This window comes from Paenibacillus sp. strain BS8-2, assembly GCF_054483835.1.
In genome coordinates this window covers 3,042,741-3,480,000 of sequence record NZ_CM137010.1, presented here as the reverse complement: position 1 = coordinate 3,480,000, position 437,260 = coordinate 3,042,741, and the positions used below count along the sequence as shown (strand labels likewise).

Below are 437,260 nucleotides of genomic sequence, written 5' to 3'. Positions count from 1 at the left end.
AGATGAGCAAGTATATCTATTCAACACCCACTTCGATCATGTTGGACAACAGGCAAGAGAACATAGTGCCGAACTCATACTGCGCCAGATCAACAAAATTTTGGGTAACGAGTCGTTGCCTTTCGTTGTCACGGGAGACCTTAATTGCAACCCAAGCGATCCAGCAATTCAAGTATTGGTTAAGGAGCTTCTAGATGCTTACAGCACTTCCGAAGAACCAGTTGGACTGACCTTCCATGATTTCGTAGGCGGCACCGAAGGCGAGCCTATCGATTATATTTTCGCTAGTACAAATACTATCATTCAAAACGTCAAGGTCCTTCGTGATTCACGAAACAATCGTTATCCATCCGATCATTACCCTATTCTTGCGGAAATTTCGTTCCGCCCCGCCATTTCAGAATCGTAATAAGTACAGGAGGTCACGTACAATGAACAATCCGTCGATACACAACCTTCAGCGCGAGCAAGAATTAACATTTATTCGCGAACATCTGCCGAGGTGGGTCGAAGCGAGCAGCGTCCTATGCAAGGATGGCAAGGTCGCGTCATACATCCCTGAGTTATCCAAAGCGCCAGCTGATGCTTTAGGCATTCATATTATTGATGCATTTGGCCAGACGGTCTCCGCTGGCGATTGTGGACTAACTTTTACGATGCAAAGCATCTCCAAAGTATTCACTCTGTTACTTGCCCTGATGGATCACGGAGCCGCAGCCGTCTTCGACAAGGTCGGCATGGAGCCGACCGGCGACAACTTTAATTCAATGCTTAAGCTGGAGCTGGTGCAGCCCAGCATCCCTTTTAATCCGCTTATTAACGCGGGAGCAATCGCAGTATCCTCCCTCATCGCGGGAAGCAGTCCTGTAGAAAAGTCTGAGCGCGTCCTACAATTTTTCCGACGCTTATCTCGGAATGACGCCATGGATTACGACTTAGCTGTCTATCGATCCGAAGCCGAGTCAGCCGACCTAAACCGTTCGATGGCTTATTATCTCAAAGACAAAGGCGTCCTCAAAGGGAATGTGGACGATGTTCTAGATGTTTACTTCCGACATTGTTCCATTAATGCCACTTGCTCCGATCTAGCTCAAATGGCCTTAGTCCTTGCAATGGATGGCAAAGATCCCATCTCGGGTGAAGAAATCGTGCCTCGCAGGTACGTACAAATCGCCAAAACATTTATGGTTACTTGCGGCATGTATAATGCTTCGGGCGAGTTCGCTATAGAAGTAGGCTTACCGGCCAAGAGCGGTGTCGCAGGGGGGATTTTGACAATGGTACCCGGTCGTTATGGCATCGGATTGATTGGCCCGGCCTTAAATCCGAAAGGAAATAGCATCGCTGGCGTTCATCTATTAGAAACGATGTCTCAGAAGCTGGATTGGAGCTTATTCTAATGCTTTAGGTTTAGTTCATAAAGACAGCCCCTAGCCCCGCTTTAATAAAGCGGGATTAGAGGCTGTTTTCTGTTTATCACTTGATATCGTTTCACTATTCTTCGTAAATCGCATAGATTTTCCAATTACCGTCATCTGTTTTCTTCATGTAGTAATGACCGTCGCTGGATACCGTCTCCGATTGCTGCTGATCATCAAACTTATATTTGAATTGCCACTCTCCGCCCGTTGACTTCAAGATCGCATAACGATCCGTAGCGAGTAATACTTCCAGCTTTCTCTCGCCCGTCTGCTCCACGCTGATGCTGATTCCCTCGTCGACAAGACTTACCATACCATCCACGTATTGTTCTAGAGACGACAGCTGGAACGCCGTATACTGTTTGGACAACACGCTGATTAAACCTTGCAGTTCACCATTGTTAATGGCTTCCATTTCGACTTGATCAGCTTCCGTAATGACCGACATTAACGATGTTTCATCTGGAATTTCGCCGACTTGCAGATGCAGCGCTCGCTGTAGCATAACTACAGCTTCAGCACGCTTCGCTTGCGCAAACGGCATGAACTCGCTCGCAGTCATACCGTTTACGATACCCGCATCACTTGCTTTGGCAATATCGACCGAAGCGAAATAATCATCTGCAGGTACGTCGGTAAATGAATTCGCGCCCGGCTCCTCCACGAATGGGATGGAATCATCGAAAGCGCGAACGACCATAGCTGCAATCTCGCCACGTTCAATCCATTGCTCCGGCATAAATGCTGTAGCGGATACGCCATTCACAATTCCTAGTGAGCTTGCGATATTTACGGCTTCGGCATACCACTTATCTGCTGGCACATCATCAAAAGTGTGCTCCGATTGCTCACTTTTGAGACCTAACGTTCGAACAAGCAGTGACACAAACTCAGCTCGAGTAACTTGTTGATCCGGTCTTATCTCTATGTCTCCGTTAGGCGTCTCATACCCCATAAGCAGGTCAGACACAACAAAGTTGTCTAGCTCCGAGTATGCCCAATGATCTTCAATATCTATTGGAAAATAATGATCGAACGACCTTGCTTCTGCCGCAGCTGCGACCAATCCCGATTGCAGGGGAGCCACAAGAATCAGCCCCGATAACAAGGCGATGGTTCCGTGCATGAACATTCTATTCATCCCGTACTTCCTCTCCCAATTGGATTTCTTAACACCCTATGAAGGATAACAGAATCCAATCGTCAGAACTACAGGGAAAAACAGGTCAAGAACCCTGCTGCCAGAGATCGATCGTTTATTGTCCCGAATAGTACACCCTGAACACAATATCCTGGTTGTAATTGCCGAATCCGCTGCCATATAACGTAACACCGCCAACGTGTCGGGCTTCCTGATCAACCCCAATTCGTAATGACCATTGATTACGCTGTAACGAGATGTCCTTTAGGGTTGTATCGGACAAACGTTGCCCGTCAATATAGGTCCCGTCTTCCTGTATCCGAATCAACTTGAGCAGTCCATATTGATTGACCGTCTCCGGCCACCAGCCGGGCGTAAATTTCCCTCTTTGCTTGCCGTAATCCCCTGGACTCGTCCATATGCCTAGCTCGCAACCGTTTAATTGGAAGTAGATATCCGAAGGCCAATTTTCATTGACACCGGGAGCTTCGGACCCTAGCTCTAACATGATTTCAATCGCTTCGGGCTGTTGGGTTACAACTAGATAATTAGGCAGCTTGTATTCCACATACCCGTGTCCAAACCAGAGAATGCCCGCGTTCATTCGTTCGGGCTCTAGAAAATATCTTGGATCGTCGAATTGTCCGATATAATGTTCCCTCGTTGCGATTCCGCAAGTGGGATGAACTTCATATTCGGAATAATGACCGACTGGAATCAAAGTTTCGTGATATTTCATCACAGCTTCGCTTTTGAATGGCAGCTCGATATGTATAGATTGCTCGGAAAGTTCGCACATCTTATGCGTCCCTCCATCCTTGCGAACCATGCGCGAGTGCAGTAAACCGGCTGTCTCCAGCTTGCGGATGTGCATAGTGACGATTGCGCTGCTAAGTCCTAATTGCGTCGCAATATCTTTTACGTTCATATTATCGTGTGCCAGCATATTAAGAATAGCGAGCCTTACTTCAGAAGCAAGCGCTTCATAAAGCGGTAGCCATTTCGCATCCGTATTGGCTTGAATCACGTTATCCCTTCCTTCCTCTGCATGGTACTATCATACAACACGAGGGATGGATTATCAGCTCTCAAGCCTCTCATCCACCCCTCATTAAGCTAATATATTCAATTACAACTGGATCTTCAGACGAATAACGTTCCACGAAGCTTTACCGAGACGTGCCTCCAGCTTGCCTTCCCCTTGGATCGCGGCAGTACCGCCATTATGCGGCTGTACATTGTTAGGCTGCAGCTCCGTGTTAGTCGCCAGATGATCATCATGCTCCAGCACAATATGCTCCACAACCGTGGCTGCTCCAAAGCTTCGCAGATCGATCTCGAATGGAATTGCTTCCTCCATGGAGCGGTTTACGGCGAATACCGTAACTTCGTTACGTTCTTCGTTGTAGACGGCAACAGATTCTACATAAGGTACATCAGTAAAATCAGAACTGTCATATTTGGGCGATTGGATAAGCGGTACCAGCACTTGCCCACGGCCGAAAACACTTGCATGCAGATATGGATAATAGATGGTTTGCCTCCATGCCGGACCGCCGTTTCGTGTCATAATAGGCGCAATTACGTTAACTAGCTGAGCCATGCAGGCCATCTTAACTCTGTCCGCGCGTTTAAGCAAGCTGATCAGCATACAACCGACGACTAATGCATCTTCATGCGTGTATACATCCTCCAATTGCGGTGGCGCAATGGACCATGGCTCAAGTTTGGAGTCGTGGTCATGCGAATGGAACCATACGTTCCACTCGTCGAACGACAAGTTCATTTTTTTGCTGCTACGTTTCTTCGCCTGAATATAATCCGCAGTGGATATAACTGTATGAATAAAATGATCCATCCCAAGCGATTGTGCCAGGAAGTTCTTTGTATCGCCTCTCTGATTGCCATAATACTGATGGATGGACAAATAATCCACCGTATCGTAAGTAAGGTCAAGAACCGTCGCTTCCCACTCCGGGAAGGTCGCCATTGTACGGCTGGAGCTGCCGCATGCTACTAGCTCAATGGATGGATCAATCCATTTCATCGTCTTGCCCGCTTCGTTCGCCAGCCTACCGTATTCGATTGCCGTCTTGCTGCCAATCTGCCAAGGTCCGTCCATCTCGTTGCCTAGACACCAGGTTTTGACGGCATGCGGAGTTTCATACCCATGGGAACGTCTTAAATCACTCCAGTATGATCCTGATGGATGATTCGAATATTCCACGAGATTACGGGCCTCATCAATACCGCGAGTTCCTAGATTGACTGCCATCATCGCTTCTGTTCCAGCTTTGCGGCACCAATCGATAAATTCGTTATAGCCGACCCAATTGGGCTCGATCGTACGCCAGGCAAGATCGAGCCGTCTCGGTCGCTCGGATAAAGGCCCAATTCCATCCTCCCAATTGTATCCGGATACAAAATTGCCTCCTGGATATCGAACGATCGGTACTTGCAGTTCCTTGACTAGCTCAAGCACATCCGTACGGAACCCTTGCTCATCGGCGCTTGAGTGCCCCTGCTCATAGATCCCTCCATAAACCGCTCTTCCCAGATGCTCGATAAATGAACCATATATACGATCATCAACCTGACCAATTACAAAGTCCTTATCCACTATCATCTTCGCTCGCCAACTCACAATATCCACACTCCCTTAACCAATTGTCATGCATATACTCATTAAACAACAAGTATTAGATTAATTCAATCACTAATTTAAAATAATATGAATTAATACAAATATAATTTCAATACAATTATATAGATGCAAACAAAATAAAACCACTAACCTTTTTGGGTTAATGGTCTACGTCGGTTTCCTTCTAAGGCATATATTTGTGGAGTTGAATCTCGCAAATCGTCCCTTGATTCCGTCTGCTGCGGAACATGATCTTGCCATTCATCGACTTTACCAAACTGATGACGACCATAAGCCCAAGACCCGTACCACTTTCCTTGGTCGTGTAATAAGGCATGCCGATTTGCTTGATCTGCTCTGGATCCATGCCAACTCCCGTATCTCGAATCAAAATTTGTACAAGATCGTCTTCACAAAGCGTCCTCACAGTCAGCAATCCGCCGTTATCACTCATCGCCTCTACTGCGTTTTTCATCACATTTAGCATACACTGCTGGAACTGCTTAGCCTCTGCGAGAATGAAAAGTGGTTCGCTCTCCATATGATATGTGACGATAGACACGTTGAGCTGCACAGCATATGGCTCCAGCCACTTGATCACACCACCGATTTCTTCGGCCACATTAAGCGGCTTGGCGCTTTCATTGTTCGGCTTGGAGAAGTTCAAGTAATCCGATATGATCTGGTTGGCATGATCCAGTCCCTCGAAAGCAAATTTTCGATATCGCTCGAAATTGTCCTTGGTCAGCTTATCATAGTTCATAAGCTGTAAGAACCCCCGCGTTGTCGTCAAAGGGTTTCGAATCTCATGCGATATGGAGGCAGCAAGTTGACCGATCGTTTGATACTTCTCAGACTGATTAAGTTTCTTCTGCAGATTGACCTGATATTTGACAAAATAAGAGAGGAATGCAACTACCAGCGAAATGGTGATTGCAGATGGAACATATATAAGAAGCTCTTGTTTAGTCGCCATCCATCCGCCATAAACGATTCGTTCCACGGTAAGATAAGTCGCGAGATATAGACATGTGCCGAACACCGAATAGATTGTCATCTTGGGCAAGTCGCGAATCGGCCACCATTTGTTGCGTATAAAGCCCGTTCCCATCATGACAATCGCACTGACAAATACAGGCTCCCACGGGTTTTCGAACAATACAACGCTAGCCCCTCCCATTACGAGAAGGCAGATTATACTCGCGAACCATCGATCATAAAGGATGGCAAGCACGAGGCAAATCGGCATCATATACAAGGCGTATGAAGTGCCGCCGGGTCGTTCTATTAATAGGTAGACCACAATAATCATGCTGCTTACGCAAATATAGGCGATCAGTTGCTTCTTCGGATGGAATTTATGTTTCGGTGACACGAGCAAATAAGCCATACACGCCAATACGACATATATAAATCCATGCACAACTTGCTCCCACAACGAATAGACCAAGTCCGTCAACCCTTTCAGCAGTCAGAAATTTGTCGCACAGCTTAACCGGTCATTTCTACCTGTTAATCGCTTATTCGACACACATCGACGTATCCCTCTAAGCATACCAAAAAGGTTAACTATTTTATTAGCGCTGCTATTTGTCCAACGATACTCAGATACCAAGCACATGATATCCGGCATCAACATGCAGCACTTCTCCCGTAATGCCCCGTGAAAGATGACTTAGCAGGAACATCGTGGCGTCGCCTACTTCGTCTTGATCGATGTTTCGACGAAGCGGCGCCTTTTGTTCGATGGTAGACATAATATCGTTAAATCCAGATACACCTTTGGCCGCTAATGTCCGTATTGGACCTGCCGAAACTGCGTTGACCCGAATGCCGTACTTGCCGAGATCCTCTGCCAAATACTTTACACTTGCCTCCAAAGAAGCTTTGGCCACACCCATTACATTGTAGTTGCGCACGACGCGTTCTGCGCCGATATAGGATTGGGTGACAATACTGCCTCCTTCGCTCATCCACTTTCTCGCTTCACGCGCCACCGCTACCAGCGAATAGGCGCTAGCATTATGCGCGAGCAAGAACCCTTCTCGAGTCGTATTCGCATATTCGCCTCTCAGCTCGTCTTTGTCCGCAAAAGCGATGGAATGCGCCACTCCATGAATGACCCCTGCTCGCGCACCGATCGTATCAAAAGCTTGAGTGACACTTTCATCATCGGACACATCGCAGCTAACGGTCAATAGAGGTTCGATCCCTTCTTCCTTCAGCAGCTTCTCCAGCTTTTCCAATGAACGTTCTTTACGGTACGTAAAGATCAAGCGCGCCCCCGCACGATGCAGCGACTTGGCGATTCCCCATCCTATACTTCGTTCGTTCGCAACACCCATCACGACGAATTGTTTGCCTTGTAGAACTATACTCATGCCGCACCTCCAGATCCATTTGGTCCAATCAATTAGTACCAAGAATTAGTACCAGATACCAATTGGAACAATTGCCATCATCTTATCAATTATAAACGTTCAATGTCAATCTACTCCGATTCCAACATTCTTGGGGCAGGAGATGATAGAATAAGGAATCAAACAGATTTGGGGAGATTATTTGTGAACGTGAACCTTCATCCAATTGCTATTCTTAGGATTGCCGGTCTACTAGATGGCATATCCTTATTAATGTTGCTGTGCGTGGCCATGCCACTCAAATACGTATGGGACATCCCGCAGGCTGTTACCGTCATGGGAAGCATACACGGAGGTATCTTTGTATGCTACGGACTAGCCATCATTTATGCCGCTCTTCGGATCAAATGGAGCTTGCTTTGGCCTCTCGCTGCAATTGCCGCAGCGTTCGTCCCGCTCGGCAACTTCGTGCTGGATTGGCAGCTGAAGAAAGCCCAGACTCGTTATTTGCCACAGCCAATAAACGTAGTGCTTCTTGTTTACGGCATCGTATTTTTCTCATTTTTTGACTTGTTTGCGCAGCTTCCGGTCATGAGCACATTCGCTACTTCCGTCGGCGCCAGTGCATTTGTAGCCGGTTTTGTCATCGGTCTTTATTCGTTATCCAATACGATCGGCAATATTGTTTCCGGCATACTCACCGACAAAGTTGGCCCCTTCCGGATCTTGATGTTCGGTTTGCTCCTCTCAAGCGCTGCATTGCTGCTTTATCACATTGTAGATAGTCCGGTCTTACTGATCGCTGTACGTATCCTGCACGGCTTTGTCGCGGGGTTAATCGTCCCTGCCGCATTCACGTATTCCGCCAATACGACAGCTGGCGATCAGCAAGGCAAGAAGGTCGCGTTAACCGGCACCTTCGTCGGGCTCGCAGCCATCATTGGTCCAGCTTTCAGCGGAATCATGGCAAGCAAGACATCCGTTCCCTTTGTTTTTTCTTGCGTAGCTGCATTGGGGCTTCTTCTAACGGTGTTATCCGCATTATTTCTTTCTAACTACAAGAAATCAAATGAATCTTTTTCAAGGGATTCTGGTAAGCGCCGCGATGATTTTTCACTTAACAGCGGGATGGCCAAAGCATATGCCGGCGCTTTCTTCCTTATGTTCTCACAGGGCGTAATCGCCTACCAGTTGCCGCTTCATGTTCAGTCGCTCGGATATGATTCCCGCTTAAGCGGCACGTTGTTGAGCGCGTTCGGCATCGTTGCTGTACTCGTATTCGTATTGCCGAGCAATCGGATCTTCGACCGGATTGCTCCATCCATTACAATGGCTTTGGGTATCGGATTTATGGGAATCAGCCAACTGCTCATCAGTCAATCACAAGCTACAATAGCGTTGTATGGCGTCATGGCCTTGTACGGAATCGGATTCGGCTTGTTGTTTCCATCGATTAATACTTTGCTCATTCGCTCCACTACGACAGAAGGGCGCGGCAAGGCTTACGGTTACTTTTATGCCTTCTTCTCCTTAGGCGTTGTCGCTGGCTCCTTTACGCTAGGATGGTTGGCGCTTGGTATCCAAGACGGATTTATATTCACAGGAGTGCTGCTCCTGCTAGTCGGTGCGGTATCCCTGGCTGGTCGTCAGAAGAAACGATTGGCTGACGGATAAACACTTACGATCGCACCAAACTTTCTTCGGACCAATGCAGGTATTTTTTGCAGCTTCATCATATCGCTTGCCCCTCTTGTCATACATATGGTATGAACCGTATTTCGGAATCCGGAGGGATGAAGGATGAAACAGGAGGAGATTCGGGCGCTGGAGCGAGCGATCGATGAAATAACAGAAATTGCGCAAGGCTTCGGCCTCGACTTCTATCAGATGAGGTATGAGATATGCCCGGCCGACATTATTTATACATTCGGGGCGTACGGCATGCCGACTCGCTTCAGCCATTGGAGCTTCGGCAAGACCTTCAACAAGATGAAGATGCAATATGATTTTGGCTTGAGCAAAATTTACGAGCTGGTCATCAACTCCAATCCTTGTTATGCCTTCCTGCTGGACGGCAACTCCCTCATCCAGAACAAGCTCATTGTCGCCCACGTTCTAGCGCATTGCGACTTCTTCAAGAATAACGCCAGGTTCGGCGTCTCCAACCGCAACATGGTCGAAAGCATGTCAGCAACCGCCGATCGGATCCATCAATACGAAATGTTATACGGGGCAGAGGCGGTAGAAAAGTTTATTGATGCGATCCTTGCCATCCAGGAGCATGTTGATCCAACGCTTATCAAGCCTTATCAGCTCGACAAAAAGAGGTATATCGAAATGAGCAGTAAGGAGATGGAGCGTTCGGAGAAGGAAGCGCCTCCCCTCCTTACGGGCTACGATGATTTATGGGGACTTGACACGGAGGCAGCGGCCTCTGCCAAAGCGGATGCGGAAGCGAAAGCAGCCAATCTTAAACGGTTCCCTCCAAGACCTGAGAAGGACATCATCTGGTTTATCGAGGAGTATTCGACCGTGCTCGCGGATTGGCAACGCGACATTATGTCCATGCTTCGCGACGAGATGCTGTATTTCTGGCCGCAGATCGAGACCAAAATCATGAACGAAGGCTGGGCTTCCTACTGGCATCAAAGAATCATCCGCGAGCTGGATTTGACCAGCGAGGAGACAATCGAATTCGCCAAACTCAATTCCTCCGTTGTCGTACCTTCGCGCCACACGCTCAATCCGTATTATTTGGGCTTAAAAATTTTCGAGGACATCGAGCGCCGCTGGGACAATCCGACCGAAGAAGAACGTAAACGGTTTGGTCGAGCGCCAGGCAAAGGACGGGAAAAAATGTTCGAGGTCCGCGAGTTTGATTCCGATATCTCGTTCTTGCGCAACTATTTGACTAAAGATCTGGTCAATGATCTCGATCTCTATATTTTCGAGAAAAAGGGACCGGAATGGAAAATCACTGATAAATCCTGGGAAAACATCCGCGATCAGCTTGTTTATTCGAAGGTCAACGGCGGCTTCCCTACATTAATGGTGAAGGACGGCGACTTCAATCGCGTTGGCGAAATGTATCTGGTCCATCAATACGAAGGCATGGAACTAGATCTCAAATACGTGGAACGCACTTTGCCTTATGTCGTTCATCTATGGGGCAAAAATGTACATCTCGAAACGGTCATCGAAGATAAAAAAATAGTCTTTAGCTGCGACGGCAAAAAAACAAGCAGAAAATTCCTATAAACAAGCGGGGCTAACGATCGTCATCCATGGATGACAATCGTTAGCCCCTTGTTTGAATATGTGCCGTATGTACCGTGTACCGTCTATTGAACCTCTACCGGCTTCTTCTTGGTCACATGCAGATCTCCGCTGTAGAGATGTATAAACACTTCATTGATTCCGGTGCGCGTGAAGGAGTATGGACTCGAGAATGTGTTATTACCCTGATATGAAGCGTCAACAAACTCAGACTTGTCCCCGCTTCGGATCTCAAAGGAAACGGTCGCAGACTTATCAAGTTCAATTCCGCTAAACAATACCGCTAATTGAACCTCCTGGTTGACCGCTGCTGGAGCCGGATCTGTTGTTACGGTTGCATCAACATTCGCTGGGTCGACGGAGCCTTCAGACGAAGATGAGCAGCCTGACAGTCCAACCAGTATGGCTAAAGCGAGAATAACCGTCGTCATTTTGAATTTTAATGTTTTTGACATCTAAGTTGCACCTGCTTTCCAAATATCGCATCTAGCCTGACACTTCGTATTTTATCATTTTCAAGACCCATTTCTATGACTCCAAAGGGCTATACCCATGAACATGTCGTGAACAAATCAAACCATGCCTACATCCATCCCAGACAAACAACATGTAAGTTGGCAATTGCACCAAAAGAGCCAATTACTTACCACTGCTGTCGGGCTCTTATATCGCATAACGATTTCGTTAATGACCAATGCTAAGTTGGTACCGACACCTCATTAACGAAAGGGATGTTTGCCTACATGAAGAAAGCTGGATTATTAGCACTTCTAATCGCATCGTTCTCATTAGCGTTTGCCGCACCAGCAGCCAACGCCAATCGATGGGATGGTATCGAGCCTCGCGGCAACTTTGATGTTTCATCGGCCAGATACAATGATAATGATACATTAGGCGAAGATATGCGCGAAGGATACCGGGACATGAAAAACGGCATAAACCGTGCCGCAAATCGCGTCGAAAATGATGTAAATCGAGCCACGAACCGAATTGAGAATGGCGTGAACCGAGCAACGAACCGTGTTGAGAACGGCGTAAACCGTGCAACAAATCGCGTGGAGAACGGCGTGAGCCGCGTATATGATACTCGTGATACTCGCACAAACGGTCGTTACAATACACTAAGCACAACGGATAACGTCAACAACAGATACCGGGTTAATGCCACGGATACTACATCTACTAAAGATGGATTCAGCTGGGGCTGGCTTGGCTTGCTCGGTCTGCTTGGACTTGCCGGCATGAGAAGCCGCGAGCGAGACCGAGCATAACGACAACCACAATAGCAGCACGATAAGGAAAAGCCTCCAAGTCCACAATGAGTGGAGTTAGAGGCTTTTCCTCTTCGCGGAACCCGTAAATCCCATTCAGGGCTTAACTGACTGCTTGGCGATTTCATCAACAATCGAAGAGATTTCTTTGTCCGAAGTCACCGATCTGGTTCGGTATTGCCCCTTCATTTGATTCTGGCTCGCAGTACGAACCCGATCAAACAAGTCATTATTGGATGTAACGTAATAATCGTATTCCGGATATTGCCACATCAACTGCGACACAACCTGCTTCTCCGCGATTTTCCGCTTTCCTTGGTCGTCCACTTGGATGCCAACAACAACCTGATTATCATTCATAGCCAGTATTGCTTTCTCAACGCCGGGCACCTGCTCCGCGATTCGAATCAATTGCTCGCTCCCTACACGTGCCGTACCTCCGGTCTGCGAACGCATACTCAATTGACCGATACCTCGTGAAGCGTTAGAATTCGCCGCGTGATTCGGCATTAAATCCGTAGATCTTTGGTTGTCCACTCGATCGCCGCATCCCGTCTGTAGCGCCAGTGCACTTGACAAAAGCAGCATAGCCGCAATATTCCTCCATGGCATCATTCTTCATCCACCTCCGTCTTCATGCTCTTAACATTTACAGAGACGGATGAATTATACATGCCATATGTCTTTATTCCTCGATCTTTCGAACGTCGACTGTCACAATCAGCTTTTGTTCCCCCGCTCCCCGATAAACACCTTTGACTGGCACGATATCTTTATAGTCACGTCCATGCCCCAGCTTAACATACCGCTCCCCTACGGGGTCTATATTGGTAGGATCAAAGCTGCACCAGCCCAGCTTAGGGACCAACGCCTCTACCCAAGCATGTGAGGCCTGCTCGAAATCCGCGCTGCCACCTTGTAAGTCTCCCACAAAGTGATAACCGCTTATATAGCGGGCAGGAATGCCTACAGAACGTGCGCTGGCGATCATGAGATGGGCGAAATCCTGACATACACCACGTTTGATGCCAAACATCTCGGATGCGGTCGTTTTGACATTGGTTGCATCGGGATCATAGATAAATTCCGTCTTAATCTTCGTGCACAGCCGATAGAGCCATTCAAATATAGATAACTCGGAACGTTCACCTTCATCGTTTTCGTTCATGCTTCCGGCAAACGCAACGACCTCTGGCGTGATGGCTGTATAATCAGTCTCCGCAAGGAACTCCGCATACTTGTTGCTTGCTTCCTCACTTCCGAGCCATTGCCATGCCAAGTCAGCGGGATGTTTGCTAATAGCGAGCTCATATTCTGCCGGGCTTGGCGCTTCTTTTGTCACAACGGTCATATTTGTTTTGATAACTAGCTTACGGTGCAGTGCATTAACCGAAAAGGCGTGCACACGATTGCCGAAAAAATCCTCATAACTGAACATGGAGGCATTAGGCTCGATCGATATGGATTGCTGATAACATGATTGGCGCTCGTTCGTGCTAGGTGTCAGTCGTACTTCATTGACACTGTCCGTAACCGGCGTCTCGTATTCGTAATGGGTGACATGCGAAATCTGCAGCTTCATGCGGTTGCCTCCCCCATTCGAAAAAAGGTTTTGGCAAACATGGTGCCGAGCTGTTGTGTCGCTTTGAGCAGATGCGTCACAATCATCCCGTCGGCGTCGACCGTAAGATCCTCACGCTCCAGGCAATCGATGTCTGCTTTCACTTTGCTGATTTGACGAATCATACGCTCATGCTCAAGCCGCAACGACTTATCCTGCAGCTCAATCCGGCATAAGCTCTCATCCAGCATGTGCATAGAGAAATGCAGCGAGCGCGGGAAGACATTATTAAGCACAACAAACTCCATAATCGACTGCACAGAGATTCCATCCGCATAATAACGCCTGAACGCCTGATACCCGCTGACTGATCGGAGTACGGCCTGAAGATAGGAGTAGCTGCCAATCGAATCCCACTTCTCTTGCCCGACCGTCTGCTGGGCAGAGCGAATAATGCGCAGTGTATTTTCGGCCCGTTCCAAATATCTGCCGCACTCGATGAAATGCCATTCGTTTTCTCTTGGCATGACGGATGCGCTGACACCAAGAAACAATGACATCCATTCTTTGATTCTTGCAAAAAATTGATGCGGTGACGCGCCTAGAAGCTCATCAGGACGTTTCTCCCTAAGCCATAGGTAACAGCCGTTTACGACATCCCATAGCTCGCTTGGCAGCTTTTCCCGTAGTGATCGAACATTGCCTCTTGCGTGGCTGACACACGAAACGAGTGAGTTGGGGTTGTCGCGATCAAGCGTGGTATAAAATAACACATCTTGTTCCGTATAGGCGCCATACTGCCCTTCATAAGCCTCTCTGCTTCCGAGCGCGTCAACGATGCGCATCCACTTCGCGGCAGATTCGGTCTCTTGAGCAACCTCGGTACCATCGCCCAAAGAAGCATCCTTGTCTATCTGCAGATGATAATGGACATCCACTAATCTGGCGTGGTTCTCCGCACGCTCCATGTACCTTCCGATCCAGAACAAAGCCTCAGCATTCCGATTCAGCATGGCAATCCCTCCCTATTATCGATTCAGCACCCAAGTATCTTTAACCCCGCCGCCCTGCGACGAGTTGACAACCAGCGAACCTTCCTTCATCGCGACGCGCGTCAATCCTCCAGGTATGACATGCGTCTCTTCGCCGCCCATTAACGCAAACGCCCTCAGATCGATATGTCTTGGCGTCATTCGCCCATCTACCATAACAGGCGCTTGAGAAAGCTTCATCGTCGTTTGGGCGATATAACGCGATGGTTCTTTTCGAATCGCATCCGCGAACTGCGCAATCTCCTTGGATGTAGCCGTAGGTCCGATCAACATGCCGTATCCGCCGGATAACGATGTCTCCTTGACCACCAGCTGGTCCAGATTATCCAGCACATATTCACGTTCTTCCTTGCGCGTCAACACGTAAGTCCTCACATTGTGCAGGACCGGCTCTTCGTTCAAATAGTATCGAATGATGTCCGGCACATAAGCATACACAGCCTTATCATCTGCTACGCCTGTTCCTGGCGCATTAGCTATCGCTACATTGCCTGCTCGATAGGCGTTCATCAAACCAGGGACGCCAAGCAGCGAATCGGGGTGGAAAGCTAGCGGATCAATGAATTCATCGTCAATTCGGCGATAGATAACATCGACTTGGCGAAGACCTCTGAGATCCCGAAGATAAATTTTATGATCCTTGTACACCAGGTCTCTTCCTTCAACAAGATGTATGCCCATCTGCTGCGCGAGGAAAGCATGTTCATAATAAGCCGAATTGTAGACGCCTGGTGTTAGAAGTACGATAAGAGGATTGCGATTACCATTCGGAGTAAGCGAACGAAGCGAGCTTAAGAAGCAGTTCAAGCTGCGTTCGACACTCTGCACTGAGCTCGATAGATAAAGTTCGTGGAACAATTCGCTCATGAGCGACCGACCTTTGAACAGATAAGAGAAGCCGGATGGCGAACGCAAATTATCCTCCAGCACGAAATACCGACCCTTCTCGTCTCTAATCAGATCGATGCCCGATGCTGTAATATATACACCCCCAGGTACTTGTAGACCAGCCATTTCCGGACGGAAATACGTATTGCTTACAATCATGTTCCTAGGTACAATACCGTCCTTAAAGATACGTCCTTCGTGATAAACATCATGCAAGAACAGGTTTAGCGCCTGTGTACGTTGTTTGACCCCGCGATCAATCAACTCCCACTCATGTTTCGGAATGACGCGAGGAATATAATCGAATGGAATCGTTCTTTCTAGAGGCTCATGCTGAGATTCATTGTATAACGTAAACGTTATCCCTTCCTCCAGCATCCGTTGATTAATAGCCTGTTGTTTCATCGCAAGCTCAGCAGGCTTGATCCGGTCGAACAGCCGATGAATGTTCCCGTAATGCGTTCGAATCGTAGAATCTCGCTCGAACATCTCGTCGTAGAATGAATGAGAATCGTAAAATGGGGGTTGCGACTGTTTGGCCGTCGACATGACAACCGCCTCCTTCATGATGGTGCAAGCGTTTTCTGATGCTCAGCCTCATTATTGGGCTAATTTTGTTGAAATCAGGTCATAAAACCTAACATTAATTACTGAATGACTGTATAATGTTAGGATTATCATACATAAATTCATTTTTGGTGTCAACTTACTTAACACAAAATAAAAACAGAGGTATCCGATTCCAGATCCTCTGTTTCTTATAAACTGCATGCGTTGTCTGCGACCATCAGATTACTTCTCCGAATGAAGTCCGTTCAAGTCCTGCGCCACCTTCTCCACCATATGAACGAAGGAAGCAAGCTCCTGCGATCTAGCAGCCTGATTACGTGCTTGATCTGAAGTCTGGTCGGATTCGGTGCGCACCTCGGACAGCTTCTTGTCGATTTCAGTTAGCTTCTGCTGGATTCCTTCCATCGCGCCGCGTGACGATGCAGCGAGCTTACGAACCTCGTTCGCAACGACTTCGAAGCCGCGCCCATGTTCGCCAGCCCTTGCCGCTTCGATTGCCGCATTAAGTCCAAGCAGATGAGTCTGATCCGACAAACCCCGAATAAGAACGCCCATCTCACCGATACCATCCAACTCGCCGCGCAATTCCTCCAATAGCATATGCGCTTTATCCTGGGATTGCGAAGTCGAAATAGCCGTAGCAGCAATTTGATTTGCACCCTTGTCCAGCTCCGACATTAGCGACACCAGCTCTTGCACCGCTCCTGTCACAGTTGCCAGCATAGTTGCTCGTCCATCGGCAAGCTCCTGAATTTGACGCTGTTCATGCATATTATAAGCTTCCAGTACGAATTGAGAATCCAAATTAAACATTTTGGACAGCGCAAGCACGACAGGCTGCCAGCGATCTGGCAATGCACGACTTAGCACATCCGTTGCGATGTCCAAATAAATCATATATGTACCCAAATACCAATCGGTTGTAAGCCCGATCCGCGAATGAACAGCGCCAATTCGGATACGGTTCTCGATATAGGTGTCATCGATTATCCCATCTGCAAGAGACAACCAATACCCCCGCTGCGTTTCCTTTAATCTATCTACATTACTTACTCTTGAGATCAACGCTACGAGCTCAGGCTCGGCTTCGATTCTATCATAGAATCGTTCAACAACTTCATTAACAACCTTTTCGAAGATTGGCTTACATTCCTTAAGCAAGGAAAGCTCGAGTTCTTTAATCCCCGTATATTCCAATTGCTTACGCCGTTCTGGGCCCACCTTAATCATTGCACACTCGACTCCTCTGATGTAATTGCATATCTATCTATTATATCGGCAATCATCCATTCCAGAGAAGAGTGTTTCCTATATAATCATTAACCAAGATGGAAGAAATTAAAACCTTTACCCCCAGAAGGAAGGTAAAGGCTTTAATTTCAACTAGTTATAACGATTAACGATTAAGCAAACTTCCTACGTATCGAAGCAATTCATTCGCACACACTGGGCAGTAGTGATGTTCATCGATCAGCCGTTTTGTTACTTCATTGATCCGCTTAAGTTGGCTCTCGTCAGGTGTTTTGGTGGAGGTCGTAATTTTGACGATATCCTTCAGGTCGGTGAACAACTTTTTCTCCACTGCTTCGCGCAGCCGCTCATGACTTGTGAAGTCGAACTTCTTACCTTTACGCGAATAGGAGGAAATTCGAATCAATATTTCTTCGCGGAAAGCCTTCTTCGCATTCTCCGATACGCCGATCTGCTCCTCGATCGACCGCATGAGCCGTTCATCCGGGTCAAGCTCCTCGCCGGTTAGTGGATCTTTGATTTTGGCCCAATTGCAATAGGCTTCGATATTATCGAGATAATTTTCGAATAAGGTGCGCGCTGACTCTTCAAAGGAATATACAAACGCCTTCTGTATTTCCTTCTTAGCAAGGCCGTCATATTCCTTCCGCGCGACGGAAATGTAATTTAAGTACCGCTCTCGTTCCTCTTTCGTTATTGACGGATGCTGATCAAGTCCGTCCTTCAAGGCGCGAAGTACGTCGAGCGCATTAATACATTGCATATCCTGTTTGATCAAAGCACTTGAAATGCGGTTAATGACATATCGAGGGTCGATGCCCGACATACCTTCTTCCACATATTCGTTCTGCATTTCCTTCAGATCCGCTTCCTTGAAGCCCTCTACCTCTTGGCCGTCGTACATACGCATCTTCTTGATGAGATCCATCCCCTGCTTCTTCGTCTCTTTCAGACGTGTCAGGATGGAGAAGATCGCAGCAGAATTGAGGGCATGCGGAGCAATATGGATATGCCTCATATCACTCTGTGAAATCAGCTTATCATAAATTTTTTCCTCATCCGACACCTTCAAGTTATACGGAATCGGCATTACGATCATACGGGATTGCAGCGCCTCGTTTTTCTTATTGCTAATAAACGTCTTGTACTCCGATTCGTTCGTATGCGCGATAATCAGTTCATCGGCGCTAATGAGCGCGAAACGTCCCGCTTTGAAATTGCCTTCTTGAGTCAATGAAAGCAAGTTCCATAAAAACTTTTCATCGCACTTCAACATCTCTTGGAATTCCATCAATCCGCGATTCGCCTTATTCAGCTCACCATCGAAGCGATACGCTCGTGGATCAGACTCCGAGCCATATTCAGTAATCGTGGAGAAGTCGATGCTGCCGGTCAAGTCGGCAATATCCTGTGATTTGGGATCAGACGGGCTGAATGTACCAATACCGACCCGATTGTCTTCTGATATAAAGACGCGCTCAACCTGCACGTTCTCGATCTGATTATCATACTCCGTCTGGAGTCTCATCTGGCAGGACGGGCAAAGATTGCCTTCGATCCGGACGCCAAGCTCCTCCTCAATCTCCTTCCTTAGTTCATGCGGGATGAGATGTAACGGATCTTCATGCATCGGACATCCTTTGATCGCATAAACCGCACCACGTTCCGTCCGGGAAAATTTCTCCAGACCCTTCTTGAGCATGGTAACAATCGTTGACTTACCGCCGCTGACCGGACCCATTAATAACAGTATCCGTTTCCTGACATCCAGTCTTCGTGCAGCAGAGTGGAAGTATTCCTCCACCAGTTTCTCCACCGCGCGATCCAAGCCGAAAATTTCCTGCTCAAAAAATTTGTACGACTTGCGCCCATTTGCATCCTCGACCCCATACGATTCGATCATCTCATACACCCGCGTATGCGCGGTCTTTGCCGGGGAGGGATCTTGCCTGAGTCGTTCTACGTATTCTTTAAAGCTCCCTGTCCATGCCAGTCTCTCGCCCTCTGCTTGGTACTCTGATATCCGTTTGAAAATGTCCATGCCGTGTCTCCTCCCATCGCTTCCAATCTCCGCTATTCCTTCTCCGCTCGGGATTCATTCCAACCTGCCGCTGTGTAGTCCAACTTTTGGTGAAGTATTAAATACCTATGCTTATTCCACTCGGAAATTGACCACTATTTTACCGTTAAAAAATTTATAAGCTCTACAACATGGAATCTATCCGCAGTTCAAAAGGGATACGCAATCGAAATAGACAGCCCCCTCTAAGACGCTGTTATAATAAAGAAATATGGAATATCGGTTCAACCGGGAAGGAGTTGGGTAATATTGGCAGTATATAAGGAAGAAGAACTTTATCCCCCCATCAAACGCTACTACGAAGCAAGAGGATTCGTGGTCAAAGGAGAGGTCCTCCATTGCGATATGGTAGCCATTCATCCTGAGCGTAACGAGACCATTATTGTCGAAATGAAAAAGACGTTCAATCTAGCCTTGCTGCTGCAAGGGATTGAACGTCTTCGAATGGAGGCTGATGTTGTTCTGGCTGTAGAACGTAATCGCAAGAAAAGCGGCGCCGTCAATCAACGTTTCGGTGATTTGACGGAGCTCTGCAGAATGCTCGGACTCGGACTTATGACTATTACATTCTACAAAACAAAAGCGCCCGTCATCGAAATGTTATGCGAACCCGGAGACCCCCCCGTTCGCGGCGCGAAACGCCGGAAAAACGAGCGATTGTTAATGGAATTCAAAGAACGCAGCGGGGATTACAACATTGGCGGTTCCACCGGACGTAAACTCGTTACAGCCTACAGGGAGAAGGCGCTACGCTGCGCTCACGTCATACTGGCGAGGGGACCTAGCTCACCCAAGGATGTAGCTGCCGCTACAGGGTATAGCCGCAGCGGGCAGCTTATGCGAGAGAATCACTATGGTTGGTTCCGCAGATTGGAGCGAGGCAAATACGCGCTTGAGCCTCAAGGAGCGGAGGCCCTAACCAAGTTCGGCGACGTCCTGCAACGCTGGATCGCAGAAACTAACTTCGAACGGTAAATTCGCCTATTGCTTCGACTAGTCGTTCAACACCTTGAATCGTCCGGGCTCCCTTGTTATGCGTGAAGTTGAGACGTGCCGTATTGCGCTTCGGTTCATCTGCATAGAAGGATATGCCCGGCACGAACGCCACGCCTTTTCCTACCGCGCATTTAAGCAAAGCCTCAGCATCTAGTCCCTCAGGAAGCTCCACCCACAAGAACATGCCGCCTTTAGGTTTAACCCAGGTCAAATCAGACAAGCCGGCTTGCTGCAAGAGCGAGTGCATCTCCAGCATACGATCACCATACTCCTTGGAGATGACAGCAATATGGGCATCTAGATCGAAACCATTCAGCAGCTGGCTTAGAATTTGCTGATCCATCGTGCTGGAGTGCAGATCGGCAGCTTGCTTCGCCTTCGCCATCATTCTGATTACACGGCTGTCCCCGATCGCCCATCCCGTACGCAGCGCTGGCGCAACTGTTTTGGAGAAGGTGCTCGTATAGATAACGGGATTGTTCTCAGCCTTGCCTGCGAGCGAAAATAATGTCGGATACTGTTCATCCGACTGGAATTTGATGTCTCCGTAAGGATCATCTTCGATAACTAACAGATCGTTCTGACTGCACAATGCAAGCATCGCTTTGCGGCGTTCCTCGCTCCATACTCGCCCAGTCGGATTGCCGAATGTCGGTACTGCGTAGAGCAGTTTAGGCCTATGCTGCTTAATTAATGCTTCCGCCGCCTCAGGAATAATGCCATCCTCGTCGGAATCTGCCGCTACAACCTTTAGACCGTGCAGCGCAAATACTTGCAGGCTCGCCAGATATGTTGGCTTCTCGACCAATACAACATCGCCCGGCTCCGTCAACACGCCGATCAGAAGATCAATGGCCTGCTGCGAACCCGTTGTCAGGATCATCTCATCCGGAGTTACGGTCATCCCCTTGCGCTCCATTCTGGCGCATAGCTGCTCACGAAGCGGAAGATATCCTTCCGTTAATCCGTATTGAAGAGCGCCTGTGCCTGCCAGGAACACGCGGTCTGCAGCCTCTCGAACCGCTTGAACCGGGAACAATTCCTCTGCTGGCAAGCCGCCTGCGAATGATATCATATCTTGTCCTTGCGTGAGCTTCAAAATATCGCGAACAGCAGACGACTTCAGGTTCGCTACATTTGTCGAAAAACGGTATTCCATTATTGTTGCTCCTCTCCAGCATAATCCGATGTTATTCTACAATACATTACTCATATCCTCTATGTTAACAATGTGTTCACAACTTTTAAAGTTTTCTTTTTTCACATACTTGGGTATAATATCTATAGCTAATTGGAGGTGTCGATATAATGCTTGGACTGAACTTTTGGATCGTAATCACTGTGTTAGTGTTGTTTATAGCTGCAATCTTAACGAGCTCTTACAACGACGACAAAACGAGCGGGCTGTAAGCACAGCCTACACTTCTTTTAGTACGAATGAAGCTTCTGCACCAAGTCACGCTTGGTGCAGAAGCTTCATGTCGTTTGGGGCACAACCAACGTTGCCGCTGATTTGCTTACCCCTTAATAATCAGTTCTTAAGATAACCCATTTCACTCATACATTCTCCGCAAACATATCTTTCCTTAAATTCCTGAACTTCGTTCATCGAACCGCAGAACACGCATTTAGGGCGGTAACGTTCAAGAATAATGTGATCCCCTTGGACGAAAATCTCGACAGGATCGCCCTCATTCATCAAATACCGCTTTCTCAGCGACTTTGGAAGCACGATGCGACCAAGTTGATCCACTTTTCTTACCACACCTGCTGGTTTCATCAGTTTCACCTCTTTTTATGCCTGAATTTGTAGTATTGAGGAACCTTTGCGCACCAAAATGAAATCTATACCTTCCTCAGCAAGCGAGGACACCATAGATTGTATTTGGCAATAAACAACCAAAACCTGCGGTCGCTCTTCCGGATAAACAACAATTACTGTGATGTTTATCACATGCATTTCTACAAATTCGACGACAAATTCATATTTCCTTCTCGTAAAATTAAGTTGGAATATTCGAATAATTATACTAAAGCACTGAAATTCGATTGTCTTAGCGCTTCGTATATTACAATTGCTGCCGAATTTGAGAGATTTAGGGATCTTACTTTATCGGTCATAGGTAATTTGATGCAAGTGCCTAGATTATTATCGATCAGTTCCTGAGGCAATCCCTTCGTCTCTTTGCCGAATACAAAGAAGTCTCCGTCCTGATAATTAAAGTCCGTATAATGTTTGGTCGCGCGAGTGCTCGCGTAATAAAATCTTCCATCCGGAAACATATCCTGAACTTCTTGGAATGAATCATGGTACATAATCTCTACAGAATGCCAATAATCCAGACCCGCTCGTTTAAGTGTCTTATCGTCTGTATCAAAGCCGAGTGGCCGAACCAGATGCAGCACGGTCCCAGTCGCTGCGCAAGTTCTCGAAATATTGCCCGTATTTGCCGGAATTTCAGGTTCAACCAATACAATATGAAATGCCATCGTTATTCTGCTCCCGTCATTTGTTCTTATATTGTTACGATTTAACATTCGGTTAACGTACCGTTAATCTCTAGCGAAACGTCTCCCTGCATAATGGTACTATAATTGGTGGCAAAGGAGACAAACTGATGCGAAAAAAAGTATTGGTCGTAGATGATGAACCATCTATCTCCATGTTAATCGAGTTCAACTTAAAGCTTGCAGGCTATGATGTCAGATGCGTAAGCGACGGTGAGGCGGTATTTGATCTGCTCAAGCCCTTCCGCCCAGATCTCATCGTGCTTGACCTTATGTTGCCCAAGATGGATGGCATTCAGGTGTGCAGAGAGCTTCGCAAACAAAACAATGCGGTTCCCATTATTATGTTAACGGCATTACAGGACGTCACTGACAAAATTGCAGGGCTGGACAATGGTGCCGACGATTATATGACGAAACCTTTTAGTCCGCAGGAACTCATCTCCCGCATCGGCGCATTATTCCGTCGCTTGCAGACATTACCTGGCGTTACCGAAGAAATGGTCTATTCGATTGGACGGTTGAATGTGCTCGCTGACCAGCGCGAAGTTCTACTAGATGGCAAACTCATTGAACTAACTCCAAAGGAATTCGAACTGCTGCTGTTCCTGTGCAAACATAAAGGCAAAGTGTTAAGCAGACAGCAATTGCTGCATGGCGTATGGGATTATCATTTCCTAGGAGATACACGGATCGTAGATGTTCATATAAGCCATCTCCGAGACAAAATCGAGAAGAACGCCAGAACACCGGAATATATTACAACCGTACGTAATGTCGGCTATAAGCTGAATGGTCCCGCCCTAAGCGAAACGTCTTCGCTAGCTTAATCTAATCCGCTTGAGGTTTGCCACTTCATCTGCATGAATGCTACTGGCGACAGAAGCGCCCTCCCCCTGTATACCCAAGGGGAGGGCGCTTTTTCGTTCATGCGTCGTAGCCGAACAGATTATCCATTACGTTTCTGGAATTGCGCCATGAACTCAGCAAGCGCTTGGCAGCTTTCTAGCGGAACGGCGTTATAAGTCGATGCACGCAGGCCGCCAACATCGCGATGTCCTTTCAGACCGACGAAACCTTCCGCTTCGGATTGTTTCACGAACATTTTTTCTAATTCTTCGTTACCCAGGCGGAATGTAATGTTCATTAGAGAACGACTTTGCGTTTGGGCAGCCCCGCGGTAGAAGCCTCCACTTTGATCAATCGCATCGTAGATCAGCTTCGTTTTGTCACGATTGTATTGCTCCATCTGCGACACGCCGCCTTTGGATTTGATCCAATTCAACATAAGACTTACCATATATACCGAGAATGAAGGCGGTGTGTTATAGAGCGAGTTGCTCTTAGCATGTGTTTCATAGCGGAACATCGCAGGAATATCCTTCGGGCTTTGGGCAACGAGATCGTCGCGGATAATGACTACCGTTACGCCAGAAGGACCAAGGTTCTTCTGAGCGCCTGCATAGATGACGCCAAACTTGCTGACATCTATTGGTCTGCTCAAGATATCGCTAGACATGTCAGCTATAAGTGGAATATCGCCTGTATCCGGGAACTCGTGAAATTGCGTGCCCCCGATTGTTTCATTCGAAGTCAGGTGAAGGTAAGATACATCCTGCGGAACGACAATCTCCGACAAGTTAGGCATTCTCATGTAGCTGTCGGACTCTGTCGAAGCGGCAACCACCGTCTCGCCGATCAGCTTAGCTTCTTTAATGGCTTTGTCAGCCCATGCGCCTGTCTTAACATAAGCAGCGGGACGGCCGGCCTTCAATAGATTCATTGGCAGCATGGCAAACTGAGTACTTGCTCCGCCTTGGAGGAATAATATTTGATAGTTGTCCGGAACGCCGAACAGCTCTCTCAGTAGCGACTGTGCTTCATTATTTACGCCCTCGTACAACGCGCTGCGATGCGACATTTCCATAATGGACATTCCCGCACCTTGATAATCAACAAATTGTTCAGCTGCTTGCTGCAGCACCTCAAGCGGAATCGCCGCAGGTCCTGCGTTAAAATTAAAAGCTCTTGCCATCTTACTTTCCACCCCTTCAGCAATGTACATGATATGGTTATGATAGCAAGTTTGAACCTCTGCTTCAAGTAAAATCGTATATCAACACCCTTAAAGTCGAACAAAAAACATTATTTATTCATATATTATTCGGATTTTCCTCTAATTTTCTTGTGATAAACATAATTTGCTCATCAAAAAAGCGAGCCCTGTTTGGGCTCGCTTTTAACTGCTTATTAGCAGCCGAAGTACAGGCTGTACTCGTGTGGGTGAACACGGATGGAAACAGCTTTTGCTTCGGAACGTTTGAAAGCAACATAATTATCGATGAAGTCTTGGGAGAATACGCCGCCTTCTGTCAAGAAGCCGGAATCTGCTTCAAGAGCGTCAAGCGCTTCGTCCAGTGTTCCTGGAACGCTGCGGATTTCCTTTTTCTCTTCTTCTGGCAGATCGTAGATGTTTTTGTCGAAAGGACCGTAACCAAGAGCAACCGGATCAAGACCTTTCTTGATGCCGTCAAGACCTGCAAGCAACATTGCTGCGAATGCAAGGTATGGGTTAGCCGTGGAGTCCGGTGTACGGAACTCGATGCGGCAGCCTTTAGGCGTTACAGCTGCGATTGGAATACGAACAGCTGCGGAACGGTTACCTTTGGAGAACACAAGGTTAACCGGAGCTTCGTAACCAGGAACCAAACGTTTGAACGAGTTCGTGCTTGGGTTCGTGATTGCGATCAAAGCTGGTGCGTGGTACAGAACACCTGCGATGTAGCTCATAGCCATCTTGGACAGGTTCGCGTACTCCTTGTTGTCGTAGAAGAGTGGCTCGTCGCCATTGAAGATCGACGTATGCACGTGCATGCCGCTACCGTTGTCACCGAACAATGGCTTCGGCATAAATGTTGCTACCTTGCCCCATTGGCGAGCTACGTTGTGAACGATATATTTGTATTTCATCAGGTTGTCAGCTGTTTTTGTCAGCGTGTCGAAGCGGAAGTTGATTTCTGCTTGACCAGCAGTTGCAACTTCATGGTGATGACGCTCAACGCGAAGACCGGATTCTTGCATCAGGCGAACCATTTCGCTGCGGATGTCTTGTTGGGAGTCAACCGGAGCAACTGGCACGTAACCGCCTTTAACAGGGATCTTGAAGCCAAGGTTGCCGCCTTCTTCTTTGCGAGCTGTGTTCCAAGCTGCTTCTTCGGAATCAACCGAGAAGAAAGAAGTGTTCATCGTGCTTTCATAACGCACATCGTCGAAGATAAAGAATTCGGACTCAGGTGCGAAGAATGCTGCTGTTCCGAGACCAGTGGATTGCAGGTACTCTTCAGCCTTTTGAGCGATGCTGCGCGGGTCGCGCTCGTAACGTTGACCGTCCGGAGTATGGATGTTACACATCACATTCAAAGTAGGATGGCTTGTGAAAGGATCTACGAATACGGAATCTGTATCAGGCATCATTACCATATCGGATTCTTCGATACCGCGGAAACCTGGGATCGAGGAACCGTCGAAAGCTACGCCGTTTACGAACGTATCAGCGTCCACCTCTGTAGCAGGCAACGTGATATGGTGCGCACCACCGGCAAGGCTGATAAAGCGGAAATCGACAAATTGAATATTGTTTTCTTTGATTTGATCCAAAACCTTTTGAACTGACATCTAAACTTCCTCCATTTCCGAACATTTACTTGTAATTGGATGACGAACGTTCTTTAATTCCTCTAAACCTTGTCGTTATTATAAAACTACCGTTTAATCTCCGTCAATAGTTATGTAAGGTATTTTTTATCCTGATGTCAGCATTACTCACAAGTTTGAACTTCTGTTCACAATTGTGGAATTTGAGGCAAAAATAAGACGCCTGACCTCAATGGTCAAGCGTCTCATTAAACCCTATTTTACCCATTCAAGGAACGCATCTGCAGGTTCTTTGGGTGTTCCGAATTCTTTCCCCACTATAGGTGCAAGCTGCTCCAATTCCTTTAGAAGCTTAGCAAATTGATCGGGGAACAACGATTGAACGCCATCGCCAGTCATTGAATTGTCTGGATCCGTATGCATCTCGATGATAAGGCCGTTCGCACCAGCAGCAACCGATGCTTTGGACATGGGCTCTACCAGCTCTCTTCTTCCAGTTCCGTGACTAGGGTCAGAGATTACAGGCAGATGGCTGAGAGATTGCAACACAGGAATAGCAGACAAATCGAGCGTATTTCTTGTGTACGTTTCGAACGTTCGGATTCCACGCTCGCATAACATAACATTCGGGTTGCCGCCGGCTAGGATGTATTCGGCTGCATTCAGGAACTCGTCATAAGTCGAACTAAATCCCCTCTTAAGCAGCACCGGCGTTTGGATCGTTCCGAGCTTGCGAAGCAGATCGAAGTTCTGCATGTTACGTGTGCCAACTTGAAGGATATCCGCGTACTCTGCACAAATATCTACATACTCTGGCGTCATGACCTCTGTAATCGTCAGCAAGCCATGTTTCTTGCCCGCTTCCGCCATCATGATTAATCCTTCTACTCCAACACCTTGGAAGCTGTATGGCCCTGTTCTCGGCTTGAACGCGCCTCCGCGAAGGACCTGACCACCGGCTGCTTTGACCAATCTGGCGATTTCGTCAATTTGCTCCGGCGTTTCAACCGCACAAGGTCCGCCCATAATAACGAGATTGCTGCCGCCGATTTTCACGCCTTTAATATCGATGACCGTGTCGTCTGGATGGAAGTCACGGCTTGCAAGCTTATATGATTTCGAGATCTTGATGACATTCTCTACATCTTTCATGGAGCGCAAATGCTCTGCAAGTGACGGATCAGCACTGCCGATAATACCGATGACCGTACGATCCGTACCCTTGGAGACATGCGCCTGAACACCCGTGTTCTCGATATATCCAACGATTTCACCGATTCGTTCATCCGTCACACTGTTTTTTGTAATTACTATCATCGTCATCTCTCCTTATTTATGGGGATCTTTAATTAAAATTTGAATTAACCCAACTTTATTTGTTTCCAAGTTTTCGCTTTCACGCTTTTAAGCTTTTGCGCTTTTAAGCTTTTGGGCTTTTATGCTTTTAATCGCTAAAGTAAATATACAGGATGAAGCCATGTTTCGTCAACCCTTTCATTCATTTCCCTTTTGTTAATCGCATACGAATACGCAAAAATAGGCGGCATTACTCGCTACTACGCGATGCCGCCCTTGCTATGTTAGCTTATTTGACTGCAGCGGATTCCTCGCCTGCACTCTCCGTGACCGTCTTAACACGAACGTTAGGAAGAAGTTTGCTCATGTTAACGGTTCGTTTGATCTCCCATGTCGAGGGATCACGATAGTCAAATTGTTCCAGGTAGGTAATAACTTCCTTTGTAATCGGCGTTGGCGTAGAGGCGCCTGATGTAACCGCCACACGATCGAGTCCGTCCAGCCACTCTCGCTTGATTTCGCTTACGTCCGATACACGATAAGCCTTGACGCCGGCAATTTCCTCCGACACCTGCGCGAGACGGTTGGAGTTGTTGCTGCGCGGATCACCAACGACGATACATAGTTGTGCTTCTCCTGCCTGCCCGGCTACAGCTTCTTGGCGGACTTGAGTAGCTAAACAGATCTCATTATGAATTTCTGCATGCGGAAACTTCTCCTGCAGCTTCTGCATAATGTGACGAATATCCCATTGCGACATCGTTGTCTGATTCGTGATGATGATCTTTCCATCGGGTACTTCCAGCGCGTCGATCTCCTCTTCGCGTTCAATCAGGTGGACGAGATGCGGTGCAACGCCGATTGCGCCTTCTGGCTCTGGGTGACCTTTCTTGCCGATATAAATAATATGATAACCTTCAGCAGTTTTCTCTCGGATCAGATCATGTGTCTTGGTGACGTCTGGACATGTAGCGTCAACAACCGCCAGACCTTTGGCTCGTGCCCGCTCCCGTACTTCGGGAGAAACGCCATGCGCCGTAAAGATAACGGTCCCTTCTGTTATCTGCTCCAATATATCCAGTCGATTGGCGCCATCCAGCGTAATAACGCCTTCCTTCTCGAACGCCTCCGTTACATGAGCGTTATGCACAATCATACCAAGAATATAAATCGGCCTCGGCATCTCCAGGTTCTTAACCGTCTGCAAGGCGATCACCATTGCATCGACGACGCCGTAACAATAACCTCTTGGCGAAATTTTTACGATTTCCATGCTGCACCTGCTTTCTGCGGATCGTACGTGCGTTTAAGCCATCGACTTGTCGCAGCCATACTTTTAATCACGATCCGTTTCCTTCATTATAGACGAATCCAAGCGCAGCGGAAAGTCTGTAGGCAACCATATCATAAATGTCGTCCCCGCTTGTTCTAATGTCGTCACTTCGACAGACCCGCCGTGCTCATCAAGAATCCATTTCGCGATGGACAGACCAAGCCCTGTCCCAACCGTAACGCCGCGTGATTCGTCCGCTCGATAGAAGCGATCGAATATATACGGGATCTCATCCGGATTCATACCGATACCCGTATCCCGAATTCGCCAGCCAACATGGCCTTCACGCTGGACGGAGCTCAGCTCTACGTAACCAGAAGGGGTATACTTAAAGGCATTCTCAATAAAGATAAATAACAGCTGCTGCAAAAAGTCATGATTGCCGTATACAGTACCGCCATCAAGCTTGGACAAATCCCCTACCTTCCATTCCGCGTTACGCGGCAGTAACGAGGCACGGCGCGCCACATCTTCGGTCATCGCCCGCAGATTCAACTGTTCTTTCTCCATTACATAACCGGCATCTGCCCTCGCGAGCGAAAGCAGATCGTTGACAAGCGTACTCATCCGTTTGGTCTCTGCAGATATATCAGATATCGCTTCACTAGACATGTCGAAGTTGCTTGAGGTGATAGCTAACGACATAGAGCCATCCTTATCGCCTTCAGCTCTCGCACGGTTCCACATCTTCTCCAGCAGGTCAATATTCCCACGAATCGTCGTCAAAGGCGTTCTAAGCTCATGCGAAGCATCGGATACAAATCGTCGCTGGACCTTATAGGCATCATCCAGCTCGTTATACGCCAATTCCAGGCGAGATAACATCTTGTTTAGCGTATTGACCAAGATGCCAATCTCGTCACTTGGTTTGCCTTCCGGAATACGAACGCTGAGGTCCGAGCCCTTCTCGATCATCCTGGTTGCTGCAATCACTTGCCCAATCGGCCTGAGCGCCTGGCGTGCGATCAACAAACCAAACGTAAAGGCAATTAAAACAACGACTACCGAGAGAATGATAAGTATAGTACGAAGTCCGTCCATCAATTTGTCTTCGTTGTGGGTGAATGTTCCCACCTGCAGTAATCCCAATAGTTTACCTTGAGCGGATAATGTATTTTGGTACGTAATCATTTTGTATTTGGTTTTGCCGATCATTACATTGGTTACCTCGAAGCCGTCTTTTGGATTCGAATTCGCATCGGGATAAGGAATCGAAACCTTCCCCAGGTCTCTTAGATTGCTTGAGCCCGTTGTAATACCTTCTTCATAATTAACAAGCTGCAGATAAATATCCTTCTCCAGTATGCTTGCTAATTGCGATCTGGACTGGTAGTTCAAATCGAGCATCAATCTGCCTTGGGTAATCGTTCCTTCAACGCCTAGCTTCATATTCTCGCCAGTCGTTTTCAACTGATTCTTGATATCTGCATACGTGCTCCAATTCATAAACATATACAAACTGACTCCGAATACCAGCAGCGTCGCCGCAAGCAGACCCGAATACCATAATGTCAGGCGAAGCCGTATCGACATACCTTTATCCCGCCTCTCCCCTTAGCACATATCCCGTTCCTCTAACCGTCTGGATGACACGATTCGCTCCGCCCTCCTCTACCTTCTGACGCAGCATCGCGATATATACCTCCAGCACGTTCGATTCACCGCTAAAATCGTAGCCCCATATCTTCTCCATAATGGCGTCACGTGTCAACACACGGCGCGGATTCTGCATAAAGAAGAGCAGCAAATCGTATTCTTTGCTCGTGAGCTCAATTCTCCTGCCGCCACGAACCGCTTCACGTGCATCCATATCCAGCATAAGATCCTCAAACACCAGCTTGCTGCCAGTCTCCTCCAGCTTGTCCGACTTCCGTCGCAGCAGCGCCCGGACACGAGCCAGCAGCTCTTCCAGCGCGAAGGGCTTCACCAAATAATCATCAGCGCCAAGATCCAGTCCCTTCACCCGATCCGTAATGTCGTCCTTGGCTGTCAACATTAAGATTGGGACTGCACTTCCGCCTTCCCTAACCCTCCTGCATACTTCCCATCCGTCAATCTGCGGCATCATGACATCCAGAATGAGCATATCCGGATTCACTCCAAGCAAAATTTTCAGCCCTTCTGCGCCATTGGATGCTGTTGTCACCTCGTAACCCTCGAAGGCCAAACTTCTGCGTAACATCGAAATAATTCTTTCGTCATCGTCTACAACCATAATATGAGGTCTCATCCGCTACTCCCCTTCTCTAACCCTCATGCAGCAAAAAACGCAGAGTGTTGAAGCTCTGCGCTTTGTGTCTGCAAATCCCGTCATCCGTTCATGACTTATTCGGTCACGCCGAACTTGTTAAGATCACCGATCTCAATGTTTAGATCCATTTTGTTGCCTTGGCGAATAATGTTAAAGACAACCTTGTCTCCAACATTACGCTTCTGTATTTCTTCGATCAACGCCGTTCTCGACAGTTTCTTGCCTTCAATGCCGACAATCAGATCATATTGTTTCAGATCACCAAGATACGCCGGAGAATTATAGTATACACTTTGCACCAAGGAGCCTTCCGTTTCTTCGATGCCAAGCTGCTTCGCGTACTCTTCCGTCATTTCACGAAGCTCTGCGCCAATGAATGGAGCCGGTTCTTTCGGAATTTCCGCGTTGGTTTTCAGACTTTCCAGCACTTCCTGAATCGTGCTCGTCGGGATCGCGAAACCGATACCTTGCGCTTGCGAACTCACCGCCGTATTAATGCCTACCACTTCTCCATTCACGTTAAGCAACGGACCGCCGGAGTTACCAGGGTTGATCGATGCATCCGTTTGGAGCAGATGTTTGTAATTACGCTCACCTTGTTGATCTTGAATATCGATTGGTCTCTCCTTTGCGCTTAAGACACCTACAGTTACCGTATGGTCAAATCCGTATGGATTACCGATCGCAACGACCCAATCACCGATATTAATATCGTCCGAGCTTCCAAGAGGAAGCGTCGGGAAAGCTTTGTCGCTGTCCACTTTAATAACAGCTAGGTCTAGATCGTAGCTCGAGCCAAGCAGCTTGGCTGTCAACGGTTTGTCATAACCTTGTACCGTCACATGAATTTCATCGGCATCGCCAATGACATGTTGATTCGTCAGAATATATCCGGTCGATTCAAAGAAAAATCCGGTTCCGATTCCCGTTTGCTGTAATTGTGCATCTTGCCCGCCTTGATCTTGCTGCTGCGGAGACGTGTAATTATCGCCAAAGAATTGGCGGAAGAAAGGATCGTCAAGCAGACTGCTGCCTTGACTCTTCGCTCGTGCAAATGTCTCGATCTTCACGACAGCCGGGCTTGCCGTATTAAACAGATCCGCGATATTGTCAGGGCGGGCCGCAGCTGTAGAGATTCCCGATCCAGTGCTTCCACCCGATTCGACCGTTTTTCCGCTGCCGGCGCTTGCTACTTCAGAAGAAACCGATTCGCTTGGCGTGAACCAATTACGCACATCAGCCGTATACATCAAACCCCCGACAACGATGACACCTGCCAAGAATGATGCGAACACCGCTTTAAACGACGTACGGCTCTTTTTCTCCTTCTTCTGCCATCCGGTATTATTTCCAGCTGAAGGCGTGAATGGTCTTAGCTGTGTTTGCGGTTTGAGTGTATCCTCGCTTGCTGAACGATACCGATCAGTCATCGCAGATGTTTGTTCGGACTCACTGCTATATGTCGAGTCTATCGCATTCGAAGTCGAATTCGAAGTGTTCTGCGACGAGTTGGAATTCGACATCGGTCCATAGGAGTAGTAATAAGCTGATTTCGACTCCTGTTTGCTGTTGTTTCCGTCTACATCTTCCCTATGCGGATCATTCGAGTCTTCCGAACGCTTCTGATCACCATTGTCGGAAGAAAAGAAATCGTCATACCCTTTTTTGTTATTGTTATCGTCCATGTGTAATCTCCCCCATCCCAGTCGTTATCCTTGCCTTGTTATTGACTCATTTGTTATTTCTATCTTGCACAATCTACCTTAAAACAAACTTAAAAGATGATGAAAATTAGATAACTTTTAACCCTGCTTTCCATTATAACCGATTAAAATTCATTTTTTCATCCAAAAGAAATAACCAATCGGGCATTCTTCCGTTCTCGAACACGGATTAATGTCGAATTGGTTATCATTTTATTCCTCTTTATTCAAATCTGGATGACTTGCTCCACCTGTCGCATAACCGCCTGACCTCGTTCTACCCAGCGCTGCTCGATTTCCGCATCCGGATCAACCGGTGATTGGAATTGGTTAAACATTGCACCTACAACTTGTACCGAAGCTTCAGGGTCATTGCCTTCATTATAGATATGCTTCAAAACATAGGGCTGATCAAAGCGAATCTGCGCATTGTTCTCTGACAACTCGCTATCGATGTTGCCGTCAATCACTTGAAACGGAATGCGCAGCCAAACTTTGTTTTCTTCGTCCAATGCACGATCGAATGAACCGCCGTCATAATCCCAATTGCCGCCAAGCACAAACTGCCATTCCATCAGCTTGGCATGTATGTCCGTAAACTTTTTTTCTTGGTCTTGTAAGCTCGATGAGATCGGTATCATGCCTAACCCTCCATCATATGGTATACGCTAGAGAGTAGTATTCCCCGCTTCGGACAGCTTATGTGCGACTTGCCCAGCCTTTGCGATGCGCCAATACGGCAAGCTGTGTCCGATCCTCGAGCTCGCATTTCATTAAGAGGTTGCTAACATGGGTTTTTACCGTCTTGATGCTAATATGCAGCTCTTCGGCGATCTCTTTGTTCGATTGACCGTCCGCAATCAGAAGCAGCACTTCCTTCTCCCGTTCTGTCAGATCTTCATCACCGGATTGAGCATTACGTTGTCGCAGTCCTCTTGTCAGAGCCTGAGAAACATCTGCCGTCATCACAGGCATTCCTTTGAAGGCTCCATTAATCGCATAGATAAGTTCCTCTGCAGAAACCGTCTTGAGCACATAGCTTACCGCTCCTGCTTCGATTGCCCCGTACACTTTATCGTCTTCAAGGAAACTCGTCAACATGACGATCCTCATCGCTGGAAATTGTGACATAATAGCCCGTGTCGCCTCGATCCCATCCATTTCGGGCATCATCAAATCCATTAAGATAATATGAGGTCTTTCATGCTCTTCCCGTTCTTTCAACTGCTTGATGGCATCCGCCCCGTTCCCCGCTTCGGCAATGACCTCGAACTTGGGCTCCAGCATCAGGTACGTTCGAAGACCGATCCGAACCATATCGTGATCGTCAACGATCATTATTTTGATCTTATCCGCGCTCATTGGTTTGTTCTCCTCGGTATATTTTCGGAATTGTCACTCTAACCCTCGTCCCGCTGCCCACCTTGCTGATGATTTCTGCAGCCCCGCCCAGCTTGTGAGCACGCTCCTGCATGGTCGATAATCCGTATGAGCCCCGCCTAACCTCATCCGCTTTGAACCCCGAACCATCATCAGATAACATCATCACCACTTGGCGTTCCGTTGCGCTTAACGTCAAAGTACAACTACCGGCATTCGCATGTTTAACGATGTTCGCCATCGCTTCCTGCACAATGAGGAACAGCTGATGCTCCTTCGCTTCGCTAAGCGGCTCATTAAGCTTCCATTCCAGCATGCCTTGCAGCTTATTCTGCCTGCAGTAATCGGGAAACCACTTATCAAGCGCTTCCTGCAGTGTTTTGCCCTCAAGCTCCATCGGTCGCAGCTGTGCTATGAAATTTCTCATTTGTTTCTGAGCTAGATTGGACATCTGAATTAATTGCTCCAGCACCGATGCTGCACGTTCCGCGTCCACTTCCTGGAGCTTCGGTAATGATGAGGCGCACATATGAATCGCGAATAGCTGTTGACTCACCGTATCATGAAGATCGCGCCCCAGCCTCTTCCGCTCTTCCAGAACTGCCGCTTCGTTAGATGCGGATTCCGTTAATACCTTCTCTTCGCCCAGCTGCTGAAGAAGCTTCATCTTTGTTTCCATATTCTTGGCTAATTCATTAAATTCTCTATACAGCTGACCGAAGGAATTGGCGCCATGCTCTGCAATCCTTACTTCGTAATTGCCGTTAACGGCCTGCTTGATGGCCAGAAACAACGTATCGAGACGATGGCCGAACCGTTGTGCTGCCCAATAACCAAAACCGGCGCTTACAAGTACCACGATACTTGCGGCTCCCACCTTCAGTTCCTTGTATCCGAAATAATCCTGCATATAGTTCCAGAACAGAAAAGCCAGCAAAACCGAAACAGTAGTTGCCAGTACGAACATACCGACAAGCTCCCATTTCCCGCTCCGTAGAAATCGAACCATCATAACGCCCTATCACCCCACTTTAATGACACGAGTATCGCCGATAAAGCTGCTGATCGTCAGCTTAATTTGTTTGTCCGCATCGGAGTACCTTGGAGACTTCAAATTCACGTTCGTGAAGATGCCGCCTTCCTTCTGCCCCAGTACTCTCACATCTCCGATAAAGGAGGAAGAAACGACCTGAATACCGAGCTCGTAATCATTAGGCACGTATACTTTGACGTCACCGATAAACGAAGAAATATTTACTTTTGTTTCGCCGTAAGGAATCTCTGCCTTGGTTAGATCAAGGATCGTATCCCCGATAAAGTGGGATATATTCACCGGTTTAAGCTCCCAATAATCCTGACCCATATGAATATCTCCGATGAAACCGGAACGATTGATGACATTAGGATCATTATGGTTCCACCACTCTACATGCTCGCGATGACCATGATGCCGCCATTCTTTTTTCTTGCCGGACTTGTAGTAGTCCTCCTCCTTGTAAGCTCCGTGATGCCCTGTTCCATGAACATCCGATCCGCGGTCATTCCTTACATTCCCATCTTTGCCATGAGACCAAGTGCCACTCACATCGCGGCGGATGGACTTTTCAATTTCGCTTTCTACAAACGCTGTTGGATCTGGATGCAGCGGAGGCGCGGGAGGCACATCTTCTTTTGTTTCTTTGCCGAACGGACGGTACGATGTCCATTCTTCCTCCGGCGGAGTCTTATGCTTGGGCTTGGAGGGTTTCCAGATCATGCGGAGCCCTGTAATAATGATAACGATCGGGATTAAGAACGGCACAATATCCGCGATGGACCATGTGAACCACTCCAGATTGTTGCCTAAGAAAACAAATCCGATGAGCAGCATTACCGCCCCCCACCAGCCAGATCCACCTTGAAAGCGGCCGCCTAAGAGCTGTACCGCGCCAAAATACATCAGAATACATGGCCAATAGGTCGAGAAGAGCTCTCCAACGCTAATATCCTCGAAGGGAGCGATATCTAGTTGACGCAATAAAAAAAACAATCCAATAGTAATGACCATCAAGCCGGTAAATAGCCGGCCGGCGAAATTTCCATTCATTCCGCACAACTCCTTACATGTTCAGCATGTTTTCACGAATCATAAACACAGTATAGCGCATTCCTTCTATAACCAGTAGGGTCGACCGATTGAACTCGTTCTCCGTCTCGAGACCGAGTGTCTGTCACCTTCTGGTAACGATTTATCCGGGGCTACTACGTTATCCCGCTCGCAATGAAGGCCGCCCAGCTGGAACTGGGCGGCCTTCAAGGAATGTATGTAGTGGACTACTCCATCTAACGAATAGAGATATCCGCCCCAATTACGCCAACCACTCCACCATCTGTATCCCGGATCGGCATTGAAATCGTTAAGCAGTGCTGTTTCGTTATCGCGGAGACGTATACATCCGACTGGAAGGTTTGACCTGCCATCGCACGTTTCCACCATTCTCGGCTTTTGGCGTTCAGTAAACCCGCTTCCGGAAGCGAGAATATAAAGGAGCCGTCGGCACGATTTGACCAGATTGCTTCCACATCCGATTTGCCCGCAAGCATCGTTGTTAATTTATTCTGATGTTTGCTCTCATCTAACGACAAAAGCTCGGAATCCGAAGCTGCTCTTCTCAACCACTGCTCTACAGAAGCCATATTGTCATTCGCTGCGCTAATGTTCCGTTTGATGTCCAAAGCTTCGACCGCATTGGATAGCGCAGCGGAGGATCGACCCAAATTAGCTCTGACCCTGTCGAGCTTACCAATCTGTTGGCGCTGCTTGTTCGCCATATGGAGCGTTTCATCCACGCTGACGATCGTATCGTTGACGGAAAGGACGACATCCTTTAGCATGGCGGTCGATCCGGTCATATGTTCCGTTTGCTCCTTGCTTGCCGCAGCAGTCTGCAAAGCAAGCTCGTCCACCTCGGTAATTTTCATAAATATAGTATCCATACGCTGCTTGTTTACAGCCATCTCGGATACGCTGCGCTCAACCGACTGCTTCTCGCGTCCGACCGCTTCGACAACCAACTTGACGCCGCCTTCGATCTGTTCCACCATATCCGTCGATCGATTAACAGCATGAGCGCTTTGCTCCGCGAGCTTCTTAATCTGTGAAGCAACTACGGAAAATCCGCGTCCATATTCTCCTGCATGCGCCGCTTCGATCGAAGCGTTAAGGGCGAGCAGAGACGTTTGAGAAACAATTTCGTGAATCAGCATATTCATTTCATTAATCTGGGAAGTATGTTGGATAAGTTCTAAGATATGAGCTTCCATCATTTCGTTCTGACGCTTTAATTCGTTCATGGCATCATCCGTATCGATCAAGGATCGGCATACGTCCAGCACCACTTCTTTTGTTTCCTTGCTCTTCTCATTCAAGTGAGCGGATGTCCCGTTGATATGCTCCGCAGCGGCTGCAACCTCTTGAAGGGAAGAAAAAGCTTCTTCGATCCGGTTCATCGCAAGCGAGCTTAACTGCCTAAGCTTCTGCTCGTGGGATAAGGAGGCGTCAGCTATGGAGGTCAATTGCTCCATCGCACCGTCAACCTCATCAACAGCGGCATTAAGCTGATCGGATATAACTACGGATTCGTTCATTAGCTTATTCAGCTGTTCCTGTTTCGTAGAATGAATGGACTCATCTTTCGCGTTGCGCGAGAACCACGTTGCCGTTCGCATGTAACGTCACCACCATGCTTTCGTTGAAATGAGAGATGTCAATATTGCCTACATTATATCCCAGTATTCGACAATTGAAAAGAAAAGGAATTCTGGATTACATGCTAGGCTTAAGATAATCAAAAGAAAAAGGAGCCGCATGGCTCCTCTTCCTTTGTCTTACATGTATTGAGCAAGCCATTATTGGCTGCCAGTTGATCAACTTTTTATTAGTTTTGTTGGTTCTGTTGGTTTTGCTGGTTTTGGGCATTCTGATTCGCTGCTTTGTTGTTAGCAGCATTGTTTTGTCCGAATTCTTGCGAGAATTCAGCATTATGCTTGTTGTTTTGAGCGGCTTTGTTATTTTTGTTTTTAGCCAATTTCATCACCTCCTCATCCGAGTTTAGTATGGCTTGTGTTCCGCAAACTATTCAGCATCCGTTACGACTCAAGATACGATTGCGGAATTGGCTTACCTACTTGGACGGCTTGGTTAATATTATGCAGCCAGGACTCCGTCAGCTTGCCCTTGCCGCGTCTTAAAACTTGAACGCTTACCTTGCGTTTGCCCCACTGCTCGTAGACCTCGCTGATCGTTTCAAAATAAAGATCGATTTTATTCCCCTTAATGGCTGAGCCCGTATCCGCTACTACGCCATAACCGTATCCTGGTATCAACAACAGTGTGCCAATCGGAAATAAATTGGGATCTGCTGCTATTGTAGATACTTGATCTCTGCGTACCTTTACTCCAGAATACGTAATGCCATAGCCGGGATGTCCTGGGCGTTTGCCGGTCGATTCGACGCCAGCCGTGTAACCAGTAGCCACCACTTCGATTAGCTTCGGAGAATTGTCAGCGAGACATGTTTCCACAAAAGCAAATGTAACTACTACACAGAGGACAAGCATTATGATGAAGGTTCTTTTTGATTTTGTCGTCCAAAGAAAAAAACTTGTAACCATCGGGATATTTCCTCCTCAGAAGAAATATTGCCCCGTTGGAACAAGCTTTATGCGTTAATGTCCATTAATCCTTAGATGCGATTTGACCTTTCAACAACGAAACGAGCTCCGAAGTCGGCATTGAACCGATGTCGCCTTCTCCACGTTTCCTTACCGATACGGCACCGGCCTGCATCTCGTTTTCTCCAACAACAAGCATATAAGGAATTTTCTCTAGCTGCGCTTCACGAATTTTGTACCCAAGCTTCTCATTTCTCATGTCGCTTTCGACTCGGATACCGCCAAGCTGCAATTGTTCCTCAACTTGACGAGCATATGCCTCATAAGCCTGTGATACCGGGATGACCTTTGCTTGGATCGGCGACAGCCACAGCGGCAAAGCACCTGCAAAGTTTTCCAGCAGATATGCCGTCATACGTTCCATCGTGCTGATGATGCCGCGGTGAATAACGACCGGACGATGTTTTTTCCCATCATCGCCGACATATTCCAGTTCGAAGCGCTCAGGAAGCAAGAAGTCCAGCTGAGCAGTAGATAACGTTTCTTCTTTGCCTAGCGCCGTCTTGATCTGTACGTCTAGCTTAGGACCATAGAAAGCCGCTTCGCCCTCTGCTTCGAAGAATGGAAGATTCAGCTCTTCAACCACCTCGCGCAGCATACGTTGGGACATTTCCCACATTTCATCGTTCTGGAAATACTTTTCTGTATCCTTCGGATCACGGTATGACAAGCGGAAACGATATTCTTTGATTCCAAAGTCTTCGTAAACTTTGCGAATCAGTCCAACCACACGTGCGAATTCCTCTTTGATTTGATCCGGACGGCAGAAGATATGCGCATCATTAAGCGTCATTGCACGTACACGGTGCAAGCCAGTCAGTGCGCCAGACATCTCGTAACGGTGCATCGTGCCCATCTCAGCAATCCTGATTGGGAGATCGCGATAGCTGCGCATATCGCTCTTGAACACCATCATATGATGCGGACAGTTCATTGGACGAAGAACAAGCTCTTCGTTATCCAGCGCCATAGGCGGGAACATATCCTCGCTATAGTGCTCCCAGTGTCCCGATATTTTGTACAGCTCTACGTTCGCCAACACAGGTGTATAAACGTGCTGGTAACCTAGGCTCTCCTCTAGATCGACGATATAACGTTCCATTGTTCTACGAACCTTCGCCCCGTTAGGCAGCCAAAGCGGCAACCCTTGACCGACTTCGCGCGAGAAAGTAAACATCTTGAGCTCGCGGCCCAGCTTGCGGTGATCGCGTTTCTTAGCTTCTTCGAGGAAATGCAGATGCTCGTCGAGCTGTGCTTTTTTAGGGAATGCTGTACCATAGATACGTTGCAACATTTTGTTCTTGGAATCTCCGCGCCAGTAAGCGCCTGCCACGCTCAGCAGCTTAAAAGCTTTGATCCGGCCTGTCGATGGAAGATGCGGACCACGGCATAAATCGAAGAATTCGCCTTGATCATAAAGTGTGATTTCCGCTTCGACCGGCAGATCACGAATCAATTCGAGCTTCAGATTATCCTCTAGCTCCGAGAAAATCGACAATGCTTCTTCGCGACTAACGACACGGCGACGAATGTCTAGATTTTCGTTCGAGATTTTGTTCATTTCCTTTTCGATTGCCGCCAAATCCTCGGAGGACAACGGTTTTTCCATATCGATATCGTAATAGAAGCCATCTTCGATTACCGGACCGATACCGAGTTTCACCGCTTTGTCGCCGTAAATACGCTTTAGCGCTTGCGCCAGCATATGCGCTGTACTATGGCGATAGACCTCAAGCCCGTCAGCGCCGTCGAGCGTAACGATCTCGACAAGTGCATCCTTCTCTACCTTCGTGTATAGATCAACAACCTTACCGTCAATCTTGCCTGCTACCGCATTTTTCTTTAGACCAGAGCTAATAGAGCCGGCAATATCTTCAATTGTGGATCCAGCTTCGTATTCGCGTACCGCTCCGTCTGGCAATGTTACTTGGATACTCATGTTCAACTTCCTCCAGTACTTATAATGATTAAGCAGAGATGCGGGGAAAGCACAAAAAAAGCACTGCATCCCGCAAAAGGGACGAGTGCTTGTGCTCGTGGTTCCACCCTACTTCAACTTTTCGGCACTATGCGGTCTACATAAATCCGCAGGCGATAAGTCCTTGTAATATCTGGTAACGGAGATTTCCGGTATGGCATACTTGCCGTGTGAGACGACTGTTCAACCATACAGCTATAGATGGGGTATATCCGGCCGCGTCATGAAGGAACTTTCAGCCCGTGGTTCCTCTCTCTGGGACAAGCGCCTTGTCGGATACATGTCATCTGTCGTTGCTATTGCATTCATATCTGAAGCCATTATAAAACGTCACATCCACTCGGGTCAAGTACAGAAAAAGTTCGACGTCGAGCAATCCTCTTTGATACGCTTCGTAATGGGAAGCGAACTTTTTGAATATCCTCTTCTAATGAAAATTCATATCCTCTTATGGTTGGATCCATTCGTCTAGGGTACTGGCGCAAGAAGAACACTGCACACAAACGCTGACTTTGCCATCGAATATCGTTTGAATCGTTCGGATGACTTGCAGCTCCGGCTGTCTGGTGTGGACTCTTATTTGTTTCGGGGATACCGAAATGAGCGAGCTTATGACCATATCCTCGATATTCATCTCTGTTTCCAGCATCTCGGCCACGATTCGATCAGCTGGAGGCTTCTGCTCCAGAGCGCGGAAATTCTCGTCATACATTGCGAAATCATGTCCGCCTTTGTGGAGCAGATGGATCATTGGCACCTTGGAATCCTGCATTTGGACAAAATATTTGAGCAGTGAAATAAACTCCTGATATTGTTTGTCCAGCACATATTCATCCAATGCATATTCAGCAATCTCAGTCAGCTCAGTCCGATAGGCCTGCAGTCGGAAAGTCGTAAAACCTTCCAGCTGCAGCTGAGTCTCCTCCTGCAAATAACGCTCCAGATCAGCCGCGATCTTGCCTCGTCGTCTGAGCCGATCCACTTCATGGAATTTGCCGCCTAGTCCTTCCCAATCTTTCCCTTGCAGCATTTCATGGCAATATCGCTCGATGACCGCTGTTTCCATGGATGGGTTATTACGATATTTGCGGCTTACAATATTGGATAACATGACGGGCTCCAGCCTCTGCATAATGTATTCAGCGATAGCCCTCGATGCAGATTTATAAACAAGTCCGCCATGGATCTGCAATTGGAATGCAGGAAGCATCGCTCGACACTTAATAGCCCCTTCATGAAGCTCATAAGATGCAATTTCGGCTGTAGCCGAATCCCCTTGAGCGTAACTATGTAATTCATCCTTCGTATGCTCCGTCATCAATTGTAGCAGCTGCTCAGCGGAATCATAAAGTTTCGCAGGTAATGACACTGTAAACAAGTCCATGCGCTCACCCCTTTCCTTCCGTTACAGTATATGGTCGGGAGCTCCGGGATATACAAAGAAGACATTGGCATAAGTTGAAACGGCTTCGCCGTCCTTTGACGGTGGGATACCTACAACGTATACTTTCCAAAAAATCAAAAAACCGGCATCCCCAATCGGGTTGCCGGTTACTGTTTTGTGGCTATGTTTTTCTATACAACGTTCCGTTTAGTTTTGCATGACAAAATCTTTATCGGCTTTGTCTGTTTCGTGGAACGTACGCAAAATATTATATTTGGTATCCCGCTGTGCCGGCACTTTGCCTGCTTCGCGGATCAATTGCAGAATAAGTTCGATATTAACCTTGTGAGTCGTGCCCGCAGCAGATACAACGTTTTCTTCGATCATTGTGCTTCCGAAATCGTTGCAGCCATACGATAAGGACAACTTGCCCATCTCCGGTCCCATCGTTACCCACGAGGATTGGAAGTTCGGAATGTTATCCAACATAATGCGGCTTGCGGCAACGATTCGAAGATATTCTTCGGGTTTGGCTTTCTCCAGCTTAAGATTCGTATTGTCAGGTTGGAATGGCCAAGAAATAAACGCCTTAAAGCCAGGTGACGGGTAGCCTAACGCTTTCACCTTGTCTTGCTCATCGCGGATCCGAATCATATGAAGCGCGCGCTCCTCGATGGTCTCGCCTAATCCATAAACCATCGTTGCTGTGGTGTTCATGCCGTGACGATGCGCGGAGTTCATGACATCCATCCAATCGGTCCACGAGCCCTTCATGCGGCTGATCTTGCGACGCGTACGGTCATCCAAAATTTCGGCGCCGCCGCCAGGCAGCGAATCCAAGCCTGCTTCGTGCAGCTGTGCCACGACTTCATCCAGCGACAAGCCCTCCGAAACAACTTTCATCTTCTGAATTTCCGCAGGTGAGAAAGAGTGCATCGTAATGTTAGGGAAACGCGCTTTGATTTTGCGCAGAAGGTCCGTGTAGTAGGTGAAAGGCAAATTCGGATTTGTTCCGCCTTGCATCAAAATTTCGGTGCCGCCAACATCAACCGTTTCCTGGATTTTGTTCAGGATAACTTCGTCATCTAGAACGTAACCTTCCTTGGAGCCTGGAGCGCGATAGAACGCACAGAAGCGACAATAGACATCGCAGACGTTTGTATAGTTAACGTTCCGGCCAACTACAAACGTAGTAATCGGCTCCGGATGATGCCTTAACATAATTTGATTGGCAACATGGCCCATCTTCTCGATCTCGTCGGATGCGAGCAGTTCCATGCCTTCTTCAAGCTCGATACGCTCACCGCGCAACGCTTTATCTAATATCGGGTCTATCATGTAAGCCCAGACCTCCTTGCGATTAACTTCATTATGTTCTAATCCTACCATACTATCGATAAATTAGTCACCCGAGGTATAGCTCTTTCATATGGCAAAATAACGAAAGTTAGCTCCACATGCATGAGCACACGAAACAATAAAACACTTTCGCCTCCTAGGAAACGAAAGTGTCAATTGACGAACAATGATATCGAATATAGCTATACGATCAAGCTCCGAGCTCTTCTTTGGCCGCATGGAGGGCTTGCTCCATATCCGCTATTAGATCATCAATATGCTCGATGCCAACGGAGAAACGAAGCAGACGCTCGTCAACCCCGACAGCTCTACGGATTTCTTCCGGGATATCCGCATGCGTCTGCATAGCCGGATACGTCATCAGCGATTCAACTCCGCCAAGGCTCTCCGCGAATGCAATGAGCTTGATATTGCGAAGAATGGGTTCAACATAGCGAGCATCCTTAAGACGGAAAGAGAAGATCCCCGTATTGCCGGATGATTGACGATTCTGCACATCATGACCTGGATGATGCTGAAGCGCCGGATAATAAACCTCTTCAATTGCCTCATGCTGAAGCAAATACTCGGCAAGTTTAGTCGCATTGAACTGATGGCGCTCCATACGAAGTGCGAGTGTCTTCATCCCTCTCATCAACAACCAGGAGTCCTGAGGTCCCAGTACCGCCCCTATGGAGTTATGTAGAATCGCCATTTCCTTGGAGAGCTCCTCACCTTTGGTGACGATCAGACCGGCAAGCACATCGTTATGTCCACCCAAATATTTGGTTGCGCTATGGACGACAATGTCTGCGCCTAGCTCGATTGGGCGCTGCAGATATGGCGTAAGCAATGTATTGTCCACGATCGTGAGCAATCCTTTGGACTTCGCCCAGCTGCATACACGTTCTAGATCGGTAATCATCATCAATGGATTCGTCGGCGTCTCGATCAAGACAGCTTTGGTATTGTCTTGCAGGAACGTGGACATTGCGTCGACGTCGTTGGTATCCACGTAGGACGCAGTAACGCCGAATCGTTTCATGATTCTTTCGAGCAGACGGTACGTGCCCCCGTACAGGTCAAGAGATACGATAAGATGATCGCCTTGGCTGAAATATGCAAAGATGGTTTGCAGCGCTGCCATACCGGAGCTACATGCGAATCCAGCATCACCAGACTCGAGCTGGGCCGCCGCTTCCTCCAGCACCGCCCTAGTCGGGCTCTTGGTACGCGCGTAGTCGAAGCCCGTGCTTTGTCCAAGCTGTGGATGACGGAATGCTGTTGATTGATAAACAGGGAAGCTGACCGCTCCTGTAACTGGTTCCTTAATGGAGCCGATTTGCGCCAAATGACTTTCGATTTTCATCTCTTCGAAGCAACTCCTTATCGTAATTTAGATGCCAGCCCCAAGGTCATAAGGGGTTTGTTGATACACATAATAGTTCAACCAATTGGAGAACAACAGATTCGCATGCGCCCGCCAAGTCGACAGCGGATTCCGATCTGGGTTATCACCCGGGAAATAATTTCGAGGCAATTCGACATCCATCCCTTTTGCAATATCACGATCATATTCGTATTTCAATGAATTCGGATCGTATTCGGAATGTCCGGTAACAAAAATTTGTTTGCCATCGCGCGATGCCACAATGTAGATGCCCGACTCCTCGGATTCGGATAAAATATCTAGGTTTTCGATTCCTTCGAAGTCCTCGCGGCGCACTTCAGTGTGACGGGATTGAGGCACGAAGAACAGCTCATCGAAACCACGCAGCAGCGGCACATTGCGATGCTCTATTGTATGCGGGAAAACGCCGAACATTTTGGAGTCAAGATTGTATTTGGGAACCCCGAAGTGGTGATACAAGCCTGCTTGGGAGGCCCAACAAATATGGAATGTCGAAGTGACATGTCGCTTCGTCCAATTCATGATCTCTTGAAGCTCTTCCCAATAATTCACTTCTTCGAACGGAAGATGCTCCACTGGCGCTCCAGTTATGATCATTCCGTCAAAATACAGATGCGCAATTTCGTCAAATGTTTTATAGAAGGACTCCAAATGCTCAGACGATGTATTCTTGGATGTATGTGTTCGCGGATGGAGCAGTACCACCTCCACTTGCAGCGGTGTATTACCTATTAAACGAAGCAATTGCGTCTCCGTTGTTTCTTTAGTCGGCATGAGGTTAAGAATCGCAATCCTAAGTGGACGTATATCCTGGTGGTATGCCACACTCTCATCCATGACAAAAATATTCTCGTTGTTCAGTATTTCCTTGGCTGGCAAATTGTCCGGCACCTTGATTGGCATCGTTATTCCTCCTTGAAGTTCGAGCAATAAAAAAAAGACCCCTTCTGCGTGAGAAAAGGGGTCGTCTGCTCGGAAAAGAAGCCGTCCACCTCTCTCATCTCTCAGAAACTGTAACGTCTCCGCAAGAATTAGCACCGTGCGCTATACGCGCCGGTTGCCGGGCTTCATCGGGCTAGTCCCTCCGCCTGCTCTTGATAAGAAAGTAGTCTATTCAATTTTGCTCTTCTTAATTAATTTACACTTTAATGCATTCCGTTATTCCCGTCAAGAACCTCTTTTGCATAGTATACATTCCAGTATGTTTTCCTACGCTCAGAAACGTATATTTAGCCTTGTATGTTCGCTCGCGGCAAGAGTATACTAGACAAGGATTGGACAAATATTCGACAAAATAAAGGAGTGTATGGGAATTATGGAAGGCGACAGACCCGAGCCCGACCCGAATTCCGGCAAGGATGGCAGTTGGAAGCCCCAAAGCGTAGCAATGCCCTTTCATCATCCCATACGCTCCGTATTCGATACAGAAGAATCACGGAAAGTAAGGCATTACGAAAAGAGCTTCTGCTAACACATGGGCGCCAGCCCGTCTCCTGCAACACGAGAGGAGAACAGACAATGAAGATCAGACATGTAAAGAACGGCATCTTCACCACGATCGACAATATTGAAGACTCCCTGATTGCACCTGCAGAAGGTTTTTTCTGGATCGACGCGGATGTAGAGGATCTTACTGTATTACAGCCTTTGTTCGGCATGCATGACTTGGCCGTGGAGGACTGTTTGCAGGAAGAAGAGCAGCGTCCCAAAATCGAAATTTACGAATCTCATTATTTTATCGTCATTAACAGTATTCGTTTCGACGACGAAGAAATTTTCTTGCGCGCGCTTAACATCTTCCTTGGACGACATTATATTATTACAGTCACTAAACAAAAAATCAACGAACTCCGTACGCTTAAACCGATTCTATGGGAACAGGAAGTGTGTCGGCCTGATCAATTCTTGTACCATCTTGTCGACTTGGTCGTTGACAACTACTTCTCCGTAGGCGATCGGATCGATACCCGAATCGAGACGCTCGAAGAAGACATCCTGATGCATACCAAGAAGTCGCATCTGAATGAGATTATCGGCCTTCGCGGCGAAATCTTATGGGTCAAGAAGGTGCTCGGACCGCAGCGCGAGGTCATCTTCACGCTTAACAAGAAGGAACTGAAGCTGATTGACGACCAGCTGCAAAAGTACTTTAGCGACGTTTACGAGAACGCGATCAAAATTACTGAGTCGTTCGAAACATACCGGGATCTCATGGGCAACTTACGCGAGGCGTACCAGTCCAGCCTATCCAGCCGTGCGAACGAAATTATGCGCGTGTTCACCGCGATTACAACAATCTTCATGCCTCTTACCTTCATGACCGGCATCTACGGAATGAATTTTGACACTATTCCAGGTATTCATTATCGATATGGAGCATATGTGCTGCTTGGGATCATGCTTTTGCTCGGCTGCAGTATGTATTATATATTCCGCAAAAAAGAATGGCTCTAGCAGGTTCACTGCCAGAGCTCTTTTCCTTTCCTTTTTGCTCTAGTCCGTGTAAGTAAGCTATAATAATATCGTATGCCCAGTGATATTCGGCATTGTCGAAAGGGGGAATCAACTGGACATGAACATGAGTCAACTCGAAACGTTGCTTACTATATCCAAGACGATGAGTTTCCGCAAAGCGGGGGAGCTTCTTAATTTGACGCAACCGGCGGTTTCTGCTCAAATTAAAAGCCTGGAAGATGAATTTAAAACGGTATTGATCGACAGAAACCAGCCTGTGACGCTTACGGATCACGGTCAAGTATTCCTGGATCATGCTGAGCGCATACTTGCGATTGTTGAGGAGTTAAAGCAAAAGCTTGACGACCTTAATCAGACGCCGCAAGGTCACATTACGCTAGGAACGACCTCGTCCATTGCCATACAAATATTACCTCGCGTCCTTTCTTATTTTCAAAACCAGTACCCTCAAATCAAAACAACGATACACTCCATGCCTTCCTCACAGGTCATGGCAAGCGTAGAGAACGGTTCCGTTGACGTAGGGATCACCTACCTAACAGAAAGAAGTCCTAATATATCCTCTTCCGTCCTGTATTATGACACCTTTGAGCTAGTCGTATCGCCGGATCATCCAATGAGCGGACTAACGCATACGACTGTGGACAAACTTAGAGATATACCTATGATTATGCTTGCACCGGATACGCTTGGCCGCAGATTCGTCGATGCGATCTTCCGGAAATACAATTTCCAGCCCAACATCGTCATGGAGCTTTCCAGCAGCGAGGAAGTCAAACGTATGGTAGAAATCGATCTGGGCGCCGCAATCGTGTCCAAGCTCTCGATCCCGTCGGAGCTCAAACACGGCACACTGAAAATTATTAAAGTCCATGAACTTGAGACGACCCACCCCGTTGGTGTAGTCTACAAATCCGGCAAATATTTGAATACGGCGATGCAGCAATTTCTAAGCGACCTCAAGGGAATGCCGGAACATCAATTTATTAGCAGCGAGTAGGAGGAATTGTGATGAAATTCGATCTACATACCCATCATGTTCGGTGCGGGCACGCGGACGGCGATATCGAGTCTTATATTCTTGCCGGCATTGATGCTGGCTTACAAGTCATTGGCATCTCGGATCACTCCCCATACTTCTATCACGAGGATGATCAGCCCTCGCCCGGTATTGCCATGGCTAGAAGCGACTTCGCCAATTACGTCGATGAAGTTCTCCGGCTTAAAGCAAAGTACGAAGGGCGGATCGAAGTGTTGCTCGGCGTAGAGTCAGACTTTTTCCCGGAATACGCCGAAGATTACCGCAGAGCCTATGAAGGGATCCCCTTCGATTACTTGATCGGTTCGGTCCATCAGGTTGGCGGAGTCAGCATCTTTAACCGTAATCGTTGGAAAAATCTCCATGAATCCAAACATCCAGACGAGAAACGCAGCTACTATGACCTCATCGCACAATCGGCAAGAAGCGGTATGTTCGATATACTTGGTCATATCGATGCGATGAAAGGTTATTATCCGGCGTTCTCCAACATTCCAGCACATGCGGAAATCGATCATTGCCTTCAGACCATTGCGCAATGCGGCGTATCCATCGAGATCAATACATCAGGCAGTACTAAGGATGTTGGTGGCTGGTATCCATCAGATGAAATTCTGGAACGTGCGTTATTTCATGGCGTACAGGTCACTTTCGGTTCTGATGCCCATGTGCCTAGCAGGGTCGGAGATGAGTGGGAGCTTGTCGCGAAGCGACTGAAGGAGATCGGATTTAGTCAGTGGGTCTTTTATCGTAAACGGCAACCTATTGTTGTGCCGTTATAACATTAATCATGGTGCCGGCTGCGTGGATTACATCCACATCGCAGTCGGCTTTTTCACGCAAAAAAAAGCGGACCCGCCAGCGGCAGGTCCAAAGGGTATATGAAAAGGGGGTCTTGCATTTATAATACCCGTGACATGTAAAAGGCGTGTCACAGTAACATTTCAATTGTGTAACAAATTTCGGTTGTAAGCGTGGCAAATGACGGCACTTACTTTTTGTTTGTATATATGCTACAATTATAACTATTAGAAACGGGGTGATTTCGTTGGATTATTCGACAATGTGCCCAAGATATGAAGCAGCGGCGGATTTGTTAGGCAAGAAGTGGACAGGGAGAATTATTCGCGTATTGCTCGGCGGGCCTAAGCGGTTCAAGGACATGAAGGAACAGATTCCAGAGATGAGCGACAAAATGCTGACCGACAGGATGAAGGAACTTGAAACTCTTGGTATCGTTAACCGCCACGTCTACCCAGAGATGCCGGTACGGATTGAATACGAGCTCACTGCCAAAGGACGTGACCTCCAGCCCGTCATCGAATCGATACAGGCATGGGGCGAGCAGTGGATGTAACCCTAATTTTCCACAATGTTTATCTAATAACCTAAAATGATACACAAGAAGAGAGATCCTTCAGCCAGTGTTTAGCGGCTGAAGGATCTCCTTCTTTGTTTCGGGTATATCTTGAACCCGTTTGTCGAATCAGCTGATCTGCAGTAATAAATCATTGCTTAATTGTCCGCAGGTTTGGGTTCAAACAATCGCCCATTCTTCGTTTCCTCGATCATTTCCTCCAGCCACTCTCTCTCCGCCAGGCTGAACTTCTGAATGCCCCGGAGTAAATGGACTGATCCACGCGGCAATAATCCATCCTTCAGCTTCTGTACGGACTCCATAAGCGCAAGACGTTCGTTGCAAGCCGCCAATTGGCTTTCTAGAGCTCGCAATGTAAGGTCGTGATCTGCGTGGCGAATAAACGGCATCGCCTGCAGCAAGGGATGCTGAGGAAAGGCTCTGCCGCCAAGCTGCTTGTGAAGCAGCTGGAGCAAAGCTTCTTTCCCTTTGGCGGTAATACGATAGATGGTTTTGTCAGGGCGATGATGACCGTGAACCTGTACAACTTCCGCTGCCTCGATCAAACCTTCGTCTCGCAGCTGATCAACCGCATAATACAAGGAGCCGTCACGTACGTTAAAGGTAACATGCCAATTCCGCGCCTTGATCGTTTGACGAATGTCATAAGGGTGACGATCTTGTTCCATCATCAAACCTAATACAAGAAGTTTCACCGACATCGATTTATCCTCTTCGGAGCGATGGCTCAGCTCCACGTCCTCCGCTTTCTTGTCCCGGCGCAGCATTGGATGTACGTCTCTCCGTCCTCGCGCTGCCCATCAGTATAGCGAATACGATCGCTATGATCGGCAGGAAGATGGACCATTGAAACACTTGGACAATCGAATCCGCAAGTTTACCCAGCAGGGATGTAACCATCTCCTGACTAAGTCCCATCTGTTGCTGCATGACAGGATCGAGGAGCGCTTGACCACCTTTAATTTGTTCTGCAAACTCAGGATTCAGATTAGGCACTTCTTGCAGACCGGATTGGAAATTTGATTTCTGAATAACTCCGAACACTGTAATACCAAGCGCGGAACCAATTGTCCGGAAGAAGGTAATCAAGGAAGTAGCAGAACCTTTGGATTGCGGCGGTACCGCGCTCAGTGCCGAGATATTAAGCAGCGAGAACGACACTCCCATTCCTAGACCAACAACGATCATATAGAGTGTGATGATCCCCCTGCTCGTTCCCATGTCGAGACCATATCCGAGCAGCAACGTGCCTGTAAGCAATGTTAGCCCTGAGATGACCATGACATTGCGGAATTTGAACTTGTCAGCCACACGTCCGCCGATTTGGCTGCTGACAACGACGGCAAGCATCATCGGGATCAACACCGTGCTCGTTTCTGTAGCCGTCTTGTTAAAGACACCTTGAATGAATATCGGAATGTATGTTGCGCCGGCAATCATAACAGCACCATACAACAAGCTGATCATCATACTGCTAGTGAACACTTGTCTGCCGAACAAGCTCAGATTAACGATTGGATCCTTAACTTTTGTCTCCGTAAACAAGAAACCTGCCATCAAGACAACAGCCCCGGCGAACAACCCGATTGTCTGAGCAGAATTCCAAGCCCAGCCATCTGTACCGCCAAGCTCCAGACCGAACATCAATAGCAGAATCGATGCAGTCAGAAGAATGGCTCCCGCCCAGTCGATATGTTGTTTTTTGGTCGACTTCGATTCGTGGTATGCCTTCATGATAAAGATAAATGAGAGCAAGCCGATCGGTACGTTGATGTAGAAAATCCAGCGCCAGCTGAAATTATCCGTTATCGCACCGCCCATAACAGGACCGAACACGCTCGATATACCGAATACGGCGCCGAACAAGCCCATCATTTTGCCGCGTTTCTCTGCTGGGAACATATCGAATATAATGGCGAATACGATCGGCATGACAGCGCCGCCGCCGATGCCTTGGATTGCGCGATAAATAATAAGTTGTTCCATGTTCATCGCCGTTCCGCATAAGATGGAGCCTATTACGAACAAGCCGAGCCCCAACAAAAAGAATCTACGGCGTCCGTACATATCGGACAACTTGCCGAAGATCGGCGTAGCTACGACCATCGCAATCATATAAGCCGAATACACCCAGATAAAATATTCAAAGCCGCCCAATTGCTTTATAATTGTCGCCATCGCAGTCGAGACAATCGTTTGATCCAGCGAAGCCATGAACAAACCTAACATTAACCCCGCCACGACCAACTTCGTATTACTTTTGCCTGCGTCCATTTCCTCACCTATCTTTCTTCTTTCTATTCGTTCAGTTATTGATCCATTAATTATTATACTCAAATTTGAGTATTAATCAACTCAAATTTGAGTAACAATCCTGTAAAGACAGTCAACGATTGACATTGAGCAAACATTTCATTATGATAAAATCATAAGTTGTGATAATAATTATCAATATCAAATAAATGGTGGCACAAAAAAACCTCGTTGCGGTTGATTCATCGCAATCGAGGTTTTGAAAGCCGGCTGCTCTCACGCCAACATGAGAGAGCAGCCTCGGCCAATATGAAGAATGAATTATATGCCCAACCATTTCTTGAACAGGTGAGTCGTTGTATCTTTGTTCATCGCTGCGATGGACGTCGTCAGTGGAATACCCTTCGGACATGAACGAACACAGTTCTGCGAGTTGCCGCAGCCTTCGATACCGCCATCCGTCATAAGTGCATCGAGACGTTCATGACGATTCATCTCGCCCGTCGGATGCGCGTTAAACAGACGAACCTGCGAGATCGCAGCTGGACCGATAAAGCTGTTGCGATCGTTGACGTTCGGGCAAGACTCCAAGCAAACGCCGCAAGTCATGCACTTAGACAGCTCGTACGCCCATTGACGTTTGGATTCCGCCATACGCGGACCAGGACCGAGATCGTAAGTACCGTCAATCGGAATCCATGCTTTAACCTTCTTCAAGGCGTTGAACATCCGCTCGCGGTTGATGACTAGGTCACGTACTACAGGGAATGTTCGCATCGGCTCCAGGCGGATCGGCTGCTCAAGCTGATCCACGAGCGCGCTGCACGCTTGGCGTGGCTTGCCGTTGATGACCATGGAGCAGGCGCCGCACACTTCCTCAAGACAGTTCGACTCCCAACAAACCGGGGACGTCTTGGAACCGCTGGCAGTCGTCGGATTACGCTGGATTTCCATTAATCCGCTGATTACGTTCATATTCGGGCGGTAAGGAAGCTCGAACTCTTCTGTATACGGCTTGGATTCTGGCGTATCCTGACGGGAAATGATAAACTTCACGGTTTTGGAGGCAGTTGTCGTTTGAGCCATCAGTTATTCTCCTTTCTACTTATCAGTCTTTTTTCTTGTCAGTCGAATAGTCGCGTTTACGCGGAGTAATCAAGCTTACATCAATTTCCTCATAGGAAATCTTAGGACCATCTGGCGTCCAATCTGCGATCGTCGATTTCATGAACTGATCGTCGTCACGTTCTGGGAAGTCCGGCTTGTAGTGAGCGCCACGGCTTTCGTCACGCATAAGCGCGCCCAGCGTCATCGCTTCGGAAAGTTCCAGCATGTTCCACAGTTGACGCGTAAATGCTACACCGGCGTTATTCCATTGAGCGGTATCGTTAATGTTGATGTTCTGATAGCGCTGCTTCAATTCTTTGATCTTGCCGATCGTCGCTTCCAGCTTATCGTTGAAGCGTACCACGGTCATGTTATTGGTCATCCATTCGCCAAGCTCTTTGTGAATGACATAAGCGTTCTCGGTGCCATTCATGCCAAGAATGCGGTTGTACTTAGCGGTATGAAGTTTCGTATCGCGTTCGAAGACAGACGAGGAGATATCCTCAGCCGATTTCTTCAAACCTTTAATGTATTCGACAGCCTTCGGACCAGCTACCATGCCGCCAAAGATTGCGGATAACAAGGAGTTCGCGCCGAGACGGTTCGCGCCGTGGAATTGATAATCGCATTCGCCTGCTGCGAATAGACCCGGGATGTTCGTCATTTGGTTATAGTCAACCCACATGCCGCCCATGGAGTAATGAACCGCAGGGAAAATCTTCATCGGGATTTTACGCGGGTCGTCGCCCATAAACTTCTCGTAAATTTCGATGATGCCGCCTAGTTTGACGTCGAGCTCCTTCGGATCCTTGTGAGAAAGGTCAAGATAGACCATGTTCTCGCCGTTGATGCCAAGCTTCTGGTCTACGCACACCGAGAAGATTTCGCGAGTTGCGATATCCCGCGGTACAAGGTTACCGTATGCCGGGTATTTGTCTTCGAGGAAGTACCACGGTTTGCCGTCTTTGTACGTCCAGATCCGTCCGCCTTCGCCACGTGCAGATTCGGACATGAGACGAAGCTTGTCGTCGCCCGGAATTGCAGTCGGGTGAATTTGGATGAACTCGCCGTTTGCGTATTTGACACCTTGTTGATACACAGCGCTTGCTGCCGTACCTGTGTTGATAACGGAATTTGTTGTCTTGCCGAAGATGATGCCAGGGCCGCCGGACGCCAGAATAACGGCGTCTGCACGTACTGTAACAACATCCATCGAACGGAGATCTTGGGCGGAAACACCGCGGCATACGCCGTCGTCGTCAAGCACAGCGCCAAGGAACTCAAAGTGTTCGAACTTGTTAACCAGTCCAGCAGCTTCCCAGCGACGTACTTGCTCGTCCAGGGCGTAAAGCAATTGTTGGCCTGTAGTTGCACCAGCAAATGCTGTACGGTGATATTGTGTACCGCCGAACCGACGGAAGTCTAACAAACCTTCGGATGTACGGCTGAACATAACGCCCATCCGGTCCATCAAGTGAATAATGCCAGGCGCAGCTTCGCACATGGCTTTAACAGGAGGCTGGTTCGCCAAGAAGTCGCCGCCATAAACCGTGTCATCGAAGTGCTCCCATGGAGAGTCGCCCTCACCTTTTGTATTAACTGCGCCGTTGATGCCGCCCTGTGCGCACACGGAGTGCGAACGCTTGACCGGCACGAGCGAGAACAGGTCTACATGTATACCCGCTTCAGCCGCTTTAATCGTTGCCATTAGACCGGCCAGGCCGCCGCCGACTACGATAATTTTATTTTTTGCCATTACGCTTCGCTCCTTGTCTTCGAAACTAACCGATATTGGTCCATGTCAGAGCAGCGTTAGCCGCTTCTTTGAACTCGTCACCCATGAACGCTACCAGCGAAAGAATGAACAGGGCGGACACAACTACGAACACGCCCATGCAGATGTATGAAGAAATACGTTGTGCCTTCTGGCCGACCGTAATCCCCCAGCTGATCAGGAACGCCCATAGACCGTTGCTGAAGTGGAATACCGCCGCGAGTACGCCAATAACGTACAGGACAAAATACGTCGGGCTTGTGGCAATTTGGTTCATTGTCGAACCCAGCTCTTCGTGCGTGATGTTGCCTAAGTACACTTGCATCCGCGTCTGGTACACATGCCAGAATACGAATATAAACGTAATAACGCCGGTCACGCGCTGTGCAGTGAACGCCCAGTTGCGACCATACTTGAATCTGCCCGTATTAGAGTTCGATTGGTAAGCTACATACAGTCCATAGATACCGTGGAACAACAACGGAAGATAAATCGCGAATATCTCAAGCAACGGCAACAGCGGCAAGCTGTTGATGAGGTGAACGCCCTTATCAAAGCCCTCCGGTCCCCGCTCAAATGCTTGATAATTCGTGAGTCCGTGCACAACAATGAACCCGCCTAGCGGAATGATCCCCAGAAGCGAGTGCAGCTTGCGCGAGAAATACGAATTTCCTTTCATGAATCCTTCTCCTTTCAAAACTGTAGGTACTGAAACCTTGCATAAACACACCATTCTACATTTTAACGCCAGCTAGTACCCCCGTCAACAAAAGTCGACACACATTTGCCATAGTTACATCCTACTCCTTTTCAGCTTATAATGGAATTGCATATTTCTTATAATTTCTTATAACAATAAGGTATAAGACACAATTCCTTAAAGGAGCACGCCTGTCATGTACGACGAAATCGATGTCTTCCGCGTCATTGTAGAACAATCCAGCATGAACAAGGCTTCACAGGTACTAAATTTGTCTCAGCCCGCCCTCTCTCGTAAGATTGCGAAGATGGAAGAGGAAATCGGCACGCAGCTGTTCCGTCGAGTAGGGAAGCGGCTCGAATTAACGAGAATTGGTCAGCTGACCTACGAATACGCGCTCGAGCTCCAGCAGCTTCATCGCGCTTATCTGCATAATGTATCCGAATTTACGGCGACCGGACGCACCTCTCTTACGATCGGCGCTAGTCTTACGACACTGCAGACAACATTACCCGATCTGATACAGCGACTCACTTCGACGCATCCAGAATTCGACATTAAAGCCGTCACCGGCAAGACGCATGAGATAGTCTCTTTTGTTCGCGAGCACAAGGTAGATATCGGCATCGTGGCTTCTCGAATTGATGATCCTGCGATTCGTTGCGTTTCGTTATTCGACGACCATCTCCTCCTTGTCTTGCCTCGCAATCATGTCATTACGGACACCAACGATCTTGGCATGGAGGATCTGAACGGCTTGCCCATGATTTTGTTCTCGAAAGGCACATGGTACCGTATATTAACGGATGAGCTGTTCGAATCGCACCGAATTTCTCCGGATGTGCGCATGGAGATCGACTCGTTCGAAGCCATTCTGCGGTTGCTCCACACTTGCCGTGCCGCAACTTTGCTTCCCAAATCATATATGCGTCAGCAATTGCTCGAGGACAATGATCTGATCGTAGTTCCGATTCGAGAGCTCGAGCAAGCCAAGAGAACGACTTCGCTCATACATATCGATCCTGCCCATCTTAGTCCGTCCGTAAGACTCAGCATCAATGAGATTGCTGCTGTATACGCACAACCCGCTTCCATATAGTTATTTCCATTTTCGCATCGATTAAATACAGCGTTACTCAACGCCCCGTTAGACAGAAATTCGCTCTGTCATTGGATATGTTGTCCAACAATATGATATGGTTATGAATGAATAATATCCTAATCTTACCAGAGGTGAAACATGATCGACATGATTAAACACAAGGAATGGAAACGATACTGGATTGCTGCGATTATCGGCGGTATTTTGTTCACGATACTGGAGATTGTCCCGCTTATCGGTTCAGTCAATGATCATCCTTACGGCGGCAAAGTCGTAAACAAGGAAGTTGTCCAAGAGAGGGCCATCCAGTTCGCCGAAGCAGAGACAGGTCTAGAAGTAAACGAAGCGAAGGTGGTTCATCAATCCGATAAGCTGTTTAGCGGCTACCTTTCGAAGGAAAAGCTGATCGAAAAATATGAACAACAATACGGTAATGTATTACCGACAGACACGTTCCAAGTTAACCTGCGTTTCGCGGACCGACAAGGATCAGGATTTGTTTATCTTGATATGTATACGGGTTCGATCGTAGCTTGGAATTTAAAAATAAATGACGCTACCGCACCAAGCGAACAAGAGCAGCACAAACTAATTCAGCGCTACCTCGACAATAAGCCACTTCCGGGAACTGCCCGCTCCGAGTTGTCACCTGACGGAAACGGTCAATGGAGTCTTACGGCGGACGGTGATGCTTCGGTAGTAGGAGAAGCCGATTTGTTGGTAACGTTTAAGGTGCAGTCCTTTGGAGGGGAGCCTGTCATTACCAAATACAAGCCGGTATTCGAAGCGCCTAGCGACTATAAGGCATATGTTAGCGAACAGGACAAAATGGCCGGCTGGCTCACAGGCATCGGGTATGTGCTGATGAGTGTCGTACTCGGCATCTTGGCTATCGTTTATTCTATTATTTACCGGAAATTCACTTCATTCAAATACGGTTGGCTGCTAACGGTTATCTTTACGATCGCGTACGTGATTATGAATGTCGGTGTGGTGGATGGACTAATCGCATCGCAGGGGGAAGCTCCATTCGACGACAATATCATTGTCGCAACTATGATTATTACAATACTGGTCAGCATCCCTATGGCTGCTTCCGTCTACTTGTCCATTGTGGCCGGTGATGGCTTATGGAAAGCGCAAGGCTACAAGAAATTATGGCCAAGAATAGGTCAAGCGGGATATGGCGATTATGTTTGGCGCAGTGTGGGCTTGTCTTATCTGTTCGCCATCATCTTGCTTGGCATTCAGCCTGTCTTATTTCTTTTGCTTGGGCAGCTCATCGGTACATGGGGCACAAGCGATGTAACGATGTCACCTTACAACTTTAGTGTGCTGTGGCTAATGCCGGTGCTTGCGTGGGCCGCTGCCATCTCTGAGGAAGCCGTGTTCCGCTTCTTCGGCATCGGTTTGTTCCGCAAGTGGTTCCGCCATACGTTTGCTGCCGCCATTCTGCCGACACTGTTCTGGTCGCTGGGACATGTGATGTATCCCTTCTATCCGGCAACGACACGATTGTTTGAGCTCATGATCGTCGGCTTGCTGTTCAGCTTCATCTTTGTCAGGTACGGTTTTATTACAGCTATGTTCACCCATGCGATCTTCAACAGCATCGCTGTCGGAAGCTCCCTCATTCTGGTAGGAGGAGCGGATAATATAGCATCTGCCATTTTCTTTATCGCACTTCCGGTCTTAATCGCTTATGTACTCAGATGGTGGGATCGACGCAAAAAAAGGATGAATCCGCCGACTATGTCGACGATTCATCCTGATCCTGTAGAGCAGCAATAATTTCACCGGCAAGCTTGTCGCCAATCGAGAGAGGCCTGAAGTCTTCGACGGAGGCCTCTTTTATTTTTTTGAGCGAGCCAAAATGTTTGAGCAGCTGCTTGCGGCGTTTCTCGCCTATTCCCGGAATAGAGTCCAGCCTTGACTCGACCATGGACTTGGCGCGCTGCTCGCGGTGGAACGTAATGGCGAAACGATGAACCTCGTCTTGTATCCGCTGCAGGAGATAAAATTCCTGACTGTCTCGCGGAAGCGGCACAATTTCTGGTGGATCGCCGGACATCAGCTGCGCCGTCTTATGTTTGGCGTCCTTGACCAGACCGCAAACGGGGATATAGAGCCCTAGCTCGTTCTCCAGGATGTCAATGGCAGCCGATATTTGACCCTTGCCCCCGTCCACGACAATAAGATCAGGTTTCACGAGTCCTTCCTTAAGCACACGTTCGTATCTGCGGCGAATAACTTCACGCATCGTCTCGTAATCATCCGCGCCAACAACCGTCTTGACCTTGTATTTGCGATATTCTTTGCGGTCAGGTTTGCCATCTGTAAAGACAACCATCGCGGAAACCGGATTCGTGCCCTGGATATTGGAGTTATCGAATGCTTCGATCCGAGTAATCTCTTCTAATCCTAGCCAGCCACCCAGCGACTTTGATGCCTTCACGCTTCGTTCCTCGTCACGCTCGATAAGTCGAAACTTCTCATCCAGGCTATTACGGGCGTTGTCATACGCCATGCCGACAACTTCGCTTTTTTTGCCGCGCTGCGGCATTAACACCTTAACCTTCAGCCAGCTGCTAAGTGAAGAAATAACAAGCTCCTCTGCTTCCTTATCACCTTCAGTCGGCAATGGCAGCAGAATCTGTTTCGGCAAGGCGGGATTGTCGCTGTAATATTGCGTGACAAACGTCATGAAGTCATCGTACTCTTCGCCGTAATAAGGAAATGAAGTGCCGTGGCGCTCGATCAGCTTGCCTTTGCGCATATACAGGATTTGAACAGCCATCCAACCCTTATCCACGGCGTAACCGAAGATATCGCGATCCATCGCATCGGACATCGTGATCTTCTGTTTCTCCATCACTGCGTCGATCGCGATAAGCTGGTCCCTATATTCCTTCGCCCGCTCGAATTCCAGCGCTTCGGCAGCCTCCTCCATCTTACGCTGCAGCTCATCTTTTACAGCATCTTGACCGCCATTTAGGAACCGTGTAATCTCGCCGATCATCGTTTCGTATGTTTGCTTTTCGATCTCGTATTCGCATGGTGCGATACATTGCCCAAGATGATAATACAGGCAAACCTTATCCGGCAGCGTCTTACACTTCCGTAGCGGATATAACCGGTCCAGCAGCTTCTTCGTCTGCTGAGCCGCGTACGCATTCGGATACGGGCCAAAATATTTGCCTTTATCCTTCACGATCCTCCGCGTTACCTCAAGCTTCGGATGCGCTTCGTTCGTGATCTTGATATAAGGAAATGTCTTATCGTCCTTAAGCAGAACATTGTACCGGGGATGATGTTGTTTGATCAGGTTGCACTCCAGAATGAGCGCCTCCATATTGCTCCCGGTAATAATAAATTCGAAATCATATATTTCAGCTACAAGCCTCTGGGTTTTCCCATTGTGGCTTCCGATAAAATAAGATCTTACGCGATTCTTCAGCACTTTGGCTTTGCCGACGTATATAATGACACCGTCTCTGTTCTTCATCAAATAACAGCCGGGCTTGTCAGGCAGCAGCGCGAGCTTGTTGCGAATCGCATCCATGACCGCCGCCGGCCGGGCTACTTGCTCGTCCCCGGACTTCTCCATGCTTGTTTCCCCCTCCCGATTCGCAGACCGAACACTTGTACACATTTTAGCATATTTCATGCTGTAATTGCCTTAGAAATGTCGCCAGATGTTCTTTACAATTGTTTGGCATTTTGGGTATACTATTATCAGCATGGAGTCGTAAGGTGTCCTTAAGACTTGACCGGCAAGCTTTGAAGGAGGAAATGACCGATGGAGAATGTCAGAGATCCGCGCGAGCACATTAACGAAGAGCCGCGTGACGATTTGATGGATGTTGTACTCGGATTCGGCGGTATGCTTGGTTTCATGACCATTGTATTCGCAGTTGCCGTAATCGTGAAATTCGTCATTTCCTAATTCGCGAAATGATCGCATTAGAGCCGCACCGCCGAGAGGCTGGTGCGGCTCTTATCGTTGTGTGCCCGCTTCACCTGCATGAATGCAGGCATTATAAAGTAAAGTGTTGGCTACTGAACAGCTCTTAACGTTTCCCCGCCCTTGGCGACTTTCCCTTTCGCCTTAGCTCCGGTTAGCGAGTTGTCTTGCCCTGCCGATTCCGTATTCGACCCTTTGGAGACCGGAGTGTCATAACGTTTCCGTTCCGTACGATCGATCTGGACGATTCTCCCATCGTGGACCGTAATGACGACCTGGCCATATTCCAGCCCGCTCACCTGTTCCAGAATTCTTTCTTGCCACAACTCATCCACTTCAAGCGGTTTTGCCATTACAATCCCCTCCATTATTGGTTATAGATCCATCTGTCATGATTTCGCTTCATGCGATGATCCAGACTTCCACTCCACTATTCCTTTTACGATCAGCGTAAGGACGGCCAGCATCACCAGCAGCGATGCGACGGCGAAGGATGCCGAGAATTGATACTCATTGTACAAAATTTCTACATGCAGCGGCAGCGTATTGGTCTGACCGCGGATATGTCCCGATACGACAGAGACTGCACCAAACTCGCCCATTGCCCTTGCGTTGCTTAAAATAATGCCGTACAGCAATCCCCACTTGATATTGGGCAGCGTTACCCTCCAGAAGATAGATGCGCCTTTGGCGCCCAGGCTTGCTGCCGCTTCTTCCTCTTGGACGCCTTGCGCTTGCATGAGCGGGATAAGCTCGCGAGCGACGAAGGGAACGGTGACGAAAATCGTCGCGAGCACGATGCCGGGTACAGCAAAAACAATCTGAATACCTTGTTCATCCAGCCATGGTCCGAAGTAGCCCTGCGCACCGAACATGAGCACGTAGATTAATCCGGCGATGACTGGAGATACAGCAAAGGGAAGGTCAATCAATGTAATTAAGAAATTTTTCCTTTTGAATTGAAATTTGCTGATCGCCCATGCTGCGGCTACTCCGAAAACCGTATTAAGCGGTACGGCGATCGCGGCCACGATTAATGTCAATTTAAGCGCCGAGAGCGTATCCGGTTCGGTCAATCCTTTGACATACATCGCCGCGCCTTTACGAAACGCCTCAACGAATACGGATATAAGCGGGAGCATGACGACGAGTCCCAAGAATAGCAATGCGATTGTGATCAATATCCATTGTACATATCTAGGTTCCGTTATTGGACTTGGCCTATGGCTTGTTTCTTTGTTTGCATAGACGGTTATGGCTCCTGCCACGATATTCAGCTCCTTTCATGGATTAATCCGGAATCGCACGTCTGCTCATTCGCCACTGCAGCAAGTTGATGATCAGGAGCAGGATAAACGATACGGTTAACATCACGGCCGCAATCGCGGTAGCACCTGCATAATCGTATTGCTCCAGCTTTGTCATAATGAGAAGCGGCGCGATTTCCGTCCGCATCGGCATGTTGCCTGAAATAAAGACGACCGATCCGTATTCGCCGATGCCTCTTGCGAAAGCGAGGGCGAATCCAGTTAATAGAGCTGGCATCAGCTCGGGAAGCACGACTTTGAAGAACGTGCGCCGCCGATATGCGCCGAGCATAACCGCCGCTTCCTCCGTCTCCTTCTCGAGATCCTGGAGGACCGGCTGAACAGTCCGTACAACAAACGGTAATCCAATGAACACAAGCGCTATGATGATACCGAGCTGGGTATAGGCTACTTTGATACCGAGCGGCTCCAGCAATGAGCCGACCCAACCCGTTTTTGCATAAATTGTCGTCAAGGCAATACCTGCAACCGCAGTTGGAAGGGCAAACGGTATGTCTACAAGACTATCGATGAATCGTTTGCCGGGGAAAGGGTACCGTACAAGTACCCATGCGACCAATAAACCGAATACTGCGTTAATCAATCCCGCCCATAGCGCTGTCGTGAAGCTGATCCGATACGATGCCAGAACCCTTGGATTCGTAACGGTGCTCCACAGTTCCGCCCATGTGAGCTCAAACGTCTTGAAGAACACCGCCGCAAGCGGGATTAACACGATAAGACTTATATAGAAGAGCGTGAAGCCCAGCGACAATCCGAAACCCGGAAGCGCTCTGCGGGCTTTGGAACCTTTCATGAGAAATCAGCTCCGATCATAATCTGTCATTCAAATTCAAATGATTGTATTAAGAACCAGGTGTGTAGATTTTGTCAAAAATACCGCCATCGGCAAAATGTTTGGTTTGTGCCTCTTGCCAGCCACCGAAATCAGAGATCTTGAGCAACTCCAGCAGCGGGAATTGCTCACTGAATTCCTTTGCAATGGCTTCATCTGTTGGACGATAGTAGTGCTTCCCAGCCAGCTTCTGACCTTCTTCAGAATACAGATATTGCAGGTAAGCTTCAGCAACTTCTCTAGTGCCGTGATCGTCTACAACCTTGTCTACAATTGCAACCGGCGGTTCTGCTAATATGCTAAGCGAAGGGTACACAATATCGAATTTGTCCGGTCCAAGCTCATTGATCGACAGGTATGCTTCATTCTCCCATGCAAGCAACACATCGCCGATTCCACGTTCTACGAATGTTGTAGTGGATCCGCGTGCGCCGGTATCGAGTACTGGTACATGTTTGAATAGATCAGCTACAAATTGTTGCGCTTTTGCTTCATCATTGTTGTTTTCTTTCAAAGCATAGCCCCATGCTGCGAGGTAATTCCAACGTGCGCCGCCTGATGTTTTCGGGTTAGGCGTGATCACCTCTACTCCGTCCTTCAGCAGATCACCCCATTCTTTGATCCCTTTTGGATTTCCTTTGCGAACTAGGAATACGATAGTCGATGTGTACGGTGCGCTATTACGCTCGAATTGTTTCTGCCAATCAGCGTCCAGTTGACCGGTATCAACGATCGCGTCGATGTCGAATCCAAGTGCCAGTGTGACAACATCTGCTTTGAGTCCATCGATGACGGCACGTGCTTGTTTGCCGGAACCGCCATGCGACTGATCGATTTCAACCTTTTGATTTTTTTCTGTTAACCAATGTGCAGCGAAAGCTTTGTTATATTCCACATAAAATTCTCTAGTAGGATCATAAGAAACGTTAAGCAGTTTCACTGGCGGCAAAGGTTCCTTTGTCGTTTCCGGCGCTGCGGATGCACCATTGGAAGCCGTGCTCTCTGGTGAAGGACTTGCAGCGCTGCCCCCTGTATTGTTTCCGTTGTTGTTAGCTGCTCCGCAAGCAGCCAGCAAAGTTGAGATAACGAGAATAAGGACGATGGATCTTACACGAGATAATTGTTTTTTCATTGTCTAACACCCCTATAATTTAATTTTGATTAGGAAGTGTAAACTCCGGTTGGTCCGGTCATTTATCTATTATTCCTACCCGTTTAGTTGGTTATGAATGAATATTACCAGCCTAATCCATTACCTGTCAATCCTATATTTGCAAATGTTATACCTTATATAAATGTTTCTTATAAACCTGAAAACCCTTACCAGTACTGATGTTAAAGCGCTATCACTACGTAATTAGACTTGTTTTCGAAATGACAAAATGTACAAACTCGTCCTCAATCAATACAAAGTCTATAAAAATTATCGGATTAATGCCAAATTGGTCCGAATGAACGCACAGCAAATATAAACACAAAAAACGCGGGCTATTTGCGCCCGCGTTTGTTCTCACCTGTTACCATGACAACCTCCACATACGGCCGGACTCTGTCCATGAGTCGCTGTCCCTTGTGAAGCTCGTCTCCGTCCTTGCTTGTAAAACTGAAGTGCCGCTCCAGCGCGTCCAAATCGTAATTTGACGTATAGAATGTCGGCTTACGTTCCATCCGATAATTCAAGATAGCTCCAAGCACATGGTCCCGCACCCACGGGTTTAAATTCTCGGCGCCGATGTCATCGAAGATCAGAAGATCCGTTTCCTTCATCATTTCCACTGTTTCCTTCAGCTTGGCAGGTTCGTGCATCAATGATTTCAAGTCTTCCACGAAGTCTGGCATATACACGATAACGCCCGAGTAGCCCGTCTTCGCAAGCTCTTGCAGCAAATAACACATCAAAAATGTTTTGCCTGTGCCGAATCTGCCCGCAAGATAAAGCCCTTGCTCTTGCAAGCCGCTCTCCTTCGTCCGATCGATATAACGCAGCAGTTGACCCACCGCTTTGGCACGCTCGAGATCCGTCGTCAAGATTTCATCCGAAGAGTATCCTCTGCGAAGCGCGGCATCGTCCACATAGAAGCTGCGAATCCGACTGCGAATCGCGTCTTCCGTCTGGCGGGCTAGAAACTTCTTACAGGAAACCTTACGGTCGTGCAGCTGAGTAAGTCCGTTTACCGTCTCTGCACTAAGCAATGTATAATGTCCCTCGAAATCGTTGGGACACCGATCAAGACCCGGACAATTGGAGCAATTGCGATATTCTGTCGTATACTGATACACCCGGTTCAGGTTGAGCCGGAGGACCGACTCATTCAGCTCCGGATATTTGTCCAGCAATTTCCCGATGAGCGGATCGCGCATGAGCTCAGACAACTTGCGTTCTGACATTTCCGTCATGGATTGACCCGCCGGCCATGACTTCAACAGTTCGCCTAACGATTCCATCCCGCTCTCCCCCTCTCATATGGACCGAGGAAACTTATTTTCATCCGGCTCCATCAAATTAACCTTTCCCGTCAAGCTTGCGTGCCAGCTTGCGCAGCTCCTCCAGCTCATCTGCCGATACCTTAGACGAGGACTCGCTCGCTCCGACGATCGGAATAGCAGGTTTACGCGAGATGCCGCCTCTATTGTTGCCCGTCCCGCGTCCGCCTCCGTTTCGGCTTCCCGATGTGTATCCGGTCCCTTGCGAGGAGGTGCCTTCTTTGCGTTTTTCCTTATCCTGCTCTAATTGCGCCTGAATACGCACATACTGAACGGCCTTCTCGAACGTATCGACGCCTTTCATTAGCATATTGGAAGCTACATGATCCAGATACGCCTTTGTAATTCGACTGTCGTCCGCCCCGCCGATAACATAATGAATAAGGACATTAATAACGGGCTCAGCCAATCGATAATTGAGATCGATACGTTCCATGACCTGCTCCACCCATCCCGGCACCGCGCCTGGGAAGAAGCGGCGGATGAAACGTGTATGAGGTTCGTTCCGCATAAGCATATTGTATTGCTGGATATCGCAGCGCCCTGCAAGCGCGCTTGGCACCGGCAGGTAATCCTGTTCCTGCACCGCAATTTCCTCAGGATCCTCTTCTTCCTGTTCAGGTTCCTCGATCATCTTGGATTTGGCCAGTATCCGCTGGCGATCATCCTCGCGTTTACGATCTTGACGATAGACGCTACTAGCTTTGAGCTGCAGCTCATCCACATTCAGCTTGCCTGATGAATCAAACACGCCATTCTCATCGAGCAGACGGCATACGTTAACAACTGATATTTGATATTTATAAGCTACATAATTCACTTGAGCCATCCCGTCAGCATCATTTCTTAACCGTTCCACGTAGGCTCGGTTGCCCGAGGAACGAGGAAAATGAAGAATTAGCTCCCCGTAAGGAATACCGGCGGTCGCCGCTGGATCGTGTTTCACCGCCTGACGTGACGGAGCAACTTCGCTCAGAGCCTGCTCCAGCTCCGAATCAAAGGATTGCATATTTAATTTAAACAAATCATAGAAAGGAACCGAAATATTTTCTTTCGTCAGATCGGCGCCAGCCAGCTCGTCAGGTTCATTGGCTCCGAACTGCTCTCTTAATTCGATAACCGCATATTTCCCTACTTTGTCCCGAAGCAGCATCGCTAAGTGCATATTACGGAAAAATTCCAAAGGAGAAAGCGGCTGCTCCAGCTCGTATTCATAAATCACATCCGACAAATCAGCACCGCCGAGTCTGGACGTCTGAAGGAGTCCTACCGCTTCGAGCTTAGAGGTCTGCTCCACCACGAACCGTCGGCTTTGTTCGTTCATCTCTAATCCGAGACCGAGAAACAGCCGGCGCTGCGGCTCTAACCTAGAATACCCGCTTCGATCTTCGGCGATACCGTGATAAAGCTGCTGGTACAACGCAATTGCGAAAGCGCCTACCATCGGCTGGTAGATAAGCGATAACATCTTATGATCAGCGCTGCTTAGCGAGAATCCGCGAAAAATATAATAGCGGTGGTGTTCCGTGAATTGCAATATATTATGGATGCGCATAGCATCGCCCCCATCCCTAGCGTTCTTCCTATTATTCTAGCACAAATGACCTGTCGTAAGTCGGCTTTGAAAATAGAAAAATCCCCCGTATGAGGGATTTCGTTTTAAAACATTTTGTAGCCGCCTTTGCGCAGCGCACGAATGGCCCAACCGCTGACATATGCCCCGATCAACGCTCCCGTGATAGGAAGATAATAGATAAGCGTGTATGTACCGAAGTTGGACAATGTCGGCTTATCCGCCTCCGCCCATGGCGACCAGATCGCGAGTCCGATAATGACGACGACAAACAATCCGATAGGGAACCAAGTCGTCTTAAGCAGCATATTCAGAATAAATCCGATGCCGAACATCATGACAAAAAACAGCACCGTCGCGATAATAATTTGTATAGCCTCGATCATTGCACGTACGACCCCTTTCAATCATTCCTTCTCAGTTTAATGAATGCCATAAATGAAGTCAATCGGCTCCCCGCAAATGTCACAAGTCCGTCATTTGCTGTCGTGCCGCGGGTTACGTTACAATAAGGGCAACCATAAACATGCATACCGAGAGGAGCAATACGCAAGATGAGCGAAGCCGCACAAACATTAGAGGGCTGGTACGCCCTTCACGATTTCCGCAGTATCGATTGGACCGCATGGCGTCAGGCTTCCGTAGCAGAGCGTTCCAAAGCGCTGGACGAGCTTCACGGATTTCTAGCCGCTTGGGCACAGGTTGAAGACGAACAGACGGGCAGTACTGCTGTCTACTCGATCGTAGGACAAAAAGCAGATTTTGTTTTCATGCATCTTCGCGAGACACTGGAAGAGCTGAACGACATTGAAACTGCATTCAACAAAACGACACTGGCCAGCTTCACCTATCCTGTCCACTCCTATGTCAGCATCGTTGAACTAAGCAATTACATGGCTCAGCCAGGCAGCGATCCAATGGAAAATCCGGAGATCGTCGCACGACTCAAGCCCATTCTGCCGAAGTGGAAACATATCTGCTTCTATCCGATGAACAAACGCCGCTCTGGCGAGGATAATTGGTATATGCTTGGCATGGACGAGCGTAAAGCGATGATGCGCAGCCATGGCATGATCGGCCGCCAATACGCGGGCAAAGTCAAACAAATCATCACGGGCTCCGTCGGCTTCGACAATTGGGAGTGGGGCGTTACGTTATTCGCAAATGACGCGTTACAGTTCAAGAAGCTGGTTTATGAAATGCGGTTTGATGAAGTAAGTGCACGTTTCGGCGACTTCGGCGACTTCTATGTCGGCAACTTCCTGGATGGCGCAAAGTTCGATACGCTGCTCAAAGTATAACCAGACCAAATCTAAACCATTAACGTTCCATATGTACGCATCACATACATAAGGCTGCGTTCGGGTCATATTGACCTGAACGCAGCCTTTTGCTGTTTACCCTTTAACAGCTCCAATCATTACGCCCTTCACGAAGTACTTCTGAAGGAATGGATAGACGAATAGAATCGGGAGCGTCGCGACGATAATTGTCGCATATTTGATCGTTTCGCCGATCGGCATCTGATCACCTGAGCTAACATCTGTCATCATGCTGCTTGTATCGTTAACGATCAGGATTTCGCGAAGAATGAGCTGCAGCGGGAAGAGTCCCCTGTCTTGCAGATAGATCATCGCCGAGAACCAAGCGTTCCAATGCGACACGCCATAGAATAGCAGCATGACGGCTATAACGGGCATCGATAAGGGGAACACGATGGACCAACAGATCCTGAAGTCGTTCGCGCCATCCAGCTTTGCGGACTCCTCCAGCTCCACAGGCACCGCCTGGAACGCCGTACGCATAATAATCAAGTTAAACGCGCTGACGGCCGTCGGGATGATAAGCGCCCACCGTGTATCCAGCATGCCAAGCTCGTTAATAAGTAAGAATGAAGGAATCAATCCGCCTTCGAAGAACATCGTAAACGTTATCATAAACATGATTGGATTCTTCCACATTACCTCCCGTCTAGACAGCCCGTATGCAGCCATCGACGACAGAAATAGATTAAATGCAGTACCAACGACAACGTAGAACAACGTGTTGAGGTAGGCCGTGCCAATGGAAGGGTTCATAAATACCATCTTATAGGCGTCTAAAGTAAATCCTTGCGGAAACAATAGGATGCCCCTTGTCTGCACGAGCTGCCCTGGATCGCTGAATGACGCAATCAGTACAAAAAAGAGCGGATAAATGGCGGCTAAGGAAAGCCCGAGAAGCAAGGCAATATTAAATACTCCAAATACACGTTCGCCAGTTGTTGCCTTCATCACGCACTCTCCTTACCATAGTTTAGTCTCGCTTGTCTTACGTGAAACCGCGTTCGCGATAACGAGCAGCGTAAAGCTTATGATCGCATTAAACATGCCGACCGCTGCCGCATAGCTGTAATTCGTCTCCAGAATACCTTTGCGATACGTATACGTTCCAATCACATCAGCGGTCGAATACGTAATGGGATTATACATAAGCAATATCTTTTCACTGCCAACCGCCAGTAATTGACCAATATTCAAGATAAGTAAAATAATGATCGTCGGCGCGATGCCCGGCAATGTCACATGCAGCGTTTGTTTCCAGCGATTGGCGCCGTCAATACGGGCTGCTTCATAAATCGAAGGATCGATTGAGGCAATCGCTGCAAGAAATATGATGGAGCTCCAGCCGACATTCTGCCAGATGCCAGAGCCGATATACAAGGTTCGGAACCAATCCGCTTCCCTCATAAAGGCGATCGGCTCCACTCCGAACACCGAGGATAACAGATTGTTGATGAGCCCGTCGCGGGCCAGAAAGTCGAACATAATACCAACCACGACAACAAGCGATATGAAGTGAGGCATATACGTAATCGTCTGCACGGTTCGTTTAAACCAGCTTTTACGAACCTCATTCAGCAACAGCGCAAGAATGATACCCGCCGGGAATGCAAAGATAAGACTATACAAACTAATTAATAACGTATTAACAAGAATTCTCCCGAAATAAAAGCTGGAGAAAAACTCCTTGAAGTTGTCGAGACCACTCCATGCACTCCCGTTAATGCCCTGATTGATCGTAAAATCTTTGAAAGCGATCTGCATGCCATACATTGGACCGTAATGGAACAAAAGAAAATAAATGACTGTGGGACTTAACATGAGATATATCCACTTGTTTCTTAGAAAATCCTTTTTGACGCGTTGTCCGAAGCTATCGCGGGAGCTGGGCCCGCCAAGCGGTGCCGATGGTTGTTCCGTTTTGATGGCCGCCATAATAATTCCCTCCTTCTCCCACTTCTAATCGTCCTCGCCTGGCGGGCAATTGCAATATTGCCCGCCAAGCAAGAACCAGCCATCTTATCTCTTCAAGAACCTTTCCAGCGCCGTTTGCTCCAGCTTGATTACATCTTCGATCCCCATTGCTTTAAGCGTCTCTACATACTCGTCGAACTTCTCAAGCGGTTCTGTGCCCATAATGAATTTAAGGAGCATCTCCTCGTGGTACACATTCAAATCCGTCATAATAGAAGCCTTTTGGCGGCCTTCTTCTGCCGTAAGTGTCGTAAGCGGCTTCATCATGTTCGTTGATGCCTTCTCCCAATTAACCAATGCTTCCTGCTGGGATGGCAGCTGCAAATATTGCTCGATATAGCCAGGGCTTTGGACAAATGGACCATTGTAGCTGGAGCGGAAGTATTGCGCCATCGCTTGCGTAATTGGCAAGTCGTCCGGATTTTTCATAATAACGTCGGTATACGTTTCTTTGCCGTCTACCATTGTGTAGCTGTTTCCTTCGATTCCGAAGTTAAACAGCTTATGACCTTCTGGGCCATACGCGTAATCCAGCCATTTGACGATTTGCTCAGGATTTTTGGCTGCAGTTGTAATGGCAGCTCCGATGCCCGTATATGCAAAGTCACGCTGTCCCCATACCGCGTTTTCACCTTTTTTGAGCGTCGGGTATGGAGTCGATACTAGCTCAAATGTTGGATCGTCTTTCATAAGTCCCATGTATTTGCCGATGCCGCTGCCTGTGTAGCTCGCGAAAGCGGCAATCTTACCTGTCGTTACTTTGGAATCCATCAACTTCGTATCCATCGCGGCGAAATCAGGATCCAGTAATCCCTTCTCGTACCAGCGGTTCATAACAGTTAGGAAATCCTTGTATTGCGGTTGCATCGAGCCGTATTTGATACTTCCATTATCATTGTAGAAGCTTAGCGGAATGCCGAATGCGCCGATAAAGGCATGACCGATATTCATGTCGCTGATACGCTGCATGAACGGTGGTTCACCGTTGTTCTGCTCCTTAAGGGCCTCTAGTACGATTTCCCACTCATCAATTGTCTCAGGAATTGCAAGACCAGTCTTATCGAGCAAGTCTTTGCGAATAATCGGACCGAAGAATACCATTAGCTTCTCGTCGCCGCGAATGAACGGGAACGAATAAATATTGCCTTCATCCGTCATGATCATCTTTTTGATCTCTGGATGCTCATTTAAGTACTTTGTCAAATTCGGAGCATGTTCTTCGATCAACTCATTTAATCTCAAGATCGTGCCTGTTTTAATCGCATCGTCAGGGCCACGCGAGACCGTAAGCCAGTTACGCTCAATAACATCCGGCAGCTTTTTGGATGCAAGCATAAGATTGAATTGTTCCTCGATTTGAGCGCCTTCTCCAGATGGGTGCGTCCAGGTCACCTTTGTGCCCGTCACCGTCTCCAATTGTTGATACATTTTACTCTCGCCAAGATTAGCCATAGTTGCTGCCGCATTGGGGTTCATTTCAACCCAATAAGATAAGGAGTCCGGATATTCCACCGCTGCTGCAATCGGCGCACTGGAAGAACCCGGATTTTTTGTAGCGCTTGCCCCCTCGTTCTCGCCATTATTGCCCCCAGAACATCCTGCTATCATTACCGTTGCGGCCAAGGCACCCGCCAATACAGTCAACCCGCTTTTTCTTCTCTTCATAAGCCATACAATCCCCTCTCGAATGATAGTATTGGACTTCAATCTTTCACGGCCAACAGCTTGTCGGCTGCTGATTTCATCCTAACCGGATAATGAGGGAATCCATATAGCGAATCCATTAGAATCGCTATTCAAAAGTCAGATTAGCGGTTATCAAATTTCTAGAAACACCTGCTGGATTATAGAATTGCCTCGTTTTCTTGGCGGCTGCTCATTGAAATTTCCCTGTATTTGCCCGGTGTTATGCCTTCTGTCTTCTTAAATACTCGGATTAATCCGATGTCATTGGCGAAGCCGACTTGCGACGCGATCGCCGCAACCGTAATCTCCGTTTCTGCTAACAGCTGCTTCGCTTTCGTTATTCGAAGCATGGATATATATTCGGTCACATTATGGCCAGTTTGTTTTTTGTAGAAGGTGGACAGATACGACGAGTTGAGCCCAACGTGATCTGCAATCATCGTCAGACTTAACTCATTGCTTTCATAATTCTCCTCCATGTAGCTTCTAATCTTGACCGTCAGCTGGTCGCTATGATCGCTTCGTTCCCCCGCTACCTTCTCACAGATCGACTTATAGAGACGTTTGAGCGTAATCCCCATCTCCTCTGCCGTTCCTAGCTTGGCCAAATAAGTGAAGGATTCGGTCGTTCCTCCAAAGAAATCAGCATCGTCGATGTTCAGAGCATTCAAAAGTTTGATCACCGTACTCATCAATTCAGCAGACAAATATTTGGCCATCTCCGGCGAAATCGAACGGGATTGGAAGTTGATCTCGAACAACTGATCCAGCACCTTCTCGACATTGGTGTAATCACCGCTCTTGGCGTAGTTCATCAGCTGTGCTTCCATCTCTAGCGAATAATAGAAATAATGGCGTTCGACATCGCGAATGGAATCAAAGTAGATAACGCCCTCACGTTCCTGAAGCGTTCTGTACTCCAGAGCTGACACTGCCTCGCCATACGCGACTGCAATACCATCGAGGCTTGTCTTGATGCCGCTGACCGCAATCGTAATCGAGGTCCGGAACTTATGCTCCATCTGGGTTTTAATGTCTGTGAGCAAACGATCAAGCTGATTTCCTTCTTCTGTAAGCTGACTATCAACGTTAAGCAGAATGCCGACTTTGTCACGATCAAGCTCGATCGCATATCCATTCTTCATCAACAGCTCATTGCTCAAATTAATTAAAACAAATCGTACTAACGTCCATTCGCGCTCCGAATTTTCCTGGACAAATCTTCCGCAATCATCAATCTGCAGCAAAACAACGCCGTAATAGGGATGTGGCAATGAGACGTTCATAAATTCATAATCCTTTTCCGTCAATCTCGTCGTATCTACGAAGCCCTTCATGAGCCGTGAGATAAAGTCAGCCTGGATGACCGGCTTCTGTTGCGTAAGGATGCCACGCATCTGCTTTTCCTCTACGATCGACGACTGAAGCTCGTTATGGATAAAAGTGAATTCATTACGAATTTCCGTCCCGCTCATGTTTTTTCCTTGCAGGATCATATGGATAAGCTCTCGAATCGGCCTATGGTTCTTATACGCGAGATAATAAGCAATGCCCATGCCTCCTGCAACGCATAGCAGTACGAGCAATAGCGCTAGAGACTTGGTCTGATTAACCTCTGATAAAACGATTGAACGTGGAATGACGGATACATAGGTCCAATTATTCTGACTTGAGGTCGTATATGAAACCAATAAATCTTCATCTGCAATCGTAACGGCAAGATTACCATGGCCACTGCCTAAACGATCTTTCATTCCGCCTAACATACCCTCATCTGCCGACGTTGTGCTTAACACCTGACCATTAGCATCGATAATGTAATAGTCTGTGTCTCGCTGATCGGATTTGCGAAGCTGACCAAGAAGCTGAGCTTCGTCGATCATAATAACGAGCGCTCCTCTAACATCCACATTGTCACCCATCGGTAACGAAGTAATCGACGTAATCATATTTCTTTGTTTCATATCGTATTGAATCGGCTCCGAAGACAAATACGTGCGCAGATGAAACTCATCAAGCAGCGATTTGATCTCGTCGATGCTTCTGTTCTGATATTGGGTCATATCGCGATAGAAAGTATCCGAATCCGTTCGGATCGTCGTTGTAACGATTCGATCGGAGTGCTTGAAGTACACGTAGTAATCATAAATAAACGGAGATAAGGTGCGATAACGCTTCAGGTTTCGGATCAATTCGACATACGTATAGTCATTTATGCTTGAACGGTTAGATTCCTCGTATAAAAACATTTGAAGCATGGGGTCGAAAGCGATTTGGGCGGTAAGTTGATCTACCTCGTTCATTCGGCTGTCTACAGTTAATCGGGTTTGCTCGAGCATCTTCTGATTGGAGTCGTAAGCCTTGCCAATCAGCGCCTGCTCCATTCTGCCGTAGAGCAACGATCCAATTACGAATGGAATCATCAGAATGACCAAAAAAGACATTAATAGCTTCAAAAATACGGATCGGCGGAACAGCTTTCCCATATGCGGTTTGGTGCGCTTTATTGGGCTCATTTCCATGTTCTCCTCCTACTACTATCTAAAGAATACGCTTTCATATTGAAAGCTCAGTGACCTTTTTTCCTTCTCTCTGTCTATTTATACGGAATTATACAATAGATTCTATTCAATTAGGAGGAATTAGCTGTCATTTAAGATAATCTGCCTATCGTCAATGAATCACAAGTATAGAAAATGGTTTCACTTATAGCTAAAAGATAGGTAAAACGAAACAAGCCGACTCCGGTGGAGCACCGGTGCCAGCTTGTTGTCTATCAAGTATTTAAAAGATCATTTATTCCTCATCCTCGTCGTCATCCAACGATAAGCCGCGCTCCTTCGCCTCCAGATATTCCTGGGTAGCCCGGTCGCGTGCACGGCTCTTATCCTTCAGTCGCTCGATGGCCGGAAGAATCAGAATATCGATCTCCTTCTGCACCGTATAAGCCAAGTCGTAACGGGTCTGCGACTCCAGAAAGGAGCCAACCTCGATCAAGGCGTTATAACGATCGAGCTCTTCTCTCGTTAATAAGCCGCGGACTTGTACGCTGCAGTGGCGCATTACAGGAACTTGCCTTTACGCAGGACAAGCGGAATTCCGCCGATAATGAACAAGTAACGAATATCGATAGCTTTCTTCAGCCAAGCCGCTACGCGACCTTTGTATTTCTTGCCGAATGCGATACCGATCGCTTCGCCTTTACCAAGGGAAGCAACTGTTCCTTTGTTCTGGAACGTAAACGATTTAAGCGGTTGGTTGCGAATCGATGCAACCAGGTTATGCGCACATACGACGCCTTGCTGCATAGCGATCTGAGCAGTCGGCGGATACGGACGGCCTTCCGGGTTGAACATCAGGGAGTTGTCGCCCAAGATATATACGTTCTCGGAGCCTGGGCTGCGCAAGAATTCATCAATCTTAACGCGTCCGCGCATCGTTTCGAAGCCCGCTTCCTCGATCAAACGGTTACCGCGGATACCGCCGGTCCAGATGACCGTTTGGGACTTGATTTCCTCGCCTTCGCCAACAACTACGCCGTCAGGCGTACATTCTTTGATTGCAGTGCCGATACGGAACGTAACGCCTTTTTTCGTCAGAACGTCCATCGCATACTCGACTAGCTCAGGGTCGAAGCCTGGCAATGCTGTAGGAGCTGCTTCGATATTGTAGATTTTAACAAGCGTTGGATCTACGTCGAATTGTTTGCACAGCTCAGGGATACGATCAGACAGCTCTCCCACGAACTCGATGCCAGTGAAACCAGCGCCGCCCACGATGAATGTCAGATAATCTGTGCGATGTGGTTCGCGTTTGTAACGTGCGAATTGATATTCGATATGTTCGCGGATCAAGCGAACGGAGTTGATGCTTCGAATGTTCATGGCATGTTCTCCCAGACCTGGGATGCCGAACGTTTCTGGCTCGCCGCCAAGACCGATTACAAGGTAATCGTACGACAGCGTACCGTCTTCGAGAATGACTTTTTTGTCTTGAGGACGGATTTGAACAACCGTCGACTTAACGAAGTCGATTTTGAATTCATCGATCAGCTTAGAGATGCTGACGCGCGCATTTTCCGGATTATCCGTGCCTGCTGCAGGCATATGAAGATGTGTTGTAATGTAGTGGTAATCATGTTTGTTAACTAGTGTAACGTCAGCCTCATTATAATTCAGCTCTTTCTGCAAACGAAGAGCAGTCAGCACACCGCCATAACCTGCGCCAAGAATTACAATTTTAGGTATGTTGCTCATTGTGGGATCCCATCCATTCCTTGTTTTCTTTTCATTATCATATATACTTGTGAAAAATTACACAAACTCACACAAAAAAGAATAATTCAATACCGTAGTCTGTGTACTCATAACCATTATCATGCAAATGCAGTCAAGTTTCTTTTTTGGAAATTCGACGGCATTCGTCTTTGTTTTCATCAATTAAATCCTATATACATCAGACATATTACAGACTTTTGAACAAAGTTTCAAGGGTAATTTATACGAAAATGTTTAGAACACTGTACAAGGAGGAGCTAATTGCCATGCCCTTGCTGACTTCACGTATTGCTTATTGAACAAATAATTATATCTTAGCGCCATACAGAAGTTTATAATAGAACCGTGTGACGTAAAACAATCTACGGAGGTGCAGACAGTTGTCAGTACAAGTTAAGGAATCGGAGATCGTGGATATACTCATAATCGGTGGGGGACCCGCGGGCATGTTCGCCGCTTTCTATGGTGGGATGCGTCAAGCATCCGTGAAAATCATCGAAAGTATGCCGCAGCTCGGTGGGCAACTGGCCGCGTTGTATCCTGAAAAATATATATACGATGTAGCCGGATTTCCGAAGGTAACGGCGCAGGAGCTGGTTGACAGGTTAAAGCAACAAATCGATCTGTTTAAGCCGGAAGTGTGCCTCGAGGAGAAAGTCATTGGCGTTGTGAAGAAAGAAGAAAGATTGTTTGAGATCACAACCGACCGTGCTGTTCATCTTGCCAAAGCGGTCATTATTACGGCAGGTGTAGGCGCGTTCGAGCCGCGTAGACTCGATTTGCCTGAAGCTGCGCGTTTCGAAGGGAAGAACCTTCATTATTTTGTCGGCGATCTGCAACGCTTCAAGGACAAGAATGTGCTCGTAAGCGGCGGCGGCGACTCTGCTGTTGATTGGTCGCTCATGCTGGAGCCTATCGCGAAGAGTGTTACGCTTATCCATCGCCGAGACAAATTCCGCGCGCATGAGCATAGCGTTGAGAACCTGATGAATTCGAGTGTTTGCATCATCACCCCAACCGAAATTACAGGACTGCATGGGGATGAAACAATCACAAATGTAACCTTGACGGATGTCAAAACGAATGAAACGACAGAACTCGACGTCGATGCGGTCATTGTCAATTTCGGCTTCGTATCATCGCTGGGTCCTATCTCTGAGTGGGGAATCACGATTCAAGGCGGGTCTATCGTTGTGGATACGCGGATGGAAACGAATATTCCGGGCATCTTTGCCGCAGGTGACATTACCACTTACCCTGGAAAACTCAAGCTTATCGCTGTAGGCTTTGGTGAAGCGCCAACTGCAATCAACAACGCAAAGGTGTATGTCGATCCAAATGCGAAATTATCTCCAGGTCATAGCAGTAATATGAAATTGTAGTCAGTCATCGTATCGGAACTTCATAACTTGTAAGGATAAGGGTATCCTAAACTTGGCGATAAGCTAGCAGGTCGCGGTGTTGAACCGCCGAATGTGATGCAAGAATGGGGCAAATGCTGCCGTTCTAACCGAGGAGGGGTACCCTTATGTTATGTCCGCTTTGTAACGGAATCGGCGCGGAACCGGCGTACTGCAATACTTGCGGAGGCACTGTGACAGAATGCGGAAGATCATCGGATTGGATGGGACCTTATGAGCCTTATGCCCCGTTATCTGAAGACTTACGGAACGTTACTCCTGGCGGAGCCGCCGTGTATTGCTGCCATGTTGTTTATTGCGGGAGCTGTGGGCTTATGAACGAGGTGCTCATTCCGGAATGGCCCAATAATAATTGAAGTGTTGTATTCATCATGTCGCTTACGCCGTATGTCTCCGATGAGCATGTGCGGTTGCAAGATCAACGCCTCTGCGTTTAACCTCGACTGCCAGCATACGGATGAATTCAGGCTCCAGCTTATATTCGATTGCAGCGAAGTAGGTGTCAATGAGCAGCTCGTCCGTTAATATTTCCATCATGCAGCCTCCTTATTTACCATCGTTTTCCTTACGAAATTTAGTGTAGCATGCGACGAAATTCGGGACAACATGCCCTATTATGCACATGGGGATGTGGATACACTGTGCATGAACTGTGAATAGTTGGCAATTTTCGAGTGAAATGGGCTGGTATAATGTGGATAGTTTTATCCACATCTCTTTTTGACGCCCAGCTGATAAAAAACTTTAATCGCATTTTATTGTTCTATTAATAAAACTAGATGCATAAATAAACCAATCATACGCCGATGATCCCCTGAACCCAAATAAAGGAGCATATCCGCAAGTCATGTTGACCACTTGGCGGACAGCCCCAATCCATTGTTTAATGCGGTCTTGTGTTGACCTCAAAGATCCATATCTTTCCTTGCTTATCGATTCCATAGTCAAATCCAAGCTGACCTAATCCGGGATATGTCTGCTCCAATAATCGAGTTGCTAGAACGGTGAGCCTACGCATCTTCGCTTTCTTGTCCTTGACATAAGCTCCCCCGAGTGAAGCTCTTATCCCTTGTGCCGCAGTGACCAAATCGCCGCCTTGGGACAGATTCGTTACGAAGAGTCCCCGCTTCGCTATTCGACCTACGAGCGCACGATACTCCCAGCCCTTGTTCGTTTTCACATATTTCACTCGATAATCGATCGGCCGTCCATTGACGGTAGCCAGATAGATCCCTTTCTGAATGAGATACTGACGTTTGCCCGTTCGTCCAGCAAGCGCCTTAAGAAGTCCGTCGAAATGAGCAGCGTATAGCTTGCGAGCCTTATACGTATGACTATAGCCCTGGCTCTCCTTCACCACCTTGATCACTCCGCCGCCACCAGAACCAACAATCGGTTTAATGACGACCATACCATGCTGGTTCAGCATACTGTACAGCGCATCAGACGAATATTTCCTGGTAGGGGGAATATGGGGGGACAGTGCCGGGTCGACTAGAAGTGCTTCGGTTTTAGCCCATTTGCTGGCGAGCTGTCTGCCATTATAGGGCTGATGCTGTTGCAATCGCGGATGTTGAAGCGGCTTTCGAAAAAAAATCATCGCTTACATGCTCCTTTCCTGCATCTACTCCCCTTAGTATATGGCAGGAATGTCCAAAGCTCGTGGATGATTGCCTTAGTCCCCCGACCTATTAGGCATTTGAACAAACTAATCCTTCTTGGCCTCGAGCGCCGCTTTCAGTTTATCGGCGAGACTGTTGCCGAGCGGCGCGCTTTCGCTGTATTGCTCGACGAGACGCTGCTGCTCCCGTTTGTTGATTCGCCCGCCGTCCTTGTCGCCTAACATCTCGATCACGTTACATGGCTTACATTGAGCGTATTTGCCTGCTTTGCCATCATGCAGCTCCATCTTCTTGCGGCATTGCGGACAACGTTTGTTCAGCAGGACGGGTTCCGAGTTTCGGCGGTAGCCGCATTCTCGATCCGAGCAGACAAGTGACTTGCCGCGTTTTCCCTTGATTTCGATCATTGCCTTGCCGCATTCCGGGCAGAACGATCCCGTCGCATTGTGAGGTTTGTATTCCTTGGTTTCCTGCTTGACCTCGGCAACCCACTGGGCAGCTTGCTTGCGAATTCCCGCCATAAACGCTGCGGCATTACCTTGCCCCTTCGCGATACGCTCAAGCTCGCTCTCCCACTTTGCCGTCAATTCCGGACTTCGCAGCTGCTCCACAACTAGCTCGATCAACTGCTTCCCCTTGGCTGTCGGCACTAACGTATTACGCATCCGTTCAATCGTGTCGGAGGACAACAGCTTCTCGATAATATCCGCTCGGGTCGCAGGCGTACCAAGACCATGTTTCTCCATACGAGTTAACAGCGTAGCTTCTGTATACCGCGCCGGCGGGAGAGTGCGCAGCTCTTTGACGACGACAGATTTGATGGTCACAGCGGCTCCTTGCTGCAGTGGAGGCAAAGCTTGCGCCGCATCCCTTTCTTTCGCTCCTGTCGGATCGTCGCCCTCTTCGTCATCGTCGCCGATTGTCATGCCGTTATGACCTTCATAGATTGCCTTCCAGCCGGCATCCTTCTGTATGCGCCCCCGCGCGTAGAAACGTTCTCCACCAGCCGTCAGTACGACGCTTGTCTCATCATATTTGTATGGCGGATAAAATAACGCGATAAATCGGCGAACGATCAGATCATACAGTCTGCGTTCATCGTTCGTAAGCTCCCCTAGCTGGACGAATTGTTCTGTAGGAATAATCGCGTGATGATCACTGACCTTCGAATCGTCTACGATTCGTTTCGTCACCGGCAGCGGTCCTCGCAGCAGCTTCCGAGCGAACTGAGTATACGGCCCCACCGCGACACTCTCCAGCCTGCCCTTGAGTGTCGGCACCATATCGCTGGATAAGTATCGGGAATCGGTTCTCGGATACGTGACAAGCTTATGCGTTTCGTAAAGTCGCTGCAGCACGTTAGATGTCATCTTGGCGGAGAAACCTAGTTTCCGGTTGGCATCGCGCTGCAGCTCCGTCAAATCATAGGCTTGCGGATGCGGCTCCGTCCGTTCGGCCGTACGCAAGCTTTCGACCTTCGCTGAACCTGCTTTGCGGGCACGTTCGGCAATTTGATCAGCAGCTTCGCGGGTCCAGCAGCGTCCATCATGCGAATCGTTGCTGCGCCACTGCGCCATAAAGCTGCCTAGCTGAAGCGGCACCGTCCAGAACGGCTTGGATTGGAAGTCGGCAATCTCGCGCTCCCGTTCCATCAACATCGACAATGTCGGCGTCTGAACGCGTCCAGCGGCGAGCTGAGCATTATATTTGGTCGTGAGCGCACGCGTCATATTAAGTCCGATTAGCCAATCCGCCTCCGCGCGGCAGACGGCCGAAGCATACAGATGATTATAATCTTTGCCCGGCTTAAGCGACGCAAATCCATCTTTAATCGCCTTGTCCGTCTGCGAAGAAATCCATAACCGCTTGAACGGCTTGCGCCAATTCGCCAGTTCCATAATCCAGCGTGCGACAAGCTCCCCTTCTCGGCCAGCATCTGTTGCGATTATCATCTCCCCGATATCGCTGCGCTTGCACAACTGGGCTACCGTCCGATATTGATGCGACGTTTCTTTGAGCACCTTCAAGTTCATTTTCTCAGGCAGCAGCGGCAGATCCTCCAGGTTCCATGTCCGAAACTTCACATCGTAGTCCTCCGGTTCTGCAAGCGTCACCAAATGACCAAGCGCCCAAGTGACTACGTAACGTCCGCCTTCAAAATACCCCTTTTGCTTACCACCGCAGCCAAGTACGCGCGCGATCTCTTTGGCCACGCTCGGCTTCTCAGCCAGCACCAATGCTTTCATTCGTATTCCTCTCCCATTCCTCTTCCTTTATGGTGACAAGATAACATAAGGCGCGACCACGAAGCAATCACCAATTGAATTGTTCGTAAACCGCTCATAGCGCACATCTTATTTCCGTATACTGGCAGGGAGAAAGCGGAAATGGACGCAGCTTCATACGCCAGCGACAAAGGAAAAATCCGTGCAAACACGCTTCCAAGCACGCGGATTGGAAGCCAGTCTTGCACTGTGCTATAGTATTCATCAGCTTCTATTTATCATTCTATGAATCTATTTATTACGAAAAGGAGCTTGATCTCATTGAAAGCCCGCACCTTCATTACGATTGCCGCCTTCCTCGCGATCTACTTCGTTCTTACCGCCTACATCGGTTGGAACGGCTGGATTTTCCTGTCGGAGCTCACTGGATGGCAAGAATGGCCGATCTACGGCGCCGTTGTTGCCGTGATCGCGTTTGCTTACATTCTAGGACGACTTGGAAAGTCCAGCCCGCTGCGCTTCTTTGCCGACCCGATCAAGCTGATTGGTTCGTATTGGTTCGCCTTGCTAGAGTACGGCTTGCTGCTGCTCCCCATTGCCAATCTACTTGCCCTAATACTTAAATTATCGGGTGCAAGCAAAGATATCTACTTGCTGGGCGTCGGCGGTGTGACCGCAACCCTGCTGCTCCTTATTCTAGTAATCGGGAGCCGCAATGCTTGGAGCCCTGTCATTCGCCGGTACGACGTCGAGATCGAGAAACATGCTGGAAGCAGGCGCAAGCTTACGATCGCCGTCGCATCCGATCTGCATCTCGGCACCGTTATCGGACATCGCCACCTCAATCGTCTGGCAGCCAAGGTCAATGAAATTAAACCCGATATCATATTGATACCCGGCGATGTGCTCGACGATGACTTGGAGCCGTTCCTTCGCAAGAATCTTGCCTCTTCATTCAGCAAGCTTAAAGCGCCTCTAGGCGTATTCGCCGTAACCGGCAATCATGAATATATCGGCGGCAAGGTTCCCCAATATATTAATGAGATGGACCGGATCGGCGTACAGGTTTTAATGGACGAATCCGTGGTTGTGGACGACAGCTTTATCCTTATTGGCCGCAAGGACAAAGCATCCGAAGGCAGACATAGGGAACGGAGACAATCGATCGCTGAGCTTGTCAAGCCGCTCGATTCCTCCAAGCCGCTTATTCTTCTTGATCATCAGCCGCTTGAGCTTGGAGCCGCACAAGAAAACGGCATCGACCTGAGCTTGTCCGGCCACACGCATCGTGGACAGATGTTTCCGAATTACTTCATTACCCGTAGAATGTTTGAATTAGACTGGGGATACCTTCGCAAAGGTAATCTTCATGCCATCGTGTCGTCGGGCTTCGGCTTCTGGGGGCCGCCTGTTCGGACCGGCAGCCGTTCCGAGGTGCTTCATATCGAGGTCAGCTTTCGTTAGAGGATGATTGAAGACCAAGGTGAATAAACGAACTGGACAAAACAAGCTTCCAAATGTGCAAGTTGTTACGCACATTTGAAAGCTTGTTTTTATTTTATACCTTCTTGGAGCGATACAGCAGATATATAAAGAAAGGAGCACCTATCGCCGAAGTAAATACGCCAACTGGTATGTCGAGCGGCAGGAACGCTGACCGCGCAACCAAATCAGCAGCGACAACAATAATGGCGCCGAGCAGCACGCTGACCGGAAGCATTCTGGTCATCACAGGCCCCGTCAGCTTGCGCGCCATATGCGGTGCGATAAGTCCGACAAAGCCGATAACGCCGCCTATCGACACGGCTGCACCTGCTAACGCGACGCTTAACATCAGCAGTCCCAGTCGCTGACGCTCCACTCTGCTGCCAAGCCCGACTGCAAGCTCGTCGCCAAGCAGATGGACGCCAATGTTACGTGTATGGAAGAATACGATTGTGAACGCAACAACAGCCCAAGGCAACAGCGTCCAAACATGTTGCCAGGAAGAGCCGTAGATCGTACCTGTTAACCAGATATAAGCGGAGGTAGCCGTATACGTACCGCCGAACGTCATCATAAAGGAAGTAGCCGCGGACAGTAGAGACGACACTCCAATGCCGACGAGTACGAGACGGAGCGAGCTGGCACCTCTTTTCCAAGCTAGCGCATATACAAGCAGCGCGGTCGCAAACGCGCCGATAATCGCCGCAACTGGGAGCAGATGAATCGTAAACACGCCAGGTAAAAGGGTTATAAACGCTACAGCACCGACGGACGCTCCACCCGTAATACCCACGACATCTGGTGCAGCGAGCGGATTGCGGATGATTGCCTGAAGGATAGCGCCGGACAAGGCCAGGCAAGCTCCGACTAAACATGCCACAAGGAGTCGCGGCGCCCGAAGCTCTTGTACGATAAAGCTTAACTCCTCCGGCCCTTGCCCGGTTAATACGTTCCACAAGCCTATTGGACCAATGAATTGATCACCGAGCATCAAATAGGCGCAGGAGGTCGCGATCAGCAGCAGTACCAAAGATACGTACCATTTCATGAACGCCTCAGCTCCTTACGCGCAATGGAGATGAAGAACGGCGCCCCAAGCGCAGCCGTCATGATGCCTACCGGCACCTCCATCGGCATAATGACGAATCTAGCGGCCAGATCGGCAAGCAGCAGTAGGGTTGCGCCAAGCACGGCACTATAAGGAATAAGCCAGCGATAATCCAGACCAGCAATATAACGAGCAGCATGCGGCACAATGACGCCGATTAATCCGATAGGACCAGCAACCGCAACGGAGCAGCCGGCAAGCACGACAACAACAAGCCCTGAGATCAGCTTAACAGCTATCGTCCTTTGACCTAGCCCTTTCGCAGATTCATCGCCCATGGCCATGACATTAAGCTGTCTAGATAGCAACAGAACGATGACCCATCCCGCCAGCATATAAGGGAGCACCTTAAGCAGCATCTCCATGGGACGCCCCGCAACCGAGCCTGCCAGCCAATACAACACCTCCTGCAGACTGCTCTCACTGCGAGCCAGCATACCTTGCGTCAATGAGGAGAATAAGGCGCTCAGCGCCGATCCTGCTAATACGACCTTCATCGGCGACAAGCCGTCGTGCCCCAGAGAGCCGATCAAATAAACAGCTGCAGCCGCAAGCGCCGCTCCCGTAAGCGATACCCAGAGAAGCACCTCCATCTCCTTGACCGAAAATATCGCGATCGCCGCCACGACGCCTAGCGATGCTCCGGCATTAATGCCGAGCACGCTAGGCGAAGCCAGCGGATTGCGAGTCATCGCCTGCATAACGGCACCAGCCATCGCAAGGCTCGCACCGACGGAAGCTGCTATCAACGCTCGAGGCAGTCTCGCCGTTTGAACGATAATTTGATTGTTGTCGCCTTCGTCGTAGGCGGTTAGCGCGAGCCAAATATCCCCCCAGCTCACCGAAATGAAGCCCAAGCGCACATTAAGCGCGAAGCTGCATACAAGCAGCACCAGACTTGCCGCCAGCCCTCCTCCACGCAGATATGCTTTCCCCCGCTTCTGTCCCATGTTGTCCCTTCCCTTCGCCTTGCACAGCCCGTATTCACGCAACAAAAGAATGAGCCGTGTCGGCCCATTCTTTTGTTGCTTCCTCTTCTTCTATTCCGACGACCTGCTACTCCATTCCGAAGTAGAAGTATAGGTCATCCAACATGAGCTTCGCCGCCATAGCACCGCCGGACAAGTTCCATGTTACGGAATTAACTTTGTAGTATTTGTTGTTTTTCACACCTTTTAGATTCTTCCACAGCGCATGGCTGGTCCAACCCTTCTGGTGCTGCAATACGGCTCCGTCGCCATCCCAATCCGTAGTGAAGTCGAAGATATAATCGCCGTCAAGCAACGACATTTGCTCATAGGAGGAGACATTAATAATGGTTGTGCCGGTTGCCTTCTGCTGAGCAGGAGTTGCGAAACCTAACTCTTGGAAAATTTTATAAGCGAAACCTTCGTTATATGCACGAGCGCTTCCGTTCGGGTTAATACGAATAATGGAAATTGCTTTGCCTTTCACGCTGGATGGAACTTTGCGTTTGAACTCGGCTACCTTCTTATCCCAATCTGCAAGGAATGTGTTTGCGATTTCTTCCTTGTTCACTACACGCGACATAATGTCCAGATTATCCTGCCAATCGGCTAGATCCGGCGTTACAACCGTAGGAGCAATCTTGCTAAGCTGCGCGTAAATTTTCTCATGGCGCCACTCGGTTGCGATAATAACGTCAGGCTTAAGCGCTGCGATCGATTCCACGTTCGGCTGTGTCTCGTCACCCAATGTTTTGGTGCCGATCAGCTTAGGTCGAATATACTCGTAGAACGGTTGCTGAATATACGATTCCACGGCTCCTACTGGCTTGATACCAAGCGTAACCGCAATATCAACTCCGCCGTTAAACAATACCACTACACGTTTCGGAACCGACGTCAATGTTGCCGTGCCCCATGCATGCTTGAACGAACGTTTCGTCTCAAGTGCAGCTGTAGACGTGCTGCTCTTCCAATTGACCCACACGCCTAAGGATTCGCCTACAAAACGAAGCGGAACGAGCAGTGTTCCATCTACGTTGAGTGGTGCGGCATCCAGCGATGATACAGTGCCGTTAATACGCGCCGACTTGCTGCCTTGTGTCAACTCGATTACTTGGCTTCCCTTTTTGATCGTCGCTTTTTTGAGATTATTATCATAGCCAACAGTGCCCCCAAGCGCTTCTGCGATTGCGCGATATGGGACAAGCGTTCTGCCGTTCACGATTCTAGGCTTGACCGAATAGTTTTGTTGCTTGCCGTCAATGGCTACTGAGACGGACGGAGCCGCCGCCGATGCCGTAGCCGGTATAAAGGATATTGCCACTACTAAGCTGAGCATAAGCAGCAGCCATTGTTTCGATTTTGCTTTCATGTTCTTCTCACCATTCCTTATCCCTATATTGTCTAGCTAGAATCCCATGGCTTGTTTCAGATCTCTTAAGCCTTGGTATAGCGAATAATCCAGATCGATCAGGAGCGTCGTGTCCCATTCTTTCGCTTTGGCAGCAGTCAGCAGCTTCGACAAGTCACCATGAATTTGATCATAGCGCTCAGGATGCTTCTCCTTCGTTTCTTCAGCAATAGCCAGCCACGTTGATGCCATGGTGTCCGCTAGCGCAGCTGCCTCTTCCTTGTTTTCCGATTCCACGGCTGACTTCAATGCCTTGACGTCGTCAGACAGTTGCTCGATCCCTTCTTGTGTGCCCAGCACGTCTGCTGGCGACACGCCTTCGAACGGATCTTGCCCCTGCGTCTCCGCCTCTTGCTCGGAGACAGCGCTGCTTCCCGGACCCGCGGTTTCGGTCGCGGCCGAAGATCCGCAGCCCGTCAATCCCGTGACGACGAGAATCGCAGCTAACGTCAGGCAGCTTCTCGCAGCAATTAGACGGAAGCGACGATGTGACTTGGTTTCCATGACTTCTGACGTACCTCCCGAATCAATGAGAATCATTTTCATTGCTAATTGTACAAGTGGAATAAGGCCTTTGGTATACACGATATTGTCTTGTTTATATGGACATTTTTTTCATCTTTACAAATCCGCCATTGCCCCCCGGCGTTTTTATTGCTACACTCTTAATGAAAATGATTATCATTATAATTAGTTGCAAAAGGGGAGCCTCACTTGAGCCCAAACGATCACACGTCCTATTACGCATATTATCCACTTCATATAAGCACGCATCGGTTAATAGAAGGCAAGCGATCCGAGGTATCCGCACCAGGCGTGGAAGCGCTCGTCTGGATTCAGAAGGGGACTGGCATTGTATGCTTTAACAGCCGCTCCTCGCAGTCCTTGCAAGAAGGAGACTTCTTTTATTTGCCGGCAATCGGAGCTTGTACGGAGCTCATGCCTGATTCGGCGGAGGGGCTTACCATCATCCTCGTCCAATTTCTTGCTACGTTGATTGGCGATAAAGCATTAGAGAGCGACTCCGTTTCGCTTGCGAATCACCAACGGCTGTTCTGCCAAGGCAGCGTCCAACACGCTCCTGCGCCTCAGACCGGCTCGCTGCTACGCCAGCTTGGTCAAGCACTTGAGGAGCAAGGGGAGCTTGCTTCGTTGCGCCGTCAGCTAGCACTCGGGGAGCTGTTTCTCCATCTGCAAGCTTACCGCCGGGCCGTATCGGCACCGTCGCACGACCCGCTTCAACTCACCATCGATTATATGGAACAGCGTATCGGCAAACCGGTTCAAATCGGCGATTTGCCGGATTTGGCCGGTATGACACCTAGCTCTTACAGCAGAGCATTCAAGAAGCTGACGGGTATGTCCCCTGTCGCATATTTAACCAGCCTTCGTATGCTCCGCGCCAAAGAGCTCATGGCGCGCGGCAATGGCGCGCTTCGGGATGTCGCCATCAGCGTCGGCTACCAAGATGAGCTATATTTCAGCCGCGTGTTCAAGAAGACGGAAGGCGTTTCTCCTTCTGTCTATTTGAAGCGCACAGACCGCCGGATCGCGATTGTCAGCAGCCTGCAGCTGCAGGATCATCTGCTCGCGCTCGGTATTTTGCCGATTGCCGCACCTAGCTTTCCTAGTTACTTCAAGACGGCGTCCGGTTTCCCTTCTTTTCTGCAGGAGCGGCTTAGCGGCACGATTCCGCTTAACGCAGAACGCCCTATACGATCGGAGGATGTGATCCGGTATTCGCCGGACTTGATCCTTCGAACGAGACTGATTCATGATCCGGGAGACAAACATTGGGGAGAGGACGGCAATGCCAACTTTATCGATGCGTCCGTCACATGGGAGCAGTACTTCCGGGAGATCGCTTCTATTGTGGACAGGAAGATGGAAGCGGAGCGTGTCATTCGAAGAATGACGCAGCAGGAGCAAGAATCTCGCCGCAAGCTAACTTCAGCTGCACAAGGAGGGAAATGGGCAATCGTACGCCTGTTGCCGGGGATATGCCGATTGTATGGCTCCAAGGACCATGCTTTTACAGAACTATTTTATCAGCGCCTCCGATTCATGCCCGAAGAAGGACTGGAGTACGGCTCTTATCGCACCGTAACGCCGCGCGAGCTGCTTCAATTGGACCCCGAGCAGCTGCTTATTCTGTGGACGGATGAATCCGTTTATCATGCGTTCGCTTCGGATCCGCTCTGGCAGCGACTACGAGCTGTACGGGAGAGCAGAGTCTATTATCCAGACAGCAGGGAATGGGATGCTTGGGGACCGATCGGCCGGGCGCATACGTTGAAGGAAATGGTCCATTATTTTGGTAAGCTGCAACGGGGACGTTAACGCTGTTAGCACAGACATCCCCCCTTCAGCTCATAACCTGTGTGATATAAGCGATAAAACCTCGCACTTGCGGGGATAGCTGTTCTTCATCGCGATAAGCAAGACAAATATAACGTTTGTTGCGATAATCGGGCAGATTTCTCATGACAAGCTCTCCATCATCGACTTCGCGCTGCACGCTGCGAATGGGCAATAGGCCGAGCCCGATGTTACGCTTCACGGATTCCTTAATCGTTTCAATTGCACCCAGCTCCATGACCTGCCCCCAGGACAGTCCCACTTCTGCAGCCCATTCGTCTGATAACGTTCTGGAAGTGGAACCTACCTCATGTAGTAAAAAGGTTTCGCTCGAGAGATCTTCAATGCTGATATCCGCCTTCTCTGATAATGGATGCTCCGGCGACAAAAACAGCTTGAGCTCATCCGAGACAAGCGGCAACACCTTGAGTCCCTCATGCATCACTTGGCCGAGTGATACAATGCCTGCATCGATCTCATAATTCCGCAGCATGGACAACACCGTCTCCGCTTGCTTCACAGTCAGCGTCAATTCCATCCGGTCGTGAAGCTTGCGGTAATTCGCGATATGCAAAGGCAGGACGTAAGTGGCAGGCGTATAACTGGCGCCGATCCGCAGACGTCCTTGCTCTTGATCGCGGTAGGCAGCCATTGCCCCCTTTGCTTCGTCCATGAGATGGACGATTCGCTTGGCATACGGGAGCAGCTCAGCAGAGGCATCGTTAGGCTGCAAGCTGCGGGAACGCTTGCGGAACAGCTCCAGCCCCAATTCTTCTTCCAGCTTGCGTAGATGGAAGCTGACCGTCGGTTGGCGAAGTCCCAGCCGATCAGCCGCTTCGGCGAGCGTACGTCCTCCGCACATCTCAATAAATACTTTCAGTTGCTGCACATTCATATGCGAGTGCCCCCTTTGTATGTCGAATTTAATATAGATAAGATCTATATAAATATCAATACATATTGATCTTATTTAACAAAAACTCGATATACCGTTAACTTTCGTCTGACACTTGGCCTGTAAAGTTAGTTGTGCAAGCCAAATAGATGATGGAGGGACTTCACTCACATGTTAACCAAAAAATCGAACGTATTCGTTTCCACTCTTATGATCGCAATGCTGCTCACATTATCCGCCTGCGGCAGCAACGAATCGGGCAACGGCTCCAACACCGGCAGCCCAAGCGCTGCGTCAACCGAAACGCCGGCGTCAACCGAAGCGCCAGCTCCCACAGAGCAGCCTCCCGCTGCAGATGAAGGCACGCTTACCGTCTACTTAAATGATTTCGACGCCATCATTCCTGCGCTCTTCGAAGAAGCAACTGGCTACAAGGTTGAGCTTGTTGTCGGCAACGGTGCAGAGATCATGTCGCGAGTCGAAGCAGAGAAAGGCAATCCGCACTGGGACGTATTATGGATGGACGCTATGCCGTCCATTAACGGACTTGGCGAAGCCGGACAATTAATGGAAGGCTGGGCTCCCGGCAATATCTCCGGTCTTACTGATTTCGCAAAGGTATTCGTCCCGGAAAGTAATTGGTACGTACCAACAGGCGCACATGCCGCTGGCGTAATTGTTTACAACAAGGACAAGGTCAAAGCGGAGGACGCACCTACTAGCTGGGCTCAATTCTCGGATTCCAAATACAAAGATGCGATCGGTATGGCCGACCCAGCCGTTGCAGCGCCTGCATACCCGTTTGTTTCGTGGTTCTTCAACGAACAAGGTATGGAAGCAGGACAGAACTTCTTCAGCGGTTGGATGAACAACGGACTTAAGGTATACCCGAAAAACCCGAATGTCGTTAAATCATTGTCTGCCGGCGAAATTACGATCGCGGCGCTGCAAGAAAGCAACGCTTATGCAATGAAAAACGCCAATGAACCGATTGAAATTATTTGGCCGGAGGAAGGCGCTCCCGCTTCCGTACGTGTAGCAGCTATTCAGAAGGACACCAAAAATCCGAATGCCGCGAAGGCTTTCGTCGAGTTCTTGCTTGATCCGGCTACGCAGCAAGCTCTGATTGATCAAGGCGATGAAAGCTACTTCCAGCCTTCCGTGAACGGCGTAAACCCTAAAGCCGACCGTGCGGCAAACGCCAAGCTAGTGGCTGCTGATGCTACCTGGGCTTCGCAGAATGAGGCGGCCATCAAGCAATGGTTCGCGGATCAATCGGTTCAATAAGCGTGATGAACGGACTTAATCATAATCGGCTGGGATGGACAATCAGCATCATATTGTTCATCCTTGTCCTCTATCCCTTGGCGGCAGTTATGGTTCAAGTACTGCTGCCTGGGATTTTCTTTGGTCGGTTCGAACTAGGAGATTGGAAGCTGCTGCTCGAAATATTCCATCGCCCGCTCTGGCAGAAATCACTGGAGAATTCATTGTTGCTTGGCATCGGCACAACGCTGCTCGCCACGCTGCTCGGGAGTCTGCTTGCAGTCGCTCGGGCAAGCTGGACGTTCAGAACGGCAAAGCTGCTCGACGCCGCCGCATGGCTGCTGCTGATTACCCCTTCGTTTATTCTGGCTCAAGGGTGGGTGCTATTCGGTGCGGGAGGCGGAATTGCGGTTGAATTATTGGGACTCGATTGGGTGACGGCTGCGATTTTTCAGCCTGCGGGTCTAGTCTTCGTCATGATGCTAAGCAAATTCCCATTCGCTTATCTTAGCGTCTATGCTGCGCTGGAGTGGAAGGTAGAGCAGCTTGCGCATGCCGCCCGATTGTCAGGTGCAACGCCATTCACCGTATGGCGAAGTATTCATGGTCCTTTATTGCTGCCAGCTATCCTCGCCGGCGCGGCTCTTGTCTTTATGGATACGATTGGCGACTTCGGTATGCCCGCATCCATTGCAGCCGTCTACAGGTTCCCGACGCTGCCCTATTCGATCTATTCTGCGATTTACACATCGCCGATCCGCTTCGACATGGCAGGCGTCTTGTCGTTCTACCTCGTCGTACTGATCGGACTGGCAATGGTCTTGCAATTTTACGCGCTCAAGCGCTCCCGCTTCGACTTTCTATCCGGCGGCGCCGTGCGCGGTGTACCAAAGCCGGCAGGTCGACTTGGAACGCTGCTTACAACGATCAATATCCTTTTCCTTACGCTCGCGATTGGCATCCCGATCGGAGCCAACGTATTGATGTCTGTTTTCAAGACGCAAGGCGGCGGATTTTCCTTCGACAATTTAACATTGTCACATTACGGACGATTATTCACCGGCAGCAGCGAGCTGCTGGAAGGCTTATGGCATTCGATTCTTATTGCCACGGCCGCCGCAGTCCTCGGTTTGCTCGTTGGTTTGGGCGTTGCATATGTATTAACCTATTCGGGCTTCCGATTCAAGCGGGCTATCGAGACGGCTTCGATCATTACGCTCGCCGTGCCCGGGGTTGTTCTTGGTATCGGTTATATCTTCGTCTGGAATCAAGCATGGTTAGAACGAATCGGACTGTTGCTGTATGGTACGCCATGGATTCTTGTTCTTGCAGCGGTAGCCGGTGCGATTCCCGTTATTACGAGACTAATGACAGGTGCGATGGCCAAGGTTCCGGCACAGCTGCTGACTGCCGCGCAATTGCAGGGAGATGGCTTCTTTACCCGAATCCGCTATATTCTGCTCCCGCTTATTCGCGGTGCACTCATTTCGGCTGCGCTTGCTGCATTTGGTTCCAGTATGTTTGATCTGGCCGTCAACTCGATTCTGTTCCCGCCCAAATTCTCGACCCTACCTGTCGCGATCAACAAATCGTTTGAGGATTTGGACTTCGGATATGCATCGGCTGCGACAGTTGTAGGGTCCGCTCTTGTTATTCTCATCATCTTAGTGGTCGAACGACTGCTCCGCCGCAAGGAGGTTCACGCATGAATGCACATTCCGCTCAGGAACGAACGATACATCAATCCGAGGACGATAAGAAATTCGTAACAACAGGTCCACAGAATCGCATCAACAAGACGGCTCCTGGTCCCAGTCCCGGTCTCGCTCCGCTGTTAGAAATTAGAGGATTATCAAAGCGACATGCCAGCTTCCAAGCTTTAGACGGCATCGACCTGACGATGCAGCCTGGCGAAATCATTAGTGTCCTAGGCCCTTCCGGCTGCGGCAAATCCACTCTGCTCCAGCTTATAGCGGGTCTTGCCGCTCCTGACAATGGAGAGATATTGATGAACGGAACGGTAATCTCCTCGAACGCTCGAATGCTGCCTCCCGAACGGAGAGGCGTCAATATGGTGTTCCAGGATTACGCATTATGGCCGCATATGACTGTAAAGGATAATATCGAATACGGCATGAAGCGGATGAGGTTAAGCCGTGCAGAGATGAACGAAAGATTGGACGAGCTCCTTCGGCTACTGCGACTCCAAGATCTTGAACGCAGGCTGCCTCCTCAGTTATCAGGTGGTCAGCAGCAACGTGTGGCCATTGCAAGAGCACTCGCTACTCGTCCTAAATTGATGTTGCTCGACGAACCACTTTCCAACCTGGACATGAGACTCCGTGTAGAAATGCGTACGGAGATGGCTTATTTATTCCGCAAGCTTGGAACCAGCGTATTCCATGTTACGCATGACCCCGACGAAGCCTTTGCGATGGCGGACCGCCTTCTCATCATGCGCGCAGGCAGAATCGATCAACTGGGTACACCGGAGCAATGTTTTAATCGTCCCGCCTCTAGATGGTCTGCATCGCTTCTCGGAGCAATCAATTCACTCGAGGGCAGCTTTGTACAGACGGAGAATGGTTATGCTCTATCGTTGCGTAACGGAGATATCCTGCAAGGGCTGCCCGAACCAGGCGCAAAACAAGGAGCAACAAACGCTTTGCTTGGCAAGCCGGGCGTTATTCTATTCCGTCCAGAAGCGTTATCAATCGAAGTTGACGATCACCTCTCTCCGCTAGATAACCTCACAAGCAGCATGAATCGCAATCGTCTGAAGGTGCGAATCGTCCATTGTTCATTTGAGGGCGTATGTTGGCGTGCAGTAGCCGAGACCAGTTGCGGTCAGCGGTTATATATTGTACATGAGAACCCTCTGACGCCAGGGGAGTCCGTGACGATTGGGATTAATCCGGACTCCGCATACATGTACAGGAACGAGGACGAAAGGTAGTCGATTGCGAGTGGCAAACAAAACATCCAGAAACGCGGAAGCACGGCTGCTTGTCGTTTCTGACATTCATGGATACAAGAGCGGTCTCCAAGCACTTCTCCAAGCTGCCGCTTATGATCCCGGCACCGACAGACTAATGCTGCTTGGCGATTACATTGACGCGGATAAACCGGAAAGCTGGGAAACACTCGATTTCATTCGGACTTTGGTCGAGGGCGGTGCTCTCGCGATTCCCGGCAATCAAGAGCTGAAGCTAGTCTCCATGCTGCGACACAGAGGCTCTGCTTACCGCAAATACGGGGATTGGATCATGTCGCTTCCGCATTATCTCAAAACAACGGGTTATTTGCTTGTTCACGCAGGCATCCGTCCCGGACGCGCGTTGCACCACCAGACCGTGCGAGACTTAACGGAAATTCGAGAGGAATTTTACACCATGCCAGCTAATCGACTCCCTGGCAAACGGCGGATTATCTTCGGGCATACGCCAACATTCAAGCTCGGGTCTCCTGCCGGAGAGATTTGGTGCGATGCAAGGCGAATCGGTGTCGACACGGGAGCCAAGCATGGCAATCGCCTGACCTTGCTCGATCTGACGGGTCAGAAATCCTACTCCTGTCAAACGTTAGCGGGTTACGTAAGCGACAACGAGATCCGCATCGAATCCGTTGCGTGTTTGTTGTCTTAATTGGAGCAATAACAGCTATGAAGCAGTGGGTTGTCCCCGCACAACAAACGGCCTGACGCTCTCCCCAAGGGACGTCAGGCCGTTGTTGGTATGGAATCAACACATGAGTTATGCGATAGTCGTTCCGCGAAGCATCGTCTTCATATACGTCCCGCTTGCCAGCAAGAAGTATAAGGTTTGCATGACGATATAGATACCGATCACCACAAACGAATATAGCCAATTGGATGAACCCATCATATTATCCAGAGCCACCATCGCGAACAAAGCATGGACGATGCCGACTATGCATGGAATGAAGAAAACGATGGCGATCTGACTGATCACGATCCGGCGAATTTCTTTGCGTGTCATGCCGATCCGCATCAGTCCCTTGAACTGGGTTTGATCCTCCTGCAGCTCCGTAAACAGCTTGAAATAAATCATGCTGCCTGCCGCGATAAAGAAGAGCAAGCTAATGAATAGACCGATGAACAGGGTCAGAGCCGCCGAAAGTTGATTGTTGACGTATCTCTCTGGTCGATAGAAGTCAATGTCGCCTTTACCGGACTCCGGCACCAACTCCTTTAGCTTATCTACTGTTGGAGCAGTCTTCTCCCAGTTGACAAGATCGATGCCGTAATATACGCGTTGCTGCTCCTCCGGCACATGCGAGAGCAAATCCACGTAGCTTAAATCGTCCGTAACCATCGTCACAACATTGGAATCCATCCAATTGTTGGTTACGCTCGCATGAATGGTGCCGGAGACCGGAATTTCAACGTTCTCCCCTCCGATCATACCTGTCGCCGTGCCGGTTCCGTACTTCGTATCGTCCATGCTCGGACGAAGAACGGTCAACTTTCCGCTAGGCACCACGAGCTTCGGCTCTCCCGTATAGTCTGCCAGCTTATTGTAATCCGTCGAGGAAATAATGAGCGCGGCATACTTTTTTTCGATATCGCTCCAATCCTCGTGCCCCATAAGATGTCCGCTTTCCTCAAAGTTGACGCGATACTGCTCCAGCGCGAGGCCGACGACCTGGAATTCCTTGCTGATCTTCACTCCGTCTTGCTCCAGAATGGCCTCCATATCGTCCCTGGCGACGACATCCTGCGCATGCAGCCCTTTTTCGATATAGGATAGCGTGAACGGGGAGCTCTCGAGCAACTGCTGCTTGTTCTGGACCTGCATAATATACACGGTGCCCATCGCTGTCAGAATAACGGCGCTTAATATCGAGACGACGAACAGGATGCGGGAGTTGTCCCTAATCTTGTACCCTAGTTGAGCGAAGATTAGCATGTTCGTACGTTTGTAATAGATGCTCCTGCGGTTCTGGATCCACCTGATGAACAGAATGCTAAGCTGCGAGAAGAGGAAGTATGTTCCCACCACGACCGTAATCAGAATAGGTAGCGACAGCAGGAAGAACGATTCCGCCTTCATAATCGTCGCCATGGCATAACCCGACCCTAGACAAGCCACCGTCAACAGGACGAGCCATCTTGAATACACAAGCTGGCCTTTCGGCTTGCGCACCGCTCCCAGCATATCGATGATTTCGGTTCGCCCCATTCGCATAACCGTCCAGATCGAGATGCAAAGGAATAGCAGGAAAAATCCTCCAGACGTCATGACAACGGATTTAAGCGGAATGGCAAAGGAGATACTCTCCTCGATTTCTAGAATGGCCCCAAGCGCCATAAAAAACAACTTGCTAAACAAAACGCCGAGTCCGATGCCAGCTCCGATGGCCATGATGGCTATCGACATATTTTCATAAACGACAAGCTTGCGAAGCTGGGCTTTGGTCATCCCGAAGAGTGAGAACAAACCGAATTCCTGCTTCCTTGTCTTAAGAAACGCGGAGTTGGAATACAGGATGAACATAAACGAAAAAACGATAATCAGATATAAGCAGAACTCCATGCCCCTGCGCACCCTGTCTGCCTGCATGATGGCGCCGCTGGCGACATCCGGATGATAGATGAACGCCGCGTAAATATAGAAAATCATGACAGAGAATACGCTGCTGAGGAAAAACGCGCTGTATGCTCTCCAGTTGCCTCTTACGTTACTAAGCGCGAGCGAACGGAACGTCATCGAAATTCCCTCCCAGCACGCTTAGTGCGTCCAAGATTTGCTGGAAGAATGCTTGGCGATTGCCGCCCTTACGAATCTCCGAGAATAACTTGCCGTCCTTGATAAAGACAATCCGCTGACAATAGCTCGCAGAGAACGGGTCATGTGTCACCATCAATACGGTTGCCTTCAGCTTTTCGTTCATATTCTTTAATGCATCCATCACATCTCTGGCTGCCTTGGAGTCCAGATTACCCGTTAATTCATCCGCCAGCACCAGTGACGGTTGATGAATAATTGCACGGGCAATGGCGGAGCGCTGCTTCTGTCCCCCGGACACTTCGTATGTCCGCTTATCCATAATGGCGGAGATCCCCAGCATCTCTGCGATTGGCGTCAGTCGCTGCTCGATCGACCTCGGCGCCATCCCTTCCAGCACGAGCGGCAAGATAATGTTTTCTTTGATCGATAACGTATCCAGCAAGTTAAAGTCTTGGAAAACAAAGCCGAGCTCGCGGCGCCTGAACAGCGCCAGCTTGTTATCCGTCAGCTTTGTCGGATTCACCCCGTTAATCTCGATCGCACCGGATGTAGGTCGATCAATCGTCGCAAGCAAATTCAGCAGCGTTGTTTTGCCGCTTCCCGAAGGTCCCATCACGCCAACAAATTCTCCTGCTTCCACCTGCAGATCTATATCCTCCAGCGCTTTGTAGATGACATTGCCTTTGCTGCTATAGATCTTGCCTATGCCTTGCGCTTTAAGTACGCTCATGTCGTTGCTCCTCCTAGAATCGATATTGAGTCGGTTATTTCTCGTCTAGTTATTGAGTCATTAACCTCTGATATCGTTAGTATAGACCGTTCCGAAGGAGCAACCCATCGATTCATCTTTCAATCCGCTACGCCAATCTTACATTAATGTCATGTTCCAACCTGGTTGCCCTATTGCAAGCGATGAATGCCGCCAGGTTCGAATGTTAGCTCCACTTGCGTACCATGTCCAATCTCGGACTGAATACGAATGCCATGTCCTAACTTCTGCAGCACCTGTTTCGTCAGATAGAGACCCATTCCGGTTGACTCTCCCGACGTCCGTCCATTTTCCCCTGTAAAAAAAGGATCAAATACCCGTTGAATATCTTGAGGCGCAATCCCGACCCCCTCGTCGGAGACCCACAACCGGCCTTTGCCGTCTTCCAGCTCATAAAGCTTAAACATCAACGCCTTCGCTCCCGGCTTCCCCTTGCTGTATTTGACCGCGTTGCTTACGACTTGGTGAAGCACAAACGTCATCCACTTCTCGTCGGATTCCACCCAAAGTTCCCCCTCCACCTTCGGAAAGATGGAATATCGGATACAAAGCTTCTTATGTAAGTTGATCACCGTCCGAACTAGCTCATGGAGCGGAAGCCTGCGTATGTGCAAATCCAGCTCGAACTTGTCCATCCTTGCCGTATGGAGCATCATCTCGAGTCCGCGAGTAATCCGCTCCGTCTCCTCGAGCATACTCTCCGCCATCGCACGCTGCTCCTCCGTCGTATCCCAGCCCCGCTCCACTCCTTCCTGCATATGCAAGTGGATAACTGAGATCGGCGACTTCATATGATGCACCCATTGCAACACGAAGTGATTATGGATCTCCTGGCTGCGTCGATAGCGGTTAAGCTCCTTTAGGAACGCGTTATGCTGCTCCTGCAGCAAATCCAAGGCGATACGTTGCTCCCCTGTGACAGCCGACTGCATGATGGCGGTTGCTTGCAGCTCATCCGTGCGTCCCAGCGCCTCCAGCAGCTGTTTAAAGTAATACCGCTGACGTATGAAATCCACACCTAGCCAGACGATAAGCACAACTAGCGAAAGCAGGATAAAGTAATAAATCGTCCCCGTCTCCACCATTCCCGGATACCGCCATTGTTCAAGCAACAGCATCCCTACGGCAAGCAAAGCGACGACAATGACAGTCACGATGGACAATAGCCTGTCCCGTAAGAACATGCCCAACATGCGTCTACTCCCTAGCTCTCGGCTCTGACCGACCGTTTCGGCCTCATTGTGCATGACGCGGCTCCCCCATTCCGTCCAAGGACAGCTTGTAGCCTTGTCCTCGGACTGTCTCGATGGCCTTAGGTAGCCCTAATTCCTCCAGCTTCTTGCGAAGTCTGGTCACATTCACCGTCAACGTATTGTCATCCACGAACTGAACGTCGTCCCACAACGCTTCTAACAACTGCTCGCGTTGAATGACATGTCCCGGCCTCCTGATCAAACATTCCGCCAACAAACATTCGTTCTTCGTCAACTCGATCTTACAGTCGTTCCACTCCACCTCATTACGGCTCAAATGAAGCTTGAGACTTCCCGCTGAAATTTCAGCTCCGAAATCGCCGTCAGCGCTGCCCTTATTAGGCCCAATTGCCGAACCCGATGTCTGCTGAGCATATTCGCCATATACTCTTCTGAGCGCGCCTCGAACTTTCGCCATCAACAATTCAAGTGCAATCGGCTTCGTTATATAATCATCGCCCCCGTTTTCAATGGCCATAACCTGGTCCATCTCGCCCGAGCGTGCTGATATAAAAATAATCGGTACGCTTGACTGCTTGCGAATTTGGCGGCACCAATAATAACCGTCGAAGAACGGCAAATTTATATCTAGCAGCACAAGCTGCGGTTCGAACGCATCAAATTGGGGCATCAAGTCTCGGAAGTTCGTTGCAGTGGCCGCCACGTATCCGTATTGCTCCATCCGGCCCTTCAAGATGGACGCGATTTTACTATCGTCTTCTACAATAAAAATGTTGTACACTTTGACTCACGTCCCTTTGTTAACGGGTTGGATTACAGGTTCAGCTCCACCATCGTCTGCGCGCGTGCCGGGAAGTCGGTAATAATGCCGTCGATTCGATACTTCAGCACTTCCTTCATGTTTCGGCTGCTGTTCACTGTCCATACCCATACTTCGCGCCCATTGCGATGCGCCTCATCCACAAGACTATCCGTCAACATAACTTGTTCGATCGTATAGAAATCAACATCCAGCGTCGTCAGATCACCCAATGCAAAATAAAGGATTTGTCCGATCCGGATATCAGGATTCAGCGTCCGAATCAAAGACAGCGTCTTGCTGTCGAATGACTGAATGTACACATCCTCCTCCATCTCGAAGGCACTAACCAATGCAACGACCTCTCGAACAAGCTCCTCCCCGTCGCCGTAAGGCTTTAGATCTAGCAGCACTTTGATTTGACCTTGCGCTTCTGCCAGCACCTCGGACAACAACGGAATTCGGACAATCTCGAGTTCCCCCGCCTTATCTTCTTCGTTCTCCTCACCTTCTAGCTGCTCAGGCGGAATCTCGTATGTACCAATACTTAGCTCCGACAGCTCCTCGTAGGTCAGATCGCTAACCTTTTGTTTGACGCCAGCCATCCGTTGCAGCTGATAGTCATGATGCAGCACGGCTGTCCCGTCGCGCGTAAGCTGAACATCCAGCTCAACCGAGCGATAGCCCTTTTGGATCGCCGTACGAACGGATTGCAGCGAGTTCTCGGGGGCGAGCTCGCTATCTCCGCGATGCGCGGACACCAGTACACCCCATTTGGCGTAGACGAGATTATCGTTTGTCGAATAACCAACCAGTAAGGTAAGGCAGACATAAACAATGGCAAGAGACGCGTAGACCGCGCGCTTCCGCTTAACGCGGGTCAGCAAGGTCGTTACCCGCTTCTCCAATCTGCCCAGCAGCGGGCTGCGCGTCAGTTCCAATCGATCCTCGGCATCGATCCCGAACCGCCAACCATATTCATAATATATCCTTGTGAGGTAGATCAGATTGAACGGGATGACAAGCAGTGTGAACATATACGCTAGAATGGTTGACAGCGTCAATGTGTAATGGTCGGTAAACAGCTTGAGGACATTATTGTCTAACCACGCAGGCAAATAAGTAATCAACGTAATCAGACTATAACCGATCCCGAGTACGATTCCATTAAGCAAGAACAACGAGACGAACAGACGTACACGCTTGCCCTTGGTCAAAGCCAGACTGCTTCGGATCGCTTCTGTGATGGACTGGCCTTCCAGCACAATAAAATGAAGAACGAATATCCATCTCAGCACCGTATAAACTGTCGCTAACAGCAGGATACCGTAAAACGCCATCATCAGCTGCGAAGCATTAAATACCCGCGTATTCAAGAAAATCGGCACATTAAATAACCGGTAGAAGGCCGCCGAAAGCGGAGAATCGACAAACGGGATTAGCACCAGCAAAAAGAAGACCAGTTGCACAAGACCAAATCCAAACAATCGCGGCGTCCTGCGCAGCGTCGTGAGCAGCGAGTCGGATATTAAAACCTTGAGGCCAAAATAATGTTTTTGGGCAATCGTGATGACGACGCCGAATTCGATAAATAGGACAAATGATGCGATAACGCCGATGACGATAAGTCCACTAACGCCTTCATAGCTATAACCGAGCCTATAGACATCGTTATTAAGCAAGGATCCTGTTCCAAGCACAGCTATCACTTTGTTGAATATGTAATTAAGAAGCGGAAGAATGACAAAGCTGGTCAGCAGCATAAATAAATATTCGAAGACCAGCAGCTTCTTGTAGATCGCGCGAAAATCGCGAATACTGAGGCTGAAGGGCCTGATCATATGCGTTCATCCTGTTCTGTTCCAAAGATTATGGTTTATTGCGATTCCCATTCATTATAATGCCGTTCCAGGCAAAATATATCGCAAAATGAAAATGAAAAACCTCCCCAAAGGAATAGTTCGAGACTATTCCCTCAGAGAGGCGCTGGCGTTCGGCAGTCCCGAATCCCCGCTTGGCGGAATCGACCGTCGTGTTCTTTATTTGTGAAGAAGACTCAAATTAACATTCCCCAGCTTCTGCAGGTTTACCGGCATCTGTCGCCGTACGGAAGCTCGAGCCGCAGCCGCAGGTCGCGCTTGCGTTCGGATTCTCGATTGTAAAGCCGCCGCCCATCGCGGACTCCTTATAATCGATGACAAGTCCATACAAATATTTGATGCTTTCGTTGTCCACGATAACTTGGATGCCCGAAGACTCCAGCTTCTGGTCGCCATCGTTTACTTCGTCATCAAAGCCCATTCCGTAAGAGAAGCCGCTGCATCCGCCTTCCTTCACGCCTACGCGCAAGAACAGTCCTGGTGTTGCTTCTTCTTCTAACATATCTTTTATCTTTTCAGATGCGAGCTCGCTAATTGTAATCATGTCTAATCCCTCCATTCACTTACTTATCCATAGTATACTCCAGCAAGCTCCGATGCTCAAGGTTGATCTGTTTGTTCTATGGGAATAAACACATACTTTTTTATGTTGCCCCTGCTACGTGTGAGGTTTATAATAGTTACAGAAAATCTGATGATATTTCATGTTATTTTTTTCACAAACTTACCATCAACTACTATAGTCGATCCCATGGATCAAGGGGCACATCCCTTCATGAACCAAATCGGGGTCTAGGAGGTTCTTCCATGAACGTTATCGTACCATCACAAGAGAGCCATATGACGTCTATTATCGAGAAAGTACGTCATGGCGAGCGCCTATCGCTTGAAGACGGCGTTTTCTTATATCAATCGGATGACCTTCTAACGATCGGACAACTCGCCAACGAAGTCGCACTCCGCAAAAACGGCAAGAAGGTTTATTTTATAGAAAACATGAGCCTTTATTTCACCAATGTTTGCGAGGCCCACTGCGCGTTCTGTAACTTCCGCAAGGATGAAGGAGATCCAGGCGCATACACGCTCAGCGGCGAAGAAATGATCGCTTACGTCGAACAGCACTTCCATCCCGGCGTTCGTGAATTCCATATTGTCGGAGGGCATAATAACCATGTGCCATTCCAATATTATGTCGATTCACTCAAGGCGCTCAAAGCCCGCTTCCCTGAAGTGACGCTCAAGGCATATACGGCTGCCGAAATCGACTTTTTCTCGCGCATAAGCGGTTTAAGCTACAAAGAGGTGCTGCAGGAGCTGATTAAGGCAGGACTGGAGTCGTTGACCGGTGGCGGCGCGGAGATTCTATCCGATCATTACCGGAAGAAAATGCGTGTCGACAAAGCCGATGTTTCGCAATATCTAGCTGTTCATCGCACAGCTCACGAGCTGGGACTGCGCACGCATACAACTATGCTGTATGGCTCCATCGAAACCAAAGTGGACCGCATTAAACATATGATGCATCTGCGCGAGCTTCAGGACGAGACAAACGGTTTCCAAGTGTTTATCCCGCTTTCGATGCAGCCGATCAATCCACGGGCAGGCATAAGACGACGTAACTCCGCATTCGAGGACCTGAAGACGATCGCCATTAGCCGGCTTATGCTCGATAACTTCCAGCATATCAAAGCTTATTTCATCAACATCGGCGTGCAGTTGACGCAAGTAGCTCTCACGATGGGCGCATCCGATGCACACGGCACGATTGTCAAAGAAAAGATCAGTCACGCAGCTGGGGCACTGACTCCGGAAGGCATTACACGAGAGGACCTGATCTGGCTCATAAAGGGAGCAGGCCGCATTCCCGTGGAACGTGACACTTTCTACAACGAAATCAAAATTTATGAATGAGTAATCCTTTCATCCTAAGCGCAACCTACAATCACACATCACGAAACGTGGAGTTGGAGAATCAATGAGAAATGTAGTTATACTAGGCGGCGGCTACGGCGGCGCTGCTATTGTGAATGAATTAATCGAACATCAACTGCCGAATGACGTTAAGATCACGCTTGTCGACCGTATGCCATTCCAAGGTTTGAAGACAGAATATTATGCGCTGGCGGCAGGAACTGTTTCCGACCTTGAGCTTCGCGTCAAATTTCCTGTTGATCCTCGCGTCCATTACGCTTATGGCGAAATAACCGACATCGATATGGAGAATGAGATTGTTAAGGTAGAAGGGCATGACCCGATCGCTTACGATTGGCTGGTCATCGGACTTGGGTGTACAGATAAATATCATGGAATCGAAGGCGCGGAGCAGTTCTCGACAAGCATTCAGACATTCTCTGCGAGCCGGAGAACCTATGCGCAGCTGAACGATGTGAAGCCTTACGGTCAAGTCACGATCGTCGGCGGCGGTTTAAGCGGAGTGGAGGTTGCTGCTGAGCTGAGGGAAAGCCGTCCCGACCTCAATATTCGGATATTGGATCGAGGTCCCAAAGTGTTGTCCGCCTTCCCAGGTCGATTGCAGAATTTTGTAGCCGATTGGTTCCATGAACATGGCGTCGAGATGCGCGGCCACGTCGCATTGAACCGTTTGGAGCAAGGTATTCTTTACGATGCCAATACTCCCGATCCCATCCTGACAGATGTCACGGTATGGACTGCCGGCATTCAGCCTGTTGAGCTTGTACAGCGTATTGATCTTCCTAAGGATAATCAAGGACGCCTGATCCTGAATCCGTACCATCAATTACCTGATTACAACAACGTCTTTGTCGTTGGGGATTGCGCAGCGCTGCCGCTCTCTCCAAGCGGTCAGGCAGCAGGAGCGCAAGGCAAACAAATCGCCGAAGTGCTTCAAGCCATCTGGCATGACAAGACCCCTCGACTGGGCAAGATTAAACTGAAGGGCGTGCTGGGATCACTCGGCAAAAAAAGCGGCTTCGGCATTATGGGCAGCACGCCCATTCTTGGTCGAGTGCCGAGGCTAGTGAAGAGCGGCATTCTCTGGCGCTCTAAGCGGCATCTGGGTTAACGATCTTATTCATTCTAAATCGTCTAACAGCTTGTCCAATGCCTCTCTGTCGGCCTGCTGTTGCTTAAGGGAGTCCAATACGGCTTGATAAAGCTCTTCGACGTCGTCAACAGCTACGATCGTGCCATCAACTAACGCATATGGCTTCAGATAACATTCGCCGCAATTGCCGAGGCAGCCGTATTCGGTTACTTCGTAATCGTCGTCCTCCTCGAAGCGGTTCATTACCTTATCCGTGCCGTGATGCATATTGCTTGCACAAAACTCGATCATCGGTTTGATCATCTATATTCACCTGACTTTTATGACCTTTGGATTGCGAACCATTTTCATCTGCTTCGCTTTGTACTATAATAGGGTAGAAAGGAGTGATTTGCAATGAGTGAACAAGTTCAAGAAACAATGTACGACGAGGTGCTGGACGTACTGGATAAGCTTCGTCCCTTCCTGCAACGCGATGGAGGCGACGTAGAATTGGTCGATGTGGAGGACGGTATCGTCAAGCTTCGCCTGATGGGCGCTTGCGGCAGCTGCCCGAGCTCGACAATCACGCTGAAAGCCGGTATCGAACGCGCATTGCTTGAAGAAGTCGACGGCGTCGTCGAAGTCGTTCAAGTGTTCTAAGAACAAAGAGTCTTATCCTTGGCTTAACGCCGATGGATAAGACTCTTTTTTTGGTTACATTTACATCAAATCTTTGATATTAGCGCGAATCGGATCAAAGCCGCCCGTCACGTCGATGACATTACCCGTCAGGAAGCTGGACTTATGCTGACATAAGAAGAGGATGACCCTCGCAACGTCTTCGCCCGTTCCTGGTCTGCCGAGCGGCGACTCCGAATCATGTTCATTCTCCGCTTCTTCGATGCTTCTTTCCTTATTGGCACCACGTATGTCGCCGGGACCAATGAGATTAACCGTAACGCCAAAGGGTGCTTCCTCCACGGCAAGCGACTTGGTGAACGATACAAGTCCAGTCTTGGCCGCAGCATATACGGCGCGATGCGGCCATGCTCTCGCCTCATTGGCGTGACCAAAGCCGAAATGTACGATTCTACCCCACTTTTGCTCGCGCATATGCGGCAACAATCGATGGTCCAGAAGCATAACGCTCAGTAAATTGCCATGCAGAAGGCGGATGATGGTTTCTTCGTCGTAGTCACTGAACAGCTTGCGCTTGCGGACGAAAGGACCCGCATTGTTAACGAGTATATCGACGCCTCCAGCCCAAGCTTCTGCCTCGTCCGCAAGCTTGTTGGCACCTTCAATCGTGGCTATATCTGCCTGCACTGTAATTGCACGGCTTCCCAATGCCTCAATCGCGCCCTTGACCTCCCATGCTTCCCGTTCGGATTCCATATAATTAATGATAACATTACACCCTTGTTCAGCTAGCTGCAGTGCGGTACGTTTTCCTAATCCCTTGGCACTGCCGGTTACAAGTGCCGTCTTGCCTTTCAGCTCCATGCGCATATCATCCTCTCCCGGGATTATAGCTTCTTGCTTCGCATGAGTCCATTTGCATAATGAAACGTTAGACGCAACGATTCAATGACCAGCTGGAGACAGGTCGTCAGATCGGCGGCTTGCATGCTGATATTCTCCAGCTTAATCTCTTCTCCGTACATCCTCTGGTTCTGTATGAGATCATCATGCATCTCCGAATTCATATAATGAATTTCCGTATTCCGGCGCTTCCGCAGCCGATTGGTGGGGTCCTTCGCCCCTTCTTTGACTTCGTTCAGCTTCCAGGTTAATTCAGGATGCGCATTACGTTCCCGCATGTTCCGAAGTACGGTGAAGTAGGAGAAATGTGGTTTAATCTTTTCCGTTCTCATATCCAGCATGTCATTGAGCAGCGTACCTAACTTATCGAGCAAGGAGAAGACCCGAATAAACGCATTTTTGTCAAAATAAACATAACGGTCATAATCGAGCCGTTCCTCCCTATTCATAGCATCCACCGAGCCCGACAAGATCCGCTCCTTAAACACGCTCGCCGCATAATGACTTTGCTCAAGCTCAATGAGCGAGGCGCGCAAGCCTCTGGCCCAAACCTCCAGCTTGCGCAGCTTGTCCCCGTTCGCTGCGCCTTCCTTGATGCGCGTCGATGCCGAGAATGCGAATTGATCAATGAGCTTGAATGTCTCCTCCAAGCCTAGAGCGGGCTCTCTCTCCATCTCCCCGAACATAAATCGAAGCATCGCGGGCTGCGCCTCCTTACAGCTTGTATTCGTTCCAACGGCTGTCTACCAGCTTCACGATGTCCTCGCGCGGGAACAGCTCATCCGGGTAACCCGGCTTCATTCTTGCGTCGATGACAATCGGCAATTGATAGCCAAAGTGATGACGTCTGATTTGTGATCCAGCATAGATGTCGTCCGCAGGATTAAATCGCGTAAACACGGTCCAAAGGAATGATGTTTGACCGTCTGCAATGTCTGCGTCGTCTGTTAATATAATGAGCGGCCACTCCGTGCCACGCGCTGTCAGGCGCTCCAGCAGGCGCTCAGGGAGCTGCGGCTCCCGCTCGTAGGATTTGCCCGAAACAACGAGACAGCCCTTGCAATATGGCTTAACGTTCGTTATTTCCTCTATCGCGCCTTCCGTATACGATGCAGGCAGCTTACGAATCGGCTCACCTACGCCAAGCATGACGGCCTTGCTGCCATGGTTAAGCTTCCCGCTTGTATAGTCGAGCGTATCATGCGACGTTTCATCGAAAACAAACAAGTCTGTGCCTGGGCGGAAACGCTCTAGAACCGTTTCCATCAGCACATCGAACCGTGAAAGATCGATCGGCTGATCGGTCAGCATCAAGAATTTGGTAAGTGTCAGCTGACCTTGTCCAAGAATGCTGAATGCCGTAGACAACGCTTCACGCGAATACGATTCGCGGACGACCGCTGCTGCAAGTGCATGCACACCTGCTTCAGCATATGCCCAAAGCTCTCTAACCCCTGGCATAACCATCGGGAATGCAGGTGCAAGAAGCCGCTGTAGAAATTCGCCTAGATAATAATCTTCTTGGCGCGGTTTGCCTACGATGGTTGCCGGATAGATGGCATCCTTACGATGCCACATATGACTAACCTGGAATACAGGGAAATCATGGATAAGCGAATAGTAGCCGAAGTGATCGCCAAATGGACCTTCCGGTCTGCGGAGATGCGGCGGTACTTTGCCGCTAATGACAAATTCCGCCTCAGCCGGCATACGATGCCCGCCCTGCGGATCATTAACCATGGGGAGCTTCTCCCCCAGAATTAACGACGCCATCAGCAGCTCAGGGAGATGCTCCGGCAGCGGAGCGATGGCGGACGCGATCAGCGCAGGCGGTCCTCCTAGAAATACCGAGACAGGAAGTGCTTCCCCGCGTTGTTCGGCCTCATAGTAGTGGAAGCCGCCGCCTTTATGTATTTGCCAGTGCATACCGGTCGTGGAGTCATCAAAGATCTGCATCCGGTACATGCCGAGATTATGTTGTTTGCGCGACTTCAAGCTCTCCGTATAGACGAGCGGCAAGGTGACAAAGGGACCGCCATCCTCTTGCCAGCTAGTAATGGCAGGCAGCCCGGCAAGTGGCTTCGACTTCTGTACTTGACCGAGAATCGGTGCGTTGTTTTTCGGCACCGTTTTCATACCAACCTTCATCATATCCCAAATCAGCCCGCGTTCACCCCAAATTGCCTTGGGAGTAGGCGGCATGATACGATCGGTTGCACCGATAATCGTCTTCATCAATTGCTCCGGCTTAGGGCCGAATGCCAGATCCACGCGCCGATCCGTGCCGAATAGATTCGTTACAACGGGAAAAGGGCTGCCCTTCACATTCGTAAAAAGCAGCGCCTTGCCTTCCCGTTCGATCACTCTGCGGTGAATCTCAGCTAATTCCAAGTAAGGGTCAACCGGCGCCTCAATAATCGCCAGATCGCCATCACGTTTCAATACTTCCAAAAACTCGCGCAGGTTCGCGAAGCTCATGCTTGTCCACGTCCTTCCCTCAGCCGCCAGGAACGAATGAGAATATCCATTAATAGTCCGAATAACGCTACAATAATCAAGTTATGAACAAGACTGGTGAAGATAAACCAATCTTGGTTGCCGACTGTAGAAGTGAGCCATGCGCCGCTCATAATTTGAGCAACTAACAGAACCGTCACCCAGCCTGAATTGTAAGATAAAGAGGATGAATTGCCAGTGGTCTTGCGAATATGCCAATACAATCCCGCAACTGTAAGTCCGAAGAGTATCGCCCCTACTCGATGGACAAATACAATTCCTGTAGCGCCTGACATCTCCGGTATGATTTCACCGTTGCAGAGCGGCCAGCCGACACATCCTCCAGCGGATTCTGTGTGACGAATAAAAGCTCCCAGATAGATAATGCCATAACAGAATATGGATGCCGCTAGTGCATATTTGTAAACAGAGTTTGGGACAGCTGTACGTTCTGAAGCCGTTCCCCGTTTGAGTCGATACGTCCAAATGACCAGCAGCATCGTGGATGCGAAAGCTATGATCGAGATGCCGAAGTGGATCGCCATAACCGCGTCTGACTGATGCCATTTGACAGCCGCTGCACCCATTAACGCCTGGATGATTGTAAACAGCAGGGCTGAATTAGCGTAAAACAACGGTTCACTAAACGTTTTCCGATCTCTCTTGTATTTGGCGTATACTGCAAGCGCTACGCCAAGAACCAGTATTCCCTCAAGCGCGCTTACGACGCGATGAGATAATTCAATTGCGGTCTCCAGCGTATATGCGGGGATAAATTTGCCGTGACATAACGGCCAATCGTCGCCGCAGCCGCGGCCTGACCCGGTATTGGTTACTAGAGCTCCGGCTAACAGTACGAGAAGCATTCCGATGCACGATGCGATCGCAAGCGCGCGAAAACGGCCGGTTACCATCATTTATCACCTGTTTCCATAAAATTGCGTCTTCCGACAAGCGGATGGGTATAACATCCTATACCTATGAACAGTTCAATTATAGCGATACGACAGGGCAAAAGCCATGTTGAAAATGTGAACGTGGCACGTTGGTACAGGAATGTCACCGCATCGACACAAGGTTCACATCCCCCCATCACCAGAAGCTATCGGAAGCGGATCAAAAGGAAAGCCCGCTGCGGATACCCGAGTATCGGCATCCGAACGGACTTTTCCATTAACCTTCGTTAATCACGGAAGCGCGAACCTCGATTGCGCGATCAACGAACAATTCGATCTCTTCGCGAGATTTGCGAAGTTTGCTCACGAACCGAATGAGTTCTTGGCCCGAATGGAATGCGATAAAGCTCGGGATGCCGAGGATGTTCAGCTCCGAACATAAATCTGGCATATCATCACGGTCGATTTCTACAAATTCGGCTCTCCCTGCATATACCTCGATCAATTCAGGCATAAAGGGATTGATGAAGTGACAATCCTTGCACCATGTTGTTTTGAACACTGCTACAGTCAATCCATCGCGGCCAACTGCCTCGCGAAATTCAGCTTCTGTCGTTAGTTTCTGCATGTCCATCTCTCCTTACTCGCTTGCACGAGCCATAACTTGATTATGGCTCGCGTGTAATCGTAAGCATTTGCCAATCTTCATAAACCGTTTCCCATTTAATGTCCGCTCCAAGCGCTTCGGCTAGTTTCCTTGCCGGAACATACGTGTAACCGTCAATCGATGTAACCGCAACCGGCCATTCTTGCTCAACACCGTTTACCTTAACGATATTGCTGCCAACTTTGACGACAATACGCGTATCTGTAATCTCGTCATAGACGGAGATTTGACGCGTAGGCGCATGATACTTTGTTGTTGCGTCGAATGCGTCCGCAACATCTCTAATCGCTACAATCGTATGATAGTTAGGCAGAATGATCGGAGGATTGTAGTAGTCATCCGAATATGCAGAATAGGTTTGGCGTGTAATATGAAGCTTATTTGTAAGAAGATCATATAAGTCCGACTTTTTGTCCACATGCTTTAAAAAATCATAACCGCCTAAGTACTCCAAATCCTCAGCCGCCAACGCATTATCCGGCGTCACAGCTTCCTTGGCTTTCACGGCTCCGCCGACGTTCCATTGCTCGGATGTCGACTTAATCGTCATTCCCGTAAAGAAATTAGGTTCCTCATAATACTCTTCGTCCTCAAGCTCAACCTCGTCGAGGATAGACGGTACATACTTATAGTTAAACTCCCAATCCTGCTTTCGGATATTTAAACCATAATCGATGTAAACATCTCCACGCAGGTTCAACATTTCGCTCAGCGCTTGACCCTCTTCCTCGGAGAACAAGAGCTCTTCTTGAAGCGGCTCAATAAGAGCAATGATTTCGTCCGCGGCTTGATTCGCCATATCGCCTACCGTAGGGGCATCCAGCACATCCGATTCGAACGGATTCATCATTTCTAGCGATTCCCAATAAACCGGATTCTGATCGAGCAATTCCAATACTTTCTCTATCACAGCTGCAAGCTCGTCACGATTATCCGTTAGTGCAGTTAGGTAAGACTTCACCCAATCGATCAGCTTCACGCCATCCATCTCGAAACTTACCTTCATCGCGGAAGTTGGTGTCCCGCCAATCGTCTCGGTAACAGGAACGGCCGTCAGCCCGCTAGGATTCGGCAATTTATCAATTGCGTACCCGCTAACCAAGTCGGTGATTTGCCGCCCGATTTCAGCAAGCTTTTCCTCATCCTGAACGTCTCCTTCTTCCAGCATGTATTCATCGATCAATTCGAATACAATCGGAGCCTCCATTCCCTCCAGATTGAGGACCATTGCGGTTTCCGATAAGCTCAGATCAAACGGCAGGTTTGCGTCACCGAAAACAATACTGCCTTCTAGTGACATGTTAAGCTCATCCTGGACCGCGATATGATCCAGATTCAATTTCACATTCGATAATAGACGATACATATCCGCTTCAGACTCATCGTAATCGGCAAGCACCTCTTCATCCAGTTCAAGCTGAAGCTCCAGTGTGCTCTTGCTTTCTAGCGATGTAACCTTCACCGAATTCTTAAGCACTTTATTCAGATCCAGACCCGATAGCGACTGGCAGCCAGTTACAATTGTAACAACTAGTGCAAGAACAATAACCGAAGCTCTTCTCAGCCATGTTTTCTTCATCCCATTATCCCCTCTCCCATTATCGAATTAACCTCTAGATACAATCCTCATTGCCTTAAGAAATGGCTTGCGAAGTCGCGCCGGCAATGATGATGCATCTTCGGCTGTTACAACCTTAAGGACCACAAGCATTAGTCCATACAAGATGCCCACTGCAATGGCTGCTGCAGTAGCAGCAGTCAAATAAGAGAGCTTCTCGATCCAATCGTCGGTCACGGCTAATATGCCAGCTTCGGCTGCCCAGCCTCCGAGTGCCGCCACCGTAATCGAAATCATATAGGGAACCCAGCGTTTGCCGAGAACCACTAATTTCACTTCCCCGTTTATGTAACGCAAGTTGAGCACAGTAGCGACTACGAAACAAACGGTAGATCCGATAATAAGACCGTATACACCAAGCAGCGGCGCTAGTGCAATGCTGACGATGATCTTGAGTACGAGACCAATCAATGTATGGCGCATGGATATCCGTTGCTTGCCCATCCCGTACAGGATGGAGTTGGTCGTCATCATCGTAATTTGGAGGATCGTGCCCGCGCATAACGCCGCTATCGCGCCGGAGCCCGAAGGCTCGCCGTCGGCGGAGACCGGAAAGAGCAGGCCGTTAACGGAATAAGCCGCTACGGTCAACAGCAACGCGATCGGTACTCCTGTGAGACACACGATTCGAAGTACAACAGAAGCCTGTTTTTGTACCTCGCCCATGTTTCTCAGCTTGTAAGCAGAGGCGATAACTGGAATCAAGGATGAGCCAAGGGCGATAGCCAATATTGGCGGAATGCCTGCTAACGATATCGCTTTGGCGCCGAAGTCTGCGCTGGCAAGCTTCGCTGCAGCAAGAGAATCATAGAAACTGGACGTCAGCCTTAAGAACAATGTTGTATCGAATGCATAGATCAGATTGATAACCGTAGAGGTTACCAAAGCTGGCAAGGACATTCTGAATATCTCGGCATATATCGTTCGGAATCGCAGATTGGATCCGCTGTCCTTATGATTGGATCGCATCAACGCAGACGAAGCCTCTCCGTTATAATGCACCTGTGTCTCCGCATCCTGCTTCTTCAGCTTGCGTGCAAAGCGAAGCATAACGATAAACGCACCGATTGCGCCGAACACGCTGCCGAATGTGATCGCTGCAGCAACCCAATCTTGTCCCCAACCCCAATAGATCAAGAGAAGACCTAACGCAATACCAAGTCCGACTCGCAAGAATTGTTCGATGATCTGAGAGATTCCACCAGCCGACATAAACTGTCGTCCCTGGAAATATCCACGCATCATTGCGATGATAGGGAATATCAACAAAGCTGGAGCAATGGCTCTGACAGACAGCGTCACAAATTCTTCTTTGACGATAATTGCAAATATCGGAGCTAGTGCAAACAGTGAAACCATTAAAATGAGACCAGAAATAGCTCCGAATACAAGCGCAGCGCGATAGATTCGTTTGGCTTCGTCTTCTCTGCCAAGCGCATGCCTTTCCGAAACCATCTTACTGATGGCGCTGGGGAATCCTGCCGTAGCAACGAGCAGCAGCAAGAGATAGATCTGGTTGGCCGCATTAAATGCGATTAGCCCTTCCGGCTCAAGCATGTAACTAAGAGGAATACGTTGGAACAATCCTAGAAATCTGGCCGTTAATGCTGCCGCCGCAAGAATTAGCGTGCCTTTAATTAAAGTATCTTTTTTTACCATGACGTTTCACTTGCTTCCCTTACCATAGTCTTGAATCTCAGTTAAAAGACCAGCCACAAAACAAACAGGATGATCATGACAAGCTGCAGAATCACCTTCACAACAACGCTTGTAAACAGTCCAACAAGTGCTCCCCAGCCCGCCTTTATGGACTGCTCAAAGCTTTTGCCCGCCATCAGCTCTCCGATTACCGCTCCCGCGAAGGGACCAATGATTAGACCGAAAGCAGGGATGACGAACGGTCCGACAATGATGCCGATGGTGCTCCCGATCACGGATGCTCTCGTACCGCCGAAACGCTTGACGCCCCAGGCGCCGACAGCATAATCCGCAACGAATAAGACAACCACGATCAGCGTCTGAATCGTCCAGAATATCCAATCAAAATCTCCGAACGTGAAAAACCAGCCATACACAAAAAATGCGGCGTATACGGCCAACACTCCAGGCAAGATCGGATAGACTGTACCGATCATGCCGACCACAAACAACAGCACGATTAACGTCCAGCCTAAGATGTCCACTACACAGCGCCTCCGAATATGTATTTCTTGATGATTTCGGCAACTCCGTCTTCGTTATTGGTCAACGTAACGTAGTCCGCTGCTTCCTTGACGACTTCCTGCGCATTGCCCATCGCCACACCGAGACCCGCTTCACGAATCGCAGCAATATCGTTTAAGCTGTCGCCTGCCGCGATCACCTGGCTCATCTCGATACCAAGCAGCCCGCATAATTCGCGTAATCCGGTAGCTTTGGATACACCAAGCGGATTTAACTCGATATTATGCGGCGAAGAATTTGTAATCTCGAACGCCTCCCAGCTCTGTGTCTCAGCCAAGATCGCCTCTCTTGCTGCATCGTCCTCTGTGTAGTATCCGAATTTCAGCCAATGGAATGAGTCGTAATCCTGTCCCGGCTCGAACCAACGTTCCTTGTTGTAGATACAGACAGTGGTGTACGCCCAGAACCAAACCTCTGGATATTGAAGCGCCAGCTCATGCAGCCTCTTCACATATACCGGACTTAGTTCAGTACGCTTATGCAGCACATGCGGTTTCGCCCAAACTTCTCCTCCGTTGACCGTAATCATCGGCGTCGTCAGATTCAGCTGCTCCGCAAATGGCAGTGCGCTCTCGAATCCCCGGCCTGTAGAGAAACTGACCGTAACTCCGGCGTCTAGCGCCCTTTGTATCCACTTTGCATTTTCTTCGCTGATCTCGCTAAGCTCGTTCAGCAGCGTACCGTCCATATCGAGCGCAAGCAATTTATAATTCGTCATGATGTCATCTCCTTTATCCAACAGGCACCAGATCATTTTAGCACAAAACGGTGAGAAACCAAATGATAGGAAATTGATAAATTGGATCAAAAGCCCCCTAATTTCACCATCTTTCCATACGCAAACAGGCCGCTTTCCCTCTGATAGCGGGAGCAGCGGCCTGTACTGAGCACATAAATTATGGAAGAATTTTCGCGTTATACTGCGCTGGCTTGTTGCGTCGCTTCGGAAGCCAGCTTGCGTTGACGAAGCTTACGGCTGATCAAGCCGTGCGAAGGGGACAGCATGAACGTCGCAACGAATAATAATCCGGCAGCCGTAATGATGCAGCCTGCAATCGAAGCGTCCAATAAAATAGATGCTCCGTAGCCGACAAACGTGCTGACAATTCCGACCACGACGCTGAGTACAATCATCATACCGAGCCTATCTGTTAAGAGATAGGCGGTAGAAGCCGGTATGATCAACATGCCGACGACTAGAATTGCCCCTACACTCTCGAATGAGCTGACTGTCGCCATAGAAACCAGACCCATCAATATATAGTGGAACAGTGCTACAGGAATCCCGATCGCGGCGGCAAGCGCAGGGTCGAACGCACATAACTTGAACTGCTTATAATACAGACCAATCACCGTACCGATAACCAGCAAAGTCACGCCTAGCAGCCACACTGCTTTCGGACCGAGACTAACCCCGCCAACCTCCCATATATTCCAATGGACAAATGCGATCTCACCATACAGAATTGCGTCTTGATCCAAATGAACCTGCCTGGCGAACAAACTTACTAATATAACGCCAATCGCGAACAAGGAAGTAAATACGACGCCAATCGAGGCGTCTGATTGAATGCCGCTTCGTTGAAACAATCCGATTAGGAAAGTCGTCAGCAATCCGAACAGAAGGGCGGCGAACATCATCAGCAGCGAATCACGGGATCCGCTAAGCAGAAAAGCGATGACGATACCCGGCATGACAGAATGGCTGATCGCATCACCAATCATCGCCATCTTGCGCAGTACCAGGAATACACCAACAATTCCGCAGCATGCAGCAACAAGACTGCCCGTTAACAGTATCCAAAAGTCGCTCATCCTGCCGTCCCTCCTTTCACTTGCTCCGCAGCGGTTATGAGAGACGCTTCATTTTCCAACATAAATCTCCGCCTCACGCGCTCGCGTTGGAGTCGCTTGGCGAGCAACCCGCGCTCCGGACCAAGCAGTACCGACAGACCGAACAGGAACGTTGCGGCTAATACAGTGACTGGGCCTGTCGGCAGATTGGAAACCGAGGAGCTGATCCATGTGCCAAGTGCGCCGCTGAGTGCTCCGAATACGCCGGACAACACAACCATCACGCCAAGCCGGTTCGTCCAGTAACGGGCAGACACAGCCGGAGTTATAAGCAATGCTGCGATCAGGACGACGCCAACCGCCTGAATACCGGCGACCACTGCAACGACCACGAGCAGCATGAGCAATTGCTCCAGGAGCGCAACCGGATAACCAAGCCCTTTGGCGAATCCCGGATCAAACGATATGAGCTTAAATTGCTTGAACAGCAAGGTGCAGACTGTAACTAGCGACACGGACACGATGGACATCGTCACTACATCAGAGGAGACCATCGCAGCCGCTTGCCCGAACAGAAATTTATCGAGACCGGACTGATTGCCATAATCCCCATGCTGAATGAACGTTAACAAAACGATACCGAGTCCAAAGAAAGAACTAAGAACGATACCTAGCGCCGCATCCTGCTTTAATCTGGAATGCCGCGTAATAAAGCCGATTCCGAACGTCGCGATCATCCCTGCGATGCCTGCCCCGATCAGAAAAACACCAATGGACTTTACACCGGTCAGCATAAACGCAATACAAATGCCTGGCAACGCAGCGTGGGCGAGTGTGTCACCGACAAGGCTTTGCTTGCGCAGATAGGAGAAGCTTCCAATTACACCTGAGCTGAGACCCAGCAGCAAGCAGCCGAAGAAGATCCAGCGCATATTGGGATCAGACATCATGCCGAAGAAGTTGCTCATTGTCCATTCCCCCCGGTATTAACACCTGATATAGCCAGCTTTCCCGGGTCCAAAAAAGCGAGCCTGCCTCCGTACGTCTTTTGCAATTGTTCTTGCGTAAATGTAGTCGCCGTTGGTCCATATGCTTGAACCTCTACGTTAAGCAGCAGCACGGAATCAAAATATTGTTCGACTGTCGCGAGATCATGATGGACGACGATCACCGTTTTGCCTTGTTTTTTGAGTTCCTGAAGAAGTGTAATAATCGCTTTCTCGGTAGCGGCATCCACACCAGCAAACGGTTCATCCATAAAATATAGCTTGGCGTCTTGTGCAAGCGCACGTGCCAGAAATACACGCTGTTGCTGTCCGCCGGACAGCTGACTGATTTGACGATCGGCGAAATCAGCCATTCCGACCTTCTCCAGGCATTCAAGCGCAAATGCCTTCTCCTTGGCACCGGGTCTGCGAAACCAGCCCAGTCTGCCGTATGTCCCCATCAGAACGACGTCCAGTGCGTTCGTCGGGAAGTCCCAGTCAACCGACTCCCGTTGCGGCACGTAACCGATTAGATGTCTCTGGCTCTTCAAGCTGCGACCGTATACGGTCACTTCACCGCCAATTGTCGGAATGAGGCCAAGCGCAGCTTTCATCATCGTTGATTTGCCAGCGCCGTTGGGACCAATCACGCCGATTAGTTCGCCTTCTTTTATTTCGAAGGTGACACCTCTCAGGACGGGCTTTTTCTGATAGGCAACGCTAAGTCCGTTGATCGATAAAGGAGCACCGTTTTCCGTGCCGGTATCGCGTAATGTTTTTACCAGAGCCATCGTTATCCCTTCCTTTCCTTTCGCAACCTCCGATTAGCGGAGCGACTTCAAAATTGTATCTACGTTATGTTTGACCATACCCACATAAGTACCTTCCACCGTACCTGGATCTCCCATGGCGTCGGAGTACAATTGTCCACCGATCACAACTTCATGACCAAGCTGCTTCGCGCCTTCGATTACCGATTCAATAGATTTCGTGGATACACTGGACTCTACAAACACTGCTTTGATGCCCTTCTCGACCAGGAAGTCCCTGAGCTCTGCTACATCCTTGGAACCATATTCCGACATCGTGTTCATCCCCTGCAGGCCAACTACTTGAAGTCCGTAAGCTTCGCCAAAATAACCAAATGCATCATGCGCCGTTACCAGAATCCGGCTCTCCTCGGGAATAAGTCCGATTTGTTCTTTTGCATATGCGTCCAGTTCGGCCAGCTCTGCCAAATAGTCTGTAGATCTGGACTCATAATAGTCCGCATGTTCTTGGTCATGCTCCTTCAGTGTATCTCTCACAACTTCAACAGCTGACATCCATAACTTCACGTTGAACCAAATATGCGGATCGTAGGTCGCCCCGCCTTTGGCATTCGGATCTCCGTGGAGCATCGACTCATCGATATCTTGCGATACCGCCACAACAGGTTTTCTCTCTTCCAACCGCTCGAAGATTTCCGCCATCTTGCCTTCCAAATGGAGACCGTTATAGAAGATGATATCCGCTCCGTCCAGCTTCTTCACGTCTCCCTGTGAAGCCTTATACAAATGGGGATCGATACCAGGTCCCATCAGTCCAGTCACAGCTACATGTTCGCCGCCTACTTCCGACACAATATCGGCAATCATGCCTGTCGTCGTTGTCACGGTTATTTTTCCATTCGTTCCTGGCGCTCCGTTTTCTTCGCTGCCGCACGCCGCTACCGCGATGGCGGTGAACGATAGAAACAATATTGTCATAACAAACCTTTTTACCGCGGAGTTGGCTTTCAATTTGTGCTTCATGAGATGATTCCCTCCTGATTCGATTGGCTTTCACTGAAAATGATCTGCGCGTCTTTAGTGAGTGTGCCTTTGGTTATGCTCGTATCGCTGCTACATCCGGTTATTTGCCGAGGACAAACTTCTTTCCTCAAGCAACAAGAATTTAATTAGCGCCTTTTTTTTAATAATACACAAAAATGTTTCTCTTGCGCAACATTTATTTTTGACGTGCTCGTCCGTAATCATCCTTGCGTAAGTATCTTGCACCGATTGGCATTAACCCGAACTTTTGAAGCTCCTATTATCGCCTAGAACACTTTAAATACTTTATTGTTTCTGGGCTAGTCTCGTTCCATATTCATTTCTGGTAAGCATCAAAAAAAATAGGACAGCCAGAACTTACTGGCTGTCCATAACCCTTTATTGCTTCTAATCGACATTGTTACCGGTCGGTTAGTCCGTGTTCGCAACTTCCGTGCCGGATACGTTTGTGTTGCCTGCTCCATTAACTGCTACATTGCCCGCTGCATTGCCCGCTGCAGCCGCAGCAAGTTGTGCAGCCAGCGCTTTGTTCGGCGTACCTGTCAAGCCGATCTCCGCATCGTATGCATCGAATATTTGACGCGCGATAGGAGCTGCCCCGTAACTGCCGAAACCGCCATCAGGCACTACTACTGCGACTGCCAGCTTTGGATTATCTGCTGGTGCATACGCGATAAACACCGAATTCTCCGCATCCCGCTTCGATACTTGCTGCTCTGACGTTCCCGTTTTCCTGCGGTATTCGTAACCGAAGCCTTCGAAGCCTTGTACATTAACCTGTTCCATGCCGGATTCGATTTCTTTCCAGTAAGCTTCAGGAATATCGATGGTATTGAGCACTTGCGGCGTATATCCTTGGATTAGATTGCCGTCCGAATCTTTGATCTCATTTACGAACTGCGGTTTGAGGCGTGTGCCTCTGCTCGCCAGCATAGCTGTATACTGAGCAAGCTGCAATGTGGTATAACGGCCCTGCTGACCGAATGATGCCTGGATCAAAGCGGACTGCGCACTGCCCACTTCCGCTTCATGGAAATATTCGATAATGCCCAGAATTTCATTCGGCAGCCCGCTCTCAGTCGAAACGCCTAGTCCGAATTGCTTCATGTAGCTATCCCAAATCTCAACGCCTGACTTGCCATTTACCGCGGGTCTTCTGTACAGTTTATCGCCTATCATAGCCGCCATAAACGGGTTGGATGAGTGTGCGATTGCTCCAGCACCATCAAGCAAACCATATGATTTTTTTTGCGAGTTGGTGATGTTAGTCTCGTAACCCTTTTTGCCGTATGTGAACAAGCCTGTATCATTATAAGTCGAAGACGTTGTGAACAATCCTTCGTTTAATCCAATCAGCACCGACAATGGTTTGAGCGTCGAGCCTGGAGGAACGATCGACGATGGATGCTGCGCTCGCTCAGCCTCGTCTTCGTATGGTCCATAGACCGTTCTGATCGTGCCGTTAGGCAATACGTTGCCGAAGTTTTTGTAATCCTCCGGACTTATTCGGCCACCTGCCCAAATGTTAGGGTCATAATCTGGCATGCTCGCCATTGCGACTACCTTGCCTGTGTCAACCTCCATCGCTACGGCGAAGCCCGTTTGAGCAAATTCGGCTTTCTCATACTTGTTAGTCGAGTTCCGGATTTTCTCCAGATGGCTCATGATCGACTTCTCCGTGTGGAGCTGTACGTTTTTGTTGATCGTCAAGTACAGATCCGCGCCTTTCTCCGGGTTCGTGATCTGCATCGGTCCGATAATTTGCTCCTGATTGTTAACCGGATACGACTTCAATCCATTTTTGCCGCGCAGAATGTCCTGATACATAAACTCCAGTCCGTCTAACCCGACTTCCTCTTCTTCCAAATATTTAAGAGTAGGCTCGGTCTCTTCCATTTTCTTCGTATAAAATTCGTTGTTAACTCGAACGCCTTTATACTTCTTCAGGTAACCGACTAATTGCACCGCGATTGAGCTTTGGTCGTAGTTCCGCACACTCTCTTCCATGATGTCTATACCCGTAAACTTTGTTCGGTTCTCCATAAAGTAAGCGACTTCTTTGTTTGAAAGCCCGGATTTAAGCCTGCGTGGCGTCGAAATAATATTTCTAGAAAATCCTAGATCCATCTGCCAAATAATATCGTCATACTTCATTGCCTGCTTGGCATCTCCATCACCGAGCTCAGCAAAAATTTGCTCGAGTTGCCGCGCCGTTTCCTCCGCTTTCTCCTTGTAGCCTTTGCCCGGTTGAATGTTGTAGTAGAGCGACTGGGTAGAAGTCGAATACGCAATCGGATATCCCGTGGAGTCGTAGATATTGCCCCGGATCGGTGCAATCGAGTCGTTCCTCGTGCTCTTACGCAGCCCTTCCGCACTTAAAGTGGGGCCTTCGACGAATTGCAGGACAGCGAGTCTCACAATTAGCAAACTAAACAAAGCGAATGTAATAAAGAAAAAAAAGTTCAAGCGAAACGAGAAGTTCCGCCGATTGTCGATTTCCCGCTTTTGCGGATCATCCTGCATGTGTGATCACTCCCATCCATGCGGGGCCGCTTGGCCTGCACGTTAACCTTTTTGTTTTGCCTGTTCAATAAACGTCTTAATCGTGTCGTCTAGAGGGATTGTAATTGCCGGGGCTCCCTTAAGCGATACCTTCACTTCGTTTTCCCCTGCTTTGCCCGTTAGCTCGACGTTTGTTGTTGTGACAGTGAATGTTCCATCCGCGTTAGCCTTATACTCTGCATTCTCCACTTCGCCAATCATTGCCGTTACCGCTTCCTGCTTAACCGTATCCATCATTTTGGTGCCAATGTCTTTGACGTCATCCAAAGAATAACCACTGTAGAGCACAACGCCGATAATGATCACCGCCGCAAGCGCCCACTTGACCACCGTCTTGACCAAACGAACGATGATAAGCAGAATAATTAGCGCGATGGCAAGCACAAGCCAGTTGTCCTGAAAGAATGTTGTCCATGTGTCCGTGTCATACGATGAAAAATCCAAAAAATCCATCCATAACCCTCCTCATTATATCTCTAATTCATAGCCGTTACCAAACATTATAGCCTACGCCACATGGGGCGTAAACGGCGCCTTCTTAATCGGGAGACATATCCTGTCCCAAGAAGGCGTACAAGTAGATATATGTACAGAGAGCAAGGAGGAACCCATAGTGAGAACCGCTTTATGGCTCTATTTGTTTTTGTTTGTTGCCTTCTTTGACCTGCATGCTCAATATCCCATTCTAACGCCATTTGCAATTTCTATCGGAGCCGCGCCATCCTTTATTGGGCTCATGATGGGCATGTACTCCATTACTCACCTTCCCGGCAATCTGCTTGCGGGATACGGCGTCGATCGTTACGGAAGCAGGCTCTTTATCGTATTCAGCTTGCTAGGCGCAGGCGTTATCCTGTTATTCCAGGCCTATGTAACAGATCCCTGGCAGCTCCTGCTGCTGCGTTCAATCAGCGGTTTTGTGCTCGCCTTTTTGTCCCCAGCTTGCTTATCGCTGCTAGCAAGGCTGACTAGCGACATTACCGAACAAGGAAAACTGATGGCAGGCAACGGGCTCGTGCACACACTTGCCTCTGTCGTCTCTCCCGCAGCCGGCGCTTATCTGGTCGCCAAGATCGGCTTTAGCACAGCCTTTACGATTCTCGGCTGGATCCTAATCGGCACAGCAATCTGCGCACTCATTTTTATCAAAGAGATTGGCCGCAAACTGAGCAGCGCTCCTCCTGCAAACGGCCAATTACTAACCGCTAGGTCTCGCTCCGAATCCGGAAAACTTACCAATCCCGCGAGCAGTACATCTGTTCCTATTCCATGGCTGATCTACCTGTTGCCTGTTGCCATCAGCTGCTCGCAAGGCATCCTCTCCTTTGAGCTGCCGCTGCTTGCCAAATCGAGAGACGAGATGATGACGACTGGCCTGCTTTTCTCCGTTGTCAGCATTGGAGCGCTCATTACGCTCAGTATGTTATTCCTTAACCGGCTCCCTGCATTCCGTCGAACATTATGGGGAGCACTCTTTCTTGCGCTCGTTTATTTCGGCATCGCTGCCGAGGCGCCGCTTCCTTTAGCCGTGTTGCTCCTGTTTGTCGGCATGGCGAAAGGAATCATTTTGCCAGCATTATCAACACTCCTGATCGAGCTTAGCGGAGGGGCGCGGTACGGAAGAACATTCTCGGTTCTCTCCATTGCCTTCTCAGTCGGCGCCTTTCTGGGGCCGATGCTTGCGGGACAGCTTCGTGACGAGGTATCCCCTTATTACATTGCATTCATCGTCTTAATGCTTGCCTTGTGTCTGCTCCCCTTCTATAAGTTCAAAACAATGGAGCCAAACACCCATTTTTCTAAAACTGGGTAAACGCACAAGGCATTCGTCTCCTCCGCACATAGGATATTCTGTGTCAGGCAGACATTCGGCTAGAGCAAATGAGCTAACTGAGCAAGCTGCCAGACGATAACGCTAGTGTAGAGGGGTGACTCCATTATGACAGGCGTAGGCAGAGACTTCGGCTACAACCACAACAGCGTAGGCACTGTTCTTGTATTGTTTATCTTGCTCGTAATCATCGTATGTGCTGGATTCTGGTAATCGAGCGCTAACGTTCCGTACGAACACATGAGGCCGCCTCAGCGCAGATGATGGTCTGCGCACCGAGGCGGCGTTCTTGTTTTTCAGGTTCTTACTTATGGTACACTATCGAAACAAGCAGCTACAGGGGGGATTCAGCATGGATGTAACCATTGTTGTGGAAGGCAAGAACGACCGAAACAGACTGAAACGCGTCATCGATGATCGGATTCAAATATTGTGTACATACGGCACCCCCGGCGCAGCCCAGCTCGAAAAAATTCGCAAAGACTCCGGGCACCGGCATGTCTTTGTATTTACGGACAATGATTCCTCCGGCCGCCGGATCCGTGGGATGCTAAGCGACATATTTCCCGATGCCGAACACATATACACCAGACGCGGATATTCTGGCGTCGAGCATACGCCCGAGGAATATTTGATCGAACAATTAGAAAAAGCGGGACTCGGCGAGTATATCATGTATCCCGCGCCGGATCCCGCTCCTAGATGGAACAAAGAAAATTTCTAAAGACAAACGATGTTCTCGTTACGACTTCAATCGAAACGCCTTTTCTATAACAGCCTGTTGACCTGCTGTACAATGTAATCTGCGGTCAAATCCTCATCGTTGCCCTTAATGAGCTGACGGATCTGTCCTTTCTTGTCGATAAGCACGATTAGATTCATGTGGGAGAACGTCTCTCCTCCTGGATCCTTCACAATGCCGATCCCCATCTCTTTGGCCAGATTGATCGTTTCATCGCTATCACCTCGAAGGAAATGCCATCCGTCGCCCAATTCGGCGGAAGTACGCTCGGCGAACTTACGAATGACATCCGGTGTATCGCGTTCCGGGTCAAAGGTAATAGAGATCAGCTCCGCCTTGTTACCAAGCTTTCCTTCGTCACGCAGCTTCTCCTGAGCTTGCGACAATAGGAACGTAGTAGGTGGACATACATCCGGACAGTTGGCGAAGTAATAATAAACAAGCCTCACCTTGCCGTCTGTTGATGAGAGAGAAACAGGATTGCCGTCGATATCATTCATCTCGAACGCTGGCGCTGCTTGGATGACACCTAATGGAGCTTCGGGTTTCCATACATATGTAAACAACAAATAAATGCCCATCGCCACGCATAGAGCCAGCACAGCGATCTGAAATGAATATTTGCGTATAAATGTCAATTAAAGTCCTCCTTGAAGCTCTTTATGCCTTTACTTCAGCGTGTTCGCGATCATTGCAATAAACACGACCATTAAATAATTAACCGAGATTAAGAAGTTGAACTTCGCCCACTTCTCTGTATCCGCCGTACGTAAGCCGCTGATCGTATGAAACAGCCACACTAGACTTAGCACAACCGAAATGATTAGAAAATAGATGCCCGCATATCCGTAAGTATAAATAAGTACGACTGTCGGCAGCAGCAGCAGCACATAAGGAATCATCTGAAGTTTAGTCCGTTTCACGCCTTTGACGACGGGCAGCAACGGGAAGCCAGCTGCTCGATATTCTTCAACACGGCGTATCGCTAGTGACCAAAAGTGTGCTGGCTGCCATAAGAAAAGCAAAGCGAATAATAGCCAAGCACCTGCGTCTACTTCGTTTGTCACTGCGCAATATCCAATGACCGGCGGCATCGCGCCGGATATGCCCCCGATTGACGTGCTCCATGTGGAGCTGCGCTTAAGCCACATCGTATAGACAATAATATAAACGAACCAGCCGAGTAGACCAAGCAAACCTGTAAGCACATCAAGTGCAAATAAGGTTGCGAGTCCAGCCACTCCTAGAATAATACCATAAGTCAGAACGCCCCCCGGCGACATTCTCCCTTGCGGGAGCGTACGGTTTCTTGTGCGCTCCATCTTCTGATCCAGCTCTCGATCCCAATAGTTATTAACAACAGTAGCCGAAGCCATGATTAGCGTCGAGCCGATCAGCATCCATATCATAAGCAGAATATCCAAATCCCACTTGGAAGCTACCCAGAAACCTCCCAATGCGGCGAACATATTCAGACGAAGCAGCCGCGGTTTCGTTAACGCAATTAAATCCTTAAACACAAATGCTAGCCCCCCGAGTTATGCGACAAGACGATCGATACGTCTCTCTATCAATGATGAACCGTTTCTAATCATACCGAAAATTAAGGGCTGTGACAATGTTCGCCATTACTGTTCATCAATTCGACACGCATATTTGCACTACATTCGCCAAATCCAACCTTATTGATTTTGTCACCATTCCGCCCAACGCTCCATACATTAACCATGTAGTGTAACGCCTACTCCAAGGACAAAGGGAGTGAAGATTCCAGCGCTATGGCAGTTATTAAAACCAGTGCAGACGACACAAGGATGCTTGCACGGCTGATGCGAGCCGAAGCCGAGGGTGAAGGCGAACTCGGCATGTTGATGGTCGGCAATGTCGGCGTCAATCGTGTGCGAGGCAATGCAATTGCCTCGACTTCAAGAGCATCCGCTCAATTCCTGACATGGTATACCAGAGCCCTGGCGGTTTCGAAGCCATTCACAAGAGCTACTTCTACCAGAAGGCTCGAGAGAGCGAGATCCGCTTGGCTAAACGAGTCATCGGCGGGGAACGTCAGCATCCAGCTTCCAACGCGTTGTGGTTCTTTCGCCCGACCGGAGGTTGCCCCTCTACGTGGTGGGACCAGAACAACGCTGGACGTTTCAAAGCACATTGCTTCTATATCCCAACACAAGCTGATTGTCCAACGGTCTATTAGTCCTTTTATCTAATTGCATTGCACGGCCTATTGAAGAAGAAGCCGAATTCCATTGCACGAAAGCGAGGATCAACACGAAATGAGTCAATACGGTTACAAACAATCAGTCGGCACGACCGACGCAAGTTTTGGATATGCGCAAGCCCCTTACGGTTACCCTTCCTATGGGTACAACGGGTATGGTTACCGAGGATACCCGCAACAGCAAGCCATGTATGCACAGCCATACGGAGGTATGTCGCAAGCAATGTCCATGCCGCCAAGCTCTGTGCCAAGCGGCTCCATGGTTACACCTGGCGGAGGTAATATCGTTACACTTCCGGCGGTTGAAGAGTCATATGTAGAAAACATTTTGCGCCTTAACCGCGGCAAACTGGCTACATTCTATATGACTTACGAGAACAACTCCGAATGGAACGCCAAAATATTTACAGGTATTATCGAAGCTGCGGGCCGCGATCATATTATTATTAGCGATCCAGCTACAGGTATGCGTTATCTACTACTTATGCTTAATCTCGACTACGTTACATTTAATGAACCCATTAATTACGAATATCCGTTTCAAGGCTCAGTCGTTACACCGACTACGCCGGTGAGCGGAACAACTGGCACTAACGGAGAGTAAGTTTCCGATCAGATACAGCAAGCCCGCCAGCACTCACTCGCCCTCACCATTCTCAAAGCTCCCCCTATGCAGAGAGATGGACGATCTGATGGACGGCAACGCGGGCTTGAATGTCCATACATGCAATTTGGCCTCGCCGCCCTGTATCAGCGGCGTCAATATAGCCCAAGGAGAACGCTGGTCACAGCGTTCTTTTTTGATATTCTCTGCTTCCGCCTCATCAGACGCATTCCAAATTTCTACAAACAAACCTGGCTGATCACATCCCTCATATAATGTGACTCGCCCGTGAAATTTTTCAGTCAGTCGTTTAGTTTCAGCTAAGTACATATCCAAGTTAGCTGGCAATATCCGATATTCGGCAAAGGTTATAAACATTGGCGTCAAACTCCTCTCAGCTCTTCTCATAAAATGCCCTTCTTTATGGTAATAATAAACCTATTCGATTTGCGCAGGACGGGTTCACACTTGAACTAACCGTACTCCGCATACATGTTAGGGGGCTCGCAACTTACCAATGGACACAGGAACGCATCTCGTGATGGGAATTGGGCTCGCCGGGCTTGCCACCGTGGACCCCGTCGTTGCAGCAAGTCCAGCCGTAATGACGGCTGTACTGCTCGGCACTGTCGCAGGTTCGCAAGCGCCGGATCTAGACAATCTTCTCAGGCTGAAAGGTAATGCTTGCTACATCAGGAATCATCGAGGCAGGTCGCATTCTATTCCTGCCATACTGATCTGGACTGCTGCGATTACACTGCTGCTGCAGCTTTTCTACAGGGGCAGTCTGCCTTGGCTCCATGTGGGGGGGTGGGTGCTGCTCGCCGTCGTGCTTCATGTCTTTACAGACCTCTTTAACGCTTACGGAACCCAAGCGATGAGACCATTTAATGAGAAGTGGATATCTTGGAACATCATCCACATTTTTGATCCCATCATTTTTACTACGCATATAATAGCCATTCTACTGTGGGCGACAGGTCTAGTAAATCCCGCAGTCGTATTCCCAATTATGTATTTGTTCCTTGCCATCTACTTCGTTTGGCGAACACTCGCGGCCAAACGAACAGTAAGCAGGCTGCGCAAGCTGGATGCCAGCCATCGACCAAGTGATACGTATATGGCAATCCCGACAATTTCCATGTCGATCTGGAATATCGTGAAGCAGAGCAAAGACGGGACGTTTTACGTAGGCAATCTGCGGGGCGACAAGCTAAGCTGGCTTGATAGCGTGCGCTGTTCCAACCACCCGGCTGTAGAGAAATCCAAAAATGATCCCGCTATTCGATCGTTCCTGTACTTCACTAGCTTCGCATGCGCCGATGTCAAAGAACATTCTTGGGGCTACGAGGTTAGATGGTCCGATGTCCGGTACCGCCATCGCAAACAATATCCATTTGTTGCTGTACTACTTATGAACAAACAATTTGAGACGGTCGGCTCATACGTCGGTTGGCTAAGCGATGAACGTCTCATGAAACGGCTTAGAATGGACACCTACTGAGACTGGAAAGACTGGGAAGTCTCGCCGATTGACGAATACAAGCCCTTTCCCTCACAATGGGAAGGGGCTTGTTTGTATCAAAGTATCAAAGTGATCAAGCTTTAACCAGAGCTGTGACAAATGCACCGTTGTTGGAACCAAGGTGAAACGGCTATCGCCGTCTTTGGCGGCTCAGCGCGTTTCATTCCGAGAATTCTAAGCTCCGATAAGATGCAAAAACTTATAAATTCTTAGAATTTTAAAAAGCCCAAGGTTTCCCTTGGGCTTGTCTTCAGGTGCTTGCTTTGTGTATAAAATCGATTAACGGTATCCGCCGGACAATTGCTGTTCGGCAATTTGGACTAGTTTTTTCGTGATATAACCGCCTAGGGATCCTGCATCGCGGCTTGTCACGTTACCGTAATAGCCGTCTGCCGGAATTTGCACGCCCAATTCTTGAGCTGCTTCGAGTTTCAATTGATTTAATGCTTGCGCTGCTTGTGGGACAATAAGTTGGTTGCTTCCTGCCATTAGGTATTTCTCCTTTCGTCCTCTGCACTAAAATGTGTGTTGCAAGCTTGCAAAATTATTATGTGCAGGAAGCGACAAACTATGCTGCAAGCTCAAAAAATATTTTTACGCTGTTTCAAAGCGTAAAGGAGTGTTCTTTTATGTCCAAATCGTTGTCGATGTTTTTTGCTGTTCTGTCCATCTTGTTTATGAGCGCTACAGCTATCTCAATCGTTTATAATGGCTGGTTCGTCCTGCTCTTTGCGCTTCTCTCATTGTTTAGCATTGGTACTGGTTTCATCGTCAAAGCCAGACTTCGTCGCAAGCATGAGCGTAAGCAGCAGAACCAATAGAACCTATATTCATAACTGGAGAATTCGCCAGTTTAGCTTGTCCTATCGACAGCATGTCTTGCATAGGCTATAGTATGGTTATCTTTCATTATCGTAATCATTACTATTAGTTGCAAAGCGAGGTTAATACTATGCCGCAAATCATACGTACTGTTATATTCCGAGTCGGCACCCCGATTCTCGGGCTAGGCTGCCTAATGATGTTGTATTTCATTTTGACCAACCGGGAGCTTCCTTCAGTGATATTGGAAGTGATGAAGGACCCCGCTCACTTTCAATCGTTTAAAATTTTGTTCATTAGCATTGTGCTAGAAGCTTTTCCGTTTATACTGCTAGGTGTGATCTTTTCTGCTCTGCTTCAGGTTTTCGTAACGGACGAGCTTATCCGCCGCATTATGCCGCGCAATCCTATTGCAGGTGTATTAGTCGGCGGTCTGCTCGGCATTCTATTTCCGCTATGCGAATGCGGTATGATTCCCGTAGTTCGCAGGTTGATACGCAAGGGCATGCCCGCCTATATCGGCATCGTCTATTTGTTAGCCGGCCCCATTGTCAATCCCATCGTGTTCTCCTCTACTTTCATGGCGTTCCGCACAACGCCAGAGATCGCTTATGCTCGAATGATCTCGGCATTCGCTATCGCCGTCGTAATTGGTTTGCTGCTATCCAAGTTCATGAAACGCAGCCCGCTTCGTGCTGATGTCGAACTTAACATTTCTCAGCAAACGCAACATCTTTTTACACATGCAGCTCATACACACATACATAATCATCACAGCGATGAACCCAAGCGCGTCGGTTTCCGTGCCAGAGCATCCTCGACGTTATCTCATGCATCCGATGAATTTTTTGAAATGGGTCAATACTTATTGATCGGAGCCTTGCTTACTGCCATTATTCAAACCGTGGTAAGTCGCGACGTTCTAGCCGGTTTCGCTGGCGAGCCTATTCTCGCATATCCGTTTATGATGGCTTTTGCATATATTCTGTCAATCTGCTCCACCTCAGACGCCTTTATCGCAGCTTCGTTCAGCGGTATCTTCGAGCAAGGTCCCTTGCTTGCATTTCTAGTTTTCGGACCTATGATCGATTTCAAGAATACATTAATGCTGTTATCAACATTCAAACTTAAGATCGTGGTCTTATTAATTGCGTTGACCGCTGTTCTTACGCTTGCGGGTGCGCTAATTGCGGAGGTTCTATTATGAATATGACAACACACCTTATCCGCGCATTGCTCCTTGCGGGGTTCGCCATGCTTATCGTGTACTTGTTCCATACTGGAGACATTTCATTATACATTGCACCGAGAATGGAGCTTCTCGTCAAACTATCCGCGATAGGACTATATGCTGCTGCTGTGTATCAGGTTTACGCTGCATTACAGGCTAGAATGGCTAAACGAAAAGCCGCCGAATGTGATTGCGGTCATCATCATCATTCGAGCTCAAGACTCAAAAACACGCTTGTCTACAGCCTCTTTCTGTTGCCATTGCTATTAGGATTTCTTATGCCAACCGGTACGCTCGGCAGTGCGCTCGCAGCCAAAAAAGGCATCAGCTTTAGCGGTAACCAAGCCGTCTCGCGTTCAATCTCGAATAAATCCATCAATCCGGCGATCACTCCCCAGGATGCTTTACCCGAAGCCGTGATAGATGCCAGTACCAGCAAATCACTGGATGAGTTGTTTCCTTATGATGAATATACAATCGACCACGCGGCGCTCGCCAAACGATTGTATTCGCAAGAGGATACGATTGAGGTACCAGAGCATCAGTTCATCGAAACACTGACAGCGCTTGACTTGTACCGGGATGCTTTTATTGGAAAACATGTTCAGATTACCGGTTTTGTCTACCGCGAGGATAACATGGGTGCCAATCGGTTCGCAGTGAGCAGATTTGCTATGAATTGCTGCTCTGCTGACGCTATTCCATACGGCTTGATGACCGAGTGGCCCAAGGCATCCGAATATAATGAGGATGAATGGGTAACCGTTACAGGAAAATTAGGGATTACGAAGTATTTGGACAACGACATTATGATGCTGGAAATTTCGCGAATCGAGCGAATCGACGCTCCTGAATCGCCATATGTCTATCCGGATCTTGAATTTGGAGTTTAACAAAAACAGAGAGCGCCATGGGAACTCATTCATGGCGCTCTTTGGTGTTAAATTGTAAAAACTCAGGAGTCATTCCTTATGCCCAGTTTGCGCTTTTGGACCTTTGAGGCACGTAATGACTGTTCCATGCCGCCATGTTATAGTTTGACTCGTACAGGACACTTGCCGACCATGTATTGGAGCTAGGCTTGACATAAAAGTCATACAGGATCTCGCCATGCGTCCATTCCTTCCTATATTTCAACGCATCGATAGCCAGTTGCCTGAATGCCTGTACTTGCTCTTGCGTCAAACCTTTATCGCCGCCCTCAATTTTTCCGTCTCTGCTCTCTATGGGATGATGTTTGAGGCCGAATTTACCTACAGCATTGTTTCGAATGCATATTTGTACCGTTCCCGCAGCCGCATTCGTTAGCTCACCTTCCAATTGCCTGAACACGAAGTCAACCTGCCTTGCCAGAGATACCATTTCCATTACAAAACCCTCCTTTAGTATTTCGACATTCTCCCTCTGCTGCTTCGACACCATATGACGATTTCAAACATCGAATTGTCATTAATAGTAACATTGACCACAATTTTCTTCACCGAAAACCTATTTGGTAATTTCCGAATTCTCAATTGCGTTAAAGGACCTATATAATTAAGCACAAAGTACCACGATGTATGCGCTTTTCATAGGTCGACAATTATAGACCAATTTCGTGCTCGGTGTTATAATATGGGTATTCTAATTAAAGGAGCGCTTACATAATGATCCAATGGTACTACTCGCTGTCCGTGCGCAATAAGTTAATGATCCAAACGTATTTCAATTTAGCGCTATTTGCCATTGTTACGATTCTTACGACAGCGCTCGCCGACGGACCCGTGCTCGCCATGACGATTGTTTCGCTCGTTCTTGCGATTGCTGCGTTTCCAACGGTCTCATTCATTGAAAAAGCGATTACGAACTCCTTCGATGATATTGCCGGAGCAGCATATCGGATTGCAAAGGGAGATTTCACACAGAAGATCGATACTTCAGCAAGCAGCGGAGCTGGAGAGCTAGGTCATTCGTTCAACAGCATGGTGGACAAGCTCCGCGACATCTTAACAGAAACATCGAACATCATCCGCCACGTCGCTGATACAAGTCGCGGAATCTTTGATAAAAACAATAGTATTATGACAGCTATGGAGCAGGTCGCTGCATCCGCCGGAGAACTCGCGACAGGCGCGAACGAAATTTCGGAAGATGTCTCGGATATGAGCACATCTATCAACGAGATCGAAGAGAAAGTTGGCTCTTATGCCCACTCCACCAAGGAGATGAACGTCCGCTCTGAGCAGACGATTGCTATCGTCGGTCGAGGCAGAGAAGCGCTTGAGATTCAGGCAGAAGGCATGCAGCGCAACGTCGAAGCCACAGCGAAGGTATCCTCGACGATTGAAGAATTGGCTCGCAAAGCTCAAGGGATCTCAGCGATTACATCAACGATCTCCGATATCGCCGAGCAGACAAATCTGCTTTCGCTTAATGCTTCTATCGAAGCTGCACGTGCAGGGGAACATGGCCGTGGGTTTGCCGTAGTAGCCCAGGAAGTACGCAAGCTTGCCGAAGAATCTACAGCTTCGACTAAACAAGTATTCACGCTAGTACGAAGCATTGATGAAGGAATTAAACTGGCAATCAACAACATGAAAATCAATGAAGATGTGGTTAATCTTCAATCCGAGCATATTCGCCAATCCGAAATGATCTTTAAGGAGATCGAGCAAAGCATTGCATTTATTACACAACAAATCTATGCCTTCTCACAAGAAAGTGATGGCATGCTGGAAAGTGCGCGTCAAATTTCCGGAGCAATCCAGAATATCTCCGCAATTACTCAACAATCTGCTGCCGGCACTGAGCAGGTATCGGCCTCTATGAATGAGCAGATCAGCTCCGTTCAAGCAGTGGTTCAAGAAACGGAACGTATGTTATCAATGGCAACACAGCTCCAAAGGACGATTCAAGTATTCAAGATGAAATAAACCTTCCTGACTATAGAGCACCCCATGCGGGTGCTCTTTTATTTGTCTTGATTTTGCGTGCGTCAATCCTTATGATCGCTGTTGCTGCGAGGCTGACAAGCACAGTATATTGCAGTCAACAATAGGGGAAGCTACCTTATACAATTTGAACAATTATTCAGAACGGATGAAGGTGCCCATGTGTAACAGCCAATCTATTCGTCAATGGCTTTCGATCGTTACTCTTCTGTTTCTGTTTTCAGGTATCCTTCCAAATACCGCCGTGCACGCGGAACAATTGAAAAAGGAATCCATTATTGTGTCCAGTCAGCCACGGCAGCAGATACAAAACACGATTGATGTCAACAAACCAAAATCTCAACAAAAGCAGCAGACACGTCAACGAAGACGACCTGCTGCGAAAAAAGTGGATATGTCGTGGGTCACCCTCCATAAGCGATTTCCGAATTCTTTTCTTATAAATGGACCACGTGATCGCAAACAAATTGCACTAACCTTCGACGATGCACCTGATCCTAGATTTACTCCGCAAATTCTAGATGTACTTGCTCGTTATCGGATATGTGCCACATTTTTTGTTGTAGGAGAGCGTGCGGCCAAGCACCCGGAGCTGCTGCGCCGAATTTTGAATGAAGGACATGTCGTCGGCAACCATTCTTATAGCCATCCCGTGTTTTCCAAGCTGTCGATCTATAAATTCCAATCCCAGATTTGGCAAACGGATGAAGTGATACGTCGAATTGCAGGCATATCCCCTTTGCTGATCCGGCCTCCATACGGGGAACTTCTATCGCAACAGGTGCAATGGGGCAAAGGCTCTGGCTTCACCATCGTGAACTGGGATGTTGATTCTGAGGACTGGCGCAAGAATCCAACTAGCACCAAGGTACTCGCCAACATTAGAAAAACGTTGCAGCCTGGCTCCATTGTGCTTCAACATGCCGGAGGCGGAGAAGGACAAAGCTTGGCAGGAACAATTGATGCATTACCCGTCTTAATCGAACAACTTCAAGGAAAGGGATACGACATCGTTACAATCCCCGAGCTGTTAGGGAAACGCGCATATCGTTAGCGTAGAACCTTGAAGAACATTACAAAGGCGCTCCATCGACTGGAGCGCCTTTGTTATCTGTTGTCGCACTATTGCAGAATATATACTTTCACGTTCTGGAAACCGAACTTCTGTGCTTGCGCTGTCGTGCCAGGAACAAAAATATCGATTCTGTTTCCCTTAATCGAACCACCCATGTCCGTTGCGGTTGCCAGCATGCCGCCCTTCGGCAATCCATTGTACTCATATCCTGTTACGTACAGCTTTGTGCCAAGTGGGATCATCTTAGGATCGACTGCAATCGTCCCAACTTTTAGCTTGTTGCCGAAGTAATCAACAGCACCCCATTTGCCATTCTCAGAAGCGGCTGACGTGTAAGCTGTAGCTTTAACGGTCAATTCCTTTTTGTAAGCATGAGTTGTTCCACCAGGAGCAGTCACTGTCATCGCCACAAGAGAATTAGCTGAAGAACTAACTTCCTTCGCTTCCATTGTGCTCTCTGTCTTTGACTTTTCGTTAGGGATCTCGATCACATCACCAAATTGCAGATTGTTCGCTTTCATCGTGTCATTGGCACTCATCAGCTTTTTTAAAGGAACCTTGTATTTAAGCGATAGTTCCCAGAATGTATCATTGGTCTCGATCTTATGTGTTTGTTCGGCTGCTTGCGCGCTTCCTGCGAATAAAGTAGCTGCGCACATTACGGCAGCAGTAGTCAACATCCATGTCTTCAAACCGTTGTACCTCCTGAAAGTTGATCATCCGCAGCAGTCAGGCTCCTTGTCGAGATGGAACGTGCCCGCTGCATTTGATCGATTGTGGATCGTTCTAACTGAATTAGTCTTAACCGATAAACATTTGTACCCACTCACCGTTTACATATCCAACGCCGATCTTCGTGAAGTTCGCATTTAGAATGTTAGCTTTATGACCTGGGCTGTTCATCCAATCCTGCATAACTCGTGCTGGTGTTGGTTGACCAGAAGCGATATTCTCGCCTGCATAGTTATATTTCACGCCAAATTGACGCATCATATCGAAGGGAGAACCATATGTCGGAGAAGTATGGCTGAAGTAATTATTCACATCCATGTCTCTTGCTTTCTCTGTTGCTACTTTGTTCAGAAGCGTATCGATTTGAAGCGCTTTAAGACCTACTTTGGCGCGCTCTTGATTAACCAGCGTTACAACCTGCGATTGGAAGGCGCTCATGTCCGTTCCCGTTGTTGGTGCCGGTGTAGCAGTTGGCTTGACTGTCGGCTTTGGCGTCGCTGTTGGTGCTACTGTAGGCTTAGTTGTTGGAGCAGGCGTGACAGTCGGTGCTGCAGTTGGCGCTGCAGTTGGCGCTGCAGTTGGTGCTGTGGTCGGCTGTGTCGTAGGCGCCGCAGTTGGTGCTGGTGTCGGAACCGGTTTTGTAACATTGCCTGGCCAAGTAATAACAATACCGTTAAACGAAATATTAAGCTTGCTAAGATCAATGCCATATTTGGAAGCTATATCATTGATAAGTGAGTAGCTGATTATATTTGCTTGAAGTTTGAAGTTTGTTGCATTAACATTCGCTGCTTCCACTTTAGGAGCCACGATTCCTGTTCCTATCAATGATGCGGCTAACAAACTTGCTACCCCGATACGGATCGATTGCTTTTTCATATATGAATTCCTCCTAAATGAGTTTTATGATTCCGCGTAACCTTCCGACGTCAACTATATTAGCATGGGGCCAAGTTGTGTTCATGGCACAAAAAATACCATTCGCTAGCAAAACAGACTCAAACCCAAGCCCTCTCTGCTTTATTAGAATCTGCTCATCCACCATTTGACCCATTATTGCAAGCAAAAAAAGACCTCCTGCCATCCCTGAAAAAGGAGGCGGAGATCTTAAATGTGAGTCAGTCTATTAGCCGTTTACTTTGACGAAACGACCAGTTGCTTGCGATTCGAAGGCGCAAAGAATAACTTTAAGCGATTTGCGTCCGTCTTCGCCGGAAACAGCAGGAGTAGATTTAGTTAAGATGCTAGTCAAGAACGCATCCACAACGCCGCTTGTCTCTTGTTTATCATTCGTGGAGATCGCGCCTACTTTGTATTTCTCAACAGAGCCATTGCGCAATTCAACGATTACTTGATCATCAGGATGCGTTCCGATCTTCATAACACCGTTCTCGCACCACAGGATTGTGCTGTTGTCTTCACCTTTGTAATAGGTCCAGCTTGCTACCAGCGTACCAATCACGCCGCTTTCCATACGAAGTACGCAGGATGCATTGTCGTCAACTTGCGTTCCTTTTTTATCGAGGGTACCAACAAGCGCAGCGATTTCCTCTACTTCTTCGTCAAGCAACCAACGGATAAGATCTGATTTGTGAACGCCAAGATCGCCCATTGCACCCATAATTGCTTCTTCTTTGCGGAAGAACCAGCTATTCGCGCCATCGATACTCCAGCCGTCCGGTCCTGGGTGACCAAACGAAGTGCGGAACGTCAATACTTTGCCAAGTACGCCCGACTCCAAAATTTGTTTCGCCTTCACATGTGGCGGCATGAAACGTTGGTTATGGCCAACCATTAGATTAACACCGTTTTGTTTAGCAGCTTCGATCATCGCTTCCGCTTCCTCGTCCGTTACGGCCATTGGCTTCTCGACAAGAACGTGAGCGCCAGCTTTGGCTGCTGCGATCGACATTGGCGCATGAAGTGCGTTTGGTGTACAAACACTAACCGCATCCGGTTTGATTTCGGCAAGCATCGTCTCATAATCGGAGAACGCTTTGCCGCCATGTTTCGCCGCATATTCTTCTGCACGTTCGATAATTGGATCGACGAAGGCCACAAGCTCCACATTAAGATGAGCTGCAAATTCAGGAATATGACGATATTTGGAGATGGAACCACAGCCAATTACAGCTACACGAACGTTAGACATAGATTTCCCCTTCTTTCCATAAAAGTACCGAATGCTATCGGAATAATGATTAAAATTGGTTTAAATAATTATTTTTCATCCATTCCATGCTTTCCGCTACAGAATCAAGCGGTGGATTGGCACAAGTATCCTGCTCCACGATTAACCATTCTACATTCGCTTCGGAAGCCGCTCCGATAATCGGTACTAGCGGCAAATCGCCACGGCCAAGCTCAACTGTATCAATACCTTCTGCATCCTTATCTCCCGCACGGAAGTCCTTCAGATGAAGGAGCGGCAGTCGATTTGTATATTTGCGGATATATGCAAGCGGATCTACTCCGGCATATTGAACCCATCCGATATCCATCTCTACTTGCAATTGCTCTGGAGTTAACCGATTATAAAGTGCATCGAACACGATCTCGCCGTCAATCTCCACTTCGAATTCAAACGCGTGGTTATGATAAGCGAATGCAATGCCTTCCTCACGGAATCGTTTGCCGAACTGCTCGAATTTGACCAAGTGCCCTCTCCAAGACTCAGTATCGCGAGCTTCTACTGGCAACCAAGGACAAATTGCGTATTTCGCTCCAATCGTCTTGAGGTAAGCGATTTCATTCTCTAGATTATTTTCTAGCAAATGCAAGCCAATATGGCTTCCGATAGCTGTAAGATTAAGTTCCTTAAGGAGTTTGCTCATCTGCTCCGCTTCGATATCCCCGTAACCGGCGAATTCGACGCCTTCATATCCCATAGCCGCTACTTTGCGTAAAGTTCCTTCGAAATCAACAGCCGTTACGTCGCGAAGCGTATACATCTGCAGGCCAATGCCCATTCTTTTCATTCTATTACACTCCTTATTATATGGATTTGTCATGACTTTTACTTTAGTTCATTCAACCTCTATCATTATATACATCCTATGAAATGAAAAACAGTTGTCATATTAGTTTATTCTTATGCGATTTTGTCATCACTCCTCTAAACAGAACCTTTATATTATGCTTCCAGGAGCCTTTTTTATGCACAATTGACAGCTTGCTCTTGCAATATGTAATGATTACGGTATACTGGTTACGAATTGATGCTTGACTTGCAGTCAATTATGAGAAGATTGTAACCATTTTATCACTTTTTTTTAATAAACATTTAAGAATTATACCGTACACTAGGAGAAACAATACGCCAATCCCTTCAGGTTATTGGCTAATATGATCCTTCATAGGATGGAGGCTGCCTAATTATGAAAACCGTATTCATGTTTCAGAATAAAACAATTCCCGTATACTTAACCGATACCAATAAGCAATCACTGGACAAGTTGTCTACCATCTTGCACCGTAAGCTTGAAACTGGTAAAAACGCGTTGAAAAAATGCATCAGCTCACTCATCAGCGTCGAAATTATCGGCAGCGAAGCGACACTTCACTCTCTGTACGAACGCGATACACTAACGATCTCGCTGTATTAACGAACCATCAGGCTTGGTCCTATATGTCTCACATAACAAAGACGAAGCGAGTGCAATATTCTCGCTTCGTCTTTGTTTGTGTAGATTATTCGATGTGGCTATAAGTTGTAGGACTTTCCTCGGTTCCCCCATACAAATAAAGCCGTTCCTATCCATCCGCATATAGATGCGGTAATCAATAATGCGCTCATCGACACGCTGGAGGTTAATGTCGTCCCTAGAATTGGACCAAGCGTCCCCCTTATGCCGAACAACATCAAATGAATACCGAACACCATCGCTTCCCTGCCTGGGACAAGCCGGAATACGAAGGCGAGAATACCAATATCCCATATAGCCTCACCAATACCTTGCACCGCATTACCAATCAGAACAGACGGATAATTCCCCCATACGCCATATAACATCGGAACGACAGCGTAAGCGCCGATTCCGACCATCAATGTGTATTTGATTGGGAAACGGTCAATCATCATCCCCGCGATCCAGAATGTCAGCAAGAGCGCTGTAAAATACGCGACCCTGGCATAACCGATTTGAACATTCGAAAGCTCCAGTACGTTAACCTGAATGATCTGATAGAGAGGGCTTGCGAACATATTGCCAAATCCCGCGAACGTCGTCGCAAGAAGGAATACGCCGAGTGTTCGGTTATCTCGAACGAGCATCCACTGCTGCTTCATATTGAAGTTCAATCGTTTCCGCCGTTGTCCGCTTCTGTCTACGGCAACTTGAGAAGCGTCGTTATCATTGGGGGAGGCACTATCCTTTTTCTTTGATAGCTTCAACGCGTTAAAAATAATGATCGACAAAACACCTAATAACGAACCCGCGATCAGCGGACCAGTCGGGCCATACGCTTCTGCCCAGTTCCCCACGAGGTAAGCGAGCGGTATCATGACGACGCCCATGAGAACACGCACGTACCCCATCAGTCTTCCTCTAGTCTCCGGAGGATACATCCGGGATACGAATGCCGCATATGCCGGCGCCTGTATACCCATCAATAGTTGAAATACAATGGCTGCCGCGACATATATGCCAGGTTCGGGGAAAAAGGCCGGCAACAACAACAGAAACCTGCCGATCAGGTTGGGCAATACGACAAAGGGTTTCGGGTTTCCCGTCCTCTCGATCCAGCTTGCCCAGAACGGCGAGAAAATCAGTCCGATTGCTGGTGCCGCCGCAAGCAGACCAACTTGAACTTTATCCGCGCCTTGTTGTAGAGCAAAGGCGATATAGAACTGGTTCATGACGACATTAAACATGCTGAACAGGAGCGTCGCGCTTCCGTCGATGCGGAAGTTATGCCACACCCTAGCCGTCATTGGCAATCCTAGTTTAATCATGTGGTACTCGTGCTTGGGGATCCGTGCCATGTGTAATCGATACCTTCTTCTTTCTCAACTCGAACGACTCATTCGAACGAATATTACTACACAACGATCCGTTTGTACAGGGGGAACTTTGAGCACGATTATTCACAAATTCATACGATTGATTCCCCAACTTTGAGCGATATGATAGACTGATCAAGATAAAGCTTTTGGCTAGAAGAATGGGGGAAGGATATGTCATCCTTAGCTGTAGGAATTGATATCGGAGGTACCAAAATTGCCGTCGGTCTCATCGATGATCGTGGTGAAGTCCTTATAAAACGTTCACTGAAAACGGATCTATCTTTGACTCCAGGCGACATGCTGGGACAAGTTGCAGATGTAGTACAAGCTCTGGCTGATGAGCAGCGTGTTGCATTGCATGAACTAAAAGGTATTGGCGTAGGCGCTCCTGGTCCGCTTAATACACGTACGGGCCGTCTTACTTGCCCGCCGAACCTTAAAAGCTGGTGGGATTACCCAATCGTTGACCGTCTGGGAGAGCTGCTCCCGCTTCCAATCAAGATGGAGAACGATGCGACCGCCGCCACTTTAGCAGAGAAGTGGGTTGGCGCTGCTCAGGAGGAGGATCATTTTGTATTTATCACGATCAGCACAGGTATCGGAGCAGGCATCTACCTGCATGGCAAGCTGATAAGTGGATCGACCGGCAATGCGGGCGATGCAGGATTTATGATTGTTCATCCTCAAGGTCCAATCAAGAGCGATGAAGCATCCGGGTACTGGGAGCTGCTTGCCTCGGGTACAGCAATAGCCAGACAGAGCAGTGAGCTGTTAGGAAGAGAGGTTACATCCAAGGAAGCATTCGAGCTTGCTGCTCAAGGCGATCCACAGATCGCACCGTTGATAGAACGAGTATTCACTTATATTGGCATGGGCTGTGTATCGTTAATCAACTTGCTTGATCCTTCCAAGATCGTCATTGGTGGCGGAGTTTCCCAGGTTGGCGAGCCACTCTTTGCGGCTGTACGCCAATATGTTGCTGCACATGCTTTGAACCCCAGCGGTAGAGAAACCTTGATCGTCCCAGCTAAGCTGCAGCAGGATGCCGGTTTAATCGGCGCTGCCGCTCTCGTTCACTGCAACTACTAAACCTCGTATATAACTTTTCAAGACGAATCGGATGCTGGTCTTCAGATCGACCGGCATCCCGAATCCGCCCTTCTGACCGATGCTCGCAAACCCGTGGAGCAGACTGCGCAATCCCCTTACAGCATGAATGCCCTCTTCTTCCTTCAATCCCAGCTCCCGTATGACCCCAAGCAATCGGCTCACTAGCTGCGAAGCAAGATCGCGCTGTTCCTTACGTTCGCCAAGCGGATCCCCTTCTTCGCTTCCAGGTGATTTCAAGGTCAGTTCATAAAGTCCTGGGTGCTCGGCTGCAAAACTCAAAAACGCATCTGCAAGATCCATTAATTCAGCCTCGGGCGTTATACCTTTCCCTATATTCGATAATCGTTCGTTCAGCCTTTTTAATCCAAGCGTCGTCATCAATTCTTTCAGCTCGGAAAGTCCTTTGACGTGATTATATAATGATGGAGATCGTACGCCGAGTTCGCTTGCTAAGGAAGCTAATGTCACTTCCTCGGCTCCCGATGCATCGGCCATAGCCGCAGCCCTGCTAACGATCGTATCCAAGTCAAGCCCTCTTCTTGGCGTCATTCTAGACACCTCTTTTGTTTTTATTGGTATTGAACGCTTGCTCGGCAGACTTAACCGCTAATTCCATCACCATCGTTGGAGCTTCGATCAAATTCCCGTGTCCCGTTGCCAGAATAGCTGGTCTCATCGCAGTAAGCCGCTTCGCTGTATCTAAGCTTGTCTCGGCACTCCATGTCGCTAGCGCCGGGAAAGGAAAGGTCCACTTCATGTGACTCGTTACGGTTACACCACCTCTTGCATGAAAGGCATCTCCCGCTAACAGCAGCCCTGTCCTCTCGTCTAGGAATGCCATCGAGCCTGGCGTATGTCCAGAAGCACTAACCGCAAGAAGGGAGCCGATTCGATCGCCGTCCTTAATGAGGACATCAGGTTTCGTTCGAATCGATTTCGGGATGCCGCCGCGTATTGGCGGCATTCCTTGTTCGTCTGGCGTCAACGTGACATCACCAGCTAACAATAACGAATCTCTAACCGATATATATACCTTGATATCTGTGTTCGTTTCTCTAATAGCGTCGAGCGCGCCCACATGATCGCTATGAGCATGAGTCAAGACGATATTCGCGATCGGTTTGCCAATCTGCTCAGCGGCCTTCAAGATCGCTTTTGCATTATTGGGCAATGCTGCATCCACAAGCGTCAAGCTCTCCTCTTCTTCAATCAAATAACAGTTCACCGGAAATATAGTAGGCAAATACGTAAGTTGAGCGAATTTGTTCCCTCGAATGACTCTCATTCCATCATCTCCCGCCTAAACTAATGACATTAGTTTTATGATAAACTAATGAGATTAGTTTATCAACCTAAAAACAAAAGGCCAGCTTCAAGATATACTCAGTAGATATCGTGACGACCAAAAACCCGCTAGCCTTGACTAACGGGTTTTACTATTTATTTGGCGCTATAACGTCCATAGGATGCTGCATATTCCTTCATACGTTCGTACGCCTTGCGGTCGATAGACTTCATCGGATGAAATTGCGGATGATTCGAATTTACTTCCAGCACCCACAATCGTCCGCTCCTGTCTCTCGCGAAGTCGATTCCCATCTCGCGCATTCCTGACTTTCGTGCGCTTAATGTCTCGGCTATGCTGATCGCAGCTGTTCGAAGCTGCCTCTCTCTTGCAGCTCCGGCTCCTGCACGAAGTCCTAGACGATCATGCAGCTTGCGAAGCGTTAATACGCTGCCGCCTTGATAAAAATTGGTAACAATCTTGCCAGCGCCTCCGATTTTGGCCGAATCCCCCGTACATGTCCATTGACCACCTGGCTTGCGCTGCACCATTACCCGAATATCATACGGTCTTCCATCCAATTTATCTAATGAAATGGCCTGCTGGATAATGAGCTTCTCCGAGTTATGGGAGTGTAAATAACGATACACACCGTCGATCGTATTAAACTTTCTAGTCCTTTGCGATCGGTTTGTCGTTTCTTTAAGTGAGTATCCAGCAGCTGTTCTCTCAAGCTTGCGAATGCCAATGCCAAGTGATCCTACATCCGGTTTAATATACAACGAACCATATCTGTCGATCATCCATTTCATATTGGCAAGACCAAACGAAACCGTCTCCGGCACGTAAAGGCGAGTCGCTGCATCACTTTCCAGGTAACGACATACCTTGAGCTTCCCTCTAATTCTGCTGCTTGCGTATCTTCTCTTAGACAATAGATTCACCTCTATACTAGGATATGAGGTGAATCTACGATGGATTGTACGAACAACTATAGAGTTAGCGTATTTTTACTAGACTTACGACTATTGCACACTATTGCCCTAACAAGATCTTCGCGTAAGGAGAATCGATCGGCATCATGATAACCGGCTGGTTCTTCATTGTCACAATATAACTTTCGAGTGTCCGGTACAAATTATAGAACTGTGGATCCTTGCCATACGCTTGGTTATAAATAATGGCTGCTTCCTTCTCGCCTTCCGCGACAATCTTCTTGGCGTCAGCTTCGGCTTGAGCAAGCAGCTCACTTGCCGTCCGATCCGCCTTTGATGTCATTTTGCGGGACTCTTCATCACCTTCGGACAAGTAACGGGCTGCAATCGACTGCCTGTCAGAAATCATGCGGTTGTATACGCTTTGTTTGTTGCCTTCTGGCAAATCAGTACGCTTTATTCGAACATCTACGATTTCGATACCGTAATCATCTCTTTGCAACGCGCTTATTACATCATTCGTGATTTCATCGTTGATATTGCCGCGTGCTGTATTTTCACTGATGATGCCGTCATACTCCACCTCGGACAGCTTACGTCTTACGGAGTTATAAACGGCCTCATCGATCCGCTGCGTTCCTCCGCTCACATTGTGCACCGTCTTGATAAACTTTTCCGGATCAACGATACGCCAGATTGTGTAGTTATCGACTATGATCGGCTTCTTATCCTTCGTCAAAATTTGTCCAGGATTACTTTCGAATGTCATTTGGTATTTCGGAAGCGATGTTGTGTTTTCGATAAATGGAACTTTAAAATTTAGTCCGGGAGCCTTAACCGTCCGGACAGCTTCTCCAAACCGCAGCACAACTTTGTATTCGCCTTCCCTTACGATGAACATGGAGCCTGCACCGATGATTAATATTACAATCGCAGCCGCAATGATCGCCCAATATTTAGTTTTCATCTTCCGTTCCCTCCTTGCGCAGAAGCTCGTTAAGCGGCAAATAGTTCACCGTGTCGCCATCGCCATTCGTGATAAAGATCTGCGCATTCGGCAATATCTTCTCCAGCGTCTCCAAGATAAGACGGTTCTGTGTCACGCTTGGATTCCCTACATATTCACTATAGATCGCGTTAAATTTCGCAACGTCACCTTCAGCGTTCAGGATACGCGACTTCTTCTCCGCTTCCGCCTGCTCTAATAACGCCTGCGCGTTACCTCTCGCCTGCGGAATCGTTTCATTCTCGTATTTCATCGCAACGTTGATTTTCGTATTTTTTTCTTCCCTTGCATTCGTTACAGCTCTAAATGCTTCTTCAACCTCGCCGCCTGGCGGCTCGATATCCTGGAACTTCAAGTCGATGATCTGAATGCCCGTCTCGTATTTGCCTTGAAGATCGATCAGTTTCTCACGCACCAAATCCTGAATGGCTGTCTTGCCATCCGTTATCGCGTAATCCAGCTTCTGTGCACCGATGACGGAACGAATAGATGCGCTCGCTGAATTGCGAAGGAACTGCTCCGGATCACTAATATTGTGCAAATAATCGCGGATATTGCTTATCTTCCATGTCACCACTGCATCAGCGGACACGATATTCTCGTCACCCGTAATCATCATCGCTTCGTCTTCTATCGGAGTCACCGTATTGCCATTCTCACGGTAGCCGATTGTAATCCGCTGTGTTAACTCAGCAGGAACGATACGAACTTCCTGAATCGGACTAGGCCATTTAAAGTGAAGGCCAGACCCCGTTTCGTGTGTGTATTTGCCAAATGTCAGTACGGCTGCCCGTTCTTGCTCTTGTACCGTGTAAAACGAAGTTGAACCCACATAAAATAATACAATAGCCGCTGCAATACCGATCACAATGTTTCTTACTGTACCCGGCTTCATCTCCGGAGGCTTACGATCCGGATTGTGTTGTGGCTGCGCGCCGCCGCCAGGCTCTTGATTCATGAAACTCATTCGACCTTCTCCCCTCATATCCTGATTGTCATAGGAGTTAGTACGGCTAACATCCCGATTGGTCACACTTTTTTAAGGTTCATTTAAGAATTAATAGTTCTTTAGCCGTAAATCTCATAGAAAAAAGCCGACCCCTATGCAGGAGACATGCTCCGGCACACAGATCGGCTCCTTAATCGAAGTTGCGATTATTTTATTTTTTGTTTTCTTTAAGCATCTCGCCGATCGCACCGATACTGCCCAATGTCTCGACCGCTCTCGTAGGTATAAAGACTTTGTTCGCTGGACCCTTCGCGATCTCGCCAAGCGCCTCAAGCGAGCGGTAAGTTAACACCTGCTCATCAAGACCGGCTGCACGAAGCATCTCGATTCGGCTTTTCTCTGCTTCTGCAATCGAATGAATTGCCTTCGCTTCACCTAATGCTTCCAGCTCTTGTGCTTGGCGTTGGCCTTCCGCTTGACGGATACGTGCTTCCTTCTCGCCCTCAGCCTTCAGAATTTTACTTTGCTTGTCGCCTTCCGCACGCAGAATCATATCCTGTTTCGCAGCTTCGGCTTCCAGTACCATGGCGCGCTTGCTACGCTCCGCCTTCATTTGTTTATCCATCGCATCCTGAATATCGGTTGGAGGCTGGATGTCGATTACCTCAACACGCTCGATCCGAACGCCCCACTTCTCCGTTGCTTCATCGAGTGCGATACGGATATCGGTCGATATTTTCTCCCTGCCAGACAATGTCTCATCTAGCTCCATCTTACCGATAATCTGACGCATAGTTGCCGTACTAATGTTGCGCACACCATATACGTAATCAGAGATACCATAAGTGGCTTGCTCGGGACCCGTTACTTGGTAGAAGATGATCGTATCGATCTTAACCTGAACGTTATCCTTAGTAATAACCGTTTGCGGCGGCACATTGGCTTGTTGAATACGAAGATCATGATACGTGCGAACATGGTCGATAATAGGAATCAGAATATTGATACCAGGCGTCAGCAATCTGCTGAATTTGCCTAGTCGCTCCACAACCCCAACCCTTTGCTGTGGAATAATCTTAACGGATAATGCGATGAATACGACTGCCAACACAACAACGATGATCGTTACAATTAATGTCATTGATATTTACCCTCCCCATTTATTTACTTGCAAGAACGCGCTTCCTCTGCTGACGACGATTATGGACTCGCCTTTGATGATACTCTCCTCAGAAGTCGCACTCCAAGTTTCACTGCCAACCTTAACAATACCAGGAGCATCGGGACGAATATCCTCCAATACCGTTCCCTGCATACCCACAAGCTCATCTACTGCATCTTTAAAACCTTTGCCGATTTGCATGCGCCGCGTAAGAGGCTTTGTAAAGATCGTAAGGATCAGCGCGACGATGCTGCCGATAATAACTTGCAACAGCAGTGCGTCAGGCGCAATCACATCAACCAGAGCGGCAGCAAGCGCTCCAATGCCCAGCCATAGCAGGTAAAACGTTAAAGTCAGCATTTCGATGACGATGAGTATTCCCGCGGCAATCAACCAGATCAACCACCAGTCCATTTCAGGACACCCCCTCTTCAGTCATAATGTATTCGTTCTCGACTACTCAAAGACCTCTTTCTGTCCCAGAGAAAATGTCGAATGTTGTATTTGATTCCTACTTCTACGTCAATCCAGTACATTCGTTCCATTATTGAACAGGAAAAAAGCCCTTGAATTACAAGGACTTTTCTTTGGATGCGGTAGAGAGGACTCGAACCTCCACGGGTATACACCCACTACCCCCTCAAGATAGCGTGTCTGCCATTCCACCACTACCGCACATATTAAGTTAATAACGACCCCTGCATGCCAGCATCTTCGAGGGTTGAAGAAAACTGGTGAGCCATGAAGGACTCGAACCTTCGACACCCTGATTAAAAGTCAGGTGCTCTACCAACTGAGCTAATGGCTCCCATGAACGGAAACGACTCCACACAAGAGCTGCTTCATAAGAGGATGATGGTGACCCGTAGGGGATTCGAACCCCTGTTACCTCCGTGAAAGGGAGGTGTCTTAACCCCTTGACCAACGGGCCACATGTAACAAAAATTTAATGCCGCTAATTTGACGACAAAATGTATTCTACCATCTTGTCCATAACATTGCAAGCATTATTACACTTCATGTGTGATTTGAAATTCATCGAGCAAAAGAAAAAGACCGATTCGACTTCGGCCCCTCGTTTCGTGCGATGAGTCCTTCAGTAAATATGGTGGCGGAGAAGGAGGGATTCGAACCCTCGCACCACTTACGCAGTCTAACCCCTTAGCAGAGGGTCCCCTTGAGCCACTTGGGTACTTCTCCATGAACTGGCTCCCCGAACAGGACTCGAACCTGTGACAACTCGATTAACAGTCGAGTGCTCTACCAACTGAGCTATCAGGGAACAACAAAATTTCAACAGTGACAAGTAATAATTTATCACGGCGTAAAGGAGTTGTCAAGCGCTATCAAACTTAATTTTCCGCGGCATTTGCCACAAGCATATCTAGCCGGATCCAGCTTGCGTTTTCGCAAATATTCCATCCCGCAGCTCTTGCAAATTAACTTGTAACGAAATGCAATCGCAGACCGCTCTTTTCGTTCCGGCAATGACTGGCAGTATCTAGAGCCTCCTACATGAGCAAGCAACGTTTTGAAATCGTGATCACGGTGCCGATAACCTCGCTTCATGATATGTAGGTGATAATGGCATAACTCGTGTTTAATTATTTTCTCCGTCTCTTCTTCCCCATATGCGGCAAGCTGATGAGGACTAATTTCGATATTGTGACTCTGGGTGAAATAACGTCCACCGGTCGCTTTCAATCGGCCATTAAACATGGCTTTATGCTGGAACGGTCGTCCAAAACTTGTGAGGGATATCTGCTCAACCCATCGCTGTAACATGTCGTTATCCATTCGCTCCTCCTCCTTGACTACTTGAATTTTAACGCGCCAATAGGCTACACTGTCAAGTAGGAACGCTGCATAAGCGGCATCAGACCGAGGGGAGTACACTAAAGTTATGGCTATTATGCGATATGTGTTATTGAAACAAGAAGCGACGATCAGCTTCGTAGAGATGCCTGCGTCACACGCTTACCAACTGAGTGCGCTGAATCTGAGACTGCACAAAGAAATCGACAAACTGACGGCAGAACAAGTACCCTCATTACCCTACGCGGTAGCAGAATGCGATAATGTGGATCTGCACGATACTTCCATTAAAGTGGTTTCTGGCCTGGACTACTTAAACTCGCTTGAACAAGATTTCGCCCAAGTACAGGAGAAGTCTTATCCCCTCATTTCACTGCTGACAGAAATTCGCGCTTTGCAAGCACAACTGGAACAATGGTATGAGGAATACGAAGAAGATCAGTTGGGCTAATCAAACCTGAATTCTGTGGGACCTGCACGGATATTCGCCTATTGCATAAGGTAATAGTACAACAGGCGAGACCGGGAGGAGGACGATGCGATGCCGCAGTGGCTATGTAATCAACTGATGCGCGCATTCCAACAGAAGGACCGCAGGCAGATCAAGCTGCTTAATGACTGCTGGTATTTCTATCGTACGAAACAAGGACATAAGGAACACGGTACTGGAACGGTCATCCAATAGGCTATGATTGATCCATAGAAGCACGAACATCAATAGACCCGCCCCCTCTCAACCGAGAGTGGCCGGGTCTATTTTAATTAGGCTACATTCGCCCGAAATTTGAATTAGTCCATTTTACCATTAAAAGATACGATACGATCGATCGGCAGTCGAGTTGTTGGATGACCTTTCGCTACGGCCTTGCCAATTGGCAGCATCAATGTTGGCAGGTAACGGTCGGATATGCCAAGCAATGCCTTCGCCTGATCTGCATTGTAACCGCCCATTGGAACAGTATCATATCCTTTGGCATGTGCTGTCAGCATAAGCTGCATTGCAATTAGGCCAGTGTCGAAAGCGACAAGCTCACGCAGCTTTCCTTCAGGCAGCGAAGCATACATGTTGGAATAGTTTGTAACCATGTTCTTTTTGGTCTCTTCATTCATAAAACCAGCTTCCACAGAGGCGCTGTAAATTTCTTCTGCCAACGTGTACATCTGGAGGTCTGCCATCACAATGACAATTGCGGAAGCTTCACCCACTTGGCTTTGATTAAAAGCGATCGGCACAAGTTTTTGTTTCAGCTCTTCATCTGTTACAACCATGAAACGCCATGGCTGCATATTGGCAGATGATGGTGCTTTTGCAGCTATTTGAATCATCTCGAGTAGATCTTCATCCGAAATGCGGACACTGCTGTCATATTTGCGAACAGAACGTCGACCTTCTAACACTTCGAAAAAAGAAGCTTCTTCATTTGTTTTAAGCGATGTCTGTACGTTCACTTTGGAATCGATAATTTGAGTCATGGTTAATTCCTCCTATGTGCTCTCTCTAATTCGTAACTGTAACTCGATAATTTACAGTATAGTTGGCGATCGTACTTTTGTCAATTAACTAACTTTTGGTTACAAGATTTTATTTTATTCTTAAATTAAAAACAGTTCGTACGTGTTTGTCGACACATACGAACTGTTTATAAACGATCTATTTGCAGGTGTTCGGCTGCATGTTAGTCCGGCTTGCGCATCGTGAGTCCGACTCTTCCCTTCTTGAGATCCACGTTCAGAACCCACACCGTCACGATATCTCCAACCGAGACAATATCCATTGGATGTTTAACAAACTTGTTGCTTAGCTGTGAGATATGAACAAGCCCATCATTTTTGATACCGATATCCACAAATGCTCCAAAATCGATTACGTTGCGCACCGTACCCTGCAGTTCCATCCCTGGTGACAGGTCCTCTAGCTGCAGTACATTGGTACTAAAGATCGGAGGCGGAAGCTCCTCACGAGGATCACGTCCAGGGCGCAGAAGGCTCTCTACGATGTCTCGCAGTGTAGGAGTGCCTACACCGAGCTGCACAGCCAGAGCGGCAATATCGACCGCTTGGAGCGCGCTCTTCGTCTCTTCGCTGCCTACATCCTTAAGAGCAATACCCAGCTCGCTGAACAACTTGTCCACGATGGTATACGATTCTGGATGGATCGGAGTACGATCCAGCGGATTCGCTGCATCCGGGATACGGAGGAAACCGATACACTGCTCATAGGATTTCGCTCCTAGGCGAGGTACCTTCTGAAGCTGAGAACGTTTCGCGAAACGACCGATTTCTTCACGATATTTCACGATATTTTTGGCGATGGTCCCGTTAACGCCTGCCACATAAGACAACAGCGACGCCGAGGCCGTATTAACATCAACACCGACATGGTTAACCGCTGACTCAACTACACCGCCAAGCGATTCGTCAAGTCGCTTCTGGCTGACATCATGCTGATATTGCCCGACGCCTATCGCTTTGGGTTCGATCTTTACCAGCTCTGCCAGCGGATCCTGGAGGCGTCTCGCGATTGATACCGCACTACGCTCCGCTACGTCAAGAGAAGGAAACTCATCAGCAGCCACCTTGGATGCCGAGTAGACGCTTGCCCCCGCTTCGCTTACGATAATATATTGAATCACCGCACCGCCATCACTTTTTCGCTTGCCAATTAGCGTTGCAATAAATTGCTCCGTCTCACGTGAAGCCGTGCCATTGCCTATAACGATAAGCTCTACTTTATATTTGTCAATAAGTCCATTGATCAGCTTCTCTGCCTCAGCCACCTTGTTATTGGGCGGAGTCGGATACGTCACCGCCACCTCTAGCAGCTTTCCTGTGTCATCAATGACCGCGAGCTTGCAGCCCGTACGGAACGCCGGATCAACACCTAATACGATATGCCCGCGAACAGGCGGCTGGAGTAATAAATTACGCAGATTGGCCGAAAAAATCGTGATGGCATGTTCTTCAGCTTTCTCTGTTAGTTCATTACGCACCTCGCGCTCAATGGATGGCGCGATCAAGCGTTTGTATGCATCCTCGATTACCGTCGACAAGAGCGCTGCTACCTGTGCCGCTGTGCCCCCTCGAAGCAGCTTTCGCCGCATATGCTCATGAATTCGATCGACAGGCGTATCAAGCGTTATCCGCAGCACCTCTTCGCGTTCTCCACGATTAATAGCCAATACGCGGTGCGGCGGGAGCTTCCTGACAGGCTCTTGGTAATTGTAGTACATTTCGTAGACGGATTCTTCATCTGCCTTCTTCACTTCTGAACGTAGAAGAGATTGTTCCGTAGTGAATTTGCGGATCCAAGAACGAATCGACGCGTCATCCGCGATATTCTCGGCAATAATGTCCATTGCCCCTTGCAGCGCTTCCTCTGGCGTTGCGACACTTTTTTCCGGATTCACGTATCGTTTGGCTTCAAGCATCGGATCGCCTTGCCTAGGCTGCGACCATAACCAATCCGCCAGCGGCTCCAAGCCACGCTCCTTGGCCACACTAGCTCTTGTCTTACGTTTCTGCCGAAATGGACGGTACAAATCTTCAACTTCCTGCAATTTGGTCGCTGCTACAATGGAATTCCTTAGGACGTCCGTAAGTTTACCTTGCTCGTCGATCAGTCGAATCACTTCACGCTTACGATCCTCGAGATTACGCATATAAGCCAGCTTCTCTTCAATGGAACGCAGCTCGTTTTCATCCAACTCGCCAGTCATCTCTTTGCGATACCGCGCAATAAATGGAATGGTGTTTCCTTCATCCAGCAAGGCAACTGCCGATTTCACCTTGCTTGCAGGCAATGAAAGTGATTCAGCAATTACGGAGATCAGACGTTTGTTCTCTGCTGATTTCTCCTCATCCGTCAACTTCGTATTAGCACTTGTTTCTTCGATTGACGTGTTTGACATTCCTTTAGCCCAATCTGCCACTGACGCACGCTCCATCCTTCATATCGATGACGAGGCTGCCCCGCGCCTTGCTTATGGCGGTGAGACAGCCTCCGAAAGTTTAATCTATTGCAGCATAAGCTGCAGTCCAGCCCTTAACCCGTGTAAGGGTTATTCGCTTTCTCAAAGCCTATCGTCGTTCTTGCCCCATGACCCGGATATACAATAACCTCCGGATTAAGCTTATATAACTTCGTTTGAATGGAATCGTACAAATCCCGTTCGCGTCCGCCCGGCAAATCCGTGCGACCGACAGAAAGCTTGAACAGGACATCGCCCGAGAATAGATGATTGCCGCATAAGAAGCTAACACTTCCTGGCGAATGGCCTGGCGTATGCATCACTTGGAACGTATGACCGATCAGCTCCAGTTTTTGCCCTTCTGCAAGCTCGTATTCGGCCGGATCCGTCGACAAGGGAGGTGTGACATCCTGCCAGCGCATAGAACCGTTCTTGCGCGGATCCGTCAGCCAATCCGCCTCTTGATCATGAATATAAACCGGGCAGCCTGCGGACTTGCGCACATCATCTACTCCACCCATATGGTCGAAGTGGGCATGTGTTAATAAAATTGCCTCGATCTTCGTATTCGCGATCCGATCTAGCAATCGTTTAGGGTTCATTCCGGGATCGATGATGATTCCCCGCTCTTGAGCTTCATCTTGTTTCACCGTAAGCAAATAACAATTCGTCTGAATCGGACCTAGTGAAAATGTCTCAACCTTGAATGTTACTGCCATCGCTTAGATGCTCTCCAGCAGAGCGCGCAGTTCTTGAATTACTTCCGACTGATATGCCGGTCCATCGCCATAACGTTTCAATATTTCTTGACGTGTTGCTGTCAGATTATCTTGGTAATCAGCCGCTTCACGATCCGTATTGTTTTGCTTGAAAGCCACCATCGGCTCCTGAATACGACTAGGACGTGGTCCCCATTGTCCTAATACGGCTCCGCTATTATCCGCGAAGATCACGATCGGAATCGATCGACCGCCCATCGTCAGAAACTGATCCATCGTATCGAGATGCTCTTCCATGATCAGTACTTCAACCTTCATTCCGGATGCTTCCAGCGCTTTGAAAACGGCAGGCACGTTACGTACGACGTCTCCGCACCAATCTGCCATCAAGATGAGGCAGCGAACATTATCGCGATTATTCAAGGATTCGAACCACTCACGGTCTTCGTTAGACGGCCAACTGAATTGCTCCAGCCATCCTTCGAACGTCTCTTTATTCTTCGTCATACCGTCAATGAATTGCTGTGGAGTAATCCCAGTGCCTAACTTGTCTGTCACACTCTTGCTCATATGTATCCCTCTCCTCGATCACAGATGTTATAGCTGACATGATTATACTTAAAACTTCTTAGCCCTACGAATGTACATATAAAGGACAACCAGTACCGCTAATGCAATAATGGCATATACGATATTGGAGTATACGTCCATGAACTCGACGATCTCTGTCCAATTGCCACCAACCGCCGTCCCGACGGATACAAGTATCGTATTCCAGATCAGCGTGCCTATCGTCGTGAAGAACAAGAACGGTACAACTTTCATGCCCGACATGCCTGCTGGCAACGAAATTAAGCTTCGGATCAGCGGAACCATGCGGCAAAGCAGCACTGCCCAATACCCATATTTGTCAAACCAAGCATCTGCCTTGCGGACATCTTCTTTTTTGACACGAATGACTTTACCCCAGCGGTCGATAATACGCTCGAGCCGTTCGACTCCAAGAAGTCTGCCGATAACATACAAGATAATTGCTCCGATCAACGACCCTAGTGTTGCAACCATGATGACGCCAACAGGAGTCAGCTTCGTATACGTCGTCATAAAACCGCCGAACGTCAGGATCACTTCGGACGGGATCGGGGGGAACAGGTTCTCAAGGGCAATCATCATCAGAATGCCAAAGTAACCGTATTGTTCCATAAAGTCGGTAATCCAGCTCTCCATCTTCACCCTCCACTTCGCTTATCGCATACTTACGCAACATTCCACAAACTGCTACCTCTGTTATTCTATCATATAGCGCGAGAAGGCTTCCACCCTCGCGCAATCAGGTTTGCGTGGATTGCGCCATCTAGAGTCCTCGCGCAAAGTTTCGTTGCGTCCAACACATGTGTCCATCGGGCATCCGCCTGCATACGTTGTGTGTGAGAGGAGTCGGTCACCTATGAAAGCTAACGCGCAAAAACATGCTTCCGGCTTGCCGTCTGCACGCAAAATCCGAAGATCATGCAGCAACGAGCTGTATCGTACAGTCAAACGTATGAAGGTATATATCCCAAAAGATAAGATGGACCAAGCAGAAAACTTGTATTTCAAGAAAGTAGCTCATCACTTGTTATGGATCGTTGAGCATAAGGATAACCGAAAAGCACAAGCGAATTGGTGGGCGGAGAACGTTAGCGAAGAAATCGCGGCTTTATGGGAAGTCGACCGCGACAAGTTATGTGAAGCCTTTCGCGTTGCGTATGGAGGGTAGCGGAGAAACAACCTCGAGATGTAGGATGAAAGCCCAATGGTCGTTGGTGTTGCCACGAGCCATGGGCTTCTTTTTGAGCTTTACAAGTTACATGGGCTTGTAGGCAGAAGGATTAACGGCTCTCCTGCAAACGGTCAGCGGACACCGTCTTGGTGTTCACTGGATTGTTGCCGACTGTCACGGTCACCATCCCGTTAGCGTCATCGACATTTTCGATCCAGACAGAATCGCCTTCCAGCTGTACAGCAATCGTATCTTTAGATTCATAAATTTGCTTCGCTCTCGCTGTTTCCATATCGTCACTTGGCTCCTTCGTCATGCTCGTTCATATTGTCCGTTGTCGACTCGGCGATAAGGCCATTGTGCATCGTTACATTGCCCCCGCCTAGCCCTTCGTTGACCATGCGATCAATATCCATATCGTAGGCGTCGCGTCCTTCATAATGCGGCTCGGCCGCTTGCACATGCTGCTGCTCGGCAGCCTCCATTTTGTTCTGTTCGGTCATTGCAGCTTCCTCCTTCGGATGATGGCAATACGGCAAGTAGCCTTGAGCAAAATATGCCCCTTCTCGCCCCTATTCATACGAAAATCAGCTACAACAGAGGCGACAACAAATGCATCAACATCTCTGCAGCCTTCTCCTTGACAGAACGATTGGCGAATTGTTCGGGATCCAGTTGCTCGCTATTCGCAACATCTTCCATAAAGTCATCCATCAACTGACCGACAGGTTCATCGCCTTCAATTAACGCCAAAACCTCGTAATTGCTATACAAACTTCGCATATCCAAATTCGCCGACCCAATGGATGCAATTCGCCCATCCATGATCATCACCTTTGCATGGATAAAGCCTTTGCCATATCGATATACCTTGACACCGGCCTCCAGCATATCCTGTATATAAGACAGTGTGGAGAGCAGTACGAGCTTAGAATCGCTAATTCCAGGGATAATTAATCTGACATCCAAGCCGCTTCTCGCTGCGATCCGAAGACTGCCTGCAATCATGGGATCGGGGATGAAATACGGCGTCGTTGCATAAATCGATTGTTTGGCATCTGACATCGCAACGAACAACGTTTCAGATATCTTTTGGTCGTGGATTCCCGGCTTGCCTGGAATCAATACAACTCGATCATTTGCCGAAACAGACGAATAATGACCACTTTTCTCACTGTGAATTGTTACATTCACATTGGTAGCACGATGCCAGTTTTCTGCGAAAATCCTTTCCAATTGGCCAACACACTCGCCTTCCAGTTTGAGATGGGAGTCGCGCCAATAACCGAGCTTGGGATCCAGTCCAAGATACTCATCTCCGATATTGATCCCCCCAAGGAAGCCGATTACACCGTCTATCACGGCGATTTTACGATGATTCCGAAAGTTCAACCTACGTTTAAACAGCGATTCGCTTGGAGGTGAGAAGCACGCATGATGGATACCGTATCGATCTAGCTCATCTAGAAAATATTGTTCCAAATGAAGACTTCCGATTCCGTCATAAAGAAGCCGCACTTCAATTCCTGCCTTAGCTCTTGAGGTCAACGCTTGTAGAAACTTCTTGCCAATTCCGTCGCCTCGAATGGTGTAATAATCCAAATAAACATAATGGTTTGCAGCGTGGATCGCATCCAATATTGCTGCAAATGTCGCTTCACCATTCGTCAGAACGACCGCTCGATTGTGATGTGTCGCAGGATAGGGGAGATGTTTGTTCACAAAAAGCTCCATCTTATCAGCTTCACCAGCGAGCAGAGTTTTCCGTGCGTGCTTGAACTTACTTCTCTTACATTCGGTATCATGTTTTATGCGAACCCGCACCAATCTTCGCCCGAGCAGCCAATAGGCCCCATAACCCAGAAACGGGCAAATCATTACAATACATAACCAAGCAACAAGGTGAGCCTGCCGCCGGTGCTCGAGCCACATCAAACTTATAAATTGAGCGACGTAAGCAAGAAGCGCCACAACAATCCACCACACTCCGGCAAACATACCCTCCACCCCTCTCATTGATATAGAGGTCGTAACGGCTAGTGTTCCTTACGAAGTGGGGGGATATACAGATGAACAGGGATAGAAAAAAGCCTAACCACCATAATACATCTTCTGGGGCAGGCTATAATATTAGTCTGAAAAGTTCTGACTGCTGGATTGCGTGTTAATATGATGCCAGATCCGCGGATGCATGCTAAGTTTTCGGACGATTCGCTTAGGGAGCTTATTAAAATGTAATCCAAGCTTATAACCCACTAATTTGGCAGCTGAATCCAAGATTAGTTTGGGTAATAGGTGAATATGTCCGCTTGCAATCAACGCCCTAGCTTGTTGCTTAACCAAACTGCTACCTGCAGCTCCAACGGCACTGTACATCGTAATCCATCGATTCATCTTCATAGATATACCATTATCAAAATATCGATTAAATTGTTGTCTTATAGAATAATTATGAGAATGTTTAACGATCGCCTCCGCTCTATAAGCGACGCGACGACCATCGAGAATACATTTGGCAGACATAAACAAATCTTCATTAAACATCACAGGCTCCTGAAATCCACCTTGTTGCACGAACACGGCTTTGGGGATTGCAGAGCATACATTAGAACAAAAAAAAGTTTTGATGCCGAATTGGTCTATGTCGGACATCTCCCGGATATACGATCTATCGGGATAATTATGTTCGCGAGTTAGCTTCTCCAGCAAAGTAGCGTCATCCTTCGGTAACTGTCTCGCATAAGCCATTACCGGCAATCCATCATCGCCCTCTGAATCCGAAAGTCCCATCGTCAATTGCTCGATTAATCGGTTATTTTGTGGCATCGCATCTTGTGTCATGAACATCAGTACATGTCCAGAGGCTGCTGCAGCAGCACGATTGCGTGTTCCTCCATGATCGAACTCTGTTTTTTTTACATTCATGATCTTTGCGCCAGCAGCCCTCGCGATATCTAGTGTTGCATCCGTCGACTCAGAATCGATCACAATGATTTCGAGCGGAGGCAACGTCTGCTCTTGCAGTCTTCGCAGCAACTCTCGCAACTGTTCTCCTGCGTTCAATGTCGGGATGATGACCGAAACCGAAATGTTCGGGATGCTTACATTGCTACTAGTATGCATTTCTGTTCATCAGGCCCTTCACAATCGTTTTGATAATAATCTTGATGTCGAAGATAAACGTCCAATTCTCGATGTAGAACAGATCGTGTCTGATCCTCTCCTGAATCGACGTATCTCCTCTTAAGCCATTCGCCTGCGCCCAACCTGTGATACCCGGTTTGATCTGGTGTTTGATCATATACTTCGGAATCTCATCCTTGAACTGATTGACGAAAAATGGACGTTCGGGACGCGGACCAACAACACTCATATCACCGATCAGCACATTAAAAAATTGTGGCAGCTCATCGAGACTCGTTCTACGTAAGAACGAACCGAATTTCGTTCTCCGAGGATCGTTTTCTACCGTCCATTGCGTATCGGCAACCCTATCTGATGACAACCTCATCGACCGAAACTTCAACATATTAAACGTCTTGCGATCCAGACCAATCCGTTCCTGCTTGAATAATATCGGTCCTGGAGATGTTAATTTGATTCCTAGCGCTACAATAAGCAATAGTGGTGATGTCAGAATAATAGCAACGAAAGCAAAAGCAATGTCAAACCATCTCTTCAATATTCGATTACTCAGAACATCAAGAGGTACGTCTCTTACATTAATGAGCGGAATTCCCGCAAAATTATCTAATATCGGTCTTGCCGGCAACAAATCAAAGAAATCCGGAATGATTAACGTTTTGACCCCAGCCTGCTCGCAAATTTGAATAATGGATGCATATTTCGTGTGTGCTTCTAGAGGGAGAGCCATAATCACTTCATCGATTGGATGTTTCGCCAGTAGACGTTCCAGATCGTCAAGACGACCGATTATCGGCTTTACACGCCGGTCACTCGTGGGATGATTAGTTAAATAGTCGTCGAGAAATCCGATAACCTCATAACCTAGCTCAGGATGATGATTTAAATTTTCATAGAAGTTCCTACCCACCGAGCCTGCTCCAAGTATCAGTACAAATCTTTTGTTGTAGCCTCTACGCCTTAGATTGGATAAGACCGACTTGACTCCGTATCTGTAACCGGCAATAGCCAGCATATTCATCGCAAAAAATAGAATCAGGAATTGCCTTGAAATATTTGTTTCGTTAGAGAAATAAAACAGGCCTAACAACCCTAAAAAGCTGATGAATTGGATTTGGAAGATTTTCAGCAAGTCATATGAAAAATGTTTACGTCGTTTGGGAGAATAAAATTGCAAATAAAAACCGACTAGAACAGCCGAAAAGGAATAGATCGTACCCCAAAGCAAATAAGATGAAAATGGCAAAGATTTCGTATTCGAAATCCATCCACTCTCGAATTTAATCCAATACGCGAGCAGAAAAACAAGCAAGGCGCACGCCAGATCGGAAAACATATACAGTTGAGTTAATAATCTTTGGTTTTGTCGAAGCATCGCTCCACATTCACCTACAATCTCTCATGATTCGACTCTAGTAATATTGTACCAAATGTGGTGATCAATTAGAATAAAAAGCTGCTTAGCGCTGATCTTGTTTCTCTTGAATGAGAGCCCGCTTCCTCAGCATATCGGGTAATAATCGTAATATTTTGTGCCAACTAGATAACAGATCCGGTTCACGGAATATGATGTATCCCAATTTCATGATTTCAAGTACCAGAATGACCGGAATCTGGATGAACGAACGAGGGCTCATTGATTCATTTTTAATTAGCAGAAAAAAACGATTGTTGTAGGAATGTTGACGTACGAATAGCGGAATCCCCGCTCTTCCACTCTTCTTCCATCCTCTTGCATGTATGGCGGTAGATCTAGGAACGTATATTGATTTCCAACCTAGAATTTGAGCCCGCCACGCAACGTCTACATCTTCTTTGTATGCAAAAAACTGCTCATCAAAAAACTCACCTTCAATCGATATATCCGCAACCATTCGTCTTGCATATAGAGATGCTGCTCCGGAAGTGCCGAAAATATAATCGGATTTTCCCCATCGGGCTCTATCTTCGCCTGCCCCTCGATCTCTTGCCTGACGGAGCAACCCCATCACAAGCCCGGTACTGTCAATCAACGCATGATCTGAACCAGACACCAGCATCCCCGTCGCGCTCCCTGCATTAGGATCGTTTTCTAGTTCATGAACAAGGCATTTGATGTAATCTTCATGGAGTTGTACATCTGGATTTAGTACAAGGACATAATCACTTTGAGAGGACATGATGGCTTGATTCTGACCACCCGCAAAACCGTTATTCATCTCATTTGCAATGATTACGAGATTATTTCTGCCGCTTTCTAAAGCTCTAATCTCATCCAGCGTATGATCTATAGATGCGTTATCTACGATTATGACAGAATCTATCGGATAGCTCTGCCTATAAACTGCCTCTAAACAAGTGCGGATATCCGAAGCGCTGTTGTACGTCACGATACTTACGCTAACTGTCGCCATGTTGACTCCTTTTAGAAAAGGCTGACTCTTCAAGAGTCAGCCTCAAGTTCATGTTTCAAATAATACCTAAGCGCCTCCTGCCAAGATCGCATTGGTGGCAGACCCGCTGCACGGATAGCGTGGTGACTAAATACCGAATATGCAGGTCGCTTTGCTGGTCGAGGAAATTGTTCGGTAGAACATGGTACAACTTCAACATCCATTTCCGAGAACTGAAAAATAGATTTGGCGAAATCGTACCAAGAACAGCTATCACTATTAGAGACATGAAACATGCCGTAGTTTTCGGTTTTCACTAATTGAAGCAGCAGGTTAGCCAGATCATAGGTATATGTAGGAGAACCCTGCTGATCGTTCACCACTTGCAGTTCTCGCTTCTCAGCCCCGATTCTAAGCATTGTTTTCACAAAATTGTTGCCGTAGCTTCCAAATACCCAAGATGTACGCACGATATAATGCCGATCGACAAGCTCTTGTACCGCGAGTTCACCTGCAAGCTTGGACTTTCCATATACGGATGTTGGATTGGTCATTGCATCTGTTTCGTAGGGAAGAGTTGCTTTCCCATCAATAACATAATCCGTACTTATATAACAGAGCTTTGCCCCCACGGCTTTCGCTGCCAAGGCTACATTTCTAGTGCCCCTGCTGTTAACGGCATATGCAGCCTCCGGATCGGCTTCCGCTAGATCTACTGCGGTGTATGCAGCACAATGGATGATGACTTCAGGCTGAATCCGCTGAAATACTGCCAGGCACTGCTCCTCATTAGTCACATCCAAATCTGAACGAGTTAGCGGGAAGAGCATGTTCTCAGGCTCTAGATGCGGCCATAAGGCAAGTTCTTTGCCCAATTGCCCTGCGGCCCCCGTAATTGCAATTCGCATTGCCAATTCTCTCCTTTGTTACAGCCTATGGCTGTACTGAGTATCGAAATAGGCTTGATATTCTCCGGAAAGAATTTGCTTCATCCATTCTTGGTTGCCAAGGTACCATGCGATTGTGGCACTAGTTCCGCTCTCATAATGATGTTTAGGCTCCCAACCTAGCTCATTACGAATCTTATCCGCATCGATAGCATATCGTCGATCATGACCTGGACGATCAGTGACATATTTAATCAGACTTTCAGGCTTACCTAGCTGAGACAATATGGTGCGAACGACTTGTTGATTGGTTCGTTCATTGCGACCGCCAACGTTATACACCTCACCACTTTTCCCGTTATGCAGGACAAGGTCGATAGCGCTGCAATGATCCTCTACATACAGCCAATCCCTTACATTCATGCCGTCTCCGTATACTGGCAGCGGCTTGTCCTGGAGCGCATTCTGGATCATTAGCGGTATGAGCTTCTCTGGGAATTGGAATGGACCATAATTGTTAGAACAACGCGTAATATTGACGTTCATACCATATGTTTCGTGATACGCACGCACGAGTAGATCGGATCCGGCTTTGCTGGCCGAATATGGGCTATTGGGCGCCAGTGGCGTCGATTCGGTAAACAAACCATTGTCTCCAAGCGTGCCGTATACTTCATCGGTTGAAACATGAACAAATTTGCCAACTTGGTATTGTTTGGATAGATCAAGCAGTACTTGAGTGCCAAGCACATTTGTCTTCACAAATACATTTGGCTGCAGAATGCTACGGTCAACATGAGACTCTGCGGCAAAATGGACGACAGTATCGATACCGGACATGAAATACGGCTCAAGCGCTTCACGATCCGTGATGTCTGCTTTAACGAACGTATATCTGGCGTGATTTTCAATAGTCTGGAGGTTAGCTAGATTGCCCGCATATGTTAATGCATCCACATTGATTAATGTATAATCCGGATATTGTTTAGCCATATATAGCAGAAAATTACTGCCGATAAATCCGGCTCCTCCTGTCACTAATAATTTCACGTGACTATCTCACCCTTCAAATTCGAAATTTATTTCTGCTTCATCTAATACAGGATGTTTGCTATCCTTATCGGATAATATTGGCTTTTCCGTTGGCCAATCTATTCCTAGTGCCGGGTCGTCCCATGCGATACCTCTATCATGCTGGGGCGAATATAAGGCATCAACCTTATATTGTACCTCCGTATTCGGGACGAGCGTACAAAAACCATGAGCGAATCCAGCAGGAACAAGCAGTTGTCGATAGTTATAGGCACTCAGTATGAAGCCTTGCCAATGACCGAATGTAGGCGAACCTTTACGAATATCCACCACAACATCATAAATGGCACCAGCCGTCACACGAACCAACTTCGTCTGAGCATGGGGATTTAATTGATAATGAAGACCTCGTATTACTCCAGCTTCAACTGATAAGGAATGGTTGTCCTGAACAAAGGTAGATGTGATCCCACTGGCCTTGGCCGTTTGATCATTGTAACTTTCAAGGAAAAATCCTCGATGATCACCGAAAACTTTAGGCTCAAGAAGCAGTAGATCCGGTATTGCAGTTCTCGTAACCTTCACTAGTCAAACACCCCCTTATTCTTTAAATTTGCCAAACTCTTCTCCAAATACGAGATCTTTGGCAAGCTCATTCGCTTTAGTTAGTGAAGCATGTGTACCGGCATCCGTCCACCAGCCTTGCAGAATATCATATGTCAATGTCCCTGCTGCTATATATGCATTGTTTACATCCGTAATTTCGAGTTCTCCACGACCAGAAGGTTTAAGTGTCTTAATCACTTCAAATACCTTGCTGTCGTACATATAAATTCCCGTTACCGCGAACGAGCTTTTGGGTGCTGCCGGCTTCTCTTCAATCGATATAATCTGCTGCCCTCGCAACTCGGGCACGCCATATCGCTGAGGATCATGAACTTCCTGGATTAGAATTTTCGCTCCAATCTCTTGGCTACGGAAGTTGTTTACATATTCGACGATCGAGTCCTCAAAAACATTATCGCCGAGTATAACAACCATTTGTTCACCATTTACGAAGTCCTTGGCGAGTCCAAGCGCTTGGGCTATTCCTCCTGCTTCGTCTTGAACTTTATAAGTAAGCTCTACTCCATACTCGTGACCACTACCTAACAAATTGACCACATCACCCATATGTTCTTTTCCTGTTACGATCAAAATATCCTGTATCTCTGCTTCTTTAAGCTTTGCGATAGAGTGAAAAATCATGGGATATTTGCCGACAGGTAACAAGTGCTTATTGGTAACTTTAGTTAATGGATAAAGGCGTGAGCCAGTCCCGCCGGCTAGAATGATACCTTTCATTACAACCTTCTCCCTCCATTATTTCGCAATAAAATAAACACCAATTAATATGATAGCGACACCAATTATTTTTTGAACTGAAATAAATTCATTAAACACAAAATGACCTGCAAACAGTCCAAAGACATAAGCCAAACTTTGTAAAGGATACAGAGTACTTAACGGCATCTTCGAAAGCAAGAATATCCAGATAAGCGTAGCTAACACATATAAAACGCCGCCAAACAAAAAATATGGAGAAAACAAAACACCTAAGACGGTAGAGAAATTGTAGTTCACCATTCCTCGAACCGAAAATTTCCAGAGTATTTGTCCCGTTGTTAGAAACAACACATTAATTAATATTAGTGCGTAGTTGAAATACATTATTTGTTCTCCATATAAGAAAGTTTAGCTTTCAGATCTATCAACTCTTGCTTGTAAATACCAAGCTCCTGAGATAGATTTTTAATTTTATTATGACTCGTAGATAATGCCAACGTTAAGTTAAACAATATGATCAGGATGAGAATAATAGATAGTAGAAAAAGTCCATTTACAGGCGTTTCGATTTCTAACAGATTCGATATCATTCCAACAATCTTTGGAAATATCGAAATCAAGACCACAACTGAACCTAAAAAAATCCAAAGCAGCGCATACTTCAAATCCAATTTATATCTTGAAATCATTCTTGTTATTCCTATTAAACCTATTAATGATGCCACGAACAACACAATTTGTAGCGTTACCGGTATCATATGTTTATCCTCTACTTTCGACTTTACTAAGCCCTAACCGCATCGATTACAACAGCAAAAGTTACTTTAATCATATAATGAGCCGATTTAAGCGATCGAATGGAAGATACTCCACCTAGCCGTTCTTTCATGATTACTGGCACTTCTTTTATTTTTAAACCCTTTCTTTTGACGAATACAATGGACTCCGGCTCTGGATAATCAGTTGGATAATTAGTTGCAAACATCTCGATCAATTTGCGATTGCAAGCTCTGAAACCAGAAGTCGGATCTGTAATTTTTTGTTTCATTAATACCTTTATTAAAAAACTGAAATACTTAATGCCTACTCTCCTTAACCAAGTAGACTGAAATCCGATTTTGTTGATATACCTGGATCCAATAACTAAATCCGCTTCCCCCTCCATAATCGGCTGAAGGAGCTCGGGTATGAACTTAGGATCATGTTGTCCGTCACCATCTACCTGAATGGCTATATCATAAGCATTTTTGTAGGCAAAGATATAACCCGTTTGCACGGCGCCTCCGATTCCAAGATTACAAGGCAAATCAATTACATTCACATTTTCCTGATGGCAAATTAAAGAAGTTCTGTCTTTGGAATGATCGTTGATAACAACGATTTCTACTGTGTTCAATGCCTTCAATTCAGTTAATAAACTTCGTATGTTATCTTCTTCGTTATACGCCGGTATAATGACAAGCACTTTCAAAGTCAATCACCTCAACTTCAAAGATGAAAAATCATATTTTTCAATTGTAATCTCATCGAATTTAAATGAACCACCTCTGAAAACAGCCGGTACGATCATAAGCGAGTTCACATTTTCTTCGATATAAATTTTTTGTTCTTTCTCGAATGGATTGATCGGAAAACGATACACACTATTCTCTGAAATCTCTTTCGTCTTATCCCCCGTCCAATAAACCGTCATATAGTCGAATAAGTAACCGCCTTGAATTTTAATATTAACCTCCGAAATGGTATTCAAGTTAGAAACGACTGGCTCGGAATCAATTAGTCTGATTATAATTGGTGCATCCACATTATTTTCAAACTTACCGTTACTTGTTTGGAGAGCATTTTCTATTGAAATAGATGATTCATCGTAACTTTTTTTAGAGTAAGGCATTCCACTCTCCAAGGATGTATGGCTTACTCCTGCAAATCGATTTAATCGATATTCTGACATTTCTAAGTTTATATTATAGGCAAACAAATAAACCGAATATATCAGGATAATAGAAAAAGGAATGGACAGCCCCAGATATGCTCTTCTAAACCATTTATTCATATAACCTTTGTAACCTGCCAGACCAATTTCATCTTGCTGTGTGCTTCTCGTTCGAAGAATCCATTTCAATAACGCGTCCAACAACACCGCAAAAAGAATAATTACGAAAGAGATCGAAGGATACACATATCTTGGAAGTCCGTGAAATGGCATGTTCATTAAAGTAAATGCAATTGGAAATGTGGAAATAAACAATATTTCCATTTTACTTTTGCGAATAAGAAAAGGAATCGCAATTACACAAGGTACAATAATGAATTGCTGTACGGCTAGGATTGGTCTGAACAAACTATAAGGATGTACAATATTCTCATCCCATATATCTCCCCACATGTACTGGAAGAACCCAAATATTCTCCATTTATAATACAAAATCGGATTAGCAGACACATTACTTTGTACGATATCTTCAAAGGAAGCTTGACTAGTTACCCCCATATTCAAAAAATAAGGAACAGCTCCCCAAATTTTTGGACTAAAGCCAGCATTCGAGAAAAAATAAAACTCATGAAGCGTGATGTAATTTCTAATCCACCACGGTATCATAAATAGCAAGACGATACCTGATAATGTTGCTAATTTCTTTATTGTGTGTTTTAGTTTTCCTCTATCATAGATTAATATAACAAGCAAAGATAAGATTACAAATGGAAACGCTAATGCTCTCACATGAGTAGCATACATTATAAATACAAATGACAAACACAATAATCTTAATTTATTCTCTTTCAAACCTTTCAAAAATAAGTATGCATATGCCAATAAAAGTGTAGAAAATAGTTGCTCCGTTAGCATTCGATCAATATTATAAATTAGACCTGGGTACAAAGAGGCAAGGAGCATAGCTATGATTATGAAAGGTTTTTTTATATTTAATAAAACTAGCAGCCTATAAATAAGATATAGAGAGATGATACTTAAAATTAATTGTGATACAAATACATATTTTGAAGCATGTCCAAAAACCGAATAAATAGCAGCTATATAAAAAGGATATCCCGGTTGTAGATTGGAAGCCGGTATAACCTCCCGCTCCCCGTTAAACATAGTACCATCAACTTCGAATGTTAATGCTCCATATTTTAATAAGTTTTCTGCGGCATAATGATAAACCATTTCGTCGTGCGGTTTAATTTGTCTATCTAAATCTACGATATGTATTCGAATAGCTGCCCCCAGCACGAAGATAACTATAATGGACAGATAATAGAACAGTAGCTTTTTTTTTAACATTGTGACCGCCTCACAGCTTCAGTTGATATTAGCTATTTTTTATTTTTCCCATTAGCTTTTTCATGAAATTATTAATCCCTTGTTCTCGTATCATTTGATACGACTTCTTAGTTAAGAATACAATTTTGTTGGAATTTATTCTATTTCTTTTCTTCTCAAAAAACTCATTGCTCATTTGGAACGGATCCTCAAGACTAAACATTAATTCATAATCTTTACGATAGTTCAGTCTGACCGAGCTTTTTATTTTTTCTCCTGACCTATAACTACTATATGACCACTTTGTTTTCGATATCGAGTCATGATCATTTGCATCATGAAGCTCGGAATACTCTCGATACAATTTTCTAAATACATGTTCACCCTTAGGAAGCCAATCATTCATACATTTCTCTGCGGTTGCTCCATAACCGGAAAAGTGGATAAACCTCAATGGATCACCTTTCACTAGAACTCGTCCATCTTGCTCTTCCATGCCGCAATCCAACAATGACCATGGAGCAAAGTCATATCCACGGTGCTTCAATATTTCAACGTCAAAGAAGCATGGGGCCAAGTCGATCCACTTTTGATCTGTGAAAATACCGTTATTAATTTCATCGTAACAATATAAATAAAGTCTCTCTGCCCACCAAGTTATAAAACTTTGAGCTTCTGGACTTCTATTCACTCCAAGAAAACCTAAATTATAAACACCATGTGCAGTACTCGACAGCTCCATATCTATATTTCCCGGTTGAAGCAAATGCGGGCAAAGCACAATTGGTCGAGTTTTCAATAACTCTCTTAATTCTATGAAGTCACTATACACATAAATATCCGGATCTAAGTATACAAACTGCTCCTCATTAGGATATTGCTTATAGAGATGTTGAAAAAAATGACCTTTCACAGAAGTAGATGCTTCTACTATAGTGTGTTTGAATAGAAAACGATTAAAGTTTCCTTCCCACATGTCTTTTGCAAGTACAATCTCATCAAAATATTCGTACTCATATTGATTCGATCTCTCATTCTCCAATAAACACACGACAAAAGTAGCATTTGGAATTTCCATCTTAACGGATTTCGCTAAGGTTCTAGCTTTATGAAGATAATTGGCGCAAATTGAAGTGAATATAATCATTTGTCTACCTCATCGTTTCTTTAGAATAAACTTCATAAGGAATTGTTTCATGAATGGAATACGTTTGATTTTCTCCAATACCCTTAGGCTCTCTTGCAAGGTTCGATTTAGAAAGATCTGATCAACAAGTGCTTCACGTAATACTGCAGCATATTGTGCGCTGTGTTTTTTATAAAAGTCGGGATGGTTGGCGTAAATTTGTTCATAGGTTTCTCTAACGACCTGAACGTTAGTCATAAATTCAGTCGTTCGAGACACCGGTTTTATTCGATAATGAAATAGAACCTCAGGAATTTGATGAATCTCAAATCCTAGATCCAATATGGCGATCCAAAAATCGTAATCTTCCATTCCATGCTTCATCTTTTCATTAAATCCGCCAACTCTTTCCCACTCTCTTTTATGGAACAAAGCCGTTACAAAAACGATATTGTCCAAGAGCATCTTCTCGAATGAATAGGTCGGTAGTTCCCATCTTCCACTCTTCAAACCAAATAGATTAGCATAACAATATACAACGCCTATACTGCTATTCTGTTCTAATATCTGAACTGCCTTTTCAATATAACTTGCATCAATCTTGTCGTCAGAATCCAGAGGCAAGATATATTTTCCGCTCGAAACTTTTATTCCTTCGTTTCTGGCTGCGGCTGGGCCGATTCCTTCTGTTCTTATGATCTTCACTTGAGAATAAGGCAAATTCCGTAAAATTGATACTGTTTTCTCCTCGTCAGACCCATCATCAATAATAACGATCTCGATATTTTTGTAGGTCTGATTTTGAACGGACTCTATCGCTTCAATAATGTAATTGCCGTCATTACGACAAGGCATAATTACACTAACCTTATTCAAACTTTTTCCCCCTTTCAATTCCACCGTAGAGCACAATTTTCGCAGCTGAGCTTAACCTGGATTCCTTCATTAATAATTCGATGTGGTTTATCTCTTGTTTTTTTCGTTCAAGTTCGGCAGATAATTTATCCATTACTGCTTGCCTTTCTCTCTCTAATCGCAACTGTTCAGTTAATCGATTATTGAGTTGCTCTATATCTTTTTCACGTGCGTAATATCCCTCAGACCAATGTAATATATTGCATTGAAAAACAATTTTCATATAAGTTGCGCACTGAAAATCCCCTTCAATTAAGAATTGGGGATCATAGGAATAAAATAAATACTCATTTGTTCCCTTATCTTTACTTTCGGCATTTATCGACGAAATGTTTTGGACTACTCCATCTGTCTCAATCTCACAAATTCTTATTTTGCATGCATGTCCTTCTAACGGGTCCCATCTGATTTGTGTGGCAGATCGCAATGATTTCCCGGAAAATAAAACAGAGAACCCTTCTTCCGTTAAGTTAGCATTGCCACGCTCAATACATTCGTCTGAAAATCCTTCCCCGTAATCCAAAAATAACGTGCTTGATAAATGACCTTCTTCTCTTTGTCGAATAACTGCCCGTTCCATATTAACTGCGACATTATCCTTAGACAAGTCAAATAAATCATTCACACCAACATAGTTTTGGATAAAACCTTTCTCCCAGGATACAAAGCATTGTTCTGTCTGCTCCGTAACTTGAACGATATTCAAATACCATGACTTATCCGTCTTTAACAAGAGAGAGTTGTCTTGTAAAAACTGACGAACCATTCTCCAAAACGAAAATTCAACTGGAATCGGAAAATGAAATTGCCACTCATAATCAATCACAAGATGCTTTCCATTTTCTACAAAAACATTTTTTGCAATTAAGTCTACATTTGTATCGACTGTCCATCTAAGTGACTGATCAACCTTATGATTACCAAACACCAACTCAAATTCAGAGGTTCCACCGTCATTCTTCATCTCTTTCCCTTGATACAATAGCTCTCTGAATGAAGTTAGTTCTTGCTCTAATCCATTCCTGCCATCTTTCTGCCAAGACAACATCAGCCCGTCTTCCAATGATTTGGAATGAACAAATGGAAATTGCAACTTATGCTCCGTCCACTCGCATGCAACATTTTGCAAAGAAGGATTCCCATAATTTTTTTTTCTGGATTCATACATGCGTTCCAGATGACGTTCAGCATCTAGCGTTAATGCTTTTTTGTAAGACCATTGTTTACTTTGGTTATAATGAGTAGCGATTCTAAACCTTTTGTTTCTGTTGGAGCTTAACTTTACATAAGCCGCATCACTAACTGACTGTTCTCCAGCAAAGCCAACTTCAACCAGGAATGAGTTGGAGAATTTATCCATAATTTTTAGGTCCATAAGGGACCGATAAGCAAGACTATCGTTAAATAGAGTCATTCTCGACATATCAAGAGGATACTCTATCGTACTCGGCACGATATCGTTCACGGTGGTGTCTGTAAAAATTTCAAAAGGGAATTTATAATCTGGATATGGATAATAAAACTTCAGTGGCTCTAATCCAGATTGTTGTAATTGCTCACTTAGTTCCGCTTTAGAAAAGGTTTTTACTTTCTCACCATTCGAATACCCATTCAAACCAGAAAAAAATTCGCCAGTATGATCCTCTCTGGCACCTGTCCAATACTTAAGTCCAAGTCTATTTTCAATTGCCAATAGCATTCTTCCATCTGGATTTAGATGCTGAGCAGCAGTTTTCAAGAAGTCTCCGTATGGATCATTTCCGCTGAACATGTATGCCGCATATTCGAATACACCATTTATGATAATATAATCAAACTTACAATCGAGTGATACGTTCGCGAAGTCTCCTACGATAATTGTTAGATTAGGATAATGTTGATGTCTCTCATAATTAATTTGAGCTCTTCTTTTGGTCAATTCAACTGAAACCACTTTACTTGCAACATCGCAGAGCAACTTTGTGATCGCCCCGCAGCCTGAACCAATTTCGAGAATAGTCGCTTCTTTCTTAAACGGAAACCAATTAAGAATATTATGTCTCAGATGGGACATATGGTACACAAAAGGCCATCTTCCATCAGCATACCAGTCATATTCTGCTTGCTTTGCACAATGCAGTAGTTCTTCTTCGATATCCCCATCCGAATAGACGTTATCAAAGCTATCCCTAGAATAGTCATATATAAGCTCGGCCATTCGCTCTCCACCCTATTCATAGTTAATTATTTTGATTTACGTCTAGCTAATGATGATTTGCTTGGAGCACCAGACTCAAAACGAGTTTTAACATTATAAATCCGGTCAAATTCATCAATTTGAAATGATGAAATACCGGAATGAGAATCTACCTGTGTAATGAAAAGCTGATCAGCAATAGCAGAGAAAAAGTAAGGTACGCCTTTAATTCCAAGCTCCTCACGAATATCCTCATAATTCTCCATTAGATCTTCAAGCTTTTTCACTCGTACGAGATGAGGATTTACTATACCATTACCGTCTTGATAATTACTTATATAAAAATATGAACCGTACTTTGCGATGTCGTTCATTCCTGCTAACTCGAAAGGAACAGGGTACTCATATAACTTACTAAAGTCCTCAGGATTAACGACGATAATTTTAGCAGGTCCAGAAACAAAATAAATATGACCATCGATTAGACTGATCGCACGCGTGTATGCAGTTCCCAAATAATCTAATTTAATTGTTTGTAATACCTCAACACTCGATCCAGTGTTTACTAATATTACAACTTGTTGAGTAGAGGCAGCGATTACATAGAACTTTTTTCGATGCATGTCGTAAATTATTTTATTCGGTTGTCCACCAGATATTTCAATAGATTGAACTTCCGTATATACATTATTTACATTCTTTATCACTTTAATTCTATCATTATTCGTATCTTCGACTAATAAAACATCGTTATCACCTGTAATGCTATGCGGCGAACTAAAGTTGCCAGCGATCGTCTTCCACTTGCTTATTGGATCTTCTAAGCTATGATTGTATAAAACTCGATGATGCCAGCAATCAACAATAAAATATGTCCCGCCAATTTTAGTAATGTGCGTAGGTGTATATAAGCTGTCTCTATACTCCAAGAGATTAGTTTCCGGTTCAATTTCCCCTTCTTCCCTGGAATAGCTCAGATAGGCATTACACACTTCAACTGTATTCCCGATCATCCTAACCGTACCTCGCTCCATCCAGATAACCCTCGAGCAAAGCTCTTGAATTTGTTGAATGTTATGCGAAACAAGTAGAACTGTTGTTCCACTACTAATTAACTCTTTCATTCTTTGTGATGATTTTATTTGAAAACGAGTGTCTCCTACGGAAAGAATCTCATCCACAATAAGAATATCGGGTTGCACTAGTGTTGCGATAGCAAATGCAAGTCGAGCGGTCATACCAGAAGAAAAGTTACGAATTGGAACATCTACAAACTCATGGAGTTCCGCAAAATCGATTATTTCTTTATATTTTGCATCCAAATAAGACTTCGAATAACCTAGAATTGCACCATTTAGATAGACATTCTCTTTTGCAGTCAAATCTGTATCAAATCCAGCACCTAATTCGAGCAATGGTGCTATCGTTCCTTTAGTTACCGCAGTTCCTTCGGTTGGTTTTAGAATTCCTGAAATCACCTTTAATAAAGTACTTTTACCGGCACCATTATTACCAATAATTCCAACAACCTCACCTGTCTGAATCGCAAATGATACATCATTTAATGCAACAAAATTTTTATATTCTAACTTCCGGGTTATTTTTTTTATCAAAAATTCCTTAAGGCTAGTTATCCGATCATTGGCCATTTTAAACTTCATTGTTACATTTGTTAACTCTATCAACAAAATCCTTCTCCCTACAAGTTAAGAATAAATTTGTCTTCGCTCCGTTTGAAAACAACCCATCCTATTGCCAAGGACGAGATCGAAATTAAGCCACAAACAATCCATGCCTTTAGATCAGGAATACCTTGATACAAAATTATAAACCGGATAAACCGGATAAAATGATACATCGGATTAAATTTCAAAATAATCAACATGTATGCCGGTAAAATGGATTCTGGATAAAAAATAGGGGTTAAATATGTCCATATTGTCAAAATAACACTATACAAAAATTGTGTGTCCCTGAAAAACACCATAATGGAAGATAATAAATATGAAACACCCGTTATAAATACGAATAGACATGCTAAACCATAAATCAATCCTAGATGGGCAGCCGTAATACTCATTCCACTCATAATAATTACGATATATAGCGCAACAAGTGAAAACAAGAAATTCACACCTGTTGATAAAACCCTTGAAAACGGATATATATATTTGGGAACATATACTTTATTAATTAGCGAAGCGTTATGAACGATACATGTCATCGCTTGTGTCGTAGCTTCAGACATATAATTAAACATTACGATTCCGCTTAACAAATAAACTGCATAATTGTCGATATCAAATCTAAATAACGTAGAGAACACCAAATATTGTACAGTCATAATCAACAATGGATTCAACAAACTCCATACGATTCCTAGTGTAGACCTTCTATACTTGGTTTTAAAATCACGTTTAACCAACTGAGTCAACAAAAATGAATATTTAATTAAGCTGAAATGATTTAAAACTCTTATCATTACCTCGATCTCCTCATTGATTAGACTGCGCTAGTAAATATTAAAATGACGAACTTCTACAAATTTCAACACTATTATAACAGTTAGGCTAATCTAATCATAGCTCATTGCCACATTCGCATCATAACTTCCATACATAGGAAACAAGAAAACACCGCTTCTTCCAACTATGGAAGGTCGCGGTGACGTTTTCTCTCCCACGGCTTATATAGTTCAATCCTTACCGATGAGCATGTCCAGCAGACTCTTATCTTTCAACCACAACTTTCTGAATACTCCGGAGCAAATTGAGCCACCGTTCCGGTGAATGAGAGCCACGTCTCCGGCGTTTTTGAGCCACCCATCCGGACGAGGTGAGCCAGTTAAAGAAATCCCCTTCCGTCCCCAAGGGGAAACGCAGGGAGCAAGCCCCCTGCACCCCTTCACTCGCCGTTCGGCAGCCCCAGCAGTACCTGCTGGGGGATTGATAGTGTGACGGAGTTTAACAACGCAGGTCAAGGCTAAAATGATGTAAATGTCAACATAAGAATGTATACTTTCGCTTGTTTAAGCATGTACAAAATCACTCATCTTCTTGGGCAAGATGATTCTTCAACCGATAGGATTCGCCTACAATGGTAACCACAGTTGCATGGTGTAAGATGCGATCAAGTATGGCATTGGCGAGTTTCGGTTCTCGAAATACCTCGTCCCACGCTCTGAAGTTTACATTGGTCGTAAAAATCGTGCTTCGTTTCTCATAGCGCAAATCAATCAATTGGAAGAATAATTTGGCATCCTCTGGCTCGATCGGTAAATAGCCGATTTCATCAATGATCAGTAACTTGTAACTCGTATAATGCTTCAACCTGGCTTCTAAGCGGTTCTCTAGCTTCGCACGTTTCAAGTTCTGGATTAAATCATGACACTTGATGAAATAGGTACTCGTGCGCTTCTTGGCAGCTGTAATGCCAATCGAGGTCGCCAAATGCGTTTTACCGACCCCACTGGGTCCCAAGAACACAATATTTTCATTGCCTTCAATAAATCGAAGCGATGCAAAGTCCAATATCTGTTGTTTGTTCACGGACGGTTGAAAGGCGAAGTCGAAATCGTTTAGCTCCTTTCGGTGGGGGAAAGCCCCCACCTTCACCATGGCATGAATCATGTTTTGTTCCCGGACATCTATCTCATAATTGCTGAGCTTGACCAGTGTGTCTAAAAAGGACAACTGGTTGTGAATGCTGAAGTCGATCACTTCGTTTAAGTGCACGACCATTTGCTTCAACTTAAGGTACTCTAAGTTACGAACAAGTTGTTGGTAGGCGTTGGACGGAGCCATCATTCGTAAGCACCGCCAATCGCTTGCAAGTTCTTCTTCGCTAAGTCATCGATGTTCGGATAGCTAGGCACTGAACGCTTCAGATTGTCTCTGTAGTGATCCTCTGTGTAATTCAGCTTAGCTTGACTAACCGGATGGCATACAAGAAGTTTTGTGTTACAATAGATGAACAAGTGGTTGTCATAGACTTGTATTCCTACTTTCATTCCTTGATACCCAGCTGGAACTGAGTATTGATTGGATTTGTAGGAGATCATGTTCGATGCATTGACCTTCACAAGTGTATGACGAATGCGATAGGAATCTCTTATACTCTCCGCTGGTAGTGGACGTAAGAGGTTCTTTTCCTTTTCTAGAGCCAGAATCGGCACTTTCCCTGTCCCTTGGTGGAAGGATTGATTAATTCGATTGCATAGCTTCTGTACATACTGATGTAGCTCTTCTAAGCTGAATTGGCCTTGGTAGGCGTGGATTTCATCGAGTAGTTTCATTTGGGCCTCTACCTTTCCTTTCGTTCGTGGTCGCCCTGCAATGCAGGGGCGTACGGTAAAGCCAAAGTCCGTTGCAAATTGAGCGAATTTCGCGTTGACCTTACCTGGGTTATACTCCGTTCTTGCTTCATCCATCACAGTCTTCATATTGTCGGTAAGAACCTCTTCAGGCACACCGCCGAATGCTTCGAAAGCATCGGTCATGAATGAAAGTAAGACGCTCTGCGACTTCGAGACGCTGAGGTGGAAGGCTCTGTACCGTGAATGGGATAACAGCAATACCGCTACATTTACTTCTACTTTTTCACCCTCCTTTGTTTCATATGGAATGCTTTCCTTCCAGTCGAGCTGTGCTTGTTTACCAGGGTCTGTTTCAAATCTCACCGCTGCTTCCGGAGAAGGAAGACGCTGCCCACTACTGAAGTAAGCTTCGAATTCAGGCTTACGAGCGATATAGGCTCGAAAGGCGGATTGTGAGCAGTCTAGATCATGATTGTCGGTTAAGTACTGCCACAGCACTCGCTTGTAGTAAAATATCTGCTTGCATTCAACCGATAACAACGTGGCGATAACTTCGTAATACTCATCAATCTTAGAACCCTTATCTCGTGTGGTTTTACGTGTGAAACCCTCGATGTACTTACTGATCGTCCTTCGGTCTACTCCCATTTCTCTTGCTAATTTGCTCATATTGATTTTCATATTGAGATTCTCCATTAGTGATTTTAACTTCGGTAAATCTACCAAGCTGCGAATCTCTACATTGGTTTGAATATTCATCTGGATGTACATACTAGTCCCCTCCACAGACTAGTATGTAGAACAGTGTCGAAACTGTACATCTTTATTCAAGCAAAAGTGGTCTTATTTAGATTAGCATTTGTAATGAACGCTTCGCGGCCTTGACTTGCTCACTTTGGCAATGGCTCCCATTACCGGAGCGGTGGCTCAATTTCTCCGGAGACGTGGCTCACTCACGACCGGAATCGTGGCTCTATTTCATCGAAATATTCACTTTCGGAATTCCGAATTAAATTTACGTTGCCTTGCAAATTTAATTGAAGATATTCTTCCATCAATTCCTTGATGATAGGGGAGGAATGTTCGTATGCATTTTTAATATCTGCAATTGTTTCCGGCTCGAAAACTAGACGGAAATTGCTTTGCTGCGATGGTAATTCGTAAGTGAACCTTGTACCAAACATATTAGTAAGCCATTTTATGTCCCTGTGAGCCATTTCAAGGAAACTCTTTTTATAAGCGAATGAAATATCGAATTTTGGTCCTCTTATCTTAAGGATTGGATTAATATCTTCTCTCGTTCTCCTCTCATTTCTTCGATTTTGAATAATAATCGGACATTTTTCATTAATAAAAGCTAGTATATCTGCCGCAACTAATGAGATGCTTTCATTTGCCTTAACGAAATTAAACTGAATGATTTCCTCATTCATGAAGCCCAGAGTTTCCAAAAAGTATCCCACCGGACCTAATTCATGTTTAACCGAATCTTCAAACCGAAATACCTGAACCGAATCTCTTCCGAAAACCTGAATTAAATTTCCAACACGAGTTTCAAATAGATTCGGTATGATTGTTTTCATCTTCTCATCTAGCACTTGCTGAAGATGTTGCCCTGCTTTTAATCTTTGCTGTGTAGCGCTCACAAGCCAAGGCACCGGATGTCTTACAGAAACCAATATTTTAATCAAAACATTTTTTCCGATTGACTTTATAAGGAACTTGTGAAATTTTTTTAGTTCTTTTGTTGAAAGCAGAGAAATGTTTTCACCAGATATGATAAGTTTGCTAGGTTTGGCTTCAGCTACTTCCTTTTGAAACACTTTTAAAAACTGCTTCTGGTTCCTTTTAATTTCACGGCGACTAAGTTCTTCGACTATATTCTCAAAGTAGGCTTTATTACTTACAAACGCTCCATAAATTGGAACAGAATGATTCGACGGCCAGCTTGAAGGGTATAAATACCCACATTCTTTTAAGAACTCTCGGTTCGCAAACAATGTGTCCTGAATGCTTGTCGTACCGGTTTTATGTAGCCCTGCATGTATAATAATTTCTTTAATATTGCTCTTGGTCCTATTTCTTTTGTAAAACAATGCTCTCCCTTCCCTTCAAATCAGAATTACAAATAAACGCTTAGAAACCTTATCTCTCCAATATAAGATTCACTATGGCTCGAACACACTGCTGAATTGACTCGCTATCCGTATCTACTATTAGATCGGGCTCAAATGGAGGTTCATACAGCGAGTCTATTCCGGTAAACTGTTTAATCATTCCCGCACGAGCTTTGCGATACAGCCCTTTAGGATCACGCCTCTCGCATTCCTCAATTGAGCATTTTATATAAATCTCCAAGTACTCATCATTCCCGAAGCGTTGCCGAATGGCGTCTCTTACTTCAGCCGATGGTGAGATCATAGGTACTAAAACAATAAAACCGACTTTTAAGAACAGTGAGGCGATTTCCGATGCACGCCGAAGGTTCTCACGCCGATCTTCATCTGAATAACCAAGATCTCTGTTAATTCCTGCTCGTAATTGATCTCCATCTAGGACGACACAGTGAATTCCTCTTTGGAACAACTCTCTCTCAGTGGCATCTGCCAATGTCGATTTACCCGCTCCTGACAATCCGGTAAACCACAATACCTTGCCTTTGTGACCATTCATACTCTCTCTTTCATTCTGTTCTATCATACTAATCCTCCACGTCTACCTGTCTCTAAATTCCGCTTATTGCTTATTACTACCAGTTGTAATTCTGTCCAATTAAATCAAACAACTGCTGATTCGGTTTCGCATAATAATTCCGTAGCCATTCTAATGTTTCATCCGGGATCGCCTGATCGTATCCTCCTGTATTTAATGAAGCATATACATCGGGATCGTACATTGGCAAGTTCAGAAATTGTAATACTGTCTTATAGTTTTCCTTTGGATTATGGAACCATGCCTCGCTGCTCATAACGAGAATCTGATTTTTGGCAAAATACTTGAACCATCTCTCCAACTGCTCAGCATATAGCCCCCGCTTCAAATAGGAGTAATTAGCACAATTCTCGCTTGAAAATCGTGGTTCTTTAATCATGCGATTATACTCATCTTCAATTCTTGAACTCTCCGCTCGTAATGCATCCGGGAATGATAATGGTTCAATCCCCCGTCTTACCATCATTTGATAATGCGAAAAAGCACGTTGAATAGGATTGCGTAGGATAACGATTAACTTAATTTCAGGAAGCCACTCTCTTACTCGTCTTGGAGTCTGAGGATGGAATAGGTAATATGGACTTGCTTCCCCTGTAATTTGATCTGCGGACAAGTCGGGCGGGAAATTATTCTTATACCAATCGAAACCGAAATGATATTGAATATCGAAAAAGTGAACCTCTTTAACAGCAGCTGATTTAATTTGGGGATGTATTATAAGATCATGATATAAGGAGGTTGTCCCTCCTTTTTGTGTGCCAATAATAAGAAACGCCGGTTCTGTCTTTGAGTTGTCGTATATTCTTGTTCGTTCGGATCGCACTAATTCAACGCGGTGTTGATTAACATGCTGCGCTAGTATTGCAATGCGGTCCTTATCTTCGCTCGTCGGTGCGATCTCAAGACATCGCATAACATCTTCGTGAGCTTTTTCCTGCATTCCTAGCTCCAAATACACCGAAATTCGAAGCATTTTAACCAAAAACTCACTATAACCATTTTCAAGCGATTGATCATAATAATATAAGGCTTGTTCGAAGCGCATCTGCTGCTTGCATCTGCAACCCATTCTATAATAATACTCCGACAAATAATCGTTAGTAGAAACGCTTTGTTCGTATGTAGCTATTACATCGCTTGTCGTCCCGCTAAACTTAATTCGACCTTCCTCCAGCCATATCGCTTGATCACAAATGACTTCTGCCATTGCCCTTGTATGACTAACAAATATAATTGTAGTGCCAACGCTCTTCAAACGTAGAATTTCGTTAATACACTTCTTCTGAAACTCCTGGTCCATAATAGAAATCATATCATCAACGAGCAGAATATCTGGCATCATCTTGAGGGCTGTGGAGAAAACAATTCTCATATACATTCCCCTAGAATAACTATTAACCATCAGATCAATGTCTTCTTCTAATTCAGAGAATGTGATGATACTGTCTACCTTTGCCTGTATTTCCTTACGTGTAAAACCAAAATTTAAACCATTGTAATAAATGATCTCTCGGCCTGTATAATCAATTCGATATTCTGCTTCAGGCTCCAGCACCATCGCTACTCGACCGTTAACCTTTACTGTCCCCATAGTAGGCCTCAAGATACGACTGATAATTCTTAGGAGTGTGCTTTTTCCTGAATTATTTTTACCAATTATCACTAAACTCGTCCCTTTAGGGATCTCTAGATTAATGTCGCTTAATACCCATCTCTCCTTTACACCTGCAAACCCTGATTTAAACAGAATACTCTTGACTCTTTTTGGCAACCCCCAAACCCTGTTGTTTTTTTGTCTCACCTGATGCAACTCAACGGCGTTATCCATGTACTCCCCCCTTTTCTATTTAAATCTTCATCTTTTCATTAAACTTAATGCCCAATTTTTAAGTCTTCGTTTGGTTTTTCTCTCCAGCTCTCTCACTTTCCGGAGTGGTTGTGTCACCCTCCAAGACAATGACTTAGAATACAAGTCAATTTCCTGACGATAACAGGCAAGCTCCTTTTGATAATGATCAATTTCCAGATCTTTTTGTTGTAGCAACTCAACCTGTTCACGCTTTATAAGAAACTCTCTATTCTCATGTTCAATAATTTTATGATTCACATTACGCAACGAAGCAGAAAGAGCAGCTACCTCATGCTGTTGATTCCATAACTCTTGAGCAACCTCATTTTCTATACTTAACGAACAGCTTATCTCTAGTTTCAGGAATGAAGACTCGACATTTGGAGGCAGATTTCTAATAAACAACTGTGAAGCAATTCCGAGGGTAACGCCAGCGACACAATTTAGCTCTTCTCCCGAGTATATACAAGGTTGGAATCGTACATAATCTATCGGATACTCTCGGATAAGATTAATTTCTTGTCCATCATGTTGGAGACTCAATTTAAATATCTTGATAAATGCAGGTTTTTCTAAAAAATCAATCCGTAGTGCCGACCCCAGTGTTTCGTGAATCTCGATAGTATGTCTGCTTCTCTCCAAAGCGTGAAGAGTTATATAAGTTGATTCTGTAAAATCGCCTTTAGCCCCAGCCCAATAAATTCGGACACGATGAGATTTCTCGTGATTTAAAAGTCGATTCATTTGAACTAACTGCTCGTAAGTGTTTCTTATTTTTTCAATAAATTCCTTTTTTCGTGCGGAACGTGAATCCCCCTGATCGCTCAATACAGTTAAAAATGTTTGTTTTACCAAGGCTGGCACTAGAATATCTTCATTTAAATCTTCAATCGAAAATCTGTTATTTCTCAAAGCTTTCTTAGGTACATTTCCAATACTTGTTTGTTCCAAAGCACTGAAAGGTATATTAAGAAATGAACAAATGTCCCGACAGGTCTCAAAAGGCTGATCTAACAACTGATCATAGTCGATTACAATTCGATGCTCATGGCTAGTGTAGTATAGGCTCGAAAGCACGTATAAACTCCATATACCAAACGACTTATCTGAATGGAATTGATCTCTTTTCTTCAGCGATGCGGCCACGTTTAGAGGATTACGAATGCTCAAAATGTATCGAGCATTTATATTTAACTCCTTTAAAACAGACTGCCACAAAGGAAGCAATAAACAAGTTCGTGGATCCTTGAATCCCCATAATGGGACATTAGAAAAATCTCTAGAAACGATTTGAATCAGTCTCGCTTTCCCTTCAAATCCAACCTCCGTGAGCCACCAATTTTCAGGCAGAGGCTTTGTAGTATCCCATGACGAGCACAAGCGATCCAGCAATTCATCGTGTATTGCCACGATTTCCTCATGTTCCCAAAACCCCTCTGGATTATCCTCTCTGGGAGACATTAATTGCTGCTCTTCTCCTAGATAAACACCTAACGTTCTAATGGTTTGAGCCAACAAAGAAGTACCACTGCGGTGCATTCCTAAGATAATTACTGCCTCTGGTCTCTCTGACATTGTAACACCTCTTCTAAATGAAATTCTGAACATGTGCTGTAATAGATGATGTATTGTAACCTTAGTTGTCATCGATGGTAACTCATATGGTTGGGCATTATATTAGAATTAGACTTCCGCTCTTCTAGTAACATTATCGCAATTTCTTATAGGAACCTCTTACTTTATTCCACAGCAATGTACCCTAATTCTCTACTGAATCTCATGTTTTCGAGATGTTCATCAATCATATCTGAATTCAGAAGCGTACCAAAGAAATTTGGAACTTCATCATTTTCAACATCCAACATTTTATAAAGAATAAAATTTCCTACCTTCTTTGAAAAATGTGATAAATCATTATAAAATTCTCCTTTATTAAATGCACTTGTTGAAATTTCATTAAATCCCGAAAAGTCCCATATAGGAATAATTTCAGTTAATTGCTTTTTCCAAGATTCATATTCTTCCCAAAGCCCATGTTCCCAAAAAAATTCTAGTATCTTGGCATGAACGGGACTGATGTAGACATAAAGACTAATTCGATTTTGTTCACATATTTCTTTAATCTTCTTAATATACATCATGCTAGTATTTGATAATTCAAAACTAATTGGGAGCATATCGATAGTTGCTTCATCATTCCCCAAAGAATATACAAAGGTTTCATCAAAACTCCCATCACTTAAGTACCTGTTTTCTGTGTATCTATTGGTATGATAAATATTATCTTTAACTACATTATAACTATCTACTAACGCATTTTTTGAACTTAATGTCGCTATATAATCTTTAAAGTACATGCTCGTTAATCGTTCTTCCTTATAATTAGCGTGGTTGAGGTAACCTGATTCAAACACCTCGAAATCAAGACCAACATAAACGGTTTTTATCTGTTTATTTACAGAAATAGAATGCTTCAAATAATGATACATAATCTCCGTTGTTGCAGCGGGTAAACCAAGATTATATGCTTCTTGCCCAGTTAAGCTTTTAATAGTAACTGGATCTAGTCTCATGGCTCTTGATGTACCTAGAACTATAGCTTCTGGCTGATACCATTTCACATGATAAGTCTTAAACATGTAAGGATCGCTGTTTAAATGTCGATTCTTATTATAGTTAATTCGCGAATAATGATATAAACCATATGGGTCCACAAAGTAAGTAATAGTTGCCAAAAGCGTAATTACCAGAATAGAAATCACAAGAACCAAAAAGCTCCACTTTTTGTACGTTAGCACATACTCACCCTGATCACTAAAAATTGAAATATAGAAATTCAGATACGTTTGTCAAATTCATAATTGAAATAATAAAAATTATAATTATAAAAATTGCAGTAATCAAAGTTGGTTTAAAAGAGTTTGCCTTTTCTGCTGTATTCTTAAATCCAGTTACTAAAATAAGTCCTACGATTAAAAATGCTAAAGCTCGAACTTTATCCTTTAGTGGAGTCGCTTCAAAATGCAGTCCAACTGGCGTAAAAGAGGACAGGTATGGAGCTAATTGTTCCGGCAAAATAAATCCATTTAGACCAAACAGTGCTTTGATTATTAATAATGCTTGATCGAAATCACTTAATCTGAAGAAAACCATTGTAAAATTTAAATATATAAACGTTAATAGCCAGGCCAGTAATACCGGGAGTTTAATTTTAAAAGTAGACCACACTCGATAAAAGACCACTCCCATTCCTACCAAAAATCCCCAAGCAATAAAATTCCAACCTGCTCCATGCCAAATCCCGCTAATTATTAGTAAAATCAGTACATTCAAATAAGTTTTGCTACCAATACTCAGTTTAACCCCCATCACTCGTAAGTGTTTCCTGAATATATATCGGTTCAGAGACTTATAGACATATTCTTGTAAAAATCGCATTAATGTAATGTGCCATCTTGATATTAACTGTTGGAAATTAGTTGCTTTATACGGTGAATCAAAATTAATAGGAAGTTTAATATTAAATAATAATGCCAATCCCACGGCCATGTCAGAGTAACCGCTAAAGTCAAAATAAATTTGCAATGTATAAGATATAATAACTGTCCATGCGTCAAAAAAGGTAATGGTTGATAAAAAATTGAGCCCATCCAATACGGTAATAGACAGGTTATCTGCTAGAATCACTTTTTTAAATAAGCCAATAGAAAAGATGAATACACCTAATGCAATATGGTGGTAATTTATTTTTAAGCTTAAAGATCCCTCAAACTGTGGCATCATCTCTCTCTGATGAACAATTGGTCCTGCAATTAATTGGGGGAAAAATGTGACGAACAATAAATAATTAATAAAATTATTATTATTCACTTTTCCTTTTAGACAATCTACAAGATAAGAAATTTGTTGAAATGTAAAAAAACTAATAGCTAATGGTAATAAGAGGTTTTTTAAAGGTATTTCGGTTGAAAATAGTTCATTCAGACTTAATATGAAGAAGTCCAAATATTTATAATACCCCAACAAAATCAAATTAAATACAATCCCAATAGCAAGCACTATTTTTTGTCTGTATTTGATAAGTTGTCGTCCAACCATATAGTTTATAACAATCGATAGTAACAGAAGAGGAACATACTTAGGATTCCAATATCCATAAAAAAAGATCGAACTTACAACTAGCCAAGTACGAGAGTGATATGGTGAACCGATTTTACTTAATGAATAATAAATGATTAATACTACCGGTAGAAAACCAAAAATAAAAACATGTGAATTAAATAACATCATGTCACGCCCTAGTCTCTAGTTGCTAATCTAAGTTTATCGCGGAGAGTACATGAAATAAAGAAAAATATCTATTGTAACTTTAGATTATTTATTAACAAACTCACCCTGTCCACATTTCAAATGAAATAATTATATGATGTTTATTAAAATGTCTATCATTTCTTCATGCACCGCCAACAGGCTCCCTTTTTCATAGCCATCCCCTCCCCTTTTTGATAGAATAGGAAAAGAACTTCCATATAAATAACAGAAACTACATAGTTAGGAGTACATACGATAATGGGTAAGAAGCAGCGAGTGGACATACGGAGCAAGAATAGCAATGAGGAGATCCCTTTCTTATGGTGGCTTGGGGCTGCCGGCATTGCTTTATTTATGATGATTTTCCCCTATGATAAGGCCATGTTTAATGGTTACGATTCAAGCTTTGAACAGATCATTAATGCTGCGGCGATTTATTCATACATACTCATGTTAATTTCTGTCGTATTTTTGATTCGCAAATGGCAGTTTCATCATCATGCCGGAATTTTGTCGATTGCTGTCTTATTGTTGCCGCTTGTTTATTGGATATCGTCGTTTGGTGCGGTGTCGCATTTTTATGGGGATTATATGGTATTGATTTATGCTATGTTCGCTGCACTATTTATTACAACACTATACGCGGCCCAATCACGATTGACTGGTAAGCTGATAGAAGCCGGTATGATGGCGTCATCCGCCATTATTGTGTTTATCGGTCTATTAAACTTATTTGGTCAATCTTATCTGCGCGATGCACTATGGCTGGCTCATGATGGATATCGGCTAACGTCCGTCTTCCAATATTCGAATACTTATGCTGGTTACCTCGTTGCTGTTTTCTTTGCCTGTCTGTATTATGCCGTACAAGGGACACGAACTCTGACTCGACTTGCTGCAGCTGCAATGCTTGCACCGGTATGGATCTCGTTTATGATGACATATTCTCGTGGAGCTATCGTCGTAATACCGGTTATATTGCTTGTCATTCTCCCTTTTTTGAAGCTTTCGCGTCAAATTACATTCATCCTTTATACAGGTGTGTCTGTACTAGTTTCGATGCTAGTCTTGAGTACAATTTCTGAAAACTCGGCAACAATCGCCAAACTCGTGCAACCAACCGCGGAAAAGGCACCTTCGCCGATATCGTTATTTAGCTCTTTGCCGCTTCAGAATTGGGGTTTATTGCTTCTCGCAGTCGCAGTGATTACAGGATTGTTTTGGTTATACGAACTGAAGTGCCACTCATTCGTGGAGTCCAAAGTACGTAACCTATCACAAAGAAAGTGGTCTTATCTAATGTTGCCGGCGATTGCTATCGCACTTTGTGCATTAGTGGGCGGATTGTTGCTTGGCTCTCCAGCCGTTCGCAATTTGTTGCCGCAACATCTCGCAGATCGTATCGCGTCTATCAACTTCCAACAGCATAGTGTTCTGGAACGTTTTACGTTCTACAAGGACGGTCTGAAGTTATCCGGCGACTATCCTTTGTTCGGCGCTGGAGGAGGCGCATGGCAGTCACTCTATGAGCAGTACCAGAACAATCCGTACACAAGCAGACAAGCGCACAGCTTCTTTGTTCAAGTGCTCGTTGAGACCGGTTGGATCGGCTTGTTAACGCTTCTGGCTTTCATTGCTTTCATCTACTATCGTTATATCCGTTCATTCATAAGTAATCCAGAAGCAAGAGGAAATCACTTTGTATTCTTTATTATGTCATTCTCACTCTTGCTGCACAGCGCCATTGATTTCGATATGAGCTACGTTTACGTCGGAGGTCTGTTATTTATCTGTTTCGGCGGGATGATGGCTCCATATGCCCACACGCCTGCTTCTCGTAAGTTTGAGTCCTTGTCCAGCAAGTCCTGGTCTCGCAGCATGTACCCAATTGTCGTCAGCGTATTGACTATCGTCATGCTGTTCACTGTAATCCAATACAATCGTTCGCTCTCGGCATATAACCATGCCATAAAATCAGCCGCACAGAATACGCTCCCCTTCAACAAACTTATTGAAGAGATTGATAAGGCAATCGATATTGTTCCAGAGAAAACTGCTTATTCGGTGCTAAAAATCAATTGGTTGATGCAAGGTTATGAGCAAAATAAAGATACGAGTCTGCTCGATGCCGCCTTCTCAGCGTTGGAAAATGTCGAGCGCTACGAGCAATACGATCGTAATTTCTTTGTTAACAAATTGAATCTACTGAATGTCAATAATGAGATGGAACAATCGGTTCCTGTTATTGAAGATACATTAATAAAGTTCCCATGGGATATCTCGTTCTACGAGCGAGCATTCTTGATCTATGATTCGTTGCGTGAAACTGCTCTGGCAGCGCAAGACACAGCCAATGCCAAAGCGTTGGGGGACCGCATCAAAGAAATCCATGAAGAAATTCAGCGCAGAATGAAACTGCTCGAGGAGCTGCCAGAGGAGCAGCAGCAAGGCCGAAACTTCGGCATAACAGAGCATATGCAAGTTGTTCTCACCAAGCTCGACTAAAGTTTAATGGCATGTTTTGGAGCTTCCAAGAATAAATAGACTTAGAACGTTCTGCACGACTACTATGCCGGCTGGAAGGAGTTAACCAGTGACACGAGCGCGGAAGCCAACTTGGTCTTTTGTTGTTATGAGAGGCGCCGACAAGACGGTAAAGCAGTTTTCGGTTTCCAAACGATCAGTCTTAGCCGCTCCAATGGCTGCGGTGCTTGCTGTCTCCGGCTGCATCGCAGGTTTACAAATGAAAGCGGCATATGAACTGAAACAATTGGAAGAGCAACTGTCGGATCAGTCATCTCAATACAACCAAACGACCGCCGGAATGGACGCCATCATCGCCGGCAAGGATGAAGCAATCGTAACCTTGCAGCAGAAGCTGCTTGAATTGTCGCGACAAACGCAAGAGATGAAGGATAAGATGCAGGAGCTAAGCGAACTGGAAGCGAAGCTCCAATCCTTTATCGAGAAATACGGCAGCGCAACCTTGGATACGACGAGTGCGCCCAGTTCAAGAAGCGCTTCTAACGTTCGTACGTTAGCTTCTTCTTATGAGCTCCGCGGCTCCTCCGTATATTCGCCTGCCCCGCAACATACTGCGCAGATCGCATCGCTTGCCGAGCGTACCTCTCTAGACTTGCAGGCGCTTAGTCTAATGGTAGATTCCATGGAGACGTCCATGGAGCAGACGCTTCGTATGGCACAAAACAAACGTAAGTCAGTAGATGGATATCCATCATTTTGGCCCACACGTTCGAAGCAGATGACTTCTGGATTTGGTTACCGCCGCGACCCTTTCACTGGAAGAGCGGCGTTTCATGCCGGAATCGATATCGACGGACGATCGGGGGATGCAGTATTCAGCGCGGCAGACGGCAATGTCACAGAAGTCGGGTATGATTCGCAATATGGAAACTATGTGATCATTGCACATCCCGGTAATCTCCAGACCGCATACATGCATCTAGAGCGGAGCGATGCCCGCGAAGGCGATCTTGTCGTACGCGGCGAGAAGATCGGACAGCTTGGATCAAGCGGCAGAAGTACAGGGCCACATCTGCATTTTCAAATTATGCAGCGAAGCGAGCCTGTTAATCCTCTCAACTACTTGGCTACGAGATCTTAGGTCAATATTGAGATGATTGCAGCTCCTTCCAACCAAGTACTATGCGAGGAGGATCATAACGGATGTTCAAAGAAAACAAACGCATCATCGCTACGGATACGCTGATCGGACAAGGAACGGTCATAGAAGGTAAGATGATAAGTGAAGCGAATCTTCGAATTGAAGGTGAGTATCGGGGCGACATCGAGTGTAAGGGTGACATCATTATCGGCGAATGTGGAATTATGCGCTCAAACGTAGAAGCTCGAGACGTTACACTAGCAGGTAAGTTGTACGGTGATATAACGACTAAGGGTCGTCTCATTATTACAGCTACAGGCCAACTGCATGGCAGTGTGACTGCACATGCGTTGATCATCCAAGAAGGCGGACTCTTAAACGGCGTTTGTCACATGGAACAGCATGCGGCACCAAGCTCAAAATCGAATATGGAGGCTGAGTCAGCCAGCTCCTCCAAAAGTGATCCCAAAAATAATGAATCTAGAAACAAGTCCCGGCAAGCGGGATAATCCATAGGTGGATGGGTTAAACATATCCTACCGGCTTCTAACTCAGCACATAACCAAAAGTCCGCTCCTAGAGTGGATTTTTGGTTTTTTTGTACGACATTTCGAATCAATCAATTGCATAAGTTATTACATCATGCTGAGGAGGTTCGGGTCCATGGAGGAAAAAGAGAAGCTTTTGCGTGAAATCGAAATTGCCAGACTTGAATTCATCGGTGCATCTCTAGCCGCGATTGGTGATGGAATACTAGCTTTCTCCGCTGGTATGGCATTGGATGTTCTAGAGAAGGAGCTCATAGGTGCGGAAAGCAGAAACCAACATGTTCAGTATGCCTCCACGCAAATTCAACTTGATTACTTCATTCAAGAGTTAATGAAAATCAGAAAGACCATCTCATAACCATACGTTATCGAGTTGAACGCCCTCAACCATTATCGATCGAACTTCGAATATGATTAAAGACGTTCGAGCCCAATTAACGTATCAATTGATATTTAGGCAGCTACATCACGTTTCTTGAAGACGTACCAGGTCAAAGCGATAAACAACAGGTAGTACACACTGAGGACAGCCAGGGAGAATCCAAGAGACATCCCTTCACTCATTGGATAATTGCCCAAATATTGCGTAAGGTTCATATGGACAAACAACACATAATCCACCCACTTGTAATCCACCAACATCAGTAATTGCGCAAAATTGTTAACGACTAACAGTAAAAACAATGCCATACCAATGGCCAGTCCGCTGCTCCGGAATATCGTCGAAAGCATGAAGGATAACGTGACTGTCACGACAGAAGTAATCAACGTTAGACCGTAATATTTGAGCATAAATACAAACGGCGAATCGTTACTTCCTTCCGGCACGATTCCGGCATCCTGCGATCCATTGCCAATTCCGAACAAAAGCCAGTTGACGAGCATCGTACTTGCGAAAAGCACAATCGCAAGCAAAATTGCGAAAAGCAAAACAGCAATATACTTGGACAATAATATTTTGGATCGTGACCAAGGTCGTATAAGGAGCAACTTAATGGTCCCTGTTGTAAATTCCTCCGCCACAGCACCTGCAGCAACAACGACCGTAAATATCGTTACCAGGAAAAAGAGGATGGAAGACTCCATGTAGGCTACTTCCCACATCGACGTTGTAGAACGATCCCCAAATGACAGCCATAGGACAGAGATCATAATCGTCAACACCAGCAGGATACCAAGCATGACAATAGTCCGCACTCGAAGATAAATTTTCAAATTTTCATTTCTGACTAATCCGCCGAAATCACCCAATACGTTCGCCTCCCGTCACTTCCAAGAATTGATCCTCGAGCGACTTCACATCTTCTCGGATGCCATATACGCTGATGCCTGCTCGTACGAGTTCCGCATTAGCAGCAGCCACGCCGGCTCTGTCACCGTGTATAACTACGAATCCGGTTGCTGCCAGCTCAGCCGCTTGTCCCGCCGTGATAAGTGCTTGCACAGCATCCTGAGGGAGGTCTACTTCTATTAACACTCTGCGCGTGATTAATGTCTCTTGGCTGCTCTGCAACGTTCTTACATCGATTAACTTTCCATTCTGGATGATCGCCACGCGATCACACATCAATTCCATCTCTGAGAGCAAGTGACTCGAAACGAATACCGCAATCCCTTCGTCCCTGGCCAGCTTGCGCAAGTAATCGCGTAGTTCGCGAATTCCAGCTGGATCAAGGCCGTTAGTCGGTTCATCGAGAATCAATAATCTTGGCTTATGTAGAACTGCTTGGGCAACCCCAAGTCTTTGGCGCATGCCGAGGGAATACGTTTTTACCTTGTCGTGTATTCGAGCTTCCAATCCGACAAGACTCACGACCTCTTTGACCCGATGCTCAGTCACGCCTGGCATCATACGAGCATAATGGAGCAGGTTTTGATAGCCTGTCAAATATTTGTACATCTCCGGATTCTCGACGATAGCACCTACGTGTTTGATTGCCAGCTCATATTCACTTTCTATGCTATGCCCTTCAATCTTGATTTCTCCTGCTGTCAGCGCCATCAAACCTACCATCATCCGAATCGTCGTTGTTTTGCCCGATCCATTAGGTCCGAGGAAACCAAAAACTTCGCCTCGCGGCAAATCAAGAGTCAATTTGTCGATAATCGTTCGATTGCCAATGCGTTTAGTTACGTCCCGCATTTGAACAATATAATCATTCACCACTTTCGCCTCCTTCTCATTCTATCTAACCTTACTTATGAAGTGAGCTTACGCCCAGCTATTCCAGTATATACGAAACAGGAATCGTTTGGTAGCTCGCGGTGTTCATGTTAACCATGATCAAAAAAAAGCTCGCAGCATGGTTCAATTTGAACCTGCTGCGAGCTTTGTATCGTCTATTATTTGCCGCCTGTGCGTGCAAGCTCGCGCTTATTCGCTTCGAACGCAGCAAGAAGTGCTTCTCCGCCTTGCAGTCCAGTGTCTTCCGCTTTACGAATTTGCTCAAGCATCCGTTTGTAGTCCTTAGGAATAACTTTCACAAATTTCACCAGCGAAGACTCCCAGTTTGCAAGTACATCCTTACCAACAGCACTTCCTGTGTAACGAACATGGTTTTCGATCAAGGCATGCAGCTCTGCAATATCCTCAGTTTCAACTAGTCGCTCCAGCAGCACCATCTCGAGGTTGCTGTTCTTCGTGAATTCACCCTTTGCATCGTACACATAAGCTACGCCACCGGACATACCGGCACCGAAGTTACGTCCCGTTTCGCCCAGAATAACGACTCTGCCGCCTGTCATATATTCGCAGCCGTGGTCGCCCACACCTTCAACTACGACGTTAGCGCCGCTGTTACGAACTGCGAAACGTTCGCCCGCGATACCACGAATGTACGCCTCGCCACCAGTAGCACCGTACAGAGCGGTATTACCTGTCACAACATTGTCTTCAGCTGCGAATGTCGACTTTGGCGACGGAGCAACGATAATTTTGCCGCCGGACAAACCTTTGCCGAAGTAATCGTTGGTGTCGCCTTCGACCGACAACGTAATGCCTTTCGGTACAAAAGCGCCAAAGCTTTGGCCGGCCGTACCGACAAAGTTATACCAGATTGTATCTTCCGGCAATCCCTTCGCGCCGTATCGTCTCGTCACTTCGGAGCCCAGAATCGTACCGACAACACGGTTCGTATTAAGAATTGGGAACGTACCTCGTACGCTTTCACCTTTCTCTAACGCAGCCGCAGCGTTCGGAACAAGCTGTTGAATATCAAGCGACAGCTCAAGACCGTGATTCTGTTCTTGTACGTTGTAGCGGAATGCTCCTTCCGGAATCTCTGCTTCGTACAAGATACCTGAGAGGTCCAGGCCTTTCGCTTTGTAGTGCTCAACCAATTGTTTTGTCTCAAGACGATCTACGCGGCCGACCATCTCTTGAATCGTACGGAAGCCGAGCTCTGCCATAATTTCACGAAGCTCTTCTGCGATAAAACGCAGGTAGTTAACAACGTGGGACGGATCGCCCATGAACTTAGCGCGCAGTTCTGGATTCTGAGTAGCGACGCCGACTGGGCAAGTATCCAGTTGACATACACGCATCATTACGCATCCAAGCACGATCAATGGAGCAGTAGAGAAGCCGTATTCTTCGGCACCCAGCAACACAGCGATCGCTACGTCGCGTCCATTCATCATCTTGCCGTCGGTTTCGATAACGACACGATCGCGCAGCTTGTTCAGCATCAGAGTTTGGTGAGTTTCGGCAAGACCTAACTCCCAAGGCAGACCCGCATGGCGGATAGAACCCATTGGAGAAGCACCCGTACCACCGTCAAAGCCGCTGACCATAATTACATCCGCGCGGCCCTTCGCAACACCAGCTGCAATTGTACCTACGCCAACCTCGGATACAAGCTTCACGTTAATACGAGCACGCGGGTTAGCGTTCTTGAGATCGTGGATCAGCTCAGCCAAATCCTCGATCGAATAAATATCATGATGCGGCGGCGGAGAAATGAGTCCAACGCCCGGCGTCGAGCCACGTACTTCGGCAACCCAAGGGTATACCTTAAGGCCTGGCAATTGACCGCCTTCACCTGGCTTAGCGCCTTGTGCCATCTTAATTTGGATCTCGTCAGCGTTGACAAGATAGTTGCTTGTTACGCCGAAGCGGCCCGAAGCAACTTGCTTGATCGCGCTGCGGCGAGAATCGCCGTTAGCATCAGGGATGAAGCGCGCCGGATCTTCGCCGCCTTCGCCTGTGTTGGACTTGCCGCCCAGACGGTTCATCGCGATCGCTAAGCTTTCGTGTGCTTCCTTGCTGATGGATCCGAACGACATCGCACCTGTCTTGAAACGTTTCACGATGGACTCAACGGATTCTACTTCATCCAAAGATATGGACTGACCGCCCTTCTTGAAGTCAAGCAACGAACGAAGCGTTAGATGTTTGCGATTCTCGCCTTGAATAAGGGCAGAGAACTTCTTGTACAGCTTGTAGTCGTTCGCACGCGAAGCCATTTGAAGCGTATGGATCGTCTGTGGAGTGAACAGATGGTCCTCTCCGTCCTTACGCCATTGATAGTCGCCGCCGGAATCCAATTCCTTCTCGGAGCCTTCCTGCTCGGCATAAGCACGGTTATGATGCTTGAGCGTTTCTTCCGCGATGACATCCAGTCCGATGCCGCCGATACGGGAAGGCGTCCAAGTGAAGTATTCGTTGATAACATCTTCACGCAGGCCAAGCGCTTCGAAGATCTGAGCTCCACGATACGATTGAATCGTCGAGATCCCCATCTTGGACAATACTTTAACTACGCCCTTCGTCGCGCCTTTGATGAAGTTCTTAACAGCTTTCTCGTGCGATACGCCTCTTAGCATACCTTGGCGGATCATATCGTCAAGCGATTCGAATGCCAGATACGGGTTAATCGCATTAACGCCATAACCAAGCAACAAAGCAAAGTGATGAACTTCTCTCGGCTCACCGGATTCCAGCAAGATAGCTACCTTCGTACGCGTGCCTTGGCGGATCAGATGGTGGTGCAGAGCGGATACGGCAAGAAGCGCAGGAATAGCTGCGTTCTCCTTGTCGACATCGCGGTCAGACAGAATTAGCATATTATGGCCTTTGCCAATGACACGATCAGCCGCTTCGCACATCGTCTTGAGCGCGGTACGCAGTCCTTCTTCGCCTTCGCTAGCCGTGAAGAAAATCGGAAGCGTGATCGACTTGAATCCAGGACGACGCACATGCCGCAGCTTGGCGAACTGCTCATTGGACAATATTGGCGTGTCGAGCTTAATATGACGGCAGCTCTCAGGCTCTGGGTTCAGCAAGTTGCGTTCTGGTCCGATTGTTGTGCCCGTCGATGTAATGATCTCTTCACGGATCGCATCAATTGGCGGATTCGTTACTTGAGCGAACAGCTGCTTAAAGTAGTTATACAAACGCTGTGGACGTTCCGACAATACGGCAAGCGGAGCATCGTAACCCATGGAAGCAATCGGCTCTTGGCCGCTGCCAGCCATTGGCTCCAGCACCTTGCGAATATCTTCGAACGTGTAACCGAACGCTTGTTGACGCTGCTGAACCGTATCGTGGCTTGGTTCTGGCAGCTCAGGCGCTTCAGGCAAGTCATCGAGGTTTACGAGATGCTCATCCAGCCATTCACGGTATGGATGCTCGGATGCGATAGCTGCTTTAACCTCTTCATCAGAGATAATACGTCCTTGCTCCGTATCAACAAGAAGCATACGACCAGGACGCAAACGATCCTTGTACAGAATGTCTTCCGCAGGAATATCCACTACGCCGGCTTCGGAGCCAAGAATAATGTGGTCATCCTTCGTCACGTAATAACGTGCTGGACGGAGTCCGTTACGGTCGAGGACAGCACCAATCTGAGTTCCGTCAGTAAAGCCCATTGCTGCCGGTCCATCCCAAGGCTCGATCAGGGTGCTATGATATTCGTAGAATGCCTTGCGATCGTCGTCCATACTCTCATTGCCGGACCATGGCTCTGGTACCATCATCATCGCCACATGCGGCAAGGAACGGCCGGATAAATGCAAGAATTCGAGCGTATTGTCAAACATCGCAGTATCAGAACCGTCAGGGTTAATGATTGGCTTGATCTTCTCAAGATCATCGCCGAACAGCTCAGATGCGAACAACGTCTGACGTGCATGCATCCAGTTCACGTTACCGCGAAGTGTGTTAATCTCCCCGTTGTGAATCAGATAATGGAACGGATGCGCGCGTTCCCAGCTCGGGAACGTATTTGTACTAAAACGGGAATGCACTAAAGCCATAGCAGACACAACCGTCTCGTCGTTCAATTCTACATAGAACGAACGCACTTGTTCTGTCGTCAACATCCCTTTGTAAACAATTTTCTTGGACGATAGGCTAGAGAAGTAGAACATATTGCCTCCGTCTTTGCCTGCATAACGAATCGCAAGCTCAGCGCGTTTGCGAATGACGTACAGCTTGCGCTCGAACGCAAGCGTATCTGCAAGCGATGCGTCTTTGCCGATGAACAGCTGACGAACGAATGGCTTAACCGCCAGCGCGGATTCGCCTAGCTTCTCGTCGTTTGTTGGCACTGTACGCCAACCAATTAGAGTCTGACCCTCTTCAGCTATGATGTTCTCCACTTCGCGCTCGATGGCGGCACGAGCCGTATCGTCATGCGGCATGAAGATCATGCCTGTGGCGTATTCGCCTTCCTTCGGAAGCGCGATGCCTTGTTTCTCAAGCTCCGCAGAGAAAAATGCATGCGGGATCTGAAGCAAGATACCCGCTCCATCGCCCGTATTCGGTTCGCTTCCCTGACCGCCGCGATGCTCCATGTTCTCGAGCAGATGCAGCGCCTGGCGAATGACCTTATGCGATTTGACCCCTTTAATGCTGGCTACAAAGCCCATTCCGCACGCGTCTTTCTCGAACTGTGGATCATATAGTCCTTGCTTAGGCGGCAATCCCAAAATATGTTCTTTCATTGTAGTCTGCAACCTCTCTATCAGAAGATTTTTGGGTAAGCAATACAAATTCCAGACGCTACGGATCTTGTCGATCCTTGGCCCCTGAGGCGCGCACCGCGCCAGAAATCTAGGAACTTTTCCCGCATTTATTGCGCATGGAGATCCCGCGTGGATATAAATCCGTTTTGATCACTTAATTGGCTTCATTTTTGGCTTGGTTTATCATAGAATGGTAGGGGACGAGGCTCATCTGCCTGCTCCTTTCCACCCAGTTGCCATACCGATGCTAAGCGATTATTATATGATTTTAACATCAGGGCAAATCGGAATCAATTTAATATTTTTATTAGGACCAAAGAAATTATTAGTTACGACTAAAGCGGGACCGGATTTGGGCTTTTTGTGCTTGCAGAGCCATTCGACAAGAGTCGCCTTTATTCGCAACCTTTGGTTTCATGCATTTTCAAGTTTTCATTAACTAGTCAAACTTTTTGAACAACTTCTTAAAGACCATTTTAGCAAAAGGATGTGTACAGATTGCATAGTAAATTCAGGAAAATGCTTCAAATGAGCGCGTTAAGCGTATTGAGCGTGGCGCTGTTAACGCCTGCAGGCGCTGCTACAGCAGCAGAAGCAACGGCTGTCTCCGCTGCGAACAGTACATATGATATTGTCGTACTTGGAGATTCACTTGCAGCCGGGTACCAAATGGGCTTTACCGAGAAGTCCGTGCCCTACGGATTCGCCGAACATATTTTTGAACAAGCATTGTTCCATGGATTGAGGGCGGATTACGTCAATTATGGAGTGATTGGTCTTCGGACGGAGGGATTAGCCGCATGGATTGAAGCTTCCGCAGCAGGAAAAGCAGTAACGGAAGCAGACGTGCAGCCTGGTCTGAGTGATAAGGATCCAAGGACTGAGCAAATTTTCGCAGATTGGACGGGCTCGCTTGCAGGAGACCTCCGCAATGCCGAAACGGTGCTCGTCTCTATTGGCGGCAACGATTTCCTGGGGCTCGTTAACGAATTGGGGACCGCAACTGACGTTAATAGCTTACCGGCCAACGAGAAAGCTCAGCTGACAACCAAGCTAGACGCACTGATTAATAATTATATTGTTAAGCTAGATGGGATTTTGAACACGATCGACAAGCTGCAGCCAAACGCCGAAGTGGTGATCGGCAATCAATACTTGCCGCTGCCGACGATCGTCCTGAATGGAAAGGTCAACTATGTAGGTGTCAAACCATCCACAGCTCTTTTCCTTAAGGAAGGACAAACCAAATTGAATACGCAGCTGGTCAAGCTCGTCAAGGAGCATACCGATCAAGGGGAACTGATTAAGATAAGCGATGCCGCAGCCGCGATCGAAAATAATATTAGAACATATACGACAATTGCCGAAGGTGACATTCATCCAACTGAGAAAGGGTATGAGGCGCTAGGCAAAGCATACGCCCAACAATTGTGGGGAGCCTTCAAAACCGTACAACCTCGCAAGACCGGCGTTCCGATCTCCGTCGTTGTTAACGGAAAAGAAATTCTATCTGATTATGCGCCCGTCATCAAAAATGATCGAACATTCCTCGCCGTACGCGATATTACGGAAGCTATGGGAGCAAAACTTGATTGGAATGCAAAAACTTCGACCGCAACGATCACTGTAGGTGGAAGCACAGTCGTCATTACCGTTGGCGCAAAGACAATCATGATTGATGGCCAAACAATCCCGCTCAAGGCCGATCCTGCTTACCTTCAGCAATTCCCTGCTACTAAAGGTAAGCCGGCCGAAAGCAAAACGTATCTGCCGCTTGCCGCCTTGTCGGAAGCACTTGGCTTCCAGGTGGAGTACCGCCATGAGAAACGAATTGCCTTCATTAATAGTTAAGATTTAATCACCCTATAATTTGTATTCCTTCTCCAGTTGACGGATCGATTCGAGCGCCTTGCCCGTCCAGCGATTCAGACGGTCTAGTGCTTGAATCGATCCCATCACTGCCGCCTTCAAGGACTCGTAGTAATTCGGCACATCGCCTGTATGGGGAGCTATATCTCTGAGCAGCACCGTTGTTTTCTCTGTGTAGCTCAATGCACGTCGCTCATGAAACATCGGTACATCAGGATTGTATGGTTGATGTAGGTCTCCTTGCTCAGGATGCTCCAGTACTGCAAGCACCTTCACTAACGCCCTAGGACCGTTAATCTCCATGAGCTCGGCAATGTAACGCCCTGATCGGACCTCCGCCTGAACAATATCTCCAGCCTGCAAGTCATTAGCTTCTCTGTTTATCATTATGGTATCCACATTCCTTCCGGCTTTATGTAATCATTCATTTAACTTTACTGTAAAATACGCTTAATTTCTAGGCAAGATACATATCCATGCTTGTATTAACCTTACACCAGAAGTAATATGGAAATAGAAAAGTAGGTGAGGATATGCGCAAGAAGAGGGTGCTCCTTCTTTCCGAAGGTTTCGGCTCCGGCCATACGCAAGCAGCCTACGCACTCGCTGTTGGACTCAAGCAGCTGCACCCTAACATCTCAGCTAGGGTAATCGAACTAGGGAAATTTCTGAATCCCGTCATAGGCCCATGGATCGTATCTGCCTATCGCAAGACCGTAAGCAGTCAGCCCAAGATGGTTGGAATGATGTATCGAAGCAATTATAAGAAACCAACCAACCGCTTCGCTCAGCTTGCACTGCATCGGGTATTTTATACTCAGACTTCGCAAGTAATCGCTCAGCTTAAGCCTGACTTGATCATATGCACGCATCCCGTACCTAGCACTGTAGTTGCGAGGTTGAAACGATTGGGTCTGGATATGCCCTTGTATTCGCTGATTACTGATTACGACGCACATGGCTCGTGGGTCAACCCAGAAGTCGACCAATACCTCGTTTCGACGCAACATGTAAAGCAACGTCTGGTGGATAAAGGTGTTGCGCCAGAGAGGGTCAATGTAACTGGGATCCCCGTACATCCAAGCTTTTGGGTCAAGCACGACCGGGCTGAGGTCCGGGAGCAATTCGATCTTCGAGACATGCCGACGGTGCTGGTCATGGGCGGCGGATGGGGAATTCTTTATGAGGATAATGCATTATCCTACATGACCAAATGGCGTGAAACCACGCAGTTGATTTTCTGTGTCGGCTCCAACGAGAAGATGAAAGAGAAGCTGCTTGCCGATCCCATGTTCCAGCATCCCAACATTCGAATTATGGGATTTACGCGAGAAGTAAGCAAACTAATGGACGCCGCCGACCTGTTGGTCACCAAACCAGGTGGCATGACCTGCACAGAAGGCATGAGTAAGGCACTGCCTATGCTGTTCTACGAACCGATTCCTGGTCAGGAAGAAGAAAATTGCGAGTACTTTATCAATTTTGGATTCGGTGAGATGTTGAGTTCCAATGATACAGTAGACCGGTGGTTCAAGCACATACACGACCACGAGAACGCCAGTCGCTTCCGCGAGCTGCTATTGCAGAAGCGAGACGAACAATACGATGCGCTGAAATGCCCAAATGCCGTGCTGCAGAACATGCAGTGACGGCATTATTTTTCCTGGAGCATGGGAAGATTAGAGGTTATGCGGATTAAACCAAAATGCCTGAGGGAGTGAATCCTAAGATGAGTTCATCAATGACAGACGGTAAAACGATTATATTACGGCTGGAAATCGATACGAATGTTGCCCAATTCGGTAAAGCGGCTACAGCGATCGAGGGAGCTAGAGGCGATATCGTCGCCATGGACGTCATCCACACGGACAAAAATATGAGCGTGCGCGACCTCACGGTCAAAATAACGGAGCAAGGCGCCACCGAACGACTGACGGAAGCCCTCAAGCACTTAGATGGCATAAGACTCCTGCACGTTTCAGACCGCACCTTCCTGCTCCATCTTGGCGGCAAAATTACGATCCAACCTAAGACGCCTATTCAGAATCGTGACGATCTGTCTCGTGTCTACACGCCAGATGTTGCACGCGTCTGCGAGGCGATCCGCGAGGAGCCGTCCAAGGCACATACCTTGACGATTAAGCGTAACACGGTTGCCGTTGTCTCTGACGGAAGCGCAGTCCTCGGGCTTGGCAATATTGGCCCTTACGCGGCTATGCCCGTGATGGAAGGCAAGGCGATGCTGTTCAAACAATTCGCCGACGTAGACGCGTTCCCTATCTGTCTGGATACGCAGGACACGGAAGCTGTAATTGCCGCCGTCAAAGCTTTAGCGCCAGCCTTCGGCGGAATTAATCTAGAAGATATTTCTGCGCCGCGATGCTTTGAGATCGAGCAGAGACTTCGCGAAGAATTGGATATCCCCGTGTTCCATGACGATCAGCATGGGACTGCCGTTGTTCTTTATGCAGGGCTGCTGAACGCACTTAAGCTGACTGGGCGCTCACTTGCTAATGCGAAGATCGTCGTCTGCGGGATCGGAGCAGCAGGCACCGCATGCACCAAGATGCTCATAGCCGGAGGAGCCAACCATATTATTGGCGTCGATCGCGCCGGCATCTTGAATGCCGACGAACGTTACGACAATGCTATGTGGCAATGGTACGCAGACAACACGAACCCTGAACGTCGCAAGGGCGGACTTGCCGAAGCGCTTCTTGATGCCGATGTATTTATCGGCGTGTCTGCAGGAAAGCTGCTGAATCGAGAACATATTCTGAGCATGGCCCCAGACCCGATCGTATTCGCGATGGCTAACCCGGAACCGGAGATTCGCCCTGAGCTAGTAGAGGATATCGTCGGCGTGTTCGCCACCGGACGGTCCGATTATCCCAATCAGATCAATAACGTATTGTGTTTCCCTGGAATTTTCCGTGGTGCGTTAGACAGCCGCTCCCGAATTATCAATGAAGAAATGAAGCTCGCCGCCGCCGAAGCGATTGCTTCTGTTATTAGCGACGACGAGCTTAGCAGGATGTACATTATTCCAAGCGTATTTAACTCCAAGGTCGTGGAGGAAGTGCGAAAGAGAGTGATAATCGCGGCTCAGAACAGCGGAGTATCACGCCGCAAACAACGTGACTAATCATACTATGGAGGCAGCTAGTCAAGCTGAATGTTGACTAGCGGCTTCCGCTTGGGGATGTTGCAGACGTTGAGCTAGTGCCAGTGACTTTTGCGCTCGAGCTTTCAGCCCTCTTCTGTTTGAGCAGGAGAGACAAGCCCGCCGCAAATATTATGACGCCCGTTGCGACAAATATCCAATTCAGTCCCAAGAATAAACCTAACAGACCGCCAAGCAGCGGGCCCAGCATGGAGCCGAACTGATTGGCGCTTGCTGTAAGGCCGAAGGACCTGCCTCTAAACTGCTCGTCGGTACTTTGCACCATAAGTGTATTGACGATTGGAACAACCCCCGCCATAAACAAGCCGAATATAAATTGTACCAGTGCGAACACCCATAACGATTCCACAAAATATTGCGTACATACGACCGATCCCGCCGTCAACAGACAGAACACGAGAATCCGATAATAACCTTTGCGTTCTCCTAAGCGGCCCCATACTGGAGAGGCGACAATACCTGCGACACCAATCAGCGACAAAACCAGCCCCGCTGACAGCATGGCTCCCTTCTCTCCGCCAAGATCAGCAATATGCAGCACGAGCTGAGGCTGAATCATATTAATAGACAATTGGAAAACAACCAAAACCAACAACATACCCATTAACGTCTTATTACGGAATGCCATCCGATAAGTATACGGCTCCAGCTTCTTAACAGGTTTACCTGTTGCTTCTGCCGGCTTCACCTCTGCAGTCTTGCCTTCTCTCACCCAGAAAACTACGGCAAAGCTGGCTGCCAAAATAATGAACGAAGCGGCGATAAACGAATGCCGGATGCCGAACAATTCCGCGAGACCGCCACCGAACAGTGGACCCAGAATACCCCCAGTCATCGTGCCCGCTTGCATCAAACCAAGACTAGGACCGAGCTTCTCCTTAGGTGCAATCGTTGCAACGATGGACATAGACGCCGGCACGAAGCCTGCTGCGAAACCTTGCAGCATACGCACTCCGACTAGTTGCCACGGTGTGTGTACAAATGAATACAGTGCGTAGATGGCTGCCAGACTGAATCCGGCACGCATCACCATCTTGCGTTTGCCATATTTGTCTGCCATCAGCCCCCATAGAGGAGCCATTACCGCCCCCATTAAGAATGCAGAAGAGTGGACGATGCCTGCCCACAAGTTCACTGAGCTCTTGTCCACTCCCAGATCGAACAAAAACAAAGGAAGAAACGGGACCGACATTGTATAGCTGGAGCTGCAGAACAACACACCAAACCATAAGATCCACATCGTTCGTTTCCATGGTTCCATACGTATTCGCATACTTCACTTGCTCTCCCTTCACCAACTACAGTCCATTTACGAGCTAACTCAATTCTTTCGTCCGCGAACCTTTACAATAATTAAACTATACGCCTCTATCCTCATAACTTCAAAATCAAATAAATGCAGGAAATGCAAGGGAAACGGATGCTTCGTAAACGTAAAGCCCCATAATCGGGTTATTCGTCGATATCAAGGAGAATATGAGGGACTATTATGATAAACATTGGATGAAACCTATTCACCCAAGTTGACGTAACACCTATTTGAATTGCTTTCGCATTGTGATCAAGCTTGCCACTGTGTCTGCATGAAGAGCGACGAAAGCGTTATAATAAACCCGTCAAACTGACGTTAACATGCTCCGTACGAGGCGCAAGCGAGCCCATATAAAGCCTTAAGAGTTGAACAAAAAGGAGCCTACTTCATGTTTCAAGCTATCATTGATTTCCTGGAAGACTACGGCCCCTGGGGATTATTTGTCCATTCTTTTCTCGATGCGATCATCTTCCCGATTCCGGCATTTTTCACTCAAGTTTCGTTAAGCCTACTTAATCCATCATCTGCCTTATGGCTGGCTACCGTTGGTTATATCGCTTGTCTGCTTGGAACGCCTATCGGTTACATGATCGGCAAATTAATGGGCAAGTCCGTATTATACCGAATCCTCAAGAAGGAATGGATTGATGCCGCAACGGATCGATTCCAAAAAAGCGGCGAAGCCGCCATCCTGATTGGTTCGTTTACCCCTATCCCTTTCAAAGTATTTACGATTCTCTCCGGTTGCCTTAACTTTCCGCTATGGCGTCTAATCGGCTACGCTGCACTTGGCAGAGCAGTCAAGTTTTACGTCGTGGGCGCTTTGTTCTACATTTTTGGTCGCACAGCGGAAACGATGGTCAAGGATGTTTCCTTATATATTTTCCTCGGAGGCGTTCCGCTCATCGTATTGTTTTTGTTTATCCGAAGCAAACGCCGCAAGCGTAAGCAAGCAAAACTCGATTCCGAGATGCATCAAACCTCCCACACCACACAACAGCAGCCGTCTAATGCGGTTGATATCAGTAACGATATCTAATCCAACAAGTTCTTTCTTATTCGTCAAAAAAAAGCTGTCGCCGATTGGCTCCACTCCCGTGGAATCGAATCGGCGACAGCTTTTTGGTTTCTTTCGCAATTGTTGAACACTACAGCCTGTCCAAACTCAGCTATTACAACGCGCTTCCTCCATAGAGGAAACGATACTCCCAAGCCGTACCCATAATGTCGTTGGTTCTTACGCCGCCGCTTTCGTTGGAATACGTATGAAGCACTTTCCCGTCGCCGAGATAGATCCCGACATGCGTAATTCGCTGGCTTGATTTGTCTACACCGCTATAAGAAGATTTACTGCTGCCTTTGTAGGACATAAAGAACATCAGATCGCCGCGTTTCAATTGGCTGATGCTTGTCACCGCGTTACCTTTGTTCTTCACGTATGTGCCTTGTTGGCGCGAATCTGCCGGCAATGTAACGCCCAAAGCAACCTTGAAAATGTGTTTCGTGAAGTCCGAGCAATCAAACGTTGTTGTCGTATTGCGGTTAGAACCATATTCGTATGGCGTTCCGAGATACTTCATGCCTGTAGCAATCATTTTGTCCACAGATGCATTTGCTGTTCCTGTCGAAGAACCTGGTTGATCAACATTGTCAACCACTGATTCTCCGGAATTGCCGCTTCCTGCATCTCCACCAGTACTTGTCGATTCTCCGACCGTAATATATTGCGATTGGGAAGATACGTATCCTGTAACGCCCTTGGAATCAATTACTTTATACCAGCCGCTGCTTGGCTGCGATACAACGCTAACTTCTTCCCCTGCTTTCAAGTAACGAAGCCTAGTATAAGAAGTTCCCGGTCCCTTCCGGAAGGATACAGACTTCTTGATCACGCCATTAAGCGAAGCTACAGCGCCCGGAGTTTCTGTTTCTGTTTCTGTTTCTGTGCTTTCCGTAATTTCGGAGCCCATCTCTGTATATTTCGTAGATGCGGAGATATATCCCGTTTTTCCGCTGGAATCACTAACCTTGTACCAGCTGCCGGTTTGTTCGAGCACGCTGATCTGCTCACCTTTCTTAAGCATCCGAATGACAGAAGCGGAAGATGAAGGTGCAGTACGCATATTCACCCCCCATATTACTTCGGCGGAAGTTGCGGCATTGGCCACTGGTGCCGGCAATGCTGCCATCGAACCAAATAATAATGCGGCGGATAATGTTGCGGTAACGACTTTATATTTGACTGTTGATCTCATGAATGTTGTGCCTCCTCTGGGATTCTGGTTGAACGGTGCCTTATCTGGCGCCCAAACCCATTGTAAGTGGATACCAGCAGGACAGGCATCGTCCCATGTTCCTAAAAGGAGGAGTCCCGGCATGGGAGCAATGAATTACCCTTTTTTACTAAGAAAAAATTAATAAAAGGCATCCCCGCCCATGGGGATGCCTTCCTTGGAAAAGCTCGCTAATCGCCGAATCCTTACAGCCCCTTGAGCTGAGAGCCATATGCATCTTCTCAGAAACATTAGGACCTTCTCATATAGGCGCTAGGACTTTTGACTCATTTTTATGCAATTCTGCTGGACTATGGTCATAATTACCACGTCCTTAATCCAGTGGCTCGACGTGGACATGAACACTCAGAATGTTATGTTTGCGCCCCATATTTCGTTCGATTTCATCGCAGATTTGATGGCTCTCGACAAGTGTCAGCTCAGGATCAACTTGTACGATTACATCAACTAACACGTTGCTGCCATGAATTCGCGCTTTAATATCTTTGATACTCTTTACACCCTTGATTCGGGCAATCGTCGCACGCAAAGTATGCAGTTCCTTTTCGTCGAAGCCGTCCGTAAGCGCGTGCGTTGAGCTATAGAAGATCTCCCAGGCGGTCTTGCAAATAATAAGACCTACAGAAAGTGCAGCAACAGGGTCAAGCCACGGCATACCAAATTGTGAAGCGATGATGCCGATTGCCGCGCCTATGCTGACCATTGCATCCGATAAGTTATCTTTGGCGGCCGCCATCAACGCTTTGTTATTGATCCGTTTGGCCAACCTGCTGTTGTACCAATACACGCCTAACATACAGACAGCAGAGAACACAGCTACCCATGCCGCCATAATATTAGGTGTCTCACGATCGCCTTGGAACAATGATTGCCCTGCCGTGATTAGTACCTGAAGGCCTACGCTTGCCATAATAAAAGAAGCTATCAATGCGGCGATGGTCTCCGCGCGGAAGTGCCCATATGGATGATCCTTGTCCGGGGGCTTCTGCGAGATACGAAGTCCGATCAGAACCGCTACTGAAGCTACGATATCCGTAAGATTGTTAAAGCCGTCCGCCACAAGCGCTCCCGAAACGAACCAATAACCGATCCAGAGCTTTAGTGCCGACAATGCGAGATATGCCGCGATGCTTACCCATGCGCCTCTTTCGCCTTGTTTGATTTCTTCATACTGATTCAACTCCATTGCCTCCTGCCACTCATCATTCCTATTGTTCGCACACTCACCAAAGTCTAACGGTTACCATCATACCCGACCAATCCCTTGTGGGTCTAGAGAAACAGTGTTGACTATATGCGAGCTTTTATGCACCGGGGCAACACACTTGGCTTGGACAAAAACTAACAAAGCGAACCGGCTACGCCATCCTTTAAAAGACGGGGCGCGTTTCATTGCGAGAAATATAGAAAAAGGATTTCAAAGAAAAAACAAGCCGCCAAAGGAACAAACCTTGGCGACTTGTGAAGAAGTTATGGTTACACCGAATACATGCGCTCGCGCAATTCTTTGATCTCTGCGCTCTCGAGGTATTCGTCGTATGTTGTCATTCTATCGATGACACCATTAGGTGTAATCTCGATGATACGATTGGCTACGGTCTGTACGAACTGATGGTCATGCGATGTGAATAGAATCGTACAATCCGTATCCATCAGTCCGTTATTCAGCGCGGTGATGGATTCGAGGTCCAAGTGGTTGGTTGGCTCATCAAGAATAAAGACGTTGGCGCCTTCCAGCATCATCTTGGACAACATGCAGCGAACCTTCTCGCCACCGGACAATACACTTGCTTTCTTCATTGCATCGTCACCTGAGAATAACATACGACCCAGGAAACCGCGGAGGAAGGTTTCGTCCGGATCCTTGGAGTACTGGCGCAGCCACTCTACCAAGTTCATGTCCACACCTTCAAAGTACTTCGAGTTGTCCTTAGGGAAATATGCGCGAGTCGTCGTTACGCCCCACGAATACGAACCCTCTTCCGGCTCAAGCTCGCCAGCGATCAGCTGGAAGAACGTTGTTTTTGGCGCGCCGTTCGGGCCGACAAATGCGACTTTATCACCTTTGTTGATGGCGATAGTCATGTTGTCGATGACCTTTTCACCGTCGATCGTTTTGGTCAGACCATCCACAAGCAGCAACTGCTTACCTGCTTCACGCTCACCTTTGAACAGAATGAACGGATATTTACGATTGGACGGACGAATGTCGTCCAGCGTAATTTTGTCGAGCAGCTTCTTACGGGAAGTCGCTTGCTTCGATTTGGATTTGTTGGCACTGAAGCGTTGAACAAACGCCTGCAGCTCTTTTATTTTGTCTTCTTTTTTCTTGTTCTCGGAACGTTGCAGAGCCAGTGCAAGCTGGCTGGACTCGTACCAGAAATCATAGTTGCCTACGTACATAACGATCTTGCCGAAGTCGATGTCGGCGATATGCGTACATACCGTATTCAGGAAGTGACGGTCATGGCTGACCACGATAACAGTGCCTTCATACCGAGAGAGGAAATCCTCCAACCAGCGAATGGATTCGATGTCGAGATGGTTGGTAGGCTCATCGAGCAGAAGAATCTGCGGTGCTCCGAACAAAGCCTGCGCTAACAAGACGCGTACCTTTTCGTTGCCGTCCAGATCGGACATCAGCTTGTCATGAAGCTCGGTTGTAATGCCTAGACCGTTTAGCATCTCTGCAGCTTCGGATTCCGCTTCCCAGCCGTTCATGTCGGCGAACTCGGCTTCGAGTTCACCGGCGCGCATGCCGTCTTCGTCCGTAAAGTCAGCTTTAGCATACAGCGCGTCCTTCTCCTTCATGACCTCATAAAGCTTCTTATGACCCATGATCACCGTTTCGAGCACTCTGAATGTATCGTATTCGTAATGGTTCTGCTTGAGGACTGCCAGGCGCTCGCCAGGCGTAATGTGAACCTCACCAGAGGATTGTTCCACTTCGCCGGATAGAATCTTAAGGAATGTAGACTTGCCTGCACCGTTTGCGCCGATCAAGCCGTAACAGTTGCCCGGCGTAAACTTGATATTCACATCTTCAAACAGCGGTCGCTTCCCGAAACGAAGCGTAATGCCACTTGTACTAATCATCTTACTTATCCCGTCCTTCACTGCTTATTAAAGGTTGCCCTTATCGTGGTTGTTTCAACTGCCGCTTCACCTTATGCGATAACTTTATGCCAAACAAAAGGGCAGCGCGCATATTCTCGAACTATTATAGCACAGTCGGCGCCGGAAACGAACGCGATAATGGCAGAAACCTCCGCCTTTCGCATAGAAAACTGCGAAATTTAGGCAAGAGGTTTCCGTAATCTGCTTATTTCCAGTTTAGCTTTACTTCATTCCCAGTACGGGAGGACTCGTAGATCGCATCTAATATCCGATTGTTCGTATATCCCGACAACGCCGATGTAATCGGTTCTTTACCCTCACGAATACATTCGATGAAGTGGTTCGTCATCAAATCTCGTTCATCCGCTTCATCCTCTGACACAATCTCGGTCTCAACGACTTCGTTGTCCGCATGCGTCAAATATGTACTCTTGTCGCCGACGATGGAAACACCGCCTTTGGTACCCATCAGATGTACGAACGGCGCTTCCGGCAGCCCGGCAGCGTGTGCAGCCCAGCTGACTTCAAGAGACAAAGTAGCACCATTATCGAGCTTAATCAGTGCGGATGCAAGATCCTCGACGTCGTAATAGCCATCCCAGTTCGGCGTCCCCCAAGTGCCTATCCCCTCACGCTTAGGTCCAAATTCAGCATATGTCGATCCATAGACGGAAATCGGCTTCGGGTTGCCCATTAGGTATAACGATAAGTCCAGCATATGCACGCCGATGTCGATAAGCGGACCGCCGCCTGCAAGATCTTTGCGAGTGAACCAAGAGCCCCAGCCCGGTATCCCCTTCCTCCGGAACCAGCCTGCTTTCGCGTTGTAGACATCGCCGACATCACCAGCGTCGATTCTGGACTTGACCACTCGGTTCAGTGCCTTCCAGCGCATCTGGTGAGACATCATCAGCACCTTGCCGGATTCGGCAGCCTTAAAGGCGATCGTTCGCGCCGCTTCGGAATCAATCGCCATCGGTTTCTCCAAGAGGACGTGCTTGCCACGACTCAACGCTTCGATGGCCAGCGCCGCATGGAATTGATTCGGTACGCCGATGACAACGGCATCAATGTTCGAATCTTCCAACAGCTCCTGCGGATTGCCGTACACGGCACCAATGCCGTGTTCTTCGGCGCGCTGCTGTGCGAGTGGCAAGTACGCATCAGCAACTGCAGTTACCTCTGCTCCTTCTGCCTTCTTGAAGGCGCCGATATGAATATTACCGATGGCTCCGGCGCCAATAATACCTACTTTGAGATTCGTATGACTCATCTTTCATGTATCCTCCCGCGAATGAATGTGCGTATTCAAGTACAGATAAGGGCAATAATGGCCATCATTTACTTTGTTCCTGCAAGCTTCCAAGTCTCGCCATGAGGGAGCACGACAATTTGATCTTCCTGCAGTTTACGGCGGCATCGCTCCGCTTCCAACCGTTCGAGCGCCTCCTGCGGAGTATCATCGGCCAGCTTGAACGCCCCATAGTGCATAGGTACGAACCACTTTGCTCCTGTATCCTCAAACGCCTGCAACGCTTCTTCCGGCGTCACATGCTGCGGGCCCATAAACCATTCCGGCTCATAAGCACCAATGGGCAACAAAGCAACATCGATATCGAATCGTCTGCCGATCTCCTTGAAGCCTGTGAAATAACCGCTGTCCCCCGCAAAATAAATCGTTGGATTCGCGCAGACAAGCGGTCTGTCTTCTAGAGTCGGGGCGTAAGTTGCCGCAATCTCGCGTCTGACAATCTCTGCCTCAGCAGCAGACGCGTCATTTGACTCAACCGTCGTATGCAGTTCCTTGACCTGATCAAGATGCTGAAACGATTCACCACATGTCTGAACGATCCAACCGCCCCAATGTGATCGATTCGTATCCCAGGGGTTGCGCCTCGTCCAGTGCTGCGAGGGCACGAACGTAAACGAAACATCCCCGATTTGCATCGACTCCCACCAATGCAGCTCCTTTACCCTCGAGAGACCTTTTAGTCGAAGCTTGGAACCGAGCCCTGCAGGTACAAGTATTTGCTTGGACCCCGCAAGCTTCCTAATGGAGCCGATGTTGAGATGATCATAATGCGAATGAGAGATTAGGACAACATCAATCGGTGGAACCTGATGGATCGGAATGCCTGGCGGGGTAAGCCGCTTCTGGAACGCCATCTGTTCCGACCATACGGGGTCGGTCATAATGTTAAGACCGGCGATCTGTATCAGAAAGGTGGAGTGACCGATCCACGTGATGGAGGGATGCTCCGTGTTATTTTGTAGAAACTGCACATCAGGCTCCACATTCGGCACACGGTACGAATAATCCTTCTCCTTCAGCTTTTTGACCCGCTCATGCCTCCATCTCTTGAATTGCTTGTATGAATTCTGCTGTACGACCTCATTCTGATTCGAGAAACGTCTGATTCGCAATAGCAGATTCCTCCTAAGTGCTTCTGACTTAACACTAAGATACCAAGCAAATGGCATGGATTGCAAATAAAGGTTTCCTAACGAAAGCCCATTTTTCGAAAATACGCCGTGCACATGGTATAGTAAATAGAAAAGGAGGGACTCTCGCATGAAACTATTGTCTATAGAGCCGACGCCAAGCCCAAATTCCATGAAGCTGAACGTGGATGAGACGCTGGCGCACGGACATAGAGCAACATACAAATCAAGTGAAGCTGCGGAGGCTCCGCATCCCTATAACGAGCTTCTGCTCATTGACGGCGTTCGCGGGCTGTTCCGCACCGCAGACTTTATCGCATTAGACCGCAAGCCTGGAGCAGACTGGGCGCGCATACTGGGAGAAGCTCGAACGTTGTTGCAAGCGGGCGGCGATCATGCAGGAGCCACGGATGCTCAGCAGAGTATGGCCGCAGGTTATGGCGAAGCGCAGGTGCTTGTGCAAATGTTTCGCGGTATACCGATGCAGATACGCGTCCGCAGCACTACGGGCGAGACTCGTTCCGCGCTGCCAGCCAAGTTCGGCGAAGCCGTAAGCCGTGCCGCAGGTTCATCCATGATTCGGGAGCGAATGTTGGAGGAGCTTGGTGTCCGATATGGTGAGCCCGAGGACATTGCGGCAGAGATTGTGAGGGAGCTTGACGCATCCTATGACGAGAATCGTCTGTCTGCGCTTGTAGAAGCAGCTCAAGCGGCAGGGGCTGGTGTTGACCAATCAACTGCACCGGTTGCTCCTCGCCCAGCGCCTCTAAGCCTGGAGGAAGCAACGGCTGCATTCGAGTCCACTGACTGGCAAAGCCGCTACGCCGCTCTTGATCGTTACGTCAGTGCGCCCGAGGGACTTCCGCTCCTCGCTAAGGCGATCCGAGACGAGAACGCTTCGGTACGCAGGCTTGCCGTCATTTATTTGGGCGACCTGCGTTCGCCCGAAGCGCTGCAGCTTCTGATCGAAGCGCTGCAGGATGCTTCAGCATCAGTTCGGCGTACAGCCGGCGATACGTTGTCCGACATCGGAGATCCGGTAGCAATAGGTCCTATGATTACAGCGCTGCAGGACAAAAACAAGCTTGTTCGTTGGCGCGCCGCCCGCTACCTGTTTGAGCTAGGAGACGAGTCCGCTGTAGATGCCCTGCGCGAGGCTGCCAAGGATACTGAGTTTGAGATACAACTTCAGGCTCAGATCGCGCTTGAACGGATTCTTCGCGGCGAAGAAGCAGCCGGCTCCGTCTGGCAGCAGATGACCGCTGCTCGCAGCGGTCAATCCTGATTAGATCCTATTAGCAAGCTAATGAGAAAAAACAAAGCCCTTCACTTCCTAATGGGAAGTCGAAAGGGCTTTGTTTTTACGGATATTCCAGCTGAATGCTGACGATCAATGATCCTTCTCCCGCATATGGTTCATAGCTCGCCCGATAGCCAACTGCCACCGGTGCATCCTCGAATGCTTCCTTAAGCGCTTCTGGGAAACCGGAGCCCTCCGTATAACGGAATTGCATACTGCCAGCTCCTTTACGGATGGCGTTTGATACCGCGTGTTTGAGCGCATCCTTACCGCGGACCGTATTCTCCTCTTCCAGCCAATGCAGTCCTAATGCAAGTTTAAGCTTCGTAGCTAACCTTGCATCTTGCGCTGAAGCGCTTTGCTCCATGACGTGAAGCGCGTCTGCATAGGTTGAGCTTGCTGCGGGGTATACTCGCGTCCATTGATGATCGCGGCGGAGCTCATCATCTGCCAGTAGATAATAGGTATAACGAATGGGAGATTCCGACTTCGCTCCAACCGGATCATCCCATGTCATGTCGAGATGATACCATCTGTTATCCAGCTTCACCATGTTCCAGGCATGCTCTCCCGTATTGACCGAGCCTTCGGCGATCAGTACATCGAGACCAGCCTTCTCAAGCATGCGATAACCCAGAAGCGAGTAGCCTTGGCAGACCGCCTTGCCTAACGTAACCGCTTCATACGCGGTATAGTACGACAATGATTGATCATACTCCACATTGGACACGATCCAGTCGTGAATCGCTTTGACTTTCTCGTGGTCGCTCATTCCCGGTTTCAATATCTCTGCTATAATCTCGTCGACCTTACGTTCTACGACGGCGGTCTGTTCTTCCGTTTCGCGAAATTTACTCTCGACTGTAATTGTCGATTTGGTGCCCCAGCTGCGAATCGTATACAGGTATGATTCGAGAATATAAGCCGAATAATCGTCATGTCTCAGCGCTGCTCTTATAATATCTGTCATGTCGTCGGACAATTGCTTGCGATTACCGGTATAAGAAACGGAAAATCGATCCGCGCGCGATTGAAAACCTGCAGCAAGCTCCAGCTCAAGTTTATCGTATGGCCCTTCCTCAGAACCAACCGCCGATTGTGATGGGTCTATATTTGCCGCCTCAGCATCCCCCGTATCCGTCAATTCGAACTTTTTCACTTTAATAGGTTCCTTGCTAATTGCCTCCACCGGCTCGTCCGAACCTGCAAGAGCCGGAAACCAATCCATCTTTAACTCCAAACTATATGCCGCCAGTACAATAATACCCAACACCAGAAGCCTGGTTATTATATTTCGCATACCCGCCTCCTTGCTCTCGCTCTCTTCCTACCATCATATGCTTATATTAACGTTTCATACTCGGATCGGAAGATTTCAAGAAGATACTTTGCTTGGGAGAGCGGGCTGCGACCACCCTGCCGACTATAATTGCTGCACCACTTCCGTGAACTGACGGGCTCTCTCCGACACGAGATCCAGTCTGCCTTCCCTTACCCAGTCCAGCGAAAGCAGCTTGCCCCCCATTCCGACTGCATCTGCGCCCGCCGCAAAATATTCTTTAATATTAGAGAGGTCTACGCCGCCTGTTGCCAGGATAGGCACCTTATCGAGCGGTCCTCTAATTTCCTTGAGATATCCGATTCCAAGCGTCCCCATCGGGAATAACTTCACCGCGCTCGCGCCTGCTTTGACCGCTTTTACAATCTCTGTAGGCGTCATGACGCCAGGCCATACCGCAACCCCTCGCTCCTGACCGTATGCGATAACTTCTTCGTCCAAGTTTGGTGAGATCAAGAACTGTGCGCCTGCATCGATCGCTCTTCTGGCATAATCGACATCGAGCACAGTGCCTGCGCCAATTACAGCTTCCTCGCCAAACTTGGTGCGCCAGCGCTCGATAATTGTGGTTGCCCCTTCGGTGTTCATTGTGACTTCCATCATCCGGATGCCTCCGTCAATTAGCGCTTGCGCAGCACCATCCGCCTGACTGTCTTCAATACCGCGTAATATTGCAACGATTTTATGCTCCCTTAGCTTCATTAGCATGCTGTCCATCAACCTTACCCCTCTCTCGCCAATCTTCGACTAGTACTCCGCTACTGCCAGTGTTGATTTAATATTCGGAGAAACACGTTCGGGAATGGCAGAACCTCCATGTCGCGTTTCGTTATCCATCTATAGACCAGACCGTCCGGTCCCTTAAATTCATCTTGAACATCCGTAGTCACATATGAAGTCTTGGACTCCGCCGCGGCCATTGCCGAACCTGCACTCGGAGTTGAAGTTTCTAATCCAACACTCCCTAGCTCCGCTCGAAATACTCTCATTCTCCAAATGATATGGCTGAATATATGTTCAGTATCCAACAGCCATTCGGTTGGATGGATAAAGAGTGCAGCGCTAGCTTGCGTATCTCGGATAAGCGCCTCTGCCATATCAGGCTGCTCCTTTATTGCAGCTGCTGCGAACATCGCTTCGGAGGAAGCGGGCAACAGAACATGCGGCAGCTCCCACATTTGGGCAAGCAGACCTGTGTCCGGACGTCGGCGAACCAGCACACGTCCCTTGTCCTCCACGATCGTAACGGCGCGATATTCGTTACGCGGCGCTTTCGCTTTGGTCTTGATCGGCAGCATCGTTTCTTTGCCTGCCAGCCTTCCTTCACATAGCTCCATCACGGGACATGTCAGGCAGCCAGGAGACTTGGGCGTACAAATCAATGCGCCTAGCTCCATCAATGCTTGATTGAAATCGCCTGCCGCATCACCTGGAATGAGCGTTACCGCAAGCTTTTCGATCTTCACTCTAGTCGATGGTTTAGCGATATCATCCTCCAGGCAGAAGTAACGAGACAACACTCGCATCACATTACCGTCCACAGCCGGATAAGGTCGGTTAAAGGCAATACTCATAACCGCGCCGCTTGTATACGGACCTACGCCCTTCAGTCCCGATACGGCATTATGGTCATCTGGTATGACACCATCGTACAGCTCCATGACCATCTTGGCGCCGGCTTGCAGATTTCGCGCACGCGAATAATAACCAAGCCCTTCCCATCGTTTAAGCACTTCTTCCTCTGGCGCCTCCGCTAATGCCCGCACCGTTGGGAATTGCTCCATGAATGCCTTGTAATACGGAATGACCGTGTCCACCCTCGTCTGTTGCAGCATAATCTCGGATACCCATACACGATAAGGATCACGATTCAGCCTCCATGGCAGATCGCGTTTTTGCAGCCTGTACCAAGACAGCAGCTCCGTACTGAAATATATTCGTTGTTCTTGTTGTTCGATAATAGCCATCTATCCGTCGTTCCTTCCTTGTCTGCCAATCATCCGCCGCCGGCGGGGTTGTTTCATCTGTTCGTCTATGACTATACTCTATTATACGGATACGTCAACCATAATCATATGCTGCAACGATATGACGGGCGTTGAAAGGGGCTTCGACATGATTCATGAGCAATTTTCAAATAGACATCTCAACTACTTAAGCCTAATCGCGTTAGTGCCATTACTCTTGATTGCATCAGCTTGCGGGAACCACGCTGACAAAGGCGCTGAGCTTCGCGACGCGCCGAACGCGACGGCGGCACTGTATCAATCGCGATGCCTTTCTTGTCATGGAAGCGAGCTGCAAGGCCGCGTCGGCAACGAAACGAATCTGCAGCAAGTCGGCGCGCGCTTATCCGCCGAAGATATCGCTGCACAAATTCGTGACGGCAGCGAGGATGGACTCATGCCAGCATTCGGCGACCAGTTGACGGAAGAACAAATCACTGGACTCTCTGACTGGCTCGCTGGCAAGCGTTAACGCTAAGTTTAAGTGACAGCTATTTTCACCTGCAACAGTGATCGCACTAAAAAAGGCGTCCAGCTGCTAAAAACATTCCAGACATAAGCAGGCGACCATTCTACTCGAATGATTGCCAGCAACATAGCCCATAATGTTCTTATGCTGTAACGCCTCTATTATTAGTGAAGAGCTTCTATTTTGGGAAACCCATCTCGCCGGCAGCTTTCCGATGATCGCTGCGCGGCAATGCTCCCCGCTGTGATTGAATAATAGATCCCTTATACGTCCAGACGGTGTCGCCCATGTAGGGATGCGCAGGGAAAATATCGCCTTGCATAAGCAGCAAGCCATCTCCCCATTCATTCTCGTACATACCTTCGAGCTGCACTCTCTTGCCGCTTCTACCTCTTTGTTTGGTGCTGCGGCTGTTATGACTATTTTCTTCGCGGTGCCATCCCTTCATCATGAGCGACTCCTCTCATGCCATACTTGTTACATTACATTCCAAGTATGGGCAAGAGGTTACCGCTTTATCCGTTCTACGATTGCAAAGGCCGAAGCAATAGCCCGTTCATGCGTTATCGTAACATGGATGGTGATGTATTCGGGATTGAGGCCAAGCCGCGTCCATGCTGCTTCGGACAAACCGCATAACGGCTTACCGCTGGCATCGCGATAAATTTCGATATCGTGAAAACCTAGCTGACCTCCAATACCGCATCCCAGCGCTTTGGATACTGCTTCTTTGGCAGCGAATCTGCCTGCCGTATATTGATGCAACCGAGCACCTTGATAAGACTCGGCGAGCTCTCGCTCGCCATCCGTCAAGACACGCCTCAGGAAGCGGTCTCCACGCTCCCCATCCAGCAATGATTCTACTCGCAAGACGTCTGTTAAGTCATGTCCGATTCCAATAATCATGTTTGCACCCCACCCCCAAACTTATCGCTTTGAGGACGTTAGATACCCGGAATGCCGGACCTCTTATGTTCCGTCTTCAGATATTGTTTCTCGAGCTTCTCGCTCACTTCCGGCGAAATTTCCTTGCCTTCAAGATAAGCGCTGTTGTCGTCATACAGGATGCCTAGTTCGCCTTCGTCCGTCTGTCCGTCCCATAGTCCCGCGGTTGGCGCTTTGTCGAGCACGCTCTTAGGCACGCCGATGTGGGCGGCAATTTGGCGAACTTGACGTTTGTTAAGCGTACTAAGCGGCGTGATGTCGACTGCTCCGTCACCCCACTTGGTGTAGAAGCCCGTAATTGCTTCAGACGCATGATCTGTGCCTACGACCAACAAATTCAGGTCGAACGCAAGCGCGTATTGCATGACCATCCGCGTTCTGGCCTTCACGTTACCCTTGCCGCCTCGGCTGATATGGCGAGGAATACCCAGCTGCTTGAAGCTATGCTCAACCTCAAGCGCTATCTCATCTACAGCCTCAGCGATATTGGTCTCTGCCTTGTAGCGCAAATCAAAAGCATCCGCTACAGCATAGCTGTCTGCGATATCTGACTGATCTCCATACGGCTGAAACACACCCAGCGTCAAATATTCTTTGCCAGACTCTTCGCTCAGCTCATCCGTAGCGATCTTGCATAATCCCGCCGCTACTGCGCTGTCGATGCCCCCGCTAATAGCGATCAGTAATCCAGACGTGCCAGAATTCAATACATATTGCTTGAGGAAGTCAACGCGTTTGCGTACTTCGGCTGCTGGATCGATTGTCGGTTGAACACCCAGGCGTTCGATAATTTGTTGTTGTAGGCTCATATATTAGCTCCTATTTCGCGCAATATTTGTCGAAGGCATCCGATAGATCTGCAGCGATATCAGCCGCGGAACGATTCTCGATTTGGTGACGTTCGATGAAGTGTACGAGCTCTCCGTCCTTCATAAGAGCAATCGAAGGAGAGGATGGCGGATATGGCGCAAAATATTCGCGCGCCTTCGCCGTTGCTTCTTTGTCCTGGCCAGCAAATACAGTGAACAGGTGATCAGGCGTCAATTCGTTATTCAACGCTTCCGCAACGCCAGGACGGCATTGTCCGGCTGCGCATCCGCATACGGAGTTGATAACGATCAATGCAGTACCGCTTGCACCAGGCACATTCTCTTCAACCTCTTCTGGCGTACGAAGCTCCTTGATTCCCAATTTCGTTAAGTCGTCGCGCATCGGCTGGACCATATCCATCATATACCGTTCGAATGACATAGACATGAAGAACACTCCTTTTATTGTGGTGATTTTTGCTACTATTATAACGCCCCTTACGAAAATAAAGCAACCGGAGCCAATGCTCCGGCTGCTAAATAGCCGCTAATCGCCCTGCTCGCGTGAGTTCCAACGCTGTGAACACTCTAAATCAAAAGGAGGTACACTTTACTGCGGTGTAGTATGTGCATTTCCTTTCTCGGATATGTCGAAGGTGACGATAAAGGTCGTGCCTTTGCCCTCGCAGGTTTCGATGTCGATCCGTCCATTATGCCGTTCAGCAATGCTGAGACAAAGCGGCAAGCCAAGTCCAGTTCCGCGAGTCTTGGTCGTATAGAACGGCTCGAACAAGTTGTCTAGCTTGTCCTTCTGGATCCCGACTCCTTCATCTGCAATATGTATACTGATTTCCTCGCTCGTGCAAGTTGTAATGATCTTAAGTACGCCCTTGTCCTCCATCGCTTCCATACCGTTGCGAGCTAGATTGAGCAAGAGCTGCTTTATTTCCCTGTCATTAAGATTCATAAGAGGCAAATCATCGCATAATTGAACCTCCAGCGATTGTCCCCGAAGATTCGCGTCAGCGTTAAGCAGTGGAACAAGATCATTGATTGTCGTATGGAGCGACGCCATCTCCATCTTAAGCTCACGATTCTGCGCGAGTGACAGGAAATCGCTGATAATCATATTGGCACGGTCGAGCTCTTCCATAATAATACGAAAATATTCGAATTGATTGGGCGAGCTGCGCTCTTGAATCAATTGTACGAAACCTCGGACAACTGCCATTGGATTACGAATCTCATGCGTAATACTGGCAGCCATCTGACCAACCAGACTTAAGCGCTCCATCCTGCCCCTCTCATCGCGTAGCTGCGCGAGCTCTGTAATGTCCTTGGCGATCAGAGCAGCACCTGTGACCTCGTTATCCTCGATTTCCCTTAATGTGACGGTCGTCATAATTAGCGTCAATGATTCCGCTTCCAGCTGCATGGTTGAGATACTGTCTCCGCGCAGCGCCCTGTCTAACAGATCCGTGATGGCATAGCTGTAATCAGGATCGAAGGCATCCAGGAAGGATCGATTCTTCAGCTTCTCGACTGTCTCGTTTTCATTACGAAACACGAATAACTTCAGCAATTCCTCGTTCGCGTGAGTAATGACTCCCTCGCTATCGACAATGACTACCGCTAGAGGCGCGTTATCGATAAATTGCTGGATCTTCTGCACCTCGTTCACATAGCTGACCGAGAGCAAATCCACCTCGTAATAAAGCTGCTGCTTCTCCTTGATGCTCTCTATGATATAGATCGACAACCACAAGGAGAGAAGCATGCCGATAATCGACAAAGCTATACCAACAACCGTTACGAGAGACCAGGATATCCCAATCGACGCGAGATACGTCTTGGCTAATAAGAGGATAACAAGCGCCACAACGGACATGATGAGCAAGCCAATCCGTTCCCTATTCGCGCTGTTTGATTGCTGGAATCTACGTATAAAGACGATGAGAAGAACCGAGAAAATCAGGATGGACAAAATAAAGCCCCATATCTCGGTAACATTGTCGAGTGTCGGCAGGCGAATAATCAAGTAGAGAAGGAACAAGGTCCCAAAAGCCCTGTATCCCCCATATAACGATCCAATTAGGAATGGGATGATACGAAAATCGGTATTGTAATCATAAATTTGGGTGGTCGTAAGCGCACACAACAATATGGATATGCCGCATGCAATCGTAATAAACGGCTCGAAGCCCTTCCAGCCGCGCTCCTTGTCATGCCATAACAAAAAGGCGAACACGGGGAGGACCGATAGGAAGAATTGCAGAAGCAGATCCTTCAACAAGGGAGACAGGCCTCCTTATCAACGACGTTATAGTAGATTTAGGCGTTCAAATTGTCGTTCATCCAAGCCAATATATCGTTTATCGTCTCATCGCTCCGCAGATCGTTGTGGAGCTCATGAAGCCCGCCTTCACAAGGTTGCCAATTACATTTCTCCCCCACCGACTCAGCAAGCTCTCTGCTTGCCTCAAAGGAAGTAACCCGATCAACGGTGCCGTGTAAGAGCAGCAGCGGTACATGGAGTTCTGCGCCGTGTCTTATTGCCCACTCTCCAGCATCCTGAATTTCAACAAACGCTCGTGGTGTAAGCGCTGTATGACTGAGCGGATCACCCTTCATGGAGCGGCTGCGCACAGCCTCTGTACCGTCCAGTCGGAATAGATCCTCTTCTTTGAGCCCTGTAGACATTGGCATAGTGGGCCAGATGAAAGCCAGTCTACGTCCGAGCCACTCTTTAAATGCAGGAGGATTGAAAGCAAGTCTGAGCCACGGACTCGTCAAAATTAATCCCTGAATTGCTGGTTTGGTACGCAAGACGCAATTGAGTGCAATATTGCCCCCCATGCTGTGACCATACAAAAACACGGGTACATCGGGATAAAGTTCGGCGCATTGCTCCAGCATGACGGTCATATCCGCAATCGCGGCTTCCATCGACAGCATATGCCCCCGTTTACCTTGCGATCGACCATGGCCATAATGATCATAAGCGACAACGGCATAACCGTTCTTAGCCATTGCTTCTGCTACATGCCCGTATCGTCCCCCATGCTCACCATGGCCGTGGGACAGACAGATAACAGCTTTAGAAGCACTGCTAATTGGTTCCCAGGAACGGACAAACAACGAAATAACGCCCGTGCCAGACACTTGCCATTCCGAATAGCGGATCTCGCTTGATGCGCCAAGATCCCCGACGTTTTTCGAGCTCCCGTCACCGCGCTGCACCATATTCGTCACAGCTCCTCATTTTCTTGTATAATAATTAGATTATACTGTAAACAACCAAATTGAATAGCATTTATTTGAATTTAAAGATCATATATTTTTATTGTAAGCTAGACTTCATATTATGAAATAATCCTTCAAAGTCCAGGTCGGCATGCGTACATGGTGCCTGGATCATATACGGAAAAGTCGTTAGGAGAATGGGTATGATGTATGATGTTATTATCGTGGGAGCCGGGTCGTCCGGATTAATGGCCGCGGTCTCAGCTGGAGAAGCGGGGGCTAATGTGCTCCTTCTCGACAAAGGGGACAAGCTTGGACGTAAACTTGGTATATCGGGCGGCGGCCGCTGCAATGTAACGAATGCCAAGGAGCTTGATGAACTAATCAAAAATATTCCAGGTAATGGAAAATATTTGCACAGCGCGCTCGCTACCTTCAGCAATCGTCATATCATGGCTTTTTTCGAGAAGCTTGGGATCGCGCTTAAAGAAGAAGACAACGGTCGGATGTTTCCAGTGACGGACAAAGCAAAGTCCGTTGTTGATGCGCTTGTGGGTAAAGTCAGGGGACTCGGGGTCGACATTCGTGTCAATTCCCCCGTGGAACGTGTGTTGTACGAGGAAGGCAAGGTTGTCGGAGCACAATTGAAATCAGGCGAGCTTATTCATTCCAAAAGTGTCATCATAGCTGTCGGGGGTAAGTCAGTGCCGCATACCGGCTCTACGGGAGATGGGTATGCTTGGGCGCAAGAAGCAGGCCACACGATAACGGAGCTCTTCCCTACAGAGGTGCCATTGACCTCCCGATCATCCTTTGTATTGAGCAAAGAATTGCAGGGCCTATCGCTCCGCGGAGTTGGGCTGAGTGTATGGAATGCCAAGGGCAAGGCCGTTATCACGCATGAGGGCGATATGATTTTCACACACTTTGGGTTATCCGGACCGATTGCGCTTCGCTGCAGCCAGTTTGTTGTCAAGGAGCTTCGGAAGAACGACGGAGATGTCTTAGTTACAATCGATCTTAAGCCGGACAAATCAGAAAACGAGCTATACACAGAAACGTTAGCCTTGTGTAAAGCGGATAGCCGAAAAGCGGTTAAGAATGTGCTGAAGGGATATTATCCGGAGCGGATGCTAAATTTGCTGTTCCTGAAATCCGGGGTGAAAGAGGATATCACCTTCGACAATATTCCGAAGCAGGGATGGCTGGAGCTGGCGCGAGTCGCCAAAGCATTCCCTTTGCGCATTAACGGAACCTTGTCTATCGAAGAAGCCTTTGTTACGGGAGGCGGAGTCCATCTGAAGGAAATCGATCCAAAGTCATTGCAATCGAAACTTATGGACGGACTTTATTTCTGCGGCGAAGTATTGGATATTCATGGTTACACTGGCGGTTACAATATCACGGCCGCATTCACAACCGGCTACAACGCAGGACGGCATGCGGCCGAAACTGCGCTATCTATCATGAGATAACAACGCGATGTACAAGAAATAGGGCTTCGCGATTTTCCCTATCCAGCATCGGGAAACACGGAGCCCTATTTGTTCTGCTTTCACTTTGGAATCAAATATGTACATCCCCAGAGAAGTGGTTGTACTCTCCAGCGTCTGGCAGAAATTCATCGTTCGTACACGCCTCGTCGTCGTCCCGGTTATGCGCGCCTTCCGCATCGATCCAGTCTTCGTTGACTACATGCGCTGGTATCGTAATGGCGTCCAGCGCATAAGCCGTGTTCGTCACTGTCTCTTCCGCGATATCCGCCTGCTCGACAAGCTGGCCTCCATGTGCTTGAGCGATCTCAAGCGCAGATGTCAGATCGCCTCCATCCACGTGAATATGCATGCGAGTATCTCCGTGCATAACAGGATCGTAACCAAGCTCCTGCAGCAGCTCTCTCGCCATAGCCGCGCTGCTATCGTCACTGTAATCAAATAGAATTGCCGATTGATGAGACAACGTGCATCTTTCCTTCCGAAGTGAATGTATTCGCAATAGCCATTTCCTGATCTTAGGATGCCAATTAGCGAGAAATTCATGCCTCCATGACTCCAAAATAAAGAAAAGCCGTTTGCCCTCATATAAGAAGGCAAACGGCTTTCAACTTATTTCCGGAATGGGGCCAGCGCTTCGTTAATCCCGCGTGTCGAAGCATATACCTGCTGATACGCGCGGAACAGTCCTTGGTATGCGACTGATGCCTCCGCTCTCGGTACATACTCGGATGCGTATTGCACGAAGTCCGAGGAGCAAGCCTCCAAACTTTCATACCAGCCACAGCCTAACGCAGCAAGCATAGCCGCGCCAAGTCCTGGACCCTGCTCATTCTCAAGCGACACGACCGTCGCACCGAATATATCCGCCTGCATTTGCAGCCAGACCGGATTCTGCGCGCCTCCGCCAATGGACACAATACGTTCAACCTTCTTGCCCGCGATACGGAACAAATCAAGTGATTCATTCAGTGAGAACGTGATACCCTCCATTACCGCCCTGGCAAAATGTTTGCGCTCATGCGATCCATCAATCCCTATAAAGCTGGCACGAATCGTGGAGTCCGCATGAGGTGTCCGCTCCCCTACCAGATAAGGCGTGAAGAGCAGACCTCCCGCTCCCGGCGGCAGCTCACCAACTTCGGCAAGCAGCTCATCGTATGACTCCTCCGGAGCGAATGTCTTCTTGAACCAACTAAGGCTGTAGCCTGCCGCCAGCGTAACGCCCATCGCATAGAACGCATCTTCTTTGCCATGGTTGAAGAAATGTACTTTGCCCTCGAAATCTTTGGACTTCTCTTCTTCGTAAGACAAAATAACGCCTGATGTACCGATGCTGCAAAGCGTCAAGCCTTCCGACAGTATGCCGGAGCCGATTGCACCACATGCATTGTCCGCACCGCCGGCAAATACTTTTGTTGCTGCGTTTAGCCCGGAACGATCGGCTGCTTCTGGCAACAGTATGCCCGTCTGTTGATGCGATTCGACTAGAGGGGGACAGAAGCTGCTCGGCAGGCCAAATGACTCCAGCACCTCTGCGCTCCATCTTTTCTCCGCTACTTCGAGCAGCAACGTACCGGCCGCGTCAGAATAATCCATATACTGCTCGCCAGTCAGCCGATATCGAACATAATCCTTGGGCAGCAGAAATGTCTCGGCGGAAGCAAAAGTTTCAGGCTCATGTTGGCGCACCCACAGAATCTTGGGCAGTGTGAAACCCTCAAGCGCAGGGTTACGTGTCAACTTAAGCAGCTTGTCACCAAGCGTACTTTCAATCTCGCGGCATTGCTCCGTTGTACGCGTATCATTCCAGAGTATCGCGTTGCGTACTGGTATTCCCGACTCATCCAACAGCACAAGTCCGTGCATTTGTCCGGAGAAGCTAATTCCTTCTATAGAAGAAGGATCAACTTTGCTCGTTAACTCGCGCAATGCTTCGTATGTCGCGTCAACCCAATCCTCGGGACGCTGTTCGCTCCAGCCGGAGCGTTCATGATACAGCGGATAGCTACGTGTCGATTCCGAGACGACCTTGCCCTCTCGATCCACCAACAGCGCCTTTACAGCACTAGTGCCGAGGTCTATTCCAATTACGTAACCCATTGTCTGGTAACCTCCTGCTCCTCATTCCAGATGATAAAGTGGTCCGCCGATTCTTAGACGCTGAAGATCGTTTCGCTCAACATCAGACGGATACGCTCTTGGCGACCGGATTCATTGACGATTGGATTGTTCTGCAGTGCGTATTGCTCAAGTGACTTCAGTGTCGCCTTGCCGGATACGATATCTGCGCCAATACCTTCCTTGAAGCTGCGATAGCGGTTATCTACAATGTTGTCCAGCGTGCGGTTCTCGATCAGCTTGGCAGCAGCTTTCAGGCCCCATGCAAAGCTGTCCATGCCCGCAATATGCGCCAAGAACAAATCATCGGCTTCGAACGATCCGCGGCGAACTTTGGCGTCGAAGTTAACACCGCCGCGACCGATGCCGCCTGCTTTCAATACTTCATACATCGTCAGCGTCGTGGAATATAGATCCGTTGGGAACTCGTCGGTATCCCAGCCAAGCAGCAGATCGCCTTGGTTCGCATCCAGTGATCCCAACATACCATTGATCGCAGCTGTACGAATTTCATGTTCAAAGGTATGACCCGCAAGCGTTGCATGGTTAGCTTCTAGATTCAGCTTGAATTTGTCTTTCAGACCGTACTTCTGCAAGAATGCGATCGTAGTCGCCGCATCGAAGTCATACTGGTGTTTAGTCGGCTCCTTCGGCTTTGGTTCAATCAGGAATTGAGCGTCGAAACCAATCTCGTTCGCGTAATCAATGGCCATATGATACAGACGAGCCAAGTTATCGAGCTCGAAGCCCATATCCGTATTCAGTAACGTTTCGTAGCCTTCGCGTCCACCCCAGAAGACGTAGTTTTCGGCGCCGAGCTCTTTGCCTACCTCGAGGCCTTTCTTAAGCTGTGCGCCTGCATAGGCGTACACATCCGCGTTACAAGTAGTGCCAGCACCATGAACGAAACGCGGATTCGTAAACATGTTAACCGTGTTCCAGAGCAGCTTCTTGCCGGAACCTTTCATCGCATCCTTCATTAGCGCAACGATCACATCAAGGTTTTGGTTAGTTTCTTGCAGTGTCGCTCCTTCTGGCGCGATATCAACATCATGGAAGCAGAAGTAAGGAATGTTCAGCTTCTCCATAAATTCAAAATTCGCTTCTACACGCGCTTTGGAACGATCAAGACCGTTGTATTGATCCCAGCCGCGCACCATCGTGCCAGATCCGAACGGATCAGATCCGTTAGCGTTGAACGTATGCCAGTAAGCAACCGCGAAACGAAGATGCTCCTCCATTGTTTTGCCAAGCACGACTTGGGAGGGATCGTAATGTTTAAAGGCTAAAGGATTATCGGAGCCTTTGCCTTCGAATGTAATAACCGGGATATCTTTGAAATAAGTCATGAGTATAAAATCCTCCTTCAAAATGAATACGTTTACCTTCTACAAGCAGAATAACACATCGTAACTTAGTTTGTCTATTAAACAAACTAAGTTATATGCTATACTTATTTATATAATTATCGAGTATATTTCATAATTGGATGACTATAGATGGGAGAACCGAATACGTGGCTACGAAACCGACGGGCGATCTGGCCCTCATCAAAAAAATGAACACCTCCATCGTGCTTGAAGCAGTACTCAAGCACGCTCCGCTATCGCGAGCAGGTATTTCGGAGAAGACGGGACTGAACAAAGCAACGGTATCAAGTCTCGTACAAGATTTGATCGATGCCCATCTCGTCTATGAGATCGGACCAGGAAAGTCCAGCGGCGGACGCAAACCCGTCATGCTGATGTTCAACGATACAGCCGGTTACGCCGTGGGTATCGATCTTGGCGTCAATTATATAAGAGGGATATTGACCGACCTTGCAGGCAATGTCGTAGCCAATCGATACTCGGAGCTTGGGCGATCGCGTGAAGATTTGCCGCTTGAACAGCTAATGAGCTGCATCGACCACTTGCTTGGAGAAGCGCCGGATAGTCCGTACGGCATCGTCGGAATGGGAGTAGGCGTGCCTGGTATCGTCGATGATCAAGGCACTATATTATTCGCGCCCAACATGAACCTGAAGCAGGTTGCGCTTAAACAGCTGCTGGAACAGCGTTACAACCTCCCTGTCACAATCGACAACGAAGCGAATGCTGGTGCCCAAGGCGAACAGCGGTACGGTGCGGGACGCGGCATTCGCAATCAAATATACGTTAGTGTCGGCATCGGGATTGGAACCGGCATTATTCTGAACAAAGAACTGTTCAAGGGAGCATCCGGATTCTCTGGCGAGCTCGGCCATCTCTCCATCCAGTATGACGGCAAACCTTGCAGCTGCGGCAATCGGGGCTGTTGGGAGCTGTACGCCTCAGAGAATTCGCTGCTTGAGCAAGCTGCAGAGCTTGGGTATGACAGTCTCGAGAAGCTGATCGCCGCTGCTGAACAAGGAGATGATCAAGTTCGGACGTTGTTCAGCGACATCGGTTCTTACCTCGGCGTCGGCGTCGCTAATATTGTAAATGTGTTTAATCCGGATGTCGTCATTATCGGTAACCGGATGAGTCGCGGAGCGAAGTGGCTTGGAGCTGCAATCCAGGAAGCAGTAGATGCACGCACGCTTTCGTATCATCGTGCTCAGCTGCGCATCTTGTTCGCAGAGCTGCAAGAGGAGTCGGCCGTACGCGGTGCGGCGTATTATGCAATTCGCGAGTTTTTCGCTAAGGTAAAGAGCGTGTAACGGACAAGGAAGCCATCTGACAAATTGTCATTGGGCTTCCTTGTTGTTGCTTCCGCAGAATCATTATTGTACTTTAACGCGATACCAGTACGTATAAATTTCCGAAAAACCGATTTTCGAATAAAGTTTTTTTGCTGGCTCATTGTTCAACACGACTGCTAGATAGCTGTACTTCGCTCCATTTTCTTTTCCCCACTTTAACAAGTTTAATATCATCTGTTCTCCGAAACCCTGGTTTCTATAATTTTGATCAGTCACGATATCATATAACCCAATGTAATCTCTTTCTATTACTCCAAATCCACAAGCAACGACTTGATCTTCCGAAAATAACGTTACATATGCTTTTTTGGTTTTTATATTGGACAACATCTGCAACATATCGTTCCTGTTGTTGTTGCTAAGGTTATTCAGTCTAATATAATGATCTAACCACCAATCATCGATCTCTTCATTTATCATCACTGAGGTTAGTTTGGGTTCACTTAATTGTTCTAAGTTCATGGTTTGAACACTTGTAATATCAACCTGTGCATAACCTCCTTCATCTAAAGTTCTATCGAGGTTCGTAGGATGAACAAAAGGCGTGATTTTAAATATGGTTGGGAGGCGATTAGCACAATAGATCTGCTCGCATTCTTTTATTTTCTGATTCAAATCACAGGTAGAATAATGAATAGGATTAATCGAATTTGCTCTTTTCGTATAACCATTAGCAAATCGCAACACCCAGCCATCATATAAAAGAGTAGACAGAGGTTGCCAGTGGTTTAGAGATAGTTCCTCAATAAACTTATTTGCCATCTTTACCCTCCTTTTCATTGTGTATAATAATACATAATGACGAATAAAAATACAATACCGCTGAACAGCTCTTCTTGCACAGCAGCATTATTTTGTCATGCGTAAAGAGCCGACACCTCGCTTAAATCAACCCTAAGCTTCATGGGTTGACGAAAAGCGACGCCGGCTCTTATGTTGCTTATTCTTCCACAATCCTATTTGACGCGATGAACACCAACAGTTCCTGTTACTAGGCCATCAATTATAACAGGCACCTGCGTGCTTTTGACCATTCCATTATTGTAATAGGCCGTAAATGTGAACGTAATCGGTCCGTCTGGCAGTTCCTCCAGTTGTTCGTCCCACAGCTCGCCTCTCCACTTTGTTCGGCTGGCATCTGTAGAAGCAAGTATTGCTTTTCGATCCCCAAGCGTGACTTCAACTCTTATTGTTTGTGTCGCAGTGGCTGTCAAAGTAGTGTCCGCCTCCAACTTAAACTTCTCTCCTGCAAAATAAACATGATACCCGCGAGGGGATTCCTCATTTCCACTTTTCTTCAGATTAAGCTCCTTCCTTCGCTCATTCCAATCATCCGTATGATAGACGAATCCATTGATGGACAGTGGCAGCACTTGAATGTTCCGCTGAAGCGACACCGATGCCGCTTTGCCGTCCGAAACAGTCTGACGCATCCGCCACGTTCCTGCTTCCGTCATCCGGTAAGTCGGTGCAGTTACTGGGTACGGGTAAGAAAACGAATATGGATAAGACTGTAGGACTCCTGATGGACTCACAAGCTCGTACGTTACTGTCAGCGAGTCACGATCAGGATCACTCGCCAAGCTGCGGAATGCAACTGTATCGCCTTCAAATACAGGATTCGGCGACCAATCAAATCCAGGTATAGGCGGTCGATTGTTTACAATGGAGATCGTTTTGGTCACTCGCTGAATATTGCCGTTAGGCGTCCGCGAGGTCCACTCGAACGTGTATGATCCGTCTGGAACCTTAGGTACGGCTATCATTTCGCTCCAGCTTTTACTTCCGATCCCCGTAGTGTGCAAGGTTGTGGAATTTAGTTTAATCGTCCGCTGATATAAAGTTCCTTTGAAAGCCGTTACGGTCGTCGCATTACTATTGACCGTCGAATCCGGATATTTGGTCGTCATAGCAGACAGCCTGTACGTCTCTCCGGAAAGAAGCGAAGTCAGATTCGCGGTTGAACCATCTATTGAACCGATATTCCCGCTCAAATTAATTGGTGTAACTACCTGAACAGGATAGGAATGCTCTGCAAATGAGCCCGCTACAGAACCATTGGCGCGCACGATAAAGTTGTACCATCCGTCTGGCGTAGTATTCGGAATTGACAAGGTTTCCTGACTCCAGTTAATATCGTTACCATTCTTCGTTCCTGAATAATACGGAATGTTTTTTGATATGTAGCTGCTCATACGGAGATTAAGAGCGATAGAGTACGGGTACCTCGTCCATAACTCATGTGCAATCAGTTTCTCGCTCGCAGGAACACTATTGATCGAAAACCCGCTGTACTCGGTCTTCAAATTGGAGCGCATCTGCACGGGCACCGTGTCTGGCAGCACATAGGTCCTCTGAAGAGGCTCAGACCACGCGCCTTCAATGTCTTGAACGACATAATCCAGCAGATAAGTCCCAGGTGCGAGGGAAGTCGGTATTTTGGTCCACACCTCGCCCGAACCGAGCCTTGTCAACTTGAGACTGCGAGCCTGTATTCCGCGGTCAGTAGCAGCTCTCGTAATGCTGTGATCGAGGTCATAACTGCGATCCAACCATGTTGTATCGTACATATTGGACGCAGGTTTATAATTAAAGTCGAGTACAACATCAGGGATCGGCTTGCGATGTACCATGATTTCTACCACAGATTTATTCGAATAATAAGCGTAATGCTCAAAATTAGGATCCATTGTTGGCAGGTCTTGGACACGACGGATGAACTGGTATTTACCAGGTTTGGTCAATATAAATTTGGATTGGTATGGCATCCAATTCCCACTACTCTCTACTGCGATAAGCGACTTGCCGTTAATCCTCTCGAACCCCAAGCTGTTATCATAATAATCGGGGTCTTGGATGATTTGCAGTTGATCGGATGGAAGAGGAATCATGTCCCTTTCATAATCGAATGTCGCTGTTCGCGTTTCGATTTCATCGCCAACAAGTCTTACTATCTTCGGAACTTCCGGATTGTTCTCTGCGATATAAGAAATGATCCTCGATATAACTTCTTCGATCGGTCCGCTATTTTGAATAAAATGATCATGCGTAATCTGCGATCGTAAAGCATTTGAGCCAACAAGAATAAGTTTGGCTTGGTTCTTATTCACTGCATTTTGTAAATCAGCGAGCTCCGAAGACTGGTTGTCCGTAATATAAACCAAATATTTATTAGGTACAGAGCGCATAAATGCAATATCGTAAGGTTGACGAACATGTTTATAGATAGTCCCGCTATAATGGCCGGTGTAACTGTCTCTCCATACGAAGTTCGGTACATAGACGACATGCGTCCAGTAAACCGTACCGCTATAGTTCGCTGTCCATGTTCTTGTGCATGAGTGGCCATTCTCGCCTGGCGTCGTGCAGTTCAGCGGGCCTGGCGTTTCGCCTGTCCGGTCGATTGAACCCGAGTATTGTCCATCGCTAAAGTTCTGAGAGCTAGGACATACACTCGTATTAGTTTCGTTTATTAAACCTCCCCATTTATTAAACGTCGAAGTAACCGTATTACTGCAAGTTCCTGTCCCCGTCTTCGAATCAACAACTGTCTCGGGTCCTCCGATATCTATTTCATATGGTAGGTTGGTTGTGCTAGTAAGCGTTAATGTTCCAGCGAATCCATTGGATTCGTAATAAGTAGAACCATCAGGATAACTTCCTCCATATCCTTTGCTCGTATTAGCTGCTAGAGGATGAACGTAAGTCCTCATATCCCATATGCCAATGTTGGCCAACATATTAGCTTGTGTAAATGCATTGGTCAGCGACACAGCATTGCCTCGAATATAATCGGTGGATGCTTGATTGAGATTTGAATCCAGCATGATGAATACATCCATATCCGGCTTCTGAGTAGGAATGTCCACATACATGTCGCTTGCTGGTGAATAATTATCCACGAAAAAATACGATTCGATCGTGCGTGTCCTATCGTCAGTCGGTGATATGAACTCCATGAGGCGCGCTTCATTTGTGCTTTCCTTAGCGTAAGCAGTGATCCTATACTGCCCCAGCTTATCGAAGATGGGCAGCTCCGTCAGATCTCCATCCGATTCAAATACCAATTTGTCGAACATGCCATCATTATCGCTGTCGTGATGAACCATGATTTGTTTTTCTGCGATGTAATCGCCATCAGTACTTACCGCTTCATAGAATAGCTCCAGCTGATCCAAACGGCTGATTTGCGATTCGTAAGCATGGGCGATAACTGCCGGTTCGTGGTCAGGTGCAATCTCATAATTGACGACATACGGATCGGAGTAGCGTGTTATGGTTCTGCCATCGCCGTAAGGAATGACGCGTTTTGCAGCTATGCTGATTTGATAGTTTCCAGGCTTCGTATACATAAACTGTTTTTCAGCTAGATTGGTTTCGCAATATCCGACCCTACATTTTAGATGAGGATCGCTCAAATTCATGTAGCTGAATGAAGTAATTTCAAGCGGGGCATGCTGCTGGACCCATACATCATTGCTTGCAATAGAATGATCTCGTGCAACCATCGTGCGATTCTGTTTGAATAACCCCTCAAGCGTAATCGCAACACTCGGTTTGGAGCGGTGAATAACGACGTGCTGCAGTTTAAAGGACTCGGTACCATCCGGGGCTGCAAATGTCGTTTTTACTTCTCTTAGCCCTTGCTTGTCCTCACCAAAGATGTATTGCCCCTCGTAAAATGCAGCTGCATCGATTTCTTCGCCGTCAATGAAGACCCTTTTCGTGAAATCGCTGTAGTTTTCCGGTGTTTTGCATTGATGAAAAGGAATATAATCCGGAAGCGCATCCGTTACAGGGAATGGCACAACATCGTACCAGTCCAGCGGCCAGTCCGCTTTTGGTGTAATGTACATTGGTGGATCTTCTAATTCCTCTGGGTTCTGGCATCCATCATTAAAAGGCGTTTGTATGACGTTCACTTGTCTAGTACGAGTGGATTTGTTATTTACTGTCGTATCCTTATCTACGATCGTTTGAGTGATTTCGAAGCTTCGCCCCACAGGTGCAGTCACGGTTGCTTGCGGAAACTTACTTGCCATAAAAGTATGCAGATACGCATTGACTGCCAACTGATCCAAGTAACCGGCTATTGGTTTTTGTACACCTGGAATGGCAGGATCAAACGTTCTTTTCTGTACGGTCCCGTCTTGAATATTTTTGATTTCAAATTCGTAATAGTCGATATCGTCGCCATAGGAAAAGTCTTTGTATCCAACCAACGATTGCGTGAATTGGGCCTTATTTTCAAATTGAATTTCAGGCACTACGCCAAAATCACTAAGCATGGGTTGCTTATCCGTTGGTTCGAATTCGACTTGGAAGTTACAATACTGGCCAGTAGTTGAAGGCGTACTGGAGGTATGGTTTGTATAAACAAGAAAGGCTCCTGCATGGGATTTATACAACCAAACGTCATCACTTGTCTTATCCAGTTTCGAAGTGTCTACCTCAATGGTGAAAGTCGTGCTGCCCTGATTCCCATTTTTGACAACGCCATCGCCGTACTTATTGGATGCCTTCTGTATATACGTGTTTGCGTTTGGATCTTTCATATCAATGCGCCAGTAATCGATATCCTTGCGCGTATAGTATTCTGCCTCTTTCCCTCGATCTCCAAAATACATCGTGTCTTGCAGAGACCCTGTAACAACCATTTCAACTTTAACCGTTTTGCTTTTGCCGATCGGTATGGGTGCATCGTTTACCGGCTGGGCGTAACAAACGGAAGGAGTTTGCTTTTTCATTGGTGGCTCAAGTTTGGGAATAACGTAAGTATGATACCACAAGGAATGTGTGTCCCAACTATAATGATACATGTTACCGAAACCAGCTGTACGAGCAGAGGGTTCTTGGTCAATAGACATGTAGTTACGTAAATCGCTATTTGGACTATCAGGGTCATAAGGTAATACTCGATATCGATCGGAGTATTTCACCCCTTGCGTAATAGGAAAACCTAGTGCTTTGCTTATCCAAGGAGCAATGTATGCAAAGTCTTCACTTAAGACATCACGTCTGCCATTGTATACCGCTCCAGCGGACCCTGGAAGATATTTATAATCACTTGGAAGTTCTGCCCATGGTCTGTATACCCAATGTTTGGAGGCTAGTGCATTTCCAGAATCCGAATCAACAATAAAATGGACATTAGAAAATAAGTTTCCATCTCGCGTAAATCCAAGATACCTGTATTCACCGCGAACAGAATTTCCGGTTTTAGGATCTTTCCCGATGAAATGGCCATTGGTGAAATCAATCGTATCTGGCCCAGCTTTTTGCCATCCCTTTTTAAATTCTTGTGCTTTCCCTACAGAAGAAATGTTTCCATAAACCTCTAATCGGCGTTGTCCGGATAGCGGATTGGAACTACCAAACGGCCAAGCTGTTTCATAATAATATTGAGCATTAAACTTAAAGTTATCGCTGTTGCAAGGCGGCACTCCTTCAGGAATATATCCATCAACTTTCGGACTAGGGTTATACTTGCACGGATTCGGAAAACCGTTAATAAATAAAGGCGGCGGAACCTCTGCCGCCGCGGAAACTAGTTCTATTTTTGCTAAACTAGATATGTCTATCATTGTAAGTAATAATAAGCAAAATAGAGCTCTTGATAGAAATCTCTTAGTCTTTCTTTTCATTCATTTACCTCCATCAATACATGTTTTAGTACATTAGTTTGACTGCAAAACGTTTTCCAGATACATAATATTTAAAGTTCTTACCGTTAAAGGTGAAGTCCTTTCCCATTGATTCCTTTGTGAGAGCCTCGACTTTACTGCGAAGTTCTTTTCCTTTTCCAGTACCGGCCATTATCTCATAGATCGAACTTACGAAATCATTGCTCGTTTTGAAGGTTGATGTCACTGGATACGAGAACTCTAACTCCCTGTAATCGGTATCAACTACAACAAACATCTCGTCGTCAGGTCTTAAGTCAAATTGTCCTGTACGCGTGAAATAATTATATTTCTCGTATACCTCTTGATTAGTGAACACAGCAATCCCTGTGTTTGAGATATTTGTATATCCTTTGGAAACATGTTTCTTTGCCGCATCAAGCAGTTTGATATAATAGTCATAATCTATTTTGTTATTAAACAAATAAATATTACCTCCATTCTCAGTATAGTACTGGCCTTTCAAATTAGGCTTGAATGGTAGTCTAAGAGATGTATCCCTCAAACGAAGGATCATGGTTAATGCTTCTGCTCGCGTGACATACCTCTGAGGGTAGAAATGTTGATTAGGATAACCATTCATAATACCGGATAGTAGCATAGTTGTAATTGTGCTATTACCGCCGTACGAGAAATCTTTTAAATCTTTTAATCCAATTTGGGATCGCGCGAACTCCATATATTTAGCATCTAACCTATTTTCATAAACTGAATACCATTTGCTGAGTAAATAAGCCGATCCTTCACGTTTGAGTTGCTGCTGAAATTTCTTATGATCCTGCGGAAAAATCGGGTCAAAAGAAGGGATGAAACCCATCTCATAGATGAAGTCCACATAAGGAGCAGCCCAATATCCGGTTTTTGCATTTGTAAAATTGAATTTCTTTAGAAGAACAGCATTTTGAATCATGTTCAAAAATCCAGGTTGCTCTTCCTCCAACTCCGCATACCAAGCTGGATCAAATACAGTCTTGTCATTCGTAGTTACGCTATGTGCGCGAAGCATCATGACAATGAACTGATCTGCCTTTACAACATCATCCGGCCGGAAAGTACCATCCTCAAATCCTTCAACAAATCCAGCATTATATGCTTGAAGAATAGTATCCTTCGCCCAATGCTTCGATATATCCGAGAAAGGCAGTTCATTCGTAGCTCCCGACTCCGCGTTCGCCACATTTGCTCCCCCGGCAAATACCGATACGAATAAGGATAAAGCTATCATCCATTTCATTGTTTTCTTCATGTTCATTTCCCCTCTCAACTATTTAGATACGATGCTAATCGAGTTAGTATCTTAACGGATTCAGCACGGCTTACAACCTTGTTTGGCTGGAACGACCCGTCCGGATATCCTCCGAAAATGGCAAAGGAGCTTGCTTTTGAAATTGCATTCTGAATTTCTTCCGATAACGCGGATGTGTCGGTATACAATTTCGGTGCCGGTTTCTTATTATCAACGAGGTTCATCACGTTTGTGATTATAAGGGCGACGTCTTTTCGAGCAAATGGCTTTTTCAAATCAGCTACATCCCAATTGGCTAGAATGCCAAGATCGTCCGCTGCTGCCAGATACCTTTTAGACCAATCGTTTCCGACTACTTGAGCAAAGTTATACTCTTGCAACCCCATCTCCAGTGCAGTGTCTTCGTTTAAAACCTTCCACCGGAATAATCTTGCCCATTGACGATTCCCATGCGGCTGTTCTTCTGTTAACGCAAGTACCAGCATCTTAATGATCGCTTCTCCGGTTACGGCATCTTCGGGACCGAATCTACCATCTCCATAACCATCCACGATACCTTCATGTACAAATGTTGTAATATCTGCTCTGGCCCAATGTTTGGCGATATCTCGGAACAATGGGACATCGGCTGACAAATGAAAGTAACTTCCGCTTGCAGAAGTAATTTCGAATTGATATGCGCCAACTTCAGGCGTGTTCACTACAAATGTTGCGGACCAATTTAACTCCTCACCTCGTGCTCGTTTGGTGCTTGTATGTCCTTTTACGATATGGCCATCCGGTAATACCATGCTGCTCTGAAACTCACCTGAATCGCTTTCGATTGTAAACTCAATATAGTCGACGGTATTCGAGAGCTCGTATTGTTTGATAACTCTGACGCTATCTGTTTGTGCATCTGCCGTTTTAACTCTATTGCTTGCGGTATAGCAGGCCCCTACCAACAAAGCAGCCAGTCCAATATATACAATACGTTTATTTTTTGACATCTTTTTACACTCCTTAACAATTATTTCACCATGAGTCGTGATATTCCCTTTACCACTTTCGAAATACTGAAAGAATAACACCAACGCCAGATTTCTGGCACAAAAAAAAGCACGCCCCTCCCTACTTTCGTAAGGAGATCGCGTGCTTCGCTCATCTCTAAAATTTCTCTCTTTTTCGACGAATATCTACTCCGATGTTAAGCGATGAAACCGATATTGTCAATCATTTCCTATGCAAGCACCGATAAAAACTATGCCTCTTCTATCCTACAACGCTATATCTCCCTACGATCCTTAGGCAGCATAATCGCCAGCAAGCCGATTAACGGTAAGAAGCTCGCTAATTTCATAACCAATTCCATCCCATGAGCGTCAGCCATGTTGCCTAATATGACGGACCCCAGCGCGCCCATCCCGAACGCTAATCCTGTTATCATGCCAGACGCCATCCCTACCTTACCGGGCAACAGCTCCTGAGCATACACGACGCTAACCGAGAATCCAGACTGTAGAATAAAGCCCATTACCGCCATTACAGGATAAATCCAGAATAACGACAAATGTGGCAGGAGCAATGCAAATGGCGCGGCACCTAGGATCGAAATTAACATCATTTTTTTGCGTCCGATACGATCAGCCAGCAATCCTCCTACAAACGTGCCGATTACGCCAAAAATCATAAAGAGGAAAAGCGGAATCTGGGCTGCTTGAATGCTAAGTCCATATTCGTCTCTTGCAAAAAATTGATAAAAGTTGCCGATCGCGGCAGCATACCAGGATCTCGCAAATACAACAAGCAGCAAAATAGACAACGCGATCGCAATAACTTTGCCGTTAGTCGTTAATCGGCCTGCTGCGGAAGCTGCCTTTTTCTTGGGCACTTTGCCGCCATGCTCCGCCAACCGTGCTGTATACCATGGCACTACCTTGAAGCAGATCGCAATTGCAAGCGCCGCGAGCAGCATCCCCCACGCAGCACCACGTTGTCCAAGCGGAACAAAAATCGCTGCCGTCATGATCGGTCCAAGGGATTGGCCAAAGTTGCCGCCAACCTGGAAGATCGACTGAGAGAAAGCACGTCTGCTGCCCGCTGCCAAATGGACCACTCGTGATCCTTCTGGATGGAATACTGCCGAACCGATGCCGACGAATACAACCGATAACAATAGGAGCGGATAGGTAGGCGCAAACGCAAGACCGGCCATTCCGGCCATGCTACAAAGCATACCAGCAGGCAGCAGCCAAGGGGTTGGACGTTTATCCGAGAAAATCCCGACAACTGGCTGCATAATTGACGATGTCATATTAAGTGTGAAAGCGATCCAACCGATCTGTCCATACGATAATTTGAGCGACTCTTCGAATATCGGGAACAAAGCAACGACGACCGTCTGCATCGCATCATTAAGGAGATGGATAGAGCTGATCGCGAACAACATAGCATATATTGTCGCCGTCTTTACCGCGCTTGCGGTATTGCCGGTTCCCGGTGATTGTGATGACAAAAACAGGACCTGCCTTTCAATTAACGATTAATTGGCGAATCGAATACACACAGGAGCAGGAAGCGACAGCTCACGTCCGGCAGATGTTAGCTTACCAGACTCCGCATCCCGGTGAAAAACAACAATTGTACCGCTCTTCTGATTGGCGACAAGCAAATAACGCCCATCTGGCGTAATACCGAAATTACGCGGTTGCTCTCCGCCACATCCAACATGTTGGATGTTATCAAGCTCTCCGGTTGAAGAATCGACGCGGAACACAGCGATACTCTGATGACCACGATTGGAGCTATATAGAAACTTCCCATCCGGTGACAGATGGAGATCAGCGGAATCATTATACCCATCGTAATCGGAAGGAATGGATGAGTATACCCCACCTTGCGTCAATATCCCCTTCTCCTTATCGATATGTACCAGTGTAACACTAGAAGCCAGCTCATTCGTCACATATCCTACCGGCAGCTCTGGATGGAACACAATATGACGCGGACCTAAGCCGGCTGTGAGCTTACATTCGTGCCGCAGCGACAACGTTCCTTGTTCTGAATCATAAGCATAGGTCACAACGGCATCCATGCCCAGATCTACTGCGCATACCAGGTTCGTGCCAGGCATGATTTCAAAGCAGTGCGCATGAGGTTCCATTTGTCGATCGGTGACTGGACCCGGTTCGCATTCATGTTGAAGAAGCGAAGCCGTGCCTATAAAATCTCCGCCTTCTGTCAGTGGCAATGCTACTACATTTCCTCCTGTATAATTAGCAGCAAACACCGCAGCTCCGCCAGCATCGACGCTGACGTAACAAGGATGCTCGCCAATTGTGGAGATGCTGCTCGTGACGGAGCCTAGTAGGCCTGTCAACGGGTCGATATCCAGCGTCGCCACGACTCCTCCTTTAACCCCCGCCGCCTCCGCGATTTCTTGCGCAGCGTACAGCTTGGAGCCATTTGGATGAAGCGCTAGAAACGATGCATTTTCGACACCTTGTACCCTTTGAAGGATCGTCAAACTTCCGTCCTCTGGATCCATCCTGCATACATGAATTGTAGCTTCATCAGCCTCTCCGTACGAACCGACATACAAGATGCCGTTTTCCCAACTGTTACTCATTTGAGCCATCTCCTACATCCCTTTCCGTTCCTGCATCAAAAGTGTATTACAACTAAAGTGAACATAGCATAATGTTTCTGGCATCACAAACACTTTTTTTACCAATCCCCCTTCACAAGCTCAAATGAATATGTTATAATGTAAGCGCTAACATTTCATAGATTCTATTCTTATAAGGGGGATTTGGGATGATGAGTGTTGCGCTAGATGAGAAGAATGTATACGAGAATTTCGATCAAGAGACGGACGTGCTGTTCTTCAAGCTCGGAAGTCAAGGACTCGTAAGCTTCCATGGCAGAAACTACAATAGAAAGAAGAGTATGTCTGTCGAAGAACTCCGTCGCTTAACGAACGAAAAAAATTATTTCCAAATCAGTTCGGATTGCTTCATTAATCTTAGCAAGATCAGATCCATATCGGACGGAACGGTATATTTCGGATCACAGAACACGGACTGCAAGCAATTGCATGTCAACCGCCGCAAGCAATACGCAATCGAGCAAGTATACCGGCAGTTCGCGCAATAGTTTGTCCGCATAGCCGATATTAGCTTGATCAAACAACCGTCTATTGCTCCTCGAGCAATAGGCGGTTGTTTGCTTCGTGCTGCGCTGGTATGCTAGAGACGAGATTCCGAATTCCTAAACCATCTCTTACAATGTATATGAGCCAAGGAGGAACTACTGCAATGACAAAGCAAGGACAAGCATACGCTGGGCAATTCCATGATGAACAAGCCATTTGGCTCCAATGGGGACCATACGAAGCTGCAGCGCTTCCTAATGTCGGAGCGAATTTGATCGCTTTCCGGGACACTGCACAAGGCTACAATATTCTAAGAGAGCCAACATCCGAGGAGATGGTCGACTTCCGCAAGAAGCCAATCGTTCACGGTATTCCCCTGCTCTTTCCTCCGAATCGCTACGAGGACGGCACCTTTACTTGGAACGGAAGAACTTACACGTTCCCGATTAACGAGGCAACCACGGGCAACCATTTGCACGGCTTCCTGCACGATGCCTCATGGAGTATCGAAGATTACGGCGTAACCGCCACAGAGAGTTATGCACAATTCAGCATCACGATCGACGAATCGCATGCGATCTTCGAATATTTGCCCCACCGTTTCACGCTCCGCTTACGTTATTCGCTCAGCGACAACGGTCTGCTGCAGCATGTAATGGTCAGCAACAATGGCGAAGAAGCGATGCCTTGCATGATCGCGTTCCATACGACAATCAACGCACCGTTCGTGCCAGGCAGCACGTCGGACGATTATACGTTCACAATGACAACTGGCAAGCGTTGGGAGCTTAGTTCCCGCATGCTGCCAACAGGCAACCACCAGCCGCTGCTAGAAGAAGAAATCGCCATGCAAACAACCGGCGTGTCACCATTCTGGCAGTCAATGGACAACCATTACACAAGCTCGACACGCGATGGCCGCAACAAGATGGAGCTCACGGACAATCGTGTTGGTGTAACGTTGGTATACGACGTTGGCACAGCCTATAAGCAATGGATGATCTGGAATAATAATGCGACACCAGGTTTCTTCTGTCCGGAGCCTCAGCTAAACTTGGTTAACGCGCCGAATGTCGATTTGCCAGCGGAGGATATCGGTCTCGTAACGTTGGAGCCAGGTGGCATCTGGGAATCAACAAGCCGCTTGTACTTACGCTAAACGCCTAGCTACGCTTGACAGCAAACCAAATATCGAACTTCAACCAACAAAAGACGCCTGTCTTTCCGATTTTCCATCGGGAAGCAAGCGTCTTTTGTTCGTATTCAATGACTAGAGCCTCTAACCGTCAGTGTTCCCTCAAGCGTGTAATGGATCGTTTCTTCACCATTAAGCAGCCTCGTCATCATTGACAATGCAAGCTCGCCCACCTGCTCGCGGGGATAATGAATGACGGTCAATGCGGGCGTCGTTAACGTCGTTAGCATAATATTCTCCGAGCCCGCGATGGCAAGACATTCCGGTACGGCAATGCCATGTGTTTTTGCCGCTAACAAGACGCCTGCAGCCATCAGATCGTTGGAGCATATCAGCGCGGTGAATGGCATCCCTGCCGGATGTTCCTTCAGATATTCGGCGAATACCGCCTCGGCGTTTTCCGCTCGGCCGCTGCCATCCAGCTCCGCAACCAGCACCGACTCCTCGCCTAGCTCCGCTAACGCCGCCCGAAACGCACGATATCGATGAGTAAGATACGCACCGCCATTGCCTGCTGTCATAAATCCGAGCCGATTATGCCCGACGGCAAGTAGATGCCCAATCAACTCCTTATATTGAGAACTCCAATCCAGATCAATGCTGGACACCTCATTGCCCGCAACGTCGTCACCAATGTTAATCGAAACAACAGGAATACGAGTCGAGTGCAGCCGTTCCATCGTCTCCGGCTTAAGACATTGCCCAAGTAAGAATATGCCGTCAACCCGTCCTCGAAGCGCCGTAATCAGCTGTTCTTCTTGCTCCTCTGAATACGCTTGGAAAAACAGTAGATAACCCTCACGTCGCGCTGCATCCTCCAATCGAAGCAGAATCCCTGCTTCAAATGGATTGCCCAAATAATTAACGAATACTGCGATTTGGTTCGTACTCTTCGTCTTTAGGCTTCGAGCCAATAGATTCGGCTCATATTTAAGCTCTTTCACAGCCGCAAGTACTCGCTGTTTGGTTTCTTCCTTAACGTTATCCCTGCCGTTCAACACATAAGAAACAACTGCGACGGAAACCCCCGCGAGGTCTGCGACTTCTTTCCGGCTAGCCATAAACAAACACTCCCCGCATTCGAAAAAGTTACTCGAGTAAAATTATATCAGACACCCTATTGGCAAGCAAAACTTTCCGTGCTAACATTAAAACAATTCTTTATTTACACGAGTAAATTATATGCTCAAATTACAATCAGGAGCGTGAATGTTCATGAAAACGATCTCGCAATCATACGATCTTGTCGTCTGCGGCGGCGGACTCGCAGGATTCTGTGCTGCGGTAGCTGCAGCCCGGCAAGGCGCATCCGTTTGCCTCATACAAGACCGTCCCGTGTTCGGCGGCAACAGTTCCTCGGAGATCCGGGTAACGCCACATGGCGCAGCTGCCTTCCATGCCTACGCCAGGGAAACTGGAATCATTTCGGAACTATTAATCGCTGAACGCGCGGTGAACCACGAGAAGATCAGAGAAAACGGTTGGACGAACAGCGTCTGGGACATGGTGATGTACGACATGGCCGTCTCGACGCCGAATCTGACCTTCCACCTGAACACTTCCATTCAAAGCGTAACCACTAGTGATGGAGAAATTACTTCGGTTCGTGCTATAGTGGCCAATGCCGAAACCGAGCTTGATATCCAAGGCCAATTGTTTATCGACTGCACGGGCGACGGCGTTGTAGCGGATCAAGCGAGATGCGAATGGCGCTGGGGAACCGAAAGCAAAGACGAATTTAACGAGCCACATGCTCCGGCAGAAGCAAGCACCAAAACAATGGGCAATTCCATCCACTTCCGGGCCAAGGATATGGGACGTCCCGTTCCGTTCCGTGCCCCGGACTGGGCCGTCAAACATGAGGATCCTGACTACTTCTCCAAGCAGGGAAGGATGTTCTACGACACTGAATCGGGTTACTGGTGGATCGAGATCGGAGTGCCTTGGAATACCATCTATGACAACGAGACTATTCGCCACGAATTAACCAGACATACGCTCGGTATATGGGATTGGATGAAAAATAGCGATCCTTTGCTTAAGGAACAGACGGTGAATCTCGCATTGGATTGGATCGGCCAAGTTCCGGGCAAACGCGAGAGCCGGCGCATCATCGGCGAATACTTTATGACGGAGCATGATATTCAGAATTTGACCAAGTTCGATGACGAAATCGCATTCGGCGGCTGGTTTGTCGATCTCCATACGCCAGGCGGGCTTCTTGCGGAGCACGCGGAGCCTGCTAGCGCCGAGGGATATAACGAAACGAGCGACTACGCCCAGAAGAGCTATTGCGGACCATATGGCATTCCGTTCCGCATCATGGTCGCAAAGGACGTCACCAATTTGATGATGGCCGGACGCAACGTCAGTGTTACCCATGCTGCGCTTGGCACCGTGCGGGTCATGTCCACAACGGCGCTTATGGGACAGGCAGCAGGCACAGGCGCCGCTTACGCGCTGCGCAACGGGCTAAAGCTTAAAGAGTTGACCGACAAAGCCATGGTCGATATTCGCCAACAATTACTGAGAGACGGCTGCTTCCTGCCGAACGCGATCAATGAAGATGACGGAGATCTTGCGCGTCAAGCCTCGGTAACCGCCAGCAGCGTTCAGCTTGTCCATGGCAGCGGGCCGGCAAGCCGCGATTATACGTACGGATTCCGCAGCGCAGAGCTGCAAGAGGCACTCATCGGCAAACATGAGCCCTTAACATTGACACGCGGTCAATGGATTGCCGTTGAGTCCGGCCACATCGAAAGCATTGACGTATGTTTAAGCAACGCAAGCTTCGCCCCGCAAGAGGTACGCGCCAGCATCGTGCCTGTCGATCATATCTGGGACTACCGCGTCCATACGGGTCAAGTCTATGCCGAATCAATCCTCGTCGTTCCTCCGGGCGAGAAGCTTTGGGTAGGCTGGAAGCTTGATTTGGGTCTTCCAGGGACTGGTGTACGTTTCGTCAGATTGCAGCTGGATCGTAATCCGAACGTGCAATGGCACTCGGCAGGCAAAGTGATTCCTGGTCATGTAGCCGCTTATGATATGGGCGGCGGCAAGATGCGCAGGTACAACGACGGCGGAACGCTTAGCTACCGAATCTCTCCGCCGCAAGCCAGCTTCGGCGCCGAGCAGGTTATTAGCGGCGTTACTAGGCCTCATCGAAGCACGAACCAATGGATTTCCGATCCGGCCCAGCCTCTCCCGCAGCAAGTGAGTTTACGCTGGGAGGAGCCGCGAACGATTGCCGAGCTTCAACTTACATTCCCTGGACATTTGTTCAAGGAATATCATAACTACACCCCTTTCTTCCGGGATCCGCAATGCCCTAAGGATTACCGGATCGAAGCATGGATAGATGGAGCATGGACGGTTATCGTCCGGACCACGGACAACTTCCAGCAGCTGAACAAACATAAGCTGGACTCCCCGGTTACGACGACCAGCTTGCGTGTCGTTGTAGAGACAACCAATGGCGACCCATCGGCGGCAATTTACGAAATTCGCTGCTACTAACAAACAAGGCTCCCGCTTCGCGCGATCGCGAAGCGGGAGCCTTGTCTATTCACTCAGTTGAAATTCCGGTCGTACGCAGAATCCGATATGCCGCTTATTTGTTGCCGTCCCCCTCCGATTTCGTTTCCGGAGGCAGTAACACGATTCGGCCTTCGCTAAGCTCTACCCGGACCTTGTTCGTATTGCTCACGCCAATGGATTCGAGGTAGCCGGCAGGAACTTGCAGCCTGCCCGCCTTGTCGAGAATCGCGTATTCGATGTGGGATTCGCCTTCCAGCGACTGCTCCTCCTCCATCGCCGCCAGCTCCTCCGCATAGGAACGTTTGCGCAGCATCTCAGAGGATATCTTGCCGTCACGGATCGCGGCGACTCGGTCGACCTTCTTGGCGAGTTCCGGGTCATGCGTGACGATCACGATCGTAATGCCGATGGAGCGGTTAAGCTCACGGAACAAATCCAGAATTTGATTAGACATCTTGGAATCGACGGAGCCAGTCGGCTCGTCTGCAAGCAGCAGCTTGGGATGATTGGCAAGCGCGATGGCGATGGCGACCCGTTGCTGCTCTCCGCCCGAGAGCTGATACAGCTTGTTGTTCGCCCGGTGGCTAAGGCCTACAGCCTCAAGAAGCTCCTTCGCCCTCCACCGCTTGCGTCGCCCGGTGAGCAGAATCGGCAGCTCCACATTCTCAAGCGCAGTCAGATACGGGATCAGGTTACGGGCGTTATTTTGCCATACGAAGCCTACACTCTCCCGCTTGTAACGAACTAAGTCGCGCTCCGTAAATTTCAGCATATCCTTGCCGTCAACAGTCAACTTGCCCGCCGTCGGCTTATCAAGGCCGCCAAGCATGTTCAGCAGCGTCGACTTGCCGCTTCCGCTATTCCCGATAATCGCCATCAGCTCGCCTGACTCGATTTGTAGATCAAGACCTTGCAGGGCGAACACTTCGAGATCGGCTGTTTTGTATATTTTTACGAGTCCTTCGCAATGAATCATCTCTTAGTCCTCCCCGAGCTTGAGCGCTTGATGGATGCGCAGACGCGACAGCATATACGCAAGAATGCCGAGACCGATCAGCAGCATCAATCCGACCATGATATAGATTCGCATGTAATCCGCGGCTTCGAATTTCACCATAAACGGCGGCACTAGGCTGCTCGGATTAAAGGCGATCTGGAAGTTCGGGACATACAGCCAGCTGGCCACGTTGCCGACGATAACGCCCAGCAGCACCGCAACGCCGGAGGTCAGGATCTGCTCTGCCGCAAGCATGGCAATCAGATTGCGAACAGATAGACCAATGGCTCGCAATATGCCGTTCTGGAGCGTACGGCCGCGAAGCGACAGCACCCAATAAAGCAGGAATCCGATAAAGCTGACCAGTATCGCAAGTACGAATCCGAGCGTCAGCACGCCGTTCAGCGCCAGCAGGAACGGATCATTTTTGGCCTTGATCAGCTGTTCACGCGTATTGACGATACTGCTGACCGACAGCTTGTTCTCCTCGATGCCATTGTATACTTCGGCCGTCGATACGTCCGGATCAAGCTTAAGCCAGACATCATATGGCTCAAGCGCGAGCTGCACCTGAATGCGCGGTAGATGTCCGACAATCAGCATAGGCGCGTTTTTGACGGCATCCTCGCTAACATTGACGGTACCAGGCGGAGGATTGGGATTAAAGGTTGGGAAATAATCGATAATGCCATACACCTTGAACGGCTGCTGCGTGACCTCTTGCCAACCGATCCAGATCGTATCGCCGGGTTTGACTTCCTTCTGCTCGGCAAGCGTCCGGGAGATCAGCACTGAGCTTGTATCCGGTGCGATCAGATTCAAATAATCGTTAAGCGTATAGTCCAGCAAGCCATCCCGGAACCAGGTTGTCATCCCGAATTCATCGGTATCGATGCCGATCAACGTCGCGCCTCCGGACGCCTCATTGACGTAGAAGCTGGCATCCTTCTTGGTGAATACCTTAGCTGCGTGCTCGACGCCAGGCAATGTCTTGAACGGCTCGAACGCCGGCTCCAAATAATGAATTTCGCTGGGGCCTGCTGCGGCAGCGGCTTCCGGTGGTCCTCCGCCCGGTCCTGCCGGTGGCGGTGCATCGTTGACCCAATTGACGCTCAATACCATATCCGCGCCATTGCCGTAACGGATTCGGTCCTCTGTATTAGCGTTAATGGTTCTTGCCGCGGAAGCACTAAACACACCTGTCGCTATTGTCATAATCAAGAATATCATTAGGAACTGGTATTGGCTGCTGGATCGACCCACTTGGATAAGTGTGGCATAGAGCGAAGGCGGCCACCACTTCTTGCCGATCCAATAAACGCCCTTGAGAATCCATGGATATAATCGCAGCAGCAGCAACCCTGCCCCCATAATAAATAGGGCGGGCACAATAAATTGGAGCGGATCGATCGCCAGATCCTCCGCGTTAAGGCCCAATGCCTGCAGATCCTCTTGCCGCTTGCGGAATGTATACAAGCCATAGAAGGCAAGCCCCAGCGTAATAACGTCGAGGAACATCTTATGCCAGATCGGGCTGCCCGTAAGCCTGGCGGATTGCTGCTTATGGCTAACAATGCTGACGCGAGTTGCCATGATGATCGGGATCAAAACGATCACCAGACATGCGGCAGACGCGACAGCCGCGAAGCGATAAGATTCTTCTGTAATGCGCACCGGTAAGCTCACTCTCTGAACGAACGAGAGGAAACCGTTCGAGGCTCCCAGCACCTCTGTCAATAATGCGCCGAGGAGCGGTGCCAGCCCAAACGCGGCACAACATAACAACAATCCTTCAGTCAGATATGCGGCAATGACCTGCCATCTTGCCGCGCCACGACTTCGCAGTACGGCGATCTCATTCCGCTGACGACCAGCAATCAGGTTGGATACCATGAACATGTAGAACGCCAGCATAAGCAGGATCGGCACATTCAGCGCCCACATCAACGTACGAAGCTGTTCCGCGCGTTCTTGATATACGCTGATCGTACGAAGCGCTCTTGTCTCTGAGCTCGTCTGATACTGTACGAAGCTGCGCTGAAGCTCGGTCTTCATCGTATCGTGCGCCGCTACGAAGGGCTCCACGTTACGAAGCTCCATACGGGTGTAGTCCATGACGATATACCAAGCAGCTGTGCTTAGCGGCAGCACGCCATCACGGAGCATCAACTGCTCCCCTGCTGCAAATGGCAAGAGGAACGTATTGTTCATATCGCTCAGGTTGCCAAATCGGAAGTATGGATCATCATCTTCCAGCTTTTCCAATACGCCGACCGGCTTCACCCGGACCTTGGCTGCAGCCTTCTTATCCTCGATCACAAATTCTTTGTTCAATACCGTCTTGTAGTGGCTAAGGCCGCTTTCTGTCACAAGCACTTCATAGACACCATCCACCGGTGCAAGCGAGGGGAGTTTGCCGTCTTTGAGCTTGATATGCTCCTCCAAGCCGTCATACGATTTGAGCGTGACCCATTGTTGGTTCTCGTCGGATATGGGGTTCGGATCATCGGCCTGCTTCATCCTGAGAGACATGGACTGCAGGCTGGCGACGAGTTCCTGCACGGGCAAGCTGAATGAATCCGCCCCCTTCTCGCGGATATAAGCGTCTACTCGATTATATTTGGCATTGATTTGTTCCAGCGTTTCGTTGGTCTTGATTACATTCGAATAATGAGTGCCGGGGTATTGATTAGAAGTCGTCTGCAGGTTCTCAAGGTCCTTAAGCAGCATCCTGGAAAGCACAGCTTCCGAATAGATCGGCATACTGCTTACCAGAGCTACAGAGATGAGAATGCCCATAAACAAGCTTGCGAGCAGCCACTTGTTCTGCACCATCTTGCGAATGATCATTACGAATAGAGCCATCGATTAGTCACCTGCTACGGAAGCACGATTTGCATGCCTGCCTCCAGCCCTTTCGTAATCTCGATGTTCGTCGAACCTTTGATGCCCGTCTCTACGTCGACCTCACGAATCTTGTCACCATCCTCAAGGATCCGTACAAATGTACGTCCAAGATAACTTCTCAAGCCGCTGCGCGGAATAACGATGACATCATCGCGCTCCTGCAAGAGTACCTTCACATCTGCGCGAGTACCGATATTCGCCCCTTGCGGCAGCTTCTCGAGCTCGACAAAAATCATCTTTCCGTTACGCTCCTTAGCGACCGGATTATCTGTGAATGGAGCAGATGACGGAGTCTGGACAACCTTGCCCACAAGCTCAGTATTCCCGTCAAAGGTCAGCTCCGCCTTGGCGCCGACATTCACAAGATTGACGTCCGGCGAACCATCCGTCTGGAATGCGAGTCTTAGCTGGCTGGGATCCGCAACGACAACCAACGTGTCGAACTCGCGCACGGGATCTCCTTCTTTCAGGTCAGCCACGTATGTGACTTGCCCTTCCATCTCCGCCGCCAGAAGCTTGCCGTCAAAGGCGGACAACATTCTTTCGTATCTTAGCTTATCGATATCGTATTGCAGCTGAGCGACCTTTAATCCGTCGCTGTCGCCATTCTGTTTCGCCGCTTTTAATGCTTGGTTCGAGCGTGTAGCATTCAACTCCAGCTGCTTAAGCTCAATGTCCATGTCTCCCGTATCGAGACGAATAAGCGGATCGCCTTGTTTCACGACATCCCCCGCTTTGACCAGTACCTCCTTGACGATACCGCCGCCTGCTTTAAACTGCATAGAATCCGTGAAAAACGATTCCAGCGTGCCATTCCCTCGAATCTCTTGCGTAATTCTCCCCTTCACGACTTCGACTGTTCGATAATTCTCTTGCGGCGGTTTGACGAGCGGCGGCTTCAACGCCTCCTCCTCAGCTGGCAATAGCGAGCACCCCGTAAGCGACAGTGCGGCAGCGAGAGCCGCTGTTATCATTGTTATCTTTTTCATGCGATTAGCCCGGAACGACAATTCGTCCATCCTCCAGTTCGTATACATGATCTACAATCTCCATAATGGCGGGGTCGTGAGTCGTCATGATGATGGTCATGCCTGATTGTTCCACCAGCTCTCGAAAAATTCTCATAATTTGCAAGCCGGTTCGACTATCCAGCTCCGCTGTTGGTTCGTCCGCAAGCAACAAACGAGGTTTATGGGCTATTGCCCGGGCAATGGCTGTCCGCTGCTGCTCGCCTCCCGATAGCTCAAAGGGTCTGTGCGACATGCGGCTCTTTAACCCGACCTGCTCCAGCGCGGCTTCCGCGGCAGCTTTGCGCTCCTTGGCCGGGAATCCCGATACCCGAAGCACGAACTCCACATTCTCGTATGCGGACATAAGAGGAAGAAGGGCAAACGATTGGAAAATCAGTCCCATCCTCGTTCTGCGAATCCCATCGCGCTCTTGATCAGACATGGCGGTCAACTCTTTACCTTCGAACATGACCTGCCCTCCGTCTGGACGATCCAGTGCGCTGAGCAGATTGATTAATGTTGTTTTGCCTGAGCCGGACCGGCCTTTAAAAGCAATTAACGAGCCTGACGGTATGGTGATATCGACTCCGTTTAATACATGAACGACGGAAGGCCCGCGACCAAACGACTTTGTGATACCGCTTCCAATTACAATATCAGAAGATGCAGCTGCGTTTTGAATTCCAGTTCCCTCCTATCAGAGAATCTATTATCATCTTTTTCCATTTTATCTCCCTCAATTACCAATCACAATATCAAATATGTCAGAAATGGTGTGTATTTCAACGAACTTACCTTTAATCCCTAAATAACGATTATAATCTTAAAATTTGCATAAAAAAAGACATCCACAGCCGCACTCGCATGCAGGGGATGTCTCCTATCAAACTAGATTTGTATATTCAAGAAGAAGATCACGACCGTAACCGTTATAATACTGATTACCGTAGACAAGAATACCGCCTGCGTAGCAAACTCCTTCTCGTTGTCGAACTCCACGGCAAGCAGCACGCTGCTGAGTGAAGTCGGTACAGCAGACGATACGATAAGCGCAGCGGCGGTTAGCTTGTCGAGCCCCATCAGCGTCGCGATGCCCCATGCGAGAAGCGGTCCAGCCACCAGCCTCAAGGCCGCGGAGATGGATACGTCAACGGCCAGCGAACGCTTAATTCGCCACTCCATGCTGCCAAGCTGCACGCCAAGTGTAATCAGTGCCGTTCCGATGAATGCCTGTGCCAGGTAGGTAATCGGCATTTCGATCGCGTCCGGGATCGGTACTTGCAGCCAACGCAGCGCGAGCGCCCCAGGTATAACATAGATAACCGGCATGGATAGAATCGTCCGCCACACTTGTTTCATATCCGCCTTATGTGCATTTACATTGTAGATGCCCCATGTATTCGGAATTAGCGATTGAACCATCATGACGATGATCTGAATCGCGAGCGTTTCCTTTAGTCCGGCAAAAGCCAGCTGGTTGAGCGGTATACCATAATTGGCACTATTGTAGAACAGGACGCTGTTTTTCATCGCGCTTCTCATGCTTGGATGATAACCTTTGATCCTGATTACGATTTCGATCAGAACGTATTGCGAGAACATGAAGAGCAGAAGGAACAAGAATACCTTGCCGATAAGCGACAGCTGCAGCTCCGTATTATAGAGAAGATTAAACATGATAGCAGGTGAGAACAGATAGAAGTTAAGCTTCGATAGTGTCTTGATATCCAGGCTGAACGCCCGCTGAAGCACGATGCCGAGCCCGATCAGCACGCCCATTGGCAAAACATTGTTCATCAGTATGTGTAAGAAAATCGTCATGGTGATCTCTTCTTTCCCAGTTGAATACCGCATCCTAGCGACTCCATACATAAGTCTACCAGTCAACAGGCCATCTGGCTAGCGTCAATCTTGTCGTTGTGTCCCTTGGCTCGCCGATTCCAGCTGGGGGAACTGGAGCTCGTAAAGCTGGCTGTATCTCCCCTGCAGTCGCAGCAGCTCCTCGTGGCTCCCGCTTTCCAACATTCGGCCTTGCTCAAGCACATGAATACAATCGGCCTGCTGAATCGTCGACAATCTATGGGCGATGACCAGGCAGGTACGACCTCTAAGCAGCACTGACAGTGCCTCCTGGATATGCTGTTCTGATTCCGAATCGAGCGATGCCGTCGCTTCGTCGAGAATGATGATGCGCGGATTCTTCAGGATAGCCCTCGCGATCGATATCCGCTGCTTCTGCCCGCCTGACAGCTTGACGCCTCTTTCTCCTATCTGCGTTTCGAAGCCCTGCGGGAACGCTTCAATAAACTTGTCGGCATTCGCCGCTCTGGCTGCCGCCCATACCTCTTCATCCGAAGCGCCTGCATTTCCGTACCGGATATTCTCGCCGATTGTCCCATTGAACAAAACGATATCCTGAGAAACGATGCCGATCTGCTCGCGCAGGGAGACAATGCCTACATCCTTTAGAGAATAGCCGTCTATCGTGATATCGCCGTCTTGCGGTTCGTAGAATCTAGGGATCAGATTGGCAATTGTCGTTTTGCCGGAGCCGGACGATCCTACGAGCGCGGTTATTCGGCCAGCCTCGAGCGTCAGATTGAAAGAATCTAGCACAACCGACTCATCCGAGTAAGCGAAGCGTACATCGCGGAATTCGATTTGGCCGTGCGCAGGCGGCAATTGAAACGCGTCTTCCTTCTCGATGATATCCGCCTTGGTGTTCATTACTTCCATAATGCGTTCGAACGCGGCAGCCGATTGTTGAATCGTATTGATGATGCGGCTAAAGTGGCGAATCGGATTTTGAAGCAGCCGCAAGTAGGCGATAAATGCGACGATCGTACCGATCGACATCTCGCCCCGCATGGATAACCACGCGCCAAACACAAGTACAATGGCAAGACCCAGGAAGTTAAGAAAGTCGATAATCGGCTCATATGCGGCGCGCAGCCTCACGACTTGAATGTTGGCGTCCATATTTTTGCGGGTACGCTCGGAGAAACGGTCGGACTCATAGTCCTCAGCCGTAAACGATTTGATCAGCCGAATGCCTGTCAGTGAGTTCTGCAGATGATCGCTCACATCCGCCACCGATTCCTGTACTTTGCGGAACGAAGCACGCATTCGCTTGCCGAACAATCTCGTCGTCAGAATCATGAACGGGAACGTCGCAAGCAGAAGCAGCGTCAGTCTCCAGTCGATCCAGAGCATATAGATAGCGATGGCCGTAAAGGTGAAGAAATCGGTGAACAGCTGCATCATGCTCGAGGAAATCATCTGTTGCAGGATGCTGACATCATTGGTAACGCGCGACATCAAGTCACCTGTGCGGTTGCGATCGAAGAAGGATACGTCCAGACCCTGCATATGCCGATACAGATCGTTCCGAAGTTTGTAGAGCACCTTCTGGCCAATCGAGGCCATCAGTGAAGTGCTTAGAAAGCGCAGCAGACCTAGTGCAATTGCCGCGCCGAGCACACCTGCTCCAATCGCGAACAGCTGGTCAAAGCGCTTGCTGGGTATGAGCTCGTCGATCGTGTAACGTGTCAACTGAGGAACGATAAATTCCAATAGCGAGACGGCAATGATACATACGACCGCCATCGCAATAGCCCGCCACTCCAACCTGGCATGCTCGTAAATTCTGGCGAACATACCAAATATGCTAGCCGGCTTCAGCTTCTCGCCAGTGCCGAATCGTCCCATGCCCATTCCGCGACCGGGGCGGAATGCGCCGTTGGTAGAGGGGCCTCCATTCATTCTTGTTCCCCCTCGCCGATGCCGCCGTTATCCTCCTCCGTAATCTCGAGTAGGGCTCGACGCAGGTTAGTCAGAAGCAATCTCAACTGTGCCGCTTTTGTTATATCGGTGAGTGCTGTCCGCTCCGCCGCTTTGAGCAAATGCAGCAACTCCTTCCCGGCTGGAGTAAGTCTACGGTTGCGACGAGCCCCTCCCCATTGGCCGCTTTCGTCTTCGCCACCGTTAGACTCACGCGACTCGCAGCTCTGATCGCCGGACTCAGGCGATTCCGGTTTCTCCTTCTCCTCCTGCAGATAGACTCGGCCATCGTCCGTTATTTCGAATATCTTTTTGCCATCCTGCTTGTAGGCATGGACTAAGCCCTGATCGCGCAGCATTTGCAAGGTGGGGTAGATGGAGCCTGCACTCGGTTTGTACGTGCCGCCTGATTGCTCCTCGAGTGCCTTCATCATTTGGTAACCGTGCATGTTCTCTTGCTCCAGCAATTCGAGTAGAGCGTACTTGACGCCCCCCCTGCTAAAATAACGTTTGCCCGAACCACCCGTCTCTCTTTCATTGCCCAGGTGCAAGAACAGTCGTTCTTCTTGTTTCCATTGTTCACTCATGCCGCTACCTCCATTAACGATATATCGTATTACCAAGAATACTATACGATATATCGTTAAATGGCAACTTTCTATTTTTAGACTGCCGCTGTTAATATCCAGCTAATGTTCCCGTTTGTTGTTGAACTATATTTCATTTGGTAAACCGTGAAGATACATAGAAATGCAGTCTGAGTTTCGTCTTAAGGCATCAATTGTTTTTGGGTTCGGTAGCTTAAAAATGGTAGGATAGTCGATCTCGTCATATTCTTTTCGTATCGGAAAAGCGAGTTGTTCTCCTACTAATGAAAATTCGGCGTGGATCCCTGATTTATTGCCACGAGCATCCAAGCGGATCCATTTATCGTACTTGAGTATATACACAGCGTTTAAAGCATGGATACAATAACCGGTATCCGGTGTGTCCCCTAACGTGAGCCGTTGATAACAAAAGCCGGAGGGTATGCCTGCTCTTCTTAATACTGCACACAACAAGTTCGATTTTGCATAGCAGATGCCTTCCTTAAAAAACAATGCTTCTGAAGCCGTACATGTGATTCTAGTACTCTGGATATCCCAGGAATGATTTATCTCATCCCGAACATACTCATAAGACTTTTTAATAAAATCCACTTGATCTGCTGACGTTTCAACCAGTTTGGATGTCAGCTCAACAATTAAACGATGATTATAATCGATTTCAGTTGTCTCAATTAAGTAATCTTTTAAGACATCTGATTCACAGTGTAGTTCCATTTCCCTTCACCTCTAAACCATTATTGCATCGCGATTTCATCGCAATTAGAAAACGCATCTCCGTTGATACGGTGGGATGCAGATTATTTTTATTCGTTCATTGTTTGCCGCCTTCCACTAATTCCCGAACAGCCTCATTAACAAAATACCGGCGAGCGACAATACGATGCCCGTCGTTTCCGTGACGGTAAACTTATCTTTCACCACGAATCTCGTATATAGAAGCACGAGCGGCACATTCAATGCCACGACCGCCGAGACGAGGCCCGCTTTGCCAAGATCGAATGCGGTTACGATAAGCAGCATGCCTGCCGTATTGGTAAGGCCGATAACAAGACCCGTCACAAACGTTTTTTTAACGCTCCATTCCGCCCTGCTTGATAGTGCCAACCCTTCAGTTGCTCCTTCCGTTGAAGCAGCTTCCACGGATGCGGCTGTTTCTTGCATGGTACGCTCCCTCCGCCGATCTACGAGCCACCACAGGAAGAAACACAATGTACCCGAGGTGAACATAAAAAACAGCGTCGGCATCAGATCGGCTCCGAGCAGCGTCGACCACTTGCCGCTAAGGTCGTTGAATGCGAATAAAAGCATCGCGAGCAATCCCCACTGCGCTCCTTGCAGATTGCGGAGCGTGAGATCGCTGGAGTAACGAACAAGCAATACGCCTCCTATAATAATTGCGAAAGCCAGAAGCTGCAGCCCTCCAATTCGTTCATTCCACAAGAAGAAAGCAGCGACCACGACGACCACTGACGGCAATGCAGTCAGAATGGCGACCAACGACGCTTTGCCAACTGCAAAACCTTTGAACATACTCGCATTGGCGCCGAACGAAAACAACCCCATTTGGAGGCCGACCAAACAACTTATCGTCCATTCGGACGACATGGCGAGCGCCCCTGTCAAATTAACGATCGCTCCCATTGCAAACACGCCGCATAACATCAGATTACGATTGACCGGCTTTTGGCTGCTCCAATGATACAGAATGCCCCTAAGACCGAACGCGACCGCTGCCAACACCGATAAAGTGAGCCATAACATAAGATTTCCTTACTCCTTCCTGAACGAGATGCCCACTTCCATTTCTCACCATCATACATCGATTTCTCTACCCATGGAATAAGCTCAAAGCATTTAATCATCAGGTGACTCTTCGGCAGCTTGAGGAAAGCTGTCATATAGCTGCCTGTACGACTTGGGTGTAAGTCCTTCCGCCATGCGGAAAAGCTTGATGAAGTAACTCGATTGCCCAAACCCGCAGCTTCTTGCCACTTCCCCTACCGGCATGATTGTCGTTGCGAGAAGCAGTCTCGCACGCACCATCCGGCTCTCCGTAAGAAACTGATTAGGCGTTCTGCCTGTCGCGAGCTTGAACATTCTTAAGAAATGATAGGGGCTAAAGCCTGTCAACGCAGCCATTTCCTCCAGACTCCAATCCTCCTCGCATCTCGCCCGAATTCCGTCTGCCGCTAACCGGATAACATCCCGTTTCCCCAGCTGCGACGGAGCTTCGAGACTCTCCGTCTGAACAGAAAGGAGCATCAGCAGCTCGTAGAGCCGCGAAGACATAGCAGGTTCATCAGCAAGCTGGAGCTTCTTCCCCATCTTGTACATCCTTTCGGTCAACGCCACGAACCGCTCGCTCGCCGAGAAGGAGAACGTCCAGCACCCGAATTCGTCCGCTTCCCGTAGGATTGGCAAAGGCGCCGTTGCGGAGAAGTGAATCCAGCGGATATCCCAAGGCTCTTCTTTACTCGACTCATAACGTTGATACGCATTCCTTCCATACAAGAAGCCATCACCGGCGGCAAGCTCGATAACCTCGCCAGACTCCAGATAGACGTAGCCCCTCCCTGCAAAAACAAGATGAAGATTATATTCCTTCAGCGCTCCACGCTCTCTAATCTCCGAATGTTCAGAGCTGCCGGCATATCTGCCGTACATATCCGGATAACAAATATAATGGGAAAATGATGGTTTCGGAGCGATATAATGTTGTCTCACGACCTCCTCCACTCCCTGTCGATTTCGCAATTTTTTATTATCTTAAGCAAAATGTTAATATATACATCCCTATATTCATCGTTTTAAAATTAACATGAGCAATTTCATATCGCAATATATTTATATAAATGTTCTATAAGGAGGATGTTGGCAATGAACAACAAATCTGCCCTCGACAAGCTGGAGCTTGGCGTATGTTATTATCCGGAGCATTGGCCGGAGCATCTGTGGGAGGACGATTATCGGCGTATGCGCGAGCTTGGAATTACGATCGTGCGCGTAGCCGAATTTGCGTGGAGTATCTTCGAACCGGAGGAAGGCGTCTTCTCCTTCGAGTTATTTGATAGAACACTTGACCTTGCCCACAAGCATGGACTTCAGGTCATTCTCGGCACGCCAACAGCAACACCGCCAGCATGGCTGACGCAGCGTTATCCCGAGGTGCTGAACGTAACGCATGACGGCGTCACCCTGCAGCATGGTTTACGCCGTCATTACAACTACAGCAGTCCCAAATACCGTGAGCTTTGCTCGATCATTACGCGCCAAATGACCGAGCATTATAAGGATCATCCCGCCGTTGTCGGCTGGCAGATCGACAATGAGCTCAACTGTGAAATAAATGTGTATTATTCAGAAGCGGACCATATCGCATTCAGAGCTTGGGTGCAGGATAAATATGGTACCTTAGATGCGCTCAACGCGGCTTGGGGCACAGTCTTCTGGAGTCAGACCTATACGGACTGGAGTCAAATTCACTTGTCTCGTCCAACGACTGCAGGCAAGTCGCCGAATCCGCATTTGGCACTCGATGAAATCCGCTTTATTTCCGACAACACAATAGCGTTCGCAGCCGTACAATCCGCCATCATTCGAGAGGTTGCCCCACATCACTGGATTACAACAAACGGTCTGTTCGGCCATTTGGACAATCATCGTATGACGGACGAGCTGCTGGACTTCTTCAGTTATGACTCGTACCCGCAATTCTCGTCCATCTATTTCGATCCAACCGAAGAGAATCGGCTTGCTGATCGTGGATCCAGCCAGACGCTTTCGACCGTACGCTCCATCTCCCCGAACTTCTGCATTATGGAGCAGCAATCCGGTCCCGGCGGCTGGGTGAACCGCATGGATATGCCATCGCCTAAGCCGGGGCAAATGAGATTATGGACGTATCAGTCTATCGCTCATGGAGCCAATATGGTCGTTTATTTCCGCTGGCGTACAGCGACATTTGGCCAGGAAATCTACTGGCATGGCCTCAATGATTACCACAATCAAGAAAATAGAAGGATTCGGGAAGCACGCCAAATCGGCAAAGAGGTCACTGCGATTAACGATCGTGTGGCAGGCACAACATATGCCGCCGAGGTAGCCATCCTTCGGGATTATAATAACGAGTGGGACGGCGAATATGACATCTGGCATGGTCCTTTCTATTGGAAAAGCAACACCGAATGGTTCAAGGCGCTGACAAGACGTCATATTCCTAGCGATAATTTCTATCTGCGTCCCGAGACGACAATCGAAGATCTACGGAAATACCGAATGTTGGTCTACTCCCATCCCGCGATCATGTTAGACGAGACGGCTGCTCTTCTAGAGCAGTACACAAGTGAAGGCGGAATCGTTGTATTCGGCTGCCGTACAGGCTACAAGGATGATCGCGGTCATTGCTACATGCGTCCATTCCCCGGAGCCGCTGCCAATCTATGCGGTATTTCCGTTGAGGAGTTTACAATGGTGAAGGGCTCTCGTGCCCCCGTATCCATGGAGTGGGCGGCTAGCACTGCAATTAGCGATACGGTTGTCACGGCTGCGAATGCTTTTAACGACGTACTGCTGCCCGAGCTCAACTCCGTTCAGGTGATGGCCACGTATGCGAACGATCATTATGCCGGCAAACCTGCCGTTACTCGCAATTCGTTCGGTCAGGGGTATGCTTGGTATTATGGAGCGGTCTTCGACGAGGCGTCCGCCTCCCGGATTTTGGAGGAAAGCGGCATCGTGTCTCCGGTGCGCGATTGGCTTCAGTTACCACCACAGGTAGAGCTTGCGATTCGACAAGACGATCGTGGTCCCGTCTATTTCTTGCTCAATTACAACGAAGAACCAGCTTCAATCTCGCTTTCCGGCTCCAAACGTGACTTGCTGACGGACTCGGAACTGGAAGGCGCAGCCGTAATCGCGCCGTTTGGCGTTATGGTGCTCGAATAACGTACTGCTTGGAATGGAATTGCCGCTTCGTCTCGACGGGCGGTATTTTTCTTTTCTTTATATTACTTTTAAGTTATATAACTTTATGGTAATATACATAATAGAACATATGCAAACTAACCTTTCAATGAATCGGAGGACATTCGAATGGACGGAACCATTATCGAACGAGCTGGAGGCACAGCCATTCTGTTCCAGCGTCAACTTAAACATTCCAAGGATGAAGTCTGGCAAGCGATCACCGATCCTAATTCCATCAAAATGTGGCTGACGGCTACAGCGGATATCGAGCATTTTGAAGGAGGGAAGCTCGAATTACGGTGGGATAACGGAGATGTCGTGACGGGCAAAGTCATGACATACAAACCGAATAACAAATTATCTTATACGTGGACGGAGGAAACCTCCGGCGAATCGATTGTTTCTTTTCAATTAAGTGACTCCGAACAAGGTACGCTGCTGACACTGGAGCATCTTTTCTACAAAACCAATGACTTGCCAAGTTTCCTGTCGGGATGGCATGTCCATTTGGACGTTATCGATCTTGTATTAAACGGTGAAAGCTTTGAATTTCCATGGGCGCGGCAAAAGGAGCTTCAATTCACATACAAAGGAATGATTCAGGATGGGCGCCACTAAGTTAAGCATCTTCGAAATTATTGCCGAGCCGAACCGCCGAACCATGATCGGGCTCTTGCGCGAGCGTGATCGGTCCGTCAACGAACTTGTCAGCCATTTGGCAATTAGTCAGCCTGCTGTTTCCAAACATCTTGGCATCATGAAAAACGCCAAGCTGGTTGGCACCAGACAACAAGCTCAAAAACATATCTATTACCTGTTACCCGAGCCTCTGCGCGAGATCGAAGCATGGATCAACGACTATAGAGCATTCTGGTCGTTGCGTCTCGATGCCCTGGAAGATTTTCTGGATAGAAAAGAACCATAAACAGGAATGAAGTTAATTTCAAATTGGCGTTGACGGGGAGCGTGCCACGCTTTAGAATGTAACATGGAATGGAAGATCCGACTGCCATTCCATCTGCTTACTGAACCGAAAGAAGGTTTACATCCATGAATCGATTCAAGATTTATGCCATCTGCTTATATCTCGTCGTTGTGTATTGGATTTCGTTACATATTCCACATATGCACGCTATATTTTTCCCGACGCTTGGCGCTTTCAGTTTGTTATTCATCTCCCGACCATTCCGCAAACCAGAGGTGGGCCGCATCGCGTTAGGGGCCGTCGCCGCGTCGGCAATAGGTTCCCTGCTTGCACATTGGCATGCTGGAGCACTGTCTCTGCTGGCAACATTGTTAATTGTCATCGGACTCATTAATCGGTTTAAGTGGAACGCTCCTCCGATTCTGGCCGTGGCGCTTATCCCGTATTTCACGCAGCCTCCCGTTTTCTGGGCAATCCCCTTGTCCGTATGCGGAGCGCTCGCCGGCCTGCTTGTAACATTAACCGCTGCCGATTTTTGCGAGCAAACCTTTGGACAGGCGCGTACGTCCCGTATCCGTCAAGATGCAGGCACGCAGACCGAATACGATACAACCGCCTAAAATAATACGAGCTCCAGAAGGAACATGTCATGCCGACCATGTTGATCCTCTGGAGCTCTTTTGTTATCGCTATGAAATTAAGCTTCCCTATAATATTGTTCAATCAGCTTATCCATCACTCGGCTTGTCCGAATCCCGCTAGTCCCGTCACTAGGGCTTTGGGCTCCGCCGCGAAGCTCGTTTACGATAAGCTGAATCAGATTTTGCTGAATATGGAGCGGCTTCTCGATTCGGAATTGCTCGGCTCCTTGCGGCGTTTCCAGCGTAATCAGCTCATTGCCGAATGTGTCGAACCTGATCCGTCCCTTATCGCCGACGATCTCGTTCTCGTCCGCATGAGCATAAGCGCTAAAGCACCAAACGCCAATGCCGCGGACGCCGGACTCGAATGCAAAACTGCCGGTTACGATATCCTCCGCATCGTACAAGCCTGCTTGATTGCCGGCTCCTCCTGTTGTTTCGCGGATCGGCCCCAACAAATAATCCATCACGTCTAGCGTATGACTCGCCAAGTCCAAAAATAATCCTCCACCTGACTCTTGAGGATCCAGACGCCAAGGCAGCTCTTGTCCTGGGACGACGTTCGCCGGCTGGAATTGCTTCATAGAAACATAACGAACGTTGCCGATGGCTCCACCCTCCAGCAGCTCCTTAATTTTTCGGAAATAGTCCAAGCCTCTTCGATAATAAGCTACAAATAGCGGAATTCCCGCTTCCTTGCAAGCCTTGATCATCGCTTCGCACTCTGCCGAGCTGCGCGCCATTGGTTTCTCCACATATACGGGCTTGCCTGCTGCAGCGCATTTCAGAACATACTCCATATGTGAAGAAGGAGGTGTCGCAACATATACGGCGTCTACCTCCGGATCCGCGATCAGTTTATCTGCGTCATCGTACCATCTCGCCACGCCATGTCTCTCCGCGTAATCCTTGGCGAGCTCACCGTTGCGACGCATAACGGCCACAAGCTCGGAGCCCTCCGCCTTTTGGAAGCCAGGTCCGCTCTTGACCTCAGTCACGTTACCGCAGCCGATAATACCCCATCTTACTTTCTCCATCATCCTTTGTTTCCCCTCTCGTCTCCAGGCAGCAATGTCCCGGTCTTCCTGTTACGTTAATGATTCGATGCCCCGCTTCCATTCCCTGCCTATCGGTCTCCAGACGGAGAGAAAAAACGTTCCTTGGACGGTTTAGCAGCTTGTGGATATGTTTTACAATCGGATCAAATGGATAAGGAGTGATTTCGAGATGCCCGTATTGGAAGTGTCGCGATTAAAGAAATCGTTCGGAACGGTACACGCCGTCGAAGACATTAGCTTCGAAGTCGAGGCCGGAGAAATATTTACGATCATCGGACCTAACGGCGCCGGCAAAACGACAACGCTGGAAATGATTGAAGGATTGCTTCCACCGGACCAAGGCGAAATCAAGTTCGGCGCAATGAAATGGTCGAGAAACGGCGATGCGATCAAAAATTATATCGGCGTGCAGCCGCAATCCAGCGCCTTGTTCGATCTGCTGACCGTCGAGGAGAATCTGAAGCTGTTCGCCACCTTTTACGACAAATCTCGCCCAGTGGCGGATATTCTGGAGATGATCAACTTGACGGAGCACCGCGACAGACATGTCAAGAAGCTGTCCGGCGGACAGCAGCAGCGGCTCGCGATCGGACTTGCGATGGTTAACGATCCTGACGTCATCTTCCTGGACGAACCGACGACGGGTCTCGATCCGCAAGCTAGACGCAACATTTGGGACATTATTCTGAGATTAAAAGACATGGGCAAAACAACGATATTGACGACGCATTACATGGAAGAAGCGGAGAAGCTCAGCGACCGGGTCTGCATCGTCGACCAAGGAAAGGTCGTGACGCTAGATACGCCGGCCGCGCTCATTGATCGCCTGACCAAAGAACGTGAGGTGCGATTGTCGTTCCTCGACGGTGAGCAGGCCGCCATGGATACGGAGAAGGTCGCGCAGCGCCATCCCGCCGTCGTCCGCACGGTACGCGAGCAATCGGCGCTTCAGCTATGGACGACGCAGCCCGAGGACACATTATACGAACTATTCGGCTACACCAAGGACCGCGGCTTCCGAGTCGAACAAATTTCGATCCGCGAGCTTAGCCTCGAGGACGTATTTATCGCCTTTACAGGCAAAGAATGGAGGGACTAAGCTTGGCTGCCAAACAATTCGGCGCAATGTTCGCCGCCCATCTTAAAATGATGTTCCGTGAGAAACAGGTCTGGTTCTGGAGCGTATTTTTCCCCGTGATTCTAATGATATTGTTTATGATTATATTCGGAGGCGGGGGCGGCAGCGAGGACTTCAAAGCGAAGATCGCCGTTGTCGACGCCACTCCTAACGCATCTTCCGGGATGCTCCTGGAGCAAATGAAACAAATTCCTGTCTTCGAGTTTGTGGAAGAAACGCCTGTGGCGCTGGAAGAAGGCAAGACGCTCGTCGAGAATAAGGATGTCGACGCGTTGATTATTCTTCCGGAGGTCGAAGGGACCTCCGAGGTCGGTCTGATCGTGAATCGCGAGAACGAGGGCGGTGCGACGACACAAGCCGTATCCAGCATCATGAATCAATTCGTCCAACAAGCCAACTTGTCCGCTGCCGGAGCGACGCCTACATATGCGCTCAAGCTGGAGTCCATTACGACGGCATCCGAAGACACGAGCTACTCCGACTTCCTGCTGACCGGCATGATTGGCTTATCAATCGCGCAAGGTGGACTGTTCGGAATGGCTGATCTCGTGGACATGCGCAAGCGCGGGCTGCTCAAGCGTCTTCGTATGACGCCAGCTCGTATGGGATTATTCGGTCTATCCAGTATGCTGGTGCGCCTCTTGCTCGGCGTGATCCAGATCACGATACTCGCAGCGGTAGGCGTTTACGGATTCGGCGCGACGTTGCATATCAATGTGCTCAGCCTGTCTGTGGCATTTTTCGCCGGCGCGCTCGTGTTTAACGCGATGGGTTATCTGTTCTCATCGTTCAGCAAGACGATGGAAGCCTACATGGGTATGGCCAACATCGCCAGCATGCTGATGATGTTCCTAAGCGGCATCTTTTTCCCGGTCAATACGTTGCCCGAATGGCTGCAGGTTGTGCCGAAAATATTGCCGCTCACATACTTCGTCGAGGGCATGCGTGACGGACTTATTTATGCCGAGGGCATCGCTTCGTCCAGCTTCTGGATCGGCATGGGCATTATGGCCATCTGGGGCATCGTCTGCTTCGCGCTTGCGGCGAGATTGTACAAATCGAAATCGATTGCGGCCACGAGATAATAACAAAGACTTTGGAATAGACCTAGCATCTTTATAAACAACAAACGGGTACCTACACGAGAACACCTCTTAAAGTGTCATGTGTGGGTACCCGTTTCGCCTTTGTTGGAATCCGAAGTCTACCCCCTCGGAGGTGATGTACGCTAAACCTTCAACTCCGGATGACTGAGACCCGCCTTCTCGATCTGAACTGTCGCATGTTCAATACCGAACGTTTCAGCTAACATCGTAACCGCGGCCTGCAGCACCGCTTGCTCGGCAGCTTCATCCGCGATGAGCAGGTGGCAAGACATCGCGTCCATACCGGAAGTGATCGTCCATATATGCATATCATGAACGTCTTGTACCCCTTGCAGCTTCAACAATGTTTCTCGCACCTTGGTCGCTTCGACAGAAGTCGGTGCGCCTTCCATTAAGATATGAACCGTTGAAGCTATAACGCCCCATGCGCTCTTGAGTATCAATAGTGCGACCAACACACTAATGATTGGATCGGCAATGTACCAGGAGAACAGCAGCATCAACAAACCTGCGACAATAGCTCCGACTGAACCAAGGGCATCGCCGAGTACATGAAGATAGGCGCTTCGGACGTTCAAGTTGTCCTTCACGTCACCCTTCCGCATCAGGAACCAGGCGCTAACGAGATTCGCCAGTAAGCCAATCGCGGCTATAAGCATCATGGAGCCGCTCGCGACCTCCGGCGGATTGCCGAAACGCTCGATCGCTTCAGCGATAATGAATCCCGCAATGACGAACAACGTGACGCCGTTAAGCAATGCCGCCAATATTTCGAACCGATGGTAACCGTATGTGTTCTTAGCGGACGCCGGTTTGGCAGCGAACCACATCGCGACCAGGCTCAGCGCTAGCGCTCCCGCGTCGCTAAGCATGTGACCCGAGTCGGAGAGCAGCGCCAGCGATTTGGTTAACAGCCCGCCCACGAACTCCAGAATCATGATGCCTGAGGTTATCGTCAGTGCAATTGCAAGCCCGACTTTGTTATTGGGACCATGATGATGGCCGTGTCCATGATGGTGGTGACCGTGGCTGTGACTGTGACTGTGACTGTGACTGTGACTATGACCGTGGTGCTTATGTCCGTGATGGCGGTGTGCGTGGTATTCGTTATCATGGCTGTGATCACATTTGTTATTGTGCTGGTGCTCAGCCTTTGCGGCGCGATCATTTGCATGATCATGTTTGCTTTGATCGTGTCGATGGCTCATCTCAGATTCCTCCTAAGGTGTAAAACATGCATAATAAGGATTAATACAATATCCGTTTCATCATATTAAACATATGAACAACTATTCATATGTTTAATATAAACCATCTCATAATCCCGCGCAACCACTTATTACTAATTCCCGTCCTATACTTATCACGACTAACGATCACACCTCTGGTTTCTTAGTAACATACTCATCCTTGTTACGCAAACAATCAGCATTTCCGAAAATTCACATTTCCAAACACTCATTCCCATTATCAACCCTGCATTCACATATATACGCAAAAGGCGACGCCGGGAACATGATTCCCTGCATCGCCTCTACTTATTCCGCTTCTAGCCGTTCGTTAGCTCTCCATTACTCCACAAGCATGTGTCTTTTCCCTCTGCCTTCTGCTCTACCTCAAGCCGAACGTTTGCCTCCAGAAGCGTGCTCCAGCTCGGAGACAAGGGAATCGAGTCTTGCATACTCGTCTACCATCTCATTAATTTTCGTGTGTTGAATTTCCATATTCGCCTGGACAGCCTGGACGGAAGCTATGTTCTGCTGCGTAGTAGCTGCAATACTGTTAATTTCCTCGGCCATGAAGCTGTATCTCTCATGCAGGCTGCTCGTGCTGTCACCTACTTGAAGTGCCTGCTCCTGCGCCCGTCTGGCGTTATCGTTGATATTGCCGAACAGCTCAAGCGCTCCTTGCGTTGCGGCATTACTGCGAATGACAGCTTGCTGCCCGCCCTCCACATGCGAGTATACATCGTCAATTTGCGTACGGATTGTGGTTAATATCGCATTAATTTCTTCGGCGGAGCGGCGCGAATGATCGGCAAGCTTGCGGACCTCGCCCGATACAACCGCGAAGCCTCGTCCATGCTCGCCAGCCCTGGCCGCTTCGATAGCTGCATTAAGCGCAAGCAGGTTGGTCTGCTCCGATATGTCTCGAATCGTGTCCACGATGTCGGTAACCTGATCGTTCTGCTGCTGAAGAATCTCCATCTTGGCGACGGTGCTCGCAATCATCGTACGGAGCCCATCCATCTCCCGCGACAGAATGTCCATCTGCTCCTTGTTCCGCTCGGTAAGCTCCACGTTGGACTCCGAATATCCTCGAAGCATTGTTGAGCCTGCAAGCAGCCGCTCAATCGCATGATCGATCTGCTGCGCCGTTTCATTGATCGATAACACATTGTCGGTCTGCTTCTCAATGGCGGCAGCCATCTCGCCGAACGTGCCCGTTACCTCTCGGGAAATCACTCCCGTCGAGCGGACCTGCTGCTGCTGCTCTGCGCTGAACTTCGTGAGCACAACAATCGAGCCGCGCAGCTGAGTCAACACGCCTTCAACAAGTTCCTTGGACGCAAGCGCCTCGCTCTGTCTGGTACTTACCTCACGCTGAAGCTTCTGGCTGTATTGCGCCGCTACCGCCAGGCCAGTTGTTGCAAACGCCAGGTACAAGAATAATAAAACCAGAGAATCCGCCGGGAACAGCTTTGCCTGCAAGATCGGATCGCTAAAGATATAAGCGGATAATCCCGCCGCCAACACGCCCGTCAGGATAATCGGACGATAATCCGAATAAAGCGCGATTATAGCAAGATTGACGTAAACAAGAAAATAAGTGCTTACAATGGGGTTTGGATCCATCAAAATCAGCATGGTTACGATAACCGTCAAGTTGCATGGCATTAAATATTTGACGAATCGGCTTCCTGCATCGCGATAGGTCATAAAGGTTACAATGGCGCCAAGCGCCGCTCCGACACCAGCCAATAGTAGAATCATGTCAAGCCCAAGACCAATCATAATATCCGTTAAGACGCCCAATAACAGCATCCCCCAGAAAATTTTAACCAACAATCGATTACGTTTTTCCAATTCTGATAGTTGTTTCATGCCTGCACTTCCATCTCCGTTTTAATAGTCTGCGTTTGTGGATATGACAACCAACTATATCTGGTTTTGTTCTGATACATTTCTTTCATATCAAATATGACGGGGATGACGTAATCTCCTTTGTAGAAAATCTCCCCTCCCAATTTCTCCAGCGGAACTTTAAATGAAATGCTAAGCGCCCTCAGAAATACAGGTTCCATCAATGAGACGAAATAATCCATGTTTCTCTTCTCCGCGGCGTATACGGCCGATGATAAAATGTCCGCAAGCAAATTTCCTTTCCGGCGGTACGTCCCTAATATCGCGATCTTGTCGATCTCAGCGATGAATCCTTCCGACGCCACCACTTTAGGATGCTCCCCGAACGGCGCTATTTCGTTAATCAAGCTATTCTCTCTGTCATAATACTTAATCTCCGACGTTCCCACGCATTGTCCCTCATCCGTCAAGACCACGAATCGATCCAAGACTTGCTCCGCAAATTCCAGCTCATATCCTTTCTCGCGCCATACCGTCGTCCATATCCCGTTAAACATAGCCAGTTCCAACTCATTCTCTACTCTTTTAAACATCAGTACGATTTGTTCTCCTTATCCTAGTTCCATATTTTTATATGGTATCTTTTGTATATTCTATCGGAATAGTAGTCTTGAAAGTTTAGTTCATATAGATCTCCCTATCAAACTTTAACAAAGCGTTCATTATCCAAATAGAAGTCCCACATACATTCCTGATCATATAAACCACTTTTTGCCACTAAAAAGGATTATATCAAAATCCATCATTAAAGAGAATCCCTTAATCGATAGGAAAGGCTCAAAAAAAATAGCGCCAGCCATTCCTTCGCTCCTAAGCGAAAGATTGACTAGCGCAACCAACTGTCATGGATATGAACTTTCCTTTATTCATGCCGCAGATGCTGCAGCGTGAGAACAAACAACTGCTCGACATGATCGTCGTCAAGCGAATAGAAAACCGTCTTGCCCACTTTGCGCCGCTTGACGATTCGCATATTACGAAGCAGCCTCAATTGATGAGAGACAGCGGATTGCCCCATCTCCAGCACTTGCGTCAAATCGTGCACACATAGCTCCGACTGAAGGAGAGCATGTATGATTTTGACCCTTGTCGGGTCGCCAAGCGCCTTGAACAAATCCGCCAGCTCTGTAGCTGCTGCTTCGTCCACCAGCTTCGCTTTCACTCCCGTGATATCCGCTTCCGTCCCCGCGCACGTGTCGTCGCATGCGGTCGTAATCGTTATATTGTCCACTCGGGCATCCCACCATATCGTTAATCGAATATGCCCATTATACCATGCGAACATAGGAAGTCACAGGCGAGAACCGTCACCCATTGGTATCGAAGTCTGCCTGAGTTAGAGCGGCTCTCTCCCCAGCAGCAAGCGTAAGTACCAGCAGCTTTCCAATGTATACAATTCGGCAGCTGCCGCCTTGGTCTGACGTTACAATCGCTTTCGTTAACTTCCCTTCACGCCACGACAGATCAACGGTGCAGCCTCCGCGCGCTCGTAGACCGGTCACCTCGCCAACTTGCCAAGCGCTCGGTAATGCCGGCAGCAGGACGATCTCTCCCCGGTGGGATTGAAGCAGCATCTCCGCAAGCGCTGCCGTACCGCCAAAATTCGCATCGATCTGGAAGGGAGGATGATCACCAAATAGATTGGGATGAACAGACTTAGTAAGCAGCGCAGACAGATGCTCCCATGCAGCCTCACCGTTGCCAAGCCTTGCCCAAAACTCCACGATCCATGCCCGGCTCCACCCCGTATGTCCGCCACCGTTCGCCAACCTGACTTCTAGCGTCTTACGCGCCGCCGCTGCTAGTTCGGGCTCGTATTGGGGCGTAATCTGCTCGCCCGGATGAAGCGCAAATAGATGGGAAATATGACGATGACCCGGCTCAACCTCTTCGTAATCCTCCGACCACTCCATTAATCCTCCGTTTTTCCCAATTTCCGGTTTCGGCAGCCGCTCGAGCGCATTCTCCAGCTCAGCTCTGAACTTCGCCTCTTCCTCTCCCGTTCCGAGAATGCGGATCGCCTCCAGACAAGCCGAGAACAGAGCGTTGGCAATCTGTGAATCCATCGACGGTCCGATACATAATCTGCCCGTCTCCCCGTTCGGGAGACGGTACGTGTTCTCCGGCGATAGAGAAGGCGCCGTAACTAGTCTCCCCTTCGTATCCTCCACCAGGAAGTCCAGCAAGAAAAGGGATGCTTCCTTCAGTGTCGGATATGCCCGATCCCGAAGGAAATGACGATCCCCTCCATAGCGGTAATGCTCCCACATATGAAGGGAAAGCCATGCCCCTCCCATCTGCCAGATGACGGCTGGCATATAGTTGCCTATGACTCTGCTTTCTGCCCACAAATCTGTTGCGTGATGCGCGACGAACCCACGCGCCCCATACATATCCTTAGCCGTTTCTGCCCCAGTCTTGCGCAGCTTATCCAACAAATCAAAGACCGGCAGATGGCATTCTGCAAGATTACATAGCTCCGCAGGCCAATAGTTCATTTGCAAATTAATATTGAGATGATAGTCGCTCTCCCATGGCGGTGTGTGGCTATCGTTCCATATCCCCTGCAAATTGGCTGGAAGTGATCCCGGCCTAGAGCTTGCGATGAGCAAATACCGCCCGTATTGGAAGAAAAGCGCAAGCAGCTCAGGATCGGCGCCGCCTTGCTGGAACGACAACAGCCGCTCGTTAGTCGGTAAACTTGAAGCATGGGGAACATCAGTTTTATCATCTCCCCCTCTCTCCTCACCAAGAACAAGCGACACTCGTCCAAACAATTGACCGTAATCTTGAAGATGATCTTGGCGTACAGCCTCGAATCCCTTAGTTTCAGCAGCATCCAAGACATTCTTTATAACCCCCATCGGATCTTGATGGCGGAAGGATGTTGCTGCTGCGATATACAGTGTCACAGCATCTGCATGGTCGACGGTGAGGTAGTCTCCAGTTATTGCCGATCGCCCACCTTCGGTAACCATTCTGACCGCCATTCCGTACGTAACGCCACCTGGTCCATTCTGACCACTCATCCAGATCGTACGATTGTCGCTGTATGATAATCCGTCGAACGGTCTTCTATCCAAGTTGGCATCGAATGACAACGTGCCGAGCTGACTAGCCGTCAGTCTGATCGCAATAACCTCGTCGACATAACTTGCCAATGTTTCCCTTATGTATTGAATCCCGTCCGCTTCAAAGCTGCTGCGCACGATAGCTGTGTTCAAGTCGAGTTCTCTCTCATACCCGATAATCTGAGCTCCAACCTCTCTGAAACTGATTGAGAAATTGCCAAGCGTCTGATAAGGTCCGATATGCTTGGGCATAGAGGTCATTGAAGTCTTGGCAAGCCTCTCTGCCTCATCCAGCTGTCCAGCGAACAACAGTCTACGCACTTCCGCGAGAGCTGCTCCCGCATCCGGATTGGCTCGATCTATCGGCCCGCCGTACCATAATGAGTCTTCATTCAGCTGGATAAGTTCCTCATGAATCTCTCCAAATATCATTGCACCCAGTTTGCCTGAGCCGATCGGAAGCGCTTCCACCCATTTGGTGGCTGGTTCTTTATACCATAGTCTCTGATTGCCCTGCGTCATCTGCAGCATCCCCTCAAAGTGTTCTCCTTGTACATTATAGTAGTACGTTATGTTCCGCTAGTAGTCCTATTTTTCTCTTTTGAGGGTAAAATTTTATCTTTGTGATCGTTCGGTTTCACAGAAGGGCGTCATCTACTATAATAATAAGATATAACCCTAGGAAAGCGGGGCAGGAGATGTTTTCACTCAAAGAAAAGATCTATCTATTAAAAGTGCTGAAGTCGCAAAAAACGAAATCTTGGATCGGGCTCGCCAAAAAGGATCCCGTTCACGACAAACTCGTCGAGAAGCTCGAGCAAATGGTGCGTAACGAACAAGTTAACAAGGAGCATCTGTAAGTGTAAGAGAATGCGCCATGCAATACTCGGCCGCACAGCTCATGTCAGTCACAGAAAGGAGCCTAGTCAGCATGACAGGAAAACAACATCTTTTGATAGGAGCATCGATTGGAGCCGTCGCCGCCGCTTCTCATTCTCCAGGTATGGAGGATAGCCTTCTGTACATCGGCGTTGCCGGATTCTCAGCGCTCGCTGCTGACCTCGACGGTCCCAGCATGTTAAGCAGCAGGCTCACCAAGTTAAGCAAACAAATCCGGGAGTTCGCCTTGTGGGGCGGACTTATCTATTTGACGATATGTGCTTACCTTTATTTCACCGGACAACCGCTCTCGCCGCTCTGGGCAGGAGGCAGTATTGCCGCAGTATTACTTGGACTTGTCATGAAACAAGGTGCGATTCGCAACGCGCTCGTCAGTGCTGTCGGCATTTATTTGATTTTTCATGGGGTTACGAATGAGCAGTCATGGCTTATAGGACTCGGTGCATTTGTCGTCTGGGCGCCTTGGCTGAAACATCGCGGTATGACCCATACAATTTGGATCGTACCTTTGTGGGCTTGGATAGGCTGGGGGCTTGAGCAGCAGCTCGGGGTACCAGGGCTCGGCATGACGGCCATGTTAGGCTATCTCTCCCATCTCGTCGCGGATACACTCACGCCAAGCGGTGTGAAATGGTTATTTCCTCTAATCAAAAAGTCGTTTAAGATTCGGCTGTAGGATATCAGACCGCTAAATCAGAATGTCTAAACCATTATAGAGCCCGCCATCCCCCTCAGACCGAGGCAAATGGCGGGCTCCTACTATCTTGAAAAGCAATTAGAATCGTTCCGCGACAACCTTGGATTGGGTAAAGAGGAGCAGATAATCTCTTCCGCCCGCCTTGGAATCCGTACCGGACATATTGAATCCGCCAAAAGGATGTACGCCGACAAGTGCTCCCGTACATTTGCGATTGAAATACAGGTTGCCGACATGAAATTCTTCTCGAGCTTTCTCCAGGTGGCTTCGATTACGAGTAAACACAGCTCCCGTCAGCCCATACTCCGTATTGTTAGCGATATCCAGCGCCGCTTCAAAGTTCGCCGCCTTGATGAACGCCAGCACGGGACCGAATATTTCCTCTTGCGCAATTACCGCATACGGCTCAACATCTTTAATAATCGTCGGCTCGATAAAGTAGCCGGTGCTGCTGCCTTTGTTGCCTCCGCAAATGAGCGTACCCTCGGAACGGCCGACCTCGATATATTTTAGAATTCCAATGTACGCCCGCTCATCAATGACTGGCCCGATATAGGTTCCCTGTTCGGCAGCCTTGCCCATCCGCAGAGCAAGAGTCCGCTCTACAACCTTCTTGATTATAGCGTCATATACAGATTCGTGTATGACCGCCCTGGAGCATGCCGAACACTTTTGACCAGAATAACCGAACGCCGATACTGTAATCGCCTCTGCCGCCAGCTCAAGATCGGCATCTGCATCGACAATGATGGTATCCTTGCCCCCCATCTCCGCAATGACCCGTTTAATCCACTTCTGATCCGGACTGATCGCGGCCGCTTTTTCGTTAATACGCAGACCAACCTCGCGCGAGCCGGTGAAACAAATAAATCGAGTGAGCGGATGCTCCACCAGGAAATCGCCAATGTCACTCCCCGAACCCGGCAAAAAATTGACTACGCCATCCGGAAGCCCTGCTTCCTCCAGCAGCTCCACGAATTTGGCTGCAATTACGGCCGTAGGGCTTGCCGGCTTAAGTACGACAGTATTGCCCGCAACCACTGCAGCCATCGTCATGCCCGCCATAATGGCAAGCGGGAAGTTCCAAGGCGGTATGACTACTCCGATCCCTAGCGGAATATAGACGAGCTCGTTGTCCTCGCCTGCAAGGGGCACAAGGGGCTGCCGCTCGGCCAGTCGTTCCATCTCCCTGCCATAAAACTCCATAAAGTCGATCGCTTCTGCTGTGTCCGCATCCGCTTCCGGCCAGCTCTTGCCTGCTTCGTACACCAGCCACGCTGAGAATTCGTGTTTGCGCCGGCGCAGAATTGCGGCCGCCTTATAGAGCACCTTTGCCCTTGCAGGTGCTGCAACCCGCTTCCAGCCTTCGAAAGCAGCAGCTGCCGCCAGAATGGCTCTATGGGCATGATCACTCTCCGCTTGTGAGACTATTCCGATGATTTGGGTATAGTGTGAAGGATTAATCGATTTGCGTTTCGTATTCGTTTCGATCCAATCGGAGCCGATCTTAAGCTTATACTCACGTCCAAGCTCGGACTCGACCCCTGCAAGCGCAGCTTGAAATTCGACGATGTTGTCACTGATCGCGAAATCGGTAAATGGCTCATTGCGGAACGGCTCTCGCACACGCTTCTCCCCCTCGTCATCCATATGACTTTCTGCTTACATGAAAAGGGCTTATGATGAAGATTATGCGGAGAGCGGACCGTAAATGAGCAAAACTCGTATCGGAGCGCTCCAGAGATGCTCAAATGACGAGTGAGGGAGGGGCTATGGGGCTATCTTAACCGAGGTTATTCCGTGATAGGTTGCTCCAGTGCTTCCTTGCAGAAAGCGAAAATAGCTTGCTCTTCGTCCTCTTCCATCTCCATGTCGAGGTACTTGCCGGATGCCGCGATCAGAAATTCGTATTTCACAATACGGGAGCTGTCACCTTCTTTCGCATACACCACACGAAGCCTTACGCCTTCCTCTTGATACAACTCGTCCTCCTCATCCACTTCTAGATCCAATACAAATTCGTATCGTTCACCTGCAATAATTCCGTATGGGTCTTTGATCTGTTCAACTGTATATTCGGTTATTTCAAACATCATTTCACTGTCCTTTCTTAATGGCTCATATGGTATTCGAACACAAAGGCAGCCCGAAACTTCGCAACAAACGAAGGTTCGGACTGCCACTTAAGTTAATCTGTCCAGTTCTGCCAAGCGGACAGTCGATTATTCGGCGCTAAGCGTCTCTGTAAGCGGAGGAACGATCTGCGACTTACGGGATACAACACCCTTCAGAAGCGCTTTGTTCTCGCTCAATGTAACATTAAACGCCTTCTCTACGCTGCTCGCTTTGTTGCCAAGCGCAAGTCCGATGGAGTCGTTGTTCAGAATGTCAGTTACGACAAGCAGGAACAGATCCAGACCTTTAGCTGCGATGATGCCGTTTAGCGCATCTTCCAGCGCGGCACCGCGGTTCAATACATCGTTAACGTCAACCGCGTTTACTTGAGCGATTTCGACCTTATAGCTGCCCATCGAGAATTCCTTGGCATCGATGGAGATCAGTTGTTCGATCGTTTTGTCACTCAGGTCAGCGCCAGCTTTCAGCATGTCCAGTCCGTAAGTCTCAGCGTCAACGCCAGCGATTGCTGCCAGCTCGCGAGCTGCCGCAACGTCTTGCTCTGTGCAAGTCGGCGATTTGAACAGGAGCGAATCGGAGATGATTGCGGAAAGCATCAGGCCCGCGATTTCTTTGCGGATCTCTACACCATTCTCTTTGTACAGCTTGTTAAGGATCGTCGCTGTGCAGCCAACCGGTTCAGCACGGAAGTACAGCGGACCAGCCGTTTCGAAATTCGCGATGCGGTGATGGTCGATAACTTCTACGACGCGTACTTTGTCGATATCGTTAGCGCTTTGTTGGCGCTCATTGTGGTCAACTAGGATAACGTCCTTTGCTTCATCAGCTACGTTCTCAACAAAACGTGGAGCTTCAACTCCAAAGTAGTTTAGCGCAAATTGCGTTTCTCCGTTGACTTCGCCAAGGCGAACCGCTTCAACGTCAGCGCCTAGCTTGCTTTTCAGCTCTGCATAAGCAATAGCCGAAGTAATAGTGTCCGTGTCCGGGTTCTTGTGTCCGAATATTAACGTTTTTGCCATGTTTCAAACTCCTTATTCGTTATTGATCCGAAGAGCGGCGACTAACGCCAATACCGGACCTGGTGAGAATCATTCTACACTCTTTTACGATTATAACGCTTAGTTCACCGTATTCCTATACCTTTACACCGAATTGAAAAAAAAAGTCCATTAAACGATAAATCGTTTGTTGATCGAATCCAGCTCACTTGAAATGTGACGCATCGATTCTGCGGATGCGGACACCTCGTCCATGGAGCGAATCTGCTTGCCGGAGCTCTCTGCAATCCCTTGGAAGTGAATCGCCGCATGACGTGAGATCCGTTCCATCTCCTCCACCGACGCCGCCACTTCTTCGGACTCCGCGCTCACTTCCTGCGAAGCGGCAGACACTTCTTGCAATTGCTGATTGACAAGCTCGAGCCCGTCTACGATGGCATAGAAGGCTTCGCCCGCTTCCTTGACGATCGCGTGTCCCGCTCTCACCTTGTCCGTATTGCCCCCCATCTCTCCGGTTAGTCTAGCCGTCTCCTCCTGGGTCGAAGCAATAAGATCGCCGATCCGGACGGCGAAGCTCTGCGATTGCGACGCGAGCTTACGTACTTGCTCGGCCACGACTGCGAACCCACGCCCTTGTTCGCCTGCTCTAGCGGCTTCGATTGCCGCATTAAGGGCAAGAAGATTAGTCTGAGAGGCAATATCCGACATCATGGATGTAATTTCTCCGACCTCTACCGTCCGGCTTTCAAGCCGCTTCATCGCTTCATACATCCGATCAGCGGCTGATCCAATGGCATCCATCTCACCTAGCGCCGCGCCAATCAGCCCTTTGCCACGATCCGAATGCCCCTTCGTCTCCTGAGCAACATCGGATACGATTGCCGCAGACTCCGTAATTCTATACATGCTGCGGGCTACGCCTTCTACGGCGCGTGTCATGTCTGTTGCCCTGCTCACCTGCGTATGCGCGCCCGAAGAAGCGTCATCCATGCTGGCTGCGATCTGCTTACTTGCTTCTACCGTCGTCCGTGCATGCCGTGAAACATCCTCAGATGCCGTCAGCAAGCGCTCCGAGCTTTCACGCATATTACGAATGGACGACCTTGTGTTCGCTACAAGCTGCTGGAACGTAACCGCAAGCGTCCCGATCTCATCCTTACGCGTTACACGGATGTCCACGGTCATGTCGCCTTCTCTAACCTTAGCCACCGTGGATGTCAGCTGATTCAGCGGACGAGTCAGGTAACTTGCTAGAGCAATGACAAGCAAGATGCCGATAACCACAATTGCAACTGCCAAATAAATGGTGGTGCGGGTATTAGCAGACATCAGGTCAAACACATTCGTAGCGTCGAAGTCAGCACCGATGATACCTAATAAGTCGCCGGACTCATTCTTGATCGGCACGTACGCAGTTAACGTGGCGCCATATTCATCATTCGATAATTCACCGACAACAGATTGTCCTGTCGCAAAGGCTTCGATCATGCCCGAATATCCGTTCTCCTCCCGCGTCCCGATTGGCGAGAAGTCATCCTCTGCTACATCCTGCGGTGCTCCGTCGACCATATAGTAGTAGAATATCTCCCCGTTTTCCTCTCCGCTTGCCAACGTATAGAGATACTTGAGACCATTCGTCTCTCTTAACGCATTCAGCTCCGCTCGAAGCTCTTGGTAATAATCAGTTTCTCCGACTTCAGCGCTTAAGCTGGCATATGCCGACGGATCGATCAAATTTGCCGCATTCTCCGCCACCACCCTCGCTTGGGCGCCGAGCGAACTCTCGACCAGGTCCATGGACGAACGATAGATAGTGAAGCCAAGTACGGCGACTGCCGCGATAATTAAAGCAGAAAAAAATAATACCATTCTCGTCAATAATCGATTCAATCGTTATGCCTCCCAGATGCACATGTTCGTTTATCTGACACTATATTACAGGATTCGCCAATGTTTAGGCTAGTAAAATCTGCTTCGTGATGTTGATTTTCCCATTGTGGTACTTCAACCAAATTTCTAAGTGTATCCAACCAAGGTGAAACGGCTGCGCCGTCTTTGGCGGCGCAGCGCGTTTCATTCCGAGAATTCTAAGCTCAGATAAGATGCAAAAACTTATAAATTCTGGCGTGTAATATACTCCTTTTATAAAGGAAAATCCCCAGCGACTATCGAAGAAAGAAGCACCTGACGAAGAGCTTCAATCTAACCACCCACCACAGGAGGTTGAAGTCACATGGGGAAATCCCAACATATTCAAGGCTTAAAGGGAACAAAGTTCAGTCAACAACTGCGAGGTGTTAACCTGGAGCAAGTACTCATCGTAGCGATCGATGCGGCAAAGCTCCACCAAAAAGCACTCATATGCAATTATTTCGGCGACGTGATTGAGAAACCCTTCTTTTTTTCCGTCAGTCAATCCGGAATGAAACTCCTATACGACACGATTGAAAGAGCCATTCGAGACACGGAAGCCGTACGCTTGTTTCTTGGCATTGAAGCAACCGGCCACTACTACGAGGACATTGTCAGACAGATGACCATGCATGGGTACCACGTTCAAATTCTCAACGCCTACACGACCTCTGAAGAGCGTGCCAGCGCTCTTAGTTGGTGCAAAACCGATGACCTCGACCTCGTCGCCATTGCTCACGCCATTCGTAACAATAAAGCGACGGAGTATCGTTTAACGGAAGGCCTGCAAAGACAGTTGCGCGTCCTAACTCGTGCAAAGCGCTCAGAAATTCGCAAGCGTTCTAGCCTTCGTATGGAGATCCGAAACATCCTGGATATCGTCTGGCGAGAGTATCAAGGTTACGCCGAACACCAGAATGGAAGAGCTAAGAAAATAAAAGTGTTTAGCGACTTGTGGGGGAAAGCATCTCTCTACTTCATGGAGTACTACCCGCACCCCGCTCTCGTTTTGCAACTTGGTGAGATGGGGCTACGGAAGCTTTCCGTTCAGCACAACTTGAAGTTGCGTACGAACGCAATCGGCAAGCTGCTTCATGTGGCAAAGGAATCACTTGCCTCAGACGTGCAGACGCTCCGTCCCGAGCTCATGGTGCTACGTATGAAGCTACAGGACCTCCGCGCCTTCGATGCCAAAATCAATACGCTGGACAATGAGATTGAAAACCTGTTGCTTCAGACCGACGGTAGCTTACTCCTTACGGTTCCTGGACTCGGCGTATCCTTGGCGGCAGAGCTCTACGCGGAGATCGGTAATGTCTTGGATTATCAGCATGCCGGGCAACTCATCAAGAAGGCCGGTACCAATCCGATCGTCAAGCAGTCAGGCGGCGGCGCGGGCTCTTATCGCAAAATCTCCAAGCAGGGCAATACTCACTTACGCTATGTCACTTATCTAGCTGGGCGGAGCCTCTGCTTGCATAATGAGGACCTGAAGCCGTTTTACGAACGTCTCAGAAGCCGAGGCAAGCACGAACGCGCAACCTTTGTAGCAATGGGCAACAAGATGCTTAAGATCGCTTTTGCCATGTTACGCGATAAGCAGCCGTTCCATTCCTCCAAGCCAGCTTATCGGCTCGTGCAGGAAATCAACAAAAAGCTCGCCTTTAATTGCATGATCACATCAAGCGCTGCCTAGATACAAAGAAAAATGATGAAGTCGGTATGTCTGGGACCGAGGGAAGATCGGATCAAATTCTGGAGGCCCAGACCTCGTACTAAAGCGTTATCCACCTCGTCCTGTCAATGCGAATTGTACGTTAGAACAGCTATCTGCACTCAGCCAGATTGCATACAGGATTGAAACGAGGCTATTTCTTCAGATTCGAGACATACCGCTTTCGTCCACCGCTTTTCGTCAGTTGGTAACCCTATTTTTAAAATTCTACAGGTTAGGTGTGTTTGGGGTGCTCTAAAGTCCGTAAAAAGTAGTTGACATAGTACGCTTAGAATTCAAGGTGAAACGGCTACGCCGTCCTTTACAGACGCCATCGTTTCAGCGAAACGTATAGAGAATGTACAGTCAAATACATATACTTTCCTTTACGTGAAAAAAAGCTGCTGCTTGAGATCATTAAATGACCCCAAGCGGCAGCTTTGGATTAAGCTTACAATAGAAAGTTACCCGCGGAATCCCTTTAGGAATTGCACGGCGAGCTGAATGTCCTTCTCCGGGCTTGCACCGACTTCGCGCTCAATCGTCAAATATCCTTTGTAGCCGATATCGTTCAGCGCCTGCATGTACCCGTTCCAATCCACTTTGCCCTCGCCGAGCGGCACTTCACGGAAGATCGGACCGTCCTCTGCCATCTTGGCGATCGCATCATGATCCAAACCTTGAGCCTTGTCATATCCGTAGAAGCCATACACATCGCGTGGATCGATATAATCCGCAAGCTTGATGCCGTCCTTCGCGTGTGTATGCACGATATAATCCTTAAGCGTATACACGCCTTGTACAGGATCGTCGCCCGTAACCATGACCATGTTAGCAGGGTCGAAATTGACCGAGACGCCGCGCGAGCCAAGCGTATCAAGGAACGACTTCAGGTGGGCGGAAGGCTCCGGGCCCGTCTCGATTGCGAAGAATGCATTCATCCCGGCAGCGAAGGAGCTTAGCTCCACGCATGCTTCATGCATCGAGCGGTAGACAACACTGTCGCGGTCATCCGGAACGATTCCGATATGCGTAGTTACGATATTAGTGCCTAGCTCAAGACCAAGCTCCATAATCCGCTTTGACTTCTCAATCTTTTCGCGATTAAGCGAAGCATCCTGGAAGCCGTGACCGCCAAGATCGCCAACCAACGCGGAGATTTCAAGACCAAGCGATTCGATGTAATCCTTCAGTTCCTTGCGAGCCGAGGTGCTCAGATTAGCAGGATCCATTTCGCCGCTAACAGCATAAATCTGAACGCCGTCCGCACCGACTTCCTTTGCTTTCTTCAAGCCTTCTCGTACGCCTAGTTTAAAGCTATCGACGATAACGCCGATCTTATTCGTCATAATCGGTTTTGTCATCCCATTCGCACTCCTTCTCTATCAATGAAGCGATATTCAACATTTATATATATTATAGTTCTTCCCAAGTCCGTTTCACATAATCGAACGCAAGCTTGGTACCTTTGCGGCACTCTTCCATTCCCTCGAATTCGATGGAAATATAACCATCGTAGCCGCTGCTCTTCACGATACCAAGAATGCCAGGTGTATCGAGATCTCCTTGACCCGAGATCGCGCCGCGCAAATATTGGCCTCCGGATGACTTGAACCAGCCTTCACCCGGATAACGATTCGCAGGGCGAACATAGAAGTCCTTCACATGCACCATCGATGCCAGACCGATGTTATTGGCAACGGCGACAAGCGGATTCTCGTCGGCGCACAAGAAATTGCCGATATCGAGCGTCGTGCGGAAGTTTTCTCTGTCTACCGCCTTAACAAGTGCTTGTACACGATCACTGTGCTGGATAAAATATCCATGATTCTCCACACTTGTCGTAATCCCGAAGCCAGATGCATAATCTGCGATCTCTCTGCATGCTTCAACAAGTCGCGGGAGCTCCTCTAGGAAGTGAGTGATAGACAAATCTTTCGAAGATGCAACATCATGTCTCATGCGCTTGATGCCAAGCGCCGCGCAGACGTCGACTTCACGTTTAACCCGATCGATCTCCGCTTGCAGCTCGTCGTCCGACTTGTCCGCAAAGTTCGCTCCGATCGCGTAATTAGACAGCTCTAATCCATTTTTCGAAGCCGCCTCGCGGATTGTATCGATCAAGGAAGGATCTTCGATCAAGCTGAAGCCGAGTGGCACGATCTCGACATGATCAGCGCCAATACTGCCAATATAGTCGATAACCCCGGTTACCGTCAGCTCTCCGGAGGAAAAAGCTTGATGCAGGCTATATGTGCTTACTCCCAGCTTCATAGTCTCACCTCTGCGCCTTTCGCTGCCGATTCGTAGATGCCGCACAGAATTTTCATTATCTCAACGCCGTCTTCAACCGGGCTGATCGGCTTTGTGCCATTACGCACATTATCGATGAAGTGATTGATTTCGTTCTGGAAGGCCGCTTCGAACCCAAAACCTTTGTGATCGGTTTGTGGTACCGCGTTGACGATCCGGTTGTTAATCTCCGTCACGAACGTCGTCTCCGGTTCGATTTCCATACCGCCTTTGTCTCCATACAATCGAATCGAGGTCTCATCTTGCTTCGCATGGAGGGTGAAGCTGACGTCTACCATAAGCGAAGCGCCATTCTCGAAACGGATCATCGCGTTGGCCATATCTTCAACCGTATTCTTGCTAGCGTCGAAGTCAGCCGCTTTGTAGAACGACAGATCCTGCACGTTGGAACGGTTGCCCAGCTTGCGGTACGTATTGGCGCTAACGGATACCGCCTTAGGGCGGCCCATCATGTACCAGCAAATATCGATCGCATGAACGCCGATATCAATCAGCGGTCCGCCGCCGGAACGTTCGATGTCGGAGAACCATCCGCCTGGGTTGCCCAGTCTGCGGAGCATTGTCGCTTTCGCGTAATAGATTTCGCCAAGCTGACCATCTTCAACTAACGAACGAAGCAGTTGACCATTAGGATCGTAGCGGCGAACATATCCGACTTGCAGAATTTTGCCCGTCTCTTCTACCGCGCGTTGAACCTCAAGCGCTTCTTCTACCGTGCGGCACAATGGCTTCTCAACAAGCACATGTTTGCCTGCATGAACAGCAGCTATACTGATTTCCGCATGCGTATTGTTCCATGTACATATGCTAACCGCTTCTACATTGGGATCCGCAAGCAGCTCATTGTAATCCGTATATACCTTAACCGCGCCGTATTTCTCCGCTGCTTCTTTCGCACGTTCTTCATTCAGGTCGCATACAGCGTAGATCGTTGCGTCAGGGTTGTTTTTATAAGCATTCAAATGCAACGATGAGATAGATCCCGTTCCGATAACTCCAATTTGTACAGGTGCCATTTCAAATCTCTCCTTGTCATTTAACATCATTATTGGGATGATTTTGTTCACTGCGTTGTGCCATTAAGCGTTGGTATATATACACTTCCGTATTATAATGTAATTAGCCCTGTAAGCCATGCAAAGCCGTGCGGATAATTTGTATATTTGTGCTGTGATAGAATGGAGGAACGTCATGACCGACAACTTCGAGAATTTAAGAGAGCCTATGAATATGCCAGATCCGCGGTTTCCGATAAAAGTGCATCGCGCTTACTTCGAGCATGCAGATACGACGTTATTTCCCCACCATTGGCATGCTCATCTCGAATTCCTTTATATTGAAGCCGGCACTGCGACGATCGAATGCGGGTCAACTCCCTACGACGTACAGCCCGGCGATCTAATTGTCGTAAACAGCAACGAGCTTCACTACGGAATGAGCAGATCATCTGATTTGTTTTATTATGCACTCATTGTCGATACCTCCCTGCTTCATAGTCAGTTCGACGATGCAGCCGAAACCAAGTTCATCGCACCCATCATCCAGAATCGAATCCTATTTCGCAACCATATCCGGGGCAATGAAGAGACCAACGCCTGTGTTCAATCGATCGCGCACGAGCTTCATACACGCTCATTCGGCTTCGAGCTTGCCGTTAAGTCGGAGCTGTATCGCCTCTTAACCCTTCTGCTCCGAGGACATGTTTCAAGCGTGCTCACCAAGGACGAATATGCGGAGCGGATGAAAAACATCGAGCGATTCGAGCCGGTACTGAACTATATTGATCAGCATTTCAAGGAGCCCTTGACGGTCGAGCTTCTATCCGATATGGCCGGGCTGAGCCGCTTCCACTTCAGCCGCCTGTTCAAGCAATTGACAGGCCGTACCGTCACCGAATATGTAACAGCAACTAGGCTCAATAAAGCGGAATATATGCTGCGCCACTCCCCGCTCACGATATCAGAGATCGCTGTAGCAGCGGGCTTCAACGATATCTACTATTTCAGCCGTACATTCAAAAAACATAAAAAACAAACCCCTTCGACGCTTCGGTCAAGCTAATGCTTCCGAGGCTTTTTTCTTTCCCACTCTCCTCTTCCGCCTTCATCTGAGTCGCCTTCCGTGCATGTATTAATGCCGCAATGGAAACACTTGTTACATCACGAAATACTTGGCACGGGGGACTACCATCATGAAACGCAGCGCCGAACTCGATTCATGCATCAATCTGATCCGCGAGCAATTAGGCCACAGCGGAGATCTGATTCTAAGAGAATTCACCTTCGGCTCTAGTGGAGGTTTGCGGCGGGCATGCCTCGCTTTTATCGACGGACTATCCGACTGTAACTCGATTAACGACTATTTAATGAGAGCCTTGCAAGAAGAGGATTACCACACCGAGCATCATGATCACGCAGTTGGACCCGCACTCATGGAGCGGCTCAAAAACGCGACCCTTCCGGTTAACAATGTTGCTCTGCTAAACGATCCTGAGCTTTGGTGCGACCATCTGGCGGGAGGTTTTGTTGTTCTGCTTGTTGATGGAGAAGAACATGCCCTATTGTTCTGTATGGCAGGATGGGAGAACCGCGGCGTACCGGAGACGACTGCGGAATCGGTTGTGCGCGGCTCAAAAGAGGCTTTCTCCGAGAGTCTGATAATCAACACTTCCCTCATCCGGAGAAGAATCAAGGACCCCAACCTGTGGATCACAATAAAACCAATGGGCAGAGTAACCAAAACAAATGTAGCCGTGGTTTATATAAAGGGTATAGCTGATGAAGGTATCGTCGAAGAGGTAAAGACCCGTCTCAGTCAAATCGACATTGACGGAATCTTGGAGAGCAATACGATCGAAGAGCTGATTCAAGACAAACCTTATTCGCCCTTTCCGACGATCTATAACACCGAAAGGCCTGATACGATCGCGGCAGGTTTGCTTGAAGGCAGAGTCGCGATCATCGTTGAGGGAACCCCTTTTGTTCTGCTAGTGCCAGCAATCTTCGTTCAATTCTTCCAATCAGCCGAAGATTATTACCAAGGCTACTACTTCAGCAGCCTTATTCGTATCATGCGTTTCGTCAGCTTTTTTATCGCTCTGCTCGGACCTTCTCTCTACGTAGGAATTACAACCTATCATCAGGAGATGCTCCCCACTTCGCTGCTGATCAGCCTAGCCTCTCAGCGGGAGGGGGTTCCCTTTCCCGCATTTATTGAAGCGGTCATGATGGAGATGACGCTCGAAATCCTTCGGGAAGCAGGGCTCCGAATGCCTCGCGCCATCGGACAAGCGATCTCCATCGTTGGCACGCTCGTTATTGGACAATCGGCTGTTACAGCCGGGATCGTATCCGCAGGTATGGTCATTGTCGTTTCCATCACGGCAATTTCCAGCTTTATGTTCCCGTCTTACAGCATGTCGATCTCCATCCGCATGATCCGGTTTTTGTTTATTGGACTTGCAGCAACCTTTGGCTTGTACGGCATTCTGATCGGGCTCATCCTGTTAGTCATGCACCTGGTAAGCCTGCGATCGTTCGGCGTGCCTTATATGGGACCATTCGCCCCGCTCACTATCGCCGATCAGGGTGATGCGATTCTCCGCTTACCGGCTTGGAATTTATTCAAACGCCCTACATATTTGGGCACCAAGAACACAATCAGATCCGATACTACCAAGCCCGTCTCGCTGCAGGCCCGGCAGGGAAAAGAAGGGAACTGACGCTGTGAAAATCCGTTTGATCGCCGTCATACTCGTAAGTGCCGTCTTGCTGCCTATACTAACCGGCTGTTGGAACCGAATGGAGCTTAATGAAATTGGTATTGCCATCGGTCTTGGAATCGACAAGAAGAAGAATGGTCAGTACGGCGTATCCGTTCAGGTAGTAGACCCTAGCGAGGCGGCAGAAGGCAAGGGCTCAAGCGGGAGAGCACCTGTTACGATGTTCGAGGCAGAAGATCGTACCATTATCGGCGCGCTTCGCAAGATGACGACCATGAGCCCACGAAGAATCTATTTCTCCCATCTCCGTATTCTTGTGCTTGGCGAAGCGCTCGCCCGCTCGGGTATCGGGGATATTATGGACTTCCTTTTTCGCAGCCAAGAATTAAGACCGGATTATTATGTCATTATTGCAAGAGACGCTACGGCCCAAGATACGCTGAAGGTACTTACACCACTTAATAAACTCCCAGCCGATTCTTTATTTTCGTCCCTGCTGCTATCCGAGAGATTGTGGGCGCCAACATCGGCAATTACAACTAACATGCTGCTTCGCACGCTGCTCAATCCTGGTAAGGAGCTCATATTAACTGGGGTACGGATACATAAGGGAGGAGATATTCCTTCTGATTCACTCGATAATGTGAAGCAAATTCTATCGCCCAGCTACCTGCAATTCTCGGGACTTTCCATATTTAAGGGGGACAAGTTGGTCGGCTGGCTCAACGAAAAGAATAGCAAGGGCTACAATTTTGTAGCGGACAAAGTGAGAACGACGATTGGCGATATACGTTGCCCCGATGGCGGCACCATGGCTTTGGAGTTAGTACGAACCCATTCAAGAATGAAAACCGGGATGAAAGACGGACAACCCTACGGAAGCGTGCTGGTTGAAGCAGAAGCTGCTATACCCGAAGCCGAATGCTCCCTCGATCTATCGAAGCAACAAAACATTGAAAAGATTCAGCGTGAAGCGGAGCACAGAATGGTGGAGGGCATTTCTGACACGATAAGTTTGGCCCAAAACACCTATAAATCGGACATTTTCGGCTTTGGCTACGCGTTCCACAGAAGTAATCGACGTGAGTGGAGCAAGCTAAAACACGACTGGAACGAACATTTTTCCGGCATGCCGATCGAGATTAAAGCCAACATCAAAATTCGCGGCATCGGGACGATGGCGAATACTTTCAAATTCCGCAGCAATGAGTAAGGAGAGATGAGAATGTGGGTCACCTTGTTAGTGCTGCTGTCTTCGGCAGTCATCTATCTATGGGATGGAAGAACGTTGTTGAAGAGGCGACAGTGGAGAGACTGGTTATTTTTCACTCTCCTTTTAACCGCAGCATCAGCACTGTGCATTTATGAGAGTGAATCGCTGAGCTTGCCAAGCCCTATCCCCTTCCTGACCCGCGTCCTTTCACCTGCAAGCACAGCCATCGAGCAATGGTCAAAGCTGGGATCGGAATAAAGATAGGAAGGAGGGGATTACGATCGCGACCCTTAACGTGACACCTACAAGAAGCATGTCCCTAACACAGTTCACCATACTGACGATTCACTTCACAATCGGAACAACGATTCTATTCGGCGCGACTCCTGTCACCGCTATGGCCAAGCAGGATGGCTGGATCGCAAGCGCCCTTGGTGTTATCCTGAATCTCATCACCATTTTGCTCTACAACCGAATTGGCAGACAAGCCGGAAGCCTTACCATTCCGCAATACGCCGACAAGCTGTTAGGGAAGTGGGGCGGACGACTAACCATGCTCTTCTTTCTGAGTTATGTCATCTTGCTGTCCGCTTTCTTGCTCAGAGTCGTCGGTGGATTCATGACAACGTATATTATTCCGGACACGCCGATCGAAGTTATTCATCTTCTGCTCGTTTTTGTTACCATCGTAGCCGCGCGTATGGGGATTGACAATCTTGCACGAACCTCTGAACTGTTTTTCCCTTGGGTCCTGCTGTTCATTATAAGCATGCTTCTCCTCCTCCTGCCGCAACTCGATATCAACAATATGCTCCCCATTCTGGAGGCGAAACCTAATACACTGAGCGTCGCGGCCTTTTATTATTTCTCCTTGCAGGAGCAGGTTGTCCTTATGTTCTTGCTCCCATATGTGAGCAAGACGAACAAAGCAGGGAAGGCCTTCTTGATCGGAACCTTGTTCGGCTCCGTGATCATTTGCCTAATGACGCTGTTCTCCATCCTTGTACTCGGCGCGGATATGACCGGCGGCATGTTATATCCCAGCTATATCTTAGCCAAGACCATTAATGTCGGCAATTTCCTGCAACGCATCGAGGCGGTAATGGCGATTCTCTGGTTAATTGCCGTCTTCGTCAAGATTACGGTCTGCTTCTACGTTTCCTGCGAGATCGTAGCCAATAGTATCGGCATGAAAAATCTGAAACCTCTTACCTTTCCGCTAGGCATGATAATCTTGGTGTTATCAATCTCTGTCTATAAAAGCACTTCAGAATTTCTGGAATTTACGCCAAAGAGCTGGTCCGTACTCGCCGTGGTATTTACGATCGCGATTCCAGGTTTTTTGGCCATCATGGGCTATTTCCGAAAGAACGTTGGATCACAATGAGGGCCATTATACAAAAAACCGTCCGCGAATATCGCGAACGGCCATCAGCCCAGGCTGCTGTATTTAATTAAGCGTTATAGAACCCAATCAATTCTTTCGTGATCTCTTCCAGCTTGCCGTCAACCAAAGTCTGACGCTGAGGCTTATCGAACAATGAAGCGATTTGCACAGGGAACTTCTGCTCGATGCCGCAGAGACGAATCGCTTCATCGAACTTGGCTGGATGCGCCGTCGCCAGCGAGATACTGATCTCGCCCTCCGGTCCGCAGCGATCTGCCGCCGCAACACCACAAGCCGAATGAGGATCCAGCAGGTATCCGTATTTGGCTTGGTAGTCGGAGATCGTGTCCAGACATTCTTGTCCGGCTACGCCGTGAGCCCCGAACTCGGCTTGCACTTTGCTCAGCGCATGCTCGGAGATGCTGATCTCGCCTTCCGTCTTGAATTGCTCCATCAGACGACTCACCTCGGCAGCATCCTCATCCAGCACGTAATACAAATATCTCTCGAAGTTGCTTGCCACTTGAATATCCATGGAAGGGCTGTACGTCATGCGGAAGTCTCCTGGCATATACACACCTTCGTGGATGAAACGCTCAAGAATATTATTTTCGTTTGTTGCCAGGATCAGCTTGCCCACAGGCAATCCCATTCGTTTCGCCACGTAACCGGCAAAGATGTCGCCGAAGTTGCCCGTCGGAACGCTGAAATTGATTGGTTCCCACTTGCCTGTCGCTTTCGCCACTTGGAAGTATGAGTAGAAGTAATAGACCGTCTGTGCCAGGATCCGCACAAAATTGATGGAGTTGATCGCCGCCAAATGGTTGGTCGACTTAAAGTCCAGATCCGCGAAAAGCTCCTTGATCATGCGCTGGCAATCGTCGAAGTTTCCTTCTACGGACAAATTGAGCACATTGTTTTCCTGTACTGTCGTCATCTGAAGCTCTTGTACTTTGCTGACCTTGCCAGTCGGATGCAGAATACAAATCTTGATGCCTTCTTTGCCCTTCACGCCTTCAATCGCAGAAGCACCCGTGTCTCCGGATGTCGCGCCTAATATATGAATTTTTTTCCCTGTTTTCTTAGCAACGTACGAATAGAATTGTCCCATGAACTGCAGCGCAATGTCTTTGAATGCAAAGGTTGGACCATGGAACAGCTCCAGCAAATACAAGTCGTCACGGATACGGCGTACCGGCGTGACCTCAGGATCGCGGAATGTGCCGTAGCTAGCTTCGACCATTGCCTTGAGATCTGCCTCTGGAATTTCATCATTGGTGAAATGCGAGAAGATCGCGAGCACAAGCTCCTGATAGCTAAGCGACTGCCACTCCTTCAGCGTTTCTTGAGTTATGACCGGAATCTCCTTCGGAACCAGTAGACCTCCGTCGTCCGCAAGCCCCATCATAAACGCATCGATAAAGCCGATTGAACCAATTTTGCCTCTAGTACTGATATACTCCATTTTCGTCCTCCTACTGCTAGCGCTCCACGCGCGGAATTGCTCTTAGTAAGCATTCTATCACAGATGGGACGTGATCTGCGACCCCTTTGGATGAGCATCCGCTTTCCATAGCAAAAAAATCCATAAGCGCCTCGTATGCAACATTCCGTCAAGAGGGCTCGTCAGAAGCGGTGTACGTACAACTTAGAAGTCATTACGATTAACAAGGAGATGGAATCAATGAAAAAACGAGTTATGAACATGATGATGATTCTGGCTATGGGTATCGCGCTTGCCGCTTGCGGCGCTGATAACAATAAAGGAAATGCAGAACCAACTGCCACCAGCACGGCTACGGCTACGGCTACGGCTACTGAGACGGAAACACCTATAGCAGACAATGATACGAATGAGGGAAGCAACGGCGAAGGCGATAAGGAACCTGCCAAAGAAGGCACTTCTCGGTACGTCATCGACGAATTAGTTGACAGTAGCAATCGCCCTGCATTCATCGAGCCCGACGCAACAATGCTGCAAGATATGTATCAACTCGACGCTGGCTTGTTCCAAGACTACGTAGTTTTGATGCCTATGATGAACATCTCCACAACCGAGTTCGCCGTCTTCCAGGTGAAGGACGTCGAGGATATCCCCGCTGTAGAAGAAGGCATTAAGAAACGTGCAGCTGCCGTACAGAAGTCGTTCGAGCAATATTTGCCGGATCAATATGAGAATGCCAAAAATTATAAGCTTGTAACCAAAGGCAACTTCGTGTTCTTCGTCATCGCGGAAGATGCTGAAGACGTGGCTGCTAAGTTCGAACAAATCGTAAAGTGAACGAAGTCTGATGGTATTTAGCAGCCTATTGTTTCTGTTCCTGTTCCTGCCAGTCGTCCTGCTCTTGTATTATGTATCGCCTTGGCGCATCAAAAACCTATTGCTGTTTATGGCTAGTTTAGTGTTTTATGCGTGGGGAGAGCCCATCTATATCGTATTAATGTTATTCTCCACATTGACGGACTATCTATTTGGCTTATTGTTAGACAAACCAGGGATGAATGAGCGCAGCCGCAAGGCTGTGCTCGTGTCGTCCATACTCGTTAATTTAGGTGTACTCGGCTTCTTCAAATACGCAGACTTTCTTATCGGCAATGTCAACGCGGTAATCGGCACGTCGATTCCGCTCACTGATCTGCCGCTGCCTATCGGTATTTCGTTCTACACGTTTCAGTCGATGAGCTATATCATTGATATTTACCGCAGACAAACGAAAGCACAGCGCAACTGGGTTGACTTCGCCACGTTCGTATCACTGTTCCCTCAGCTCGTTGCGGGACCAATCGTACAATACAACACGATTGCGAAACAACTACGCGAGCGAACTGTCGATTCCGCTATGTTTGCCGAGGGTATACGGCGTTTCACGATCGGTCTCGCCAAGAAGGTGCTGCTTGCCAACAATATCGGGATGCTCTGGCAGGATGTTTCGGCGTCAGGGGGGTTCGAGGGCATGCCGGCACTTACGGCTTGGATCGGCATCATCGCATTTGCGTTCCAGATCTACTTTGATTTCAGCGGGTATTCGGACATGGCTATCGGACTCGGGCTGATGTTTGGCTTCCGGTTCAACGAAAACTTCAACAAACCATACACGGCAACCAGTATGACCGATTTCTGGCGACGATGGCATATCTCGCTTGGCGCCTGGTTCCGGGATTATGTTTATATTCCGCTCGGAGGCAATCGATCAGGTCTCTTCAAGCAACTGCGCAACATCCTCATCGTATGGATGCTAACGGGTATTTGGCACGGAGCCAGCTGGAATTTTCTCTTCTGGGGTCTTTACTTTGGCGTCATCCTGATCGCGGAAAAATTATTTGTATTACGTCTCCTGAAGAGCTGTCCGCGTTGGATCAGCCACCTGTACGCAATCACGCTGATTCTAATCGGATGGGTGCTGTTCGCATTTGAGGAAACAGGCGACATCACGGCATTCCTTGGTACGATGTTCGGCGGCAGCGGCGTATGGGCCGACCAGCACACTTTCTACTTGCTTTATACAAACGCCATTTTGCTTATTCTGCTCGTACTGGCTTCACTTAATTGGAATCGCTCATCTGCGCCTGCAAAAGGTGACAACGCTACTCTATTCCGTTCTCTTGCAGGTCTAGGCTGGCATGCGCTATTGCTAATCATGTCTGTCGCCTACCTTGTCGATGCCACGTTTAATCCGTTTCTATATTTCCGCTTCTAGCAGAGAGGAACTTCACCTATGACGACCAAATGGACAGATCGGCTCTATATCGGCGGCTTCCTCTCCTTGCTTGCCGGTCTGCTGCTAGTGTTCGTACTGCAGCCCAAGACCATCTTCTCGGAACTGGAGAATCGTAATTTGCAGGATAAACCTGAATTGACGTGGGAGCGTATCTGGTCCCAAGATTATGCCAAGGATGCAGAGCTGTATGTAACCGACCACTTCCCGTTCCGGAACTCATTCATCGCCGGCAAGTCGCTCCTAGAGCAGCTTCGTCTGCAGAAAGAAAACAACGGGATATTCCTCGGCGACGATGGTTATTTGCTCGAATCATTCGCCAAACCAGACATGAACGAAGTAGGTTCATATGTAGATGCTATAGGTCAATTCGCCACGAATCATCAAGGTGCCGGCATCACGTTTATGCTGGCGCCTAACTCCATTGGCTTGTATCCGGAGCGTCTGCCATGGCTCGCCGATGCCTATCCACAACAGGAAGTACATACGTTGGCGGAACAGAGGCTAAGCAATCGTCTAACGTTCCTTGACGGCTTCACTTTCTTATCTGGGGCGGATCGTGATCGCTCACTTTATTACCGCACGGACCACCACTGGACCACATATGGCGCATATCTCGCTTATCGTGCTTATGCCGATTCGATGGGCTGGGAGCCGCTTGCGGAGCAAGACTTTAATATTCAGACGGTATCGGACTCGTTCCTGGGCAGCTATCATACCAAAGGTCAATTCGGCGGTACCACTCCTGATTCCATCGAAATGTACGAGCCTAAGAACAACCTCGCCGTTGAGATGTATATTGCCGATACGGACGAAACTAGAGACTCCTTATACGACGAGAGTTTCCTTAGGAAGAAAGACAAATACGCATACTTCCAAGGAGGGGTGCATGCGCTCGTTACGGTCACAAGCGATCACCAGGTGGGAGAGACCGACCTCGACAAGCTGTTGATCGTCAAGGATTCCTATGCCCACAGCGTGCTGCCGTTCCTAACCAACCACGTTAATGAGCTGCATATGATCGATATTCGTTATTACAACGGCAGCATCAGCGATTACATGGAGCAGAACGATATTACAGACGTCCTGTTCCTCTTCAATACATCGACGTTTGTGCAGGAGAGAAGTTTGCTGAAGCTTAAGTATTGAGGGAATACCGCTAGAATACCAATAACCCGGGCTAAAAGAGCTCGAGTTGTTCCGGCGGGGGAGGCGGCGATTCCAGCGGGTCTCCTCCGCCAGGCTTCGTTAGTCCAAGCATCGCCATCAACCTTTTGGCATTGCCGGCAGCATGACCGCCGGAGTTATTGTTGAAGATGACCGCTACCTGCTTGGACTGCTTGGCGAGCGTCCTAAGTTTCCCTTCCCACTCCTTAAGCTCCGAATCCGAATAGTGGTACAAGTAACGAACCTCTCGCCAATTGGGCCCGCCCCCGTTATTCCAATTCGCAACGTTGCGTCCATGGAACCGGACGATGGTCGTCTCTGCATCCGTAACCTCAAGCACCTCAGGAATACTGCCGATGCCTGCCTGTGGTTCGTCGCATACGCTATGGATCCAGCCCTCTCCGCGCATGAAATCAAGACTCCGCTCTCGCATGGAGCCCTCGAACCAACTCTGATGACGGAATTCGAGCGCACAAGGGAACCCTTCCATTCGGCGCTTCATCTCCCGTAGTTCCTTTACGTTTTTGTTCACGCAGTCGAACCAAGGCGGGTACTGAAATAGCGCCGCCGTAAGCCTCCCGCTCTCCAGCGCGGGCTCGAGCATGCGGCAGAACGCCTCAGTCATCGCCGCCGAATCATTGCCTGCGGCAGCCGGTCCCCGCTGATGGCCCGTCATGCCTTGATAGGCTTTGACTACGAAGGAGAGAGTTGACGGCGTGCCGCTCACCCACGCTTCGAACCGTTCCCGCGGCTGGATGGCATAGAACGTGCTATCCACTTCCACGACGGGGAAGTGGCTGCCATAAACGTTCAGCCTGTCCCCTTGTTTGGTCCCGGCCGGATACAGCGTATCGTGATCGCCCCAACCGGCGAGACCGATGGAGATAGTCATCCCCCATCGCCTCCTTTTAGATCCTCCAGTCGCCGATACTCCGCAAACGTAGCCGCTTGTCCGCGGGTGACGCCTTCATCGTCGATCAGGTTCCATACGGTCGCACCCACGATATAGAATCGTTTGCCCGTGCTGGAAACGCGAATGCCGGTATAATCGTCGACATACCCTCGCTCCGCCACTTTGGCGAGAAACCGGGCCCTCTCCTCTCGCTCCATGGGCTCCGCAGTCAACCTGGACGGCGTCCTCGTGAACGTATCCCAATCCATCTCCCAAAGCTGCATCGCGCTTTCGTTTCCGTAGTTGAGCACGGGATCGAGCTCCGTATCGTGCGACAGTACAACCGATGTCGCATGTTCGATTATTTCCGCTGGATCTGCCCCTTCCGGGATTTCCATTAACGCCTTGCCCGTTAATCTCCTATAGCTGTCCAGAAGCAGCCGGGCATGTTTCTCCCTGGAGCCAATACCTCTGATTTCATCCGCCATGTCTCGCCCTCCCCTTGTTCCCTTATGTTCCCATCATGCCCGAACGGCATAGGGATTTCAAGCTGCAGCCCCGCTACAAAAATTAAGTTGTAGATTGGCATTGTTAAGGATTAGACTGTAGACTGAGATCATACGACTATATAACTTACCGAACAAGGAGATACCATGACCAACAACGATTTTCTGCCTATCATACTCGGAAGCGATGAGAACGCATATGGCAACGTTAGACTCATCCACGAGGCATATGGGATCAAACCGTTGCTGCTGTGCAGCCGATTGTTAATCCCAACTATGAATAGCAAGCTGTTCGATCTCGTGCGGTTCGATGATTTTGACCGTGATGACGTTTTCCCGGGAGCTCTCCTGTCCATCTTACAGAAACATGCATCACCCAACCGCAAGCTGATCGTTATCCCTTGCTCAGACTATTACGCCGGGTTGCTAACACGTCATTACGACAAGTTCAAAGGGCTGATCGCCAACCGGTTCATCTCTCGCGAGCTTCTCGACACGCTCGATACGAAGGACAAGTTCTACAAGCTATGCGAGCAGTACGGACTGGACTATCCCAAAACAATCGTATGCGAGCCTCAAGAACGCGAAAGCGCGCTGGATCAAATGGAATTCCAATTTCCGATTATTGTGAAGCCTGAGAACAGCAACGCATACGCCTATTTGCACAGTGAATTCGAAGGCAAGAAAAAAGTGTTTTTCTTCAAAAATAAAGAAGAATACTACACGATGGTCCGCAGCATGAACAAATCCGATTACGAAGGCAAGCTGATCATTCAGGAGTTTATACCTGGCGAGGATAGCTCCATGCGTGTCATCAACAGCTTCTCCGACAACGATGGCGTTGTGAAGATGATGTGTCTTGGACAGCCTGTGCTGGAGGAATACGCACCTAAGACATTAGGCAACTATGCGGCGATTATCTCACGCTCCGATATGGCCATCTATCACAAGATTAAGACCTTCCTTGAGCAGATCGGGTATGTGGGCTACTCCAACATTGACATGAAATACGACAGCCGCACTGGCAAATACATGCTGTTCGAAATCAACCCGCGTCTCGGAAGAAGCAGCTTCTTTGTACGATCGGCGGGCTTGAACATGATCACAGCCATGATTGACCAAGTCGTCTACGGCAAAAATTCAGACTGTGTTTATGGCAACCAAACCGGCATGTGGACCAACGTACCAAGAGCGGTATTGCGCAAATACGTGACGGACCCAGCTTTAACGAAGGAAATTGATGGACTCTTCAAGCAAAAGAAAGTACTCTATTCGATCTGGTACAAAAAAGATCTGAATCCGAAGCGGATCCTGCGCATCTCCAGATATTATTACAGCCACGTCAAAAACTTTAACCTTTATTATTACGACAAAAAGAAGGCTAATGCTCTGGATTAGATGATGTGAAATGATCTGAACCGCGTAACATGCAAAAAAAGCTTCCAGGTCCCGTTATTATTGCGGGTCTGGAAGCTTCTTTGCTTATTGGTACTGCATTGGCTAGCTCTATACTTCAGTAGCCGGTTCAAAAGACCGGTTGTAGCACTTCCGACAGACGGGCTTATAATCCTCATTGCCGCCAATCTGGATTTGAGCACCGGAGTTCTCCGGCTTGCCATCGCGGAAACGAATGACCATCGTTGCTTTGCGGTCGCAATACCAGCAGATCGTTTTGATCTCCTCGATTTTGTCCGCATGCACGAGCAGATTGTAGCTGCCTTCGAACAGCTGGTTCTGAAAGTCGTTCTTAAGCCCGAACGCCATGACCGGGACCCCAAGCTCGTCCACCACTCGAGTAAGCTCCAGAATGTGATGACGCTTCAGAAACTGAGCTTCGTCGATCAGCACGCAATAGATTCTGCCCGAGGATGCCATCCTCTCCTTCACGCTGTCGTACATATTCATGTCCTCGGCTACCGGAATCGCTTCACGCTCGAAGCCTACGCGCGAGCCGACCCGATCTACGCTGCCCCTTGCGCTGACGGAAGGAGAGTAGATCAAGACCGGCTTGCCCTGCTCCTCGTAGTTATGAGCTACTTTTATAATCTCAAACGACTTGCCGCTGTTCATTGTACCGTATTTGTAATAGAGCTGTGCCAAACGAGATCTCCTCCACTATCATTAAACGTGGATCTTATTATACCGCTTTGACAGCTTTTTTGTCTTTACCTTCTTTGGTGCCGGACAAGAACCAGCCCGCTAGCGCGATTGCGACTAACACACCGTAGAAGGTAAGCTTCCATCCAGTCGACTCTGCGAAATCATGCGGGATAACATGCAACGAAGGATGTGCAAGTGTATGAACAGCCAACTTGACGCCAACCCAGCCTACGATACAGAACGCTGCGATTTCAAGACTAGGTCTGCTCTCGAGCAGCTTGACGAACAAGGTAGCCGCGAAACGCATAATGAGAAGTCCAACAAATCCGCCTATAAAGATAACTGCGAAGTGACCACCGTCCATGCCGCCAATATTCGGCAAGCCCGATGCAGGCAACGCAACTGCCAGCGCTACCGCTGCAAGAATCGAGTCGATTGCGAATGCAATATCTGCAACTTCTACCTTGAACACCGTCATCCAGAAGCCGCTCTTTTTCTTCTCCTTGCCGCTAGCCTTATCGGCATCCGCCTCGCCCTTCTTGACGACGAGCTTTCGGAAGATATGATTAAGCGCTATAAAGAGTAAATACAAGGCGCCGATCGCTTGCACCTGCCATACATCGACCAGGAACGAGATAACAAACAACGAGAGGAAACGGAAGACAAACGCTCCAGCTAAACCATAGAACAATGCGCGCTTACGCTGATCGTCCGGCAAATGCTTCACCATGATCGCCAGCACGAGCGCATTATCAGCCGCCAGCAATCCTTCTAGTGCAACCAATACGAGCAGCACCCATCCATACTCTAACAATAATCCTAATTCCATGTTCATGCCCCCCATTTTGGTTTTCATTCTCCGCACACTTCCTCTATCCATCCATACACGCAAAAAAGACCTTTGCCACCATACGCGAATACGCGATAGTTAGCAAAGGTCTCGCAAACAACACCAGTATTGGTGTTGCCAATAAAGCCGGAGAAACAAGTTTCTCGTAATGACGACTTTATTGTTGCAGCTACTCCCCTTTGGAGGTTATGAACAGATTCCGTGTTGCACAGAGGTTCATACGGGGATAGGTTCCGTTGGTTTCAAAAATAATTTTAATTTTTTTGCGACGATTGATATGATGGTTCAATAAGAACTAAGAAAGGATGAACTGGACCGATGTCACTGACCGAATTGGACGAAAAACAATTAATGGCACTCGCGTCAGCCGATGTTGGCAGAACTGCTGTACTGTTTACGACTCCGCTATGCGGAACTTGCAAGGTAGCCGAACGAATGCTGGAAGTTGTTGAAGCTGCAGGTGCGAATTATCCGCTCTACAAAACAAATATTAACTTTACGCCGCGCCTCAGGGACCAGTGGCAAATTGCAAGTGTGCCCTGCCTTCTGCTTGTGCGCAATGGGAAATTGGTGAGCAAAGAATACGCCATGCGTTCCGTCGATTATTTGTACGGATTGTTGAAAGAATAGCGCACTACTCCTTGCTGTCTTACTCTTTCTGCTGCTCCGGAGGTCGGTAGCCGCGCTGAAGCTCGGATATCGAATAACCGAAGTCCATCTGGAGATGGGGATAATCTTTGAATGATTTCCAATCACCGCCCCAGCTGAAGCCTAGGTTCTTAGCAACCGCGACGACTTCGTGCCAGTCTGACTTGCCGTTCCGATTGCCATCAAGCTCCATGTCCCACACGATACTGCCTTTCTTGGTACGTATAGCGAAATCGACGGCAAGCCCATAATTGTGATAGGAGCCGCCGCCACGCACTTGCGTAACGATGGGGCCTTTGCCTGTCCTTCCTTGTGCATACAGCTTGTCCTGTTCGTCATGACTGCGGAAGCTGTCGGTAATTACAATCGTAATGCCCAATTTAGCAGCGCTTTCTACAAGCTGGTCCGTCTTCTGCTTCACGATAGGATGCAGCTCCGTAATGGGAGGCGCAGGCTTGCGCAAGAATGGGACGTATCGTCCCAGATGATCCGCATTTTGTATTGCGATTGTCGCTCCAATAGATATCACGAACAACAGCAGCAATACACCACGCAATCGCCTAACTCGCCTAGTCGGACCTCTCTCCGGCAATCTCGACGGCGGCTGCGGCAACGGCTGATAGGATGGCATTCGATAGTGTCCTCCTTTGCCGTTGGCTTACAATTGGCTTAATCGGATTCCAACCGTTATACGTCTACAACAAATAGTAAATGACCAAGCTGCTTAAAGCAACGTGGCCGATGAGAAAGGAAGGAATTTCACTTTATGAGCGAAGCTAACGTTACAGCAATTGCATCGTGGATGTTTGCTGCATTAAAAGATAAAGGTATGTTATATCAAGCAGATGCGGTAGAGCATATTAGGAAACATTATGGGGAAACATACATCTACACCAATGACAGCGGACACGCTTCCATAGACAAGGAAGTCAAGAAAGCTTTCAAAAAAATGCATGGCGGGAAAGCCGCCTGGGATCGTGACGCCTTTTTCTGGGGATGGACCTCGGCGATTAAGGAATAACATGCCATAGGCAATACGCATTCGAAGACGATAATAAGCCGGAGGAGCGAAAGACGCTTCTCCGGCTGTTTCTAATGCCGCCAGCTGGGCAAATATAGTCCTTAATCCCTATCAATCTCCTAAATCTATAGCCCTCGACATTGATTTCGATTACTATAGTAAGAGATTGCAATGGCACAAATCTCCAATATAGGGGTGAAAGCAATGGCTTTAATCGAAGTCGTGAAATATGACGGTCCTTCTGATGTGTACGCATGGAAATTCCCAGATCAAGAACTGGGAACATGGACCCAATTAATCGTCAACCAATCTCAGGAAGCGATCCTGTTCAAAAGCGGCAAAGCGCTTGACAGTTTCGGCCCTGGCCGGCATACGCTCAGCACGGCGAACATTCCCATACTAAATCATATCATCAATCTACCGTTCGGCGGCAGATCGCCGTTTACAGCCGAGGTCTGGTATGTCAACAAAATCAGCACCATCGATATGAAGTGGGGGACGAGCACTCCTCTTCAAATTAAAGATCCCAAATACAATATCCTCGTTCCCGTTCGCGCGTTCGGCCAATTCGGACTGACCATTGAGGATAGTCGCAAGTTCCTTCTTAAGCTTGTCGGCACGGTTCGCGAGTTTACCAGGGACGAACTGAGCAAACATTTGCGCGGCGTCGTCATGATGAACATTACGGGCATTTTGACGAGCTACTTGCTGCATAAGGGAATAAGCACGCTGGAAATCAATGCTTACGTCCGGGATATTTCAGCTCACGTGGAGCGCGAGATCGCGGTGGAGCTTGAAGAATTCGGGATCAAACTACATCATTTTTATTTCGAAAATATCAATGTGCCCGAGGACGATCCTTCTATCGCCCAACTTCGCAAGGTTCTGAACAAACGACTGGAGATGGACGTTGTTGGTTATTCGTATCAGCAAGAACGCTCTCTCGACATATTGGAAGGAGCCGCAACCAACCCAGGGAGCGCGCATCCCCTATTCATGAGCGCCAGATTAGGCGACGCCTTTGGAGGAGCATTGGGCAGCCAAATGACGCATGTAACGGGAGCCATAAACGCTGCCCCGACCGGATCGTCGTGCGCGAATTGTCATACCGCGAATTTGCAAGGGGCGATGTTCTGCAGCGACTGCGGCACTAGCTTGACGGCGCCGGTAACACCCCCTCCGCTTACTGTTTTACCGCACGTATGCGATAAGTGCAGCAAGCCGCTGGTCGCGAGTGCCAAGTTCTGCGCGCATTGCGGCGACCGCTATCATGCCTGCCCGTCTTGCGGCGCCGATACGCCGGAAGGCAGCTCTCACTGCAAGGATTGCGGAACTTCCCTGCCCAAGTCCTGCGTCAGTTGCCAAGTGACGATCGACGGCAGCGCCCGCTTCTGCAATCATTGCGGCGCCGGACAAGCGCAAGGAGGGTAAGCCGTCATGAAGAGCCGAAACCAAACGTCGATCGCGGCGTTTGTCATCTATGTTGCGGTAGCCGTTCTCACACTGGTTACCGTTTGGACCTTAAGTCCGCTCCCGGCGGGAGATATCCGAAGCCTTGCGGCGATTTTTGCTTTGTTAATGGCGGAAACGATCGCATGGAAGTACGTCTCCATCCTTCTCCAGGGCGGGCTTCGCTCCTCGATCGCTTCTTTCGCGGCTTTCGGATACGTCGTCGCGACATACTGGCTTGGCACCATTATCGCAGCTTGTTTCGTCTTTCTTCCGTCCGTGCTCTATTTGAGCATTCAGGCGTTGCTTTTCTTGGGGTTCGCTCTTGCGGGAGGCATTCTGTATCTGTCGAACAAACATATCAGCGGCGGAGAGCGCAGGGATGACCGACTTACATCCGACTGGGATGATTTGCTCCGAGACGCTCAGAACGCCAAGAATATGCTGATGTTATGGGGCGAGGTTGAACGCCGCATGCTGGAACGGGAAATTGATCAACTGGTCGATTCCATCCGCTTCAGCGATCCTGTCACCGTTCCCGAGCTGGCCTCAGTCGAATACACCATTCAAATCGAGCTTCGCCTGTTGACGGACAAGCTCAAGTCTAGAAGCGGCCAGGGCTATGCTGAGCAATCGGCCTCCGTTCCGGAGCTTCGGCGTACGATTACCGGGCTGGAGAACGTCATCAAACAAAGAAACCAACAGCTTATCGCCAGCAAGGGTTAGGAAAGGAGCAGCAGCGTGCGCGTTCTTGGAGCTATCATGTTTATCATTGGAATTTTGGTGGGCGTTACCATGTTCCTGCCCGTGCTCGTCATCATATTTTTGCAAAATAACGATACGGCATCCACAGCCGTTGCGGCTATCGTTTTGTGTCTCTTTCTAGGAGCCCCTTGTTTTTTGCTTGTTTTTTTTGGAGCCCGATTGTTTCGGAGAAAGAAGCCGACATCGGAGGTCCGGCTTGCAGGAGCGGCGCCGGCTACTCCTTCCAATTCCTACTCGGGTTATGAACCAAAAAGCGGCGCACCGGATCAAGTAGATGAGTGGTTGAAACATCTAAACAAGCGAGCAAAGGAATTAAACGAACAAAAAAAATCGCTTCCATCGGTCAATACCAAAGCTTCGTCTCCACAGCCTCAAAAGGCTAAAACCGCCATATGCAAAAACTGCGGAGCTTCAAAAGTGGTTGCCCCCGGTCAACCAGAAGCCTGTGACTATTGCGGTACGTTATTGAATTGATATCACAAACTATGAATAAAGTAGGTGCATCATCATGCGCGTATGGGGCATAATCATGATTATGCTTGGAGTCTGCATGGCCTTGCTGCTTATTCTCGCAATGATAGGTATGAGTTTAAGCGAGAGCGATATGGAGGATTCTAACACTTTTGCGGCTTTTCTTGCAGTGCTTTTTGGCATCCCCTCCATCCTCCTCATCAAATATGGAAGAAAGCTCGGCCGCAGGCAAGCGCATGCAGACGAGGAGACGGACGGGGCTCATTCAACTACCGCGCATTCCATTCATTCGACGCCCAATTCGGAAAGGCTCGATGCCTCATCTATTGAACGGGCGAAACCTACCATGCCGCTCCGCAGGGTTCAGCCGACAACGATGGCTTCCGGAAATCCGAAGCCTCGAACCATTGCATGCAAAAACTGCGGCGCCTCCAAAACCTTATTAAAGGGACAAGAAGCTTCCTGCGACTATTGCGGCACAATACTATAAAGAGCGGGCTCCGAAAAAGGGAGCACCGCTCTTTTTACCTTACAAACCCGCAATAATCTCGTAAGAACGCGCACGCGCGTCATGGTCATAAATATGGGCGGCGATCATAATTTCATTCGCGCCGGTTGCCTCGATATATTGCGTCAGCTTTTCCTTGACCGTCTCTGGACTGCCCGCAATCGAGGAGCCTAGCTGCTGCTGGAGCATATATTTCTCCTGCTGCGTCCATAGTGCTTCCATATCCTTGACTGGCGGCTGCAATGGACCTGGACGTCCGCGCACGAAACTAAGGAACAGCTGCTGCATCGAAGTTGCTAGATAAGCCGCTTCTTCATCAGTGTCCGCTGCGACTACGTTTACTGCTACCATTCCATACGGTTCGTCCAGAACTGCCGACGGTCGGAAGGAACTGCGATACAACTTCATCGCCGGCACGGTATATGTCGGTGAGAAGTGACCTGCGAACGCAAACGGCAGACCAAGTTGACCTGCCAGCTGCGCGCTAAAGTCGCTGGAGCCTAACAGCCAGATCGGGATTTCTGCACCTTCACCCGGAATCGCTCGTACGGCCATCGCCTTCTCGAAACCTTCGGGATCAAGAAATGCGCGTAGCTGCTCTAACTGATCCGGAAAATTACCGCCATGCGTACCGCGTTCACCTCGAAGAGCTGTGGCGGTTAGCTGATCCGTACCTGGTGCGCGACCAAGACCAAGATCGATACGTCCTGGGAAAAGTGCTTCGAGCGTGCCGAATTGTTCGGCAATGACAAGAGGTGCATGGTTCGGAAGCATAATGCCCCCCGCTCCAACACGAATATGTGAGGTGCCTGCGGCAACGTGGCCGATGACGACCGATGTAGCTGAACTGGCGATGCTCGGCGAATTATGATGTTCGGCGAGCCAGTAACGATTGTAGCCCCAGCTTTCGGCTTTTTGAGCCAAATCCCGCGAGTTGCGAAGCGATTCTGCTATCGTACCGCCTTGAACGATTGGTGCGACATCCAGCACAGAAAACGGAATGCCATAAGTGGCATGGTTTTTGTTCGGCTGGCGCTGTGGTTCTTTATTTGCCATCATCATCACCTGCTGACTTTAGAATACTGTAATTTTATTATATACAGTTTTTGAAGTCAAATCTTGTTTCGGGGAACGATCCACGGACCGATCAAGATCGACGCCACCAAGAGGCCGAGCAGGCTGCCCGTTATGGTAGACACGACGAGCATCCCAATGAGATTGGAGCTGTCCGAAAGCGATAGCTTTAGGACCACGGTCAGAATCATAATGCCAGCTGTAATAGACCAGTAACCGATTTTTGCCCCCCGCGAGATCGATGTAGGTTTGTTGGATACACTTAGCTCTATACTTCGAAATAGAAAAACAATAACGATGATCTGCACCGCTAATCCGAGAAGGGATGAACCGTGCTGCAGCAGCTTGTACACCGGAAAACCTAACAACTCCTCTTGCAGCAGGCCGATTCTAGCGGCGAAATAACCGGAACGGTGTGTAAAGGCATCTACGAACACATGCGAAACGAAGCCGATCGCGACCGACAACAGAAACAGCAGCAGATCTTTAACTGTCCGCATGCGCCACTCGTATCGATTGATTAGCTCCTTAGCTCTAGCATCCATCCTCCCGAAAGCAGATGGCAGGCATGCCGCAAGGGGCTCTTTGATCATGAAATGAAAGATGAGGGCAAGCGTTACGCTGAACGGAAATGCGATACGGAACAATCCTTCGAGCGAATGTCCAATCGTCTCTCTAGGTTCCAGCGCCATAAAATATTCGAAATCGGGCGACATGCTTCCCAGGATCAAACCCGTTAAACTAAACAATCCCGGTTTCGCCAGCTTCAGCGGCGCCGCATAAAGCGGGTGGGCGAACGTAAACGGCAATTCATCTCCCCCTAGTCGGTTTCCAATTTTGTGCTCATCGTCTTCCCATTGTACTATAATGAGAGTTAACAGTCGTATTACGTTCCGCATCGAATGACAAGCCGATGCCGGACCTTTGCACGGAAGGAGAACGTTATGCCCGCCATACCTACACATCGACAAATCATCGCCATGTGCGGTCAAGATAATTACGACAAAGGAGCCGCGTATGCGCGCGACGGCAAGGTAACCGTCGATCGAGCCGGCAGCCGATATACCGTTATCGTGCAAGCCGGGAGGCCTTATGCCGTATACATCCGACTTCGCGACGAAGGCGGCATCGAGCCGGAATGCGGTTGTTTGGCCAGCCTGGCCGAGGATCTGCATTGCAAGCATATCGCGGCCGCCCTCATTGCCATCGAAGATGGAATGAGGAACGGAAAGGGACGCTCCCGCCCCCATATTCGCGAGCGCGGCGGAGCCAAAGTCTATTTGAGCAGCGCGCCGGACCACGAAATCGTCGAGAGTCTGTTCGGGGTGTTCGGCGGCGTGGAGCCGCAGCGCGCGACCTTCGGAAGCCCGCTGCACGATGATCGGCTGACGCTAAACGTGGAATTCGGCATACTGCTCCTCCCTTCGCGGGACGGTCAGCATACGCTCTCGCTCGAGCTTAAGCTCGGACTCCAGAAGCTCTATATCGTGCAGAGACTCGCCGACTTTCTCCGTCACGTGGACGAGCAGCGTGATATATTCATTTCCAAAACATTTCGGTACGACCCGAAGCAGCAGAAATTCTCGTCCGAAGACGAACTCGTCTTCCGCAAGCTGATCGAGATGATGAAACAAGACGAGCAATATCATTCCGCTATGCAATCCAGCAGGCATCCGATTATGCACGATAAGGACGATCCCCGTTACTTGATCCCTTCGCCGCATAGCTGGAGCGAGCTTCTGACGGCGCTGGCTGCCGCGCGGAATGTTCATGCGGAGGTGTTGCCCTCATCCTCCGGGGCCCGTTCGGCGGCGGTTGCCTTCGGCAAGCCTGTTCTCGGTCTGCAGACCGCGCGTTTGCCGCTGCGATTCCGCTTAGACCAATTGCCCGAAGAAGATCATTATTCGTTCACAGCCGAAGGCATCAAGGACGCAGTCGTGCTGGCGGCCTACGGCATGGCCTTTATGCGCGGAATCTTCTATCCGCTCCCTGCCGTCAGGCTCGCTCAATTAGCCAAGCTGAAGAGGCTGCTGTTCTCTGCGCTCCGTGATACGGCCGATGAGGAGAGTCTCTCCATCACGCATGAGCAGATCGAGCGGTTCATGGACAAGGTCATCCCTAGCTTGTCCAAGCTCGGAGAGCTGGAGCTCTCTCCTTCGGTCGCGGGCCGCATCTGGGTTCAGCCGCTTAAGGCTCGACTATATTTGGACCGCATTCGCGGACGCCTGCTTGCGGGACTAGAGTTCCAATACGGCGATATCGTCATTAATCCGCTGGAGAACACGGACAAACCACGAGGAGCGGAACGGATTCTCTTGCGCGATGCCGAGCGTGAATCCTTAATCCTGAATCTGTTCGAGCAGGATGGCTTCGTGAAGACGGAGGGCGGCTTCGTGATGGAGGGCGACGACGAAGAATTCCTGTTCCTGCACGAGATCGTGCCGAGACTAGAGGAGCTGCTAACAGTCTACGCGACCGCGGCCGTCAAGCTGCGTATCGTCTCAGAGAATATCCCGCCTAAGCTGCACCTCACATGGGACGAACGGACGGATTGGCTGGCATTCAAATTCAAGATGGACGGCATCACCGAGAAGGAGATCAAAGCTGTCGTGGAAGCAGTCGAGGCGAAAAAGCCATATTATAAGCTCGCGACAGGCGCGTTGCTTCCGCTTAAGACTGAAGCCTTCGATGCCATGCTGCGGGTCATGAACGGCGTTGGCCTTCACCATCTCGCGCTTCACGGCGATATGGCCCGCGTGCCGATCGGCAGAGCGGCGGCGCTGCTAGACTTGCAGGCGGGGACCGATTCGGTCAAGCTCGGCCGCTCCCTGAAGGAGCTTCTGGACAGCCTGCGCGATCCCGAACGGCTGGACTTCGCCGTGCCGGATTCTATGCTTACTATTCTGCGAGATTATCAGAAGACTGGTTATCAATGGATGAAAACGCTGGCCGCTTATCGTTTCGGAGGAATCTTGGCCGACGAGATGGGGCTGGGCAAGACGATTCAAAGCATTGCCTATCTGCTGTCCGTTACCGAAGATATCCGATCGTCTGGTCGGCCGGCACTCATCGTTTCACCTGCTTCCCTGATGTACAACTGGAGCAGCGAGCTGCAACGTTTCGCTCCGGGATTGCGCGTGGTCATTGCAGACGGCAGCAAGGACGAAAGGGCGGATACGCTCGATTGGGTCGCGAACGGCAATAACTCGCCCGATATCGTTATCGTCTCCTATCCGCTGCTCCGCCGCGACTGGGAGCTGTATGCCGCGCACCGGTTCCATACGCTCATCCTGGACGAAGCGCAGGCGTTCAAAAACGCAAATACCCAAACAGCGGGCGCAGTCCGGGCTCTGCAGGCCGAATACCGCTTCGCCTTGACGGGCACGCCGATCGAGAATCGACTGGACGAGCTTTGGTCGATCTTCAGGGCCGTCTTCCCCGCCCTCTTCCCGGACTTGCGGGCGTTCGGCGAGCTGACACGCGAGGAAGTAGCCAGACGCGGGCGACCATTCTTAATGCGCCGGCTTAAGTCCGAGGTGCTGCGGGAGCTGCCTGAGAAAATCGAGACGCTGCAATCCAGTGAGCTGCTGCCGGAACAGAAGAAGCTGTATGCCGCTTACCTGGCCAAGCTCCGCGAGGATTCTCTCAAACATCTCGACAGCAACGACTTTGGCAGATCACGTATCCGAATTCTCGCCGGTATTACGCGTCTTCGTCAGTTATGCTGCCACCCGGCCTTGTTCGTCGAAGGGTATCAAGGCAGCTCGGCCAAGTTCGAGCAGCTGCTGGAGCTCGTCGAGCAATGCCGCAGCACAGGCAGACGCGCGCTAGTATTCTCCCAATTCACGGAGATGCTCGGTCTGATCAGCCGAGAACTCGGCTATAGAGGCGTTCCTTATTTCTATCTGGACGGAAGTACGCCTGCAGCCGAACGCGTCGAGCTATGCAATCAATTCAACGAAGGCGAACGGGATCTATTCCTGTTGTCGCTCAAGGCCGGCGGTACCGGCCTCAACCTGACCGGGGCGGACACTGTCATTTTGTATGACCTATGGTGGAACCCTGCTGTAGAGCAGCAGGCAGCGGATCGCGCTCATCGGATCGGTCAACGGAAGGTCGTGCAAATTATCCGGCTGATATCCGAAGGCACGGTCGAAGACAAGATGGTGGAGCTGCAGCAACGCAAGCTCAGCCTTATCGACGATGTGTTGTCGCCAGAGAGCGTCGCATCGTCTTCGCTCACGGAAGCCGACCTTCGAGAGCTGCTTTCGCTTGGCGTGTAGGCTTCATTCGGTGGCATAGTCGTCATTTACGACACTATTAACGCAAGCTCAGGAGTGAAGCCGCTCCAGGGCTTGCGCTTTTTAATACGTCGATATTGTGCTATTTTAGGTCGATTACAACTCCTATATTTGCCGATTGCAACCGCTTATAATTAGACTATTCCTTCAATAAATAATAGCTAATTAGGGGGCTGTTCCATTGAAATTCCGCCAGGTTCACTTAGATTTTCACACATCCGAGCATATTGCGGATATTGGCATTCACTTTGACAAAGCCCAATTTCAAAGCATGCTCCAGCTCGGACATGTAGACTCCATTACCGTATTCTCCAAGTGCCATCATGGATGGAGCTATCATCCAACAACCGCGAGCATTCAGCATCCTCATCTCACGTTCGACTTGTTAGGCGCACAAATCGAAGCTGCTCATGAAATCGGCGTCAAGACGCCCGTGTACTTATCTGCCGGACTTGATGAGAAGCTGGCGCGCCTCCATCCAGAGTGGTTAATCCGTAAGCAGAATGAGGAGACGGAGTGGGCCAAAAACTTTGATACGCCCGGTTATCATCGATTCTGCTTTAACTCACCTTACCTAGATATCCTGGTTGAGCAGATCGAGGAGGTTGTACAGGCTTACGATGCTGATGGCATATTCCTTGATATCGTTGGCATCCGCGAATGTTATTGCCAGAGCTGCATTCGAATCGCTCTGGAACTCGGAATCAATCCAGCGGTTAAAGCAGAGATGAGTCCGTTGTGGGAGCGGACGTATGCCAACTACACCGAACGTACCAATGCAGCCGTCCACCGCTATAAGCCGGAACTTTCCGTATTCCATAACGGCGGTCATATCGTGCAAGGAAGACGCGATCTCGCCTTCCGTAATCCGCAGCATCTGGAGCTTGAATCCTTGCCTACGGGAGGCTGGGGTTATGATCACTTTCCTTTGTCTGCAAGATATGCGCAGCAGCTCGGCTTGCCATTCCTCGGGATGACGGGTAAATTCCACCTCTCTTGGGGGGAATTCGGTGGATTCAAGCATCCGAACGCGCTCCGATATGAAGCGGCGCTTAGTTTAGCTAACGGCGCCAGATGCTCGATCGGCGATCAGTTGCATCCGGATGGCAAGATGGAAGAAGCAACTTATAGACTAATAGGAGAAGCGTATCGCGAAGTAGAGAGTAAAGAGCCGTGGTGTTCCGATGTTACCAATACCGCTGACATCGCACTATTCAGCGTGGAAGCGGCCTCGCAGATTATGGACGGTCATATCGCGGGCGGGAATTCCAGGAACTCCGTATCGGATAAGGGTGCGGTACGTATGCTGCTGGAGGCTAATTACTTGTTCGACATCGTAGATATCGAATCCGATTGGCTTGCTTATGCTGTAGTCATCCTGCCCGATTCCATCCGCATTACGCCTTTATTAGCCGCAAAGCTTCAAGAATATGTCGCTCAAGGAGGCCGGGTCCTCGCCACTGGCGAATCAGGACTTCCCGTGAACGGAACTAACTTTGTCCTTGACCTGGGAGCCAATTGGCTCGGTACCAATCCGTACCTTCCTGATTACTTTGTGCCGGAGGCGGATTTCGGATACCTTGGCCAATCGTCATTCGTCATGTACAGTCAAGGGCAGCGAATCGAAGCGACCGGCGAAACCTTGGGCCTGCGCGAGAATCCTTATTTCAATCGGGAAGTCTTCCGCTTCTGCTCTCACAAACATACGCCAGGCGACAATAGCAGCAGGGAGCCAGCCATGACGGAAGGTCCCGCTGGGATATACATCGGCTGGAGCTTGTTCGAGGACTATGCGCTGAACGGCAGTCTGATGCTGCGGGACATTGTACAATTCGCGCTAGACCGGCTGCTCTCCGGGCGTAAGACGCTTGTGAGCTCCTTGCCTGCTCAAGGAGTGACTACCATTCAAGCGCAAGCAGACCAGGATCGTCTGATCCACCATCTTCTCTATGCATCTCCCGTCCGTCGAGGCGAATCGGTGGAAATTATCGAAGATATTGTGCCGCTCTTCGACATCCATAATGAAGTACGCACGAATCGAGTAGTCAAGCAGGTTTCATTGGCTCCACAACTTGACCAGCTTCCATTCGAATATAAGGATGGCGTCGTCTCGTATACGGTACCCAAGCTTGACTGCCATCAGATGGTTGTCATCAGCTTCTAACCCCCGCTTGCTTGTCATGGAAGACAAAGAAACAACGCCTATCATCGCGATAGGCGTTGTTCTATTCCGCTTTCTTTAATCCTTTGCCTTCAAATAAATTTCCCAAGCCTCCAACACCGAATTACCTTTAATCACTACGGTATCCGGAGCAACAAACCATTCCTGCAAACGCAGCTGCAGCTTATGCAGCAGCTCTGTCGGCTTGAATGTCATCTCCAGCTCAATCGGTCCCGGAATAACGAATGGCTCTAGTCCCTTCGCGACTTCCCTGCAGCGCTCCGCGCCCTCCCTTAACATAACTCCAGTCAATGAAGGAGGGAGGCATGCAGCCGCCTTATCCCCTAATGATTGTTTGACATTAACCGTTACCGTACCTTTGATTAGCTGCTCTGTTTCTTTAACGCCCTCGGAATCCGCTGTCACCATCACAAGGGGAACACCGGCTTCGCCAGCCATCAGCGCCTCGAGCCCAATCTCGCCGACCACTAGCCCATTCACCTTAATAGACCGGATATCATGCTCATAATTATGGTTCAGCAGCGCTCCAGGGGTTTCTGCTTTCGCGTGTAATCCCAGCAGGATCATGCCATCGAAGCTATCATCCAAGTAAGACAGGTTGCCCGGCGTATAATGCGGTTTCCCGCATATGGCAGTCACTCGCGGATCAAGCTGGAATAAATCCACATTCGTTCCATAGAAGTGAATATCATATAACCAGACCTCATCGTCCTCCGCCCGCAATAACCCGTCTATAACCGCTTGAAGATCATGCATGAGCATCCTGCGGCCGAATTCATAATTCTCCGCTCCGGGGATCACTTGGTTCATATCCACGACCCCGGTCAATCCTTCCATATCTACGCGTATCATCCACTTCACTGCTTGCTCCTCTTCTCTTTATTCCGACTTTACAGCGCGCGCCATGCCTCATCCAGCTTGCTAAGAAAAATATCAACGCTTTGGCGTTCCGACTTGCCTGGATACGGACGCATCTCTAACGTTACTGTAGGCTTTGACTCTCCTCCCAGATAACCAATCCTGAACAGCTCGCGAAGAAATTCGATCAGCTCGGGCACATCGTTTTCTCCATCCGCGTAGCCCCATGGCGGGTGCATGTCGCCGTACAAGGGATTCGTCGGATTGCTCATCACGCAGCTGCCGAGGTGAATGTGGCGAACGTAAGGCTTCGCTTCTTGAAGCGCACCCTCGAACGTCTCCCCCATTAATGGAATATGGCCCATATCGATAAGTAGACCTGCATTGTGCGGACCGCGCTCCCGTACCTGCCGGATCACATCCGCCGCTTCCCTGGTCGATCCGATCAGCAGGTTCTTGCCGATTGAACGGTCGAAGGGCTCGATCAGCACCTCCATGTCCGGTACAGCCTGACACAAGGCATATACATAGTCGACAAAGTAGGCCGTCTGCTCCGCAAACAAGGATTCACCGGGGTTAACTCCGCTTGCAATGACCGCCTTGCGAGCACCTATCGAGCGAGCGCGCAATAAGTGGGCGATCACCTCATCTTGCGTCTCTCTCCGGATCACCGGATCTGGACTATGCGGATTGCGTGTTGGACTCATCATCAGAGGACAATTATAGATGGGCTCCTTCGTACTTGATTTGACGAGCTCCGCTTCTTCTATGCCTGCCTCCATATCGTTGGCAAGAAACATATCAATGACTTCAAACTCCGGATACCCAAGAACCTCGGGCAGGGAACGTCGGTGCACTGCTATCGATTCGAATGAGTCCGGGAACAAGAGATGATGATTGATGCCCAATCTTAAGTACTGGCTCCAAGGTTCATTCATAAGATTCCTCCTAGCGACTCTTCGGTTATATATTTGCCTAGCAGGAAGTACTTCCGATCCGGATACCATAACACGATCCGTCCGTTATGCTCCGTCAAGCTTGGATAGGTGGCAATTTCATTCGTACCTTTTGGTCCAATGGCCTTCCCGTCGGTATCCACGAATTGCGCAGGCTCTCCAAACCAAATAGGCTGTCTTGCTTCCGGCATATAATGACCCACACTCAAGAACGCAGGACGACGGTTAAATAACGCATGCTCGGGTCTGTAAGGACCAATGTGCCCGTTATTATTATGGAAAACCAGCACGAATCTACCATCCTGAAGCGTATAGATCGGACAGGAGGCAATCGGCTGATTAACCGGCTCCCCGTCGTCGCGATAACGAAGCACCTCGGGCTTGCTCCAGGATTCGCCGTCATTCTCGGAAGCCGAATACCAAATAAATCCCGTATAGGTTCTCATGACGGCAAACAGCCGCCTATCAGGCAGCAGTACAATACTCGGCTCCTGCGCTACGGAACGAGAGGGATCTTCGGGGTAAGCGACCTCGAGCCCCTCACCTTTAACCGGCAACCAAGTGATGCGGATATGCTCCGGGTCAGGTCCTTCATCAATGTTATCGAATCTCATGAACAGAGCCCTGGAATCCTTGCTGTACCAGCCATCCTTAGGAAAATCGTAAACCTCTCGGCTGCTCCACTGCGTGTAGCCCGTGATCCATCTGCCTTTGCTGTCTCTGATCGGCTTCTGCCAGGCTATCCAATTACGGGGCACGGCTTGGTCGGGATGGTCGTAACGATTGCGCGGCATTGCAATGTCCGCTCCCGATAACCACGTATAGCCGTCATCGTCCGAGTACACGCAGCCCATTGTTCCCGTAGTCTGCGAATCGAAATCATAAACGCCAATATCCTTCGTATAGAAGATATACATTCTGCCTTGCGCAGAGACGACCGGGAACCCCCAGCTCGCCTGATTGCCTCTCTGCCCGCGTGCTGCGCCAACGACAAACGCAGGCTCCGTCCAATGAAGCTGATCCGTACTTCTTGCCACGACAAGGTGGTTATCGCCATGTCCCTCCACCGAGCTCTGCGTCCAGAGTGCCAGCCAATCACCGCCCGGACTCTGGAAGACTAAGAAATGCTCGTTATCGCCCGTATACTGATCCTCCCGAGGGATAAATACGACGATATCCGGCTGACTTCTTCTCCATTCATCTGTTGTACCAATAGCTGCATTGAGCATGTGCCATACCTCCATCTATCTTGTCGTCAAGCTCTCTCTATTAAGCCCGCCCGGTAATTGCCAACGGCTTCGGATGTTCTCAGATACGTGTCGTAGATGCGCAACGATAACAATTCGCCTTGCAAGCTAGACGGCAGATAGGCCTCCTCAAGCCCGTTCACCTCGCGCATGTCGCTAGAGAAACGCCCCCAACCAAACTGTCTGATCGAGCCGCCATCGCACAATTGCCCATCCACTACGAAGGAAATCAATTTGGGTCCTCCATCAACGATTACCACGATATGCTGCTTCGTGTTTAACTTCAGCAGCCCTTGATCGCAATCCCATGAGCACCTGGATCTGCCATCACTCATAACAAGCTCTATCGTCTCCTGCTCGGAAACTTGCAGCAATACCCCGATCCCTCTCGCATCCCGTGTATCCAATAGGACTTGCCCGGCTATCAAAGCATCGAATTTGATCCAGCAATCGATAGAGAAGCCCCCACCTTCCTTCAAGGAAGGAAGTCGCGGAATCGATATTTGTGCTGAATCTCCCCCACGATCACGGCTCCAGTCGACAATCAGACCACTCGCTGTGACCGCCGCATGCTCGGATTGTCTCCACATTCCTTCTAGCAGCGCCGGGTCTATCTCATGACAGCGAGCGATCGTCTTCTGCGTTTCCGTGATGAAATACCGGCCATTCTCTTCGATGAAATCAGGGTAGCTCATCCGCTCGTCGGGATCATCCGCATATAACACGATTTCCGGTTCCGACCAATGGATATACCCGTCTCGCTCAATGCCTCCGGATAACCAAACCGGATTCCGATTCGCATAGGGCTGCCATTGATTATTTAAGTTCAACCCCCCGCTCCAATCCATCCCATGGTTATGGAACCATAGGAGATACTTGCCATTGCTGAACTTTCTTACAAAGTTAGCCGCGCGGGGATGCTTGATTTTGCGGCCCTCAGGACTGTACTCGGCATGCTGCGGAGCCGTCCAGCTATGACCGCCATCCCTGCTGTAAGCATGGCAATTATGACCTTCGGTTGTCCGATACGTGCAGTACAAATCTCCATTATTAAGTCCAACAAGATTATGTTCATCTGCCACCAAGCTGGCAGGCGCGCGCAGACCAACGTCTCCATCCGGAAGCGTCTCCCAGCGTATGTTCTGCGGATTCTGCTCATGGAGCAGGTTATCGCTTCGAACGAATGCCCCCTCCGAGGTTTCCATGAACCCGATTCCGAACCTTCCGACTTTCGCTAATCCTATATAGACAGCTTCTTGATGGACAATCGGCTTGCATACGCTCCAGAAGAAACGTACATCGCCGCCATAAGGATTACCTCTATCGATCTCGAAGGCTCGGACAGGAATCGTATATCGTTCATTCGACCACGAGCGCCCGCCGTCATCCGAATACTTGAAGGCATAGTCCCCGAGCGTGTCTACCCGCTTGGCCGCACCAGCCGTCTCGGCTCTCACTTCGCGCAGATTGTTGCCATTGTACGTGTAGAACACGTACACCCTGCCGCTTGGCACGATCAACGGCGTCACCCAAGATGCTTCCGGGGGACCGGAAGGCTCGATATCGACCAGCGGGGACCACGTCCGCCCCTGATCGGAGCTAATCGTGGAGACGATATGCTGGTCTCCGTCCCCCTCATGCCCTTGTCCCGTTGTCATTACGCATAACCAATGACCTTCCCTCGTGATTACCACGTAAGGCTGATCGCAATAGCTCTCTTTGGGCAGCTCATGACCCGTGTTAATATTGCGTTCGTCCAATCTCATCCTATTCGCGTGCAAAGCCATCAATCTCTCGCCTCCCGCTTGGTAAACAACAGTTGGCCGGACGCGTGCTCCGGCCAACGATTGACTTAATGAATTATTTCGACGCAGCTAATTTATCGTTATACATCTTGACAAGCTTCTCGTAGCCGAGCTTATTAAAGCCCTCTGTATAGGCATCCCATTCATCCAACGGCTTCTGGCCTAGAATAAATTTACTTAAATTTTCACTCATATACGTCTTAAGCGGTGTCGTAATCTCAGCTATCTGCGACATTTCATCAACGGACCAGTTCAGATAGGGATCGGGGCTGCGAAGCGCGTTCAGCTCGGTCAATTTCTGAATCCGGTTCGGAACGACTTTGGATTGTTCGTCTTCACCTTCTTTAAAGCCGGCCGTGCCGAAACGTTGAATAGGTGTGATTACACCCGTTAACCACCAAGTACCATAACCATAATCGGTACCTTTCTTTAAGCCATCCGGCACGACGCCGTCTGCACCGACTGTCCAGACGCTTTGCGTTTTGTCCAGCTTGTAGCCGGAAGGCGTCTTGGGATCGCGGCTGAACGTCTCTCCTTCGACACCAAACTGGAAGAACTCGATCCCCTCGTCGCTGTACGCATAATCCATGGCCCGGATAATATCCTCGATATGCTTCGAATTTTTATTGATGACCATAGGAGAACGATAGTGAATATTATAGTGCGGATCTATCGTTTGCGAATAAATTTTGCCATCGATCGGGAACGGATAGATCGGCTGTACATCCTTGTTCGGATCCTTGTTCGGGTTCAAATTGCTCATAGCAGTCTGCTCCATCATCAGAGGGAAATCGTCGCTGGCATAACCGGCGAACAGCTCTTGATCCTTCATCGTCAGGAAGTTGGGATGCAGCAGCTTCTCCTCGTACATCCAATGAACCAGATCCAACCATTGTTTATATCGATCTTTGTAATCGATCGGAGTGAAAACAAACTTCTCCTGCTCTTCATCGTAGATCACGCCGTTATTGGCTCCGTTATTCACATTCAACCCGAAGTAGGCTTGCGTCCGCTCGGCAAAATAGTCGAATCCGAGTCTTGTAGAGGTAATATATTCTCCCGTCTGCTCCTTCAACGCGAGCATCGCCTTCTTGAGATCGTCAATGCTCTGGATTTCGCTGGCATCCATTCCGGCTTTCTTAAGAATGTCATTGCGAACTTGCCACAGCGAGGTCGGGAAATCAAAGTCCTGTACTAACGGGAAGGCATATAGTTTCCCGTCCTCCGGATGACGCATGGCGATCTCAATCTCCGGATATTTGTCAAGCCACTTCTTCAGATTAGGCAGCTTGCCTGCTTCCAAATACTCATCGAGCGCAACGAACATCTGCGGACCGTATTCCTTGTACGTATTAATGTCTTGGAAGAACTTGATCATGTCCGGGAGCTCGTTAGCCGTCAGTACAATATTAAGCTTCTCTTTGAATGCATCTCGCGGCGGGCTGTTGACATTAAACTTCACACCGGTTCTCTTGCCCCACTCGACGAACACGGGCAAATCGCTGCTGATCGGCAAGCCCGGATCCCAAGGCGTCATAATATCGATCGTAGGGGTTTCTTTAGTAGTCTCCACAGGCGCTGACGTTGCTGCATCACCGGCGGTATTATTAGTGTTGTTGGTTGCGCATCCTGTAAGGAAGATAATTACTGTTAATAGGGCTACTGTCATTTGCTTCATCGTTTTTTTCAATATAGACCCTCCCTTAATCATATTGAATTGCATATCAAACGTACCTTTAGGAAACTAGCAAATCCATGTCTCGTTCGCATTCCTCCTCTCAAGATTAACCTTTAATCGAACCAACCAGCGCGCCTTTGACAAAATACTTCTGAACGAAGGGATAGATCAGGACGATAGGGCCAATCGTTACAAATATAGTAGCCATACGTATGCTGGTCATTCTTCCCGAGGCGGCCACGGGATCCAGCTCCAGCAAATTGGCTTGATCCAGCGCTCCTTGCGACAATACTTCATTCGCGACAAGAACGCGTCTCAGTATAATCGTTAATGGCTGCAAATCGGTGCTCGTCAGATACATAAGCGGGGCAAAATAGGCATTCCATAATCCTACCGAAGCGAATAAGGCTATCGTTGCGAGAATGGCTTTGGATAGAGGCAAGACTATTTTCAAAAGAATTTGCCAATCATTCGCTCCATCGATAAAAGCCGATTCAAACAATTCTTTGGGCATGGACTGGAAGTTCGTACGCAAGATGACGATATTCCAGAAGCTAAAGGCAACAGGCACGATAATCGCCCAAATGGTATCCAGCATGCCCAAATTCTTAATAAGCATGAAGGTAGGAATCAATCCTCCGCTGAAGAACATCGTAATCGTAAACAGGACAGTGAGAGCATGCCGCGCTTTAAACCTCGCGACGGATAGCGGATAGGCCGTCAAGCATCCAATGATAAGGATGAACAATGTGCCTAATACCGTGTAACGGATACTATTCCAATAGGCTTGCACGATCTGGCTATCGCGGAGCACAACAAGATAGGATTCCAGATTCAAGCCCTTCGGGATAAAATACACCCGAGAGTTCCCAACCTCCACCGGGTTGCTCACCGAAATGGCGAACATATAGACAAACGGCAGGATGATCGATAAGGTCAATACGCTAAGAACAAAAACATTCAAACCATCGAAGAGACGATTTCCGAAGCCGGTATTTTTCATGCTGCACCCCTTACCAAAGTGAATTTTGCTTCATCGCGCGACTAGCCCGATTGGCCAGATACAGAATCAAGAATGCGGCAACGCTGTTGAGCAGCCCGACAGCCGTCGCATAACTGAAGTTCCGATCCACGATTCCTCTTCGGTACACATAGGTCTGAATGACATCGGCCACCTCGTAAATCGCGGGATTGTACATGAGATAAACCTTCTCGAAGCCGACATTGATAATATCGCTGGCATTCAGAATGAAGAGTATGGATATCGTCGGCATGATTCCCGGAAGACTGATATGCCATATGCGCCTGAGCCGGTTTGCTCCATCCATGTAGCTGGCTTCGTAAAGCTCGGGATCAATACCCGACAGAGCGGCCAGATAAAGAATCGAACCCCAGCCTACGCCTTGCCAGATACCGCTTCCAACAAATAAGGTCCGGAAATATTGTGATTCGTTGAAGAAAGCAATTGGCTCGATATTCAGTGCTCCCAGCATCAAATTAATAACGCCGGTTGCGCCCATCAGCTCCATCATGATGCCTACGATTACTACAGTTGCGATAAAGTGCGGCAAATAACTAATCGATTGGAAAAACTTCTTCAATCTCTTGCCCGACAACTCATTAAGCAACAGAGCCAGCACAATCGGCGGCCAGAAACCGAAGAGCAAGCTGTAGAAGCCGAGAACCAGCGTATTCTTGATCACCCTTACGGCGTACGGATCGGCGAAGAAGCTCTGGAAATGTTTGAACCCCACCCAGGGACTGCCTGCAAATCCGAGAAATAAATCAAATTTCTTAAAAGCAATAATCAGACCGTACATGGATGCGTAATGAAAGATGATAAAGCCGATAACGGCGGGAAGCACCATCAGATACAAATGGCCGTTGCTCTTTATTTCTTTCTTCAGCGAAAACCCTATGCCGGTTTTCTTGCCGGATAATAACGGCTCCCCTTTATTATTCAGTTCCTTCTGATCGTTTGTTAGCATGCCCGCTGCCTCCGTCCCTTCCGTGTTGGTTCCGCTTACATTTTTAAGTATAGAGCCGAATGATAGACGTTAAAATAGACAAATCAAAGCTGGATATGGATGATTGAAAGCACTATCTTTCCCAGTTGGATGGCTGGCTATGGATTTAAGGGAGCTGTTTTATCCGCATTGCCAAACCTTATACTTACTGTCGTTCATTTTGGGAAATACGCCGTAAATATGCGTACTGAAGAAGTTAAACGTCAGCGTTACTGCTGCAAGTTCTGCCGCTAAACGTTCACTGACCTTTCAAAAACTCCGTTGCAACGAACCCGAGGTGATCCAATTGGTATTACAAGCGCAAGCAAAATCAAAAAAACGAATGGTTATGGGGCGCGATTGTCGTAGTCGTTCTCTGCCGGGTGGTAAGCTTCCTATTACCGGAGTTGGCGATCCGAAGGTACATGTTCATGCATCTGCATCCCGTTGACACGTTCACGGCGGGAATCACGGACTCGAACCGACTTGACCCGGATTACGGATATCAATACAGTGTAAGTGGGTTCGAGGACCTAATGACGGGCGACGAGCTTGGGGTGTTTTACTTAAAGAAGTCCGGTCCGATCTAGTTCGTCGACAGCGTCGGATCGGGACCTTAAATAAACAGACAAAGATACTGTATAAAGGTTAACGCTGTCCAAAGAAAAAATTTATACATTAACCGGGTTTCGTCAACAAATTAACGTTATTTCGTACGCTAAGGAGAATTGCAACTAACGAGGAACGTTAGTTCCATAACACAACCACGACGAGGCTGCCGAAAAAATCGAAAGTCTTGTTAAACTATTAGGAAGTTTACCACAATACGGAAGTCAACCTTTAAAGGGAATTTTGCCATTTAAATAGAATAATTATCCATTGTAATAAAACGAGGGAGAGAATTAAATGTTTCCAGTGTTAGAATCAGAAAGACTGAAATTAAGAGAAATAACTAAAGATGATGCGGTTGGTATTTTTGATTGTTTTTCTAACGACAATGTAACTCGTTATTATGGACAAGAAACATTACAGAAATTAGAGCAAGCAGAGAAATTCGTTGAGCACTTTTCAAATAACTACATTGAAAAAAGAGGGATACGCTGGGGAATTGAAAGAAAAGAGGCAAAAGGCATAATTGGAACAATTGGTTTCAATGCATGGTTGCCCAAACATAAACGAGCAGAAATTGGCTACGAAATTCATCCTGACCATTGGCGGAAAGGTTATGCTTCAGAAGCAGTATCTAAGGTTCTTGCATTTGGCTTTGATGTTATGGGATTAACTCGTATAGGCGCTGTAATATTTATTGACAATGAAGCATCCAATGAATTCATATCGAAAATGGGGTTCCAAAAAGAGGGGGTTTTGAGGGATTATATGTACCAGGACGGTATCGCCCATGATACAAACGTCTACTCACTACTGGGAACGTCATTTAGAAAGAAATGTAACGAAGCACGATAGCACCAGAAGTTCAAGCTAAAGTGAGACGATAGATCCATGACGACAGGCTGCCGAACATACCGGCAGCCTGCTCAACGATCGGGCAGTTTAATGCAACAAACAACCTGTTTTTACCGTTGGGGAATATGTAGATAGTGGAAAAAGGGGTTGCTGTGCGATGAAAAGGATACGAATATATTTCATAATCGTATTAACAATATGCTTCGCAATACTTCTCTTTAAATTTGTTGAATCTCAAAATCAGAGAAGAATTCTTGAAAATTCAATTGATACCGCCTATAAACAGCAGCTAAGTAATGTACTTGGAAGTTTCAGTTTGCAGGTAAATGAATATACATATAGATCAATGATTTCGAGTGTGTATAGTGTGGCAGAGATGTCGGAATTAACCTCGTATGAGAAAATAAATGATGATTTAGATATTAGTTTACATTCCCTCTATATCTCATTACGAGAGGAGAAATCCAAAGAAAAAGTCTTAGCGCGAACTGAAGAATTACACGAAATTTTTTTTATGATGGTGCAAGATCCGACCAGTAGAGAAGCGACGAATCGATTAATTCAGATTGCAGATGAAACGTTCTTTAAAGTCCCAGACTAAGTATATAAATCGCATATGATTGCATTAGAAAAATTGTTGTGAACCATTGAACAAATGGATACGATTGTGAAATGATTATGACTGGAGCAGGTGCCGCGGTGACCTGCTTCTTATCGTTGATGTAACGGGCAGAATACACTAATAACTGGTAAATAATATATTTTAACTAGCTATGAGTTTGTTGTTTCTATACTTGGGAGTGATATTAATCATGCATGGTTACATCGATTGTGAAGGAAACGAGATTATCCCGCCTATATACGAGTATGCTACTTCCTTCAATGAAGGCTTAGCCGCTGTTGTCTTGAATAATAAGACGAGATTCATTTCACGATCAGGCGAAGTAGTACTGGAAACAAATTTTTTTGGTGTAAGTAATTTCTCTTGCGGCCGCGCGTTATTCCAACTAAATGAGAAGTTTGGTTACCTGGATATGCAAGGAGAGGTAGTTATTCCTCCAAAATTTGATTATGCCTATGATTTTTCGGAAGGATATGCTGCCGTAGTAGTGCCTAATGGGATTGCATTCATCGATTTAAACGGTGACTTAATTAATGGTCAGATCTATAAAAATGCAATGAACTTCAGAGGTGGCATCGTATCCGTACAAGACTCTTCAGGAAAGTACGGATGCATCAATACTTCAGGCGAGTATGTAATAGATCCTATATCAGAAGATTATATCGCCTTTTCTGAAGGGCTTGCTTCAATAAGTTTAAATGAAAAAATCGGTTATATCGACCGCGCAGGTGAGATCATTATTCCACCACAGTTTCGCTTTGCTCGTAATTTTCACGATGGAATAGCGATTATCGGGAAACGTAATAAATTCGGATACATAAACAGATTAGGTGAGATTATCGTCGAACCTATATACAATGATGCGGAGGATTTTTATGAGCAGTTGGCCCCCGTAAAACTGGGAAGGAATTGGGGGTACTTAAATCCAACAGGAGAGTTTGTGATTGAACCAAAGTATACTGGCGCGTCATGTTTTATCGAGGGTATTGCGTTTGTTTACGAAAAGGAAAACATTTCGCTCATGAAACGTAATCTTGAGATCATTGAGCTAGGGGATAATTACGAGAGACTAGAGTATTTCTCAGAAGGACTCAGCGTAGTGACCAAACGAGAAAAAAGAAAACAGTATCCTATCACTTCCCATACTACAGAAGTTACTTTCTATGGTTGAGTAAAAACTCGCTTAATAGACAGAGTGTTGCTTAGACGCCATGTAAGGATTAAGCGGGAACGAGAGTTTAAAAACTAATTTGATATCAACCGGCTTATCATGGCGAAAAGGGTGAACATCTTGAGCGATATCGTTAAGAATCAGCACTACATACCACAAAGCGTACTAAAACATTTTGCTTTTGACGGTAGTGTCTATGAGGCATTAGTGGAAGAAAAAAAGGGGCCTTATCAAACTCCGTACAATCGTTCAATGTCTGAGCGCTATACATATGAGCATCCTTATCTTGCTCAAAATAAACTAGAGAAATTTTTGGACGTTACAACGACTTAGGCCGAAACCATCCTTGTGGTTGTAACAGCGGGAAAAAGTTTAAAACATGCTGTTATGTTGATTATGAAGAAGTTAAGCGGATCTGGCGGACAATAAACGATAAGAACCTTGCAATAAAAGTTAGTGTACACCCAACAGCTCAAGTCGAGCAAAGCATCTTTTCATTTTAATTCAGAATACAGATTTAATCCGGACTATTTCAGAAGCTCGGTTTTAAGATGTGATTTGTTCAACTGTTCCTATAAGCGACACATGATTAAGCTAATGGTTACGATAGCTTAATTAACTGGCACGATAGCCCATTTAACCGCCTTTTCATCATTTGGACAATTATCAACATTAGAATTTAACATAGCCTTGAATAAAGAACCGTTCGGAATCGAACGGTTCTTCATCAGCTAACCTATACGCCATGTAGAATTATAGCTCTTGCACCAGCCTTATTAAGATATCAGCCTGAGCTTGCGTAAGCGTTCGGCCGATCTGAAGTAATACCTTCCATTTATAATTCAGCAATTCCCACTTCTTTAGTTGGTCACGCCCTTTGTCCTCATACTTCTTCGCTTTCTCCAATTCCTTAATAAGCTGAAAGATTGCAAGTTGAGACATTGGACCCTGAGCTGTGTCTTGGATGAAACGGCTAGTCAGATTCGCAAGGCTTTCGTAAGTAACCGTTACTTGGATGGTTGCCGACCCAAACGATTGATTGCCCGCACGATCCTCTGCCATGACGCTGACCGTATGTTCTCCCAGTTCTAATAAGTATGCTTCTTCTTGCAGTAATGGCGTGTCGCAAGGATTGGCGGCGAGTCCCGAGAGCGCATCCTCGGCTGCGCAGCTAACCGAGACAAGCTGATCTACGTTGTAAGCCCCTCCGCCAGTCAAGCTGAGACTCGGTGCCGTCCGATCGATTCGCACCTCTTCCAGCTTGGCGATCTCCGTATTGCCTGCCTGATCGCGCGCGTAATAAGAAATCGTGCTAACCCCTTCTGCCTCTATCACAATGGATGTCTGTGGGCCCGTAACCGCAACCTCGGGCAGGCTCTGCGCCCCCGCCAAGCTATACATGATTTCCTTCACGCCGCTCCCATTGTCCGCGTCAATCGCCTCAAGCTCGATGGTTACCGGCGATTTCCTCCAGCCATGCTCCGAAGAGCCCGGTTCTATCGTTATTGTTGATTCAGGCGCAAGCAAATCCTCCTCACCGGCAGGCTCCTCCTCGGCTGGCTCCGTGACGGAAGAGATGCGTATATTGTTCCAATACGCCGTGGTGTCAACCCCGCCCGTGCTTCCGCCTACAAGCAGCTTGGATATCACATCCGTTGAAGTTCTGAAGTTGCCTTGCGTAACCACCTGAACGTCATTGATCCATAGATCCATCTTCTCTGTAGTAGGATCGGCAATGATGCGAATATGATTCCATTCATCCTCGATGACTGGCGCGACGGTAACTGACGTGCTGCCATCCAGGTACCAGAAGCCCGTACTCTCTACTAACAGAGATACGGCATTAGCCGAACCTCCGGCTTGGAGATAGGCGACAATCGCACCGCCGGATTGCTTAACCGCCCCCAAATTAACCATAAAATCCATCTCTACGACTATGGGGCCATCCTGCGGTTCGAATTCAATATAGGCTGAAGGAAAACCGGAAGATGCATTGTCATACATCATCAGACTTCGATCCGTTGTCGTTGGGAGCTCTGCGATCTGAATATAGCCTCCGATTGTCGAGCTGAACGTCCAGTTCTCCGGAACTTCGTCTACTCCATAACCATCGAAGTTTTCGATGACATGATCGGATGAAGGAACGGTCACGTCGAGGGTGAGGCTGCCGACTACCGTGATCTCTCCAGCCGTAAAGCTAGCCGTTATGACGGCTTGACCCGCTTCCAGCCCGCTTGCTTTCCCGCTGGAATCTACGGTTACAATATCGTTATCGCTGCTCGAATATACGATATTCTCCCTTGTCACATCAATATCCGTTAATGCTCCGGCATTATACACGGACGCAATAACAGTCAGCTGGGATGTTCCGCCTACTTTGAGCGATGTATCGCTAGTCAGGGTTAAGGAAGTTAATTCGCCATCCGGGAGCGCAAGCTCTCCATAATCGATAGCCGTATGCTCGAAGGTAACAGCCTCTTCCCCGGTACCTGCGGCAATCAAGCCCCCAAGCGGCGTATCCAGCTCGATCGCATGCGTGGCAAGCGTCCCTCCCCATGTCAATCCATCCGAAGAATATGAGACGCTATAAACGCCGTCATGCCGCTCTAGCCTGACATAACCCGGCAAAGTTACCTGGCCGAGCGCCTGCGCTCCGACAATCCCGTTGTCCGTATCGCGCCAACGCAGCTTCAGACCGCTTCCTTCCTCATACGTGACAGCAACAAATTTGGCATTGGAGGCCGGCGTCTCGCGCACCATCAAACCCGTCATGGCGCCGCTTTCGGCGGATGTAAGCGAACCCAGCTTTGTCGAGATGGAGAAGTCCTGCAGTGGTGTTGCTTCCAGCTGCTGATACACGTAAGCAAGCTGATCCGAGGTTCCGGTATCTCCGCTTAGCTGGAGATTAAAGCCCTGGCCTTCGCTCGTCATGAGGATGTCTGCGCCATCCATTACGGCGGAGCCTTCCTTGACAGGATTGCCAATACTGATGCCAGACCAAGGAGTCGAAAGCTGGAATGGATCATTCGGAGGAGCTGAGCTCTGATGGATGCGGATAATTCCCCACTCCTCAAGCTCAGGAATCATTAGCGTATGCTTTCCGGCTCCTGCTCCTGCTATTGCTAACGTCAACGGATTATAACCTGGGCGGTACAGCACCGCTTCTATGCCTGCCCCTCCGAAGAAATCGGCATCGTTGATCGTGACTAACGAATTCTGCACGGCCGCATCATTGCGATTCAGTAGATGGATGACCTTCGTATCGTTTGGTTCATCCATGGATCTGACGGTCGCGTAGAGCTTATCGGCTCCGCTTATCGATACGGATTGTTTGTCTGAGAGCCAGTTTCCGGCATTGACGTCTTGAACGGTAATTACCGGTACCCCGCTGTTCGCAATCAGCTGCTGATCGCTGGCACTGAACTGGCTTAATGGCGTATAGGCAATCAATGCCTCCAAGCCGACAAGATCCGAAGCCTTTAATTCATAGGCAGGACTATCGTAATTCACGACTATATCCTTAAACGGCACACCAGAATTGAATAGCTTCATCGACAGGTCTCGGAGCGTCGCAACGTTGACCTCGTCCCATCTGGTTAGAATTCCTGCCTTGGCCGGAACCTCATGGCCATCGAAGAGGAACGGATATTGCCGAATGAAATGATAGATGTCTCCATATTCCTCTACGCTGCCAAAGTAGCGGGTAGATCCATGCAGCCATACATCCCATGGAATCAATACATATTGCCCATTAGAATAAGCAGCGGCAATAGAGTGACGAATACCATCTACGCTTTCCGGCAGCGGAGAAATAATATGAGGCTTGCCGAGCCCTGTTGCGAGGCTCCCGTTCGTTACGATATTGTCAATCGTCAGAGCTGCTTCGGCGCTTTCTCCCATACCATAACTGAATAAGTCATGCAGAAAGTGCGTGGAGGTCGAGGAATTCTGAATAAACGGCGCATTATTCGAGTACTCGAAGGGTCTCCCCGCATAGTCTAGCAGATCACTGTAAAGCCGCTGATGGAAGTCGACGGTCGCGTCGTAATGGAATTGGGTAAACGCTCCATTCAACGGGGACTGTGCTTTTATTCCCGCATACTCGGCGTTCGTACTGATATTAAATCGTGTTTGCAAATAGGTTTTGTAATTAAACGTCTCGATATCGGTTATATCCCAATCCAGCAGCTGCTGCGCGGAATAATTCGCGTTCAAATATTCGCTGAATTGCACCATGCAGGCATCACAGAAGTCTCCGCCGAAGTTTCCTGCGGCTACCCCGCCTGCCCAGTCATCGAATTGGATCCCAGAAGCGCCTGCATCAATAATTTGTTTGCCCGTTTCGAGCGCCAGCTGATAATAGACCGGATCGTGCACGCTTCCCCATGTGGCTCCCCATGTCATCCAAGGCGCTACGATAGAGGTCCCGTCAAAGTACTTGGCCCGCCCCTGATCCGTTCCCAGATTGGTATTCAGCGAGCCTTGGAAGCTAACGCCTTGACGCACGATATTCGATATTTGCGTCTGATTGGTCAAGTACGTCCATTTGTCGTCCGTCACCATAAATCGTTTGATCATATCGAGCGTTCCGAGCTGGCCGTCCTGTCCATCCTCCCGGTACCATCGCGAAGACAGGAACACGCTTGAGTAGCTGTCGAACGAGTTGCGTTCGATTCCCGGTGCGGGCGGAACAACCTCTTCATCATCCTCTGGAGGCGTGATGTCGGGCAAGCCTGGATAAATTCGCACGTCATCCAGATTGGCAATCCGAATATAGTTGGCATTATCGCTATAATAAGCGCCCGTTACTTGAAGCTTTGATAGATTAAGAGCATCCATATACCGAAACGGAACTTCGCTCTTCACGAGTGTGCCATCGATATATACATCGAACATCTTGGACGGATAATCGATCGCGATCGTCAGGCCGCGCCAATCATTAGCCGTTAATCCCGATGCTACGGTCGTTGTGGTCGTTACGCCATTCGTCGTTTGAAAGGAATCGATTTGATTCGGTCTGATGAGTAAAGCAACAGCTGCTTTGTTAGCCGAATCGAGCACATAGAAGAGCATATTCTCTTTGCCTGCCGTTGCTCCTTGAGGTAATTGAATGTCTACTTCGATATTAAGTTTATCCGTCTGCGAGGTAAATGTTTTAAGGATGCCTTGCGTACTCTGCTTGCTCGCATCATACACTTGGAGGTAGTGATCCTCGCTTCCCTGCTCTGTCATAACCTTCGCATAGGAGCCGCCGGTCGACGCGATTCCCCAATTCGCTGGGGTAGTGTCGACTTCCATCGCATCAAAGGATTCATTCACAAGATCGGTTACCGGCTCTTCCACACGCGCATCACCTTCGTAGATCAGCACATTGTCCAGATGGGCCGTACGAATAAAGTTTGCATCATCGTTATAATTCGCACCTGTGATCTGCAGCTTGCTTATGCCAAGCGTATCCTCGTATCGGAAAGGAATGCCGGATTGCTTCAGCTCCCCGTTCAGGTAGAAATCATACGTCTTGCTCGCATAATCGGCAGCAATGGTCAAGCTGCGCCATTCTTGTAGAGGCAGGTTCGAGACGACGCTTGTCGTAGTGGTCCCGCTTGAAGTCGTCCTAATCGTATCGATGCCCGACGGCTTAATGATCAACGAAATGGCGGGCTTATTGGCGGAGTCGTGGATATAGAATAAGATATTCTCCTTTCCTGCCGTTCCGCCGGCAGGAAGCTGAATATCCGCCTGTATCGTCACTTTGCCTGTTTGTGCCGGGAAGGATATGCTTGTCCCTTCCGTCTTCTGGCGGCTTGCGTCATATATTCGCAAATAATGCTCGCCGTACGTAGCCTCCTGTACGCTTACGTCTGAGCTTCCTGTCGCCCATTCCGACCAGCCGGACGGAATCGTACCTACGGCCGTGTTGTTGAATGTCTCATTGACCAAATCAACCGTTGTTCCCTCCGCCTGAGCAGCATAAGTCGGAGCGGACGAGAATAACATGGTTAGCGCCAGTGTGCTTGCCAACCACACTCTAAACCAACGCCGCCTAACGTACCTTGCGTTCCATTTTACCCTATCCATTAATATCCCTCCCAAAATGATATCGCTTACATTCGAAGTATAAGCGCACCTAGGAAGGGATGGGAATGGATGAATCGAAGCCGGTCATGGATAAAACTCAGGTAAACCTCACTTCATGTAATCGGAAGGCGGTATGCCCGCCACTTTCTTGAACACGCGGCTGAAATACAAAGGATCGCTGTAGCCAACTCGTTCGGACACATCCTTTAAGAGCAGGTTCGGCGATTCGTCCATCATGATCTTGGCCTGCTCGACTCTCCATTGGGTCAGGTATTCGCCCGGCGTTACGCCGCGCAGCTTCTTGAACAGAGCACTCAAATAGTTCGGCACGAGCCCGAATCGCTTGGACAGGTCCTGGAGCGTGATCGGCAGAACGTATTGCTCTTGCAAATACAGCTCGATTAGTTGCACCATATCCTCTTGATGGCCGATCGATCGGGCAGAGGAGCCGGAAGCCTCGAACAATCCTTTGAAGATGTAGGATACTCCCTCGTACAGCTCCTCATAGGTCGTGGAATGGGAGAGTAGTGCATCCAGCTCCAGGTGCGTATGGATGAGCTCTTCCTCCGTTAACGATTTCAGCTTATCCTTGCAGAGGAACACGATTCGTCTGAGATACGTATCGATATGAACCTGCTTCGCTTCCGCAGACTTCCATGTTAGGCACAGCTCCTGCAAACCTTGATAGAACTCCTCCTGCTGCCTGGGATCGATGTACGCCTCCAGCTTCTCTCCCCCTGCAACGAATTGATCCTGCTGAATCATTGGAGCATGGACAGCCGTTATGCTTGAACTTCCATACACAACCGATTTCACCAATCTCCTGTTCAGGTTGGGGAGCGATTGTTGCAGCATTCCGATATCAGAGACATCGGTCTCCGCAACGAGCGTTAGCGGGATTCCGAAACCTTCAGCTAATCCTAGCAGCAATTGCGAAATGTCATGATACACCGCGTTAATCCCATCGGATTCTGCCTGCTGGCTGCCAATCACGAAGACCCGTTCATTCTCTCTATTTCCTTCCAGCATCCAACCTCCTGCACCTTCAGGCAGAGCGCGACGCAATTCCAATTCGCAATCATGGGATTGCCAGAACACTCGGCCGGGATGCATCGAGTCGACATAGGTTTTACTGAATGAGCCTGCGCATGCAACGATAAAAGAATACCGGGCATACGTAAACAGCTCAACCGCGCTCTCTTTTTCTCCAGATTCAATAAGAACGTTTAGCGCATGTTGCTTCCGTTTCTCTGTTTGCTCAAGAATCCTATATTTGACTCTCGTAAGCAGTTCCTGCAAATCCTGTACCGTCAGCGGCTTTAACAAATAGTCATCCGCCCCAAGCTGAATCGCCTTACGCGTATAATTAAAATCATCATAAGAGCTTACAATGACCGATACAACGTCCGGATTGCTACTCTTCAAGGCGGAAATCAGCTGCAATCCATCCATGACAGGCATTCGAATATCCGTAATGAGCACATCCGGATGCAGTTCGGCAGCCATCTCTAACGCTTGCTCTCCATCGAATGCTACTCCGATCACCGAATATTGCGGATCTACATGTTCGATCATTTTGCTCAATGCTCTACAGAATGGCGCTTCGTCATCTACTACCAGCACACGCGGCATTATAAGCCCCCCACTATGTTCGTCGTATCATTTCTCCAGCCGATTCTAATGTACGCTCCGCCATTCTCGTGATTCCCCAGCTCGAACAGCAGATTCTCTCCGAAATAATAATACAATCGCGCGTAAGTATTCATGACTCCGCTTCCCGACTGCTCCTCTTTCTCATACACTAGCTTGCCTTTCACAACATCCTCTCTTTGTTGCTTGAAACGCTCGAGAAAATCTGCGGTGAAGCCGCTGCCGTCATCACTGATTTCTACAATCTGAAAATCCAGCTCCTCATAGCTGGTAATGGCAATTTTCCATGGGTACCTTTTATTAATAAAGCCGTGTTTAAAGCAATTTTCAACAAAGGGCTGAAGCGTGATCTTGGGCAGCAGTGAATCCAAGATAGGACCCTTTATATCAATTACCGGTTCAAAATGATCGGCATATCTGAATTTCATAATATTTAAATAGTTTTCCGTATGATTCAGCTCCTCCTTAAGCGTAACGGGCTGCCCATTGGAATAGGTAATATAGCGGAACATATTGACCAGCATCGAGGAGAGATTCATAATGTTCGCATTACCCGTCTCATGACCCATCATGCCGATTAGCGATAACGTGTTATAAAGAAAATGCGGATTGATCTGTGCCTGCAAGGCGACAAAGTGGGATTGCAATTCGCGGGAATGCGATTGAATCGCCAGCTCCTTCGACTCCTCTAGACGCGCGAGCATGTGCCGGAACGATTTGTATAGATGATGCACCTCATTGTGAGAATTGTGCAGATCCGCACCTGCGAACAAATGATGCTCCTGCGCATCATGCATGGAATTCAGATTCACCATGCTCATCGTATCGCGGAGCTGCCTAAGCGGTTTGACCAATTTTTTGGTAGAGAAATAGAATGTAAGCAACGTCAACGTAACAATAAGCAACGCCAGCAAGATGAATAAATACCCCGCTTGGCGGGTCGGCTGCAGAAAGGCCTCCTGTGGCTGCGCAATCATGACAATCCAATCCGCATACTCGGCCCGTTGGTGAACGATCAATTCCTTTTTGCCGCCCGGCATGGTTACATATGCGTAGCCTTCTTCGCTTTCATGAAGCTCGTTCAGATAGACGTTTCGATAAGGGCTTAGCGGATCCTCATCCTCCTGCTCTGCCCGCTGCAGAGGGAACACGACCTCCCCTGTGCTGCTCATAACCATCACTTTCTTATCCAGCCCCGATGCGGCAGGGTCCTGCAAGCTTACTTTCTCAATGAATTCATAGGGAATTTGAATTTCCACGAGTGCCTGAACATTCGTATTATCCCCGATCTTGCGAACGACGGACACCACGTAGTTATTGTTATGGTCCCAGTCATCCTTGTGCGGCGGAAGCAACAATCGGTAGGCCGACTCGTCGCTCAAGAGCTGAAACCAGTCTAACTCCTTCGTGCGCCGCGCAGTAATCTGACGGTCGCTGTATGCGCCAACACTCAGGAAAGCTCCCGACTTGCTAATCAACGAAACGCGATAATAGAATTGCGGATCTACGCCAACGATGGAAGAAACAATATCCTTCAGTATGTAAGCATCTTCGGGGTTATTGTCAAAGTAAGACTCCGGATTGGGCTCAAAGGGGACATAATACATCTTGTTTGCGACAGTCGGATTATGTTTGATCTGCATGACCAGTCGATCCATCGTATAGACAGAGTTATCGAGCTGCTGGGATATACTATTCGCTTCTCTTTGATACGTATGGATCAACGCGTCGACGTTCACCTTCTTGTAATACCAGTAGAACGCACTGAAAGCGGTTGCAATAATTAGTGTAATGAGCAGGGAATACATTATAAAGAGCTTTGCCTGAAAGCTTAGTCTCGGATTCATAACTCTCCTTATTCGTGCTTAGGTGGGATGTATAGTTCTAGTATACGTAAGGCGTAATCAAGATGGATATGGATAAATCCATGCTGTTCATGGACAGATCAAAGATAAGCGAGGTCTACTTCAAGCCGTTATTTCTGTACGTGTTAGGCGAGAACCCCGTCAACCTCTTGAACGTCACGTAGAAAGCCTTGTAATCTGTATATCCGACGTCCAGAGCAATTTCGTTCATGGTCTTATTGGATTCTACAATTTGCTTGCAAGCTTCATCAATTCGGATCTGCTGCGTGTATTGGGACACGGTCTGTCCGGTCGTTTCTTTGAACAATTGGCAAAAGTAGTTTTTGCTGACAAAGGATTTGCGAGCCAAATCCATGAGACTTACAGGCTCATTGTAATGCTTATCCAAATGTTGAATCGCAGACTCAATGACACTCGCTTTCTTGCGTTGCTGAACATCTCCCGCTCCCCGTTGGTTAAACAAACGCATGATTCTTACAATGAGCTCAATCATATACGCGCGGATTATCGCATTGTAGCCGTCTTGACGCTGGTGGTATTCGTTATCCATCTTCGTAATCAGCTGATCGAACTCTCGTTGCTCGGCGGCATTCAATCGGAGATCCGAGCGGACAAGGTCATCATCCCATTGATTCTTGAATAGATAGGACATCGTCAGACTGGAGAAATCGTGAAAGGGAAGCAGCGACTCATCGAGAAAGCCGGGCTTAAACAAGATATTGTAGGTGACAAGCTCCTGATCGCCAGGGTCCCGATAGAAGGCATGCGTCATATCGTAGTTGATCAAGAATAGATCACCCTTCGAAACCTCATATTCCTGCTCGCCGATCGTATGGTAGCCCGTGCCTGAGTATACATAACAAATTTCTACGAAATCATGGGAATGAGGCTTCTGCCGATCCTTGACCGCCTCGGGAAATTGAATAATACAAAAAGCTTCCCCTTCCCGAAAGTAACTTTCCCCGCGATAGACGAGTTCCCCCCGCATGCCGGTTCCTCCATTCCAATTGACGATTACGACGTTTCGTACTTTCGACCATCTTAACCTTAATATACACCATGGGTTTCCAACGAAAAAGCATTTATGCTGGAGCTAGTTTCAGAGAGGAGAATAAATATGTCAACGATGAAAGCACTCGCGATTACGGAGATCGGCAAAAAAGCAGAGCTGTTGGACATGCCGCGTCCTCAGGTGGATGACAATTCCATCATAATCAAAACGGCATATTCCGGCGTTAGTATTGGCACCGAAATGTGGATTGCGGAGGGTCAAAGATCGGATTACGGCGATCCCCCCTTCGTGAATGGCTATCAAGCTAGCGGACGTATTGTTGAAGTTGGTGCTAATGGGCGGGATCAATATAAAGTTGGCGAGCTTGTTACGGTATTCTGCAGTGGTGCACACTCCGAGTATGTGAAGGCTGGTCTGCGGAATGTACACAAGCTGTCCTCGGAGCAATCGCTCAAAGCCTGTTCCATGTTCGTTCAGCCGTCGGTCGCGGCGAATGCTTGGAATATGGCCGGCGTCAATATGGGCGATATCGTATATATTGCAGGTCAAGGGTTAATCGGCCAATGCGCGGCTATGATTGCCAGACTGCGCGGCGCTTACGTCGTTGCAAGCGATATCTCCCCCGACCGCATCGAGCGCTCGCAGGCTTATTGCGCGGATTGGACGATAGACGCGTCTAAGGAAAATGCGCTCGCCGCATTCAAAGAGCGCTTCCCCGACGGAGCCGCGATTACGGCAGAGTCGACAGGGTTTCAAGCCTTGCTAGACGATACGATGATGGCGACACAAAACAAGGGTACATTCGTCTTCCTGGGTTGGTATCCGAATCGTGCAAGCTTCTATTTTAATACGCCGCACAATAAACAACTAAATGCCATTTTCCCTTGTTTCATTGGTCAACCTCCGGTACGTGAAGGTGTCATACGCCTCATGGAGTCCGGGAAGCTTGATATGCTGTCTCTCATCTCGCACGATGTGCACTGGAGCGAATCCGATGAGCTGTACAATCGTCTATTCACGAAGCAGCGTAATGACTTTAACGGCATTGTTATCAGATGGGAGTAGGATGATGAATATACTCATTACCGGCGTAACCGGATTTATCGGAGAGAGATTGGTGAAACGACTGGCGGGACAGCATACCATCATTGGTATGTCTCGAGGCGCGTTTCATGGCGATGCGATATCCATCCGAGGACATTTCGAGCGATTCGAGGATCTCAGGCTGCTTGATGCGTATGCCATCGATGCTGTTATTCATCTAGCCGCGGTAACCGGCGGCTGCAGCGAAGAGGATGGCCTAGCCGTCAATGTGCAGGGAACGAGACGATTGTACCGCTATTTGCTCGACCGCGGCTGCAAGCGATTCATTACGGCGAGCTCCATTGCGCTTGCAGGCGGCTTGGACAATGACTTTGTGCCTCTGAAGCTGCCTATACCCGATGACCATCCCTGTCTTGCGACCGACGCATATGGCTGGAGCAAGTCCATGCTGGAGCAGTTAACCTGCTACTTGCACCGCAAGACCCCCGATGCGGATTTCGTCAATCTGCGCTTTGGTGCGGTTGTGCCGGAGGATTGGGAGCCTCCTTTCCTGGATGCAAGCTCCAAAGTACGCATCCCGTTCATCCTCCTTGGCCGCGTCTACGTCGATGACGTGATCGAAGGTATTGCTAGCGTGCTTGATGCCCCTGCGAAAGCGCGCGCGAGCAGTTACAACTTAATTGGTCCGGATATCAGCTCCAATATTCCAACGGGCGAGATACTGAAATCTCTCCTCAGCGATCGTGGGGCAGAGCTCGACTTAAGCTATTACACTTTGCCTGGTAATGAATACAAGCCTCTATACGGTATGGATCGTATGAAGAGTGACTTCGGTTTCGTGTCGGTCCGCTCGACTCGGATTGTTGAAGTCTAAGCCAAGCGGATCACTAATGACTGAGCCGATGCTCCTTACACATCGCCAATCTGGTTCGCCAGCTTAACGGACATATATACACTTGCCGCGCCAAGCAAACTTAAAATGGCGTACAGAATATCCTGATTCAGCGAAATTCGAAGAATGCTTAAGAAGGTAGGAAATTGCATGAGGAAAATGGCACAAACGATTAACGGAACGACCGCCCTTCTCCATATTCCGAATCCGAACAGCGGAATCAAAGATATTAACGCTACTACAATAGAGTGAGTTATCGTTCGTACCGCATACATCATCAAGTCCGCTGCCGTTGGCGTGCCGCCAATGATATCAAACGTAAGATCGAGGACATACGTTGTAATGCCAGACAGTACAAACGAGACGACCGTACAGATAAAAACCGCCGCCGCAACAAACAATGCTTTGGTTACGAACAGTTTTTTGCGGCTAATGGGGTACCCAAAGGATAACGCCATCGTTTTATTTTTGTACGGCTCGATAAATACATGGTTGATCATCGACGCTCCGAACAACACGAACCCTAGCTGCATCGGGAGCATCAGCTTCAGCATATCGGCGTAGCTGTTGGCAAAGATGATTTCGGGCATATCGGCGAATACAACTTTGAGGAAAAACACGGGCAAAAACATAAGGAGCATCCAATAAATAACCACTTCGCCGATCACCTTTTTTTGCTCAAGCTTTCTCCATTCCAATTCCATCAGCTTAACCATGCTTAACACCGCCTTGAATTTGGTTGTAAAAATAGTCCTCCAGCGTGCTTGCGTGCTTTTGTATTTCCTCGATCTCGACATCTTGCGAAATAAGCAGCTTGGAAATTTGTCCGGCAGACGCGGCTGTATCGTAAATGCGAATTCGGTTGTCCTGCACGATTTTGATATTCGTCAGCTTAAGCTCTTGCTCCAGCAGCACAACGGCTCTTCGTACGTTTGGCGTTACGAGCTCCATATATTCGGTTCGCTGCTGCCGAATTTCCGACAAGGTCACTTCGTCTACCAGCCTCCCTTGTCTAACGACACCGATCCGATCGGCCATTTGCTCGATTTCGGCCAGGATATGACTGGAAATCAAGAACGTAATGCCGTATTCCTTATTTAGCGTTCGAATCAGCTCCCGCATATCCTTGATCCCGATCGGATCGAGACCGTTGGTTGGTTCATCCAGCACAATTAGCTCCGGCTTTGTAATCGCAGCCCTCGCAATGCCGAGCCGCTGCTTCATGCCAAGCGAAAACTCCTTTACCTTCTTCTTCTCGACGTCATTCAGCCGTACCAATTCCAGCGCTTGCCGAATCGCCTTCTTGTCATAAAACCCCAAATACTCGCAATGGATGTTCAAATTTTCGATCGCCGTCAAATGCTCGTAAAAAAGCGGGTATTCGATGATGCTTCCGATACGCTTTAGACTGTCCTTAGAGGTTTCGGAAAGCTTGCTGCCGAACAATGAAATCTCGCCTGAGGTTGGCAGTATAAGCCCGGTCAGCATTTTCATAATCGTTGTTTTGCCCGCGCCATTAGGCCCCAGCAAACCATAAATCTCGCCTTTTTTAATGTTTAGATGAATATCAGCAACGATCGGCTTCCCTTTAACCGACCTAGTCAGCCCATGTGTTTGAATAATCGCATTCATCGTTTCCGAACCTCCTGTTTTTTCCTTCTTGCTTATATAGTAGACCCGATAATGGCGATTTTTCCTTTCTCATTTCTTACATGTTTCTTAATTCGGGATTTATAAAGGGTGAAATGATGCAAAAAGAGATGTTCTGCAGCAGCGGAACATCTCTTAGTACACGAATGGCTTAAACCTGCAAGTAAACGTTGTTTTGTCGTTAGGAACGCTGCTAAGCTCGATCGTTCCGTGCATTTGCTCTATTAATCGTTTTGAGATGCTGAGACCCAATCCGCTGCCTTGAAATTGCCGATTCCGGGCGTCGTCCAAGGTGTAGAGCCTGTCGAATACGCGCGACTGATGCGCCTCCTCGATTCCTTTGCCCCGATCCCAAACGTCAACCGCGATGAAATCGCCTTCTTCCCTAACCGTCACGCCAAGCACACCTCCCTCGTTTCCATATCGGATCGAGTTGGAGATCAAGTTGCTTAATACGCGGTCCAGCGCAGCCGGATTGCCAAGCATGTAGAATGGTTTATCCGGAATATCCAGCTCGACCCCGATATTCCGCGACGACAGCAGGTCGTAAAACTCCAGCACGCTTTGGCGGCAAACCTCGCTTAACGATATTTTGCTTAACGGGATGACATAATCGTCCGCCTCAAGCTTAACCAGATCAAAAAACTGGTTGATCAGCGCGATAACGCCGTTTACCTTTTCGTATAACCGCCGGATGACCTGCTTTTCATCTTCCTCCGGAAGCCGCTTTGTTTGATTTAATTGTTCGGTATAACCCAGAATGACCGTCAAAGGCGTTTTGAGATCGTGGGACATGTTGGAGATCATTTTCCGCTGGCTGTCCTTGGATCTCGTGTAGTCGGCAACCACTTTCTGATTATGCTCTAGCAGTCGATTAATCTGAACAAGCAGCTGCTGCGACTCCTTGTGACTGGTAGGCACTAGCACCCTTTGACCCGTTTGCTGAGTAATGATGTCCGCGAGGTTATCGGTCATTTGCCGAACGTTCTTATTAAGCTTTTTTGCCTTGAGCCATTGCGAAACGATGATCGCGGCCATGACGACAACCATGATAGATAAAATGATAATCATAGCTTATTCTCCCAGCTTGTAGCCGATGCCCCAGATTGTTTTGATATACCGAGGCGAAGACGGATCATCTTCGATCTTCTCCCGCAGTCTTCGAATATGAACATTGATGACGTTCTCGTTGCCGTAAAAATCTTCTTCCCAAATGAGCTGGTAAATCTGCTCCTTGGTATACACTCTGCTGCGATGCGTGAGGAAAAGCTTCAAAATTTGAAACTCCTTGGCCGTCAGCTGTACGCTCTTGCCTTTTACAATCGCGGAGAAGGTAAACAGATCCAGCACCAGATCCTTATAAACAATCGTTGAGGGTGCCTCGGGAGCTGGCTGGCTTTCGACATCCGAATATTGAGTGGATCTTCGAATCGCCGCCTGCACTCTAGCCGTCAATTCAATCATGGAGAATGGTTTGCTAATGTAGTCATCGGCTCCGAAGCCCAATCCCAGCGCTTTGTCGAGATCGCTGCCTTTGGCCGAAATAATCAGGACGGGAACGACGCTGGTTTCCCGAATACGCCGCAGCAGCTCCATTCCGCCTAGTTTAGGCATCATCAAATCAAGCAGGATCAAGTCGAACCTCTCTTGCCGAAAAAGCGCCTCTGCCTCTTCTCCGTCAAAAGCCGTATGAACGATATAATGTTCTTGCTTCAGATGACTTTCAATTAGCTGGCTGATGTCGACATCATCTTCGGCGAGTAGAATTTTTTTGGACATTCCGGGCATTCCTCCTAAAATCGTTTTCGGTTAGTTGCTCCCATATCATCCATATCGTATAAAGAATCAACCAGACCAGCAGAATGGCCGCAGTCGCTGCTGCTATTCGTTTGACGCGACCAACGTTCACTCTACCACCTGCTCTCTCGCAAACTAGCAACCATATATCAAATTAAATACTAGCACACTCGGGTCATTCGCACACCATATGTTACCAGTCATTGGCGAGCAAACAAAAACAACCGATCCTAAGGACCGGCTGTTTCATTCGCGCCTATTCTAACGTAAAATCCCAATCCGTCGACGTACTCACCGTAGAAGTGTTGCTTCCGGAGCCTTCGACCTTTGGTCCCGTCGTTTTGATACCGGTTATACTTTCTTTTTCACCTTCGTACGGAATATATATCGATACCTTCCCTGTGTAATCATCCAGCTCCGGATTCACACATTCGTACCCGGAACGGGGAAGGTTAAATACATCCGTCTCGATTATTATTTGGCCATTGCCGAATGAGACCTTGGCTTCCATCTGTTCGTTTTTGGACAATGAGATGTCTCGGAATACGCCCGGACAAAAAGAAACATCGGCCGGTCCCGTGCCTTTTTCCGTCTGAAGATAGTCCACTCGAGCTTTGTAGACACCGTATCGATTACCGTTTGCGTCTTTTTCGATTCTGATTCTATCCAGCAGCTCAATGTTTACTGTTCGACTTAACTCGATATTAGCCTTATCAACTTTTGAAGAGCTTTGGTATGTGTGATTTGCTGATCCTAGCAGCAAAGGGAACTCATCCTCGTGATAGGTCACGAGAGCATTACCGTAGCTTTCCGGTTTGACGATGGACTGATACCAGCCTGTCACGACATCAGCAAGCGTATCCACGATTCCGAGCAGGCCCCATAATGCCGATTCCGCCACGCCTTTAAAACCGTCCTTCGCTATTTTCCCGCCATTCACCAGTTGTGCCAAAATAGGAGGCATACCCGCCGTATCGGCGGAGGCTCGAATAACAACAAAACCTTCGAGCTCCGGCCCTTGATGTCCCCTCTCCTCTTCTCTGACGACATTCGTCGTGAACACGGCTTCGCCGCTTGTTGGCCCCGTTCGCTTTACCTTCATTTGCTGTTGGCCGTCCAATTCAAAATCGTTGGCGCCCAGCCCCCATGTCACCAGCGAGTTGCCGCCTTCGACGATATCCCATTCGACAGACCAGTTCTCCACGTCGGCTGCAATGTCGGAGGAATCCGTCCAGGCGGGCAAGCCGGCAAAGGATAAGCATTCTTTGACCGATTTGGCTGTATCGCTGGCGTTCCACTCACTCAAATACTCCTTGTACATCTCCTCGTTCACGCCGACCTTAGCCGTAAACTTTATATCTACGTTCTCGTCGTGAGGTCCCGGCATGTGGGACGACCAGGGGTTTGCGGCTACTTTGATTTCAATGGAATGATAGAGCATGGCCAGCTTTTGCAGCTTAACCAGTAGATTAATCGTCTGCAGTACCTTACTGGCAATCTGGGAAACCTCTTGAGCTACGCCTGTAATTTTCTCCATGATTGCCGTAATCCCTTTGTCGATCACCCCTGTCAATTGATTCATGCCCACGCCTGTCAGCTCGGCAACAAGGACTGTCATCAAATCATTGCTCGACGAGATTGGCGTTTCGAGATGGGCCGATTTGCCCCAGTCGTTCAGCCATTTCTTAAACTCGGTGCATGGCGGCGGTGGTGGCGTTGCCTTCGGCGATTTCGATGCCTGCGGCGCTTCCGAAGCGGATGCGATTTGCGTCCCCATAAGCCGGTCAAGCAGACCGAGCTCAACTGTTTGTTTCTGCTGCGAAACATGCGCAAGCGACTCTCCCTCCCCAGAAGGAAACGCTTGAAGAAAAGCTCCCAGAAAAACCTGCATCTCCAGCAGCGTCAGCCGGTACTGATCAGGCGTCCAATCATCGCTAGCCAAATCTACTGAAGGGAACTGCATCTTCGCCATTTCGGCTAAAAATAGCGGCGTCTCTGCTCCCGGCAAAGAAGGATCAGACTACGCATGCCTTACCCAATGCCTGATGCCCGACTGAAGCAAGGCCGCTGGATCCTCTCCCGAAGCAAACGGGAAATCAAAATCGCGCATCATCTCCGCAAACTGCTCCAGCGTCAGCCGCCCGCCGCCTTCCGGCTTGCGATTGGCATCATAGGTGAGCAAAGTGAGCTCCGGACCAATGACAAAAGGCACAGCAGCGCGCGGCACAGCATCATCCAGCACAATGTCAAAGCCCGCCTGCTTCAAAATCATCTTGGCAGATTCCTTCTGTTCCTCCCAGGACCCGTTAAGGAGCTTAAGCTCGGAGTCAGCAGCCAAAGCGCTTGCTGCAGGTCGTTCCGAATTGCGGTTCAAGCCGAAGTTGAGTCCCGGAATACCTCCGACGGCCAATACGGTACATCCGAATCCAATAACAATCACCGTCAACAGAGTGACTGGAATCCGTTGTTTCTTCGGCAGTTTATAATAACCGGCTTTGATAAGCGGATATGCTACTTTGCTCGTGAATCGCCATAGCTGCTTCAGCAGCCACCAGAGAACGATTAGGGTGTATTTTGTAACAGTAAACAGCACAGGCCACAAATAATTCCGCGTGATATGCCAGGTGATGCGCAGAACTTTTTTGAATTTGCTATTGCCTGTACCGTTGTCCGTAGGATTGCCGTTATCATTGTTTTCCGGCATTGGCGGTAATGAAGAATCAGAATTTGAACCGTTCTCATTACCCATCGTGTATCTCCCCCGTTATCTAATGATAGACCGCTCAGCCATGTGATAGCCGTTGATAGAGCTCGTGCAAAGCTCGAATTAATTGCCGGTAATACGTTGCCGTCGACATATGAAGCTGTTTGGCCGCGATTTCGAGCGGCCTTACCCCTTCGATGTATGTGACGCTAAGCAGCTTGCCAAGTCTCTCCTCTTGCTCGTTGCCTTCCGACAATCTGCGGATCGCTTGATAAATCTCCTCTTTTGCATCACGGATTTCCTTATCGGCTGAATTCGCTAAACCAGTCATTCCCGCTGTCCTTGTTGTCTCCGCCCGGCTTGGGAACAATCGCTCGTAGTCTTGAAGCAGCGCCTGCCTGTAAGGCAGTACCGCCCACTGATTCAAAATGGCTTTTAGCTGCTTCATATCGAACTTTTCAAAGGTTTCTACTGACGTTTGCGGCATCAATATATCCCGCGCGTGTTGTACGGTACGATCCAGCTTCGTAATAAAATCTTCCTCTCGCAGATCGAGAACAAACGCTTGGTAATCAATGCCGCGTTCAGAAACCGCATCGGCCCAGGCTGCCCGTTCAAACCCGCAAAGCTCAAATACCGGAAACCATTCACTCCAAGAAGTGAGCGCCACGATCCACTCCGGGCTGCAATAATGACTAAGCAGCGTGCTGATCATGCCGGCTCGATATTTCCATTCCAGATCAGGCTCGATTCCGATGACTGCCATCAAATAAGCCTCCGACATGGACACAGATTTATTTATGAATGAAGATAAAATGGGCTCATGCAGCAAAATAGGTTCAAGCTGCCGGTCGTTTAACGGGATTTTAACAAAAAAACCGACCAGCCTTTGATCCCACCATATCGTCACAAAAGCCGAAGGAATACATTCCCACAGTTCGTTGATTCGGTCGATTAACAGCGGAGTATCCTCGACGGACCCAGCAGCATGGGAATGGGATCGCTTATACAAATCGCGAATCGCCGGCAGATCGTTTTTATAACATGGCCGGATTTCCAGCTCGTCCTCTAGTCCGTTCGAACAGAGCGCGCGAACAAGAGGATGTTCGTGCAAAAATAACTTGTCCAGCGGAGATTGTTTGTTCTTTTGGGACTTTAATAGGAACTGTTCTTCCTCATAAATGTAATTTAACGCTTTAACTCTCATCCGTTCGTACAGGTTTGGCTTGCGCAGCATAAAGTCGTCCAGCACCCATGCCCGAATGGCGTCGTGCAGCATCCAGCCGTCTTCTTTTAGGAGAACAAAGGGCAACTGGACAAAGCGACGAAAGGATTCGGCTTCATTATTGCTATCATGCTCCATAATGGCGGCAAGCCGTTCTTCATTAAATCTCCAATATAAAGCGGCTGCCTCCAGCATCCGCGGAACAAAAGCAGGCTGTCCCTGAAGCATGTCGCTCATGAGGGTAGAGATGAGTTGAAAATGCTCCGAGCGTGCCATCGGCCTAAGCGTTTGACCTGATAACGTAGTTGTTGCGGCTAAAACCATAGCCAGAGGTATACCTCTCGAAAATCGGTAGAGCTCAACCTGGCTCGCTTGTTCCGTAATGCCGCAACCCGCCGCATACCCCGCTACCTCGTAATAGGATAACTCTTGCAGGTGCATCATGTGCATATGACCGTTCCAAGGCGATCGAAGCCATCTGCCTGTCAGCAAATGCCGGCCAACCGTCACCATTCGAATGGAAACGTCAAGCGATCCCAGCCATTGCATAAACCAATGCACGATCGAATGCCATTGATCAAACTCATCAATGATAATAGTCATTCGGCCGCCTAGGTCACGCGAACGCTGGTTTATAGATGAAGCAACGCTAATCGGCGAGTCCGCGCATAAGCTCTTGAGCTCTTCTCCACCGTCCATGAAGTAGAATAGCCTATCGCTATACTGATCCATGAATTGCTTAATGAGCGAGGACTTCCCAATGCCGCTTTTCCCATAAATATGAACCCATCGCCAGGCTGTATCCCCGTTGGCATGCTGACGGAGCAGCTCCAGCTCGCGGGCTCGCCCGACAAAATGCTCTCCATTACATGCAGACATTGATTCGCGCGACATCGCTTAACCCCCTAAAGCTTACTAAATTGTATTCGTGCCTACAATCCGGTTTGATAGTCCACTCTATAAATGAGAGTATCATGAGAGGGACGGTAAGGATATATAAAAAAAGACGCCTCCCATGCAGGGAAGCATCCACACGAAAGCCCGCTTTCCATTATGGTTAGCGGGCTTCTTCTTTGTGCTTATGTCCATGACTTGATCTGTACATTACCGGATCGCACCGGCAGGCAGAGTCGCTTTGTTGCTAAGGCGGTCGAATTGTCTAAGCCAAGCGATCTCTTTGCGCAATACGCGCGAGGGATGGTCGCCGAACCACTCCACAGAAGCGAACAGATTCTCGGCTTCCAACTCGTCTTGCATGGCCGACAACAACCTGTCGTATGCGATCACACCGTCGCCTAACCGCGTCATGCCCGCGCGATCCCCTGCCGCAGAGTACACATTGGCTGGCGCGAATACGGACAGACGATCGGCGGAGGTAATATTCTTGAGATGTAAGTGGCTGACCCACGGCTTTAATATCCAATATGCATCCAGCGGATCGCTGCCCCCCTCCCACGCATGCAAGAAGTCCAGGTTGATGCGCAGGGCAGGATGGTTCACCTCGGCGATAAGCTGCAACGTCGATTCGACGGTATCGGCCAGCGTGTCCGGATGCGTCTCGATTAGCAGCTCGACGCCTCGCGAGGCGCAACGCTCGCAGAGTCGGCGAAGCCTCCGCACGTAACCTTCGCGTTCACTCTCCGTTGTGCTGGCGCTCGGGATGCAGCCGGCAAACGTTCGCAACCTTCTCACTTCCAGCCACTCTGCCGCATTCAGCAGCTGGTCGCAACGCTTCATCGTCGCGGACATGGCATCGTCCGAGACGATCGCGAGGTAATCGCTGATCATCGTAACCGGATGCCGAGCAAGTCCCGGCTCTCCCTGACTCGCGCCAGCCTGCTTGACCGTCGCGTACATCTGGCAAGCGTGCGCGCCCCATAGCTCGATGCCGTCGTACCCCTGTTCCCGGGCAAAGCGGACAATCTCTTCGTACGAAATAAGCTGATGCCTGAACGAAATACTGCATATCGAATATTTCATGAGGCTGCTCCCGCCCGTCCGCTTGTTCCACTCTCTAGACGGGATAGCCATAACCCATGCAAGCGTGCCAGCTCTCCTTTGATTGCCAGCTCTCTTTCGTTCATCTCGTCTAACCGTTGCAATATAGGATCCAGCAGCTCCTTCTTGCCCGTCATGCCCATCTTGATCGCCATGTATTGCACCGAAGAGAAGCCTTGCACCAGCAGCTCGATTCGGTCGCACCACCCTTCGAACGCCTCTTCGTCGATGCCCGTTCTCTCCATGTAATACATCAGGGCATGCTCATACGCATATTTGCGAATCGCGATGACAGGGAGCTGCTTCACACACCGCTCTACCATCGACAGATTGAAGCCTTCGCGGCCGGTGGCCATGGCAGTCAGCCGGTCTTGGAGAGAATCAATCAGCTCGTTGTGCTCCGGACTTAATCTGCTCAGCAGCATACGGCTCACTACCTCGTCCTCCGGTTCCCTCAAGCCGGAATCGTCGATCACGAAGCCGCCGCCGAATGGATTGCCGAGGAAGGCCTCCAGCGCGCGATCGCGTGAAATGACGCCTTCCCTTCGGAAATCCGGGTCGCGCAAATACCACTGATCCGGATTATCTGTCCTGTACAGCATGACAAAATGCGGGAACGGCTTTTGCTTGAACTTGTTCTCGTATTCGGGCAACAGCGACATATCGAGCTGAGCGATGACGTGTCGGTTCGACGGAGCTTGCTCCACAAGCCGAATCAACGTATCCAGATTGTCCGACGGCACAGCCGCCGTATCGTACCATTGGCGAACGGGCACGCCGAATAATCGCTCATACCACTCCGTGAAGTAGTCATGCCGCAGATCATGTTGGTAATACGTGATGCTGCCGTCGTCCAAATAATCAATATCCGCGTCCCATACGCCAAAATAAAATGGGCGATAATCGATGTTGCCCGTTTGGCGCAGCACCTCGCAGAAGCAGCTGACGATGCAATGCACCTTGATGCTGACTTCCTCGGCCGGGAGCACGCTACCTGCTGTTTGTAACGGCTTCGTCAAGACTTGCACCTCCTATCGCTTGGTCGCTGCTGTCGGCATCCACCGGCTCCAGCTCCTCCATAAAGGACAGCAAGCTGCCAACTGTGGCGAACGCACGGGGATCCACCTCGGCGTCTGGCACGCTAAGTCCTAGATCCAGCTCGATGTATACGATCAATTGAACAATCATAATGGAATCGATCAACAAATCTTCGCTTAGCCGAAGCTCGTCGCGCAAGCTCTCCTGCTCCAGCCTGCAGCGTTCGAACTTATCCTGCATCAATTGAAGCAAAGCCGCGCGCAGCATTTCTTTTCTCTCTATTGTTTGACTCATTCGTATTCCTCCTCCAGCTCCAACATTCTGCGACTGATCTTCCCTCCGGCCGTGCGCGGAATGGCCGCTACCATTACAATGTCGGATGGCACCTTGTACGGCGGCAATGCTTGCAGGCACCAATCCCGAATTTGACTAGGCGTTATTGCTTCGTCCGATACGACGAGCGCTCTGGCCGTCTCTCCCATGACGGGATGGTTTCCCCGGAATACGACTGCTTCCTCTATGCCCTGCATTCTCGTCATCACATCTTCTACCTCGGACGGATAGATCTTGAGCCCTCCGGCATTAATGACATCATCCATGCGGGACAAGAAACGCAATCTCCCCTCGGCATCAAGCAAACCCAAGTCCTTCGTTCCGACCGGTCGCATGGAAGATGCAGCCGACTCGACAATGATCTCTCCGGGGTTGCCATTCGCAGGCGTCGTTACAACGCGATAATGCGAGAGCGGCCTTCCCAGGTCATCCGCGCCCGTCATCGGACCCGCGAGCGTGACGCAGCCTAGCTCCGTGCAACCGTATTGCTGGAGCATAACTGTGCCTGCTTGACTCAGCCGCTCGAACATCGCAGCCGGCATCGGCGCGCCTGAAGTCATGACCGCCTCCGGTCGATGTGCTTCCGTCAGAAATCCCGATAATCCGTGAATCAGCAAAGGTACAGCATACAAGAGATGTCCAGGGTGCTCCTTCAGTAGACGCAATGCATGCTTGGGGTTGCGGCCTGAAAGGACGATAGGATGCTGCCCTCTCTCCATCGATGCGAGCACGCCGGAAATGAGTCCATAGGCATGGGAAACCGAAGCCCAAACAATCGGTCTGCGTACCGCGTAATCTCCGAGCGCCTCGTTGTATGCGGCAATCTCGACTCCAACTTCGTCCCAAGACCGGCGAATTTGTTTCGCGTTGCCTGTCGTTCCCGAGCTGAATTGATACAATCCCGGTGTACCGCGTTCGCGCTCGCGTTCGCCTCCGCTAGACTCCTCCACCCGAGTCACGTTATGAGCAGCACCGTGCAACAAATAATCGCAGCCCGCTTCAACCGCCGCCTTCACCGCAGCTTCCTCCGGCGTATCTCCATGTATAAGCAGCACAGAGCCGCCTTCCTGACGCAAATATAGAACCAACGACACCGTATCCATCGGATCGCGCATACAAATGGCGTATTTGATCCCTTGCGGCTGCCGCAAATAGGCGAGTTGCCTGTATGCAAGCCATGCGTCATCCATATCTGCCCGCACAAACGTTGTGGCATCGACCGTTAGCACACTTCTCTCCCCCTCTACTTTTCTCCCTTATTGCCGACAATGGAGCGGATTCGCCACCTCATGCGTCAGCTCATCCATGTCTCGAACAAGCCTGCGTTTCGCCAGCGACTCCAGCTTGACGCTCGGCCCAAGCAGAGCAAACCGTTCGTAACGATCCCGCCATACTAGGTCGCGGGACATATGCGATTCCATGATTTCCAGAGCCAGCCTCCAGAATTGCCTTTCCTCGAATCCGTAATTCGACTGCAACAGTAATGTAAGCTCGCCCAGATTCATGTGGAAAAAGGCGTCAACAACGAGCTCGCGCAGCCACTCCTGCCCATCCATCTCGTAGAAGGCATTCGGCGCTGCATTCGCGTATGCGGGATGTAACGACTCGTACGGCGGTCTATCATCCGGATTAGCAAGCCAATCAGTGCAGAACTCCAAGCTTTCGTGGAAATCCTTCAGTACGACTCTCCGCGGTAAGCCTTCTTGGACGATAATCGCCATGTTCTGCGCATGCGCTTCGAGCGCGATGCCGTGAACGACTAACAGATGAAGAACGGGAAGCATCGCCTTCTCCAGCAGCCTTTGCAGCCAATTCTGCAATCCGTAATCCTCGATCCAGCGATGAATATACGGCTCACCGTCCAAATCAATTGCGGTCAGTGCCGTGAACGGAATCACTCGTTCCCCCGGCTCCGAATACAGGAACGGACTTTCGCGCCAAATACATCCGATGATGCCTGCAAGCTCCGGCGCATCAGCGGGCTCGCACGCGACTCCCGCGAATTCTCTTAGCAGCACAACTCTCGCCTCATCCCGCAAATAAGAATCCGATGCCGCGATTGCCGACAGCCAATCGGACATGAGCGGCGCCGAAACGGTTGTCGGGGGCTTAAGCTCGCGATAAGAGGATGTTGTGCGGATGCCAAGCGACAGCTTAAGACTTGGACCGCAGCGATGTGTTTGATTGAGCAGCGTTCGAATCGACTGCTGCGGACGGTATGCCTGCTCGGCAGGCGCCAGCTTCACAATTCGATTCTCACGAATAAGCGATGAGAAAGCCGGAAGCACGCGATTCTCCCATTGCCAGGGATGAACGGGCACGTAAACATACTCATCCGTAGTCAAGCCTTTGTCCTGCATGACTCGATCCAGCTGGTTTCGCTCGCGCTCCGAAATGACAACATTCAACCCTGCATCTTCGCGTGAAGATATCGCGATACCAGCATCCATCCGCGCGACAGCTACCCATATCGGATAGATATCCGGGGCAAATTCGGGACCGTACGCCAGTTGATCCGCTTCGGTGAAGCCGATTCTGGATTTGTAGCTGGGATGATAGGGATGGCCGTCCGCCAAAGCGGCTTCAAGCTCCACGTCGTCCTCCATATCGCGCAAGAGCAGACCAGCCTGACGGCGTGCGGTTTGTGCCAGTGCGTCGTTCAAGATCGTATGCTCCAATTCGACGACAAAATCGTCCATCCGCTCTGCATACTGCAAGGATGTATGATCCCCCGCCAAACATTCCCTCAGTAAAGTTGCCGGATCAAGCGCTTCCGCAGTTGCCCCTTCTTGCGTAACTCTCGTAATACCGCCGACGAGGCGGATCCGCTGAAACGTAAACCTCTCTATCCCTATGCATTCGTAACGAACGATAAGCCCCCGATTATCCAGTCCTGTCAGCACGTATCGCGTCTGGCCATTACCCAATCGAAGCTGCTCGGAGGGCTTTAATATGTCTTCGAACAACAAGGCTTCACATAGCTGCCGCACGACTCGCCGCTGGACGCTGACCCGTATATCCGTTGGAACTCCGCATTCGGAAGCTGCAGTGCGGGTAATAGAGGACTTATCCATGACGCACCCTCTCCTGCCTCCACATAACGGTCGCCCTCTTCGCCCGCTGCAGCATTTCGCGGCCCGGTATCTGGCTGACGAGCGGATTATCGACCTCGACGTATACGGCCTGCTCCAGATGCTGCTCCAGCTCGTCGATGCCGCTTAGCACGGTCAACAAATTCGCTTTGCAGCTGATCGTCCGCCCGTCCAGCAACCCGTCTATTAATGCCAAAGTGCAGCCCTTACTCTCCAACAGTTCAGCCTGAAACCCTTCCAGCGTGCTTCGCAGCTCAGCTAAGAGAACCCCCTCCTCGATCAAGCCAGCCATGCCGAAGCCGTTAATCAATCCAAAGAGATGATTAATGAACAGGTAATACCTAACCCTCTCGTCCACGAGCTCGTCATCGTACACGTTGCCGCTGCTTTCTCCGATGCCCGGGAGCAAAGCGTTCAGCTCTTGCAGCTTGGATCGCCGATAATAATAACCTTGATTGTCCCTGAAGTAGAAGTTCTCCGGATAACCGTCTTGCAGCCGAACGAGCGAATTTTGTCCATGCGCTTCCAAGCCGATCCCGAAGTTGGCGTACAGCCACAACATCGGCCGCAGCGAGATATCCAGATATCGCCGAAACCAGCACAACGCAACGTCCGTTACGGGTCTTCCTTCACGTTCCGCGATACCACCAATAATGGCGTGAAGACGTGAACTTGGGCAATCTGGCAATGCCTCCTGGCATAACGCCGCAATCGGAGCGACTTGTTCCCCCGCAGCACCTCGGAAGGGATTGTCGCGGATAATGATTTCGAACCCTGATTCCAGGAGTCCCTCCCGTCCGTCGTGTAAGGTCATCCACGCCGGGTCCCCTATCACTCGGAAAGCGGGGAAGCGCTCCTCCATCATCTTGCCAACTTCCGTCTTCCATAACCGGGCTGCCTCGGCTCCTGCTACCAGCTCGCTGCATTTGTTCACCCGCACCGAATTGGTTAATCTAGCGGGCATCGACAGCTTGAGCATGATAGCCGAGTCCTCATGGTAGATCGTTCTCATGGAAGAGGTGGGCCGATACTCGCGGCCAAGCGGACCGAGGTACTTGAGTACTCCCCGCTCCAGCCAATCGCGCACATGCTCCGCTTCGAGCGCTTTCGCTGCTTGGAGCGGATGCAGCGGCAGCGGCGTCCACTTAGCATCCTGCTGCTGCAGCAGGTCCTGCGGAAACCTTTCGTCATCCTGAATCAGCTCTGTCAGATGCACCGAGGCGGTCTTCTCCGACTCCGAACCTTCTAGGACGATGCTTGGATGCGCGCAGAACCAATGCAACCGGAACGCGCCTTTGCATTCCGGCGTCAAGCCTGGCTCTTGCCACTCGGGCAAACCTTCACGGCTCTTGGGCGTAGGATGCATCGCGTGACCAAGCAGGAGAGACTGCTCCGCTTGTATGAACGTAAATGATGGAGCATGAATGGACTCCAGGTCGCCGCTGCGCATATGCAAGTAAAGCTCCATTCTTTTGCAGCTATCAATCATTCGACTTAATAGTCCAAGCTGCTTGTGATCCTGCACGCCGCTGGAGTCGGTTAACTCTCGAGCTAGCAGCATGGCCGCGGTTATGGGATCGACCTGAGCAGGCTGCGCTCCGGCAGACTGCAGCAGCACCTTGCCGCCATATCGATGTCTGCCCGTCAGAGATCGATAGGAGACGTCGATCAGCAGGGCCATTCGCAGATGCGTTAGCGGTACGATGACCTGCCCCCATAAGCCTGGCGCACGTTCTCGCTGCCACGCGCACGCTCCCGTCTCTCGCAGATAACAATTGAGGAACGATTGCAAGCTCAAATCCTCTGCTGCCTTCCTTATGCAAGTACTCATTTATCCCCCCAAGGTAACGTTAATGATTTTCATTCTCAATAAAATTGATGATACATACTGTAACATAGTCTTCCTTATTTGCCCATGGACGATATTTTCTATTTCATATGGACGATGTTACCACCTGTTCCTCAGACTATGATCGTTTCTGCATTTCGCCAGAATTACCATAAAAAATAATATGGGCTGAAGCGACAACCGCTTCGGCCCAATTCATCGTAGAGATTGGTTGCTGCACTTCCAACCCGCATTATAAGGAATAGCTACGTGGAATAACACGGAGCAACGCCGCCAGCATTTCATAATTGACGACGACATGGTGAGGCTGGTCATCCGTCTCCGGATCGGCCCCCCTATGATTGAACCACACTGCGGTCCAGCCTGCTCCAAGAGCGCCAATGACGTCGTTGCGCCAGGAGTCGCCGATCATGACGCATTGGTCAGGCAAGGAGCCTGTCGCCTCGTTAATATGGCGGAACAATCGAGCATCCGGCTTATCCCAGCCTACCTCGCCAGAAATGAATATCCGCTCCGACGCGACAAGCTGCTCCAATTTCATCGCTTCGATCTTGCGCCTCTGATGCGGACCTGCACCGTTAGTAATCAATCCAATGCCAACACCACTGGCGCCAAGCTCCGCCAATAGCTCGCGTGCTCCCGGCAGCATAGCGATGTCGAACTGGCAGTCCAAATAAGCCTGCTGCACCGCGGCGGCCTCTTCCTCGTTGATTATGATCCCGAACTCCGCGAGCGTCAACTGGAATCGACGCCATCTCATCCACTCCGTGGCCGTTCCCGCCTCCATCGACCCGGCGCCCCCAAGCTCCAGCGACAGGATGTCGCTATAATATCGGAGCCGGTGGTAGGCCTCCTCGTATGGAAAGCTGCGCTCATCGTCTATCCAATTCGCAACAGCCTTACGAAAAGGGATTAAGTGGTCATACAACGTATCATCTACATCAAAAAAAATCCATTTGTTCATGCTCACATTTCCTATCTTGTTGTATTGTCACGCTATCACGCTGTAAATCCCATAACATATGCTGGATCTATCCCATATACCGCCGAACCATTCGAGTACGAAGCTTGTGGACCAAAGGTCGTCAAGATGGACCGCATCTTGTTATCCTGCATACGATGTCCCACAACAACCAAGCCCTCCATTCCAGCTGGCTGTGATTGAACCAAAACAATCAATTCCTCCGTCCTGCCCTCTACATAGGCATGAAGGATTTGTTGCGCAAGCTCCTCCGCTTGTGCACCCGGCCAGTCTTCGCGCTCATGCTCGGCACGATTCCTCGTACATGCTGCGTGTACATACCCAAGCGCACGCCGCGCTCTAAATAAAGCAGCCTTAACCGCGCCCTCACTCGTTCCAAGCAGCTTCGCCGTTTCTGCGATGGAATAGTCCAGCGCATCACGAAGCATAAATACGGCACGTTGGATCGGGGATAGATAACGGAGCAGTGCGACGATAGCTCGCTCCGCTTCGAACGGTTCGCTGCCTGCGCCAATATCCTCAAGCTCATGCAGCCATTGCATCCGTTCCCGCAGCCCTTTTCTCCGCCGGCATTCATCGATCCACCCGTTTTTGGCTACACGCAGCAGGAACGCCTCCGGGTTGGGATGACTATGCTCCTTAAGACGTCGGAATGTCTTCATCCATGTTTGCTGCGAAAGATCCTCTGCGTCCTGCACGGATCCCGTCAACGATACGCAGTAGCGATACAACACGGGCTGGAGCTGCTCCAATTGCTCTTCCAGACTTTCCGACTTCGGCTCGGCAACGACATTCTTTGATTCCATCTTAACGCCTCCCTCGCTTGCCGGCGTTTCAGCCCCCTGCAAGCTCATATTTTCCTTATTGGGTAAACGAACGGTCGCATGTGAAGGTTACTCGCATTTTTCTTTTATCCTACAACTTTTCAGCGTATCCTTCCAGCACCCTCGAACCGTTTACCCAGCATATACCACACCATTACGCTCAGGAGGTCATGACATGAACATTCCAATTCCATATGTCGTTGAACAAAGCTCACGCGGTGAACGAACGTACGATATTTATTCCCGTTTGCTCAAAGACCGCATCATCTTTGTAGGCTCGGAGATTAACGACGCGGTGGCAAATAGCCTAATCGCACAGCTGTTATTTCTTGCAGCCGAGGATCCCGAGAAGGACATTCATATGTACATCAATAGTCCAGGAGGCTCCGTTACTGCCGGCCTAGCGATCTTCGACACCATGCAATATATCAAACCGGAGATCAGTACGATTTGCACCGGCTTCGCCGCCTCCTTTGGCGCCATATTGCTGCTGGCCGGGCAGAAAGGCAAACGCTTCGCTTTGCCAAACAGCGAAATCATGATTCATCAGCCTCATGGCGGTACTCGCGGACAGGCGAGCGATATCGCGATCACGGCTAAGCACATCCTGAATACGAGAGCAAAGCTTAATCAGATTACATCTGATCGCACGGGGCAGCCGCTAGAGCGAGTGGAGCGCGACATGGATCGGGATTATTTCATGTCCGCCGAAGAAGCGCTTGCGTACGGGATGATCGATAAGATTATTTCGCATCACTGATATTTTAATAGCTGCATGCTAGATTGTAAGGCTCGAATCCTACTCTACCATTATCGTGATATTCACCTGCGGTCAAAAGTACAAGCAAATGCTAGAGTCATACATAGCATATAGTACTTTAACGATTGGAAGGTGATATCCAAATGGCCAAAAATAAATCATTGTACAGCACACCGGCAGAAGGTGTAACGCTTCGTCCAGGCACCAGCAAAGTTCTAACCCAAACTGAGCATCATCACCATCACCACAATCCCGGCATCGACGTCAGCGAATACGCAGCACTTCGCCTGTTCGCGACGAATCGCAGCACATCCGTTTCTTACGTCTACATTGCGCTTCTTAGCACGCAAGACGGACAAACATCCTTCAAGCTAGGGAAAGTGAAGCTGGCTCCGGGGCAATCCTATACGAACACGTACGCTGTACCTGGTGACTACGTGAACATCAAAGCGTACGCAGCTAAAAAATCGGGAAGTTGCCTTGGCGGCACCGACGTCATCGACGTTCAACTGTACGGACACAAATAAGCCTACTGAGATAAGAACCGTCAGAATTAGTCGACAGTCTCTTTTTTCGGATTGCATCCTCCGGCGCGGGCGCGTCGGGCAGTGCAACCCGTTTTTTGAGACTGTCGATTAAACAGTCTCCTTTAACGGATAGCTTATGCGCCCTCCGTAACTCATGTAAGACAAAAAAGAGCCCATAATCGGGCTCTTTTTTGTCTTGATTGGAATGTGATGTTATTTGGACCAAAGCGCTACGCGGTCTTTGACCATTTGGGAGAACTCTTCGTTCAATTTAGCTACGCCTGCATCGTCCAGATCCTTCAGGAAGGCATCGTAGACTTTGTCGAAGTCTTCCGGCTTCGCCAGGATGGCTTCCGGAATACGTTTCTTCATAATGTCTTGTGTCTTCTGGAAAATAACGTTCGCTTGCGAGCCCGTCTCGAACGGCAGCGTCCATGCAGCGCCGTATTTGCGCTCCGGGAACGCGTCATTAGCCGGCCACAGATCTCTGTAAGTCGTCGCGCCGTAAGCCGCGAGCGTCTTCTTGTCCGCTTCGGAATAAGCCGTCACGATTTGCTCCGGGTAGTTCGTCGTGTAGTAGTTGCCGCTAGGATCCTTCACGCCGTCGCCGTAACGCGCGGAGATCAGATAGTTGCCGATGCCTGTCGTTTTCTTGAACGTGTTGTTGTCGTTCGACTTCTTCTCTTGCACGTCGGCGGGAATCACCCGTGTCCCGTTCTCCACATTGTAATGCTTCCCTTCGATGCCCCAGTTCACAAGCACTTGGCCTTCGTCGGAAGCAAGGAAATCCAGGAACTTGATGGCGCGAACAGGGTCCTTGGCGTCCTTCGTGATGCCGATGCCGTAACCGGACAGGTATCCTGTTCCTTGGAAGGAGTGATCTTGGTACGTTTCATCAAGCGTAACCGGGAAACGAGCGTACGTGGAGTCGAATTTGCCTTCCGCTTTCAGCGCGTTTTCAGCGTCCGCGTAATCCCATTGTTGATCGACCAGGCCAAGAACGCGGCCGGAAGCGATTTTGGCTTTGTATTGGTCGTATTTCTGAACGAAGCTCTCAGGGTCCAGTAAGCCAACATTGTTCATGTGGTTCAGCCAACGGAAGTACTCGCGCTCTTCTGGACGTTGGTAATGCATGATCGCTTCGTGCGTCTCTTGGTTGATGAAGAACTCGCCGTCATCCGGCGCGCCCGTTGCGTAGAACGCCGGGTTCGTGACGGAGATAAGGATTTGCCATTCGCCTCCGTTCAGCGACATGCCGATCGTCGGTTGTCCGTCTTCGGTCGTCGGATTTTTTTCGATGTACGCTTTGATCGCGTTTTCGTAGTCTTGAACCGTTTTGATTTCGGGGAAGCCTGCCGCTTCAAGCACTTTGTGCTGCAACTGGAAACCGCCGCCAGCTTCGAAATACGTGTTGCCTACGCCGTCTTGCGGCAAGACGTAAATCGCGTCGTCCTCTTCGCTCCAGCGCAGACGGTTGAAGTATTCGCCGTATACCTTCTGCAGGTTCGGCGCATGTTCTTCGATCAAAGGCCGGAGGTCGATCAGAGCGCCGGCGTCGACGAGCTTGCCCGCGTTTCCTTTCGGCATGACGAGGTCCGGATATTCGTCGCTCGCCACCATCAAGGCGAACATGTCAGCGTCGCTGCCGCCAACGGGGAATTGCTGCTTTAGCGTTACGCCCGTTTTGCCTTGAATTTCTTTGCCGACCTCGCTTTGCATATCATCCCAGTTCGCGTTCACGTCGCCGGACGCCAGACTGATCGTAATCGGCTCGAGCGTTTCTTCGCCAGCGTTTCCGGAATCAGCTCCTTCGGTCGGAGCGGCGCTGCTGCCGCCGTTGCCGTTGTTGCCGCCGTTGTTGCCGGAACATGCCGCAAGGAAGATAAAGATGAGAACGAGCATCGTGCTGAACAGCATTTTGGTTTTCTTTTTCATCTGTGGTATTGCCTCCCTTTTATAATGTGCCTAACTATATAGAACAGGATACCCTGTAACTATCAAAGACTTAAACTAACTCTTCACCGCGCCGAGCGTCATACCTTTGACGAAGTACCGCTGCAAGAACGGATACACCATCAAGATCGGAACGGTGACGACAATCGTAATCGCCATCTTGATCGATTCCGGGGAAACGGAGGCAAGCGCTTGCTGCGCGTTGGGATCGCGGTAATTGTTGCCCGATTGCGTCGACTGGAGAACCTTCATGAGCTCGTATTGCAACGTCGTGTTCTCCGCCTTCATGTTGTTGAAGAGATAGGTGTCGAACCAAGCGTTCCAATGGCCGACCGCCACGAACAAGGCAATCGTCGCAAGCACCGGCTGGCAGAGCGGGAGGATGACCTTCCAGAAGATCGTCCAATCGTTCGCTCCGTCTATCTTGGCCGACTCTTGCAGGGCAATGGGCAGGTTGTCGATATAAGAGCGGACGACGAACACGTTCCAGACACTCAAGATGGCCGGGATGATATACACCTCGAACGTGCCGATCAGCCCCAGATGTCTCATCAGCATGTAGCCCGGGATCAGGCCGCCGGAGAAATACATCGTCATCGCGAAGAGCACGGACATCCATCTTCTAGCCTGGAAGTCGCGGCGGCTCAGCGTGTACGCCATCATGGATGCTGCGAGTACGCCGACGATCGTGCCTATGACCGTCCTCAGAACGGAGTTTTTGAAGCCGGTAAGCAAGCCGTCGAACGCGAATATAGTAGCATAGTTGTCGAGGGTGAATTCCCTCGGGTAGATCGTGATGCCGCCTCGCACGGTGTCGATGGAATTGTTGAATGAGATGGCAAGCACGTTCAGGAACGGATATAACGTGGCGATTGCCGCTATGATCATGACCACGTAGAGGCCGATGTCGAACAATTTGTCGCCGTATCTGCGCCCAGTAATGCTATTCATGCAAAGGCCTCCTTAGATAATCGATTCTTTAGTCACTCGTTTGTAAATATGGTTCGCGGTAAATACTAGGATGATGCTCACGACGGAGTTGAAGATCCCAATGGCCGTGCCGTACGAATACCGGCTGAGATTGATGCCGTAATTCAGCGCGTATAGATCGAGCACCTCCGAGTAATCGCTGACCAGCGGATTGCCGAGCAGGAACTGCTTCTCGAAGCCGATACTGATCAGATGGCCGATCGATAGGATGAACAAGACCATAAACGTTGTGCGAATGCCTGGCAGCGTGATATGCCACATCTTGCGGAAGCGTCCCGCGCCGTCCACCGTCGCCGCTTCGTATTGCTCCTGGTCAATTCCGCTCATTGCAGCCAAGAAGATGATGGAGTTCCAGCCCGTTTCCTTCCAAGCATCGGATGCCGTCACGATGGACCAGAACCACTCGCCTTTGGCCATGAACTGGATCGGACTGTCGATCAGGTTCAGCGCCATTAAGAGCTGATTGACCGCGCCGCCGTCCGTCGACAGCATTTTCGTTACGAGACCCGCCACGACTACCCAGGAAACGAAGTGGGGCAGATACGAAATCGTTTGGATGGAACGCTTGAAGAACTGGTTCTTGATTTCGTTAATGAAGAGGGCGAAAATGATCGGTACCGTAAAGCTAACGATCAGCCCCATAATGCTCATGCCGAGCGTGTTGCGGAGCACGAGATAGAACCGCTCGTCCGAGAACAACTCGACGAAGTTGTCCAGTCCGACCCACTTCTGATTCAGGATCGTGAATCTCGGCTTATAATTCTGGAACGCCATCAGCCATCCCCAGATGGGGACGTAGCTGAACACGATAATCCATGCGACGAACGGGAGCGACATGAGGTACAAGTAGCGGTGCTCGACCATTCTTCCGAGAAAACGCTTACGTTTGTCGGCGGCCGATAAACGGCTCCGTTCCGTAGACGGCATTGTTTTCATCTGCAATCTTCCTCCCTTGCTGACGCCTTCTCGCGATCTGCTGTTGTTTGTTGTACTAATCTTAACGGATAACCCTCTCCTAAAGGCACCAGCCAAATCAGTTATAAAATCATGTCAAAATTCGCTCTGGTATGCTCACATTTATTTGCACAAATGAAATAACCCACCTCGACTGAGACGGGTTATCCGCTTGAACCTCATCATACAAACCTCTACCTCTCCCCAGCTCCTTTGAACGACGAAGGAGAAAGCCCTTTATACTTCTTGAACTTCGCATGGAAGTAGTCTACGTTGGCATAACCTACCCGTTCAGCGACCTGATGCACCTTGTTGCCTTCGCGCAGCATCCGAATCGCCTGCTCGATCCTCACTTTGTCGAGATACGTATTAAACGTTTCGCCAGTATGACTCTTGAACAACTTGCCGAGATAGCCGCTGTTGTAGCCGAACAAGTCCGCAAGCGTCTCCAGCCTGAGCGGTTCGCTGTAATGACGCTCAATAAAGTCCGTTACACGCTTCATGGTACCATTCCCGTCCCTGCCGCCGATCTTCGCAGTCAGGTCAGTCAACCTCGTCTTCACCTCGTCAAGCATCTCGTCGTAATGATGAGCAAGATAAAGACGCGTCACCATATATAGATCGTCCTTCAGCGAGAGCTGCGGGTGGAAGGCGGCGGCTTTGTTCAGCATGAGCGTCAGAAGCTGCGCCCAGCTGCTCTTGAGCGCCTGCTCCGAGTCCCCCATCCGAACCAGCTCCACCGCGAACTCGTCTATCTGCTTAAGCACATCATGGCCATTGCCGAGATCAACGCGGTAAAAAAGAATTTGCGCCATTTCCTCGATAGTCTGCGGTTCGCGTTCAAGCTCATTCGGCTCCGCTGTGCCTCCCGGTTCCATGGCATGATAGATCTGGCCGCTGCCCAGCAGAAAGCGGCGCCTGAGCATTGCTTTGGCATCCGCACTTGCCCCAGGCATTTCTGCCAGCGCTTTCAATGGAGGGCCTGCTGCAGCCGTATAACGGATCCGGCTCCCGCATGTTTCCTCCAGCGACTCCCGAATCGCCTCCATGCCCCCTCGCAGCCATGGGCCGCTCCGAAGCAGTAAGCCTATATACGGCTCGGTTAAGAACACCCAGCCCCTATCCCTCGCTTCGATCAGCTCCGAAAGCTTTTTCTTCGCGACCGTTTTCATTGTAAGCGAGTGCTCCCGGCTATACAGCTCCACGAGCACCAACCTGCTGCCTGCAAGCGCTGTGGAAGAGCCGAATAACTCCGTCACCATTTGCTCGTCTAATCCTCCGTCTTCAGTTACCCTGCCTTCCGCCAAGCTCTGCAGCAATTCTTCTCGCAGCAGCAAAGTGTTCCGTTCGCTGAGCCCGGCTCCCTTGCTCACGCGCAAACCAAGCTCCTTGGCCGAGCGCTCGACGTAGCTTTCCAATTCGTCCTCGTCGATCGGTTTAACGACATATCCGCCAACACCATGAATAATCGCTTGTTTCGCATAATTAAAATCCGCATAACCGCTCAGTATTAGAATGTGGCAGTCGGAGTCGGTCTGCCTTATGCGCTCGATGGCTTCGAGCCCATCCATGACAGGCATTCGGATATCGATCAGAATAAGATCCGGCCGCAACGCGGCGTGTTGTTGGACCGCATCTCTTCCGTTAGACGCCGTACCTACGACCTCGAACCCGTGGCGCTTCCAATCGATCAAAGTCTGCAAGCCTTGACGGATCATTGGTTCGTCGTCGACGATCATCACCTTATGCATACCGTATTCCCCCTGTAGGAATATTGAAAGTAATAAACGTTCCTTCTCCGGGCTCGCTGGTTATCCTCAGCCCGAATTCTTCCCCATAAATCATAACCAGCCGCTGATGAACATTACGCAGACCGATCCTGTATTGCTCTTCTTCTTCCATATCGTCGAGTGATTGCTTGATGTCGGCCATCCGGCTTAGATCGATACCCGCTCCGTTGTCTTTGATTTCAATCCGAATGGACTCTCCCTCCCGGTACACTCGGACGGACACAAATCCGCCTTGCTCAACATGATCAAGCCCATGTACGACCGCGTTCTCGACAAGCGGCTGAATGACGAGCGGTGGCAGCTCCACCGCCGCGCATGATTCATCAACGTCCAGGAGGAACGAGAGTCTCTCGCTTCCATAACGAAACTTCTGAATTTCCAAGTAACAACGCACAACCTCGATTTCGTCCCGAAGCGCAATTCGGCGATTGCCTACCTCGAGATTTTGACGGATCATCTTGCCCAACATCCGAACAACGACCGATATTTCCTTCTGTCCGTTCAAATGCGCTTTCATCCGGATGGATTCCAGCGCGTTGAACAGGAAATGAGGATTAATCTGGCTCGCCATCATCTTAAGCTTAATCTCCCGCTGACGAAGCAGCAGCTGCGCCTTCTGGCTCTCCGAATCTGCGACCTCATCCATCAATCCGCGAATACTGACGACCATGTTGTTGAACTGGCGAGAAAGTAGGCCAAGCTCGTCATTGCCGCTGACCGAGGAGATAACGTTCAGATCACCCATTGCCACTTTATTCAAATCCTTATGCAGGATCAGCATTCGCTTCGAGATCAGGGTGGAAGTCAAATAGATAAGCAACCATGCAACAACAAAGCTGACAAGCATAATGACAAGGCCTAACATGCTGATCCGGTTCGCTCCGCCAACGATACTATCCACCGCGAACACCGACACGATACTCAGCCCATTGCGGCTCGAGGACGGCACCAGCTTCTCGATCACGACACGAGACGGCTTTCCTTTATAGTTGAATTCGTAAGTCCCCTCCGACTTGCCTGCCAGCGGGCTGTCGAAAGTAATGTCGTTAATATTGCTGCCTACGAGCGCACTGTCCTTGGCCGCAACGATATAACCGTTGTCCTCGATGATCATCGTGTCGAACGTTTCTTGACGCATCATGTTTCCAAGAACGTCGGGGTCGATCGTAATAATGAGCACGCCGCTAGTCCGATAGAGCGGAAAGTTCACTTTGCGAACGAGGCTGAGGAACTTCTGATTGCCCTTTGTCTCGTCCTCGACGTACAACCAACGAATGCCGTCCTCTTCGGACGCTTCCTTGAACCACGGCTCGCTCGCCTTCTTCGGCGTCACTCTGATAAACTCCCAATTGTCCAGCATCGTCTTGTTCGTATAATAAAATCGGACATTATGGATTTCGTTATATAACTTGGCGGAGTCGCGGAAGTCGCGATACTCCCGGTATGCCGCAACGACCGAATACGTCGTTTGATATTGCGTGTTCACTACGTTCATGAGCCTAGCGTCGCTGAGCAGATTATCGGAAATTTCCAGCGGCATCCTCACAATATTCGCGATTTGCGATTTGACCCGCTCCACGTTGTTGCCAACCTGCTGCGTAGCTTGATCGAGTACATTCTGGCGAAAGGAAGAAGTTAAAAACACGCCAACAATGAGGATCGGCACAAAGACTACCAAGATAAAGGACATAATCAATTTGTTTTTGATCCGAATATCATTCGTGCGGTTCGCGAGCCGCTTGAAGAAATTCATGAACATTGGCTTCCGTCTCCCCGCCGGCTTCCGGCTATTGATTCCTTCATTCTAGCATACCCTTTGCCTGGCCGCTTACCTCTGTTAGACAAGCTGGAAGCGACTAAGCTTCACATCCCCCGTGAGAATCACACGTAATACGCCAGTGGACTCCTGCTCGCTAACACCCGATAACGGAATCTCGATATCTGTCCACTCTGCGAAGACATTCGTCTCCAGACCGATCCCGCCTATGGCTGCACCATTCTGCGAAGACAGTGTGACGGAGATCGTTCCGCCGCCTCCTCCAATCCATACTCGACCTACGAACATGCGAACATCGAGCATTGTGCTTACATCCACATCTCTGAATTCGATCCAACCGGATGCCCCGGACACCGGCATCATATATGTGCCGCCTTCCTTGCTCTCATCCAGCAGTACATCTTGGTAATCGTCGTAGTTCTCAGCTCTGGTAGCAACGGTCAGCGTTCGGTGAGGAATCGTCGACCCGCCTCGGAGCTTCGTTGACGCGCTGCATCTGATGTCTTGGCTCGAGGCTCCCGCCATAAAGATGTATTGGGCCTTCTCCAATACGAACCGATCTCGCGTGACATCCCACATTGCAAGCTCTTCGCCGCTCACAAGGAATTCGACTCGCGCGCTAGCTCCCGCCGCAATGTTGATTCTACGGAAGGCGATGAGCTTCCTTAATGGACGCTGTACCCGTGAGCCTTCCACTCGAACATATAATTGAACGACCTCGTCTGCATCGATCGCCGACTCGTTGGTCACTACCATCGCAACGCGCACTTGCCCAGCCCATGCCAAATTGCCATCCAGCGGAATCGTTGTTTCGTCAGTCAGCTCTAAATCACCATATACAAAGCTGGCGTAAGACATCCCATAACCGAACGGGTACAAGGGCAACTCGTCGGTATACTGATAAGTCCTTTTGCTCTTCATGATGTCATAGTCCATCATATCCGTGAGCCCGTCCGCAGACGAATACCATGTCATGTTCAAGCGGCCAGCCGGGACTTGGACTCCGAAGAGGATATCGGCAAGCGCATGACCGAGCTCTTGCCCGCCATGAGAAGAGTACAGTATCGCGGGCACTTGCTCAGCGAGTTCGCCAAGCGCAAACGGGTAACTACCGACAATGACTACAATGGTACGCGGATTCGCTTCAAGCGCTGCATGAATCAGAGCCTGCTGCGCCGCAGGGAGCTCCATACCTGGACGATCGACCTCTTCTTTGCCGTTGATAAGCGGATTGTTGCCGACGACAACGATAGTCGAATCCGCTTCACCTGCTGCCTGAGCAGCTTCGGCTAGACCATCGGATACGAGCATCTTGCGAATTCCTCCGGCCCCTATCGCGGCTCCCGCTCCATCTTGCGCAATGGACAACGGGCCGAAGGATTCGGGCACTTCAACACGCTTGCCGTTCCATATCGATAACTCGAATCCCCCTTCTTCTCCATTCACCGACTCCAGACCCACAATTTCTTTGACGAACCAGCCGAATGCCTCGTCCGCATTGGCTGTGAGATGGATATCGTCGCTGCACGACAATAGCTTGCCGTTACTTTCGCTGCGCAGCGTGTGGCTGCCCCAGCCCCAGTCTGTAAGCTCGAATATTGCCGGCTCATCTGTCGCTCCGTCAGCTGTCGATAGCCTTGCCTCCTCAGTATCCAGAACAAGTGGACGACCATCATCGGTATATAACGCTACTCTGTCATTGCCACTGAAATACGAAACCTGCTCTTCGCCGATTGCCTCGCGAACCCCGGCGTATGGCGTGACTTGATAAGGAAGTGTTCCCGAATACCAATCCCTGTACACGACGTCGGCTAACGGACCGATTAGCGCAATCCGCCCTTCCGATTGCCGAGCTAATGGCAGCAGTTTATCTCCATTCGGGAGCAGTTCGTTCTTGAGGAGCACAATCGCCTCCGTTGCCGCCTGACGCGATAAAGCGGCATGCTCAGGCGCATTTAATTTCGATTCCGGCGTATTCGCGTAGGGATTGCTTGCATCTGGATCAAATTCTCCAAGTCTAATACGCACGCCAAACGTATTGCGCAGCGCCTCGTCGAGATCGGCTTCAGCAAGCAAGCCTTCATCCAGCGCTTCCTCTATTGCCTTGCAGCTCTTTTCCTTATCGTCCGTAATACTGTCGATCCCCGCCTTAATGGCACGGGCGACCGCCTCCTTGTAAGTGGCGTAATAACGATGATCGTTGACGATGCCGAGCAAGTCGCCTGCGTCGCTGACGATAAAGCCGTCCATGCCCCACTCTTCTTTCACGACCTTCTTAACATCCTCGAGCAAGATGGTCGGCGTGCCGTTGACCGCATTGTACGAAGTCATCATCGACTTCGCCCCTCCCTTAACGAATGCCGGTTTGAATGCCGCCTGATAGTACTCCTTCATATTCCGTGGGTCGATGCTTGCCGAGCAGCTCCCTCTGTTGATTTCGTTGTTATTGCCGATAAAATGCTTAAGCGTCGCCACCGTCTTATAGATTCTCGGATGATCGCCTTGCAGCCCCTGCACGAGCGCAGCAGTCAGCTCGCCCGTCAGCACAGGATCTTCGCCGTACGCTTCCTCCGTTCTTCCCCAACGGGGATCGCGCTCCATGTCGACCGTCGGCGCCCATAACGTCAGCCCGTTGACCTCGGGATTACGCTGGTAGAACACGCGCGCCTCGTCTCCGATTGCCGACCCGATCGCTTTCATGAGCTCCGGATTCCAGGTGCAACCAAGACCGATCGGCTGCGGGAACGAGGTTGCTTCGCCGAGCCATGCCATACCATGCGCCGCTTCCGTGCCATGTTTGTAAGCTCGGATGCCTAGCCGCTCGATGGCTGGCTGATATTGCACCATGGATTCGATTTTTTCTTCCAGCGTTAATCGAGAAACCAGGTCTGCGGCGCGCTCCTTCGCATCTAACTCTGTATTCATATATGGTAATAGGGTTGATTGATTCATATGATTCGTTCCCCTTTCGTTATTTCCGTCCTTAAGCATTCGTCTAGCGAACAATCGCTCTTATGAAGTACGTTTGTCCTGCTACGGTATCGAGCGTCCCCTTCCAATGGAGCTCGCGACCTTCTTCGGTCATCACCTTGTATTGATCGTCATTGCCGTTGATCTTAATCGTCAGCTTAGAGCCGTAGTTCGAGCGGATCGAAGCGGTCAGTAGCTTCCCGTCGTTCCACGACATGTCGATTACGAATCCCCCTCGAGCGATGAGCCCGCTCACGTTGCCTGCCCGCCAAGCAGATGGCAGCGCTGGGAGCAGCCGCACTGTACCGCCTTGGCTCTGAACCAGCAGCTCCGCGATTCCCGCCGTGCCTCCGAAATTGCCGTCAATTTGGAATGGCGGATGATTGTCGAGCAGATTAGGCAACGTCGATCGGGACAGCAACGTTCGGATAAAGCTGTATGCCCCATCTCCGTCTCCAAGCCGGGCATGCAGGTGAATAAGCCATGCGCAGCTCCAGCCTGTATGGCCGCCGCCGCTGGCGATCCGCTTGCTTATCGTTCGCCGCGCAGCTTCGATAAGCTCTTCCTTCCCTGCACCCGTGAAGGAATCGCCAGGATACAGTCCGTACAAATGCGAGACATGACGATGCCCCGGCTCATATTCGGCCAGTGGCGCTCCCCATTCCTGCAGTGTTCCTTCCGGCGAGATCATCGGCTCGGGCAGCCGAACGACCGCCATCCGGACTTCTTCCAGCAGCTTACGTTCCTCCGCATCCTTCTGTTCGAGGTCGAGAAGCTCTGCGGCTTGCAGCAGATGACCGAACAACTCTCGAATGAGCGAGATGTCCATCTCGGATGATTGCGCCACGCTAGCTGGTATGTCTTCCTCTGTCAAAAACTTGTTTTCCGGCGAAGTTGACGGTATCGTACCCAGCTTACCGTCTTCCATCTCTTGCAGCCAATCGAGACAGAACAGAGCCGCCCCGCGGATAATCGGATAAGCTTCCCGCTCCAGATAGTCGAGGTCGGGGCGGTGGAGAAATCTCTCCCAACAATGCCGTGCGAGCCACGCTCCTCCCATCGGCCAGAAAGCCCAGCTGGGATGACCGCCAGAAGGGCTGGACATCCGCCACAGATCGACGTTGTGATGAGCCGTCCATCCCCTGCAGCCATAATGTATCATCGCCGTCCGCGCCCCAGTCTCGCTAACCTCCCGCACCAGTTGCAGGAGCGGTTCGTGGCATTCGCCGAGATGACATGATTCAGCCGGCCAATAGTTCATTTGAAGGTTAATGTTGGTCGTGTAGTTGCTGTTCCATGGCGGCTGCACATGCTCATTCCAGATTCCCTGCAAATTCGCAGGCTGCGTGCTAGGCCTCGAGCTCGAGATCAACAAATATCGGCCGTAGTGGAAGTATAACGATTCAAGCGCTGTGTCCGCTCCGCCGTTCTTATAATCCGCGAGACGCTCCTTTGTCGAACGGCTTGACATGCCTAGGGCAGTCGCTTGATCTAAGTCCATACCGATTGCCGAATCAGCCGCCAAGCCGGAGCTATCGTCCTCTCCAAGCTGCAACGACATTCTGTGAAATAACGAGCGATAATCTGCGACATGTCGATTAAGTAATTCCTCATAGCGCCTGCTTCTTGTATATCCTAGCGTTGCTTCATTACGCGCTTCTAGCTCCGTTACATCCTGACCCGGCATCTTGTCGAATCCCTTGAAGCTGCTGCATGCGACAAGACGCAGCTCGCAATAACCTGCGTCGATGACATGTATGGCATCGTCATCGTCTATTGAGATCCTGCCGTCTGTATTCACTTCCAGTCTTGCCTGAAACCTGATCCCTCGGCCAGCCTCATATTGTACTGCCCTCGGATGATCGCCGTAACAATTGTCAGCGATGTGCACAGGACACGAGCCTTCTAATCTGATCGTGGCTGCCCCCTCGTCAAGCGGTGCCGCAGACAGCAGTGAAGGATGAGGACTTCTCATTCCAATGCGCAGTAATAACGAACCAGCTGTCGAAGCCTCATAGCGGCTGACGAGCAAGCTGTCTGGTGCGCTAACCCATGTTTCGCGGCGATACTGGACGCCGTCCGCCCTGTAACGGACGTTCGCTATCGCAGAATCAATATCCAGCTCTCTGCGATATTCGGAAATATGGGAGCATTCGATACGCTCTCCCTTCTCCAAGCTTTGCTCGATCCACAAATCACCAAGCGGTTGATACGCCTGTGAGTTGACTCCGAGCATATGATTCCCGATCAGCTCTTCCGCCTCTGAATACTGCCCTTCGACAAGCAGCTTCCGTGCGCGCTGCAGATACCTAATCGCTTCATAGTTGTTCGTATCGCGGGGGAATCCAGACCATAACGTATCTTCATTAAGCTGCAGACGCTCCATTCCGACGCCGCCAAACACCATTGCGCCTAACCGCCCATTGCCAATGGGAAGCGCTTCGTCCCAATTCGCTGCCGGCTCGCCGTACCATAGCTGAAGATCATGTGCAGCGGCATTACCGACAATCCTCTTTTCTAATGCGTCAGCATGCTCGTTATCGTTCAGCATTTGCTACACCTCTTTCGCGCATTCTGCCAGCCATCGATTAACAAACGAATCATTCTCGCGGATATAACCCCTCATATCAATCTGGCAATCAATATTTCCGCATCGACTACACACCTTACTGTCCATCATATCGAAAGCCTTCTTGACATGAAACCGCTTCATTTCCACTCAAAATCATATAGAAATTAGACATTCAAGCACCCTTAATTGGGATTATCATGAATTTGAAGATAAAAAAACGGACAGGAGGAACGTTATCAAACCGATTCGACCCGCCAAATGTGATCAAATCTGCAGTTAACGCCTCATGTCCGTCACACCATGCAGTGACTTCCGAATTATTTTGACCGTTTACTCTATCCGATACAACGAACGACGAAGCTTGTATGTGTGCTGCCAGCCGCAACGTAAACAACACCGCTTGAGACCGTGACATCCGTGCCCTCGACGATCTTCAGTTCACTTGATCCCGCCACCTCGAACGTCAACGGCTTGCCCTCCGTGCTTGTTACCTGCACCGTAATGTCGTTGCCGCTTCTAGTCGCTGAAGCAGTCAGCACCGTCATTCCGGTATTGTCGCAAACAATCGCGGTTGCCGTAGCCCCTTCCGCCAGCGCATACAGCTTCAGCAACACGTCATCCGCATAATCATAATCGGGACGGCTATCATTCGCACCAGTCGCGATCAATGAATTCGGACGGACGAACAACGGGAGACTCATAAAATCATGTGACTCCTTGCGCCATGAACCGCCCTCGACCGTCTCTCCGGTTAGCAGATGCGTCCAGGTCCCCTCCGGCAAATAATACGTCACGCGACCATCTTCACGGAAGATTGGTGCGACAAGCAAGCTGTCGCCGAGCATATATTGACGGTCCAGCAGCTCGGAGGTCGGATCGTCCGGGAACTCCAGCACCATAGCCCGCATGGAAGGCAACCCGAGCTGGGATGCTTGGACGGCGGTACGATACAAATACGGCATAAGCGAACATTTCAGCTTCGTAAAGAACCTAGTAACGTCAACCGCTTCCGTATCGTATGCCCATGGCACCCGGTATGACTTGCTGCCATGCAGTCTGCTATGGCTCGACAGCAGTCCGAAGGCTAACCAGCGCTTGAATACATGGGTAGGCGCGGTATTCTCGAATCCGCCGATATCATGGCTCCAGAAGCCGAAGCCGGATAAACCAAGCGACAAGCCGCCGCGCAGGCTCTCTGCCATCGATTCGTAATCTGCGTTACAATCTCCTCCCCAGTGAACGGGGAACTTCTGTCCACCGGCCGTTGCCGACCGCGCGAATACGGCAGCTTCGCCTTTGCCAAGCTTCTCCACCAGCACATCGAACACCACTTTGTTATAGAGCTGTGTATAGTAATTATGCATCTTGTTCGGGTCGGAGCCGTCATGGTACTCAACATCCGTCGGAATCCGTTCGCCGAAGTCCGTCTTAAAGCTGTCGACACCCATATCAACCAACTCGCGCAGATAGGATGCATACCACTCGCATGCTGCAGGATTCGTAAAGTCGACCAGCGCCATGCCTGGCTGCCACAAATCCCATTGCCATACATCGCCATTCGGTCGTTTAACAAGATAACCGTTCTTCCGTCCCTCCTCGAATAGTCTGGAGCGTTGCGCGATATACGGATTGATCCAGACGCACACCTTCAGCCCTTTCTCCTTGAGCCGCTTCAGCATGCCGACCGGATCAGGGAATACCCGCTCATCCCACTGGAAGTCAGTCCAATGGAATTCTCTCATCCAGAAGCAGTCGAAGTGGAAAACATGCAACGGCAAATCTCGCTCCGCCATCCCGTCTACGAACGACATCACTGTTGCTTCATCGTAGTCGGTCGTAAACGATGTCGTCAGCCAAAGTCCGAACGACCAAGACGGCGGCAGAGCCGGCTTGCCAGTCAGATCCGTATAACGTCCCAGCACTTCCTTCATGCTCGGTCCATCGACAATAAAGTAGCTCAGCGACTCTCCTTCTACGCTGAACTGCACTTTCTTCACCTTCTCAGAAGCGATCTCCAGCGAAACAAGCTCCGGGTGGTTGATAAAGACGCCATACCCTTTGTTAGTCATGTAGAACGGGATATTTTTGTACGACTGCTCGGAGCTAGTGCCTCCATCCTTGTTCCACAGATCAACCACTTGCCCATTCTTGACAAAAGGCGTGAATCGTTCACCGAGTCCATAAACCCATTCGCCTACGCCCAGATCAAGCTCCTCGCGCATATATGTCTTTCCGTCGATACTGGACTTCACGTAAGCCATCGACTTCTGCGTGCTGCCTGTTAATCGTTCGTCTCCACGATAGAAATCCACTTTCCAAGTTGCGCCTTTGCTGATTCGCACTGACAGACCGCCGCTTGTCAGTGTAGCCTCATCCTCATTCTCCTCGATGATGCCGTGACCGGCTTCATTCGTCAATTCGAATACCGGTCCACGTTCCCTTACACCTGCATGATGAATAAGTTTAACGCCAATAACGCCTTCAATCGGAGAATAAAATTGTACAGTCAGCAGCATCGTATCCAGCATGTTGGAACGGGAGAGAATAGGACGTGGCGCCGCATAGGCCGTAAGCTGACCCCCACTTTGTTCGAAGTCATGGGCTTGAACCGCTCCAAGCACCTCGAATCCCGGACGAATCATCCAATTGCCGTCGGTAAATTTCATATATAACACCTTCCTTTTTCCGTAATCAGGTTTTGTTGAATTATCAATTACTTGCAGTATACTGATAAGTAAGTGTTTCATCTAACATAATCATGCCGATTTATAGCATAATTCTGATGCAGGAGGACATCCGAATGACTCAGCAAGAACATCAGCAGAAGCAATCCCTGAAGGAGAACCGGCTGCACGGCACACAGGCCTTTCCTCTTGCCGCTTACTGGATCGGGCCAATCGCGCCCGGCGAGCCTGTGCTCGAGTGTCATTGGCACTCGGAAGCAGAATGGTTCTACGTGCTAGAAGGAGAAGTGCTGTTCCAGGTCGGAACCGACTACTTCCCCGTTGCGGCAGGCGAAGCTGTTTATATCGATGGCGGTGATATCCATGCCGGTCATGCGCTTGGTGATTCACCTTGCTCCTACTGCGCGATCGTTTTTGATACGGAGCTGCTGACAAGCGCTTCCTATGATGCCGTGCAGGAACGTTATATCGTCCCGTTGCAAGACAAAACCCGTACATTTCCGAGGCATATCAAGCCGGGAAATGTGTGGGGAGATGCTGTGCTGCGCTATTTGTCATCCCTTTTTGATGCTTGCTCAGATGAACGTGGCAGCTATGAGATGGCAGCCAAAGGACTGCTATACTTGATGCTCCATGAACTATCCTTCCATGGACAGCTAGTTAACCGCAGGGAACGCGATAGTAACTCGAATCAGCGATTCAAGGTTGAAAGGCTGAAGTCCGTCATTGCATATATGCAGGAGCATTACGGGCGGCAGATTCGAATTGCCGAGTTGGCTGAGCGAATTCCGATGAGCGAGGGGCAGTTCAGCCGTTTCTTCAAAACCATGACGCACCAGACGCCGATCGAATATTTGAATGCTTACCGGATCAAGAAAGCAGCCGAGCTCCTGACACAACCGGATGCCAAGGTTGCCGCGGTCGCAATGGACGTGGGCTTTGACCACATCAGCTACTTCGTCAAAGTATTTCGAAACCGGATGAAATGTACGCCATCAGAGTATCGTAAAAGCTACATGCATGAGGCGGAAGAGGATCGTGCCGCAGAACCTATGGATAATATGAAAGGGAGAATATAAATGAAGCAAAACAAATACGATGAGGTCGATTTTTACGAAGCCTACAGCAATATGGAACGCTCGAAGAAAGGACTCGAGGGTGCTGGAGAATGGCATGTGCTCAAGGGTATGATGCCGGTGCTTGAGCAGAAAAGCGTGCTGGATCTCGGTTGCGGCTACGGTTGGCATTGTTTATACGCTCATTCGCAAGGTGCAAGCGATGTGACCGGTGTTGACATTTCGGAGAAAATGCTGGATCGAGCAGCTTCTCTCGCAAATGGAACAGGCATCACTTACATATGCCAGCCAATTGAGGACGTCACATTCCCCGAATTACGGTTCGATATCGTCATCAGCTCACTTGCCTTTCATTATGTTTTGGATTTCGCAGAAGCCTGTTCGAAGATTTATCGTATTCTAAAACCGGGCGGAAATTTTCTTTTCTCTGTCGAACATCCCGTCTTTACGGCCCGAGCAGAACAAAGCTGGGTTTATGGAGAAAATGGTCAACCTCTCTATTGGCCGGTAGATGACTATCAGTCGGAAGTCATCCGAAATACCTCATTCTTGACTGACAATGTGGTAAAGTATCATCGTACACTCTCTACTTACATGAATACGCTCATTGATGCAGGCTTCCACATCACTGCTGTTCAGGAGCCTTCTCCTGCCGAAGAAATGCTGGAGCTGCCCGGAATGAAGGACGAATTGCGTCGCCCCATGTTCCTCATCATCTCTGTAGTCAAGCCGGGAGGTTGAAAGGATCAGATCAATCACTGAAATGTGAGATTGTTTTCGCCATAAATGCTCTGGCTGCATGTCCCAGATAATGGTCCGCACGGTGTATGATGCACAGATGGCGGACAGGGGCGCCTCCTACAATGCGGATGCAGCGAAACGCTGGATCATGAATACTATCGATCAAAGGAATCGGCTGGACGGTCGCTCCTAAATTGGCCTTCACAAGCTGTAATAGTGACGTGACCGATCCTGTCTCCATCAATGTCCGAATTCTGAAGCCATGTTCCTGAAAGGTATCATCGACAAGCGTCCTCCCAATCGCACCTTCCGGATACATAACCATATCGATCTCAGCAAGCTCGTTAACGTGAATAGAGGTTAACGCCGCCAGTCGATGATGCTCCGACACTACAAGAGCGTACTCTTCTGTGCAGATGGGTATAGTAATCAGGCGGTCATCCCGTTGAGGCATAAGCCCGATCCCGAGATCCGCCTGATTCTCAAGCACAAGCTGGGGAATCTCGATTGACGGTGTCACGCTGAGCTTGATTTGAGGATATTCGGTATGATAATCGATTAACAGCTTCGAGATTCGATAATCGAGATCCGACGGCAGCACAGCGATTGTAGCAGACCCACGCTGAAAGGTACGCAGCTCGCGAATGGAATCTTTGGCATATTGCACACTGCGCATAATGTTATGTCCATACTCCCTCAGCATCGTCCCCGCTTCCGTCAAAGCGATCCTTTTGCCTATTCGATCAAATAACATGACCCCAAGCTCATCCTCCAGCGAACGGATCTGCAAGCTGAGTGTAGGCTGTGAAACGCCTAATTTATCTGCAGCTTTCGTAAAATGTAATTCGTCGCTCACTGCCAAAAAGTAGTCTAATTGACGAAACTCCATACAACTAACCACCAATCATTAGGTTTTCTTATCATTATGATAGTTTTCATTGTATTGATTAATGGTTCATTCCGCAATACACTAGAGCATATTCATGTATTGGATTTCAGGAGGACTTACACCATGCGTAAAACCTATTTTCTGCTTCTCGCTCTTTTTATTGCCTCGCTTAATTTGAGGCCAGCGATAACATCGGTTTCTCCTTTGCTGGAAACGATTCGAGATTCGCTCGGCATTAACGGAACAACCGCAAGTCTGCTTACGTCCATACCTGTCTTGTGTATGGGGCTGTTCGCGCCGACCGCCGTCCTTTGGAGCCGCAAATGGGGACTTGAACGGACCATCCTTTTCGCTATCTGTCTCATCGGTACAGCAACCGCAGCACGTTTCTTCGCCGATACGGCGGTGGTCCTGCTATTTAGCGCATTCGCTGCCGGTGTCGGAATTGCCGTTGCCGGTCCGTTGCTATCCGGCTTTATCAAGAAACATTTTGCCGCCAAGGCTTCCTCAATTGTAGGAATCTATTCGATGGCTCTTGTGCTCGGAGCTACCATCAGCGCAGGACTGTCGGTGCCGCTGCAGCATACATTCGGCAACTCATGGCAAGCTGCATCCGCTGTTTGGGCCATATTCGCACTGATTGCAGTCCCGATCTGGGTTCGCCTATCCAGACGAGAAGACGGCGCACGTCTACACGTAGTATCCGCATCTGGCTCAGCTGTCCCGAGGCTGCCGATTCGTAACAAACGTGCCTGGTTATTAACGTTATACTTCGGCCTAATGGCATTCGAGTTTTATTCGGTCACTGCATGGCTGGCTCCAACATTAGAAAGTATGGGCTATGACACCGGTTTTGCTAGCGGTATGCTGACATTATTCACCTTTATCCAAATTCCAGTCAGTCTGCTCATTCCGTTCTTGATGTCACGATACCCTAAACGGCTCATTTGGCTGCTTTTATGCTCATCGCTTGAGCTAATCGGACTTGCCACGATCGCATTATCCGGCAACCCATGGTTCGCCACGATACTCATCGGCATCGGCGCAGGCGGCTTGTTCCCAATCGCACTGATGCTGCCGATCGAAGAAACATCCAATGCAGAAGACGCGAGCTCCTGGTCGGCCATGAATCAATCCGGCGGTTACGTCATTGGTGCGCTTGGTCCCATCATCGTCGGCTACATGCATGATCTCTCGGGAAGCTTCGCGCCTGCGTTCGGTTGCTTGACTGCGATTGCTGCAGTCCTGATGATTGTCCAGCTGCGAATCGGCAATCGCCAGCCAGAAGCTATCGCTAAGCGCAGTGCTGCTTGACGCTTAATCATGTTGCTCATGCCGAGCAAACAGGGTGAACAACCTAAAACATTCTTAGAAATCAAAAAAACCGCCGAGGCGGTTTTTTGATTACTTATGATGCGATTGGATGTTTGGGTTATACCATAACTTTGCAGATGTCGTTTGTGAACTCAACCGGATCCTGAAGCGGCAAACCTTCGATCAGCAGGGCTTGGTTATAGAGCAGTTGCGTGTACAGGTTGAACTTCTCTTTGTCCGAACCATGTGCATTCTTAAGCGACTGGAATACATCGTGATTCACATTGATTTCAAGCACCTTGTCCGCTTTCACATCTCCGCTGTCCGGCATCATCTTCAGGATTTTCTCCATCTCGATCGAGAGTTCTCCTTCTGCGGATAGGCATACTGGATGGCTTCTCAGACGTTTCGACGCTTTGACCGCTTTAACCTTACCGGAAAGCAGCTCGAGCATGCCGTCGAACAGCTCTTTGTTGGAATTCTCTTCGGATTGGGAAGGCTTGTCCTTCTCTTCCGGCTCGAAGCCTAGATCACCGCTGGAGATAGAACGGAATTCTTTCTCCTTGTAGTTCATGATCATCTTAACAGCGAATTCGTCAATATCGTCTGTCAGGTACAAAATTTCATAACCCTTCTCGAGGACGATCTCGATCTGTGGCAGCTTCTCGATCCGCGCGATGGACTCGCCTGTTGCATAATAAATATAGGCTTGATCCTCCGGCATACGCGACACGTATTCGTCCAGGCTAACCAGTTTGTTTTCCTTGGAGGAGTGGAACAGCAGCAGATCTTGTAGATCGGCTTTGTTCATGCCGTAATCGTTGTATACGCCAAATTTCAGTTGACGGCCGAAAGATTTGTAGAATTTTTCATAATTGTCGCGATCATCCTTCTGCATGCTTTGAAGCAGAGCCTTGATCTTGTTTTTAATATTTTTGGCGATGAGCTTCAGTTGACGATCATGTTGCAACAGCTCACGGGAGATGTTGAGCGATAAGTCTTCGGAATCCACCATACCCTTCACAAAGCTGAAGTAGTCGGGTACAAGATCCGCGCATTTGTCCATAATAAGCACGCCGTTGGAGTAAAGCTCAAGCCCTTTGGCATATTCTTTGGTGTAATAATCGAATGGAGCGCTCTCCGGTACGTACAGAATCGCGTTGTACACAACAGCTCCGTCCGCGCTAATATGAACGTGCTTCAACGGCTTATCGAAGCCGTAACGTTTCTCTGCATAGAAGGCTGCATAATCTTCATCAGTCAGCTCGTTCCTGTTGCGGCGCCAGATCGGCACCATGCTGTTAAGCGTCTGCTCTTCGACCTTCTCCTCTAACTCGCCTTCGCTGCCCTCAACAGGCTGCTGGCTCTTCATATCCATCTTAATCGGATAACGAATGAAGTCCGAATACTTTTTCACGATAGCTTTGAGTCGGTAAGGCTCGAGGAACTCGTCGTACTGCTCGTCCTCCGTATTCTCCTTAATGCGCAGAACGATCTCTGTACCAACTGTGGCTTTCTCTGCGGTTGTAATGGTATAACCATCCGCGCCTTCGGATACCCATTGATAAGCTTGATCGCTGCCCAGTGACTTAGTCGTTACTGTTACTTCGTCCGCAACCATAAACGCGGAGTAGAAACCTACGCCGAACTGGCCAATAATGTTGTGACCGTCCTTCGATTCGTTCTGCTGCTTGAATGCAAGCGAACCGCTCTTCGCAATTACGCCAAGGTTGTTCTCAAGTTCCTCTTGCGTCATACCGATGCCGGTATCTGTCAGCGTAAGTGTACGAGCATCCTTGTCTGCTGTTACCTTGATGTAATAATCCTCTTTATTAAAGACGAGATTCTCGTCCGTCAACGCTTTGTAATAAATTTTGTCAATGGCATCGCTCGCGTTGGAGATCAGCTCCCGTAGGAAAATCTCCTTCTGTGTGTAGATGGAATTAATCATCATCTCTAGCAGTCGCTTGGATTCCGCCTGAAATTGCTTCATAGCCATGAATGCGCTCTCCTCTCGATTATGGAACTGGGACCGACTGGGTCCGACATCGGCTTAGCCGACTCTACTCGTTAGCACTCATATTACTTGAGTGCTAATCCCTCCTTTTATATACCATATTCGCAATTTTGGTGTCAACTCTTTCCTCGAAGCGGCAGCCGTTTTACTTCGTTACTTTTCTGTATACGTGGGGTAAATCGATACTCGCGGATGGGGAGCGGGAGATGATGACAAGAGAATATGGAGAGTATGGATAGTGTGGATAGTGTGGAGAGTAATCAGGAACGAGAGAGACTAATTAATTGAGGGGCGGAGCCGGGGAGGCTGGTGCGGGGACAAGTCCGTTAGTTAGTTCTGGTGCGAGGGCTGGTGCAGGTGCCAACGTACATAAACATTCCTGTATTCCATACATCATTCTAGACATCAAGACCAAGCAAATAGGATCAATCCTGCCTTTTGTACATTAATTTTGTGAGGTAACTCCCCCACCAGCGCTCCTTAGCCAAATATTCCTGTATCGAATACATCAATCTTATCCGATTAGCTACAACTCGAGAAATATTCCTGTATGGCTTACATCAATCACATATAAATCTGGTTGGACATGTCAACCTGACTGATTAGACTGGTAGACTGGTTGTGCAGACACACTTCGAATCCAACAAGTATAGGCTAAGCTCGGCTTGCCCAAGCAACAAAAACATAAAATTCAAAAATAAGCCGCGCTCACGGCGCGGCACTAGCTCCCGAATAGAATTCGGGAGAATTTATTCATCTCGTCATGCCTCGCTCGCAGCAGGCATAATATTCCGTTCTTCGAACACTCGCATTGCGACGAACAAACCGCTGATCGACTTAGGGAATCCTGCGTAAGGCAAACAATTCATAATAGCTTCAATAATTTCATCCGGCGTCAGCCCGGCATTTAAACCTGCGTGAATGTGAAAATCGAGTTGTGCATCAGAACCGCCGGCGATAAGCGCAGCGATCGCCACCAGCGCTCGCTGCTTGAAGTCGAGACCTGGTCTCGAGTAGATCATCCCATACGGGAATGATACGATCATATCCGCGAAGTCTGGGCTGAACTTGCGTACTTTATCCACCGTCACTTGAAGTACATCGGGACTTACCATCTTGCCCAGCATTTCGATTCCTTTGTTATAGGCATGTGTGTCCATTCTGTTCCCCCTGTGTGTCCATCTATAGTGTTACTTCTAGTTCATATGAATAACTAAGCCATACTCAGCAATCGCGTCAGAATCGGAGGAATTTCCAGCGGATCCACCATCACTTCGATCACCGTCGGTCCAGTCGCTTGAAGCGCTAGCTTTACAGCCTCCTGTACATCTCCCGGCCTTGTGCAACGATATGCAGAAGCTCCCATGGACATTGCAAACATACTAACATCCAGCGGTTGCTCGTACACTGCTCCTACGGAACGACCTGTATTATACGACATCCCTTTGTCCACCATATCCAACCTGCCGTTGTTCAGAACGAAGAAGATAACAGGCACGCCGTAATTAACAGCCGTCGCAATTTCGGTTCCTTGCATCAAGATGCAGCCGTCACCAGTAATACAGACCACCGGCCGCTCCGGAGATGCAATCTTGGCGCCGATCGAATACCCAATCGCTGCTCCCATCGCGATAAATACTTCGTCGAAATAAAATGTCCCAGGGACTGGCATCTCTAGATTCTGCACTGCATGGAAGGAATGGCTGCCTGCATCGCCGAACATAAGGGCATTCTCCGGCAGAGAAGCGCGCAGCGCACGGAAGGAATCTCCTGCTTTCATGACCGAACCTTGATAACGATCAACTTCGAGCTTAGGCAGTGTACGCAGCTTGTACTCTTCTGGTCTTGGCTCTGCCCCTGACGACTCGATTACTTGCTGCAAATTCGACTTCAAGTCCCCGAGTACGATCTCGGTATAGACGTCTACCGACTTGCCTGCGAAAGTAATATCATATTCGAATTGCAGCATTTGTTTCGGTTTCATCTCATCCGTAAAACCGGATAGCTGCATGTCGCATAGCTTACTGCCGATTACAATCATCAGATCAATGCCAGAAACCATGTATTCCATCGCGGTTGGAGAACCTCCCAGCCCATAGCCCCCATGATACAAAGGATGCGTAGACGGAAAAGCGCTCTTGCCTCCTGGCGCTGTCACGACCGGAATACGCCAATGCTCCGCGATGGTCCGAATCTCGTCAAAGGCTTTCCCGATGATTGCTCCTTTGCCGATGAACAATACAGGACGTGTTGCTCGATCCAGCATAGCCACTGCTCGATCAACGCTTCGAGCCACGATCGTCGAAGCATAATCCGGCATCGGAACATGGAAATCCTCGATGTCTTCCATTAACACGTCGAACGGCAGACAGAGATGAACAGGCCCTTTCTCTCCATGGAAAGCACGTTCTATGGCGTGTTTGAGATAGAGCGGCAGTAAATCACCGCGTTCCACACGCGCGCTGAACAATGTCACCGGCTCGAACATTTTGACCAGATCCATCCCGAATTGACTGGAGTCCTGACTTAACGCTTTTCCTGTATCCTGCATAGAAGGTTGTCCGGTTATGAATAATACTGGCAGACCAAATTCCTTTGCCTGTCCGGCAGATGTAATCATATTGGTACCGCCTGGCCCTGATGTTGCGATGGCCACACCTAAGGTGCCGCTGCCTAGAGCGTAGCCTGCTGCTTCGAAGCCGCAGCCCGTCTCATGGCGCCCCAGCACATATTGAATGTCTTGACTATCCAATTCCAACATCAGCGGTGAAATCGATTTGCCGGGAATACCGAACACATGCGTAATGCCCCAGCGCTTAAAATGCTCAACAATAATCGAATATACTTTTTTCTTCATCTGATCTCCTTCATCATTACTTGTATTGGCCGTACGGCTGTAAAATAACTTCTAACTGATCTGCGGGCAAAGGTCGATGGAAGTAGTAGCCCTGTACCTCCCTGCATCTCAACCGCTTCAAGTAATTGAGCTGATCCTCCGTCTCCACGCCTTCCGCGATGACATCGATGCCCAAGTTATAGGCCATCGCTATAATTGTAGAAACAATGTCTGCGTCGATGGAGTCCGTCATAATATCTCGCACGAAGGACTGATCAATCTTGAGGCGGTTGATAGAGAACAGCTTCAAATAATACAAATTGCTGTAACCCGTGCCGAAATCATCGATACAAACATGGATGCCAAGCTTCTTGAGCTCTCCCAATACTTCAATCGTAAACTCGACATCCATTGTCATCGATTCCGTGATCTCAAGCTCTAACAGCTCCGGATCCAATTCCGTTTCCTGGAGTATTCTCTTGACGGTTTCGACAAGGTCGGGCTTCAAGAATTGACGTGTCGACAGATTGACGGATATCTTCATCGGCGGTACGCCTTGATCAATCCATAGCTTGTTCTGCTTGCAAGCCGTTCGCAGCACCCACTCGCCGATAGGAACAATCAATCCCGTCTCCTCGGCGATCGGGATAAACTTGGAAGGCGGCACCAGACCTAACGTGGGGTGATCCCACCGAATTAATGCCTCCGTACCGATGATATGGCCAGTCTCTAGCTCAATTTGCGGTTGATAATGCAAGACAAACTCATTATTCTGAAGCGCCTTTCGAATCGAATTCTCCAGAGTGAGCTGCTCTAGCCCGATACCGCTCTTGACCGCTTTATACATGGCGTAATTATTTTTCCCGCCGTCCTTGGCCAGGTACATCGCAATATCTGCGCGTTTCATCAGCGTTTCCGCATCCGTGCCATCTTGCGGGGATATCGCAATACCGATACTCGCCGTTATGTAAAACTCGTAATCATCGATTTCGAAAGGCACCTCGAATGCCTTAATAATGTCATTGGCAACTCGAATGAGATCATCCTGGCTCTTCATATCCCGGACGACAATCGTAAATTCGTCTCCACCCATCCGAGCTACAAAATGTTTCTGTGCTCGGCAGCAGTTTTTGAGCCGCCCTGCTACCAGTTTAAGTAATGCATCGCCGTTGTTATGACCTAGATTGTCGTTTATCCGTTTAAAGCTGTCGAGATCCAAGAACATCAATCCGAACGGATTTCGATCGTCTTCTTGCGAATCCAGCAGCTTGGTTAGATGCTGTGTAAAAAACCTTCGGTTCGGCAGGCCGGTTAGGTCATCGTGGAATGCGAGATGATTAATTTGCTTCTCTGCTTTGGATCGTTCAGTGATATCACGGAATTGAGCAAAGGCGCCCATGATCGTCTCGTCCTGATCATAGATTGGGAAAGCGTCAAATAGACATACGAGCTTCTCGTCCTGAGCCTTTTGTTTAATACTGATTTCCATATCTTCGTAGTTGATGCCATAATGGAGCACTTCATTTATATATTGACTGATTTTCAGACCGACAATGGACTTGCTAAGCTCGTCCTGCTTCTTGAGATCCGTTATAAATTCGGCAAACTTGTTGTACTCCGTGATCTTGCCTTCTCGGTCCGTAATAATAATTCCGTTTCTTGTCGTTTCTATCACGACTTGGTTCAAGATGTGGAGTCTTCTATTTTGTTTCTTGAGCAGCAGCTCCCGCTCGATAGAATCCACCACCGTGCATAACATCGCGAGCAGGAACGGATTATGTTGATCGATTGCCGTCATAATGGTTATCGTTCCCAGCAAATTGCTTACATCCGTATGCTGGAAAGGAACCGAATAACATGCGCTATTTTCCAGAAAATGAAAATAGTGATCTCTACCGATTAATTGGAACGGCTCTCGATGATCCAACGCAAGATTAATGCTGTTCGTGCCAGCTTCCCGCTCTGTGAATGTAAGGCCTACTTTGATACCGGACTGGCTCACGATCGTTTTAATCGTTTCGTCCCCAGCCATCTCCAGGATGCAGCCATTCTCATCTGAAATCAGAATGAGGAGCGGCAAACCTTTCATTAATTCCAACATCTTATTAACGAAGAAATTAATGACGGACAATATTTCTTCGTACTCCATACGCTTGCCTGCTAATTCATAGTCGCTCAGCACAGCGGTAAACGCCGGAACAACCTCCGGATTGATGCCTAACTTCTTGCATCTGTCTTGCGATTCTCTCAGCCAAATCTCATTATTCACACTGACCCTCGCTTCCAACTCTCTAATCTCTATTGAGCTCATATACTCAGGAGTTGCCCCACTTTCAAACTTACAGTAAATTTACAACAAAAAATGTCAGCCCGAATGACTATTCTGAGTTAGTCGTTGTGGCTGACAAGTTGAGTGGGTTTGAAATAGAAATTTTTAGGTGACTTTCTTCTATTTTACTCCAGCACTCACCAACGTTCAACAGAAATATGCAGGAAAACGTTGCGTTTGACGTTTTTTTCATAAGTCGACACTAACCGTCATTATGCGTTGTTTTTTTTGACATAAACCGCGTGTCCTGTGATACCATGGTAGGATATGAATAGATTACGAATGGAGGATCTCCTTCATGCAATCGGATTTGACGCCATACATCGCATTAATTTCAACCTCGGGCGTGCTTAACACATTCCTTTGTCTTTATGTATTGTTCAAGCGACGAGAGTTTCCCGAGGCTCGTCTACTGGTATGGTGGACTGCGCTGCAGTCAATCTATATCTTCGCGTTCGCATTCGAGCTCGCCAGTGACACGATCGAGCAGATTATGCGTTGGGGCGTCATTGAATATATAGGCATCGCCTTTGCCCCGGTCGTCGGTCTGCTGCTCATCCTCCGGTATATTGATAAACGAATACCGGCTTGGGCAGCGAAAGCAATGTTCGTCATCCCCGTTATCACGTTTTTGCTGGTTGCAACCAATAACAGCCATCATCTTTTCTACAAAGATGTTTACCTCCGGTCAGATACGGTCACACCGATGGTCGATATTATTGTAGGCGAATGGTATATCGTTCATGGCGCATATACATTCGGCAGTTTGCTTGCTGGTGTTGTATTACTTCTGAGACAATTGATTTCTACCAAAAGAACGTTCCGCACTCAATTGCTCACGCTGCTCATCGGACAGAGCCTTCCAATGATTGGCGCCTTCTTATATTTGATCGGCGTTACGCCTTATGGCATGGATCCCGTACCCTTTATTCTCAGCATCACCTCCGCTCTGTATATCTGGGCTATCCTGTCTACGAGATTGCTGATGATTGTGCCGATTGCCAAAGAAAACTTATTCGAGAGCATGAAGGAAGGCGTTATCGTACTGGATCGTTCAGGCAGACTCATTGATTTCAATAGAGCGGCATCCGGCATGATTCCGGCTTTGCGCAGAAGTCTGCTTGGCAAGCGGCTAGGCGATATCTGGGAGAATATGACCGGAGTCTCGTATCAAGGACTGCTTAAATCCGACACAGAAGAGACCATTCAAGAGCTGGAATGGGAAATTGGCGGCGTAACCTCCATTTATCAGGCGAGGATCTCCACCATACGTGGGCGAGGGGGCGGCGCTATCGGCGATCTGCTCATGCTCATCGATGTCACGGAACAGAAACGGCTCGAAGAACAGCTGCGCACATTGGCCTATTATGATGGTCTTACAGGCATCTACAATCGCGCCCAATTCATAATTCGGGCCAAGGAACAGCTCGAGCTCGCAGCATTACGTGAGCAACCTGCTTCCGTCATCATGTTTGATATCGATCATTTCAAATCGTTTAACGATACGTATGGTCATGAAACCGGGGATGAAGTACTGCGTCATGTGGCAGCAATATGTCAGAAGGTACTTAAGCCTGATATGTTATTCGCTCGTTATGGCGGCGAGGAGTTCGTATTGGCCATCCGCGATGTCTCGATGGAGCAAACCGCTGCTCTGGCAGAACGACTGAGGGAAGCACTCTCAGGCTCACCACTCCAGTCGCCTAACAGAGACAGCTTGACGGTAACCGCGAGCTTCGGTGTAGCATCCACTTCAGCATTTACAACTGGTTCAACAAGTCTCGAAGCTTTATTAAGAGACGCGGATGAGGCCTTATATCAAGCCAAACGCAGCGGACGCAACCGCGTCTGCCTGCATGAAGAAGCCGTCAGAACCCCATGAGGTTCTGACGGCTTGTTTGTCATCCTATGAACGTTGATAGCTTAGTGAGCGTAACGTGCGATTACGTTGTTAAGCAGCGAAGTGACATAAGGAACGCCTTGAGCGAGATCAGAATCTCGAACGACAACTTTGACAAACGACTCATCCATGTCCATCGCTTCGGCGAACATACCGAACACACTGGTGGCGCGACGGTCAATCTGCAGCAGCAGCTCCAGCTCGTTGCCGCGATTGCGCAGGAATACGAGCTCCAGCTCATCGAGACGACCGCGGTAAGCACCAGAATAAGGTACAAATTCGAATTCTTGCACGAACGGAGACGAATCGCCGAGTCTTGGCGCATACACCGTCTCTGCTTCTCGAAGCTTGAAGCCTAACGAATCGATCGCTTGAAGAACAACTTGCATGGCTGGCGTCGGAGTTACTTCGATTCGGTCATTGTCTGTAGGATCGACTGCCGAACGAATATCCGCCGTTGTTTTGATCCATACTGGCGTTCTGCCGATAGAAAGCGGCGTATTGGGAGCGAGATAGAAGCTGAAGCCAATCTCCCTGTTCTCATTCGCGCGTACAGTTATCGGTGGAGAGACGCGCACCTTGCCGAGCTCCAGGTTTTGTTGCATCTTGCTATCGTTCACTTCTTTGATGTAATAAGTCATGATGGACAAATCAATGCCTTCAATTTGTTGCTCGACCGATCCGCCGAAGATCCGAACCACACCGCGCACTTCTTCCCCTGGACTGTAGGACGTACGCTCGAGCAATGTATCTACCTTCGCCGCGCCAATTCCCACACTTGCCATCATTCGATTAAATAAGGACATTTGAAACACACTCCTTCGCGTTATTAACCATGTAGTACGATACTCGGAGAAAAAGGTATCGCATTCATATTAACAAATTTTTACGTAGCGCGGGAGAAACAAGAACTAAACATTAAGGGATCGCGCGGACTTTGACACATTACACCCGGAACAAACCAAGTCCATTCAGTGGAACGACTGGCTCGACGTCCTTAATCAATCCTTGCGATTGCCCACGAAAAGCAACGTCAGCCAGCCATCTCGTGAACGGCGCAACATTCATCTCCGCCATTTCCTCCTGGCTGAAGAACCCGGCGGCATCAACCTCGATATTGTCCGGTTTCGGCTCGCCCCCTACATAATCCATCGAGAACGCGATGTAGACGTTGTGAATACTCCTCGGCTGGTCGCGCAGCGCGGCTACGCCTGTGACGACAGCTTCAATGCCGCTTTCCTCCATGACTTCGCGTACGATCGTCTCCTCGATTGGCTCCAGCTGTTCAATATATCCGCCGGGATTGGTCCAATACCCTTGTCCGGGATTTTGCGCCCTCCGAACAAGCAATAGCTTATCGTCCCTCTTGACCAGTGCGCCGACCCCGATGCTATAGCTGCCCCAGTGCACGAAGCTGCACGCCGTACAGGCAATTCTCGGCGTTCCATCGACTTCACGCAGCTCCATCCGTTGCCCGCAGGCAGAACAAAAATTCACTTCCACGTTTAACCCTACTCTCCATGTTGTATATTGCGATGCAGCCTATGTCTGCACATTCTTGAACTGTTGATCGAACATTCGGTAATATGCGCCTTGCTGCTTCATCAGCGATTCATGCGTCCCTTTTTCCTGCAGCAGCCCTTGGGCGACAACCGTGATGGAGTCCGCATCCCTAATCGTATTCAGCCTGTGAGCGATAATAAAAGTCGTACGGCCCTTCATCACCTTAAGCAGCGCTTCCTGAATATGCAGCTCCGTACGGGTATCGATGCTGCTGGTAGCTTCGTCGAGGATGAGAATCGAAGGCTCTGCCAAAATAACCCTTGCAATCGCAAGCAACTGGCGTTGCCCTTGACTTAAGTTGCCTCCGTTCTCGGTCAGCACTGTGTCATATCGATTCGGCAATCGCTGGATAAACGTATCTGCATTGGCCATTCGCGCCGCCGTCATGACCTCTTCGTCCGTCGCGTCCGGTTTGCCGTACAATATATTATCGCGAATCGTGCCGGAGAACAGATACGTCTCTTGCAGCACGATCCCGAAGGTTTGACGCAAACTTTCCCTCGTATACGACCGAATGTCCCTGCCGTCAATCAATATGCGTCCACCTGTCGGATCATAAAATCGTGTAAGCAGATTGACGATCGTGGTCTTGCCGGCGCCTGTCGGCCCGACGAGCGCCGTGCTGCTCTCACTTGGCGAATCAAAGCTGACGCCCCTCAGAATAGGAACGTCCGGACGATAGGAGAAACTCACGTTCTCGAATACGACATGCCCCTTTGGATGATGAAGTACGGACGCATCAGGAGAATCCGGTTCTTCCTCATCCTCGTCAAGCACTTCGAACACGCGCTCAGCGCCAGCAACACCAGAGAGCAAAACGTTGTAAATCTGAGCCATCTCGTTAAGCGGTCTTACGAATTGTCTCGAGTATCCTACAAAGCTTGCGATTAGCCCAACGGTAAGATGACCTTTGACTGCCATGATGCCTCCCACAATTGCAATTGTGGCAATGCCGATATTATTAATAACGCCTAACAGCGGCATTAGGAAGCCTGACCAGATTTGCGCTTTCAATGATACTTGCAGCAGCTTGCCGTTTACATCTTCGAATTGTTCGATCGATTTCCGTTCATGGTTGAACGCTTTGACAACTTGCAAACCAGTTATCGTCTCTTCAATGTGACCATTCAGCTTGCCGAGCATAACCTGCTGCTCTTTGAACAACACTCCGGTTCGACTGGTTACGAATTTCGCGAGCAGATAGACAAGTGGCACCGTGATCAAACTGGCTAACGTTAAGAGCGGACTCAAGATCAGCATCATCGTTAGAGAGCCGACGATACCGATGAATCCCGCCATAAGCTGTACTGTCGATTGTGATACGGTATTGCTGACATTGTCAATATCATTCGTGACTCGGCTCATCAATTCGCCATGCGGGCGCGAGTCGAAGAATCGGAGAGGCAGCTTTTGCAGCTTCCCGAACAGCGAGCCCCGCAGTCGTTTCACAACTCGTTGCGACAATCCGGCCATGAGCCAGCTTTGCAGGAACGATAACACGCCTTCGGCGGCATACGCCGCAACAAGCACGAGCAAGACGATCTCCAGCAGTCCGAAATTGACACCGCCGTCAACTGCCCCAGTCATCGCGTCAATCGCTCGCCCGATTAGATAGGGACCTGCTACAGCAAGGATGGAGCTTCCGATGACAAACGCGAAGATGATCAGCAGCAGCCTGCGCTCACTGCCGAAGTAACGCCACAGCCTCAGCATTGTCGCACCCATACGCTTCGGCTTTACCGGCTTTCTCCCTGCAGCACCGGCTCCGGGACGACCGATCCCCGGAATGGCCGGCGGCACACTGGTATCGCCGCTTCTTCCGTTTTTCCCATCACCGCTGGAATTAGTAGACATCCGACTTCAACTCCTTCCCAATCTGAGACCGGTAAATCTCCTGATACACCAGGCAGCGTTCGAGCAACGCCTCATGCTTGCCCATGTCCACGATTTTCCCTTGATCCATCACGATAATGTTGTCCGCGTCCATCACGGATGTAATCCGCTGGGCAATGAGCAGGCACGTCATGCCTTGCGCATACAGCTTTAGAGCAGACTTGATTCTAGCTTCCGTCGCCATATCTACCGCACTGGTGCAATCGTCTAGAATTAGAATCTCCGGTTTGCGGATCAGAGCTCTCGCAATGGAGATCCGCTGCTTCTGTCCGCCGGACAAATTGACACCTCGTTGCCCAAGCAAGGACTGATAGCCCTCCGGCAGACGCTCGATAAATTCATGCGCCTCAGCTAGTCTCGCCGCCTCCAACACCTCGTCCTCGGTTGCGTCTTCCTTGCCCCACCGAATATTTTCCATAATCGAACCTGTAAACAGCATCGTCTGCTGCGGAACAATCGCGATCCGCTCGCGCAACGACGCAGGATCCAGCTCACGAATATCAGTGTTATTCACCCTGATGACACCACGGCTCGAATCATAGAAACGTGGTATTAGCTCAACGAGACTGCTCTTGCCAGCACCTGTCGAGCCCACTATACCAATTGTTTCTCCGGGGTTAACCTTAAAGCTGACATCATCCAAGGCCGGGGCGGCAGCACCTTCCACATAGGAAAATGATACGCATCTGAATTCGATCTTCCCTTTCACATCCGCCCCCCACTGAACATCGTCGCGCCAAGTCATCTCGTTATCCTGACGGAACACTTCGCCGATCCGCTGAGCGGAGGCCTTGGCCCGGATAAACATCGTAAACACCATCGTCAGCATCATAAGCGCAAACAAGATTTGCGTCATATAGTTGACGAAAGCGACGAGATGGCCGACAGGCAGCAGATTACTATCGAGCCAACGCCCGCCTAACCACAACACGACGACAATACCGAAGTTAACCGTCAACATGATCGCCGGGTTAAAGATCGACATAGCCCTCATGGCGTTCGTCGAGCGTGCCCGCTGCTCTTCGTTCGATACCTCGAACCGTTCTTCCTCATAATCGAATCGATTAAACGCTTTAACCACACGAACGCCGGACAAATATTCGCGAACCGTCGTGTTCACCTTATCAAGCGACTTCTGCACATTCATGAACCGGGAGAAGCCGACGCGGATATTAAGCGCTACCAATACAATGACGATCGGCACCACAACGAACAAAATAATCGATAAATTCCAATTGAGCCGTACCGCCATAATCAATGCGCCGATGCCAAGAATAGGCGCTTTGATGAAGATGCGCATCATCCCGTTTATAAAGTTCTGTACCATCGTAACGTCGTTAGTCAGCCTAGTGACTAGCGATCCCCGGTCGAACTTGTTCATATTATCGAACGACAACGACCCAATCTTGGCGAACAGATCCGAACGAAGCTCTGCCCCAAACTTCTGTGAGACGTGGCTCGCCACGATATTGCGGATCGAAGCTGCGATCGCGCCCATCGCGGTGATAAGCAACATGAGCGCTCCTGTCCGCAAGACGTAATCCAGATCCTTCTCGGCAATCCCATTGTCGATGATATGCGCAAGCAGCGTCGGCATCATCAGATCCGCGCTTGCTTCGATTGCAACGAATAGAATCGCTAACAGAAAGCTTTTCCAATACTTTCTAATGTATCGACCGTAAGGCATCAGAGTTAATCTCCTTTTCTCGGCAAATGGGATGAAAGCTTCGCCATCAAAGAAAGCAACATTCGTTTCTCGTCTTCGTCAAAGTTGGCGAAGGGTTCTTCCAGCGACTCCAGCCAAGCCGCATCCATATTGGCGATTAGCTCTGCGCCTTCCGGCGTCAGCTTAACGATCTTCACTCTAGCATCCTCGGGGCTGCTCTCACGCGCGACATAATGCATCTTCTCAAGCCGATCAATCATCTGCGACATCGTGCTGGCCCTCACGTCCAGATGCTCCGCCAATTGCCCAATTGTACGCCCCGACTTGCATCGCAAGTGCCTCAGCAGCATCCACTGCACACGCGTCAACTCCACCTTGTTGCGATGAAACCCCTCCGAGCGCAAATACCGCTGAATACGCTGCATATGATCGACAAAATGCTCCAATACAACTCGATTGTCCACCGATTCTCCTCCCTCCATTGAAGCTCAATAATTGTATTATATAGCGAAACTAAATAAATTTGAATAAGGAGAATGGAATGTCTATCTGAAACCGCAAGGGACATCAAGACAGTGTTGGGATCGGACGCCGGGCGCGGGGGCGGGGCGGGCGCGGGGCGGGCGCGAGTATGAGCAAAATGCGGGAGGCAGCAAGGTTTCTAGAGGAAAAGTCATATGAATGCTGTATTTTGTACATCAATTCAACCACCTGCACCTCGAATTATGTAACAATCCTGCAATTTGTGCATCAATTTGTCTCGATGTACCACCACCCACTTACTCTGATCACAATAATCCTGCACACAATGCATCATTCTGTCGTTACTTGGCCACCAGCATAACTTATTCCTGCACCATTTACAGCATTCCATAGTCTAGCGGCAATAGTGAGCAAGGCACGGCGGAGCCACGGCGGAGCCACGGCGGTTTGACCCGATTTCGTTCACAATAACAACTGCTCAGCTTTATAACCTCAAATAGGCCAACCAGTAATCTCTGGTTGACCTAATCTAATAGTACGAGGAGACTGCAGAACAAGGAAGAAATGACTTCTGAGACTTCCCTCACAACATCTCCTTAGCAGCTACGTCGGCGCTTGCCATCGGTGCTTGTCATCGGCGCTTGTCACCGGCGCTTGCCACCGGCACTTGCCATCGGCACTTGCCATCGGCACTTGCCACCGGCGCTTGCCACCGGCGCTTGCCACCGGCTGCAGCCTTATGAAGCCTTCTACATTGCACTCAATTCCACATACTCCCCCGACTGGGCAAAATAAAGTCCCGCTTCCTTTACCGGATATCCGAACGTCGAGGTCCACTCCCCTGCATAGGCCATTACCTGCGGACGATAAAAATCAACAAAAGTGCCAAGCTTCCCTTCCGCCACGCTGTCCGTCTTAAAGTCGACGATCACCCAGCCATCCTCCTCCTCGAACAAAAAGTCGAGAACGCCTCGCAATAACACCGGCTCGCCGCCAATTGCCGACTCCTTGCGAATCATAACCGGCACCTCGAACAGCCTACGCTTCGCCCTCAAGCTGCGCTGCCACAGCTCACTCGCCAGCAAGTCGCGAACGATCGAGACAGCCGCTCCGATGTGATCGGCGTGTAACCCTTCCTCTAGCGCCAACATCCGAACGGCATCCTCCAGCCGTTCCTCAGCCAAGCGGCCCTTGCCTGCCAGCTCAATCGCACGATGCACGACGCTGCCGAAAGCAAGCCCTTTGCCGGTTGCGCCCCAATCCGGAGCATCGCCCTCGCCCTTCGTCTGCCCCGTCACCGAAGCGAGGCTGTAGCTAGGCGTCTTTAGGCGCTCCAGCTTTGCCGCAAGCGCAGCCTTTGCCGCCTGCAACTCAGGCGCCGCAAGCTTCGACTCTTGCAATGCCCATGTCCCCGGCTCCGGTACGTCAAGCTCGCGCAGCAGCTCCATGCCGTCCACGAGCGAAGTCCAAGGACATTTGGCCGGCTGCTCGGGATAAAGACTTACAACCAGCACTTGTTTTGGACGTGTGGCAGCGACATACAGCAGACGCTCCTTCTCGGCATTCGCGAACAATCGCTCCCGCTCGTTCATCGCTTCCCAACCCGCAGGCTGCGCGACGATCTCTCTCTTAAATTCTCCAACGTTCCGGCTAATTGTGAAATAGCCCTTCGCCGTTTCACCAGAACGGTCGATGTATGAGTCCGCATCATGATCGGATTCTCCGCAAGGACAAGCGAGAAAAACGACAGGCGCTTCAAGCCCCTTCGCCTTGTGCAGATTCATGATACGAACCGCTCCGCTGCCTCCTGCATACAAGCTGGATGTCTCCATCCCCCGGTCCGCAAGCATCTCCTCGATCGCCCGGCATAAAGCCGGCCAACTGCTGGCAGCGCGCACGTCGCTCTGAAGCAGCTGCAGCATCCGAACGAGTGTGCCCGCTCGGATCGCGCCCGCGGTGAGCGTTGATACATACGGCAGCAAGCCGAGCTCATCTACGATACGCACGAAGGCGGCTATAGCGCTGGATGATCCGCGCACCCAATCTCGGTATGTTCGAATCCGCATAAGGGCTCTCTGGACGGGCAGCGCCTCATCGGGACATTCCTCCGGAGCAGCAATACCATACAGCCCAATCCGTCCAATCGATTCGTTATAGACATACAAAGCCCGATCGCTGACCCCAAACAGCAAGCCGCGAAGCACGCCTAGCAGCGCAGGAGAATCCGCAGGATCATCCAGATAACGAACTAGCTGCCACAGCGCCAATTGCTCCTCGTACAAAGTGAGACTGCCTGACGTATCCGACGGCACGCCGAGCTGATCCAGCTGCTCCGCATATAGATGAATGAATTCACGCGTTTTCGTCAAAATGAGAAAATCACTCGGAACCGCCTGCCTGTTGCCACCATCGCGATCCTCGATGCGAATGCCGCTCTTGCCGTCGCCACCTCCGCAAGCCCAAGCAATATACGCCGCTATCCGCTCCGCATCCAACTGCGCGACGGCCGCTTTGCCGCCAGGCATCTTGGGATATGGCAGCGCGTAGACGCCATGCGGCGTTCGGCGCCCTCCAGTCGGGCTCGCAGCCCTTGTCTCCATCAGCACGAACGCAGCTTGCTGCTCCGTCTCCTCCGGCGGCAGCTTGCCGACGAATTGCCCGTTCACGAAGTCGCCGATCGACTGCACCGACCGGAAATTCGCGCTCAGTCGCAGCACCGCCCCGCATGCCGCAATTCGCGACTTGACTTCGTTATAAATTGATATATCCGCGCGCCGGAAGCGATAAATTGATTGCTTTGGATCTCCCACGACAAACAGCGAGCCTGGCCTCGGTGTCAGCTTGCGCCAATCGCGCACATGCGTATCACCGCTCTCGCTTGTCGATTCGCCCGTTAATAGAAACATCAGCTCAGCCTGGATAGGGTCCGTATCCTGAAATTCGTCGACCAAGAGCCTCGTATATCGCCTTGCGAAGTAAGTCCGAACCTCCAAGTTCTCCCTGACCAGCTTCGCTGCTTCCATCAGCAGATCCTGAAAGTTTAGCCGGCCCGCTGCAGAACGACGGTCACGGCAATACACGATGGCGGGTCTGACGAAGCCGATCAGCTTGGGATACAGATACTCCCGCCACTCCCTGAGAAATGGAGCAAGCACATCTCGCTGCCATTCGGGGAACCGCTTTTTCATCTCGCCGGCGAGCTCCCTCGAGGTCCAGCGGTTCAGCGTCACGTCCAGCTTTCGGTCAAAATCCTTCGCGAGCTCCAGCATTCGCATGTCATCACCAGCGTTCATATACTTCAGCTTCATCAGACTGTGCCGCACGAGCTTTTGAACAGCATCCCAGCCGCCGGCTGGCTCTGACTGAGGAATATAAGGAGCAGCTGCTTCGAGCAGCGGTAGCAGCGTGACCCGAATACGCTCGAAATCCGGCTTGTTTCCAGGCTCGGCCGCGATCTCGACATCCTCGAAGGCTGATACTCTATCGTAGACATCTCTCAGCGTATTGACGTCAACACCGAGACCGAACAGCTCATCTAGCTGCTCCTGCAGCGATCCGTCGAGCCTCCCCATATATTCGTCCCAGATTAACGCCCGAAACGCCCTATCCCCTTCCTCGTCCAGTTCTTCGAAAGAAGGGTCAAGCTCCGCTTCCAGCGGACGCTCCCGCAGCAATGAGCCGCAGAAGGAGTGAATGGTGCCTATGAACAGCAAATCCAAATTCGCGAGCGCGTCTGCAAGAAGCCGCCCGCGCTCATCCCCTTCCTCCTCGTTCGATAACGAATCGGATACATTGCGTGAAGCCTTTTCTAACGCCAAACGGAACCGCTCTTTCATCTCATCCGCCGCTTTATTAGTAAAGGTGATCGCGGCGATTTCGTGCACAGGAACTCCTGACAGAATCAAACCCATCAGTCTGCCGACGAGACTTGTCGTCTTTCCGGAACCGGCTCCCGCTTCTACAAGCAAGGTTGTGCCAAGATCCGTCAGTATTCGCTCACGGTCCGGCTGGTCGGCCAGCTCAATCATCACTTCGCGTTTAGCCAATGCTCTCCACCTCCAACAACGTTCTCAGAAGCTCTGCATTGTCCGTATGCTCCCGCTTCTCTGCCATTCTCTCCGCATGCGGTCCGCATACGGTCTTGTAATCGCACCATCTGCATTGCCCGATATCTGCCGCTGGAAGATAGAGTCCCTGTGTCTTAGCGTCCATCAGCCCCTTCACGGCAGCCGCGACCTCCTCGCGCCGATTCTGTACCCTGCGCACGTACTCGCCTCTCCCCTTCACAGTCGGGAAGCTATAATCAGCCTCTACCACCTCTGCATAAGGATCATAACCGGACCTTCTCAACCATTGCTCTGCCGCGATCGCATAAACCGCATGCTGCAGCTGCGTTCCCCCGGCCAAATATTCCGAAGGCTTATACTTGCTTGGACTCCCCGTTTTATAATCGATAATTCGGTACTTATGCGGTCCGATCTCATCAATACGGTCGATAAAACCTCTCAGCCTAAGTATTGTTCCATTCGTGAGCACCACGTCCAGCGGCTCGCCGTTCTCCTCCTTCAGCTCCAGCTCGAATAAGATCGGGCGCGCTCCATTTACGGATTCCGTATAATAGAAGACATCCGCATCCCGCCTCAGCTCCTCCTCTTCCTTTAAGAGGACATGCGCGCTAGGCGCTGGTATGCTTGCTGCATATTCCGCGATGACTGTTTCCAGCAGACCGTTAAGCATGCTTCGATCATGCGCTGCTGGCTTAGTGCCAGCCCCCGTCACCGCTTCCATATACCGCCTAAACACATCGTGGAGCAACGTGCCTCTCGTATTGGGCTGCAGCCACCTGCTCCGATCGTACTCAGTCGTCTCCTTGGGACGAAGCTTAAGCACATGGGCAAAATAATATCGAAGACCACATCCCGCGAATTGCTCCAGCCGGCTGACGCTCACATGACGTTCGATCTCCAGGCTGATGCTGCCCGAATCCGAGCTCAGACTCGCTCCTCCTGTCTGAGCGGCTATGCCGCCTCCAAGCAACCAGCCGTCATACGCGGAGAGCGCATCCGCATCACGCTTTAGCTCTGCCCGCCATCCGCTCCCCAGATGTGGATAGCTCTCCCGCAATCGCCAGTGTCCGGCGGCTCGTTGTCCGCCAGCCTTCGCTAGCCATCTAGCCCAGACATCGATGCCGTCCAGCATCATACGGCTGCCCTTCTCTTGTGCTCCTTGCTCCGGCGCAACCAGCTCGGCAGCCCGCGTTGCATCCATAACGCCGTAAGGCTCGCCTAACGAGCCGGCCAGCGCGCCAAAGTCCAGCTTATCGTCGCCTGCTTGGATACGGAACATCTGCAGCATCTCAAACGCTGCGCTCTTGCTCTTTTGCTCGCCTGCATCATAAGAAGAATAGCTTACCCATACCTCACCGCGCAGGAGTGCAATTCGAGAATCCCGCTCCGCTCTGATCGCCCGCGCCAATGCGCTTCTCGGCTTCAGATCTGCAGACAATCGCTCGCGCTCCTCATCAAGCAACACGGGGTCTTGTTTCGCCGAGACGCTCCATGCACGCTCATCCATGCCGGCAATCCACGTGAGCGGCCTTCCGCTCCAACCGCCGTCCGCAAGCGAGCTCACATGAATCGCCCCCGGCTTCGGCGTTGGCGAAACATAGATCCGAATACCTTCCAGCATGCCTCGCACATAACGAAGCGCCAGCTCCTTCGTCATTGAAGCTTCCGGAACAAACGCATGCCGCGCCGCTAAATCCCGCAAGGACAACAGTAACGCTTGATCACCTGCGGAACGTCTAACGACATATTCCTCCATCAACCTTGCTAACCAGTTCAGAACCTCAATCGGCTGCCACTCGTCAGCACCGTCAGACGGCAGTCCGCCCAGCCAGTTGGTCGCATGGTGATGTAGCGCTTCTCCCTGCTCCCGATCCTCATCGCCATATTTGTCCGGCCCCAGCAACGTCAAGTAACGCTCTCTCCCCCAGCCAATGCCGGATCGCTCCAGCAGCCAGATCCAGGAGCTTTGCGTATATCGGTCGTCCGCAATGACCATCCGACCATGTCGAAGCAACTCTGTCAGCTTGGATACCGAATAACCGTCCTCGATCCAATCCATCAGACCGACAGCTGCCTGCCCGGCTGAACAGTAATATAGCGGCAAGCCGCCCGTCAGCGTACAGGAGATGCCAAGCTCCTCCGCTTGAGAGGCAATGTACGGTGCATAGCTTTCATAGTCCGACAGAATAATCTCCGTCCGATCCGCCGAGTCCGAGCCTCCCGCCAGCCTGCGGAAGCCCTCACGCACCTCAGCCATGACACCGGAAGCGGAGAATAATTGGAAGCTGTTTTTGGCGAATATGGGATTCTCGCCGAAAGCCGTCTCCGCTTCCACGCGGATCAGCCTTTCGCCGGCAAGCTTCTCAACCAATCGTTGTTCGACTTGCGACCAGTTTGTCGGCTCCAGCGCCACATACCAGGAGTCATCGTGATCCGACTCTACATAAGGAAGCAGCCCCGCCATATCCGCCAAGCTTTGCTCCGACAAATACGACTCATATCGGGCCAGCAGCTCCTTCATGTATGCCGTCTTCTCCCTGCTCGCAAAGGCATCTTCCTGCAGCTCAGTTGACGTTACTCCTGCCAATCGCAGCTCGACTATCGCCCGGTGAACGCCTTCTGCGAGGCCTGGTTTCACAACGTCTGCGCCTACATAGCCGTTTGGCTGCTCTGTCGCAAGCTCCTCCATCAGCTTCCTTGTTACCCAGAACATCTGTCTATCATCGCAATAGGAGACTCCTCCAAGGAACAGGCCGAGCTTAGCTCTTCCCATCATCAGTCCGCGTATCGTCTCGACTTCTACGTTCAAGACATTTCCATAGCTTGCGCACATTCTCTCCAGCAGCTGCTGTCCTTGCGCATACGACCCTGCCACAAGCAACTTCGGCTTAAGCGGCTCTTCGTTTAGCTTTGCATACAATCGATTTATCAGATCCATGGGCTAGACCGTCACCTCGTCCTCAGCAGAATTGGAAAATAGTCACTCTTATTCTAGCATCTGAGTACCGTCTGTCGCATTCTGATTTTCTAAATACCAGTATAAATGGTGAGCGCGACAACTGGTTGTCAGGGAATGTACGTTCGGTATGAAACAAAAAATTATTACCTGTTGTGAATGTACAAACGGTATACGAGAACGGCGGCGGCACCTTCCTCATCCCGTACTTAAGTAAATACAATGAGAAGAAGCCATCCGTCCTTGTTAGGGGGGATGGCTTTCCAATTGTTACAATCTCCTGCGGCTTTTCTTGGTCGCGCCATCCTCAGTCTTAACCGGCTCGACAACTGACTTGTTCTTCGGCGGTCTGCCTCGGCGAGGTTTGATCGGCTCGTTCCCGGCCTCAGGTATCTCCATTGACGTCTCAACATCACCCATGTCCAGCTCAATTCCGAAGGTTTGACCGAGATCGCCGTCATCCATGACTTGGCGACCTCGCCGCCCACCCTTGCCGAGCATAGCTTGAGACTGCGCGGCAAGCGATGCCGAAATCAGCTCTTCCATCTTCACATTGCGAAGCTGGAAGAACAACGCTGAGTCATGATCGAATCGAGCGCCGATGCCGTACAGTACGGCTGCAACATGCTTGCACATCACCGCATAATCCGGGCAGCTGCAGCTGAAGCGAATTTCTTTGGGCGAAGGAAACAAACCCGCTCCTTTTGTCGTGAACAGCTCAGACAATCCGGATGGAAACTTGCCTCCAGCCAGCTCCTGCAGCGAGCTTATTCGGCCGGAACAGGCCTTGACAATCTGCTGCCATACGGTATCGCTCAGCAAGGTAACTGTAATTTCTACCTTGTAGGGCTTCGAAGAGCTGCCCTGAACAAGCGCTTCGACCTTGCCGCTGCCGATCTGCAAATCGAGCACCGAACCGTGACGCACATAACTGCGCCCCCTGTCGATCCGATTGCTGTAATCCGCATAGCTTTCCAAATTAGTGCACCACGCCTTGCCCCACCAAGTGGTTGCAATGGTACGGCCTTTAATGACAACAGGCCAAACTTTGTTGTCTTTTTTCTTCAGCTTCTCTGCTGCCGCAGCTGCTCTGCGCTTCTTCTCCGCTACGGGCACATATTCAGGGAAATCGTTATAGAACCTCAACTATTTATCGCACCTCCCGCTATCTATTCCGCCAGCTTCATCAAATCCATCAACCCGTCATTATCCATTTCCGTTATCCAGCTTTCCTGAATATCCGGTACGATCTCCTGAGATAGACGAACCTTATCCTCAATGATTTGATCGATTTTCTCTTCCAACGTTCCTTGCGTGATAAACTTGTGGACAATGACATTACGCTGCTGCCCAATTCGGAAAGCTCTGTCTGTCGCCTGATTCTCAACTGCCGGATTCCACCATCTGTCGAAATGGACCACATGATTGGCTGCCGTCAAGTTCAGACCGACACCGCCAGCTTTAATGGACAGCACCATAAACGGCACGTATTCCTTGCCCTGAAAAGCCTCCACAAGCTCTTGCCGCTTGCCAACAGGCGTTTCTCCATGGAGAACCAGCCCCTTGTGCTGGAATATCCCTTCCAGATAGGACCTTAGCGCCTCTGTCACTTCCTTGAACTGGGTAAAAATAAGAACGCGCTCCCGCTTCTCATAGATCGTCTCGCAAATTTCACGCAGCCGCGCAAACTTGCCGCTATCCGGCTCAGCATACACCTGCTGCCCCAAATATTGATCCGGGTGGTTGCATATTTGCTTGAACTTCATTAACGCCGCAAGCACCAACCCTTTGCGCTGAATGCCTTCCTCTGCAGACAGCAACTTCTCCTGCAGCTCCTTGACAAGCTTATTGTATAACACGACCTGCTTCTTCGTAAGCGTCGCATACGTCTTCATCTCGATTTTGTCCGGTAGATCGGTAATAATCGTTCGATCTGTCTTTAGCCGCCGCAGAATGAACGGGTTTACCGTCTGACGCAGCCTGCCATAGCCGTCCGCGGTGTCACGAAGCCCGCGCGTGAAATCGCCAAATTCTTTGACCGTTCCCAGCAGTCCTTTGTTGAGAAAATCAAACAGCGACCACAAATCACCCAGCCTGTTCTCAATTGGCGTACCTGTCATCGCTATACGATAGGAGGCCTCGATTTGCTTGACTAGCTTTGTCTGCTTCGTTCCCGGATTTTTAATCGCTTGCGCTTCGTCGAGAATAAGCATGTCCCAAACCTGTTCTCTCAGCCAATCATATTTGGCCAGCATCCCGTAAGTCGTAATGACGAGCTGATGCCTCACATCAAGCGCATCCTCTTGTGTGATCCTTTTGTTGGCTGAGGGATGGCACACGTAATAATTGAGAGACGGGGCAAATTTGTCGATCTCCCTCATCCAGTTGCCAATGAGCGAGGCCGGAACGACCAGAAAGGCGCGCTCTTGACGCACACTGCGAATGTAATTGAGCAGCGCGATAATCTGGATTGTTTTGCCGAGACCCATATCGTCTGCTAGACAAGCGCCCAGACCCAATGTCTTCATCATATGCAGCCAGCTTACGCCGCGCTCCTGATAAGCGCGCAAGCTTGCCTGGAAATCCTCGCCCGTCGAGCCGAGCGCTTCAATCGCATTCGGCTGTCGCAGCTTGTCCATCACCGTCTCCAGCCATTGCCCGTTTGTAACCTCGACCTTAACGTTATCCGAATCCACTTTCAGCACGCGTTCCGCACTCATATGAAGCTTCATAGCCTCGACAATACTTAAACCAGATCCATCTGCTGCTTGCTTGGCCCGTTCGTAAGCATCCAACGCTTGTTGCAGACGCTTGTGGTTCACCTCTACCCACTTTCCCTTAATCAGCGCAAGGCCTTCCTGCTCGTCAAGCAATTGCCTCAGCTCCGCAGCAGAAACTGCTTCATCCCCCAGCCATAGATCGGCATCGAAGCTCAGCAACGCGTCTGTCCCGAGCCGAGATGGCTGCTTCTCTCCAACGCTGACATTCACCTTTAGCGAGTTGGATTTGCTGCGCCACCATTTGGGAATCCGGCATAACACGCCTGCATCCTCATAGAGCGATACTTCACGCAGGAACACATACGCCTCCTCGGAGGAGAGCCCGATCGGGTAGAAAATATCACCAGACTCCACAAGATCGCTGATCAGCTCACTTTGCTCTGCCGCCCGATGTACGGTTGCAAGAAGCTCCAGCAGCTTGGAGCTGTTCTCTCCGTATTCCACCAGTGCCTGCTTGAGCGGCAGATGTCTTGTCTTGCCCGCTACTTGCTGCTCTGCCGCATAGGTAGACATGAAGGAAAAGGGGAATTCACTCCCTTCCTTACTCTCTACGAGGTGGAAGTAAACACGACCTGCAGGCTGGAAAGTAGTCCCGCTATCTGCGAACCATTGCGCCATGCTGCCGTTATGTCTGCTCACGCTTGCCTCAAAAGCTCTATGCAAGCTGCTCCACAGCTCTTCTATAAAGCTATGATTCAAAAATTGTGCTCCAATAAGGAATGGGGCGTCTGCCAGCCACTCCCGAACGTCCTCCTCTTCAAGGGGAAGGACCGCAGCGCCGCGCTGTCCTTCCAATTCAGGGTGGCGAGCCATCCCTTTCACAAATACTGTCCCAATCCGCTGTAAGAATCGCAACGACTCCGACAATGTCTCGTTCTGCCATTTCAAGGCAAGCTCTAGCAGAAAAGCTTCCGAATCGCTGCGAAACAGCTTGTACAGCTCGGCCAGATGCGTCCGACCCGCATCCTCGGTCTCTGTCTGCTGCAGCTCCTCCTGCCAATCCAGCTCATACTGCCCGTCCGGCAGCAGAACCGCAATAAGCTCCCCCCGGGGCGAATCGACAACAGCAGTACTTTGCTGCTCCATTGCTCTCACTCCTCGTTCGCTCGCAGCCGATACGCGGCCGCTATTATTTGTTTATTTTCACACATTGGTAGTCGGGATTCAATAACATCTGATTGGCAACAAAAAAAAAGGAGCCGGGTGAAGGCTCCCTGGGTTGCTCGAAAATGACTTATAACAGCAGAGTGTCAGGAATCGGACTCCCTTTCGAATCGGCTTAAGTGATTTAGGCTTCAAGATTAAACAACTTGCTCAGTGATAGTTGAAACTCCTCTAGTACATTCGAGCGTACATGATCTTGCTCTGTATATAAATCCCGCACCTGAAATATGCCGTCCTTTAGGCCATACACGTGGATGGTGCGATTTCCGGGATCGACGATCCAATATTCCTGCACGCCATACTTTTGATAAAGATTGAATTTCTCATTAAAATCCTTCAGCGCTGAGGAAGGTGATAACACTTCGATGATCAATGTTGGTGCACCATGACAGCCATTCTTGGAGATCTGATTCTTGGAGCAAACCACCGACAAGTCCGGCTGTATGACATGATCAGGCATATCATATTGCTCACTCTCACTGAAGAACACATCAAACGGCGCAACCATCACATAGCAGCTCTGGTTCTGCAGGTGTGTTCTGAGCGCAAAATGTAGCTCTCCAACAATGAACTGATGAAGGGCAGTAGGGGCAGGCGACACGTTATATGCCTTACCGTTAATTAATTCCCACGCTCCGTCCCATGACAGCCAATCTTGATACGTGTGATGCTTCTTCTCATCCGGACTCGACACTTGGATTTACCTCCTTCTGTATACTTGTGAAATTATGGTTATGTGTACATGGATTATAACACGAATCACGATGTGTTCTCAGGATCGAGTCATTATTCTATTGAACCTGCCATTTCAAAGAATCTTTAGATGGCTCTTCATTGAAGAAAGTGTCTCCGCCATACTCCAAACAATATGCAACTTTATCTTTCGTCGATTTAAATGTGTATGTTCTAGTAATACTCTCTGTTGGCATTAATTCACCAAAGAAACCATATTGAGCTTGAGATTCACCATTTTCAAAATGTAGTTTGAATGTCCCTTCAGGGACAGCTTTATTTGTATTATTATTCTGTTACACATAAGTTACACTATATTCATAGAAACCGCCTTTATCGATCACATTGGTTTCTTTTACTGTAACTGTCATTCCGTGATCGGAGATATATGCCTTATTTAATTCAAGATATTCAAGTTGTACATTTAATTGATATTCTTTCACTTTCATACTTGCCTCGATGAAAATAGATTCTCTAATATAAGATCTACCGTTATAAACAAAGCCGTCCGCTGCAGCAGAATATTGATTATTTACTTTTGCTTGAATATCTGTCTTATTAAATTTCAAGACTTTTGAAGCGTCATTCCAAGTTACATCAAGATTATATTTTTCAGAACCTGCCCGAATCGGTAAATAGATTACACCCAAATATTCGATTGCTGTTGCATCGGAATTTACAAGATAACCATTTAGAATCTTGGGATTAAATATAGGTGTATTTACAACAGATGTATCATCAACAAGCGGGGCCGGTTCCTGAGCTGAATCCAGTGAGGATTCTATCTCTACTCTCCTCAATTCGCTATTCCATGACACTCCAGCTTTCAAAAGATCTCCTACCGCTTTAAGCGGTACATATGTACTTCCTTCATAGTTCAATACAGGCAGATCATTATTCTTGAATTCTTGACCACCGACGTAGATAGGATACGAAGCTCTCGTTAAAATGAACTCCTTCACAGATTCTGCAAACACTGTCGACGACATAGCAAGTATAAAGCCAATTAGTATTCCTGTGATTATCTTCTTCATTGCGATAACACACTCCCCACGTTTTTAATACACTTTCGAATCACCATCCATTTATATTTATACTAATTTATGGAGTTCGCAAAGTGTGTCGAAACTAGGCTGGACACTTAAACCATATGAAAAGACGACTCAATGAGTCGTCAATGTGATTCATTTTTCATCCAATTAGTTAATTCTACCTGCAGCTTGACGAGGGAATATAAATATATAGGAACCTGCCCCACTCGTAGTTTTCTTGAATATCCATTCATTGCAATACTCTCTCTACAATTCGATGCAGTTGAGTCTTGATCCCATCAAAATCTTGATTCAAGTCTAGCGTCCGAACGTGAATAGAATTGCCGCCTAAGCTATACACGTAATCAGGCACGATCTCCTCATTCGTCTTCGCATAGAGCAGTAGACCACTCACTTTGCCTGTCCGTTGAACATCTCTGTTCTTCACATAGGCGAACATTTGATACATGTTGTTCGAATGAATGGTTCGGGTGTCGTACTGTGTGTTCACCTGCATCATTCTTCCGTAATACTTCGTATCGATAATAAGCGTCTTGCCTTGATATTCAATCGTAATATCGGACTTCATGGCCGGAAGGAAATCGCCGAAGCCATCATCAATCATCCAATGGATATGCGCGGCGGACACTCGGAATTGCGAATAATGCTTTCGATAAAACTCTCGTACGAATTTCTCGTACAACCGATGCATGTGCTGATCGTCAACGTATTGTGCCAGCTTGCCGGAGGAGCCGTCTTGCTTCATGAGCAACCCCTTCACGGTTAGAAAACAGATATGAATGAGCATCCGATAAGCGGCGTTATGGCGATGATAACGAATACTCCCCCACTGGATACGGAGAGGATCAATAGAATCCACGCCCGTAAAATAAATCATTAGCTTCTTCAGCGATTTTTTGTACTTAACCGCCACTTCCGAAGACTTCATCAGCAGCATGGCTGTAGATTTCAGAATCTGATTCAGCAGAATATTTTCCGAGAATTGATCTCGCTCGCATATCAACTGCTTCTTCAGCCAGGTCTGCTCCTTCATCGTTGCTGTGACGTGAATCTTGCCCGCCGGCGTACTCAATGCTTCCGTATGTTCGATATAATGTCTGCCAAGCCCGCGCTTCACTTGAATCGATATGCCGTGTACAAGAATAGCCGCGAACAAGTCCGCTGTATGCTCGAATGTCTCTGATGCCAACTTGGCGTAGCCATCTTCCCGTAACGATTCGAACGCGTAAGCAAGCATGTAATACACATTCCGAATGTTAATCATTTAGCACTCCGAGCAGCCGCTTCGACCAAAAAGCGACCTTGTCTGCCTCATCGAACCAATATTCGTTTAGTAATGGAATAAGCTCATAGTGAATGACCGATTCCAACCACTCATCTGTAGCTTCTTCACTCGTGCACAAGTAGCTGTGACCGATTCTGAACCCTTGACCTAGTGATTCGTCCGTTGAAATGACATGGTTCAGTTCTTTCACCTGCTTGACGAGTGCTTCCAGCTTCGGAAGACTTTGTTCTACCAGCATCGATTGGAATCCATCCGAATCGAGGGCCGGCTCGATCTCATAGAATGCGAATCGTCTTCTTAACGCATAATCGATCATGGCCAGACTCCGATCCGCCGTATTCATCATGCCGATAATATGCACATTGCTCGGGACATCGAAGTATTCATCCTGGTACAAGAGACGAAGCGACTGTCCTCGCTTGTCCTTCTCGATCAGCATTAATAACTCGCCGAAGATTTTGCTCAGATTCCCCCGGTTGATCTCATCAATAATGAAGTAGTAATCCCGCTCATCATCCTCAGAAGCTTTTTTGCAAAATTGATAGAACGGTCCTGTACGCAGCTCGAAGCCATCATTCGTCGGCCGATAGCCCATAATGAAATCCTCATAGCTGTAGCTTTGATGAAATTGCACCATCATTATTCGACTGTCATCGCATTCTCCCATCATGGCATAAGCAAGCCGTTTGGCTGCAAATGTCTTGCCTACTCCTGGCGCACCTTGCAGGATGAGGTTTTTCTTCATCTTGAGCAGTCGGTTCAGCTTCAGGTATTGATCGTAGTCCATGAATACTTCACTTAAGAAATCTTCCTCTGAATATGGAGGATACTCCGGTTCAACAATTACTTCCTCTGGCTCGTCCACTTGATACAATTCTTCAAACTTCATAACCACTTCTTTGTACGCTGAGATATCAGTCAATGTTTTTTGCGGATTCTGCATAGGAGAGTCCATCTCTTCCGCATGTGTCCATCGTATCCGGCGAATATGTCGATAAGAATCTCTCGAGTCATCGAATTGATATTCAGACTCGACTACACCTCTGCCGATCACCTTCCGGTTACCTTTCTTCACAAATACAAGATCGCCAACTTCTACTTCATTCGCGAATTGCCATGTCGCATGACCATCATTCCGAAATGATTTCTCACTTCCATATATCTCTTTCATCTTTTCTCGCATAGTAGCTTTGTTCGGATACTGTCTTAAGTCGCCCATTTCGTCCCAGCCAATGCCCATAATACCTTCCCGATAGAATGTCTCCCATTCCGAGGATTGGCTGCCTGGCGCGTATATCCAGACTCGTCTCTCGCTCTGCTTTGGTACACTTTGCTCCCGTCGTTCCTTGTGATGCTGTGCCCACCTGCGGAAGATATCTGCTGCGATGTTTTCATTCATAGGTTCCGTCATACCTTTATCGGACAGCTTCCAGACTCCTCGTTCTTCTTTTTTTAAATATCCATCATATGTCAAATAATTCCTAGCGAAAGCAACCTCACTATCGAACTTTTTGCCGTTCATTTTGCCTCTTCTTTCTTCAACAACCTCATCCGGCAGCTCTTCATCTTCAATGATTTGTTGTCTGACTTGCTCTGGGCTTCCTTGGCCGCCTAATTGTTTCAGGGCCGATAGGATCGGCTCAAACCACTTCAAGAAGCTGGCGTTGGACGTTTGGCCGCCTTGCCACGCTTCATGCGATAACTCTGGAAAGGAGGACGGGGTGTCTTGCTCACGTATCATAGAAGAACAAAACTCAATAATAGCAAGATATTCCCTGGCTTCAGGCAATTGCCGAATCCCCGACACCGTTCTCAGTTGATCTGCCCACGGATTGCGATCCCCTAACAGATACTCACGGTTCCGAGCATCTAGATTCAAATACGATTTCGGTCTAATCCAATAGAGTCCCATCGTGATATTCCACTTCACGCCAAGCTGCCCTAGCACCTTATCATAGGCAGAAATGAATTGTTCCTGATACGTTGAACTGCGCTCATTGTCTGCGTAGGCGATTGCAACCTCGAATAATTCCCACAAATGCTGAATATCATTCGTTCCTCGATCCTGTTTGTACCCGAAAAACCAGGATTTCATATTGTTCAGCACTGGCACGCCTTCAAAGCTGTCTGGAATGTCAGCCTGAACACCTATTCTGGCTCCAAGCTCCCTCATAATCGTCTTGCGGTTGTCATCCGTAATTCCTTTATTAAACGTACCATATACCGTAAACGGGCAAATATCATCCCCAGGCGATCCACTATCCATGAATGGATAGTTCATTCCGATCTTTTCGTATACGTCCAGAAGAATCGCAATAAGCTCTTGGCGCTTGTGCTTATAGGGCAGCAATCGATTGGCGAACTCCATATAAAAGGGGATCCATTGGTAGGTTCCTGAGATCATGTTAAGTAGTGCTCCTTTTCACTCATCTATGTGTGATAGTTTCCACTTACTTCTGCCAAACTCCCTGCAAATATTCCAGCAATAAAAGACCGCCTTCCTTATGCAACGCCTCGTTCTGCCTCTCGCAATGGAAGAGTTGAATGCACGACGGGCATCCATTCGAGCAACCGCAACTGCTGATTAGCTGTCTAGCTTTCTCCAGTAGCACTCCAAACTTGTCAGCCACTACTTCTACAATCCCAGAACCTCCGCCAGCTTGGCCATCGTAGATGAACATTCCCGGCATACCGAATAGAGCCGAACTGGAGAAGAATGAAGTATGTTGAAAGTCTGAACTATTACATCGTACGATTGACGGAATAGCCGAAGCAACGGCATGCTCGACGGCATGCAGGCTACCTTCATAGAGATCCTCGAACGTCAATCCTTCACGTATCTGCAAATCGTTAAGCAAATTACGCATCGCTTGCTTGCCTTCATGATCCCACATCAGCCAGAAAGCTTCTGTCTGGAAGCTTACCGGATACGTATTTGTCAATTGCACTGTTTCTAGTGGCATTGCGTTATGCTGGTACACTTTTTTGTAGCCAAACGTACTGCGCTTCACCACGATATTGCCGATATTCGATTTCAGTGCGCTTTCGTTCGAATGCAGAGTCTGGACCACTTCTTGAATTTCAATGCTGTCACGAACGATCCCTCTCGTATAATAATCTGTTCGAACCGGTTCGACTGCCACTTTGCGTTGTTTGTTATTCACCCATTTGACCTTGTAAAACGTTCGATTGTCAGGTCCGAGGAACACCGCATCCACATGATAATCTCGAATCAGTGATCGTCCGTCGACACCTTGAAATAGAATATCTTCGTTCCACCCATTCTTGGTGACCACCGTATAGGTTGCCCCCATCGTAAGCAAAGTTTGATACCTTGGTACCTCGCCTCGATATATAAGCTTTCCGTCCGTCTGCTCCCAATGCTCGGATGATTCTGTGACAATCTTACGAAGCATAGATGAACGAATATAGTTCATCGCGTTGACGACCATGCCTCCTTGCTCATGCGCCGCATAGACAAGATGTTCCTTCAATAACCTAAGATTCGTGGTATTAATGGCTGCCGCTTCCGGCTGGAGTTCATAGAATTGCTCAGGATGCCTAGCAAAATATTGCTGAAGCGGTTCTTCTTGCATCATCATGATGACTACTCCATCTCTGCTACGTCCGACTCGTCCTGCTTGTTGCCAGAAGGAAGCTTGTGAACCAGGGTAGCCCATCAGGATACATACATCTAGACATTTCACATCAATACCGACTTCAAGCGCACTAGTTGTCACCACACCTAGAATCTCGCCCTGCTCTAGCTTCTGAATCGTGCGCTCCTTCACTTCTTGCGTAAGATAGGCGTGGTAGGGCAAGAATAGTTCTTGCTTCTCGTCTGATAACAGGACGCCTTTCTCATTCAGCGCTGTCCGTATGATCATGTTCAACTCTCGACTAAGCAATTGCGCTTGCCCTCGACTGCTAGTGAACAGGATGCTTCTTGGCCATCTCCCGTCCTTATAGATTGTGCCTAGGATTTCGTATAGATCAGATACGACGGCCCGTTTCTTCTGTTCATTGTCGGACTTACCTGTATTCCACATGAGAACATGCTTCCGCTTGGATGGCGTCCGGGCATTCGAGATCTCGTGAAACCCCTTCAATCCCCGTTTACCTGTCAGTTCTTCCGCCAAGTGCTTGGGATTCGCAATCGTAGCTGAGCATGCGATGAATTGAACATCCCTATTCCCGATCCGATCGCACAGCATTCTTAATCTGCGTATAACCATCGACACCTTTGATCCTAGTAACCCCGAATATTGATGAAGCTCATCGATCACGACATAACGAAGATTTCGAAGAAAACGCAACAGTTCAGGACCTTTACCCGTCGAAGAACTGGTGCCTTGCAGAATCATGTGCAAATAGTGCACATTCGTCAGCCAATAGCGTCCCTCTGCATATACTAGGCCTGCTGCCTGGTCCTTGCGCATATGTTCGGGCACATTCTTCTGACCGTGCAGAATACCAGCGGATAGTTGTTGACCATTTACCATGAACCTTGAGAAACCGCGCACTGTAACTCCCTTAGTACGCTCATCAATAGGGTCGGCCCATTGCTGCAAATGTGCGAATTGATCTTCTACCAATGCCTTGTACGGTGCCAGATAAAGTACAGTAGCATCCGGTTCCGCCACTAATCGTTCAATAATTGGAATGTTATACGCCAACGATTTGCCGGAAGCCGTCTTCGTACAGATCACCACATTTCGACCTTGCCTGATCTGGTGAATGGCTTCTCCCTGATGCTCATAAAGCCTTTCAATGCCCATAGCACGAAGCTTATGCTTCATCCAATGGGCCATGCTCAGATTGTCTGCGAATGCCCCTTCGTTCCCTTGAACCTCATGGACATGGACATCACTGCGTATACGTTGGCCTAGCCCCAGTAAGTCATCCACGAGTCGGGTGCTGTCGAAACTATTCTGCAGGGGCAATCTGCGATCTGCAAGTATCTCTCTATCTTCGACGGATAGCAGGGCGTCTAGAATAGAACTCTCATCATTCTCGCAGTAGATACCTTCCTTATGCTTTGAGAAAGTTAATTCTGCCTCCAAAGAACGCCATTCCGAGAATCGAATTCCGTTGGCTCGTTGCTTAATCTCACGATAATAGCCTTGCGGATCAGCCTTATAGCTGATCTGAATGAAGTCGCCGTAGGGCTTTTGACTACTGCATGTAGGGCAGATGACCGGCATACATTATTCGTTCCCTTCGATTAATGTCTTTAGGAGTATCTTGGCTCCAGGCTTGAACAAATCGACATTCCACTTGCCAGGCAGTTGTACACAGCTCGGACAACCTTCGGAGCAAGGACAGCTCTCTATCAATTCCAGTGCCTTCTTCATGACCTTGTTCGCGTTCTCGTAGATAGCCTCAATCGTGCCAAGACCGGATCCGTTTTCACCATAGAAGCCGATAACAGGTCTGCTCGCGAACGCCGTCATCCCACTGGCAGAAAATCCAGTGAAATCATTTGCGTCACAGATGATCATATCTGGAATCACCGATGTCATAGCATGACCAGCTGCATGTAATGATGCTTCTGCCAATGCATCAACCGGACGTCCTTCGTTCGACCAATGCTGGATCTCATTCTTCAAATGCGACCATTGATCATCCGATATTGTCAGCCACGTACCTTCAGGAGCGAATCGGGTAACATAAGGATGCTCCAATTGGACTTGCTCCGACTCATGTTTTTGACCAAAATATATTTTTTTATAGCCGAATACACTCCGCTTAACCTCAAGCTCGCCATACACAAGACCTATTCCGTCTTCCACTTGAGTATGATAGACGCGCAGAATATCGATATTATCGCGATATGTAGATTGCGTATGATAGGTGAGCTCCTGAATAGGCATTAGAATAATCTCACCCTTCTTGCGATTAATCGAGTCGACTCGATAGGCACGGTCTCCCGGTGTCCAATATATTGCTCCTTCATGGAAATCACGGAATGCACTCCATTCATCCAAACCATCGACCACAGACTGAGATTGTCCCCGGATCGTGACGCTAAAGCTTTGCCCCGAGATCGAACGTAGGCTGAACTTTTGTTGATCCGGAACAGCATCTTCCGCGAGTTCTGAAGTAGCTGAGACTTCCAGAAGTGCAAGTGCTGTATCATCATTAAGCGATGGGAACATATGCAGCATATCCGCTGTTGTCACTTCTCTCCCCAGCTCTTCCTTTAATAGCGGCAGATGAAGCGTGAGCAGCTTATGATTCGACGAATTGATCCGCACAACTTCAGGCGCTTTATGGATAAACTCGAGTGGATTCCGCATGTAGTATTGCTGCAACGGATCGTCCTGCCAAATAAGAATCGCGACGCCCTCACCCTTACGGCCGACACGTCCAATCTGCTGGGAGAACGCCGCCTTGGACCCTGGGTACCCGGCCAGCACCGCCAAACTCAAGTCGCCAATATCAATCCCTACCTCTAGCGCGTTAGTCGAGATGATCACATGAATGTCATGGGACTTCAGCCGATCAATAATCCGTTTGCGCGTTTCATTCGGCAATATGCCTGTATAGAAAGCTGCCAACTTTTCTCCTTCAACCTTATCCTTAGACAATCGGAGCGGCTGCCGCAGTACATCTTTGATATAGCGGGTGAACACCATTGTCTGACTGCGAGAAGGTTGGAAAATGATACTCTTAATGACTTTCTGATCGATCGTCATAATTTGTTTCGCCATAGTAATGACATCCGTGGATGGTGCTCGCCTTGTCTGCTCTCCGGCTGACATGCCAGGATTCCATAACACGATCTCCTTCTTCTGATGGGCAGATCCGTCCTTGTTGATCAAGGCGAAACCTTGCAAACCGGTCAATTCCTCAGCTAGTCGTACTGGATTCTCGATAGTCGCCGAACTGGTTATCACTTGAATCTTGTTGTTATTACCAAGCTCCCGACACGCCAATAACAAACGACGAAGGACTAGTGCCACATGACTACCGAATGTCCCGCGGTACATATGCATCTCGTCGAGCACAATAAACTTGAGGTGCTTAAGATAATTGCGAATATGCTGTCCCGATGTATATCTCCTCTGTTGAATCTGTCCAAGGATGGAATAATGAATCATGTCCGGATTTGTCATCCAGATGTGAGCCTTCTCCATAATCCGCTGTCTCGGACCATTCTCCGTATCGCCGTCCAGCCGTCCGATGGTAATGGTCCGTTGTCCGAATGCGAGTTTTGTCTCGAACCATTCATCCAACGATGAATGATCCGAAGTCGCGTTTGCTCCGAACCGTTTGATTTGATCCAACTGATCGTTAGCGAGCGCTTTGGTAGGGAATATATAGAGAGCCCGATCAGAAGGATTGCCATAGAGATGGCTTAAAATTGGTACATTATAGGACAACGTCTTGCCCGATGACGTTGAAGTAACCATTACGACATTCGATCCTGCTTCAATCGCATCCGCTGCTTGCGCTTGGTGAATATATAACTGCTCGATCTTCATTCGATGCAGCGCATCCCGAATCGGCGTTGGAATGTGACTAGGAATCTCGCTAAAGATCGGCTCTTGAGCCGGTTGTGTATGTATGTAAATGTCTGAAGCTTCTTCGAGCGCTAAATGCTTGAGTCGTTCCAGCACGAGATGGGACTCAAATTCTTGGCTCACGACACCAGGAATTCGTGTATCCTCGCACAAGGGCAACTCCTCTGCCTCCAGCGGGACGATGGATCGACATTCCGAGCAGTAGACACCTTCCGAACATCCCGTGTAATTCGAGCTAATCGGCAACCAATCCGAGCATTTGATACCGCCTGGCGAATATTCTAGTACTCGTTGCTCTCCTACCATACTAATTTTGTGAGAGATTTGAACCGCCTTTAGCATATTTGAACATTCTGAACATTTGAGAAAGGCCATTCTTAACTCCTCCTGTAGACTTATTCGATAGTACTATTAAACCATAATAAAATGACAATAGGTTGTCAGGAATGTATGTTCTCATGATTATTTTCGAATAGAAAAAACCAATTCCTCTCGGAACCGGTTCGATTGTTACTAGGCATCAAAGTCAAACAACTTACCTAAAGCTTCTTCCCCTTCATGCGTCTGTACTTCTCCTCGTGTAGTACCTTACGCTTCTCGCTAGAATACTCGAAGTCGTTTAGTTGCTCGTACAATTTCGCCGACTCTTCAGCCATCAGCGGACTGCTCATCTGTACAGACATATGAAGCATTTTATCAGCTTGCTTCTTGAGAAGCTGTTGCCCGCCCTGCATATCTCCCGAATCGAACGCCTGCATCGCCTCCTCGATCACAAGAGCCGACTTGGTAAGCTCGACCTGTTGCAGCACCTTGACATTCTCCTCTTGACTCAACAACTGTAGATCCTTTGTGAACGTCGCGGCGACATCTATCTGGCAGTTTACCGCACTAGCCCCCTCTGTAACGTCTACATATTCCCAATTCAACTGAAGTACTTGTTGTTCTCCGGCCGCATAGGCAGGAAGCTGCAGCTCGACTAGAAGAGACTTGCAGTCATTCTGATAGAGATCGCCAAGCGAGATCGATACTTCATCCGTTTGTCGGCTAACAGGATATCCATAAACTGCTGTAATGGACACTCCTTCTATAGGGACAACTTGCAATTTCATATTTTGAGCGACGACGTTAAGAAGCCCTTGAAGTTCTTGTTGGAAGATCGTCGGAATCTCTTCCGCTGTGCGGATATAATAAAAATTGCCTCCGCCATGCTCTGCTATAGTCTCCATCACATCTTCATCGAAACCATTGCCTACTCCCAGAGTACTGACCCCAACTTCCGAAGCGCGATATTCCTTCGCTATGGCCCCAAGCTGATGATGATCCGTAATACCGTTATTCGCATGACCATCGGACAACAGAATCACGCGATTAACGCTGCCCTCCGTTTTATTGCTCATCACATGTTGTGCTCCCTCGATGAGTCCTCCGCTAAGATTCGTTGCTCCTCCTGGCTGAATCGACTGAATCTGTTCCTTAAAGAGATCCTTATGAAGCACCTTCGTAGGAGGAATCAATGTCCGGACTTGACTATCAAAGGCGACTAGGCTGAACAAATCATTCTGATCCATCTGATCGACAACGAATTGCGCGGCCAGCTTGCTATAAACTAGCGGTGCCCCCGACATAGACCCGCTTCGGTCTAATACTAGTGACACATTTAGCGGCGCTCTTCCTTCGGTCTTTCTCACTGTCCCCCTTGCCTCTAACAATAGATACACCGTATTTGTGACGTTAGCAGGCAAGTATGATTTGCTCCAGCTATGTTGAAAGTTTACCGTTTGATCCATTGATCCCCATCCCTCTCACTCATGATACTACCGATTATAGCCATCGTTTGCGACAGCTGTGTGTCAGGAATGGGTGTTCGTATGTAATTTCTTCAAAAATAAAAACCGACTCCTCTTGGAATCGGTTTAATCGATTTTAGGCTTCAAGGTTAAACAACTTACTCAGTGGTATTTAAAACTCTTTAAGCACAATTGTTTTGATAAAGATTGAATTTCTCATTAAAATCCTTCAGCGCTGTTGATGGTGATAACACTTCGATGATCAATGTTGGCGCACCATGACAACCATTCTTCGAGATCTGATTCTTGGAGCAAACCACCGACAAGTCCGGCTGCATCACATGATCAGCCATATCAAAATAGATTACACCCCAACATTTAATTGCTGGGGCTGTGGAATCACCAAGATAACCATTTAGAATTTTGGGATCAACTATAGTCGTATTCTCAAACGAGGCCGATTCTTGAATTTATTTTATCTCTACTCTCTTCAATTCGCTATTCCAGGATACTCCAACATTTAGTAGATCGCCTATCGCTTTAAACGGTACATAGGGTACTTCCTTCATAGTTCAAAACAGGCAGATCATTATTCTTGAATTATTGGCTTCCAACATTGATAGAATGCAAAGCTCTCGTTAAAATGAACTCCCTCGCAGATTCTGCAAACACTGTCGACGACATAGCAAGTATGTTTCAGGAATGTGTGTTATTATACTATTTTTTTGAAAGTTTGGGTTGTTCCTAATCGAATATAAATAGACCGACTCCATGGAGGACTCGGCCCTGAATTTAGTATTTATAATTCCGCTTCATTGCACCATGCTTGAATGAAGTGATCACATATCGCTCTCCGTTATCCAATACTTTGTACGAGACCACATATCGATCCACGAAGCAATAATAAGTGTTGAGGAACTCGCGTGACGGCAAGATCATTCCCATGCTGACCACCTTCGTTTCCGTGCGGCGAATGAGATTGATCTTGTACTCCACCGTTTCTTGATCCGAAAAGTGATCGCTCTTGATTTGTCGAAGCCGTTTCATTGCCGATTCGGTCCATTGGACAATCAATTACAGCTCACCACGCTTCACCAGTTCAATCAAATCATCTGTTGAGTACAGCTTACCTTGCTTAATATCCATCTCGGAAGCTTCAATCATCTCGCGAATTTCCGGATCGGAATCCAGTTCGCCTACCGGGTTGTATACTTCATATTCCAAACCGGCAATACGGATAAATTCCTTATGATTTTTCTCATACGATTCAATGACGGTGCCATCAGGAGCTTTTAGACTAAAGTTCATCTTAGCAACCTCCTTTGAAGAAATCGTAAAAACTGCTGAACATCACACTCATAGCTGAATTATAGCATATATTCACCTTCCAGCTCATTAAGGAATTGCTGTTGCTTAGGGCACTCATCACATTTGAAGCTCTGGATTTAATACAGGCACCCGTTCACGTTTGGATTCTAAATGTGCTAACCACAGATCAACCAATTGCCTGCCGTTAATCAAGTCAATGTTTAAGCCCTGCGCATATGCGCGTGCGTTTGAAGTAAAATCACTTGTCGTAATGACATAACCGCCTACAGCACCTTGCTTGACCATTTGAGAATGGATGATCGCAATCGGTTCATAACCAACAGTCTCTTTGTAACATTTCACTTGTCCTAGATAAAGCCCCTTGTCAGCTCGTTCTTCTATATCGATACCAAAATCTCCAGAACTCTTTGTTACGTAAGTGCTGCCACCCCGAGTGGTTGTCATGATATTAGCAACAAAATGTTCAAACATCAGTGGATCTTCTTCCTTATCTTGTTCAAGGTCCCGCTTGAAGCGGTTATACAGACCAATGCGAAGAGTCTCCTTCATATCCTCATGAGAGGATATTGCATCGATTGCACTACTGCTAACTCTCTCTAACAACTGTTTCTGTTTTAAATAATGAAACAACGAGTAGCATATAGCAATTATAGACAATGCGAAAAACAAGCTCATCATTTCTCATCACTCCTTTTTATCAATCTTTACCAACCGCAAGGTGTTTCAATCAGTGATTATCAACTCCAAAAAAACGATCTTCAGAAATGGAGGAATGAAAATGTCGTCGACAAACTTGAAAGAGCTGGAATATGCCATAGCTGAAATAACAGAGGTCGCAACGGGACTTGGGCTTGACTTCTACCCAATGCGATATGAAATTTGCCCGTCCGATATCATCTATACCTTCGGAGCATATGGCATGCCTACCCGCTTCAGTCACTGGAGCTTCGGCAAGACATTCAATAAGATGAAGATGCAATACGATTTCGGTCTCAGCAAAATCTACGAGCTTGTCATAAACTCCAATCCTTGTTATGCCTTCTTGCTCGACAGCAACTCCCTTGTCCAAAACAAACTGATAGTCGCACACGTTCTCGCACATTGTGACTTCTTCAAGAACAATGCCCGCTTCTCCAAGACGAACCGGAATATGGTCGAAAGTATGTCCGCAACCGCCGAACGAATCAGCGAATACGAAATGAGCCATGGAACACTTGCGGTTGAGCAATTTATCGATGCCGTCCTTGCCATCCAAGAGCATGTCGATCCTTCCATCGTAAAACCTTATCGAATGTCAAAAGATGATTATGTCTCCTCCATGCAGAAACGTTCATCAGTTGCAAAGCCAGTTCTGCCCACGTCGCCTTATGACGATCTGTGGTCACTGGAGAAGAATGCTTTGCAGGAGGAAAAAGAGCCGCCTGCCTCATTCCCTCCTCAACCGGAGAAAGATATCCTGTGGTTTATTGAGGAGTATTCCTCCATCCTCGAGCCATGGCAGCGAGATATATTAACAATGCTTCGTGATGAAATGCTATACTTCTGGGCGCAGATCGAGACCAAAATTATGAACGAAGGCTGGGCGAGCTTCTTCCACCAACGAATCATGAGAGAGCTTGACCTGACTTCGGATGAGACTGTTGAATACGCCAAGCTAAATTCATCAGTAGTACAGCCTTCACGACACTCATTGAACCCTTACTACCTTGGTGTAAAGATATTTGAGGATATCGAGAAGCGCTGGGATAACCCTACACCGGAAGAAAGAGAGCGATATGGACGAGTACCCGGTCGCGGCAGGGAAAAGATGTTTGAGGTTCGTGAGAACGATGCTGACATTTCGTTTATCCGCAATTATTTGACCAAAGATCTGGTGAAGGACCTGGACTTATATGTCTTCGAGAAGAAAGGTCCCGAATGGAAAATTACCGATAAATCGTGGGAGAACATTCGCGACCAACTCGCTTATGCACGTGTAAATGGCGGTTTCCCATACCTCGTTGTGAAGAATGGCGATTATTTAAACAATGGGGAGCTTTACTTGTTCCATCAATTCGAAGGTGTTGAATTAGATTTGAAATATGTGGAGCGAACACTGCCCTATGTTTATCAGCTGTGGGGGAAGACGGTTTACTTGGAGACTATTGTGGAAGAAAAAACGTTGTTGTTTATGTATGATGGAAAGAAGGTTAGTCGGAAGTTCCTTTAAAATAAACCGGGCTGCTAATGGCAGCTCGGTTTATTTATGTTACTCCTGCAAAGCCTTTATCAAATTTTGCAATGCATCTTCATCGTCAGAATTATTAGTTCCAAGCTGACCTGTAAATGCTTTTGAAAGAATTGATTTCTCTAAATCAGTAATTCCCCCCGAAAAATCGGTAATTTTACTTAATGCATCATTATTTTTTAGCATGAACTTGCTGATAAGTTCAGCAATCTCACGTTGTTCATTCAAATTACAAATAGGCACCATTATCTCGCTAAGTTCTTTTTGATTAATTTTGGGTAATACAGAACGTGATCCGGCTGTTGATGCCTTTTCCACGAAATAAGATGAGAGCATAAACCAATACAAATAATTAATATTAAGATGTGAACTAATTGGATACATATCAGCACTACATAATCCATTAAAATCGGCAATAATTAATTTAGAGAGATACGGACGTATTTTTGAGTATAATATTTGCCCTTCCTCAAATAAATGTTTTGGACTCTTTACACCTGCCTCTTCTATAGTCACATAGTCTAGTAAGAGTCCTGTACCTTTTTCAATGTTATCAGGGGCTATATGAGGAAGATTACCGTACTTTAGCGGGTCAACTAAGTTAGACATCACACTTGCTACATCAGAGAATTTCACCCACGTCCATGATTTGGGTATTTTGAATGGGGGAACTCCCGTACTTTTCTTAATTGTGATTCCGTTCTTTAACAACCAATCATCAGCTGATTCGAGTGGGAGTTTCCCTTCTCGCCACTTCATCGTCAATTCCCCACGAAAAGCCTTGTCCAAAATTGCCGCCCGACGAAGTTCAAAGGTTGCTTTGGCTTCTTCAATTAATTGTTTGGCTTGATTGATTTTGTCCAAGAGTCTTTCGACTTTGTCAGCAATTCGATTTTGTTCGTTTAGTGGTGGGAGTGGGAATTCCAATACTTCAAAGGAACTTTTACGAATTGATGGAACAGTTGTTGCTTGTGCCATAGGATAAAAATCAGTTTTTATAGACCACAAATACAAAAATTGATTATTTAATAAAGTATCCTTGCTCCTAAAACCCATTAGATTATTATCGATACAACTGTCTTTGGGAATAAGTGCACGACGGTTTAGTTTAATTGCTTCACCAATTTTTGCAAATACAATTGTATCCTCTGATACAAGACCTGCTTTAATCCCTTTTCTTGTGTCCTCATCGATTGTATCGTCTGGTTCTAGTAAGTATTTATTTTTATCAATGTTCTTTAAGCTTCCAACCTTATAAAAAGGAATTGGCAATCCAGTCATACCCTGATATTCTTTAGGAAAACCTGATCCACTGTAAAAGTCAACAACACTGTTTAATCTTACCCAAACCCAATTCTCCGGCACCTCATAAGGTTGCTCTTCCACTGGCACCAAAGCCTCTTTTAACAGCTCTTCCTGCGACTTCGCAACCTTCTTACTCATTGCCGTACACCCCAGATGGTTCTGCGACTTTCGCTAGCGCTGGCTCGGCTCCCTCATAATCTACCGACCTTGTCTCAATTGCTTTCAACTCAGCTACAACCTCACCAAGCAATGCCAACGCTTCTTCCAGCTTCGCCATTGCTTCTTCCGCCGAGTCGATCGGGTCAGGCAGGTTATCGTAAGCGGACAGAGATTCGTCTGCAATCAAGCCGATATCGAGGCTAACATCCTTCTTGCGAATGTCCTCACGCATGAACACATTCCAGCGCTCATCTTCCACCTTCGTGCGATCCTCAGCCGTATAAGCCGCCACAAACGCGTCAAAATGAGTTACAGTCAGCGGCGTACGCTTACCGAAGCTAGGCATATTGGTACGCAGATCGTATACCCAAACGTCCTTCGTGCTGTCCTTATCCGTCTTCTCACGGGTGAAGAATAAGACGTTTGTCTTAACCCCTTGCGCGTAGAAAATGCCAGTCGGCAATCGCAAAATCGTGTGCAGATTACACTTGTCCATCAAGTCGGCACGTATTTTGGTACCTACGCCGCTTTCGAACAGAACGTTGTCAGGCAGTACAACAGCAGCGCGAGCTTTGCCATTGGCTTTCAATGCACGATAAATATGCTGAAGGAAGTTCAGCTGTTTGTTCGTTGTTGCGAACGTTAGGTCGTCACGAGTTGGTCGCTCACCGCCCTGCTTCGTACCAAACGGCGGATTCGTCAGGATAACGTCGAAGTTTTTCAGGTTTGTGCCATCATCAGACAGCGTATCGCCAAGTATAATATCGCTATGGATATCGTGAAGCATCGCATTCATCATCGCCAAGCGATGCGTATCTTTAACCAGTTCAACACCGGTGAATGCTTGATGCTTCTGGAACTCCGCTTCCTTCTCACCGAGGTCGAAATAATCGTCCGTATTGCTGCGGACATGGCGATCCGCCGCAATCATAAAGCCAAACGTACCTGCAGCAGGGTCATTACAACGCTCGCCCGGCTGCGGATCAGCCAGCTTGGTAATTACATCAATAAGCGGACGCGGCGTAAAATATTGCCCCGCTCCCGACTTCGTCTCGCTGGCGTTCTTCTCCAGCAACCCCTCGTACAGGTCGCCAAGACCTTCTTCTTTCGCACTATACCAGTCGAGCTGATCGATGGAGGTAATGATTTTCTCCAAGTTTTTCGGTTCGTTAATGTTGGAGGTTGCATTCATGTAGATCTGCTTGATAGTCTCATTACCTTGGTTGCCCAGATCAAGAAGCAACTGACGGTAATGCTGTTGAAGCGCCATACCATGACGCTCTGTCAGCGAATCCCAGCGATATTGCTCCGGCAGAATACCTTCGTTGTCGGTTTCTTTCATCATTTTAAGGAACAGCACATACGTCAGTTCCGTTACATATTGATGATACGTAATGCCGTCATCCCGCAGTACGTTACATAGATTCCATAGCTTCTGTACAATATCCTGATTGCCCATTTACGCGTAATCCCTCTTTCGTGGTGTATACAATGCTGTATTTATTGTTGTTACAATGGTGTCCATCTCGCCGTCAAAAATCTTATTCAGCTGCTTGTACCCGCCTTTGCTCTTGAATGGTTCTACCTCAAAAGCTTTCTCCGGATTCGGGTCTAACACCGATTCCTGCAACAGCTGCTTCTCAATCCGCTTCAGCCAGTCCTTCTGAACCTTCGACCAGACTTTCATATCATAAATCTTTTTCATGGCGCCTTCAATCCGCTCTTCATGACTAATTAATGGGTCACCAAGCGCCTGCTGACGGATGAAGCTAATAATATCGGCTGCAATATCTTCGTTCTTCGCATCTCGCCATGCCGCCTGCAGCATTTTCTCTGAATACCCCTTCTGGTCAAGCTCCACCCGAAGCTTTCGCAACTCATCTCTTGTCAGGTCATTCGGACGAGTACAAATAATCGTAAGAGCTGGAATGAGGTTCAAGTTCTCTGTAATAAAGGCATGGAACCCTTCCAGGTAATCCTCCGGCTTATCGGCATCTCCATAACCTCGCGAGGTGGATATCAGCTTATCCTCATGGTCCGATATATAAATTCGGTGTCCTCTGCCACGATTCTCATCGATAAAAGCGATCAACGGTTTCTTCGTCTGAAGATCAGCGCTCGCTTGCAGCACACTCATGCTCTTCAAATCGTCGATGAACTTTTCGATATTCATACCGCCGGACAACGCCTGGAAATCGTCATGATCCTTCTGCGTCCATGTACGCTTCTTACGTTGCATCTTCGCAATGATTTGATCCTTATGCGGCTTGCCCTGCTCTTCATCTTCTAGCTGTGCAAGCTCGCTCGTCAGCACATCAAGCGATACCGTCGGCTTCGTCACGACCGGCTTCATATCTGTATAAGGCTTCAACGTCTCATAGATTCCAACGGCATCATAAATCATAAAATGATCCTTGCCGATCTCATCGCACCGTCTCGTCGCTCTGCCAAGCATCTGCTCATACAGGATCCGAGAACGTACGCGGCGCAGGAACACAAGATTCGTAATACTTGGAATATCTATGCCCGTTGTTAGCAAATCGACGGTTACAACGATGCTTGGCAGCCGTTCATTTTTGAACAGCTTGATGGCATGCAACGGATCTTTGATGGAACCAGTGATTTTGAGTACGGCATTGTCATCTACCACCCCATATGCCTTCTCCAGCTCTTCCTTGAAAATCCGAACGACCATATCCGCATGATCGTCCGTCGCGGCGAATATAAGGGTCTTCCCTTCCGACTCGGGGTCGATATATTTCGTCAGTTCTTCTAGGATGACGCGGTTGAAGTTCTCTGTAATGACCGTCTTGTTGAACTGCGTCACTTCCAGATTGATCTCATCCTGGAGCAGTTCCTTCTCCACATTACCAGAGGAGATGTCATATACGGCGACCTCTTCGCCAACCAGCCATTTGATCCCGTGTTTCTTGAGCTGAGTCTCGAACTGCATGGGCGGTTCGTGGTCGATGAGATACCCATCGATCACCGCTTCTCGATATGAATAATTGAATACCGGGCGTCCAAAAATCTCAACTGTATGCAAAGCCGGCGTAGCCGTCAGTCCAATTCGGAACGCATCGAAATAGTCCAGCACCTTGCGGTATTTGCTGACGTAATCTTCGTGGTCACGGAACTCCAGCTCCAGCTCGGACATTTCCTTATCAAGTGTATAGCCGCGATGGGCTTCGTCGACGATTACACAGTCGTATTGATCAACGGATGGAATCTCCGCTTCATCGGATTCGTTATAGAAGATACGTTTAACCATTCCTTGGACGGTAGCGATCTGCACCTTGGTCTCCGGATTCGGCTTTTTATCATCCAGCGTCTGTAGCTCAAAAATCTCTGTGAACGAATGGTAGCTCTCCAGCTTGGAATCCTTAAATGCTGCTTCTGCTTGGCGTCCAAGCGCTGAGCGGTCCACGAGGAACAGAATACGCTTGAAGCGGTTATGCTTGATCAAACGGTAAATAAGCCCGATTGCCATACGGGTTTTGCCTGTGCCTGTCGCCATCGCCAGCAGGATATTGCGCTGACCTTCGTCAATTGCACCTTCTACCGAAAGGATCGCATCTTCCTGATACGGACGCAGTTTCAGGTAATCAAGCTTCTCATCCTGCAGATCCTTGGCAGCTTGCTCGGTGTCCTGCTTCAGCAAATCTTTCAACCCTTGCGGCGAATACCACGCTTGCAGAGGACGCGGATGGTTCGTCGGCTTGCGTGCATCGAGGAACCAAATACCGGACATATGCTTCAATTGCTCCAGATACGGGCGGCCGTTGGTCGAGAACAGGAATGGTACTTGATAGTTCCCCCATGGTCCATGAATGATTTCATCTCCATGACGCACAACCCGCATGGCATATTTTTTCGATTGGGCAATGTCCGCCTCGACATTCCTGCTGATCCGCTTCGCTTCAACAATACCGACCAGCTCTAGTCCGCAGAACAGCGCGTAGTCCGCGAAGCCAGTCTTAAGCGCCCACTCCGCAATTGCTAGGTTGCGACCTTTCTCGGGGCGCGTGCCAAGTCCATAACGAAGAGTCTGAGAATCGGCTTCCCAACCAACTTGACGCAGCTTCTCGTCGATGATAAGGCGCGTCTCGGCTTCCGTAAGGGCAAAGGCGCTGCCTGCTTGCTTGGACTTGGTATGACGTTTCTTCTTAACCTCATTGCTCACAGCAGCTTGTTCTCTGCGAAGTTCTTCAAGTTCCTTCTTCTGCAAGGCCAGCTTAGCCTCATAGACTTCCGAAAGCTGCTCTAACTGTTCGTCATTAGAAGCCTTCTCTTCTTGCACAGGTTCAACATAGTCTACTGGTTGATAGCTCCAATCGCCATATACTTGCATGAACCATCCCGCAATCCGATACGCCATCTTTACGAGCAACTGCGCTTCGGCGGTCGTTCCATAAATGCCGATCTCATGATTGGCCTTATTGCCAACCTTACGAATGGAATGGAGAAGATCCAACACCTCTTCAGGGACGAGGTCTTCTTGCTTCAATTTATTCAAACGGTCGATTTGATTCAAATGATGTGTCTCGACCAATTCTTCCAACGCGCATAAATATTGTGTCAACGTCTCTCCGAACATACGAAGCTTGATTAGGGATGTATTCGGATCAATGAACAAGTTGCGTTCCGCCATCTCTCCGAGGGTCGATAAGATCTCCCAACGTTCTCGCAGAAATTCAAAGTTTCCAGCCATTCACAACACCTCAATGCTTGGTTTCTATTGGGTCTATTGTATCATGCCTAAGATTGGAAATGCTGTAATGATGTAAATAGAGCTCAATGAATTGTTAACTCACACTCGCCTTGTATCGTTCCGCCAACTCCGAATTCAACCAGCTCACAAGCTGTGAATAAAAAACAGGCCGTTCAGTATACTTATCAAATAATATAATCGTATCAGCTTCTGTCAGCCACTCTGGCTTTTCTTTCACACCTCGAAACTCTCCAGTGAGGGTCAGTCTTCTATGGTGTTTCCCTACCTTACGCAGATAGTTATATGTACTTTGCGGATGGTCCCCGTTGCTCCATTGACTGATACGAGGTGAATGAATCGTTTTTGAGCACAACTTACTCGCCATGCGCTGAATCTCTTGTTGTGAGAAAGCAAGATCCTCCGATGTAACTGGCCCAACACTATAATAGTGCCGTTGATAGGTCAGAATTACGATTGCTAACCAAACAGCAGAATAGACATTTTCAATCGGCTTCATTCTAAGCTCAATGTTCAATGTACTTCTCCCTTCGTTGCTATGACGTCCTCGGCCATACAAAATCTCACTTATCATGATGTCCACTCCTCACTTAATGTCTATCAGCGGGCTGCTCTTCTTATCTACCACACAAACTCCTCCGGTTAATCAACAGGTGCAGAAATATTCTGCTCCGTCGTCTCGAAGTGCTTAGCCGAGGCTTGGACTTGAACGCGTAGCTTCTTGTACGCTTCGCCCTTATCGGAGAGGCGCTTCGCCATTGTCGAGAGCAGCTTAAGGCGCTTATCGGGCGATGTGTCGATCCACTCCACGTTAAGAACATCCACGTATTGAGTTGTATAGCGGTCACACCGAGTGAAATCATTCACCATGTATCCTGTTATGCGAGTGTAGACGGCAGGCGTAACAAGGGATTCAATTCCCTTCAATACGGTAGCTTGGAATTGCCGGACGGCAGCAATAGATGTGTCCCAGATCGCGTTCTTGTGCATAACACCTCGGTAATGCTTCTTGGTCAGCTTAGCGGTATGAAGCAGTACAAATTCGTTCAACGCCATCTGAACGAACAGCAGCTCCGGCCACAAAACGCGCACATTGAAATACAGATTGTGATCGGAGGTAATGACGTTCAGCCGCTTCATCATCTCTCTATCGATACCGTTCTCAACCAACGAAATCTCGCGATTGCCCATCAAGGCATGCCGAATGTCGTAACAGACACCAAGTACTCTAAGCCTTGCGCCTGTGTATGACTCATAATCCCCTTCCTCGCCAACAACTTCATGCAATGCATCGTACAGCGCCTGCATATCTCGGATATCTCCCTCAATGACTGCGCCGGTATGTTGTTCTGTCGATTTTACTGTAATCATCTCTATGTAAGCCCCCTATCAATCTACACATAGTCCTAGCGCCCCTAACCCTCATCCCTCATACACCCGTTTCCACTGCTCTAACCTCTCCCGCATCACATCGCGGTAGCGCTTCGGCTCAAGAATCTCTGCGTCCGGTCCGTATTGGCTAATCCATCCGAGAAATTCGCGTTCGTGGTTTACCGTCACTTCGAATAGAAGACTGCCATCCTTGCGCGAGGTCATACGAGGCTTCAGGAACATCTCTTCTTCCTTGACGTAGCGGACGGCGTCACCACGGAACAGTACCTTGAACCGAATCGACTCGTTGCCGCGCTCGATGGACCACGTGTTCTTCATATAGTGCTTAAGATTAAAATCGCCCTTGTCGAACGTATCCTCCAGCACCTCGACCTCCTTGAAGCGGCTGATTCGGAATGTGCGCATGTCACCTGCTCTGTGGCAATATCCGATGACGTAAAAGCGATGATCCCGCGGGACAAGGTAATAAGGATCGATCAGGCGCTCCGTCTCTGCATCCCGGTACTGGGAGTAATATACCGTCCGGATCGTACGCTGGGATAGGGCAGCTTGAATAATATCATAGAGGAAGCTTTGTCCTTCCTCACGATAAGCCGGAGTGCCGAGCTGGATGATGTCAGCCACATGTTGCACGATCTCGGTCCGCTTCTGACGTTCGCGAAGATGGGTGCCCATCACCTTCTCATAGGCCGATTCAAAGCCGCTCGGGATAAGTGTCTGATAGGGCTCCAGAACGGATGGCAGCAGAGAGAAGGCAAGCGCCTCCTGCTCTGTGAAGTCCAGCGGATATTGCGAGAAATTGCTTATATATTGATAGCCTTGGCCTCTCCCCGGCGAGGAGATCGGAATTTGTGCTGCGCTTAACGCATCAATGTCGCGGTAGATGTTTCGTTCAGACGTTTCGCAACGGTCGGCGAGCTCCTTCCTTTGAATGCCTGGCCTGATCTGGACAAGATTTATGATACGCAACAAACGGATTAACTGATCGTTCATCGCTGCTGGCCCCTTCCTGTGGGATTCTCTCATCGATTTCTTCTTGAGGAAAAATATAGATCTAATATAGTCAATTCGACCTAAAAGATGGAGAATCCTGCCGAAGAAAGGAGGTTACTGTAAGGAAATTACTTACATTTAAATAGACATGATTAGGCCTCCATACATGTGAGAGAGGCTTCCGTTAGAGGGTGAGGGCTCGAAGCTAAACTTTCTTCCGCGAATGAACAATCGCCTGCGCCATGTTTAGGAAGCCGGACATTAGCTCATCGTTGCCGTTCCTCGTTCGCAGCTCGCTTAACTCACCTTCCAATTCTTCGATTGATCGTTCGCTCATCCCGTTCAAGCAACAGAGCATAAGCTCTGCTCTCGAGTTCTTCGCCTTTCGCACCTTTACTTTAGACGACACATATTCCTGTAATGCCTTCACCGTAGCGAATGTACACTTCGACCTCAAATGGCCCTCAAGCTCCACTAAGCGTTCATATTTAAGAGGATCCCGTTCACGTAAAACTTCCCAGTCTGCTTGTTTGGATCGAAGGACTTCGTTTTGTAAGTAACTTTGGAAATCCCCCTCAACCGTCAACGGAACAGCCACTTGCCCCCCAGCAACCGCTTCCAGGCTTTGAAGCATATCGATCACTTTGACAAGCTCCTTATATGCGGAACTATGCTTAAGCACCACGCTCACTTGCATAAACTCCTCTTTGCTGTAACGCTGCTTCAACAGCAAGAACTCCAACATCAATTCCTTCGAGCGGCTTCTCATTCGACGCCCACCTTTCTCAGAAATTCGTCGCCAACCGTGAAGAATTGCTTAATTGCAACCTCATTGGTTCTCGGAACTTGGAAAATAGGCATACTTTCACGAATTCCGTTCTGATAGGCTTTGGATACTTTGATCTCGTTATGAAAGAGGCTCCAATTGCACGCGTTAGCAAGCACCTTAACAAGCTCCCTAGCGTTCCTTTGCTCATCGCTGTTCGTCGTCTCCACCCCATTAAGCAAAATACCCGCCACCTCGATGCCGTACTCCGGCGCGAACTCGCGAATGAATTCATCCATGCTTCGCTTGAGCAAGGGAAGACCGATAATCGCTAATTTCTCAAGTTTGACGGGCACGATGAGCGAGTCACTCGCGAAGTAACTGGCCACGGTCAGAATAGAGTCTGTTGGCGGGCAATCAATGATGACGAGGTCGTAGTTACTCTTATGCTCGGCCAAGAATCGTCTTAACTTATGCTCCTTCATAGTCGGATTACGAAGGATACGGGTTAGCTCGACTCTCGCAGGAATAAGATGAAGCCTGCCGCCATCCGTCCATTGCTCGATCTCGGTAATAACCTCGCCTCCAGCACTTCCATCCTCGAACAGGTCAACAACAGACGGCCGATTCTCGCCTAGAAAAGCATGATAACCTCCCTCACCAAGAAAAGACTGCGATAAATTTGATTGCGGATCAAGATCGATCGCCAGTACTTTATAGGCCTTACAATACGCCGCGTACCAGGACAGATTGTAGGCTAGCGTTGTTTTGCCAACTCCGCCCTTCATATTCAGCATCGACACGACTTTCGCCATGTTATCCCCCCCTCTCCTTCACCTACCTATATTCATAGCGAGCGGAGGGGCAATTATGTCTGTCCCTATCCCAAAGAAATAGACGGCCAGCGGCCGTCTCTACATGTTTATGACTCTATTTATGCAAATCGATGCAGCTCCATACTGTACGAACTGCTCTCTTATGATTCCTTAAAAACTGCTCTGCCTTAGCACGATGTTCGTCCGTGATGAACATGGTAAAGTATAGCATGCACCATCTTATCTTACGATATTTGAATCTATTCTTACGTCAAATAGGACAGCGCAATGCGTGTTACGCATCACTCTGTCCTATCGTTCAATCTTTATCGTCATGGGATGGTGGGTTTACCATCGAAGAAAACGGAGAGCTCGGTAGCTGCATCACCAATATGTCAATCTGGACAAGCGCAAAGAGCAGCCTCTAAGAAGATAGCCGCTCTTTGTGTCTTGCGTATCGGTGCCTGTTATCGGACGATTGAGATGATGCGCTTGCCTTTGCACACGTACTTGAATTCCGTATTGATTTTATCCGGTCCCTCTTTTTTGAGCAGTTTCCAGACATGCGCGTTCAGCTTTTGCACTTTCTTGGGAATAGGGGCACAAATATAACCGTGATGGTGTTTGTCCTTCTTCTTGCAGCAACAACAATCGGAATCGTAGCTTTGCTCCAGCGCCGCCACAGCTCCGGCCGCCTCGAAGGAAGAGAGCGCACCCGCGCCTGCCATTGCCACCGGGGCCGCAACAACGTTCTCGAGAAGGACGCGGCTTTGGCTTGCGACATTGCATTGCGCATTGTTTAGGAATGGCTCGCTTGCGGGGACGAACGGGAACATAATATTCTGCGGATTGTTGTTGTGGCCCTCTCCCGGGTTCGATGGATCGTTGATCGTAAAGCTGTCAGAGCTGTTACTCAGGAACCGACCGAACAATACGTGTCCGGCTTCGTGTGCCAACAAATACGAGTCGATCGCCCCGTCGCTCAAGACGCAGTTCCCTACGAGGTTGTAATTGTTCACGTTTTGGAAATTTTCGAATTGCGGACCCGCATTGCCGACTGCTCCCGAGCTTAAGGTCGGTCCACTCAGGTACACGACATAGATCGCCACCGCATTATTGAGCGCCGCTCTCGTCTGAGAGATCAGGTTGACCACTCGCGGGTCTCCGATACTAGCAACACCACTAGCCTCAAGCGTCACATCATCCCTGAAGATGAGTTGGAAATTGACAAAGTTGATATTGCAGCTTACTCCCGGGAAAAACCCGGTACTCCATACTTGGTTCGCTCTCATGATATCTGATGTCACTCGAGCGAGCCGCTGCTCAGGGGTATCACTCGATCTTGCCCCCCCTAGTAAATACACTGACTACGTTTACCGTTGGCATTTCCTTCCGCCTCCCTCAATCTAGTAAATTAGGTTTTACAATGAAGTATATGATAGAGTAGGGGAAACGGCTTGGACAAATCGAGATGTCGAATCACATATTTAGAGAGCTACTGCAAGAACTTAGGCTCACCTTGCCCGAACGCTCCGCTCCGTTCCGTTCCAGGCTTGATGTACTCTCCCGCCTGAGCAAAATAAAGTCCTGCTTCCTTCACCGAAAATCCGAACGTTGCCTGCCATTCCTCCGCATAAGCCAGCACCACAAATCGGCCTGATGCATTAATTGATAACTGATGTGCGACTACTTTAATCTATTCTCACATAATGCTTATAGGGTTTCAGTCTTTTCTGGCGAGGCGTACCTCAATTAAAAAAAGGGAACCTGATGGAAGGCTCCCTGTGGTTCCATTATGACTCTTCACGGCTTGTATCAGACGAGCTTGACTCCTTGTATTCAGAAGATTTTTCCTTTAATTTGTAAATCTCCAAATCGTGAAGAGCGACTTGGTTACGAATATATTCTGTTTCTTTATGTTGATTTCGGATTTCCTTAATCAGTTCAACATGACGGAGGCGGTTCAGTTCCTTTTCCGTTTCGAATCGTTGCTCCAAACCATCCATCCGTTGGTCCAATTGCTCGAACCTTTGGTCATGCCCTTTCACGATCTTGTTGTTCTCCGCTACCATTTGGACGAGCTGCGTCACTATATCCTCAATCCTAGTTAATCCAGTTAATTCATCATGATTCATCCAGAACAACCTTCGATTGGAAGATCTAATTACAGATAGTTTACCATGATACTCCCTCTGGATGTAGATGATTTTGATTGGTTCCTGTTAACTGAGTTCGTTATCGGAACTTCAAGCCGCTCCATGATTCGCTCATTCATACTCCGTAACAGCTGCTCTAGGTCTCAATGTTCAATATGATTTTCCCCTTTCATGCTCTAAGGTCCTCTACTTACTTGAAGAACTGCTGTAACCTACCACTCAAACTCCTCCGGATAGTCCTCCGGTGCAGATATATCGTGTTCCGTCGTGTTATATTGCTTGGCTGCAGCCTGCACACGTTCATGCAAAATTTGATAAGCTTTGCCCTTCTCGGAGAGCCGCTTCGCCATTGTCGAGAGCGACTTGAGGCGTTGATCGGGAGTCATATTAATCCAGTCAATGTTTAGGACGTCGATATATTGGGTCGTGTAGCGGTCGAAGCAGGTATAGTCGTGCACCATGTATCCCATCATGCGGGTGTAAACCACCGGTGTGACAAGGTTGGCGATCTCTTTCATGACGGCCGACTGAAATTGTCTAATTGCTGCAATACTGGCATCCCAGATTGCATGCTTATGCAGCGCGCCACGATAGTGCTTCTTGGTCAGCTTTGCGATGTGCAGCAGTATAAAGTCGTTCAAAGCCATCTGCACGAACAACAGCTCAGGCCACAATACGCGTGCATTAAAATAAAGGTTATGCTCGGAGGTAATAACGTTCAGTCGCTTCATCATCTCTCTATCGATGCCGTTCTCTTCGAGAGATACTTCGCGGTCGCCCATCAGCGAATGTCGAATATCATAGCAGACTCCGAGTACCCTCAGTCTCGCTCCTTCATATCGCCCGTATTCTCCTTCCTCCCCCACCACTTCGTGTAGAGCATCATATAGCGTTTGCATATCCAAATAGTCTCCAGCAATAACTACACCCGTGTGCTGCTCACTCGATTTCACCGTAATCATGTTGTTTATTGCTCCTTCGTTTTAAATGCGATATTTTTACAGGTCCTACTCCCCGACTCATCGATAGTTCTCTAATAATCTTGAGAATATCATATCAAAAGCATGTACATTCCTATATGTTCAAATAGTCAATTCGCCCTAGTGCTTGGAGAATCCTGCTGAATATTTCCTGATTTGCTGTTAAGGAGGTGCCGCTCCAGCTGGTAACACAAAGAAGCCTGCCGGATCTCCTCCAGCAGGCCTCAATCTCTAATACACCAGTACGATCAAACCGCTATTCTCCCTCTGTCCCCAACACGATCCATGCCGCGGCTTCGGCGCGGCTCATTGGCTTCTGCGGCTCCAGCTTCTTGGTGTCGCCGATCAGCACGGTACGGTAAAGCTTGCTTGTGCCCTCGACCAAATAATTGGTCATCGAGCCGATATACAGCTTGCCTACCTTGTCCGCATCCTCGTAGCCGTACAGATTCTCGATTAAAGCCGTCCAGTCGCGAATATAGTCGGCCCAAATGCGGGTCGCTTGCTCGCGGGTCAACGGCTCATCCACCCGAATTGTCCCGTCCGGGAAGCCGTTCAGAATACCAGCGGCACGCAGACCCTCGATTACATCATAATAAACATGGTCAACCGACAGATCGGAGAACGATGGCTGCTCCGGATGATGAGGGTTTATTCCGCGTCCATGATAGAGATACGCCCACTCGATAAATTCGCCGCGCGTGATATCCTTGTCAGGCTCGAAAAACCCGTTCTCACCAACCGCGCCAGCGCTCTTGAGCAAGGTGCCGATCTCCGACTCAAACTTATGTCCGGCGATATCAGTCGGCTCTCCCCCTTGACCTTGCCCACCAACACCAGACTCACCGTTCGTTCCTTCGGCAATCGTCACGGATTTACTGCCGCCAGCGTTAAGCTTTTCTTTTAGACTGCTCTTGTTGTCCAGAATATAGATCATCCACTCCGCCGCTTCGGCGCGCGTAACCGGCTCCTTTGGTCTCAAGAACGGAGTATCGCCAAATGTTTTCTTATACTCCTTCTTGTACAAGGACATCGGCTTCTTGTACTGCTCATCCAACTCCTCTACGTCCAGGAACACGCTCGGAGGCAGTGATGCCGGGAAGCGGAACGCGCCGTCATCCTCCATGAATTTCGCCCACGTATAAGGCACTTGCTCACGCGTCAGCGGCTCATCCAGATGGAGCTTACCGTCTGGCATTGCTTCGATCAAGCTCAAAGCACCATAACCGTTAAGCAGCTTGGCGTTGGCTGTGGAATCGTCCACATCAGCAAAAACGCCGCCAGCGCTCGCATCCAGAGACAAATCCCGGTACTCGAGACCGATCAACCAATTAAACCATTCGCCTCTTGTTATCAGCTCATTGGGCCTAAACTCGCCATTGTCCACTTGGACGGCGCCCATAGCCAGAAACTCGGCTACCGCTTCGTCTGATGGGTGACCCCCGAGATCGGTGACGACCACCTCTTGCCCGGCAGCGGCTGGATCCGCCGTTGGCGAAACTACCGGTGTTTGGGTCGCGTTTTGACTTGTCTCAACACCAGTCGAAGAAGTCGGGGCATTTCCCCCTTCGTTATTGTCTCCACCGAAGCAGCCAGGCAGCAGCAATAACGTCAATGCGCAGCCCGATATCGCGGCCAGCCTCGTTTTTGTCCCCATTAATCGAATGGCATCCAGCATAGATTTTCTCCTTGTACAGTCGATCTCTGTTCCACCTCATGTCAGAATCAGAATCGGATATATTTGACCGGCTTGCGGCTCACATCTATGTTGAATCTATCGCTGTCTATGCTGCTTGCCGATTTCGAATGCAGTTCGTCTCTTAGATCAATCATTCCAGTAAACTTAATTTCTTTGACCGCCGTAATATGCATCTGCGGCTTGCCTTCTACCGGGAAGGCGATCTCCGTGCCGTCTCTTCGTCCCTTGTTCATATCGATAACCCGTTTGGCAGCAGCCTCTATTCGGGATGCCGAATGATTGAAGGTGTCATATAATCGATCGCCATTCTTGGATGCCGTATAATCACTTGCAAAATAAGGCTCCAGCACGACAAGAAGCCAATCATCCTCCAAATCAAACGAGCGGTTAACTAACTTGGCTTCAAGCGCTTCACTCACAATCAACAGCCTAATAATCTCTGCCCTCGTTAGCCGCGGAGGAGGAGTAGGCGTTGGAGCAGGAGTTGGTGTCGGCGTTCCCGAAGGAGAAACGGTCGGCGTATTGGTAGGCGATGGAGTTGGCGTATCGGAAGGTCCCAGCCTCTCCTCGACAAGCTCAAAAAACTCATCCAGGGTGTCCGACACATCGTCCATCATACGCTCCTGATAATCGTGTCTAAGTACATCCGCGGCTGCTAGCGCAACAGCATCCGCAATGTTTTGCGATTGACGTTTCTCCGTATAGACGCTGTAAAAATAAAACATTAGCATGGCGGCCATAAAAGCAACGCCAACCAAAAACACGGTCATCAGCGCGGCGCCGCCACGCTCGTTTCTCCAAACGTCTCTCATCATGACTTCCCTGACCCTTTCTGCTCCAACCTTTATGCTCCAACCTTTATGCAAAGAAACGAATATACGCAAATACCAATAAAATGATCAGGCCAATCAAACGAAACATAATCGTCGATTTGTCCTGCGCAAGCGTATCGATAACAATCGCGACAAAGCTAATCGCTCCAAAGATGCAGCCGATCACAATAGCGGTCTGATCACTGATTGACCCTTGATCCTTTAGGAAGCTAAGCAGAAAAGCGACTACGACAAACAGCAACACTCCCGCGATCAAAATCTTTTTGGTTTTGGCCGGATCAAGCCCGGTCGGCGATGTGCCTTTTGCTGTTCTTTTTTTCATACATTCGTACTCCTTTTCATACGTTCATCATCCTAATTGGTCAGTTGCGGTACGGTGCTGCTCTGCGGAGCGGTTAACTTACTGCCCTCGCTGCTGGCCGATTCCAGTACTTTTTCGAGAGCAAATTGTTTATACTCGGCAAACTTCTCGAACAGCTCTTGGTTTTGCATCAGGGAGTCCAGCTGTCTTTGCGACAGCGTTCCATCTTGCAGCCAGATTTCTTGTTGACGAGTAAGATTGCCCGGATCCGCTCTGAGCAGTTGATTCAGCTGTTTGTTCGAAATGGTCTTTTTACCCGGTTCAATCTTGACGTTGACGCCGTACTTGCTCTCGATTTCCGAGATCGTTACGCCAATGCCATTCCTTGCCCGAAACCTGTCAAACAACTTGGATCGAAAAATCTTGGCTGCAAGCGGACCGATGATCGTTGCTTTCAAGAAGCTGTCGAGCACCATGTCTCCCGCATTCTTTTTCTCGCCCTTATACAGGTTTCCGACCGCGCTTTCTGCCATGGCAACGAGGAAATTCGTCGCGCGGGTCGCCAGTTTGCTTGCCGTTTTGCCGGTAAGAACATCAACAACTTTGCCAAATACAAGAGCTCCCAAAACATTTTCAAGTCCCATCTCGCCAAGCTGGGAAAGGGAAGGCCAAGTACCTGTTGTCGCGACATGACTCGCTAATGAAATCCCGAAGCCCAAACCGAATTGAGCAAATACGTTGGCCGTAAACAGTGATTTGCCAAGGGCGGCCACATTAGCGCCAAACCCGCGTGACATGATCGTCCGTACACCAGCCATGACGCCTTGGGCCGCACCGCGGAACAATCCTCCAAGCCCGCCCATGCCGCCGCTTCTGAAGAAAGAGAACACGGCTCGTGCCGCTGTGCCAATTCCCGCAGTTGCGATGCCAATAACGGACAAGCTCGCCAGAGCGCTTGTCGCAACCCCGGTCAAGAAGTCGAACGCATCTCCTGAAGCAAATGAATAGATTACACCTGCAACGATACCAACAACCGCCGCAGCGATCAAGACTGGCACCGATATCGTGAGACCGAGTACAAGTGCGCCTATCAAGACTACACCGATGACGATCCCTGCGCCGATCGCTCCGACAGCAAGCCCTCTGCCGAGCTTATTAAAGAAATCCTGGGTCGAATCGCTGGCAAACCAATCACCAATACCTTCCCAGAAAGAGCCTCCGCCTTCACTCTCTCCGCCCTCGCCAGGCGAAGAGCCGTCTGGATCAGCACCGCCGGGAGCAGAGCCGTTGCCGCTGTCCGCCCCATCCGGATCGGAGCTCCCGGGATCACTACCGCCGTCGGCACCTCCGCCTCCGCTAGAGCTGCTCCCGTCCGGATTGGTACCTCCCTCGACGCCCCCACCATTCGGATCGCTTCCGTCCGGGTTCGCACCGCCGTCGCCGCCTGCTCCATTAGGATCGCTTCCATCCGGGTTCACACCGCCGTCACTACCCGCACCATTCGGATCGTTACCGCCTGGATTCGTGCCGCCGTTGCCGTCCGTCCCGCCTGGAATGCTCCCGCCGGGAGTCGATCCATCCGTGCCTCCCGATCCGCCAGTGCTGCTGCCGCCAGCGTTGCTGCCGCCCGGGCTTGTTCCTCCCGGACCGCTTCCGCCGCCCGAGCCGTTCCCGCCAGTTCCTCCGGAGCTACCTGGATTCGATCCGCCGTTGTTGCCAGATCCGCCATTATTGTTCGTGCCGTCTGGATTCGATCCACCGGGATTTGTACCACCGGGATTTGTACCACCAGGATTCGTATCGCCGTCGCCTAATCCGCCGCCGGTCGCTTCATCGGTTTCCGTCGGCGTCGTATCCTTGTCAGGCGGATCAACGGATTGCAGGTTGGCATCGATATTCTGATCATCCGCAGCAAAGGCTGTAATGCCCGTTAGCGTTGCATAGCCAAGCATACATACGAGCAACAATACTCGCCATATAGACTTATTCATCTATAAATGAGCCCCCCTTTGCCACAAAAGTTTACGTTCTGCTAGTCTTCTTTTTTCAACGTGACCTCGGCCGTCACCGGCAGCGACAGTCCCGTCGTATCGAATAACGCACCGTTGTTAAGCAGCGGCACCTCCATGGTAACTTTGACAGTCACATACTCAAATAGTCCGTCGCTGCTAGTGCTTCTTGTAATCGAAGTTACGTTGTAGCCCGAGGCGACGTTGCGTACAGCCGTTTGATAATGCTGATCCGAGCCGTCTCTCGTAATCGCCACGCGCGCTCCGTCCATTGCCGCAGCCTTGGCGGTCACCGCCGCCGATGCAGCCATAGCGAATTGAACCACAATTAAAATCATAAGCAAAAAAAGCGGGAGGATTCCCGCGAATTCAATCAGCTGGGAACCCCTCTCGTTTCGAATATATTTCATCTCTTCACCGCATACGTTTGACATCTTTCAAAGCTCTTGTTTATGGCTGTACTAGATATCGATTTGATTAATAAATTCCTTGATCTTGTCTACCAGCATCTTGGCGATGGAGTCATCGCCGTCTCCGCCGAACAACGGGAGCAGCGCCACGATCAGGATAACGACGATTGCCACCAATCCAACGTACTCAATTGCTTGAGCGCCTTTTTCGTTGCGGACAACAGCCAGCGAATTGCGGCCAAAATGAAGCATTTTTTTCAACATGACCATTCACCCCCTCTCAAAAAGCCTGAAATACTTTAAAATCCGAATCCGTCCTGAATGCCCATCCCGGCAGGATTATAGATGAAATTGAGAACCAATAATCCGACCACAAGCAGCAGAACGGCCGGTAATATACAAAACGTTGTAATGAGCGTAACCTTAGGTCCCGCCTTCGCTGCCTTCTCTTTGATCTTGTTGATGCGAGAGCTCCGGATATCCTCGGACAGGCTCCGGAACGTGTTCGCGATCGGAACGCCGAGTTTGCTGCCTTGAAGCAGCGCCGTAACTAGCGTCTCCAGCTCTTGGCTGTTATTGCGCTTCATCAGACGGGTAAACGACTCTTCTCTAGACAAGCCCATATCCGTTTCCTGAATAAAACGATTAAGCTCATCCGCCAACGGTCCCTCCATGCCGCCAACGATCTGCTTGATCGCCGGCTCCAGCGGTATGCCCGCTTGAAGCGTAACACTCATCATGTCCATAAAATCCGGCAGATCCGCGCTAATCTGCTCTTGTCTAGCGCTTGCCGCCAATCGAATCCACACGACGGGCACGAACAAACCAAAGGCCATCAACAGCAATTGAATGGGGCTATTAATAAAACCGAGCGACTGCAGAAGGATGGCGCCAAGCGATACGCCTACAAAACTTACGAACCGAAGTCCGTAGAAGGAGTTGAGATCCAACCCTTCAGGATAACCCGCAAGCTCCAGCTTGCGCATAATATCTTTTTTGTTGATGAAATAAGGGAAGCGCTGTCCGACGATCGCAAAGCGATGTGCCCAGTACAGCAGTCTTCTCTTGAACGACTCTCGCAAGCCGCTGTTGCGCCGTTTGCGGCCCCGCTCGATAAGCAATAGCTTCTCGCGTGTTCGGAGCCGTTTCATGCCGAAGCTCCAGAACAAGAACATGGCGATACTCCAGAGCAAGAAGGCGGCGCCGAGCGCCATTGTCAATGAATTCGTCATAAGCAGCTCATACCTTCACATTAGTTACTTTGCGGATTAGATAAAACCCAATGGCCATCAGTACAATCACTACAATGAGCAGCAGCAAGCCTGGCAGAGTAAAGATCGGCATCAAGAAGCCGTCAAACATCAGATTAAACATCAGGACCATAAACAATGGCATCAGCAGCAGAGCAACCGCAACAAACTTTGTCTCTGCCGTCTGCGTCCGGATTTCCCCGTTGATGCGCGCGCGATCGTCCAATGTTTTGGACAAATGATCCATGGCCTGGCTGATGTTGCCGCCGGCCTTGCGCTGAACGTTAACCGTCTGTACAAAGATGGAGATATCCTTGCTTTTGACCCGCTCCTCCAGCTTTTCCAGCACCATCTCCATCGAGGTGCCAAGACGAAGCTCGGAGGACATGCCGCGGAATATCGGACCGGCCGGAGCACGCAGCTCCTTGGCTACCATCTCAAAGCTCTGCGGCAAACTTAGACCAGCGCGGATACAGCTGCCGACCATACGGCAAAGCTCCGGCAATTGTTTGTTGAGCTCCTGGGACAACTTGTTTTGGCGCGCACTGATCACTTGTTTGGCGCCAAGTATCACAACTAGCCAGGATACAAGAATATTGAATGGGAATTGAATGATGATAACCGTTTGGAATAACAGCATGAGCAAAACGAATGCGCCGATTTGCATCGCGATCCAGTCAAACGCGCTTAATTTCATATCCGCGCTCTTGAGTGCGATATCAACCTCCCGCACATACTCGGACCGGTTTACTCTTCGTTTAAATCTCGCAAACCAAGAGTTGCTGCTAACCGTATTTTCCTTATACATCGGCCTCAGTCTCTCGTTCAGCCGACTCCATCTGCTCCGCGTCATCGCTACCTCGAGCACGGCCAATGTCAGGCAGGCAAATGCGACAAATACCAGAAGCAATATGAAGCTCTGCGGTGACATTATACCCATGCCGCATCCTCCGGCGAGAAGTAGTGCTCGGGAAGCTGCTGGCCGAACACCTTCATTTTTTCGTAGCACTGCGGGACATAACCGGTTGGTTCAAAGTGTCCGAAGACCGTGCCGTCCTTCTCAAGACCCATTCGTCTAAATCGGAAAATCTCGTTCAGCGTAACGCCATCCTCATCTGAGGTCGCTTCGGCGATGGACACGATTTTACGGCTGCCGTCCTGCAAGCGCAGCGTCTGAACCACAAGCTGTACGGCCGATGCGATAAACGGACGAACAACGTCTCCCGTCATGGAAGAGTTGCTCATCAAGATCATGGCTTCCAGCCTTGTGATCGCATCCTGCGGCGTATTGGCATGAATCGTCGTAAGCGAACCCTCATGACCGGTATTCATCGCCTGAAGCATATCGAGCGCCTCTCCGCCGCGAACCTCGCCGACGATTATGCGGTCCGGTCTCATCCTCAGGGCATTTCGTACGAGCTGCCTAATCGAGATTTCGCCGGCGCCTTCCATATTGGCAGGACGAGCTTCAAGCGACACGACATTTTTGCGGTTAAGCCGCAGCTCCGCGCTATCCTCAATCGTAATGATACGTTCGCCTAGCGGAATGCTGGTGGAGACGACGTTTAGCAACGTTGTTTTACCGCTGCCGGTACCGCCAGAGATGATAATGTTCAGCTTGGATGCCATCGCGGCCTCCAAGAAACGAGCCATCGGTATGGTCATGCTATGAAAAGATATCAGATCATTGATCGTATAAGGATCCTTCCGGAATTTCCGGATCGTAAGCACCGGCCCCTTGACCGATACAGGCGGGATCGCCGCGTTAATCCGGCTTCCGTCCTCCAGTCGACCGTCGACCAGCGGCGAACTCTCATCGATGCGTCGACCGATCGGCGCTACGATACGCTCGATAATGTTGCGGATATGTTCGTTGTTTTTAAACGATATTTGGGCCAGAGAGATCGTGCCGTTTTTCTCGATATAAATCTCTTGCGGTCCATTGACCATAATTTCCGTTATCTCTTCGTTTTTGAGCAGCGGCTCCAGCGGTCCATAACCAACGGAGTCGTTAAGCACCATAGCGATCAGCTTGCTTTTGTCCTGCTCGGTAATAATGACCTTTTCTTCGGCCAGCATATCAACGACAAGACGTTCAATCGTTTTGCTTTTTTGATAGGTAGGAAGTTGAATCAGCTGCTCCAGATTACTTTCTTTGAGCAAACGTTCCTTGTAATGCACGAATAATTGATCCAAATATTCGACAGGCTGCTCGACCTGCTGAACGTCAAGCCGATTATTTAGCTTTTGGAAGATGGACAAGCGCTTCTCCCCCTATCCGCTTGAGTAGCTCATTCGTCAGCTGCCAAATATCGCGGGCGGGTCCTTTTCTTCCTTTGTCACTATCCGACTTCAGAAGTGGCTCTCCCAAATTGATGTGGCTCTGAATCGACTTAAAATGATCAGTGATTGTGCCCGCAACGGGGTAAGTCGTCATTTTACGAAGCTCATCCAGCTGCACATCGCGCTTTTTGCTGAAACGGTTGACCAGAATCTCGATGCTGTCATCCTTGATAAGGTGATAACGGTCGAGGAGCTGAAGCACGTTCTGCATCCGTGAGATTCCCGGGCGGTCAAGCTCCGTCACATAATAGAGCAAGGAAGTTTGACCAAGCGCTCCGATCGAAATCTCGTTCATCTCTTTGGGAATATCCAATACGATGTAGTCGTAGTGACCGCGGCACGCCTTAATAATTCCTTCGATGTCCTCGCCTTTGAACTGCTCCGCTTCCTGCGGATGTTTGGGAGAAACCAGCACATGCAGCTGAGAATCCTCCCGTTTGTACAACACGTTATTAATCTGGGAGTGCGTAAGCTCCTTCATGACCGACTTCAAGTCCCCGATTGTGCGATCATGTTTAATGTCCATCAGCATATCGACGCCGCCGTATTGCAAATTGAAGTCGATAAGCAACACACGGTTAGGGAAACGATGGGCCAGCGACTGTGCTAGGTTGGAGGCGATAAAGCTTGTTCCAACCCCGCCTTTGCCGCTGTAGATCGTTACGACCTTGCAGCCTTGACTTTCTAAGCTGCTGACCGTTTTTTCCTTCTGCCTCTCCTGATGTTTTTGTTGATCGAGCGCACGCTCCAGCACCTTCTCGAATTCGTCCATCTCCTCTGGATAACGAATCCACTCCGAGATGCCTTGCCGATACATGGTGCGAAGCAGGTCGAAGCTTTCGGACTTGGAGAGGTAAATGATCGGCGCCGTATCGTTCATCCGCTTCATCTGCTGAAGCAGCGAAGGCAACGCCTCTCGATCGGACGGCTCTACCAATACAATGACTCGCGCTTCCTTGGCATTGAGGCTTGTATAAGCTTCCTTGGGCTTATCGATAATTTCGCCGATCGGTATATTCATAAAGTTCAGACGCTGCACCATCTGCTGCGTAATTCGTTGTTCCTCGCATACGATACTAACCTTTGCCGCCATCGCTTGTTATTCTCCCTTCGTGCCCGCAGCGCTTTCTGATTCAGCTCCTACTTTGGCATTGCCGCTCTTGAGCACCCTTAGCTCCTTGCCGTAATTGAGCATCCAAATTAATTCAGATGCCTGCCCAAGCGGCAAAGCCACGCCTACCGACAACATTTCGTCATCCTGTTTGGTTACGCTGTTGACGCTGATATCTTTCAAGATGACCTGTGTCTTGCGTGCGTCTCCGCCATTATTGCCAGCCGTTTGCTCGTAGGAGGCGATCAAATCCACCTTATCCAGCACGTCGATGCGATCATCAAAAACGGCGAATGGCGCCCTCAGCATAATTTGGCGATATTCTCCGGCAACAAGATTGTTATTCCGCAGCATCGGCTTCGTAATAATGCCATCCTCTGGAATCGGGACCATGGATACCTTACCGTCAAGATCTTGCAAATCTTGTATGTATGATTCGTTTACATATTTTCGGGGGATTTCAGATGTTCCAAGCATCTCCAACGTGATACGTTCACCTGCTGGGATTGATTTGTCTGCAACATAGATGACGGCCAGCTCACCTAAGCTCGTTTCTTGCTCCTCCATGTAGTTCGAAAAGAGCACCGTAGCCGCCAATGCCAGCGCGATCGAAAAAACAAGAAAAATAAAGGCCCTGCGACGTGTCTCAAACATAATTGCTGCTTCTCTCCTATCTCTGTCTATAAATTATATGACAAGCCATACGACCACTATTGCCGTAGCGGCTCCAATAAAAGGGGCTAACGGCACCTCTTCGAGCGAAGCAGGCAATGGACGGACCAGCTTGATTAGCAGCAGCGGGATTGCCCACAATGCGGAAAGCAACGCTGTCATTACAAAAATAATGCAGCCAAGCTCCCATCCAAAAGCTGCGCCGATCATCGCATAGAGCTTAATATCTCCGCCTCCGAGCCGTCCTCTACTAATAACTGCAAGCAAATAGGTGAAGCCTCCAAGCACCAACAATCCAATTGCACTTATCAAAAACGAGCCCGTGATCGCGTGAAACCCTAAAAACAAAATCATGCCAGGGATAGTAATTTTGTCATAGATGCGTCTTTCCTTCAGATCCGTATACACGCTAATGGCAATCAAGATTAGTGCCGCGGCTGTAACGATCCATGTTGTCTCCTCTCCCGACATTACAATGCTCCTTCAGTAATGGATTGCAGCTTCAATTCAAACGGTGAAATCAACATTTATTGTAATAGGGGTATATTTTTTGAACAAGAATCAAAAGGTCCATCCCCTTGTATTCCAATTCGCTTTTATAAACTATTAAATATATTTCATAATTTTGAAACATTAGACCTAAATAATATTAAATATATCGATATAAATATTTAATACATGAAATGACAACCGTCCAACACTTGGATTCGTCTCTCTCACATAGCCGTATCTCAGCATTAACACAGGAAAGCGTTAGCTCAAGGTTTTTGGTAGGAGCTGCCTTAGCAGCGATCTGACGGAGTCCCCTACATCTCATTCATAAGCCCTAAATTACGGCTCCGTAAGGCATATTCCTGTATTATCCAATTGATAAAGTCCTATAAAATTGATTGATTAGTCCCAGGACGAGAACGATATATGACGGACATTTTGTTCTATGTTTTTTGACCATCGATTCTTATATTGAGGCAAAGGTAACGTTATTCTCTATTCAAATAAAGGTCCTATTGCCTATTAAGTTCGTAAATATTGATAATTGATTTGGTATTGTCCATGCTTTATAACCGAGGATGGAGGGCTTACGTACGAATCCAATCGGGGATCCCGAGCATAAGCACTCCTTTATATGGTTCGCAGCTAACTTGAGGTTTGAGGGGTGTTGGAGAAGCGCAGCCTAATCTTTATTGAGCCGCATCACGATATTCGCTGGGAGACCTTCGCAGCAACGTAAGGGAGCGTCACTTTCGCATAGGATTTGATCCACACGTTTAGGAAAGAGTATCCAATGGTCGGAGATGTTGAGGTTCGAAGAGCATCACCATGATTCGTTACGACGGGTAACGTTCAATGAGACAGCTGCAGTCTAAGACTTTATTTTTCAGTCTTGGGCCGCCGCTGTCTCATTTTAATGTTCAGTCTATCCCAGTCTACAACTTTATTTTCACTTCACTACAGCTCTGTATAGATCTGAAAGGTTATACCAAACTTGTCCGTGACATCACCAAAGCCAGGGCTGAATGCTTCCTCGCTGAAGGGCATGTTCACCTGTCCGCCTTCCCGCAAAGCTTCGAAAATCCGTCTGGAATGTTCGATGTCATTTGTCGTGATGCAGATCGTCACTCGTTTGCCCGCTTCAATCGGCGAAGCTCCGGGAGAATCCGAAAACATCAGCTCGGAGCTGCCTACACGAAGCTTGGCATGCGCTACTAGTTTATTGAGATCCTCCGTATACGTATCCGGCATGTCCGGCATATCTCCGTAGGTCAGAAGAGAGATGATTTCCGCTCCTATCGCTTGTTCGTAAAACTGGATGGCTTCCTTAGCCCTTCCCTCCAATGTAATGTAGGGAGTGAGTGAAACGGTCATGGGTTTGTTCCTCCTTAGCATACTGGAATTGTCTATCGCTACCTCTTAATTATAGACGTTCCAGCTGAAAAGAAATCA

371 protein-coding genes, 5 tRNA genes, 3 pseudogenes and 1 riboswitch (2 of these 380 only partly in view) are annotated in these 437,260 nt (G+C 48.6%); of the genes and pseudogenes, 96 read left to right on the top strand and 283 right to left on the bottom strand.

What is annotated here, in order from left to right; genetic code table 11:
* Together ACX1C1_RS14960 and glsA are read left to right on the top strand one after the other, a co-directional pair.
* Positions 1 to 409, top strand: the 3' portion of a protein-coding gene (locus tag ACX1C1_RS14960) for an endonuclease/exonuclease/phosphatase family protein (protein WP_458952982.1). The gene continues 395 nt to the left of window position 1, outside the view; 409 of the gene's 804 nt are visible here — the last part of the coding sequence; its start codon lies off the left edge, out of view; its stop codon occupies positions 407 to 409.
* 22 nt (positions 410 to 431) lie between these two features.
* A complete protein-coding gene (glsA, locus tag ACX1C1_RS14955) occupies positions 432 to 1,400 on the top strand; it encodes a glutaminase A (protein ID WP_458952981.1) in 969 nt (322 codons plus the stop codon).
* 94 nt (positions 1,401 to 1,494) lie between these two features.
* Here glsA and ACX1C1_RS14950 read toward each other — a convergent pair whose 3' ends face one another.
* From ACX1C1_RS14950 to fabI, 5 genes are all read right to left on the bottom strand, one after another.
* Positions 1,495 to 2,562, bottom strand: coding sequence for an S-layer homology domain-containing protein (locus ACX1C1_RS14950; RefSeq protein ID WP_458952980.1), 1,068 nt, complete (start codon positions 2,560 to 2,562; stop codon positions 1,495 to 1,497).
* A gap of 115 nt (positions 2,563 to 2,677) precedes the next feature.
* Positions 2,678 to 3,589 (bottom strand): ArsR/SmtB family transcription factor, encoded by a 912-nt coding sequence (locus tag ACX1C1_RS14945; protein WP_458952979.1) that lies wholly within the window; start codon positions 3,587 to 3,589, stop codon positions 2,678 to 2,680.
* Positions 3,590 to 3,691: 102 nt separating this feature from the next.
* Positions 3,692 to 5,188, bottom strand: a complete 1,497-nt coding sequence (gene arfA, locus ACX1C1_RS14940; protein WP_458957691.1) for an arabinosylfuranosidase ArfA — start codon at positions 5,186 to 5,188, stop codon at positions 3,692 to 3,694.
* 202 nt (positions 5,189 to 5,390) lie between these two features.
* Positions 5,391 to 6,629, bottom strand: coding sequence for an ATP-binding protein (locus ACX1C1_RS14935; RefSeq protein WP_458952978.1), 1,239 nt, complete (start codon positions 6,627 to 6,629; stop codon positions 5,391 to 5,393).
* A 181-nt stretch (positions 6,630 to 6,810) separates the two neighbouring features.
* Entirely contained in the window at positions 6,811 to 7,587 is a 777-nt protein-coding gene (gene fabI, locus ACX1C1_RS14930) for an enoyl-ACP reductase FabI (RefSeq protein WP_458952977.1), read from the bottom strand.
* A 189-nt stretch (positions 7,588 to 7,776) separates the two neighbouring features.
* Between fabI and ACX1C1_RS14925 the strand changes: the two genes are divergently transcribed.
* Positions 7,777 to 9,240 carry an MFS transporter gene (locus ACX1C1_RS14925; protein WP_458957690.1) on the top strand — a complete coding sequence of 488 codons (1,464 nt, stop codon included), beginning with the start codon at positions 7,777 to 7,779 and terminating at the stop codon, positions 9,238 to 9,240.
* A 126-nt stretch (positions 9,241 to 9,366) separates the two neighbouring features.
* A complete protein-coding gene (locus ACX1C1_RS14920) occupies positions 9,367 to 10,824 on the top strand; it encodes a SpoVR family protein (protein WP_458952976.1) in 1,458 nt (485 codons plus the stop codon).
* Between the two features lie 83 nt (positions 10,825 to 10,907).
* Here ACX1C1_RS14920 and ACX1C1_RS14915 read toward each other — a convergent pair whose 3' ends face one another.
* Positions 10,908 to 11,297 carry a hypothetical protein gene (locus tag ACX1C1_RS14915; protein WP_458952975.1) on the bottom strand — a complete coding sequence of 130 codons (390 nt, stop codon included), beginning with the start codon at positions 11,295 to 11,297 and terminating at the stop codon, positions 10,908 to 10,910.
* 288 nt (positions 11,298 to 11,585) lie between these two features.
* On the opposite strand from ACX1C1_RS14915, the gene ACX1C1_RS14910 reads away from it, so the two are divergent.
* A complete protein-coding gene (locus tag ACX1C1_RS14910; protein WP_458952974.1) occupies positions 11,586 to 12,113 on the top strand; it encodes a WGxxGxxG family protein in 528 nt (175 codons plus the stop codon).
* A gap of 96 nt (positions 12,114 to 12,209) precedes the next feature.
* On the opposite strand, the gene ACX1C1_RS14905 is transcribed toward ACX1C1_RS14910, so the two are convergent.
* The 6 genes from ACX1C1_RS14905 to ACX1C1_RS14880 form a co-directional block, all read right to left on the bottom strand.
* Positions 12,210 to 12,728 (bottom strand): YhcN/YlaJ family sporulation lipoprotein, encoded by a 519-nt coding sequence (locus tag ACX1C1_RS14905; RefSeq protein WP_458952973.1) that lies wholly within the window; start codon positions 12,726 to 12,728, stop codon positions 12,210 to 12,212.
* A gap of 70 nt (positions 12,729 to 12,798) precedes the next feature.
* Positions 12,799 to 13,695, bottom strand: coding sequence for a transglutaminase family protein (locus ACX1C1_RS14900; RefSeq protein WP_458952972.1), 897 nt, complete (start codon positions 13,693 to 13,695; stop codon positions 12,799 to 12,801).
* A complete protein-coding gene (locus tag ACX1C1_RS14895; RefSeq protein WP_458952971.1) occupies positions 13,692 to 14,687 on the bottom strand; it encodes an alpha-E domain-containing protein in 996 nt (331 codons plus the stop codon). The genes ACX1C1_RS14900 and ACX1C1_RS14895 overlap by 4 nt, the downstream gene beginning before the upstream one ends.
* Before the next feature lie 15 nt (positions 14,688 to 14,702).
* Positions 14,703 to 16,163 carry a circularly permuted type 2 ATP-grasp protein gene (locus tag ACX1C1_RS14890; RefSeq protein ID WP_458952970.1) on the bottom strand — a complete coding sequence of 487 codons (1,461 nt, stop codon included), beginning with the start codon at positions 16,161 to 16,163 and terminating at the stop codon, positions 14,703 to 14,705.
* A gap of 243 nt (positions 16,164 to 16,406) precedes the next feature.
* On the bottom strand, positions 16,407 to 17,414 hold the full coding sequence (locus ACX1C1_RS14885; protein WP_458952969.1) for a protoglobin domain-containing protein: 1,008 nt from the start codon (positions 17,412 to 17,414) through the stop codon (positions 16,407 to 16,409).
* Positions 17,415 to 17,580: 166 nt separating this feature from the next.
* Positions 17,581 to 19,476: a PrkA family serine protein kinase gene (locus ACX1C1_RS14880; RefSeq protein ID WP_458952968.1), complete on the bottom strand. Its 1,896-nt coding sequence runs from the start codon at positions 19,474 to 19,476 to the stop codon at positions 17,581 to 17,583.
* Positions 19,477 to 19,764: 288 nt separating this feature from the next.
* On the opposite strand from ACX1C1_RS14880, the gene ACX1C1_RS14875 reads away from it, so the two are divergent.
* Positions 19,765 to 20,490, top strand: a complete 726-nt coding sequence (locus ACX1C1_RS14875) for a DUF2161 family putative PD-(D/E)XK-type phosphodiesterase (RefSeq protein WP_458952967.1) — start codon at positions 19,765 to 19,767, stop codon at positions 20,488 to 20,490.
* Here ACX1C1_RS14875 and ACX1C1_RS14870 read toward each other — a convergent pair.
* The 3 genes from ACX1C1_RS14870 to trmL all read right to left on the bottom strand — a co-directional run bounded on the left by ACX1C1_RS14870 (position 20,474) and on the right by trmL (position 23,001).
* Positions 20,474 to 21,670, bottom strand: a complete 1,197-nt coding sequence (locus ACX1C1_RS14870) for an aminotransferase-like domain-containing protein (RefSeq protein ID WP_458952966.1) — start codon at positions 21,668 to 21,670, stop codon at positions 20,474 to 20,476. The genes ACX1C1_RS14875 and ACX1C1_RS14870 overlap by 17 nt on opposite strands.
* Before the next feature lie 372 nt (positions 21,671 to 22,042).
* Positions 22,043 to 22,291, bottom strand: a complete 249-nt coding sequence (locus ACX1C1_RS14865) for an AbrB/MazE/SpoVT family DNA-binding domain-containing protein (protein ID WP_458952965.1) — start codon at positions 22,289 to 22,291, stop codon at positions 22,043 to 22,045.
* A gap of 245 nt (positions 22,292 to 22,536) precedes the next feature.
* Positions 22,537 to 23,001, bottom strand: a complete 465-nt coding sequence (trmL, locus tag ACX1C1_RS14860) for a tRNA (uridine(34)/cytosine(34)/5-carboxymethylaminomethyluridine(34)-2'-O)-methyltransferase TrmL (protein ID WP_458952964.1) — start codon at positions 22,999 to 23,001, stop codon at positions 22,537 to 22,539.
* Positions 23,002 to 23,129: 128 nt separating this feature from the next.
* Here trmL and ACX1C1_RS14855 point away from each other — a divergent pair, with 128 nt between their 5' ends.
* Positions 23,130 to 23,849, top strand: a complete 720-nt coding sequence (locus tag ACX1C1_RS14855; RefSeq protein ID WP_458952963.1) for a response regulator transcription factor — start codon at positions 23,130 to 23,132, stop codon at positions 23,847 to 23,849.
* Positions 23,850 to 23,968: 119 nt separating this feature from the next.
* Here ACX1C1_RS14855 and serC read toward each other — a convergent pair whose 3' ends face one another.
* From serC to metA, 19 genes are all read right to left on the bottom strand, one after another.
* Entirely contained in the window at positions 23,969 to 25,054 is a 1,086-nt protein-coding gene (serC, locus tag ACX1C1_RS14850; RefSeq protein WP_458952962.1) for a 3-phosphoserine/phosphohydroxythreonine transaminase, read from the bottom strand.
* Between the two features lie 215 nt (positions 25,055 to 25,269).
* Positions 25,270 to 26,694, bottom strand: coding sequence for a type I glutamate--ammonia ligase (glnA, locus tag ACX1C1_RS14845; protein ID WP_458952961.1), 1,425 nt, complete (start codon positions 26,692 to 26,694; stop codon positions 25,270 to 25,272).
* A 234-nt stretch (positions 26,695 to 26,928) separates the two neighbouring features.
* A complete protein-coding gene (gene aroF / locus ACX1C1_RS14840) occupies positions 26,929 to 27,990 on the bottom strand; it encodes a 3-deoxy-7-phosphoheptulonate synthase (protein WP_458952960.1) in 1,062 nt (353 codons plus the stop codon).
* Between the two features lie 268 nt (positions 27,991 to 28,258).
* A complete protein-coding gene (locus ACX1C1_RS14835) occupies positions 28,259 to 29,242 on the bottom strand; it encodes a 4-hydroxy-3-methylbut-2-enyl diphosphate reductase (protein ID WP_458952959.1) in 984 nt (327 codons plus the stop codon).
* 63 nt (positions 29,243 to 29,305) lie between these two features.
* The gene (locus ACX1C1_RS14830; RefSeq protein WP_458952958.1) at positions 29,306 to 30,835 is read right to left on the bottom strand and encodes a sensor histidine kinase; all 1,530 of its coding nucleotides are present in this window, start codon (positions 30,833 to 30,835) and stop codon (positions 29,306 to 29,308) included.
* 4 nt (positions 30,836 to 30,839) lie between these two features.
* Positions 30,840 to 31,532 (bottom strand): response regulator transcription factor, encoded by a 693-nt coding sequence (locus ACX1C1_RS14825; protein WP_458952957.1) that lies wholly within the window; start codon positions 31,530 to 31,532, stop codon positions 30,840 to 30,842.
* Positions 31,533 to 31,627: 95 nt separating this feature from the next.
* A complete protein-coding gene (locus tag ACX1C1_RS14820; RefSeq protein ID WP_458952956.1) occupies positions 31,628 to 33,238 on the bottom strand; it encodes a S1C family serine protease in 1,611 nt (536 codons plus the stop codon).
* 245 nt (positions 33,239 to 33,483) lie between these two features.
* Positions 33,484 to 33,897, bottom strand: coding sequence for a YugN family protein (locus tag ACX1C1_RS14815; RefSeq protein ID WP_458952955.1), 414 nt, complete (start codon positions 33,895 to 33,897; stop codon positions 33,484 to 33,486).
* Positions 33,898 to 33,955: 58 nt separating this feature from the next.
* Entirely contained in the window at positions 33,956 to 34,618 is a 663-nt protein-coding gene (locus ACX1C1_RS14810) for a response regulator (RefSeq protein ID WP_458952954.1), read from the bottom strand.
* Positions 34,605 to 35,648 (bottom strand): sensor histidine kinase, encoded by a 1,044-nt coding sequence (locus ACX1C1_RS14805; RefSeq protein WP_458952953.1) that lies wholly within the window; start codon positions 35,646 to 35,648, stop codon positions 34,605 to 34,607. The genes ACX1C1_RS14810 and ACX1C1_RS14805 overlap by 14 nt, the downstream gene beginning before the upstream one ends.
* A 9-nt stretch (positions 35,649 to 35,657) precedes the next feature.
* Positions 35,658 to 36,722 carry a cell wall-active antibiotics response protein LiaF gene (liaF, locus tag ACX1C1_RS14800; protein WP_458952952.1) on the bottom strand — a complete coding sequence of 355 codons (1,065 nt, stop codon included), beginning with the start codon at positions 36,720 to 36,722 and terminating at the stop codon, positions 35,658 to 35,660.
* A gap of 236 nt (positions 36,723 to 36,958) precedes the next feature.
* Complete coding sequence (locus ACX1C1_RS14795) at positions 36,959 to 38,344, bottom strand: methyl-accepting chemotaxis protein (RefSeq protein WP_458952951.1); 1,386 nt, start codon at positions 38,342 to 38,344, stop codon at positions 36,959 to 36,961.
* 209 nt (positions 38,345 to 38,553) lie between these two features.
* Positions 38,554 to 38,703, bottom strand: a complete 150-nt coding sequence (locus ACX1C1_RS14790; protein ID WP_458952950.1) for a hypothetical protein — start codon at positions 38,701 to 38,703, stop codon at positions 38,554 to 38,556.
* A gap of 61 nt (positions 38,704 to 38,764) precedes the next feature.
* Positions 38,765 to 39,289 (bottom strand): 3D domain-containing protein, encoded by a 525-nt coding sequence (locus tag ACX1C1_RS14785; protein WP_458952949.1) that lies wholly within the window; start codon positions 39,287 to 39,289, stop codon positions 38,765 to 38,767.
* Positions 39,290 to 39,353: 64 nt separating this feature from the next.
* Complete coding sequence (thrS, locus tag ACX1C1_RS14780; RefSeq protein WP_458952948.1) at positions 39,354 to 41,288, bottom strand: threonine--tRNA ligase; 1,935 nt, start codon at positions 41,286 to 41,288, stop codon at positions 39,354 to 39,356.
* A gap of 487 nt (positions 41,289 to 41,775) precedes the next feature.
* Entirely contained in the window at positions 41,776 to 42,711 is a 936-nt protein-coding gene (locus tag ACX1C1_RS14775; RefSeq protein ID WP_458952947.1) for a putative sporulation protein YtxC, read from the bottom strand.
* Positions 42,712 to 42,918: 207 nt separating this feature from the next.
* Positions 42,919 to 44,049: a cyclic dehypoxanthinyl futalosine synthase gene (gene mqnC / locus ACX1C1_RS14770; protein ID WP_458952946.1), complete on the bottom strand. Its 1,131-nt coding sequence runs from the start codon at positions 44,047 to 44,049 to the stop codon at positions 42,919 to 42,921.
* 211 nt (positions 44,050 to 44,260) lie between these two features.
* Positions 44,261 to 45,418, bottom strand: coding sequence for an aminotransferase class I/II-fold pyridoxal phosphate-dependent enzyme (locus ACX1C1_RS14765; RefSeq protein WP_458952945.1), 1,158 nt, complete (start codon positions 45,416 to 45,418; stop codon positions 44,261 to 44,263).
* Positions 45,419 to 45,445: 27 nt separating this feature from the next.
* Positions 45,446 to 46,363 carry a homoserine O-acetyltransferase MetA gene (gene metA / locus ACX1C1_RS14760; protein WP_458952944.1) on the bottom strand — a complete coding sequence of 306 codons (918 nt, stop codon included), beginning with the start codon at positions 46,361 to 46,363 and terminating at the stop codon, positions 45,446 to 45,448.
* Between the two features lie 91 nt (positions 46,364 to 46,454).
* Positions 46,455 to 46,564, bottom strand: a riboswitch (SAM riboswitch).
* A 414-nt stretch (positions 46,565 to 46,978) separates the two neighbouring features.
* Between metA and corA the strand changes: the two genes are divergently transcribed.
* The 4 genes from corA to ACX1C1_RS14740 all read left to right on the top strand — a co-directional run bounded on the left by corA (position 46,979) and on the right by ACX1C1_RS14740 (position 50,331).
* Positions 46,979 to 47,914 carry a magnesium/cobalt transporter CorA gene (gene corA, locus ACX1C1_RS14755; protein ID WP_458952943.1) on the top strand — a complete coding sequence of 312 codons (936 nt, stop codon included), beginning with the start codon at positions 46,979 to 46,981 and terminating at the stop codon, positions 47,912 to 47,914.
* Between the two features lie 118 nt (positions 47,915 to 48,032).
* Entirely contained in the window at positions 48,033 to 48,935 is a 903-nt protein-coding gene (locus ACX1C1_RS14750; RefSeq protein WP_458952942.1) for a LysR family transcriptional regulator, read from the top strand.
* 11 nt (positions 48,936 to 48,946) lie between these two features.
* Positions 48,947 to 49,756, top strand: coding sequence for a histidinol-phosphatase (locus ACX1C1_RS14745; protein ID WP_458952941.1), 810 nt, complete (start codon positions 48,947 to 48,949; stop codon positions 49,754 to 49,756).
* A gap of 266 nt (positions 49,757 to 50,022) precedes the next feature.
* Positions 50,023 to 50,331 (top strand): winged helix-turn-helix transcriptional regulator, encoded by a 309-nt coding sequence (locus ACX1C1_RS14740; protein WP_087572396.1) that lies wholly within the window; start codon positions 50,023 to 50,025, stop codon positions 50,329 to 50,331.
* A gap of 158 nt (positions 50,332 to 50,489) precedes the next feature.
* Here ACX1C1_RS14740 and ACX1C1_RS14735 read toward each other — a convergent pair whose 3' ends face one another.
* From ACX1C1_RS14735 to ACX1C1_RS14715, 5 genes are all read right to left on the bottom strand, one after another.
* Positions 50,490 to 51,053, bottom strand: a complete 564-nt coding sequence (locus ACX1C1_RS14735) for a PadR family transcriptional regulator (RefSeq protein WP_458952940.1) — start codon at positions 51,051 to 51,053, stop codon at positions 50,490 to 50,492.
* A 4-nt stretch (positions 51,054 to 51,057) separates the two neighbouring features.
* Positions 51,058 to 52,626: an MDR family MFS transporter gene (locus ACX1C1_RS14730; protein ID WP_458952939.1), complete on the bottom strand. Its 1,569-nt coding sequence runs from the start codon at positions 52,624 to 52,626 to the stop codon at positions 51,058 to 51,060.
* A 300-nt stretch (positions 52,627 to 52,926) separates the two neighbouring features.
* Positions 52,927 to 53,691, bottom strand: a complete 765-nt coding sequence (gene sdhB, locus ACX1C1_RS14725; RefSeq protein ID WP_458952938.1) for a succinate dehydrogenase iron-sulfur subunit — start codon at positions 53,689 to 53,691, stop codon at positions 52,927 to 52,929.
* Positions 53,692 to 53,713: 22 nt separating this feature from the next.
* Positions 53,714 to 55,468 carry a succinate dehydrogenase flavoprotein subunit gene (sdhA, locus tag ACX1C1_RS14720; protein WP_458952937.1) on the bottom strand — a complete coding sequence of 585 codons (1,755 nt, stop codon included), beginning with the start codon at positions 55,466 to 55,468 and terminating at the stop codon, positions 53,714 to 53,716.
* Between the two features lie 25 nt (positions 55,469 to 55,493).
* On the bottom strand, positions 55,494 to 56,165 hold the full coding sequence (locus tag ACX1C1_RS14715; RefSeq protein ID WP_458952936.1) for a succinate dehydrogenase cytochrome b558 subunit: 672 nt from the start codon (positions 56,163 to 56,165) through the stop codon (positions 55,494 to 55,496).
* A 217-nt stretch (positions 56,166 to 56,382) separates the two neighbouring features.
* Between ACX1C1_RS14715 and ACX1C1_RS14710 the strand changes: the two genes are divergently transcribed.
* Positions 56,383 to 57,285 carry a LysR family transcriptional regulator gene (locus tag ACX1C1_RS14710; RefSeq protein WP_458952935.1) on the top strand — a complete coding sequence of 301 codons (903 nt, stop codon included), beginning with the start codon at positions 56,383 to 56,385 and terminating at the stop codon, positions 57,283 to 57,285.
* Between the two features lie 141 nt (positions 57,286 to 57,426).
* Positions 57,427 to 59,079, top strand: a complete 1,653-nt coding sequence (locus ACX1C1_RS14705) for a CPBP family intramembrane glutamic endopeptidase (protein ID WP_458952934.1) — start codon at positions 57,427 to 57,429, stop codon at positions 59,077 to 59,079.
* On the opposite strand, the gene uvrC is transcribed toward ACX1C1_RS14705, so the two are convergent.
* Positions 59,039 to 60,850 carry an excinuclease ABC subunit UvrC gene (gene uvrC / locus ACX1C1_RS14700; RefSeq protein ID WP_458957689.1) on the bottom strand — a complete coding sequence of 604 codons (1,812 nt, stop codon included), beginning with the start codon at positions 60,848 to 60,850 and terminating at the stop codon, positions 59,039 to 59,041. The genes ACX1C1_RS14705 and uvrC overlap by 41 nt on opposite strands.
* 237 nt (positions 60,851 to 61,087) lie before the next feature.
* On the opposite strand from uvrC, the gene ACX1C1_RS14695 reads away from it, so the two are divergent.
* Entirely contained in the window at positions 61,088 to 61,234 is a 147-nt protein-coding gene (locus ACX1C1_RS14695) for a YqzM family protein (RefSeq protein ID WP_458952933.1), read from the top strand.
* A gap of 110 nt (positions 61,235 to 61,344) precedes the next feature.
* On the opposite strand, the gene ACX1C1_RS14690 is transcribed toward ACX1C1_RS14695, so the two are convergent.
* The 7 genes from ACX1C1_RS14690 to ACX1C1_RS14660 all read right to left on the bottom strand — a co-directional run bounded on the left by ACX1C1_RS14690 (position 61,345) and on the right by ACX1C1_RS14660 (position 67,858).
* Entirely contained in the window at positions 61,345 to 61,605 is a 261-nt protein-coding gene (locus tag ACX1C1_RS14690) for a YezD family protein (protein WP_458952932.1), read from the bottom strand.
* Between the two features lie 36 nt (positions 61,606 to 61,641).
* Complete coding sequence (cysW, locus tag ACX1C1_RS14685) at positions 61,642 to 62,520, bottom strand: sulfate ABC transporter permease subunit CysW (RefSeq protein WP_458952931.1); 879 nt, start codon at positions 62,518 to 62,520, stop codon at positions 61,642 to 61,644.
* 22 nt (positions 62,521 to 62,542) lie between these two features.
* The gene (gene cysT / locus ACX1C1_RS14680) at positions 62,543 to 63,376 is read right to left on the bottom strand and encodes a sulfate ABC transporter permease subunit CysT (RefSeq protein WP_458952930.1); all 834 of its coding nucleotides are present in this window, start codon (positions 63,374 to 63,376) and stop codon (positions 62,543 to 62,545) included.
* 49 nt (positions 63,377 to 63,425) lie between these two features.
* Positions 63,426 to 64,547 carry a sulfate ABC transporter substrate-binding protein gene (locus ACX1C1_RS14675; protein WP_458952929.1) on the bottom strand — a complete coding sequence of 374 codons (1,122 nt, stop codon included), beginning with the start codon at positions 64,545 to 64,547 and terminating at the stop codon, positions 63,426 to 63,428.
* A gap of 356 nt (positions 64,548 to 64,903) precedes the next feature.
* Positions 64,904 to 65,860 (bottom strand): primosomal protein DnaI, encoded by a 957-nt coding sequence (gene dnaI / locus ACX1C1_RS14670; protein ID WP_458952928.1) that lies wholly within the window; start codon positions 65,858 to 65,860, stop codon positions 64,904 to 64,906.
* Positions 65,861 to 65,918: 58 nt separating this feature from the next.
* Entirely contained in the window at positions 65,919 to 67,454 is a 1,536-nt protein-coding gene (locus ACX1C1_RS14665; protein ID WP_458952927.1) for a replication initiation and membrane attachment family protein, read from the bottom strand.
* A 104-nt stretch (positions 67,455 to 67,558) separates the two neighbouring features.
* Positions 67,559 to 67,858, bottom strand: a complete 300-nt coding sequence (locus ACX1C1_RS14660; protein ID WP_458952926.1) for a YuiB family protein — start codon at positions 67,856 to 67,858, stop codon at positions 67,559 to 67,561.
* A 168-nt stretch (positions 67,859 to 68,026) separates the two neighbouring features.
* Between ACX1C1_RS14660 and hemQ the strand changes: the two genes are divergently transcribed.
* Positions 68,027 to 68,773 (top strand): hydrogen peroxide-dependent heme synthase, encoded by a 747-nt coding sequence (gene hemQ, locus ACX1C1_RS14655; protein WP_458952925.1) that lies wholly within the window; start codon positions 68,027 to 68,029, stop codon positions 68,771 to 68,773.
* Between the two features lie 96 nt (positions 68,774 to 68,869).
* Here hemQ and ACX1C1_RS14650 read toward each other — a convergent pair whose 3' ends face one another.
* The 6 genes from ACX1C1_RS14650 to ACX1C1_RS14625 all read right to left on the bottom strand — a co-directional run bounded on the left by ACX1C1_RS14650 (position 68,870) and on the right by ACX1C1_RS14625 (position 76,710).
* A complete protein-coding gene (locus ACX1C1_RS14650) occupies positions 68,870 to 69,745 on the bottom strand; it encodes a carbohydrate ABC transporter permease (RefSeq protein ID WP_458952924.1) in 876 nt (291 codons plus the stop codon).
* A 12-nt stretch (positions 69,746 to 69,757) separates the two neighbouring features.
* Positions 69,758 to 70,729 (bottom strand): ABC transporter permease, encoded by a 972-nt coding sequence (locus tag ACX1C1_RS14645; RefSeq protein WP_458952923.1) that lies wholly within the window; start codon positions 70,727 to 70,729, stop codon positions 69,758 to 69,760.
* A gap of 84 nt (positions 70,730 to 70,813) precedes the next feature.
* Positions 70,814 to 72,433 carry an extracellular solute-binding protein gene (locus ACX1C1_RS14640; RefSeq protein ID WP_458952922.1) on the bottom strand — a complete coding sequence of 540 codons (1,620 nt, stop codon included), beginning with the start codon at positions 72,431 to 72,433 and terminating at the stop codon, positions 70,814 to 70,816.
* A gap of 179 nt (positions 72,434 to 72,612) precedes the next feature.
* The gene (locus ACX1C1_RS14635) at positions 72,613 to 74,970 is read right to left on the bottom strand and encodes a helix-turn-helix domain-containing protein (protein WP_458952921.1); all 2,358 of its coding nucleotides are present in this window, start codon (positions 74,968 to 74,970) and stop codon (positions 72,613 to 72,615) included.
* A gap of 280 nt (positions 74,971 to 75,250) precedes the next feature.
* Positions 75,251 to 75,517: a hypothetical protein gene (locus tag ACX1C1_RS14630; RefSeq protein ID WP_458952920.1), complete on the bottom strand. Its 267-nt coding sequence runs from the start codon at positions 75,515 to 75,517 to the stop codon at positions 75,251 to 75,253.
* The gene (locus tag ACX1C1_RS14625) at positions 75,517 to 76,710 is read right to left on the bottom strand and encodes an NAD(P)/FAD-dependent oxidoreductase (RefSeq protein WP_458952919.1); all 1,194 of its coding nucleotides are present in this window, start codon (positions 76,708 to 76,710) and stop codon (positions 75,517 to 75,519) included. Before ACX1C1_RS14625 ends, ACX1C1_RS14630 begins: the two co-directional genes overlap by 1 nt.
* Positions 76,711 to 77,111: 401 nt before the next feature.
* Here ACX1C1_RS14625 and ACX1C1_RS14620 point away from each other — a divergent pair, with 401 nt between their 5' ends.
* A complete protein-coding gene (locus tag ACX1C1_RS14620) occupies positions 77,112 to 78,113 on the top strand; it encodes an NAD(P)/FAD-dependent oxidoreductase (RefSeq protein ID WP_458952918.1) in 1,002 nt (333 codons plus the stop codon).
* A 417-nt stretch (positions 78,114 to 78,530) separates the two neighbouring features.
* Here ACX1C1_RS14620 and sda read toward each other — a convergent pair whose 3' ends face one another.
* From sda to ACX1C1_RS14605, 3 genes are all read right to left on the bottom strand, one after another.
* Entirely contained in the window at positions 78,531 to 78,689 is a 159-nt protein-coding gene (gene sda / locus ACX1C1_RS14615; RefSeq protein WP_458952917.1) for a sporulation histidine kinase inhibitor Sda, read from the bottom strand.
* 346 nt (positions 78,690 to 79,035) lie between these two features.
* A complete protein-coding gene (locus ACX1C1_RS14610) occupies positions 79,036 to 79,752 on the bottom strand; it encodes a YheC/YheD family protein (RefSeq protein WP_458952916.1) in 717 nt (238 codons plus the stop codon).
* Between the two features lie 108 nt (positions 79,753 to 79,860).
* The gene (locus ACX1C1_RS14605) at positions 79,861 to 82,020 is read right to left on the bottom strand and encodes a DNA topoisomerase III (protein WP_458952915.1); all 2,160 of its coding nucleotides are present in this window, start codon (positions 82,018 to 82,020) and stop codon (positions 79,861 to 79,863) included.
* A gap of 300 nt (positions 82,021 to 82,320) precedes the next feature.
* Here ACX1C1_RS14605 and ACX1C1_RS14600 point away from each other — a divergent pair, with 300 nt between their 5' ends.
* Positions 82,321 to 83,463, top strand: a complete 1,143-nt coding sequence (locus tag ACX1C1_RS14600) for a metallophosphoesterase (RefSeq protein WP_458952914.1) — start codon at positions 82,321 to 82,323, stop codon at positions 83,461 to 83,463.
* A 94-nt stretch (positions 83,464 to 83,557) separates the two neighbouring features.
* On the opposite strand, the gene ACX1C1_RS14595 is transcribed toward ACX1C1_RS14600, so the two are convergent.
* The 4 genes from ACX1C1_RS14595 to ACX1C1_RS14580 form a co-directional block, all read right to left on the bottom strand.
* Positions 83,558 to 84,532, bottom strand: a complete 975-nt coding sequence (locus ACX1C1_RS14595) for a FecCD family ABC transporter permease (protein WP_458952913.1) — start codon at positions 84,530 to 84,532, stop codon at positions 83,558 to 83,560.
* Positions 84,529 to 85,542 (bottom strand): FecCD family ABC transporter permease, encoded by a 1,014-nt coding sequence (locus ACX1C1_RS14590; protein ID WP_458952912.1) that lies wholly within the window; start codon positions 85,540 to 85,542, stop codon positions 84,529 to 84,531. The genes ACX1C1_RS14595 and ACX1C1_RS14590 overlap by 4 nt, the downstream gene beginning before the upstream one ends.
* A 106-nt stretch (positions 85,543 to 85,648) precedes the next feature.
* Positions 85,649 to 86,932: a stalk domain-containing protein gene (locus tag ACX1C1_RS14585; protein WP_458952911.1), complete on the bottom strand. Its 1,284-nt coding sequence runs from the start codon at positions 86,930 to 86,932 to the stop codon at positions 85,649 to 85,651.
* Positions 86,933 to 86,968: 36 nt separating this feature from the next.
* A complete protein-coding gene (locus ACX1C1_RS14580; protein WP_458952910.1) occupies positions 86,969 to 87,475 on the bottom strand; it encodes a hypothetical protein in 507 nt (168 codons plus the stop codon).
* 210 nt (positions 87,476 to 87,685) lie between these two features.
* On the opposite strand from ACX1C1_RS14580, the gene ACX1C1_RS14575 reads away from it, so the two are divergent.
* Positions 87,686 to 89,311, top strand: coding sequence for a helix-turn-helix domain-containing protein (locus tag ACX1C1_RS14575; RefSeq protein ID WP_458952909.1), 1,626 nt, complete (start codon positions 87,686 to 87,688; stop codon positions 89,309 to 89,311).
* A gap of 25 nt (positions 89,312 to 89,336) precedes the next feature.
* Here ACX1C1_RS14575 and ACX1C1_RS14570 read toward each other — a convergent pair whose 3' ends face one another.
* Complete coding sequence (locus tag ACX1C1_RS14570; protein ID WP_458952908.1) at positions 89,337 to 90,224, bottom strand: LysR substrate-binding domain-containing protein; 888 nt, start codon at positions 90,222 to 90,224, stop codon at positions 89,337 to 89,339.
* 171 nt (positions 90,225 to 90,395) lie between these two features.
* Between ACX1C1_RS14570 and ACX1C1_RS14565 the strand changes: the two genes are divergently transcribed.
* Genes ACX1C1_RS14565 through ACX1C1_RS14550 form a run of 4 tightly spaced genes read left to right on the top strand, consistent with a single transcriptional unit; the run spans position 90,396 to position 95,134 of the window.
* Positions 90,396 to 91,511 (top strand): extracellular solute-binding protein, encoded by a 1,116-nt coding sequence (locus ACX1C1_RS14565; protein ID WP_458952907.1) that lies wholly within the window; start codon positions 90,396 to 90,398, stop codon positions 91,509 to 91,511.
* A complete protein-coding gene (locus ACX1C1_RS14560; protein ID WP_458952906.1) occupies positions 91,484 to 93,199 on the top strand; it encodes an ABC transporter permease in 1,716 nt (571 codons plus the stop codon). The genes ACX1C1_RS14565 and ACX1C1_RS14560 overlap by 28 nt, the downstream gene beginning before the upstream one ends.
* On the top strand, positions 93,196 to 94,446 hold the full coding sequence (locus ACX1C1_RS14555) for an ABC transporter ATP-binding protein (RefSeq protein WP_458952905.1): 1,251 nt from the start codon (positions 93,196 to 93,198) through the stop codon (positions 94,444 to 94,446). Before ACX1C1_RS14560 ends, ACX1C1_RS14555 begins: the two co-directional genes overlap by 4 nt.
* A 10-nt stretch (positions 94,447 to 94,456) precedes the next feature.
* Positions 94,457 to 95,134, top strand: coding sequence for a metallophosphoesterase (locus tag ACX1C1_RS14550; RefSeq protein WP_458952904.1), 678 nt, complete (start codon positions 94,457 to 94,459; stop codon positions 95,132 to 95,134).
* Between the two features lie 108 nt (positions 95,135 to 95,242).
* Here ACX1C1_RS14550 and ACX1C1_RS14545 read toward each other — a convergent pair whose 3' ends face one another.
* The 6 genes from ACX1C1_RS14545 to erpA form a co-directional block, all read right to left on the bottom strand.
* A complete protein-coding gene (locus ACX1C1_RS14545) occupies positions 95,243 to 97,219 on the bottom strand; it encodes an FtsX-like permease family protein (protein ID WP_458952903.1) in 1,977 nt (658 codons plus the stop codon).
* A complete protein-coding gene (locus ACX1C1_RS14540) occupies positions 97,194 to 97,970 on the bottom strand; it encodes an ABC transporter ATP-binding protein (RefSeq protein ID WP_458952902.1) in 777 nt (258 codons plus the stop codon). Before ACX1C1_RS14540 ends, ACX1C1_RS14545 begins: the two co-directional genes overlap by 26 nt.
* Positions 97,971 to 98,140: 170 nt before the next feature.
* Positions 98,141 to 99,256, bottom strand: a complete 1,116-nt coding sequence (locus ACX1C1_RS14535; RefSeq protein WP_458952901.1) for a sensor histidine kinase — start codon at positions 99,254 to 99,256, stop codon at positions 98,141 to 98,143.
* Positions 99,246 to 100,004 carry a response regulator transcription factor gene (locus ACX1C1_RS14530; protein ID WP_458952900.1) on the bottom strand — a complete coding sequence of 253 codons (759 nt, stop codon included), beginning with the start codon at positions 100,002 to 100,004 and terminating at the stop codon, positions 99,246 to 99,248. Before ACX1C1_RS14530 ends, ACX1C1_RS14535 begins: the two co-directional genes overlap by 11 nt.
* 32 nt (positions 100,005 to 100,036) lie before the next feature.
* Positions 100,037 to 101,863 carry a glycerophosphoryl diester phosphodiesterase membrane domain-containing protein gene (locus tag ACX1C1_RS14525; protein WP_458952899.1) on the bottom strand — a complete coding sequence of 609 codons (1,827 nt, stop codon included), beginning with the start codon at positions 101,861 to 101,863 and terminating at the stop codon, positions 100,037 to 100,039.
* Positions 101,864 to 102,083: 220 nt separating this feature from the next.
* Complete coding sequence (erpA, locus tag ACX1C1_RS14520) at positions 102,084 to 102,446, bottom strand: iron-sulfur cluster insertion protein ErpA (RefSeq protein WP_458952898.1); 363 nt, start codon at positions 102,444 to 102,446, stop codon at positions 102,084 to 102,086.
* Between the two features lie 263 nt (positions 102,447 to 102,709).
* Here erpA and mqnE point away from each other — a divergent pair, with 263 nt between their 5' ends.
* Both mqnE and ACX1C1_RS14510 read left to right on the top strand, forming a co-directional pair.
* Complete coding sequence (gene mqnE / locus ACX1C1_RS14515; protein WP_458952897.1) at positions 102,710 to 103,813, top strand: aminofutalosine synthase MqnE; 1,104 nt, start codon at positions 102,710 to 102,712, stop codon at positions 103,811 to 103,813.
* Between the two features lie 64 nt (positions 103,814 to 103,877).
* A complete protein-coding gene (locus ACX1C1_RS14510) occupies positions 103,878 to 104,945 on the top strand; it encodes an NAD(P)/FAD-dependent oxidoreductase (RefSeq protein ID WP_458952896.1) in 1,068 nt (355 codons plus the stop codon).
* A 9-nt stretch (positions 104,946 to 104,954) separates the two neighbouring features.
* Here the strand turns inward: ACX1C1_RS14510 and ACX1C1_RS14505 are convergent, their stop codons facing one another.
* Positions 104,955 to 105,230 (bottom strand): YuzB family protein, encoded by a 276-nt coding sequence (locus tag ACX1C1_RS14505; protein ID WP_458952895.1) that lies wholly within the window; start codon positions 105,228 to 105,230, stop codon positions 104,955 to 104,957.
* A 93-nt stretch (positions 105,231 to 105,323) separates the two neighbouring features.
* Between ACX1C1_RS14505 and ACX1C1_RS14500 the strand changes: the two genes are divergently transcribed.
* Positions 105,324 to 105,569: a NifU family protein gene (locus tag ACX1C1_RS14500; protein ID WP_087570549.1), complete on the top strand. Its 246-nt coding sequence runs from the start codon at positions 105,324 to 105,326 to the stop codon at positions 105,567 to 105,569.
* A 60-nt stretch (positions 105,570 to 105,629) separates the two neighbouring features.
* Here ACX1C1_RS14500 and ACX1C1_RS14495 read toward each other — a convergent pair whose 3' ends face one another.
* The 15 genes from ACX1C1_RS14495 to ACX1C1_RS14425 form a co-directional block, all read right to left on the bottom strand.
* A complete protein-coding gene (locus tag ACX1C1_RS14495; RefSeq protein WP_458957688.1) occupies positions 105,630 to 106,412 on the bottom strand; it encodes an SDR family oxidoreductase in 783 nt (260 codons plus the stop codon).
* 23 nt (positions 106,413 to 106,435) lie between these two features.
* Positions 106,436 to 107,149, bottom strand: coding sequence for a Cthe_2314 family HEPN domain-containing protein (locus ACX1C1_RS14490; protein WP_458952894.1), 714 nt, complete (start codon positions 107,147 to 107,149; stop codon positions 106,436 to 106,438).
* 16 nt (positions 107,150 to 107,165) lie between these two features.
* A complete protein-coding gene (locus ACX1C1_RS14485; RefSeq protein ID WP_458952893.1) occupies positions 107,166 to 108,929 on the bottom strand; it encodes a UbiD family decarboxylase in 1,764 nt (587 codons plus the stop codon).
* Positions 108,926 to 109,861, bottom strand: coding sequence for a COX15/CtaA family protein (locus ACX1C1_RS14480; protein ID WP_458957687.1), 936 nt, complete (start codon positions 109,859 to 109,861; stop codon positions 108,926 to 108,928). Before ACX1C1_RS14480 ends, ACX1C1_RS14485 begins: the two co-directional genes overlap by 4 nt.
* Before the next feature lie 259 nt (positions 109,862 to 110,120).
* Positions 110,121 to 110,471 carry a thioredoxin family protein gene (locus ACX1C1_RS14475; protein ID WP_458952892.1) on the bottom strand — a complete coding sequence of 117 codons (351 nt, stop codon included), beginning with the start codon at positions 110,469 to 110,471 and terminating at the stop codon, positions 110,121 to 110,123.
* Positions 110,472 to 110,511: 40 nt separating this feature from the next.
* Positions 110,512 to 112,089 carry a copper amine oxidase N-terminal domain-containing protein gene (locus ACX1C1_RS14470; protein WP_458952891.1) on the bottom strand — a complete coding sequence of 526 codons (1,578 nt, stop codon included), beginning with the start codon at positions 112,087 to 112,089 and terminating at the stop codon, positions 110,512 to 110,514.
* A gap of 27 nt (positions 112,090 to 112,116) precedes the next feature.
* On the bottom strand, positions 112,117 to 113,787 hold the full coding sequence (locus ACX1C1_RS14465; protein WP_458952890.1) for a putative polysaccharide biosynthesis protein: 1,671 nt from the start codon (positions 113,785 to 113,787) through the stop codon (positions 112,117 to 112,119).
* Between the two features lie 41 nt (positions 113,788 to 113,828).
* On the bottom strand, positions 113,829 to 114,311 hold the full coding sequence (locus tag ACX1C1_RS14460) for a DUF456 domain-containing protein (protein WP_458952889.1): 483 nt from the start codon (positions 114,309 to 114,311) through the stop codon (positions 113,829 to 113,831).
* Positions 114,311 to 115,069 (bottom strand): Cof-type HAD-IIB family hydrolase, encoded by a 759-nt coding sequence (locus tag ACX1C1_RS14455; RefSeq protein ID WP_458952888.1) that lies wholly within the window; start codon positions 115,067 to 115,069, stop codon positions 114,311 to 114,313. Before ACX1C1_RS14455 ends, ACX1C1_RS14460 begins: the two co-directional genes overlap by 1 nt.
* 197 nt (positions 115,070 to 115,266) lie before the next feature.
* Positions 115,267 to 116,166, bottom strand: a complete 900-nt coding sequence (locus ACX1C1_RS14450; protein WP_458952887.1) for a metal ABC transporter permease — start codon at positions 116,164 to 116,166, stop codon at positions 115,267 to 115,269.
* On the bottom strand, positions 116,163 to 117,113 hold the full coding sequence (locus tag ACX1C1_RS14445; protein ID WP_458952886.1) for a metal ABC transporter permease: 951 nt from the start codon (positions 117,111 to 117,113) through the stop codon (positions 116,163 to 116,165). Before ACX1C1_RS14445 ends, ACX1C1_RS14450 begins: the two co-directional genes overlap by 4 nt.
* Positions 117,110 to 117,922, bottom strand: a complete 813-nt coding sequence (locus ACX1C1_RS14440) for a metal ABC transporter ATP-binding protein (RefSeq protein WP_458952885.1) — start codon at positions 117,920 to 117,922, stop codon at positions 117,110 to 117,112. Before ACX1C1_RS14440 ends, ACX1C1_RS14445 begins: the two co-directional genes overlap by 4 nt.
* 33 nt (positions 117,923 to 117,955) lie before the next feature.
* Positions 117,956 to 118,924, bottom strand: coding sequence for a metal ABC transporter solute-binding protein, Zn/Mn family (locus tag ACX1C1_RS14435; protein WP_458952884.1), 969 nt, complete (start codon positions 118,922 to 118,924; stop codon positions 117,956 to 117,958).
* Positions 118,925 to 119,356: 432 nt separating this feature from the next.
* Positions 119,357 to 121,468, bottom strand: coding sequence for a peptidoglycan D,D-transpeptidase FtsI family protein (locus ACX1C1_RS14430; RefSeq protein ID WP_458952883.1), 2,112 nt, complete (start codon positions 121,466 to 121,468; stop codon positions 119,357 to 119,359).
* A 42-nt stretch (positions 121,469 to 121,510) separates the two neighbouring features.
* The gene (locus tag ACX1C1_RS14425) at positions 121,511 to 121,960 is read right to left on the bottom strand and encodes a hypothetical protein (RefSeq protein WP_458952882.1); all 450 of its coding nucleotides are present in this window, start codon (positions 121,958 to 121,960) and stop codon (positions 121,511 to 121,513) included.
* A 160-nt stretch (positions 121,961 to 122,120) separates the two neighbouring features.
* Here ACX1C1_RS14425 and ACX1C1_RS14420 point away from each other — a divergent pair, with 160 nt between their 5' ends.
* The 3 genes from ACX1C1_RS14420 to ACX1C1_RS14410 all read left to right on the top strand — a co-directional run bounded on the left by ACX1C1_RS14420 (position 122,121) and on the right by ACX1C1_RS14410 (position 124,062).
* The gene (locus ACX1C1_RS14420; RefSeq protein ID WP_458952881.1) at positions 122,121 to 123,320 is read left to right on the top strand and encodes an MFS transporter; all 1,200 of its coding nucleotides are present in this window, start codon (positions 122,121 to 122,123) and stop codon (positions 123,318 to 123,320) included.
* 126 nt (positions 123,321 to 123,446) lie between these two features.
* Entirely contained in the window at positions 123,447 to 123,551 is a 105-nt protein-coding gene (locus tag ACX1C1_RS14415) for a YjcZ family sporulation protein (protein WP_458952880.1), read from the top strand.
* A 139-nt stretch (positions 123,552 to 123,690) separates the two neighbouring features.
* On the top strand, positions 123,691 to 124,062 hold the full coding sequence (locus ACX1C1_RS14410; protein WP_458952879.1) for a toprim domain-containing protein: 372 nt from the start codon (positions 123,691 to 123,693) through the stop codon (positions 124,060 to 124,062).
* Positions 124,063 to 124,106: 44 nt separating this feature from the next.
* Here the strand turns inward: ACX1C1_RS14410 and ACX1C1_RS14405 are convergent, their stop codons facing one another.
* Together ACX1C1_RS14405 and cyoE are read right to left on the bottom strand one after the other, a co-directional pair.
* Positions 124,107 to 124,718, bottom strand: coding sequence for an SCO family protein (locus ACX1C1_RS14405; protein WP_458952878.1), 612 nt, complete (start codon positions 124,716 to 124,718; stop codon positions 124,107 to 124,109).
* 30 nt (positions 124,719 to 124,748) lie between these two features.
* Positions 124,749 to 125,600 carry a heme o synthase gene (gene cyoE, locus ACX1C1_RS14400; RefSeq protein ID WP_458952877.1) on the bottom strand — a complete coding sequence of 284 codons (852 nt, stop codon included), beginning with the start codon at positions 125,598 to 125,600 and terminating at the stop codon, positions 124,749 to 124,751.
* Positions 125,601 to 125,858: 258 nt separating this feature from the next.
* On the opposite strand from cyoE, the pseudogene ACX1C1_RS14395 reads away from it, so the two are divergent.
* Positions 125,859 to 126,286, top strand: a pseudogene (locus tag ACX1C1_RS14395) (cell wall hydrolase).
* A gap of 79 nt (positions 126,287 to 126,365) precedes the next feature.
* On the top strand, positions 126,366 to 126,914 hold the full coding sequence (gene gerQ / locus ACX1C1_RS14390) for a spore coat protein GerQ (protein WP_458952876.1): 549 nt from the start codon (positions 126,366 to 126,368) through the stop codon (positions 126,912 to 126,914).
* A gap of 33 nt (positions 126,915 to 126,947) precedes the next feature.
* On the opposite strand, the gene ACX1C1_RS14385 is transcribed toward gerQ, so the two are convergent.
* Positions 126,948 to 127,292: a hypothetical protein gene (locus ACX1C1_RS14385; RefSeq protein ID WP_458952875.1), complete on the bottom strand. Its 345-nt coding sequence runs from the start codon at positions 127,290 to 127,292 to the stop codon at positions 126,948 to 126,950.
* 139 nt (positions 127,293 to 127,431) lie between these two features.
* On the opposite strand from ACX1C1_RS14385, the gene ACX1C1_RS14380 reads away from it, so the two are divergent.
* Positions 127,432 to 128,418, top strand: coding sequence for a metal-dependent hydrolase (locus ACX1C1_RS14380; protein ID WP_458952874.1), 987 nt, complete (start codon positions 127,432 to 127,434; stop codon positions 128,416 to 128,418).
* 300 nt (positions 128,419 to 128,718) lie between these two features.
* Here ACX1C1_RS14380 and ACX1C1_RS14375 read toward each other — a convergent pair whose 3' ends face one another.
* Positions 128,719 to 128,928: a small, acid-soluble spore protein, alpha/beta type gene (locus ACX1C1_RS14375; protein ID WP_458952873.1), complete on the bottom strand. Its 210-nt coding sequence runs from the start codon at positions 128,926 to 128,928 to the stop codon at positions 128,719 to 128,721.
* A 140-nt stretch (positions 128,929 to 129,068) separates the two neighbouring features.
* Here ACX1C1_RS14375 and ACX1C1_RS14370 point away from each other — a divergent pair, with 140 nt between their 5' ends.
* The 3 genes from ACX1C1_RS14370 (at position 129,069) to ACX1C1_RS14360 (ending at position 131,385) form a co-directional block, all read left to right on the top strand.
* Entirely contained in the window at positions 129,069 to 129,260 is a 192-nt protein-coding gene (locus ACX1C1_RS14370) for a hypothetical protein (protein ID WP_458952872.1), read from the top strand.
* 131 nt (positions 129,261 to 129,391) lie between these two features.
* Positions 129,392 to 130,468 carry a permease gene (locus tag ACX1C1_RS14365; protein ID WP_458952871.1) on the top strand — a complete coding sequence of 359 codons (1,077 nt, stop codon included), beginning with the start codon at positions 129,392 to 129,394 and terminating at the stop codon, positions 130,466 to 130,468.
* Entirely contained in the window at positions 130,465 to 131,385 is a 921-nt protein-coding gene (locus ACX1C1_RS14360; RefSeq protein WP_458952870.1) for a TIGR03943 family putative permease subunit, read from the top strand. The genes ACX1C1_RS14365 and ACX1C1_RS14360 overlap by 4 nt, the downstream gene beginning before the upstream one ends.
* 76 nt (positions 131,386 to 131,461) lie before the next feature.
* On the opposite strand, the gene ACX1C1_RS14355 is transcribed toward ACX1C1_RS14360, so the two are convergent.
* Positions 131,462 to 131,860 (bottom strand): O-methyltransferase, encoded by a 399-nt coding sequence (locus ACX1C1_RS14355; RefSeq protein WP_458952869.1) that lies wholly within the window; start codon positions 131,858 to 131,860, stop codon positions 131,462 to 131,464.
* Positions 131,861 to 132,141: 281 nt separating this feature from the next.
* Here ACX1C1_RS14355 and ACX1C1_RS14350 point away from each other — a divergent pair, with 281 nt between their 5' ends.
* Both ACX1C1_RS14350 and ACX1C1_RS14345 read left to right on the top strand, forming a co-directional pair.
* Positions 132,142 to 133,404, top strand: a complete 1,263-nt coding sequence (locus ACX1C1_RS14350; protein WP_458957686.1) for a methyl-accepting chemotaxis protein — start codon at positions 132,142 to 132,144, stop codon at positions 133,402 to 133,404.
* A 298-nt stretch (positions 133,405 to 133,702) separates the two neighbouring features.
* Entirely contained in the window at positions 133,703 to 134,476 is a 774-nt protein-coding gene (locus tag ACX1C1_RS14345; RefSeq protein ID WP_458952868.1) for a polysaccharide deacetylase family protein, read from the top strand.
* 68 nt (positions 134,477 to 134,544) lie between these two features.
* Here the strand turns inward: ACX1C1_RS14345 and ACX1C1_RS14340 are convergent, their stop codons facing one another.
* From ACX1C1_RS14340 to ACX1C1_RS14325, 4 genes are all read right to left on the bottom strand, one after another.
* The gene (locus ACX1C1_RS14340; protein WP_458952867.1) at positions 134,545 to 135,189 is read right to left on the bottom strand and encodes a 3D domain-containing protein; all 645 of its coding nucleotides are present in this window, start codon (positions 135,187 to 135,189) and stop codon (positions 134,545 to 134,547) included.
* Positions 135,190 to 135,298: 109 nt separating this feature from the next.
* Positions 135,299 to 136,108, bottom strand: a complete 810-nt coding sequence (locus ACX1C1_RS14335) for a CAP domain-containing protein (protein WP_458952866.1) — start codon at positions 136,106 to 136,108, stop codon at positions 135,299 to 135,301.
* Between the two features lie 247 nt (positions 136,109 to 136,355).
* A complete protein-coding gene (locus ACX1C1_RS14330; protein ID WP_458952865.1) occupies positions 136,356 to 137,381 on the bottom strand; it encodes a Gfo/Idh/MocA family protein in 1,026 nt (341 codons plus the stop codon).
* 49 nt (positions 137,382 to 137,430) lie between these two features.
* Positions 137,431 to 138,207: a sugar phosphate isomerase/epimerase family protein gene (locus tag ACX1C1_RS14325; protein WP_458952864.1), complete on the bottom strand. Its 777-nt coding sequence runs from the start codon at positions 138,205 to 138,207 to the stop codon at positions 137,431 to 137,433.
* A 399-nt stretch (positions 138,208 to 138,606) separates the two neighbouring features.
* On the opposite strand from ACX1C1_RS14325, the gene ACX1C1_RS14320 reads away from it, so the two are divergent.
* Positions 138,607 to 138,834, top strand: coding sequence for a 3-dehydroquinate dehydratase (locus tag ACX1C1_RS14320; protein ID WP_458952863.1), 228 nt, complete (start codon positions 138,607 to 138,609; stop codon positions 138,832 to 138,834).
* A gap of 98 nt (positions 138,835 to 138,932) precedes the next feature.
* Here ACX1C1_RS14320 and ACX1C1_RS14315 read toward each other — a convergent pair whose 3' ends face one another.
* A complete protein-coding gene (locus ACX1C1_RS14315) occupies positions 138,933 to 140,183 on the bottom strand; it encodes an MFS transporter (protein ID WP_458952862.1) in 1,251 nt (416 codons plus the stop codon).
* A 222-nt stretch (positions 140,184 to 140,405) separates the two neighbouring features.
* Here ACX1C1_RS14315 and ACX1C1_RS14310 point away from each other — a divergent pair, with 222 nt between their 5' ends.
* Positions 140,406 to 141,323, top strand: coding sequence for an ROK family protein (locus ACX1C1_RS14310; RefSeq protein ID WP_458952861.1), 918 nt, complete (start codon positions 140,406 to 140,408; stop codon positions 141,321 to 141,323).
* Here the strand turns inward: ACX1C1_RS14310 and ACX1C1_RS14305 are convergent.
* The 13 genes from ACX1C1_RS14305 to ACX1C1_RS14245 all read right to left on the bottom strand — a co-directional run bounded on the left by ACX1C1_RS14305 (position 141,285) and on the right by ACX1C1_RS14245 (position 148,478).
* Entirely contained in the window at positions 141,285 to 141,893 is a 609-nt protein-coding gene (locus tag ACX1C1_RS14305) for a TetR-like C-terminal domain-containing protein (protein ID WP_458952860.1), read from the bottom strand. The genes ACX1C1_RS14310 and ACX1C1_RS14305 overlap by 39 nt on opposite strands.
* Before the next feature lies 1 nt (position 141,894).
* Positions 141,895 to 142,629 (bottom strand): MBL fold metallo-hydrolase, encoded by a 735-nt coding sequence (locus ACX1C1_RS14300; protein WP_458952859.1) that lies wholly within the window; start codon positions 142,627 to 142,629, stop codon positions 141,895 to 141,897.
* A 155-nt stretch (positions 142,630 to 142,784) separates the two neighbouring features.
* A complete protein-coding gene (locus tag ACX1C1_RS14295) occupies positions 142,785 to 143,564 on the bottom strand; it encodes a YheC/YheD family protein (protein ID WP_458952858.1) in 780 nt (259 codons plus the stop codon).
* Positions 143,565 to 143,664: 100 nt separating this feature from the next.
* Positions 143,665 to 144,531 (bottom strand): protease modulator HflC, encoded by an 867-nt coding sequence (gene hflC / locus ACX1C1_RS14290; RefSeq protein WP_458952857.1) that lies wholly within the window; start codon positions 144,529 to 144,531, stop codon positions 143,665 to 143,667.
* Positions 144,521 to 145,537, bottom strand: coding sequence for an FtsH protease activity modulator HflK (gene hflK / locus ACX1C1_RS14285; protein WP_458952856.1), 1,017 nt, complete (start codon positions 145,535 to 145,537; stop codon positions 144,521 to 144,523). Before hflK ends, hflC begins: the two co-directional genes overlap by 11 nt.
* Before the next feature lie 193 nt (positions 145,538 to 145,730).
* On the bottom strand, positions 145,731 to 146,660 hold the full coding sequence (locus ACX1C1_RS14280; RefSeq protein ID WP_458952855.1) for an SPFH domain-containing protein: 930 nt from the start codon (positions 146,658 to 146,660) through the stop codon (positions 145,731 to 145,733).
* Between the two features lie 6 nt (positions 146,661 to 146,666).
* Positions 146,667 to 147,095, bottom strand: coding sequence for an NfeD family protein (locus tag ACX1C1_RS14275; protein ID WP_458952854.1), 429 nt, complete (start codon positions 147,093 to 147,095; stop codon positions 146,667 to 146,669).
* 178 nt (positions 147,096 to 147,273) lie between these two features.
* Positions 147,274 to 147,356, bottom strand: a tRNA-Leu gene (locus ACX1C1_RS14270).
* Positions 147,357 to 147,413: 57 nt separating this feature from the next.
* Positions 147,414 to 147,489: transfer RNA gene (locus tag ACX1C1_RS14265), tRNA-Lys, on the bottom strand.
* A 48-nt stretch (positions 147,490 to 147,537) separates the two neighbouring features.
* Positions 147,538 to 147,612: transfer RNA gene (locus tag ACX1C1_RS14260), tRNA-Glu, on the bottom strand.
* A 178-nt stretch (positions 147,613 to 147,790) separates the two neighbouring features.
* A tRNA-Ser gene (locus ACX1C1_RS14255) sits at positions 147,791 to 147,881 on the bottom strand.
* Between the two features lie 6 nt (positions 147,882 to 147,887).
* A tRNA-Asn gene (locus ACX1C1_RS14250) sits at positions 147,888 to 147,963 on the bottom strand.
* 35 nt (positions 147,964 to 147,998) lie between these two features.
* Entirely contained in the window at positions 147,999 to 148,478 is a 480-nt protein-coding gene (locus ACX1C1_RS14245) for a SprT family protein (protein WP_458952853.1), read from the bottom strand.
* Between the two features lie 106 nt (positions 148,479 to 148,584).
* Between ACX1C1_RS14245 and ACX1C1_RS14240 the strand changes: the two genes are divergently transcribed.
* Together ACX1C1_RS14240 and cmpA are read left to right on the top strand one after the other, a co-directional pair.
* On the top strand, positions 148,585 to 148,947 hold the full coding sequence (locus ACX1C1_RS14240; RefSeq protein ID WP_458952852.1) for a hydrolase/acyltransferase: 363 nt from the start codon (positions 148,585 to 148,587) through the stop codon (positions 148,945 to 148,947).
* 90 nt (positions 148,948 to 149,037) lie between these two features.
* Positions 149,038 to 149,181, top strand: coding sequence for a cortex morphogenetic protein CmpA (gene cmpA, locus ACX1C1_RS14235; RefSeq protein WP_458952851.1), 144 nt, complete (start codon positions 149,038 to 149,040; stop codon positions 149,179 to 149,181).
* Between the two features lie 104 nt (positions 149,182 to 149,285).
* On the opposite strand, the gene ACX1C1_RS14230 is transcribed toward cmpA, so the two are convergent.
* The 5 genes from ACX1C1_RS14230 to ACX1C1_RS14210 form a co-directional block, all read right to left on the bottom strand.
* On the bottom strand, positions 149,286 to 149,969 hold the full coding sequence (locus ACX1C1_RS14230) for a nitroreductase family protein (RefSeq protein WP_458952850.1): 684 nt from the start codon (positions 149,967 to 149,969) through the stop codon (positions 149,286 to 149,288).
* Positions 149,970 to 150,172: 203 nt separating this feature from the next.
* Complete coding sequence (locus ACX1C1_RS14225) at positions 150,173 to 152,404, bottom strand: Tex family protein (RefSeq protein ID WP_458957685.1); 2,232 nt, start codon at positions 152,402 to 152,404, stop codon at positions 150,173 to 150,175.
* A 134-nt stretch (positions 152,405 to 152,538) separates the two neighbouring features.
* Complete coding sequence (locus ACX1C1_RS14220) at positions 152,539 to 153,183, bottom strand: MBL fold metallo-hydrolase (protein WP_458952849.1); 645 nt, start codon at positions 153,181 to 153,183, stop codon at positions 152,539 to 152,541.
* Between the two features lie 3 nt (positions 153,184 to 153,186).
* Positions 153,187 to 153,753 carry a thioredoxin family protein gene (locus tag ACX1C1_RS14215; protein ID WP_458952848.1) on the bottom strand — a complete coding sequence of 189 codons (567 nt, stop codon included), beginning with the start codon at positions 153,751 to 153,753 and terminating at the stop codon, positions 153,187 to 153,189.
* A 48-nt stretch (positions 153,754 to 153,801) separates the two neighbouring features.
* A complete protein-coding gene (locus ACX1C1_RS14210) occupies positions 153,802 to 154,410 on the bottom strand; it encodes a DedA family protein (RefSeq protein WP_458952847.1) in 609 nt (202 codons plus the stop codon).
* 220 nt (positions 154,411 to 154,630) lie between these two features.
* Here ACX1C1_RS14210 and ACX1C1_RS14205 point away from each other — a divergent pair, with 220 nt between their 5' ends.
* Positions 154,631 to 154,942 (top strand): dehydrogenase, encoded by a 312-nt coding sequence (locus ACX1C1_RS14205; protein WP_458952846.1) that lies wholly within the window; start codon positions 154,631 to 154,633, stop codon positions 154,940 to 154,942.
* Between the two features lie 112 nt (positions 154,943 to 155,054).
* Here ACX1C1_RS14205 and ACX1C1_RS14200 read toward each other — a convergent pair whose 3' ends face one another.
* From ACX1C1_RS14200 to ACX1C1_RS14075, 26 genes are all read right to left on the bottom strand, one after another.
* Entirely contained in the window at positions 155,055 to 155,237 is a 183-nt protein-coding gene (locus ACX1C1_RS14200; RefSeq protein ID WP_458952845.1) for an H-type small acid-soluble spore protein, read from the bottom strand.
* Positions 155,238 to 155,241: 4 nt separating this feature from the next.
* Positions 155,242 to 155,430: a hypothetical protein gene (locus ACX1C1_RS14195; protein WP_458957684.1), complete on the bottom strand. Its 189-nt coding sequence runs from the start codon at positions 155,428 to 155,430 to the stop codon at positions 155,242 to 155,244.
* A gap of 106 nt (positions 155,431 to 155,536) precedes the next feature.
* A complete protein-coding gene (gene cls / locus ACX1C1_RS14190) occupies positions 155,537 to 156,943 on the bottom strand; it encodes a cardiolipin synthase (RefSeq protein WP_458952844.1) in 1,407 nt (468 codons plus the stop codon).
* Positions 156,944 to 157,075: 132 nt separating this feature from the next.
* Positions 157,076 to 158,068, bottom strand: coding sequence for a glycosyltransferase family 2 protein (locus ACX1C1_RS14185; RefSeq protein WP_458952843.1), 993 nt, complete (start codon positions 158,066 to 158,068; stop codon positions 157,076 to 157,078).
* Positions 158,058 to 159,464 (bottom strand): undecaprenyl-phosphate glucose phosphotransferase, encoded by a 1,407-nt coding sequence (locus ACX1C1_RS14180; RefSeq protein ID WP_458952842.1) that lies wholly within the window; start codon positions 159,462 to 159,464, stop codon positions 158,058 to 158,060. Before ACX1C1_RS14180 ends, ACX1C1_RS14185 begins: the two co-directional genes overlap by 11 nt.
* A gap of 85 nt (positions 159,465 to 159,549) precedes the next feature.
* The gene (locus ACX1C1_RS14175; protein WP_458952841.1) at positions 159,550 to 160,482 is read right to left on the bottom strand and encodes a glycosyltransferase family 2 protein; all 933 of its coding nucleotides are present in this window, start codon (positions 160,480 to 160,482) and stop codon (positions 159,550 to 159,552) included.
* Between the two features lie 29 nt (positions 160,483 to 160,511).
* The gene (gene rfbD, locus ACX1C1_RS14170; protein ID WP_458952840.1) at positions 160,512 to 161,369 is read right to left on the bottom strand and encodes a dTDP-4-dehydrorhamnose reductase; all 858 of its coding nucleotides are present in this window, start codon (positions 161,367 to 161,369) and stop codon (positions 160,512 to 160,514) included.
* Between the two features lie 18 nt (positions 161,370 to 161,387).
* Complete coding sequence (gene rfbB, locus ACX1C1_RS14165) at positions 161,388 to 162,398, bottom strand: dTDP-glucose 4,6-dehydratase (RefSeq protein ID WP_458952839.1); 1,011 nt, start codon at positions 162,396 to 162,398, stop codon at positions 161,388 to 161,390.
* A 9-nt stretch (positions 162,399 to 162,407) separates the two neighbouring features.
* Positions 162,408 to 162,965 carry a dTDP-4-dehydrorhamnose 3,5-epimerase gene (gene rfbC, locus ACX1C1_RS14160; RefSeq protein ID WP_458952838.1) on the bottom strand — a complete coding sequence of 186 codons (558 nt, stop codon included), beginning with the start codon at positions 162,963 to 162,965 and terminating at the stop codon, positions 162,408 to 162,410.
* 15 nt (positions 162,966 to 162,980) lie between these two features.
* On the bottom strand, positions 162,981 to 163,724 hold the full coding sequence (locus tag ACX1C1_RS14155) for a sugar phosphate nucleotidyltransferase (RefSeq protein WP_458952837.1): 744 nt from the start codon (positions 163,722 to 163,724) through the stop codon (positions 162,981 to 162,983).
* 365 nt (positions 163,725 to 164,089) lie between these two features.
* Entirely contained in the window at positions 164,090 to 164,464 is a 375-nt protein-coding gene (locus ACX1C1_RS14150) for a DUF2304 domain-containing protein (protein WP_458952836.1), read from the bottom strand.
* A gap of 26 nt (positions 164,465 to 164,490) precedes the next feature.
* The gene (locus ACX1C1_RS14145; RefSeq protein WP_458957683.1) at positions 164,491 to 165,171 is read right to left on the bottom strand and encodes a glycosyltransferase family 2 protein; all 681 of its coding nucleotides are present in this window, start codon (positions 165,169 to 165,171) and stop codon (positions 164,491 to 164,493) included.
* A gap of 12 nt (positions 165,172 to 165,183) precedes the next feature.
* Entirely contained in the window at positions 165,184 to 166,992 is a 1,809-nt protein-coding gene (locus ACX1C1_RS14140) for a glycosyltransferase family 39 protein (RefSeq protein ID WP_458952835.1), read from the bottom strand.
* A 28-nt stretch (positions 166,993 to 167,020) separates the two neighbouring features.
* Entirely contained in the window at positions 167,021 to 168,118 is a 1,098-nt protein-coding gene (locus tag ACX1C1_RS14135; RefSeq protein ID WP_458952834.1) for a hypothetical protein, read from the bottom strand.
* A 9-nt stretch (positions 168,119 to 168,127) separates the two neighbouring features.
* The gene (locus ACX1C1_RS14130; protein ID WP_458952833.1) at positions 168,128 to 168,973 is read right to left on the bottom strand and encodes a glycosyltransferase; all 846 of its coding nucleotides are present in this window, start codon (positions 168,971 to 168,973) and stop codon (positions 168,128 to 168,130) included.
* On the bottom strand, positions 168,966 to 171,209 hold the full coding sequence (locus ACX1C1_RS14125; protein ID WP_458952832.1) for a class I SAM-dependent methyltransferase: 2,244 nt from the start codon (positions 171,207 to 171,209) through the stop codon (positions 168,966 to 168,968). The genes ACX1C1_RS14130 and ACX1C1_RS14125 overlap by 8 nt, the downstream gene beginning before the upstream one ends.
* A 26-nt stretch (positions 171,210 to 171,235) precedes the next feature.
* Positions 171,236 to 172,873 carry an ABC transporter ATP-binding protein gene (locus tag ACX1C1_RS14120; protein ID WP_458952831.1) on the bottom strand — a complete coding sequence of 546 codons (1,638 nt, stop codon included), beginning with the start codon at positions 172,871 to 172,873 and terminating at the stop codon, positions 171,236 to 171,238.
* Between the two features lie 14 nt (positions 172,874 to 172,887).
* Positions 172,888 to 173,670 (bottom strand): ABC transporter permease, encoded by a 783-nt coding sequence (locus ACX1C1_RS14115; RefSeq protein ID WP_458952830.1) that lies wholly within the window; start codon positions 173,668 to 173,670, stop codon positions 172,888 to 172,890.
* A 562-nt stretch (positions 173,671 to 174,232) separates the two neighbouring features.
* Complete coding sequence (istB, locus tag ACX1C1_RS14110; protein WP_458957682.1) at positions 174,233 to 174,991, bottom strand: IS21-like element helper ATPase IstB; 759 nt, start codon at positions 174,989 to 174,991, stop codon at positions 174,233 to 174,235.
* Positions 174,991 to 176,274 (bottom strand): IS21 family transposase, encoded by a 1,284-nt coding sequence (gene istA, locus ACX1C1_RS14105; RefSeq protein ID WP_458952829.1) that lies wholly within the window; start codon positions 176,272 to 176,274, stop codon positions 174,991 to 174,993. The genes istB and istA overlap by 1 nt, the downstream gene beginning before the upstream one ends.
* Before the next feature lie 182 nt (positions 176,275 to 176,456).
* On the bottom strand, positions 176,457 to 177,599 hold the full coding sequence (locus tag ACX1C1_RS14100) for a hypothetical protein (RefSeq protein ID WP_458952828.1): 1,143 nt from the start codon (positions 177,597 to 177,599) through the stop codon (positions 176,457 to 176,459).
* A 49-nt stretch (positions 177,600 to 177,648) separates the two neighbouring features.
* Positions 177,649 to 178,203 carry an adenylyl-sulfate kinase gene (gene cysC, locus ACX1C1_RS14095; protein WP_458952827.1) on the bottom strand — a complete coding sequence of 185 codons (555 nt, stop codon included), beginning with the start codon at positions 178,201 to 178,203 and terminating at the stop codon, positions 177,649 to 177,651.
* A gap of 49 nt (positions 178,204 to 178,252) precedes the next feature.
* A complete protein-coding gene (locus tag ACX1C1_RS14090) occupies positions 178,253 to 180,043 on the bottom strand; it encodes a sulfotransferase domain-containing protein (RefSeq protein ID WP_458952826.1) in 1,791 nt (596 codons plus the stop codon).
* 27 nt (positions 180,044 to 180,070) lie between these two features.
* Entirely contained in the window at positions 180,071 to 181,639 is a 1,569-nt protein-coding gene (locus ACX1C1_RS14085; RefSeq protein ID WP_458952825.1) for a sulfotransferase family protein, read from the bottom strand.
* A gap of 164 nt (positions 181,640 to 181,803) precedes the next feature.
* Positions 181,804 to 182,826, bottom strand: a complete 1,023-nt coding sequence (locus tag ACX1C1_RS14080; RefSeq protein ID WP_458952824.1) for a hypothetical protein — start codon at positions 182,824 to 182,826, stop codon at positions 181,804 to 181,806.
* 52 nt (positions 182,827 to 182,878) lie between these two features.
* Positions 182,879 to 184,354 carry an MBOAT family O-acyltransferase gene (locus ACX1C1_RS14075; protein ID WP_458952823.1) on the bottom strand — a complete coding sequence of 492 codons (1,476 nt, stop codon included), beginning with the start codon at positions 184,352 to 184,354 and terminating at the stop codon, positions 182,879 to 182,881.
* Between the two features lie 279 nt (positions 184,355 to 184,633).
* On the opposite strand from ACX1C1_RS14075, the gene ACX1C1_RS14070 reads away from it, so the two are divergent.
* The 4 genes from ACX1C1_RS14070 (at position 184,634) to ACX1C1_RS14055 (ending at position 188,906) form a co-directional block, all read left to right on the top strand.
* The gene (locus ACX1C1_RS14070) at positions 184,634 to 186,880 is read left to right on the top strand and encodes an O-antigen ligase family protein (protein WP_458952822.1); all 2,247 of its coding nucleotides are present in this window, start codon (positions 184,634 to 184,636) and stop codon (positions 186,878 to 186,880) included.
* An 88-nt stretch (positions 186,881 to 186,968) separates the two neighbouring features.
* Positions 186,969 to 188,000: a peptidoglycan DD-metalloendopeptidase family protein gene (locus tag ACX1C1_RS14065; RefSeq protein WP_458952821.1), complete on the top strand. Its 1,032-nt coding sequence runs from the start codon at positions 186,969 to 186,971 to the stop codon at positions 187,998 to 188,000.
* Positions 188,001 to 188,062: 62 nt separating this feature from the next.
* Positions 188,063 to 188,509 (top strand): bactofilin family protein, encoded by a 447-nt coding sequence (locus ACX1C1_RS14060; RefSeq protein ID WP_458952820.1) that lies wholly within the window; start codon positions 188,063 to 188,065, stop codon positions 188,507 to 188,509.
* A gap of 154 nt (positions 188,510 to 188,663) precedes the next feature.
* Entirely contained in the window at positions 188,664 to 188,906 is a 243-nt protein-coding gene (locus ACX1C1_RS14055) for a translation initiation factor 2 (RefSeq protein WP_458952819.1), read from the top strand.
* Between the two features lie 95 nt (positions 188,907 to 189,001).
* Here ACX1C1_RS14055 and ACX1C1_RS14050 read toward each other — a convergent pair whose 3' ends face one another.
* From ACX1C1_RS14050 to gltB, 3 genes are all read right to left on the bottom strand, one after another.
* Positions 189,002 to 189,799 (bottom strand): ABC transporter permease, encoded by a 798-nt coding sequence (locus ACX1C1_RS14050; RefSeq protein ID WP_458952818.1) that lies wholly within the window; start codon positions 189,797 to 189,799, stop codon positions 189,002 to 189,004.
* Positions 189,792 to 190,691, bottom strand: a complete 900-nt coding sequence (locus ACX1C1_RS14045; protein ID WP_458957681.1) for an ABC transporter ATP-binding protein — start codon at positions 190,689 to 190,691, stop codon at positions 189,792 to 189,794. The genes ACX1C1_RS14050 and ACX1C1_RS14045 overlap by 8 nt, the downstream gene beginning before the upstream one ends.
* Positions 190,692 to 190,891: 200 nt before the next feature.
* On the bottom strand, positions 190,892 to 195,496 hold the full coding sequence (gene gltB / locus ACX1C1_RS14040) for a glutamate synthase large subunit (protein ID WP_458952817.1): 4,605 nt from the start codon (positions 195,494 to 195,496) through the stop codon (positions 190,892 to 190,894).
* A gap of 549 nt (positions 195,497 to 196,045) precedes the next feature.
* Between gltB and ACX1C1_RS14035 the strand changes: the two genes are divergently transcribed.
* Entirely contained in the window at positions 196,046 to 197,368 is a 1,323-nt protein-coding gene (locus ACX1C1_RS14035) for a stalk domain-containing protein (protein ID WP_458952816.1), read from the top strand.
* 12 nt (positions 197,369 to 197,380) lie between these two features.
* Here ACX1C1_RS14035 and kapB read toward each other — a convergent pair whose 3' ends face one another.
* Positions 197,381 to 197,773, bottom strand: a complete 393-nt coding sequence (gene kapB / locus ACX1C1_RS14030) for a sporulation phosphorelay system protein KapB (protein ID WP_458952815.1) — start codon at positions 197,771 to 197,773, stop codon at positions 197,381 to 197,383.
* A gap of 146 nt (positions 197,774 to 197,919) precedes the next feature.
* On the opposite strand from kapB, the gene ACX1C1_RS14025 reads away from it, so the two are divergent.
* Positions 197,920 to 199,035 (top strand): MGDG synthase family glycosyltransferase, encoded by a 1,116-nt coding sequence (locus ACX1C1_RS14025; RefSeq protein ID WP_458952814.1) that lies wholly within the window; start codon positions 197,920 to 197,922, stop codon positions 199,033 to 199,035.
* 80 nt (positions 199,036 to 199,115) lie between these two features.
* Positions 199,116 to 200,531 (top strand): malic enzyme-like NAD(P)-binding protein, encoded by a 1,416-nt coding sequence (locus ACX1C1_RS14020; RefSeq protein ID WP_458952813.1) that lies wholly within the window; start codon positions 199,116 to 199,118, stop codon positions 200,529 to 200,531.
* A 37-nt stretch (positions 200,532 to 200,568) separates the two neighbouring features.
* Here ACX1C1_RS14020 and ACX1C1_RS14015 read toward each other — a convergent pair whose 3' ends face one another.
* Positions 200,569 to 201,843, bottom strand: coding sequence for an MFS transporter (locus ACX1C1_RS14015; RefSeq protein WP_458952812.1), 1,275 nt, complete (start codon positions 201,841 to 201,843; stop codon positions 200,569 to 200,571).
* Positions 201,844 to 202,270: 427 nt separating this feature from the next.
* On the opposite strand from ACX1C1_RS14015, the gene ACX1C1_RS14010 reads away from it, so the two are divergent.
* The gene (locus ACX1C1_RS14010; RefSeq protein WP_458952811.1) at positions 202,271 to 202,921 is read left to right on the top strand and encodes a YqaA family protein; all 651 of its coding nucleotides are present in this window, start codon (positions 202,271 to 202,273) and stop codon (positions 202,919 to 202,921) included.
* 133 nt (positions 202,922 to 203,054) lie between these two features.
* On the opposite strand, the gene ACX1C1_RS14005 is transcribed toward ACX1C1_RS14010, so the two are convergent.
* The 5 genes from ACX1C1_RS14005 to ACX1C1_RS13985 form a co-directional block, all read right to left on the bottom strand.
* The gene (locus ACX1C1_RS14005) at positions 203,055 to 204,137 is read right to left on the bottom strand and encodes a C40 family peptidase (protein ID WP_458952810.1); all 1,083 of its coding nucleotides are present in this window, start codon (positions 204,135 to 204,137) and stop codon (positions 203,055 to 203,057) included.
* Positions 204,138 to 204,489: 352 nt separating this feature from the next.
* Positions 204,490 to 205,362 (bottom strand): cation diffusion facilitator family transporter, encoded by an 873-nt coding sequence (locus tag ACX1C1_RS14000; protein WP_458952809.1) that lies wholly within the window; start codon positions 205,360 to 205,362, stop codon positions 204,490 to 204,492.
* A gap of 290 nt (positions 205,363 to 205,652) precedes the next feature.
* Positions 205,653 to 207,272 carry an ABC-F family ATP-binding cassette domain-containing protein gene (locus ACX1C1_RS13995; RefSeq protein WP_458952808.1) on the bottom strand — a complete coding sequence of 540 codons (1,620 nt, stop codon included), beginning with the start codon at positions 207,270 to 207,272 and terminating at the stop codon, positions 205,653 to 205,655.
* A gap of 226 nt (positions 207,273 to 207,498) precedes the next feature.
* Positions 207,499 to 208,566 (bottom strand): Gfo/Idh/MocA family protein, encoded by a 1,068-nt coding sequence (locus ACX1C1_RS13990; protein ID WP_458952807.1) that lies wholly within the window; start codon positions 208,564 to 208,566, stop codon positions 207,499 to 207,501.
* Positions 208,567 to 208,634: 68 nt separating this feature from the next.
* Positions 208,635 to 209,717 (bottom strand): MBL fold metallo-hydrolase, encoded by a 1,083-nt coding sequence (locus ACX1C1_RS13985; protein WP_458952806.1) that lies wholly within the window; start codon positions 209,715 to 209,717, stop codon positions 208,635 to 208,637.
* A 148-nt stretch (positions 209,718 to 209,865) separates the two neighbouring features.
* On the opposite strand from ACX1C1_RS13985, the gene ACX1C1_RS13980 reads away from it, so the two are divergent.
* A complete protein-coding gene (locus ACX1C1_RS13980) occupies positions 209,866 to 211,020 on the top strand; it encodes a conserved virulence factor C family protein (protein WP_458952805.1) in 1,155 nt (384 codons plus the stop codon).
* Between the two features lie 76 nt (positions 211,021 to 211,096).
* Here the strand turns inward: ACX1C1_RS13980 and ACX1C1_RS13975 are convergent, their stop codons facing one another.
* From ACX1C1_RS13975 to mutY, 3 genes are all read right to left on the bottom strand, one after another.
* Positions 211,097 to 212,335, bottom strand: coding sequence for a transglutaminase domain-containing protein (locus tag ACX1C1_RS13975; RefSeq protein ID WP_458952804.1), 1,239 nt, complete (start codon positions 212,333 to 212,335; stop codon positions 211,097 to 211,099).
* 123 nt (positions 212,336 to 212,458) lie between these two features.
* Positions 212,459 to 213,091 (bottom strand): bifunctional 4-hydroxy-2-oxoglutarate aldolase/2-dehydro-3-deoxy-phosphogluconate aldolase, encoded by a 633-nt coding sequence (locus ACX1C1_RS13970; protein WP_458952803.1) that lies wholly within the window; start codon positions 213,089 to 213,091, stop codon positions 212,459 to 212,461.
* A 41-nt stretch (positions 213,092 to 213,132) separates the two neighbouring features.
* The gene (gene mutY, locus ACX1C1_RS13965) at positions 213,133 to 214,341 is read right to left on the bottom strand and encodes an A/G-specific adenine glycosylase (protein ID WP_458952802.1); all 1,209 of its coding nucleotides are present in this window, start codon (positions 214,339 to 214,341) and stop codon (positions 213,133 to 213,135) included.
* 148 nt (positions 214,342 to 214,489) lie between these two features.
* On the opposite strand from mutY, the gene ACX1C1_RS13960 reads away from it, so the two are divergent.
* The gene (locus ACX1C1_RS13960) at positions 214,490 to 214,852 is read left to right on the top strand and encodes a c-type cytochrome (RefSeq protein ID WP_458952801.1); all 363 of its coding nucleotides are present in this window, start codon (positions 214,490 to 214,492) and stop codon (positions 214,850 to 214,852) included.
* A 175-nt stretch (positions 214,853 to 215,027) separates the two neighbouring features.
* Here ACX1C1_RS13960 and ACX1C1_RS13955 read toward each other — a convergent pair whose 3' ends face one another.
* The 6 genes from ACX1C1_RS13955 to ACX1C1_RS13930 all read right to left on the bottom strand — a co-directional run bounded on the left by ACX1C1_RS13955 (position 215,028) and on the right by ACX1C1_RS13930 (position 219,846).
* Positions 215,028 to 215,300, bottom strand: a complete 273-nt coding sequence (locus ACX1C1_RS13955) for a hypothetical protein (RefSeq protein WP_458952800.1) — start codon at positions 215,298 to 215,300, stop codon at positions 215,028 to 215,030.
* Between the two features lie 56 nt (positions 215,301 to 215,356).
* Positions 215,357 to 215,755, bottom strand: coding sequence for a holo-ACP synthase (gene acpS, locus ACX1C1_RS13950; RefSeq protein ID WP_458952799.1), 399 nt, complete (start codon positions 215,753 to 215,755; stop codon positions 215,357 to 215,359).
* Positions 215,756 to 215,793: 38 nt separating this feature from the next.
* The gene (nadE, locus tag ACX1C1_RS13945; protein ID WP_458952798.1) at positions 215,794 to 216,603 is read right to left on the bottom strand and encodes an ammonia-dependent NAD(+) synthetase; all 810 of its coding nucleotides are present in this window, start codon (positions 216,601 to 216,603) and stop codon (positions 215,794 to 215,796) included.
* A 10-nt stretch (positions 216,604 to 216,613) separates the two neighbouring features.
* Positions 216,614 to 217,051, bottom strand: coding sequence for a BrxA/BrxB family bacilliredoxin (locus tag ACX1C1_RS13940; protein WP_458952797.1), 438 nt, complete (start codon positions 217,049 to 217,051; stop codon positions 216,614 to 216,616).
* 162 nt (positions 217,052 to 217,213) lie between these two features.
* Complete coding sequence (locus ACX1C1_RS13935) at positions 217,214 to 218,896, bottom strand: ATP-binding protein (protein WP_458952796.1); 1,683 nt, start codon at positions 218,894 to 218,896, stop codon at positions 217,214 to 217,216.
* A gap of 38 nt (positions 218,897 to 218,934) precedes the next feature.
* The gene (locus ACX1C1_RS13930) at positions 218,935 to 219,846 is read right to left on the bottom strand and encodes an alpha/beta hydrolase (protein ID WP_458952795.1); all 912 of its coding nucleotides are present in this window, start codon (positions 219,844 to 219,846) and stop codon (positions 218,935 to 218,937) included.
* Positions 219,847 to 220,049: 203 nt separating this feature from the next.
* On the opposite strand from ACX1C1_RS13930, the gene ACX1C1_RS13925 reads away from it, so the two are divergent.
* A complete protein-coding gene (locus ACX1C1_RS13925; protein ID WP_458952794.1) occupies positions 220,050 to 221,321 on the top strand; it encodes a BaiN/RdsA family NAD(P)/FAD-dependent oxidoreductase in 1,272 nt (423 codons plus the stop codon).
* Between the two features lie 91 nt (positions 221,322 to 221,412).
* Here the strand turns inward: ACX1C1_RS13925 and ACX1C1_RS13920 are convergent, their stop codons facing one another.
* The 3 genes from ACX1C1_RS13920 to xylA form a co-directional block, all read right to left on the bottom strand.
* Complete coding sequence (locus ACX1C1_RS13920; protein WP_458952793.1) at positions 221,413 to 221,805, bottom strand: hypothetical protein; 393 nt, start codon at positions 221,803 to 221,805, stop codon at positions 221,413 to 221,415.
* Positions 221,806 to 221,951: 146 nt separating this feature from the next.
* Positions 221,952 to 223,442, bottom strand: coding sequence for a xylulokinase (xylB, locus tag ACX1C1_RS13915; protein ID WP_458952792.1), 1,491 nt, complete (start codon positions 223,440 to 223,442; stop codon positions 221,952 to 221,954).
* A gap of 53 nt (positions 223,443 to 223,495) precedes the next feature.
* Complete coding sequence (gene xylA, locus ACX1C1_RS13910) at positions 223,496 to 224,809, bottom strand: xylose isomerase (RefSeq protein WP_458952791.1); 1,314 nt, start codon at positions 224,807 to 224,809, stop codon at positions 223,496 to 223,498.
* Between the two features lie 140 nt (positions 224,810 to 224,949).
* Between xylA and ACX1C1_RS13905 the strand changes: the two genes are divergently transcribed.
* Entirely contained in the window at positions 224,950 to 226,140 is a 1,191-nt protein-coding gene (locus tag ACX1C1_RS13905) for an ROK family protein (RefSeq protein ID WP_458952790.1), read from the top strand.
* Positions 226,141 to 226,203: 63 nt separating this feature from the next.
* Here ACX1C1_RS13905 and ACX1C1_RS13900 read toward each other — a convergent pair whose 3' ends face one another.
* The 7 genes and pseudogenes from ACX1C1_RS13900 to ACX1C1_RS13870 all read right to left on the bottom strand — a co-directional run bounded on the left by ACX1C1_RS13900 (position 226,204) and on the right by ACX1C1_RS13870 (position 237,718).
* Positions 226,204 to 226,944: a GNAT family N-acetyltransferase gene (locus tag ACX1C1_RS13900; RefSeq protein WP_458952789.1), complete on the bottom strand. Its 741-nt coding sequence runs from the start codon at positions 226,942 to 226,944 to the stop codon at positions 226,204 to 226,206.
* Positions 226,945 to 227,138: 194 nt separating this feature from the next.
* On the bottom strand, positions 227,139 to 231,929 hold the full coding sequence (locus tag ACX1C1_RS13895) for a hypothetical protein (RefSeq protein WP_458957812.1): 4,791 nt from the start codon (positions 231,927 to 231,929) through the stop codon (positions 227,139 to 227,141).
* 36 nt (positions 231,930 to 231,965) lie between these two features.
* A pseudogene (locus ACX1C1_RS13890) lies at positions 231,966 to 232,766 on the bottom strand (Athe_2463 domain-containing protein); the annotation flags it as partial.
* An 85-nt stretch (positions 232,767 to 232,851) separates the two neighbouring features.
* On the bottom strand, positions 232,852 to 234,111 hold the full coding sequence (locus tag ACX1C1_RS13885) for an S-layer homology domain-containing protein (RefSeq protein ID WP_458952788.1): 1,260 nt from the start codon (positions 234,109 to 234,111) through the stop codon (positions 232,852 to 232,854).
* 14 nt (positions 234,112 to 234,125) lie between these two features.
* Positions 234,126 to 235,100: an S-layer homology domain-containing protein gene (locus tag ACX1C1_RS13880; RefSeq protein WP_458952787.1), complete on the bottom strand. Its 975-nt coding sequence runs from the start codon at positions 235,098 to 235,100 to the stop codon at positions 234,126 to 234,128.
* Positions 235,101 to 235,375: 275 nt separating this feature from the next.
* On the bottom strand, positions 235,376 to 236,539 hold the full coding sequence (locus ACX1C1_RS13875; protein WP_458957680.1) for an MFS transporter: 1,164 nt from the start codon (positions 236,537 to 236,539) through the stop codon (positions 235,376 to 235,378).
* Positions 236,540 to 236,632: 93 nt separating this feature from the next.
* Positions 236,633 to 237,718 (bottom strand): lactonase family protein, encoded by a 1,086-nt coding sequence (locus ACX1C1_RS13870; RefSeq protein WP_458952786.1) that lies wholly within the window; start codon positions 237,716 to 237,718, stop codon positions 236,633 to 236,635.
* Positions 237,719 to 237,906: 188 nt separating this feature from the next.
* Between ACX1C1_RS13870 and ACX1C1_RS13865 the strand changes: the two genes are divergently transcribed.
* Both ACX1C1_RS13865 and ACX1C1_RS13860 read left to right on the top strand, forming a co-directional pair.
* Positions 237,907 to 238,245 carry a hypothetical protein gene (locus tag ACX1C1_RS13865; protein WP_458952785.1) on the top strand — a complete coding sequence of 113 codons (339 nt, stop codon included), beginning with the start codon at positions 237,907 to 237,909 and terminating at the stop codon, positions 238,243 to 238,245.
* Between the two features lie 161 nt (positions 238,246 to 238,406).
* Positions 238,407 to 239,402, top strand: a complete 996-nt coding sequence (locus tag ACX1C1_RS13860) for an aldose epimerase family protein (RefSeq protein ID WP_458952784.1) — start codon at positions 238,407 to 238,409, stop codon at positions 239,400 to 239,402.
* A gap of 104 nt (positions 239,403 to 239,506) precedes the next feature.
* Here the strand turns inward: ACX1C1_RS13860 and ACX1C1_RS13855 are convergent, their stop codons facing one another.
* Positions 239,507 to 240,499 (bottom strand): LacI family DNA-binding transcriptional regulator, encoded by a 993-nt coding sequence (locus ACX1C1_RS13855; protein WP_458952783.1) that lies wholly within the window; start codon positions 240,497 to 240,499, stop codon positions 239,507 to 239,509.
* 154 nt (positions 240,500 to 240,653) lie between these two features.
* On the opposite strand from ACX1C1_RS13855, the gene ACX1C1_RS13850 reads away from it, so the two are divergent.
* Complete coding sequence (locus tag ACX1C1_RS13850) at positions 240,654 to 242,954, top strand: FAD-dependent oxidoreductase (protein ID WP_458952782.1); 2,301 nt, start codon at positions 240,654 to 240,656, stop codon at positions 242,952 to 242,954.
* 94 nt (positions 242,955 to 243,048) lie between these two features.
* Here the strand turns inward: ACX1C1_RS13850 and ACX1C1_RS13845 are convergent, their stop codons facing one another.
* The 10 genes from ACX1C1_RS13845 to ACX1C1_RS13800 all read right to left on the bottom strand — a co-directional run bounded on the left by ACX1C1_RS13845 (position 243,049) and on the right by ACX1C1_RS13800 (position 255,001).
* Positions 243,049 to 243,951, bottom strand: a complete 903-nt coding sequence (locus ACX1C1_RS13845; protein ID WP_458952781.1) for an ABC transporter ATP-binding protein — start codon at positions 243,949 to 243,951, stop codon at positions 243,049 to 243,051.
* 3 nt (positions 243,952 to 243,954) lie between these two features.
* Entirely contained in the window at positions 243,955 to 246,837 is a 2,883-nt protein-coding gene (locus ACX1C1_RS13840; protein WP_458952780.1) for an ABC transporter permease, read from the bottom strand.
* Positions 246,838 to 246,851: 14 nt separating this feature from the next.
* A complete protein-coding gene (locus tag ACX1C1_RS13835) occupies positions 246,852 to 247,916 on the bottom strand; it encodes an efflux RND transporter periplasmic adaptor subunit (RefSeq protein WP_458952779.1) in 1,065 nt (354 codons plus the stop codon).
* Positions 247,873 to 248,571 carry an ABC transporter ATP-binding protein gene (locus tag ACX1C1_RS13830; protein ID WP_458957679.1) on the bottom strand — a complete coding sequence of 233 codons (699 nt, stop codon included), beginning with the start codon at positions 248,569 to 248,571 and terminating at the stop codon, positions 247,873 to 247,875. The genes ACX1C1_RS13835 and ACX1C1_RS13830 overlap by 44 nt, the downstream gene beginning before the upstream one ends.
* Before the next feature lie 206 nt (positions 248,572 to 248,777).
* Entirely contained in the window at positions 248,778 to 249,710 is a 933-nt protein-coding gene (locus ACX1C1_RS13825) for an AEC family transporter (RefSeq protein WP_458957678.1), read from the bottom strand.
* Between the two features lie 84 nt (positions 249,711 to 249,794).
* On the bottom strand, positions 249,795 to 251,651 hold the full coding sequence (locus tag ACX1C1_RS13820) for an ABC transporter ATP-binding protein (protein WP_458952778.1): 1,857 nt from the start codon (positions 251,649 to 251,651) through the stop codon (positions 249,795 to 249,797).
* The gene (locus tag ACX1C1_RS13815) at positions 251,648 to 252,256 is read right to left on the bottom strand and encodes a PadR family transcriptional regulator (RefSeq protein WP_458952777.1); all 609 of its coding nucleotides are present in this window, start codon (positions 252,254 to 252,256) and stop codon (positions 251,648 to 251,650) included. The genes ACX1C1_RS13820 and ACX1C1_RS13815 overlap by 4 nt, the downstream gene beginning before the upstream one ends.
* 126 nt (positions 252,257 to 252,382) lie before the next feature.
* The gene (locus ACX1C1_RS13810) at positions 252,383 to 252,991 is read right to left on the bottom strand and encodes a transglutaminase-like domain-containing protein (RefSeq protein WP_458952776.1); all 609 of its coding nucleotides are present in this window, start codon (positions 252,989 to 252,991) and stop codon (positions 252,383 to 252,385) included.
* Between the two features lie 117 nt (positions 252,992 to 253,108).
* Complete coding sequence (locus ACX1C1_RS13805) at positions 253,109 to 254,038, bottom strand: EamA family transporter (RefSeq protein ID WP_458952775.1); 930 nt, start codon at positions 254,036 to 254,038, stop codon at positions 253,109 to 253,111.
* A gap of 93 nt (positions 254,039 to 254,131) precedes the next feature.
* A complete protein-coding gene (locus tag ACX1C1_RS13800) occupies positions 254,132 to 255,001 on the bottom strand; it encodes a helix-turn-helix transcriptional regulator (protein ID WP_458952774.1) in 870 nt (289 codons plus the stop codon).
* Positions 255,002 to 255,154: 153 nt separating this feature from the next.
* Between ACX1C1_RS13800 and ACX1C1_RS13795 the strand changes: the two genes are divergently transcribed.
* The 4 genes from ACX1C1_RS13795 (at position 255,155) to ACX1C1_RS13780 (ending at position 258,787) form a co-directional block, all read left to right on the top strand.
* The gene (locus tag ACX1C1_RS13795; RefSeq protein ID WP_458952773.1) at positions 255,155 to 257,221 is read left to right on the top strand and encodes a beta-galactosidase; all 2,067 of its coding nucleotides are present in this window, start codon (positions 255,155 to 255,157) and stop codon (positions 257,219 to 257,221) included.
* A 147-nt stretch (positions 257,222 to 257,368) separates the two neighbouring features.
* Entirely contained in the window at positions 257,369 to 257,860 is a 492-nt protein-coding gene (locus ACX1C1_RS13790) for an SRPBCC family protein (protein ID WP_458952772.1), read from the top strand.
* A complete protein-coding gene (locus ACX1C1_RS13785) occupies positions 257,847 to 258,167 on the top strand; it encodes an ArsR/SmtB family transcription factor (RefSeq protein WP_458952771.1) in 321 nt (106 codons plus the stop codon). Before ACX1C1_RS13790 ends, ACX1C1_RS13785 begins: the two co-directional genes overlap by 14 nt.
* 125 nt (positions 258,168 to 258,292) lie before the next feature.
* Positions 258,293 to 258,787 carry a hypothetical protein gene (locus ACX1C1_RS13780; protein ID WP_458952770.1) on the top strand — a complete coding sequence of 165 codons (495 nt, stop codon included), beginning with the start codon at positions 258,293 to 258,295 and terminating at the stop codon, positions 258,785 to 258,787.
* Positions 258,788 to 258,864: 77 nt separating this feature from the next.
* On the opposite strand, the gene ACX1C1_RS13775 is transcribed toward ACX1C1_RS13780, so the two are convergent.
* Positions 258,865 to 259,848, bottom strand: coding sequence for a Gfo/Idh/MocA family protein (locus ACX1C1_RS13775; RefSeq protein ID WP_458952769.1), 984 nt, complete (start codon positions 259,846 to 259,848; stop codon positions 258,865 to 258,867).
* Between the two features lie 187 nt (positions 259,849 to 260,035).
* On the opposite strand from ACX1C1_RS13775, the gene ACX1C1_RS13770 reads away from it, so the two are divergent.
* Positions 260,036 to 260,965 carry an ABC transporter ATP-binding protein gene (locus ACX1C1_RS13770; protein ID WP_458952768.1) on the top strand — a complete coding sequence of 310 codons (930 nt, stop codon included), beginning with the start codon at positions 260,036 to 260,038 and terminating at the stop codon, positions 260,963 to 260,965.
* Positions 260,966 to 260,967: 2 nt separating this feature from the next.
* A complete protein-coding gene (locus ACX1C1_RS13765; RefSeq protein WP_458952767.1) occupies positions 260,968 to 262,089 on the top strand; it encodes an ABC transporter permease in 1,122 nt (373 codons plus the stop codon).
* A gap of 143 nt (positions 262,090 to 262,232) precedes the next feature.
* Here ACX1C1_RS13765 and ACX1C1_RS13760 read toward each other — a convergent pair whose 3' ends face one another.
* The 5 genes from ACX1C1_RS13760 to ACX1C1_RS13740 all read right to left on the bottom strand — a co-directional run bounded on the left by ACX1C1_RS13760 (position 262,233) and on the right by ACX1C1_RS13740 (position 268,846).
* Positions 262,233 to 263,318 (bottom strand): cation diffusion facilitator family transporter, encoded by a 1,086-nt coding sequence (locus ACX1C1_RS13760; protein ID WP_458952766.1) that lies wholly within the window; start codon positions 263,316 to 263,318, stop codon positions 262,233 to 262,235.
* A 408-nt stretch (positions 263,319 to 263,726) separates the two neighbouring features.
* Entirely contained in the window at positions 263,727 to 265,214 is a 1,488-nt protein-coding gene (locus ACX1C1_RS13755; protein WP_458952765.1) for a methyl-accepting chemotaxis protein, read from the bottom strand.
* Positions 265,211 to 265,786: a GNAT family N-acetyltransferase gene (locus tag ACX1C1_RS13750; RefSeq protein WP_458952764.1), complete on the bottom strand. Its 576-nt coding sequence runs from the start codon at positions 265,784 to 265,786 to the stop codon at positions 265,211 to 265,213. Before ACX1C1_RS13750 ends, ACX1C1_RS13755 begins: the two co-directional genes overlap by 4 nt.
* Positions 265,787 to 266,115: 329 nt before the next feature.
* Entirely contained in the window at positions 266,116 to 266,484 is a 369-nt protein-coding gene (locus ACX1C1_RS13745; RefSeq protein WP_458952763.1) for an ArsR/SmtB family transcription factor, read from the bottom strand.
* A 76-nt stretch (positions 266,485 to 266,560) separates the two neighbouring features.
* Complete coding sequence (locus ACX1C1_RS13740; protein WP_458952762.1) at positions 266,561 to 268,846, bottom strand: glycosyl hydrolase family 95 catalytic domain-containing protein; 2,286 nt, start codon at positions 268,844 to 268,846, stop codon at positions 266,561 to 266,563.
* Between the two features lie 176 nt (positions 268,847 to 269,022).
* Here ACX1C1_RS13740 and ACX1C1_RS13735 point away from each other — a divergent pair, with 176 nt between their 5' ends.
* A complete protein-coding gene (locus tag ACX1C1_RS13735) occupies positions 269,023 to 269,184 on the top strand; it encodes a hypothetical protein (RefSeq protein ID WP_458952761.1) in 162 nt (53 codons plus the stop codon).
* Between the two features lie 71 nt (positions 269,185 to 269,255).
* The gene (locus ACX1C1_RS13730) at positions 269,256 to 269,900 is read left to right on the top strand and encodes a metal-dependent hydrolase (RefSeq protein WP_458952760.1); all 645 of its coding nucleotides are present in this window, start codon (positions 269,256 to 269,258) and stop codon (positions 269,898 to 269,900) included.
* A gap of 99 nt (positions 269,901 to 269,999) precedes the next feature.
* On the opposite strand, the gene pruA is transcribed toward ACX1C1_RS13730, so the two are convergent.
* The 4 genes from pruA to ACX1C1_RS13710 form a co-directional block, all read right to left on the bottom strand.
* A complete protein-coding gene (pruA, locus tag ACX1C1_RS13725) occupies positions 270,000 to 271,547 on the bottom strand; it encodes an L-glutamate gamma-semialdehyde dehydrogenase (protein ID WP_458957677.1) in 1,548 nt (515 codons plus the stop codon).
* Between the two features lie 167 nt (positions 271,548 to 271,714).
* Positions 271,715 to 272,017, bottom strand: coding sequence for a DUF6509 family protein (locus ACX1C1_RS13720; protein WP_458952759.1), 303 nt, complete (start codon positions 272,015 to 272,017; stop codon positions 271,715 to 271,717).
* Between the two features lie 126 nt (positions 272,018 to 272,143).
* Positions 272,144 to 273,076: a manganese-dependent inorganic pyrophosphatase gene (locus tag ACX1C1_RS13715; protein ID WP_458952758.1), complete on the bottom strand. Its 933-nt coding sequence runs from the start codon at positions 273,074 to 273,076 to the stop codon at positions 272,144 to 272,146.
* A gap of 150 nt (positions 273,077 to 273,226) precedes the next feature.
* Positions 273,227 to 274,945 (bottom strand): methyl-accepting chemotaxis protein, encoded by a 1,719-nt coding sequence (locus ACX1C1_RS13710; RefSeq protein WP_458952757.1) that lies wholly within the window; start codon positions 274,943 to 274,945, stop codon positions 273,227 to 273,229.
* 343 nt (positions 274,946 to 275,288) lie between these two features.
* Here ACX1C1_RS13710 and ACX1C1_RS13705 point away from each other — a divergent pair, with 343 nt between their 5' ends.
* Entirely contained in the window at positions 275,289 to 276,662 is a 1,374-nt protein-coding gene (locus ACX1C1_RS13705; RefSeq protein ID WP_458952756.1) for an IS110 family RNA-guided transposase, read from the top strand.
* Between the two features lie 482 nt (positions 276,663 to 277,144).
* Here the strand turns inward: ACX1C1_RS13705 and ACX1C1_RS13700 are convergent, their stop codons facing one another.
* Genes ACX1C1_RS13700 through ACX1C1_RS13690 form a run of 3 tightly spaced genes read right to left on the bottom strand, consistent with a single transcriptional unit; the run spans position 277,145 to position 280,009 of the window.
* Entirely contained in the window at positions 277,145 to 278,044 is a 900-nt protein-coding gene (locus ACX1C1_RS13700; protein ID WP_458952755.1) for a sugar phosphate isomerase/epimerase family protein, read from the bottom strand.
* A 52-nt stretch (positions 278,045 to 278,096) separates the two neighbouring features.
* On the bottom strand, positions 278,097 to 278,954 hold the full coding sequence (locus ACX1C1_RS13695; protein ID WP_458952754.1) for a sugar phosphate isomerase/epimerase family protein: 858 nt from the start codon (positions 278,952 to 278,954) through the stop codon (positions 278,097 to 278,099).
* The gene (locus tag ACX1C1_RS13690; RefSeq protein ID WP_458952753.1) at positions 278,951 to 280,009 is read right to left on the bottom strand and encodes a Gfo/Idh/MocA family protein; all 1,059 of its coding nucleotides are present in this window, start codon (positions 280,007 to 280,009) and stop codon (positions 278,951 to 278,953) included. The genes ACX1C1_RS13695 and ACX1C1_RS13690 overlap by 4 nt, the downstream gene beginning before the upstream one ends.
* Positions 280,010 to 280,184: 175 nt before the next feature.
* Between ACX1C1_RS13690 and ACX1C1_RS13685 the strand changes: the two genes are divergently transcribed.
* The 5 genes from ACX1C1_RS13685 to ACX1C1_RS13665 all read left to right on the top strand — a co-directional run bounded on the left by ACX1C1_RS13685 (position 280,185) and on the right by ACX1C1_RS13665 (position 285,314).
* Positions 280,185 to 281,054: a helix-turn-helix domain-containing protein gene (locus ACX1C1_RS13685; RefSeq protein WP_458952752.1), complete on the top strand. Its 870-nt coding sequence runs from the start codon at positions 280,185 to 280,187 to the stop codon at positions 281,052 to 281,054.
* A gap of 130 nt (positions 281,055 to 281,184) precedes the next feature.
* Positions 281,185 to 282,714: a spore germination protein gene (locus tag ACX1C1_RS13680; protein WP_458952751.1), complete on the top strand. Its 1,530-nt coding sequence runs from the start codon at positions 281,185 to 281,187 to the stop codon at positions 282,712 to 282,714.
* A 4-nt stretch (positions 282,715 to 282,718) separates the two neighbouring features.
* Positions 282,719 to 283,927, top strand: coding sequence for a Ger(x)C family spore germination protein (locus ACX1C1_RS13675; protein WP_458952750.1), 1,209 nt, complete (start codon positions 282,719 to 282,721; stop codon positions 283,925 to 283,927).
* A gap of 6 nt (positions 283,928 to 283,933) precedes the next feature.
* The gene (locus ACX1C1_RS13670; RefSeq protein ID WP_458952749.1) at positions 283,934 to 284,185 is read left to right on the top strand and encodes a hypothetical protein; all 252 of its coding nucleotides are present in this window, start codon (positions 283,934 to 283,936) and stop codon (positions 284,183 to 284,185) included.
* Positions 284,186 to 284,240: 55 nt separating this feature from the next.
* Positions 284,241 to 285,314 (top strand): GerAB/ArcD/ProY family transporter, encoded by a 1,074-nt coding sequence (locus tag ACX1C1_RS13665; protein WP_458952748.1) that lies wholly within the window; start codon positions 284,241 to 284,243, stop codon positions 285,312 to 285,314.
* Between the two features lie 67 nt (positions 285,315 to 285,381).
* Here the strand turns inward: ACX1C1_RS13665 and thrC are convergent, their stop codons facing one another.
* Positions 285,382 to 286,779 (bottom strand): threonine synthase, encoded by a 1,398-nt coding sequence (thrC, locus tag ACX1C1_RS13660; protein WP_458952747.1) that lies wholly within the window; start codon positions 286,777 to 286,779, stop codon positions 285,382 to 285,384.
* Positions 286,780 to 286,998: 219 nt separating this feature from the next.
* Here thrC and ACX1C1_RS13655 point away from each other — a divergent pair, with 219 nt between their 5' ends.
* From ACX1C1_RS13655 to ACX1C1_RS13645, 3 genes are read left to right on the top strand one after another with little or no spacing between them, the layout of a single operon-like run.
* Entirely contained in the window at positions 286,999 to 287,595 is a 597-nt protein-coding gene (locus ACX1C1_RS13655; protein WP_458952746.1) for a DUF4358 domain-containing protein, read from the top strand.
* Between the two features lie 10 nt (positions 287,596 to 287,605).
* On the top strand, positions 287,606 to 289,012 hold the full coding sequence (locus ACX1C1_RS13650; protein WP_458952745.1) for an MBOAT family O-acyltransferase: 1,407 nt from the start codon (positions 287,606 to 287,608) through the stop codon (positions 289,010 to 289,012).
* Positions 289,013 to 289,030: 18 nt separating this feature from the next.
* A complete protein-coding gene (locus ACX1C1_RS13645; RefSeq protein WP_458952744.1) occupies positions 289,031 to 290,179 on the top strand; it encodes a DHHW family protein in 1,149 nt (382 codons plus the stop codon).
* A gap of 31 nt (positions 290,180 to 290,210) precedes the next feature.
* Here ACX1C1_RS13645 and ACX1C1_RS13640 read toward each other — a convergent pair whose 3' ends face one another.
* Together ACX1C1_RS13640 and ACX1C1_RS13635 are read right to left on the bottom strand one after the other, a co-directional pair.
* Positions 290,211 to 291,089: a DUF72 domain-containing protein gene (locus ACX1C1_RS13640; RefSeq protein ID WP_458952743.1), complete on the bottom strand. Its 879-nt coding sequence runs from the start codon at positions 291,087 to 291,089 to the stop codon at positions 290,211 to 290,213.
* Positions 291,086 to 291,577 (bottom strand): MEKHLA domain-containing protein, encoded by a 492-nt coding sequence (locus tag ACX1C1_RS13635; RefSeq protein WP_458952742.1) that lies wholly within the window; start codon positions 291,575 to 291,577, stop codon positions 291,086 to 291,088. The genes ACX1C1_RS13640 and ACX1C1_RS13635 overlap by 4 nt, the downstream gene beginning before the upstream one ends.
* 165 nt (positions 291,578 to 291,742) lie before the next feature.
* On the opposite strand from ACX1C1_RS13635, the gene ACX1C1_RS13630 reads away from it, so the two are divergent.
* A complete protein-coding gene (locus ACX1C1_RS13630; protein ID WP_458952741.1) occupies positions 291,743 to 292,993 on the top strand; it encodes a carboxylate--amine ligase in 1,251 nt (416 codons plus the stop codon).
* Positions 292,994 to 293,101: 108 nt separating this feature from the next.
* Here ACX1C1_RS13630 and ACX1C1_RS13625 read toward each other — a convergent pair whose 3' ends face one another.
* On the bottom strand, positions 293,102 to 293,695 hold the full coding sequence (locus ACX1C1_RS13625; RefSeq protein WP_458952740.1) for a thymidine kinase: 594 nt from the start codon (positions 293,693 to 293,695) through the stop codon (positions 293,102 to 293,104).
* A gap of 37 nt (positions 293,696 to 293,732) precedes the next feature.
* On the bottom strand, positions 293,733 to 294,524 hold the full coding sequence (locus ACX1C1_RS13620) for a TerC family protein (RefSeq protein ID WP_458957676.1): 792 nt from the start codon (positions 294,522 to 294,524) through the stop codon (positions 293,733 to 293,735).
* Between the two features lie 339 nt (positions 294,525 to 294,863).
* On the opposite strand from ACX1C1_RS13620, the gene ACX1C1_RS13615 reads away from it, so the two are divergent.
* Positions 294,864 to 295,175, top strand: a complete 312-nt coding sequence (locus tag ACX1C1_RS13615) for a thioredoxin family protein (protein WP_458952739.1) — start codon at positions 294,864 to 294,866, stop codon at positions 295,173 to 295,175.
* A gap of 19 nt (positions 295,176 to 295,194) precedes the next feature.
* On the opposite strand, the gene ACX1C1_RS13610 is transcribed toward ACX1C1_RS13615, so the two are convergent.
* Positions 295,195 to 295,824, bottom strand: a complete 630-nt coding sequence (locus ACX1C1_RS13610; RefSeq protein ID WP_458952738.1) for a M15 family metallopeptidase — start codon at positions 295,822 to 295,824, stop codon at positions 295,195 to 295,197.
* A 135-nt stretch (positions 295,825 to 295,959) separates the two neighbouring features.
* Here ACX1C1_RS13610 and ACX1C1_RS13605 point away from each other — a divergent pair, with 135 nt between their 5' ends.
* The 5 genes from ACX1C1_RS13605 to ACX1C1_RS13585 all read left to right on the top strand — a co-directional run bounded on the left by ACX1C1_RS13605 (position 295,960) and on the right by ACX1C1_RS13585 (position 299,389).
* Positions 295,960 to 296,214: a DUF6953 family protein gene (locus tag ACX1C1_RS13605; RefSeq protein ID WP_458952737.1), complete on the top strand. Its 255-nt coding sequence runs from the start codon at positions 295,960 to 295,962 to the stop codon at positions 296,212 to 296,214.
* A gap of 204 nt (positions 296,215 to 296,418) precedes the next feature.
* Entirely contained in the window at positions 296,419 to 297,645 is a 1,227-nt protein-coding gene (locus ACX1C1_RS13600) for an SPFH domain-containing protein (RefSeq protein WP_458952736.1), read from the top strand.
* A gap of 6 nt (positions 297,646 to 297,651) precedes the next feature.
* The gene (locus ACX1C1_RS13595) at positions 297,652 to 298,389 is read left to right on the top strand and encodes a hypothetical protein (protein ID WP_458952735.1); all 738 of its coding nucleotides are present in this window, start codon (positions 297,652 to 297,654) and stop codon (positions 298,387 to 298,389) included.
* A gap of 36 nt (positions 298,390 to 298,425) precedes the next feature.
* The gene (locus tag ACX1C1_RS13590; protein ID WP_458952734.1) at positions 298,426 to 298,902 is read left to right on the top strand and encodes a hypothetical protein; all 477 of its coding nucleotides are present in this window, start codon (positions 298,426 to 298,428) and stop codon (positions 298,900 to 298,902) included.
* A gap of 55 nt (positions 298,903 to 298,957) precedes the next feature.
* The gene (locus ACX1C1_RS13585; protein ID WP_458952733.1) at positions 298,958 to 299,389 is read left to right on the top strand and encodes a hypothetical protein; all 432 of its coding nucleotides are present in this window, start codon (positions 298,958 to 298,960) and stop codon (positions 299,387 to 299,389) included.
* Positions 299,390 to 299,428: 39 nt separating this feature from the next.
* On the opposite strand, the gene ACX1C1_RS13580 is transcribed toward ACX1C1_RS13585, so the two are convergent.
* Together ACX1C1_RS13580 and ACX1C1_RS13575 are read right to left on the bottom strand one after the other, a co-directional pair.
* Positions 299,429 to 300,463, bottom strand: coding sequence for an LLM class flavin-dependent oxidoreductase (locus tag ACX1C1_RS13580; RefSeq protein WP_458952732.1), 1,035 nt, complete (start codon positions 300,461 to 300,463; stop codon positions 299,429 to 299,431).
* A 56-nt stretch (positions 300,464 to 300,519) separates the two neighbouring features.
* Complete coding sequence (locus ACX1C1_RS13575; protein WP_458952731.1) at positions 300,520 to 301,290, bottom strand: DUF4184 family protein; 771 nt, start codon at positions 301,288 to 301,290, stop codon at positions 300,520 to 300,522.
* Positions 301,291 to 301,425: 135 nt separating this feature from the next.
* Between ACX1C1_RS13575 and ACX1C1_RS13570 the strand changes: the two genes are divergently transcribed.
* Together ACX1C1_RS13570 and ACX1C1_RS13565 are read left to right on the top strand one after the other, a co-directional pair.
* The gene (locus ACX1C1_RS13570; RefSeq protein WP_458952730.1) at positions 301,426 to 304,764 is read left to right on the top strand and encodes a DEAD/DEAH box helicase; all 3,339 of its coding nucleotides are present in this window, start codon (positions 301,426 to 301,428) and stop codon (positions 304,762 to 304,764) included.
* A 199-nt stretch (positions 304,765 to 304,963) separates the two neighbouring features.
* Positions 304,964 to 306,946: a beta-galactosidase trimerization domain-containing protein gene (locus ACX1C1_RS13565; protein WP_458952729.1), complete on the top strand. Its 1,983-nt coding sequence runs from the start codon at positions 304,964 to 304,966 to the stop codon at positions 306,944 to 306,946.
* Positions 306,947 to 307,021: 75 nt separating this feature from the next.
* Here ACX1C1_RS13565 and ACX1C1_RS13560 read toward each other — a convergent pair whose 3' ends face one another.
* From ACX1C1_RS13560 to ACX1C1_RS13530, 7 genes are all read right to left on the bottom strand, one after another.
* A complete protein-coding gene (locus ACX1C1_RS13560) occupies positions 307,022 to 307,816 on the bottom strand; it encodes a M55 family metallopeptidase (RefSeq protein WP_458957675.1) in 795 nt (264 codons plus the stop codon).
* Positions 307,817 to 307,854: 38 nt separating this feature from the next.
* A complete protein-coding gene (locus ACX1C1_RS13555) occupies positions 307,855 to 308,760 on the bottom strand; it encodes a sugar phosphate isomerase/epimerase family protein (protein ID WP_458952728.1) in 906 nt (301 codons plus the stop codon).
* Complete coding sequence (locus tag ACX1C1_RS13550) at positions 308,757 to 310,007, bottom strand: sialidase family protein (protein ID WP_458952727.1); 1,251 nt, start codon at positions 310,005 to 310,007, stop codon at positions 308,757 to 308,759. Before ACX1C1_RS13550 ends, ACX1C1_RS13555 begins: the two co-directional genes overlap by 4 nt.
* Positions 310,008 to 310,033: 26 nt before the next feature.
* A complete protein-coding gene (locus ACX1C1_RS13545) occupies positions 310,034 to 311,812 on the bottom strand; it encodes an exo-alpha-sialidase (protein WP_458952726.1) in 1,779 nt (592 codons plus the stop codon).
* Positions 311,813 to 311,885: 73 nt separating this feature from the next.
* A complete protein-coding gene (locus ACX1C1_RS13540) occupies positions 311,886 to 313,520 on the bottom strand; it encodes an extracellular solute-binding protein (RefSeq protein WP_458952725.1) in 1,635 nt (544 codons plus the stop codon).
* Positions 313,521 to 313,614: 94 nt separating this feature from the next.
* Positions 313,615 to 314,511: a carbohydrate ABC transporter permease gene (locus ACX1C1_RS13535; protein WP_458952724.1), complete on the bottom strand. Its 897-nt coding sequence runs from the start codon at positions 314,509 to 314,511 to the stop codon at positions 313,615 to 313,617.
* 10 nt (positions 314,512 to 314,521) lie between these two features.
* Positions 314,522 to 315,496, bottom strand: coding sequence for an ABC transporter permease (locus ACX1C1_RS13530; RefSeq protein ID WP_458952723.1), 975 nt, complete (start codon positions 315,494 to 315,496; stop codon positions 314,522 to 314,524).
* A gap of 443 nt (positions 315,497 to 315,939) precedes the next feature.
* On the opposite strand from ACX1C1_RS13530, the gene ACX1C1_RS13525 reads away from it, so the two are divergent.
* The 5 genes from ACX1C1_RS13525 (at position 315,940) to ACX1C1_RS13505 (ending at position 319,104) form a co-directional block, all read left to right on the top strand.
* Entirely contained in the window at positions 315,940 to 316,104 is a 165-nt protein-coding gene (locus ACX1C1_RS13525; protein ID WP_458952722.1) for a hypothetical protein, read from the top strand.
* 316 nt (positions 316,105 to 316,420) lie between these two features.
* Complete coding sequence (locus ACX1C1_RS13520) at positions 316,421 to 316,978, top strand: GNAT family N-acetyltransferase (RefSeq protein ID WP_458952721.1); 558 nt, start codon at positions 316,421 to 316,423, stop codon at positions 316,976 to 316,978.
* A 157-nt stretch (positions 316,979 to 317,135) separates the two neighbouring features.
* Positions 317,136 to 317,579: a hypothetical protein gene (locus ACX1C1_RS13515; RefSeq protein WP_458952720.1), complete on the top strand. Its 444-nt coding sequence runs from the start codon at positions 317,136 to 317,138 to the stop codon at positions 317,577 to 317,579.
* A 211-nt stretch (positions 317,580 to 317,790) separates the two neighbouring features.
* Complete coding sequence (locus ACX1C1_RS13510; protein WP_458952719.1) at positions 317,791 to 318,771, top strand: WG repeat-containing protein; 981 nt, start codon at positions 317,791 to 317,793, stop codon at positions 318,769 to 318,771.
* A 120-nt stretch (positions 318,772 to 318,891) separates the two neighbouring features.
* Positions 318,892 to 319,104, top strand: coding sequence for a DUF4238 domain-containing protein (locus ACX1C1_RS13505; RefSeq protein ID WP_458952718.1), 213 nt, complete (start codon positions 318,892 to 318,894; stop codon positions 319,102 to 319,104).
* A 420-nt stretch (positions 319,105 to 319,524) separates the two neighbouring features.
* Here ACX1C1_RS13505 and ACX1C1_RS13500 read toward each other — a convergent pair whose 3' ends face one another.
* From ACX1C1_RS13500 to ACX1C1_RS13485, 4 genes are all read right to left on the bottom strand, one after another.
* Complete coding sequence (locus ACX1C1_RS13500) at positions 319,525 to 324,849, bottom strand: OmpL47-type beta-barrel domain-containing protein (RefSeq protein WP_458952717.1); 5,325 nt, start codon at positions 324,847 to 324,849, stop codon at positions 319,525 to 319,527.
* Positions 324,850 to 324,957: 108 nt separating this feature from the next.
* Entirely contained in the window at positions 324,958 to 326,481 is a 1,524-nt protein-coding gene (locus ACX1C1_RS13495; protein WP_458952716.1) for a response regulator, read from the bottom strand.
* The gene (locus ACX1C1_RS13490) at positions 326,481 to 328,346 is read right to left on the bottom strand and encodes a cache domain-containing sensor histidine kinase (RefSeq protein ID WP_458952715.1); all 1,866 of its coding nucleotides are present in this window, start codon (positions 328,344 to 328,346) and stop codon (positions 326,481 to 326,483) included. Before ACX1C1_RS13490 ends, ACX1C1_RS13495 begins: the two co-directional genes overlap by 1 nt.
* 115 nt (positions 328,347 to 328,461) lie before the next feature.
* Positions 328,462 to 329,352 (bottom strand): AraC family transcriptional regulator, encoded by an 891-nt coding sequence (locus ACX1C1_RS13485; RefSeq protein WP_458952714.1) that lies wholly within the window; start codon positions 329,350 to 329,352, stop codon positions 328,462 to 328,464.
* Positions 329,353 to 329,481: 129 nt separating this feature from the next.
* On the opposite strand from ACX1C1_RS13485, the gene ACX1C1_RS13480 reads away from it, so the two are divergent.
* Both ACX1C1_RS13480 and ACX1C1_RS13475 read left to right on the top strand, forming a co-directional pair.
* Positions 329,482 to 330,441, top strand: coding sequence for a zinc-dependent alcohol dehydrogenase (locus ACX1C1_RS13480; protein WP_458952713.1), 960 nt, complete (start codon positions 329,482 to 329,484; stop codon positions 330,439 to 330,441).
* A gap of 1 nt (position 330,442) precedes the next feature.
* Entirely contained in the window at positions 330,443 to 331,294 is an 852-nt protein-coding gene (locus ACX1C1_RS13475) for an NAD-dependent epimerase/dehydratase family protein (protein ID WP_458952712.1), read from the top strand.
* A gap of 35 nt (positions 331,295 to 331,329) precedes the next feature.
* Here ACX1C1_RS13475 and ACX1C1_RS13470 read toward each other — a convergent pair whose 3' ends face one another.
* The 15 genes from ACX1C1_RS13470 to ACX1C1_RS13400 all read right to left on the bottom strand — a co-directional run bounded on the left by ACX1C1_RS13470 (position 331,330) and on the right by ACX1C1_RS13400 (position 348,786).
* A complete protein-coding gene (locus ACX1C1_RS13470) occupies positions 331,330 to 332,028 on the bottom strand; it encodes an ABC transporter permease (protein WP_458952711.1) in 699 nt (232 codons plus the stop codon).
* Positions 332,021 to 332,944 (bottom strand): ABC transporter ATP-binding protein, encoded by a 924-nt coding sequence (locus ACX1C1_RS13465; RefSeq protein ID WP_458952710.1) that lies wholly within the window; start codon positions 332,942 to 332,944, stop codon positions 332,021 to 332,023. Before ACX1C1_RS13465 ends, ACX1C1_RS13470 begins: the two co-directional genes overlap by 8 nt.
* Before the next feature lie 153 nt (positions 332,945 to 333,097).
* Positions 333,098 to 334,033, bottom strand: coding sequence for a sensor histidine kinase (locus tag ACX1C1_RS13460; RefSeq protein ID WP_458952709.1), 936 nt, complete (start codon positions 334,031 to 334,033; stop codon positions 333,098 to 333,100).
* Between the two features lie 3 nt (positions 334,034 to 334,036).
* Positions 334,037 to 334,741 carry a response regulator transcription factor gene (locus ACX1C1_RS13455; RefSeq protein ID WP_458952708.1) on the bottom strand — a complete coding sequence of 235 codons (705 nt, stop codon included), beginning with the start codon at positions 334,739 to 334,741 and terminating at the stop codon, positions 334,037 to 334,039.
* Positions 334,742 to 335,015: 274 nt separating this feature from the next.
* A complete protein-coding gene (locus ACX1C1_RS13450) occupies positions 335,016 to 336,722 on the bottom strand; it encodes a hypothetical protein (RefSeq protein WP_458952707.1) in 1,707 nt (568 codons plus the stop codon).
* Positions 336,723 to 336,779: 57 nt separating this feature from the next.
* Complete coding sequence (locus ACX1C1_RS13445) at positions 336,780 to 337,508, bottom strand: hypothetical protein (protein ID WP_458952706.1); 729 nt, start codon at positions 337,506 to 337,508, stop codon at positions 336,780 to 336,782.
* A gap of 34 nt (positions 337,509 to 337,542) precedes the next feature.
* Positions 337,543 to 339,582: a hypothetical protein gene (locus tag ACX1C1_RS13440; RefSeq protein WP_458952705.1), complete on the bottom strand. Its 2,040-nt coding sequence runs from the start codon at positions 339,580 to 339,582 to the stop codon at positions 337,543 to 337,545.
* A 210-nt stretch (positions 339,583 to 339,792) separates the two neighbouring features.
* The gene (locus ACX1C1_RS13435) at positions 339,793 to 340,668 is read right to left on the bottom strand and encodes a sugar phosphate isomerase/epimerase family protein (protein WP_458952704.1); all 876 of its coding nucleotides are present in this window, start codon (positions 340,666 to 340,668) and stop codon (positions 339,793 to 339,795) included.
* Entirely contained in the window at positions 340,665 to 341,705 is a 1,041-nt protein-coding gene (locus ACX1C1_RS13430) for a DUF6005 family protein (RefSeq protein WP_458952703.1), read from the bottom strand. Before ACX1C1_RS13430 ends, ACX1C1_RS13435 begins: the two co-directional genes overlap by 4 nt.
* The gene (locus ACX1C1_RS13425; protein WP_458957674.1) at positions 341,677 to 341,964 is read right to left on the bottom strand and encodes a phosphopantetheine-binding protein; all 288 of its coding nucleotides are present in this window, start codon (positions 341,962 to 341,964) and stop codon (positions 341,677 to 341,679) included. Before ACX1C1_RS13425 ends, ACX1C1_RS13430 begins: the two co-directional genes overlap by 29 nt.
* A gap of 50 nt (positions 341,965 to 342,014) precedes the next feature.
* Complete coding sequence (locus ACX1C1_RS13420) at positions 342,015 to 343,286, bottom strand: AMP-binding protein (RefSeq protein ID WP_458952702.1); 1,272 nt, start codon at positions 343,284 to 343,286, stop codon at positions 342,015 to 342,017.
* Positions 343,287 to 343,313: 27 nt separating this feature from the next.
* Positions 343,314 to 345,131: an IucA/IucC family protein gene (locus ACX1C1_RS13415; protein ID WP_458952701.1), complete on the bottom strand. Its 1,818-nt coding sequence runs from the start codon at positions 345,129 to 345,131 to the stop codon at positions 343,314 to 343,316.
* Positions 345,124 to 346,980, bottom strand: a complete 1,857-nt coding sequence (locus ACX1C1_RS13410) for an IucA/IucC family protein (protein WP_458952700.1) — start codon at positions 346,978 to 346,980, stop codon at positions 345,124 to 345,126. Before ACX1C1_RS13410 ends, ACX1C1_RS13415 begins: the two co-directional genes overlap by 8 nt.
* A 250-nt stretch (positions 346,981 to 347,230) precedes the next feature.
* Entirely contained in the window at positions 347,231 to 347,962 is a 732-nt protein-coding gene (locus tag ACX1C1_RS13405; protein WP_458952699.1) for an HAD family hydrolase, read from the bottom strand.
* Between the two features lie 35 nt (positions 347,963 to 347,997).
* Positions 347,998 to 348,786 carry an RNA polymerase sigma factor gene (locus ACX1C1_RS13400; RefSeq protein ID WP_458952698.1) on the bottom strand — a complete coding sequence of 263 codons (789 nt, stop codon included), beginning with the start codon at positions 348,784 to 348,786 and terminating at the stop codon, positions 347,998 to 348,000.
* 193 nt (positions 348,787 to 348,979) lie between these two features.
* On the opposite strand from ACX1C1_RS13400, the gene clpP reads away from it, so the two are divergent.
* Both clpP and ACX1C1_RS13390 read left to right on the top strand, forming a co-directional pair.
* On the top strand, positions 348,980 to 349,564 hold the full coding sequence (gene clpP, locus ACX1C1_RS13395; protein ID WP_458952697.1) for an ATP-dependent Clp endopeptidase proteolytic subunit ClpP: 585 nt from the start codon (positions 348,980 to 348,982) through the stop codon (positions 349,562 to 349,564).
* A gap of 143 nt (positions 349,565 to 349,707) precedes the next feature.
* Positions 349,708 to 350,091, top strand: coding sequence for a hypothetical protein (locus tag ACX1C1_RS13390; RefSeq protein ID WP_458952696.1), 384 nt, complete (start codon positions 349,708 to 349,710; stop codon positions 350,089 to 350,091).
* Between the two features lie 213 nt (positions 350,092 to 350,304).
* On the opposite strand, the gene ACX1C1_RS13385 is transcribed toward ACX1C1_RS13390, so the two are convergent.
* From ACX1C1_RS13385 to yicI, 8 genes are all read right to left on the bottom strand, one after another.
* On the bottom strand, positions 350,305 to 352,026 hold the full coding sequence (locus ACX1C1_RS13385) for an ABC transporter substrate-binding protein (RefSeq protein WP_458952695.1): 1,722 nt from the start codon (positions 352,024 to 352,026) through the stop codon (positions 350,305 to 350,307).
* A 75-nt stretch (positions 352,027 to 352,101) separates the two neighbouring features.
* A complete protein-coding gene (locus tag ACX1C1_RS13380) occupies positions 352,102 to 352,995 on the bottom strand; it encodes a carbohydrate ABC transporter permease (RefSeq protein ID WP_458952694.1) in 894 nt (297 codons plus the stop codon).
* A 12-nt stretch (positions 352,996 to 353,007) separates the two neighbouring features.
* Positions 353,008 to 353,898, bottom strand: coding sequence for an ABC transporter permease (locus ACX1C1_RS13375; protein WP_458957673.1), 891 nt, complete (start codon positions 353,896 to 353,898; stop codon positions 353,008 to 353,010).
* 284 nt (positions 353,899 to 354,182) lie between these two features.
* Positions 354,183 to 355,739, bottom strand: a complete 1,557-nt coding sequence (locus tag ACX1C1_RS13370) for a response regulator (RefSeq protein WP_458952693.1) — start codon at positions 355,737 to 355,739, stop codon at positions 354,183 to 354,185.
* Positions 355,732 to 357,537: a sensor histidine kinase gene (locus tag ACX1C1_RS13365; RefSeq protein WP_458952692.1), complete on the bottom strand. Its 1,806-nt coding sequence runs from the start codon at positions 357,535 to 357,537 to the stop codon at positions 355,732 to 355,734. Before ACX1C1_RS13365 ends, ACX1C1_RS13370 begins: the two co-directional genes overlap by 8 nt.
* A gap of 78 nt (positions 357,538 to 357,615) precedes the next feature.
* Entirely contained in the window at positions 357,616 to 360,507 is a 2,892-nt protein-coding gene (locus ACX1C1_RS13360; RefSeq protein ID WP_458952691.1) for a glycoside hydrolase family 3 C-terminal domain-containing protein, read from the bottom strand.
* 43 nt (positions 360,508 to 360,550) lie between these two features.
* Positions 360,551 to 363,076 (bottom strand): glycoside hydrolase family 95 protein, encoded by a 2,526-nt coding sequence (locus ACX1C1_RS13355; protein WP_458952690.1) that lies wholly within the window; start codon positions 363,074 to 363,076, stop codon positions 360,551 to 360,553.
* 356 nt (positions 363,077 to 363,432) lie between these two features.
* Positions 363,433 to 365,763: an alpha-xylosidase gene (yicI, locus tag ACX1C1_RS13350; protein ID WP_458952689.1), complete on the bottom strand. Its 2,331-nt coding sequence runs from the start codon at positions 365,761 to 365,763 to the stop codon at positions 363,433 to 363,435.
* Positions 365,764 to 365,897: 134 nt separating this feature from the next.
* On the opposite strand from yicI, the gene ACX1C1_RS13345 reads away from it, so the two are divergent.
* Positions 365,898 to 366,860 (top strand): helix-turn-helix domain-containing protein, encoded by a 963-nt coding sequence (locus ACX1C1_RS13345; RefSeq protein WP_458952688.1) that lies wholly within the window; start codon positions 365,898 to 365,900, stop codon positions 366,858 to 366,860.
* Entirely contained in the window at positions 366,861 to 367,598 is a 738-nt protein-coding gene (locus tag ACX1C1_RS13340) for a class I SAM-dependent methyltransferase (protein WP_458952687.1), read from the top strand.
* Between the two features lie 10 nt (positions 367,599 to 367,608).
* On the opposite strand, the gene ACX1C1_RS13335 is transcribed toward ACX1C1_RS13340, so the two are convergent.
* Complete coding sequence (locus ACX1C1_RS13335) at positions 367,609 to 368,487, bottom strand: LysR substrate-binding domain-containing protein (protein ID WP_458952686.1); 879 nt, start codon at positions 368,485 to 368,487, stop codon at positions 367,609 to 367,611.
* A gap of 123 nt (positions 368,488 to 368,610) precedes the next feature.
* Here ACX1C1_RS13335 and ACX1C1_RS13330 point away from each other — a divergent pair, with 123 nt between their 5' ends.
* Positions 368,611 to 369,801 carry an MFS transporter gene (locus ACX1C1_RS13330; RefSeq protein ID WP_458952685.1) on the top strand — a complete coding sequence of 397 codons (1,191 nt, stop codon included), beginning with the start codon at positions 368,611 to 368,613 and terminating at the stop codon, positions 369,799 to 369,801.
* 118 nt (positions 369,802 to 369,919) lie between these two features.
* Here the strand turns inward: ACX1C1_RS13330 and htpG are convergent, their stop codons facing one another.
* The 4 genes from htpG to ACX1C1_RS13310 form a co-directional block, all read right to left on the bottom strand.
* On the bottom strand, positions 369,920 to 371,800 hold the full coding sequence (htpG, locus tag ACX1C1_RS13325) for a molecular chaperone HtpG (RefSeq protein WP_458952684.1): 1,881 nt from the start codon (positions 371,798 to 371,800) through the stop codon (positions 369,920 to 369,922).
* 779 nt (positions 371,801 to 372,579) lie between these two features.
* Positions 372,580 to 372,978 (bottom strand): carboxymuconolactone decarboxylase family protein, encoded by a 399-nt coding sequence (locus ACX1C1_RS13320; RefSeq protein ID WP_458952683.1) that lies wholly within the window; start codon positions 372,976 to 372,978, stop codon positions 372,580 to 372,582.
* 53 nt (positions 372,979 to 373,031) lie between these two features.
* A complete protein-coding gene (locus tag ACX1C1_RS13315; protein WP_458952682.1) occupies positions 373,032 to 374,675 on the bottom strand; it encodes a thiamine pyrophosphate-binding protein in 1,644 nt (547 codons plus the stop codon).
* Positions 374,676 to 374,691: 16 nt separating this feature from the next.
* Positions 374,692 to 376,923 (bottom strand): EAL domain-containing protein, encoded by a 2,232-nt coding sequence (locus ACX1C1_RS13310; protein ID WP_458952681.1) that lies wholly within the window; start codon positions 376,921 to 376,923, stop codon positions 374,692 to 374,694.
* Positions 376,924 to 377,281: 358 nt separating this feature from the next.
* Between ACX1C1_RS13310 and ACX1C1_RS13305 the strand changes: the two genes are divergently transcribed.
* Entirely contained in the window at positions 377,282 to 378,865 is a 1,584-nt protein-coding gene (locus tag ACX1C1_RS13305; RefSeq protein ID WP_458957549.1) for a histidine kinase N-terminal 7TM domain-containing diguanylate cyclase, read from the top strand.
* 41 nt (positions 378,866 to 378,906) lie between these two features.
* On the opposite strand, the gene ACX1C1_RS13300 is transcribed toward ACX1C1_RS13305, so the two are convergent.
* The 20 genes and pseudogenes from ACX1C1_RS13300 to ACX1C1_RS13205 all read right to left on the bottom strand — a co-directional run bounded on the left by ACX1C1_RS13300 (position 378,907) and on the right by ACX1C1_RS13205 (position 409,844).
* Positions 378,907 to 379,689: a sporulation protein gene (locus ACX1C1_RS13300; protein WP_458957548.1), complete on the bottom strand. Its 783-nt coding sequence runs from the start codon at positions 379,687 to 379,689 to the stop codon at positions 378,907 to 378,909.
* A gap of 139 nt (positions 379,690 to 379,828) precedes the next feature.
* Entirely contained in the window at positions 379,829 to 380,386 is a 558-nt protein-coding gene (locus ACX1C1_RS13295) for an NUDIX domain-containing protein (protein WP_458957547.1), read from the bottom strand.
* A gap of 39 nt (positions 380,387 to 380,425) precedes the next feature.
* Complete coding sequence (locus ACX1C1_RS13290; RefSeq protein WP_458957546.1) at positions 380,426 to 382,300, bottom strand: ABC transporter ATP-binding protein; 1,875 nt, start codon at positions 382,298 to 382,300, stop codon at positions 380,426 to 380,428.
* Complete coding sequence (locus tag ACX1C1_RS13285) at positions 382,290 to 384,026, bottom strand: ABC transporter ATP-binding protein (protein WP_458957545.1); 1,737 nt, start codon at positions 384,024 to 384,026, stop codon at positions 382,290 to 382,292. Before ACX1C1_RS13285 ends, ACX1C1_RS13290 begins: the two co-directional genes overlap by 11 nt.
* 5 nt (positions 384,027 to 384,031) lie before the next feature.
* Positions 384,032 to 384,469 carry a MarR family winged helix-turn-helix transcriptional regulator gene (locus tag ACX1C1_RS13280; RefSeq protein WP_458957544.1) on the bottom strand — a complete coding sequence of 146 codons (438 nt, stop codon included), beginning with the start codon at positions 384,467 to 384,469 and terminating at the stop codon, positions 384,032 to 384,034.
* Between the two features lie 768 nt (positions 384,470 to 385,237).
* A complete protein-coding gene (locus ACX1C1_RS13275) occupies positions 385,238 to 388,534 on the bottom strand; it encodes a UvrD-helicase domain-containing protein (protein WP_458957543.1) in 3,297 nt (1,098 codons plus the stop codon).
* On the bottom strand, positions 388,527 to 391,493 hold the full coding sequence (locus tag ACX1C1_RS13270; protein ID WP_458957542.1) for a PD-(D/E)XK nuclease family protein: 2,967 nt from the start codon (positions 391,491 to 391,493) through the stop codon (positions 388,527 to 388,529). The genes ACX1C1_RS13275 and ACX1C1_RS13270 overlap by 8 nt, the downstream gene beginning before the upstream one ends.
* A gap of 288 nt (positions 391,494 to 391,781) precedes the next feature.
* Complete coding sequence (locus ACX1C1_RS13265) at positions 391,782 to 392,657, bottom strand: SWIM zinc finger family protein (protein WP_458957541.1); 876 nt, start codon at positions 392,655 to 392,657, stop codon at positions 391,782 to 391,784.
* Positions 392,658 to 392,680: 23 nt separating this feature from the next.
* On the bottom strand, positions 392,681 to 395,377 hold the full coding sequence (locus tag ACX1C1_RS13260; RefSeq protein ID WP_458957540.1) for a DEAD/DEAH box helicase: 2,697 nt from the start codon (positions 395,375 to 395,377) through the stop codon (positions 392,681 to 392,683).
* A 202-nt stretch (positions 395,378 to 395,579) separates the two neighbouring features.
* The gene (locus tag ACX1C1_RS13255) at positions 395,580 to 396,149 is read right to left on the bottom strand and encodes a Uma2 family endonuclease (RefSeq protein ID WP_458957539.1); all 570 of its coding nucleotides are present in this window, start codon (positions 396,147 to 396,149) and stop codon (positions 395,580 to 395,582) included.
* Between the two features lie 334 nt (positions 396,150 to 396,483).
* Positions 396,484 to 397,221 carry a stalk domain-containing protein gene (locus ACX1C1_RS13250; protein ID WP_458957538.1) on the bottom strand — a complete coding sequence of 246 codons (738 nt, stop codon included), beginning with the start codon at positions 397,219 to 397,221 and terminating at the stop codon, positions 396,484 to 396,486.
* Between the two features lie 247 nt (positions 397,222 to 397,468).
* On the bottom strand, positions 397,469 to 398,503 hold the full coding sequence (mcrC, locus tag ACX1C1_RS13245; protein WP_458957537.1) for a 5-methylcytosine-specific restriction endonuclease system specificity protein McrC: 1,035 nt from the start codon (positions 398,501 to 398,503) through the stop codon (positions 397,469 to 397,471).
* Positions 398,496 to 400,928 (bottom strand): AAA family ATPase, encoded by a 2,433-nt coding sequence (locus tag ACX1C1_RS13240; protein WP_458957536.1) that lies wholly within the window; start codon positions 400,926 to 400,928, stop codon positions 398,496 to 398,498. The genes mcrC and ACX1C1_RS13240 overlap by 8 nt, the downstream gene beginning before the upstream one ends.
* 46 nt (positions 400,929 to 400,974) lie before the next feature.
* Positions 400,975 to 403,728 (bottom strand): DEAD/DEAH box helicase, encoded by a 2,754-nt coding sequence (locus tag ACX1C1_RS13235; RefSeq protein WP_458957535.1) that lies wholly within the window; start codon positions 403,726 to 403,728, stop codon positions 400,975 to 400,977.
* Between the two features lie 3 nt (positions 403,729 to 403,731).
* Positions 403,732 to 406,425 (bottom strand): DEAD/DEAH box helicase, encoded by a 2,694-nt coding sequence (locus ACX1C1_RS13230; protein WP_458957534.1) that lies wholly within the window; start codon positions 406,423 to 406,425, stop codon positions 403,732 to 403,734.
* Between the two features lie 164 nt (positions 406,426 to 406,589).
* Positions 406,590 to 407,837: a vWA domain-containing protein gene (locus ACX1C1_RS13225; protein WP_458957533.1), complete on the bottom strand. Its 1,248-nt coding sequence runs from the start codon at positions 407,835 to 407,837 to the stop codon at positions 406,590 to 406,592.
* A 197-nt stretch (positions 407,838 to 408,034) separates the two neighbouring features.
* Positions 408,035 to 408,196 (bottom strand): annotated as a pseudogene (locus ACX1C1_RS13220) (Uma2 family endonuclease); the annotation flags it as partial.
* A 433-nt stretch (positions 408,197 to 408,629) separates the two neighbouring features.
* Positions 408,630 to 408,911 carry a type II toxin-antitoxin system RelE/ParE family toxin gene (locus tag ACX1C1_RS13215; protein WP_458957532.1) on the bottom strand — a complete coding sequence of 94 codons (282 nt, stop codon included), beginning with the start codon at positions 408,909 to 408,911 and terminating at the stop codon, positions 408,630 to 408,632.
* Positions 408,912 to 409,145: a hypothetical protein gene (locus ACX1C1_RS13210; RefSeq protein WP_458957531.1), complete on the bottom strand. Its 234-nt coding sequence runs from the start codon at positions 409,143 to 409,145 to the stop codon at positions 408,912 to 408,914.
* 117 nt (positions 409,146 to 409,262) lie between these two features.
* A complete protein-coding gene (locus ACX1C1_RS13205) occupies positions 409,263 to 409,844 on the bottom strand; it encodes a restriction endonuclease (protein WP_458957530.1) in 582 nt (193 codons plus the stop codon).
* A 100-nt stretch (positions 409,845 to 409,944) separates the two neighbouring features.
* Here ACX1C1_RS13205 and ACX1C1_RS13200 point away from each other — a divergent pair, with 100 nt between their 5' ends.
* Positions 409,945 to 411,375, top strand: a complete 1,431-nt coding sequence (locus ACX1C1_RS13200) for a SpoVR family protein (protein WP_458957529.1) — start codon at positions 409,945 to 409,947, stop codon at positions 411,373 to 411,375.
* Positions 411,376 to 411,414: 39 nt separating this feature from the next.
* Here the strand turns inward: ACX1C1_RS13200 and ACX1C1_RS13195 are convergent, their stop codons facing one another.
* The 26 genes from ACX1C1_RS13195 to ACX1C1_RS13070 all read right to left on the bottom strand — a co-directional run.
* Positions 411,415 to 412,836 carry a restriction endonuclease subunit S gene (locus tag ACX1C1_RS13195; protein ID WP_458957528.1) on the bottom strand — a complete coding sequence of 474 codons (1,422 nt, stop codon included), beginning with the start codon at positions 412,834 to 412,836 and terminating at the stop codon, positions 411,415 to 411,417.
* Positions 412,829 to 414,316 (bottom strand): class I SAM-dependent DNA methyltransferase, encoded by a 1,488-nt coding sequence (locus ACX1C1_RS13190; RefSeq protein ID WP_458957527.1) that lies wholly within the window; start codon positions 414,314 to 414,316, stop codon positions 412,829 to 412,831. The genes ACX1C1_RS13195 and ACX1C1_RS13190 overlap by 8 nt, the downstream gene beginning before the upstream one ends.
* Positions 414,317 to 417,568, bottom strand: a complete 3,252-nt coding sequence (gene hsdR / locus ACX1C1_RS13185) for a type I restriction-modification system endonuclease (protein WP_458957526.1) — start codon at positions 417,566 to 417,568, stop codon at positions 414,317 to 414,319. It abuts the gene before it with no gap.
* A 94-nt stretch (positions 417,569 to 417,662) separates the two neighbouring features.
* On the bottom strand, positions 417,663 to 418,160 hold the full coding sequence (locus ACX1C1_RS13180) for a hypothetical protein (protein ID WP_458957525.1): 498 nt from the start codon (positions 418,158 to 418,160) through the stop codon (positions 417,663 to 417,665).
* A gap of 68 nt (positions 418,161 to 418,228) precedes the next feature.
* Complete coding sequence (locus tag ACX1C1_RS13175; RefSeq protein ID WP_458957524.1) at positions 418,229 to 418,957, bottom strand: DUF6904 family protein; 729 nt, start codon at positions 418,955 to 418,957, stop codon at positions 418,229 to 418,231.
* Positions 418,958 to 419,008: 51 nt separating this feature from the next.
* The gene (locus ACX1C1_RS13170) at positions 419,009 to 419,971 is read right to left on the bottom strand and encodes a helix-turn-helix transcriptional regulator (protein WP_458957523.1); all 963 of its coding nucleotides are present in this window, start codon (positions 419,969 to 419,971) and stop codon (positions 419,009 to 419,011) included.
* A 205-nt stretch (positions 419,972 to 420,176) separates the two neighbouring features.
* Complete coding sequence (locus ACX1C1_RS13165) at positions 420,177 to 420,740, bottom strand: hypothetical protein (protein WP_458957522.1); 564 nt, start codon at positions 420,738 to 420,740, stop codon at positions 420,177 to 420,179.
* Positions 420,737 to 421,552, bottom strand: a complete 816-nt coding sequence (locus tag ACX1C1_RS13160; RefSeq protein WP_458957521.1) for a ParA family protein — start codon at positions 421,550 to 421,552, stop codon at positions 420,737 to 420,739. Before ACX1C1_RS13160 ends, ACX1C1_RS13165 begins: the two co-directional genes overlap by 4 nt.
* A 467-nt stretch (positions 421,553 to 422,019) precedes the next feature.
* Positions 422,020 to 422,859 carry a hypothetical protein gene (locus ACX1C1_RS13155; RefSeq protein WP_458957520.1) on the bottom strand — a complete coding sequence of 280 codons (840 nt, stop codon included), beginning with the start codon at positions 422,857 to 422,859 and terminating at the stop codon, positions 422,020 to 422,022.
* 188 nt (positions 422,860 to 423,047) lie between these two features.
* On the bottom strand, positions 423,048 to 423,200 hold the full coding sequence (locus tag ACX1C1_RS13150) for a hypothetical protein (protein ID WP_458957519.1): 153 nt from the start codon (positions 423,198 to 423,200) through the stop codon (positions 423,048 to 423,050).
* Between the two features lie 145 nt (positions 423,201 to 423,345).
* The gene (locus ACX1C1_RS13145; RefSeq protein WP_458957518.1) at positions 423,346 to 423,687 is read right to left on the bottom strand and encodes a hypothetical protein; all 342 of its coding nucleotides are present in this window, start codon (positions 423,685 to 423,687) and stop codon (positions 423,346 to 423,348) included.
* A gap of 233 nt (positions 423,688 to 423,920) precedes the next feature.
* Positions 423,921 to 424,670 carry a DUF6904 family protein gene (locus ACX1C1_RS13140; protein ID WP_458957517.1) on the bottom strand — a complete coding sequence of 250 codons (750 nt, stop codon included), beginning with the start codon at positions 424,668 to 424,670 and terminating at the stop codon, positions 423,921 to 423,923.
* A gap of 274 nt (positions 424,671 to 424,944) precedes the next feature.
* A complete protein-coding gene (locus ACX1C1_RS13135) occupies positions 424,945 to 426,366 on the bottom strand; it encodes an S-layer homology domain-containing protein (RefSeq protein WP_458957516.1) in 1,422 nt (473 codons plus the stop codon).
* 47 nt (positions 426,367 to 426,413) lie between these two features.
* Positions 426,414 to 427,202 (bottom strand): pilus assembly protein TadG-related protein, encoded by a 789-nt coding sequence (locus ACX1C1_RS13130; RefSeq protein ID WP_458957515.1) that lies wholly within the window; start codon positions 427,200 to 427,202, stop codon positions 426,414 to 426,416.
* 43 nt (positions 427,203 to 427,245) lie between these two features.
* Positions 427,246 to 427,542 (bottom strand): hypothetical protein, encoded by a 297-nt coding sequence (locus tag ACX1C1_RS13125; RefSeq protein WP_458957514.1) that lies wholly within the window; start codon positions 427,540 to 427,542, stop codon positions 427,246 to 427,248.
* A gap of 32 nt (positions 427,543 to 427,574) precedes the next feature.
* On the bottom strand, positions 427,575 to 429,512 hold the full coding sequence (locus ACX1C1_RS13120) for a hypothetical protein (RefSeq protein WP_458957513.1): 1,938 nt from the start codon (positions 429,510 to 429,512) through the stop codon (positions 427,575 to 427,577).
* A 41-nt stretch (positions 429,513 to 429,553) separates the two neighbouring features.
* Positions 429,554 to 429,964 (bottom strand): TadE/TadG family type IV pilus assembly protein, encoded by a 411-nt coding sequence (locus ACX1C1_RS13115; RefSeq protein ID WP_458957512.1) that lies wholly within the window; start codon positions 429,962 to 429,964, stop codon positions 429,554 to 429,556.
* Between the two features lie 27 nt (positions 429,965 to 429,991).
* Positions 429,992 to 430,204 (bottom strand): Flp family type IVb pilin, encoded by a 213-nt coding sequence (locus ACX1C1_RS13110; protein ID WP_458957511.1) that lies wholly within the window; start codon positions 430,202 to 430,204, stop codon positions 429,992 to 429,994.
* A gap of 35 nt (positions 430,205 to 430,239) precedes the next feature.
* Complete coding sequence (locus tag ACX1C1_RS13105) at positions 430,240 to 431,172, bottom strand: type II secretion system F family protein (RefSeq protein WP_458957510.1); 933 nt, start codon at positions 431,170 to 431,172, stop codon at positions 430,240 to 430,242.
* 7 nt (positions 431,173 to 431,179) lie between these two features.
* A complete protein-coding gene (locus ACX1C1_RS13100; protein ID WP_458957509.1) occupies positions 431,180 to 432,130 on the bottom strand; it encodes a type II secretion system F family protein in 951 nt (316 codons plus the stop codon).
* Positions 432,121 to 433,452 (bottom strand): CpaF family protein, encoded by a 1,332-nt coding sequence (locus tag ACX1C1_RS13095; protein ID WP_458957508.1) that lies wholly within the window; start codon positions 433,450 to 433,452, stop codon positions 432,121 to 432,123. Before ACX1C1_RS13095 ends, ACX1C1_RS13100 begins: the two co-directional genes overlap by 10 nt.
* On the bottom strand, positions 433,427 to 434,626 hold the full coding sequence (locus ACX1C1_RS13090) for an AAA family ATPase (RefSeq protein WP_458957507.1): 1,200 nt from the start codon (positions 434,624 to 434,626) through the stop codon (positions 433,427 to 433,429). The genes ACX1C1_RS13095 and ACX1C1_RS13090 overlap by 26 nt, the downstream gene beginning before the upstream one ends.
* 6 nt (positions 434,627 to 434,632) lie before the next feature.
* Positions 434,633 to 435,298, bottom strand: coding sequence for a Flp pilus assembly protein CpaB (gene cpaB, locus ACX1C1_RS13085; RefSeq protein ID WP_458957506.1), 666 nt, complete (start codon positions 435,296 to 435,298; stop codon positions 434,633 to 434,635).
* 33 nt (positions 435,299 to 435,331) lie between these two features.
* Entirely contained in the window at positions 435,332 to 435,787 is a 456-nt protein-coding gene (locus tag ACX1C1_RS13080; protein WP_458957505.1) for a prepilin peptidase, read from the bottom strand.
* 978 nt (positions 435,788 to 436,765) lie between these two features.
* Positions 436,766 to 437,182 (bottom strand): VOC family protein, encoded by a 417-nt coding sequence (locus ACX1C1_RS13075; RefSeq protein ID WP_458957504.1) that lies wholly within the window; start codon positions 437,180 to 437,182, stop codon positions 436,766 to 436,768.
* 75 nt (positions 437,183 to 437,257) lie between these two features.
* Positions 437,258 to 437,260, bottom strand: the 3' end of a protein-coding gene (locus ACX1C1_RS13070; RefSeq protein WP_458957503.1) for a RidA family protein. Its footprint extends 396 nt past the window's final position; 3 of the gene's 399 nt are visible here — the last part of the coding sequence; its start codon lies beyond the right edge, outside the window; its stop codon occupies positions 437,258 to 437,260.

What these genes read in the sequence shown, in the direction of transcription:
- ACX1C1_RS13460 (WP_458952709.1), bottom strand. Translation starts at nt 334,033, where the DNA reads ATGATTATCATTTTATCTATCATGGTTGTCGTCATGGCCGCGATCATC.
- ACX1C1_RS14450 (WP_458952887.1), bottom strand. Translation starts at nt 116,166, where the DNA reads ATGAGCGACTTTTGGATACTGTTAACGGGCAGTCTTGTTGCTGCATGC.
- ACX1C1_RS14705 (WP_458952934.1), top strand. Translation starts at nt 57,427, where the DNA reads ATGATCGACATGATTAAACACAAGGAATGGAAACGATACTGGATTGCT.
- ACX1C1_RS14650 (WP_458952924.1), bottom strand. Translation starts at nt 69,745, where the DNA reads ATGAAGGCAACAACTGGCGAACGTGTATTTGGAGTATTTAATATTGCC.
- ACX1C1_RS13835 (WP_458952779.1), bottom strand. Translation starts at nt 247,916, where the DNA reads ATGTATACGAACTGGAGGATGGACGAATTGTCGTTCCGGGCTAATCGC.
- ACX1C1_RS13200 (WP_458957529.1), top strand. Translation starts at nt 409,945, where the DNA reads ATGTCGTCGACAAACTTGAAAGAGCTGGAATATGCCATAGCTGAAATA.
- ACX1C1_RS14205 (WP_458952846.1), top strand. Translation starts at nt 154,631, where the DNA reads ATGAAAGCTAACGCGCAAAAACATGCTTCCGGCTTGCCGTCTGCACGC.
- ACX1C1_RS14300 (WP_458952859.1), bottom strand. Translation starts at nt 142,629, where the DNA reads ATGAGAGTCATTCGAGGGAACAAATTCGCTCAACTTACGTATTTGCCT.
- ACX1C1_RS14240 (WP_458952852.1), top strand. Translation starts at nt 148,585, where the DNA reads ATGGCTATTATGCGATATGTGTTATTGAAACAAGAAGCGACGATCAGC.
- ACX1C1_RS13560 (WP_458957675.1), bottom strand. Translation starts at nt 307,816, where the DNA reads ATGATACGCGTAGATATGGAAGGATTGACCGGGGTCGTGGATATGAAC.
- thrC (WP_458952747.1), bottom strand. Translation starts at nt 286,779, where the DNA reads ATGGAGTATATCAGTACTAGAGGCAAAATTGGTTCAATCGGCTTTATC.
- ACX1C1_RS13230 (WP_458957534.1), bottom strand. Translation starts at nt 406,425, where the DNA reads ATGGCCTTTCTCAAATGTTCAGAATGTTCAAATATGCTAAAGGCGGTT.
- ACX1C1_RS13300 (WP_458957548.1), bottom strand. Translation starts at nt 379,689, where the DNA reads ATGTCCTTATTTAATCGAATGATGGCAAGTGTGGGAATTGGCGCGGCG.
- mqnC (WP_458952946.1), bottom strand. Translation starts at nt 44,049, where the DNA reads ATGATAGACCCGATATTAGATAAAGCGTTGCGCGGTGAGCGTATCGAG.
- ACX1C1_RS13825 (WP_458957678.1), bottom strand. Translation starts at nt 249,710, where the DNA reads ATGACGATTTTCTTACACATACTGATGAACAATGTTTTGCCAATGGGC.
- ACX1C1_RS14005 (WP_458952810.1), bottom strand. Translation starts at nt 204,137, where the DNA reads ATGAGATCAACAGTCAAATATAAAGTCGTTACCGCAACATTATCCGCC.
- ACX1C1_RS14545 (WP_458952903.1), bottom strand. Translation starts at nt 97,219, where the DNA reads ATGACGTTCCGTTCGCTCGCGCTTAGTAACGTAAGAGGCAACTGGAGA.
- cmpA (WP_458952851.1), top strand. Translation starts at nt 149,038, where the DNA reads ATGCCGCAGTGGCTATGTAATCAACTGATGCGCGCATTCCAACAGAAG.
- ACX1C1_RS13130 (WP_458957515.1), bottom strand. Translation starts at nt 427,202, where the DNA reads ATGATGAGAGACGTTTGGAGAAACGAGCGTGGCGGCGCCGCGCTGATG.
- ACX1C1_RS13235 (WP_458957535.1), bottom strand. Translation starts at nt 403,728, where the DNA reads ATGCCGGTCATCTGCCCTACATGCAGTAGTCAAAAGCCCTACGGCGAC.
- ACX1C1_RS14140 (WP_458952835.1), bottom strand. Translation starts at nt 166,992, where the DNA reads ATGTTAAAAAAAAAGCTACTGTTCTATTATCTGTCCATTATAGTTATC.
- ACX1C1_RS14015 (WP_458952812.1), bottom strand. Translation starts at nt 201,843, where the DNA reads ATGCGAATACGTATGGAACCATGGAAACGAACGATGTGGATCTTATGG.
- ACX1C1_RS13165 (WP_458957522.1), bottom strand. Translation starts at nt 420,740, where the DNA reads ATGAGAAGCCGCTCGAAGGAATTGATGTTGGAGTTCTTGCTGTTGAAG.
- ACX1C1_RS13105 (WP_458957510.1), bottom strand. Translation starts at nt 431,172, where the DNA reads ATGACGAATTCATTGACAATGGCGCTCGGCGCCGCCTTCTTGCTCTGG.
- ACX1C1_RS13450 (WP_458952707.1), bottom strand. Translation starts at nt 336,722, where the DNA reads ATGCAGTTCCCTTCAGTAGATTTGGCTAGCGATGATTGGACGCCTGAT.
- ACX1C1_RS13705 (WP_458952756.1), top strand. Translation starts at nt 275,289, where the DNA reads ATGGGGAAATCCCAACATATTCAAGGCTTAAAGGGAACAAAGTTCAGT.
- ACX1C1_RS13455 (WP_458952708.1), bottom strand. Translation starts at nt 334,741, where the DNA reads ATGTCCAAAAAAATTCTACTCGCCGAAGATGATGTCGACATCAGCCAG.
- ACX1C1_RS14525 (WP_458952899.1), bottom strand. Translation starts at nt 101,863, where the DNA reads ATGATCAGGCCCTTCAGCCTCAGTATTCGCGATTTTCGCGCGATCTAC.
- ACX1C1_RS14470 (WP_458952891.1), bottom strand. Translation starts at nt 112,089, where the DNA reads ATGAAGAAAACATGGCTGAGAAGAGCTTCGGTTATTGTTCTTGCACTA.
- ACX1C1_RS14580 (WP_458952910.1), bottom strand. Translation starts at nt 87,475, where the DNA reads ATGGAAACCAAGTCACATCGTCGCTTCCGTCTAATTGCTGCGAGAAGC.
- ACX1C1_RS14035 (WP_458952816.1), top strand. Translation starts at nt 196,046, where the DNA reads ATGAGCGCGTTAAGCGTATTGAGCGTGGCGCTGTTAACGCCTGCAGGC.
- ACX1C1_RS14920 (WP_458952976.1), top strand. Translation starts at nt 9,367, where the DNA reads ATGAAACAGGAGGAGATTCGGGCGCTGGAGCGAGCGATCGATGAAATA.
- ACX1C1_RS14660 (WP_458952926.1), bottom strand. Translation starts at nt 67,858, where the DNA reads ATGATCGAGGCTATACAAATTATTATCGCGACGGTGCTGTTTTTTGTC.
- ACX1C1_RS13285 (WP_458957545.1), bottom strand. Translation starts at nt 384,026, where the DNA reads ATGCCTTACGGTCGATACATTAGAAAGTATTGGAAAAGCTTTCTGTTA.
- ACX1C1_RS13385 (WP_458952695.1), bottom strand. Translation starts at nt 352,026, where the DNA reads ATGAAAAAGAAAACCAAAATGCTGTTCAGCACGATGCTCGTTCTCATC.
- sdhA (WP_458952937.1), bottom strand. Translation starts at nt 55,468, where the DNA reads ATGGCAAAAAATAAAATTATCGTAGTCGGCGGCGGCCTGGCCGGTCTA.
- ACX1C1_RS14070 (WP_458952822.1), top strand. Translation starts at nt 184,634, where the DNA reads ATGGGTAAGAAGCAGCGAGTGGACATACGGAGCAAGAATAGCAATGAG.
- ACX1C1_RS14535 (WP_458952901.1), bottom strand. Translation starts at nt 99,256, where the DNA reads ATGCACAATGAGGCCGAAACGGTCGGTCAGAGCCGAGAGCTAGGGAGT.
- ACX1C1_RS13980 (WP_458952805.1), top strand. Translation starts at nt 209,866, where the DNA reads ATGAAACTATTGTCTATAGAGCCGACGCCAAGCCCAAATTCCATGAAG.
- ACX1C1_RS13880 (WP_458952787.1), bottom strand. Translation starts at nt 235,100, where the DNA reads ATGTCAAAAAATAAACGTATTGTATATATTGGACTGGCTGCTTTGTTG.
- metA (WP_458952944.1), bottom strand. Translation starts at nt 46,363, where the DNA reads ATGCCAATCAAGGTGCCGGACAATTTGCCAGCCAAGGAAATACTGAAC.
- ACX1C1_RS13730 (WP_458952760.1), top strand. Translation starts at nt 269,256, where the DNA reads ATGACAGGAAAACAACATCTTTTGATAGGAGCATCGATTGGAGCCGTC.
- ACX1C1_RS13180 (WP_458957525.1), bottom strand. Translation starts at nt 418,160, where the DNA reads ATGATAAGTGAGATTTTGTATGGCCGAGGACGTCATAGCAACGAAGGG.
- ACX1C1_RS13195 (WP_458957528.1), bottom strand. Translation starts at nt 412,836, where the DNA reads ATGAGTAAGAAGGTTGCGAAGTCGCAGGAAGAGCTGTTAAAAGAGGCT.
- ACX1C1_RS14775 (WP_458952947.1), bottom strand. Translation starts at nt 42,711, where the DNA reads ATGGACTTGTTTACAGTGTCATTACCTGCGAAACTTTATGATTCCGCT.
- ACX1C1_RS13510 (WP_458952719.1), top strand. Translation starts at nt 317,791, where the DNA reads ATGCATGGTTACATCGATTGTGAAGGAAACGAGATTATCCCGCCTATA.
- yicI (WP_458952689.1), bottom strand. Translation starts at nt 365,763, where the DNA reads ATGAAATTTACCGACGGCAATTGGATGATTCGTCCGGGATTCGAGGTG.
- ACX1C1_RS14380 (WP_458952874.1), top strand. Translation starts at nt 127,432, where the DNA reads ATGGACACAGGAACGCATCTCGTGATGGGAATTGGGCTCGCCGGGCTT.
- ACX1C1_RS13210 (WP_458957531.1), bottom strand. Translation starts at nt 409,145, where the DNA reads ATGAACTTTAGTCTAAAAGCTCCTGATGGCACCGTCATTGAATCGTAT.
- ACX1C1_RS14375 (WP_458952873.1), bottom strand. Translation starts at nt 128,928, where the DNA reads ATGGCAGGAAGCAACCAACTTATTGTCCCACAAGCAGCGCAAGCATTA.
- ACX1C1_RS14630 (WP_458952920.1), bottom strand. Translation starts at nt 75,517, where the DNA reads ATGCGCCACTGCAGCGTACAAGTCCGCGGCTTATTAACGAGAGAAGAG.
- ACX1C1_RS13125 (WP_458957514.1), bottom strand. Translation starts at nt 427,542, where the DNA reads ATGAAAAAAAGAACAGCAAAAGGCACATCGCCGACCGGGCTTGATCCG.
- ACX1C1_RS14445 (WP_458952886.1), bottom strand. Translation starts at nt 117,113, where the DNA reads ATGAGCAACTTCTTCGGCATGATGTCTGATCCCAATATGCGCTGGATC.
- hsdR (WP_458957526.1), bottom strand. Translation starts at nt 417,568, where the DNA reads ATGGCTGGAAACTTTGAATTTCTGCGAGAACGTTGGGAGATCTTATCG.
- xylB (WP_458952792.1), bottom strand. Translation starts at nt 223,442, where the DNA reads ATGGGTTACGTAATTGGAATAGACCTCGGCACTAGTGCTGTAAAGGCG.
- ACX1C1_RS13640 (WP_458952743.1), bottom strand. Translation starts at nt 291,089, where the DNA reads ATGACTATCTCCATCGGTCTCGCCGGTTGGGGCGATCACGATACGCTG.
- ACX1C1_RS14125 (WP_458952832.1), bottom strand. Translation starts at nt 171,209, where the DNA reads ATGGCCGAGCTTATATATGACTATTCTAGGGATAGCTTTGATAACGTC.
- istA (WP_458952829.1), bottom strand. Translation starts at nt 176,274, where the DNA reads ATGTACATCCAGATGAATATTCAAACCAATGTAGAGATTCGCAGCTTG.
- ACX1C1_RS13750 (WP_458952764.1), bottom strand. Translation starts at nt 265,786, where the DNA reads ATGTTTAAAAGAGTAGAGAATGAGTTGGAACTGGCTATGTTTAACGGG.
- ACX1C1_RS14180 (WP_458952842.1), bottom strand. Translation starts at nt 159,464, where the DNA reads ATGCTTCGACAAAACCAAAGATTATTAACTCAACTGTATATGTTTTCC.
- ACX1C1_RS13785 (WP_458952771.1), top strand. Translation starts at nt 257,847, where the DNA reads ATGGGCGCCACTAAGTTAAGCATCTTCGAAATTATTGCCGAGCCGAAC.
- ACX1C1_RS14225 (WP_458957685.1), bottom strand. Translation starts at nt 152,404, where the DNA reads ATGTCAAACACGTCAATCGAAGAAACAAGTGCTAATACGAAGTTGACG.
- ACX1C1_RS14910 (WP_458952974.1), top strand. Translation starts at nt 11,586, where the DNA reads ATGAAGAAAGCTGGATTATTAGCACTTCTAATCGCATCGTTCTCATTA.
- ACX1C1_RS14060 (WP_458952820.1), top strand. Translation starts at nt 188,063, where the DNA reads ATGTTCAAAGAAAACAAACGCATCATCGCTACGGATACGCTGATCGGA.
- cysC (WP_458952827.1), bottom strand. Translation starts at nt 178,203, where the DNA reads ATGATAGAACAGAATGAAAGAGAGAGTATGAATGGTCACAAAGGCAAG.
- ACX1C1_RS13775 (WP_458952769.1), bottom strand. Translation starts at nt 259,848, where the DNA reads ATGATGGAGAAAGTAAGATGGGGTATTATCGGCTGCGGTAACGTGACT.
- ACX1C1_RS13795 (WP_458952773.1), top strand. Translation starts at nt 255,155, where the DNA reads ATGAACAACAAATCTGCCCTCGACAAGCTGGAGCTTGGCGTATGTTAT.
- ACX1C1_RS14805 (WP_458952953.1), bottom strand. Translation starts at nt 35,648, where the DNA reads ATGATGGTTCGATTTCTACGGAGCGGGAAATGGGAGCTTGTCGGTATG.
- ACX1C1_RS14135 (WP_458952834.1), bottom strand. Translation starts at nt 168,118, where the DNA reads ATGATTATATTCACTTCAATTTGCGCCAATTATCTTCATAAAGCTAGA.
- ACX1C1_RS14275 (WP_458952854.1), bottom strand. Translation starts at nt 147,095, where the DNA reads ATGGACTGGTGGTTGATCTGGTTGATTGCCGCGGGAATACTCATCGTC.
- ACX1C1_RS13530 (WP_458952723.1), bottom strand. Translation starts at nt 315,496, where the DNA reads ATGCTAACAAACGATCAGAAGGAACTGAATAATAAAGGGGAGCCGTTA.
- ACX1C1_RS13320 (WP_458952683.1), bottom strand. Translation starts at nt 372,978, where the DNA reads ATGGACACACATGCCTATAACAAAGGAATCGAAATGCTGGGCAAGATG.
- nadE (WP_458952798.1), bottom strand. Translation starts at nt 216,603, where the DNA reads ATGAGCCTACAACAACAAATTATCGAACGCCTGGGTGTTCAACCGACA.
- ACX1C1_RS13330 (WP_458952685.1), top strand. Translation starts at nt 368,611, where the DNA reads ATGCGTAAAACCTATTTTCTGCTTCTCGCTCTTTTTATTGCCTCGCTT.
- ACX1C1_RS14665 (WP_458952927.1), bottom strand. Translation starts at nt 67,454, where the DNA reads ATGCGCATCCATAATATATTGCAATTCACGGAACACCACCGCTATTAT.
- ACX1C1_RS13595 (WP_458952735.1), top strand. Translation starts at nt 297,652, where the DNA reads ATGAAGAGCCGAAACCAAACGTCGATCGCGGCGTTTGTCATCTATGTT.
- ACX1C1_RS13885 (WP_458952788.1), bottom strand. Translation starts at nt 234,111, where the DNA reads ATGAAGAAAACAATGAAATGGATGATAGCTTTATCCTTATTCGTATCG.
- ACX1C1_RS13645 (WP_458952744.1), top strand. Translation starts at nt 289,031, where the DNA reads ATGACGACCAAATGGACAGATCGGCTCTATATCGGCGGCTTCCTCTCC.
- ACX1C1_RS14835 (WP_458952959.1), bottom strand. Translation starts at nt 29,242, where the DNA reads ATGGAAATCGTAAAAATTTCGCCAAGAGGTTATTGTTACGGCGTCGTC.
- ACX1C1_RS14795 (WP_458952951.1), bottom strand. Translation starts at nt 38,344, where the DNA reads ATGCGAACGGCAACGTGGTTCTCGCGCAACGCGAAAGATGAGTCCATT.
- ACX1C1_RS14605 (WP_458952915.1), bottom strand. Translation starts at nt 82,020, where the DNA reads ATGAAAGCATTGGTGCTGGCTGAGAAGCCGAGCGTGGCCAAAGAGATC.
- glnA (WP_458952961.1), bottom strand. Translation starts at nt 26,694, where the DNA reads ATGTCAGTTCAAAAGGTTTTGGATCAAATCAAAGAAAACAATATTCAA.
- ACX1C1_RS13735 (WP_458952761.1), top strand. Translation starts at nt 269,023, where the DNA reads ATGTTTTCACTCAAAGAAAAGATCTATCTATTAAAAGTGCTGAAGTCG.
- ACX1C1_RS14455 (WP_458952888.1), bottom strand. Translation starts at nt 115,069, where the DNA reads ATGACGAATTATAAATTGCTTGCGCTCGATATGGACGGTACGCTGCTG.
- ACX1C1_RS13390 (WP_458952696.1), top strand. Translation starts at nt 349,708, where the DNA reads ATGGCCAAAAATAAATCATTGTACAGCACACCGGCAGAAGGTGTAACG.
- ACX1C1_RS14010 (WP_458952811.1), top strand. Translation starts at nt 202,271, where the DNA reads ATGTTTCAAGCTATCATTGATTTCCTGGAAGACTACGGCCCCTGGGGA.
- ACX1C1_RS13720 (WP_458952759.1), bottom strand. Translation starts at nt 272,017, where the DNA reads ATGATGTTTGAAATAACCGAATATACAGTTGAACAGATCAAAGACCCA.
- ACX1C1_RS13820 (WP_458952778.1), bottom strand. Translation starts at nt 251,651, where the DNA reads ATGAATGGAGGCCCCTCTACCAACGGCGCATTCCGCCCCGGTCGCGGA.
- hflC (WP_458952857.1), bottom strand. Translation starts at nt 144,531, where the DNA reads ATGAAAACTAAATATTGGGCGATCATTGCGGCTGCGATTGTAATATTA.
- ACX1C1_RS14000 (WP_458952809.1), bottom strand. Translation starts at nt 205,362, where the DNA reads ATGGAGTTGAATCAGTATGAAGAAATCAAACAAGGCGAAAGAGGCGCA.
- ACX1C1_RS13855 (WP_458952783.1), bottom strand. Translation starts at nt 240,499, where the DNA reads ATGGCTAGCCGGAAAGAAGTCGCAGACCTCGCGGGGGTTTCCGTCGCA.
- ACX1C1_RS14150 (WP_458952836.1), bottom strand. Translation starts at nt 164,464, where the DNA reads ATGATACCGGTAACGCTACAAATTGTGTTGTTCGTGGCATCATTAATA.
- uvrC (WP_458957689.1), bottom strand. Translation starts at nt 60,850, where the DNA reads ATGGATGCGATTCGCAACAAGCTCGCGCTGCTGCCTGACAAGCCCGGC.
- htpG (WP_458952684.1), bottom strand. Translation starts at nt 371,800, where the DNA reads ATGGCTATGAAGCAATTTCAGGCGGAATCCAAGCGACTGCTAGAGATG.
- ACX1C1_RS14315 (WP_458952862.1), bottom strand. Translation starts at nt 140,183, where the DNA reads ATGATTAAACTAGGATTGCCAATGACGGCTAGGGTGTGGCATAACTTC.
- ACX1C1_RS14195 (WP_458957684.1), bottom strand. Translation starts at nt 155,430, where the DNA reads ATGGAGGCTGCCGAGCAGCAGCATGTGCAAGCGGCCGAGCCGCATTAT.
- ACX1C1_RS13425 (WP_458957674.1), bottom strand. Translation starts at nt 341,964, where the DNA reads ATGCAGGATAAGTTCGAACGCTGCAGGCTGGAGCAGGAGAGCTTGCGC.
- ACX1C1_RS13100 (WP_458957509.1), bottom strand. Translation starts at nt 432,130, where the DNA reads ATGGGTATAATGTCACCGCAGAGCTTCATATTGCTTCTGGTATTTGTC.
- ACX1C1_RS14490 (WP_458952894.1), bottom strand. Translation starts at nt 107,149, where the DNA reads ATGCTTCGATTTATGTTCGGGGAGATGGAGAGAGAGCCCGCTCTAGGC.
- ACX1C1_RS14585 (WP_458952911.1), bottom strand. Translation starts at nt 86,932, where the DNA reads ATGAAAGCAAAATCGAAACAATGGCTGCTGCTTATGCTCAGCTTAGTA.
- ACX1C1_RS13535 (WP_458952724.1), bottom strand. Translation starts at nt 314,511, where the DNA reads ATGAAAAATACCGGCTTCGGAAATCGTCTCTTCGATGGTTTGAATGTT.
- ACX1C1_RS13685 (WP_458952752.1), top strand. Translation starts at nt 280,185, where the DNA reads ATGACCGACAACTTCGAGAATTTAAGAGAGCCTATGAATATGCCAGAT.
- ACX1C1_RS14690 (WP_458952932.1), bottom strand. Translation starts at nt 61,605, where the DNA reads ATGGCAAAACCGCTTGAAGTGGATGAGTTGTGGCAAGAAAGAATTCTG.
- sda (WP_458952917.1), bottom strand. Translation starts at nt 78,689, where the DNA reads ATGATGGAAATATTAACGGACGAGCTGCTCATTGACACCTACTTCGCT.
- ACX1C1_RS14185 (WP_458952843.1), bottom strand. Translation starts at nt 158,068, where the DNA reads ATGCATACTAGTAGCAATGTAAGCATCCCGAACATTTCGGTTTCGGTC.
- ACX1C1_RS14675 (WP_458952929.1), bottom strand. Translation starts at nt 64,547, where the DNA reads ATGAAAAAACAATTATCTCGTGTAAGATCCATCGTCCTTATTCTCGTT.
- ACX1C1_RS13770 (WP_458952768.1), top strand. Translation starts at nt 260,036, where the DNA reads ATGCCCGTATTGGAAGTGTCGCGATTAAAGAAATCGTTCGGAACGGTA.
- ACX1C1_RS13655 (WP_458952746.1), top strand. Translation starts at nt 286,999, where the DNA reads ATGAAAAAACGAGTTATGAACATGATGATGATTCTGGCTATGGGTATC.
- ACX1C1_RS14430 (WP_458952883.1), bottom strand. Translation starts at nt 121,468, where the DNA reads ATGCAGGATGATCCGCAAAAGCGGGAAATCGACAATCGGCGGAACTTC.
- ACX1C1_RS13140 (WP_458957517.1), bottom strand. Translation starts at nt 424,670, where the DNA reads ATGATTACGGTGAAATCGAGTGAGCAGCACACGGGTGTAGTTATTGCT.
- gerQ (WP_458952876.1), top strand. Translation starts at nt 126,366, where the DNA reads ATGAGTCAATACGGTTACAAACAATCAGTCGGCACGACCGACGCAAGT.
- ACX1C1_RS13345 (WP_458952688.1), top strand. Translation starts at nt 365,898, where the DNA reads ATGACTCAGCAAGAACATCAGCAGAAGCAATCCCTGAAGGAGAACCGG.
- ACX1C1_RS14480 (WP_458957687.1), bottom strand. Translation starts at nt 109,861, where the DNA reads ATGGTAACCGGCCGTTTTCGCGCGCTTGCGATCGCATCGTGCATCGGA.
- ACX1C1_RS13175 (WP_458957524.1), bottom strand. Translation starts at nt 418,957, where the DNA reads ATGATTACAGTAAAATCGACAGAACAACATACCGGCGCAGTCATTGAG.
- mqnE (WP_458952897.1), top strand. Translation starts at nt 102,710, where the DNA reads ATGAACGTTATCGTACCATCACAAGAGAGCCATATGACGTCTATTATC.
- ACX1C1_RS14785 (WP_458952949.1), bottom strand. Translation starts at nt 39,289, where the DNA reads ATGGTTACAAGTTTTTTTCTTTGGACGACAAAATCAAAAAGAACCTTC.
- ACX1C1_RS14765 (WP_458952945.1), bottom strand. Translation starts at nt 45,418, where the DNA reads ATGAAAATCGAAAGTCATTTGGCGCAAATCGGCTCCATTAAGGAACCA.
- hemQ (WP_458952925.1), top strand. Translation starts at nt 68,027, where the DNA reads ATGAGCGAAGCCGCACAAACATTAGAGGGCTGGTACGCCCTTCACGAT.
- ACX1C1_RS14610 (WP_458952916.1), bottom strand. Translation starts at nt 79,752, where the DNA reads ATGATTTTTTTTCGAAAGCCGCTTCAACATCCGCGATTGCAACAGCAT.
- ACX1C1_RS13680 (WP_458952751.1), top strand. Translation starts at nt 281,185, where the DNA reads ATGAAACGCAGCGCCGAACTCGATTCATGCATCAATCTGATCCGCGAG.
- ACX1C1_RS13635 (WP_458952742.1), bottom strand. Translation starts at nt 291,577, where the DNA reads ATGGCGGATGAAATCAGAGGTATTGGCTCCAGGGAGAAACATGCCCGG.
- ACX1C1_RS13090 (WP_458957507.1), bottom strand. Translation starts at nt 434,626, where the DNA reads ATGGCGGCAAAGGTTAGTATCGTATGCGAGGAACAACGAATTACGCAG.
- ACX1C1_RS14640 (WP_458952922.1), bottom strand. Translation starts at nt 72,433, where the DNA reads ATGAAGAGAAGAAAAAGCGGGTTGACTGTATTGGCGGGTGCCTTGGCC.
- ACX1C1_RS13370 (WP_458952693.1), bottom strand. Translation starts at nt 355,739, where the DNA reads ATGCATAAGGTGATGATCGTCGACGACGAACCAATGATCCGTCAAGGC.
- ACX1C1_RS13135 (WP_458957516.1), bottom strand. Translation starts at nt 426,366, where the DNA reads ATGCTGGATGCCATTCGATTAATGGGGACAAAAACGAGGCTGGCCGCG.
- ACX1C1_RS13755 (WP_458952765.1), bottom strand. Translation starts at nt 265,214, where the DNA reads ATGAAACAACTATCAGAATTGGAAAAACGTAATCGATTGTTGGTTAAA.
- ACX1C1_RS14115 (WP_458952830.1), bottom strand. Translation starts at nt 173,670, where the DNA reads ATGATAAGAGTTTTAAATCATTTCAGCTTAATTAAATATTCATTTTTG.
- ACX1C1_RS13695 (WP_458952754.1), bottom strand. Translation starts at nt 278,954, where the DNA reads ATGAAGCTGGGAGTAAGCACATATAGCCTGCATCAAGCTTTTTCCTCC.
- corA (WP_458952943.1), top strand. Translation starts at nt 46,979, where the DNA reads ATGAAGATCAGACATGTAAAGAACGGCATCTTCACCACGATCGACAAT.
- ACX1C1_RS14385 (WP_458952875.1), bottom strand. Translation starts at nt 127,292, where the DNA reads ATGTTTATAACCTTTGCCGAATATCGGATATTGCCAGCTAACTTGGAT.
- ACX1C1_RS14885 (WP_458952969.1), bottom strand. Translation starts at nt 17,414, where the DNA reads ATGATTAAGGTGGGCCCAGAACGGCGTAAGCAATTGGAATATACGGGG.
- ACX1C1_RS13930 (WP_458952795.1), bottom strand. Translation starts at nt 219,846, where the DNA reads ATGGTGCAGCGCGGTGACGGGAGCTCGAAAAACGTCGGGGATCTTGGC.
- ACX1C1_RS14085 (WP_458952825.1), bottom strand. Translation starts at nt 181,639, where the DNA reads ATGTCAGAGAGACCAGAGGCAGTAATTATCTTAGGAATGCACCGCAGT.
- ACX1C1_RS14870 (WP_458952966.1), bottom strand. Translation starts at nt 21,670, where the DNA reads ATGGAATACCGTTTTTCGACAAATGTAGCGAACCTGAAGTCGTCTGCT.
- ACX1C1_RS13115 (WP_458957512.1), bottom strand. Translation starts at nt 429,964, where the DNA reads ATGTCAAACGTATGCGGTGAAGAGATGAAATATATTCGAAACGAGAGG.
- glsA (WP_458952981.1), top strand. Translation starts at nt 432, where the DNA reads ATGAACAATCCGTCGATACACAACCTTCAGCGCGAGCAAGAATTAACA.
- ACX1C1_RS13590 (WP_458952734.1), top strand. Translation starts at nt 298,426, where the DNA reads ATGTTTATCATTGGAATTTTGGTGGGCGTTACCATGTTCCTGCCCGTG.
- ACX1C1_RS13865 (WP_458952785.1), top strand. Translation starts at nt 237,907, where the DNA reads ATGATGAGTGTTGCGCTAGATGAGAAGAATGTATACGAGAATTTCGAT.
- cysT (WP_458952930.1), bottom strand. Translation starts at nt 63,376, where the DNA reads ATGAAAGGTTCCAAAGCCCGCAGAGCGCTTCCGGGTTTCGGATTGTCG.
- dnaI (WP_458952928.1), bottom strand. Translation starts at nt 65,860, where the DNA reads ATGGAATCGTTAGGCGAACTGTTGAAGTCATGGCCGGCGGGTCAATCC.
- ACX1C1_RS14645 (WP_458952923.1), bottom strand. Translation starts at nt 70,729, where the DNA reads ATGGCGGCCATCAAAACGGAACAACCATCGGCACCGCTTGGCGGGCCC.
- mcrC (WP_458957537.1), bottom strand. Translation starts at nt 398,503, where the DNA reads ATGATTAACATTCGGAATGTGTATTACATGCTTGCTTACGCGTTCGAA.
- ACX1C1_RS14210 (WP_458952847.1), bottom strand. Translation starts at nt 154,410, where the DNA reads ATGGAGAGCTGGATTACCGACTTTATGGAACAATACGGTTACTTTGGC.
- ACX1C1_RS13900 (WP_458952789.1), bottom strand. Translation starts at nt 226,944, where the DNA reads ATGGCAAATAAGTTTATTGAGGAACTATCTCTAAACCACTGGCAACCT.
- ACX1C1_RS14540 (WP_458952902.1), bottom strand. Translation starts at nt 97,970, where the DNA reads ATGAGCGTACTTAAAGCGCAAGGCATAGGCAAGATCTATAGCAGCAAA.
- ACX1C1_RS13600 (WP_458952736.1), top strand. Translation starts at nt 296,419, where the DNA reads ATGGCTTTAATCGAAGTCGTGAAATATGACGGTCCTTCTGATGTGTAC.
- ACX1C1_RS13400 (WP_458952698.1), bottom strand. Translation starts at nt 348,786, where the DNA reads ATGGAATCAAAGAATGTCGTTGCCGAGCCGAAGTCGGAAAGTCTGGAA.
- ACX1C1_RS14750 (WP_458952942.1), top strand. Translation starts at nt 48,033, where the DNA reads ATGAACATGAGTCAACTCGAAACGTTGCTTACTATATCCAAGACGATG.
- ACX1C1_RS13240 (WP_458957536.1), bottom strand. Translation starts at nt 400,928, where the DNA reads ATGATCTCAGGAACCTACCAATGGATCCCCTTTTATATGGAGTTCGCC.
- ACX1C1_RS13550 (WP_458952727.1), bottom strand. Translation starts at nt 310,007, where the DNA reads ATGCTCAATGCAGCTATTGGTACAACAGATGAATGGAGAAGAAGTCAG.
- ACX1C1_RS13190 (WP_458957527.1), bottom strand. Translation starts at nt 414,316, where the DNA reads ATGGGCAATCAGGATATTGTACAGAAGCTATGGAATCTATGTAACGTA.
- ACX1C1_RS13690 (WP_458952753.1), bottom strand. Translation starts at nt 280,009, where the DNA reads ATGGCACCTGTACAAATTGGAGTTATCGGAACGGGATCTATCTCATCG.
- ACX1C1_RS13415 (WP_458952701.1), bottom strand. Translation starts at nt 345,131, where the DNA reads ATGGATAAGTCCTCTATTACCCGCACTGCAGCTTCCGAATGCGGAGTT.
- mutY (WP_458952802.1), bottom strand. Translation starts at nt 214,341, where the DNA reads ATGGCTATTATCGAACAACAAGAACAACGAATATATTTCAGTACGGAG.
- ACX1C1_RS14745 (WP_458952941.1), top strand. Translation starts at nt 48,947, where the DNA reads ATGAAATTCGATCTACATACCCATCATGTTCGGTGCGGGCACGCGGAC.
- ACX1C1_RS14900 (WP_458952972.1), bottom strand. Translation starts at nt 13,695, where the DNA reads ATGAAGCTGCAGATTTCGCATGTCACCCATTACGAATACGAGACGCCG.
- ACX1C1_RS14890 (WP_458952970.1), bottom strand. Translation starts at nt 16,163, where the DNA reads ATGTCGACGGCCAAACAGTCGCAACCCCCATTTTACGATTCTCATTCA.
- ACX1C1_RS14075 (WP_458952823.1), bottom strand. Translation starts at nt 184,354, where the DNA reads ATGATGTTATTTAATTCACATGTTTTTATTTTTGGTTTTCTACCGGTA.
- ACX1C1_RS13470 (WP_458952711.1), bottom strand. Translation starts at nt 332,028, where the DNA reads ATGGTTAAGCTGATGGAATTGGAATGGAGAAAGCTTGAGCAAAAAAAG.
- sdhB (WP_458952938.1), bottom strand. Translation starts at nt 53,691, where the DNA reads ATGGCTCAAACGACAACTGCCTCCAAAACCGTGAAGTTTATCATTTCC.
- ACX1C1_RS13495 (WP_458952716.1), bottom strand. Translation starts at nt 326,481, where the DNA reads ATGCCGCGTGTGCTGGTAGTAGATGACGAAGCGCCATTCTGTAGAGCA.
- ACX1C1_RS13580 (WP_458952732.1), bottom strand. Translation starts at nt 300,463, where the DNA reads ATGGCAAATAAAGAACCACAGCGCCAGCCGAACAAAAACCATGCCACT.
- ACX1C1_RS13340 (WP_458952687.1), top strand. Translation starts at nt 366,861, where the DNA reads ATGAAGCAAAACAAATACGATGAGGTCGATTTTTACGAAGCCTACAGC.
- ACX1C1_RS13815 (WP_458952777.1), bottom strand. Translation starts at nt 252,256, where the DNA reads ATGAGTGAACAATGGAAACAAGAAGAACGACTGTTCTTGCACCTGGGC.
- ACX1C1_RS14895 (WP_458952971.1), bottom strand. Translation starts at nt 14,687, where the DNA reads ATGCTGAATCGGAATGCTGAGGCTTTGTTCTGGATCGGAAGGTACATG.
- ACX1C1_RS13850 (WP_458952782.1), top strand. Translation starts at nt 240,654, where the DNA reads ATGAAAACGATCTCGCAATCATACGATCTTGTCGTCTGCGGCGGCGGA.
- ACX1C1_RS13555 (WP_458952728.1), bottom strand. Translation starts at nt 308,760, where the DNA reads ATGAATGAACCTTGGAGCCAGTACTTAAGATTGGGCATCAATCATCAT.
- ACX1C1_RS13960 (WP_458952801.1), top strand. Translation starts at nt 214,490, where the DNA reads ATGATTCATGAGCAATTTTCAAATAGACATCTCAACTACTTAAGCCTA.
- ACX1C1_RS14905 (WP_458952973.1), bottom strand. Translation starts at nt 12,728, where the DNA reads ATGATGCCATGGAGGAATATTGCGGCTATGCTGCTTTTGTCAAGTGCA.
- ACX1C1_RS13650 (WP_458952745.1), top strand. Translation starts at nt 287,606, where the DNA reads ATGGTATTTAGCAGCCTATTGTTTCTGTTCCTGTTCCTGCCAGTCGTC.
- liaF (WP_458952952.1), bottom strand. Translation starts at nt 36,722, where the DNA reads ATGAATGGAAATTTCGCCGGCCGGCTATTTACCGGCTTGATGGTCATT.
- ACX1C1_RS14570 (WP_458952908.1), bottom strand. Translation starts at nt 90,224, where the DNA reads ATGAATGTGCAGCAACTGAAAGTATTTATTGAGATGTGCGGAGGACGT.
- ACX1C1_RS13290 (WP_458957546.1), bottom strand. Translation starts at nt 382,300, where the DNA reads ATGTCTACTAATTCCAGCGGTGATGGGAAAAACGGAAGAAGCGGCGAT.
- ACX1C1_RS13605 (WP_458952737.1), top strand. Translation starts at nt 295,960, where the DNA reads ATGAGCGAAGCTAACGTTACAGCAATTGCATCGTGGATGTTTGCTGCA.
- ACX1C1_RS14410 (WP_458952879.1), top strand. Translation starts at nt 123,691, where the DNA reads ATGGATGTAACCATTGTTGTGGAAGGCAAGAACGACCGAAACAGACTG.
- ACX1C1_RS14635 (WP_458952921.1), bottom strand. Translation starts at nt 74,970, where the DNA reads ATGAGCCCAATAAAGCGCACCAAACCGCATATGGGAAAGCTGTTCCGC.
- ACX1C1_RS14365 (WP_458952871.1), top strand. Translation starts at nt 129,392, where the DNA reads ATGCCGCAAATCATACGTACTGTTATATTCCGAGTCGGCACCCCGATT.
- ACX1C1_RS14370 (WP_458952872.1), top strand. Translation starts at nt 129,069, where the DNA reads ATGTCCAAATCGTTGTCGATGTTTTTTGCTGTTCTGTCCATCTTGTTT.
- ACX1C1_RS14810 (WP_458952954.1), bottom strand. Translation starts at nt 34,618, where the DNA reads ATGAGCGCGGATAAGATCAAAATAATGATCGTTGACGATCACGATATG.
- ACX1C1_RS13610 (WP_458952738.1), bottom strand. Translation starts at nt 295,824, where the DNA reads ATGCCATCCTATCAGCCGTTGCCGCAGCCGCCGTCGAGATTGCCGGAG.
- ACX1C1_RS14310 (WP_458952861.1), top strand. Translation starts at nt 140,406, where the DNA reads ATGTCATCCTTAGCTGTAGGAATTGATATCGGAGGTACCAAAATTGCC.
- ACX1C1_RS14555 (WP_458952905.1), top strand. Translation starts at nt 93,196, where the DNA reads ATGAATGCACATTCCGCTCAGGAACGAACGATACATCAATCCGAGGAC.
- thrS (WP_458952948.1), bottom strand. Translation starts at nt 41,288, where the DNA reads ATGAGTATCCAAGTAACATTGCCAGACGGAGCGGTACGCGAATACGAA.
- ACX1C1_RS14815 (WP_458952955.1), bottom strand. Translation starts at nt 33,897, where the DNA reads ATGATACCGATCTCATCGAGCTTACAAGACCAAGAAAAAAAGTTTACG.
- ACX1C1_RS13995 (WP_458952808.1), bottom strand. Translation starts at nt 207,272, where the DNA reads ATGATTAGTACAAGTGGCATTACGCTTCGTTTCGGGAAGCGACCGCTG.
- ACX1C1_RS13970 (WP_458952803.1), bottom strand. Translation starts at nt 213,091, where the DNA reads ATGGACAGCATGCTAATGAAGCTAAGGGAGCATAAAATCGTTGCAATA.
- cpaB (WP_458957506.1), bottom strand. Translation starts at nt 435,298, where the DNA reads ATGTTTGAGACACGTCGCAGGGCCTTTATTTTTCTTGTTTTTTCGATC.
- ACX1C1_RS13615 (WP_458952739.1), top strand. Translation starts at nt 294,864, where the DNA reads ATGTCACTGACCGAATTGGACGAAAAACAATTAATGGCACTCGCGTCA.
- ACX1C1_RS13520 (WP_458952721.1), top strand. Translation starts at nt 316,421, where the DNA reads ATGTTTCCAGTGTTAGAATCAGAAAGACTGAAATTAAGAGAAATAACT.
- ACX1C1_RS14020 (WP_458952813.1), top strand. Translation starts at nt 199,116, where the DNA reads ATGAGTTCATCAATGACAGACGGTAAAACGATTATATTACGGCTGGAA.
- ACX1C1_RS14175 (WP_458952841.1), bottom strand. Translation starts at nt 160,482, where the DNA reads ATGGCGACAGTTAGCGTAAGTATCGTGACGTACAACAGCGCTTCGGAT.
- ACX1C1_RS14915 (WP_458952975.1), bottom strand. Translation starts at nt 11,297, where the DNA reads ATGTCAAAAACATTAAAATTCAAAATGACGACGGTTATTCTCGCTTTA.
- ACX1C1_RS13925 (WP_458952794.1), top strand. Translation starts at nt 220,050, where the DNA reads ATGATGTATGATGTTATTATCGTGGGAGCCGGGTCGTCCGGATTAATG.
- aroF (WP_458952960.1), bottom strand. Translation starts at nt 27,990, where the DNA reads ATGATAGTAATTACAAAAAACAGTGTGACGGATGAACGAATCGGTGAA.
- ACX1C1_RS13955 (WP_458952800.1), bottom strand. Translation starts at nt 215,300, where the DNA reads ATGATGAAGGGATGGCACCGCGAAGAAAATAGTCATAACAGCCGCAGC.
- ACX1C1_RS14730 (WP_458952939.1), bottom strand. Translation starts at nt 52,626, where the DNA reads ATGGACGCAGGCAAAAGTAATACGAAGTTGGTCGTGGCGGGGTTAATG.
- ACX1C1_RS14280 (WP_458952855.1), bottom strand. Translation starts at nt 146,660, where the DNA reads ATGACATTAATTGTAACGATCATCGTTGTTGTGTTGGCAGTCGTATTC.
- ACX1C1_RS14715 (WP_458952936.1), bottom strand. Translation starts at nt 56,165, where the DNA reads ATGAAAGGAAATTCGTATTTCTCGCGCAAGCTGCACTCGCTTCTGGGG.
- ACX1C1_RS13160 (WP_458957521.1), bottom strand. Translation starts at nt 421,552, where the DNA reads ATGGCGAAAGTCGTGTCGATGCTGAATATGAAGGGCGGAGTTGGCAAA.
- ACX1C1_RS14055 (WP_458952819.1), top strand. Translation starts at nt 188,664, where the DNA reads ATGGAGGAAAAAGAGAAGCTTTTGCGTGAAATCGAAATTGCCAGACTT.
- ACX1C1_RS13335 (WP_458952686.1), bottom strand. Translation starts at nt 368,487, where the DNA reads ATGGAGTTTCGTCAATTAGACTACTTTTTGGCAGTGAGCGACGAATTA.
- ACX1C1_RS13620 (WP_458957676.1), bottom strand. Translation starts at nt 294,524, where the DNA reads ATGGAATTAGGATTATTGTTAGAGTATGGATGGGTGCTGCTCGTATTG.
- ACX1C1_RS14820 (WP_458952956.1), bottom strand. Translation starts at nt 33,238, where the DNA reads ATGGACGATAACAATAACAAAAAAGGGTATGACGATTTCTTTTCTTCC.
- ACX1C1_RS13870 (WP_458952786.1), bottom strand. Translation starts at nt 237,718, where the DNA reads ATGAGTAACAGTTGGGAAAACGGCATCTTGTATGTCGGTTCGTACGGA.
- ACX1C1_RS13860 (WP_458952784.1), top strand. Translation starts at nt 238,407, where the DNA reads ATGACAAAGCAAGGACAAGCATACGCTGGGCAATTCCATGATGAACAA.
- ACX1C1_RS13110 (WP_458957511.1), bottom strand. Translation starts at nt 430,204, where the DNA reads ATGTTGAAAAAAATGCTTCATTTTGGCCGCAATTCGCTGGCTGTTGTC.
- ACX1C1_RS14325 (WP_458952864.1), bottom strand. Translation starts at nt 138,207, where the DNA reads ATGAAAAGAATGGGCATTGGCCTGCAGATGTATACGCTTCGCGACGTA.
- ACX1C1_RS13260 (WP_458957540.1), bottom strand. Translation starts at nt 395,377, where the DNA reads ATGGAGCAGCAAAGTACTGCTGTTGTCGATTCGCCCCGGGGGGAGCTT.
- ACX1C1_RS14440 (WP_458952885.1), bottom strand. Translation starts at nt 117,922, where the DNA reads ATGGCTCTGGTAAAAACATTACGCGATACCGGCACGGAAAACGGTGCT.
- ACX1C1_RS14215 (WP_458952848.1), bottom strand. Translation starts at nt 153,753, where the DNA reads ATGAGCAAGAGTGTGACAGACAAGTTAGGCACTGGGATTACTCCACAG.
- ACX1C1_RS14500 (WP_087570549.1), top strand. Translation starts at nt 105,324, where the DNA reads ATGAGTGAACAAGTTCAAGAAACAATGTACGACGAGGTGCTGGACGTA.
- hflK (WP_458952856.1), bottom strand. Translation starts at nt 145,537, where the DNA reads ATGAGTTTCATGAATCAAGAGCCTGGCGGCGGCGCGCAGCCACAACAC.
- ACX1C1_RS14475 (WP_458952892.1), bottom strand. Translation starts at nt 110,471, where the DNA reads ATGCAGAAACTAACGACAGAAGCTGAATTTCGCGAGGCAGTTGGCCGC.
- cls (WP_458952844.1), bottom strand. Translation starts at nt 156,943, where the DNA reads ATGTTTGCCGGAGTGTGGTGGATTGTTGTGGCGCTTCTTGCTTACGTC.
- ACX1C1_RS14360 (WP_458952870.1), top strand. Translation starts at nt 130,465, where the DNA reads ATGAATATGACAACACACCTTATCCGCGCATTGCTCCTTGCGGGGTTC.
- ACX1C1_RS13630 (WP_458952741.1), top strand. Translation starts at nt 291,743, where the DNA reads ATGACCAACAACGATTTTCTGCCTATCATACTCGGAAGCGATGAGAAC.
- ACX1C1_RS13810 (WP_458952776.1), bottom strand. Translation starts at nt 252,991, where the DNA reads ATGGAACTACACTGTGAATCAGATGTCTTAAAAGATTACTTAATTGAG.
- ACX1C1_RS14425 (WP_458952882.1), bottom strand. Translation starts at nt 121,960, where the DNA reads ATGGATTTTTTGGATTTTTCATCGTATGACACGGACACATGGACAACA.
- ACX1C1_RS14025 (WP_458952814.1), top strand. Translation starts at nt 197,920, where the DNA reads ATGCGCAAGAAGAGGGTGCTCCTTCTTTCCGAAGGTTTCGGCTCCGGC.
- ACX1C1_RS13940 (WP_458952797.1), bottom strand. Translation starts at nt 217,051, where the DNA reads ATGTCTATGTCATTCGAACGGTATATGATGGATATGGTCCAGCCGATG.
- ACX1C1_RS14625 (WP_458952919.1), bottom strand. Translation starts at nt 76,710, where the DNA reads ATGAGCAACATACCTAAAATTGTAATTCTTGGCGCAGGTTATGGCGGT.
- ACX1C1_RS13145 (WP_458957518.1), bottom strand. Translation starts at nt 423,687, where the DNA reads ATGAATCATGATGAATTAACTGGATTAACTAGGATTGAGGATATAGTG.
- ACX1C1_RS14735 (WP_458952940.1), bottom strand. Translation starts at nt 51,053, where the DNA reads ATGTCGGTGAAACTTCTTGTATTAGGTTTGATGATGGAACAAGATCGT.
- ACX1C1_RS14710 (WP_458952935.1), top strand. Translation starts at nt 56,383, where the DNA reads ATGTACGACGAAATCGATGTCTTCCGCGTCATTGTAGAACAATCCAGC.
- ACX1C1_RS14200 (WP_458952845.1), bottom strand. Translation starts at nt 155,237, where the DNA reads ATGGAAACAGCGAGAGCGAAGCAAATTTATGAATCTAAAGATACGATT.
- ACX1C1_RS13525 (WP_458952722.1), top strand. Translation starts at nt 315,940, where the DNA reads ATGTTCATGCATCTGCATCCCGTTGACACGTTCACGGCGGGAATCACG.
- ACX1C1_RS13905 (WP_458952790.1), top strand. Translation starts at nt 224,950, where the DNA reads ATGACTATAGATGGGAGAACCGAATACGTGGCTACGAAACCGACGGGC.
- ACX1C1_RS14305 (WP_458952860.1), bottom strand. Translation starts at nt 141,893, where the DNA reads ATGACGCCAAGAAGAGGGCTTGACTTGGATACGATCGTTAGCAGGGCT.
- ACX1C1_RS13270 (WP_458957542.1), bottom strand. Translation starts at nt 391,493, where the DNA reads ATGGATCTGATAAATCGATTGTATGCAAAGCTAAACGAAGAGCCGCTT.
- ACX1C1_RS14330 (WP_458952865.1), bottom strand. Translation starts at nt 137,381, where the DNA reads ATGTCTAACGTTCGTGTAGCTGTAATTGGCTGTGGTTCCATCTCCAAA.
- ACX1C1_RS13435 (WP_458952704.1), bottom strand. Translation starts at nt 340,668, where the DNA reads ATGAAATATTCGATATGCAGTATTTCGTTCAGGCATCAGCTTATTTCG.
- ACX1C1_RS14245 (WP_458952853.1), bottom strand. Translation starts at nt 148,478, where the DNA reads ATGGATAACGACATGTTACAGCGATGGGTTGAGCAGATATCCCTCACA.
- ACX1C1_RS14880 (WP_458952968.1), bottom strand. Translation starts at nt 19,476, where the DNA reads ATGGACATTTTCAAACGGATATCAGAGTACCAAGCAGAGGGCGAGAGA.
- serC (WP_458952962.1), bottom strand. Translation starts at nt 25,054, where the DNA reads ATGGCAAGAGCTTTTAATTTTAACGCAGGACCTGCGGCGATTCCGCTT.
- ACX1C1_RS13375 (WP_458957673.1), bottom strand. Translation starts at nt 353,898, where the DNA reads ATGGTCGAGCACCGCTACTTGTACCTCATGTCGCTCCCGTTCGTCGCA.
- ACX1C1_RS14590 (WP_458952912.1), bottom strand. Translation starts at nt 85,542, where the DNA reads ATGGGACAGAAGCGGGGGAAAGCATATCTGCGTGGAGGAGGGCTGGCG.
- ACX1C1_RS13500 (WP_458952717.1), bottom strand. Translation starts at nt 324,849, where the DNA reads ATGGATAGGGTAAAATGGAACGCAAGGTACGTTAGGCGGCGTTGGTTT.
- ACX1C1_RS14695 (WP_458952933.1), top strand. Translation starts at nt 61,088, where the DNA reads ATGGAGAATGTCAGAGATCCGCGCGAGCACATTAACGAAGAGCCGCGT.
- ACX1C1_RS13670 (WP_458952749.1), top strand. Translation starts at nt 283,934, where the DNA reads ATGAGAATGTGGGTCACCTTGTTAGTGCTGCTGTCTTCGGCAGTCATC.
- fabI (WP_458952977.1), bottom strand. Translation starts at nt 7,587, where the DNA reads ATGAGTATAGTTCTACAAGGCAAACAATTCGTCGTGATGGGTGTTGCG.
- ACX1C1_RS13315 (WP_458952682.1), bottom strand. Translation starts at nt 374,675, where the DNA reads ATGAAGAAAAAAGTATATTCGATTATTGTTGAGCATTTTAAGCGCTGG.
- ACX1C1_RS13665 (WP_458952748.1), top strand. Translation starts at nt 284,241, where the DNA reads ATGTCCCTAACACAGTTCACCATACTGACGATTCACTTCACAATCGGA.
- ACX1C1_RS13205 (WP_458957530.1), bottom strand. Translation starts at nt 409,844, where the DNA reads ATGATGAGCTTGTTTTTCGCATTGTCTATAATTGCTATATGCTACTCG.
- ACX1C1_RS13490 (WP_458952715.1), bottom strand. Translation starts at nt 328,346, where the DNA reads ATGAATCCGAGACTAAGCTTTCAGGCAAAGCTCTTTATAATGTATTCC.
- ACX1C1_RS14560 (WP_458952906.1), top strand. Translation starts at nt 91,484, where the DNA reads ATGGTTCGCGGATCAATCGGTTCAATAAGCGTGATGAACGGACTTAAT.
- ACX1C1_RS13465 (WP_458952710.1), bottom strand. Translation starts at nt 332,944, where the DNA reads ATGAATGCGATTATTCAAACACATGGGCTGACTAGGTCGGTTAAAGGG.
- ACX1C1_RS13445 (WP_458952706.1), bottom strand. Translation starts at nt 337,508, where the DNA reads ATGGGTAATGAGAACGGTTCAAATTCTGATTCTTCATTACCGCCAATG.
- ACX1C1_RS13585 (WP_458952733.1), top strand. Translation starts at nt 298,958, where the DNA reads ATGATTATGCTTGGAGTCTGCATGGCCTTGCTGCTTATTCTCGCAATG.
- ACX1C1_RS14415 (WP_458952880.1), top strand. Translation starts at nt 123,447, where the DNA reads ATGACAGGCGTAGGCAGAGACTTCGGCTACAACCACAACAGCGTAGGC.
- ACX1C1_RS14950 (WP_458952980.1), bottom strand. Translation starts at nt 2,562, where the DNA reads ATGAATAGAATGTTCATGCACGGAACCATCGCCTTGTTATCGGGGCTG.
- xylA (WP_458952791.1), bottom strand. Translation starts at nt 224,809, where the DNA reads ATGACTTATTTCAAAGATATCCCGGTTATTACATTCGAAGGCAAAGGC.
- ACX1C1_RS13485 (WP_458952714.1), bottom strand. Translation starts at nt 329,352, where the DNA reads ATGCGGGGGGAACTCGTCTATCGCGGGGAAAGTTACTTTCGGGAAGGG.
- ACX1C1_RS13380 (WP_458952694.1), bottom strand. Translation starts at nt 352,995, where the DNA reads ATGAATAGCATTACTGGGCGCAGATACGGCGACAAATTGTTCGACATC.
- ACX1C1_RS14495 (WP_458957688.1), bottom strand. Translation starts at nt 106,412, where the DNA reads ATGGAGCTGAAAGGCAAGACGGCACTTGTAACCGGCAGTGCCAAGGGA.
- ACX1C1_RS13480 (WP_458952713.1), top strand. Translation starts at nt 329,482, where the DNA reads ATGTCAACGATGAAAGCACTCGCGATTACGGAGATCGGCAAAAAAGCA.
- ACX1C1_RS14510 (WP_458952896.1), top strand. Translation starts at nt 103,878, where the DNA reads ATGAGAAATGTAGTTATACTAGGCGGCGGCTACGGCGGCGCTGCTATT.
- ACX1C1_RS13975 (WP_458952804.1), bottom strand. Translation starts at nt 212,335, where the DNA reads ATGCGAAATATAATAACCAGGCTTCTGGTGTTGGGTATTATTGTACTG.
- ACX1C1_RS14595 (WP_458952913.1), bottom strand. Translation starts at nt 84,532, where the DNA reads ATGAAATGGTACGTATCTTTGGTACTGCTGCTGATCGCGACCTCCTGC.
- ACX1C1_RS13080 (WP_458957505.1), bottom strand. Translation starts at nt 435,787, where the DNA reads ATGTCGGGAGAGGAGACAACATGGATCGTTACAGCCGCGGCACTAATC.
- ACX1C1_RS13410 (WP_458952700.1), bottom strand. Translation starts at nt 346,980, where the DNA reads ATGAGTACTTGCATAAGGAAGGCAGCAGAGGATTTGAGCTTGCAATCG.
- ACX1C1_RS14505 (WP_458952895.1), bottom strand. Translation starts at nt 105,230, where the DNA reads ATGATCAAACCGATGATCGAGTTTTGTGCAAGCAATATGCATCACGGC.
- ACX1C1_RS14355 (WP_458952869.1), bottom strand. Translation starts at nt 131,860, where the DNA reads ATGGAAATGGTATCTCTGGCAAGGCAGGTTGACTTCGTGTTCAGGCAA.
- ACX1C1_RS13250 (WP_458957538.1), bottom strand. Translation starts at nt 397,221, where the DNA reads ATGAAGAAGATAATCACAGGAATACTAATTGGCTTTATACTTGCTATG.
- ACX1C1_RS13875 (WP_458957680.1), bottom strand. Translation starts at nt 236,539, where the DNA reads ATGTTGTTCGCGATCAGCTCTATCCATCTCCTTAATGATGCGATGCAG.
- ACX1C1_RS13780 (WP_458952770.1), top strand. Translation starts at nt 258,293, where the DNA reads ATGAATCGATTCAAGATTTATGCCATCTGCTTATATCTCGTCGTTGTG.
- ACX1C1_RS14320 (WP_458952863.1), top strand. Translation starts at nt 138,607, where the DNA reads ATGAAAACCGTATTCATGTTTCAGAATAAAACAATTCCCGTATACTTA.
- ACX1C1_RS13740 (WP_458952762.1), bottom strand. Translation starts at nt 268,846, where the DNA reads ATGACGCAGGGCAATCAGAGACTATGGTATAAAGAACCAGCCACCAAA.
- clpP (WP_458952697.1), top strand. Translation starts at nt 348,980, where the DNA reads ATGAACATTCCAATTCCATATGTCGTTGAACAAAGCTCACGCGGTGAA.
- ACX1C1_RS14485 (WP_458952893.1), bottom strand. Translation starts at nt 108,929, where the DNA reads ATGAGCTTCGCGAACCTGCGCGAGTTTTTGGAAGTATTGAAACGTGAT.
- ACX1C1_RS13120 (WP_458957513.1), bottom strand. Translation starts at nt 429,512, where the DNA reads ATGAATAAGTCTATATGGCGAGTATTGTTGCTCGTATGTATGCTTGGC.
- ACX1C1_RS14855 (WP_458952963.1), top strand. Translation starts at nt 23,130, where the DNA reads ATGCGAAAAAAAGTATTGGTCGTAGATGATGAACCATCTATCTCCATG.
- ACX1C1_RS14465 (WP_458952890.1), bottom strand. Translation starts at nt 113,787, where the DNA reads ATGGTAAAAAAAGATACTTTAATTAAAGGCACGCTAATTCTTGCGGCG.
- trmL (WP_458952964.1), bottom strand. Translation starts at nt 23,001, where the DNA reads ATGGCATTTCATATTGTATTGGTTGAACCTGAAATTCCGGCAAATACG.
- rfbD (WP_458952840.1), bottom strand. Translation starts at nt 161,369, where the DNA reads ATGCGAATTGCAATTACGGGGGCCGCAGGGCAATTGGGCAAAGAACTT.
- ACX1C1_RS13475 (WP_458952712.1), top strand. Translation starts at nt 330,443, where the DNA reads ATGATGAATATACTCATTACCGGCGTAACCGGATTTATCGGAGAGAGA.
- ACX1C1_RS14335 (WP_458952866.1), bottom strand. Translation starts at nt 136,108, where the DNA reads ATGAAAAAGCAATCGATCCGTATCGGGGTAGCAAGTTTGTTAGCCGCA.
- ACX1C1_RS13790 (WP_458952772.1), top strand. Translation starts at nt 257,369, where the DNA reads ATGGACGGAACCATTATCGAACGAGCTGGAGGCACAGCCATTCTGTTC.
- ACX1C1_RS13355 (WP_458952690.1), bottom strand. Translation starts at nt 363,076, where the DNA reads ATGCTGAACGATAACGAGCATGCTGACGCATTAGAAAAGAGGATTGTC.
- arfA (WP_458957691.1), bottom strand. Translation starts at nt 5,188, where the DNA reads ATGATAGTGGATAAGGACTTTGTAATTGGTCAGGTTGATGATCGTATA.
- ACX1C1_RS13305 (WP_458957549.1), top strand. Translation starts at nt 377,282, where the DNA reads ATGCAATCGGATTTGACGCCATACATCGCATTAATTTCAACCTCGGGC.
- ACX1C1_RS13360 (WP_458952691.1), bottom strand. Translation starts at nt 360,507, where the DNA reads ATGAATCAATCAACCCTATTACCATATATGAATACAGAGTTAGATGCG.
- ACX1C1_RS13515 (WP_458952720.1), top strand. Translation starts at nt 317,136, where the DNA reads ATGAAAAGGATACGAATATATTTCATAATCGTATTAACAATATGCTTC.
- ACX1C1_RS13170 (WP_458957523.1), bottom strand. Translation starts at nt 419,971, where the DNA reads ATGAACGATCAGTTAATCCGTTTGTTGCGTATCATAAATCTTGTCCAG.
- ACX1C1_RS13845 (WP_458952781.1), bottom strand. Translation starts at nt 243,951, where the DNA reads ATGATTCATTGCGAAGGACTCGTAAAAATATACAAAACAGCCGATCTC.
- ACX1C1_RS13225 (WP_458957533.1), bottom strand. Translation starts at nt 407,837, where the DNA reads ATGGATCAAACGGTAAACTTTCAACATAGCTGGAGCAAATCATACTTG.
- ACX1C1_RS13715 (WP_458952758.1), bottom strand. Translation starts at nt 273,076, where the DNA reads ATGGCAAAAACGTTAATATTCGGACACAAGAACCCGGACACGGACACT.
- kapB (WP_458952815.1), bottom strand. Translation starts at nt 197,773, where the DNA reads ATGATAAACAGAGAAGCTAATGACTTGCAGGCTGGAGATATTGTTCAG.
- ACX1C1_RS14435 (WP_458952884.1), bottom strand. Translation starts at nt 118,924, where the DNA reads ATGAAGCACAAATTGAAAGCCAACTCCGCGGTAAAAAGGTTTGTTATG.
- ACX1C1_RS13840 (WP_458952780.1), bottom strand. Translation starts at nt 246,837, where the DNA reads ATGGCTCTATTCGTAATGATCATTCGCAAGATGGTGCAGAACAAGTGG.
- erpA (WP_458952898.1), bottom strand. Translation starts at nt 102,446, where the DNA reads ATGATTACAATTAGCGAGCTCGCATCTGAAAAGATAAAAGATATGTTA.
- ACX1C1_RS13405 (WP_458952699.1), bottom strand. Translation starts at nt 347,962, where the DNA reads ATGAACAAATGGATTTTTTTTGATGTAGATGATACGTTGTATGACCAC.
- ACX1C1_RS14090 (WP_458952826.1), bottom strand. Translation starts at nt 180,043, where the DNA reads ATGGATAACGCCGTTGAGTTGCATCAGGTGAGACAAAAAAACAACAGG.
- ACX1C1_RS13570 (WP_458952730.1), top strand. Translation starts at nt 301,426, where the DNA reads ATGCCCGCCATACCTACACATCGACAAATCATCGCCATGTGCGGTCAA.
- ACX1C1_RS13805 (WP_458952775.1), bottom strand. Translation starts at nt 254,038, where the DNA reads ATGTTATGGCTCACTTTATCGGTGTTGGCAGCGGTCGCGTTCGGTCTT.
- ACX1C1_RS13545 (WP_458952726.1), bottom strand. Translation starts at nt 311,812, where the DNA reads ATGGCTTTGCACGCGAATAGGATGAGATTGGACGAACGCAATATTAAC.
- ACX1C1_RS14230 (WP_458952850.1), bottom strand. Translation starts at nt 149,969, where the DNA reads ATGACTCAAATTATCGATTCCAAAGTGAACGTACAGACATCGCTTAAA.
- gltB (WP_458952817.1), bottom strand. Translation starts at nt 195,496, where the DNA reads ATGAAAGAACATATTTTGGGATTGCCGCCTAAGCAAGGACTATATGAT.
- ACX1C1_RS13990 (WP_458952807.1), bottom strand. Translation starts at nt 208,566, where the DNA reads ATGAGTCATACGAATCTCAAAGTAGGTATTATTGGCGCCGGAGCCATC.
- ACX1C1_RS13075 (WP_458957504.1), bottom strand. Translation starts at nt 437,182, where the DNA reads ATGACCGTTTCACTCACTCCCTACATTACATTGGAGGGAAGGGCTAAG.
- ACX1C1_RS14220 (WP_458952849.1), bottom strand. Translation starts at nt 153,183, where the DNA reads ATGGCAGTAACATTCAAGGTTGAGACATTTTCACTAGGTCCGATTCAG.
- ACX1C1_RS13700 (WP_458952755.1), bottom strand. Translation starts at nt 278,044, where the DNA reads ATGACAAAACCGATTATGACGAATAAGATCGGCGTTATCGTCGATAGC.
- acpS (WP_458952799.1), bottom strand. Translation starts at nt 215,755, where the DNA reads ATGATTATTGGAATCGGACATGACTTAACAGACGTCTTGCGAGTAGAA.
- ACX1C1_RS13760 (WP_458952766.1), bottom strand. Translation starts at nt 263,318, where the DNA reads ATGAGCCATCGACACGATCAAAGCAAACATGATCATGCAAATGATCGC.
- ACX1C1_RS13365 (WP_458952692.1), bottom strand. Translation starts at nt 357,537, where the DNA reads ATGTTCATGAATTTCTTCAAGCGGCTCGCGAACCGCACGAATGATATT.
- ACX1C1_RS14155 (WP_458952837.1), bottom strand. Translation starts at nt 163,724, where the DNA reads ATGAAAGGTATCATTCTAGCCGGCGGGACTGGCTCACGCCTTTATCCA.
- ACX1C1_RS14045 (WP_458957681.1), bottom strand. Translation starts at nt 190,691, where the DNA reads ATGCGGGACGTAACTAAACGCATTGGCAATCGAACGATTATCGACAAA.
- ACX1C1_RS14865 (WP_458952965.1), bottom strand. Translation starts at nt 22,291, where the DNA reads ATGAAACCAGCAGGTGTGGTAAGAAAAGTGGATCAACTTGGTCGCATC.
- ACX1C1_RS13440 (WP_458952705.1), bottom strand. Translation starts at nt 339,582, where the DNA reads ATGTCGCGCGAATCAATGTCTGCATGTAATGGAGAGCATTTTGTCGGG.
- ACX1C1_RS14825 (WP_458952957.1), bottom strand. Translation starts at nt 31,532, where the DNA reads ATGAGACCTCATATTATGGTTGTAGACGATGACGAAAGAATTATTTCG.
- ACX1C1_RS14565 (WP_458952907.1), top strand. Translation starts at nt 90,396, where the DNA reads ATGTTAACCAAAAAATCGAACGTATTCGTTTCCACTCTTATGATCGCA.
- istB (WP_458957682.1), bottom strand. Translation starts at nt 174,991, where the DNA reads ATGGCTCCGTCCAACGCCTACCAACAACTTGTTCGTAACTTAGAGTAC.
- ACX1C1_RS14830 (WP_458952958.1), bottom strand. Translation starts at nt 30,835, where the DNA reads ATGTCGATACGGCTTCGCCTGACATTATGGTATTCGGGTCTGCTTGCG.
- ACX1C1_RS13895 (WP_458957812.1), bottom strand. Translation starts at nt 231,929, where the DNA reads ATGAAAAAGCAAACTCCTTCCGTTTGTTACGCCCAGCCGGTAAACGAT.